Origin of the sequence: Streptomyces sp. NPDC020192, assembly GCF_044388685.1 — a bacterium.
In the GTDB taxonomy this organism is placed as follows: Bacteria; Actinomycetota; Actinomycetes; order Streptomycetales; family Streptomycetaceae; genus Streptomyces.
On the sequence record NZ_JBIRXG010000005.1, the window covers coordinates 1 to 395502 of the forward strand.

A 395502-nucleotide genomic window follows, 5' to 3' on the forward strand; every position below is an offset into this window, starting at 1 on the left:
GGTTACATTCCGAACCCGGAAGCTAAGCCTCACAGCGCCGATGGTACTGCAGGGGGGACCCTGTGGGAGAGTAGGACGCCGCCGAACAAATTTTGGGAAAACCCCCGCATCTTCGGATGCGGGGGTTTTCTGCGTTCAGGATCCGGTCGTGGGTCCTGGGGTGGCATCTGCGGCGGTGACGCGTAGGCGGCGGCGCTCAGGCTGGGATACAAGTGCGGTGGTGTTGAAGCCGAAGGGGTTGCTCTCCAGCTCTGTCAGTCTGGCCAGGATGCGAAGCGCCATGTCACGCGGGATCTCGCGCTCTTCCCACTCCTGGTACTTGCGCAGCACCTCGATCGAGACCACGGCGGCTACCTGCTTGCCGCGACGGGTGATGACAGTGGGCACGTCGTCGCGGTCAGCCCGTTCGACGACGTCGGCCAAGTGGGCGCGTACGTCGCGGATGGACTCTATGGGCAGCGGCTGCGTCATGCCCCGGGTACCGAGTGTGCCATGTGTACACAATGCCGGCTGGCCCCAGTCGGTGCCGGGGGGCAGCGGGGCGGGATGGGGCGCACTGAGCGGGAGGCGGTTGCCGCGGAGGGCGGCTGTCCTGCGCGAGGCCGGGCGCGGGCGGAGCCGCTCGGGAGGCCATCGCCGTCAACGCGACCAAGGCGGCGGTCCTGAAGCCGGCGGGGCTGACCGTGCCGCAGTACGCCGCGCTGCTCCACCTCGACGAGAACCCCGGGATCTCCGCGGCCGCCCTGGCCCGGTTGTGCGGTGTCACCCCGCCGACCATGAACACCGTCCTGAAGAACCTCCAGGACCGTGGCCTGATCGTGCGCAGCCCGCACGAGTGGCACCGCAACGTCCTGGAGACCCGCCTCACGGACGAGGGCCGTGCCGTCATGGCCGAGGCCGACAGCGCCGCCGTACGCGTCGAGCGGGCTCTCGCCGCGGAGTTCTCCGACGCGGAGCGGGACGCCCTGACCGGGCTGCTCGCCCGCTGTGTCAGAGTCCTGGAGGAACAGCGCCCGGGAAGCTCATGACGGGTTCCGGCGCTGGTTCCGTCACCCAGCCCGCCACCAGGACCAGCCGGGACTCGCGGTCGACGGCCAGGAAGCCGAAGGGGCGGTCGAAGACGGCGCGGACGACCGTCGACTCGTAGCGGTACTGCGGTGGCGCGCTGCCCGGCGCCGCCATGACCACCGTCACCGCCGCCGCCCGGAAGCCGAGCGGACCGAACCGGGCCAGTGCCGACTGGCGGGCCTGGCCGATGGCGAGCGGGAACTCACTGACGCCGGGGAAGTGGCCGTGGCCCGGGTCCGACGCCGCTGTCAGCCCGAAGAGCGGGGCCAGGGCCAGGAGGTCGTGGTCGGCGCGCACCTCGTACGCCACCGTCCGTACGTCCAGTGACAGCGGCTCCGGGGCGAGCGCCGGCTGCTGCTCCACGTACAGGCCCGGTCCCACGTGCCCGTGCGGCAGCGCGCCGCCCGCGGTGAGAGGCAGCGCCCGCTCCACGATGCCCACCCCGGCGGTGAGGACCTGACCCGGGGTCATCCGCTCCTCGCCGAGCACCAGATGGACGTCGACGCCGTTGTCCCCCGGCACCGTCAGTGCCGTCACGAAGCCGTCCGGCGTGCCCGTCACCCCCACCCGGTCCGGCCGGGGGCTCCGGCGGCGCAGACCGCGCAGCGTACGGCCCTGCCAGGGGCCCGCGTCCGGGCGCAGTGGCTGCTCCTCGAAGGGCTGCCGCCAGGTCGTCCGCAGCGCGAGGGCACTGGCCAGCACCATCCGCGCGTCCCGGGTCAGCGTCACCGGCATCCGCTCGACCAGCCCGCCGGTCCGCTCGGCCGCCCAGGCGTCCAGCCGCTCCTGCGCGGTGACCAGGTCGTCGCCGAACACCCCGTACGTCCCCGCCGGGAGCCCGGCCCGCCACTCCTCGCGCAGGGCCAGCCCCTGGTGTGTCCACAGGCCGAGCGCCGCGTCCAGGCCGGACACCGAGGCGAGCGCCGCCAGCAACTCCCGTGCCGCACCTGCCGCCTGGCTGGCGGGCACGCCCAGCGCCCCGGCCAGCTCCGCCCGCGCCGGCCCCGCCGCGCCGTCGGCCAGGAAGGCCAGCAGGGGCCACACCCCGGGCGCGGAGAAGACCGTGCCCTCGGGCAGGGCCTGCGCCCAGCGGGCCGTCAGCCCGTTCACCCGGCGGACGGTCTCGGCGGTCACCTGGCTCACTCGTCGTTCTCCCACGCGTCGTTCACGTACTCGTCGTCCCGGTACTCCGGGTACGGCAGCGGATCCGTCACCCATCCCGCCGCCAGCACCAGCCGCGAGTGCCGGTGCAGCGCGAGGAAGCCGAAGGGGCGGTCGAAGGCGGCGGAGATCCGCGTCGTCACGTACCGCAGCGCAGGCGGCGCGGCGCACCCGATCGCCCCGAACGCCGTGACCGCGGCCGCGCGGAAGCCCAGCGCCCCGAACCGGGCCAGGGCGCTCTGCCCGGCCGAGCCGATGGCGAGCGGGAAGGCGCTGACGCCGGGGAAGTGGCCCTGGCGCGCGTGCGCGTCCCGCGCGGTCGTCAGGCCGAACAACTCGTGCCGCGCCAGCAGATCGTGGTGCGCCGTCACCTCGTACGCCGCCGTCACCACGTCCAGGGTCGGCGGCCGGCGCCACGCGGACCGCTCTTTGACCACCCGCAGGCCCGGGCCCGCTTCCCCGTACGGCAGCCGGGAGCCGGGTACGACGGTGCGCGGGCGGTGCAGCAGGTCCACGCCGGCGGCCAGCGCCCGGCCCGGCGCCATCCCTTCCTCGCCCAGCAGCAGATGGACGTCCAGCGCGTCCGTGCCGAGCACCTTCAGCCGGGTGACCCATCCGTCGGGCGTGTCGGCGACGTCGATCCGGTCCAGTACGGCGCTCGTCCGCCGCAGGCCGAGCCGCTCCACGGCGGCCCAGGGCGCGTACGCCGTCCTCAGCGGCACCTCGTCGAAGGGGCGCAGCCACTGCGTGCGCATCGTCAGCGCCCCGGCCAGCACCAGTTCGGTGTCCTCGGTCACCGGGACCGGCATCCGGCCGATCAGCCCGCCGGTCCGCTCGGCCGCCCAGGTGTCCAGGGCTCGCTGGTCCGCCGGGACGTCCCCGGTGAGCACCCCGTGCGCCTCGGCGGGCAGACCCGCCTCCCATTCCGGGCGCAGCTCCAGTGTCCGCTTGGTCCACAGGCCCTCGGCGGTGTCGACGCCGGGGAAGGCGGCCAGCGCGCCGAGCAACTGCCGTGCCGCACCGGCCGCTTGGTCGGCGGGCATCCCCAGCGCCCCGGCCAGCTCCGTGCGCGCCGGGCCCGTCGCGCCGTCGGCCAGGAAGGCCAGCAGGGGCCAGACACCGGCCGCGGTCAGGACCGTGCCGCCCTGTGTGGTCGCCGCCCACCGCCGGGTGAGCCCGTTCACGGCCCGTACGACGTCCGCGCTCACCCGACTCCCCGTCAGGGTCGTCCCTGTCGTGGTCATTCCGCCCCCGTTCTGTCACCGCCCCGGCCCCGGGAGCACCGTACCGGTGTCGGCCGGCCCTCTGTGGAGGTGTGAGCGCGCCTATACGGGGGAGAAAGTGCCTGGGTAAAGCCCTCCCCCACCCCATGTCATCACATCGAGTGATTCTCTGGCCTTTGCTTGCATGGCACAACCCACGGTTGCCACGCTGTTGCTGTCTGTACAACCTGATGGGAGCGGCCAGTGACTTTCGGTGAGCAGCCGGCCTACCTGCGCGTCGCGGGTGATCTCCGCAAGAAGATCGTCGACGGTTCACTTCCGCCCCACACCCGCCTCCCCTCCCAGGCCCGCATTCGCGAGGAGTACGGCGTCTCGGACACGGTCGCGCTGGAGGCCCGCAAGGTGCTGATGGCCGAGGGGCTGGTGGAGGGCCGCTCCGGCTCGGGGACGTATGTGCGCGAGCGGCCGGTGCCCCGGCGGGTGGCCCGCTCCGGATACCGCCCGGCCGGCGGCGCCACGCCCTTCCGGCAGGAGCAGGCCGACGCCTCGATGCGCGGCACCTGGGAGTCCGGCAGCGAGCAGACCCGGGCCGGGTCCGCCATCGCCGACCGGCTCGCGATCCAGGCGGGCGACCCGGTCATGCGCACCAGGTATCTGTTCCGGGAGGGCGGCGAGCCGATGATGCTCTCCACCTCCTGGGAGCCCCTCGCCGTCACTGGCCGCACCCCCGTGATGCTGCCCGAGGAGGGGCCGCTCGGCGGGATGGGCGTGGTCGAGCGCATGCGCGCCATCGACGTCATCGTGGACAACGTCACCGAGGAGGTCGGCGCCCGCCCCGGCCTCGCCGAGGAGCTGCATGTGCTCGGCGGAGTCCCCGGCCATGTCGTCCTCGTCATCCAGCGCACGTACTACGCCTCCGGCCGCCCCGTGGAGACCGCCGACGTGGTGATCCCGGCGGACCGGTACCGGGTGGCGTACCACCTGCCGGTGAAGTGACGCCCCGGCTGCTCCGGGGCATGTGACGGTGGGTCGGGAGTTCGAGCGTGCGCCCCTTCGAGTGAGGTAGCGCACACCCTGGACGCTCCGGGCGCCCGGATCTCGGGCCGAGCGCCCGCGTCCGGTCCTCGGCCCGCCGCCGCGATCCGGCCGTTTTCCCAGGTGGTCAGGGGTCACTCGGATGTGCCTCCGACGCACGACGGTGGCGTTCACGACGGCGCATTCGCACGCGTGCGCCCCCGGCGTTCTGGCTGGTTGCGTACCTCTTTGTGAAAAGCCGTATTCGCTGCGTAAAGGTTGGGCGTACGCTCGGGCATATGCGGATTGCGGTTTCCTTAGGCGTGGCCCGGTGGGGGGCTGAGACGGGAAGCAGGTGGGGCGGTGCGAGAAGGAACGTCGGGGGCGGTGGGGGCCATGAGTAATGAGGGGACGGTCTCGCTGCCCTGGATCGTGATACGGCAGGACGACAACGGCAATCGCTACCGCGTCGGTCGGTACGCGACCCGGGCCGAGGCGCAGAAGATCGCCGACAGCCTCGACGACCGGGGCCACAAGCAGCTCTACTGGGTCGAGCGCATCGGCCAGAACGGGGACGGCGCGCGCAACTGACGCCCGGAGTCCTCCCGTAGGCTCCGCTGTATGACGTCCAGTACGCCCAGCACACCCACGACACCCGGGACGGGGCGGATCGTGGTGGTCGGAGCCGCCCTGTTCGACGGCGGCCGGCTGCTCGCCGCGCGCCGCAGTGCGCCCGCCGATCTGGCCGGGCGCTGGGAGCTGCCGGGCGGCAAGGTCGAGCCGGGCGAGCGCCCCGAGGACGCCCTGGTGCGCGAGCTGCGCGAGGAACTCGGCGTCGACGCCGAGCCGGTCGAGCGCGTGCCGGGGGAGTGGCCGCTGCGGGAGCCGTACGTCCTGCGCGTGTGGACCGCACGCCTGCGCCCCGGCTCACCCGCGCCCCGGCCCCTCGAGGACCACGACGAGCTGCGCCGGCTGACCCCGGACGAGATCTGGGACGTCCCCTGGCTGGACCAGGACGTCCCCGCCGTCCGCGCGGTCGTTCCGTATCTCACGGCCGGCACGCATTGATGCGGGCGTGAGCCTGCGGCCGGCAGCCCCCGGGCGCCGCGTACGCCGTTCGTGCCACTGTGCGCCCCGTCGCACGGTAATGCTCGCTGGATATCGGGTATGTGCCCATTAACCCCACGAAATCGGACATGGGTGAAGCTCGCTGGCCTGGGAAGTGATCGGCGTGATCGACACCGATGGTGACTGCGCCGAGTGGACGTTTCCCGCGGAACCGGGCGCTGTGCGCACCGCACGGTCCGCGGTCCGCGGTCAGTTGCACGGCTGGGACCTCGACTGTCTGGCCGACCTGGCCGCGCTGCTGGTCAGCGAGTTGGTCACCAACTCGCTGCGGCACGCCACCGGCCCCATCGGCGTACGGCTCGTGCGCCCCGCCGGGCTCGACGGGAGCCGCACGCTGCTGGTGGAGGTCTCCGACCCGCTCCCGGACCTGCCGCACGAGCGCGCCGCTCGCCCTGAGGACGAGGGCGGGCGCGGTCTGCAACTGGTCGCCGGCTCCTCGCGCCGCTGGGGCACCCGGCCCGGCGCGAACGGAAAGACCGTCTGGTTCGAACTGGCGGTGCCGGAGTGACGAACCGGCGGTACCAGGGTGACGCGGGAGCATTCGAGGGGGCACAGGGGTGTACACGCGACGGCGGCTCGTCCAACGTGCGCCCCGGGCGCGCGGTCGGACTCCGGGAGCGTGATTCGACGGCGTGTTCCCTGGTTAGAAGAGTGGAAGTGTTGTCACGGACTGGTCCGAAAAACATCTGGACCATGCTGTGATCGTGAACACCGTGTCGTGCGGCGCCGTAGTGCTGGATACTGCGGGCAGCCGCCCCCGGTGACCGGTGCCGGGCGCGGTGAGCTGGAGGGGACGGTTCGCGTGAGCGAGATACCAGCGAAGGCCACGGAGTCCGAGGACCCGTCGGACAGCGCGAGGGACCAGGCCGCAGAGGCTGCCACCCACGGCGGCGCGGTGCCCGGTGACGCCATGTGGCAGAGCAGTCCGCCCGGTTCGATCTACGACTACATCCGGGTCGCGTCCTTCTCCATCAGTCCCGGCGGCCTGGTCGACCAGTGGAGCCTGCGCGCCGAGCAGCTTTTCGGCATCCCCGCCGCACGCGCCGTCGGCATGGACCCCATAGAGGCCTTCATCGACCCCGACCTGCGCGAGCGCGGCCAGCGCAAGATGGCCGAGATTCTCGACGGGCGCGAGTGGACCGGGGTCGTACCCTTCCGGATGCCGGACGGGCCCGACGGCACGCGCGGTGAGGAGGGGCTGGCCGAGGTCTACGTCATGCCGACCCGGACCGCCGAGGGCGAGAAGGCCGCCGTGTGCATCGTCGTCGACGTCCGCACGCTGCGCAGCATCGAGACCGACCTCGCCGCCTCGCAGGCCATTTTCGGTCAATCCCCGTTCGGATTCCTGCTGATCGACACCGATCTGAGGGTCCGTCGGGCCAACGAGCGGTTCGCCTCCATCTTCGGTGGTTCCCCGGACGACCACCGGGGCCGGGGGGTGCACGACTATCTGGCGCGCGGTGAGGCCGAGCGGGTTTCGGCCACCCTGCGCCGGGTGCTGGAGACCGGCCAGTCCATCACCGACATGCATGTCACGGGCCACGTCCCGGACTCGGACGAGCGCCGGCACTGGTCGGTCAACCTCTACCGCGTGCACGGCGGCAGCGGGCGCCCCATCGGCATCGCCTGGCTCGGCACCGACATCACCGCCCGCCGGGCCGCCGCCCGCGAGGCCGCCGCCGCCCGGCGCAATCTCGCCCTGCTCAACGAGGCCGGGGCGCGCATAGGGAATTCGCTGGACCTGGAGACCACCGCGCGCGAACTGCTCGACGTCGTCGTGCCCGGTTTCTGCGACCTCGCCACCGTCGACCTCTACCAGGGGCTGCTGACCGGCGACGAGACCCCGCCCGGCCGGGCCGACGGCAGCGCCGAACTGCGGCGCGTGGCCGTCGCCAGCGCCGTCTCCGGCGCTCCCCTCGGCGTCAGCGGCGAACCCGTCGAGGTCGGCGCGGTCCACCACTTTCCCTTCAACTCGCCCTGCGCGGACGCCCTGCGCACCGCCCGGCCGCAGTATGTGCCCGCGGAGGACGGCGGCCTCGTGCAGTCCACGCTGGCCGTGCCGATGGTCGCGCACGACACCGTCGTAGGCCTGGCGCAGTTCGCCCGTACGAAGGGCAGCGAGCCGTTCGGGGACCGGGACCGGGAGCTGGCGGTGGAGCTGGCGGCACGCGCGGCCGTGTGCATCGACAACGCGCGGCTGTACCGCAGGGAGCACGAGCGGGCGCTGATACTGCAACGGTCCCTGCTCCCGCCGGGCGACCCCGAGGCCTCCGGGCTGGACATCGCCTGCCGCTATCTGCCCGGCAACGCGGCGACCGAGGTGGGCGGCGACTGGTTCGACGTGATCGAACTGCCCGGTCACCGTACGGCGTTGGTGGTCGGTGACGTGATGGGGCGGGGGCTCAGGGCGGCGGTCGCGATGGGCGAACTCCGCACAGCCGTGAGGACGTTGGCCCTGCTGGATCTCGAACCGGCGGAAGTCCTCTCGGCGTTGGACGAGATCGCGCGCGGGCTCGGTACGCCGGGCGGGGTGCAGGGGGCGACGCGGACGGCCCGCCAGCCCCGGGACGCCGACCTCTCCGAGGTTTACCTCGCGACCTGCGTGTACGCCGTGTACGACTCCGTCACCAGACGCTGTACGTTCGCCAACGCCGGCCATCTGCCGCCGGTGCTGGTGGAACCCGGTGAACCGGCCCTGATGCTGGACGTGCCGCCCGGCATGCCGCTCGGTGTGGGCGGCGAGCCGTTCGAGGAGGTCGAGGTGGAGCTGCCGGAGGGGGCCTTGCTGGCTCTCTACACGGACGGCCTGGTCGAGTCCCGCGATCATCCGCTGGACGAGGGGCTGCAGGCGTTCGTCGGTGCGCTCAGCGATCCGGCGCGGCAGCTGGAGGATGTCTGCGATCACGTCCTCAACACCCTCGACACCCATCACGGCGAGGACGACATCGCGCTGCTGATGGCGCGGGTGCAGGGGCTGCCGGCCGAGTCCGTGGGCGACTGGACGCTGCCGCGCGAGCCGCGCAGCGTGGGGCGGGCGCGGGAGTATGCCCGGGGGCAGTTGCTGAGCTGGGACCTGGAGCCGCTGGTCGACACGACGGAACTGCTGGTCAGCGAGCTGGTCACCAACGCGTTGCGGTACGGCGAGGGGGAGATCAGGCTACGGCTGCTGCTGGACCGGACGCTGGTGTGCGAGGTCTGGGACTCGGGGCTGGTCCAGCCTCGCCGACGCCGCGCCCGGGACACGGACGAGGGCGGCCGGGGGTTGCAGCTGGTGGGGCTGCTCAGCGCGGCGTGGGGCTCCCGCAGGACGCCTCGCGGCAAGACCGTGTGGTTCGAGTTGCCGTTGCCCGGGGGCGAGACATCCCTCACGGACCCGGCGGAGGCGTTGCTGAGCCTCTTCTGACCTCGCATTGCCCACCCGACTCTGTTGGCTGGGCGGGTCGGGATCGTGCCGGTCGGTCGAGAGGGCGGCGTATCGGCTGGTCCCGGCTGGGGCAAGCAGCGTGGCTGCTGGATGGGATGGGCCTGGGTGGGCGGGTGTCCGTTGGGGTGGGGCTCTACTTGGTTGGCTGAGGCGGTGCGGTCCTGGCCGGGTGGGGCTCGAGTCGGGCGGATGAGAGGGTGTCCGGCTGGTTCGGCTCGGCTCGGGCTGATGGGGAGGCGCCCTGTCGGGCGGGCTCGGTTCGCGTGAAAGCGCTCGGCTTGGTGGGGCTCGGCTTGGGGGAAGGTGTTCGGTCGGGGTGGGGTCGGCTGTTATGGGGGGTTCGGGGAGTGGCGGCGGGACCTTGTTTCTGGGCCTCCGTAGCTTGCCGGGGGGCCGGCGTCGGGGTCTTCTGCCAGGAGGATGCCGCCCAGGACCGCGCCTGCCAGGCCTGGGGCGGCACTGGGGGTGTCCGTGTACGGGGTGCCGTGGGTGCGGACGTCTTGTTCCGCTCGTTCCCGGGCTGCGCGGGCCGCCGTGTCGGCCTCGTCGGCGTGGTCCGCGGACAGGTCGCGTATCGCCTCTGCCAGGCGCGCCCTCGACTCCGGGCCCACTGCGGCCCTGTGTACCGCGATGAACTCCTCCGCCGCGGCCACCGAGCTGCGCGCCACCAGATGTGCCGCCGCGGACACCACCCCCGAGCGCCCGTTCTCCAGCCGCCGTACCGTCCGCGTGATCCGGTGCAGTGCGTCCAGCGGGTCGTACGGGCCCGTCGTCCGCTCCTCCCGTACGGCCGCCAGCACGGTGTCCGCGTGGGTCAGCCGGGCGTGCAGCTCACCCCGGGTCAGGGCCCGTCCCCCGCGCCGGGCCGCCGCCAGTTCCGCCTCCGCGCCGGTCAGCGTGGCCGGCAGCAGGTCGGCCGCCTGCCGCAGGTCCGTCGCGAGACGCTCCACCCCGCCGATCAGGATCTCCGCCTGGGACACCGCGCCCTCGGCGGCGCGCAGGTGCCGGGCGGCCCGTTCGCCGTCGTCCCGGTCGGCGGTCTGGCGGGCCTCGTTGAGCCGGGCGGTGGCGAACACCAGCCGGTCCTTGGCCTGTTCGACGTACCCGGTGACCGGCCAGAGCACCGAGGGCGCGTACCGCTCGTGCAGTGCGGTCAGGGTGTCCTGCGCGGTCAGCGTCCGCCCGGTCAGCTCGCGGAAGCGTCCCTCGGCTGTCTCCAGGGCCTCGCCCAGCCCCGGCCCCTCCAGGTCCCGCAGCAGGTCCAGTTCCGCCGCCCCCGAGTCCAGCCGCCGCCCGGCCTCCGCGCACCGGCCGATCACCCCCACCAGCGCCTGCCGCCGGGCCACCGGGTCCTGCGGTATCCCCTGTTCGTAGCGCCGCCATATCGCGCACGCGGCCGACAGCTCGGTCTCGGCGGCCCGCAGGGCGTGTGCGAAGACCTCGGTGTCCGGCCCGCCGAACCGCCGCTGGACGAAGGAGAGTTCCTCCCGGCTCGTACGGACACAGTCGTCCGCCGTCACCAGCGCGGTACGGGCCTGGCGTTCGGTGTCGGCCGCAGTGGGGGCCGGCGGGGCGGCGGAGACGGTCCCCGGGGTCGTACGGGTACGGGCGCGGCGGGTGCGGCGCAGATAGCCGTAACCGGCCAGCACCAGCGCCGCGACCCCGGCGAGGAGGGGCAGCACGAGGTCGGCGGTGGACGTGCCGCCCTGCTGGGGCGCGGCGGCGCTCACGACCGTCCCGGCGGGCGCCGCGGGAACCGGATCTTCGGCCACGACCGTCCTCACCGACAACACCAGCCACCCGACCCCGACCACGGCACCCAGCACGGCATGCGCCACCCGCACCCGTATGTGCGCCTTGGCGCGCCGGGGTCGGCCCCGGATCAGGGAGGACGTCACATTTCGGAGCGTATGGGCAGGTAGGCCCATCCGCGAGCGGGGCGGATACGGGCGGGGGACAAGGGAAGAGGGGGCAGGAATTGGACAACGGAACGACCGACGGGCGCATGGAACGGGAGCCGGAGGCCGCGCCCACGGGCCGTGCGTCGGAGGCGGACACCGACACGGCAGCTGCGGGCCGTGCGTCGGAGGCGGACACGGATGCGGCAGCTGCGGGCCGTGCGTCGGAGGCGGACACCGACACGGCAGCTGCGGGCCGAGCGCCGGAGGCGGACGCTTCCGGGAAGAAGTCCCTCCGCCGTCGCCTCCTTCGCTACTCCCTCGCCCTCCTCGCCCTCCTGCTCGTCCCCCTCCTCACCGCCGAGACCGCCCTGCGCGTCAACTACACCGGCACCCCCAAGCCCGGCACCACGACCCGCCACCAGGACGCCATCTGGCTGGGCCACGCCTGGGTCGACGGCCGTAAGACCGACCAGGACGTGCGGGAACTCGCCCAGCGGCTGAAGCGCACCGGCATCCGGGACCTGTACGTCCACTCCGGCCCGCTGGAGCACGACGGCACCCTGCCCGCCTCGGCGTATCCGAGGGCCCGTTGGCTGATCGCGGCCGTGCACCGGGAGCTGCCCGGCGTCCGCGTCCAGGCCTGGCTCGGCGACGAGCTGGCCACCGAGAGCCCTGACGGGCTGCGGCTGGAGCGTGCCGCCACCCGGGCCGCGATCCTCGACTCCACCCGCCGTGTCCTCGCCACCGGCTACGACGGTGTGCACTTCGACCTGGAGCCGCTGCACTCCGGCGACCGCCACTACCTCTCCCTGCTGGACGGCCTGCGCGCCCTCACCCGCGACCGGCACGCGCTGCTGTCCGTCGCCGCCCACCAGATCGACCCGCTGCCCGCCTTCCACTCCTTCTGGGGCACGACCACCGGTCACCCCAAGTGGTGGTCGCAGGCCTACTTCGGGCAGGTGGCCCGGCGGGTGGACCAGATCGCCGTCATGTCGTACGACACCATGCAGCCGTTGCCGAGCCTGTACGGCGGCTATGTGGCCCAGCAGACGAGCCTCGCCCTGGAGGTCACCCCGGACACCACCGACCTGCTCATGGGCCTGCCGTTCTACCACGAGAACCGTTTCGGCCACTGGGCCCACGCGGAGACCGTCCCGGCCGCCGTACGGGGTGTCCGGCTCGGCCTGTCCCGCACCGACGCCGACCGGGTCCGCTTCGGTGTCGCCCTGTACGTGGACTTCGCGGCGACGGAGGCCGACTGGCGGGCCTACCAGGAAAACTGGGTTCGGTGAGCGGGGCTCCTGGGGAAGACTGGGGCCGGTGACCGAGACACGACAGCCGCTGACCGTCGCCGACCTCACCCCTCTCGCCCGTGCCGCCCTCGGCCCGCACCGCACGCCGACCGCCGTCACCCAGCTGCGCGGCGGCAGCAAGAAGGGCGTCTACCGGCTCGCCCTCGACGACGGCACGACCGCGATCGCGTACGTCTGGTCCCCCGAGGAGAGCTACTGGGACCGGCCCGACACCGACATCCGCGACACCTTCTCGCACGCCTCCGGCCTCGGCCTCTTCCTGTCGGCCCACCACCGGCTCACCGAACTCGGCGTGCGCACCCCGCGCCTGTACCTGGCCGACGAGGACGCCGTACACCTGCCCGCGCACGCGGCGCTCGTCGAGGACATCCCGGGCGGCAGCCTGGAGGAGCTGTTGCGCCGCGACCCGGCGGCCGCCCGGGCACCCCTGGCGGGGCTGGCGGAGGCTCTCGCGGTGCTGCGGGAGTGCACGGCCACCGGGCACGGCAAGGCCGTCCTGGTCGAGGAGGGCGGGATGCCGTTCGGCGACTCCTGCGAGCAGGTCGTGGCGGACCGGGCGGTGACGGACATCGCGGAGATCGCCGAGCGGGATTCCCGGGCGCGCGTGGCACGGCAGGCGCTGTCGGCGCGGGTCCGGGAACTCCGGGCCGCCGTCGAGCCGCGCCGGCACACCTCCCTCGTGCACGGTGAACTCGGCCCCGACCACGTCCTGGTCACCCCGGACGGCACTCCCGCGCTCATCGACATCGAGGGCCTCATCTACTTCGACGCCGAGTGGGAGCACGTCTTCCTGCGGCTCCGCTTCGGTTCGCACTACGACGCCCTGCGCGTTGAAGACCTGGACCCGGCCCGCATGGAGCTGTACCGGCTCGCGCTGCACCTCAACCTCGTCGCCGGGCCGTTGCGCCTGCTCGACGGGGACTTCCCCTTTACGGAATCCATGCGTGAGATCGCGGAGCACAATCTGGCGCGGGCGCTGGAGCTGGTGACACCCTGATCATCATGCACATGCTCGTGGCGGTGGCGGGTGCCATCGCCTTCGGTCTGGCCGGGCTGGGCCTGCAGACGCCGGCCCAGCGGCCCGGCCGCGGTACTACGACGACGAACGCCTCCTGATCTTCGAGCCCAGCCACACCAGCGGGTCGTACTTGCGGTCGACCGCGCGCTCCTTCAGCGGGATCAGGGCGTTGTCGGTGATGTGGATGCCCTCCGGGCAGACCTCGGTGCAGCACTTGGTGATGTTGCAGTAGCCGAGGCCGTGTTCGTCCTGGGCGGTGGTCTTGCGGTCCAGGCCGGTCTCGGCGGCCGCGTCCAGCGGGTGCATGTCGAGTTCGGCGATCCGCATCAGGAAACGCGGCCCGGCGAACGCCGTCTTGTTCTCCTCGTGGTCGCGCACCACATGGCAGGTGTCCTGGCACAGGAAGCACTCGATGCACTTGCGGAACTCCTGCGAGCGGTCCACGTCCTCCTGCATCATCCGGTACTCACCGGGGCCCACACCGGCGGGCGGCACGAAGGCCGGGACCTCCCTGGCCTTCTGGTAGTTGAAGCCGACGTCCGTCACCAGGTCGCGGATCACCGGGAAGGCGCGGAGGGGGGTGACCGTGATCGTCTCCGACCGCTCGAAGACCGACATGCGGGTCATGCACATCAGGCGCGGGCGGCCGTTGATCTCCGCCGAGCACGAACCGCACTTGCCCGCCTTGCAGTTCCAGCGTACGGCCAGGTCGGGGGCCTGGGTGGCCTGGAGGCGGTGGATGATGTCGAGGACCACCTCGCCGTCGTTCACCTCGACGGTGAAGTCCGTGAGGCCGCCGCCCTCGACGTCACCCCGCCACACCTTGAAGCGGGCCTCGTAGCTGCTCACTCGTACAGCTCCTCTTCGGCGAGGTACTTGACCAGCTCCTCCTTCTCGAAGAGGGCGAGCAGGTCCGGGCGGATGGGATCGGTGGTCTCGCGGGTCAGCCGGATCTGGCCCCGGGTGGGGTCCGTCGCCGCCAGGCCGCCGGTGGGGTCGGCCAGGGCGCAGAGCAGGTTCACGCTGCGCCAGGAGCGCGCCATCGTCGGATGGTCCTCGCGGGTGTGCCCGCCGCGCGACTCGGTGCGCTCCAGCGCCGCCCGGGCCACGCACTCGCTGACCAGCAGCATGTTCCTGAGGTCCAGGGCGAGATGCCAGCCCGGGTTGAACTGGCGGTGGCCCTCCACCCCGGCCCGGCGCGCCCGTACCCGCAGCTCGGCGAGCTTCTCCAGGGCCTGCTCCATCTCGCCCTCGCGGCGGATGATGCCGACCAGGTCGTTCATGGTCTGCTGGAGTTCCTGGTGCAGGGTGTACGGGTTCTCCGGCGGGCCCGCCTCGCCTTCCCGGTCCGCCTCCGCGGAGAAGGGGCGCAGGGCTTCCGCGGACGCCGCGTCGACCTGGACGTCGGAGACCTCGGGGCGTTCGGTCACGCCCGCCGCGTGCTCGGCCGCGTGCCAGCCCGCCCGGCGTCCGAAGACCAGCAGGTCGGATAGCGAGTTGCCGCCGAGCCGGTTGGAGCCGTGCATGCCGCCGGCCACCTCACCGGCCGCGAACAGCCCCGGTACCCCGCGTGCCGCCGCCGAGTCCGAGTCGACCGCGATGCCGCCCATCACGTAGTGACAGGTCGGGCCGACCTCCATCGCCTCGGCCGTGATGTCGACGTCCGCCAGCTCCTTGAACTGGTGGTACATGGAGGGCAGCCGGCGGCGGATGACCTCGGCGGGCATGCGCGTGGAGACGTCGAGGAAGACCCCGCCGTGCGGGGAGCCCCGGCCCGCCTTCACCTCGGCGTTGATCGCGCGGGCCACCTCGTCACGGGGGAGCAGCTCGGGCGGGCGCCGGTTGTTCTCCGGGTCCTCGTACCACCGGTCGGCCTCCTCCTCCGACTCGGCGTACTTCTCCTTGAAGACGTCCGGGATGTAGTCGAACATGAACCGCTTGCCCTCGGAGTTCCTGAGCACCCCGCCGTCGCCGCGCACCGACTCGGTGACGAGGATGCCCTTCACCGACGGCGGCCAGACCATGCCGGTCGGGTGGAACTGCACGAACTCCATGTTCAGCAGGGGCGCCCCGGCGAGCAGGGCGAGGGCGTGCCCGTCGCCCGTGTACTCCCACGAGTTCGACGTCACCTTGAAGGACTTGCCGATGCCGCCGGTCGCGATCACGACCGCGGGGGCCTCCAGGACGAAGAAACGGCCGGACTCACGGTCGTACGCGAAGACCCCGGAGACACGGTCCCCGTCTTTCAGGATCCTGGTGACCGTGCACTCCTGGAAGACCTTCAGCCGGGACTCGTAGTCCCCGGTCTCCTTGAAGTCCTCCTGTTGCAGGGCGACGATCTTCTGCTGGAGCGTGCGGATCAGCTCCAGGCCCGTACGGTCGCCGACGTGGGCGAGGCGCGGGTACTCGTGGCCGCCGAAGTTGCGCTGCGAGATCTTCCCGTCCTTCGTGCGGTCGAACAGCGCGCCCCAGGTCTCCAGCTCCCACACCCGGTCCGGGGCCTCCTGCGCGTGCAGCTCGGCCATCCGCCACTGGTTCAGGAACTTGCCGCCGCGCATGGTGTCGCGGAAGTGGACCTGCCAGTTGTCGTGCTCGTTGACGTTGGCCATGGCCGCCGCGATGCCGCCCTCGGCCATCACCGTGTGCGCCTTGCCGAACAGCGACTTGCAGATCACCGCCGTACGGGCGCCCCGCTCGCGCGCCTCGATCGCGGCCCGCAGCCCGGCGCCGCCGGCACCGACCACGACGACGTCCCACTCCTGCCGGTCCACCACGGACATCAGTTCAGTCCCTCACTGGAGTCTCTAGAAGAAGCGCGGGTCGGCGAAGACCCCGGACGCGACCAGATAGACGTAGAAGTCGGCGAGCCACACGCTGAACAGCGACGCCCACGCCAGCTGCATGTGCCGGGCGTTGAGCCGGCCGACGTACTGCCACGCCCGATAGCGCACCGGGTGCTTGGAGAAGTGTTTGAGCTTGCCGCCGACGATGTGCCGGCACGAGTGGCAGGAGATCGTGTACGCCCAGATCAGCACGATGTTGACCAGGAAGACCAGGGTGCCGAGGCCCATGTGGCCCCAGCGGTAGTGGGTGTCCCGGAAGGCCAGCACGGTGTCGTAGGTCAGCACGCCGGCGACCAGTACGGCGGCGTAGAAGAAGTACCGGTGGACGTTCTGCAGGATCAGCGGGAAGCGGGTCTCGCCGGTGTACTTCCGGTGCGGCTCGGCGACGGCGCAGGCGGGCGGGGACGCCCAGAAGCTGCGGTAGTACGCCTTGCGGTAGTAGTAGCAGGTCAGCCGGAAGCCGAGCGGGAAGATCAGGATGATGACGGCGGGGGACAGGCCCCACCAGCTGCCGAAGATGTCGGCGTTCGGGCCCGCGTGCATGGTCCGGCAGTTCTGCGCCAGACAGGGCGAGTAGAACGGCGAGACGTACGGCGCCGCGTAGTAGTCCGCGTTCGCGAAGCCCCGCCAGGCGGAGTAGACGACGAAGGCGAACAGACCGGCCGCGGTGGCGGCGGGCGCCAGCCACCAGCGGTCGGTCCGCAGATGCGGAGCGGCGATCGCGGCGCGCGTACCGGTTCGTACGCCGCCGCTGTTCTGTTGGGGTTGTTCGGTGCCAGTAGCCAAGGCGGGGCTCCGCTTCTATGGCTCAGGGGTCAGGGTGCGTGCCGGTCGCGGGCGCCCAGGCCTTCGTCGTCCGTGTCCGTCCACAGGCTGAAGTCGTACGGCTTGTCGGAGATGGTGACGAGGTCGGGCCGGCGGGGCTCGGCCGTGGTGTTGGCCGCGTCCCGCAGCAGCGCCACGCTTTCGCGCAGATGGTCGGCGTCCGTACGGACCCGGCGCATCTCGAGGCCGCCGCTGCCGAGTTCGTGCTCCAGGCGCCCCAGCGACCGGTTGAGCTCGTCGAGGGAGCGCTGGACCGAGGTGATGTCGTCGTGCACGGACATGGTGTGCCCTCACTTCCGCGGGTCCGGCGGGCCTTGGGCGGCTACGTTCATGCGCCTTGGAGTGTTGCGCGCCACACCTGCCGATGTGAAGGCATGTGCAGCGATTGGCGGAGGCGTACGGATGCATCTTCCGGTGGGGTTGCGCCGCACGGGTGGGGTTACCGCCCGTCGTCGCCGTGTCGCCCGATGTGGCCGGATCCTTTCCTCTTCAGTGGGCCGCATAGATCTGATCAGCTCCATATACCGCCAAAAGTGATCATAACGCTCGCGGCTTCCCGGAGGTAGCAGAGATGTCCCACGACGGCGTCGTCAGCCCGCGCGCGGTCGCACGTGCGGTCGCCTTTCTTGCCGCGGGCGCGCTCGCGGTGCCGTTTCTCGCCGGGTGCGGCTCCGACGAAGAGGTGAGCAAGCCGCTCGCCGGGCAGGACATCGCACCGGCCGGCCGGGATCTCGTCGCCGACGGGGGCACGCTGAAGTGGGCCGTCGACGCGGTCCCCGAGACCCTGAACACCTTCCAGGCCGACGCGGACGCCGGCACCACCCGGATCGCCCAGGCCGTGCTGCCGTCGATGTTCCGGCTGGACGCCACCGGCCGGCCGGTGCCCAACTCCGCCTATCTGGAGTCGGCCAAGGTCATCGAGACCGAGCCGCGCCAGGTCGTGCTGTACAAGCTGAACCAGCAGGCCGTGTGGAGCGACGGCCGGGAGATCGGCGCCGCCGACTTCGTCGCCCAGTGGCGGGCCCTGTCCGGCAAGGACAGCGCCTACTGGACCGCCCGCAACGCCGGCTACGACCGCATCGAGAGGATCGAGCGCGGCGCCAGCGACCTCCAGGTCCGGGTCACCTTCTCCCGCCCCTACGCCGACTGGAAGTCGCTGTTCTCGCCGCTGTACCCGAAGGAGGTCATGGGCACCCCGGACGCCTTCAACGACGGCGCCCGGCGCAAGCTCCAGGTCACCGCCGGACCCTTCAAGGTCGACAAGGTCGACACCGCCCAGAAGGACGTCGTCCTCACCCGCAACCCGCGCTGGTGGGGCCGGCCCGCCAAGCTGTCCCAGATCGAGCTGCACGCCGTACCCCGCGACAAGCGGGCCGCCGCGCTCGCCGACGGCAGCGTGGACCTCGCCGACGTCGACCCCGCCGAGGCCCAGCGGATCGGGCTCGCCGCGCACGGCACCGCGAACCCGCTGCAGGGCTCCGGCAAGACCTCCGCGAAGAAGCTGCGCTCCTGGGCGCTGGCGCACGGCTTCGACTCCGACGAGGCCGATGCCGACAAGCAGGAGCTGCGCAGGACCATCGCCGCGTACCTGGACGAGCAGCAGGCGCTGCGCGCCTTCGGCGTCCGCAGGTCGCTCGAGCCCGCCTACACCCAGCTCGCCCTCAACGGCTCCGAGGGCCCCCTCGCCGACGAGCGGGTCCGCCGGGCCGTGGCCCGTGCCCTGGACCGCAAGGAACTGGCCAAGCTGGTGCTCACCCCGCTGGGCCTGCCCGCGGTCCCGGTCGGCAGCCATCTCGCGCTGTCCGGGCAGGACGACTACGCCGACAGCAGCGGTGCGCTCGGCGCGATGGACACCAAGGAGGCGGCGGCGCTGCTCGCCGACGCCGGCTGGGTGCCCGGGGGCCCGGTCAAGGAGGAGAAGAAGGGCGGCAAGGCGGCCGGCGCCGAGAGTGACAAGAAAGACAAGAGCGACAAGGAAACACCGTCCGACGGGGGCAAGGACGGGCAGTACGTCGTCGGCGAGGACGACAAGAGCGGCGAGGACAACAAGAGCGGCGACCGGGGCGAGGGCGGCGACCGGCACCTCGCGCAGGAGGGCAAGCACGGGGGAGCGGCCGGGGCGTACGCCCCCAAGGGCACGGCCGCCCCGGCCGGCGCCCCGGCCGGACCGCTCGCCAAGGACGGCAAGCCGCTCGCACTGCGCTTCGTGCTCCCCTCCGGGCCGGGCTCGGAGACGCTGAGCACGGTCGCCGAGCGGATCTCCGCCATGCTGGAGCGGGTCGGCATCCGGACGACGATCAGCAAGGTCCCGGACGAGAGCTACTTCAAGGACCACATCGCCTCCGGCGACTACGACCTCGCGCTGTACTCGTGGCCGTCGTCGGCGTTCCCGGCGACGGACGCCCGGCCGATCTACGCCAAGCCGGTGCCGGCCGCCGACGGCTCGGTGAACGTCGAGCAGAACTACACCCGGGTCGGCACGGACCAGGTGGACCAGCTCTTCGACCAGGCCGCGGGGACCCTGGACGAGGGCGAGGCGCGGGACCTGATCAGGAAGGCGGACTCCAGGATCTGGGCGGCTGCCGGATCGATTCCGCTGTACCAGCGGCCCCAGCTGGTGGGGGCGCGCAGGGATCTCGTGAACGCGGGCGCCTTCGGTTTCCAGACCCCGTTCTACGAGGACATGGGCTTCCTGAAGAAGGGTGCGAAGGTCTCGCCCAGTCCCAGCAAATGAGCTGCTCGGAGATCATCACACGGCCCTGAGGAGGCCGACTCCCTCGGGGCCACGTACCATGGGGTGAGGCCGTGGCGTGTCAAGCCCGGCAGGGCCCGCGTAACGCAGACGTACGCGCAGGCTTTCCTCACACTCCGGGAGTACGGCAACCTATGGCCACGCGCCACGACATCCGCAACGTCGCCATCGTCGCCCACGTCGACCACGGCAAGACCACCATCGTCGACGGCATGCTGAAGCAGGCCGGCGCGTTCGCCGCCCACCAGCTCGACCAGGTCGACGACCGGGTCATGGACTCGAACGACCTGGAGCGTGAGAAGGGCATCACGATCCTCGCCAAGAACACGGCGGTGAAGTACCACCCCAAGGACGGTGGGGAGCCCATCACCATCAACATCATCGACACCCCCGGCCACGCCGACTTCGGCGGCGAGGTCGAGCGCGGTCTGTCGATGGTGGACGGCGTCGTGCTGCTGGTGGACGCCTCCGAGGGTCCGCTGCCGCAGACCCGGTTCGTGCTGCGCAAGGCGCTCCAGCAGCGCCTGCCCGTCATCCTGTGCATCAACAAGACGGACCGCCCGGACTCGCGGATCGACGAGGTCGTCAACGAGACCTACGACCTCTTCCTCGACCTGGACGCGGACGAGGACCAGATCGAGTTCCCGATCGTCTACGCCTGCGGCCGTGACGGCGTCGCCTCGCTGACCAAGCCGGAGGACGGCACGGTTCCGGCCGACAGCGACAGCCTGGAGCCGTTCTTCTCCACGATCCTGGAGCACATCCCGGCCCCGACCTACGACGAGGCCGCTCCGCTCCAGGCCCACGTCACCAACCTCGACGCCGACAACTTCCTCGGCCGTATCGCGCTGCTCCGCGTCGAGCAGGGCGAGCTGCGCAAGGGCCAGACGGTCGCCTGGATCAAGCGCGACGGGTCCATCAGCAACGTCCGCATCACCGAACTGATGATGACCGAGGCGCTCACCCGCAAGCCGGCCGAGAAGGCCGGACCGGGCGACATCTGCGCGGTCGCCGGCATCCCGGAGATCATGATCGGCGAGACGCTCGCCGACACCGAGAACCCGATCCCGCTCCCGTTGATCACGGTGGACGAGCCGGCGATCTCCATGGTCATCGGCACCAACACCTCGCCGCTGGTCGGCCGCGGCGGCACCGGCAAGGGCGCCGACGCGAAGGCGGCCGTGAAGGACCGCAAGGTCACCGCCCGCCAGGTGAAGGACCGCCTGGACCGCGAGCTGATCGGTAACGTCTCGCTCCGCGTCCTGGAGACCGAGCGTCCCGACGCCTGGGAGGTCCAGGGCCGTGGTGAGCTGGCGCTCGCCATCCTGGTCGAGCAGATGCGCCGCGAGGGCTACGAGCTGACCGTCGGCAAGCCGCAGGTCGTCACCAAGGACGTCGACGGCAAGACGTACGAGCCTGTCGAGCGCATGACGATCGACGTGCCCGAGGAGCACATGGGTGCCGTCACCCAGCTCATGGGCGTCCGCAAGGGCCGGATGGACAACATGTCCAACCACGGCTCCGGCTGGGTGCGCATGGAGTTCGTGGTGCCCTCCCGCGGTCTGATCGGCTTCCGCACCGAGTTCCTGACCCAGACCCGCGGCACGGGCATCGGCCACTCCATCCACGAGGGCTTCGAGCCGTGGTTCGGCCCCCTGCAGACCCGTAACAACGGCTCCCTGGTCGCCGACCGCTCCGGTGCGGTCACCGCGTTCGCGATGACGAACCTCCAGGAGCGCGGCGTGCTCTTCACGGAGCCGGGCACCGAGGTGTACGAGGGCATGATCGTCGGTGAGAACTCGCGCTCCGACGACATGGACGTGAACATCACCAAGGAGAAGAAGCTCACGAACATGCGGTCCTCGTCGGCCGACTCGTTCGAGGCCATCGTCCCGCCGCGCAAGCTGTCGCTGGAGCAGTCGCTGGAGTTCTGCCGTGACGACGAGTGCGTCGAGGTGACCCCGGAGGCCGTCCGCATCCGCAAGGTGAACCTCGACCAGCGGGAGCGAGCCCGCGCCGCGAGCCGCGCCAAGCACGGCTGATCCGAGCCGAGTTGAGCCCGGGTGCCCCCATGGTGGGGTGCCCGGGCTTTTTGCAACCCTTTTTCGGGAGCTGTACAGATACAGCCGCGATCCGTGACTGAATCGAGATCTGCGGGTAGTGGTCGGTAGTCGACCGATGGCAGATAGTTACTCGCGTAGCGCTCAGGTCAGTGGGTCTCGCGCTGTGGGGGAACCGTGACAAGTCTTGTGGTTACGGAGAACGACGCCGTCAAGCTCGAGGGCCGGTCACCCGGCCGGCTGATGTGGCTGCGCTTCAAGCGCGACCGCACGGGCGTGATCTCGGCCTACGTCGTGGGCTTCTTCTTCCTGATCGGCCTGCTCGCCCCCCTGATCTCCAAGCTGTACGGCAAGAACCCGTACACGGTGTACGCGGACGAACGCCCGGAACTCTTCGACAGCGCCGGCGTACCGGTGAAGCCCAACGGCGGGATCAGCGGCGAGTTCTGGTTCGGCCTCGAACCCGGCAACGGCTACGACGTCTTCACCAAGCTGATCTACGGCATCCGCACCTCGCTGATGATCTCGGTCGCGGTCACCCTCGCCGTCGTTGTCACCGGCATCCTGCTCGGGGTCGCGGCCGGGTATCTCGGCGGCAGGGCCGACTACGTCATCGGCCGGGTCATCGACTTCCTGCTCGCCTTCCCGGCCCAGCTGTTCTTCATCGCCAGCATGCCGGTCGTGGTCTCCCTGTTCGTCAGCCCCCGTGACGAGACCCCCACCTACGTGCGGGTGATCGCCCTGATCCTGGTCCAGTGGTTCCTGGGCTGGATGGGCCTCGGCCGCATCCTGCGCGGCACCGCGCTCGCCCTGCGCGAACGGGAGTTCATCGAGGCGGCCAAGGTCAGCGGTGCCTCGCCGTGGCGGATCATCCGCAAGGAGATCCTGCCGAACATCGTCACCCCGCTGCTGGTGCAGGCGACGTATCTGCTGCCCAACTTCGTGACCGCCGAGGCGGGTCTGTCCTACCTCGGCGTGGGCATCGTCGAACCGACGCCGGACTGGGGGCAGATGTTCGCCAAGGCGTCCACCCAACTGGTGATGGAGAACGACATCACCTACATGTTCTTCCCCGGCGTCTCGATGATCATCTTCGTCGTCGCGTTCAACCTGCTCGGGGACTCGGTCAGGGACGCCTTCGATCCCAGGACCGCGCGCTGACCCAGCACGTCGACCACACGGAACGTCACTTTCACAGGATGGGTGGGAATGTCGTGATGAGTAGGGGCGGACGCCACGCATACGGCGCACTCTCCGTGCTCGCGGCCGGGGCTCTCGTGCTCACCGGTTGCAGCAAGGGCGGCAGCGACAGCGGCACGAACGACAAGAAGGACCAGCAGGACGCCAGACACCAGCAGGCGTCCATCAAGTTCGGCAACGCGGCCGACTCGACCGGGCCCGCGGCCCCCGTGCCCGGCGCCAAGTCCGGCGGCACCATGGAGGTGCTCCAGCGCGACTCCTACGCCCACCTCGACCCGGCCCAGATCTACGTCGCCGACCAGCAGTCGCTCGCCCAGCTGATCCACAGAGGCCTCACCGGTTACAAGGCCACGAGCGACGACGGCCACCAGCACGAGGTCGTCGGCGATCTCGCCACCGACTCCGGCACCACGTCCGACGGCGGCAAGACCTGGAAGTACACGCTCAAGGACGGCATCAGGTTCGCCGACGGCACCCCGATCACCTCCGCGGACGTCCGCCAGACCGTCGAGCGGCTCTTCGCGCCCTTCATCACCCAGGGCCCCAGCTACCTCCAGCAGTGGCTGGCCGACACCTCCGGCGCCGGCTACCGCAAGCTGCTCCCGGACGGCCCCTACAAGGGCAGGCACCTGCCGAACAGCGTCCTCGAGACGCCGGACGCGAAGACCATCGTCTTCCACTTCCAAAAGCCCCACCCGGACCTGCCGTACACCCTGGCCCTGGCGGGCTACTCCGTCGTCTCCGCCAAGGGCGACACCAAGGAGAAGTACGACAAGAACCCGGTCACGACCGGCCCGTACAAGATCCAGTCGTTCAAGTCCGGCAAGTCGATGGTGCTGGTCAGGAACCCCGGCTGGGACCCGAAGACGGACCCGATCCGGCACCAGTACGTGGACCGGTTCAGCATCACGTTCAACCAGCAGTTCGAGACGTCCACCAAGGCGCTGCTCGCCGACAGCGGGCCCGACCAGGCCGGGGTCAGCTTCAACAACCAGATCGACGCGGGCAACCTCTCCCGGGTCCTGAGCGATCCCCGGCTCAAGGCCCGGACGGTCTCCGGCTACCAGGGGTACGTCGGCCAGATGAACATCAACCTGAGCAAGCCCGAGATGAAGGACATCCGGGTCCGCCGGGCCATCGCGTACGCCCTGCCGGTCTCGCCCTTCGCGCGGGCCTACGGCGGCAGCGACGCCATGGAGATCCCGGGCGGCCTGCTCTCCCCGACCGTCTCCGGCTACGACCCCTCCTTCGACCCGTTCGGCAAGAAGAAGAACCCCGGCGGCGACCCGGACAAGGCCAGGAAGCTGCTCCAGCAGGCCGGCAAGCTCAACATGAAGCTGACCTTCGGCTACATCAACAGCAACGAGGGCCAGCAGTACTCCACCGCCATGGCGGCGGGCCTGAAGAAGGCCGGCTTCGACGTCCAGCGCCAGGAGATCCCGTCCGAGACCTACTACGACCAGGTCTCCAAGCTGAACAACACCTACGACATCTTCAACACCGCGTGGTCCGCCGACTGGCCGTCCGCCTCCACGGTGCTCCCGCCGCTGTACGACGGCCGGCAGATCGCCGACGGCGCGTCGAACTACTCGCAGGTCAACGACCCGCACGTGAACGGCGAGATCGACCGGATCAGCCAGATCACCGACCCGGTCAAGGCCGCGGCCGAGTGGGAGAAGCTCGACAAGTACCTGCTCACCAAGGTCGTCAACGAGGTCCCGACCGGGTACTACAAGCAGGCCCAGATCGCCGGCTCCAAGGTCGGCGGCCTCGTCTACGACGACGTGCTCAGCGACATCGACCCGCGCCGTCTCTACATCAAGTAACCGTCCAGGCCGCCGACGTCGGAGAGCTGCCCTGCCATGCTGCGCTTCCTCGTGCGCCGGATCATCGGCGCCGTCGTCATCCTGTTCCTGCTGAGCATCGTCACCTTCGTGCTGTTCTTCGGGGTGCCCCGGGACCCGGCACTGCTGATGTGCGGCAAGACCTGCAACCCGGACAGCATCGCGAACATCCACCATGTGCTCGGCCTCGACAAGCCCCTCACCGAGCAGTACGGGATCTTCCTGCACAACCTCGTCCTGGGCAGCGGCCGGTTCGCCCAGGGGCCCTGCCCCGCCCCTTGCTTCGGGTACTCGTACCACACCAACGAGCAGGTCTGGGGCACCCTGATGGACCGGCTGCCCACCACCGTCTCGCTCACCCTGGGCGCGGCCGTGTGCTTCCTGGTGGTCGGCCTCGGCACCGGGCTGCTCGCCGCCTGGCGGCGCGGCACGCTGATCGACAAGACCGCGACCGCGGGCGCCATGGTCGTCAGCTCGCTGCAGGTCTACTTCCTCGGCCCGCTGGCCCTCGCGGTCCTCGTCTACCAGACCCACTGGTTCGACAAGCCCGCCTACAACGCGATCAGCCAGAACCCCGTCAGCTGGTTCAGCGGCCTGATCATCCCCTGGGTGGTGCTGTCCACGATCTTCGCCGCGCAGTACACCCGTATGGCCCGGTCCTCGATGATCGAACAGCTCCAGGAGGAACACGTCCGCACCGCCCGGGCCAAGGGCATGTCCCGCGCCTACGTCTTCTTCCGCTACGCCTGGCGCGGCTCGCTGATCCCGATCGTCACCATCTTCGGCATCGACCTCGGCTCGCTGTTCGGCGGCGCCATCATCACCGAGTACACCTTCGGTCTGCCCGGCCTCGGCAACCTCGCCGTCCAGGCCGTCTTCTTCAGCGACCTGCCGCTGCTGCTCGGCGTGATGCTCTTCTCCGCCAGCGTGATCCTGCTGTTCAACAGCATCGTCGACGCCACGTACGCCGTCATCGACCCGCGCGTGCGGCTGTCCTGAGGAGAGACACATGAGCATCCCCCTTCTCTCCGTGCGGGACCTGCACGTCAGCTTCAGGACCGAGGACGGCGTCGTACGGGCCGTGGACGGGCTCTCCTTCGACCTGGAGCGGGGCAGGACGCTCGGCATCGTGGGGGAGTCCGGCTCCGGCAAGTCGGTGACCAACCTGACCGTCCTCGGCCTGCACAACCCGATGTTCACCACGGTCGAGGGCGAGATCCTGCTGGACGGGCGGGAGTTGACGACGGCCCGCGAGTCGGAGCTGGAGAAGCTGCGCGGCAACAAGGCCGCCATGATCTTCCAGGACCCGCTCACCGCGCTGTCCCCGTACTACACGGTGGGCCGCCAGATCGCCGAGCCGTTCATGAAGCACACGGGTGCCTCGAAGAAGGCGGCGTGGGACCGGGCGGTGGAGATGCTCGGCAAGGTGGGCATCCCGAATCCGAAGGAGCGGGCGAAGGACTACCCGCACCAGTTCTCCGGCGGCATGCGCCAGCGCGCGATGATCGCCATGGCGCTGGTCTGCGACCCGGACCTCCTGATCGCCGACGAGCCGACCACGGCCCTCGACGTGACCGTGCAGGCGCAGATTCTCGATCTGCTCAAGGACCTGCAACAGGAGTTCGGATCCGGCATCATCTTCATCACCCACGACCTGGGGGTGATCGCCGACATGGCCGACGACATCATGGTGATGTACGCGGGCGGCGCGGTGGAGCGGGGTACGACGGGCGAGGTGCTGCGTTCCCCCCAGCACCCGTACACCTGGGGCCTGCTGAACTCGATGCCGCGCCTGGACTCCGACCTCGGCGCCCGGCTGTCCCCGATCCCCGGCACACCCCCGTCGCTGCTCCGTCCGCCGTCCGGCTGCCGCTTCCACCCCCGCTGCACGTTCCAGGACCGGGTGGAGACCACGGGCCGGTGCGTACGCGAGCGGCCCTTGTTGGCTCCCGACCGGGCGTCGGCCTGCCACCTGAGCGCCGAGCGGAAACGGACCATCTTCATCGAGCAGATCAAGCCCCGACTGGGCTAGGAGGACATACCGCCATGACAGAGGACCTGGTTCTCCCGGCTCCACGCGAGCGGAGCGCCGGCACGGACGGGGAGCCGCTGCTGCGGGTCTCGGGCCTGACCAAGCACTTCCCGGTCAAGGGCGGCTTCCCGATCCGCCGGACGATCGGCGCGGTGCAGGCCGTGGACGGCATCGACCTGACCGTGCACGCCGGCGAGAGCTTCGGCCTCGTCGGCGAGTCGGGCTGCGGCAAGTCGACGACGGGCCGGCTGATCACGCGGCTGCTGGAACCGTCGTCCGGCTCGATCACGTACCGCGGCCAGGACATCAGCCACGCGACACGCAAGCAGTTGGCGCCCATCCGCTCCGAGATCCAGATGATCTTCCAGGATCCGTACTCGTCGCTGAACCCGCGGCAGACGGTCGGCAAGATCATCGCGGGCCCGATGGAGATCAACGGGATCGAACCGGAGGGCGGCCGGGAGAAACGGGTCCGCGAGCTGCTGGAGATCGTCGGCCTGAACCCCGAGCACTTCAACCGCTTCCCGCACGAGTTCTCCGGAGGCCAGCGGCAACGCATCGGCGTGGCCCGGGCGCTCGCGCTGGAACCGAAGCTGATCGTGGCGGACGAGCCGGTCTCGGCGCTCGACGTCTCGATCCAGGCCCAGGTGGTGAACCTGCTCCAGCAGGTCCAGGACGAGCTGGGCATCGCGTTCCTCTTCATCGCCCATGACCTGGCCGTCGTCCGCCACTTCTCGCAGCGGGTGGCGGTGATGTACCTCGGGAAGATCATCGAGGTCGGCGACCGCGAGTCCATCTACACCCGCCCGCGCCACCCGTACACCCACGCCCTGCTGTCGGCGGTCCCCGAGGTGAACCTCACGGACGAGGAAGCGGGCGCACGTGAGCGCATCCGCCTGGCCGGTGACGTTCCCTCGCCCATCTCCCCGCCGTCCGGCTGCCGCTTCCGCACGCGTTGCTGGAAGGCGCAGGAGAGATGCGCGGCCGAGGAACCGCCGCTGATCCAGCTCTCCGGGAACCACGACGGCCATCTGACGGCCTGCCACTTCCCGGAGGACCCGACCACCGAGCGCGACGAGGACATCGTCCTGGACCCGGCGCTGGCGGCGCTGGAGGAGGAGACGGGGGACTGACCGCCTCAGAGAGGCGATGTCGATGAGTACTCGTACTGCAACTGGAAGAGATGAGCCGCCTCGGCCGCGTCGGTCACGAGCACCGGCCGCTCCTCGGCGCTGTACGCGACACGGAAGGTGCGCAGGACCGGCTGTGTCAGGGGCAGCCGGAGGACGGCGCGGTGCTCCTGTGCCGGGATCTCGGCGGTGACCGTGTCGACGCAGCGCGCGGTGGCGTGCCCGAGCCGGGTGAGCAGGGAGGGAATGCCGCCGCGGATGAGGCGGCGGCCGGTGATCGGGGTCCCGGCGGCGAGGTCGTGCGGGAAGAACACCTTGATCAGGGCGGCGGGTCGGCCGTCGAACGTCAGCCGGAGCCGGCGCAGGACGGCCGGCTGTCCCGCGGCCAGCCGGAGGGCGTCGGCGACCCGGGCCGGAGGTTCGGGCAGGACTGCGACCTCCAGAAGGCCGAAGCGGGCGTCGATCCCACGCCGGCGCAGCTCGACGATCCACGGGAAGGCACTGCCAGGGTCGGCCGGTGACATCCCCTGGGCGGGGCGCATGGTCTGTCGCTGGTCCGACCGATGGGCCGTCGTCATACCGGGTCTCCCGCCGCACAGTGGGGTCAACAGACCTCTGTTATCAGGGAGTTGGCGACCTGACGCTAGGCCGCCCTTTCGGCCACGGTGATGATCTCGGGGCTCGCGGGGGTGACCGGTCCCCGCCCCCAGTCGCCGTACTGCTCGACGACCGTCAGCCCGGCATCGGCAAGAAAGCCCTCCAGGGACTCCCGGTCCAGGAACCGCAGTACGCCGGGGCACTCCTGCGGGGCTGTCCAGCCGTCGCCGTCGTAGGTCTCCGTGAACCGCACCCGGCCCCCGCTGAGCCCACCGCCCTGGACCTCGTACCACACCCGCACCGATGTCCCGTCCTCGGCGGTGATCTCGTACACCCGGTCCGGAGTCCACCGCTCCCAGACGCGGGCGGCCGGGTTGCGGGTCTCGAACACGAACCGCCCGCCGTCGCAGAGGGCCGCCCGGGCCCCGCGCAGACACTGCCGGATCTCCTCGTCCCCGACCAGCTCCTGGAAGGCGTGGCCGGTCATGACGACGAGGTCGAACTCCCCGTTCCACGGCCGGGTGCGCATATCCCCGAGCACCCACTCGACGCCGTCCGGCCGGGCCCGGCGCGCCTGTACGAGCATGGCGGCGGCCGGATCCAGCCCCATCAGCCGCCCCTGATGCCCCTCGGCCCGGGCCCGCCGCAGCAACTGCCCGGTACCGCACCCGATGTCCAGCACCGAGCGGGCCGTGCGCACCAGACCGAGGTAGAACTCGTCACCCGGTCCCCAGGGGTTGAGGCGGTCGTACAGCGCGGCGAGCGTGAGATCGGTGAACACGTGATCTACCACCGCGGCAGTCTGACACACGATGTCGAACGGTGCGTCAGGTTCCGGTGGACTTCTTGAGGGGCTCTCAACTCTGGTTCGGAACGGTCCTGTTCAGCGCCGAAGGCCCGCGCCTGGGGAGGCGCGGGCCTTCGGCCGCCGGAAGCGGGGAAGCGGTGTGTCAGGCCGCCGCCTCGGGGTCCTTGGAGAGAGCGTCGTCCTTGGGCAGGCGCGGAGCGGGGATCGTCTCCTGCGTCTCCGGGTAGTGGCACGCCGTCAGGTGGCCCGGCTTGTTGCCCTCGACCTGGACCAGCGTCGGCGCCTCCGTCGCGCACTTCTCCGTCGCCTTCCAGCAGCGGGTGCGGAAGCGGCAGCCGGAGGGCGGGTTGATGGGCGAGGGGACGTCGCCGGCCAGACGGATGCGCTCGCGCGGCTCCGCGTCCACCGTGGCCTCGGGCACGGCGGAGAGCAGGGCCCGGGTGTAGGGGTGGCGCGGGTTGCCGTACAGGTCGTCGCGGTCGGCGATCTCGACGATCTTGCCCAGGTACATGACCGCGACGCGCTGCGAGAAGTGCCGGACGATCGCGAGGTCGTGGGCGATGAAGACGAACGCGATGCCCAGTTCGCTCTGGACCTTCTGCAGCAGGTTCACGACCTGCGCCTGGATCGAGACGTCGAGCGCCGAGACCGGCTCGTCCGCCACGATCAGCTTGGGCTCCAGGGCCAGCGCGCGGGCCACGCCGATGCGCTGGCGCTGGCCGCCGGAGAACTCGTGCGGGAAGCGGTTGAAGTGCTCCGGGTTCAGGCCGACGATCTCCAGGAGTTCGCGGACCCGCTTCTCCCGGCCGCCCTCGGGGTTGATGTCGTTGATCTCCATCGGGCCCGAGATGATCTTGCCGACCGTCTGCCGCGGGTTCAGCGAGGCGTACGGGTCCTGGAAGATCATCTGGATCTCGGAGCGGATCGGCGCCAGCTCCTTGCGGCCCGCATGCGTGATGTCCTGGCCGCGGTAGCTGATCTTGCCGCCGGTCGGCTCCAGCAGGCGCGTGATCAGCCGGCCCGTGGTCGACTTGCCGCAGCCCGACTCGCCGACGAGGCCGAGGCTCTCGCCCTCGGCCACCTGGAAGTCCAGCCCGTCCACGGCCTGCACCGCGCCGACGGTCCGCCGGATCGGGAAGCCGCCCTTGATCGGGAAGTGCTTCGTGAGCCCGGAGACGTCCAGGAGGGGGTTCGTGTTGCTCATGGTCGTGAAGTCCCGTCTGGTGTCCGTCAGTTGTGCCGGGTTGCGGCGAAGTCGGCGAAGAGCTCCTGCTTCTGCACCTGGGACAGGTGGCAGGCGGAGCCGCGACCCTCGACCACCTCGAGCGTCGGCTGCTCGGCCGAGCACAGACCGCCCGAGACCTGGTCGGCGAACACGCAGCGCGGGTGGAAGCGGCAGCCGGACGGCGGGTTGAGCAGCGAGGGCGGGGAGCCCGGGATCGGCGTCAGCGGCACGTCCACCGGGCCGTCCAGGCTCGGCATCGAGTTCAGCAGGCCCACGGTGTACGGGTGGTCCGGCTTGCTCAGCACCTGCTTCTTGGTGCCGCGCTCCACGCACCGGCCGCCGTACATCACCAGCACGTCGTCCGCGATGTCGGCGATGACACCGAGGTCGTGCGTGATGAAGATGATCGCGGTGCCGAACTCCTGCTGGAGGTCCTTGAGCAGGTCCATGATCTGGGCCTGCACCGTCACGTCGAGGGCCGTGGTCGGCTCGTCGGCGATCAGCAGCTCGGGGTCGCAGACCAGCGCCATCGCGATCATCGCGCGCTGGCGCATACCGCCGGAGAACTGGTGCGGGTAGTCGTCCACACGGGTGTCGGGCTGGGGGATGCCGACCCGGCGGAGCATCTCGATCGCGCGGTCCCGGGCTTCCTTCTTGGAGGCGCCGGTGTGCTTGCGGTACGTCTCGGCGATCTGTGCGCCGATGGTGTGGTACGGCGACAGGGAGGCCAGCGCGTCCTGGAAGATCATGGCCATCTTGTTGCCGCGCAGCTTCTCCAGCGTCCGCTCGGACGCGGTGAGCAGCTCCTGCCCGTCGAGCAGGATCTCGCCCTCCAGGGCGGTGCGCTCACGGTTGTGCAGGCCCAGGATCGCGAGGTTGGTCACCGACTTGCCGGAGCCGGACTCGCCGACGATGCCGAGCGTCTTGCCCTTCTCCACATCGAAGGAGAGCCCGTCGACGGCCTTGACGATGCCGTCCTCGGTGGAGAAGTGCACGCGCAGGTCGCGGACGGAGAGGAAGGGGGTGCTCATCTTGTCTCTCCTTAGGCGAGGCGGACGCGGGGGTCGATGAGGGCGTAGACGGCGTCGACGATGATGTTGAACACGACGATCGCGGCGGCGGCCACCAGCGTCACACCGAGCAGCATCGGCAGGTCGTTGTCCTTCACGGCCTTCACCGAGACGGCGCCGAGGCCGTGCAGGCCGAACGTCGCCTCCGTGATGACCGCGCCGCCGAGCAGCGTGCCGAGGTCCAGGCCGAGGATCGTCACGATCGGGCCCATCGCACCGCGCCAGGCGAACCGGAAGAACACGGTGCGCGCAGCGAGGCCCTTGGCGCGGGCGGTGCGGACGTAGTCCTCGCTCAGCGTCTCGACCAGCTGCGAGCGGGTCATACGGGTGTAGTTGGCGGTGAAGATGATCGCCAGCACGAACCAGGGCAGCAGAAAGCCCCCGAACCAGGCCCCGGGATTGTCCGTGAAACCGTTGTTGTCGTTCGGGCGGGGCAGGAGGCCCCACTCGTCGGAGAGGTAGAACATCGCGACGATGCCGACGATGTAGATCTGCAGCGACGAACCGATCAGCGAGGCAGAGGAGGCGATCTTGTCCAGCGCCTTGCCCTGCTTGACGGCGGCGATCATGCCGGTGCCGACACCGAACACGAAGAAGACGACCGCGCTGCCCAGGGCCAGGGAGATCGTGGTCGGGAAGCGGTCCAGGATGATGCCCGTGACCGGCTCACGGTTGATGAACGAGTAGCCGAGGCAGGGCGCGTTGCAGTGCCCGAACGACGCGTAGTCGCGGCCCACGAAGACGCCCTCGAGCCAGTGCCAGTACTGCACCGGCAGCGGATCGTCGATCCCCAGGTTGTGCTTGACCAGCGCCAGAGTCTGTGGCGTGCAGACCTTGCCGCAGGCGACCCGGGCGGGGTCACGCGGAGCGACGTAGAAGAGGAAGAAGGTGATGGCACTGATGATCAGCAGGATCACCGCTGCGCCGAGTATCCGGCGGACGAGAAAGCGGAACATGGCGATGGGATTCCCTGGGCGACGCCGTGGTGGGGGCGGAGGGGTGGGCGGGGCGCCGGTGTACGGCGCCCCGCCCCTGGACGGACTGGAGCGTCAGGCCTTCACGTACAGCTTGTACATGATGAACGCCGAGAACTGCGGGTCGAACAGCGCTCCGCCGACCTTCGAGCCGTGCAGGTAGAACCGGCGCTGGAAGGTCTCGGGGATGATCGGCGCCAGCTCCGTCATGATCTTCTTGTCCAGCGCCTCCCAGGCCTCGCCGGCCTTCTTCGGGTCGGCGATGACCGCGTTCGTCTTGATCGCGTCGTTGACCCAGTTCACGTTCAGCTGCGAGACGTTGTTGGAGCCGTTGGCGATGGTGGAGCCGTCGAACAGCGGCTGCATGACGGTGTAACCCGTCGGCCAGTCCGGGGACCAGCCGAACCACATCACGTCGAAGCTGTTGTTGATCTGCTGGACCTGGTCGTAGTAGCTGGTGGAGTCCACCGGCTTGACGACCGGGTCGAAGCCCGCCGCCTTCAGGGCGTTGGTGATGACGACCGCCGTCTTGTCGTAGGCGTCGTTGCTGCCCTTGGGGTAGGTGTAGACGATCTTCTGGCCGACCTTGCCGGCCTCCTTCAGCAGCGCCTTGGCCTTCGCCGGGTCGCCCTGCGGCGTCTTCAGCTTGCCGAAGACGTCCTGGTGCTGGTAACCCAGGATGTCGGGGCTGATGATGGAGGTCGCGTAGTCACCGGCGGACGGACCGCCGTAGATGCGGCGGATCTGCTCCAGCGGCCAGGCGTAGTTGAGCGCCTGACGCACCTTCGGGTCGGTGATCCGCTTGCAGTTGATGGCGTAGTAGTACAGACCGGTGAGCAGGCCGTTGATGGTGCGGGCCTTCAGCTGCGGGTCGCCCAGGACCTTCTGCATACGCTCGGCCGGGACACCGCTGTACGCCATGACCGCGTACTGGTCGTCGCCGCTCTCCGCGATCAGACGGTCGGCGGCCGCCAGGGCCTCGTAGCCGAACTGGAAGGTGAAGGTGTCCGGGTAGGCGTTGCGGATCGCGTCCGTCGCCGGGTCCCAGTGCGGGTTGCGCACCAGCTTCAGGGACTTGTCGACGGAGTGCTGGGCGATCTTGTACGGGCCGGCGGAGACCGGGTCCTTGTCGTACTTGTCCTTGGTGTCGTGGCTGACCGGCACGGCGCCGTAGGAGTGCATCGCCAGGGTGAAGTTGAGGTCCGGGCGCTCGACCAGCAGCTTCAGCGTGATGGTCTTCTTCTTGTCGTCGGTGACGATGGAGTCCAGGTGCTGGCCGCTGAACGGGCCCTTGTACTTCGAGCGGAAGTCGGTGGAGTTGACCAGCGCGGTCTGGACGTACTGGGCGCCCTCGGTGGTGAAGCTGGCGAAGGCGCGCTCGATGCCGTGGCGGACGTCCTCGACGGTCAGCTCGGAGCCGTCGTCCCACTTCAGACCGTCCTTCAGCGTGAAGGTCCAGGTCTTGCCGTTGTCGGACATGGTGCCGGCGTCGGTCGCGAGGTCACCGACCAGCTTCATGGAGCCGTCGGAGGAGATCTTGTAGCCGGTCAGGGTGCGGACGTAGAGGTTCGCGATGGTGGAGTTCCACGCGAAGTAGATCCGCTGGGGGTCCAGGTGGGAGAAGTCGTCCTTGCTGAGGCCGATGATGTTGCCGCCCTTTTGCGCACCCGGGATCTCGGGGGCGGGGCCGGTCGAGTCCTCCTTGGTGCCGACGACCACGGAACCGGTGTACTTGTCCGTGCCGGCGTGGGAGGACTTGCCGCTGTTCCCGCCACCTCCGCCGCTGCTGCACGCGGAGAGGACCATGGAGCCGCCGGCCGCGACCGACGTGGCGATGACGAAGTTTCTGCGGGAAAGGGACATGGCTTCCTGCTCTGGTCGAGGAGAGATACGAACTTCTCCGGCGGGCCCCGTCGCCCGGGCCGGAAGGTGAAACGGGAGGTTCAGCGCCCGGCCTTGGGGTCCAGCGCGTCACGCACCGAGTCGCCGAGGAGGTTGAAGGCGATCACGAAGATCACCATCGACAGGCCCGGGAAGAGCATGTACGTGATGTCGTCCTGGTAGTACTTCGAGGCGTTCTGGACCATGACGCCCCAGTCCGGGGTGGGGTCGGAGAGGCCGACGCCCACGAAGGCCAGACCGGCCTCCGTCGTCACGTAGATGGGCAGCGCCAGGGTGGCCTGGATGAGGATCGGCGTCCAGAGGTTGGGCAGCAGTTCCTTGAAGATGATCCGCGCCGGGGACGCGCCGGTGACCTTGGCGGCCTCGACGAACTCCCGCTCGCGCAGGGCGAGTACCTCACCGCGCAGCAGTCGGGCGATGGGCGCCCAGCCGAACAGCGTCATGATGACGATCAGGGAGGTGACGGTGAGCCAGACCGGGGTCGCCTCGTCGGGCGCGACCAGGATCGTGAGCAGCACCGGGAAGAAGCCGATGAAGAAGAGCATCTGCGGGAAGGCCAGCAGGATGTCGATGATCCGGCCGACGAAGTAGTCCGTCCTGCCGCCCAGGTAACCGGCGGTGATGCCGATGACCACCCCGAAGAAGGCCACCAGCACGGTCGTCGCCGTCGCGATCAGCAGCGAGTTGCGGATGCCGTAGAGCAGGAACGTGAGGACGTCCCGGCCGAGCTGGGGGTCGATCCCGAACCAGAAGTCACCGCTCATGCCGCCGTTGGGCTTGGCCGGCAGACCGAAGTCGTTCAGCAGGGTGGGGTCGTTCTGGCCGTACGTCGTGTACGGGTCCTTGCCGTACACCTTGGCGATCAGCGGTGCGGCGATGCCCACGACGAAGAAGAAGAGCACCACGAAGGCGGATATGACGCCCGTCCGGTCCCGCTTGAAGCGGATCCAGGCCAGCCGTCCCGGAGAGCGGCTCTCGGAGCCCTTCGGGGTGCCGGGCTTCGCCGACGCGGCGCTGTCTTCGTCGGTCACCTCGAGTGGGGCGGCCGGGGAAGGGGAGGGGGTGGTCATGATGCTCCGTGCCTTGTGGGTCAAGGCTCCGCAGGGCGCTCCCTACGGGCTACGCCGGACTTTTTCAACGCAATTCATTCAAGGTCAATAAATTCTCGGTCGGCTTGGTTGTCTATTTACCTTCTTTACTCCAGCTTGACCATTCCGTAGCTACGCGGGTAGTACGTCGTAATACATCCGTGCTTCACATCGGACTAACTGCGCGAAACGGTCAATAAGTTCGATATGCGGACGGTGGTGTGTCGAAATGCGTACATCGCCACGCCGCAATCCAACGTTTCGGCATCGTTACGCGGAGATCTGTTGCGCGGTCCTCGCAAGATCGTCCAAGGGTCCGTCACCCGCTGCCTGCATTCGGATGACGTGTCCCCCTAAAGGCTCCTCAATCCGGCAACGGGCATGCGGTATGTGTCGTGTGAGCAGATATTGACCGGTATCGGGCAGGTGATTGCGGAGGAGGGCCGTATGCGGGGAATCGCGTGCGTCAGGTGGGCCGCCGGTGCGATCGCCGTGGGGCTGCTGATGACCGCGTGCGGGGGCGGCAGCGGTTACGGCGGCGCAGGGGTGCTGACCTCCTCCTGGGGCGACCCGCAGAACCCCCTGGAGCCCGCCAACACCAACGAGGTCCAGGGCGGCAAGGTCCTCGACATGATCTTCCGGGGCCTGAAGAAGTACGACCCGAGGACCGGCAAGGCCACGAACATGCTCGCCGAGCGCATCGACACCCCGGACTCGCGCACCTTCACGATCACCGTCAAGAACGGCTGGAAGTTTTCCAACGGGGAACCGGTCACCGCCCACTCCTTCGTGGACGCCTGGAACTACGGGGCGAGCCTGCGGAACAACCAGAAGAACGCGTACTTCTTCGGCTACATCGAGGGCTACGACAAGGTCCACCCGGCGGGCGGGCCCCAGACCGCCGACACCCTGTCCGGGCTGAGGGTCACCGGCCCGCGGACGTTCACCGTCCGGCTGGGCCAGAAGTTCTCCAGCTTCCCCGACACCCTCGGCTACAACGCCTACGCCCCGCTCCCGCGCGCCTTCTTCACCGACCACGCGGCCTGGCTGAGCAAGCCGGTCGGCAACGGCCCCTATGAGATCGAGTCGTACACGAAGGGCTCCGCCATGGCCCTGAAGAAGTGGAACGCCTACCCCGGCCCCGACCCCGCCCAGAACGTCGGCGTGACCCTCCTCGTCTACACCGACAACAACACGGCCTACACCGATGTACTGGCCGGCAACCTGGACCTGGTCGACGACGTGCCCGCCAGCCAGCTCAAGAACGTCGGGACCGACCTGGGCGGCCGCTACATCAACACCCCGGCCGGCATCCTGCAGACCCTGGCCTTCCCCTACTACGCCCCGGGATGGAACACCGACGGCGCGCGCAAGGTCCGCACCGGCCTGTCCATGGCGATCAACCGCAGGCAGATCACGGAGACCATCTTCCGCCGCACCCGCACCCCGGCAACCGACTGGACCTCCCCGGTCCTCGGCACGGCCGGCGGCTACCAGGCCGGACTCTGCGGACACGCCTGCGACTACGACCCGGTGCAGGCCAAGAGGCTCATCCAGGAGGGCGGCGGGTTCCCCGGCGGCCAGCTGAAGATCACGTACAACGCGGACACGGGCTCGCACAAGCAATGGGTGGACGCCGTGTGCAACTCCGTCAACAACGCCCTCGGCAACGACAGGGCCTGCGTGGGCAATCCGGTCGGCACCTTCGCCGACTTCCGCAATCAGCTCGGGCAGCACAAGATGACCGGTCCCTTCCGGGCCGGCTGGCAGATGGACTACCCGTTGATCCAGAACTTCCTGCAGCCCCTCTACTACACGGGCGCCTCCTCCAACGACGGCAAGTGGTCGAACGCGGAGTTCGACCGCCGCGTGGACCGGGCCAACGCCGAGACCGACCGGCCCAGGGCCGTGGCGCTCTTCCAGCAGGCCGAGGAGGTCGTCCGCGACAACATGGCGGCCATCCCGCTCTGGTACCAGAACGGCAGCGCCGGCTACTCCTCCCGGCTCTCCCATGTGGCGCTCAACCCCTTCAGCGTGCCGGTCTACAACGAGATCAAGGTCGGCTGAGCCGCATGGGGCGCTATGTCGTGCGGCGGCTGCTGCAGATGATCCCGGTGTTCGTGGGGGCGACGCTGCTGATCTTCCTGATGGTCAACGTGATGGGTGATCCCGTCGCGGGCCTGTGCGGCGAGCGGGCCTGCGATCCGGCGACGGCCGCCCAGCTGAAGCGGGAGTTCGGCTTGGACAAGCCGGTCTGGCAGCAGTACGCCACCTACATGGGCAACGTCTTCACCGGCGACTTCGGTACGGCGTTCAACGGGCAGAAGGTCACCGAGCTGATGTCGTCGGCGTTCCCCGTCACCGTCCGGCTGACCGTCGTGGCCATCCTCTTCGAGATCGTCATCGGGATCGCGCTGGGCGTGGTGACCGGCCTGCGGCGCGGCCGCCCCGTCGACACCGGCGTCCTCCTCGGCACCCTGGTGGTCATCTCCGTCCCCACCTTCGTCACCGGTCTGCTGCTCCAACTGCTGCTCGGCGTCGAGTGGGCCTGGATCAGACCGTCCGTCTCACCGGCCGCCGCCTTCGGCGAGCTGATCGTGCCTGGCCTGGTGCTGGCCTCCGTGTCCCTGGCCTACGTCACCCGGCTCACCCGTACCTCGATCGCCGAGAACAAGCGGTCCGACTACGTCCGCACGGCGATCGCCAAGGGCCTGCCCAGGCGCCGGGTCGTCGTACGCCACCTGCTGCGCAACTCCCTGATCCCCGTGGTCACCTTCATCGGCACCGACATCGGCGCGCTGATGGGCGGCGCGATCGTCACCGAGCGCATCTTCAACATCCACGGCGTCGGCTATCAGCTCTACCAGGGCATCCTGCGCCAGAACACCCAGACGGTCGTCGGCTTCGTGACGGTCCTCGTCCTGGTCTTCCTGGTCGCCAACCTCCTCGTCGACCTCCTGTACGCCGTACTCGACCCGAGGATCCGCTATGCCTGAGCAGCCGCCGTACGAGCCCGAGCGCGCGATCGCCGGCACCGGCATGGGCGGCGCGATGGACCTGGCGGCGAGCGAGGCGACGACGCTGGAACAGCCGCCCGGCCCGCTGGGCAGGCCCCGCTCGCTCTGGTCCGACGCCTGGCGAGACCTGCGCCGCAACCCGGTCTTCCTGCTCTCGGGGCTGGTCATCCTCTTCCTGGTCCTCATCTCCCTGTGGCCCTCGGCGATCGCCTCCGGCTCCCCCTTGACCTGCGACCTGGTGAGGGCCCAGGACGGTCCGGGCCCGGGCGCGCCGTTCGGGTACGACGGACAGGGCTGCAACGTCTACACCCGCACCGTCTACGGCGCCCGTACCTCCGTCACGGTCGGCGTGCTGGCCACGCTGGGGGTCTCCGGTTTCGGCTCGGTCCTGGGCGGCCTGGCGGGCTACTTCGGCGGGGTGTGGGACGCGATCCTGTCCCGCATCACGGACATCTTCTTCGCGATCCCGGTGGTCCTGGGCGGTCTGGTGCTGCTGTCGGTGGTGACGAGCAACACGGTCTGGCCGGTGATCGGCTTCATGGTGCTGCTGGGCTGGCCGCAGATCTCCCGCATCGCGCGCGGCTCGGTCATCACCGCCAAACAGAACGACTACGTCCAGGCCGCCCGCGCCCTCGGCGCCTCCGACACCCGCATCCTGCTCCGCCACATCGCCCCGAACGCCGTGGCCCCGGTGATCGTCGTGGCCACCATCGCACTGGGCACCTACATCGCCCTGGAGGCGACCCTGTCCTACCTGGGCGTGGGGTTGAAACCCCCCAGCGTCTCCTGGGGCATCGACATCTCCGCCGCCTCCCCCTACGTCCGCAACGCCCCGCACGCTCTCCTGTGGCCCTCGGGCGCCCTGGCCGTCACGGTCCTGGCGTTCATCATGCTCGGCGACGCGGTGCGCGACGCCCTCGATCCGAAGTTGAGGTGAGGGTGTCGTGCTGCTCGAAGTGCGGGATCTGCGGGTGGAGTTCCGGACCCGGGACGGAGTCGCGCACGCGGTCAACGGGGTGTCGTACGCCGTGGACGCGGGGGAGACGCTGGCCGTGCTCGGGGAGTCCGGGTCGGGGAAGTCGGTGACCGCTCAGGCTGTCATGGGGATCCTCGACATGCCGCCCGGGAGGATCAGCGGCGGACAGATCCTCTTCCAGGGGCGGGATCTGCTGAAGCTCAGGGAGGAGGAGCGGCGGAAGATCCGGGGCGCCGGGATGGCCATGATCTTCCAGGACGCCCTGTCGGCCCTCAATCCCGTCATCACCGTGGGGGACCAGCTCGGCGAGATGTTCGTCGTGCACCGGGGGATGTCGAAGAAGGACGCCCGGGGCAAGGCCGTCGAGCTGATGGAACGCGTGCGGATCCCCGGTGCCGCCCAGCGGGTCCGGGACTATCCCCACCAGTTCTCCGGCGGCATGCGCCAGCGCATCATGATCGCCATGGCACTGGCCCTGGAGCCGGCCCTCGTCATCGCCGACGAACCCACCACCGCCCTCGACGTCACCGTGCAGGCCCAGGTCATGGACCTGCTCGCGGAGCTGCAGCGCGAGTACCGCATGGGGCTGATCCTCATCACCCATGATCTCGGGGTCGTCGCCGACGTCGCCGACCGGATCGCCGTGATGTACGCGGGGCGGATCGTCGAGTCCGCCCCCGTGCACGACATCTACAAGGCCCCCGCCCACCCCTACACCCGGGGCCTGCTGGACTCCATCCCGCGCCTCGACCAGAAGGGCCAGGAGCTGTACGCCATCAAGGGCCTGCCGCCGAACCTGATGAACATCCCGCCCGGCTGCGCCTTCCACCCCCGCTGTCCGATGGCCCAGGACGTCTGCCGTACGGACGTACCGCCGCCGTACGAGGTGTCCGACGTACGCAGCAGCGCCTGCCACTTCTGGAGGGAGTGCCTGCATGGCCCCGAGCAGTGAGCCGATCCTGGAGGTCGCCGGGCTCGTCAAGCACTACCCGCTCACCCGGGGCATCTTCTTCAAGAAGCAGATCGGCGCCGTGAAGGCCGTCGACGGCGTCGACTTCGTCCTCGGCAAGGGGGAGACCCTCGGCATCGTGGGCGAGTCGGGCTGCGGCAAGTCGACCGTCGCCAAGCTGCTCTGCAACCTGGAGCGCCCGACCGCCGGGTCGATCCGGTTCAAGGGCGAGGACATCACCAGGCTGTCCGGCCGGGCGCTGAAGGCCGTACGCCGCAACATCCAGATGGTCTTCCAGGACCCGTACACCTCCCTCAACCCCCGGATGACGGTCGGCGACATCGTGGGGGAGCCGTACGACATCCACCCCGAGGCGGCCCCCAGGGGCGACCGGCGCCGCGCGGTGCAGGAGCTGCTGGACGTGGTCGGTCTCAACCCGGAGTACGTCAACCGCTATCCGCACCAGTTCTCCGGCGGCCAGCGCCAGCGCATCGGCATCGCACGGGGGCTGGCCCTGCGCCCGGAGATCATCGTCGCCGACGAGCCGGTGTCCGCGCTGGACGTCTCCGTCCAGGCCCAGGTGATCAACCTCCTGGACCGGCTCCAGTCCGAGTTCGACCTCTCCTACGTCTTCATCGCCCACGACCTGTCGATCGTCCGGCACATCTCCGACCGGGTCGGGGTCATGTACCTGGGCCGGATCATGGAGACCGGGCGGGAAGAAGAGATCTACGACCATCCCACGCACCCCTACACCCAGGCGCTGCTCTCGGCGGTCCCGGTGCCGGACCCCGAGGCCCGTGACCGGCGCGAGCGGATCATCCTCACCGGAGACGTGCCGTCCCCGACGAACATCCCCTCCGGCTGCCGCTTCCGCACCCGCTGCTGGAAGGCCCAGGAGCGGTGCGTCGTGGAGGTCCCGGCCCTCGCCGTCCCCGCCGTCTTCCGGGACACCGGCGGTCCGGCCGCGCACGACTCGGCCTGCCACTTCGCCGAGGAGCTGCGGGTCGTCCCGGCGGGCGGTGCCGCCGAGGAGAACGGCAGCGGGCCGGGATGACATGGATCCCGGCCCGCTTACGGCACCCGCACGGCCGTACGCTGTTCAGACTCTCCCGTCCGTATATCGGTACCGCTTCCGTGAAGTTGCCTGCGTGTTAACGCATTTGATAGGTGTTTGCGGGGCTATGGCAGGCGCAGCGACCGCTTGAGGAAGTCCAGCTGGAGCCGGAGCAGGTTCTCGGCGACCGTCTCCTGCGGGGTCATGTGCGTCACCCCGGACAGCGGGAGCATCTCGTGCGGGCGGCCGGCGGCCAGCAGGGCGGAGGAGAGCCGGAGGGAGTGGGCGACCACCACGTTGTCGTCGGCCAGGCCATGGATGATCATCATCGGGCGGTGCGGCTCGGCCGGGTCGACGAGACCCGCGTCGTCCACGACGGAGTTACGGCGGTAGATCTCGGGGTGCTCGCCCGGGTCGCCGAGGTAGCGCTCCTGGTAGTGGGTGTCGTACAGGCGCAGGTCCGTGACCGGCGCCCCGACGACCGCCGCGTGGAAGACGTCCGGGCGTCGCAGCACGGCGAGTGCCGCGAGGTAGCCGCCGAAGGACCAGCCCCGGATGGCCACCCGGTCCAGGTCCAGCGGGAACCGCTCGGCGAGCGCGTGCAGCGCGGCCACCTGGTCCTCCAGCACGGTGGCCGCGACCTCGTCCCGGATGGACTTCTCCCAGGCCGGCGAGCGCCCCGGGGTGCCCCGGCCGTCGGCGACGATCACCGCGAAGCCCTGGTCGGCGAACCACTGCGAGGTGAGATGGGGGTTGTGCGCGGCGACCACCCGCTGGCCGTGCGGACCACCGTAGGGGTCCAGCAAAACCGGCAGGGGAGTGTCTCCGTGGTAGTCCTGTGGCATAAGCACGGCGCACGGAATTCGGCGTGCGCCCCCCTCGACCAGGGTCACCCGGGGGGACAGACCAGGATCTTCGGCGTACGACCGGACAGTCGCCGCCGTTTTTCCGTCATGCAGCACCTGCACCCGGGCCCCCGGCCGGTCCAGGGCCGCGGACACGAGCACGGTCACGTCCCCCGCCCGGACCGCCGTGTGCACGCCGGGCTCCTGGGACACACGCTCCACGCCCAGTTCGTTCACGCGATACACATGAACTTCGCCAATTTCGGCGGCCTCCGCCTGCTCGCCCGCGGAGGCGGAAACCAGTACATCGCTCGCACCCACGTCCAGCACCGCCCGAATGTGCAACTGGCCGCTGGTCAGCGGCCGTTCCCCGACCGTCAGGACCCGCGCCCCGCCCTCGTCCGCGATGCGGACAAGCTGTCCGGAGGGGCTCCAGCAGGGCACCCCAGCGAAAAGTTCAAGCCAAATCGGATCTTCATCGGCGTGCATCATCCGGGTGGCCCCGGTGTCCGGATCCACCGCGAGGAACAGCTGGCTGCGCTGGTCCCGCGCCTGCACCAGCAGCAGCGGCGCACCCGCCGCTGACCAGTGCACATGCGCCAGATACGGGTAGCGGCCCCGGTCCCAGGCGACCTCCTCGCGCTCCCCGTCGAGACCGATCACGAACAGACGTACGTCCGCGTTCGGGGTGCCGGCGGCGGGGTAGGCGACGTGAACCGGCTCACGCTCCGGATGGGCCGGATCCGAGATCCACCACCGCTTCACCGGCGTGTCGTCCACGCGCGCCACGAGCAGCCGACGCCCGTCCGGAGCCCACCAGAAGCCCCGCGAACGACCCATCTCCTCGGCCGCGACGAACTCCGCGAGCCCGTACGTGACGCCTTCCGACTCCGGTTCGGTGAGCGCCCGGTCCCCCTCCCCGTCGGCTCCTACGACCCTGAGCGCGCCCTGAGCGACGTACGCGACATGCCCCCCGTCGGGGGCCGGACGAGGGTCGATCACCGGCCCCGGAACGCGGAGTTCACGCGTCGTCCCGGCCCGCAGCTCGGCCGTGAAAAGCCGCCCTGACAAGGCGAAAGACGCCAACTCGACGGCCGTGTCGGTGGCGTAGCCGACGATCCCGGCACCGCCCTCGCGACTGCGTTCGCGGCGCGCCCGCTCCTCGGCGGAGAGCTCCTCGGAGGCGCCGCCGAGCAGTGTGCGCGGATCGGCGGCCGGGCGCTCGGTGCCGTCCGGAAGGTCCATGATCCACAGGGAGTTGGCCCGGTCGCCGCCGGAGCCGGAGCGAAGGAACGCGACACGCGAACCGTCGGGCGCCACGGTGAACGAACGCGGCGCGCCGAGCGTGAACCGCTGTGTCCGGGCGTGCCGTCGGGGAAAGGAGTCAGCCTCGGTCGTCATACCCCGACCATATTGGCCATGCGCCCCCTTGTGCGGCCGTGCGCCGAGCGATGCGCGAGTACGGATAGTTATGATCACTACCGCTGTGTGGGTATGAACCTGCTGGCGTCTGCGTGGACTTGGTCAACTGATCCGGATCTGGCGATCTTTGGAGGTGAGCCGCCGTGGCACTCTCGATTTCGGCGGTGGTGCTGCTGGCGATCATCGTCTTCCTGCTGATCAAGAAGTCAGGACTGAAAGGCGGCCACGCGGTCGTCTGCATCCTGCTCGGCTTCTATCTCGCCTCCTCGACCATCGCCCCCACGATCAGCCAGCTGACGACGAACGTCGCGAGCATGATCGGCAGCATCAAGTTCTGAGGGCGGCTGCGGCGGCCAGCCGGCGTCATGCACGCCGGGCCGTCGCAGCCGACCCGAGGGTCACTTACGAACGCCGGCAACGAAGTCCGCCCAGGCCTCCGGCGCGAGGGCCAGCTGGGGGCCGGTGGAGTTCTTGGAGTCGCGGACGTGGATGGTGCGGGGCGCTATCGCGATCTCGACGCAGGAGTTGCCGTCGTTGCCGCCGCTGTAGCTGCTCTTGAACCACGTCAGCGTGCGGGTGGTCATTTCTCTTCTCCCAGCAGTTGCTCGATGAAGGCCAGCGACTCCCGTGGAGAGAGTGCCTGAGCCCGGATCGTGCCATACCGCAGCTCAAGGATGCGCAGGTCTTTGGGTTCATGGATCGGCCGACCGTTGAACGCGCCATCGGAGCGACCCACGGCCGTGCCGTCCGCGAACTTCAGTAGCTCGATCCGACCGTCAAGACCGGAGTGGGTGTCGCAGTTCATCGGCATCACCTGAAGCACGACGTTGTGCAACCGCCCTACTTCCAACAGACGTTCGAGCTGCTGACGCCAGACCATTGTGCCCCCGATGGGACGCCGCAGGACCCCCTCTTCCAGGACGAAGCTGAGCGCTGGAGCGGGTGAGCGTGCGAAGATCGACTGCCGAGCCAGACGAGCAGACACCATGCGTTCCACGTCGTCCGGCGAGTACGGCGGCTGCGCTGCTCCGATCACCGCTCGTGCGTGCTCTCGTGTCTGCAACAACCCAGCGATGGTGTGGCTCTCGTACAGAGCGATCTCGACCGCCTTGGCTTCCAGCTCCGCCAGGTCCCGCACCTTCTTCGGGTACCGGACCTTGGCCACGTCCTTCTTCATCGCAGAGACCAGCCCACCCGCCTTCAGCACCCTGTCGGCGTTGTCCAGATACCCGGGCTGGGGGATCCGCTTCCCGCCCTCGACCTTGTAGACCAGGTCCTCGCCGTAGCCGATGGCCTTGCCGAAGTCGCCGGCCTTCAGCCCCGCCGCCTCGCGCCGCAGCTTCAGCTGGCGTCCGACGGTGGCGATGACCGCGATGCCCCACTCGTCGTCCGGGTCCACCTCCCAGCCCGGCTCGTCGGTCTCATCCTTGAGCTGTCCCGCATCCGCATCGACCGTCATCAGCGCGCACCCCTCCGTTCTCCCGACAGCCCCGGACCCACCGGACAGCCGCCGGACAGTCACCGTACGCAACGGTGTAGTCACGCATCACGGTAGAGGGCGGCGGCCACTCTGAGTGACGTGAATCAGAAAATCGCCGAGCCCCGGGCCCAACTCGAAGGCGGCATCCCCAACTTCACGGTCCTGCTGTCCTCCACCCCGCGCGGTGCCCGTCTGGCCAGGCTGCTCGCGGCCGACCAGCTCCGGGAGTGGGGCCTCCCGGCGGACCCTGCGTCGCACATCGTGGCCGAGCTGGCGGCCAACGCGGCGACCCACGGCCGCCTGCCGGGCCGGAGCTTCCGTCTCACGCTGTACGTGGTCGGCCGCGTCCTGCGCATCGAGGTCACCGACACGCGCGGTGACCGTCTGCCCGCGCTCCACGTGCCGGACGCGCATGCCGAGTCCGGTCGTGGCCTGCTGCTCGTGGACGCGCTGGCGGACCGCTGGGACGTTGCCGAGGGCCGGTTCCCGCGCAAGACGGTCTGGGCGGAACTCCGCCTGCCATCACCGGAGCCCGGTCCTGCGGGTTCCGGTGATGCCGGCGCCTGAGAGCCCCGGCGTCACCAGGACGCTACCGGCCGTAAGGCGACCGAGGCGGCTGCCGCCTCGTAGGGTGTTCCCATGACGGAACTGCCCGCCAAGCGTCTTCTGCTCGTGCACGCGCACCCGGACGACGAGTCGATCAACAACGGCGCGACCATGGCCAGGTACGCGGCCGAGGGTGTGCATGTGACCCTGGTCACCTGCACCCTCGGGGAGCACGGCGAGGTCATCCCGCCCGAGCTGCGGCATCTGACGGGTGCCGCGCTGGGCATGCACCGGCGTGCTGAGCTGGCCGAGGCCGTGCGGGCACTCGGTGTGAGTGACGCCCGGCTGCTCGGTGGCGCGGGGCGGTACGGGGACTCCGGGATGATGGGCATTCCGGACAACGAGGACCCCGGGTGCTTCTGGCAGGCCGATGTCGATGAGGCCGCCGGGCAGCTCGCCGACGTGATCCTCGACGTCCGGCCTCAGGTCCTCGTGACGTACGACGACAACGGCGGATACGGCCACCCGGACCACATCCAGGCCCACCGCGTCGCCATGCGTGCCGTCGAGCTGGCCGACGAGCGCGGGCACCGGGTCACCAAGGTCTACTGGAACCGCGTCCCGCGCTCCGTCGCCGAGGCCGCCTTCGAGCGGCTCCAGGACGAGCTGCCCGTACTGCCGTTCGACAAGAGCGGGTCCGTGGCCGACGTACCGGGTGTCGTGGATGATGATCGGGTCACCACCGCCGTCGACGGTGCCGCGTACGCCTCCGCCAAGGCCGACGCGATGCGCGCCCACGTCACCCAGATCGCCGTGGCCGAGCCGTACTTCGCGCTCTCCAACGACCTGGCCCAGCCGCTGTTCACCACCGAGTACTACGAGTTGGTGCGCGGCGCCGCCGAGCCCGGGGAGAGCGACCTGTTCGCCGGTATCGAGGAGGCCGTGGCGTGAGCGACAACCACCCCGGCTCGCTGCTCGCCCAGCCGTTGCAGCGGCCCTCCGCCGGGCGGGTCGCCGCCTATGCCGGCCTTTTCCTGCTCGGCGCGATCGTCGGCTTCGCCGGGACCCTGGTGCAGGCGGCCTGGTTCCCCGGCGGGCTGCTGCTCGCCCTCGCCGGTGCGGCCGGGACGTTCCTCGGCGGGGCGTACGCCACCGGCGGCCGGGGCGGGGCCGTGGCACCGGTGGCCGGCTGGATCATCGCCGTCGTCCTGCTCACCACCTCGCGGCCCGAAGGGGACTTCCTGTTCGCCGCCGGAGGAGCCTCCTATCTCTTCCTGCTGGGCGGCATGGTCCTCGCTGTGATCTGCGCCACGCTTGGCGCGGGACGGCAACCCGGTGGCGGCTCTGCCCGACTTGGCAAGTGACGTACCACTTCGCCATGCGGCGCACGTGCGAGTCCGGTGTGGGTTTCCTCGGCGGTCATGGGATAAGCGCCAAAGGTGGCCAGTATGGTGGTGCGCGCCGCCGAGCCGCCCGCGTAGCAGAGGTCGTGACGGGCGGCGGAGCCAACTGGGAGAACATGCCTTGAGTCGTGAAACTGACACTCCGTCCACCGGGCCCAACGGGCGCGGCGGAGCCGCATACCCCTCCGGCACGCCGCCGTACGGAACCCCCATGGCTACCGACGACGGTACGGACGCGGGCCGTTCGGGCGCGCGTGCGGAGGAGAAGAAGACCGAGACCACGCTGACGACCCGGATCCGGATCAACATCCCCGGCTCCCGGCCCATCCCGCCGGTCGTCGTACGCAAGCCCGTCGGGGAGTCCGACGGCGCCGCGGCCACCGGACCCACCGGGGACGACGCGCCCGCCGCCGAGACGCGGCCCGCGCCCGAGCGGACGGCCCCTGCCGCCGCCGAGGCGCCCGCCGAGCCCGCGGCCCAGGCCGAGGAGAAGACCAGCGACTGGTTCGCGCCCCGCAAGTCCTCGGCGCCCAAGGGTGGTCCGGGCGGCGGCGGCACGAACGGTGCCGGGACCCAGGGCGGTTCCAGCGCCGCCACCGGCGTGCCGGGCGCCCGTACGGGTGGTCCGGGTGCGTCCGGTACGACCGGTACCACCGGCGCACGCCCGGGCGGCGGCCGTCCCGGCGGTGTGGTCGGCTCCATGAGCGTCCCCGGCGCCTCCCGCTCCGGCGGCTCCGGTACCACGAACGGCCGGGGCCTGCCCGGCGCCACCGGCGGCCCCGTCGCCCCCGGCCACGGCGGCGGCACCGGCTCCTTCGACGTCACCGAGGCACTCAACGCGGGCCCGCTGGGCCCCGGCAAGTCCGGTGCGTCCGGCACGTCCGGTTCCTCCGAACCGCGCCGTGACAACCTGCCGTACTTCTCGGAGAACGGCGGCCAGGACGGACTCGGCGGCACGGGCGCGGCCGGCGCGAACGGCCAGGGCGGTTACGGCGGCGCGGGCGCCGCCGGTGCGAATGCGCAGAACGGTTACGGCGGCCCGGGCGCGAGCGGTGCCAACGGGCACGGCGGCGCCAGCGGCTTCAACGGCCCGAACGGCCGCGGCGGCCAGGACGGCTTCGGCGGCCCGGCCGGCCCCACCAGCGGCCCCGTCACCGGCGACGGCACCCTCCTGCCGTCGGCCGGCGAACCCTTCGGCGCCCCCGGCGCCTCGGCCCCCCGCAGCGCCCTCGCCGATCTGGCCGACCTCGGGGGCCCGGCGGTGCCCGGCGCGCCCGTCGGCGGCGGCGCCGGCCTCGGGCCCGGCGGCGGGCTCAGCGACGACACCGCGATCCTCACCCCGCAGAAGCCGGCGCCCGAACCGGGCACGCCCGGCTACCGCCCCGTCGACAACGTCTCCGGACACACCGTCACCAGCGGCATCCCGGTCGTCCCGGGCGCCGGCGGCTCCCCGTTCGGCGGCCCCGGCACCGGCGGCCCGGCCGCGCCCACGGCGCCCAAGCCGACGCCGGCCGCCGCGCCCAAGGCGCAGGCCAAGCCGAAGAAGAAGGGCCGCAGCAAGCTGGTGCTGCTGGGCGTGGGCGTGGTCGTCATCGCGGGCGGTGTCTACGGCGCCGGGCTGCTGATGAACCGTACCGACGTGCCCAAGGGCACCACGGTGCTCGGTGTCGACATCGGCGGCGGCACCCGTGACGACGCCGTCAAGAAGCTCGACGACGCCTTCGGCGGCCGGGTGAACAAGCCGCTGAAGCTCACCGTCGGCGGCAGGACGCTGACCCTCACCCCGGAGAACGCGGGCCTCCAGTTCAACTTCCAGGCCACCGTGAGCAAGGCCGCGACCAGCGACTACAACCCGGTCCACGTCGTCGGCTCGCTCTTCGGCCAGAAGCGCGTCATCGCGCCCGACATGCCGGTGGACGAGGAGAAGCTCCAGGCCGCCCTCCAGCAGACGGGCAGCGGCTCCGGTCTCTCGACCGACGGCACCATCAAGTTCGAGGCGGGCAGGGCCGTCGCCGTCTACGGCAAGGCGGGCCAGGGCATCGACGCGGCCCAGGCGACCAACGCGGTCGAACAGGCCTACCGCCAGCTGGTGGAGACGGGTGACGCCACCCCGGTCGCCGTACCGACGACGACGCAGCAGCCGACGGTGTCGAACGCCGAGGTCGACCGCGAGATGAAGGAGTTCGCGCAGCCGGCGATGTCGGGCAAGGTGACTGTGATGACGAACGCCGCGCACTCGATTCTGCTGGGCCCGGAGAAGTCGCTCTGGAAGTTCCTCCGGGTGAAGGCCGTCAACGGCAAGCTGGTCGACAATCCCGACATGGCCGCCCTGCAGCAGCTGTACGGCAAGACCTTCGACGGCGTCCTCATCACCCGCGGCAACGGCAAGAAGACGCCGGTCACTCCGCAGGACGTCTACGCCGCCCTGCGCCAGGCCCTGATCAGCAAGACCAACCGGGTGGCGGTCATCTCCACCAACCCCAGTTAGTCGCGCGGCACAAGGGGGCGTCCACGTCCGAAAGGCGAGGGCGCCCCCTTCGCCGTCCCTGTCACCCCATCCGCATGACATCTGTCATCCGCCTCTCAGGACCCCCGACACTGCCGGGCGACCGGCCCGCTCGGCGAACATGGGGACATGACAACGACTGCGGCACCGGCCACCACCACCCCGGTGGTCGGCTTCGACCAGGTGACCAAGACCTACGGCAGCGTCCGGGCCGTCGACGGGCTCTCGCTGACGCTGCACCCCGGCGAGACCGTCGCCCTCCTCGGCCCGAACGGGGCCGGCAAGTCCACCACCCTCGATCTGCTCCTGGGCCTGAAGAACGCCGACAGCGGCACCGTGAACGTCTTCGGCACCAGCCCGCGCGAGGCCATCGTCGCCGGGCGCGTCGGCGCCATGCTGCAGAGCGGCGGGCTGATGGACGAGGTCACCGTCGAGGAACTGGTGAAGCTGGGCTGCTCGCTGCACCCGAAGCCGTACAAGGCCGCCGATGTGATGGCCCGCGCCGGTATCGCGCAGATCGCCGACCGCAAGGTCAACAAGCTCTCCGGCGGCCAGGCCCAGCGTGTCCGGTTCGCCCTCGCCACCGCCGGCGACAGCGACCTGATCATCCTGGACGAGCCGACCACCGGCATGGACGTCACCGCCCGCCAGGCCTTCTGGGCCACCATGCGCGAGCAGGCCGACCAGGGCCGTACCGTCCTCTTCGCCACGCACTATCTCGAAGAGGCCGACGCCATCGCCGACCGGGTCCTCGTGCTGCACCGCGGCCGGCTCCTCGCCGACGGCACCGCCGCCGAGATCAAGGCGAAGGCGGGGGCCCGCAGGATCGCCTTCGACCTGGAGGGCGAGATCGACCACACCGGCCTGCGTGGCCTGCCCTTCCTGACCTCGATCGACGTCTCCGGGCAGACCGTCCGCATCCAGTCGTCCGACGCCGACGCCACCGTCCACGCCCTGTACGGCCTCGGTGTCTACCCCCGCAACCTCGAAGTCGCCGGTCTCGGTCTGGAGCAGGCCTTCGTCGCCATCACGGAGGCCGAGGAGGCCAAGCAGTCATGAACGCCCTGATCAAGCTCGAGCTGAGCCGCGCGCTGCGCAACAAGAAGTTCCTGTTCTTCTCCGTCTGCTACCCGGCGATCCTCTTCCTGATCATCGCGGGCAACGCCGACAGCACCACCAAGGTCGACGGCACGGGTCTGACCCTCGCGACGTACATGATGGTGTCGATGGCCTCCTTCGGCGCCCTGACCGCCGTGCTCATGGGCAACAGCGAGCGCATCGCGAAGGAACGCGAGAGCGGCTGGGTGCGGCAGCTGCGGCTGACCCCGCTACCCGGGCGCGGCTACGTCCTCGCCAAGACCGCCAGCGCCGCCGTGGTGAGCCTGCCGTCGATCGTCGTGGTGTTCGTGGCCGCCGCCGCGATCAAGCACGTACGCCTGGACGCCTGGCAGTGGCTCGCCCTCACCGGGATCATCTGGGCCGGCAGCCTCGTCTTCGCCGCGCTCGGCGTCGCCATCGGCTACGTCGCCTCCGGGGACGCGGTCCGCCCCATCACGATGATCATCTACTTCGGTCTGTCGATCCTCGGCGGCCTGTGGATGCCGACGACCACGTTCCCGAAGATCCTCCAGGACATCGCGAAGTGGCTGCCCACGCACGCGTACGCTGCTCTCGGGCGGGCGATCGAGCAGAGCCAGGCCCCGCACGCGACGGACATCGCCGTCCTCGCCGTCTACTTCGTCCTGTTCGCGGGCGGCGCGGCCTGGCTGTACCGGAAGGACACGCTGAAGGCGTGAGCACCATGACGGAAGACCGGCGGGCCGACGGGAAGCGCCCGGAGATGCAGGTGCGGATCGGCCAGGGGCCCCGCAACCGGCGCGAGGTGATGGTCAAGACGCTGTGGATCGGCGTCTGGCTGGTCTTCCTCAGCTCGCCGATCAACGACCTGGCCTCGGGCCGGCACTCCACGGGCGCCACCGTGGCCGGCACGCTCGGGCTCACCGCGTTCATCGCCGCCTACCTGACGCTGGTCTTCCGGAACATGGGCAAGCCCTTCAGCCCGGCGGCCGTCGTCTCGCTGCTGGCGGTGCAGGCCGTCCTCGCGCCCCTGCTGACCTACAGCCTCGGCGACGCCTGGACCGGGCTCTTCGTCTACGTCTCGGTGGCCTGCGGGGCGACCCTGCCGCTGCGGGCCGCGTACTGGGCGATCCCGGCGACGGCCGTGGTGATGTTCCTCGTCGAACGGCACAACGGCGAGTCGGGGTGGGACGACACCCTGCTCCTGGTCGTGCTCATCGGGTTCGCCATGGTCGGCGTGGGCCAACTGGTGCGTACGACGATCGAGTTGCGCAAGGCGCGGGCCACCGTCGCCCATCTCGCCGCCAACGAGGAGCGCCTCCGCCTCGCCCGTGACCTGCACGACCTGCTCGGCCACTCCCTCTCCCTGATCACGCTGAAGAGCGAGCTGGCCGGCCGGATGCTGCCCGGCCATCCCGAGAAGGCGGCCCAGCAGGTCGCCGACATCGAGCAGGTCAGCCGGCAGGCGCTGGTCGACGTCCGCGAGGCCGTCACCGGGTACCGGCGCCCCCGGCTCGGCGCCGAACTCGCGGGCACCCAGGTCGCCCTGACCGCCGCCGGCGTCACCGCCACGATGCCCGCCGAACCCGACCTCACCGGAGTCCCGGAGGAGGCCGAGTCCGTGCTCGCCTGGGCGCTGCGCGAGGCGGTCACCAACATCGTCCGGCACAGCGGCGCCGACCGCTGTCTCGTCCAGCTCACGCACCGCCAGACCCTGGACGGGCCGGTCCTCGAACTGTGCGTCGAGGACAACGGATCCGGCGGCGCCGGCAGCATCCCCGGCAACGGTCTGACCGGGCTCACGGAACGGCTGGAGAAGGCCGGAGGCACCCTGGAGGCGGGCCGCGTCAAGCGCGGATTCCGGCTGGTCGCCCGCGTCCCCACGGCCCCCGAGGGGGACGTAGGATCCGGGGCATGACGAGCATGATCAAGGTCCTGCTGGCCGAGGACCAGTCCATGGTCCGCGAGGCGCTGGCCGCGCTGCTCGGTCTGGAGGACGACATCGAGGTCGTCGCCCAGGTCGCGCGCGGGGACGAGGTGCTCGCCGCCGTCGGCGCGCACGGCGTGGACGTGGCCCTGCTCGACATCGAGATGCCCGGCTGCACCGGCATCGAGGCGGCCGCCCAGGTGCACCGGCAGTTTCCGCGGGTCAAGCTGGTCGTCCTCACCACCTTCGGCCGCCCCGGATATCTGCGCAGCGCCATGGAGGCGGGCGCCGACGCCTTCCTCGTCAAGGACGCCCCGGCCGCCCAGCTCGCCGAGGCGATCCGCAAGGTCCTCTCCGGCGAGCGGGTCATCGACCCCACCCTCGCCGCCGCCGCGCTCGCCGAGGGCGCCAACCCCCTCACCGAACGCGAACGCGAGGTGCTCCGCGCGGCGGCCGACGGCGCGACCAACGCCGAGCTGGCCGCCGCCCTCCACCTCTCCCAGGGCACGGTCCGCAACTACCTCTCCACGGCCATCCAGAAACTGGCGGTACGCAACCGGGCGGAGGCGGTGCGGACGGCACGGGAGAAGGGCTGGCTCTGAAGGGTCAGTTGAGCATCGCCCTTGCGGTGTGCGCCTGTTGCCGTATCTTGCGGGCGGAGGACTCGTCCACGACCTCGATCAGATCGGCGTAGGCGTCCAGTTCCTCGGCACCGGAGACGAACTCCCCGCGCTGTACGAGCAGTTGACCCCGCTCGTAGCGCAACCGCGCCGGATGCGACGGCACCAGCAGGGCCAGCTCCACGGCCCACAGTGCCACGTCCGACCGCTCGGGGCGGGCGGTGGCCCAGGCCCGGACGTTGTTCAGGATCCGCTGGACGACCTCCAGCGGCGGCGCGGGCTCCAGCATGGCGGGATCCAGCGGCGCCCCCGTGGCCCCCACCACCAGCAGCTCCGTGTCGGTCCCGGTCAGCACCCGCCCGCCGTCGAACGGATCGGCCAGCACCTGCTCCTCGGCCGTACCGAACCCCACCACGAAGTGCCCCGGCAGCGCGACCCCGTACACCGGGGCGCCCGCCCGCCGGGCGACCTCCAGCCACACCACCGACAGCAGGATCGGCAGCCCGCGCCGGCGCCGCAGCACCTCGTGCAGCAGGGACGACTCCAGCCGCTGGTAGTCGCTGGGCGTCCCGTGGAACGCGTAGCGCCCGCCCAGCAGCCGTCGTACGGCCTCCGCCCACGCCCGCGGGCCGCCCGGCCGGTACGGCAGCTCGCCCGCCAGCCGGTCCAGCTCCAGCTGCGCCCCGTCCATCCCCGCCTCGTCCAGCTCCCCGTCCGCGCTCGCCCCGATCAGCAGACACAACGCCGACAGATCCGGCCGCTCCGACCGCGCCTCCTCGGCGAACCTGTCCCGCAGCTCACCGGCCCGCTCGGGTGAGGGCGGGTGCGGGGGCGGGAGGTGCGGGTGACGCATGGCCGGCTCAGGTCCTTCCAGGGCGTTCGCACTGCTCTTCCGGCGCCCGGTAGTGGTGGTAGGTGTGGTGCGGGGCGAGGCCCAGGGCGGTGTAGAGGGCCCGTGCGCCCTCGTTGTCCGTCTCGACCTGGAGCCAGGCCGCCGACGCGCCCTCGTCCAGTGCCCGGCGGGCCAGCGCGGCCATGACCTCCGTGGCGAGACCCTGCCTACGACGGCCGGGGTCCACCTCCACGGCGGCGAAACCGGCCCACCGCCCGTCCACGACACACCGGCCGATCGCCGCCGGAGCCTCGCCCACGGCGCCGGGCACGGTCGCGAACCACACCGACGGCCCCGAGCCGAGCACCCGCAGGGCCACCTCGCTCACCCCCTTGCGCTGGTACCGGGCGAGCCAGGCCTCGTCCGCCTCCCGGGCGAGGAGCACATCCGCGCCCTCGGCCCGGTCCGCGACCGGCGCCAGGGCACCGGTCCACACCTCGGCGGTCACCTCCCGCACCCAGCCGCGCCGCTCCAGCTCCGCGCACAGCAGCTCCTGCGTGCCCTCGGCCCCGGTGGCGGTCTGGATGTAGGCGGGCAGACCACGCTCGCCGTACCAGCGTCGTACGGCTTCCAGGGCCGCGTCGAGCGGAAGACCCGGATCGCCGAGCGGCAGCACACTGTTGGCCCTCCGGGTGAAGCCCGCCCGTCGTCCGACCACCACCCCGGCCGGACGCGCTTCGCGCGGCACCTTCTCGACCGCGGCCCGCAGCTCCCACGCGCCGAGCCGCTCGCTCTCCACCGGTTGCCAGCCGCGCGAGGAGACGCGCGCGAGTTCCTCGTACGAGGCCGCGGGTCCGCGCCGGCGCGCCGGAGCCGCGGGGACGACCTTGCCCGCCACCAGGATGTTTTCCGGGATGCGGACACTTTCCCCGTCCCGGCGTGTGATCATGAGCACGCCACCATCCCATGATGTGAGAACACCCACCGTGTCGGTGAACTTCTCCGACGCCGCTCCAGGGTCCCCCAAGCGCCGTACGGAGACCCGTTTCCCCACGTCAGCAGGGGTAATGCGGACTTCCAAGCGTCCTGCCGCCGAGATTTCCACTGGTCAGTTCACCCCTCCTGTTCGGATCATGCTCCGGAACGGAGATACTAGGGGCGGGCATCGACGACGCCGCGCTCCCGCGCGCCAGGCGGCGGAGCCTGAGGAGGCCCGCCAGCGCCCTATCGAGGAGGAACGACAGCGTGACCTACGTCATCGCGCAGCCTTGTGTCGACGTGAAGGACAAGGCGTGCATCGAGGAGTGCCCGGTCGACTGCATTTACGAGGGCTCCCGGTCCTTGTACATCCACCCGGACGAATGCGTCGACTGTGGTGCCTGTGAGCCGGTCTGCCCGGTCGAGGCGATTTTCTACGAGGACGACACTCCGGAGGAGTGGAAGGACTACTACAAGGCGAACGTCGAGTTCTTCGACGAGCTGGGCTCGCCCGGCGGTGCGAGCAAGCTGGGGCTGATCGAGCGCGACCACCCCTTCATCGCCGCGCTGCCGCCGCAGGCTGAGGGCGAGTAATCCCCGTAAGCCGCACCGTCGCCTCGGTCCCGTACGGCCCGATCGTCCCGATCACCGCCGCACGGGACCGAGGCGTTTGCCGCACCGTACGAAAGTGAGCCTGATTCCCGTGTCCGCAGTCTCCGACCGGCTCCCCACCTTCCCCTGGGACAAGCTGGAGCCGTACAAGAAGACGGCTGCCGCGCACCCCGGCGGGATCGTCGACCTCTCCGTGGGCACCCCGGTCGACCCGGTGCCCGAGCTGATCCAGAAGGCCCTGATCGACGCGGCCGACTCCCCGGGCTACCCGACCGTCTGGGGCACCCCGGCGCTGCGCGACGCGATCACCGGCTGGCTGGAGCGCCGCCTCGGCGCCCGCGAGGTCACCCACCGCCATGTCCTGCCGGTGGTCGGCTCCAAGGAACTGGTCGCCTGGCTGCCGACCCAGCTGGGCCTCGGCCCGGGCGACACGGTGGCCTACCCGCGGCTCGCGTACCCGACGTACGAGGTCGGCGCCCGCCTGGCCCGCGCGGACTACGAGGTCTACGACGACCCGCGCGACCTGGACCCGGCGAACCTGAAGCTCCTCTGGCTGAACTCGCCCTCGAACCCGACGGGCAGGGTCATCCCGAAGGAGGACCTGACCGCGATCGTCGCCTGGGCGCGCGAGCACGGCATCCTGCTGGTCTCCGACGAGTGCTACCTGGAGCTGGGCTGGGAGGCCGACCCGGTCTCGGTCCTGCACCCGGACGTCAACGGCGGCTCCTACGACGGGATCGTGGCCGTCCACTCCCTGTCCAAGCGCTCCAACCTGGCGGGCTACCGCGCGGCCTTCGTCGCCGGCGACCCGGCCGTCCTCGGCCCGCTGCTGGAGATCCGCAAGCACGGCGGCATGATGACCTCGGCGCCGACCCAGGCGGCGGTCGTGGCGGCCCTCGGCGACGACGCCCACGTCCACGAGCAGCGTGAGCGCTACGCGGCCCGCCGCGAGGCCCTGCGCGCCGCCCTGCTGGGCCACGGCTTCCGCATCGAGCACAGCGAGGCGAGCCTGTACCTGTGGGCCACGCGGGACGAGTCCTGCTGGGACACGGTCGCCCACCTGGCCGAGCTGGGCGTCCTGGTGGCTCCCGGGGACTTCTACGGGGAGGCGGGCGAGAAGTTCGTCCGCGTGGCGCTGACGGCGACGGACGAACGGGTCCGGGCGGCGGTGGAGCGCCTGTCGTAGCAAAGCCGACGGGGCCCGGGGAATCTCCCCGGGCCCCGTCGCCGTATGGTCGGTCAGCCGAGCGGCAGCTGCTGGACCGGCAGGTTCGACGTCGGCAGGACGCCACCCTTCGCCGTGCCGGACGCGGCGTCCCCGACGACGTTCCCGGCGGTCTGGGCGACACTGCCGGTGGCGGTCTGCGCCACCGGCGCCGCCTTCTTGACGGCGCCGCCGCCGGTCTTGCCCGCGGCCGGCACCGCAGTCCCGACCACGTGTCCGCCCGCGTTGCCCGCGAGAGAGGTGACGTTCTGTGCGGCGGAGTCGGCGGTGCCGGCGACGTGCGCCACGTCCGGGGCGGACATACCGCTCAGGTTCGGGGCCACCTCCGGCAGGTTCGTGGCCGCACCGGCGGAGCCGGCCGCACCGACCCCGGCTGCCGTTCCCGCTGCGACGAGCAGCGCGGCACGGGCGATCCGGCGGGTCAGAGGGAGGGACATGATGCTCCATTCGACGGGAGAGAACGGTGTCAAGGTCCGGGGCCCGGGTCCGGGCTCGGACGCCGTGACTACCGCTCGAAGTCCGCGAAGGTTGCGGACGCGCCAGGTAACGAATGGATAACGCATCGCATTATCAGGTGTGGATAAAAACGGGCAAAGAGCGTCTGTCGTGCAGCCGGCAGAATCCTTACGGCTCTTGATTTCCCGGGGTTTCCGAGCCGGGCACGGGATCGGCGCGGACTGTGGGGCGAGCGGGTGGCCGTGCAACCCGCCCGAGTGATCCCTCGTACTACTGTCCGGTCATGATCCGGACGGCCCCCGGGGACTGCTCCACCCCGCCGGACCCGGCCGAGGCGGCCGGCTTCCACCGGCTGTCGCTGCTCCCGGCGCTCCACTCGCGCCCCGCGTACGACACCCGCTGGACGTGCAGCGCCGAGGAGTTCGCCACCGCCCACTGCGCCAGCTGCCAGCCCCGCTGCCGCTCACCGCGCCCGCTCGCGTCCGTCCGCCCGCCCTGCGGCACCGGAACCGTCACCGTGCTCCCCTGCGCGGTCGCGGTCACGCTCGGCGCCGGAGACGGCGACGGCACCGGGACACCGTCCACCTGCGCACCGGTCTCCTGGAGCGCGTCGCGCCCGAAGTCCCGTACCAGCGCGCTGCGTACGGCGTCCGGACCGGTCGCCGAGACCCCCGGCTGCGGACGCCCGTCGCAGGTGAGCGTGGCCGCCGCGTTCCCCGTCAGTGCCGCCGCCAGCAGGGTGGCGTCCGACTCGTGCTTGGCGTACGCCTCCGGGTAGCCGCTGAGCTGCACCCGCTGGGCCGCGTCGGTCAGCGGCAGTTCGGTGTAGTTCGGCACGCGCGCCAGATGGGCGTAGAAGATGCCGGCCGCGTACGCCGGGTCCAGGATCTGCTGCTGGGTGCCCCAGCCCTGCGAGGGCCGCTGCTGGAACAGGCCCAGGGAATCCCGGTCGCCGTGCTGGATGTTGCGCAGCCCCGACTCCTGGATGGCCGTGGCCAGCGCGATCGTCACGGCCCGCTCGGGCATCCCGCGCCCGGTGCCGACGGCCGCGATCGTCGCCGCGTTCGACGCCTGCTCCGGTGTGAACTCGTACGACGTCCCGTCGCCCGCGTCCGACACCACCTTGCAGCCTCGGGCTCCGCCGCCTCCGGTGACGTACTGCACCACGAGATAGGCGGCGACACCGCACAGGACCAACAGGGCCGCGGTGTAACGGAAAAGACGACCGCGGCGCTTGGGACGGGTGGGGGACGGCTCTGGCACGCGTACAAGGTACTGGAGGCCCGCAAGGCCCTCACGGGGGGTTGCCGGAGAGCGCTTACCCGCCGGTCCCGGCGGCCGGCGCGCTAGGGTCGGTCCATGGCCGACACCTCGCTTGACCTCACGCTCGACGCCGCCGCGCTCACCGCGCGGCTCGTGGACTTCCCCTCCGAGAGCGGCACGGAGAAGCCCCTCGCGGACGCGATCGAGACCGCCCTGCGCGCCCTGCCGCACCTGACGGTGGACCGCTACGGCAACAATGTGATCGCCCGCACGAACCTGGGCCGCTCCGAGCGTGTCATCCTGGCCGGCCACATCGACACCGTCCCGATCGCGGACAACGTCCCCTCGCGCCTCGACGCGGACGGCGTGCTGTGGGGCTGCGGCACCTGCGACATGAAGTCGGGCGTCGCGGTGCAGCTGCGCATCGCGGCCACGGTCCCGGCCCCGAACCGCGACCTGACCTTCGTCTTCTACGACAACGAGGAGGTCGCCGCCGACCTGAACGGCCTCAAGCACGTCGCCGAGGCCCATCCGGAGTGGCTGGAGGGCGACTTCGCGGTTCTGCTGGAGCCGTCCGACGGCCAGGTCGAGGGCGGCTGCCAGGGCACCCTGCGCGTGCTGCTGAAGACCGCGGGCGAGCGGGCCCACTCGGCGCGCTCCTGGATGGGCTCCAACGCCATCCACGCGGCGGCCCCGATCCTGGCCCGCCTGGCGGCCTACGAGCCGCGCTACCCGGTGATCGACGGCCTGGAGTACCGCGAGGGCCTGAACGCGGTGCGCGTCTTCGGGGGAGTGGCGGGCAACGTCATCCCGGACGAGTGCGTGGTCGCCGTCAACTTCCGCTACGCCCCCGACCGCTCCGAGGAGGAGGCGATCGCGCACGTCCGCGAGGTCTTCGCGGGCTGCGGGGTGACGGAGTTCGTGGTCGACGACCACAGCGGCGGCGCGCTGCCCGGCCTGTCCCACCCGGCCGCGGCGGCCTTCATCGAGGCGGTCGGCGGCACCCCGCAGCCCAAGTACGGCTGGACGGACGTCTCCCGTTTCTCCGCGCTCGGTATTCCTGCGGTCAACTACGGCCCGGGCAACCCGCACTTGGCGCACAAGCGGGACGAGCGGGTGGAGACGGCGAAGATCCTGGCGGGCGAGGAGCGCCTGCGGACCTGGCTCACGGCCTAGAAACCGGGTACAGGCCCGGTACGGCGCTGCACACCGGACATCGTCACGTCCTCCCTCCGTAACCCGCGGCGATCTAGTCTGAGATCGAACTACCGGCAAGTGGAGGGAGCGCACATGGCTACCGGCAATCCCGAGGGAAAGAAGGTCCCGCCGGACGAGCAGCGCCTGGGCCCCGTCCTGCGGCGGCGCGGGCAGGTCATGGCCAGCACCACCGACCAGCGGCTGCTGGACGAGCGTGCCCCCACGGACTGGGTCCACACCGACCCCTGGCGGGTGCTGCGGATCCAGTCGGAGTTCATCGAGGGCTTCGGCACGCTCGCCGAACTCCCGCCCGCCATCAGCGTGTTCGGCTCGGCGCGCACCCCGGTGGACTCACCGGAGTACGATGCGGGCGTCCGGCTCGGCCGCGGCCTGGTCGAGGCCGGCTGGGCGGTGATCACGGGCGGCGGCCCGGGCGCGATGGAGGCGGCCAACAAGGGCGCGTGCGAGGCGGGCGGCACCTCCGTCGGCCTCGGCATCGAGCTGCCCTTCGAGCAGGGGCTGAACCCCTACGTCGACATCGGCCTGAACTTCCGCTACTTCTTCGTCCGCAAGATGATGTTCGTGAAGTACGCGCAGGGCTTCGTGGTCCTGCCCGGCGGCCTCGGCACCCTCGACGAGCTCTTCGAGGCCCTCACCCTGGTCCAGACCCAGAAGGTCACCCGCTTCCCGATCGTCCTCTTCGGCAGCGAGTACTGGGGCGGCCTGGTCGACTGGCTGAGGAACACCCTGGTGGCCCAGGGCAAGGCCGCCGAGAAGGACCTCCTCCTCTTCCACGTCACCGACGAGGTCGAGGAAGCGGTGGCCCTGGTGTCGAAGGAGGCGGCCCGCTAGGCCGGGGCTTTCGGCAGCCGCGCCCGGCCTGACCGCCCTCCGGCGTCAGGCCAGGCCCCGGCGAGCCACGGCAGGGGCCCGGTGGCCGGCGATGGAGGCCACCATGTCCAGCACCTGCCGGGTCTCGGCCACCTCATGGACCCGGTACACCTGCGCCCCGAGCCACGCGGACACCGCGGTCGTGGCCAGCGTGCCGATCAGCCGCTCCTTCACCGGCCGGTCCAGCGTCTCGCCGACGAAGTCCTTGTTGGACAGCGACACCAGCACCGGCCACCCCGTGGCGACCATCTCCTCCAGGCGTCGCGTCGCCTCCAGGCTGTGCCGCGTGTTCTTCCCGAAGTCGTGCCCGGGGTCGATGAGCACCGACTCCCTCGGCACGCCCAGCGCGACCGCCCGCTCGGCCAGCCCCACGGTCACGTCCAGGATGTCGGCCATGACGTCGTCGTACGTCACCCGATGGGGTCGAGTCCGCGGCTGCACACCCCCCGCGTGCGTGCACACCAGCCCCACCTCGTACCGCGCCGCGACCTCCGCGAGGTGCGGGTCGACCCCGCCCCACGCGTCGTTCAGCAGATCCGCGCCCGCCTCGCACACCGCCTCGCCGACCGAGGCCCGCCAGGTGTCCACGCTGATGATCACGTCCGGGAAGCGCCGCCGTACCTCCGCCACGAAGCCGACCGTGCGCCGCGCCTCCTCCTCGGCCGTGACCTCCTCGCCCGGCCCGGCCTTCACCCCGCCGATGTCGATGATCGCGGCACCCTCGGCCACCGCCTGCTCCACGCGGGCGAGGGCCGGTTCGTCGCGGAAGGTGGCCCCCTGGTCGTAGAAGGAGTCGGGGGTCCGGTTCACGATGGCCATGATCACCGGCTCGTGCGCCCCGAATTCCCGCCTGCCCAGCCTGAGCATCCGCTGTGACCTCTTCTCGTGCGTCCCGCGTTACGGCCGCCTGCGACCCTAACTGTCAGAGTCGCATGGCACGATCGGAGCCTGACAGTTTCGGCGTCCGGCAGAGAGCGTGGGGACCCTGGCGATGGTGATGTTCTTGTTCCTGGTCATCGCACTGGCCGTCGTGGTCGCCGCGGTGACACTCGCCGTGGTGGGCGGCGGCGAGAGTGCCCCGCTGCCCGAGGTGGCCCCGGACCGGCTCCAGGACCCGCTGCCCGCCGACCGCCCGGTGGACCACGCCGACGTGGAGAGCCTGCGCTTCCCGGTCTCCCCGCGCGGCTACCGCATGGCGGACGTCGACGACGCCCTCGGCCGGATCGCCGCCGAGCTGGCCGAGCGGGACGCCCGGATCGCCGACCTGGAGTCGGCGCTGGCCGGAGCCAGAGCCGCGGCGGCACACGTCCGCATGGACAAGCCCGGTCACCCGGAGGAGCAGCGATGAGCGGCGGAGCAGCCCTCGCCGGACCCGACGGCGCCCTGCGCTGCCCGTGGGCCCTGTCCACCGACGACTACGTGGCGTACCACGACGAGGAGTGGGGCCGCCCGGTCCACGGCGACGACGCCCTCTTCGAGCGGGTCAGCCTGGAGGCCTTCCAGTCGGGCCTGTCCTGGATCACGATCCTGCGCCGCCGCACGGGCTTCCGCGCGGCCTTCGCCGACTTCCGCATCGAGAAGGTCGCCGCCTTCACGGACGACGACCGCGAGCGGCTGCTGGCCGACGCGGGCATCATCCGCAACCGCGCCAAGATCGACGCGACCCTCGCCAACGCGCGCGTGCTCGCCGACTGGGCCGAGGGCGAACTGGACGACCTGATCTGGTCCCACGCCCCCGACCCGGCCGGCCGCCCGGCCCCGAAGACCCTGGCCGACGTCCCGGCGGTGACCCCGGAGTCCACGGCCCTGTCCAAGGCCCTGAAGAAGCGGGGCCTGAGATTCGTGGGCCCGACGACGGCGTACGCCCTGATGCAGGCGTGCGGGCTGGTCAACGACCACTTGGAGACGTGCGTCAGCCGTACGGGCCGGCCCGCCCGCTGACCGCTCACCGGCCCAGGTACTTGGGCTTCTCCTTGTTGACGAAGGCCTGCACGGCGATCGCGTGGTCCTCGGACTGCCCAGCCCGGGTCTGCAGTTCGTCCTCCTTCTGCAGCGTCTCCGCGAGCGAGTGCGACAGCCCATAGGCCACCGCCTCCTTGAGCGCCGCGTACGCCACCGTCGGCCCCTCGGCCAGCGCTCGCGCCACCTTCTCGGCCTCCTCGCGCAGTTCGGCGGAGGGTACGACCCGGTTGGCGATGCCCAGCTCGAGCGCGTCCTGGGCGCTGATGCTGCGCGGGAAGAGCAGCAGGTCGGCGGCGCGGCTCGGGCCGATCACCCGGGGCAGGGTCCAGGAGATCCCGGAGTCGGCGGTCAGGGCGACACCGGCGAAGGAGGTGTTGAAGGCGGCGGTGTCGGCGACCAGCCGGTAGTCCGCGGCGAGCGCGAAGCCGAAACCCGCCCCGGCCGCGACGCCGTTCACCGCGGCGACCACCGGCTTCGGCGCCCCGGCGAGGGCGGTCACGATCGGGTTGTAGTGCTCCTTGACCGTGCTCATCGTCTGCCCGGTCCCCGTCTCGCGGTCGGCGGCGAGCAGCCCGATGTGTTCCTTGAGGTCCTGGCCCACGCAGAACGCCCGGTCCCCGGCGGCGGTCAGCAGGATCGCCCGTACGGCCGCGTCCCCGGCCGCGGATTCCGCCGCCTCCCGGAGGGCGACCTTGGTCGCGATGTTCAGCGCGTTCATGGCCTCGGGGCGGTTCAGCGTGATCGTCGCGAGTCCGTCGTTCACCTCGTAGAGCACGGTGTCGGCCATGGGGCATCCCCTCCGGGTCGCGGGTGACGTACCGCTCAGTACGTCCGTGTACGAAGGACAGCATGGCGGAGATCACCGTCCAAGAGCCGGACCGGACGTGTGACCTGCGTCAAAGAAAAACGGAGTGGAGTCGGCCGATGGATGTCCGTGCGGCGGCGCAGTATCGCAGCCACATCGCCGAATTGGGTGGTTTTGCTCGCGCGCGTTGCCCAAGCGATGCCTACTGATGTTGGTCATCGGGTCCTGCGATGCGGGATAATGGCTGGGAAGCAATGTGTTCGATGCCGGTGTCGCGTGTCCGATCCGGACCGCGGATGCCCTCCGGGGGCGTCGGCAGACGATGAGCTGGTTTCAGGAAGGGGAACGAGCATGGCGGCCATGAAGCCGCGGACGGGCGATGGCCCGCTCGAGGTGACCAAGGAGGGGCGGGGCATCGTCATGCGCGTTCCGCTCGAAGGCGGCGGTCGACTCGTCGTCGAGCTGACCCCTGACGAGGCCAAGGCGCTCGGCGAGGCCCTGGAGAAGGTCACCGTCTGACGCGCCGGCCATCTGGTCCTTACGTCTGCCCCGGCATCGTACGCGGTGCCGGGGCAGACGCGTACGCGGGCACCGGCGAACGGCCGCTGACCGCTTGGCCGTTCACGGCTCGGTCGTTCACCGCCCGGCCGCTCACCTCTTGACGGCGCACAGCAGCCCGTCGCCCACCGGCAGCAGCGACGAGACCAGCTCCTGGCTCTCGCGCACCGAGCGCAGCAGCTCGCGCAGCCGCAGCACCTCCGTCGGCTGCGGCCCCGAGCCCACCGTACGGCCGTTGGCGAAGACGCCCTCGAAGACCACCAGCCCGCCCGGCCGCAGCAGGCGCAACGATTCAGCGAGATAGTCGGAGTACTCCTGGCGGTCGCCGTCGCAGAAGACGAGGTCGTAGCCCGCGTCCGCGAGCCGGGGCAGGACGTCCAGGGCGCGGCCTGGGATGAAACGGGCCCGGTTGCTGGCGAAACCGCAGCCACGGAAGGCCTGCCGGGCGAACTGCTGGTGCTCCGGCTCCGGGTCGACCGTGGTGAGCACCCCGTCCGGGCGCATGCCGTGCAGCAGATGGATTCCGGACACCCCGCAGCCGGTGCCGATCTCGGCGACGGCCTTGGCGTCCACGGAGGCGGCGAGCAGTCGCAGTGCGGCGCCCGTGGCCGGCGACACCGAGCGCAGCCCTGCCTCGCGGGCCCGGTCGCGGGCCCAGTGCAGCGCTTCGTCCTCGGCGACAAAGGCGTCGGCGAACGCCCAGCTCGTCTGCCGGTTGCCGGTAATGACCCTCTCCTGTCCCCGTGGTTGCCTGGGCGTGACTGTATCCGTTGGCGTCGGGAACCCGCAGATGGGACCGGACGTTTAGAAGGTTGTGACGGTGGCCGGATGCGCGATGGGGGGTAAGAGGTGGATCAGGACGCCGAGCAACTGCTGACGCAGCCGCATGAGCCGTATCAGCGTGTATCAAATTCTCGTAAAACCGCTTATCCGGAGCTAACGGGCGAGGTGGCTATGGTAGGGGCTCCACTGGACACCACCAGAGCCGACAGGGGAGGTGCGGCTGCGCCCGGAGATCGGGGCGGAGTGCTGCGGCGCTTCCTCGGGTCGGCGGGCAGGCCGAAATCCGTGACCGACACCGCTGCTGACCACCACGCCGGTTTCGCCGCAGGCGAGGCCCAGACCGCGACCTTCTCCACCGACGCGGACGGGCAGGCGTGGACTCCGCCCACGTGGGAGGAGATCGTCAGCACGCACAGCGCCCGGGTCTACCGCCTGGCGTACCGCCTGACAGGCAATCAGCACGACGCCGAGGACCTCACCCAGGAGGTCTTCGTCCGCGTCTTCCGCTCCCTGTCGACGTACTCGCCGGGCACCTTCGAGGGCTGGCTGCACCGCATCACCACCAACCTCTTCCTGGACATGGTCCGGCGCAAGCAGCGCATCCGCTTCGACGCCCTCGGCGAGGACGCGGCCGAGCGCCTGGCCAGCCGTGAGCCCACCCCGCAGCAGCTGTTCAACGACGCGCACTTCGACGCCGACGTCCAGCAGGCCCTCGACACCCTGGCGCCCGAGTTCCGCGCCGCCGTCGTCCTGTGCGACATCGAGGGACTGTCGTACGAGGAGATCGCCGCGACCCTCGGCGTGAAGCTCGGCACGGTCCGCTCCCGTATCCACCGCGGCCGCTCCCAGCTCCGCAAGGCCCTCGCGCACCGCTCCCCGGAGGCCCGCGCGGCCGAGCGGCGCTCCTTCATCGCCCGTGTCCCCGCTCTGGGGGGAGGGGGCGCGACCGCGTGAGTGGATCCCGGCCGAAACCTGCAGAGAAGGCGCACCTCGCAGAACAGCATCTGGGGGACCGGCTCTCCGCCCTGGTGGACGGAGAGCTCGGTCATGAGTCGCGTGAGCGGGTCCTCGCCCACCTGGCCACCTGTGCCCGGTGCAAGGCGGAGGCGGACGCCCAGCGCCGACTGAAGAACGTGTTCGCGGAGGCTGCCCCGCCGCCGCCCTCGGCGAGCTTCCTGGCCCGCCTCCAGGGCCTGCCCGGCGGTGACGGCACGTCCGGCTCGGGCGGCGGCCTCTTCGGCCGCGGCCCTCAGGAGGACATCGCGGCAGCGTCCGACGACCCGGGCACCTCCGCGATGTCGGGCAGAGACCTGGCGGGCATCGCGGGCGTCTTCGGGGCGCGCCGCGGTGAGCGCTTCGCGTTCGGATACGTCCCCGCCCGTCCGCACAGCCCTGTCTCTCCGGCCGCTACGGCCCACGAGCGCGGCTTCCGCATCCATCCCGTCGGCCGCCCGGACGAGGGCCGCGCCGCCTCGCGCGGTCTGCGGTTCGCGTTCGCCGCCGCCGGCGCGGTGTCGCTGGCCGCGGTCGCCCTCGGCGGCGTCACCACCGCGATCCCCAGCGACACGACCGCCGACGCCCGTGGCGGCGCCGGCAGCAACGTCATCCCGGCCCGCTCGGCCGGTTCGGGAGCGGGAGCGGGCGCGGTCACGCCCGACAGCCAGCGGCGCCGCCCGGGAGGGCCACTGCCGGCCGCCCAGGGCGGCTCGCTGCTCGGACAGACCACGGTGGCTCCGACGTCGATGTCCGCGCCGCTGGTGCCCGGAGTGCCGTCCTCCGGCACCGTTCAGGCCCCGGGCGATCTGGTACGCGGTCTGACCGCGCCGGTGATGGCCGGTGCGGCCGCCGTCTCCCCGCTGATACGCCCGCTCAACGACACCGTGGACTACCCGCTCAACGGCTGGCCCACGGTCCCCGGAGTCACCGGCTCCGGCCTGCTGTCCGCCCCCGTCCCCACCACGCCGTCCGCCGCGCCCTCCCCGTCCCCCTCCACGCCTCCCCCGACCCCCTGACCGGCCCCTGCGCCACGGCCCGCGAACCTGGTTGAATCCTGTGAGGGCCGTTCCCGCGGCGATGACCCGGGGGCGTAGTCGACGTTCCGCGGCCACCGCCGAAGCGCGCAGCCGCGGCCAGCCGTGGGGAGAGCATGAACGAGGGGAACCGTGTCCCTCCGGGGGAGAAGCCGCAGGGACCGGCGGGGGCGACACCGACCGACCGGTCTGGGCTGGTGGGATCCGAGATGGCTGAGTCCGAGCCGTCCGAGGCGGGTGACTTCGAGTTGGCGCGGCCGGGGGGTGCGGCTGGGGCTGAGGTGGAGCAGGCCGAGGCCGTGGGCGACGGGGACTTCGAACTGGCCAAACCGGTGCCTGCCTCTGTCGGCGACGCCGAGGCGGGCGGGGATGCGGAGGCGGACGTGTCCGCCGACGTAGCAGCCGCGCCCGGGGAAACCGCCTGGGCGGCTCCCACCGAGCGTCCGAAGCCGCTGCACGACCCGGATCCCTACAGCACCCCGCCGTACGGCGAGCCGGGCCCCTGGGCACCCGCACCGCCCGTCCAGCACCCGGCGGCCGCACAGGCCCAGGGAACGGCCGCGCTGCCGGCACCGGCACCTGGTGTTCCCGCGCCCGGGATGCCCACGTCCGCACCAGGTGTCCCCGAGCTCGGCGCTACGGCCTCCGCCCAGGAATCCGCCGTACCCGCACCCGGAGCCTCCGCGCCCGGCGTTCCCGTGCCCGGGATTGCCGCGCCAGGCGCCCTGGCACCGGCGACGGAGGTTTCCGTACCCCCGCCCGGAGCTCCCGCACCCGTCCCCGGTCCGGAGGCACCCGCCCCCGCGCCCGGTGGCGCTCCCCACCCGGGCGGACCCACCCCCACCGGTGTCGAACAGGACCCCTGGCGGCGTTATGACCCCTGGGCCCCCGGTTCGCCCCAGGAGCAGGCTCTTCGGCAGGGGGTGTTTCAGCAGACCGGCGCCGGGGTGGGCGCGGCCGGGCGGCGGCGGCTGCTGGCGGGGTGGACCCTTGTGGTCGCCCTCGTCGCCGCGGGGGTCGGTGGGATCGGCGGTGCCTATGTCGAGCGGCAGGGGTTCGGCGGTGAGGTGCGTCTGCCGCAGGCCGGGCGGGTACCTGCCGGGCGCGCACCGGACAGTGTGGCCGGGATAGCCGCCCGCGCGCTGCCCAGCGTCGTCACGCTGCATGTCTCCGGGACCGATCAGACCGACACCGGCACCGGCTTCGTGCTCGACACCCAGGGGCACATCCTCACCAACAACCACGTCGTCGCCCCCGCGGGATCGAGCGGTGAGATATCCGTGACGTTCAGTAGCGGGGACACCGTCAAGGCGGCCATGGTGGGTCACGACAGCGGTTACGACCTCGCCGTTGTTCAGGTCCACGGCGTGCACGGCCTCACCCCGCTGCCCCTCGGCAACTCCGACGACGTCCGGGTCGGCGACCCCGTCGTCGCCATCGGTGCCCCCTTCGACCTGGCCAACACCGTCACCTCCGGCATCATCAGCGCCAAGGAACGGCCCATCACGGCCGGCGGGGAGAAGGGAGACGGGAGCGATGTCTCGTACGTCGACGCGCTGCAGACCGACGCCCCTATAAACCCGGGCAACTCGGGCGGACCCCTCCTCGACTCCCGCGCCCAGGTCATCGGCATCAACTCCGCCATCCGTTCCGCCGACAGCGGCTCCGACTCGGACGGCGCCCAGGCCGGCTCCATCGGCCTCGGCTTCGCCATCCCGGTGAACCAGGCCAAGCGCGTCGCCGAGGAACTGATCAACGACGGCCATGCCACCCACCCCGTCATCGGCGTCACCCTCGACATGGGATACACGGGCGACGGTGCGCGCATCGACGACCGGAGCGCGAGCGGCGGCCCCGCCGTCAGTACGGGCGGGCCCGGCGAGCGGGCGGGGCTGAAGGCGGGCGATGTCATCACCGGGGTCGACGGGCAGCCCGTGCACACCGCCCGGGAGCTGATCGTCAAGATCCGCGCCCACCGGCCCGGTGACCGGCTACGGCTGACGGTCCGGCGTGACGGTACGGACCGGGAGATCCAGCTCCGGCTGGGCGCGGCGGAGCAGAACTGACAGAAGTCTCACCTCGGGACGGTACCGGTCGGACAGGATCCCCGGGTACCGTTGAGCGACCGAGGACATCGCACTGGGAGCGTCAGGTGTTCAATGACATAGGGCCACTGGAACTGCTGACGATCGTCGTCATCGCGGTGCTCGTGTTCGGTCCGGACAAGCTCCCCAAGGTCATCCAGGACGTGACGCGTACGATCCGGAAGATCCGCGAGTTCTCGGAGAGCGCCAAGCAGGACATTCGTAGCGAACTGGGACCCGAGTTCAAGGACTTCGAGTTCGAGGACCTCAACCCCAAGACGTTCGTCCGCAAGCACCTGGACGGCGCCACCGACGACCTGGGGCTGAAGGAGATCCGCAACGGCTTCGATCTGAGGAAGGAGATGGCCGAGGTCACCGACGCCGTCAACGGCCGGGACGTCGAGGCCTCTTCGTCGTCCACTCCCTCGTCCTCGTCCCCGTCCTCTGCCTCCGCTTCCGGCGGCCGTATCGACATGACCAAGAAGCCCGAGGAGCCCGGCGAGGACGAGCGGCCGCCCTTCGACGCGGACGCCACCTAGGCACCACTTCTCACCGCCGACACGCGCGTGCGGGCGTACGCCGCGCACGTGACGCGTTTCATAGCGCACCCCCGTCGCACACGGCTTGAACAGGCCGTACGTGCGCCCCACGCATCCAGTGCCTGCCCTGCCGCCCTCGTTCGTGTGGATATGCTGCCGAGTTGTTGTGCGGACCGGACGAGTGCGCCCGAAGGGGGGCGGGCCGCCCCGGTCCGACGAGAGCGAGGAGGCGTCCGGGAGATGGAGACGACGAGTCGGGTGGGCGCGCAGGCGCCGGCCGCGGAGGGCGGACAACAGCTTCCCTCCGCCCGGCGCACGGTCGACGGTTACCTGCAGGCGCCCTTCCCGTGGTACGGCCTCGACGAGGCCTTCACCGGGCCGCGCTGGCTGATGCAGGTGGGGACGGCGGCCGACGGTGCCGTCGAGCACGGTTCGATCGGTCACGGTGACGAGCCCTCCGTACGGGTCGAGACCGGCGCCGCCGGTGAGCCGCGGGAGAAGTTCGCGGTGGTGGTCACGGTCGCCGCACAGCCGTCCCGGCGGAGCGCCGACGGTACGGGGCTGCTGGAGGCCACGTCGGTCTCCTCGGCCGCGTGGCTGGCCGGGGTGGGGCTGCTGTCGTTCACCTGGCCCGGCCAGATGGACCACAGCCTGCGCGACGACTGGCTGGACCAGCAGACGGAGACCGCCTGGGCGCTGGCCGACGATCTCGAGGGGGCGGAGTGGTCCCGGCTCTCTCTTCCGGTGGACGGGGTCGCGTCCTCTTTCCATTACCGGGAGTCGGAGTTCGGGTGGGTGCTCGCCGGTACGACTGAGGCGGGGGTGCACCTGGGCGCGTACGGGCGGGGGATGAGCGCGTACGGGCTGGGGTTCGCCGTGATCAAGGACATCGCCGCCTACGACGCCTAGCCGGGGCGGCGTTCGGGGGACCGCCGCAGCCTGCGGCGGTCCGGAACGGACAGCGCCCCTTCAGCGAAGGCGTAGCAGCCTAGAACTTGTTCTTCGGGGTGATCCCCAGCGACAGCCCCGACAGGCCCCGCTGCCGTCCTCCCAGCTTCCCGGCGATCGCGCGCAGCGCGCTGCCCGCCGGGGAGTCGGGGTCGGTCAGGACCACCGGCTTGCCCTCGTCGCCGCCCTCGCGGAGGCGGACGTCGATCGGGATGTTGCCGAGGACCGGGACCGTCGTACCCGTGGTGCGGGTGAGGCCGTCGGCCACCACCTGGCCGCCGCCGGTGCCGAAGACGTCGACCATCTCGCCGCAGTGCGGGCAGGGCAGGCCGGACATGTTCTCGACCACGCCGACGATCTTCTGGTGGGTCTGTACGGCGATGGAGCCGGCGCGCTCGGCGACCTCGGCCGCCGCCTGCTGCGGCGTCGTGACGACCAGGATCTCGGCGTTCGGGATCAGCTGGGCGACGGAGATGGCGATGTCGCCGGTGCCGGGCGGGAGGTCCAGGAGGAGGACGTCCAGGTCGCCCCAGTACACGTCCGCCAGGAACTGCTGCAACGCCCTGTGCAGCATCGGGCCGCGCCAGACGACCGGGGCGTTGCCCGGGGTGAACATGCCGATGGAGATGACCTTCACGCCGTTCGCCGACGGCGGCATGATCATGTTCTCGACCTGGGTCGGGCGGCCGTCCGCGCCCAGCATGCGCGGCACCGAGTGGCCGTAGATGTCGGCGTCGACCACGCCCACCTTGAGACCGTCGGCCGCCATGGCCGCCGCGAGGTTGACCGTGACCGAGGACTTGCCGACGCCGCCCTTGCCGGAGGCGACCGCGTAGACCCGGGTGAGGTTGCCCGGCTTGGCGAAGGGGACCTCGCGCTCGGCCTGGCCGCCGCGCAGGGCGTTGGCCAGCTCCTTGCGCTGCTCGTCGCTCATCACGTCCAGCGTGACGCCGACCCGGGTCACGCCCTCGACCCGGGAGACCGCGTCGGTGACGCGCTGGGTGATGGTGTCTCGCATGGGGCAGCCGGAGACCGTCAGGTACACGGTGACCGCGACCGCGCCGTCCTCCCCGATCTCCACCGATTTGACCATCCCCAGTTCGGTGATGGGTCGGTTGATCTCGGGGTCGTTCACCGTCGCCAGTGCCTCGCGCACCGCGTCTTCCGTAGCCATAAGGACGATGGTACGGCGCGGTAAGGGCCCTCCGGGTAGCCCCTCAGCGGTCTTCTGCGTCACGTCCCGGTGGGTGTTCTGCCCGTTCTGCCGGGAATACGACACGCTCGCTGCGGCCCTGGCGTTCCTCCAGTTCCTTGACCAGATCCTGCAGCTCCGAGCGCATCCAGTCGCGGGTCGCGACCTCGCCGAGGCCCGTGCGCAGCGCGGCGATCTCCCGGGTCAGATACTCGGTGTCGGCGATGGACCGCTCGTTCTGCTTGCGGTCCTGCTCCAGGTTGACCCGGTCACGGTCGTCCTGCCTGTTCTGTGCGAGCAGGATCAGCGGGGCCGCGTAGGAAGCCTGGAGGGACAGCGCCAGGGTCAGGAAGATGAACGGGTACTGGTCGAAGCGCAGTGCGACGGGTGCCACGATGTTCCACAGCACCCACATGATGATCACGACCGTCATCCAGACGATGAAGCGGCCCGTGCCCAGGAAGCGGGCGATCCGCTCCGACAGCCGGCCGAAGGCGTCCGGGTCCCACTCGGGCAGGATCCGGCGCCGGGGCGGGCGCGGCTGGTCCAGCCGGGGCGTGCGGTGCCGGGTGGCCGCCGTGGCGCCCGCCGGGGTGCGCTCACGGATACCGCTCTCGCGCTCAGGAGCCATGCGGGGCCGCCCCCTCTCCCTCGTCCAGGTGGAACTCGGTCTCCCGCCAGTCCTCGGGCAGCATGTGGTCCAGTACGTCGTCCACGGTCACCGCGCCCAGCAGCCGCCCGGCCTCGTCCACGACCGGCGCGGCCACCATGTCGTACGTGGCGAAGAACCCGGCGATGACGGGCAGCGCGGCGTCCGGGGCGAGCGGTTGCAGGTCGTCGTCCACGAGCGAGCTGACCAGCGTGTACGGCGGATCGCGCAGCAGCCGCTGGAAGTGGACCGTGCCCAGGTACTTGCCGGTCGGGGTCTCGTCGGGCGGGCGGCAGACGTAGACCTGGGCGGCGAGCGCGGGGGAGAGGTCGGGGTTGCGGACCCGGGCGAGCGCGTCGGCGACGGTGGCGTCCGGGCGCAGCACGATCGGCTCGGTGGTCATCAGTCCGCCGGCGGTGTGCTCCTCGTACGACATCAGGCGCCGCATCTCGGCCGCGTCGGCGGGCTGCATCAGGCTCAGCAGCCGCTCCTTGTCGTCCTCGGGCAGCTCGGAGAGCAGGTCGGCCGCGTCGTCGGGGTCCATGGCCTCCAGCACGTCGGCGGCGCGCTCCTCCTTCAGCTTGCCGAGGATCTCGATCTGGTCGTCCTCGGGGAGTTCCTCGAGCACGTCGGCCAGGCGGTCGTCGTCGAGCGCGGCGGCGACCTCGGCGCGCCGCTTGGCGGAGAGGTGGTGCAGGACGTTGGCGAGGTCGGCGGGGCGCAGCTGCTCGAAGGTGGCGAGCAGGCTCTCGGCGCCCTGCCCGTGCTCCTCCAGCGAGAAGCCGGTGACGGCGGACCACTCGACGGTCAGCGTCTCGCCCTTGGCCCGCCGGAAGGCGCCGCTCTTCTTCCCCTTGCGGACGAAGACCCGGTCGACCTCCCAGTCCCGGCGGGCGGGCAGCTGCTGCACGGACACGTCGAGGACGGTGGCCTCCTCGCCGGTCTCGGTGAGCGCCACGTGCCGGTCCAGCAGCTCGCCGAAGACCAGCCGCTCGGTGGGCCGCTGCTCGAAGCGGCGGACGTTCATGACCCCCGTCGTGATGACCTGCCCCGACTCGATGCCGGTCACCCGGGTCATGGGCAGGAAGATCCGGCGCCGGGTGGACAGCTCGACGACCAGCCCGAGCACGCGCGGGGGCCGTCGGCCGACGCGCAGCATGACGACCAGGTCGCGGACGCGGCCCACCTGGTCGCCGTTGGGATCGAAGACGGGGACCCCGGCGAGGTGCGAGACGAAGATGCGGGGGGCGCCGGCTGCCATGGCTGTGCTTCCTTTGCGTGAGGATCGTGTGAGTTGCTCGGATATGCCCGCGCGCGTGCGCTTCAGGCTAGCCCGTCCTGATGGGATACGCCCCGGTGGGCGGTCCGGACGGACTGGCTCCGCCGGGCGGTCAGGGCCCCGGTACGCTGCCGTACGCCGTTCAGGATTCGTCAGAAAGGCAGCCCCACCTGTGACTGCGACTCCCCAGGGCCGGACCCGCCGGACCACGCGGATGACCGCGATGTGCGCACTGGCCGTGGCCGGGGTGGCGGTGCTGACGGGGTGCGGCGGTGACGATCCGGACGCGGGGACGAACGGGGTGGGCAAGCTGCCCGCCGACCAGATCCAGGCGAAGACCCGCGCGGCGGCGGACGCGGCCCCTGCGGTGCGGCTGGCCGGGACGGTGGTCACCAGCGGCCGTACCTACCAGCTGGACATGCAGCTGAAGTCCGACGGCGGCACCGGATCGGTGACCTCGCAGGGGGCGACCTTCCAGCTCCTGCGGGTGGGGCAGCAGCTCTACCTCAAGGCCGACTCGGACTTCTGGAGCCACGCGGGCGCCGGCGGCGGTGACAGTACGGCCGGCAAGCTGAACGGCAAGTACGTCAAGGTGCCGCAGGGGGATCCCGCGTACAAGAAGTTCAGTGGCTTCACGGACAAGTCGGTCCTGCTCGACGGGCTGCTGTCCCTGCACGGCACCCTGGCGACCGACGGTCACCACGACCAGTCGGGCACGCCCACCATCCGCATCACCGGCGACAAGGGCTCCGGCGGCACGCTGGACGTCTCCCTCCAGGGCGAGCCGTACCCCCTCAGCCTGGTCCGCGCGGGCGGCGCGGGCACGCTCCGCTTCTCGGACTGGGGCAAGGACTTCACCGTCCTGGCACCGGCCAAGGACGACACGGTGGACTACGGCAAGCAGTTGCCGACGTCGTAGGTGATCCCCCGGGGTGTTACTTCCTCCGCCGCTTCCCCAGCAGCTTCGGCAGCCCCGCCGGAATCGGCCCTCGCGTGGTCGCCGGAGTAGGCACAGGACGCTCGGCCAAGCGGCCGGCGGGCAACGGCTCCACGGCACCCGCCGGCACCAGGCGGACCACCCGGCACTCGCGCGCCCAGCGCCCCGGCATCTCCTCGCCGTCCGGGGCGTTCAGGCGCTTGCCCTTCAGTTCGGCGACGGCGGCCTCCCACTCCTCGGAGCCGGGGGCCAGTTCGGTCACGGTCGCCGGGAACGTCACCAGCCGGCCGCCCTTGTCCTTGCTGCGCACGGTCACCTCGGCGGAGCCGCCGTCGACCAGCGCCGGCAGCGGCTGCTCCCCGGGCCCGTCGCCGACCAGGCACACCGCGCCCTCGTGCCACACGTGCCACAGCGCACGCGCGGCCGGAGCACCGGTGCCCCTGACCCAGATCAGGCCGGACTTCTTCGCGGCCTCCTCGATGAGGGCCTGGTCGAGCAGCTCGCTTTGCATGGTGTCAGCCTATCGATGCCCGCTGTCCGGGCCCGTTCACAGCCAGCCGTTGCGCTTGAGCACCCGGTGGATGCCCACACACGCGACGATGGTGACGGTCAGGACCAGCGGGTAGCCGTACCTCCAGTGCAGCTCCGGCATGTTGTCGAAGTTCATGCCGTACACACCGGTCACCATCGTCGGTACGGCGATGATCGCGGCCCAGGCGGTGATCTTGCGCATGTCCTCGTTCTGCGCGACGGACGCCTGCGCCAGGTTGGCCTGGAGGATGGAGTTGAGCAGCTCGTCGAAGCTCACCACCTGCTCCTGGACCCGGGCGAGGTGGTCGGCGACGTCCCGGAAGTACTTCTGGATGTCCGGGTCGATCAGCCGCATCGGCCGCTCGCTCAGCAGTTGCATGGGCCGCAGCAGCGGGGCGACGGCCCGCTTGAACTCCAGCACCTCGCGCTTGAGTTGGTAGATCCGCGCCGAGTCCACACCGCGCGCGACACCGCCCCGGCCCGGCGAGAAGACCTCGGTCTCCACCTCGTCGATGTCGTCCTGCACGGCGTCGGCGACCGCGATGTAGCCGTCCACGACATGGTCGGCGATGGCGTGCAGCACGGCCGAGGGGCCCTTGGCCAGCAGCTCCGGGTCGTCCTGGAGGCGGTGCCTGAGGGCCCGCAGCGAGCCCTGGCCGCCGTGCCGGACGGTGATGAAGAAGTCCCGGCCGGTGAAGCACATCACCTCGCCGGTCTCCACGACCTCGCTGTTGGCGGTGAGCCGGTCGTGCTCGACGTAGTGGATGGTCTTGAAGACGGTGAAGAGGGAGTCGTCGTAGCGCTCCAGCTTCGGGCGCTGGTGCGCCTGCACCGCGTCCTCGACGGCCAGCGGGTGCAGCCCGAACTCGCTCGCGATACCGGCGAATTCGGCCTCGGTCGGCTCGTGCAGCCCGATCCACACGAAGCCGCCGTCGCGCCGCACCAGCCGCATGGCCTCGTGCGGGCTCAACGGCTTGCCGGTCTGGACGCGGGCACCGTCGCGGTAGACGGCGCAGTCCACGACCGCCGAGGGCGTGCCGGGGTCGCGGGTGCTGTCGTACGAGACGGCGGTGTCCTTGCGCGGCGAGGGACGGGACGACGTACGGACCATGGTGCGCAGGTCGCGGATCATCGACATGGGCAGGCTCCTTCGCGGGCAGGCAGCGAAAGCGCGTGACGACGGGTGGAACTACCCGGAATGGGGACGGTCCTCGGTACGGATGTTTGGCACGTCCACAAAGCGGGGAGCACCGCACCGTCGCGGTGGCGACTTCGCTACTGATGCGGAACTGACGTTGATCAGACGAATCAGGCAAAGCGAAACGAAGTGCTCTTCCGGACGCGCACAGGAAGGCGGCGGACAGGCCGGAAAAACCAGTCAGTGACCAGATCAGCGGTCGGAAGAGCGAGTGGTACTACCAGGTCGACTTCGATCCATGACAGCCCCACCTCCTCCGGCCGGTCCCTCGTAAGGGAGTCCCAAGCGGCGTCGGGAACAAGAGCGACGCTTCTGCGTGCTGCCCCGAACCACCGGCTCAGAGTAGCAGTAGCCCGAACTGTCAAGGCGCCGCTTTGCCCGCTACTGGCGAGTTCTATGCTCGCCGCATGGTTGATGTTCTTCCTCTTGTCGAGGCACGGTTGAGCACCGCGCTGGGCGAACCGGACGCGCGCGCCGCCGTCACCTTCCTCGGCACGGACCGCATCGAGGTGCTCCGGTTCCGGGAGGGGGATCTCCTCCGGTACGCCACGCTCGGCATGTCCGCGCACCCCATGACCGACCCCACGGCGATGCTCGCCGACCCGGTCAAGGGACCCCGTGCGGAGCTGGTCCTCTCCGTTCGCGCGGGCCTCGCCGACACCGACAAGGTGCTGCGCCCGCTCGCCGTGCTGGCCGCGTCCCCGCAGGTGGAGGGTCTGATCGTGACCCCGGGCGCCTCCCTGGACACCGGCGGTCCGCTGTGGCCCGGTGCCCCCTTCACCTCGGTGCTGGTGGGCGAGCCCGGCGGACTGGTCGAGGACCTGGAGCTGGACGACCCGATGGATCCCGTGCGGTTCCTGCCGTTGCTGCCGATGACTCCGAACGAGGCCGCCTGGAAACGCGTCCACGGCGCCCAGGCCCTCCAGGAGCGGTGGCTCACCCAGGGGACGGACCTGAGGGATCCCGCCCGCAGATCCGTCCCGCTGGACTGACGCGACACGTGAGCAAGCTCACCAAGGGCGGCCGGACGTCGGTCAGTTGGCGAACCCGCGGCGAGGCCGGCGCGGCTGGTGAGTGCCGTATGCATGCAGTGGCCTCCGGTCAAGGGTTCCGTCCGGTCGGGTGATCGTCCTTGACGTGGGCGGGCAGGGGTAGGACCGTGGGGCCCTATGAGGGGCGAACCCAGTTGCCCGAGGTGTGGTGGCCGGGTCAGGGCTCCCGGTCTCTTCGCCGATTCGTGGCAGTGCGATGTGCACGGCACGGTGTATCCGCTGCAGCCCGTGATCCCGCCCAGCGTCGAAGCCCTCGCCGCCGTCGTACAGCGCACCCACGTCCCGGTGTGGATGCCCTGGCCGCTGCCGGTCGGCTGGCTCTTCACCGGCGTGGCCTACGCGGGCGACGACCCCAGCGGGGGCCGCGCGACCGCCGTGGCCTGCACCGGGCCCGGCCCGCTCGGCGGTCCGGCCGAGCTCATCCTGGTCGCCGAGGAACTCGGCGTCGGCCTCGGCGCGCGGTACGCGGGCATCGACGGCCCGGACCCGGGGTCGTACATGAACATCGAGAAGCCGTCCGAGGCCAAGGTGCTGGCCGTCGGCCGCCCGACCCCGCTCTGGCACGTCTTCCGCACCCCCGAGGACCGCGCGGTCTTCGCCGGCGAGGCGCTCGGCATGTGGCTGTGGGCGGTGATGTGGCCCGAGCAGTCCGGGCTGCTCATGTACGACGAGCTGGTGCTGACGGATCTGCGGGACGCGGGGCCGGAGCTGGATCTGGTGCCCTGTGGGGCGTTGTCGCCGCGCTTGCTTCGGCCGTAGCGCCCACTGAGGGTGGCAAGTAACGGTATTCTTAGGTGTCCCCCTTTGAATCGTCGGTGTCTGGAGTCCTTGTGCGTATAGATCTGCACTGTCACTCCACCGCCTCCGACGGTACGGACACCCCGGCTGAGCTGGTGCGCAATGCCGCCGCTGCCGGGCTGGACGTCGTCGCGCTGACCGATCATGACACCACGCGGGGGTACGGCGAGGCAATCGCCGCGCTGCCCGAGGGGCTGACCCTGGTCACGGGGGCCGAGCTGTCCTGTCGTGTCGACGGGATCTCCATGCACATGCTGGCCTACCTCTTCGACCCCGAGGAGCCCGCGCTGCTCGCCGAGCGTGAGCTGGTGCGGGACGACCGGGTGCCGCGGGCCAAGGGGATGGTCGCCAAGCTCGGCGCGCTGGGCGTGCCGGTCACGTGGGAGCAGGTCGAGCGGATCGCCGCCGGCGGGTCCGTGGGTCGGCCGCATGTCGCCACCGCGCTCGTCGAGCTGGGCGTCGTACCGACCGTGAGCGACGCGTTCACCGAGGAGTGGCTGGCCGACGGCGGGCGGGCCTTCGTGGAGAAGCACGAGACCGACCCCTTCGAGGCGATCAAGCTGGTCAAGGGCGCGGGCGGGGTCTGCGTGTTCGCGCACCCGGCCGCCGCCAAGCGCGGCCGGACCGTGCCGGAGTTCTGCATCGCCGAGCTGGCCGAGGCCGGTCTCGACGGCATCGAGGTCGATCACATGGACCACGACGCCGACGCGCGCGACCGCCTGCGGGGCCTGGCGAAGGACCTGGATCTGCTGGTCACCGGCTCCTCGGACTACCACGGCAGCCGCAAGACCGTGTCCCTGGGCGCGTACACGACCGACCCCGAGGTGTACGGGGAGATCACCCGGCGGGCGACCGGGGCGTTCCCGGTGCCGGGGACCGGTGGAGTCTGAGGCCTGCCCGCCTCATCGACCCACGCCCGTATCACTTCTTCCGCAAGGCTTGCCGCACCATCATGTTCGACGTCGCCGTCTTCGGCTCTCTGTTCCTGACCCTTTTTGTCATTATGGATCCCCCCGGGATCACCCCGATCTTCCTCGCCCTGACCGCCGGCCGGCCGGGCAAGGTGCAGAAGCGGATGGCCTTCCAGGCCGTCTGTGTCGCGTTCGGGGTCATCGCCGTCTTCGGCGTCCTGGGCCATCAGATCCTCAACTACCTGCACGTCTCCGTCCCCGCGCTGATGATCGCGGGCGGTCTGCTGCTGCTGCTGATCGCGCTGGACCTGCTCACCGGCAAGACCGACGAGCCGAAGCAGACCAAGGACGTGAACGTCGCCCTCGTACCGCTGGGCATGCCGCTGCTGGCCGGGCCGGGGGCGATCGTGTCCGTGATCCTGGCCGTGCAGAAGGCCGGCAGTGTGGCCACGCAGGTCTCGGTGTGGTCCGCGATCCTCGCGATCCACGTCGTGCTGTGGCTGGTGATGCGTTACTCGCTGCTGATCATCAGGGTCATCAAGGACGGTGGTGTCGTCCTGGTGACGCGGCTCGCGGGCATGATGCTCTCCGCGATCGCCGTGCAGCAGATCATCAACGGGGTCACTCAGGTGATCCGGGGGAGCTGAGCGGTTTCGCCCGGCTCCCCCGGAAAGCGTGAGTGGTCGCTCCCGTTACGAGGCCGGGGTCCCGGCCGGGCGGATCCACAGGCGCTGTCCGATGGCGGCGGCCTGCTGAACGATCCGGTTGACGGAGGCGGCGTCCACGACGGTGCAGTCCACGGTGGTGCCGTCGACCTCGTCGAGTCGCCTGATCTCGAAGCGCATGGCTTCTCCCTTCGTCTGGTCATCCTCCTGCTGCGGAGAACTACTGGTGTGACGTGTCGTACGTCGTCGTACGCCCTAGTCAACGTGCTTCGTGTTACAAACATTCCCTACGCTAAAGAAATTTTTCGAACAACTAATTACTAGCGAGTAAGGAACCGCTCGGGACCGGTTGTGTTCGCAGCGTGACGACCGGGACAATGAAGGCGATGAACGACGACCCGGCGGCCCTCGCTGCCCGCATCGACCGCACGAACGAGCTGCTGGAGCGCATGCTCGCCGAGGTGGCGAAGACGCCCTCCACCCATGCGATCTTCGTCGACGCGGGCTATCTCTACGCGGCCGCGGGCCGACTGGTCGCCGGGACCGAGGACCGCCGGGCCTTCGACCTCGACGCCGAGGGGCTGATCGAGGCGCTGATCGACAAGGCCCGCACGATCTTCGCGGACAGCCGGCTGCTGCGCGTCTACTGGTACGACGGCGCCCGCCGTCGGATCCACACCGCCGAGCAGCAGATCATCGCCGAACTGCCCGACGTCAAGGTCCGCCTCGGCAACCTCAACGCCAACAACCAGCAGAAGGGCGTCGATTCGCTGATCCGTACGGACCTGGAGTCCCTGGCCCGCCATCGCGCCATCAGTGACGCGGCCCTCCTCGGCGGCGACGAGGACCTGGTCTCGGCGGTCGAGGCGGCCCAGGGCTACGGCGCCCGGGTCCACCTGTGGGGCATCGAGGCACCCGAAGGCCGCAACCAGGCCGAGCCCCTGCTCTGGGAGGTCGACAGCCAGCGCACCTTCGAGCTGGACTTCTTCAAGCCGTACGTCTCCCGTCGTACCGCCGTCGCGTACGACGCCGGGGCCCGGCCCAGCCGTGAGGACGTCCGCTTCGTCGGTGCCCAGATCGCGGCCAAGTGGCTGGCCTCCCGCGGGCGCGAGGCCCTCGGTGAACTCCTCCCCGGCCACCCCTACCTCCCCGGCTCCGTCGACCAGGACCTGCTGGTCGAGGCCGAGGGTCTGCTCCAGTACTCCCTGCGCGGCCAGGCGGACCTGCGCCGCGCCCTGAGGGACGGGTTCTGGGAGCACCTGCAGGGGCAGTACTAGGCCCGACCGCGACTGCGGGAAAACACTCGGCGGCCGGTGCCGAGTCCCCTGGTGTGGGGCGGGAGGGCACCGGCCGCAGCCTGGCCGCCGGGGCTGCGCCGGCGATGCGCTGGCGGTGATACCGATCCCGCGTTGGTGGTTCCCTTGCGGGAAGCGCCGAGCGAGAACCGGTAAGCCACCCGGCTTTGTTCCTGGTGGCCCCATCTGCGAAAACCGGTCGGAAATTCGAAAGTTTCCGGCCAGTACCCGCGAGGGGGGTCTGTCCACGTGGCCGCTGATGAGCACACTGGCAGGCCAGCGCCGCGCACCACCGAGCATGCAGGACACACCTACACGGTTTCTACGGGAGATCTTTCGGAGTAAAGCCAGCACCATTAATTACACTGAATGACCGTCAACAACGCCGGGGGATCCGCACCAGTGAACAAACGGGCACTGAAGCACCTGCTCAAAGACCGACGCGCGCTCATCGCCCCCGAAACCCACGGCCTGACCCGGCCCACCGGGCCCGGTCGGCGCGCCCCCGGGCTGTCGCAGCACCAGGTCGACCAGCTCGTGAACCGGGCCCTGGGCACCTACCACCGTCTGGAGTCCGGCACTTACCCCAACGCGCCCGTCGACCTGCTGCGTGACATAGCCCGTCTGTTCGTCCTCAACGAGCAGGAGTGGGTCTCGCTGTGCCGGTACGCGCGCGGGGAGGACCCGCCCGGTCCGCTCTACGACACCAGTGGCAACGCCGTCCCAGCCGCCTGGGAGGACGCCGTCGCCGCCGTGACGCACCCGGCCTATATCACCGACGCCTCTTGGAACCTGCTCGCCTGCAACGAGCCGTTCCACCGGCTCTTCGAGTCCGGGCAGGCCCCCGAGAACACCATGCGATGGATGCTGATCGACGGCCGTGAGCAGCTCACCGACTGGGCGAGCGCCTGGGCGCCGCTCGTCATGCCCCAGCTCCAGGCCGCACTCGCGCAGCGCCCCGACGACAAGATCCTGCGGCAGATCGAGAAGGAACTCCTCGACGACCCCGTGGCCCGCCCGCTGTACGAGGTCGGCGGCGCCTCGATCCACCCCGACGGCGACGAGCGCCCCATCAGGCACGCGGCCGACGGCCCGGGCTGGGTGACGATGTGCGTGGCGCAGCCGATGGCCGCCCCCGGCTCGCGCTTCATGATCCTCATCTTCCGGCCGGGCCCGCGCCGGTCGAGCACCCGTCCACCGATGCTTCAGGCCCGCTGACCACACTGAAGATCGGCCTTTGCCCGGGTTTGGCGGACCGCGAGAGAGCATGACTTGGATGGCAGGGAAATAAACCGGCCAATTTTGCCGTACCTTGACCCCCAATCAGGTTAGCGTCCAAGGGGGGACCACCCATGCCTGTCCATATCGCCCGCCCGAGCTCCACTCTCGCCGCGCACAAAATAACCACGGGCGAAATAGCCGACGATATCCGCACCCATCATCCCGGTCATCCGCGTCTCGGCGCGATCCTCCGCGTTCTCGGCAATTGCGGCGTCCAGACGCGGTACTTCACCCGGCCGCTGAACTCGCCCACGATCAACGGCACCGCACCCGTCGAGGAACGTGCGTCCCGCGCCTTCGCCGACGGCCTCACCATGGCCGAGAGCGCGGCCCGTTCCGTACTGCGGCGCCACGGCCTTGAACCGGGCGACATCACCGGCCTGATCACCACCCATGCCACCAGCTGGGCCGTACCGAACCTCGACATCCACCTCGTGGACCGGCTCGGCCTGCGGCCCACCATCCGCCGTACCGCCCTGACCACCGCGGCCTGCGCGGGCGGTGCCCACGCCGTCATCCGCGCGGCCGAGCAGACCCTGCTCCACCCCGGCTCCCGGGTCCTCGTCGTCGCCGCCGAGGTGCTGTCCACGGCCTACAACCACACGGACACCAAGATCGAGCACATGATCTACAAGGCCCTGTTCGGCGACAGCGCGGCCGCCACCGTCGTCAGCAGCGACCCCCTCGGCCCCGGCCTCACCATCGAAGGCCCCGCCGGCCTCTTCGAGTACGTCCTCCCGGACTCGCTGGGGTTCTACGCGGGCCGCATCGACGGCCACGGCCTCCACTTCGACTCCACCAAGGCCGCGATGGGCGGCGCGAAACACGTCATGCCCGCGGTGGTCGACTGGCTCGCCGGCCGCCCGGTGTCCGTTCCCGTCATCCACCCCGGATCCCGGCCCATCATCACGGACACCGCCGCCGCCCTGGGCCTCACCGAGGACGACGCCCGGCATTCCCTCGACACCCTGGCCGAGGAGGGCAACCTCGGCGGCGTATCGGTTCTTCGCGTCCTCGAGCGCACCCACGACCGGCCTCCGGCGGACGGCGAGCGGGCCCTGATCGTCGCCTACGGTCCCGGCTTCAGCGTCTCCGCCATCCATGCCACCTGGACCGCCTAGGACAGGCGGGCCGCAGGGGCACACCGAGGGCGACTGCCCTGCTCTGCAAACCCCCGTCGGTGCAGGGCAGTCGGCCGTGTGCGGTGAGTCAGGCGTGGTCCCAGAAGTCGGCGAGCGCCCGGGCGGTGGCGAGCGGCCGGTCGGTGTTGGGCGAGTGCTCCGCGTCCGCGATGACCGTACGCCGCGCCCGCAGCCGTACCGCCATGTCGTCGAGCAGCGGGAGCGGCCAGGTGTCGTCCTTGTCGCCCGACAGGACGTGGAACGGCAGCGGTACGGCGGCCAGTTCGGCGACCCGGTCGGGCTCCGTGCACAACTGACGTCCGGTGGCGATGAGTTGTGCGGGCCTGGTGCCCAGCCAGCGGCGCCGTAGATCGTCCCGGTCGTCGAGTCCGCCGTCCAGCGCCGCCGTCTCGGTCTCCTCGGGCGTCTCCATCGCCTGGATCGCCTCCCAGACCTGCGCCATGTCCATCACGGCGAGCGCGTCCCGCAGCAGCTTGACGCGCTGCTGCTGGGACTCGGAGATGTGCGCCGGTCCGGAGGCCATCAGCGTCAGCGAGGCGAAGGGCGCGTGATCGAACAGCACGGCCGCGCGCGAGATCTGCCCGCCGAGCGAGTGCCCCAGCAGATGCACGGGTTCGCCGATCGCCTCGGCCTGCGCGAGCACGTCCCGCGCCAACTCGGCCTGCGCGTAGGCGGATTCATCGTTGTCGGGCCCGTCCGACTCGAACTGCCCGCGCCCGTCCACGGCCACGGTCCGGTACCCGCGCCGCGCCAGCGGCACATGCAGCGGATTGAAGTCCTCCTTGCTCCCGGTGAACCCCGGCAGCAACAGCGCGACCCCCCTGGGCTCGACCCCGTCGGCCACGGGAGCGTCGACGACGGCGAACTCCCCACGCGCGGTACGCAACGCATACGCGCGGGCGCCGGGGGGCGGGACGAAGGTGGCGGGCCTGCTCATGGGGAGAGGCTATCGGGCGGGTGGGGGACGTGGTGAGGGGAGAGGGGCAGCAGGTGCGCGGTCATGGGTGCGCGCCGGACGTGCGACGGCCCGGCCCACAGGGACGTGGGCCGGGCCGTCGGTGACGGGGTGCCGGATCAGCCTTCGGCGGCCTCGACGACCGCCGCGGCCTTGCGGGTCCGGCGGCGCGGCTTGGCCTCCGGCTCCTCGGTGGCCTGCGCGGGAATCTCGGCGGTCACCTCGGCGACGGCCTTACGGGTCCGGCGCACCCTGGGAGCGGGCGCCTCGGCGGCGCCGTCCGCGTCGGCGACCGTGGCGGCCGTCTTGCGGGTGCGGCGCGGCTTGGCCTCGGCCTCGGGGGCCTCGGTCGGCTCCGGGGCGGCGGCCGCCGTCTTCCGGGTCCGGCGGGGCTTCGCTTCCGTGCCTTCGGCGGTCTCCACGGCAGCCGTGGCGGCCGTCTTGCGGGTGCGGCGCGGCTTGGCCTCGGCCTCGGGGGCCTCGGTCGGCTCCGGGGCGGTGGCGGCCGTCTTGCGCGTACGGCGGGGCTTCGGCTCGGCCTCCGGGGTCTCGGCCGTGGCGGCCGTCTTCCGGGTGCGGCGCGGCTTGGCCTCGGCCTCGGCTTCCGGAGCCTCGGGGGTCGCGGCGGCCTTGCGGGTCCGGCGCTGCTTGGTCTCCGTGGCCTCGGCCGTGTCCACGGCGGCCTCGGCGGTCGCCGCCGCCTTCCGCGTACGGCGAGGCTTCGCCTCGGGAGCCTCGGGAGCCTCGGCCGGCTCCGGGGCGACGGTCGCGGCCGTCTTGCGGGTCCGGCGGGGCTTGGCTTCCGTGGCCTCGGCCGTGTCCACGGCCGCCTCGGCAGCGGCTGCCGTCTTCCGCGTACGGCGCGGCTTGGCCGCCTCGGCGGGCTCGGCGGGCTCGGCCGTCGCCGGGGCGGGCTCGGCGGCGACAGCCGTCTTGCGGGTCCGGCGGCGCGGCTTGGCCTCGGCCTCCGGGGCCTCCACGGTCACCGGCTCGGACGCGGTCACGGTCTCCGTGACCGTCACGACCGTCTCGGCCGCGGGCTCGGCAGCGACAGCCGTCTTGCGGGTCCGACGGCGCGGCTTGGCCTCGGCCTCCGGGGTCTCCAGCGTCTGCGGAGCGGCCGGGGCCTCCACCGTGTCCACCGTCTCGACGGCGGCCGACACCGGCTGCGTCGACCCTCCGCCGCGCGTACGGCGACGGCGGCGCAGGGTGCGAGGCGCCGACGCGCTCTCCTCCGCCGGGCCGGACTCGGCGGCCGGCGCCGGAGCCGTCGTAGCGGCCGGTGCGGCGGCGGAGGCGTCCAGGGGAGCGCCACCGCGCGTACGGCGGCGACGGCGCGGCGCACGGGACGAACGCTCACGCTCGGCCGGCGCGGCACCGGACTCGGCGCGGCCACCGTGTCCGCCCCGGCCACCGCGACCGCGCGCACCGCGGCCACCGGTCTCGCCCAGGTCCTCCAGCTCCTCCGCGTCCAGACCCGCACGGGTCCGCTCTGAGCGCGGCAGGGTGCCCTTCGTGCCCTCGGGGATGCCGAGGTCGGAGAACAGGTGCGGGGACGAGGAGTACGTCTCCACCGGGTCGTTGAAGTCCAGCTCCAGCGCCTTGTTGATCAGCTGCCAGCGCGGGATGTCGTCCCAGTCGACGAACGTGATCGCCGTACCCTTGGCGCCCGCGCGGCCCGTACGGCCGACCCGGTGCAGGTACGTCTTCTCGTCCTCGGGGGACTGGTAGTTGATGACGTGGGTCACGCCCTCGACGTCGATACCGCGCGCGGCCACGTCGGTGCAGACCAGGACGTCGACCTTGCCGTTGCGGAACGCGCGCAGCGCCTGCTCGCGGGCGCCCTGCCCAAGGTCGCCGTGGACCGCGCCGGAGGCGAAACCGCGGCGCTGCAGCTGCTCGGCGATGTCGGCGGCCGTGCGCTTCGTACGGCAGAAGATCATCGCCAGTCCGCGGCCGTCGGCCTGCAGGATGCGGGCGACCATCTCCGGCTTGTCCATGTTGTGCGCGCGGTAGACGAACTGCTTGATGTTCGCGACCGTCGCGCCCTCGTCGTCCGGCGCGGTGGCGCGGATGTGCGTGGGCCGGGACATGTAGCGGCGCGCGAGTCCGATGACCGCGCCCGGCATGGTCGCCGAGAACAGCATGGTCTGGCGCTTGACCGGCAGCATGTCGATGATCTTCTCGACGTCGGGCAGGAAGCCCAGGTCGAGCATCTCGTCGGCCTCGTCGAGGACCAGGCACTTGACGTGCTTCAGGTTCAGCTTCTTCTGGCCCGCGAGGTCGAGCAGGCGGCCCGGGGTGCCGACGACCACGTCGACGCCCTTCTTCAGGGCCTCCACCTGCGGCTCGTAGGCCCGGCCGCCGTAGATCGCCGTCACGCGCACGTTACGGACCTTGCCGGCCGTCAGCAGGTCGTTCGTGACCTGGGTGCAGAGCTCGCGCGTGGGGACGACGACGAGCGCCTGCGGGGCGTCCGTGAGGGCTTCGGGGGCGGCGCGTCCGGCCTCGACGTCGGCGGGGACGGTGACGCGCTCCAGGAGCGGGAGGCCGAAGCCCAGCGTCTTGCCGGTGCCGGTCTTGGCCTGGCCGATGACATCCGTGCCGGAAAGGGCGACCGGGAGCGTCATCTCCTGGATGGGGAAGGGGTTGATGATGCCGACGGCTTCCAGGGCCTCGGCGGTCTCGGGAAGGATTCCGAGTTCACGAAACGTCGTAGTCAGGGTGCTGCCTCTTCTGTGTGGTGCGGTGCGAGGCGAGCGCGGGGGTCATGTCTGACCGTGCCGGGGACGTCGGCTGCCGTACGGGCGAACCACTCGGGCAAGCCGTAAGACACGGGACCTCTGCCGACGCTCTAGCGCTCGTACCGCTGAGGGGTGTCCCTCCGGTCGTCGTACGTACTGCGCCGTACGGCCAGGGAGGGCTGTCAGGTCGGAGCCGATCGGGCCACCGACCGGGCATCCTCATGCGTGCGGCCTGTCGCGGACGTCGAACACCGTCAACGCACTCAGCAGGCGCATTACCACCATACCCCGGAATGGCGCACACGCGATGGCCGATTTGGTCACGTAGTCGTGGTCACACTGATCGACCAGGCGCTTCCGGCGTGCCGCGAGCGGGCTATTGTGCGCCTCATGACTAGCTCTGACAAGCCTGAGAACGAGTCCGCAGCGCCCACGGGAGTCGCCGCCCAGGACTGGGCGCAGGCCTCCGCCGCCCCGCAGTACCGCGCCGCCGTCGTGGACCTGCTCGGCGCGCTTGCGTACGGGGAGCTGGCGGCGTTCGAGCGGCTCGCGGAGGACGCCAAGCTGGCGCCGACCCTCGCGGACAAGGCGGAGCTGGCGAAGATGGCCTCGGCCGAGTTCCACCACTTCGAGCGCCTGCGGGACCGGCTGACCGAGATCGGCGAGGAGCCGACGGCCGCCATGGACCCGTTCGTCGCGGCCCTGGACGGTTTCCACCGCCAGACCGCGCCCTCGGACTGGCTGGAGGGCCTGGTCAAGGCGTACGTCGGCGACTCGATCGCGAGCGACTTCTACCGCGAGGTCGCGGCGCGCCTCGACTCCGACACGCGCGAGCTGGTCCTCGCCGTCCTCGACGACACCGGGCACGCCGGGTTCGCGGTGGAGAAGGTGCGGGCCGCGATCGACGCCGACCCGCGCGTGGGCGGCCGGCTGGCGCTGTGGGCGCGGCGGCTGATGGGCGAGGCGCTGTCGCAGTCCCAGCGGGTCGTCGCGGACCGGGACGCGCTGTCCACGATGCTCGTGGGCGGCGTCGCCGACGGGTTCGATCTCGCGGAGGTCGGGAAGATGTTCTCGCGGATCACTGAGGCGCACACGAAGCGGATGGCTGCGCTGGGCCTCGCGGCCTGAGAGCTGGTACGCCCTGTGGGGGGTGCGGTGAGGTGCGCGGCTGGCGGTGTGGTGTGGCTGGTCGCGCCCACGCGGCGGAGCCGCACATTGAGCACAGCCCCGCGCACCCCGGGGTGTTGCCCCTTGCGTCCGTTGCAAAGGCGCCGTTGCTACGCCGTCGCTGATCGGCGGAGTCTTCCCGCCGGGCGCAACAGCAGGGAAAGCGATGCCGCCGAGATGATCGCGGCGCCCAGGAGGCTCAGCCAGGCGATGCCGGGGCCGAGTGCGGTGTGGGTGACGAAGTCGCCGAAGAGGGCTCCGGCGATGCCCGTCGAGAACACCAGCGGGCGGGCCGGGAGCCGGTGGGAGAGGCGGTGCACCGCCGCCCATGCCAGGACGAGACCGAGCACTGCGGACGCGAGTGCTTCCAGGATCATGTCGGGTCCCTCCCACGGCCGGTCGGCCCAGATGCGGTCGTAGCCCGTCATACCCGTGACCTGCGGACGGCAATCCTCCGCTGTGCGGGAGTTGTGCTCCATCTGTGTGCGAGACCCGCACAGAGAAGGGCCCGGCGGCCGAGTGCCGCCGGGCCCTTCTCACCACATCGGCCTACAGTGCGCCGAACCCGACCTTGCGCACGGTCGGCTCGCCGATCTCCACGTACGCCAGACGGTCCGTCGGCACCAGGACCTTGCGGCCCTTCTCGTCCTGGAGGCTCAGCAGCTGCGTCTTGCCGGCCAGCGCGTCGCTCACCAGACGCTCGACCTCCTCGACGCTCTGACCGCTCTCCAGCACGATCTCGCGGGGCGCGTACTGCACGCCGATCTTGACCTCCACGGCTATGTCCCTCCGACGGTCAGTGATGTGCGCGATCTTCCGCGCCGTACCCAGCACACATTAGCCCGGTGAGGGGACGTACACGCTGCGGGCCGGAACGCCATCAGCGAACAGCGAGCGGGAACAAACGCCGTCAGTGGTGCTCGGTGCCGTGCAGCGGGAAGCCGGCGATGCCCCGCCAGGCCAGCGAGGTCAGCAGCTGCACCGCCTGGTCGCGCGGGACGCTGCGGTCGCTGTGCAGCCAGGAGCGGGCCACCACCTGGGCGAGCCCGCCGAGGCCGGAGGCCAGCAGCATCGACTCCGCGCGCGAGAGGCCGGTGTCCTCGGCGATGACGTCGCAGATCGCCTCGGCGCAGTCGTTGGTCACCTTGTCGACGCGCTCGCGCACCGCGGGCTCGTTCGTCAGGTCCGACTCGAAGACCAGCCGGAAGGCGCCGCCGTCGTCCTCGACGTACGCGAAATAGGCGTCCATGGTGGCGCGCACGCGCTGCTTGTTGTCCGTGGTGGACGCGAGCGCGGTGCGCACGGCCTGGATCAGCGACTCGCAGTGCTGGTCCAGCAGGGCGAGGTAGAGGTCGAGCTTGCCCGGGAAGTGCTGGTAGAGCACCGGCTTGCTCACTCCGGCCCGCTCGGCGATGTCGTCCATCGCCGCCGCGTGATAGCCCTGCGCGACGAAAACCTCCTGGGCCGCCCCCAGCAGCTGGTTCCGCCGGGCTCGGCGCGGCAGACGAGTGCCACGCGGGCGTGCCGCCTCTGTTTGCTCGATGGCTGTCACGCCGCCTCCCAAAGTCGTCCACATGCGGTATCGGCCGCGCGGCCATCGTACTTTTCGGTAACCGTGGTGTGCGCGGTGCGAGCGCAGAATTTCACGTACCGGACGGCGGCGAAAGCCGTGATCATCCTCTGATCAGCTCTTGTGCGGCCGCAGGAGTCCGCGGGGGTCAGCGGTAGTCGTCGTCGTCGTGCCTGACCACACGCGCCTGTTCGACCTGGTCGGCCACGTTCGCGGCCCGGTCCGGGTCCACTCCCGTCAGGGGGTCGTCGCGGTCCGGCGCGAGGTCCGCGTGCTGCTGAACGACGTCCACCTCGGGCGCCTCTACGTCGGCCTCCACGGCCGCCTCGGTCTCCAGGTCGTCGGTCGTTTCGGGCTCGGTGGGGTCATAGGCCATGGTGGCTCCCTTCCTACGAACGTCCCTGGAAGCAGCAGGGGCCACAGCGGGTGCCCTCTGTACGAGCCTAGGAGAGAGCAGATCCGGACGCCATGCCATCAGGGCCGTTCGCCGCGCGGTTCACCGGACGCGTGATCCATGTGTTTGACGCGTACGGCTCATGTTGTGACGGCGAACACATGAACCTCGGCGTGATCACCTCGTAACATTGCCGCATGTCTTCGACCGAGTCGCCGTCCGTGCCGGCCGCCAGCGTGCTTCCGAAGGTGGCGCCCGTCCGGGTCGGTGAGGGCGAACGGCTGCGGTCCGTGGGGCTGCCCGGTGTCACCCTGTCGATCCGTTCCCGTCGTCCCGCGCGCGAGGGCCTGCCGCCCGCGCTGTACGTCCACGGGCTCGGCGGTTCCTCGCAGAACTGGTCGGATCTGATGGCCGAGCTGGACGGCGTCGTCGACAGCGAGGCGCTCGACCTGCCGGGCTTCGGCGACTCCCCGCCCCCGGACGACGGCGACTACTCCGTCACCGGGCACGCGCGCGCGGTGATCCGCTGTCTCGACGCGGCCGGCCGCGGCCCCGTCCACCTCTTCGGCAACTCGCTGGGCGGCGCGGTCACCACGCGCGTGGCCGCCGTACGCCCCGACCTCGTCCGTACGCTGACACTCGTCTCGCCCGCCCTGCCCGAGCTGCGCATCCAGCGCACCGCGGCGCCGACCGCCCTGCTCGGCGTGCCCGGTATCGCCGCCCTGTTCACCCGGCTCACCCGGGAGTGGACGGCCGAGCAGCGGGTGCGCGGGGTCATGGGGCTCTGTTACGGCGACCCCGGGAAGGTGTCGCCGGAGGCGTTCCAGCACGCGGTGGAGGAGCTGGAGCGGCGGCTGCAACTGCCGTACTTCTGGGACGCGATGGCCCGCTCCGCGCGCGGGATCGTCAACGCGTACACGCTCGGCGGACAGCACGGGCTGTGGCGCCAGGCCGAGCGGGTGCTCGCACCGACCCTGCTGATCTACGGCGGCCGCGACCAGCTCGTCGGCTTCCGCATGGCCCACAAGGCCGCCCGCTCCTTCCGGGACTCCCGTCTGCTGTCCCTGCCGGACGCCGGGCACGTGGCGATGATGGAGTACCCGGAGGTGGTGGCCGGGGCGTTCCGGGAACTCCTGGCCGACACCGAGGAGTCCCGCGTGTCCGCCACCGACGACACCGCGGGGAGCTGAGGCCGGCGTGGGACGCCACAGCCGCCGCGGCCCGGCCCCCAAGACCGACACCGCGGACATAGCCGCGAGGCGCACCGAGAAGACGGACCGGACGGCACCGGCCGAACGGGCGGCACAGGCGGAACATCGGGTGCCGCCGGGACGCCGGGCACCACGGGTGCCTGACGGCACGTCCGGGCAGGGGGTGCCGCGACTTTCCGACGGCACGCCCGGCCAGGGGACGCCGCCGCGAATCCCCGAGGGGACGCCTGCGCATGGGATGCCACGGCTTCTTGACGGCACGCCCGCGCGTGGGATGCCACGGCTTCCTGACGGCACGCCCGCGCGTGGCGTGCCCCGGTTCCCTGACGGCACTCCTGCTCACGGTGTGCCGGGTTTCCCCGCCGGCACCCCCGCGCGCGGTGTGCCGCGTTTTCCCGACGGGACGCCTGCGCAGGGGGTGCCACGGCTTCCTGACGGCACGCCCGCGCGTGGGATGCCCCGGTTCCCTGACGGCACCCCCGCCCACGGCGTGCCCCGTTTCCGTGAGGGTGCCCCCGTGCGAGGCGGGCATCCCGAGCAGTGGGAAGCCGGTGGGGGCTGGGGGGAGTTCGCGGGTCGGGGTGCGGGCGCTGGTGGGCCCGGTGTTGTGCTGCCCCGGCAGCGGCAGGCCGGGCAGGAGGGCGGGCCTCGGCCGGAGTATCTCGACGCCTTCCGGGACGGCAACGGCAACGGCGGCGGTGCGGACCTCGAGGACGCCGACGTCTTCGCGCCCCGCGCGCGTGGGCCGCGCCGTATCGACGGGCAGCAGGTGGACGGCGGTGAGGTACCACCCCCTACCGGTTCCGTCCTGCCCGCGCAACGCTCCGGTGCCGTCGCCCCGAAGGGGGCGCGGGGAACCACCACGCAGCCGCTGCCGCAAGACGGCGGAGCCCGGCGCGGCCCCGCGCGGGCCTTCACCGGTGTCGCCGCGGCCGCCGTGACCACCGTGCTCGCGGTGATCGTCGCCGGACAGGTGGCCGAGGGACGGCGGGACAGCGGCGCCACACAGGCGCGGTCCGCCACCGACCAGGCCGGTGACACGCGCTTCCCGGGGGAGCCGACGCCCTCCGCCTCGGCGAGCCCGGTGACGCTGACGTACGAGCAGGCGATGAACCGGACGTACCCGCTCGGCGCGACGCTGAAGGGCTCGGGGAAGTTCGACGCCGTGCCCGGGTTCGACAAGGCGCCGGGGACCGGGCGGAAGTACACCTACCGCGTGGACGTCGAGCAGGGGCTGGGCCTGGACGGCGCGCTGTTCGCCGATGCCGTGCAGAAGACCCTGAACGACGACCGCAGTTGGGCCCACGGCGGCGCCCGTACGTTCGAGCGGATCTCCACCGGCAAGCCCGACTTCGTGATCACACTGGCCAGCCCCGGCACGACCGCCGCCTGGTGCGCCAAGTCGGGACTGGACACCACCGAGGACAACGTCTCCTGCGACTCCGCTTCCACCGAACGAGTGATGATCAATGCATACAGGTGGGCGCAGGGGAGCGTGACATATGGGGACAAAATCCACGCCTATCGGCAGATGTTGATCAACCATGAGGTCGGCCACCGGCTCGGCCACGGCCATGTGTCCTGCCAGAAGAACGGCGAACTCGCTCCCGTCATGCAGCAGCAGACCAAGTTCCTCGACCATGACGGAATCCACTGTCTGCCCAACCCCTGGCCTTATCCCGGGAGTTGACAGACGCCGCTGATGTCACATTGACATGAGTCGCAAGGTCGTTCATATTTCTGCGCATGTGGTCTAGTCACGTCGTCTCCGAAAGCGCCGCCATCGAGCTGGCGCTCATCGGCGTGACCGCACTCTGCGTGGCCGACATCCACTGTCGCTGACGCCGCCGCCCTGGCGCTCGCGTCGCGACCCTTCTTTCCCTTCGCGTCCGTGACCCTGTCACGGGCCTTTTCGCCGACCCGGCGCCGGGGCCGACGTCTGCTCGCAGTCGTCTCATTCCTCGTCCGCATGTCTCACCATTCGAGAACTCCACCGTCGAGAACCCCGTCGGGACATCTCCCGCTGAGAAGTCCCCTCGTCGAGAACGTCTCGACAGCACCCCGAGAGGTCGTCATTCCGATGCGTCAACCGTCCGTCATAGCGCGCCGCGTGGCAGCGGCATCCGTCAGCCTGGTCGTGGCAGCGGGCGCCGCCGCCTGCGGCCCGAAGGACAGCGATGCCAAGGGCTCCGGTGGCGACTCCACCCCGCACAAGGGCGGCACCCTGACGGTGCTGAACGCCGAGCCGCAGAGCGACTTCGACCCCGCCCGCCTCTACACCTCCGGCGGCGGCAACGTCCCCTCGCTCGTCTTCCGCACTCTCACCACCCGCAACCGCGAGAACGGCGCGGCCGGCGCCAAGGTCGTCCCCGACCTCGCCACCGACACCGGACGCCCCAGCAAGGACGCGACCGTGTGGACGTACACCCTCAAGCAGGGCCTGAAGTACGAGGACGGCACGCCGATCACCTCGGCCGACATCAAGTACGGCATCGAGCGCTCCTTCGCCCCCGAGCTGTCCGGCGGGGCCCCCTACCTGCGTGACTGGCTGGTCGGCGCGGCCGACTACCAGGGGCCGTACAAGGACAAGAAGGGCCTCTCGGCGATCGAGACGCCGGACGCCCGGACCATCGTCTTCCACCTGAACAAGCCCGAGGGCGAGTTCCCCTTCCTCGCCACGCAGACGCAGTTCACCCCGGTGCCCAAGAGCAAGGACACCGGCACCAAGTACGAGGAGCACCCGGTCTCGTCCGGCCCGTACCGGGTCGTCAAGAACGAGAACGACGGCGAGCACATGGTTCTGGAGCGCAACACGTACTGGTCGACGGCCGTCGACGACCAGCGCAAGGCGTACCCGGACACCATCGACGTCCGCTCCGGCCTCGACTCCTCCGTGATCAACCAGCGGCTGTCCGCGTCTCAGGGAGCGGACGCCGCGGCCGTCACCACGGACACCAACCTCGGCCCGGCCGAACTCGCCAAGGTCACCGGCGACAAGGAACTCGCCGCGCGTGTGGGCACCGGTCACTTCGGCTACACGAACTACATCGCGTTCAACCCGACCGTGAAGCCGTTCGACAACCCCAAGGTGCGCCAGGCGATCGCGTACGCCATCGACCGTTCCTCGGTGGTCAACGCGGCCGGCGGCAGCGCGCTCGCCGAGCCCGCCACCACCTTCCTGCCCAACCAGAAGTCCTTCGGCTACACGCCGTACGACCCGTTCCCGGCCGGCGCGTCCGGCAACGCGGCCAAGGCCGAGGAACTGCTCGCGCAGGCCGGTTACAAGAGCGGTCTCACGGTGACGCTGACCCACTCCAACGCCAAGGACTTCGAGACCAGCCCGGAACTCGCGACCGCCATCCAGGACGCGCTCAAGAAGGCCGGCATCACGGTCAAGCTCCAGGGCCTGGAGCTGAACGACTACAAGGACAAGATCCACAGCGTCAAGAGCGAGCCCGGCTTCTTCCTCGCCCACTGGGGTGCCGACTGGCCCTCCGGCGGTCCCTTCCTCGCCCCGATCTTCGACGGTCGGCAGATCGTCAAGGACGGCGCGAACTTCAACACGGGCCTGCTCAATGACAAGTCGGTCAATGACGAGATTGACGCGATCAACAAGTTGACCGACCTTGACGCTGCCGCCAAGCGATGGGGTGCACTGGACAAGAAGATCGGCGAGCAGGCCCTTGTCGTGCCGCTGTTCCACCCCGTCTACAAGCGCCTGTACGGCAAGGACGTCAAGAACATCGTCATCAGCGACTGGACCGGCGTCCTCGACATCTCCCAGGTCGCGGTGAAGTAGCGCCGTGAGCGAGGCACTTGTCGCCGTCGAGACCGCCGGGACGGACGCTTCCGTCCCGGCGGTCTCGGGGGCACGTCAGTTCTGGCGGCGGCTGCGGGCGCAGCGCGCCGCCCTGGTCGCCGCGGCCGTCGTCGCGCTGCTCGTCCTGGTCGCGCTCGCCGCGCCGCTGCTCACCGCCCTGGAGGGCCAGGACCCCACCACGTACCACCCGACCCTGATCGACTCCGCGCGCGGGGGCGTGCCCATCGGCTCCTTCGGCGGCATCAGCGCCGACCACTGGCTGGGCGTCGAACCGCAGACCGGACGCGACATGTTCGCCCGGCTCGTCTACGGGGCCCGCGTGTCGTTGGGTGTCGCGCTGGCGGCCACGGTGGTGCAGGTCATCCTCGGCATCGCCATGGGCGTGGCCTCCGGCCTGGGCAACCGCTATGTCGACCTGATTCTCAGCCGGATCACCGACATCTTCGTCTCGATGCCGCTGATGATCATGGCGCTCGCGCTGCTCGCCATCGTGCCCAACAGCTTCCCGCGGCCCGTGCTCGTCGCCCTCATCATCGCCCTGGTCTCCGGCTGGAGCACGACGGCGAAGATGGTCCGCGCCCAGACCCTCACCCTGAAGAACCTCGACTACGTCGCCGCGTCCCGGCTCAGCGGCTGGAGCACCTGGCGCACCGCCGTACGCGAACTCCTCCCGGGCCTCGCCGCACCCGTCATCACGTACTCCGCGCTGCTGATCCCGCAGAACATCAGCGCCGAGGCGGCCCTGTCCTTCCTCGGCGTCGGGGTGAAGCCGCCGACGCCCTCATGGGGACAGATGCTCACCTCGGCCGACGTCTGGTACCAGGCCGCGCCGCAGTACCTGCTGCTGCCCGCCGCCGCCCTGTTCGTGACCGTGTTCGCGCTGACGATCCTCGGCGACGGCGTGCGTGTCGCCCTCGACCCGCGCGCGGCCTCGCGCCTGCGCATCGGCACCGGCCGCAAGCGGGAGGCCCGCGCCGAGACGGCCGTACCGGCAACGGGCACGCCGGACGCGGCCGCTGCGCAGAAGGAGGACCGGGCATGAGCGGTCTCACCGGATTCGTCCTGCGGCGCGTCATCGGCGCCGTGGTCACCCTGTTCGCGCTCTCGGTGATCATCTACGTCGTCTTCTACGTCACCCCCGGCAACGTCGCCCAGATCACCTGCGGCCCGCGCTGCTCCCCGGAACAGGTCCACCAGGTCGCCCAGCAGCTGCACCTCGACGACCCGCTGTACGTGCGCTACTGGCACTTCCTGCAGGGCATCTTCGTGGGCCAGGACTTCTCGACCGGCACCGGCGTGGAGCACTGCTCGGCGCCCTGCCTCGGTGAGTCGTACCAGAACGACCAGCAGGTCACCGACATCATCCTGACCAAGCTGCCGGTCAGTTTCTCGCTGGTGCTCGGCGCGATGGTGATCTGGCTGCTGCTGGGCGTCGGCACCGGCGTGCTCTCCGCCTGGCGGCGCGGCCGCTTCAGCGAGCGCGCCCTGACCGCGATCACGCTCGCGGGCGTCGCCACGCCCGTCTTCGTCATCGGCCTGGTCCTGATGATCGTCGTCTGCGGCGAACTCCAGCTCCTGCCCTTCCCGGAGTACGTCAATTTCACCGACGACCCCGAGCAGTGGGCGTGGAACCTGCTGCTGCCCTGGCTCTCCCTCGCCCTCATCGAGGCGGCCAACTTCGCCCGCCTCACGCGCGCGTCGATGCTCGAGACGCTGGCCGAGGACCACATCCGCACCTTCCGCGCGTACGGCGTCGGAGAGCGCGCGATCATCGCCCGGCACGCGTTGCGCGGCGCGACCGCGTCCGTCATCGCGCTCAACGCGGTGACCTTCGGCTCGGCCGTCGGCGGCGCCGTCCTCACCGAGACGCTCTTCGGCCTGCCCGGCATCGGCCAGGAGCTGGTGCACGCGGTGAAGGTCGTGGACCTGCCGGTGGTCGTCGGCATGGTCCTGGTCACCGGTTTCTTCGTGGTCATCGCCAACGCCGTCGCGGACGTGCTGTACGCGGTGGCCGACCGACGGGTGGTGCTCGCATGAGCCTCGTGGAAGTGACGGACCTGACCGTCGAGTTCGGCTCCCTGCGGGCCGTCGACGGACTCTCCTTCAGCCTGGCGAAGGGCGCCGCCCTGGCCCTCGTCGGCGAGTCCGGCTCCGGCAAGTCCACGGTCGCGGGTGCCCTGCTGGGCCTGCACCGGGGCACCGGGGCGCGGGTCACCGGCGCGGTCCGGGTGGCCGGTACCGACGTCCAGGACGCCTCCGACGAGGAACTGCGGGGGCTGCGCGGCGCCAAGGCCGCCATGGTCTTCCAGGACCCGCTGTCCTCGCTCGACCCGTACTACGCGATCGGCGACCAGATCGCCGAGGTCTACCACGTGCACACGCGCGTGTCGCGTCGTACCGCACGCGCGCGTGCCGTCGAGGTGCTGGAGCGGGTGGGAATTCCGGACGCGGTACGGCGGTCCCGGTCCCGGCCGCACGAGTTCAGCGGCGGCATGCGCCAGCGCGCCCTGATCGCCATGGCCCTCGCCTGCGAGCCGGACCTGCTGATCGCCGACGAGCCGACCACGGCCCTCGACGTCACCGTCCAGGCCCAGATCCTCGACCTGCTGCACACGCTGCGCGAGGAGACCGGCATGGGACTGCTGCTCGTCACCCACGACGTGGGCGTCGCCGCCGAGAGCGTGGACGACATCCTCGTCATGCGGCACGGCCGCGCCGTCGAGCGCGGCCCCGTGGGCACCGTCCTCGCGGCGCCGGGCGAGGCGTACACCCGCGAACTGCTCGACGCCGTCCCGCGCGTGGACGCGCGCCGTGCCGGCTCCGAGGCCATCGACGAGGTCGTGCTGGAGGCCACCGGTCTGCGGCGTGAGTTCGGCCGCGGCAAGCGGGCGTTCACGGCCGTGGACGACGTCTCGCTGACCGTCCGCCGCGGCGAGACCCTCGGCGTGGTCGGCGAGAGCGGCAGCGGCAAGACCACACTCGGCCGGATGCTGGTCGGGCTGCTGGAGCCGACCGCCGGCGCGATCCGCTACGAGGGGCGCCCGCACGCCACGGTGAACCCGGCCGTCCAGATGGTCTTCCAGGACCCGGTCTCCTCGCTCAACCCGCGCCGCAGCGTGGGCGAGTCCATCGCCGACCCGCTACGCGCGCGTGGCGAACGATCCGAGGCGCGCATCCGGGGGCGCGTGACGGAACTGCTGGAGCGCGTGGGGCTCGAAAAGGCGCACTACGACCGCTACCCGCACGAGTTCAGCGGCGGCCAGCGCCAGCGCATCGGCATCGCCCGGGCGCTCGCCGCGGAACCGCGTGTCATCGTCTGTGACGAGCCCGTCTCCGCGCTCGACGTCACCACCCAGGCCCAGGTGGTCGAGCTGCTCGGCGAACTCCAGCGGGAACTCGGCCTCGCGCTGGTCTTCATCGCCCACGACCTCGCGGTCGTACGGCAGGTCAGCGACCGGGTCGCGGTGATGCGGCGCGGTCGGGTCGTCGAGCACGGCCCCGCCGACGAGGTGTACGACAGCCCGCGCGAGCCGTACACCCAGCAGCTCCTGGCCGCCGTACCCGCGCTCGATCCGGAGCTCGCGGCCCAGCGGCGCGCGGCCCGGCGCGAACCGGCCGTGGCGTAACGTTTCGTGCACACGCGATGACGCTCTGAACCCTTAGCGCGACGGAACGCGACCCGCACGCGAAAGTTACGACCGTTCACCCCTTTTGGTGGCGCGATGGACAACCGTCCGTCGCGCCACCGCCTTGTCCGCTTACGTTCGTCCCGCTGCGAGCCGCCGGGACAACGGCGGCTCCCCAGACGGGAGATCGGGGGTGCACACGTGCGCATCGGACTGCTTACGGAAGGTGGCTATCCGTATGTGAGCGGTGACGCCGGACTCTGGTGCGACCGGCTCGTGCGCGGGCTCGAGCAGCACGAGTTCGACCTCTACGCGCTCAGCCGCAGCCGGCAGCAGGAGGACGAGGGCTGGGTCCCGCTTCCGCCGCAGGTCAGCCGGGTGCGTTCGGCGCCGCTCTGGACGGCCGACGATGACGGGGTCGCCTACGGGCGGCGCGCGCGCCGGCGTTTCGCCGAGTGCTACGGGGAGCTCGTCGGGGCCGTGTGCACCGGAGCCGCCCCGGGGAACGAGGGCGCGTGCGACGGCGCGGCGGGCGATGGCGCCGGGGATGCGTCCGCCGCTCTGGCGGACCGTTTCGGCAGCGCGCTGTACGGACTCGCCGAACTCGCCCGCGAGGAGGGCGGGCTGGTCGGCGCCCTGCGCTCGGACGCCGCCGTGCGCACCCTGGAGCGCGCCTGCCGCGCCCCCGGCGCGCTGCGCACGGCGCGCGAGGCGCGCGTCCCCGACCTGCTCACCGTCACCGCGCACCTCGAACGCGCCCTGCGCCCCCTCTCCCTCGACTGGTACGGCGACGACGGCCTCGGCGCGGCCGACCTCTGCCACGCCACCGCCGGCGGTCCCGCCGCACTTCCCGGACTGCTCGCCCGGCACTTCTGCGGCGTACCGCTGCTCGTCACCGAGTACGGCGTGCAGCTCCGCTCGCACTACCTGGCCCTCGGCCCCGACGCCGCCGCCCCCGCCGTACGCGCGCTGCTCGGCGCCTTCCACGGCCGGCTCGCCGCCGAGGTCTACCGGCGCGCCGAGATCCTCACCCCCGGCAACGCCCACGCCCGCCGCTGGCAGGAACGGTGCGGCGCCGACCGGGCCAGGATCCGCACGGTCCACCCGGGCATGGACGCCACCCGCTTCGCGGAGGTCGGCGAGGCCCCCGACCGCGCCGACCCCGACACCCTGGTCTGGGTCGGGCGCGTCGACCCCGCCAAGGACCTGATCTCGCTGCTGCACGCCTTCGCCGAGGTCCGCAAGGAGGAGCCCAAGGCGCGCCTGCGGATCGTCGGCGCGCCCTCCGGCCCCGAGAGCGAGGCCTACCTCGGCCACTGCCGGGCGCTCGCCGCCCAGCTCTTCCCGGACGAGGCGGAGGGCGTGCACGCCGTCGGCGACAACCCCGTCTCCTTCGAGGAGATCGGCGGCCCCGAGGCCCCGACCCTGCCCGAGGCGTACGCCGCCGGCGCGGTCGTCGTGCTGTCCAGCGTCGTGGAGGGCTTCCCGATCAGCCTCGTCGAGGCCATGCTGTGCGGCCGGGCCACGGTGTCCACGGACGTCGGCGCCGTGGTGGAGGTCATCGGCGGCACGGGACTGGTCGTGCCCCCGCGCAATCCACGGGCGCTCGCCGAGGCCGCTGTGGCGCTGCTGCACGACCCCGAGCGCCGTGAGCGCCTCGGCGCCGCCGCGCGCGCCCGCGCGCTCGAACTGTTCACCGTCGAGCAGAACATCGCGGCATTTCACAGCATCTATTTGCAGATCGTCTCGCACTGCCCGGTGCGCCGGGTCGTCCTCGACGAGGCCGGCGAGCCCCTGCCGTTCGCCACCCCCGCCGAGTCCCACGTCCCCGGCCGCTGGACCGGCCCCACGGCCCGCGTCCTGCCCCGGACCGTCCCCGGCTGGGCCACGACCGCACCGGTCCGCGCGACACCACTGGCGGCTGCGGAGGGGGCGTGATGGACGTACGGGACGACGGCCACGGCGGCAGCGGGGACGGGCTCAGCGGCCCGGACCTGCCCGGAATGCCGAGCGGCGCCGAGCCGTGGGACGCGCGGTCGGGGGAGTGGTTCGGGGCAGGACGGACAGGAGCAGGAGGGGAACGGACAGGAACGGGAGGGGAGGGGGCAGGAGGAGAGCGGGCAGGGGAGAAAAGCGCGCAGGCGGCGGGCGATGGACCCGCTGCTGCGGCGGCCTCCGGGAGCGCTCCCGCCGCGTCCGTGCGCGCCGCGCCCCGGCGGGGAGCCGCCGACCCCGTGAAGGCCCTGCTGCACCGGCACCGCGAGCTGTGTGAGCGGGCCGTGGACCCGTTGGAGATCGCCGCCGGGCTGGAGGCCCACGGCATCACCGACCGGACCGCCGCCCGGTTCCGCCACCGTGATGTCTTCTCGCTGGCCGAGGAGTTGTACGCGCGCGTGCCACGCGGCAGCGGTGAGGCGCGCCCCGGGCCCGAGCCCCTGCCCGTACCGCGCGTCCGGGCCCGCTGGGTCCTGCTCACGCTCCTGCCGGGCACCCTGGGCGCGGCGACAGCGGCCGGACTGCGGCTCACCCACGGCGACTTCCGTCTGCTCGCCGCCGTCGCCGGTCTCCTCGCCGTCGGCACCGCCACGCGCGCGGTGCTGCGCCGAGACCCCCTCGCAGGCCCGCCGGGCATCTCCGCGTGGCGCTCGGCGAGCGGCACGCGCGTGTGGACGCTCTGGCTGCTCGGGTACGCACTCCTCGGCGACGGTCTGCTCGACGCCGTCCTGAGCGGCGGCCCCGACGCCCTCCCGACAGGCGCCCCGGACGGCCCATGGCCCACGGCCGTCGTGCCCGTCCTGGCCCTCACGCTGGCCTGCGCCCCGGCGGCCTGGTGCGCCCACCTGCTCAGCGCGGGCGCCCGCCGCAGGCTCGCCGGCAGCCGGGGCCTGGAGGACTTCACGGCCGCCGCCAGACCGCTGCTGTTCGGCACGTTCGCCCTGTTCCTGGGCGCGCTCACCGCACTGCTCCTGCTGTGCGGCACGGCCCTGCGCGAACCCGCGGGTTACCCGCAGGCCCTCACCCTGGGCGCCCTGCTCCTGCTCGCCCGGCTGCTCGCCGTGCACCACCACCGGCGCGCCCCGGTCCTCGCGCTGGGCGCCGCCGCGGTCACGGAGGCGGTGGCCCTCGCCCTGCCGCTGGCCGGCCGGCTGCCCGGCTGCGCCGTCCTGGCGGCCCCCGTCCGGACCCTCGTGAACGCCTCGGGCGCCGCCGTCGTTCCGGCCCTCGCCTGCGGCGCCGTGGCCCTGGCCCTGCTGTTCCACGCCGGCCGCACGCTCACCCAGGCCTCGGCCCACGCGCCCACGGGAGCCACGGAGTGAGCCCCCGAGTGAACCTTCCGCCACCGGCCCACCGCCGCAGGCACCCGCGTCACCCCTTCGAAGGAGAACACCAGATGACCACCTCCCGACCCGGAGCGTCCGGGGCCCCCGGAGCCGCCGGAGCGCCCGCGGCCACCGGTGCCCTCGCCACGGCCGGTGCCGCCGGCGCGCACCCCGCGGGAGGCGCCCGATGAGGGTCCTGCTGATCGGAGCCAACGGATACATCGGCCGCTTCGTCGCCGACCGCCTGCTCGCCGACCCGGCCGTCCAGCTCACCGCGCTCGGCCGCGGCGACGACGCCGACGTCCGCTTCGACCTCGCCACCGGCAGCCCGGGCGCGCTCACCCGCTTCCTCGACGCGGTCCACCCCGGAGTCGTCGTCAATTGCGCCGGCGCCACCCGCGGCGGCGCCCGCGAACTCACCCGGCACAACACCGTCGCCGTCGCCACCGTCTGTGAGGCCCTGCGCCGCAGCGGCTGCGGTGCCCGCCTGGTGCAGATCGGCTGCGGCTCGGAGTACGGCCCCAGCCAGCCCGGCTCCTCCACGGCCGAGGACGCGGTGCCCCGCCCCGGTGGCCCGTACGGCGTCAGCAAGCTCGCCGCGACCGAACTGGTCCTCGGCTCGGGCCTTGACGCCGTCGTGCTCCGCGTCTTCTCCCCGGCGGGCCCCGGCACCCCGGCCGGCTCCCCGCTGGGCCGGCTCGCCGAGGCCATGCGCCGCGCCATGCAGTCCGGAGACGGCGAACTCAAACTCGGCGGGCTCGGCGTCCAGCGCGACTTCGTCGACGTACGCGACGTCGCGCGCGCCGTGCACGCCGCCTCGCTCTCCGCCGCGCAGGGCGTCATCAACATCGGCTCCGGCCGCGCCGTCCGCCTCCGCGACGCCGCCGCCGTCCTCGCCCGGGTCGCCGGATACGGCGGCGCCCTGCACGAACTCGACGCCCCGCCCGGCCCGCTGCGCGGCGCCATCGGCCACCCCCGCGGCGAGTCCGACCACGCGGCCCCGGTCGCGTACCCGTACCCGGACGGCTGCGGCAGCTGGCAGCAGGCCGACGTGCGCACCGCGCGGGACCGGCTCGGCTGGCGGCCCCGCATCAACCTCGAAGAATCCCTGGCCGACATCTGGATGGAGGCGGCATGCCGCATCTGACCAGCACCACCACGGGCGCCACGAGCACGGGCCTGCGCACCGCCCTCGGCATTCCCGGCTACGCCCACCCGCTCGTCGCCCCCGCCCAGTGGGCGGAACTCGCCCGCCCGGGCACCCCGCTGGACTGGGTGGTCCTCAACGTGTCCGCGGGGCCCGGCACCCGGCCCGACCCGCACTGCCTGGAAGCCGTGGCCCGGCTGCGGGCCGCCGGCGTCCGCGTCCTCGGCCACCTGGACACCACCTACGGCGCCCGCCCCTTCGCCGACCTGCTCGGCGACGCCCACCGCCACCTCGACTGGTACCGCGTCGACGGCTTCCTGCTGGACCGCTGCCCCACCGAGCGGACCGCGCTCCCCGAGGTCCGTCGGGCGGTCACCACCCTCCGGGCGATCAGTGACACGACCCACATCGTCCTCGGCCACGGCAGCCATCCGCACCCCGGCTACGCGGAGAACGCCGACCAGCTGGTGACCTTCTCCGGCCCCTGGTCCGACTACCGCTGGTCGCAGGTCGCCGAGTGGACCGCCGACTATCCGCCGGACCGCTTCTGCCACTTGGTGCACGGCGTACCCCGCGGCCACCTGGACGAGGCGCTGCGCATCGCCCGCTGGCAGGGAGCCGCGACGATCTACATCACCGACCGCACGGACCGCGGCGGCCGCGCCGACCCGTGGGAGACGATGCCCGGCTACTGGGACGACATCGTCTCGCGCATCGGAACAGGTGTCTCGGAATGAAGAAGCCCGTGGCAGTGTTACGGGGAGAACAACTGTAGTGATTGACCGACCAACGGAGTCCCCGTGTCGTTGCCACCCCTGGTCGAGCCAGCTTCTGAGCTCACCGTAGACGAGGTCCGCCGGTACTCCCGCCACCTGATCATCCCCGACGTGGGCATGGACGGGCAGAAGCGGCTGAAGAACGCCAAGGTGCTCTGTGTCGGCGCCGGCGGCCTGGGCTCGCCGGCGCTGATGTACCTGGCCGCCGCGGGCGTGGGCACCCTCGGCATCGTGGAGTTCGACGAGGTCGACGAGTCGAACCTGCAGCGTCAGATCATCCACAGCCAGTCCGACATCGGTCGCTCCAAGGCCGAGTCCGCCCGTGACACCGTCAAGGGCATCAACCCGTACGTGAACGTGATCCTTCACGAGGAGCGGCTCGAGGCCGACAACGTGATGGACATCTTCAGCCAGTACGACCTGATCGTCGACGGCACCGACAACTTCGCGACCCGCTACCTGGTCAACGACGCCTGCGTGCTGCTGAACAAGCCGTACGTGTGGGGCTCGATCTACCGCTTCGACGGCCAGGCCTCCGTCTTCTGGTCCGAGCACGGCCCCTGCTACCGCTGCCTCTACCCGGAGCCCCCGCCCCCCGGCATGGTCCCCTCCTGCGCCGAGGGCGGCGTCCTGGGCGTGCTGTGCGCGTCCATCGGCTCCATCCAGGTCAACGAGGCCATCAAGCTCCTGGCGGGCATCGGCGAGCCGCTGGTCGGCCGGCTGATGATCTACGACGCCCTGGAGATGCAGTACCGCACGGTCAAGGTCCGCAAGGACCCCAACTGCGCGGTCTGCGGCGAGAACCCGACCGTCACCGAACTCATCGACTACGAGGCCTTCTGCGGCGTCGTGTCCGAGGAGGCCCAGGCGGCGGCCGCCGGCTCCACGATCACTCCGAAGCAGCTCAAGGAGTGGATCGACGACGGCGAGAACATCGAGATCATCGACGTCCGCGAGCCGAACGAGTACGAGATCGTCTCCATCCCGGGTGCCAAGCTGATCCCGAAGAACGAGTTCCTCATGGGCAGTGCCCTGGAGGGCCTCCCGCAGGACAGGAAGATCGTCCTGCATTGCAAGACGGGTGTCCGCAGTGCGGAAGTCCTCGCGGTCCTGAAGTCCGCGGGCTTCGCCGACGCCGTCCACGTGGGCGGCGGCGTGATCGGCTGGGTCAACCAGATCGAGCCGCACAAGCCGGTCTACTGATCAAGGGTCTCGCCGACCAGCGGGACTGACGAAGCCCACGGCTCCGACCAGGTCGGAGCCGTGGGCTTCTGTCATTGTCGGTTGGCGTCGGTTGACCTCGGACGGCCCAGGGACGGCCCAGGTATCGCACCGAGGTACGTGCCGGGAAAGCGCGTCACCTGCTGCAGGCAACGACGATGCCCAGGATCACCAAGGCCACGAAGAACAACGCTACGCAACCGCCTATGGCGCTCTCCGCCTCCGCGACGATCCCCTTGGGCTTCGGGCGGGACTTCTCGTAGTCCTGCATCCCTCGCGCTACCGCGCGTCTGATTTCGTCCTCGTCCACGGAGTCCCCCAAGCCAGTCACTGTGTTCTGAACGGCCACGGTCAACCTACCTGTTGGACCACCGCCGCTCGATCCATCGGCGCGCGCAGTGGCCGGCGCTGACCTCTTCGTCCCGAAGTAACTTGGAAGGGGCCTTGGCCCTGGACTGGTCTGCCGCTCACCTGCGCTGATGGTCCGCAGCCGTCCGCGCTCGTCCGCCGATGTTCGTCGGTTTTGTCACGCAGTTAGACACTCACCCCGCGAGTCCGGCCTACTTCTTGCGGCGCTTGCTCGCCTTCTTCTTCAGCTCGGCTTGGCCGCGCTTCGTCCAGTCACCTTGATGGCGGTAGCAACGCGACGTGCCTTTCATCGTCTTGTTGCGGCAGCTGCCTCGGTCCGTCGGCCAACCGCACTTCCCCTGCTTCCACTCACCCACGGTCCCTCCCCCCACTGGTCCGTCTTGAGTCTGGGTATCCAGCCTGGGGCACCTGGCCTACGCATGGCAGGGCGCATGGTTGGCGGCATCAGGCGATCCGGGCGCACGCGGGGCAGCACGTCGAGCGCGCCGCCCGTAGGGCACGCTTTTCAACTGTGGTGGTGCACCCGGGCGTCTCGAACAGTGCGGTTCACCTGCGTTCATGGGCGGTTGGCCGTGGGAGCGGGGACCGCACCCAGTCTCGTCTGAACGGCCGTGAACGGCGCTGAATGAGACGGAAACTGAGACGGGAGCATGCCCCAGCTTCAGGGCCTGAGCCGGTTCTGTTGAGGGTCGAAGCAGACCAGACCCATTGAGTCCGCAAGGGCCGCCGCGTAGGCAGAGGCTTCCTCAGCCATGCTCCAGCGCATCGGGAAGTAGACAAGCGGGTCGCTTGCCTCTCCGATCAACGGCCCCGTCGACCAAGGGGAGGTGTCCTCCTCGTCCTCGGTCAGGTCACACCACCGGTCCAGGAGCGAGGCAACGTAAGCCGCTATGCGCTCGGTCGGAGGATGCTCCTCCTCCGTGTCGACGTAGCGGTCATAGAGGTCCGTGAAGGCTCGTCCGGCCGCTTTGTCGTCCGCCGGGCGCTCGCCCTCCCACACAGCCAAGTCGTAGGTCATGCCCGGAGGCTCTCACACCGTACTGACAGGCTGGCCTTGCTGGTGGAACGGGCAGGGCAGGCGCCGACGGACGATCTCCCTCGGAGGGCGCCATCAGCTTGGGAAGCTGTGAGCATTTGGGGGCCGGTTGGGGCGCTGACCTGTACGAACGGCTGTGCCATGGCTTTGTCGGGCCAGTGTGCTTTCACCGTGATTCCCCGCTATTCCCCGCTCGATCTGGTGCGGTTGTGGTGCACGACTTCTTCGTCTCGAACGGCTGGGCTGAGCCATCGTGTGATCTTGTGGAAGTCCACTTCCGGCGATCTAATGGACAGCCGTGGATGCGGGGATTGCGGCAGTACTCGGTGCAGCAGTGGGTGCGGTAGGCGGACTGGGGGCCAGTTGGTTCACCCTGCTTGGCCAGCGCCAGCAACGACGCGCAGAACGGGCCCGTTGGCGCGATGACATGCGACGCCAGGCGTATACGTCACTACTGGACTGCTGCGAACGACTCTCGGCCGGTTGGTGGGTTGCCGGTGACACCTTGCGATCCGGCGGTGGTGACGGAGATCTAAGGGAGGAACGGTTCCTTCGCGCTCACGAGCTATGGACAGAGTTCAACACTGCTGTAGCTGCGGTGTCTGTCGCCGGGCCTCGGCAAGTGACTCATGCGGCAGAGCCTCTGATCGATGCCATGTTCGAGCTGGACTCTGCGGGGACGGCCTGGCGTGACGCATTGCAGGCTGGTCGACAGCGCGGTCTGTCTGGATTCGCCGAGAGATTCGATGCCGCTATGGAGGCGATTCAAGCCCCTCGGGCGACCTTTCGGCAGGCCGTTCGAGAAGCGCTAGACACGGACTAACGCGGCATGCCATGGACGTGAGGGCGGCGGAGCGATTTTGGGCTGGAGCTGCTTTGGCGCGAGTGATCATGGCCCCGTAAGCTTGCGGCGCGTCGGGCAGTCTGTGGACCTGCCCGGTAAAGCACGACGTTGGGGCCATGATCTTCGAGGCTCGCGCCAAAGTGGCTGCCTAAAATCGCGGAGCCGACCGCCCCAGCCACGACGTACCCCTTCTCTGACGTTAGGCGGCTGATTGCTGTGCGCGCGGCACGGGCGCCGGCCGGGCTGGAGCGGGGCGGAGACAGGAGCGCAGGCCCGGCCGGGGGCCGGGCCGCGCGCGGTGAGCGGAGCGAGCCGTCTTGAACCCGTAAAGAAAGTTGTAACTCAGTCGGCCGCGTGGGGTTTGAAGTCGTGTGCGCAGGCCGGTAGTTCGGCCCCCTGGCGGTGGGCGAGCGGCACGAAGAGAACCGGCCGGATCGTCCACGTGATGCGAGTGCTGGCTTGAGTGATCGTGACCGTGCAGGGCTCGAAGCGCAGGAGGGCTCGTCGCGTCGCGATCCGGCCCTCGTACAGCCAAGCCCACGCAACGTCGGAGGCGTCGGAATCCAGTGCCGGTGAGATCGTGCGGAGTGTGACCGCGACCCATCTGTCTGCCTGGGGTGCTGAGTAGGCGTCGAAGGCTGCCCGGAGTGCCGGTGGCTGGCCGCTGTCGAGGTCCTGAGTCCAGCACTCGCACCAGTAGCCGCGCGCGAGTCCCGTCACGATGCCGCTCCTCTGGGGTAGGCGACGAGCACGTAGCGCGTGCTCTCGTCGTACAGGGTGAGTTGGTAGGCCGTTCCGGTGGTCAGATAGGCGAGGGCTCGTTCGTGTTCAGGCTCGTCGGTGAGCCAGTGGCGGCCTGGCTGTGCGTGTGCGGCGTCGAGCTGGTCCGTGATGTGACTCGTACGTTCCTGAAGCCAACGCAGCGCCAGGCGGGGACCTGTGGCGTCGTGCGACCCCAGCGTGATGGAACGGACCTCGTGCAAGGGGTAGGCGGCGGCCCAGCACTGATAAGAGGCGTACTGGCCGCCCGCATGTAGGTCCTCAGCAAGGGCCGACGTCAGCATGACTGTCCTTCTGGGCCCGGCTGTGCGAAGAGTTCCGCGGTGACCGTGCGGCCGGATTCGTCACCTTGGACCATGACGCTGTCGGCGAGGGCGGCGACCATGCCGAGCCCTCGGCCGTGGGTGGCGGTGAGGGGTAGCTGCTGGACCCCGGGCGTGGTCTTGGTGTGTCCGGAGTCGGTCACCGCGATGGTGATGGTCAGCTCGGAGACGGTGACTGCGACGCGGAAGGTACCTGCGGCGTCGCCGCTGGCGGTGTGCATGAGGGCGTTGGTGCCGAGTTCGGTCACGATCAGCGCGGCGTTTTCGGAGTGGGGTGGCCGTCCAGTGTGGTGCGGATCCAGTTGCGCGCGGCGCGGAGTTCTTGGGGTTCCCCAGGGAAGGTGCGTCGGTGGGTGGGCATGGCGTCCTCCATGGCGGTGACCTGCTGTTTTCGGTGTCAGACGTGTCGACCGGCTGACACGGACCATGCAGAGCCGTACAATTAGTACTAGCACCGTACCGAATGTGCGCATACTTGGAGTGCGGGTTCGTACTTTTCGTGCGGGCGGGCGGCGCATAGCGTTCGCCGTGTGGTCTGGTGCTGATCTGGATGCCGATGGAGAGAGGACCTCGCATGTTCGGACTGATGGTGCGCTTTACCTGCAAGGACGAGGTGGCGGCGGCTGGCTTCGACGATCTGGTGGCGCGGACCGGTGAACAGATCCGTGCGAACGAGCCCGGAACGGTGATCTACACCGTTCACCGCGTTGACGGCCGTCCGCTGGAGCGCGTGTTCTACGAGCTCTACCGGGACGTGGCGGCCTTCGAGGAGCATGAATCGAAGGACTACGTGCAGGCGTTCCTCTCCGAGCGGGACTGCTACCTCTCGGCCACAGAGGTCGACCGCTTGGACTTCATGTCCGGCAAGGGTGTGGACGTTGAGCACTGAGTATCAGAAGGCACTCGGCCGCAAGATCGCCTTCAACCGCAAGCGCCGGGGACTGTCCCAGAAGGAGTTCGCCGGGCTCTTGGGGCGCTCCGAAGCATGGGTGTCCCAGGTGGAGCGGGGCGTGCGCCGTATCGACCGGATGACCGTGTTGGAGAAAGTCGCCGACGTCCTTGAGGTGCCGGTCGCCGAGCTGGCGGCCGAGGCCCCCATCGTGGCGTCGGTGGCCGAAGGTGAGCCGCCTGGGGCGAGTCGGCTGCGGCTGGTGCTGAGCGCCGCGCACTCGCTGAAGGCGATCCTCGGCCGACGGGACGTTTCCCCCGATGTGCCGGCGCTTCGCGCCGAAGTCGATCGCGCCTGGTCGCTGACGCATCAGGGCAACTACGCCGACTTGGCTGAACTGCTCGAAGGGTTGGTTCCCCGGCTGGAGTCGGCCGCCCGCTCGGTTCCGGAGTCGGACCGTGTCGAGCTGTTTCGTCTGCTCGCTGTCATGTATCACACGTGCAGTGGCGCGCTTGCGAACTTGGGGGAGCCAGAGGCGGCTTGGATCGCTGTCGACCGTGCCGTGGTTGCTGCCGAGCGGGCGAGTGATCCGCTGCTGATGGCGGCTGGTGAGTTCCGGCTTTCGATCGTCTTCCTCGGTGCGCGCCACTTCGAGCAGGCGGCCCAGGCGTCGGGGAGTGCAGCCGATGCGCTGCGGCCTCTGGCGGAGTCGGGGCAGATCGAGGCGGTGGCGCTTCGGGGTGCGCTGACGTTGCAACGGGCTGTTGCTGCTGCTCGGTTGAACCTCGCCGATGAGGCGTACGGGTATCTCCGCGACGCTCGCGCGATGGCCGAACAGGTCGGCGATGGGCGCAACGACTACAACACCGAATTCGGGCCCACCAACGTCGGTTTGCACGAGGTCTCCGTCGCGGTCGACCTGGGGGATGCCGGAGTCGCTCTGAGGGCTGCGCAGGCCCTTGACGCGTCGGAACTCTCCGCCGAACGCCAGACGCGCTTTCAGATCGATGTCGCCAGGGCGTATGCCCAGCGCCGGCAGGTCGCTGAGGCCGTATCGGCACTGATGAGGGCACGTGAGTTGTCGCCCGAGATGGTGCGGGCCCTGCCGATGGTCAAGCAACTTGCGGCGGACCTGCTGACCATGAGCCAGCCGCCCTCTCAGGAACTGCGCTCCCTGGCGGCTGAGTTGGGCGTACACGAAGTACGGACTGGTACCTGAAGTACTAGACAGTACTTGGAGTACGGGTTACTGCGGTTGGTGTCAGCACACCCATTCGCATCCAGCGAAGTGGGTCGTGCGGGCATGCGAACGGCCGGAGCAGGAAGGCAGACCTGCGCCGGTGCGTGAGCGGAAGGGCCACAGAAACAGATGTGGCCTGAGCGGGAGGCAGCCCACTCAGGCCGGGCGCGTCGTTGGCATCAACGCTCTTGGAGCGTATCGCGCCCAGTCGGTATGCGGTCAACCTCCCGTTGCGTAGTCATTCGTCACTAAGTGCACCGTGCGTGCGTACGGTGCAGCGCAAGGGAGAGCAATTCTGTGCGTGTAATCCGTGTGGAGACCTCGGCGGCGACGATCCTGCTGACCGAGGCTCCGGAACCCAAGGTCCGGGACCGGCAGACCGGTGAGCGAGCCACCGACGCTGTCAGCGGTGAGCCGCTGATGACGATCGGCGTCGTCTACATCGAGGACGGCGAATCGTCGCTCATCAAGGTCACCGTCCCGGAGAGCGGCGTCACTGAGGGACTGACGCTTGGTGCTCCGGTCTCGCTGGTGGGCCTGGTGGCCCGCCCCTGGGAGAGCGTGTTCAACGGCCAGCAGCGGCACGGCATCGCCTACCGGGCCACCGCCGTTGCGCCGGGCGCCTTCCCGATGGCTCAGGCGGGCTGATCGACGTGACCGACCTCGTGACGCTGGCCGAGCTGGGCGGGCCGCTCGCTGCGATAGGCGGCGCGGCCTACGCCCGGCACGCTCACCCGGCGGTGTACTGGTCCACGGTCGGGCTGCCGATCTCGGTGGCCCGGCTGATGGCCTCGTACTCCTCGACCATGGATGCCTGCGGCCTGACCGTCGAACCGTCCCGGTGGCGGGCGCTGGCGGTCAGGGCGACCACTCGCCGTGAGGTCCGGCCCGTCCCGCCCCGCCGGGGCCTGATCCGGCCCACCTCGACCGGCCTCCGGCTCCGGCTGCGGCTGGCTCCGGGCCAGGAACCAGCGGACGTGGCGGCCTCCGCGGAACGGCTCCGTCACGCCTGGGGCGTCCATGCCGTCTACGTGCGGGACGTCAAGCCCGGCGTCGTGGAACTCCGGCTCATCGGCTTCGACGTCCTACGGAAGGTGCGGATGCCTCGCCGGACCGACGGCGGGTTCCTCCGGGTGCCGGTGGCCTTACGGGAGGAGGCGACCGCGTTCGTCCGCGACTACCGCGCCGTACCGCATGAACTCGTCCTCGGCGCCACACTGTCCGGCAAGTCCATGTACCTGCGGAACCTGCTCACCGGACTGGCGGCTCAGCCCGTGGTCCTGGTCGGCATCGACTGCAAGCGCGGGGTCGAGCTGGCGCCGTTCGCCGCCCGGCTCTCCGCGCTGGCGACCGACCCGGATCAGGCGGCCGAGCTGCTGCCTGTGCTCGTGAAGGAGATGGAGGACCGCTACGACCTGATCAAGGCCCGGCAAGGCATCGCGGCCGGCACCCCGGATGAGCTGATCACCTCGGACATCTGGGGACTGCCTGAGAGCGAACGCCCCACTCCCATCGTCCTGTTCATCGATGAGGTGGCCGAACTCTTCCTCGTCGCCACGAGGAAGGAGGAAGAGCGGCGGGACGAGATGGTCACCCAGCTCATCCGCCTCGCCCAACTCGGCCGCGCGGCCGGCATCTACCTGGAGGTCTTCGGACAGCGCTTTGGCGCCGAGCTGGGCAAGGGCGCGACCATGCTCCGCGCTCAGCTCACCGGACGTGTCTGCCACCGCGTCAACGACGAGGCCTCCGCCAAGATGGCACTCGGCGACATCGCTCCTGACGCGGCCTTCGCCGCCTGCGCCATCGCCGCCGAGCGGCCGGGCCTGGCCGTCGCCGGAGACACCTCCGGCGGCTGGTCCCGTATTCGTACCCCGTACCTGCCCCTCGCCGACGCTGCGGCCACCTGCCGGGAGTCTGCGCACCTCGCCCCCGACGTACCGGCGCTGACGCCCTTCCGGCCTTACGTCCCGCCCAGGCCCGTGGAGGACGCCGGGCCGGTCACCGCCCCTCGCCCGGTCACCGGATAACCCACCCCGCCCAACGGCCGGCGCGGCCGTTCCGCGCCAAGTCCCTACCCCCGCCATGCCTGAAGAAGGGAGAGCACTCGCCGTGTGCCCCCGCTGCGAGGACTTCGCACGGACCGTCCTGCTCCTCGGCCAACTCGCTCTGTACACCAGCACCTATGGCGCTGATGAGGCCTTCGTCACGGCCGTAGGCCCGTCCCTGGCTGCATCCCTGCCGGAACCGCCGCCCGGAATACTTCCGCCCGGCTACGACCCCGACGGCGGACCCAAGTACCCCGGCAAGGCGTCCTGATGACCCGCTCCGCCCCGCGCGTGGACGCGGTCCTGGTCCAGGCCGTCATCGCCGGTGCCCTGTCCTTCGCCCACCTGCACGACCTCGCCGCCGCTGCCGGACAGAACGGCTGGAAGGCCTGGGCCTACCCGATCAGCGTGGACCTGCTCCTGGTCGCCGCCTGGCGGCGGCTCCGCTCCGGCGGGTCGAAGACGGCGGCCTGGTGCTGGTTCCTCGTCGCGCTGACCGCCTCGCTCGGCGCCAACGTCGCCACGGCCGGGCTGCTCGACCTGGGTGCCGTACCGGCCTGGCTGCGCATCCTCGTCGCCGGATGGCCTGCCGTCGCCTTCCTCGGCGGAACCCTGCTCGTCCACGCATCCCCGAAGCCGGAAGAGACACCGGCTCAGGAGGAAGTGAACACTGCCCCGGCTGCTCCATCGGCCCCGGAACTGCCCGCTGCGGAGCCAGAACCCGCATTGCCCTCGACCGCCCCTGTCCCGCCTGCGCTCGTCGCCCTGGCCCGCAAGGTCGCCGACGACCACCGCAGCCGGACCGGAACCGCCATCGACACCTCGACGCTTCGGGCCCGACTCGGCGTCCCCATGCCGCTTGCCGAAGCCATCGCATCGCAACTCACCTGATCCTGGAGGACTTTCCCCCTTGCGTCCGTCCACGCTCCGCGCGCTGAAACGCGCCGCCGAGCTGACCCGCCAGAACCGCCTCACCGAAGCCGTGCTCATCGCCGAACCGGTGATCCTCGCCGCCGACAGCTACGAGGGCGACGAGATCTTGCGCTGACTCGCCGAGCACGTCACCGACTTCACCGGCGAGACCACCGAGACCACCGAGACCAACGAGACCAACGAGACCGACGAAACCGACGAGGAGACCCGCCGATGACCGCCAACCGCCGCTTTCGCAACGTTGTTCGTATCGGCCCCGTCCAGGTCGGCACGTACTACGACGGCCGGGGCCGCGAGAAGCACACCGCTGCCTGCACGGCTCCGCGCTGCGGCTTCTCCACGGACTACGACAGCCGCGCCGCCGCCGAGCTGGCCGCCCGTACCCACCGCTGCGCAGTCCGCTGAGGGGTGCCCGTGACCGTCTCGCTCCCGCTCGTCTTCGTCCTGGGCGTCATCGCCTGGGCCGCGATCAAGTTCCTCGGCATCCGCCTCTGGGTCGCCGTCGTGATCGCCCTGTTCGGCTTCTACCTCTCCCACACCTTCCTCGCCCCCGTCATCGACTCCGGCACCCGTTCCGGGGTCGGCGTCGTCGACGGCACGCACAAGTGACAAGGAGGTCCACCGTGTTCCGCCCCAAGCTGCCCGACGTCCCGACCCTGCCGACCACGACCGTCACGTCTCAGCAGATCCAGGCCTCGGCCCCCTCCGCCGGCCGTCCCCTCGCCCCGTACGTGGGCATCGGCGCCGGTGCCGTCGCCGCCGTGGTCGTCGTCGGCATCGTCCTGACCGCGCTCCTGGCGGCGGTCGCCATCTCGGCCGTGTCCGTGGCCATCGCCGCCGTGGTCCTTCGCTCCCTCGTCAGCAACGCGCACAAGCGCTGACCGGCCTCCGGGGCGACAACAACGCCGCCAAGCATCCCGTCGCCCCGGGGCCGTCCCTTCCCGACCGCCGAAACAGCCGAAAGGAACTCCCATCATCACCCGGCAGACTCCGCCCCCGCTGGCGGAACTCTCCATGCTGGCATCCCTCGGCACCATGCCCGAGCTGGCCCGACAGCTCTCCGGCCTGGGCGGCTGCACCAACCCCGTACGCCTCGACGGCCACCGCACCGAATACGACGTCGACACCACGACCGGCGAGATCGGCAGCGTCCTGCACCACCTCGACTCCGGCTCGCTCGCCGCCGGTCAGCTCCTCGTCCGCTGCAACAACCGCCGTGCCACCCGCTGCGCTGCCTGCGCCGAGACCTACCGCCGCGACACCTTCCACCTGATCACCGCCGGACTCCGCGGCGGCAAAGGCACACCCGAACAGGTCGGCACGCACCCGCGCGTCTTCGCCACCTTCACCGCCCCCAGCTTCGGCCCGGTCCACAACCGCCCATCCAGCGGCCGGGACTGCCGCTGCGGCATCCGGCACGACGACACGGACCCTGCCCTGGGCTCGCCCCTCGACCCAGACACCTACGACTACGAATCGGCCGTGCTCTGGAACGCGCACGCCGGGGCCCTGTGGCGGCGCTTCTCGATCTACCTCCGCCGTGAGGTCGCCAAGCGTGCCGGACTCACCCAACGCGACTTCCGCGACCACGCCCGCATCTCGTTCGCCAAAGTCGCCGAGTACCAGAAGCGCGGTGCCGTCCACTTCCACGCGGTCATCCGCCTCGACGGCCCCGACGGCGGCGACACCGCTCCGCCGGCCTGGGCCACCACCGAGCTGCTGACCGACGCCATCCGTACGGCTGCCGCTGCCGCTCGCATCGACGGCCCGGAGGTTGACGGGCGGGCGCGCACCTTCGCCTTCGGTCGTCAACTTGATGTCCGCCCGATCCGCTCCGCCGACTTCAACGACGGCCAGGAACTGACCGAGCGTGCCGTAGCGGCGTACATCGCCAAGTACGCCACCAAGGGCGCCGAGACTGCGACCGGCACCCTGGACCACCCGATCCGCTTCCTCGCCGAGCTGGCCCAGGCCCGGATCACCGAACACGCCCGGCGCCTGATCCGCACGGCCTGGACCCTCGGCGCACGCCCGGAACTGAAGGATCTCCGGCTTCGCGCCTGGGCGCACATGCTCGGCTTCCGCGGCCACTTCTCCACCAAGTCCCGCCGCTACTCCACCACCCTCGGCGCCCTCCGCGAAGCCCGCGCCGAATGGCGCCGCGCACAAGCCGTGCCGGTCGTCCAGCAGGACGGCGAAACCACGCTCGTGCTCGCCCACTGGGTCTTCGCCGGTACCGGCCTCAGCACCGCCGAAAGCTGGCTCGCCGCCTCACTCGAACCCGCGCTCGGAACGGAAGGAGAACCCACACATGGCTGACTGACGCCGAGCCTCGGAGGACGTGACCGACGCACCGCGCGCCCTGCCCTCGCGGTTCCTGACTCCTGACGACCTGGTGGAGATGTTCGAGCTGCCCAGTGTCGAGACGGTCTACCAGTGGCGCCGCAAGCGCACCGGTCCGCGCGGATTCCGGGTCGGCCGGCACCTGCGCTTCGACCCGGACGACGTACGCGCCTGGGTCGAGTCCCAGATGAAGGGGGCTGCTGCCTGATGGCCGGACACATCCAAGACCGCTGGTACAAGGAAGAGAAGGGGCCGGACGGCAAGACGCGCAGGGGCAAGACCGACCGGTACGGCACGGGCATGCGCTACCGCGCCCGTTATGTGGGCCCGGACGGCACCGAGAAGTCCAAGAGCTTCCCCGACCGGCAGAAGCGGCTCGCTGAGCAGTGGCTCTCGCAGGTCGAGGCGGACATGGCGCGCGGGCAGTACATCGACCCGCAGGCCGGTCGCCTCACCGTGCGCCAGCACGCTGAACGGTGGCTGGCGTCGCTCACCATGGACCCCGGCACCTTCGTGGGTACCGAGCAGCGGATTCGCCTTCATGTGCTGCCGTACTTGGGCAGTCGTACGCTGGGCTCGCTGCGGCCGACGCACATTCGTGAGTGGCTGCGGAAGCTGCATGATGGGGGAGTGGCCCCCGCCTATCAGCGGGTGATCTTCGCGAACCTCTCCACCATGCTGACAGCGGCGGTGGATGACCGTCTGATCCCAGAGAACCCGTGCCGGTCGTCGTCCGTGCGGGCGCCGAAGCTCGACCCTCGCCGCATCGTTCCCTGGCCTCGCCAGCGTGTTCTGGCGGTGCGGTCGGCGCTGCCGGAGCAGTACCGGGCCATGGTGGACCTGGCCGGGGGATGCGGCCTGCGTCAGGGTGAGGTCCTGGGCCTGGCGGTCGAAGACGTGGACTTCATCGAGGGGGTGATTCACGTCGTGCGGCAGGTCAAGCTCATCCGTAACCGGCCGGTGTTCGCGCCGCCAAAGGGGGCCAAGACACGCACGGTTCCGTTGCCCGAAATCGTGGCCCGGTCGGTCGAGAAGCACATCAGCGATCATCCCCCGGCCGCCGTGACGCTGCCGTGGCGGGCTGTCGACGGCGCACCGGTTACGGCATCGCTGATCTTCCACCGGGACCAGGGCCGTCCGGTCAACCGCAACGACTTCAACCGCGGCGCCTGGCGCCCGGCTCTCGATGCGGCGAACGTCCCTCGCGGCCGGGCGAGCGGAATGCACGCGCTGAGGCACTTCTACGCCTCCGTCCTTCTGGACGCCGGGGAGAGCATCAAGGCCCTGTCCGAGTACCTGGGCCACCATGATCCGGGCTTCACGCTTCGGACGTACACGCACCTGATGCCGAGCAGCGAGAAGCGGACCCGTGAGGCGGTGGACCGTGCTTTCGAGGACGGCCCGGACACGGATGACGGCCCCACGACGGCCCAGGGGGAGTGATGGGGAGGGGAACGGGCAGGTCACGCGGCAGATCGCCTGACTTGCCGGTCTACTGAGCCGGCTCCCCGATGCGGGTGACGGGGGCTTCGGGTGCGTACGGCGCCCGGAGCCCCCGTCCGCGTCAGCCGCAGACCTTGCCGTCCTCGGGCACCGTCCCGTTCAGCAGGTAGGCGTTCACGGTCGAGTCGACGCAGTCGCTGCGGTTGCCGTACGCCCCATGTCCCTCGCCCTTCCAGGTGAGTTCGACCCCGACGCCCTTGCCCAGCGCGTCGGCCATTCTGCGGGCGCCCTCGTACGGGGTCGCCGGGTCCCCGGTGTTGCCGACCAGCAGGATCGGCGCCGCTCCCGGCGCGCTGACCTGCGGGGTTTCGTACTGTCCCGGCACCGGCCAGGCGTGGCACCAGCCGGCCGTGTCCCAGCCCAGGAAGTCCCCGAACACCGGCGAGATCCGCTCGAACTCCGCCAGTCGCCGCTTCGTCTCGGCGAGCGTCGGCCGCTCCCTCTCGTCCAGGCACGATATGACCCGCTGGGAGTGGGACGTGGTGCCGTAGTGCCCCGAGGTGTCCCGCTCGTCGTAGTCGTCCGCGAGTGCCAGCAGCTGTGAACCGTCGCCCTTGCGCGCCGCATCGAGCGCACTGGTCAGCCTGGGCCAACTGGCCTGGCTGTACAGCGGCAGGATGATTCCCGTGACCGCGAGGGTCTGGGTCAGCTGCCGTCCGGAGGACGTCGGCAGCGGTTTCGCGTCGATCTGTTTCAGCAGGGCGGCGATCTTCCGGGAGCCCTGTGCGGGGTCCTGCCCGGTGGACTTCAGGTAGTCGTCCAGGGCCCGCTGGAAGCCGCGGGCCTGGTTCTTGTCCTGCCCCACCGAGTCCGCGGTCGGGTCGACCACCGCGTCGAGGATCAGCCGTCCCACGCGCCGTGGGAACAAGTGGGCGTACACACCGCCGAGTTGGGTGCCGTAGGAGATGCCGAAATAGTGCATCCGTGCATCGCCGAGGACTTGGCGCATCAGGTCCATGTCGCGTGCGGTGTCGGTGGTGGACACATGGGCCAGCAGCGGGCCGGCGGCCTTCTGGCAGCCCCTGGCGAAGTCGGCCGCGTCCTGGAGGTAGGCGTTCTCCTCCTGCGGGGTGTCCGGTGTGGCATCCACGTCCTCGGCGGCCGCGATCTGCCGGTCGTCGCGGCAGCGGACGCCCTCGCTGGCGCCGACGCCGCGCGGGTCCCAGCTCACCAGGTCGTAGCGCTCGCGGAGGGCGGAGACGGTGTTCGCGTAGTACGGCATCGTCTCCACCCCCGAGCCGCCGGGGCCACCGAAGTTGAACAGCAGTGAGCCGATACGGTCGCCGCCGGTCGCCTTCGCGCGGATCAGGGCGAGGCCGATCGTCGCGCCGTCCGGTTCGGACCAGTCCAGCGGTGCCTTGAGTGTCGCGCACCGCCACTCGTCGCCCGGAGCCGCGGAGCCCTTGGTGGCCTTGCAGTGGTGCCAGTCGAGGCGCTGGGAGGTGAGGGAGGAGGGAAGCTCCGGCTCGGAGGGCGCGGACCGCGACGCCGAGGTCCCTGGCGCGGACGGGGGAGCCGTGCCCCTCCCCTTGCCCTCGTCGCCGTGCCCGCCGGACTTGCCGCCCCCGCAGCCGGCCACCAGCAGCGCCGCGGCCACGACGGCCGTCCAGCGCAGAAATCGCCTCATGCGCACCCCCCTCACAGGCCCTGCGCGTCGTGCCGCGCCGGGCGTTCAGGCCATGGTAGGCGGATCAAGCCGAACGCGTTCTGGCCTGTGGATAACCCTTTGACCTGCGGGTTTTCGCTGGATGGTGGTGGTTCGGCTGCGGGTCGTCCCGGCTGGGGTGGTTCAGGAGCAGACCGCGCCGGTCTTCGGCACCGTCCCGTTCAGCAGGTAGCTGTTCACCGCGCTCTGCACGCACTTGTCCTTGCTGTCGTACGCGCCGTGCCCCTGGCCCTTGTACGTCAGCTCGACGGCGACGCCCTTGCCGAGCGCGTCGACCATCTTCTTCGCGCCCTCGTACGGGGTGGCCGGGTCGCCGGTGTTGCCGACGACGAGGATGGGCGCCGATCCGGGCGCGCTGACGTCCGGATGGTCGGCGGCACCGGGCACGGGCCAGTCGGTGCAGCTGATCATGCCCCAGGCGAGGAAGTCCCCGAACAGCGGGGAGGCGGCGCGGAATTCGGGCAGTTTCCGCTGGATGTAGTCCGGGGTGTACCGCGGTTTCTCGTCGGCGCAGTTGATGGCGATGTTCGCCGCGGTGAGGTTGCTGTACTCCCCGTTCTCGCTGCGGCCGTTCAACGAGTCGGACAGCACCATGAGGATCCTGCCGTCGCCGTCGTAGGCCTCCGCCAGCCCTTCGGTCAGGTACTGCCAGAAGTCCTTCGAGTACAGGGACTCCGCGATGCCGTTCGTCGCGGCGGTCTGGGTGAGCTGGCGCGGGGGGATGCCGGGGATCGGCTTCTTCTCCAGGTCGCCGAGCAGTTTCGCGATGCGGTTCTTCACGTCCTGCGGGGTGTCGCCGATCGGGCACTGCGCGGTCTTCTTCGACGTGCAGTCCTCGGCGAAGTTGTCGAGCGCGAGCTGGAAGCCTCTGGCCTGTCCGAGCGCGCTCTGTTCGGGGTTCTGTGTGGGGTCGACGACGCCGTCGAAGACGGCCCGGCCGACGTTCTTGGGGAACAAGTGGGCGTACACGCCGCCGAGTTCGGTGCCGTAGGAGATGCCGAAATAGTGCAGCTTGTCGTCGCCGAGCACCTGGCGCAGCAGGTCCATGTCGCGGGCCGCGTCCGTGGTCGCCACATGCGGCAGGACCTTCCTGGAGTTGTTCTCGCAGGCCGTGTTGAACTGCTTGGTGCGGTTCACCAACTGGGTGCGCTCGGCGTCGTTGTCGGGCGTTCCGTCCTGCTGGAAGTACACGTCCAGCTGGGCGTCGCTCTCGCACTTCACCGGCGCGCTGCGGCCGACCCCGCGCGGATCGAAGCTGACCAGGTCGTAGCGGGTGCGCAGGACGTCGTAGTCCGGGCCGAACGCGGGCAGGTCGCTGACGCCGCTGCCGCCGGGGCCGCCGAAGTTGAACACCAGCGAGCCGAGCCGTTTGTTCGCGGGTCCGCTCGCCCTGGCGCGGATGAGGGCGATGCCGATCGTGTCGCCCTTGGGCTTGCTCCAGTCCAGGGGCGCCTTCATGGTGGCGCACTGCCAGGTGCCGCCGTTGGGCAGCGGGGACGGGGCGCTGCCGCCGCCCTCGGCCTCGGACGGGGCCGGGCAGTCCTTCCAGTTCAGCTTCTGCGCCGTGAGATCCCCGTCCTTCGCGCCGTCGCCGCATCCGGCCAGCAGCGTGGCCAGCAGTACGGCGGTGGTGGTCAGGGCGGCGGCGCGCAGCCGGGAGGGGTTCGCCATGTACTCATACTCGCGGCGTGCCCGCCTGCGCGCGCGCGGGGCGCGGGCCGTACGAGGTACGGCCCGCGGTCCTAGAGGGCTCCCTTGCGGGTGAGCTGGTTGAAGGCCAGCCAGCCCGGCAGCACCGGCAGCCACAGGGTCAGCAGCCGGAACAGCAGAACGGCCGGGGCGGCGACCTCCTTGGGCAGGCCGAAGGCGATCAGGCCGAGCGTGAGGCTCGCCTCGACCGCGCCGACGCCGCCCGGGGTGGGTGCCGCCGAGCCGAGCGCATTGCCGGCGAGGAAGACGACGGCGACGCTGGCGATGCTCAGCGAGGCCGTGCCGTTGCCGAATGCGCGGACGGAGGCGTCGAGGCACATCACGAAGCAGGCGGTCAGCAGGAGCATGCCGCCGATGCCGGTGATCAGCTTCTGCGGTCGCTGGAGCACGTCGAGCATGCGCGGGACGACACCGGCGAACAGCGACCTCACGCGCGTGACGACGAATTTCCGCAGGAACGGCACCGAGGTCGCCACGAGCACCAGTACCGCAACCGTCAGCAGACCCGCGATGACCGTCCGGGACGGCGACAGCGACGGCGTCTTCTCGGTGCCGGTCAGATAGCCGAAGGTCAGCAGCATCAGGATGTGTGCGCCGAGCCCGAACAGCTGTGACGCGCCGACGCTCGCTACCGCGAGCCCCGGGCGCACGCCGGTGCGCTGCAGGAAGCGCGTGTTGAGGGCGACACCGCCGACCGCGGCCGGTGCGACGATCTTCACGAAGGACCCGGCGACCTGCGCCGCCACCGTCCGCGGGAACGGCACCCGCTCCGGTACGAAGCCCAGCAGCGCCATCGCCGCGGCGACGTAGCTGAGCGCGGAGAACAGCACCGCTGCGGCCACCCAGCCCCACTGAGCCTGGGCGAACAGCGTGCCGAACTCGATGTGGGTGAGCTGCGTCAGCAGGTAGTACGCGCCGATCGCGCCCGCGATGAAGCTGATGAGCGTGCGCGGCCGCACCCGCTCCAGCCGGGCCGGCTCCACGGGGGCCTGGGGCCTGATCCGCAGCACCTGGTGGCGGATCTGGGTGAGCAGGTCCTCCTCGCGGGCCTCTTCGAGGGCCTCGTCCATGGCCCGCCGTTCCGCGCGCTGCTCGGCGCGGACGGTCTTCTTGTCGGGCTTGTCGAGGACGGGCCGGTTCGCCTCGGCCGCCTCCTCGAGGCGGGCCTGCTTCGCCTGCCGGGACGCCTCCAGGACCGCGTCGCGCTCCCGCTGGGCGCGCTCCCGGGCCAGCCGGCGCAGCGTCGCGCGCGTGGAGCGCGTCAGCGCGATCGGCTGGAGCAGGGGCAGACAGTCGGCGACCGCGTCCGGGCCGAGCACCCCGACGGCCGAGGCCACGGCCCGCTCGGCGCCCACCCGCAGACCGAGGGTGGTGAGCAGCTGGGCCACGTCCATGCGCAGCAGCAGCTCGCCGGCCGCGATCTCGCCGCCGCGCAGTTCGGTGAGGATCACTTTGCCGGAACGATCCACCAGAATCGCGTCACCCGCGAGCCTGCGGTGCGCGATGCGCCGCGACTGCAGCGCCTGCACCTGGTGCCAGGTGTTGCGCAGCAGCTCGTTGGTGATCTCCTCGTCGGGCAGCGAGTCCAGCGTGCGCCCGCCGGAGTGTTCGTAGACGAGCATGACGGCGTCGGGGCCGAGTTCGGAGGTGGCGATCAGCTTGGGCGCGTTGGCGCCGGCCGCGATCGCCGCGTACGCCAGCAGCGCCTCCTGTTCCAGTGCCTGGCGCAGCGACTGGAGGCTGGAGCGGGTGGCGAAACCGCGCAGGGTCAGATTGCGCCATGCCCGGTAGAAGAAGCCCTGGGCCTGCTGTTCCCGGTCGACGACCGTGACGTCCAGCGGCGGGCCGTCCTCCAGGGTGACGAAGTAGCGCCGGCCGCGGTCGCCGTTCTCCGTCTCGCCGGCCTCCTCGCGGGCCGCGGCGACGGGGTGGAAGCCGACGTGCCTGAGGCCTGCCATCAGGGTCTGCCCGGTGGGGCGGACATTCGGGGAGCCGACCGCGTACAGCGTGCCGTAGGCGACGGTCCAGCCGATCAGCACCGTCAGGATGATCGAGAACGGTGTTGTGTAGCCGGTGACCAGCATCGAGAACGCGTCGAGCAGCAGTACGATCCACAGCACCGCGCGCCATCTGGGTCTGCGGGACATGCCGACGGCCGTCATGTAGGCGATGACGGGTGCCAGGTAGCCGTGCACAGGGTCGGTCAGGGCGTGCAGGTCGCCCGGCGAGGGCTGGGTGAGCGCCTCCTGGATCGAGCCCGGGGCAGCCCGTGCGACCCACAGATCGGTCGCGAGGGTCACTCCGTGGGCGAGGACCGCCGCGAGGACGCCGTCGGCGATGCGCAGCCCGTCGCGTTTGATCAGTCGCTCGATCGCGAAGGCGACCGGCACCAGCAGGATCGCGATGCTGGAGGCCAGTCCCGCGAACCTGATCAGCAGGTCGGGGGCCTGGCCGGTGCCCTTGTTGATGTCCTGTTCGAGGCCCGAGGTGGTGCCGTGAGCGAACGCGGCGATCGCGAGCAGCACCACGATGGCGAGCACGCCGACGAGGCACCGCATGAGGTCGGACGGGCGGTGCACGCGTGCGGGGAGCAGCGGCTCGTCGCCCTCCACCTCACCGGCGTGCGGCTCGTCGTCGGCGCCCGGACCGCGGCCGGGGGGCGTGTGCTGAGGGACGTGCGCCCCCTCGGTGTCGTCGTTGTCGTCCGCATGCGCGCGGGTGCCGTCGCTCTCCCGAGCCACGCCGTCGTCTGCACGCGCGCGTGTGGTGTCGCCCTTGCGCGGACCGGTGTCTTCCCGCTGTGCGTCGGTGTCGCCCTTGTCCGCGCCGGCGGCGCCGGGGCGCGCGGCGGCGTCAGGGGTGCCCGCCGCGCCTTCGGGGTGCACGCCCTGCTGATTCATGGTCTCTTCTTGGTCTCGTATCAACGGTCACCGCCCGCACGATGGTGGCATGCCCCACCGACACACGGGGGCATCAGGGTGCGGATGCGCGGGCGCACAGTCTGCCCGAAGCGCCGTCCAGGGGCGAGAGGGCCGTCCTTGCGGTCCGCGCCGCGCTGTCGGTGGAGTGCGGCAGGATGGGACGAATGAGCGAGCAGAGCCCTGCCGAGGACACCCGCGAGGGGTACGCGGACGCGCTGCCGGAGTACGCCGAGCGGGTCCTCCAGGTCGCCGAGCGCATTCCGCCGGGACGCGTGATGACGTACGGCGATGTCGCCGAGTGGCTCGAGGAGGGAGGACCGCGCCAGGTCGGCCGGGTGATGGCCCTCTACGGTGGCGCGGTGCCGTGGTGGCGTGTCGTACGCGCCGACGGGGTGCTGCTGCCCGGGCACGAGCTGCGCGCCCTCGATCACTACCGCGCGGAGGGCACGCCGCTGAAAGAGGCGGGCAGGAGTGCCGAGGGGCATCTGCCGCGGCTCGACATGCGGCGGGCCCGATGGGACGGCGGGGCCGGCGTGGAGGGTCACACCTGACAGCTTCCGCCATCGGATGCCCACAAGGAGAGCCTGTGGCCCGTACGGGGGACAGGGGGGACGTCCGTGGCATGACGTACGTTCGTGAGGTGGGGGACACGCGTGGCACGAGCGCCGCGAGGGAAGAAGCGGAAAGCCTGCTTCCGCCCCGAGCGGCGGCGTAGCGTCGGCCGCACCCGTCCCCCGCACCTCGCGGCCACCGCCTCGCGCGTGTGACCGCCCGCCCATCAGCACGACCACCAGGACCGGCCAACCACGTGAGCTCCTCTTCCTCCACCGGACGCCTGCCGCACCCCCGGGTGCGGCAGGGGAGCCGTGGCGCTTACCGGCTGGTCCGTACGCCTCCCGCTGTGCCGGATCCCCCTCGTCTGGACGCGGCACAGCGTGCCGTGGTTGACCACCGATCCGGACCGCTGCTCGTTCTCGCCGGTCCCGGCACCGGCAAGACCACCACCCTGGTCGAGTCCGTGGCCGAGCGAATCACCGGCGGCGCGGACCCGGAGCGCATCCTGGTGCTGACCTTCAGCCGCAAGGCCGCCGTCGACCTGCGTGACCGTATGGCCCTGCGCATGGGCGCCGCCCGCGCGCCCAGGGCGACCACGTTCCACTCGTACTGCTACGCCCTGGTGCGCGCCCACCAGGCCGGCGACCGGTTCACCGAGCCGCTGCGCCTGCTCTCCGGCCCCGAGCAGGACGTCGCCGTCCGCGAGCTGCTCGCCGGACAGCCCGAGCTGGAGCGGCTCGGGCTCACCCATGTGCGCTGGCCCGACGAGCTACGCGCCTGCCTGACCACGCGCGGATTCGCCGACGAGGTCCGCGCCGTCCTCGCCCGCAGCCGCGAGCTGGGCCTCGGCCCCGACGCCCTGGACGCCTTCGCCCGCCGCATCGGCCGCCCCGACTGGCGCGCCGCGGCCGCGTTCCTCGCCGAGTACCTGGACGTACTCGACCTGCAGGGCGTGATCGACTACGCGGAACTGGTCCACCGCGCGGTCCTGCTCGCGGAGCGCCCCGAGGTGGCCACACAACTCGCCGCCCGGTACGACGCCGTGTACGTCGACGAGTACCAGGACACCGACGCGGCCCAGGTACGGCTCCTGCACGCACTGGCCGGGGGCGGGCGCACGCTCGTCGCCTTCGGTGACCCCGACCAGTCGATCTACGCCTTCCGGGGCGCCGACGTGAACGGCATCCTCGACTTCCCGGCGGCCTTCGCGCGCGCGGACGGCCGTCCCGCCCCCGTCGAGGTGCTGCGCACCTCCCGCCGCTCCGGCGCCGCCCTGCTGGCCGCCACCCGGCTGGTCACCCAGCGCATGCCGCTCACCCGGCTGCCCGCCGACAAGGTGCGCGCCCACCGCGAGCCGGCCGCCGTAGGGGACGGGGGCCGCGTCGAGGCCTGCACGTACCCGACGCCCGGTACGGAAATGGACAACATCGCGGACATCCTGCGCCGCGCGCACCTGGAGGACGGCGTCCGCTGGAGCGACATGGCCGTCCTGGTCCGCGCCGGATCCCGCCTCCCGACCCTCCGCCGCGCCCTGACCGCGGCCGGCGTCCCGCTGGACATCGACGGCGACGACCTGCCCCTGCGGCACGAGCCGGCGGTGGCACCCCTGCTGGCGGCCCTGCGGGCGGTGGCCACGGCGGAGTCCGGGCGAGGCGAGGAGAACGCCGGCGGGCCCGCACCAGAGCGTGCGCCGGGCGCTGAGGGACCTGAGGAAACCGCTCCCGAAGACCTCGCGGAACCGGCCCCGGACACCTCCTGGCTCGGCACCGAGACCGCGCTCACCCTGCTCACCTCCCCCCTCGCCGGCATGGACGCGGCCGATCTGCGCCGGCTCGGGCGGGCGCTGCGCGAGGAGGAGCGGACGGCCGGGAACCCGCTGCCGCCGCCGTCCGACGAGCTGCTCGCGCGGGCGCTCGCCGAGCCCGAGCGACTGGCCGTGCACGACCCGGCGTACGCGCGCGGGGCGCAACGCCTCGGCGCGCTGCTCCGCAAGGCCCGCGAACGCCTCGCCGGCGGCGGTACGGCCGAGGAGGCGCTGTGGGACCTGTGGGAGGGCACGCCCTGGCCCGGGCGCCTGGAGCGGGCCGCCCGGCGCGGTGGCGCCGCCGGCCGTAACGCCGACCGTGACCTGGACGCCGTGTGCGCGCTGTTCGCCACCGCTGCGCGCGCGGAGGAGCGCACCGGGGGCCGCGGCGCGCTGAACTTCCTGGAGGAGATCGAGGCCGAGGACATCGCCGCCGACACGCTCGCCCGCCGCGCGGTGCGCCCCGACGCCGTGCGCCTGATGACCGCTCACCGCGCCAAGGGCCTGGAGTGGCGGCTGGTCGTCGTCGTCGGCGTCCAGGAGGGGCTGTGGCCGGATCTGCGCCGCCGCGGCTCCCTGCTGGAGGCCGACCGCATCGGCCGCGACGGCCTCGCCGAACCGCTCACGCCGGGCGCGCTGCTCGCCGAGGAGCGCCGGCTGTTCTACGTCGCCGCCACGCGCGCGCGTGAACGTCTCGTCGTCACCGCGGTGAAGGCACCGGCGGACGACGGTGACCAGCCGTCCCGGTTCCTGACCGAACTCGGCGTCGAGCCCCGGGACATCACCGGCCGCCCGCGCCGCCCGCTGTCCGTGGCCGCGCTGGTCGCCGAGCTGCGCGCCACCACGGTCGACCCGCGCGCGTCCGCCGCCCTGCGGGAGGCCGCCGCCCGCCGCCTGGCCCGGCTCGCCGCCCTCGCCGACGAGGACGGCCGTCCGCTGGTGCCGTCCGCGCACCCCTACCGCTGGTGGGGCATGCACGACCCGACGCAGAGCAAGGTGCCGCTGCGCCATCGCGACCAGCCGGTCGTGCTCTCCGGAAGCGCCCTCGACCAGCTCGCCAACACCTGCGCGCTCCAGTGGTTCCTGGGGCGCGAGGTGAAGGCCGACGCGCCCGCCACCACCGCGCAGGGCTTCGGCAACGTCGTCCACGTCCTCGCCGACGAGGTCGCCTCCGGCCGCACCCCGGCCGACCTCGACGTCCTCATGGAACGCCTGGACTCCGTGTGGAACGCGCTCGCCTTCGACGCGCCCTGGAAGTCACGGCAGGAGAAGGACAACGCGCGCGTGGCGCTCGAACGCTTCCTGAACTGGCACGTCCTGGACCGCACCGGGCGCACCCCGGTGGCGAGCGAGCAGGACTTCGACGTCACCCTCGACGCGGGGGACTACGAGGTGCGCATCCGCGGCCAGATGGACCGCGTGGAGGTGGACGGCGACGGCCGCGCCTACGTGGTGGACTTCAAGACCGGCAAACAGGCGCCCAGCGCCGCCGAGGTGGCCCGCCACCCCCAGCTCGCCGTCTACCAGCTCGCCGTCCGCGAAGGCGCCGTGGACGACGCCTTCGACGGCGTACGTCCCGAACCGGGCGGCGCCGAGCTGGTGCACCTCAGACAGGGCGCCGCCAAACGCGACGGCGGCGACAGCCTGCCCAAGACGCAGACGCAGGAGCCGCTGTCGGGGGAGTGGGTCGGCGAGCTGCTGGCCACCGCCGCGGGGAAGGTCCTCGACGAGCGCTTCGCGCCGAGCACCGGCCAGCACTGCACGCACTGCGCGTTCCGCGCCTCGTGCAGCGCCCGGCCGGAGGGGCGGCACGTGGTCGAGTGAGTCACCGGCGGGGGAGTGACGTACGGCACCACATGTGCTGACCTGCGCTTCTCCTACCCCGTAGGGCCGATTCGGCCTCGACTGTCAGTGGTCGCCGCTAGCCTTTTCCGACATGCCCGCCCGTATCACCGATCCCGAGCAGCTCAAGGAGCTCCTCGGCATCCCGTTCACTCCGGAGCAGACGGCCTGCATCACCGCGCCGCCCGCCCCGCAGGTGATCGTGGCCGGAGCCGGGTCGGGCAAGACCACCGTGATGGCCGCGCGCGTGGTCTGGCTGGTCGGCACCGGACAGGTCGCCCCCGAACAGGTCCTCGGCCTGACCTTCACCAACAAGGCCGCCGGCGAGCTGGCCGAACGCGTCCGCAAGGCACTGATCAAGGCGGGCGTCACCGACCCTGAGGCCCTCCCGCCGCCCGACCACCACCCCTCAACGACAGCGCTTCGCGCTGACCCTTCCTGGTGGGACCCGGACAACCCGCCGGGCGAGCCGGTGATCTCCACGTACCACGCCTTCGCCGGCCGCCTGCTGACCGACCACGGCCTGCGCATCGGCCTGGAGCCCACCTCCCGGCTGCTCGCCGACGCCACCCGCTACCAGCTGGCCGCGCGCGTGCTGCGCGAAGCCCCCGGCCCCTACCCCGCGCTGACCCGCTCCTTCGCCGACCTCGTCAGCGACCTGCTCGCCCTCGACTCCGAACTCGCCGAACACCTCGTCGACCCCGAGGAGCTGCGCGCCTGGGACGCGGACCTGCTGCACACCCTCCAGGGCGCCAAGCTCACCAACGCCGACCTGCGCAAGGTCCCCGACACGGCCGCCGCCCGGCGCGAACTCGCCGACCTCGTCCAGCGCTACCGGACCGCCAAACGCGAACGCGACCTGCTCGACTTCGGCGACCAGATCGCCCTGTCCGCCCGCCTCGCGCGCGTGCCCGAGGTGGGCCGGCTGCTGCGCGAGGAGTTCCGCGTGGTGCTCCTGGACGAGTACCAGGACACCTCCGTGGCCCAACGCGTCCTGCTGGCAGGCCTGTTCGGCGGCGGCACCGGCCACCCGGTCACCGCGGTCGGCGACCCCTGCCAGGCCATCTACGGCTGGCGCGGCGCCTCCGTCGCCAACCTGGACGACTTCCCCGCGCACTTCGCGCACGCCGGCGGCCGCCCCGCCACCCGGCAGGCGCTCAGCGAGAACCGCCGCAGCGGCGGCCGCCTCCTCGACCTCGCCAACGGCCTCGCCGAGCCCCTGCGCGCCATGCACGCGGGCGTGGAGGCCCTCCGCCCGGCCCCCGGCGCCGAGCGCGACGGCACGGTCCGCTGTGCCCTGCTGCGCACCCACGCCGAGGAGATCGACTGGCTCGCCGACTCGATCGCCCACCTCGTGCACACCGGCACGGCCCCCGGCGAGATCGCCGTCCTGTGCCGCACGGCGACCGACTTCGCCGAGATCCAGGGCGCCCTCGTGGCCCGCGACATCCCCGTCGAGGTGGTCGGCCTGTCCGGGCTGCTGCACCTGCCCGAGGTCGCCGACCTCGTCGCCGTCTGCGAGGTGCTCCAGGATCCCGGCGCCAACGCCTCCCTGGTACGCCTGCTGACCGGGCCGCGCTGGCGCATCGGCCCCCGCGACCTCGCCCTGCTGGGCCGCCGCGCCCGGCTGCTGGTCGCCCACGCGCGCGTGGGCGACACCGACGACCCGGACCGCCGGCTCGCCGCCGCCGTCGAAGGGGTCGACCCCTCCGAGGTGATATCGCTCGCCGACGCCCTCGACACCTTCCTCGAGACGCCCACGGAAGACGACGGGGATGACGACGGGCTGCCGTTCTCCCCGGACGCGCGCGTACGCTTCGCCCGCCTGGCCGCCGAACTGCGCGACCTGCGCCGCTCCCTGTCCGACCCGCTGATGGACGTCCTGCACCGCGTCCTCGCCGTCACCGGCCTGGAGGTGGAGCTGTCGGCGTCGCCGCACGCCCTGGCCGCCCGCCGCCGCGAGACCCTGTCCAACTTCCTGGACATCGCCGCCTCCTTCGCGGCGAGCGACGGCGAGGCCACCCTGCTCGCCTTCCTCGGCTTCCTGCGCACCGCCGCCCAGTACGAGAAGGGCCTCGACAACGCCCTGCCCGGCGGCGAGAACACCGTCAAGGTGCTCACCGCCCACAAGTCCAAGGGCCTGGAGTGGGACGTCGTGGCCGTCCCCGGCCTGGTCGAGGGGACGTTCCCCAGCGCCCAGGGCCGCGAGAAGTGGACGGCGCAGGCCAAGGTGGTGCCGCACGCCCTGCGCGGCGACGCCGACACCCTGCCCGACGTCGAGAGCTGGGACTCGCGCGGCATGAAGGCCTTCCACGAGGCCATGAAGGACCACCAGCACACCGAGGAACTCCGCCTCGGCTACGTCACCTTCACCCGCCCCCGCTCCCTCCTGCTCGGCTCCGGCCACTGGTGGGGTCCCAGCCAGAAGAGACCGCGCGGCCCGTCCGGCTTCCTCCAGGCCCTGTACGAGCACTGCGCCGCCGGGTACGGCGAGATCGAGGAGTGGGCGGACGAGCCCGCCGAGGACGCCGAGAACCCCGCCCTGCTCGCGGCGACCGCCGACCAGGCATGGCCGCTCCCGCTGGACGACGCCGCCCTGGCCCGCCGCCGCGCCGCCGCCGAGACCGTCCTCGCCCACCTGGACGCCCTCGCCACCCAGAACACCGCCCACCCGCCCGCCACCCACGACCCCGCCGCCCTCGACGACCCGGACTGGCCGACACCGCCGGAGGAGGAGCCGTACGAGCCGTACGAGCCCTACGACGAGGGCCCCTACGACGCGGACTTCCCGCACGCGGAGGAGCCCCCGTACGACACGGACGCGCCCGCTGCGGACCATCCGGCCGACCCCGCCGACTGGGACGACTGGGACACCGCCCGGCCCACGGTCCCCCACCAGGCGCCCGCCCCCCAGCACCACCCCGGCCCCGCCGAGCCGCACCCGCACTTCACCCCGGAGGAGAGCCGCACCATCGCCTCCTGGGACCGCGACCTGGACGCGCTCACCGGAGAGCTGCTGCGCGCCCGGCAGGCCGTCACGGACGTCCCCCTGCCCACCACCCTCACCGCGACCCAGCTGATGCTCCTCGCCGAGGACCCCGACGGGCTCGCGCAGGAACTCGCGCGCCCCATGCCGCGCCCCCCACAACCGGCCGCGCGCCGAGGCACCCGGTTCCACGCGTGGGTCGAGGCCCGCTTCGAGGAGCTGACGCTGCCCCTGCTGGAACCGGACGAGCTGCCCGGCAGCGACGCCGAGATCGCCGACGAGGCGGACCTGGAGGCCCTGAAGGAGGCCTTCGAACGCAGCGTGTACGCCCACCGCACGCCGTACCGGGTCGAGGCCCCCTTCCAGTTCACCCTCGCCGGCCGCGTCGTACGAGGGCGGATCGACGCCGTCTACAGAAACGGCGACGGCGACGGGACGACGTACGAGATCGTCGACTGGAAGACCAGCCGCGTCCGCGCCGCCGACCCGCTCCAGCTCGCCGTGTACCGGCTGGCCTGGGCCGAGCAGCAGGGCGTGCCGCCCGAGTCGGTCACGGCCGCCTTCCTGTACGTGCGCAGCGGCGAGGTCGTACGACCGCCGGACCTGCCGGACCGGGCCGCCCTGGAACGGCTCCTCACGGAAGACACCGGAACGGCACATAACGCGATCTGAGTGTGACGAACCGCCCGCCGAGGATGTCGGTGCGGGCCGATAGGCTCGTGAGCATGAGCCAGACCCCGGACAGCGCCGTCCGCACGTACATCGAGCAGCACCGCGCCGCCTTCCTCGACGATCTCACCGCATGGCTGCGCATCCCCTCCGTGTCGGCCCAGCCCGACCACGCGGCCGACGTACGGCGCAGCGCCGACTGGCTCGCCGCCAAGCTCGAGGAGACTGGCTTCCCGACGGTCGAGGTCTGGCAGACCCCCGGTGCCCCGGCCGTCTTCGCCGAATGGCCCTCGGACGACCCCGAGGCGCCCACCGTCCTCGTCTACGGCCACCATGACGTGCAGCCCGCCGCCCGCGAGGACGGCTGGGACAGCCACCCCTTCGAGCCCGTCGTCCGCGGAAACCGCCTCTACGCGCGCGGGGCGGCCGACGACAAGGGCCAGGTGTTCTTCCACACACTCGGCGTCCGCGCCCACCTCGCCGCCACCGGCCGCACCGCCCCCGCGGTCAGCCTGAAACTGCTGATCGAGGGCGAGGAGGAATCCGGCTCCCCGCACTTCCGGGCCCTGGTGGAGGAGCGCGCGGGACGGCTCGCCGCCGACACCGTGATCGTCTCCGACACCGGCATGTGGTCCGAGGACACCCCGACCGTGTGCACCGGCATGCGCGGCCTCACCGAGTGCGAGATCCGCCTGTACGGCCCCGACCAGGACATCCACTCCGGCTCCTTCGGCGGCGCCGTGCCCAACCCGGCCACCGCGGCCGCCCGCCTGGTCGCCGCCCTGCACGACGAGCACGCGCGCGTGGCGATCCCCGGCTTCTACGACGGCGTCGTGGAGCTGACCGACCGCGAGCGCGAGCTGTTCGCCGAGCTGCCCTTCGACGAGGAGCGCTGGCTGCGCACCGCCAAGTCCCGCGCCCCCCACGGCGAGGCCGGGCACACCACCCTCGAGCGGATCTGGGCCCGCCCGACCGCTGAGGTCAACGGCATCGGCGGTGGCTACCAGGGCCCCGGCAGCAAGACGATCATCCCGTCCTCGGCCATGGTGAAGCTGTCGTTCCGGATGGTCGCGGGCCAGGAACCCGAGCACATCGAGAAGGCCGTGCACGCCTGGGCCGCCGAGCAGGTACCCGCCGGGATCCGCCTGGAGATCGACTTCGGCTCGGCCACCCGCCCGTGCCTGACCCCGCTCGACCACCCCGCCCTGCAGTCCGTGGTGCGCGCCATGGGCCGCGCCTTCCAGGGGCCGGTCCGCTTCACCCGGGAAGGCGGCTCCGGGCCCGCCGCCGACCTCCAGGAAGTCCTCGGCGCCCCCGTGCTCTTCCTGGGCATCTCCGTCCCCTCCGACGGCTGGCACGCCCCCAACGAGAAGGTCGAACTGGACCTCCTCCTCAAGGGCGTCGAGACCAGCGCCTATCTGTGGGGTGACCTGGCCGAGAACTGGCGTCCCACGCCCTGACCGGACCGCGCCGTACGGGAGGGAACCGCACGCGGGGCACACTGGAGGGACCGCCCCGCACGCCCCGCCCACGCCCGGCCCGGTGCCTCACGCCGTACGCCCCGCCGAACCGCCCGCCGAACGAACCGCTGCACTGGGGGAGTTGGAAGCACCCGTGACCACCTGGACCGACGACACAGCCGATCGACCCATCTCGCTCACCGCCCCGAGCGGCATCGACCGCGCCGCCCACCACCGGCTCGACGAAGCCTGGCTCGCGGCGGCGTGGAGCCACCCCACGACCCGCTGCTTCGTGGTCTCCGGCGGCCAGGTACTCATCGACGAGACCCCGGACGGCCGGACCGAACTCGTCATGACGCCCTCCTTCGAGGCCCCGCTCACCGAGGCGCACCGCTACTTCCTCGGCATCGACGAGGACGGCGTCAGCTACTTCGCGCTGCAGAAGGACGCGCTGCCCGGCCGCATCGACCAGTCCGCGCGCCCCGCGGGCCTGCGGGAGGCGGGCCTGCTGCTGTCGCCGCGCGACGCCGGCCTCATGGTGCACGCGGTCGGCCTGGAGAACTGGCAGCGCACCCACCGCTTCTGCTCCCGCTGCGGCGAGCGCACGGTCATCGCGGCCGCCGGCCACATCCGCCGCTGCCCGGCCTGCGGTGCCGAGCACTACCCCCGCACCGACCCGGCCGTGATCATGGCCGTGACCGACGCGGACGACCGCATCCTGCTCGGCCGCCAGGTTCACTGGCCCGAGGGCCGCTTCTCCACGCTCGCCGGTTTCGTCGAGCCCGGCGAGTCCATCGAGCAGGCGGTGCGCCGCGAGGTGTCCGAGGAGGTCGGCGTCACCGTCGGCGCCGTGGAGTACGTGGCCAGCCAGCCCTGGCCCTTCCCGTCCAGCCTCATGCTCGGCTTCATGGCCCGCGCCACCTCCACCGAGATCGACGTCGACGGCGACGAGATCCACGAGGCCCGCTGGTTCTCCCGCGAGGAACTGCACGAGGCCTTCGAGTCCGGCGAGGTGCTGCCGCCCTACGGCATCTCCATCGCGGCCCGCCTGATCGAGATGTGGTACGGCAAGCCGCTGCCGACGCGCAGCTTCGTCTGAGGCCCGCACCGGTGACCGGGGACCCGTACTGGAACCACAACGTCCACTACCATCCGGCGGTGCTGGCGGCCGTACCCGACGGCTGCCGCACCGCCCTGGACGTCGGCTGCGGCGACGGCCTCCTGGCCCGCAAGCTCGCCACCCGCGCGAAGACGGTGACGGGCGTGGACCGCTCGCCGGAGATGATCCGACAGGCCCGCGCCCGGCAGCCGGGAGACATCACCTTCGCCGAGGCCGACTACCTCGACGGCGACACGCTCCCCGAGGGCGGCTACGACTTCGTCAGCGCGGTCGCCGTCGTGCACCACGCCACCTTCGAGGCCGCGATCACCGGCCTGACCCGGCTGGTCGCGCCCGGCGGCCGGCTGGTCGTCGTCGGACTGGCGTACAACCACACCCCGCTCGACTGGGTGATCAGCGGTTGCGGACTGCCGGTGAGCCGTCTGTACGCCCGCTTGAAGGGCGGCAAGCGGGCCCCGGCCGGCATGCCGATAGAGGACTCCACCATGCACTGGGGCGAGGTCCGCGCCGCGGCCCGCCGCCTGCTGCCCGGCTGCCGCTTCCGGCGTCGGCTGCTGTGGCGCTACACGCTGGTGTGGGACAAACCATCGGACACAGCATGAGAAGGCGGCCTCCGAGGACACCTCGGAGGCCGCCTTCCCGCACCGCTGGAAGCGATTACGCGCTGATCTTCTGCTTCACCTGGGCCAGCGACGGGTTCGTCAGCGTGGAGCCGTCGGCGAAGAGCACGGTCGGGACCGTCTGGTTTCCACCGTTCGCCTTCTCCACGAAAGCGGCGGACTCGGGGTCCTGCTCGATGTTGATCTCGGTGTAGGCGATGCCCTCCCGCTCCAGCTGCTTCTTCAGCCGCTGGCAGTAGCCGCACCAAGTCGTGCTGTACATCGTCACAGTGCCCTGCATGTCTCTCGCGCTCCTCAGGCAGCTCGGAAAAGGCCGTCGCGGTGGAGAACGTACGCGACCGACCCGCCATTCCCACCCGGGGTATGCGCCTTCTCACCCGGGTTGTCCACAGGCGTCTGTGACACCTGCCGCATTAGTACGACAAAGGATGCCCGCCTGTGGACAACCGCCACGGCAGTCCCGGACGACCTGGCAGCATTGCGGGTGTGACAGCAGCAACGCACTCCACCCTCTTCCCGCAGGCACCGGACTCTGCCGACGCGGTGCTCGAAGGGCTCGACCCCGAGCAGCGCGCGGTGGCGACCGCCCTGCACGGCCCGGTGTGCGTCCTGGCCGGGGCGGGCACGGGCAAGACCCGGGCGATCACACACCGCATCGCCTACGGGGTGCGCGCCGGCATCCTGCAGCCCTCCAGCGTGCTCGCCGTCACCTTCACCAACCGCGCCGCCGGAGAGATGCGCGGCCGGCTGCGCCAGCTCGGCGCCCACGGCGTCCAGGCCCGCACCTTCCACTCCGCCGCCCTGCGCCAGCTCCAGTACTTCTGGCCGAAAGCGATCGGTGGCGGCATGCCCCGGCTCGTCGACCGCAAGATCCAGCTCGTCGCCGACGCGGCCGCCGCCTACGGCACCAGGCTCGACCGCGGCGAGCTGCGGGACGTGACCGCGGAGATCGAATGGTGCAAGGTCACCCAGACCGTCCCCGCCGACTATCCGTACGCGGCTGCGAAGGTCGGCCGCGAGGCCCCCCGCGACCCCGCCGAGATCGCGCACATCTACGCAGCCTACGAAGACCTCAAACGCGACCGCGCGGTGATCGACTTCGAGGACGTCCTGCTGCTGACCGTCGCCATCCTCCAGGACCGGCACGACATCGCCGAACAGGTCCGCGCGCAGTACCAGCACTTCGTCGTCGACGAGTACCAGGACGTCAGCCCGCTGCAGCAGCGGCTGCTGGAGCTGTGGCTCGGCGACCGCGACAACCTGTGCGTCGTGGGCGACGCCAGCCAGACCATCTACTCGTTCACGGGAGCAACCCCCGACCACCTTCTCGACTTCCGGGCCAGGCACCCCGGCGCCACCGTCGTGAAGCTGGTCCGGGACTACCGCTCCACCCCCCAGGTGGTCCGCCTCGCCAACGGCCTGCTCGCCCAGGCCCGCGGCCGCGCCGCCGACCACCGGCTGGAACTGGTCTCCCAGCGCGCCCCCGGCCCCGAACCCGTCCACACCGAGTACACCGACGAGCCCGCCGAGGCCGAAGGCGCTGCCCGCCGCATCCGCGAGCTGATCGACGCGGGCGTCCCGGCCGCGGAGATCGCCGTCCTGTTCCGTACGAACGCCCAGTCCGAGACCTACGAGCAGGCCCTCGCCGACGTCGGCGTCCCCTACCAGCTGCGCGGCGCCGAGCGCTTCTTCGACCGGCCCGAGGTCCGCAAGGCTGGGCTCGCCCTGCGCGGCGCGGCCCGCTTCGGCGGCAACGACTCCCTGCTGGACGACGCCGTCGACCTGCCCTCCCAGGTGCGCGCCGTCCTGTCCGGGGAGGGCTGGACCAGCGAACCCCCAGCCGGCTCGGGCGCCGTCAGAGAGCGCTGGGAGTCCCTGGCCGCCCTGGTCAACCTTGCGCACGACCTCGCCGCCGCCCATCCGAAGGCAACCCTCGCCGACTTCGTGGCGGAACTGGACGAGCGGGCGGGTGCCCAGCACGCCCCGACCGTCCAGGGCGTCACCCTCGCCTCCCTGCACGCCGCCAAGGGCCTGGAGTGGGACGTCGTCTTCCTCGTCGGCGTCGCCGAGGGCATGCTGCCCATCACCTACGCCAGGACCGACGAGCAGATCGAGGAGGAACGCCGGCTCCTCTACGTCGGCGTCACCCGTGCGCGGGAACGGCTCCACGTTTCCTGGGCCCTGTCCCGCTCACCCGGCGGGCGCCCCAACCGCCGGCCCAGCCGCTTCCTCGACGGCCTGCGCCCCGGCACCACGGCCACGATCGGCCACACCGGCACCGGCGCCACGGCAGGCGTCGAACGCGGCGTCGGCCGCGACATCGCCGCCGTACCGCGGCGCGCCCAACGCACCCCCGCCCGCTGCCGGGTCTGCGGGCGGACACTCACCGAGGCGGGCGAGATGAAGCTGATGCGCTGCGAGGACTGCCCCTCGGACATGGACGAAGGGCTCTACGAACGCCTCCGTGAGTGGCGGGCGGTCCAGGCCGGGCACAGCGGGCAGCCGGACTTCTGCGTCTTCACCGACCGGACCCTCATGGCCATCGCCGAGACCCGGCCGGAGAACTCCGCCGAACTCTCCCGCATCCCCGGCGTCCTCAGCCGCAAGCTGCGCAGCTACGGGGCCGATGTTCTGGCCATCTGTGCAGGTCAGGACATCAAAGAGGCCGACGGGGACGACTGATGCGAACTCGTCGGAAAAATAGTTTGCGCATGCCCCGGCAATCCCCATAGGTTCTAGGCACGGAAGCAGCGGCCTTCTCGAAGGCACCGGCTTCGTGATGTACTTGCATATCCGAACGGACTGGTTCACCCAGTCCCTTAGACGCCGAGAGGAGGCGAGTCCAGTGATCAGCATCAACACCAGCACCACCAGCACGGCCAAACTGACCGATCGCTCGGCCGTCTCCACGTGCATGCTCGGCGCCTCGAACCAGGGCACCGGTCTGTCCGGCATCCGTGCCGTCCGTCCGGCGTCCTCCGTCGCTCTCGCGGGTCTCTCCATCCGTGAGCGCAATGAGCGACCGACCAAGGCACTGGAAGCGGTAGAGGCACAGGCGCATGCCTATGCCTTTGCGGCCGCCGGTGCCGGATTCCGGAAGCAGACGACGCAGCACCACCTGATGTGGGCCTTCCGTGGGCCAAAACCCTGGAGTGATCCAGCCTGATCCGATCAGGCCGGCGCCTTCAGGGCCGCGGAACCCCATCCGGGATCCGCGGCCCTTCTGTTTTCCCTCAATCGGGAAGACGGAGCGAAGGGGCCTCGGGACAGGAAAAGAACCCGGTACCAAGCCGACACCCGGTCAACCGGCCGGAACGACCAGACGAGGAAGACCAACCGTGCAACTCGAAGCGCACGCCCCGTCCGTACCGCCTTCGCAAACGATCCCCCCGCCCGGCCTCACGGAGGACTCCACCTTGATCCCCCTCACCGCGCTCACCGCGCTCGACGACGCCATCGAGAACCTCGGCGTACCCGTTCCCTGCCGCTCCTACGACCCGGAGGTCTTCTTCGCCGAGTCGCCGGCAGACGTCGAGTACGCCAAGTCCCTCTGCCGCACCTGCCCGCTGATCGAGGCCTGCCTCGCCGGCGCCAAGGAGCGGCGTGAGCCCTGGGGCGTCTGGGGTGGCGAGCTGTTCGTCCAGGGTGTCGTCGTCGCCCGGAAGCGGCCGCGTGGTCGCCCGCGGAAGAACCCGGTCACGGCATGAACACCGCAGGAACGATCGATCGCCCCCTCACGCACGACCCCAAGAAGCAGGCCCCGATGAAGCCGTCCACCAGCGAGCCCGCAGGCTCCGCGACCACAGACTTCACCACCACCGGCGCGACCGAAGCGCGTCAGAACAGGAACCGTGAGATGCAACTCATGCAAGAAGCCCTGGCCCGTGCGCATATGCACGAGCGACTCCATGACGCCGGGAGAGAGCGCCGGGCCCTGCGCCTGGCGGTCGCCCTGCGGATGCAGCGCCGGGCCGAGCGTGCCTCGCTCCGTGCCCGCCGCGCGCTCGCCCAGGCCGTCATGCAGTAACGATCACACCTGAGAAGCGGTGGCCTCCCGGCCCAGGGGAGGCGAAGACTTCCCCGCGGGGGCCGGTCCGACCGAACGGACCGGCCCCCGCGGTGCGTTGTGCACGGCGAACGGCCGCTTTGGGAGTTATCGTCAGCGGGTGACGAGTCTTCCCGGAGGAAGTGATCAGGGCGGCTCCACTCCGGAGCGCCGCGTGCTCGTGTGCGCCCGCTGCGGCACCCCGGCCGACGGCCCCCCGCCGGCCACTTGGACCTGCTCCGTCGAGAACGGCGTCCGCCAGTACTTCTGCGACGCCTGCTCCCGGGAGAACCTCAGGGCGATCGAGGGGCGGCTGGATTCTTCCTGGTGGTGAGTCCTTGCCTCCGGGACCCCTCCCCCCTCCCCCCTCCCCGCCTCCACCACCCCTTCGAGGCATGCCAGATCAGGCCTCCGCCCCATCGCCCCTTCAGGACACGCCAGATCAGGCCTCCGCCGCCGGCTCCTCCTCGGGCAGGTCCTCCTGGTCCTCTTCGAGGAGGAACCCGGGCAGCCACTCCTCCAGTTCCTCCCGGAGCCGTACCGTCGCGCCCAGTTGGCACAGGACGCCGATCGTGCTCAGGGTCACCCGGTGGATCAGGAGGTAGGCCGGGGGGAGGTTGAGGCGTTTGCCCAGTTGGTAGGCGGGGGAGCGGGGGTCGGCGATGCGGGCGGCCTGGCTGCGCATCCAGGTGCGGGTGAAGGTGAAGGACTCGACCCTGGCCGGTTCGATGATCGGCAGCAGGTAGTCGAGCACCGCTTCGGGGTCCAGCTCTATGGACTCCTTCACGAACCCTTCCTCGCAGAGGAGTTCGTAGACCGGCTCGGCCTCGCCGTCCAGGGTCATGCGCAGGGAGATTCCGATGGGGGTCGGCAGGCCGCCGGGGAGGCGGTCGACCGTGCCGAAGTCCAGGACGCCCAGGCGCCAGTCGTCCTCGCCGCCGGGGCCGCCGGGCAGCAGACGGAAGTTGCCCGGGTGCGGGTCGGCGTGCAGCAGGCCGGTGCGGGCCGGGCCCGAGAACAGGAAGCGGGCCAGCAGCTGGCCGGCGCGGTTGCGCTGCTCCTCGGTGCCGTCCGTGATGATCTCCGACAGGGGGATCCCGTCGATCCACTCGGTGACCAGGACCTGCTCGCACTGGTGCACCACCGCCGGGACCACCACGTCCGGGTCGTCCGCGAACTCCTCCGCGTGCACGGCCTGGGCCTGGGCCTCCAGCCCATAGTCCAGCTCCTCGGAGACGCGGTCCTTCAGCTCCGTGATCAGCGGCTTGATGTCCATGCCGGGGATCAGGGGGCCCAACAGGCGGGCGAACCGGCTCAGTTGGCCCAGGTCGGAGATCAGGGCCTCGCCGGCGCCGGGGTACTGGACCTTGACCGCCACCTCGCGGCCGTCGTGCCACACCGCCCGGTGCACCTGCCCGATCGAGGCCGCCGCGGCCGGCTTGTCCTCGAACTCCTCGAACAGATCCCGCCAGTCCGGTCCCAGCCGGTCCTCCAGCACGGCGTGCACCGTGCGGGTCGGCATCGGGGGTGCGGCCTCCTGGAGCTTGGTCAGGGCCGCGCGGTAGGGACCGGCGACCTCCTCGGGCAGCGCCGACTCGAAGACGGACAGCGCCTGCCCGAACTTCATCGCACCGCCCTTCAGCTCGCCGAGCACTTTGAACAGCTGCTCCGCCGTGCGTTGTTGCAGCTCCCTGCCGACGATCTCCGCGGACTCGCCCACGATCCGCTTGCCCAGCCCCCAGGTCGCCCGGCCGGCGATGCCGAGCGGGAGCGCGGCGAGCTTGGCGGTACGGGTGACCGCCTTCCGGGGAAGATCAGACATGCGCCCTCCAAGTCCCAGTCGGCCGCGCCGCGCCCGCTTCGCTTCGTCGCTCCGTCGACGGCCGTTGCACCGCCATTGTCTCGCGAGGCTTCCCGTTGGTTGAGGAGTGCTCCCCCTTGGTCCTCCTCCTGGCTTTCACCTTCGGTTTCCCCTTGGCTTTCTCCGCCGCACCGCACCCGCATGCCGGATGCGGCAGGACCGGTCGGACGCACCAGTTCAGACCGGGCAGGGACGCCTCCCAGCGGGCCCCCGTGCCGGACGGCGACTGCCCGTCGAGGAAGGCCAGCGCGTGCGCCGCGGCCAGACCGGCGACCGCCATGGCGAGCGTCAGGTCGCAGGCCCCGATCCGGCGGGCCCGCGCGGACCGCCACTGGGCGATCAGCCGGGGCCAGGCCGGATCCCGGTCCGCGCGGTCGAAGTGCAGACAGCCGGCGCAGCCGGACCCGCCGGGCAGGACGAGCGGACCGACGACACCCGTGCCCTCCACGACACCGGCGTACAGATGGGGCGTTCCGGAGGCCATGAGCGGCTCGGCGGCGACCGGGTCCGGTGCGTACACGCCCACGTCGTCCCGGGGCGTGAGGATCACCAGGGAGAGGCCGGGGTCCCGGGTGCCGGAACCCGGGGAGTGGGCGTGGCGGCGCGGGCGGTCCGGTGCCGCGCGGCGGACGGCGGCCCGTGCCGCCGCCTCCCGGCGCTCGCCGATCGAGTCGGCGGGCAGCCCGCCCGGGGCCACGTCCCAGGGCTCCACGTGTCCGGTGTCGCGCACGTCGACCTCGCCGACGCCGGCGCCCGACAGCGCCGAAGCGAGCACGGCGCCGACTCGTCCCGCGCCTTCCACCCGCACTCTGAGTGCGCGGCGGGCGGCGAGCCGGGCGAGCGCGCCGCCCGGCTGGGCCGTGGTCAGGGACAGCGAGGTGAGGTCCGGGCGCAGCCGTCGCAGGACGTCGTCCTGCTCGCGCAGCGCGTCCGCGGCCGGTCCGCCGCCGCGCGTGTCGTCGAGGAGACCCGCGCGGGTGAGCCGCTCCAGCAGGGTGTCGACCCGGCCGGCCGGCAGCTCCATGCGGCGGCCCTCCTCGCGCAGCAGCGGCAGCCCGCGCGTGCCGTTGAGCAGATCCAGGAAGCCGCGTGTCGCCGGGTCCATCGGTCCCAGCGTCACCGCGTGCGCCGGGGTCATCCCGAACTGCACGGTGTCGCGATCACGCCAGCCGCGCCGCAGCGCGGGCTTCATCACCGGATGCATGACTGTCCCCCGTCCGTTGAAGCGTCCTCCGGAACTTCCTTGGAGCATCGCTGGAACACTCCCGGATCGTCCTCGTCGCCGGTGGAGCCGGTCACGCCCCGCCGACGCCTGCCAGCATGCCGTGTCCGCCCGTCCGGTGCCGGAAGTTATCCACAGGGCAGGAGTGTTCATCGTATAAATGGGTCGCGTGGCTGAGCCGTGTGGTCCAGCAGAGGTCGAGCAAGGGCTGATCGAAGGGTGGACGGGGCCGGTCACGTCACCGGGCGGAGCCGTACAAACCGGATGTGCGGATCAGTCGTAGGAATCATAGGAATCAAACGCATGGTGGGGGATCGGCATCGAACCGTCCCGGAGCCGGGACTTTGCCCGGGCCCAGCGGGTAACGTCGGGGCGTGCCCGCCGACCCACTGCACCGCGCCGGAAAGCCACAGCGCAGCACGACGAGCCAGCCGCCCGGCGGCTCGGGGGCGAGCGTGATCGAGGTCCGCAGGAGTTCCCGGCGCCGCCGGACGGTCTCCGCGTACCGCGAGGGCGATCGCACCGTCGTACTGATCCCCGCCCGGATGTCGAAGGCGGAGGAACAGCGCTGGGTCACCGTCATGCTCGACAAACTCGCCGCCCAGGAGAGCAAAAGGGTCCTCGGCGACGCCGAACTGGCCGAGCGTGCCGAGCGGCTGTCGGCCCAGTACTTCGACGGCCGTGCGCGTCCCGCCTCCGTGCGCTGGGTCACCAACCAGAACACGCGCTGGGGTTCGTGCACCCCGACTGAGGGCAGCATCCGGCTCTCGCACCGGCTGCAGGGGATGCCCGAGTACGTCATCGACTACGTCCTCTGCCATGAGCTGGCGCATCTGCTGGTCCCCGGTCACGGGCCGGACTTCTGGCGGCTCTTGGAGGCCTATCCGCGCACCGAGCGGGCCCGTGGCTATCTCGAAGGGGTCGTGGCCGCCGAACGGCTGCCGCATGTGCCCGGCGCGCGCGGGGAGTGAGCCGGGCGCCGTTCACACGCCCCCGGGTGCGGTTGTGTACCGGGTCTGTACCGGCTGCGTCCGTTGTCGGACTTTGCCGTTAGCCTGGCGCGACGCACTCGCATTCGGGATGGGGGACGGTCGTAACGCATGGCCAGGGAATTCCAACGCGGCCACAAGGCCAGGATCAGTGACCTCACGGCGGGCACGGATCTGTACGTAGGCGTGCAGATCTCCGCCCCCGGACTGACCTTCGACATCAGCTGCTTCGGTCTGGACGGCGACGAGCGCCTCTCGGACGACCGGTACTTCGTCTTCTTCAACCAGCCGAAGTCCCCCGAGGAGTCCCTCCAGCTGCTGGGTGCCCAGGCGGGTGACACGGAGTCGTTCCGGGTCACCCTGGACCGGATCCCGTCCAGCATCCGCAAGCTGTCCTTCACGGCGACCATCGACGGCGCCGGGCAGATGTCGCAGATCGCCCCCGGCTACCTGCGCATCGTGGCGGGCGGCGAGGAGGTCGCGCGGTACTCCTTCAACGGCGCGGAGTTCTCCACCGAGCGGGCCGTGATGCTCGGCGACATCTACCTCAAGGACGTGTGGCGGTTCGCCGCCGTCGGGCAGGGCTTCGACGGCGGTCTGGAGGCGCTGCTGAAGAACTTCGGCGGCGAGGTGCTGGAGGAGGAGGCGCCCGCCGCCCCGCAGCAGCCGCAGCCTGCCGCGACCCCCGGCTTCGCCCCGCCCGCGTTCGCCGCCCCCGCCGCACCGTCCCCGGCACCGGCGCCCGCCCCGGCCCCCACGCCGCAGCCCGCCGCCCAGGGTTTCGCCCCGCCCGCCGGTGGCACGCCCCCGCACGGTTTCACCCCGCAGCCCGGCCAGGTCCCGCCCGGCCACACCCCGCCCCCGGCCCCGGCCCCCGCGCCGAACGTGCATGCCGCACCCACGGTCATCGCCCCCCTGAACCCGCCCGCCGCCGGCACGGTCCCGCCGCCCGCCCCGGCACCGGCCCCCGCCCCCTACGGCCAGCCGCCCCAGCAGCAGCCGTACGGTCAGCCGCCGCAGCAGCCGTCGTACGGTGGTCAGCCCGGCGCGCCGATGCCGCCGGGCTACGGCCAGCAGCCGCCCCCCTACGGCGGCCAGCCGACCGCCCCCATGCCCCCCGGCTACGGCCAGCAGCAGCCCTACGGGCAGGCCGCCGGGTACGGAGTGCCGCAGGGAGCCCCGGCCGGCGGTGCCGGTGTGGCGGCCGCGCTCCAGGTGTTCAAGGAGACGCCCACCGGACAGCGCTGGACACTGCAGAACAAGAAGCTCGTCCGGGTCGACCTCGGCATCGGCGGCCAGCCCGTGCTGGCCCGGCAGGGCAGCATGGTGCTCTACCAGGGCAAGGTCGACTTCGGCTACAAGGGCGCCGGATTCGCCGGACGCATCGTCGGTCACGCCACCGGCCAGGAGATGCAGCTGATGCGCTGCACCGGGCAGGGTCAGGTGTTCCTCGCCGAGAACGCCACCCATCTGCACCCCGTCGAGCTCCAGGGCGACGCGATCTGCGTGTCCGCGGAGAACGTCCTCGCCTTCGACGAGAGCCTGCACCACGAGGTCCGCCGTATCGAGGGCCACGGCATCCCCGGCGGTGCGCTGTTCACCATGCAGTTCCAGGGCACCGGGACGATCGTCGTCAAGACGCACGGCACGCCCGTCGTCCTGCCGGTCACGCCGACCACCTTCGCCGACTGCAACGCCGTCGTCGCCTGGTCGGCCGCCTCCCAGGTGATCGTCTCCAGCCAGGTCCGGATGCGCCGCAACGCCTACCCGGGCGACACCGGAGAGAGCGTCAACCTCCAGTTCCGGGGCGCGCCCGGCAACTTCATCGTCGTCCAGCCGTACGAGGTTTGAGGGAGCCCGTCATGAACCAGCCGCTCGCGGGCTACGCCCCCGCACCCGTCACCGCCCGCATGGAGAACCACGGCCAGCACATGCTGAAGGTCGCCATGCAGACCGGAAACGACCTCCTCGCGCGCGTGGGCTCGATGGTCGCCTACGAAGGCTTCGTCCAGTACGAGCCGAACCCGCCGGCCGTCCGCCAGATCGCCCGCGACTGGATCACCGGCGAGGGCGCGCCCCTGATGAAGTGCACCGGCGACGGACTGCTCTACCTCGCCGACTACGGCGCCAACGTCGTCGTGATCAACCTGGGCGGCGACGGCATCTCCGTCAACGCCACCAACCTCCTCGCCTTCGACGCGCATCTGAGCTGGGGCGTGGAGCGGGTCAAGGGGCTCGCGAAGTTCGCCGGGCAGGGCCTGTGGAACACGAGGATCTCCGGGCAGGGCTGGGTCGCGCTGACCTCCCGGGGCACGCCGATCGTCGTCGACTGCGGCGGTGGCGAGGACGAGACGTACGTCGACCCCGACGCGCTGGTCGCCTGGTCGCCCAACCTGAAGGTGCGCGGCAAGCGCAGCTTCAAGGCGCAGTCGCTGATCGGCCGGGGCAGCGGTGAGGCCTACCAGATGGCCTTCTCCGGCCAGGGCATCGTCGTCGTCCAGCCCAGCGAGGACAGCACCGACCGCCTCCGGATCCGGGGCTGAGGGGGAGCCAGAAAGCCATGCAGAGCCCGCTTTTCGCGCACAACGACCTCCAGACGCAGGAGCGCTGGAGCCTGCAGAACTCACAGCTGCTCCGGGTCACCCTGGAGGGCCACGACGACATCCTCGCCCGCAAGGGCAGCATGGTCGCCTACCAGGGGCTGATGGAGTTCGACGCCGAGTACCAGAGCAACAACCAGGCACGCGCGCGTGCGTACACCGGCGAGGGCCTGGACCTGATGCGCTGTCACGGACAGGGCACGGTCTATCTGGCCAACCTCGCCCAGCACGTGCACATCATGGACGTCGAGCAGGACGGGCTGACCGTCGACAGCTCCTACGTCCTCGCCATGGACTCCTCGCTGCACCACGAGGTCATCGCCGTCGACAGCCTCTACGGCATCTCGGGCTCCGGGAAGTACCAGCTGAACATCACCGGGCGCGGCAAGGTCGCCCTGATGACCTCGGGCGCGCCGCTGCTGATGCAGGTCACGCCGGACCGTTACGTCAACTGCGACGCGGACGCGATCGTCGCCTGGTCCACCGGGCTGCGTGTGCAGATGCAGGCCCAGACGCACTCCTCCGGGGTGTGGCGCCGGCGCGGCAACACCGGTGAGGGCTGGGAACTCAGCTTCATGGGCACCGGATTCGCGCTCGTCCAGCCCAGCGAGCTGCTGCCGCCGCAGAACGCGGTGATCGGACAGGGCATCGCCGCCCAGTTCGGCATGGGCCAGCAGGGAGCGCGCGGGCAGAACCAGGGGAACGTCTGGAGCTAGCTGCCGGTAAGGGGTGGCTGCAAGAGCAGGCACCCCTTACCCGGTCAGAGCCTGGCGCGGGTCGCCTCCACCAGTCGTACGACCGACTCGTCCGCTACGTCGGCCACTTCGTCGTACGCGAACCAGCGCAGGTCCAGCGACTCGTCGCTGATCGCCGCCACGGCCCCGTCCGGCGCTACGGCGGCGTACTGGACGTCCAGGTGCCAGGCGCAGGGCGTGTGGTGGCGGTCCAGGCGGACCGGGTCGCTCCGCAGCAGACGCAGGGAGGAGATGCCGGACTCCTCCGTGGCCTCCCGCAGGGCCGCTTCCGCGAGCGTGGTGTCGCTCCGCTCGCAGTGGCCGCCCATCTGCAGCCACATCCGCAGCTTCCTGTGCAGCGTGAGCAGCACCCGACCGCGCCCGGGGTCGATCACCAGGGCGCTCGCCGTGATGTGCCCCTCCGCGCAGCCCTTCCACATCCCGTCGGGATGCCTCTGGAGATGGTCCAGATAGACCTGACGGAGTTCCCGCTGGTCGCCGTACCCCTCCAGCACCTGGACGGCATTGTTGTGCAGGGTCACTCTGTGTCGTCGTCCTTCTTCAGGTTCGGCTTCTCGGCGGAGCCGCCCGCCGCCTCCCCGAGCATCTTGTCCAGCTCCGAGAAGTCCAGCTGCTCCCGGTGCACGAAGCCGTCCGGGTCGTCCAGGTCGGTGGCCGTCGGCAGCATGTCCGGGTGGGCCCACAGGCCGTCGCGGCCGTCGACCCCGCGCGCGTCCGTGAGCGAGGCCCACAGGCGGGAGGCGTCGCGCAGCCGGCGCGGGCGCAGCTCCAGGCCGATCAGCGTGGCGAACGTCTGCTCCGCCGGGCCGCCCGTCGCGCGGCGCCGGCGCAGGGTCTCGCGCAAGGCGTCCGCAGACGACAGACGCGGCTTCGCGGCCGCGTGCACCACCGCGTCCACCCAGCCCTCGACGAGCGCCAGAGCGGTCTCCAGGCGGGCCAGGGCCGCCTTCTGCTCCGGGGTGTCCTCCGGCTGGAACATGCCCTGCTGGAGCGCGTCCTGCAGCTGCTCGGGGTTCTGCGGGTCGAACTGGCCGACGACGTCCTCCAGCTTGGCCGTGTCGACCTTGATCCCGCGCGCGTAGCCGTCGACCGCGCCGAACAGGTGCGAGCGCAGCCACGGCACGTGCGCGAACAGGCGCTGGTGGGCCGCCTCGCGCAGCGCCAGGTAGAGCCGCACCTCCTCCTGGGGCACGCCGAGGTCCTTGCCGAAGGCCTCCACGTTGGCCGGGAGCAGCGCGGCCCGGCCGGCCGGGCCCAGCGGCAGGCCGATGTCGGTGGAGCCGACGACCTCGCCCGCGAGCACGCCGACGGCCTGCCCGATCTGCGTGCCGAACATGGCGCCGCCCATCGAGCGCATCATGCCGATCAGCGGGCCCGCCATGGCCTGCATCTCCTCCGGCAGGACGTCGCCCATGGCCGCGCCGACCCGCTCGGCGACCGGGTCGACCAGCTCCTGCCACGCGGGCAGGGTCGCCTCGACCCACTCCGCGCGGGACCAGGCCACCGCCGAGGCGGAGCCCGACGGCAGGGACGTCGCATCGTCCAGCCACAGGTCGGCCAGGCGGACGGCCTCCTCGACCGCCTTGCGCTCGGACGCGCCGACGCTGGCGTCCTTCGTGCCGTCCGGGGTGCCCTGGGCGACCGTCTGGCGGGCGATCTGCTTGGCCATCTCCCAGTTCACCGGGCCGCCCTCGTAGGAGAGCATCTGGCCGAGCTGCTGGAACGCGGCGCCCAGGTCGGTGGGGTTCAGGGAACCGAACATGGCTGCGAGCGGATTGTCGGCGCCGGGGCCGCCCAAGCCGCCGGCTCCGGGCAGGCCGCCGAAGCCGAACGGATTGGCCGGTCCCTGCCCACCACCGCTCTGCTGGTCCTTCTTCTTGCCCTCGTCGCCGTCTTCCGGCTCCTCCGGCGGAAGGCCGAAACCGAATGGGGTGTCACTCACGGGATTCCTCGGCTGGTAAGGCCACCGGTCTGTCTCCGGCGGCGCGGCTGCCCGACAACACCACCCAGCGTAGACACCCCGACCCGATCGGGCCTCGGTGCTTCGCCCACGGAAGGCCTGCGGCAGGATGGATGCACCTGGTACGTACGCGTGACTCGCGCACGTATGTGAAGACAACCGCTGGAGAAGCCGGTGAGTTCCCCAGATCCGCAGGTTCGCGCAGCGCGAAACCCCTCAACCCCTCCTGCCGTGCGCGGGCCCGTCGTCGCGGTCACCGGTGCCGCCACCGGGGTCGGTGCCCTGCTCACCGAGCGGCTCGCCGCCTCCGGGGAGATCAAGCAGGTCGTCGCCATCGACGAGCGGCGCGGGGAGTGCGCCGACGCCGAGTGGCACATCCTCGACGTGCGCGACCCCGCCATCGCGGACAAGCTGCGCGGCGCCGACGTCGTCGTCCACCTCGCGCTGGACCTCGATCTGGAGACCGATCCGGCGGCGCGCACCGCTTACAACGTCCGGGGGACCCAGACCGTCCTCACGGCCGCGGCCGCCGCCGGCGTGCACCGGGTGGTGCTGTGCACCTCGGCGATGGTCTACGGGGCTCTGCCGGACAACGAGCTGCCGCTGTCGGAGGACGCCGAGCTGCGCGCCACCGCCGAGGCCACCGGGGTCGGGGACCTGCTGGAGATCGAGCGGCTGGCGCGGCGCGCGCCACGCGCGCATCCCGGGCTCAACGTCACGGTCGTACGGCCCGCGGTGCTGGTCGGCGGGACGGACACCGCGCTGACCCGGTACTTTGAGTCGCCGCGACTGCTCGTCGTCGCCGGGTCGCGGCCCGCGTGGCAGTTCTGCCACGTCGAGGACCTGTGCGGCGCGCTGGAGTACGCCGTCCTCGAGAAGGTCGACGGGGAACTGGCCGTCGGCTGCGACGGGTGGCTGGAGCAGGAGGAGGTCGAGGAGCTGAGCGGGATCCGGCGGATGGAGCTGCCGTCGGCGGTCGCGCTCGGCGCCGCGGCCCGGCTGCACCGGATCGGGCTCACGCCGTCCCCGGCCGGGGATCTGGCGTACACGATGTATCCCTGGGTGGTCAGCGGGAGCCGGCTGCACGACGCCGGGTGGCGGCCGCGGTGGACCAACGAGGAGGTCCTCGCGGAGCTGCTCGAGGAGGTCTCCGGGCGGCACACGGTCGCCGGGCGGCGGCTGGGCCGCAAGGACGCCACGGCCGCGGGTGCGGCGGGGGCCACGGTGGCCCTGCTGGGCGCCGCCGCCGTCGTACGAAGGGCCCGGAAGGCTCGGCGGCGGGTGTGAGGCGTCCCGCGGCGGGGCTGGGCGGTCGGTGTCTGGCCGGCCACGCGTGCGCGTGCCACGTCGTAGGACTCACCAAACACGCACACACGCGTGCCTGGTGAATCTCGTATTCCCCGTTGTCACCGGCGTGCGGCACGATGGGGTCATGGCACACGTGAACGAGCACCCCGGTGAGCGGGCGGCGCAGGATCCCATCAAGCTGATCGCCGTCCGGGAGACCGCGCTCTCCGTGGACGAGGTGTTCCGGGCCGTCGGGGACGACGCGGCCGGGGGTGTCGCGCTGTTCGTGGGGACCGTGCGCAATCACGACTCGGGCGCCGACGTGGACGCGCTCGGGTACTCCTGCCATCCCAGTGCCGAGGCCGAGATGCGGCGGATCGCCGAGAAGGTCGTCGCCGATCACCCGGTGCGGGCGCTCGCCGCCGTGCACCGGGTGGGGGACCTGGTCGTGGGGGATCTCGCCGTGGTCGTCGCGGTCGCCTGTCCGCATCGTGCCGAGGCCTTCGACGCCTGCCGCAAGCTGATCGACGACCTCAAGCACGAGGTGCCCATCTGGAAGCACCAGAGGTTCTCCGACGGGACGGATGACTGGGTCGGCGCGTAGCGCCGCTGAGGTCCCTGCCGGTGTGCGCCACTTGGAGCACTTCCGTCCCTCCGGTTGCGTAACCGGCCCCCTGGCGTGAGCGTTGTCAGTGCGGATGGTTAATCTGCTGATCAGTCAGTTGCGGACGCTCTGAACGTTGGGAGGTCGGCATGGGGGCGCTTGTCTGGCTGCTGATTCCGCTTCTGGCCGCGATCGGTGGCGGACTCTGGGGCAGCTGGGCCAATCGGACCCGCAAGGTGCGCGGTGACGGGCCCGAGCTGGACGGCTATGCCCGGTTCCGCGCGGCCATGGAGAAATCCCACTCGGGCGCCGGCGGAGCCTGACGGGGGGTGCCCTGACGGGCCTCTGACAGAGGCGTCCCGTACTGTCATGGCATGCCACGCCGCACCGCGACGATGCTCGCCTCCACCCTGATGCTGATCGCGCTCCTGTGCGCGGGAGTGCTCATCCCCGTGCCGTACTCGGAGATGTCTCCCGGCCCGACCGTGAACACGCTGGGGGACCACGGCGGCGAGCCGGTGCTGCAGATCTCCGGGCACCAGACGTACCCGGCGAGCGGTCACCTGAACATGACCACGGTCCGGGTGACCAGCGCGGACTTCCGGATGAACCTGGTGGAGGCGGTCTACGGCTGGCTGGACCCCGACACCAAGATCGTGCCGCACGACACGCTCTACCCGAACGGCACGACGGAGGAGGAGTCCACGCAGCAGAACGCCGAGGAGTTCAGCCAGTCCCAGGAGAGCGCCAAGGTCGCGGCCCTGAAGGAGCTGGGCATCCCGGTGAAGTCCTGGGTGATCGTCTCCACCGTCGTCAAGGACTCCCCGGCCGAGGGCAGGCTGCACGCAGGTGACGTGATCAAGGCCGTCGACGGCACGGCGGTCAAGCAGCCGTCCGACGTCGCCAAGCTGGTCACGAAGCACAAGGCCGGCCAGAACGTCGTCTTCACCGTCGTCCCCGCCAAGGAGCAGGCCGCCGCGGAGAAGGCGCACAAGACGGCGACCGCGACCCAGGACGTCACCATCACCACGAAGGCGTCCGACGACACCGGGCCCCAGCGGGCCATAGTCGGGATCTCCGCAGGGACCGACCACACCTTCCCGTTCACCATCGACATCAAGCTCGCCGACGTCGGCGGCCCCAGCGCCGGTCTGATGTTCGCTCTCGGGATCTACGACAAGCTCACCCCGGGCGACCTCACGGGCGGCACGTTCGTCGCCGGCACCGGGACGATCGACGACAACGGCACCGTCGGGCCGATCGGCGGCATCGAGATGAAGACCGTCGGCGCGCGCGAGAAGGGCGCCCAGTACTTCCTGACGCCCGCCGACAACTGCGCGGCCGCCGCCAAGGACACCCCGGGCGGGCTGACCCTGGTCAAGGTGAAGAACATCGGCGACGCGCTCAGCGCGCTGAAGGACATCCGCACCGGGAACACCGGCGCGCTGCCCAAGTGCACCACCAAGGGCTGAGCTCGCCCGTGACACGCGGCTGGGGGCGCCCCGCGAGGCGGGGGCGCCCCCATCGCCGTACCGGAAAGGACGTACCGGACTTACCGGGAAAGAAGGTCAGTCCGCGAACGTCGCCGTCAGCGCCTCGGCCAGGCCGGGCACCAGCTCCGGGCCGGTGAGGACCTCCGTCGGGGAGTCCTTCTCGCGCAGCCGGATCGCCGACTCGCGGCTGCCGTCGCGCAGCACCGCGACCGTCATCCGCACCTCCTGGCGCTCGGGGTGCTGGGCGACCCACTGGGTCAGCTTGGCCTCGCTCAGGTTCTGCGGGACCTGAGCCTCGGCGGACGGCGGCAGCATCAGGCGCTCCACCGAGAGCGCGCAGCCGACCACCGCGTCGGGCCAGGCGATGGTGCCGAGGAAGTCGTCGAGCGGCTTGCCGGACGGGAGCTCGTCCTGCTCGATCGGGGTGAGACCGGCGGTCTCGGACTCGTCCGCGTCGAGGCCCAGCTGGGCCGCGAGCGCGGGTTCCTGAGCCCGCAGCCGCGCGGTGTCGACAAGGGCGAAGAGGCGAGCGGGCTGGTCCCAGCCGAGGCCGGAGACGTACTCGTCGATCTCGAGTACGGCCCGGGTGAGCGGGCTCGCTGCCATGGGAGTGTTGGACATGGTCACAATCCTGCCTCGTTCATGGCCGGAATCGGGAACCGAGCAAACCGTGAGTAAGTTGCATAGGTGTGGGTCCGCGATCACGGGGGGCCACGGCGGGTCCGCGAACACGAGGGCCTGACGGATCGACAGCGAACTTCGAGGTGCGCACCTTGGCTTTCCAGATGCCGGACCGCGGCGGAGGCCCGACGGGGCCACGGATCAGAGCGGGCCGCCCGTCCCGGGGGGCACGGACCCTGCTCCTGACACTGGGCGTCCTGGCTGTGCTCGGCATGGCGTTCACCATGTTCGCGGGCTTCTGGACGGACTGGCTCTGGTACCGGTCGGTGCACTACTCGTCGGTGTTCACGACGATGCTGTGGACCAAGATCGGGCTGTTCTTCGTCTTCGGTCTGCTGATGGCGGTCGCCGTCGGGCTCAACATCTGGATCGCGCACCGGCTGCGGCCCCCGCTGAGCGCCATGTCCATGGAGCAGCAGAGCCTCGACCGCTACCGGATGGGCATCGCGCCGTACAAGAAGTGGCTGCTGCTCGCCGTCACCGCGCTCGTCGGGCTGATCGCGGGCGCCTCCGCGGCCGGCCAGTGGCGGACCTGGCTGATGTGGGTCAACGGCGTGCCCTTCCACCAGAAGGACCCGCAGTTCCATCTCGACGTCTCCTTCTACGCCTTCGACCTGCCCTGGTACCGCTTCCTGCTGGGCTTCGGCTTCGCCGCCGCCATCCTGTGCCTGATCGCCGCCGCGCTCACGCACTATCTGTACGGCGGGCTGCGCGTGACCAGCCCCGGCGCGCGGGCCACGGCCGCCGCGACCGGACATCTGTCGGTGCTGCTCGGCATCTTCGTCGCCCTGAAGGCGGTCGCGTACTGGCTCGACCGGTACGGGCTGGCGGTGAAGTCGAGCGACTTCAAGGCGACCGGCGACTGGACCGGCCTGCGCTACGTCGACGCCAACGCCTATCTGCCGGCGAAGACGATCCTGTTCTGCATCGCCGTCATCTGCGCGCTGCTGTTCTTCGCCACCCTGTGGCGGCGCACCTGGCAGCTGCCCGTCATCGGCTTCGGCCTGATGGTCCTCTCGGCGATCCTGATCGGCGGGCTGTACCCCGCGATCGTGCAGAAGTTCCAGGTCCAGCCCAACGAGCAGGCCAAGGAAGCCCCGTACGTCCAGAAGAACCTCAAGGCGACCCGCGAGGCGTACGGCATCGACGACGCCAAGGTCACCGAGTACTCGGGTCAGTCCACGACGAAGGACAAGACCACGCTGCGCAATGACGCGAACGACGCGGCGAGCATCCGCATCATGGACCCGAACATCGTCTCGCCGACGTTCCAGCAGCTGCAGCAGATGAAGAACTTCTACGGGTTCCCGACCAACCTGGACGTCGACCGCTACCCCGCCAAGGACGGCAAGAACGCCAAGGCGCAGGACACGGTCATCGGACTGCGCGAGCTGAACCTGGACGGCATCCCGAAGAACAACTGGATCAACGACCACTTCCGCTACACGCACGGCTACGGCGTGGTCGCCGCCAAGGGCACCGAGGCCGACGACCAGGGCCAGCCCGTCTTCACCGAGTCCGACATGCCCTCCACGGGCGACCTCGGCACGTACGAGCAGCGGATCTACTACGGCGAGAAGACCACCACCTACTCGATCGTCGGCGGTCCCCAGAAGGAGATCGACTACACCGACAACAGCGGTGAGAAGACCACCAGTTACCAGGGCGAGAGCGGGGTCAACCTCGACAACCCGGTCAACCGGGCCGCGTACGCGGTGGCGTTCAACGAGCCGCAGATCCTCTACTCGGGCGCGATCGGCAAGGGTTCGCGGATCCTGTACAATCGCACGCCCAAGGAGCGCGTCGAGGCCGTCGCCCCCTGGCTGACCATCGACGGCGACGCCTACCCGGCGGTCGTGAAGGGCCGTATCCAGTGGATCGTCGACGCCTACACGACGTCGAACGGCTACCCGTACTCCTCCCGTACGACCCTCGGCGACACGACGGCCGACTCGCTGACCGCCGCCAACAACAACCGCGCGGTGGTGGCCCAGCAGAACCAGGTCAACTACATCCGCAACTCGGTGAAGGCGACCGTCGACGCGTACACCGGCGAGGTCAGGCTCTACCAGTGGGACACCCAGGACCCGGTGCTGAAGACCTGGATGAAGGCCTTCCCCGGCACGGTGAAGCAGAGGAGCGCCATCTCCCCGGACCTGATGGCCCATCTCCGCTATCCGCAGGACCTGTTCAAGGTCCAGCGCGAGCTGCTCACCCGCTATCACGTGACGGACGCGCAGACGTTCCTCACCGGCAGCGAGGTGTGGCAGGTGCCGGACGACCCGACCAACAAGTCGGGCAACGCGGTGCCGCCCTACTACCTGAGCACGAAGATGCCGGACCAGTCCCAGCAGGCGTTCTCGCTGTCGACGACGTTCACGCCCAACGGCCGGGACAACCTCAGCGCGTTCATGACGGTCGACGCCGAGGCCGGCAGCAGTGACTACGGCAAGATCAGAATCCTGAAACTGCCGACCAGTACGACGGTCGACGGACCCAAACAGGTACAGAGCCAGTTCAACTCCGAACAGGACATCGCCGCCGCGATCAGACTCCTCAAGGGCGGCGACTCCGACATCGAGTACGGCAACCTGCTGACCGTGCCGCTGGACGGAGGACTGCTGTACGTGGAGCCGGTCTACGTACGCGGTGGCGGACTGAAGTACCCGCTGCTGCGCAAGGTTCTGGTCACCTACGAGGGCAAGACGGCGTTCGAGAACACCCTCGACGAGGCTCTCGACAAGGTCTTCGGTACGACGGCCTCGACCACCCCGCCACCGCAGACCGGCACCACCCATCCGCCCACGTCGAGCAATCCGACCGTCCAACAGGCCCTGAGCGACGCCCAGAAGGCGTTCGACGCGGGTCAACAGGCCCTGCAGGGACCGAACGGGCCGGACTGGACCGCGTACGACAAGGCCCAGAAGGATCTGAAGGCCGCGCTGAAGCGCGCGGCGGACGCGGAGGCCAAGGCCGGCAGGAACGGGACGGGAACCAAGAGTTGATCAAGGAGGCCCCGCGCCGTGGTACGGTTACCAGGCAAACGGCGCGGGGTGGAGCAGCTCGGTAGCTCGCTGGGCTCATAACCCAGAGGTCGCAGGTTCAAATCCTGTCCCCGCTACTGCGATCGAAGGCCCGGATCCCAAGGGATCCGGGCCTTCGTGGTGTGCGAACTCACATACGGAGGGGAGGTACGGCCGCGCCGCCGCGGGGAGTCGAGGGGGATGTGTTTGACTTGTCGTCCTGTGGGCATGTCGACAAAACGCTGAAGTGACCTCACGGGCTGCGGTATACCGGGTGTACCCAGGTTGCAGGTGGTGCGACGATGGACGTTATGGGGGACAAGGCAACTCTGTTCGAGTCAGGGCGATTTGTGCAGCCTCCCGGTGAGGAGCCGACCCGCGACGACCTGAGCGACATGGGGGACGCCGCCGAGGAGGTACGCCTCGGTCTCGCCGCGCAGAGCGGCGACGCCGAGGCCGCGAGTGTCCTCGGAAGCCTGCTGCTGCGCCGCGGCGACCTCGACGGAGCCGAACCCCAGCTGCGGGCCGCCACCGCGGCCGGCGACCGCGCCGCCGCCAACAACCTGGGCGTCCTGCTGCACCAGCGCGGCTACCCCGAGGAGGCCGCCGGATGGTGGCGCGTCGCCGCCGTCGCCGGTTCCGCCGCCGCCGCGCACGCGCTCGGCCGCTACCACCGTGAGCGCGGGGACGAGCCCGCCGCCGAGTACTGGCTGCGCCAGTCCGCCGAGCAGGACCATGTCCTCGGCGCCTACGCGCTCGCCGACCTGCTGGAACACCGCGGGGACGTCGGGGCCGAGCACTGGATGCGGGCCGCCGCCGAGCGCGGGCACCGGGAGGCGGCGTACCGGCTGGCGCGCGCGCTCGACCACCGTGCCGGACACGAGGACGCCGACCGCCCGGGCTCAGGCGCGCCCGGCCGCCGGGCCGGTGCCGGCCGGAGCGGCCTGGCGGGGGCGGCCGGTGGTGCGACCGGTCAGGACGGTCGTGATGGCCGTACGGACGAGACCGGGGGCGACAACGCTGTCGCGGAGGCCGAGCAGTGGTACCGGCAGGCCGCCGCGCGCGGTCACCGGCGCGCCGCGCTGCACCTCGGCGCGATCCTGGAGAAGCGGGGCGAGCTGAAGGAGGCCGGGCGCTGGTACCTGACCTCGGCCAAGGACGGCGAGGCCCGGGCCGCGTGCGCCCTGGGCTTCCTGCTGCGCGACGCCGGGGACGCCGAGAGCGCGGCCGTGTGGTGGCTGCGCGCCGCCCAGGAGGGCGACGGCAACGCGGCCAACGCGCTCGGCGCGCTGCACGCCGAGCGCGGCGAGACACAGACCGCCGAGCGCTGGTACCGGGCGGCGCTGGACGCGGGCGACGACAACGGCGCGTACAACCTCGGGCTGCTCTGCGCCGAGCAGGCACGCACCGCGCAGGCCGAGCAGTGGTACCGCCGGGCCGCCTACGCCGGGCACCGGGAGGCCGCCAACGCGCTCGCCATCCTGCTGCTCCAGGGCGGCGACGCCACCGGTGCCGAGCCGTGGTTCTCCAAGGCCGCCGAGGCCGGCAGCGTGGACGCGGCGTTCAATCTCGGGATCCTCTACGCCGGGCGCGGCGAGGAGACCATGGCCCTGCGCTGGTACGAGCGGGCGGCCGCCGCCGGGCACACCGAGGCCGCGCTCCAGGTCGGGATCGCCCGGCTGCGCGAGGGCGACGAGCAGGAGGCCGAACGGCATCTGCGGTGCGCGGCGGGCGCCGGCAGCGCGGAGGGCGCCTACCGGCTGGCCACCCTGCTCGACGCCCGCCGGCCGCCGGAGCCCGCGCACGAGCTGGGCGAGATCGTGCACGAGAAGACCGAGTGCGAGGAGTGGTACGAGCGCGCGGCCACGCAGGGGCACCGGCGCGCCCAGGTACGGGTCGGCATGCTGGCCGCCGCCCGGGGTGACGTGGTCGAGGCGGCGCGGTGGTACCGGGCGGCGGCCGAGGCCGGTTCGCGCAACGGCGCCTTCAACCTGGGCCTGCTGCTGGCCCGGGAGGGCAGCGAGCCGGAGGCGGCGGTGTGGTGGACCCGCGCCGCGGACGCCGGGCACGGCCGGGCGGCCCTCCGGCTGGCCCTGGTCTACGCGCGTCGGGGCGAGCTGGCGGAGGGGCAGCGCTGGGCCGACCGGGCGGTGGCACTGGGGCCTGCGGAGGTCGCGGAGCGGGCGGGCCGGCTCAGGGATGCGCTGCGGGAGGAACTCTCGGCGTGAAAAAGTGAGCCCGGCCACGTCTCCGGTAACTGATTTGCCTTCGCTCACCTCCCTCACGTAATGTCGTGTTCACCGACGCGGGGTGGAGCAGCTCGGTAGCTCGCTGGGCTCATAACCCAGAGGTCGCAGGTTCAAATCCTGTCCCCGCTACTGAAGGCCGAGGGCCGGAATCCAGAAATGGGTTCCGGCCCTCAGTCGTTTCCAGATGGTCGCTTCCGGATGCCGGGGCAACAAAAAGAGGGGGCTCGCGCCCCCTCCTGCTCACGGCCTACGGCCTACGGCTTACGCGCTCGCGCAGTCCGGGCACAGCCCCCGGTACGTCACCTCGACGTCCGACACCGTGAAGCCGAAGCGCTCCGCGTCGGGGAGGTCGGCGAGGGGGTTGCCCGTCGGGTGGACGTCACGGATCGCGCCGCAGTGGGCGCAGACCAGGTGGTGGTGCGGGCGGTGCGCGTTCGGGTCGTACCGCTTCGCGCGCTTGTCCGTCGAGACTTCCAGCACCTCGCCGAGGGAGACCAGCTCACCCAGCGTGTTGTAGACGGTCGCCCGGGAGATCTCCGGGAGCTTCGCGACAGCGCGCGCATGGACCTCGTCGGCCGTCAGATGGACGTGCTCGCCGTCCAGGACCTCGGCCACCACGCGCCGCTGCGCGGTCATCCGCCATCCGCGTCCACGCAGCCGTTCCAGAAGGTCGCTCATGGCTACCAGCCTAACAGGAGGGGGTACCAGGACGGGAATAGGTGTGAGATTAGATCGCCATTTGACTTAGATCTAGTCCAATGTAGGATCTGGAACGGGTTTAGTCACAGGACAGGAATGACGCAGGAGGCGCACGTGACGCAGGGACCGCTCACCACGGAGGCCGGTGCCCCGGTCGGCGACAACCAGAACAGCGAGACGGCGGGCGTCGGCGGGCCGGTTCTGGTCCAGGACCAGCTGCTGCTGGAGAAGCTCGCCCACTTCAACCGGGAGCGCATCCCCGAGCGCGTCGTGCACGCGCGCGGTGCGGGTGCGTACGGCACCTTCACGGTGACCGCGGACGTCACGCCGTACACGCGGGCCGCCTTCCTCTCCGAGGTCGGCAAGCAGACCGAGACCTTTCTGCGGTTCTCGACCGTGGCCGGCAATCTCGGTGCTGCCGACGCCGTCCGCGACCCGCGCGGCTGGGCGCTGAAGTTCTACACCGAGGAGGGCAACTACGACCTCGTCGGCAACAACACCCCGGTGTTCTTCATCCGGGACGCGATCAAGTTCCCGGACTTCATCCACACGCAGAAGCGTGACCCGTACACGGGCTCCACGGAGGCCGACAACGTGTGGGACTTCTGGGGGTTGTCGCCGGAGTCGACGCACCAGGTGACCTGGCTGTTCGGCGACCGTGGCATCCCGGCGTCGTACCGGCACATGAACGGCTACGGCTCGCACACCTACCAGTGGAACAACTCTGACGGCGAGGTCTTCTGGGTCAAGTACCACTTCAAGACCGACCAGGGGATCAAGAACCTCACCCAGGCGGAGGCCAACCGGATCGCCGGTGAGGACCCCGACTCCCACCAGCGTGACCTGCGGGAGGCCATCGAGCGGGGCGAGTTCCCGTCCTGGACTGTGCAGGTGCAGATCATGCCGGCGGCGGACGCGGCGACGTACCGCTTCAACCCGTTCGACCTCACCAAGGTGTGGCCGCACGAGGACTACCCGCCGATCGAGATCGGCAAGCTGGAGCTGAACCGCAACCCGCACAACATCTTCGCCGAGGTCGAGCAGTCGGTCTTCAGCCCCGCGCACTTCGTGCCGGGCATCGGCCCCTCGCCCGACAAGATGCTCCAGGGCCGGCTCTTCGCCTACGGCGACGCGCACCGCTACCGCGTCGGCATCAACGCCGACCACCTGCCCGTCAACCGCCCGCACGCCACCGAGGCCCGCACCAACTCCCGGGACGGCTTCCTGTACGACGGCCGGCACGGCGGGGCGAAGAACTACGAGCCCAACAGCTTCGGCGGGCCTCAGCAGACGGGCCGTCCGCTGTGGCAGCCCACCTCCGTGGACGGCTCCACCGGCAACCACCCGACCCCGGTGCACGCCGAGGACGACGACTTCGTCCAGGCGGGTGACCTGTACCGGTTGATGTCCGAGGACGAGAAGGGCCGTCTGATCGACAACCTGGCGGGCTTCATCGCCCAGGTGTCCAAGGACGAGATCGCCGAGCGTGCCATCGGCAACTTCGCCAGCGCCGACGCCGACTTCGGCAAGCGGCTGGAGGCTGCGGTGCGCGCGCTGCGTGGCTGAGCCGGCGGCACTGTCGCGTGCCGCTGAGCGGGCCGGACCCCACGGTGCTCGGGGTCCGGCCCGCTCCGCATGCCCCCGTTCGGTGTGCTCAGAGTGCCGGTGCGTGCTCGCGGGCCGGGAGCCAGCAGCGGATGATGTCGCGGACCGAGACGATGCCGGCCACCTCGCCGCGGTCGAGGACGACCAGATGCCGGAAGCCGCCGCGGGTCATGGCGCTGGCGGCCTCCTGCAGGGTCCAGGTCGGGGCGGCGAAGACGACGTCGGTGGTGGTGTGGGCGTGGGCGCGTTCCGTGTCGGGGTTCTGGCCGAGGCCGACGGAGTCGAGGATGTCGCGTTCGGTGAGGATGCCGATGCCGCCGGCGTCCGGGTCGAGGACCACGGCGGCGCCGGTGCGGCGGGCGGACATCAGGGTGGCCGCCTGGCGGAGGGTGTGGGCGGGGCCGACGGTGAGGATCACCGTGCTCATGGCGTCACGGACGAGCATGGATGCCACCTCCTAGGAATCTCGCGGCTGGAGATTCACAAGTTCACAAATGAGGGTGGCCCCAGAGTGCCAGGTAAAGGGAGAGTCAACAAGGGGGCGCGCGACGCCAGTTGAGGGCGTGCGCGCATCCGCCCGGTCTCAGTGGCGCGGGTTGAGATACCCCAGCAGCTCGTTGTGCAGCAGGCCGTTGGACGCGGCCGCGTTGCCGCTGTGCGGGCCCGGGCGGCCGTCGAGGCCGGTGAAGGTGCCGCCGGCCTCGTTGACGACGATCGCGGTGGCGGCCATGTCCCACAGGGACAGCTCGGGCTCCGCGCAGATGTCCACGGATCCCTCGGCGACCATCATGTAGGGCCAGAAATCGCCGTACGCGCGCGTGCGCCACACCTGGCGGGTGAGGTCCAGGAAGCCGTCGAGGCGGCCCTGCTCCTCCCAGCCGGACAGCGAGGAGTACGCGAAGGAGGCGTCCGCGAGCTCGCCGACGCGGGAGACGTGGATCCGGGTCGCCGAGGTGAGGCTACGGCCGGCGAAGGCGCCGTGGCCCTTCGCGGCCCACCAGCGGCGGCCGAGGGCGGGGGCGGAGACGACGCCCACGACCGGGTGGTAGCCTCCCCCATTCTCGGCTTCGCTCGAACGGGAGGTACCCCCACCGCCCGCCTCCATGAGGGAGATCAGCGTGGCCCAGACGGGGACACCGCGGACGTAGTTCTTGGTGCCGTCGATGGGGTCGATCACCCAACGGCGGGGGCCGGTGCCCTCGACGCCGTACTCCTCGCCGAGGATCGCGTCCCGCGGGCGGGCGCGCTGGAGCTGGCCGCGGATGAGTTCCTCCGCCGCCTTGTCCGCCTCGCTCACCGGGGTCATGTCCGGCTTCGTCTCCACCTTCAGGTCGAGGGCCTTGAAGCGGTCCATGGTGGCGGCGTCGGCGGCGTCCGCGAGGACGTGGGCGAGGCGCAGGTCGTCGAGGTAGTCCGGCATGCAGGAAACGGTATCTGCCGTGCTCGGTGCGGGGCCAGCGGGGCAGGCTGTACTCGGTGCGGAGCCGGCGCGACGGCGCGTACCCCCGCGCACCCTCGGCCGCACACCCCCGCGAACCCTTGACAGTGCATACGGGCGCGTCAACTCTGGGCGCAGAACTGGTCAGGCCAGGGAGGCGATGATGCCTGCTGCCCGGGAGTCCCTACTGGACGCCGCCTTCACGGCGCTTGCGCGCCGAGCGTGGTCCGCGGTGCGGATGGTCGATGTGGCCGCGGCGGCCGGGGTGTCCCGGCAGACCCTGTACAACGAGTTCGGCAGCAAGGACGGCCTGGCCCGGGCGCTGGTGCGGCGGGCCGCCGACGGCTACCTCGCCGGGGTCGAGCGGGCGCTCGCCGGTTCCGCCGAGCCCTGTGAGCGGCTCACCGCCGTCGCCGAGTGGACCAGCTCCGCCGCGCGGGAGAACGCGCTGATCCGGGCCATGCTCACCGGCTGCTGGAGCGAGCGGCTGCCCGCCCCGCCGCTCACCGCCGTACCCTCCTCCTCCGTGGTGCCCGCGCAGCGCCGGGCGGACGGCCCGCTGCCGACGCCCCGCGACTTCGTACGGATCGTGCGCGACCGCGCGGCCATCGCGCTGGCCGGTCCCGCCGCCACCCCCGTCGACACCGCCGAACTGGCCCACCCCTGCGAACTGGTCGTCCGCCTCGCCCTGTCCTGCGTCGCGGCCCCGCCGGGGGAGGGCGGAGTCGCGGAGCTGGTGCGGGCGGTGGTCCCGCAGCGGGTCGCCTGAGCGGCGGACTTCCGTACAGATCAGGGGAGTTGGCGGGCAGGCTCCCCGCTCTAGTGCGCCGACCCCGACAGCTGCAGCCCGATGACCCCGACGATGACGAAGCTGATCGACACGATCTTCAGCGTGGACACCAGGTCGCCGAGGAAGACCATGCCGTAGATCGCGGTGCCCGCCGCGCCGATCCCGGTCCACACGGCGTAGGCGGGGCCGACGTCGAGCTTCTTCAGGGAGAGGGTCAGCAGACCGAAACTGCCCAGGGCGAAGGCGGCGAAGGCGATCGTCGGCCACAGGCGGGTGAATCCGTGGGAGAGCTTCAGGCAGACGGCGAAACCGGTCTCCAGCATCCCGGCCACGACCACCAGCAGCCACGCCATGCGCTGTCCTCCCGTTGATCCGGCTCACCGGTGCGGTGCGAGTATGCACTTACCGGCCGTGCGCCTCGGCAAACAACGCGGGCGTCAGTCGCCTTCCCGGCGCTCCCGCGTGGCCAGCAGCCGGCGCAGGGAGTACAGGCGTGCCGGGTCCGCGTGGCCCTCGGCCACCCAGGCGTCCAGCGCACAGTCCGGCTCGTCGTGGCTGCACGCGCGCGGACAGCCCTCCGTACCGGGCTCCAGGTCGGGGAAGGCGTGGATCACGCGGGAAGGGTCGATGTGCGCGAGGCCGAAGGAACGGACTCCCGGGGTGTCGATGACCCAGCCGTCGTCCCCGGAGAGGGGCAGGGCGAGGGCCGATGTCGTGGTGTGCCGGCCTCGGCCCGTCACCGCGTTGACGCGCCCCGTCGTACGCCGTCGCTCCTCCGGGACCAGCGCGTTGACCAGGGTCGTCTTGCCGACGCCGGAGTGGCCGACGAACGCCGTGATCCGGCCGTCCAGATACGCGCGCACCCGGTCGGCCGCGTCCCCGCCCTCCAGCTCCTCGCGGCTGGTGACGACGTAGGGGATGTCGAGGTCGCCGTACAGCTCCAGCATCTGGTCCGGCGGGGCCAGGTCCGACTTCGTCATCACCAGCAGCGGCTCCAGACCGCCGTCGAACGCGGCCACCAGACAGCGGTCGATCAGGCGCGGGCGGGGTTCCGGGTCGGCCAGCGCCGTGACGATCGCCAGCTGGTCCGCGTTCGCCACGACCACCCGCTCGAACGGATCGTCGTCGTCGGCCGTGCGGCGCAGCACCGAGCCGCGCTCCTCGATGCGGACGATACGGGCCAGGGTGTCCTTCTTGCCGGACAGATCGCCGACCAGCGCCACCCGGTCGCCCACCACGGCGGCCTTGCGGCCCAGTTCACGGGCCTTCATCGCCATGACCGTACGGTCCTCGATCAGGCAGGTCAGCCGGCCCCGGTCGACGGTGAGGACCATGCCCTCGGCGGCGTCCTCGTGCTTGGGCCGGATGTTCGTCCGCGGCCGGTTGCCCTTGCGGTTGGGACGGCTGCGGATGTCGTCCTCGTCGGTGTGCTTGCCGTAGCGGCGCATGGTCGTACGTCCGTCCCCTAGGCCCCGAGCATTCCGGTCCACAGGTCGGGGAAGTCCGGCAGGGTCTTGGCCGTCGTCGCCACGTTCTCGATGAGCACGCCCTCGACCGCCAGGCCGAGGATCGCACCGGCGGTCGCCATGCGGTGGTCCTCGTAGGTGTGGAAGGTCCCGCCGTGCAGCGGGCGCGGGCGGATGTGCAGACCGTCGGCCGTCTCGGTGACGTCACCGCCGAGTTCGTTGATCTCCTTGGTGAGCGCGGCCAGCCGGTCCGTCTCGTGCAGCCGCAGATGGGCCACGCCCCGCAGGGTGGAGGGGGAGTCCGCGAGAGCCGCCACGGCCGCGATGCCCGGGGTCAGCTCGCCGACGTCGCCGAGGTCCACGTCGATACCGTGGATGGCACCCGAACCGGTGAACACCAGCCCGTAGTCGGTCAGTTCACAGGAACCGCCCATCTCGGTGAAGATCTCCCGCAGCCGGTCGCCGGGCTGCGTGGTCCGCTCCGGCCAGTCGGGGATCACCACCTTGCCGCCGGTGACCAGCGCCGCCGCCAGGAACGGCTGGGCGTTGGACAGGTCCGGCTCGATCGTCAGGTCCCGGCCGAGCAGCGCGCCCGGCGTCACCCGCCACACGTTCGGCTCGCCGCCCGACTCCGGGGTGTCCACCTGGGCGCCGACCGCGCGCAGCATGTCGACGGTCATCCGGATGTGCGGCATGGAGGGCAGGGTCGCGCCGGTGTGGCGGACCTCGACGCCCTGGTTGAAGCGCGGGCCGGAGAGCAGGAGGGCCGAGACGAACTGGGAGGACGAGGACGCGTCGATCGACACCGGGCCGCCGTCCAGCGCCCCGCCGCCGTGCACGGTCAGCGGCAGCGCGCCCCGGCCGTCGTCGTCGATCCGGGCGCCGAGCACGCGCAGCGCGTCGATCACTCCGTGCAGGGGACGCTCGTACGACCGGGGGTCGCCGTCGAAGCGGATCGGGCCGTCGGCCAGCACGGCCACCGGCGGCAGGAAGCGCATCACCGTGCCGGCGTTGCCGACGTCGACCGTGGCCGGGCCGCGCAGGCCGGTGGGCAGCACCCGCCAGGCCTCACCGGTGCCGTCGGGACCCACGCCCTCCTCGATCTCCACGCCCATGGCCCGCAGGGCGCCGGCCATCAGCAGGGTGTCGCGGGAGCGCAGCGGGCGGCGCAGCCAGCCGGGCTCGGAGGCGAGGGCGGCGAGCACGAGGGCGCGGTTGGTGACCGACTTGGACCCCGGCACGTGGACCGTCGCGTCGACGGCTCCGCTCGCGTGCGGGGCGGGCCAGAGGGCGGGAGGGGCGGTGTTCGGGGCCATGGGCCCACTTTATAAGGAGGGGCGGCCGTCAACCTTCCAGCAGCCACTGTCCTCCACCGATCAGCGAGCACAGCGAGACCGCGTGGAACAGGAACAGCCACAGCCCCGCCGGGACATGCGTCAGCCGGGACAGCTGGTCCGCGTCCGAGTCACCCGCCCCGCCCCGGACACGCTTCACCTGGAGTTCGAAGGGCGGCCGGACCCCGCCGAGCAGCAGGAACCACACCACCGCGTAGGCGAAGGCGGCCTGCACCTGGGGACCCGTCAGCCAGGACACCAGCAGGAAGGCCCCGCCGGCCAGCACCACGGTCAGCACCCCGTACGCGTTTCTGATCATCACCAGCATCACCACCAGCAGGGCCGTCGCGACCCAGAGCAGGAGGGTGATCCGGCCCGTGGCCAGCAGGGCCGCCCCGCCCAGCCCCAGCAGCGAGGGAGCCGTGTAGCCGGCGGCAGCCGTGAGGATCATGCCCAGCCCGTACGGCTTGCCCCGGCTGACCGTGAGGCCGCTGGTGTCGGAGTGCAGCCGGATGCCCGTGAGCTGCCGGCCGGTGAGCAGGGCGATCAGGCCGTGGCCGCCCTCGTGCGCGATGGTGACCGCGTTGCGCGATATCCGCCACGCGGGACGCGGGGCGACGACGGCGAGCGCGGCGGCCAGCGTGGCGATCACCACCCACACATCGGGGTCGGGCTGGGTGCCGGTGAGCCGGTCCCAGAGGCCGGGCAGCGAGGTGACGGCGAGGCTGTCCATATGTCCGAGTGGCTCCCTGTGGTCGTGCGGAGTCTGGCAGTGTGGCACGTATGTGCGGACGGTATGCATCGAGTCGTAGGCCCGAGGATCTCGCGGGAATCTTCGAGATCGAGAAGTGGGAGCCCGAGGAGACCCTGGAGCCGGACTACAACGTGGCTCCGACCAAGGAGGTCTACGCCGTCCTCGACCGTCCTCTGAAAGACGCGGACTCCCCGCGTCCGGTTCGCCAGCTGCGCAAGCTGAAGTGGGGACTGGTGCCGTCCTGGGCCAAGACGCCCGAGGGCGGCGCCCGGATGATCAACGCGCGCGCGGAGACCGTGCACGAGAAGCCCGCCTACCGCCGGGCCTTCGCCGCCCGCCGCTGCATCATCCCCGCCGACGGCTACTACGAGTGGGTCACCGGCACGCAGGAGCGGGAGCTGGAGGTCGAGGGGAAGAAGAAGCGGCCGCGCAAGCAGCCGTACTTCGTGCTGCCCGCCGACGGCTCGGTGTTCGCGATGGCCGGGCTGTACGAGTTCTGGCGCGACCGGACCCTGCCCGACGACCACCCCCAGGCCTGGTGGGCCACCTGCTCGGTGATCACCACGGAGGCCGAGCAGACCCCGCTGGCCGTCGCCCCGGCGGAGGGTCCGGGCACGCTCGCCGAGATCCACCCCCGGATGCCGCTGATGCTCACCCCGGACCGCTGGGACGCCTGGCTCGACCCGGCCCGCACCGACCCGGACACCCTGCGCGACCTCCTCGCCCCGCCCCCGCCCGGCCTGATGCGCGCCTACCCGGTCTCCACGGCCGTCAGCAACGTCCGCAACAACGGCGCGGACCTGCTGAAGGAGCTGCCGGCCCCGGAAGCGGGCACACTCTTCTAGCGTGATCGAATTTGTCGAGACCGATGCCGGGACCGCGCGCATCACCTGGCACAAGGCGAAGAAACCCCAGTTCGTCCTCGCCCTCAGCCATGGCGCCGGCGGGGGCGTCGAGGCGCGGGACCTCCAGGCGCTCGCACAGGCTCTCCCTGCGCACGGTGTGACCGTGGCGCTGGTCGAGCAGCCCTGGCGGGTCGCGGGCAGGAAGGTCGCGCCCGCGCCGAAGACCCTGGACACCGGCTGGCGCGGCATCTGGCCCGCGCTCGCCGGGATGCAGCTGCCGGTGGTCTCCGGCGGCCGGAGTGCCGGGGCGCGGGTCGCCTGCCGTACGGCCGCCGAGCTGGGCGCGCACGCCGTACTCGCGCTCGGCTTCCCGCTGCACCCGCCGGGCAAGCCGGAGAAGTCCCGCGCGCAGGAACTGCTCGGCGCCGGGGTACCCACGCTCGTCGTCCAGGGCGGCAACGATCCCTTCGGCAAGCCGGACGAGTTCCCCGAGGGCGACTATCGGTTGATCGAGGTGCCGTACGGCGATCACGGCTTCGCCGTGCCCAAGCGCGCCGAGATCGGCCAGGAGCGGGCCCTGGAGGTCATCACCGAGGGTGTCGTGCAGTGGATCGCGTCACTCGGGTGACGCACGGGAATGCCCGGCGACGGACCGCTGTTGTGCCGGACAGAAGTGCTGAGGCCTTGGCACCGACGTCGTAGGAGAGGAAGTCCGCCGCATGGGTTCGACCATCTGCCCTCCCGCCTCCCACCACCACCCCGTGGACGGGCTGCGCCCGGCAGAGTCTGATTCGAGCCGCGACAGCCGCGTCGACCTGGACTGGACGGTGCTGCACGCGGCCAAGACCGCTCCTATTCGAGCGGCGGCAGGCACGGGTCGTGTTCTATCCTCCGAAACGAGTGGGACCGGTCTCGGTCCCGCCCGGGATCTTGAGGAGGTGGGTCCGGTCACCGGTACCGACGCAGGGACCGACAACGGCCAGGCGGAGCAGCCCGAGGGCCGGGGCGTGAGCGCGGAGACGACCTCCGAGTCCACCGCGGAGCGCAGCGCGCGCTTCGAGCGGGACGCGCTCGAGTACCTCGACCAGATGTACTCGGCCGCGCTGCGCATGACACGCAACCCGGCCGACGCCGAGGACCTGGTGCAGGAGACGTATGCCAAGGCGTACGCGTCCTTCCACCAGTTCCGCGAGGGGACCAACCTCAAGGCGTGGCTGTACCGGATCCTCACCAACACGTTCATCAACTCCTACCGCAAGAAGCAGCGCGAGCCCCAGCGCTCCGCCGCGGAGGAGATCGAGGACTGGCAGCTGGCCCGCGCCGAGTCGCACATGTCGACGGGTCTGCGCTCCGCCGAGTCGCAGGCGCTCGACCACCTGCCCGACTCGGACGTGAAGGAAGCGCTGCAGGCGATCCCCGAGGAGTTCCGCATCGCCGTCTATCTCGCGGACGTAGAGGGCTTTGCGTACAAGGAGATCGCGGACATCATGGGGACACCCATCGGTACGGTGATGTCCCGGCTGCACCGGGGCCGCCGTCAACTGCGCGACATGCTGGAGGACTACGCGCGTGAGCGCGGGCTGGTCCCGGCGGGCGCCGGAGAGTCGAACGAAGCGAAAGGCTCGGGCTCATGAGCTGCGGAGACCACCACGAGACGGATTGCCGTGAGGTCCTCGACCACCTCTACGAGTTCCTCGACAGCGAGATGCCGGACGTCGATCGCGACAAGTTCCAGCACCACTTCGAGGAATGCTCCCCGTGCCTGGAGAAGTACGGCCTGGAGCAGGCCGTGAAGAAGCTGGTCAAGCGGTGCTGCGGACATGACGACGTGCCCGCCGACCTGCGCGCCAAGGTCATGGGGCGGATCGACCTGATCCGCTCCGGCCGCACCGTGCCGGACAAGGACGTCACCGCCGCACCTCAGGAAAGTTGACCCTCCGGTCATCACCCGAACGTGCTAATCCTCAGGTCATAAGCCCCGGACCCCCCGATTCCCGCCCTACGCTCCCAGCCTGGGCAGGCGTGGTCGGGGAGGGGCGTGATGGAGACGGTTCCGGCGAGAGCACGCGGCTATGTGGCCGCTGTCGCCGTTCTGGCGTTGCTCTGTCTGCTGCCGCTGCCGACGCTCCGCACCCCCTGGTGGGCGCTCGGCCTGCTCGCCGCGCTCTACGCCGCCTGCGAGTACGTCGTACGGCGTCGCTTCGGCGGCACCTTCCACCCCGTGCTGCTCGCCGGCGCGTTCCTGCTGCCCCCGCCTGCCGCCGCGCTCGTCCCGCTGCCCGCCGCCCTGCTCTGCCCGGTCGAGCAGCGGCCCGCGCTGCTCAGGCGGGTGTGGCGGGCCGCGCAGCCCGCGCTCGCCGTGTGGGGCGCGGCCACCGTGCACTGGACGCTCGGCGGCCGGGACGCCGTCGTCGGCTCCGACTTCCCCTACGCCCTGCTGCCCGCCGGCGCGGCCGTCCTCGCCTTCTGCCTGATCCTTACCGCCCTCGACGGCGGCATCCTGGCGGTCACCGAGCGGGTGCCGCTGCGCCGGGCCTGGCGCGGGCTGCTGTCCCGCACGCTCGCGCCGGTCGCCGTGCACGGACTCGCCGGGCTGATGATGGCCGTGCTGTGGCGCAGCCCGTACGGCCCGGTCGCCGCGCTGCTCGTGCTGCTGCCGATGTACGTCTCCTGGTGGGTCTTCGCCCAGTACCACCGGCAGCGCGCCGCCCACCAGGCCACCATCCGCGCCCTCGTCCAGGCCGTCGACATCAAGGACGGCTACACCCGTGGTCACAGCGAACGCGTCGGCCAGGCCTCCGTACTGATCGCCCGCGAACTCGGCATGGACGACGAACGCGTCGAGGTGCTCCGTTTCGCCGGCATCCTGCACGACGTCGGCAAGCTCGGCGTCCCCACCCGGCTGCTGCGCAAGGACGGCCCGCTCACCCCCGAGGAACGCCGGATCATCGAGCTGCACCCCGAGTACGGCCATGAGATGGTCCGCGGGATCTCCTTCCTCGGCGAGGCCCGCACCGCGATCCTGCACCACCACGAACGCCTCGACGGCAGCGGCTACCCGTACGGCCTGGCCGGGGACCGGATCCCCGAGTGCGCCCGGGTCGTCGCCGTCGCCGACGCCTTCGACGCGATGACCTCGACCCGCTCCTACAGCCGGGCCCGGCCCGTCGCGACGGCCCTCGCCGAGCTGGAGCGCTGCGCGGGCGCCCAGTTCGACCCCCGGATGGTCGGCGCGCTGGCCCGCGCGCTGCACCGGCAGGGCTGGCATCCCGCGGTCACCGCCGACGAACCCCCGCACAGGGCGGCATCCCAGCCGCAGGTCCCCAGCAAGGGGACGCCCCAGTGACCGCCCTGCCGCTGATCTACGGCGCCGCGGCGGTCTCCGCGGCCGGCTGCCTCGCCGTCACCCTCGGGACCGGCCTCGCGGACCGGGGGATCGCGCTCGCCTTCGGCGTGCTCATAGCCGTCGGCGAGCTGACCCGGTGGAGCGACGCCGAGGCACGCCAGGCCGCGCCGCTCGCCGCCGCCGGTTCGCTGGCGTACGCCCTGCTCGGCGCCGACGCGGGGCGGCCCACCCACCATCACGCCGCCCAGGTCGTCACCGTCGCCCTCGCCGCCGCCGTGCTCGGCGCCGTTCCGCACATCTGGTCCGGCCGCACCCCCACCCTCGACCACCTCGCCCGCCGCGTCCTCGCCATCGGCTTCACCGCCGTCTGCTTCCAACCCCTCTGCAACGAGGGCCTGTTCGCCTCCTGGGCCGGCCCCGCCTACGCCCTGCTCCTGATCGCCCTGCTCGGCCTCACCGGACTGTGCGACGCCGTGCTGGCCGCCGCCCTCGCGCACGCCCGCACCCGCTGGCCGTTCGGCCCGCGGCTGCGTGAGGAGCTGCGCGGGCTGCTCGGCATCGGCTCCGCCGTCGGCGCGACCGGCGCCGTGATGGCGCTCGCGGTCGCCGTCGTCGGACTGTGGGCGCTGCCCGTGTTCTGTCTGCCGCTGCTGCTCACCCAGCTCTCCGTCCGCCGGTACGCGGCCGTGCGCGCCACCTATCGGCAGACCATCGCCTCCCTCGCCCGCGCCACCGAGATAGCCGGGTACACCCCCGCGGGCCACGCCCGCCGCGTCGCCACGCTCAGCCTCGCCGTCGGCCGTGATCTGGGCCTCGCCGGAGGTGAGCTGACCGTTCTGGAGTACGCGGCTCTCATGCACGACATCGGCCAGCTGAGCCTGGTCGACCCGGTCCCGGCAGGTGCCACCGCCGCGCTGCCGCCCGAGGAACAGCGGCGCATCGCGCTGCTCGGCGGGGCCGTCGTACGGCAGACCGGAGTGGACGCGGCCGTCGCCGTCGTGGTCGAGCGGCAGGCGGACTGCTACCGCGAACAGCCGGTCGCCGCCCGGATCGTCCGGGCCGTCAACGCCTACGAGGAGCTGACCCGGGATGCCGGCCCCGAGGGCCCCCTGCGGGCGCTGGAGGAGCTGCGGCTCGGTACCGCCGGGGACTACGCCCCCGAGGTCGTCGAGTCCCTCGCCCGGGTGCTGGCCCGGCCGCGCGGCTGGCGGGAGAGTGCCCCGGCGCAGGCCGACGGGAGACGTACGGCACTGTCTGACCCCGCGCCCGGCTGGGTAACCCATGGGTAATGAGCGCCTTTCCCACCGCACGTGGTTGGATGCGAGGGAGAGGGTGTCCGGGGGCACAAGCCAGCCCACTGTGCGGAACTGGAACTGGCAGGCGGGAATCGTGAGGATCTTCGGCAAGGGACGGCACCGGCCCTCCGCCTCCTGGCGGCAGGCCACCGACCGCGCGTTCACGCTCATCGGCGACGGCCGCTACGAGGACGCGGGCGAGCTGCTGACGCGGGCCGCCGACCTGGAGCCCTGGCTGTCGGAGTCCTGGTTCAACCTCGCTCTGCTGCACAAGTTCCGGCATGACTGGGAGCAGGCCCGCGCGGCCGGTCTCAGGGCGGTCGCCCTGCTCGACCGGGAGACCGGGACGCCCGACTGGTGGAACGTCGGCATCGCCGCCACCGCCCTGCAGGACTGGTCGCTGGCCCGCCGCGCCTGGCAGGCGTACGGGCTGAAGGTGCCCGGGGGCACCACCGCGGCCGGCGAGCCGGTCGGCATGGAGCTGGGCAGCGCGGCCGTACGGCTCTCCCCGGAGGGCGAGGCCGAGGTCGTCTGGGGCCGCAGGCTGGACCCGGCGCGGATCGAGGTGCTGTCCATCCCGCTTCCCTCGTCCGGGCGACGCTGGGGCGAGGTCGTGCTGCACGACGGCGTCCCGCACGGCGAGCGCACGACGTCCGCCGGCCATGCCTACCCGGTCTTCGACGAGATCGAGCTGTGGGCGCCCTCACCCGTGCCGACCTGGGTGGTCCTGCTGGAGGCGGCCACGGAGGCGGACCGGGACGCGCTGGAGCAGCTCGCCGCCGACGCGGGGTTCGCCGCGGAGGACTGGTCCTCCTCGGTGAGGCTGCTGTGCCGGATGTGCTCGGAGTCGCGTATGCCCTCTGACGAGGGTGAAGGGGTTCACCTGGACCCGCACGACCACAGTGAGCCGGGGCATCCCGGGCCGCTGGGGCATCGGACGGACGGGCAGTTGTGGGTGCCGGAGCGGGAGTGTGGCGTCGCGGCCCCGGCTTCCCTCGTGCGGGGGCTGCTGGACGGGTGGGTCGCGGACAGCCCGGACTCCAGGGACTGGCGGGATCTCGAAGAGGTGTGCTGAGCCGACGGTGACCGGTCGGCTTTAGGCTGTACCAGCAGAATTTTCCAGGCTTGCAGGAAGGCGTACGTCGGTCATGGCCCAGCAGGACACCGATCAGCAGCACGTGGGCGTGCTCCCCGTGGACGACGAGGGGTACGTCGTCGACACGGAGGACTGCGAGGAGCGCGAGAAGGCCTGGCGTGAGCGCGGCACCTCGCGGCCGATCACGGTCGTGGGCAACCCGGTGCTGCACAAGGAGTGCAAGGACGTCACCGAGTTCGGCGAGGAGCTTCAGCAGCTCGTCGCCGACATGTTCGCCAGCCAGCGCACCGCCGAGGGCGTGGGCCTGGCCGCCAACCAGATCGGTGTCGACCTGAAGGTCTTCGTCTACGACTGCCAGGACGACGAGGGCAAGCGGCACGTCGGCGTGGTGTGCAACCCGAAGCTCGTCGACCTGCCGGCCGAGCGGCGGATGCTGGACGACAGTAACGAGGGCTGCCTGTCCGTGCCCGGTGCCTACGCGCCGCTCGCCCGGACCGACTACGCCGAGGTGACCGGCCGGGACGAGAAGGGCAACCCGGTCAAGGTCCGCGGCACCGGCTACTTCGCACGCTGTTTGCAGCACGAGACCGACCACCTCTACGGCTACCTGTACATCGACCGGCTGTCGAAGCGGGACCGCAAGGACGCGCTGCGGCAGATGGCCGAGAACGAGCCACGCTACCCGGTGGTCGCCAACGACTAGGCACTGCAGGGCCGTTGGGGCGCCCGACCCGGATCACTCCGGTCGGGCGCCCTTCGTATGCCCGCACTCGCTCATTCGTGCGTCGTACAACCGATCGCTTCAGGCTCTCTAGTGATCCTTGGCCGGTCACGCAAGGGGGGATTCTCGGCATCCTGGGGTAGTGAAGGGAGCAAATCCGTTCCCAGATCGGTCAGTTGTGGTGCTGAATGGGGGGTGCGGGGATACGCAACGGCGCACGCCCGGCACAACGGGAGGGGTGTGTGCTCCTGGCGGCTGAGAGGGGTTTGTTCGTGCAAGCTTTCCCACACAGCACCACAGCGACACCGACGGCGGTCGTAGTACCACCCTCACTGGCACTCCTGGTGATCGAGTCCGCCTTTCCCCGGCAACTGCACCCGTATTGGCCGCAGCTCCAGGAGATGACACGGCTCTGGCTGCTGGAAAAACGGCTCATGCCCGAGGGCAAGGTGCAGGAATATGCCGACGGACTGTGCTACACCGACCTGATGGCGGGCTTCTACGTCAACGCCCCCGACGAGGTTCTGCAGGCCATCGCGGACTACAGCGCGTGGTTCTTCATCTGGGACGACCGCCACGACCGTGACATCGTCCACGGGCGGACGGGCGACTGGCGGCGGCTGAGGAACCGCCTGCACACGGCCCTCGATGCGCCCAGGCATCATCTGCACCACCCCGACCCGCTGGTCGCGGGGTTCGCGGACAGCGTGCTGCGGCTGTACGGCTTCCTGCCGCGCACCTGGAACCAGCGGTTCGCCCGGCACTTCCACGCGGTGATCGAGGCCTACGACCGTGAATTCCGCAACCGCACCACGGGATACATACCCGGGGTCGAGGAATATCTCGCCCTGCGCCGGCACACCTTCGCCCACTGGATATGGACGGACCTGCTCGAACCCAGCGCCGGATGCGAACTCCCCGATGCCGTGCGGAAAAACCCGGCCTATCGCCGGGCCGCGCTGCTGACCCAGGAATTCGCCGCCTGGTACAACGACCTGTGCTCGCTGCCCAAGGAAATAGCGGGCGACGAGGTCCACAATCTCGGAATCAGTCTCATCACCCATGAGGGACTGACTCTCGAAGAAGCCGTGGACGAGGTCAGGCGGCGCGTCGAGGAATGTATCCAGGACTTCCTCGAGGCCGAACGGGAAGCCCTGCAATTTGCCGACGCAATCGCCGAGGGAAGTGCTCGCGGAAAGCGACTGGGTACCGCCGTGCGCGCCTGTGTCGGCGACATGCGGAACTGGTTCAGCTCCGTCTACTGGTTCCACCACGAGTCCGGCCGCTACATGGTCGACAGCTGGGACGACCGGTCCACGCCCCCGTACGTCACGAACGAAACGGCAGGTGAGAAATGACCGTCGAGTCTGTGAAGCCCGTGACCTCCGAGACGACCGAACTGCGCGAACCGCCCCTGGCGGGCGGCGCCGTACCGGGCCTGGGTCACGGCCTGAAACTGGTCCGCGACCCGCTCGCCTTCATGGCCCGGCTGCGCGACCACGGCGACGTCGTACGCCTCAAGCTCGGCCCCAAGACGGTGTACGCCGTCACCACGCCGGCGCTCACCGGAGCGCTCGCGCTCAGCCCCGACTTCAAGATCGACGGCCCGCTGTGGGAGTCCCTCGAAGGGCTGCTCGGCAAGGAGGGCGTGGCCACCGCCAACGGCCCCCGGCACCGCCGTCAGCGCCGCACCATCCAGCCCGCGTTCCGGCTGGACGCCATCCCCCACTACGGGCCGATCATGGAGGAGGAGGCGCACGCGCTGACCGAGCGCTGGACGCCCGGCTCGACCGTCGAGTGCACCTCGGAGTCCTTCCGGGTCGCCGTCCGCATCGCCGCCCGCTGCCTGCTGCGCGGCGAGTACATGGACGAGCGCGCCGAGCGGCTCAGCGTGGACCTCGCCACCGTCTTCCGCGGCATGTACCGCAGGATGGTCGTCCCGCTCGGACCGCTGTACCGGCTGCCGTTCCCGGCCAACCGCGAATTCAACCGGGCCCTGGCCGATTTGCATCTCCTGGTCGACGAGATCGTCGCCGAGCGGAGGGCATCTGGTCAAAAGCCGGACGATTTGCTGACGGCATTGCTGGAAGCGAAGGACGAGAATGGCGAGCCCATCGGGGAACAGGAGATCCACGACCAGGTCGTCGCGATACTCACCCCGGGCAGCGAAACAGTGGCCTCCACGATCATGTGGCTGCTCCAAGTCCTCGCGGAACACCCGGAACACGCCGAGAGGGTTCGGGCGGAGGTCGAATCCGTGACCGGCGGCCGACCGGTCGGATTCGAGCACGTTCGCTCACTCACGCACACCAACAATGTCGTCACGGAGGCCATGCGCTTGCGGCCCGCCGTATGGATATTGACGCGGCGCGCGGTGACCGACACCTCACTCGGCGGCTATCGCATTCCGGCCGGGGCGGACATCGTCTACAGCCCGTACGCGATCCAGCGTGACGCCCGTTCCTACGACCGCCACCTCGACTTCGACCCCGACCGGTGGCTGCCGGAGCGGGCCACGCAGGTGCCGAAGTACGCGATGAGCCCCTTCAGCAACGGCAACCGCAAGTGCCCCAGCGACCACTTCTCCATGACCCAGCTGACCCTGATCACGGCGGCGGTCTCCGCGAAGTACCGCCTCGAGCAGGTCCCGGGGTCGAACGACACCACCCGCGTGGGTATCACGCTCCGCCCGCACGACCTGCTGCTCAGGCCCGCGGAATGGTGAGACGGAGGCACCTGATACCGGCGCGCGCTCGTGAGGCCGCCTGGCCACCGAACGCGCGCCGGTAGGTGGTGTCGGGAGACTCAGAAGTCCTCGTCCAGGTCGACGGTGCCCTCGACCGCGACCTGGTACGCCGACGGACGGCGCTCGAAGAAGTTCGTCAGCTCCTGAACGCCCTGCAGCTCCATGAAGGAGAACGGGTTCTCCGAGCCGTACACCGGGGCGAAACCGAGGCGGGTGAGCCGCTGGTCGGCGACGCACTCCAGGTACTGGCGCATCGACTCGGTGTTCATGCCCGGCAGACCGTCGCCGCACAGGTCACGCGCGAACTGCAGCTCGGCCTCGACGGCCTCCTCCAGCATGTCGGTGACCTGCTGCTGGAGCTCGTCGTCGAAGAGGTCCGGCTCCTCCTTGCGGACGGTGTCGACCACGTCGAAGGCGAAGGACATGTGCATGGTCTCGTCGCGGAACACCCAGTTGGTACCGGTGGCGAGGCCGTGCAGCAGACCCCGGCTGCGGAACCAGTAGACGTACGCGAAGGCGCCGTAGAAGAACAGGCCCTCGATGCACGCGGCGAAGCAGATCAGGTTCAGCAGGAAGCGCCGGCGGTCCGCCTTCGTCTCCAGCCGCTCCAGCTTCTCGACCTCGTTGATCCACTTGAAGCAGAACCCGGCCTTCTCGCGGATCGAGGGGATGTTCTCGACGGCCGCGAAGGCCGCCGCCCGGTCGTCCGGGTCGGGCAGGTAGGTGTCCAGCAGGGTCAGATAGAACTGGACGTGCACCGCCTCCTCGAAGAGCTGCCGCGAGAGATACAGCCGCGCCTCGGGGGAGTTGATGTGCTTGTACAGCGTCAGCACCAGGTTGTTCGCGACGATCGAGTCACCCGTCGCGAAGAAGGCGACCAGCCGGCCGATGAGGTGGTGTTCCTCCGGCGTCAGCTTCGCGAGGTCGGCGACGTCCGAGTGGAGGTCGACCTCCTCGACGGTCCAGGTGTTCTTGATCGCGTCCCGGTAGCGCTCGTAGAAGTCCGGGTAGCGCATGGGGCGCAGGGTCAGCTCGAAGCCTGGGTCGAGGAGATTGGTGTTACGGGTACTCATTACTGGCAGGCCTCGCAGGACTCGGGGTTCTCAAGGGAGCAGGCGACGGCGTCGGGGTCGGCGACCTGCTGGACGGGGATGGTCTTCGGGGGCTGCGCCTGTGCGGCACGGGCGATCCGGGTCGCCGGGCGCGAACGCAGGTAGTACGTCGTCTTCAGGCCCGACTTCCAGGCGTACGCGTACATCGAGGAGAGCTTGCCGATCGTCGGCGTCTCCATGAAGAGGTTCAGGGACTGCGCCTGGTCCAGGAACGGGGTCCGCGCCGCCGCCATGTCGATCAGACCGCGCTGCGGGATCTCCCACGCCGTGCGGTACAGCGCGCGCGCCTCCTCGGGGATCCAGGCGAAGCCCTGCACCGAGCCGTTGGAGTCGCGCAGCGCCTCCCGGGTGCGCGCGTCCCACACGCCCAGGTCCTTCAGCTCCTGCACCAGGTACGAGTTGACCTGGAGGAACTCACCGGACAGCGTCTCGCGCTTGAACAGGTTCGACACCTGCGGCTCGATGCACTCGTACACGCCCGCGATGGAGGCGATGGTCGCCGTCGGCGCGATCGCGAGGAGCAGCGAGTTGCGCATGCCGGTGGACGCGATGCGCCTGCGGAGCGCGTCCCACCGCTCGGGCCAGGTCAGCTCGACGTCGTAGTGGTCCGGGTGCAGCACACCCTGGGCCGTACGGGTCTTCTCCCAGGCCGGCAGCGGACCGCTGCGCTCGGCGAGGTCGGCGGAGGCCTCGTACGCGGCGAGCATGATCCGCTCGGCGATCCGCGTGGACAGGGCCTTGGCCTCGGGGGAGTCGAAGGGCAGGCGCAGCTTGAAGAAGACGTCCTGGAGCCCCATCGCGCCGAGGCCGACCGGCCGCCACTTGGCGTTCGACCGGCCCGCCTGCTCGGTCGGGTAGAAGTTGATGTCCACGACCCGGTCGAGGAACGTGACGGCGGTGCGGACGGTCTCGTCCAGCCGCGCCCAGTCGATGTCACCGTCGGTCACGAACGCACCGAGGTTGACCGACCCCAGGTTGCAGACCGCCGTCTCGCCGTCGTCCGTGACCTCCAGGATCTCCGTGCAGAGGTTGGAGGAGTGGACCACGTGACCCGGCAGGGCCGTCTGGTTGGCGGTGCGGTTGGCCGCGTCCTTGAAGGTCATCCAGCCGTTGCCGGTCTGCGCGAGGGTGCGCATCATGCGGCCGTACAGCTCACGGGCCGGGATGGTCTTCTTCGCCAGGCCCTGGGCCTCCGCCTTGCGGTAGGCGGCGTCGAACTCCTCGCCCCACAGGTCCACCAGCTCCGGCACGTCGGCGGGGGAGAAGAGGGACCACTGCGCGTCGGCGTTGACCCGGCGCATGAACTCGTCCGGGATCCAGTGCGCGAGGTTCAGGTTGTGCGTACGGCGGGCGTCCTCACCGGTGTTGTCCCGCAGCTCCAGGAACTCCTCGATGTCGGAGTGCCAGGTCTCCAGGTAGACGGCCGCGGCACCCTTGCGCCGGCCGCCCTGGTTCACGGCCGCCACCGAGGCGTCCAGGGTCTTCAGGAACGGCACGATGCCGTTGGAGTGCCCGTTGGTGCCCCGGATCAGCGAACCGCGGCTGCGGATCCGGGAGTACGACAGCCCGATGCCACCGGCGTGCTTCGAGAGCCGGGCCACCTGGTGGTAGCGGTCGTAGATGGAGTCCAGCTCGTCCAGCGGGGAGTCGAGGAGGTAGCAGGACGACATCTGGGGGTGCCGCGTACCGGAGTTGAAGAGCGTGGGGGAGGAGGGCAGGTAGTCGAGGCGGCTCATGAGCCCGTAGAGCGCGGCGACCTCGTCCAGTGCGCGGGCCGTGTCGTCCTCGGCCAGTCCGCTCGCCACCCGGAGCATGAAGTGCTGGGGCGTCTCGATGACCTTGCGGGTGATCGGGTGCCGGAGCAGGTAACGGCTGTGCAGCGTGCGCAGACCGAAGTACCCGAAGCGGTCGTCGGCGCCGCTGTCGACCAGCCCGTCGAGCCGCTCGGCGTGCAGCCGTACGAACGCGGCGGTGCGGTCGGCGATGAGACCCTCCCGGTGCCCCACGGCCACGGACCCGGTGAAGGTCGTCACGCCCTGCGAGGCGGCCTCGGCGCGGATCGAGAGGGTCAGCAGCCGGGCGGCCAGCCGCGAGTAGGCGGGGTCCTCGGAGATGAGCCCGGCGGCGGCCTCGGTGGCCAGTTCGCGCAACTCCGCCCCGTCGGCGCGGGCGGACCGGCCGCGCAACGCGGCGGCGGCGACCCGGCCGGGGTCGGCGTCGGGGAGGTCGGCGGTCAGCTCGGTCAGGGTCCGCAGCAACGCGGTACCGGGACCGTCGGTGTCCAGGCCGCTGGCTGAAGCCGGATCTGCTGGCGCGATGGTCACGTGGGGCTCTCCCTCGCTCGGCACGGGGGCCTTGCGGAGGGCAGGGGGCAGCCACGAGCGCGCACGCGTCGCGTCCACCAGCCCACTCCACGAGGCCCGGACGTCTGAGGCACCCGAGCCGGACGGCCGGGCGCGCGCTGCCGGCAGGTCCTCGGACTGACTCTCGTACGCGGATACGCACAAGTACACCGTTGCGGGACAGTTCCGGATTCGCACCGGATTCCCCTGCGGCGACAGCGAGGATGAGCATACATCTAGTGCCGGGTTGTCGTGTCACCCCCAGATGTTGTGTCGCGGTGGTGTCGGAGCGTCAACTCGTAGGTGAGGAGAGTGATGTCGTCCAGGTGTGGCACGGGATTCCAGTCCCGGTCCGGTGTACGGACGAAGCCGAGGCGTTCGTAGAGCCGGTGGGCGGTGTGCATGCTGCGCTGGCTCGACAGGACGACGGCTGTGCAGCCCTCAGTTGAGCGGGCGCGTTCGATGCAGGCGCGGACCAGGGCCTCGCCGGCGCCCCGGCCGCGTGCGTCGGACACGACCGCGAGCGCCCTGATCTCGGCCTCGCCGGGGCCGGCGATGTCGGCGACGGGGCCGCCTGACGGGACGAAGGTCACGCCGCCGACGAGCCGTCCGCCCCCTGTCGCGACGAGGACCTCGGCTGCGGCCGCACGCGCGGCAACATCCTTGAGCACGGGCAGATACGGGTCGCTCTCGCCATAGTCCAGCAGGCCGTCCTGGAGATAGGCCTGGGCTGTCATTTCGCCGAGGGTGTCGTATTCGGTGGGGTCCGCGGGGCGGATCTGGATGTCCATGGTGCGAGTGTGCCGGGGCGTACGACAACGGGCCTCGCGTTTTCGGGGACGGCGGCCGCCGGTGGCCGGGTTGCGGGGCGGGGCGTGAGTGTTTCCATGGAGGTAGGTGCCCGCGGGCCTCCATGCCGGGATCCGTCTCGGAAGGAGCGCGCACCATGACGAGGATCGTCCTTCACCCGCCGGGCAAGGAGCGGCTGCGCAGCGCGCCCATGGCGACGCTGTACCCGAGGCGGGTGTGGCGCCGGGGCAGGCGTGTTCTCCTCGGCTACTGGCACCACGTGACGATCGGGCTGGAGGCCCGGCGCGACACCATCCGCCCCAAGAAGTGGCGCCGATGGTTCTCGTACACCAACGCGACCCGGATCATCTGGGCGTTCTTCCTGTGCCTGCTCCTGATGTGGATGGCGGAGGGTCTCTGGATCCTGTTCACGCATCACACGACCCCCTTCGAGGAGTGGCGCAAGAGGTCCAGTACGGGGTTCGACTCCGTGCTCCGCTTCGTCGGTCCGCTCCTCGCCGCCTCCGTCGCTGCCGCATTCTTCCTGTTCGTCTGGTACAGCTGGACCAAGCGGCGCTATCTCGCGAAGGCGCGCAGGCATCCGCGCGAACTGGTGCTCACCGCCGGGCCGGACATGGCCGAGATCGTGGGCCGTGAGGAGGTCGCCCGGGTCATCGCCCAGCGGCTGCGACAGCGTGAGACCCGCAGGCCGTATCTGCTCGTCGGCGGTGTCGGCACGGGCAAGACCGCCGTGCTGGTGCGGCTCACCGAACTGCTGGCCCGGCAGCACGCCGTTCCCGTGCCGATCCGGCTGCGGGACGCCACCGGGGCCGACCTGAACTTCGAGCGTCTGGCCAGGCAACGGTTCGCCGAGGAGGCGCCCCACGGCATTCTGGCGCGCACCAAGAACGACCGGGTCTGGCAACAGCTGCTCGCCGACGACAAGGTGGTCGTCCTCGCCGACGGCCTGGAAGAGGCGGTCCTCGACGAGAGGTTCCAGGAGAACCGGGACAACATCATCCGCGAGGCCATCGAGCGCGCCCACGAGGACAAGCTGCCCCTCGTCATCGCGTCCCGGCCGCACAGCCCGCTGGAGAGCACCTCCGCCGCGATCGTGGAACTCGAACCGCTGGGCGAGGAGCAGGCGTTGCGCTTCGTTGAGGCGCGGGTCCCGGAGACGGACGAGCGCCGCGTGGACTGGATCGTCGAGACCGCGGAGGTCACCGATTCGCCCATCTACCTGCAGATTGCCCGCGAACTGCACCACCACGGCGACCTGGAGCGCGACTGTCCGCACCCCGACGCGGACCGGCTGGACACCCGCAGCCGGGATCGCAGCACGCTACGGCTGTGGCTGCTGGAGACGTGGGACCGCGCCCTGCGGGAGGGGCGACTGCGCGAGAACGTCGAGCTGAGCCCCGAGGAGCGCCGCGACACCGTCGAGGTGGTCTCCGCGCTCGCGTGCATCGGACTGCTCCAGGACAGGCTGGAGGTCGGCTTCGGCGCACTACTGGACAGTGACGTACACCCCAATCCGGCGCGGCGGGCGTGGGCCCGGGCGGGCCACCTGTGGACCAGGGCCCGCCGCTTCGACCGGTACGGCAAGCGCGGGAACACCTTCTCGGAGTGGCATCGGGAACGGATCTGGAAGACGCTCTGCGCTCACCTGAGCGAAGAGGAGGGCATGCGGCTGAGCGAGGGCAACATGAGCCAGTGCCAGGCCGCGCTCGCCCGCTTCGCCGCCCATGCCGACAAGCTGCAGCTGGTGGAGGGCTCCGAGAAGAGGCTCCGCTTCCCGCACAGCATCATGCAGGCCTACTTCGGCTTCCGCATGCTGCATCACCTCGGGGAGCGCGGCGGGGGCGAGCTGATCCAGCAGGCCCTGCAGCCGCCGGGGCCCAGCCGTGAGCTGCTCATCGCTCTGGTCCTGCTCTCCCGTCGCCGGGCAGCGGAACTGTCGGCCAAGGGCGGCAGTGTCCGGGCCGAGCTGAGGAAGGACATGGCCGAGCTGCGACGGCAGGCTCCCGTGTACGGCCGGCCCCTGGCCGACCGGCTCCTCACGGCCGCGAACCGCCGTACGAACGACCCCAAGGCCCTCGACCTCTACGCGGCGGCCCTGGAGGTCGACAGCGTGGAGCCCCGGCCGAGACTGCTGAGCGACATCGTCGACAAGGTGCAGGAGCGCTGGCTGCGCATCAAGTCCGACCGGCGCACCCTCGAGGACGCCAAGCTGAGACTGCTCAAGCAACTGGGCACGGCACTGCGCGAGGCCTCCGACAAGATCGACACCATGCCGCTCTACGACACGCTCTTCCAGATCGGCAAGAAGGAGCCCTCCTACGCGGTACGCCTCGCCGCCGCCCAGGAGTTCGGCAGCGGCGGAAACGCGGCGTTCGCCGTGATCCGTGAGTACATCGGTCTCAACACCGACCCCATCAGGGAGTACGACAAGGAGGTCCGCGACCTGAGAGCCCGCAGGCGGAGGCAGTACGGCGAGTGGACCACAAGGATGCGGAGGGAGAGGGACGCCCAGGTCTCCGCGCGGGGCAAGCCGTCGGCGGCCGTCGAACGGCTGCAGGCCAGGCGGCTCGAGACCAAGCAGCGGTACCGGCGGGACCGTACCAAGCTGTCCAGGGAGTTCGTGATGCGGGCCTGGATGATTCCCATGCTCCTGGGCTCCGTCGACGACTCCCACCGGGACGAGGCCCGCGAACGCCTCACCAAGTGGCTGCGTCATCTCGATCCGAAGTACACCCGTGGCACCCCGGACCTGCCCCTCGCCCTGGAGATCGCGCTGGCCCAAGGCTTCAAGTACGCGGCCAACCGGCGCAAACGCCACCCCTTCTCGTACCCGGGCAGCCGTGCCGACCTGATCCGGCAGGCGGAGACCGTGCTGCAGCAGTCACGGTGCTGGTACACCCAGCTGACGCTGCTTCAGGCGCTGTGCCTGTGGGAGCTGCCGGACAGCCTCGGCCGCCGTGACCAGGACGCCGACGGCGCGGGATGGCTCGAGGAGGACCGCGACGGGGCGCGCGGGCCGTCCCGGTCGATCGGCGGGACGAGCGCCGTGCAGACGGTGCAGCGCTGGCTGTCGATGGCGGGCACGGTCAACGGCGTGCCCGGCCAGAGCGGCACGGACGGCGACTCGACCCGGCGAGTGCTGCACCCGTTCGTCGCCGAGGCGGGTGATCTGGTGGCCCTCGCGCTGGAGACCGGGCAGCCCGAGCGCTTTCTGTGGATCGACGAGAAGACCGTCACCGACAACATCGGCTCCCGTACCGGCGGGACCCAGGGCTACCGCAAGCACAACCTGTGGATCCCGCCCTCCGCCGGGTGGAGCACCCTCGACGGGCGGGCCCAGCATCTCGTCGCCGACGTGCTGATCATGCTGAACCTGATGGAACGGGACGGATACCCGGACGAGGTCGAGGAGCGCATGGCCCGCGCGGAGCGGTCCTGCACGCCGCTCCCGCCGTGCATCGCCACGAGCCGCGAGCCACTGCGGCCCGACCTGCGGCCCGGTACGTCCGCCCCGCCCCCACCGGGCACCACCTGTCTGCCCGACTGCAAGTTCCAGCTCTGCCCGTACCCGCCCCGGGGCGATGTCCCCCGGGGCGAGATCGGTGAGCCGTTCTGCCGCCAGCAGCAGGTCCTGCTGCCCGGACCCGTACGCCGCAAGTTCCCCAGGACCGTGCACAGGAAGACCCCGCACTGGGTCGGCATGCGCGTCCGCGATCTGGACCGCTTCTGGGACGCGATGGCCGGGCGCACGCGGGACTAGGGCGCCCGGCCCGGGTGGGCTAGTGCGCGCTGCCCGCGGTCGCCGGCGGCAGCTCCACCTGCACTCCGGGGTCGCCCGCGTCCGCCGTGTAGTCCTCCGGCCTGGTCTCGTCGAGGCCCTCGGGGGCCTTCACGGCCTTCAGGACCAGGGTCAGGACCACCGTGACCGCCACGTTGAGCACGAACGCGGTGAAGCCGATGTAGCCGATCTCACCGATGCCCGGGATCTCCTTCGCCGAGCCGCCGAAGTGCTTCTGGGCCGGGGAGGCGACCCCGTACGCGGCGACCGTGCCGTAGATCATGCCGACCGCCCAGCCGGCGAGCAGTGCCCAGCGGTGGAACCAGCGGGTGAACAGGCCGCCGACCAGGGCCGGGAAGGTCTGCAGGATCCAGATGCCGCCCAGCAGCTGGAAGTTGATGGCGACCGTCTTGTCCATGGTGAGGACGAAGACCAGGGCGCCGACCTTCACCAGCAGGGACACGAACTTGGAGACCTGGGCCTCCTGCTTCGGTGTGGCGTCCGGCTTGATGAAGTCCTTGTAGATGTTGCGGGTGAAGAGGTTCGCCGCCGCGATCGACATGATGGCGGCGGGTACGAGCGCGCCGATGCCGATCGCCGCGAAGGCCACGCCCGCGAACCAGTCCGGGAACATGTCCTCGAACAGCTGCGGGATCGCCAGCTGGCCGTTCTTGACCTTCACTCCGGCCGCGATCGCCATGAAGCCCAGCAGGGCCAGCAGGCCGAGCATGAGGGAGTACAGCGGCAGGATCGTGGTGTTGCGGCGGATCACGTCACGGCTCCTGGACGACAGGGTCGCGGTGATCGAGTGCGGGTACATGAACAGCGCGAGCGCCGAGCCCAGGGCCAGCGTGGCGTATGTCCACTGGCCCGCCTCCGGCGGCGCGAGCGCGCCGCGCGGTTTGCCCGTCGCCGGGTTGACCTGGCTGAACGCGTGCCCGGCCTTGGCGAAGATGTCGTCGAAGCCGCCCAGCTTGATCGGGATGTAGATGATCGCCACCGCGATGACGATGTAGATCAGACCGTCCTTGACGAACGCGATCAGGGCGGGGGCCCGCAGGCCGGAGGAGTAGGTGTAGGCCGCCAGCACGCCGAAGGCGATCAGCAGGGGCAGGTCCTTCACGAACCAGTTGGTGTTGTCCCCGCCGCCCACGCCCATCACGTCCAGCACGGCCTGGATGCCGACGAGCTGGAGCGCGATGTACGGCATCGTCGCGAGGATGCCGGTCAGCGCCACGGCCAGGGACAGGCCCTTGGAGCCGAAGCGGCCGCGCACGAAGTCCGAGGTCGTCACATAACCGTGCTTGTGGGACACCGACCACAGGCGCGGCAGGAAGGTGAAGATCAGCGGGTAGACCAGGATCGTGTACGGCACCGCGAAGAAGCCGGACGCGCCCGCCGCGTAGATCGCCGCCGGTACGGCGACGAAGGTGTACGCCGTGTACAGGTCGCCGCCGAGCAGGAACCAGGTGATCCAGGTGCCGAACGACCGTCCGCCCAGGCCCCATTCGTCCAGCGAGTGCTCGTTCTCGGCCCTGCGCCAGCGTGCGGCGAGGAAGCCCATGACCGTGACGGCCAGGAAGAAGAAGATGAAGACGCCGAGCGCGACGCCGTTGACGCCGTTCTTCACTTCGACCCACCACCCTTCTGAGTGGCGCGGGAGCGCTGGTCACGCTGCCACAGCTGGTACGCCGTCATGGTGAGCGCGGTGGAGATCAGTACCCAGAGCATCTGGTACCAGTAGAAGAACGGGATCCCGATGAACGCCGGGTCCGTCTTGGCGTACGAGCCGACCCACAGCATCGCCACGAAGGGCGCGACGAGACACAGCCCGATGATCACGCGGACCGGTGTCACAACCGGTGGTCTCACTTCAGGTGCTTCGGACATGTCACGGCTCTCCGTCCCCTCGCTGATCACCTGTGTAATGCGCAGGCAATCTAGGTGACGGTGTCGCGCCAGTGGAAGACCTCGTCCGCATATCGGTATATCGATTCAGCGAACGTCCACACAGAGCCGACGCGTCTTATTCCGCCGGCCGCTTGAGCCGCGCGACGAACTTGTAGCGGTCTCCCCGGTACACCGACCGCACCCACTCCACCGGCTTGCCCTCCCGGTCCAGGGAGTGGCGGGAGAGCATCAGCATCGGCAGGCCCACGTCGGTGCCGAGCAGGCCGGCCTCGCGCGGGGTGGCCAGGGAGGTCTCGATGGTCTCCTCGGCCTCGGCGAGGTGGATGTCGTAGACCTCGGCGAGGGCGGTGTAGAGGGACGTGTACTTCACCAGGGACCGGCGCAGCGCCGGGAAGCGCTTGGCGCTCAGGTGCGTCGTCTCGATCGCCATCGGCTCGCCGTTGGCCATACGCAGCCGCTCGATGCGCAGCACGCGTCCGCCGGCCGCGATGTCGAGCAGCTCGGCGAGCCGGTCGTCGGCGGTGACGTACCCGATGTCGAGCAGCTGCGAGGTCGGCTCCAGGCCCTGGGCGCGCATGTCCTCGGTGTAGGAGGTGAGCTGCAGCGCCTGGGAGACCTTGGGCTTGGCGACGAAGGTGCCCTTGCCCTGGATGCGCTCCAGCCGGCCCTCCACGACCAGCTCCTGCAGGGCCTGGCGGACGGTGGTGCGGGAGGTGTCGAACTCGGCCGCCAGCGTGCGCTCGGGCGGGACCGGCGTGCCCGGCGCCTGCGTCTCCGTCATGTCGAGCAGGTGCTTCTTCAAGCGGTAGTACTTGGGCACGCGCGCCGTACGGACGGTTGTGCCGGCCTCGTTCTCCGCACTGCTGACGTCGGTGCTCATGCTCTGCCTTCCCGGCTCCGGATGCCGAAGCGGCCGACCTGGCATCGGCCACGGCTCACATCGTGGCACGGCTTCGTGTGTCCGGAGTCCACCCGCACGCCCCGTGATCTCCTCTGTATACCGTCGCACCCCATGTTGGTCTAGTCCATCGCCCCGCTGTGCGCGACCCGTACCGGTATGCGCACCGGCACGGGCATCGGCACCGGCGCCCTCGACTAGATCCCCTGCCAGTCCGGCTTGTTGGCGTAGGTGTGACGGAAGTAGTCGGCGAGCTTCAGCTTGGACGCGGCCGCCTCGTCGACGACCACCGTGGCGTGCCGGTGCAGCTGGAGGGCGGAGGCCGGGCAGACGGCGGCGACCGGGCCCTCGACGGTGGCGGCGACCGCGTCGGCCTTGCCCTCGCCGGTCGCGAGCAGGACCAGGTGGCGGGCCTCCAGGATGGTGCCGATGCCCTGGGTGATGACGTGGTGCGGGACCTGGTCGATGTCGCCGTCGAAGAAGCGGGCGTTGTCGATGCGGGTCTGCTCGGTCAGGGTCTTGATCCGGGTGCGCGAGGCGAGCGAGGAGCACGGCTCGTTGAAGCCGATGTGTCCGTCGGTGCCTATGCCCAGCAGCTGCAGGTCCACCCCGCCGGCCTCGGCCAGTGCCCGGTCGTAGGCCTCGCACGCCGCCAGGACGTCCTCGGCGGTGCCGTCGGGTCCGAGGAAGGCGTCCATGCCGATGCCGAGGGGCTGAAGGACCTCGCGGCGCAGCACCGAGCGGTAGGACTCGGGGTGGTCGGCGGGCAGGCCCACGTACTCGTCGAGCTGGGCGATCCGGGCCCGCGAGGTGTCCGCGGCACCGGAGCGCACCTTGGCGGTGAGCGCCTGGTAGACGGGCAGCGGGGTGGAGCCGGTGGCCACGCCGAGCAGGGCGTCGGGCTTGCGTCGCAGCAGCTGGGCCATGGCCTCGGCGATCAGCTCGCCGCCCGCCGCGGCATCCGGAACGATGACAACTTCCACGCTGGGCCTGCCGTTCTGAAGTGGGCTCTGCGCCTCTCCATGTGGTTTAGACCAATCTAACAGAGCCGGGGTTCGCCGGCGCGGGGAAGGAGGGAAAGGGGAGGAGAAGACCCGGGGAAGTTCAGGGAAGCGGTCAGGTGAGGGATCCTCCCGTCGCGTCCAGCCAGTGGCCCGTCACCCAGCGGCCGTCCTCCGAGACCAGGAAGGCCACCACGTCGGCGATGTCCGCCGGTGTGCCCACCCGGCCCAGTGCCGAGTAACCGGCTGCCTGCCGCCATGCCTCGTCGCTGGCGCGCAGCCAGTCGGCGTTGACATCCGTGTCGACGATGCCGGGTGCCACCGAGTTCACGGTGATGCCGCGCGGGCCGAGCACCTTGGAGAGGTCCCGGGTGAGCACGTCCAGGGCCGCCTTCGTCATGGAGTACGCCACCAGATCGGGCATCGAGGCGGCCCGTGCGAGACCGGACGATATGTTCACCACCCGGCCGCCGTCCCGCAGCCGGTCCGCCCCGAGCCGGGTGAGGAAGAACGGCGCCTTCACGTTCACCGCGAACAGCCGGTCGTACTCCTCCTCTTCGATCTCCGCGAAGGGGCGTGCGGCGGCGATGGCCGCGTTGTGTACGAGGATGTCCAGGCCGTCCGCGTGCCGGTCGAACTCCTCCCACAGTCGCGCGGCGTCCCCCGGTGTGCCCAGCTCCACGCCGAGCGTGAACGCCGAGCCGCCCGCCGCCTCGATGGCCGCGACCGTCTCCTTGGCGGCCGCCTCATTGCTCCCGTAGTGCACCGCCACCCGGGCGCCGTCCCGCCCCAGCCGCTCGGCGATACCTCGCCCGATGCCCCGACTTCCGCCCGTGACCAGCGCCGTCTTCCCCGTGAGCGCACCCATGCCCGCCACCCCTTCGCATTTGTCTAGCGGTCGATACAAAAAAACCGTACACCACCCCCGGGACAATTTTCTAGGGTCCGCTATAAAATACCCACCATGGTGGACGGTCAGGACACGAAAGCGCAGGCCAGCACTGGCAGGACGCGCGGCCGGCCGCGCTCCTTCGACCGGGCCACGGCGCTGGAGAAGGCGCTCATGGCCTTCTGGGAGCACGGCTACGAGGCCACCTCGGTCTCGGACCTCACCCGGATCATGGGCATCGGAGCCCCCAGTCTGTACGCGGCCTTCGGTGACAAGCGGAGCCTGTTCGAGGAGGTCGTCCAGGTCTACGGCGCCACGCACGGCGCCTTCAGTGACCGCGCCCTCGCCGAGGAGCCCACCGCCCGCGCGGGCGTCGCCCGCATGCTGCGCGAGGCCGCCGCCGAGTACACCGACCCCGCCCACCCCTACGGCTGTCTGGTCGTGCACGCGGCCACCAACTGCACCAGCCCCGAGGTGGAGGAGCTGCTGCGCGGGCAGCGCAACGCCAACATCGCGGCCATGGCCTCCCGGATCCGGGCGGACATCGCGGCGGGACTGCTCCCGGCCGGCACCGACGCCGGCGCCCTCGCCCGGCACGCCGGCGCGATGATCCAGGGCATGTCCCAGCAGGCGCGGGACGGAGCGAGCCGGGCGGAGTTGGAGGCGGTCGCGGAAATTGCCATGTCCATCTGGCCCCATGACTGAGCCCGGCGGGCTAGGCTGCGTGGCATCGAGTGCCATCAGTCGTGCGAGCCGACAAGACCATGGACACATCGTTGTGGTCTAGTCCACAATTCCACATGAACACACAAGCCTCCGTCTTCCCCGCACAGGAAGGCGGATCGAGGAACCGGAGCTCTCTGCCCTGACTGCCCCGGCTCCTCGACCTTCGGCCGACCGGGACCGCACACCCCGCGGCCGATGATGCTCCGGGCTGCGGTGCCGGGAGGGTTGAGGGTCCCTTCCAGGCGCCGCGGCCCGCGGGTGTTTCCGGGGCCGGTCGCGGCTGTTTTTCAGCCACGTTCAAACGTGCGGGTACGCTCGCAGACGTGCCCTCCATGAACGAACTGGTCCGCCAGCACACCGCCCTCGACGATTCCGATCTCGAGTGGCTCCACCTGCTGGTCTCGGAGTGGCAGCTGCTCTCCGACCTCTCCTTCGCCGACCTGGTCCTGTGGGTCCCCACCCGCGACGGCACCCGCTACGTCTCGGTCGCCCAGATGCGCCCCAACACCGGCCCCACCTCCTACCAGGACGACATGGTCGGCCACCTCGTCCCGCGCGGCCGCCGGCCCATGCTGGACGCGGCCCTCGACGAGGGCCGGATCGTGCGCGAGGGCGACCCGGAGTGGCGCGAAGAGGTCCCCGTACGGGTCGAGTCCATCCCTGTACGGCGTGAGGGCCGTGTCCTCGGCGTGATCGCCCGCAACACCAATCTGCTCACCGTCCGCACCCCGAGCCGGCTGGAGCTGACCTATCTCCAGAGCGCCTCGGACCTCGCGCAGATGATCGCGGCAGGATCGTTCCCCTTCCCGGACCAGCAGGTCGACATGGACGCCTCGCCGCGCGTCGGCGACGGACTGATCCGGCTCGACGCGGACGGCATCGTCCAGTACGCCTCCCCCAACGCCCTGTCCGCCTACCACCGCCTCGGCCTCGCCGCCGACCTGGTCGGCCACCACCTCGGGCAGACCACCGCCGAACTCGCCCCGACCCGGGGCCCGGTGGACGAGGCGCTCGTCAAGCTCGCCAGCGGCTGGGCGCCGCGCGAGTTCGAGATCGAGGCCAACGACGGGGTGATCCAGTTCCGGGCGATCCCGCTCAAGCCCAAGGGCACCCGCATCGGTTCGCTGGTGCTCTGCCGGGACGTCACCGAACTGCGCCGCCGCGAACGCGAGTTGATCACCAAGGACGCTACCATCCGGGAGATCCACCACCGGGTGAAGAACAACCTCCAGACGGTCGCCGCCCTGCTGCGCCTCCAGGCCCGGCGCATCGATTCCGAGCGTGGCCGCGAGGCCCTGGAGGAGGCCGTGCGCCGGGTCGGCTCGATCGCCATCGTCCATGAGACGCTGTCCCAGAACCTGGACGAGCGCGTGGAGTTCGACGACATCGCCGACCGCGTGCTGGCGATGGTCGCCGAGATCTCGCCGGGCAAGGTGACCGGCCGGCGCAGCGGACGCTTCGGGATCCTGGACGCCGAGGTCGCCACCCCGCTGTCCATGGTTCTCACCGAGATCCTGCAGAACGCCCTGGAGCACGGCTTCCGCGAGGGCGACACCGGCACGGTCGAGGTCTCCGCGGTCCGCGGCGGTACGACGAAGGAGGCTCGCCTCCTGGTCACCGTCCAGGACGACGGCGTCGGCCTGCCCGAGGGCTTCGACCCGCACCGCTCGGGCAACCTCGGCCTGCAGATCGTACGGACCCTGGTGGAGGGTGAGTTGGGCGGCTCCTTCGACATGGTCCCGGCACCGGAGCGGGGCACCCGGGTGATCCTCGACATCCCGGTGCGGGCGCAGAAGTAGGCAACTTCCTCCACGGCAAAGGGGCCCCAGCACAGCAAAAAGCCCCGGACCGCCATGGGTCCGAGGCTCGTGCTCGTTGCTGCTCTGCTCAATCGCTAGCGGCATCGGGGGATACTGCGCGCTGCGGCTCGGGGGCGGGAGATGCGTACGTGGTGCACGCGCCGCCAAGCTCAGGCTGTCAGCAGGGGTGGGATGTCAGGCGGAGGCCTGACGAGCCCGGTTGCGAGCGGCGCGGCGCTTCATGGCGCGGCGCTCGTCCTCGCTGAGACCACCCCAGACGCCGGAGTCCTGACCGGACTCGAGCGCCCACTGCAGACACTGCTCGATCACCGGGCAGCGACGGCAGACGGCCTTGGCTTCCTCGATCTGCAGCAGCGCAGGACCGGTGTTGCCGATGGGGAAGAAGAGCTCGGGGTCTTCCTCGCGGCAAACGGCGTTGTGACGCCAGTCCATGGCTGCTACCTCTCCTTGGTATTACGTGCAAGTTGCTTGTGAATGTGAACGCTTTCACGAATCCCTCAACAAGTGAAGGGCCGACCGTCGAGTCTTCCCCGGCGTGGTCCTGTGGTTGAAGAGGGGTTCCGGTGATCAGTGGAGGCCGGTGTTGCGGGCCGTCCCGATCGCCACGTAGAGACTCGCAAACCTCAGCGACGGATACAACCCCTTCCGGAAAGTTTTTTTTGATTCCTCGGTGTCGACTGGGTCACAGCCGTACTTCCATGGGGTGGATCCTGGCCTAAACGTTCGAGTGAAAGGACTTTAGGCCGTTCCGCTCACACAATCACACGCAGTGCGCGGCGTACACCTGTGAACGTCACGCTCGTACGCAGTCCGAGGTGGTCGCCGTCCATCTGCAGGGGCAGAGGAGCCTTCGAATGCAAGGTGAACTGGTCCAGGTCGTGCAGTGAGTGGGCATGCCTGCCCTGGGGTCCGCGCTCGGGGGACGAAGTGAGCAACTGGGTGCCATACCGGGCAACCGCGGCCGTCGACAGGCGGCTGAGACCGAGCACATCGAGGCCGGTATCGAACGAGGCCTTAGGTGATGTGTACATGGGGCGATTGCCGAGATACGTCCACGGGGCCGTGTTCGAGACTATGGCGAGGACAAGATCCGGGATCGGGTCCTCGCCGGGCCGTTCGAGCGTGATCGCGCCGTGCCGGCGGTTCTGTTCGCCGAGGAACTGCCGGACCACCTGACGGACGTACAGCCCGTGCGTCGACGTCTTGCCGCGCTCGCGCTGCTGCTCGACCCGGCCGACCACGCCCGCGTCGAAGCCCAGCCCGGCGTTGAAGGTGAACCAGCGGTCCGGGACCGCCTCGTCCTCGGTGCCCGGCGTGCCCGAGGTCAGCCCGAGCCCGACGACCCGCTCCCGGCCCTCGCGCAGCGCGTCCAGCAGGATGCCGGTGGCCTCGACGGGTTCGTTGGGCAGGCCCAGGGCGCGGGCGAAGACGTTCGTGGAGCCGCCGGGCACCACGGCGAGACCGGGCAGCCGGTCCAGGTCGGGGCCGGCGTGCAGGAGGCCGTTGACGACCTCGTTGACCGTGCCGTCGCCGCCGAGGGCCACCACGAGGTCGATGTCGTCGCTGTCCGCCGCCTGCCGGCCGAGGTCGCGCGCGTGGCCGCGGTACCCGGTGGTGACCGCCTCCAGCTTCATCTCACTCGCCAGCGCGTGGATGAGCACGTCACGCCTGCGTGCACTTGTGGTGGTTGCCGCCGGATTGACCACGAGAAGTGCACGCATGGATGGCAGCGTACCTACTGGGGGGTACCGGGTGGAGGGCGAGGTAGGGATCGGGTAAGAGGGGAAGGCGTGAGCCTGGACACTCCAGGGCTGCGAGAGGCGGGACTCTCCGGTCGCAGGGCGTGGAAGATCCCCAGGGGGCGACGGCTACCCTGCTGGGGTGAGCAGTGAGCAGAAGCGTGCCAAGGATGCCGGGGACACCGTCGAAGCCGCCGCCGGGCCGCGGCCGAGCCGGCTGACCTATGCCGCCGTGCTCGCCGGGCTGGAGGGTGTCGCCCTGGTGGTCGGCGGTGTGTGGATGGTCGTGCTCGGCATCACCGGCGACGGCTCCGACCGGCAGCAGGCGGTGTCCCTGGGGATCACCCTCGTCGTGCTCGCGCTGCTGCCGCTGCTCGCCGCGCGCGGGCTGCTGCTGCGGCGCGGCTGGAGCCGGGGCCCGGCGGTGATCACGCAGCTCATGGCGCTGCCGGTGGCCTACAGCCTGCTCCAGGCCGACAGCATGGCCATCCCGGCCGGGATAGCCCTCGCGGTCGTCGCCGTGGCGGCGCTGGTGCTGCTCGTCAACCCCGCCACGACCCGGGCCCTCGGCATCAAGGGGCCGGGCCGCAGCGAGTAGCCGTACCCCTCGCGCCCCACTCCGCGCCTCACTCCTCCACGAGGAGCTTCTCCCGCAGCTGGGCCAGCGTGCGGGCCAGCAGCCGGGAGACGTGCATCTGGGAGATGCCGACCTCCTGCGCGATCTGCGACTGGGTCATGTTCCCGAAGAAGCGCAGCAGCAGGATGCGCTTCTCGCGCGGCGGCAGGTCCTCCAGCAGCGGCTTCAAAGACTCCCGGTACTCCACGCCCTCCAGCGCCTCGTCCTCGGCGCCGAGGGTGTCGGCGACCGCCGGGGACTCGTCGTCGGTGTCGGGGACGTCCAGGGACAGCGTGGAGTACGCGTTCGCGGACTCCAGGCCCTCCAGGACCTCCTCCTCGGAGATGGCGAGCTTCTCGGCCAGCTCGTGCACCGTCGGGGAGCGGCCGTGCAGCTGGGACAGCTCGGCCGTCGCCGTGGTCAGCGCGAGCCGCAGCTCCTGCAGCCGGCGCGGCACGCGCACCGCCCAGCCCTTGTCGCGGAAGTGCCGCTTGATCTCGCCGACCACGGTCGGGGTGGCGTAGGTCGAGAACTCGACGCCGCGCTCCGGGTCGAACCGGTCGACGGACTTGATCAGACCGATCGTGGCGACCTGGGTGAGGTCGTCCAGCGGCTCGCCGCGGTTGCGGAAGCGGCGCGCCAGGTGCTCCACGAGCGGCAGGTGCATACGGACCAGCCGATTGCGCAGCTCCGCGTACTCCGGGCTGCCCTCCTTCAGCTTGCGCAGCTCGACGAACATCGCCCGCGCCCCGCTGCGGTCCTGGGGGCCGTGCTGTACGGCCTGCACGGCCTCCGCGCCCGGCGCGTCGTCCCCGGCGTTTCGTTCGTGCTCGCTCATCGTCCCGCCCGTAGCCCTTCCCCGAGCCCTCGCCCCCGCGCGGGGTGCCTCCGTGGGCGCGCCCGGCACGGAACCGTCACCGCCGACCGCCGCGGAGTGGTCCTCCTCCGGGTGCGGTCTCGCCTGCTCGGGGATGCCGTCGATGCCGTCCGCCATGCGCCGGGAACCGTCCCGGGGGCCTGTCCCAGGGGTCTCGGCTGACCAGGGGGCACCCCCGTCCCCGGCCGGCAGTTCCCGTGTGCCGCGCTCTTCGTCCCGCACCGGACCGTCCCCGTTCCTCACGCCGGGCCGGGGCCCGCGCCGCGCTGTTTGTAGAGGCTGATCGACACGGTCTTGTCCTCGTCGACGGCGGACGAGACCTTGCCCGCGAGGGCCGAGAGCACGGTCCAGGCGAAGGTGTCCCGCGAGGGGGCGTGACCGTCCGTGGTCGGCGCCGCGACCGTGACCTCCAGCGAGTCGTCGACGAGCCGGAAGACACAGCTGAGCACGGAGCCGGGCACGGCCTGTTGGAGCAGGATCGCGCAGGCCTCGTCCACGGCGATGCGCAGGTCCTCGATCTCGTCCAGGGTGAAGTCCAAGCGGGCCGCGAGACCGGCCGTGGCCGTCCGCAGCACCGACAGGTAGGCACCCGCGGCCGGCAGCCGGACTTCCACGAAGTCCTGATTCGCCGTGGGCTCGCCTGCGATCTGGGACACCCTCACCTCCATGGTGGTACAAGCTTTACGGGGCCGAGGGTCGCCCCTCGGGGTAACGCGTACGTGGTTCCGCGGTGACGCTATCGCGCTCCGAACGGTCCTGTCCTCGGGACCCCAACCCCCTGGCGTCACTCACAGTAAAGCTGTGGATACGCTCCGTGTCTAGAGGGTTTGCGGGCCCAAATGGGAAGAGCGCGCGCCGGGTTGACGTACCCAGGCGTCCGACGCTCGAACCGTCGTACGGCCGCCACCGCATGCAGTGTCACACGAGACCACACCCGGACGGGAAGTCGATCGGGCGGGAAACCGTTCGGACAGTCGGACGAGTCAGACGAGGATGTGGTCCACGAAGCACCACCGCCAGTCCTCGCCGGGCTCGAAGGTCCGCATGACCGGGTGACCGGACTCCTTGTGGTGGCCCGTCGCGTGCTGGCCCGGCGAGGAGTCGCAGCAGCCGACGTGGCCACAGGTGAGGCACAACCGAAGCTGCACCGGGTGCGTGCCGTCCCGCAGACACTCCGGGCAGGTCGGGTTGAGCGGCTCCGGATCCGGGTGCGGCAGCGCGTCGGCGTGCGTGCACTGTTTCATGATTGCCAGATTACGACGGGCGTGCGGGTGGCCGCGCGGAAAACGAGGGTGGGCGAGGACCATGGACGTGATGCCGCTGCTGTTGCTGGTGGCGGGCAGTGCGGGCATCGCGGGGGTTGCCCGGCGCACACCGGTGCCGGCGCCCCTGCTGCTGGTCGCCGTGGGCCTGGCCGTCAGTTACGTCCCCGGGATCCCGCACTACACCCTGGACCCGGAGGTCGTCCTGCCGCTGGTGCTGCCCCCGCTGCTGTACAAGGAGGGCACCGAGAGCTCGTACCTCGATCTGCGGGCCCAGATGCGGCCCGTGGCGATGCTGTCGGTCGGCTACGTGCTCTTCGCGACCTTCGTCGTCGGCTGGGCCGCCTACGTCGTCGTACCGGGGCTGCCGCTGCCCGCGGCGCTGGTGCTCGGCGCGGTCGTCGCGCCGACCGACGCGGTCGCGGCCGCGGCGATCGCGCGCCGGGTCGGGCTGCCGTCCCGGATCACCACCATCCTCCAGGGCGAGTCCCTGCTCAACGACGCCACCGCGATCACCGCCTACAAGGTGGCCCTCGCCGCGGCCGTCGGCGCGGGCGCCACCTGGGCGGGCGGGATCGGGGAGTTCCTGCGGGCCGCGGTCGGCGGGGTGCTCGTCGGACTGGTGCTCATGGTGCCGATCCACTGGCTGCGCACACACCTGAAGGAAGCGCTGCTGCAGAACACGCTCTCCCTGCTGATCCCGTTCGTCGCCTACGGGGTGGCCGAGCAGCTGCACGGCTCCGGTGTGCTCGCGGTCGTGGTGGTCGCGGTCTATCTCGGGCACCGCGCGTGGGAGGTCGACTTCGCCACCCGGCTCCAGGAGGACGCGGTGTGGCGGATGGTCGCCTTCCTGCTGGAGTCGGCGGTCTTCGCGCTGATCGGGCTGCAACTGCCGACCGTTCTCAAGGGGCTCGGCGCCTACCACGGGGCCGACGCGGCCTGGTACGCGGTCGCGGTCTTCGCCGTCGTCGTCGCGGCCCGGTTCGTGTGGATCTACCCGGCCGCCTTCCTGCCGCGCCTGCTGTCCGCCCGCATCCGCGAGCGCGAGGACAACCCCACCTGGCGGGCGCCGGTCGTGACGTCGTGGGCCGCCATGCGGGGCGTGGTGTCCCTGGCCATCGCGTTCTCGATCCCGCTCACGGTGCACGGCGGCGCCCCGTTCCCGCAGCGGAACCTGATCCTCTTCCTGACCTTCACCACGGTCATCGGCACCCTGGTCGTGCAGGGCTTCACGCTCGCGCCGCTGATCCGGCTGATGCGCTTCCCCGGCCGCGACCGGCAGGCCGAGACGCTCGCCGAGGCCAACGCGCAGGCACAGGCCTCCCGGGCCGCCGAACGCCGCCTGGACGATCTCCTCTCCGACGAGCGCAACGCCCTGCCCCCGCCGCTCGCCGACCGCCTGCGCACGGTCCTGGAGCGCCGCCGCAACGCCGTCTGGGAGCGCCTCGGCCAGACCAACCCCATCACCGGCGAGTCCGTCGACGACACCTACCGGCGCCTCTCCCGCGAGATGATCAGCGCCGAACGCGAGGTCTTCGTCAAGCTCCGCGACCACCGCTACATCGACGACGAGATGCTCCGCGCCCTGCTCAGACGCCTGGACCTGGAGGAGGCCGCGGCCTACCGGGAGGCGGCCTAGCCCTGCGGGAGAGCGGGCGTGCGGTGAGCGGGGTCCGGTGCGTGCCCTGTGCGGTGGAAGAGGGAGCCCTAGGCCGGCGGGAAGGGGCGTCCGGTGATGACGGCGGCGAGTGTCGTCCCGCGCGCGTAGGCGCCTTCTTCGGCGAGGGCGACAAGTCCGTAGAGCAACTTGGCGACATAGAGACGTTCGACGGGCAGCCCGTGGCGGTCCTCGAAGTCCTGCGCGAACGCGTGCAGTTCGGGTGTCGTGCGCGCGTACCCACCGAAATGGAAGCGCTCGTCGAGGGACCAGTCGCCGCTGCGGCCGCCGAAGGCACGTTCCTGCAGAGCCTGTATGTCGCCCTCCAGGAAGCCGCCCCTGAGGACCGGTACGCCGAGCGCCCGCTGCCCGGGAGCCAGTCCCGCGGCCAGTCCCGCGAGCGTGCCGCCGGTGCCGCAGGCGACGGCCACGACGTCGGCGTGCCCGCGCAGCTCCTCACCGAGGGCCCGGCAGCCGTGTACGGCCGCGCCGTTGCTGCCGCCCTCCGGCACGACGTACGCCCCCTCGGCACCGGCCGCGCGCAGGATCGCGGCCAGGGTCTCCGGCTCGGTCTTACGACGGTACGTCGACCTGTCGACGAAGCGCAGCCGCATACCGTCGGCCGCGCACCGGGCCAGCGACGGGTTGAGCGGCCGGCCGGCCAGCTCCTCGCCGCGGACCACACCGGTGGTCGCCAGGCCCAGCAGGCGGCCCGCGGCGGCGGTGGCCCGCAGATGGTTGGACCAGGCCCCGCCGAAGGTGACCAGCGGCCGGCCCCGCGCCGCCGCGATGTTCGGCACCAGCTTGCGCCATTTGTTGCCGATCAGCTCCGGGTGGATCAGATCGTCCCGCTTGAGCAGCAGCCGCAGACCGCGCCGCTCGAACCGCTCGTCCCGCACTTCCTGGAGGGGGGACGGGAGGCGGGGGCGGAGGGCGGCGGGGCTGGTCACCGCTTCATTGTCGCGCGGCGTCACTCCTGGACATGTCGTTCGCACGCCGTGCGAGCCGATCCGGACAGAATGCGGGCACGGAGAGGCCGTCGGCGCTGTACAAGGGCCCTCCTTATGCCCAGCAGTCAAATGATCCATTCCCGCTCTTTCGGGTAATGGCGACGGCACGATTCGTGATGGAAGGCTCGCTCCCGAGACCGGTGCGCGTGCGATTCGGCACCGGGCATACATGGGAGGTCATTTCCTTATGTCGGTAGGCGAAGAGGTCCGCACGGATCAGGACAAGCCGCAGCAGTCCCTCGGGACGGCGGCCGCGCGGAACCTGGCCACGACCACCAAGTCCGTCCCGCAGATGCAGGAGATCAGCTCCCGCTGGCTGCTGCGCACACTCCCGTGGGTCGACGTGCACGGCGGCACGTACCGCGTCAACAGGCGCCTGGCGTACACCGTCGGCGACGGCCGCATCACCTTCGTGAAGACCGGTGACCAGGTCGAGGTCATCCCGGCCGAACTGGGCGAGCTGCCGGCCCTGCGCGCGTACGAGGACGAGGAGGTGCTGACGGAGCTGGCCCGGCGCTGCCGCCAGCGCGACTTCGCACCCGGTGAGATCATCGCCGACTTCGGCAACCAGACCAATGAGGTGTACCTGCTGGCGCACGGCAGGGTCGAGAAAGTCGGCACCGGCCCCTACGGCGACGACGCGGTCCTCGGAGTCCTCGCCGACGGCGCCTACTTCGGCGAGGCGGCCCTGCTGGACCCGGACGCCATCTGGGAGTTCACCGTCCGCGCGGCCACCCCGACCACGGTGCTGATCCTCAGCCGCCAGGACTTCGAGCAGGTCGCCGAGCGCGCGGACAGCCTGCGCGAGCACCTCGAGCAGCAGCGCGCGGTCCCCGAGCAGCGGACCAACAAGTACGGCGAGAAGGAGGTCGAGCTGGCGGCCGGTCACAGCGGCGAGCCCGACATCCCGCACACCTTCGTCGACTACGAGCCCCGGCCCCGCGAGTACGAGCTGAGCATCGCCCAGACCGTGCTGCGCATCCACACGCGCGTGGCCGACCTGTACAACCAGCCGATGAACCAGACCGAGCAGCAGCTGCGGCTCACCGTCGAGGCGCTCAAGGAGCGCCAGGAGCACGAGCTGATCAACAACCGCGAGTTCGGCCTGCTGAACAACTGCGAGTACGACCAGCGGATCCAGCCGCACGACGGCGTGCCCAGCCCGGACGACATGGACGAGCTGCTCAGCCGCCGCCGCAGCACCAAGCTGTTCCTCGCCCACCCACGCGCGATCGCCGCCTTCGGCCGCGAGCTGAACAAGCGGGGCCTGGTCCCGGAGACCGTCGAGATCAACGGCAACCGCATTCCGACCTGGCGCGGTGTGCCCATCTACCCGTGCAACAAGATCCCGGTCACCCCGGAGCGCACCACGTCGATCATCGCGATGCGCACCGGCGAGCAGGACCAGGGTGTCATCGGCCTCCGTCAGTCGGGCATTCCGGACGAGATCGAGCCGAGCCTGTCCGTGCGGTTCATGGGCATCAACGAACAGGCCATCATCAAGTACCTCGTGACGGCCTACTACTCGGCCGCCGTGCTGGTGCCGGACGCGCTCGGCGTGCTGGAGAACGTCGAGATCGGCCGGTGGAGGTGACGTTTCCGCACTTCGCGGCCGTGTTCCCGCCCAGCCGGGCGGGTAGACCCTCCCCACACATGGCCGGCCGGGCCGGCGACGCCGGCGTCCGTGGACCTGGCGAGGGGGAGACATGGCCGAGTTCATGACGGAGACCGAACAGCGTTCCCCCGCCGTGCCGCACCCCGGCACGGCGGGGAACACGCGGGGGAGGCAGCGGGAGACAGCGCACGGCCACACCGGTCCGGGCGAGGGCACGGAGAGCACGGAGGGAGCCGAGGGGCAGGAGGCCGCGGCGCTGCTGGAGCGCACCAGGACCCTGGTCGACCCCGAACTGCGGGCGGCCGTCGGGTCGCTGCCCGGCTCCATGCGGCGGATCGCGCTCTACCACTTCGGCTGGCAGCACGCCGACGGCACCCCCGCGGCGGGCAACGGCGGCAAGGCCATCAGGCCGGCGCTCGTCCTGGCCGCGGCCGCCGCCCTCGGCGGACCGGCGGCCCGTACGGCGGCCGTTCCGGCGGCCGTGGCGGTCGAACTGGTCCACAACTTCACGCTGTTGCACGACGACGTGCTGGACCGGGACACCTCCCGCCGGCACCGGCCCACCGCCTGGACCGTGTTCGGTGCCGCCGACGCGATCCTCGCCGGGGACGCCCTGCTGGCGCTGGCGCTGCGGCTGCTCGCCGAGGACACGCACCCGGCCGACGGCCCCGCCGCGGCCCGGCTCGCTACGTGTGTGGTGGAGCTGTGCGCCGGGGAGCACACCGACACGGACATGGAGCACCGCGCGCCGCACGAGGTCACCCTCGACGAGGTGCTCGCCATGGCCGAGGCCAAGACCGGCGCGCTGCTGGGCTGCGCCTGCGCCCTCGGCGCGCTGTACGCGGGCGCCGGGCCGCAGGAGGTGGCCGCGCTGGACGGCTTCGGCCGCCAGGCCGGGCTCGCCTTCCAGCTGATCGACGACGTCATCGGCATATGGGGAGACCCGCGGCGCACCGGAAAGCCCGCCGGTGCCGATCTCGCGGCCCGTAAGAAGTCGTTGCCGGTGGTGGCGGCGCTGTCGTCCGGCACCGAGGCGGCGGCCGAACTGGCCGAGCTGTACGGCAAGCCGTATGTCGCCGGGGACGCCGAGGGCATCGCGCGTACGGCTCTCGCCGTGGAGCGGGCGGGCGGCCGGGACTGGGCGCAGGCCGAGGCGGCCGACCGGATGGCCCGCGCCGTACAGGAGCTGGCCCGTGCGGTCCCCGACGCCGAGGCGGCGGGCGGTCTGCTGGCCCTCGCCGAGTTCGTGACCCGGCGCACCAGCTGAGCGCCGCCGGCGACGGCGGCGGAGAAGACCCCGGAGCTCCGGTCCCGTGCGGCTCCTGACCCCGCACGGTCACCGGGGCTCCGGCCGGGCGGGCCCCGCACATCCCCACAGTGTGCGGGGCCCGCCGTTGTGCCCGGGGCGCGTGTGCGGGGCACTCGAAAACCTCGTGGACCCGGACTGCCGACGCCGTACCGTGGGCGTATGCCGAAACTGCCCCGGATCTTCCACATCACCGAACGCTCCCTGTGGGAAGCGGCCCGCGAGCGCGGCACCTACGAGCTGTCGACCCGTGGCCGCACCCTCCAGGAGGAGGGCTTCATCCACTTCTCCACCCGCGAGCAGCTCCCGCGCATCGCCGACTTCCTCTACGGCGGCTACGACGGCCCGGACGAGCTGGTCGTCCTGGTCGTGGACCCTGCCCTGGTCGGCGTACCGGTGAAGTACGAGGCGATGGAGCCGGACGGCGAGGAGTTCCCGCACGTGTACGGACCGCTGCCGGCCGAGGCCGTGGTGGAGGTGGAGCCCTGGGGGTGACCCGGGCGGGGGGAACGTGCCGCCGCACGTGGTGGCGGTGGGCGGTGACGGTCTGGGCGGTCGCCGTGGCCGCGGGCGGAGCACTCACGCTCGTGTTCCGGGACGATGCCCGGCCGCCGGGGCCGTACCGCTGGGAGCGCGTGGACGAGTCCAGCCCGCCTGCCCTGCCGGGTGGTTCGCCCCGGCCCCTGCGTGACTACCTGCGGGAGCGCGGACCCTGCCCGACCCCGTCGGCCGGACAGGCCGTCACGTGCCGTTAGCGACCGGCGGCCGGCAGGCCGCCCGTCTGTGGGTCGCGGCCGGTCAGGCAGTAGAGGCCGCCGGCCGGGTCGCGCATCACCGACCAGTGGGGGCCGTGGGACACCGGGACGGCCCCCAGTTCCTCGTGCCGGGCGCGGACCGCGGGGATGTCCGCGCAGGCGAGGTCGAGGTGGGCGGAGGCGGGGCGCTCGGTGTCGAGGCGCTGGAGCAGGATCCGTACCGGCAGTCCGGCCGGCGGCCGCAGCACCTCGAACTCCGGCCGGGACCCCTTCAACCGCTCCCAGCCGGTCAGCGCGGCCCAGAAGTCCGACTCGGCGGCGTACGCGGACGGCGGGATGTCCAGGCACACCTGGTCCAGCCGGCTGCCCGCCACCACCGGCGGCCGTACCGCCTCGCCGTGCCGGAGCACCAGGCAGAACAACTGCCCGGCGGGGGAGCGCAGTACGACCCAGCCGCCATGGTCCGCCACGACGTCCGCGCCGAGTTCGCGCGCGGTCGCGAGCGCCTCCCGCACGTCCGCCACGCACAGGTCGAGATGGGCGCCGCCGTCCCCCTCGGCGACCCCCTGGAGCTTCACGCACGCGTCCGCGCCCGCGTTCGGCAGCAGGGTCGTGAACTCGTCCCGCTCGCCCCGGGGTTCGGACAGCCGGGTGCCGGTGACCGCCGTCCAGAAGGCGCCGGCCTCGGCCAGCCGGTCGGCGGGGCGGTCGACGAAGGCGTACGTCCAGCGAATGATCACGTGCCGGAGTGTAGGCGCGGATTCCCGGCACGTCCCCGGGGTTTCACTCCGCGGGCCGCTGGAGGAAGCGCAGCTGGTTGCCCGCCGGGTCCCGGAAGGCGCAGTCGCGCACGCCGTACGGCATGTCCGTCGGTTCCTGGATCACCTCGGCGCCGGATTCCTGGACGCGGGCGAAGAGGGCGTCGCAGTCCTCGGTGGTGAAGTTGACCCCGCGCAGCACGCCCTTGGCCAGCAGCTGCTCCATGGCCTCCCGGTCGGCGGGAGAGAGGTCGGGGTTCGCCGCGGGCGGCTCCAGGACGATCGACACGTCCGGCTGCAGCGGCGACCCGACGGTCACCCACCGCATCCCCTCGTACTTCACGTCGTTGCGGATCTCCAGGCCCAGGACGTCGCAGTAGAAGGCGATCGCCTTGTCGTGGTCGTCGACGGCGATGAAACAGGTCTGAAGTTTCAGGTCCATACGTCCAACCTAAGGTCAGTACCGGCGATCCGTCCGTCTCGGGCGCATGTACGCTCGCGCCACGCAGGGCGGGATCGCCGCGCTCTCCTCGTGCGAGCGGGCCCGATAGGAGCTCGGTGTCTCGCCGACCAGCTCCGTGAAGCGGGCGCTGAACGAGCCGAGCGACGTACAGCCGACCGCCATGCACACCTCGGTCACCGTCAGATCGCCCCGGCGCAGCAGTGCCTTGGCCCGCTCGATCCTGCGGGTCATCAGATAGCTGTACGGCGTCTCCCCGAAGGCCTTGCGGAAGCTGCGCTGGAAGTGGCCGGCGGACATATGGGCGCCCCGGGCCAGCTCGGTCATGTCGAGCGGCTCGGCGTACTCACGGTCCATCCGGTCGCGCACGCGGCGCAGCCGTCTCAGGTCCTCCAGGGTCACGTCCACAGCTTGGCACAGGGCACTGACACCGGGATATGCAACGTTTCCACACAGGAACACACAACAGACTTCCCCATCTTCGACACGCCGTTCGCCCGCAGTTCTCCGCGCATTGGCCGGCCCTTGCCAGCCTTGGGGAATGGATCACATCACGTTCCTCGTGGCGGTCGTCATCGTCACGGCGCTGGCCTTCGACTTCACGAACGGGTTCCACGACACCGCGAACGCGATGGCCACCTCCATCGCCACCGGTGCGCTCAGACCACGCGTAGCGGTTCTGGTCAGCGGGATCCTCAACATCGTCGGGGCGTTCCTGTCCACCGAGGTCGCCAAGACGATCTCCGGCGGAATCGTGGACGACACGCTCGTCAGCCCGGCGATGATCTTCGCGGGGCTGGTCGGGGCGATCCTGTGGAACCTGGTGACCTGGCTCGCCGGACTGCCCTCCAGTTCCTCCCACGCCCTCTTCGGCGGGCTGATCGGCGCGGTCTGGGTGGGCGCGGGCTCCCACGGTGTGCACTTCGACAAGGTTGTCGAGAAGGTGCTCATCCCCGCGGTGGCCTCCCCGGTCGTGGCCGGTGTGGCGGCGCTGGTCGCCACCTACCTCGCCTACCGGCTCTCCGCCCGCACCCGCCAGGACTCGGTGACGAAGGGCTTCCGCCTCGGCCAGATCGCCTCCGCCTCCCTGGTCTCCCTCGCGCACGGCACCAACGACGCGCAGAAGACCATGGGCGTGATCACGCTGACCCTGATCTCGGCGGGCGCGCTGCACCACGACGCCGGTCCGCCGGTCTGGGTGATCGGCGCGGCGGGCCTGGCCATCGGCCTCGGCACCTACCTGGGCGGCTGGCGGATCATCCGCACCATGGGCAAGGGCCTGGCGGAGATCCAGTCCCCGCAGGGCTTCGCCGCCGAGACCTCCTCCACGGCGGTGATCCTCACCTCCGCCCACCTCGGCTTCGCCCTGTCCACCACCCAGGTCGCCTCCGGCAGCATCCTCGGCGCGGGCCTGGGCCGCCGGCTCGCCGAGGTCCGCTGGGGCGTGGCCGGCCGGATGGTGCTGGCCTGGCTGATCACGCTGCCCTCGGCAGCGCTGGTGGGCGGCCTCGCGGCGAGCGTGGTCAAGCACGGCGGCAACGTCGGTACGGCGGTCATCGCCCTGGTCGCCCTGGCCCTCGCCGCCGTCATCGTCGCCGCGTCCCGCCGTAACCCGGTGCGCGCCGACAACGTCAACGACCACCACGAGGTCACCCTCCGCACCCCGGCCCCGCCCAACGTCGGCTCGGCCGCCTGAACCCCCAGGAGCCCTCCATGCACGTGGACTGGTCCGCCCTCGGCCGCGTCGCCGCGGTCAGCCTCGGCGTCACCGTCGCCGTGGTCGTCGTCTTCACCTTCGGCGTCCTCGGGCTGTCCCGCGCCGAAGCCGAGAGCGGCGGCGGCAGCACCGTCGGCCGTGCCCAGGCCGCCCTGTGCTTCCTCGCCTGCGCGGCGGTGGTGGCGTACGGGATCTATCTGATCGTGCCGCAGTTCCACTGAGGCGGCGCGCACCAGCAGGGGCCCGGTCGGTGAACCGACCGGGCCCCTTTTCAGATGGGTCAGAGGGGTGATTGGTGGCGATGGGGTGCGACGGTCTTCATCGAGTGACCTGCGGACTGTGTGTGGACTGCAGGACCGAAGTGCTGCTGCACGGCTCCCCCGTTGCGCACCGACGGTGTCAGTCGGCTGCTGATCGGCCGGGCGAAGGCCGGCGGTCCACTTCTCCTCGATACGGCCCAGCTTCCACACCATGCCTACGGTGCGGCTTACGGCCCGCCGCGGCCGCGTGGGAACGGGGTCGGCCGGGCCGGCGGGTGCCGGGTGAGAAGACGATCACTCTCCGGGAAGGATGCGCCGGACGGAGGGCGCTCGGATGCCGAAGACTGACGGGCCGACCCCGTCACAGATCATGCTGATGCATTGCTTTAGTTGTTGCAACCTCTTCGCAATAGAGGCATAGGCTGTCCCCGGACGATCACCCACGTGGAAAGGGGACGTGCCTGATGGGCACCTACACGCTTCCCGACCTGCCCTACGACTACGCCGCGCTGGAGCCGGCCATCACGGGGCAGATCCTGGAACTGCACCACGCCAAGCACCACGCCGCCTACGTCAAGGGCGCAAACGACACCCTGGAGCAGCTCGCCGAGGCCCGCGAGAAGGACCAGATCACACCGACGGGCCTGGTCGGCCTGGAGAAGACCTTCGCCTTCAACCTCTCCGGCCATGTTCTGCACTCGATCTTCTGGCAGAACCTGTCCCCGGACGGCGGCGACCGCCCCGACGGGGCGCTCGGGGATGCCATCGACGAACACTTCGGTGGCTTCCAGCAGTTCAAGAAGCAGCTCACCGTGGCCACCGCCTCCGTGCAGGGATCCGGCTGGGGCGTGCTCGCCTGGGAGCCCCTCGGTAAGCGGCTGATCGTGGAGCAGGTCTACGACCACCACGGCAACGTCGGCCAGGGCAGCACCCCGCTGCTGGTCTTCGACGCCTGGGAGCACGCCTACTACCTGCAGTACAAGAACGTCCGGCCCGACTACGTCACCAAGCTGTGGGACCTGGTCAACTGGGAGGACGTCGCCGCCCGGTACACCGACGCGACCGGCGCCTGATCGAGCAAGCGCTCCTGGCCCGCGTCGAGGGACGCGGGCCAGGAGCGGCGACGCAGGTGCGCGACGGTGGTCAGTCCGTGGCCCGTACGGTGGGCATGGCCAGTGAGACCGGGCCGGTGGCGCTGCCACTCTTGCAGGAGTCGTGGCAGTCCTTCTCCAGGCTGCAGCACAGGGAGCAGATGGCGCCCTGGTGGAAGGGGCAGTTCGCGACGTCGGGCCGCTCGAAGTCGGTCGTGCACACGGTGCAGGTCAAGGTGGCCGCCGACGGCAGCCCGTCCCCGCCGAGCAGCGGCTCGTCGAGGTCGTCGAGGCGGGCGATGTAGTACTTGCCCTTGGTGGCCACCGCGAACAGCGGGGAGAGCACCATGGCCAGGAAGAGCGCGATGAAGGGGGAGTACGCCTTGCCGTAGGCGCCGAAGGCGTTGAAGTACGCGGCGATGGAGACGGCGGAGGCGATCAGCATCGAGCCGAAGCCGACGGGGTTGAAGTTGTACAGGTGGGCGCGCTTGAACTCGATGTACGACGGGCTGAGCTTCAGCGGCTTGTTGATGATCAGGTCGGCGACGACCGCGCCGATCCAGGCGATGGCCACGTTGGAGTAGAAGCCGAGCACCGTGTTGAGGAAGCCGAAGACGCCGCCCTCCATCAGCGCGAGCGCGATGCCGACGTTGAGGAAGATGTAGACGACCCGGCCCGGGTGGCGGTGGGTGAGCCGGGAGAAGAAGTTCGACCAGGACAGCGAACCGGAGTACGCGTTCGTCGAGTTGATCTTTATCTGGGACAGGATCACGAAGAACGTCGCCAGGCCCAGGGCGACCGGCGCGGCGAATGTCTTGAAGCCGTGGACGTACTGCTGGATCGGTTCGTTGGCCTTGGCCAGGCCCACGCTGCCGGCGATGTAGAAGGCGAGGAAGGCGCCGCCGATCTGCTTCGCCGCGCCGAGGACGACCCAGCCCGGACCGGCGCTCAGCACCGCGCTCCACCACTTCCTGGCGTTTTCTGGCGTCTTGTCCGGCATGAAGCGCAGGTAGTCGACCTGCTCACCGATCTGCGCGATGAGCGAGAGGGCGACACCGGCGCCGGCGCCGATGCCGAGCATGCTGAGGGAGGAGCCGGTCGGCGAGTTGCCGGCGAAGTGGGTGAACTGCGAGAACTTCCCCGGCTCCTGGATGGCGATCGACACGAACGGCGCGACCATCAGCACCAGCCAGACCGGCTGCGTCCACACCTGCATCTTCGACAGGGCGGTCATGCCATAGATGACCAGCGGCAAGATGATCAGCGAGCAGATCAGGTAGCCGACGGCGAGCGGGATGTGCAGGCCCAGTTCCAGGGCCTGGGCCATGATCGAGCCTTCGAGAGCGAAGAAGATGAAGGTGAAGCTGGCGTAGATGACCGAGGTGAGGGTCGAGCCCAGGTAGCCGAAGCCCGCGCCCCGGGTCAGCAGGTCCATGTCGATGGAGTACTTCGCCGAGTAGTACGAGATCGGGATACCGGTCAGGAAGATGACCACCGCCGCGGCGAGGATCGCCACCATCGCGCTGGAGAAGCCGTTGGAGATCGCGATCGACCCGCCGATGGCGAAGTCCGCGAGATAGGCGATACCACCCAGGGCGGTGGTGGCGACCACGTAGGGGGTCCAGCGGCGGAAGGACTTCGGCGCGTAGCGCAGCGAGTAGTCCTCCAGTGTGTCGTTCTGTGCCCAGTTGTTGTACGTCCGTCCGCTCGCCGTCGCCGGCGCCTCTTTGTCGACGATCTCTGTCACGACTCTTTCCTCTTCCGCACGCAGGGTCACAACCCGGACGACCCCGGGTGTTGCACGGAAGAGTCCCGGCGTATTGTTTCTCACGCGTTTCGCCCCCTTTAAAAAGGGGTTCTTCGGGAGGTCTTTTTGTGACGCGCGTAGAATTCGGCAACAGGGAATTCTGCTTTGCTCTGATTCCCCGCTCAAGATGGACTCTGAGCTGGCCCTTTGTGTTGGCGCTCGCGGTTTCCGGGCAGGGCTTGTTGGATTTCCCGGGAGAGAAGACAATGCCCCGAAATGGGGCGCGAAAGTCCCCATCTGAGGCGCATCGGCTTCCGTGGTTGCATGCGGTCTCGGGGTTCCATTGCACGGATGGAGGCGAGTAGCTTGAACCGCTTGATGCTTCCCATAGAAAGTATTTCCGTGGCGGGGTATTGTCAACGGACAGCCGGGACAACGCGCTGAAGGGTGCGCTGACCAGCGCAAACGGAGGGCAGGGGGTCAGAGTTGGGCGACGATGTCGAAGTCGAAGGCGTCCGCCCGTGCCAGGTACAGCCGTTGGTCGAGATGGTTACCGCGCAGCCGCAGCACGCCCCGCGGCCCCTCGTACGCGACCGTGTCGCCCGCCGCGCACATCGCGCGCACGTCCAGCGACCGGGCCCGTTCGGCCAGCGCTGCCAGCAGCCGCAGACCCTCGAAACACGACTCGCCGAGGCTGCCCACGACCGGTGCCTCCACGCCGAACCGGGCCGCGTAACGGCCGCTGAAATGCAGGCTCTCCGCGGTGGCCAGCGTCTCGAAGTACCCGGCCGCGGCCCACAGCCCCTCGGTGCCCCCCGCGCCCGTGGCCAGCAGAATGTTCTCGTCCATGTGGGTGCTCAGCCGCAGGCACCGCTGGTGCAGTCCGTACGCGGAGAATGCCCGGTTGAAGCGCACCGCGTCGTCCCCGACCAGCAGCATCAACACCGCGTCCGCCTGGCATCGCTCGATGCGGCGCAGCACCGGCTCGAACTCGTATGTGCCCAGCGGCACGAAGACCTCGTCCCGCACCCGACCGCCGCAGGCCCGGGCGTACCGGCGCGCACCCCGGGCGGTCACGCGCGGCCACACGTAGTCGTTGCCCACCGTGCACCAGCGCCGCACGCCGGCCTCCTCGGCCAGCACCCGCATCGCCGGCAGCAACTGGGCCGCGTCGGTCTCCCCGGTCAGGAACACCCCAGGGGTGTCCTCGCCGCCCTCGTACTGGGCGGTGTAGACGTACGGCACCCGGCCCGCGATGCGCGGCACCAGCGCCCTGCGCACCGCCGAGGTGTGCCAGCCCACCACCGCATCCACGGCGCCCAGCGACACCAGCGCCTCGACCTCGGCCGCCACGCGCTCCGGCGGCGCCCCGCCGTCCACCACGATCAGCCGGACCTCCCGGTCCAGCACGCCGCCCGCCGCGTTCAGCTCCTCGGCGGCCAGTTGCGCGGCCAGTTCGCACGAGGGGCCGAAAACCCCCGCCGGCCCCTGCAACGGCACGACCAGAGCCACGGCCAGCGTCCTGCTCAAGCCGCCGTTCCTCGCCGGTGGCACCGGATACACCAGACCACCTCCGTGAGGGCATTGGGCACGCGGATCCCGGTCCCGGCCCCAGCGCCCTCGCAGAGGCTCGTAATTTGTCCGAACAGTAGACCTACCGGAAGGACACGGCAATGCCGTCCGAACCGTCGCCGGACCTCGCCCACCTCCTGAGCCACGCCGAGCGGCGCCTCGTCCAGCGCCTGGCCACCGTGCTGGCCGAGGAGGGCTGCTCGGTCGAGCAGTGGCGCGTCCTGTCCTGCGCCGCCGACGGCCAAGGCCACCCGATGACCGAAATCGCGGACCACGCCCTTATGCCGGCGCCCAGCCTGACCAAGCTCGTGGACCGCATGGTCGCCGACAACCTGGTCCATCGGCGTCCCGACCCCGCCGACCGCCGCCGGGTCCTTCTCTACCTGACCCCTCGCGGCCGCATCCTCCATGGCCGGGCCGCCCACCGCGTCCGCGCCGATCAGACCCGGCTCCTCGACGTCATCAACGACCGCGGCGAACTCGTCCGGCTGCTCCCTCTGCTGACGGCAGCCCTCGACGCGCAGCCCGCGGCCGTCACGACGGAGCGGCGAAGCTGATCAATCGCGAGTGCGATCAGGGACATCGCTCCTGGCATCCTCGCCGGTGTCCCTGGCCCGGTCGCCGTTGCTGACGCCACCCGCTTGCCGCCGGCCACGGAGAGCATCGACGCGGCCTTGGCGCTGCACATGCTGTACCACGTCCCCGACATCCCCCGGGCGGTCAGGGAGCTGTCCCGGGTCGTCGCCCCTGACGGGGTGGTGATCGCCTCCACCAACAGTGACCGGGACAAGTCCGAACTCGACGACCTGTGGCGGCGGGCCGTCGGCGACGTGCTCGGCACCGGACGCGGCCCGGCGCGCATCTCGCTCAGTGCCCGCTTCTCCCTGGAGAAGGCCCCGGCCTTCCTGGGGGAGGAGTTCGGCCAGGTGGAGACGATCGAACTGCCCGGCACCATCACGGTTCACGATCCGGAGCCCGTCATCGCGCACATGGCCTCGTACCGGGCCTGGGCGGACCAGCACGATGTGCCCTTCGACGCCACGATCGAGCGGGCCCGCACGATCCTGGTCGATCACATCGCCCGGCACAGGGCCTGCGAGGTCACCTGCCTGGGCGGCATCATCGTCTGCCGTCGCTGAGGGCCGCCCCCGCTACCGTTGTCGCTCCGACCTGCGCCACTTCTTCGCCTGCGCCCTCATCGCCGGCGGGGCGAGCGTCAAGCAGGTCCAGCTGGTCCTCGGTCACGCGTCCGCCGTCATCACGCTGCGGATCTACGCCCACCTGTGGCCGGGCGAAGAAGACCGCACCCGGACCGTCATGGACGCCGTGCTCGGCGGCCTGCGGACCGGGTGCGGACAGGGAGACACTGCAACCAAAGAAACTGCAGGTCAGAAGGCGTAAAAGAAGATCAAGCCTTCTTCGTCTCCCAGAAGATCCGGTCGATCTCGGCGATGAGCTCGAGCGCCTTCTCACCCGTCTTCGGGTCGGTCGACGCCTTGGCGGCCGACAGGGCCTTCAGGGTGTCGTTGACCAGCTGGTGCAGCTCCGGGTACTTCTCGAAGTGCGGGGCCTTGAAGTAGTCGCTCCAGAGGACGGAGACGTGGTGCTTCGCGAGCTCCGCACGCTGCTCCTTGATGACGGCGGCACGCGCCTGGAAGTGCGGGTCGTCGTTGCCGGCAATCTTTTCCTGGATGGCCTTGACGGACTCCGCCTCGATGCGGGCCTGGGCCGGGTCGTACACGCCGCAGGGCAGGTCGCAGTGGGCGCTGACCTTGACCTTGGGGGCAAACAGGCGGGAAAGCATGGAGCATTCCTTCCTCGTGATCGTCTTCTCAGGTGCGACATTACTCCCTGAGGAAGGCGATTTCTCGGGCGCCCCCTGGGGCTTAGGACAAAAGTCCAGGGTGAGACTGAGACTGGTGGAGGAACGGACCGGGGAGGTGCCGGGGATGCCGGAGCTGTCGCAGGAGACCGAACGGGGGAGGGCGGTGGCGCCGTTCGGGCTGGCCGAGGTCACGGGTCCGTCCATGGTGCCCACGCTGCGGCACGGCGACCGGCTGCTGCTGCGGTACGGGGGCACGGTCCGGCCGGGGGACGTCGTCGTACTGCGGCATCCGTTCCAGCAGGACCTGTTGGTCGTCAAGCGTGCCGTGGAGCGGCGCGAGGGCGGCTGGTGGGTGCTCGGGGACAACCCGTACGCGGGCGGGGACAGCACCGACTACGGCGTCGTACCGGACGAACTGGTGCTGGGCAAGGCGTACTTCAGGTACCGGCCGCCGGCGGCCGGTCAGCGCTCGCCGCTGGCGCTGGTGCGCTGGGCGTTCTCGGCCGCGAGGCCGCTGCTGCCGGACCGGTCGGCCTCGAGGCGCTTGCGGGCCCGGTAGGCGGCCACGTTGGCGCGGGTCGCGCAGCGGTCGGAGCAGTAGCGCCGGGAGCGGTTGGTGGAGGTGTCGAGAAAGGCGTTGCGGCAGGGGGCCGCCTCGCACAGGCCAAGGCGGTCCACGCCGTACTCCGTCAGGTGGAACGCCAGGCCCATCGCCGCGATGGCCGCGTAACCGGCGGTGGCGTTGGACGGGTGGTCGGCCAGGTGCATGTGCCACAGCGGGCGGCCGTCCTCGTCCCGGTAGTCGTGGCCGGAGATCTGGGGGCTGACCGGGAACTCCAGGAGGAGTGAGTTCAGCAGGTCCACCGCGAGGGTCTCGTCGCCCTGGTCGGCCGCCTCGAAGACCGCGCGGAGCCGCGCCCGTACCGAGCGGAAGCGTGTGACGTCGGCGTCCGTGGCGCGGCGGGCCGCCGACGCGTTGACGCCGAAGAGATCGCGGACGGCCTCGACCGAGGTCAGGGAGTCCTTCCCCCGGGCCGGTTCCTCGCTGTTGACGAGACGTACGGCGTAATCCGAGTAATAGGCCAGTTCCACTTGTAGTCCTTACGGGGGCGCTTTATGGTCGTGTCTGCGGTCGGGTAACAGCCGGTCGTGCTTCCAGGGTATTACGCGTCACGAGGGGAGTTGGGGTTCCATGACCACGAGTACCGGAACGGACTGGGCGGCCTGGCAGAAGAGCTGGGACCGGCAGCAGGAGTGGTACATGCCGGATCGCGAGGAACGCTTCCGGATCATGCTCGACATGGTCGAGGCGCTCGTCGGTACGGCCCCGCGCGTCCTCGACCTCGCCTGTGGCACCGGCAGCATCACCGCGCGGGTGCTGGCCCGCTTCCCGGAGGCCACCAGCACCGGCGTCGACCTCGACCCGGCCCTGCTCGCCATCGCGCGCGGCACCTTCGAGGGCGACGACCGTGTCTCCTTCGTCACCGCCGACCTCAAGGACCCCGCGTGGACGGCGGAGCTGCCGTACGACGCGTACGACGCCGTCCTGACCGCCACGGCCCTGCACTGGCTGCACAGCGAACCCCTCGCGGCCCTCTACGGTCAGGTCGCGGGGCTGGTCCGCGACGGCGGTGTCTTCATGAACGCGGACCACATGATCGACGAGAGCACGCCCCGGATCAACGCGGCCGAGCGCGCCCGGCGGCACGCCCGGATGGATCAGGCCAAGCGGGACGGCGCCGTGGACTGGGCCGAGTGGTGGCAGCTGGCGGCCCAGGACCCGGTCCTCGCCGAGCCCACCGCCCGCCGCTTCGAGATCTACGGCGAGCACGCCGACGGCGACATGCCCTCGGCCGCCTGGCACGCGCGCGTGCTGCGCGAGAAGGGCTTCGGCGAGGCCCGGCCGGTGTGGTGCTCGCCGTCGGACACGCTGCTGCTCGCGGTGAAATAGCAGCGGAAACAGGCAGCAGGGGCGGTACGGAAGTCCGTACCGCCCCTGCTCGCACTCGGTCAGAGGACCTTCGACAGGAACGACTGCGTCCGCTCGTGCTGAGGGTTCGTCAGGACCTCGCGCGGATGGCCGGATTCGACCACCACGCCCTCGTCCATGAAGACCAGGCTGTCGCCCACCTCGCGGGCGAAGCCCATCTCGTGGGTGACGACGACCATCGTCATGCCGGACTCGGCGAGGTCGCGCATGACGTCCAGGACGTCGCCGACCAGCTCCGGGTCCAGGGCCGAGGTCGGCTCGTCGAACAGCATCAGCTTCGGGTCCATCGCCAGCGCCCGGGCGATCGCCACGCGCTGCTGCTGGCCGCCGGAGAGCTGCGAGGGGTAGTGCCCCGCCCGCTCGGCCAGGCCCACGCGCTCCAGCAGCTGCATGGCCCGCTCCCGGGCCTCCGCCTTGCTCTGGCCCTTCACCTGCACCGGCGCCTCCATGACGTTCTCCACGGCCGTCATGTGCGGGAACAGGTTGAAGCGCTGGAAGACCATGCCGATGTCCCGGCGCTTCATGGCGACCTCGCGGTCACGCAGCTCGTACAGCTTGTCGCCCTGCTGGCGGTAGCCGACCAGCTCGCCGTCGACGTACAGCCGCCCGGCGTTGATCTTCTCAAGATGGTTGATGCACCTGAGAAACGTGCTCTTGCCCGAGCCGGAGGGGCCGATGAGGCAGAACACCTCGCCCGGCTTCACCTCCAGGTCGATGCCCTTGAGCACCTCGACCTGGCCGAAGGACTTGTGCACGCCCTCGGCCTTGACCATCAGGTTCTGCTCGGTCATGCCGTGACCTTCCTGCTCGAGAAGGTCGTCAGGTGGGACCTGACCTTCTGCCACGGAGTGGGCGGGAGGCTGCGGCTGGAACCGCGGGCGTAGTACCGCTCGACGTAGTACTGGCCGACGCTCAGCACGGACGTCATGATCAGGTACCAGGCCGCGGCGAGGAAGTACATCTCCACCGGGGCGCCGGAGTTCTGGCCGATGTCCTGGGCGTAGCGGAACAGCTCGGGATACTGGACGGCCGCCACGAGTGAGGTCGTCTTCAGCATGTTGATGACCTCGTTGCCCGTCGGCGGCACGATCACGCGCATCGCCTGGGGGATGATCACCCGGCGCAGGGTCTTGCCGTGGCTCATGCCGAGGGCGTGGGCCGCCTCGGTCTGGCCCTCGTCCACCGCGAGCAGGCCCGCCCGGCAGATCTCGGCCATGTACGCCGCCTCGTTCAGACCCAGGCCGAGCAGCGCCGTCAGCAGCGGCGTCATGAAGTTCGACCAGTAGTCCTTGTAGAACGGCATCAGGTTGATGTACTCGAAGACCAGGCCCAGGTTGAACCAGAGGAACAGCTGGACCAGGACCGGCGTGCCGCGGAAGAACCAGATGTAGAACCAGGCGATCGACGAGGTCACCGGGTTCTTCGACAGCCGCATCACCGCGAGGACGATGCCGCCGACGATGCCGATCAGCATCGACAGCACCGTCAGCAGCAGGGTCTTGGAGACACCGGTCATGATCCGGTGGTCGAAGAAGTAGTCCGGCACCGCGTGCCAGTTGATCTTGCCCTGGCCGAACGCGTAGATGATCGCGACGAGGATCGCGATGGCGACGACGGCGGTGACGTAGCGTCCGTAGTGCCGTACCGGAATGGCCCTGATGGCCTCCGGGCCGGCCGGGGGAGCGGTCTCCTCCTCGGCCGTCTTCTCTATGTCAGTCACGGGTGTTGCCTCTCAGTGGCCGCTTCGGCGTGCGGGTCACTTGCCGCCGTTGATGACGGACTCCTTGACGGCGCCGTCCTGGGCGCCCCACTTCTCGAGGATCTTCTGGTACTCGCCACTCTTGATGATCGCGTCCATCGCGGCCTGCAGGGCGTCACGCAGCTGGGTGGCCTTCTTGGCGACGGCGATGCCGTACGGGGCCGCCTCGACCTGCTGGCCGACGATCTGGAAGTCCTTGCCGCCGCCGGAGGTCTTCACCGCGTACGCGGCCACCGGGAAGTCGGAGGAGGCGGCGTCCACACCGCCCGAACGCAGCCGGGTCTGGGACTGCTGGTCGTCGTCGAAGGGCTCGATGGTGAGCTTCTTGCCGCCCGGACACTTCTTGGCCTCCTGCTTGGCCAGGTCCTCCGAGACGGTGCCGCGCTCCACGGCGATCTTCTTGCCGCACAGGTCGGTCCAGCCGTTGATGCCCTGGGTGTCGCCCTTGCGCGTGTAGATCGAGACACCGGCGGTCAGGTAGTCGACGAAGTCGACGCCCTCGCCGACCTTCTTGCCCGTGTCGGGGTCGACGCCCTGCTGGCGGTTCTTGTTGTCCGTCATCGCGGACATCGCGATGTCGTAGCGGCCCGAGCGCAGGCCGGTGAGCAGGCCGTCGAAGGTGCCGTTCTCGAAGGTCAGCTTCACGCCGAGCTGCTTGCCCATGGCCGCCGCGAGGTCGGGGTCGAGGCCGGTGACGTTGCCGGAGGAGTCCTTGAACTCCACGGGGGCGTACGCGATGTCCGAACCGACCTTGATCTCGCCCTTGCCCCGGATGTCGGCGGGGAGCTTGGCGGCGAGCGGGGCGCCGCCGACGGAGGAGCCGCTGCCGGAGTCCTTGCTCTTGTCCTTGGTCTGGTCACCGCAGCCGGTGAGCAGCAGGGCGCCCGCGACCGCGATCGCACCCACCGCGGCCAGACGGGAGTGCGCGGCGGTCGTACGGCGGGTGGAGCTTGCGGTCATCGTGGTTCCTCCGGCAGATGGGAACAGGTGAAAGACGTGCCGATGGGTCGACGGGAACACGCACCTTCGGGTGTCTCGACCTCGTGGGGTTTACGGCATCTTGCCATTCGGACTACGCCGTTCAGGGTGGTGACTATGTCAAAATCGCATAACGGGTGACCCCCGAACCGTATAGGTCGGCGCAACAACGGTCCTTGACCGCCGAACCATCTGCGGGGATCCAGCACTCCGGCCGGAAGATCTTCGGCACATCTCACGATGTGGTCAGCGCATCTACCCGCGTAACAAGGGGCCGACGCGCGCGTGGCGCGGACGTCGGCTTCGTGTCATCCGCGTGTGGCTCTCTAGTCGACAGATGTGACCTTGAACCTAATGGACTCGTCGTGGGCGCCGTCCGTCCGGTAAGAAGGTTCTTTACACCCCTCATCCGGGGCTCAGGGCGCGTGTGCGGCGCGCCCGTCGCGTATGTCCCGTACGTATCAGCAATCGGGTCGTACGCGGTGCCCGCCCACCCCTCACCAGGAGTGGTCGACCCTCAAACCATGCATACCTAAGGGGTAAGACAAAGTGGCAGCGGAGATCGTCAATCCTCGCAGCGACAGCAGTACGGATCAGGACGGCGGGGCCGAGCCCCTCGATTCCTTCGATCCGGTGTTCGCGCTGCACCGCGGCGGCAAGATGGCCGTGCAGGCCACCGTGCCGGTCCGTGACAAGGACGACCTTTCCCTCGCGTACACGCCCGGCGTCGCGCGCGTGTGCACCGCGATCGCGGAGCAGCCGGAGCTGGTCAACGACTACACGTGGAAGTCCAACGTGGTCGCCGTCGTGACCGACGGTACGGCCGTGCTCGGGCTCGGGGACATCGGTCCCCAGGCCTCCCTCCCGGTGATGGAGGGCAAGGCGATCCTGTTCAAGCAGTTCGGCGGTGTGGACGCGGTCCCGATCGCGCTCGACTGCACGGACGTGGACGAGATCGTCGAGACCGTCGTCCGGCTCGCTCCGTCCTTCGGCGGCGTGAACCTGGAGGACATCTCGGCGCCCCGGTGCTTCGAGATCGAGCGCCGGCTCCAGGAGGCCCTGGACATCCCGGTCTTCCACGACGACCAGCACGGTACGGCCGTCGTGACGCTCGCGGCGCTGCGGAACGCGGCGCGGCTGAGCGGGCGCGAGATCGGGCAGCTGCGGGCCGTCATCTCGGGCGCCGGCGCGGCCGGTGTCGCCATCGCCAAGATGCTGGTCGAGGCCGGCATCGGGGACGTGGCCGTGACGGACCGCAAGGGCGTCGTGTCCGCCGACCGGGAGGACCTCACCCCGGTCAAGCGGGAGCTCGCCGGCTTCACCAACAAGGCGGGCATCTCCGGCTCGCTGGAGGACGCCCTCGCGGGCGCCGACGTCTTCATCGGCGTCTCCGGCGGTACGGTCCCCGAGGCGGCCGTGGCCTCCATGGCGGAGGGCGCCTTCGTGTTCGCGATGGCCAACCCGAACCCCGAGGTGCACCCGGAGGTCGCGCACAAGTACGCGGCGGTCGTCGCCACCGGGCGGTCGGACTTCCCGAACCAGATCAACAACGTGCTGGCGTTCCCTGGCATCTTCGCGGGCGCGCTGCAGGTGCGGGCCACTCGGATCACCGAGGGGATGAAGATCGCCGCCGCGGAAGCGCTGGCCGCTGTCGTGGGCGACGATCTTGCCGCCGACTATGTGATTCCGTCGCCCTTTGACGAGCGGGTGGCTCCTGCCGTTACGGCGGCGGTGGCGGCGGCTGCTCGGGCCGAAGGGGTCGCACGCCGGTGACGTGAATGGCCCCGTTCGTTTGAGCGGGGCCATTTCCTTCCCACCCGCCCGGCTCGGGTGTTGCAGACGTGCCCTTCGGCGCAAGAGGGCGTGTGTCACAGGGGCGCCTGGTTCCGTCGGCTCATCCGCGCGCCTATCGTCGGGCCCATGTTCGCTGTCTACGCCGCCCGAATCGACCGCGACCAGCCGCTCACCGGCCTTGAGTTGGGGGAGCGACCGGCTCCCGAGGCCCGTCCCGGCTGGAGCACCATCGATGTGCGCGCCGCCTCCCTCAACCACCACGACCTCTGGTCCCTGCGGGGCGTCGGCCTCCCGGAGGACCGGCTGCCGATGATCCTCGGCTGCGACGCCGCCGGGGTCGACGCGGACGGCAACGAGGTCGTCCTGCACTCCGTCATCGGCCAGACCGGCCACGGCGTCGGCCCGGACGAGCCGCGCTCCATCCTCACCGAGCGCTACCAGGGCACCTTCGCCGAACAGGTCGCCGTGCCGACCTGGAACGTGCTGCCCAAGCCCAGGGAGCTGTCCTTCGCCGAGGCCGCCTGTCTGCCGACCGCGTGGCTGACGGCGTACCGGATGCTGTTCACCAACGCCGGGGTGCGACCCGGTGACTCGGTCCTCGTGCAGGGCGCGGGCGGCGGTGTCGCCACGGCCGCGATCGTGCTCGGCAAGGCGGCGGGTCTGCGGGTCTTCGCCACCAGCCGCGACGAGGCGAAGCGGAAGCGGGCCCTGGAGCTGGGGGCCGTGGAGGCCGTGGAGCCGGGGGCGCGGCTGCCGCAGCGGGTGGACGCCGTGATCGAGACCGTGGGCGCGGCCACCTGGTCCCACTCGGTGAAGTCCCTGCGGCCCGGCGGGACGATCGTGATCTCCGGGGCGACGAGCGGGGACCGGCCCTCACACGCCGAGCTGACCCGGATCTTCTTCCTGGAGCTGAAGGTCGTCGGCTCGACCATGGGCACCAAGGACGAGCTGGAGGACCTGCTCTCCTTCTGCGCCGCGACCGGCGTACGGCCCGTCATCGACGAGGAGCTGCCGCTGGACCGGGCCCGCGAGGGCTTCGAGCGGCTCGCGTCCGGGGAGCAGTTCGGGAAGATCGTGCTGACCAACTCCTGAGGTTTCCGAACTCCCTGGGCTTTCTGCGGGAGGGCTGTCGTGGGGCGGGTCCGGGTGTTCGGGCCCGCCTTTTCTGCGTGAGCCGGCCGTCACTGTCCGGGCTTCGGTTGGTGCAGCAGTGCCGCGATGTGGGCCGCCGCCGTGGAGAGGTGGTGGCGGGTTTCACGGAGTTGGGTGGGGGTCACCCCGTGGTCGCGGGCCGCGTCACGGATGTCGTCACGGAATCGGTCCAGGAGGCGGTCCAGGTCGCGGGCCGGGTCGCCGGTGAAGTCCTCGTGGGACCAGGAGGGCTCGTACTCGGCGGGGAAGTCCTCGGTGGGCGGGACGTGGTGGGGTTCTTCCGGGGTGGCGGGCCGGCTCTGCGGGGGGCGGGTGAAGCCCCGGTCCTTGCCGAGGCCCTTGCCGAAGTCCTTGCCGAAATCGCCGAACTCCTTGGCCAGTTCGGTCAGGCCCTCGCGGACGCCGGTCGGCCAGTCGCCCCGGGCGAAGTGGTCCTGCACGCGGTCCTGGACATGGCGGGCGATGCGCTGCATCTCCTCCTGCGCCTGGGCCCGCGCCCGCGCCTGTGCCTCCTGGGCCTGGTGACGGGCCCGCTGGGCCTCCTCGCGGGCCCGGCGGCTCTCGTCCTTGGCGCGACGGGCCTGCTCCTTCCACTCCTGCTTGACCCGGCGCATCTCCTCCTTGGCGGCCCGCCACGACTCCTTGTCGCCGCCCAGGTCGCCGTACTCCCCGGCGGTGGCCCTCGCGCCCTGGCGGGCCTCCGAGGCGGCCGCGCGCATCTCGCGGCGCAGGTCGCCGGCGGCGCCGCGCACGTCGGCCCTGATCTCCGCGGCCAGTTCCGCGACCGACTCCCGGATCTCCAGCTCCAGGTCGGCCAACTCGCCGCTGCGGTCCGCCAGTTCGGCGCGGCCCGCGTCCGTGATGGAGTACACCTTGCGGCCGCCCTCCGTGGTGTGCCGGACCAGGCCCTCGGCCTCCAGCTTGGCCAGCCGGGGGTAGACCGTGCCCGCCGAGGGGGCGTACAGCCCCTGGAAGCGTTCCTCCAGGAGGCGGATCACCTCGTAGCCGTGGCGCGGGGCCTCGTCGAGCAGCTTGAGCAGGTACAGGCGGAGGCGCCCGTGGGCGAAGACGGGGGGCATGTCAGAGCACCTTCTTGTCGGTCGTGCCGTCGGCCGGGGCGTCGGGGGCTTGGGGGGTGCCTGTGCCCTGGTCGGAGACGGAATTGTCTCCCGGGGCGGCCGGGGCGCCGGCGGTGGGGGCGGTGCCCGGGCTCCGCGGCTCGGACTCCCACGGGGTGTCGTCCTCGTCCTCGCGCGGCGGGCGGCGCAGCAGGGCGATCGAACCGGAGACCGTGGTGGCCCGGAGCCTGCCGGTGCCCGCGCCGAGGCGCCCGGTGATCTTGTGGGCACCCCACTGGCCGTGCACCCGCAGTCCGTCGAAGGCGTTGGAGATCGTGCCGCTCGCCGTGTTCGCCTCCACCTCCGCGTCCGCCGGGTGTGGCAGTCGGATGGCGATCTCGCCGGAGACGCTGGTGAGGCCGACCTCCGTGGGGCCGTCCGGGTCCAGGTCGACGATCATGGATCCACTGACGGAGTCGGCGCGGACGGAGGGGCCGGAGCCGTCGACGACCGTCAGGTCTCCGGAGACCGAGTGGAACCGCAGGTCGCCCGTGACCGCCTGGGCCTCCAGGTTTCCCGACACGGTGTCCGCGCGGACCGGGCCGGAGACGCCGACCAGCGTGGTGTCGCCGGTCACTCCCTTGACCACGGCGGGGCCGCGGATGCCGGAGACGACCGCGCCGGCGTCGACGACACCCACCTCCACGCGCGTGTCGGCCGGGACCGCGAGGGAGACGACCGCACTGCGCCGCCAGCCCTTGCGGTCGAGCCACTTGAGGAAGCCCTTCCAGGGCAGGTCCTCGTAGGTCACCGTGAGCGTGCCGCCCTGCTGGGTGACCACCAGGGGTGGGCCCTCGATCTGCGAGATCTCGAGGCGGGCGGAACCTTCTTCGATGCCCACCACGTTGACCGTTCCGCTGACGAGGCGGACCTGGAGGTCGCTCACGCCGGCGTCGAAGGTCAGCTTCTGGGGCTCGGTGACGGACCACTCGGGCATGGGGATCTCCTCGGCCGGAACACGGTGTCGACGCGCCATATCGCGTCTTCCGTAATCACGATATATCGCGGCCGTCGGAAGTCAAGACACTCTTTTGCGTGACGCGCGAGGGTGGTGGGCCGTCGCGGGGGCGCTGCTCCTGGCGCGTGCGGCGCTGGGGTGGCGTACGAAGGGGTGCGCCGGCGCGGGTGGGCGTGTGCGCCGGGGGTCTGGCCGGATCCGTGCGGTGGGGCACCGTGGCTTTCCGCTGCTCGGCGCTGCCTCGGGCGCCGCCGCAGGCGCTGCCCGACCAGGCACCCTCCCCGTTGCATAGGCTGTCTTCGAAGGCACTCGGCCTCGATGGAAACGCAGGAGACGCACCCCATGTACTTCACCGACCGTGGGATCGAGGAGTTGGAGAAGCGGCGTGGCGAGGAAGAGGTCACCTTCGAGTGGCTCGCCGAGCAGCTGCGCACGTTTGTCGATCTGAATCCCGACTTCGAGGTGCCCGTCGAGCGGCTGGCCACCTGGCTCGCGCGGCTCGACGACGAGGACGACGAGTAGTACCCCTTCCCTTTCCCCCGGAGTTAGCCTTCTCCTCCCAACGGGGAACGGGGGCGTTCATGGCCGGCGGAGTCGAGCGGATACGGCTGGACGACGGGACCGTCGTCTGGGCCAGGATCGGAAACGGGGACGGGGACGGAGGCGGGGACGGGTACGGGGAGGGCTACGGGACCGGGGGATATCGCGACACCTCGCTCGGGGACCGCGTCATCGACATGGCGGGGGGACTGGCCGGCACGGTCGGTGGGGTCGTGCGCTCCCTGCGCGCCGGTCTGGACACCCCGGCCCCCGTACAGGTCTCCGTCAGCTTCGGAATCGAACTGACGGCGCAGTCCGGCAAGATCGTGAGCGCCATCGCGGAGGGCGGCGGCAAGTCCTCCCTCACCGTGTCCCTGACCTGGACCGAACCGGCCGCCGTACCCGACCCCGTGGCCGACGGTGCTGATCCCGCGGCCCGCGCCGACGGCGCCGTACCGCCGCAGTCGGCCGCCCACGGCGCCGTATGAGCACCTTCGCCGCGATGGTGCGCCCCTCCCTCGCGCGCATCGGCGCACCGGGTGACGGGTATGCAACGGACCGTGACCCGTACTGGGGGTCGGGGTTCTTCATCGCCCCCGGCTGGCTGCTGACGTGTGCGCATGTCGTGGGGAACGGGGGACCCGCGGTGTGCCGAGGGGAGAGCGCCATGAGCGTGACCTGGCAGGAGCGCTCCGCCGCCGACGGCTGGGCGGACCGCACCGGCACCGGCACGGCCGTGCTCGTCGCCCCCCGCCCCGACGCCGCCCGGGCCGCGCGGGACCGCTGGCCGTTCCCCGACCTCGCGCTCGTCCGTGTCACCGGCGCCGACGACGTGCCCTGTCTGTGGCTCGGCGACCGGGAGGCGGGCCCCGGAACCCAGGTCGGGCTGTACGGCTGGTCCGTGCACACCGGCGAGCCCGGCATCCGGCACGGCGAGGGCGAACTCGCCGGCGTCGACGGCCCGGCCCTGCTGCTCTCCGGGAGCCTGCCGGTCGCCGGGCTGTCCGGCGGCCCGGTGCTCGACCTGCGGCACGGCTCGGTCATCGGCGTGATCAAGGGGCGGTGGCCGGACGAGGGGATCATCGTTCCGGTCACGGCGCTGTACGAGCTGCTGGACCTGAGGGACGGCGGCCGGACCGTGCGCGACGTGCTGCGCGCCCACGACCTGCGTCATCTGCGCCAGCATCTGAGTCGGCCCGGTCCCGGTTCCCCCTCCGCCGGCCCGGCCTCCCCCGGCTGGACCGCCTTCCAGGCCGGGCTGCCCGGGCTCGCGCCCGAGGCCACCGGCATCACCGCCGAACTGCGCACCCGGCTCTACGGCCACCTCGCGCACCTGCCGCCGCCGGCTCGCGCGGGCGAGGTCGTCCACCTCGTGGAGGACGTGAAGGAGCTGGTGCGCGGCGAACGCCTGTGGTCGCTGATGCTGCCCCACGTGCGGACCTGGCGGGAGGGCGCCGGACTGCTGTACGGGCTGCGCACGCTGGAGCCGGGCGGCGGCGGCACACTGGTCGATCTGGACGCCGTCCTGCTGTACGCGGCGAAGGTGGCCCGCACGACCGCGACGGAGCGTGCCGGGGAGGTGGATCCGGGCCGGCTGGCCGCGTTCACCGACTGGATCGCCGGGCAGGCCGCCGACCACCCCAACTGGGCGGTCGGCGAGGCCATCCGGGCCCTCCTGGAGATCGACGGAGGCCGGCCGGCCTGGTCTCCGTCCGCGACGGCGGTACCTGTGACGTCTCCGCCCGCGCCCTCTGCGCCGACGACCGCCCCCGCCCCTGCCTTCGTACCGGCCCCCGTTCCCGTCTCCGCCCCCGTCGCCTCCCGCACCGACGTCCTCGTCAAGGTCGGCGCCGCCATGTACGACGGCCGGTATCCCTGGAGCGTGCAGCTGATCCACGACGGCCAGGACGTCACGCCCGTCGCCGCCGACGACCGGGGCGTGCGCGCCGAGGAGCTGGTGCGGGCGCTGCGGGAGCCGCTGGCACGGGCGCTGAGCCAGGGCGACCACGGGGAGTACCTGGCCGCGATCGAGGTGTTCCTGCCGCGCAGGCTGTTCGATCTGCCGGTGGACGAGTGGCAGTTGCTGCCCGAGCAGCCCGGTGGCGAGGAGCGCCACGAGGAGTACGAGGACGATGACGACGACTTCGTGGACGAGCGGGCGATCCCCCTCGGCATGCGGCGGACCGTCGTCGTCCGGGACGCCCGGCGCAACGACCAGGAGCCCTCCCCGGAGTGGCGCCGGCGCTGGAAGGGCGTGCAGAGCGGGCCGCTCGCGGCCGGGACGCTGCACGGGCGGCCGCCGGGCGCGGGGCATCCGCCCGGGGCGCGTCCCAGGGGCCGCCTTCCGTTCTACGGCGCCCTGTCCGCGCTGGGCGACGCGTGCGTGCCGGTCTACTGCGGGCCCGTCGGCGACGGAGAGGGGCTGGCCGCGATGAAGGACGCGCTGATGGCCGGGCATCCGGTGGTGCTGTGGCGCCGGGACCGGCACGACCCCGAGGACTGCGGGGCCTTCCACCGGCAGGCCGCCGAACTGCTGGTGACGGCCCGGCATGCGGGCGGTCTGCACGGACCCGTGCGGGACCTGCGCATCCGGCTCGCCGACCCCGAGAGCGCCCACGCGGACGGACTGCGCGGCAAGATCGCCGTACTGTTCGACCCGCCGGACCGGCCGCCGTACGGCGCGGAGGCGATGCGCCCGCCACCGCTGGCCGCGCCGGGCGCATGACCCCGGGTCCCCGCGGTGTGCCCTCGGTCCGGGCGGCCCCGCATCCGGACAGACGCCCCCCGGCCCCGGCCGCCCCGCATCCAGACGCACGGCCTCCGGGTCCGGGCCGCCCTGGATCCGGACAGGGCCCCGGGACACGGGCCCCGGTACGGCCCTGGGGGCACGGTCCCCCGGGTACGGGCCTGCGGCCACGAGCCTTGGGGCACGGCTTCGGGGCACGGTCCCCCGGGCCCGGCCCCCGGGTACGGGCCTTGGGACGCGGCTTCGGGGCACGGTCCCCCGGGGACGGCCCCCGGGACACGATCCCCGTACACCCCCGACACCCCGTCAACCCCCTTGATGCACAAGGGCGTTCGTCCGGCCGGAAGTGGACATCGAGGCGCCCTGATGCTCGGCAGGTACGGCCCGTGGGCGGTAGCCTCGTAGGCCGGACGACCACCGGGACCCGCTGCATGATCACCAGAGCCGGGAGGAGCCCAAGGTGAACGACTGGCGGATCTACCGCGGAGTGGGTCAGCCGCACGACGGCGTACGGCGGTTGCCGGCGCCGCCGCCCTGGCGTGACTTCGCGGCGTCCCGGGAGAACGGGGAGTCCGGACCGGAGGATCCCAGCAGCGCCCGGCGACTCGGGGTGCGCCGGCGGATGGTCGAGAGCTACGCGCCCCGGCCCGCCGAGGTCGACGCCGTCAACGCGGCCCTCTATCTGCGCCGGCCCCTGCTGGTGACCGGCAACCCGGGCACCGGCAAGTCGACCCTGGCGTACGCGATCGCGCATGAACTGGGCCTCGGCAAGGTGCTGCGCTGGCCGATCGTCAGCCGGACCGGCCTCCAGGACGGGCTGTACCGGTACGACGCGATAGGGCGGCTGCAGGACGTCCAGCTGGAGCGCGCCCGGGGCGGAGGGGAGGCTTCCGCCGGCGCCCCGGGGATCGGGTCGTACATCCGGCTCGGGCCGCTCGGCACCGCGCTGCTGCCCGCCGGCGAACCGCGCGTCCTGCTGATCGACGAACTCGACAAGAGCGACCTCGATCTCCCCAACGACCTGCTGAACACGCTGGAGGAGGGCGAGTTCGCGATCCCCGAGCTGGAGCGGCTGGCCGACCGCGAGCCCGTGGTCGAGGTGCTCACGCACGACGGAGACCGGGTGGCCGTGCGCGGCGGGCGCGTCGGCTGCACCGCCTTCCCGGTGATCGTCCTGACCTCCAACGGCGAACGCGACTTCCCCGCCCCGCTGCTTCGCCGCTGCGTCCAGCTGGAGCTGGAGGCGCCCGGCGAGGAGCAGCTGACCGCGATGGTCGAGGCGCACCTCGGGCCGGAGGGCGTCGCGGCCGGCACGGAGCTGATCCGCAGGTTCCTGGAGCGCGAGCCGGGCGAGGTGCTCGCCGCCGACCAGCTGCTCAACGCCCTCTTCCTCACCCGGCACGACCCGCGCGCTCAGAGCCTCACCCGGGAGCGCATCGCCGAGATGCTCATGCAGCCGCTCGACCGTACGAGGTGATGGGCGCATGCCCGGCATGGGTCGTCTGGACGAGCTGATCGGCAAGCTGCGCCAGGGCGGGCTCGACCTCACCGCGGAGGACGTGGCGGACGCGCTCTGGCTGGCCCGGCGGCTCGGCGCCGGCCCGGCGCGCGACGCCCCCGCGCCGTCGTCCCCCCTCCCGCTCGCGCACCCTCCCGAGACCGGCCCGCCGCAGGGGAACACCCCCGTCGCCCCGCCGGACCCGGGGGCCGGTCCGCAGACCGGCCCCCTGCCGCCGCGCCCGGAGCCCGCCGCCGCTCCCGTCCCGCTGCACACGCGCACCGCGAGCCCCGACCCTTCGCGCCCGGCCACCGAGGGCGGCCCCGCCGGGTTTCCGGTCCGCGCCCCCGCCGCCGGTGCCCTGCCCGGGCTGCTCGGCCTGGAGAAGGCGCTGCGCGCCCTCGGCCGCTACCGGCCCGGCTCCGCCCGCGACCGGGACGAGCGGAGCAGTCACACCGAGCGCCTCGATCGCATCGACGAGGAAGCCACCGCCGACCGCGCCGCCGCCAGCGGCATCCTGCTCCCCGTCGTCCGGCCCGGCCGCCGCCGGCGCTGTGACGTCCAGCTCCTGATGGACACCGGCCCCGCGATGGCCGTCTGGGGGCAGATGGTCGAGGAGCTGCGCCAGGCCTGCCAGCAGTCCGGCGCGTTCGCCTCCGTCCGGGTCCATCAGCTGTACCCGGGGGATGCGGGTGTTGCCCTCGTGGGGACGACCGCCGGTCCCGGCCGGCGCACCCGGCTGCGCCCGGCCGACGAGCTGCACGACCCCACCGGCCGCTGTGTCACCTTCGTGATCAGCGACTGCGTGGGCCCCCTGTGGCAGAACGGCGGCGCCCAGCGGCTGCTGGCAGGCTGGCCGCGCACCGCCCCGCTGGCCGTCGTCCAGCCGCTGCCGCCCCGTCTGTGGGGCCGTACGGCGCTGCCCGCCGAGCCGGGTGTGCTGGTGCGGAACGCGGAGGTCGGCGGGCGTCTCGTGTTCGTCCCCGACGACGAGCCGTGGGAGGAACCGGCGCCGGACGCCCGGCCGGTGCCGGTCCTGCAGCCCACCCCGGACGCCTTCGGGGCGTTCGCCCGGCTTCTCGCGGGCACCGGCCCGACCAGCGAACGCGCCTGGGCCGCGCTCGCGGCGCCGGTGACGGCCCCCGGACTCGCACCGGTCACCGCCACCACGCCGCCCCGCGACGACGAACTGCTGCGCGCCTTCCGCGCCGGTGCCTCGCCCGGTGCCCTGCGCCTCGCCGTCTACCTCGCCGCCGCCCCGCTCACGCTGCCCGTGATGCAGCTGGTGCAGCGGGCGATGCTGCCCGACACCGGGCCCATGGAGCTGGCCGAGGTGCTGCTCGGCGGGCTGCTGCGGCAGCTGCCCGGCACCGAGGACGAGCCCTGCTTCGTCTACCCGGGCCGGGTGCAGGACCTGCTGCTCGCCTCCCTCGACCAGGACACCGCCGGGCTCGTCCTCAAGCACTGCTCGGCCTATGTGGAACGGCACTTCGGCCGCGGCACCCGGAACTTCGCCGCGCTCGCCGCGGCCCGGCTCACCGACCGCGACCCGGCCGGCGGTGCGGGGCCGCTGCCCGAGGACGAGGACCCCGCGGCACAGGACGCGGGCGGCGGGGTCGAGGCCGAGCTGTTCGCCCGGATCCCCGCCCGGGTGCTGCGCTTCTACCAGCCCGAGAGCCCGGCGGTCGACCCGCTCACCGAGGGCGGCCGGCTGTTCGAGGAGTGGCGGCACCGGGGCGACCCGGAGGTGCTGCGCCAGGCCCGCGACCTCGCGCGGACGGCGGTGACCGGCTCGGACGCCGCCGAGGGGAGCGTCGTACGGGCCCGGATGCTGCTCGGCCGGGTGCTGCGCGCCGAGGCCGGCACGGCGGCCGTCCGCACGGCGGGCCGGCGCGAGGAGCTGCTGCGCGAGGCCGTCACCGAACTCGTCGCCGCACACGCCTCGGCCCCCGCCGACAGCCGCGAACGTGCCGAGTCGGCCATCGAACTGGCCTCCTGCCGCCGTGAGTTGTGGCACCTGACGGCGGACTCCGGCCACCTCACGGCCGCGCTGGAGGTCCTCGACCCGAACGACGCCCCCTGGCCGGCGCTGGCCAACCGGGCACGGGTGTGGGCGGGTTCGCGGCCGGGCGGGGATGCGGGGCTGTTCGGTGGTCCGCGGGAGGGCGACGGCACCCTCGGCACCCCGGACGCCCCCGGCGGGGGGAGCGTCCGCGCCGTACCGGAGGAGCCGGCCGGTGCCGACGCCGCTGTCGCGCCCTGGGCCGCTCGTGCGCACCGGGCCCGCCTCCTCCTGCGGGGCCGGATACTGCTGGAGTTGCGGCATGCCGGTGCGGCCGTGCCCGAACTCAGGGAAGGCTGCGCGCTGTTGGAGCTCGAGGAGGCCGCCGATGCGGTGCGGACGCCCGCGTTGCTGGATCTGGCGCGGGCGTTGCGGGCCGCCGGGGCCGAGGACGCCGAGACGCGCGGGGCGCTGGAGCGGGCCGAGCGGGCGGCCGGGGACGAGCCGGGGCTGCTGCTGCCCTGTCTGGCCGCGCTGGCCGCCTTCCAGGACGAGACGGGGAACAGCCGCGAGGCCGACGCCGTCTATGAGCGGGCCGTGCTGCTCGCGCCCGCCGACAGTGCCCTGCGCTGCCGGCTGCTGACCGGCTGGGGCGAGTCGCTGCTGCGGCGCGCCTCGGCGCAGGGCGGCGCGCAGATCGTGGACCGGGCCGAGTACGTGCTGCGCGAGGCGCTGAAGGTGCTGCCGGCCCGCTCGGCCCAGCGCGGCCGGCTGCAGGGCCTGGTCGGCAGCGCGCTCGCCCAGCGGTTTCGTCATCTCGGCTTCCTGCCCGACCTGTTCGAGAGCCGCCATCTGCTCGGTCAGGCCCTGCGCGCCGCCGCCGACGCGGCCGTGCGGGCGGAGGTGTGGCTCCAGCTCGGGCGGGTGCGGCTGGAGGGCTGGTATCACGCGGGGGCGCCGGGGCTGATGGAGGCGTTGCAGGCGTACGAGAGCGCCGAGCGGGAGGCGCGGGCCGCGCACGGCGGGGATCCCGGCTCGGTGACCGTGGCCCGGGCCTGGCACGGCAGCGGCGCGGTGCTGGCCCTGCTGGGGCGGCCGGGCGCGGCGCGGGGCGCCTACCGGGCGGCCCGGGAGCAGTGGCAGCGGCTGTCGGGGGCGCTGCGGGAGGTGGACTGGGCGGAGGTCGAGGAGACCAGGCGGGCGGAGGCGGTCCTGGGCGCGGAGGGGGTCCGGTGGGATGACGTACGGGGGATGCCGGAGGCGGAGTGGGGCCGGCTCGCGCCCCCTTGGTACCCGTGGACCGAGGAGTGGTCCAACTGGTCCGAGCGTGACCGGAGTTGATCGACTCGGTGTTTCTGACTCCCTTGCGTCGGGAAGAACTGGGCAGCCGCTGTGGCCGTGCGGGGCGGGTACCGGCAGGGAGGAGCCGAGGGTGGCGGAGCAGAGGAAAGGAGCGGCCGGTCCCGGTGCGGACCCCGGACCGACCGCGCTCCTGTCCGGCCTCACCGATGTCGACCTGCGGACATTGCGTGCCATGGACGATCCGGGCCTGATGGCGATGGTGGGTGACGTGCTGTGCCGGGCCCGGGAGTTCCGGGAGGTCTGGTACGTCGGCGGGGAACTGCCCGGGGGCGGCACGTCCGGCGGAGGGTCCCGCGGCCGTACGTTTCCGGCCGGAATGGCCGCGTGGGATTCCGGTGAGGACGACCGGGAATGACCCCGGCGCCGGTGTCCGCCGAGACCATCGGGGAACTCGCGACGACCCGGCCCGCGGCCGCGGGCACCGCGGCACTGCGTGCCGCACTCCACGCGCGTCGCATGCTGCTCCTCAAGGCGGCCCTGGTCCGGGTCGAACGGGCGCGGGCCTCGCTCGCGCCGGCCGTCCGGGCCCGCTTCGAGGCGGACTGGGCGCTGCTGGAGCGGGCGGAGCGGGCCGACCCCGTGGCGGTCCGTGACCTGGTCGACTACCCGATGACCGGCGCCTGGCTCGGCGCGGTCCTGGCCGCCGGCGAAGGCCCCGGTCTGGCAGGCCGGTTGCCGTATCTCACCGGGCTGGCCCTGGCCGCCGCCGCGCGGGCCGGCGCCTCGGTCGAGGGGGAACGCGCGGTGCCCTCGGGCCGCCTGGTGCTGCCGGGGCTCGGCGTGCTGTACTGCCCGTCCGGCCGCGCCCTGCTCGGCGGCCGGCCCGGACTGGTGCGTGTCACGGACGCGGCCGGTGCCGCCGAGGTGCTGCTCGCCCGCCCCGGCCCCGGCACCCGTCGGCCGGCCCGCGGCGGCACCGGCTGGCTCGGCCTGCGCGAACTGCCCGGCAGCGCCGTACTCCTCGACGACCTCGACCCCTACCGGGTGCCCGCGCACGGCATCGGCCCCGAGGCCCTGCCCGCCGCCCGGCGCCCGGACACCGCGCCCGGCGCCTGGGCCGCGCGCTGGCTCGCCGCGCGGGCGCTGCTGTCGGCCACCGATCCCGCCCGGGCGGTGGAGACCGGAGCGGTGCTGCGCGCGGTGGTGCCCCTGGCACCGTCCGGACGGCCGGGCGGGCCCCTGATCAGCGCCACCCTGCGGGCCGCCCCCGGCGCGCTGCTCAGCCAGCTGCCCGGGGACGCGGGCGACCTGGCCGAGGCGCTGGTCCACGAGACCCAGCACACCAAGCTGGCCACCCTGCACGACGTGGTCCCCCTGTACCGGCCGAGCGGCGCCCTGTACCGGGTGGGCTGGCGCAGCGACCTGCGCCCCGTGTCCGGCGTGTTCCAGGGCGTCTACGCCCATCTCGCGCTCGCCGACCTGTGGCGACGGGCCCGGAGCGGATCCGTGCTCGCGTACGGCTGGCGGGATCGCGCCGAGCGCCGGTTCGACACCCACTGGGATCAGGTCGGAGAAGCCTTGTCCCTCCTCCGTAAATCCGATGAACTGACCTTTGTAGGGCGGGAGTTCGTCCAGGAGATGGAACGGCATCACGCGGGTCTCGGCGTGGCGGCCAGAAGTTCCGGGTGACACGTCGTACATGGGGTATTGCGCTACGTGTTGCGGGCGTACGCCCGTGAGTCGGGCGCGGAGAGCAGGGAGCGGCGATGGCGGAACAGCGGCGGTCGGACATGGATGGTGCGGCACAGCACTTCCTCGTGGTCTTCCCGGGTTACCACCGTTCATGGGCGGCCTGGATCGCCCAGACCCTGGAACGCCACGGCCACCGGGCCACCCTGCAACGCTGGGACCCGCCGCGCGAGGTCCCGCTGGAGGACTCGTTCGGCGACCTGCTCCTGTCCAGCGGCCGGGTGCTGCTGGTGCTCAACGACTGGTTCTTCGAACTCGGCCCGCGCCCGGCGGGGGAGTGGAACGACGTGCTGCGCGGCTTCGTCGCCCACCACGCCGACCGCTTCGCCGCCGTCAACCTCACCAACCGGCCGCTGCTGCCCGCCACCGCCGTCCTCGAACCGGCCAGCCTCTGGGCGGTCAGCGAGGAGGCCGCCGAGGAACGCCTGCTCAGCAGGCTCGGCCTGGACCGCCGGCGCAGCCCGCGCACCCTGCCCGGCGGCCGGGTCCGCTACCCGGAGAGCCGCTGCGAGATCTGGGGCGAGATCCCGCGCCGCAACGCGCGTTTCACCGGCCGCGACGATCTGCTCAACGGCATCCACCAGCGGCTGTCCGACGCCGAGCGCGGCGCCTCCGCCTGCACCCTGCTGGGCATGTCCGGCATCGGCAAGACCCAGCTGGCCGCCGAGTTCGCGCACCGCTTCAGCACCGACTACGACCTGGTCTGGTGGGTCAACTCCGACGACCGCAACATCCAGCGCGACCGCTTCGGCGAACTCGCCGTGGAACTCGGCCTGCCCATCGGCAGCGAGCCGGGCGAACGCATCCGCGCCGTCCGCGAGGCGCTGCGCCGGGGCGAGCCGTACGCCAACTGGCTGGTCGTCTTCGACGGCTGGGACGACCCCGAGGGCATCAACGCGCTCCTCCCGCAGGGCCCCGGTCACGTCCTCGTCACCTCCCGCAACCGGTCCTGGACCGAGTACACCGACGTCCTGGAGGTACCGGCCTTCCTGCGCGCCGAGTCCACCGGCTATCTGATGCGCCGCGCCCCGCACATCACCGCGACCGACGCGGACGAGGTCGCCGCCGAGTTCGGCGACGTACCGCTGCCCCTGGTGCAGGCCGCCTCCTGGCTCGGTGAGTCCCGCATGGAGGTGCCCGAGTACCTGCGCATGGTGCGCGAGCGCCGGCTGACCACGGTGGACGAGCCCGCCGTCGGCGAGGGGTTCCTGCAGTCCTCCATGACCTCCTGGTCGATACTGCTCAACCGGCTGCGCCGCTCCCAGCCCCAGGCCATCGACGTCCTCGGCCTGTGCACGTCCTTCGCCCCCGGACGCATCCCGCTCGGCCTGATCCGCGCCTACCCGCAGACGGACTTCCCCGAGGAACTCCGCTGGATGGCCACCGACCTGCCCGCCTGGACCCGGGCCCTGGACACCCTCGTCAACTACTCGGTCCTCACCCGGGAGTCCCGGGGCCCCCTGGGCGCGGACATGGGCCCGCACCAGGAGTCCGTCCACATGCACCGGCTCGTCCACGACATCGTCTCCAAGCTGACCAGCGAGGAGAACCAGGCGGTCCACCGCCGGGCCGTGCGCACCCTGCTCGCCGAGGCCGACCCCGGCAACCCGGTGGACAGCCGCAACTGGCCGCGCTACGCCGAACTGCTGCCGCACCTGGAACCCTCCGGCGCGCTGAGCAGTGGCCAGGCGCGGGTCCAGGCCACCGTCCTGAACTGCCTGCAGTACTGCCTGCGCAGCGGCGAGTACAACAGCGGTGCCGAACTGGCCCAGAAGATCCGCGACCGCTGGTCGCGGATCATGGACCCGCTGGATCCGCACATGCTCGACCTGACCCGGCAGGAGAGCTTCATCCTGCGCTCCAGCGGCCGCTTCCGCGAGGCCTACGACCTGGACCGCCGCTTCCTGGACCGGCTGCAGTCCACCCCGGGGCGCGACGCGCTCGCCGAGCTGATCACCCAGGGTTCTCTCGCCAGCGACCTGGGTTTCCTCGGCCGGTACGAGGAGGCGCAGGCCCTCCACCGGCAGGTACTCGAAGGCAACGAACGGGTCCTCGGACCCGACGAGGTCGCGACGCTGGTCGCCCGGCACAACCTGGGCGTCGGCCTGCGGCTGCTCGGCCGCTACGCGGAGGCCTACGAACTCGACCTGGAGACCCTCGCCCTGCGCGAGAACGTGCTGCGTGCCCGGCACATCAGCACCCTCAACTCCGGCAGCGCGGTCGCCCACGACCTCAGACTGCTCGGCCGGTACCGGGACGCGCTGGCCCGCCAGGAGCCGCTGGTCCGCCTCCATGTGCAGGTGCTCGGCCCGCAGCACCCGCAGACCCTGGAGGCCCGGGTCCAGCTGGCCCTGTGCCGGCGCCGCGAGGGCGGACCCAGCCAGGACGTGATGGCCGGCATGGCCACGCTGCTCGACCAGCTCGCCCAGCTGCACGGCCGCGAGCACTACCGCACGCTGTCGTTCATCACCGCCTACGGCAACTATCTGCGCGAGCACGGTGATCTGCGCCGGGCCCGCGACCTGATCGACGAGGCCGAGGCCGGCTACCGCGCCCTGCTCGGCCCCGCCCACCCGGTGGCCACCGGCATGCTGTCCAACACCGCGCTCGTCATGCAGGTGGCCGGCGACCGTGCCGACGCGCTCGCCATGTCGGAGTCCGCGCTGGCCGGGCTCACCTCCACCCTCACCGCCGACCACCCCTGGGTCCTCGGCTGCGCCCTCAACACGGCCGCCGCGCGCAATATCAACGGCCGGATCGCCGAGGCCGTGGAACTGAGCCGGGAAACCCTGCGCCGGGCCCGGCGCAGCCTGGGCCACGAGCACCCCCTCACCCTGTCGTGCCAGGTGGCCCTGGCCGCCGACCTACGGGCCGTACACGAACAGGAGGAGGCCACGAAGCTGGAGGACGACGCCCTCCTCACCCTCACCCGCACCCTGGGTGCCCAGCACACCCACACGATCTCGGCCCGCCAACGGGTGCGTCCTTACTGGGACTTCGAGGCCTACCTGGGGTGAGGGAAGGCGAAGGGCCCGGCACCGAGCAAGAACTCGGTACCGGGCCCAGAGGTTCGGCTGAACCGCCGGAGGCCTACGCCTCGAAGACCTCACGCACCAGCTGCTCCTGCTCCGCCTGGTGGCGCTTGGCGGAGCCGACGGCCGGGGACGAGGAGTGCGGGCGCGAGATGCGCCGCAGCCGCTCGCCGTGCGGGACGTCCGCGCCGACCGCCAGGTCCAGGTGGTCGATCAGGTTCAGGGCGATGAACGGCCAGGCACCCTGGTTCGCCGGCTCCTCCTGCGTCCACAGGTACTTCTCGGCGTTCGGGTACTTGTTGACCTCCGCCTGGAGCTCGGCACCCGGCAGCGGGTACAGCCGCTCGATGCGGATGATCGCCGTGTCCGTGACGCCGCGCTTGACCCGCTCGGCCTCGAGGTCGTAGTAGACCTTGCCCGCGCAGAAGACGACCTTGCGGACGGCGGCCGGGTCGACCGTGCTGTCGCCGATGACCGGGCGGAACTGGCCGCTCGTGAACTCCTCCGCCTTCGACGCCGCCGCCTTCAGACGCAGCATCGACTTCGGGGTGAAGACGATCAGCGGCTTGTGGTGCGGGTTGTGCACCTGCCAGCGCAGGAGGTGGAAGTAGTTCGACGGCAGGGTCGGCATGGCCACCGTCATGTTGTTCTGCGCGCACAGCTGGAGGAAGCGCTCGACACGGGCCGAGGAGTGGTCCGGGCCCTGGCCCTCGTAGCCGTGGGGGAGGAGCAGCGTGACGCCGCTCATCTGGCCCCACTTCTGCTCCGCTGCCGAGATGTACTCGTCGACCACCGTCTGCGCGCCGTTGACGAAGTCGCCGAACTGCGCCTCCCACATCACGAGCGCGTCGGGGCGGGCCAGCGAGTAGCCGTACTCGAAGCCCATGACCGCGTACTCGGACAGCAGGGAGTTGTAGACGTTGTAGCGCGCCTGCTCCTCGGCGAGGTACTGGAGCGGGGTGTACTCCTCGCCCGTCTCGCGGTCGATGAGCACCGCGTGGCGCTGGCCGAAGGTGCCGCGCTGGGAGTCCTGGCCGGACAGGCGGACCGGCGTGCCCTCCAGCAGCAGGGAGCCGACGGCCAGGGTCTCGCCCATGCCCCAGTCGATCGTGCCGTCCTCGACCATCGTCGTCCGGCGCTGCAGCTGCGGCAGCAGACGCGGGTGCACGGTGAAGTGGTCGGGGATGGTGACCTGGGACTCGGCGATGCGCTTCACGACCTCCGAGGAGATCGCGGTCGGAACCGCGACCGGGAAGCCGTCCTGCGGCGCCTGGGTGTCCGCGGCGGCCGGCTGCGAGGTGGCCTCGCGGACCTCCGTGAAGACCTTCTCCAGCTGGCCCTGGTAGTCCTGCAGGGCCTGCTCGGCCTCTTCCAGGGTGATGTCGCCGCGACCGATCAGGGACTCGGTGTAGAGCTTGCGCACCGAGCGCTTCTTGTCGATCAGGTCGTACATCAGCGGCTGGGTGAAGGCCGGGTTGTCCGACTCGTTGTGACCGCGGCGGCGGTAGCAGATGAGGTCGATCACCACGTCCTTGTTGAACGCCTGGCGGAACTCGAAGGCGAGCCGCGCCACGCGGACGACGGCCTCGGGGTCGTCGCCGTTCACGTGGAAGATCGGAGCCTCGATCATGCGGGCCACGTCCGTCGCGTACATGGAGGAACGCGAGGACTCGGGGGCCGCGGTGAAGCCGACCTGGTTGTTGATGACGATGTGGACCGTGCCGCCGGTGCGGTAGCCGCGCAGCTGCGACATGTTCAGGGTCTCGGCCACCACGCCCTGGCCCGCGAAGGCCGCGTCGCCGTGCAGCGCGACCGGCAGGACCGTGAAGTCCGTGCCGCCCTTGTTGATGATGTCCTGCTTGGCGCGGGCGATGCCCTCGATGACCGGGTCGACCGTCTCCAGGTGGGACGGGTTGGCGGCCAGCGAGACCGTGATCTGCTCGCCGTCCAGGCCCGTGAAGGTGCCCTGGGCGCCCAGGTGGTACTTCACGTCGCCGGAGCCGTGCATCGACTTCGGGTCGAGGTTGCCCTCGAACTCGCGGAAGATCTGCGCGTACGACTTGCCGACGATGTTGGCGAGGACGTTCAGGCGGCCGCGGTGGGCCATGCCGATGACGACCTCGTCCAGCCGGGACTCGGCGGCGGAGTCGATCACCGCGTCGAGCAGCGGGATGACGGACTCGCCGCCCTCCAGCGAGAAGCGCTTCTGACCGACGTACTTGGTCTGCAGGAACGTCTCGAAGGCCTCCGCCGCGTTCAGGCGGCGCAGGATCCGCAGCTGCTCCTCGCGCTCCATCCGGGAGTGCGGGCGCTCCACGCGGTCCTGGATCCACTTGCGCTGCTTGGGGTCCTGGATGTGCATGAACTCGATGCCGATGGTGCGGCAGTACGAGTCGCGCAGCACGCCGAGGATGTCGCGCAGCTTCATCAGGGACTTGCCGGCGAAGCCGCCGACCGCGAACTCGCGCTCCAGGTCCCACAGGGTGAGCCCGTGCTCGGTGATGTCCAGGTCGGGGTGCTTGCGCTGCTTGTACTCCAGCGGGTCGGTGTCGGCCATGACGTGGCCGCGGACCCGGTAGGAGTGGATCAGCTCGAAGACCCGGGCGGCCTTGGTGACGTCGTCGTCGTGGCTGGCGTCGATGTCCTTGAGCCAGCGGACCGGCTCGTAGGGGATGCGCAGGGCCTCGAAGATGTCGTCGTAGAAGCCGTTCTCGCCGAGGAGCAGGTTCGCGACCTGGCGCAGGAACTCGCCGGAGGCGGCGCCCTGGATCACCCGGTGGTCGTAGGTCGACGTGAGCGTCATGACCTTCGAGACGCCGAGCTTGTTCAGGGTGTCCTGGCTGGTGCCCTGGAACTCCGCGGGGTAGTCCATGGAGCCGACGCCCATGATGACCGACTGGCCGGGCATCAGACGCGGGACCGAGTGGACCGTGCCGAGGCCGCCGGGGTTGGTCAGGGAGACCGTGACACCGGTGAAGTCGTCCATCGTCAGCTTGCCGTCACGGGCGCGGCGGACGATGTCCTCGTAGGCCTGCCAGAACTCGAAGAAGTTCAGCGTCTCGGCCTTCTTGATGGCGGCCACGACGAGCTGGCGGTCGCCGTTGGGCTTCACCAGGTCGATGGCCAGGCCGAGGTTGACGTGCGCCGGCTTGACGAGGGTCGGCTTGCCGTCCTTCTCGCCGAACGACCAGTTCATCGACGGCATGGCCTTGATGGCCTGCACCATCGCGTACCCGATCAGGTGCGTGAAGGAGATCTTCCCGCCGCGGGCGCGCTTGAGGTGGTTGTTGATGACGATGCGGTTGTCGAACAGCAGCTTCACCGGGACCGCGCGGACCGAGGTGGCGGTCGGCAGCTCCAGCGAGGCGTTCATGTTCTTCGCGACCGCGGCGGCCGGACCGCGCAGCGTCACCAGCTCGGGGCCCTCGGGGGCCGCGGCGGCGGGGGCGGTCTTGGCGGCGGCCGCCGGCTTCGGCTGAGCGGGCGCCTGTGCGGGCTGCGCCGGCTTGGCCGGTGCCGGGGCCGCGGCCTGAGCCGCGGGAGCCGGTGCCGGGGCGGGGGCCGCGGCGGGCTTCGGAGCGGCCGGAGCGGGCGCGGCGGCGGCCTGGGGGGCCGGGGCCGCGGGCTGGGCGGCCGGGGCCGTGGTGGTGGTCCCTGCGGCCCCCGCGGCCGCAGTACCCGCCGCAGCCGGGGTGGCAGGTGCTCCCGGCTTGTAATCGGCGAAGAAGTCCCACCAGGCACGGTCTACCGAATTCGGGTCCTGGAGGTACTGCTGATAGATCTCGTCGACGAGCCACTCGTTCGGACCGAACGCAGCTGCGGGGTTCTTCCCGGCTTGGTCGTCGGTGGAGACGCTCGGGTTACTGGGGGACTGTGGCGACACGGCGGCAACCGCCCTCTTCCGCTTCACAAGGTGATGGACAGCGGGAATAAAGGCTACGCCTCTGTGGCCGGGAAGGTCAGGTCGAGCAAGGTCATCGTCGCGTAAGTCACATCGGAAATCTTGTTTCAGGGCTTGATATGGCGGGAAACAAGCGTGGTTCCGTGGGGGAGAGGGTGCACGGCCGTGGACCCGGCGCGTCTTCGTTCGAAGGGGCGCGCGGGCCTGTCCCTGATCACACGTGTCCAGCTGCGCCTGAGCGGCGGTGACCGTCGTGGATCTTGTGCCTCCGGTCGGACCCTACGTCAACTCGGGACGGAAGTCAGTCCCGGAAGGGTGACGATGATCCGGCAGCCGCGATCGGATTCGGCCACACCGATCCGGCCGCCGTGCAGATCCACCGCCCAGCGGGCGATCGCCAGCCCGAGGCCCGTACCGCCGTCGCTGCCCGGGCCGTGCGGCCGGGTCACCGCGCCCCGGTTGAAACGCTCGAAGACCCGGTGCCACTCCGAGCGCGGAATGCCCGGACCCTCGTCCAGGACCTCCAGCTCCAGCGACTCCGGCGTCGGCCCGCGGCGCGCCCGCACCGTCACGCGGCCGTGCGGCGGGCTGTGCTTGACCGCGTTGTCGATCAGGTTGGCGACGACCTGGTGGATCCGCTCGGGGTCCGCGTGCGCGGTCAGCTCCGGCGGGGAGACGTCCAGGTGGAGGTGGACGTCAGTACGGGTGTGACTGCCGGAGCCCGAGGCGATGCCCGCCCGCGCCGAGGCGACCATGTTGGCCTCCTTCAGCACGCCCGACAGATACGGCCACACCTCGAAGCGGCGCAGTTTCAGCGGTACGACCCCGTTGTCGAGCCGGGACAGGTCCAGCAGGGTCTCCACCAGCCGGCCCAGCCGCTCGGTCTGCTTCAGGGCCGTCCGCATGGTCTCCTGGTCGGCCTCGGTGACCCCGTCGACGATGTTCTCCAGCACCGCGCGCAGCCCGGCGATGGGCGTGCGCAGCTCGTGGGAGACGTTCGCGACCAGCTCTTTGCGCTGCCGGTCCTGGGCCTCCAGCTCGTCGGCCATGACATTGATCGTCTCGGCCAGGTCGCCCAGCTCGTCCCGGCGGTTCTCGCGCACCCGGCGCGTGTAGTCGCCCCGTGAGATCGACCGCGCCACCGCGTTCATCTCGTCCAGCGGCATGGTCAGCGAGTGCGCCACGAACTGCGTGATCAGCAGCGTGGCGATCATCGAGAAGACCGTGATGAAGCGCAGCTCGGTCTTGGTGCTCACCGCGATCATCGACAGACCGGTGGTGATCAGCACCGAGATGACGACCAGCGCGCCCAGCTTGGTCTTGATCGAGAACGGGCGTACGCCGCCCCAGGGTTCCTCGCCGGGGGTCCCGGGGCTCCTCCGTGCGGCCTGGCGCCCGTCGCCGCTCACGGGGTCGGCGTCTCCAGGGCGTAGCCCACGCCGTGCACCGTACGGATCCGCTCGGCGCCGATCTTCCGGCGCAGCGCCTTGATGTGGCTGTCGACCGTACGGGTCCCGGAGGCGTCCGCCCAGTCCCACACCTCGGCCAGCAGCTGCTCCCGGGAGAGCACCGCGCGCGGGGTGTTCGCCAGGCACACCAGCAGGTCGAACTCGGTGGGCGTCAGATGGACGTCCTCGGACTTCACCCGCACCCGGCGCTGCGCGTGGTCGATCTCCAGCTCGCCGAGGCGCAGGATGCCGGAGCGGGGCGTGGTGGCGGCGAGGGCCGCCCGCTCCACCCGGCGCAGCAGCACGTGCACGCGTGCCGCCAGCTCACGCATCGAGAACGGCTTGGTCATGTAGTCGTCCGCGCCGACCCCGAGACCGACCAGCATGTCCGTCTCGTCGTCCCGCGCGGTCAGCATCAGCACCGGCACCGGCCGCTGCGCCTGCACCCGCCGGCAGACCTCGAGGCCGTCGAAGCCCGGCAGCATGATGTCGAGGATCAGCAGGTCGGGCTGCCAGGCCTCGGCCGTGTCGACTGCGGCCGGCCCGTCGCCCGCGGTCTGTACGAGAAATCCCTCGGCGCGCAGCCGGGCCGCGATGGCGTCGACGATCGTGGGGTCGTCCTCGACGACCAGCACCCGGCGCTGGGCGCCCGGGGTGCTCGTCGCCGCGCCGCTCTGGGAGGTGTGTGTCTGCTCCATCGCCCGCCCCTGCTTGTTGCTTTCCGGAATCAGTGGGGTGATCCCATGTCTGCGTTCGACGCTTGGTTGATCCGTTGAATGATCCGCGTCAGGGGAGCACCCTACGGGGATTCACCGCGCTGTCGCTATCCAGGTCGGACCGCGAGGTGCACGGCGTCCGGAACGCCCCGGGCAACCGGCACCTCTTCGGTACGCACCTGTTGGAACCCGGCATTCCACAAGCTTCCTTCAAATTCCGGAGAGGGTTTCGCCGACCAGACCGCGAGCACCCCGCCCGGCCTCAACACCCGTGCGCAGGAAGCGAGTCCGGCCACTGAGTACAGGCTCCCGTTGCCGTCCGTGACCGTCCAGCCGGGCCCGTTGTCGATGTCCAGGCACAGCGCGTCGAACGTGTCCGATGTCTCACGGACATAAGACACAAGGTCTTCACACACGACCTCGGTGCGCGGATCGCCGAGCGCCCCGGCGGACACCTCCCCGAGCGGCCCGTCCCGGTGCCAGTCGACGACGGCCCGCTCGCGCTCCACCACCGTGATCCGCCCCCAGCGCGGATCCGCGACGGCGTGTGCGAGCGAGAACCCGACGCCGAGCCCGCCGATCAGCACCGCGGGGTCCGGCCGCCCGTCCAGCGCGGCCAGCGCGGCCTCGACCAGCAGCCGTTCCGACCGCCCGTCGGAGGTGTCCATCAGGAAGCACCCGTTGGCGATGATCTGGAGCAGCGCTCCGTGCCGGCGCAGCACCACCTCGCCGTACGGGCCGTCACGCCGGTCGAGGATCACGGGGGAGTCGTACGCGGCAGTCATGGGCCCATTCTGGTCGAACGGAGCATGACGTTCACGGGAAATTCCGGCGGCGTGACGCGCCGTCGAAATTCGGCCATGCGTTCGCATTCCGTGGGTTCACCGGAGCCTCTCACTTCACACGGTCAACACAGGAACCTCACGGGTCGGGCGACCGAAGGGCACATTCCGGTCCGGTGTCATCGCACCGCTCGTTTCAAGTCGGGTGCGCCGTCAGCTCTTTACCCAACCATGGGGCGTCCGCGTAAGGTGTGCGCCGTCCGGTCGCTCCGATCAAGCCACCGGAACTTCGATCAGTGCCCGGCTGACCACCGGCGCACTCGGGGGAAGGACTTCGTCATGCCGTCATGCCGTCGGCGCCCGCCCTGCTGTGGGCTGCCCACCTTCATGTAGACGCGGCTTCACCTAGACGCGGCAAGCGCTTTCTCGTCGCCACTGGACGCGCACGTCACCAGCCCTGCCTCCGGCCTTCGCCCGTGCCCTCTGTCTTGTCCTATTCATGTCAGTTTCGCTGAAGGAGAAGCCGCTCCCTATGGCCGACGAGATGGTTCGCAAAGCCCAGACGTTCGTGAACTCCGCCTACGCGGGCAAGCTGGGCATCGACCGCGTACCCGAGACCGGGCAGACCGGGTGGACCACCATGTTCGCCCTCACCCGGGCCCTCCAGTACGAGCTCGGCATCACCACCCTGTCCGACACCTTCGGCCCCACGACGCTCAACGCCCTGCAGTCGAAGTACCCGAGCCTCAACAGCGGCACCGTTCCCAGCGAGAACTTCTGCCGGATCATCCAGTCCGCCCTGTACTGCAAGGGCTACGACGGCGGCGACATCGACGGCAAGTACAGCAGCCGCGTCCAGGCCTCGGTGACCAAGCTGAAGCAGGACATGGGCGTCGACTTCGCGTTCCCCGGCAGCGACGTGACACCGAAGGTGTTCAAGAGCCTGCTCAACATGGACGCCTACGTCACCGTCAACAGCGGTTCGGACGCCATCCGCGCGGTGCAGCGCTGGCTCAACGGTCAGTTCGTCAACCGCAAGGACTTCTTCATCATCCCGTGCGACGGCCACCACTCCCGCGATGTGGCCAAATCCATGCTCTACGCGGTCCAGTACACGCTCGGCATGGCGGACGGCACCGCCAACGGCGTGTTCGGCCCGGGCACGCAGTCGGGTCTGAAGGACAAGGCCACCGTGGGTGTCGGGTCCTCCAGCACCTGGGTCCAGCTGTTCTCCGCGGGCATGGTCCTCAACCAGCGGCCCGTCTCCTTCACCTCGTCCTTCGACGGCACGCTGTCGGACGCCGTCAAGCAGTTCCAGTCGTTCGCGAACCTTCCGGTCACCGGCAAGGGCGACTACTCGACCTGGGCCTCGCTCCTCGTCTCCTACGGCGACCAGGACCGCAAGGGAGAGGCCAGCGACGGCGTCACCCGGATCACCCCCGCGCGTGCGGCCACGCTGAAGGCGCAGGGCATCAAGTACGTGGGCCGCTACCTCACCAACCCGTCCGTCACCACGCTGCCGGAGAAGGCGATCCAGGCCGGCGAACTCCAGACGATCGCCGACAACGGGCTGCGCTGCTTCCCGATCTACCAGACGTACGGGCGCGGCGCCGACGACTTCAGCTACCCCCTCGGGCGTGCGGCGGGCCAGGCCGCGGTGAACGCCGCGCTCGACCACGGCTTCAAGACCGGTACGAGAATCTTCTTCGCCGTCGACTTCGACGCCCTCGACCAGGACGTCACCAGCAGCGTCCTGCCCCACTTCAAGGGCATCGTGGACGCCCTCGCCGACGACGGCAACCGCTATGCGATCGGCGTGTACGGGCCGCGCAACGTGTGCCAGCGCGTCTCGGAGGCCGGGCACGCCACCGCGTCGTTCGTGTCCGACATGTCCTCCGGCTTCTCCGGGAACTTCGGCTACCCACTGCCGGAGAACTGGGCCTACGACCAGGTCGTCACCCGCAAGCTCGGCTCCGGTGACGGGCTGATCGAGATCGACAACAACATCGCCTCCGGGCGCGACACCGGCCAGGGCTCCTTCGACAAGCCCCGCGCGGCCAAGCCCGACGTCCGGCTCAACGGTGACGTCATCTCCGCGATGCAGACGGACGTCGGCAAGTACATGGAGTCCCTCGGCTATCCGCTGGACGGCGGAACGCGCAGCTACCAGCACTGGAAGTGCTTCCAGTCGGCGGTGGTCGACCACGACGACGTGATCACGATGCTGTCGAACAAGTACAACATGCGCAAGGCGCTGATCCAGACGTCCTGTTACTGGGAGATGCGGCACATCACGCCCGAGGACGAGGCGGCCTGGGAGGCCGTGATCCTGGCGTTCAACACGACGGGCACGTACATCAGGGACACCTCGACCGGCATCGCCAAGCAGCGTGCGGTGACCCTCTGCGGGGCGTGGAACTGGGCCCTGGACAAGGGTTATGTGACCGGGCAGCCGTACCGCGACGTGACGAAGGACGCCGACAAGTACAACGTGTGGAAGAAGTCGCACGACGACGAGGAGTTCGCCCTCACCAGCGTCGCGATGATCCACATGTGGGACATCGACGGAAAGCCCGGCGGCGACGACGACTCCAAGGCGCTGCGCAAGCCGAGTCTGGACTACACCGACTACGAGATCTACGAAGTGCTGCGCCGCTACCAGGGGCCCGCCGTGGAGCCGGCGCTGTCCGAGGCGAAGAAGCGCCTCGGCCTCTACTACGTCATGGAGAAGTACAACTCCATCTCCCGCAACCTCTGAAGGCCGCCCCATGCTCGTACTGTCCGCCCTCGCGGTGGGAATCATCGGCACGATCGTCCTCACCGTGAAGGGAATCAGGGCGACGGCCGCGTCCGGTCCACGAGGACTCGTCCTCCTCGGCTTCGCGGTGGGACTCGGCCTGTACACCTGGGGCCTGTTCTTCGTCATGCTCGCCGACGCCGGGAACGGCGGCGCCGACTCGGTGCCCCCGCCGAGCTGCCGGAACGATTCCCGCGCGCTCCACGTCACCAGCACCGACATCAGCTTCGTGCCGCTCCGCGTCGAATGCCGGCTCGCGTCGGGCGGACAGTACAGCTCCGACGACGTACCCGGATACGTCAATCCGGGAGCTTTCGGAGCCGCTCTGGCCAGCACTCTCGCCGCCGTACTCGTGAAAGCCCGTGATCGTCAAAGCCCGTGAGGAGAAGCGTTGACGCACATATCCCGCCGTTCGGCCCTGCGCCGTGCCGGTTTCATCACCGCAGGCACCGTTCTCGGATCCCAGCTGCTGACCACTCCCGGTCACGCCGCGTCCGGGCGGCCCGACCCCCACAAGCTGCGCGAGGCGGTACGCAGAGCCCAGGAGCACGCCCGGCAGCGCAAGGAGCACGCCGGGACCGGCGCCCCGTCGCAGAACGGCTGGGAGATGGAGAAGGTCGCCGACGACCGCGGCAACGTCTACACCCGGCCCGTCCCCGGAACGCCGCTCAAGGTCCAGGCCCGCATGGGCGACGCCGAGGCCGTCCTGGTCCATGTCATCCGCCGCTTCCACTACGACATCGACGCGCTCGGCGTCCGCGGGGAGCCGCGCGCGGTCGAGGGCTGGGTGCCCGCGTCGGAGATCCGCGACCGGCGCCTTCCCGAGTCGAACCGGGCGTCCGGGACCGCGATCGTCATCCGGCCGGGCTCGTACCCGCCGGGTCTGCGCGGCAGCTTCACCCCGGCCCAGGAACTGCTGATCCGGGACATCCTCGCCGACACCGAGGGCGTGGTGCGCTGGGGCGGCGACGACAAGCGCCCCTACGAGGGCCTGTTCTACGTCGGCGTACGTCCCGGCGACCCGCGTCTGGCGCAGGTCGCCGCCAAGCTCCGCGCCTGGGACGCCGCTCCGGGCCAGGGCGCCGGAGTCCTCGCCGACATGGCGCAGCCCGCCCGACGGCGCCGGGCCGCCCGCTACCAGTGACCGGCCGTCAGTGACCCGCCCTCAGTGACACGTTCACCAGTGAAGGGAACCACCCCCATGCGTAAGCTCATCACATCCCTCGGACTGGGGGCCTCGGCCGCCGGCGTCTGCATGCTGCTGGCCGCACCGGCCTCCGCGGCCGCGCTCACGACCAGCTCCCACTTCGACGTCACCTACCCCGACAAGCGGCCGGCGCAGACCTACTACGTGCACAACACCGCCGAGCTGAAGAACGGCATGGTGACGGGCAAGTCGAGCGTGAACTGGCAGATCCTCGACGACCAGGTCGTCGACCTGTCCAAGCGGTTCACCAGCTTCAAGATCACGTCGCGGATCGAGGAGCGGCTGACCAAGACCGGCGAGGACCACGTGGTCACCTCGAAGACATGCGACCTGACCACGCTCGTCAACGACAACTACACCTGGTTCCTCGACGAGGCGGCCAACCGCTGCGTCCCGCAGTCCTCCCTCTACGACGGCGAGGTGTTCTGGTCGACCGACTCCACGATCGTCTACGACATCGAGGGGGACGGAAAGGGCGCGATCACCCAGCAGCTCACCGGCTCGCCGCTGATCCACGGCTGAGAAACCGACCGCATCTTCCGGAAGGGACACTCCTGAACCCCATGCGCAGACTCATTCGTGGCGCCGTTCCCGCCGTCGCCCTCCTCGCTTCCGTCGCCGCCGCTCCCCAGGCCCTGGCCGGGGACGCCGCTCCCACCCATGCCGACCGGGTCGTTCCCGGGACCGGCGTCTCGCTCTCCGAGGCCGGCGCGCGCAGCGCGCAGACCCGTGCGATCGCGGCCGCGAACCCGGCGGCGGTCAGGGCGACCGCCACGCTCTGCGGCAGCGGCTACGAGCTGCAGTTCGCGGAACGCCTGCCCGACGCGCGGCGCTTCGGCACCCTCTTCACCTACACCAAGTCCTCCACCGGCAGGTTCGGGGCGTGCGCGGTCTTCGACAACAACCTCGGCACCGCGAAGCACATGAAGCTGAAGCTGTGTCCGAACAAGGCGAACACCGCCTGCAAGACGGACGAGGGCACCTACTCGCAGTACGCGGGCCCCGTGAAGTACGAGGACAACGGCCCCGGCGGGTGGGTCGACTGCTCCATGGTGAACGCGATCATGTGGTCGGACGGCATCGCGATCATCGACCGGCAGATGGCCGTCGCGCCGTGTGACTGAGTTTCGCCCGTTCGGCGGGGGCGGGGACGCACTCGGCGCGTGAGAGGTTGCTGTGAATCGGCTCTCGCGTGGCGTCGGTCATAGACACGCGGCCCGCCGAGCCCCAATGGTGGGCGCAACGGAAGGAGCGCCACATCGTGGAACGGACCGCGACGGGCCCTCAGGCGGCCGCGTCCCCGCCCCTGACGGGCACGCCCCTGTCCGACGGCACGGCGGCCGTCATCCCGGCCCCCGCGCTCCCCGCCCTGCTGGACGGCATGCCGCGCCAGCGCGGCGCCACGCCCCCTGCTTCCGCTCCCGCTCTCACCCTCGCCGAGGCGCGCCCGAACCCGCTCGCCGCGCGGCTGTGGCGGCTGCTGCCGACCCCGGCCGGCACACCCTTCACCTTCGCCTACGCGGCCGTCCTGGCCCTCACCTCCGCGATCGGCGCCGTGGCCGCTCCCGGCCTGATGAACACCCTCTACCAGGACTCCAGCACGGACGTGGCCCACCTGGTGCAGTCGCCGGCGGTGGTGCTCCTGGCGAGCGCGCTGTGGATCGCGGGCGGGATCCTCTCGCCGTACTCGGCCGCCTTCGTGCTGGTGCTCACCGCGCTGGAGCGGCGCATAGGCGGTGCGCGGGCGGCCTGTGTCTTCCTCGCCGGGCACGTCCTGGCCACGCTCGCGACCGAGATCCCGGTGGGCCTGGCCGTCCTGCTCGGCCACCTCCCCACGACCTCACTGCACCGCCTGGACTACGGCATCAGCTTCGGCGTGGCCGCCAGCATCGGCTCCCTGGCCGGCCTCCTCGCCCCCTGGTTCCGCTGGCCCCTGCTCACGGTCATGGCCGGCCTGCTGCTCAGCGACCTGGCCGAGTTCGTGGACCCGATGACGGACTGGGGCCATCTGATCGCCCTGACGATAGGGGTGGCGAGCTGGCCCCTGGTGCGCCGCTGGGCGCAGCCGGTCTGACCCTCCCCACCTGCACGAATCTCTGCGTCACCTCCTGATCGCTCACAGCGAACAAACGGAGGGAACATCAGCCCATGCCCAGAGGTTGAGTCGGCATAGCTCAAGTTGACTGCCGAAGGGGAGATCATGGCTGCTGAGTCCACGGCGTTCACGCTCGTCCTGCCCGTTCTGCCGCTCGACGACGAGGTCGTGCTGCCCGGCATGGTGGTTCCGCTGGACCTGAGCGATGCCGAGGTGCGGGCCGCGGTGGAGGCCGCACAGGCCGCCGCCCGGTCGGCGCCCGGAAAGCCCAGGGTGCTGCTGGTGCCACGCGTCGACGGCACGTACGCCAAGACCGGTGTGCTCGGCACGGTCGAGCAGGTCGGCCGGCTGGCCGACGGTGACCCGGGGGCTCTGATCCGCGGCCGGAGCAGGGTGCGGATCGGTGCCGGTACGACCGGCCCCGGCGCGGCCCTGTGGGTCGAGGGCGCGCGGATCGACGAGACCGTGCCGGACCCGCTGCCGGGTCAGGTCGCGGACCTCGTGAAGGAGTACAAGGCGCTCGCCACCACGTGGCTGAAGAAGCGCGGCGCCTGGCAGATCGTGGACCGGGTCCAGGCCATCGAGGACGTCTCGGCGCTGGCCGACAACTCCGGCTACTCGCCGTTCCTGACCACCGAGCAGAAGGTCGAACTGCTGGAGACCGCCGACCCGGTGGCCCGGCTCAAGCTCGCCACGCAGACGCTCCGCGACCACCTCGCCGAGCAGGACGTGGCCGAGACCATCGCCAAGGACGTCCAGGAAGGCGTCGACAAGCAGCAGCGCGAGTTCCTGCTGCGCCGCCAGCTGGAGGCCGTCCGCAAGGAACTGCGCGAGCTGAACGGCGAGCAGGACGGCGAGGAGTCCGACGACTACCGCGCCCGCGTCGAGGCCGCCGACCTGCCGGAGAAGGTCCGCGAGGCCGCGCTCAAGGAGGTCGACAAGCTGGAGCGGTCCAGTGACCAGTCCCCGGAGGGCTCCTGGATCCGCACCTGGCTGGACACCGTCCTCGAGATGCCCTGGAACGAGCGGACCGAGGACGCGTACGACATCCAGGGCGCCAAGGCGGTCCTGGACGCCGAGCACGCGGGCCTGGAGGACGTGAAGGAGCGCATCACCGAGTACCTGGCGGTGCGCAAGCGGCGCGGTGAGCGCGGCCTGGGCGTGATCGGCGGGCGGCGCGGCGGTGCCGTACTGGCCCTCGTAGGGCCCCCTGGCGTCGGAAAGACCAGCTTGGGCGAGAGTGTGGCCCACGCCATGGGCCGCAAGTTCGTCCGCGTCGCCCTCGGCGGCGTCCGTGACGAGGCCGAGGTCCGCGGCCACCGGCGTACGTACGTCGGCGCGCTGCCCGGCCGGATCGTGCGCGCCGTCAAGGAGGCCGGGTCGATGAACCCGGTGGTCCTGCTGGACGAGATCGACAAGGTGGGGTCGGACTTCCGCGGCGACCCGGCGGCGGCCCTGCTGGAGGTGCTGGACCCCGCGCAGAACCACACCTTCCGCGACCACTACCTGGAGGTCGAACTCGACCTGTCGGACGTGGTCTTCCTCGCCACCGCCAACGTCCTGGAGGCCATCCCGGAGGCGCTCGCCGACCGTATGGAGATCGTCCGGCTCGACGGCTACACCGAGGACGAGAAGGTCGTCATCGCCCGTGACCACCTGCTCCCGCGCCAGCTGGAGCGGGCCGGCCTGAACAAGGACGAGGTCACCCTGGACGAGAGCGCCCTGCGCAAGCTGGCCGGCGAGTACACCCGGGAGGCGGGCGTGCGCACCCTGGAGCGCTCGATCGCCCGCCTGCTCCGCAAGGTCGCGGCCCAGCACGAACTGGGCGAGCGGGAACTGCCGTTCACCGTCCGCGAGGAGGATCTGCGCGGTCTGATCGGGCGTCCGCACCACGTGCCCGAGTCCGCCCAGGACCCGGCCGAGCGCCGTACGTCCGTCCCGGGCGTGGCGACGGGTCTCGCGGTCACCGGCGCGGGCGGTGACGTCCTCTACGTCGAGGCGTCGCTGGCCGACCCGGAGACGGGCGCGGCGGGGCTGACCCTGACCGGTCAGCTGGGTGACGTGATGAAGGAGTCGGCGCAGATCGCGCTGAGCTTCCTGCGCAGCCACGGTGCCGAACTGGAGCTGCCGGTGGCCGACCTGAAGGACCGGGGTGTGCACATCCACTTCCCGGCGGGCGCGGTCCCGAAGGACGGCCCGAGCGCGGGCATCACGATGACGACGGCCCTCGCGTCCCTCCTCTCCGGCCGCCTGGTCCGCACGGACGTGGCGATGACCGGCGAGGTCTCGCTGACCGGCCGCGTCCTGCCCATCGGCGGCGTGAAGCAGAAGCTGCTCGCCGCCCACCGCGCCGGGGTGACCACCGTGATCATCCCCAAGCGCAACGAACCCGACCTGGACGACGTTCCGGCCGAGGTGCTGGACAAGCTCGACGTCCACGCCGTGACCGATGTCCGCCAGGTCCTGGAGCTGGCACTCGCGCCCGCCATGAACGGCGCGACGCCGGAGGTTCCGGTCGCGGCGTGACGGACGCGATCGGATAGCCGGAGGCCCGGGTCCCGTGAGGGAGGCCCGGGCCTCCGTCATGCGGCCACATCGGCATAGATCGGTAGAATTCAGGCGTGAGTTGGCCTCCCGAGAGCCCCTCCGGCCTCATCGGGGCCGAGATCGCGGGCTACCGGGTGGAGCGCGAGCTCGGCCGTGGCGGCATGGCCGTCGTCTACCAGGCCAGGGATCTCCGGCTCGGGCGGACCGTCGCCCTCAAACTGCTCGCGCCCGAGTACACGCGCAACGACGCCTTTCGGCGCCGCTTCGAGCAGGAGTCACGGGTGGCCGCCGCCATCGACCATCCCCACATCGTGCCCGTCTTCGAGGCCGGTGAGGCCGACGGGATTCTCTACATCGCCATGTGCTTCGTCGTCGGACTCGATCTGCGCGCGCTGATCGAACAGGAGGGGCACCTGCCGGTGCCCCCCACGTTGCGCATGGCGGCCCAGCTGGGCTCCGCGCTCGACGCGGCCCACGCCCACGACCTGGTGCACCGGGATGTGAAACCGGCCAACGTCCTGGTCGCCAAGGGCGTCGACAGCGAGCACCCCGAGCACGTCTACCTCACCGACTTCGGGCTGGCGAAGAAGTCGCTGTCGCTCACCGGGTTCACCACCGCCGGCGAGTTCGTCGGCACCCTCGACTACGTGGCCCCCGAGCGGATCGCCGGGCGCCCGGTGGACGGCAGAGCCGACCTGTACAGCCTGGCCTGCGTGGTCCACGAGATGCTCGCCGGCGCCCCGCCCTTCCGGCGGGCGGACCACCTCGAGCTGCTGTGGGCCCACCAGTACGATCCGCCGCCCGCCCTCAGCGAGGAGCGGCCGGACATCCCGGCGATCGCCGCCGACGTCGTACTGAAGGCCCTGGCCAAGGCGCCGGACGACCGGCACGACAGCTGCCTGGAATTCGTCGCGGCCCTGCGCGCGGCCGTCGCCGACATCGGCCCCTGCGGCCGTACGCCGACCCTGGTGGACCGCGTGCCGCCGCCGGATCCGCCGTCCTGGGCCCGGCCTTTCCTCGGCTGACCTGTGCCGCTTACGCGGGCTTTACCCCATGCCTGTGGGTGCGTCAAGTCCCGAGTCCTCGGAACGTGACCCTGATTTCCCGTTCGGGCTTACTTGAAGCACGGCCTCACCGCAAAGGAAACGAGGCGGCACGGAGAGCGGAAATCCTCTCCGGAATTCATCGCACCGAATGGGAGAAAACTCATGACTCGTAACGTTCGCACCCACGACGAAATCCGTCCGAAGCGCCGGGGGCTGCGGCTGGCGGCTTTCGCCGCCTCGGCCGCGCTGGTCACCGGAGGCGTCCTCATCCCCGTGTCCAGCGCGATGGCGGCCCCGATGCCCGCCTCGACCGTGGCCTTCGTCCATGGCGGTGGCGCCGGTGGCGCCGGTGGTGCCGGCGGCAGCGGTGTGGTCGGCGGCGGCGGTGGCGCCGGAGGGTCCGGCGGCGGCAGCGTTCTCGGCACCGGCGGTGACGGCGGCGCGGGCGGCGCGGGCGGCAACGGCCTCCTTACCGGTGGCGGCGGCGGTGGCGGCGGTGGCGGTGGCCAGGGCTTCGTCGGCGGTAACGGCGGCCAGGGCGGCAACGGCGGCTCCGGCATCCTCTCCGGCGGTGGCGGCGGCCAGGGCGGCGGCGGCGGCGACGGCGTCGCCAAGGGCGGCAACGGCGGCGGCGGCGGTAACGGCGGCAACAGCATCTTCCAGGGCGGCAACGGCGGTGCCGGCGGCAAGGGCGGCCTCGGCTTCATCGGTGGCTCCGGCGGGAACGGCGGGGCCGGCGGCTTCAGCCTCTTCTGACCGTCCCTGGGGGTGGAGGCCGCCCAGGCCTCCACCCCCCTGAACCGGGCCACAGTGCCCACATCCAAAACCTCTCACCTCGCACCCAGATCGACCCCCGATCGGAAACGGAGACCACGATGTCCACAAGCCTCTGGCGGCGTCCCTCCCTTCTCGCGGCGGCCTCCGTGGCCATCGTCACCGTCACCGCGTGCGGCGCCCAGGCAGCCACCCACTCCTCCCCGGCCCCTAGCGGCTACGCGGCCCTGGCCCAGCAGTCCGACCACTGCGGAGAGGGCGGCGCGGGCGGCAAGGGCGGTGCGCCCGGCCAGCCGGGTCAGCCCGGCCAACCCGGCAAGCCCGGCTGCCTCTCGTTCGACGCCCTGCCCGACAAGCCGAAGTCGGACCTCACCCCGGTGGACCGGGCGAGGATCGCGGTGACCGTGCTGACCGGCCGGGCGACGAAGGCCGACGTGGCCAAGAAGTACAAGATCTCCGAGAAGGAGGTCGACACGTGGGAGCGCCAGGTCCTGAACGGCGACTGGCTCGGCCTTCTGGAATCCAATTAACCCGGGCAGAAACCCGGAGCAATTAACCCGGACAGAAACCCGGAGAAAGAGAAAACCCATGCGCAGGCACTCTCGGAAATTCGGTCTCGGCCTCGCCGTCTCGGCCATGGTGATCGCCGGAGGCGCGATGGCACCGGCCGCGATGGCCGACACCGGCCCCGTCGGCGGCGTCCATACGGGCAGTGGCATCCAAGTGGGCAACGGCAGCGTCCGCGTCGGTAACGGCATCTGCGCGGGCAACTGCAACGGCAGCGTCAACGGGACCAGCGGGTCCGGCGGCGGCATCTGCGCCGGCCTCTGCAACGGCAGCGCCAACGGCGGCAACGGCACCGACGGCGCACCGGGCCGTGACGGCACCAAGGGCGGCAACGGCGGGATCTGCGCCGGCGTCTGCTCGGGCAGCGTGAACGGCGGCGCCGGCGGGAACGGCGGCGCCGCGGTGGGCACGGGCGACGGCGGCAACGGCGGGCAGGGCGGGAACGGCGGGATCTGCCTCGGCGTCGGCTGCGAGACCAGCGGTCAGGGCGGCCGTGGCGGCAACGGTGGCAACGGCTGACCGGCCCGGTGAGGCCGGCTCACCCGGTGGCCCGGGAGAGCGACTGCTCCGCCCACACCGTCTTGCCGACCCGGTCGTGCCGGGTGCCCCAGCGTTCGGCGAGCTGGGCGACCAGCAGCAGGCCCCGGCCGCCCTCGTCGAAGATGCGGGCGCGGCGCATGTGCGGGGTGGTGCCGCTGGCGTCGTACACCTCGCAGATCAGGGTGGCGTCCTGGTGGATCAGCCGGAGCTGGATGGGCGGGCGGCCGTAGCGGATGGCGTTGGTGACCATCTCGCTGACCATCAGCTCGGTGGTGAACGCGACCTCCTCAAGGCCCCACGCGGACAGCTGCTCGTCGGTGAGCCGACGGGCGTGGGAGACCACGACGGGGTCGTCCGCCAGCTCCCAGGCGGCGACCCGGTCCTCGTGCAGGGCCCGGGTACGGGCGACGAGCAGGGCGATGTCGTCGTCCGGGCGGTGGCTCAGCAGCGCCGTGAGCACGTGGTCGCAGACCGAGTCCAGGGTCTTCGCGGGGCGGCCGAGCGCGGCGAACATCTTGTCCAGCGCCTCGTCGATGTCGTGCTCGCGGGCCTCGAACAGCCCGTCGGTGTACAGGGCGAGCAGACTGCCCTCGGCCAGGTCGGCCTCGATGGCCTCGAAGGGCAGCCCGCCGAGTCCGAGCGGCGGGCCCGCGGGGACGTCGAGGAAGCGTACGGTGCCGTCCGGGGTGACCACGGCGGGCGGCGGATGCCCGGCCCGGGCCAGGGTGCAGCGGCGGGAGACCGGGTCGTAGACCGCGTACAGGCAGGTGGTGCCGATGCCGCCGGCGGTGTCCCCGGCCGGGTCCGTGCTGCTCTCGTCGGCGGCGAGTCGCAGGACCAGGTCGTCGAGGTGGGTGAGCAGTTCGTCGGGCGGCAGATCGACGTCGGCGAGCGTGCGGACCGCGGTGCGCAGCCGGCCCATGGTCGCCGAGGCGCGGATGCCGTGCCCGACCACGTCGCCCACGACCAGCGCCACCCGGGCGCCGGACAGCGGGATCACGTCGAACCAGTCGCCGCCGACCCCGGCCCGGGTCGCGGCGGGCAGATAGCGGGTGGCGATCTCCAGGGCCGCCTGGTCGGGCAGGGTGTGCGGGAGCAGGCTGCGCTGCAGGGCCATCGTGGTGGTACGGGCCCGGGTCTGGTCGCGGGCCTGCCGGAAGCCGGCGGCCGCCCTGGCCGTGAACTCCTGCGCCTGCCGCAGATCCTCCGGCCCGAACGGCTCCCGGCCACGCCGCCGCCCGAACAGAGCCACGCCGAGCGGGCCCCCCGGCGTCGACAGCGGCACCGCCAGCAACGACCCCACCCCGGCCGCCCGCACCCACCCCGCGCCGGGATCCACCGCCGCCCACTGGGCGACATCCGGATCCGCCGTGTCGCACAACACCGGACGCCCCACCGCCAGACACCGGGCAGGCGGAGCCCCCGCAGGACAGCCAACGGCCTCACCCACCCCACCGGCCGACCCGACACCGCCTGATACGGCACGCACCGCGACGCGCCGCAACACAACCGCCCCGGACCGCAGCCCGCTCCCCTCGCCGACCTCGCCCCCGGTGCCTCCGGCCTCGGTGCCTCCAGCCCCTTGGGCTTCTTCGGGCCCGGTCCGTCCGGCTTCTCCGGCTCGTCCGGGCGTTTCGGCCGCCGCTTGTCCTCCTGCCCCCACGATCCCCACCGCGTCCTCCGGCGGTGTGTCGAGCAGATCGACCACCATGGCGTCGGCGAGGCCGGGGACCGTGGCCTCGGCGAGTTCCTGGGCGTGGCGTGTCTGGTCCGGGCCCGGGGCGGTCTGTGTGTCACTCGGTGTGATCGTGGAGTCCTGCGCGGCGGGCGGACGGGCGGACAGGCAGACGGCCCGGACCCTGCCGTCGGCGTCCTTCAGGGGGGTGAGGACGATGGTGCGGCTCAGTTCCGGCCAGAGCCGTGCCCGGATCTCCTGCGGCCGGCCGGACTCCAGCGCGTGCCGCATCGACCCGTCGGCCTCCTCGCTCGCGGCGCCGGGCACGATGTGCGGCAGACGCAGGCCTCGTACCGCGGCCTCGGGCAGGGCGAGGGCGCGTTCCATGCGGCGGTTGGCGCGCACCAGGCGCAGCTCGGCGTCGAAGATGGCCAGCGGGAACGGGGACTGGAGGAACGTCCACTCCTCCAGCGGCTCGCCCCGGGGCGGCTGCGCGCGGGCCGGTACGGCGCTCACCACGAGCCATTCGGTGCCCCCGGTCTGCGAGGTGCGCCGGTGCGCGAGCACGGCCAGTTCCAGGAGCCGGCCGTCGTGGTGGCGCAGCGGCAGCGTGCCGTTCCAGCGCTGCCGCCCGGTCAGCACCCGGCGGGCGGCCGAGCCCTCGGTGGCGAGCAGGGCGGTGGCGGGGCGGCCGACGACGGCGGGGGAGTCGTAGCCGAGCAGCCGCTGTGCTCCTTCGCTCCAGCTCGTGAGGATGCCCTGTTCGTCGATGGTGGCCGTGGCCGTGTACGTGTACGTCGACTGTCGCTCCTGTCGCTCCATCGCCGCTCATCTCGCCCTAGCTCGGCAGCCTCTCCTGACCAGGATCGTCCGGGGCGGCGCGGAGCACCAACGCAGCGTTTCGCGGCGCTCCGGGAACAGAGCGACCCCTGCCCGTCGGGCAGGGGTCAGCAGCGAGCCGTACAGCCGTCAGCCGTTGGCCAAGGCCTGCACCCGGTCCAGGGCGCCGTTGAACTTGTCGTGGTCACCGACGGTCGGGCCGGAGGAGGTGTACTGCCACATCGTGTAGTACGACCACCCGGCCGGCAGCGTCCCCGGGTCCGAGGCGTAGCGGGCGATCCACAGCGGGTTGTTCGTCGCGAAGCCGCCGTAGTTCCCGGTGCACTGGGTCCACCAGCTGGTCGCGGTGTAGATCACGGCGTCCCGGCCGGTCAGGGACTTGTAGGTGTTCAGGAAGTCGGCGATCCAGCTGACCATCTGGCTCGCGGTCTTGCCGTAGCAGGCGGCGCCGTAGGGGTTCCACTCGATGTCGAGCGTGCCGGGCAGGGTCTTGCCGTCCCCGGACCAGCCGCCGCCGTGGCCGACGAAGTAGCTCGCCTGGGTGGCGCCGCTGGTGGTGTCCGGGGTCGCGAAGTGGTAGGCGCCGCGGATCATGCCCACGTTGTACGAGCCGTTGTACTGCTGGGCGAAGTACGGGTTCGTGTAGTACGTGCCTTCCGTCGCCTTGGTGTACGCCCAGCGCACCCCGCTGTTCCACAGGGTCGACCAGGCGACGTTGCCCTGGTAGCCGGCGACGTCCACGCCCTCGGTCTGGGTGACGGCGGCGGGGGCGGGGGTGCCGGCCTTGCCGTCGTGGGCGAGGACGCCCATGCCCATGTGGGCGGAACCGCGGCCGGGTTTCGTGGCGGCCTGGGCGGAGCTGAGGGGAAGAGTGAAGGAGAGCGCCGCGAGCAGGGCCGTGACGAGGACGGCGACCGGGCGCGGCCGGAAGGAACCGGGTCTGTGCACGGGCATGACGTGCCTCCGGGGAGAGTGAGTGGGGGGAGCAACAAACCTGTGGGAGGAACCGTGGGGAAAACTTGTGGGGGGTCGTCCCACTGATGTGGGCATGCCATTCATTGCCTGGTAAAGAAGCTACGCACGTAGATGACGGCGTGGGAAGGGGGTCCGGACTCCGCCGTTGGTCTACGCCTGCGAAATACTTGAGGAGCTGCGGCAATGGCGGCGTTTGGCAGAAACTTTCAGAATCGCGAAACCGAGCAGGGGTGCTGACGTGCATGAGCACGGAAACGACGGCGCACATCGCGCCGCCGGGCAGATGACGCCCAGTGGTGCAGACCAGGAATTCCTTGCGCTGGAGCGGGAGTTGACCGTGCTCCTGCGGCGCGCCCGGGCCAACCAGGGCGAGATGGCCCGTGAGGTCCATCCCGACCTGGAGTCCTCCGCGTACGGCCTGCTCATCCGGCTGGACGAGTGCGGCGGGCAGCGGGCCACGGAACTCGCCGGCTACATCGGCGTCGGCAAGGCCACCATGTCCCGCCAGCTGCGCGCCCTGGAGGAGCTGGGCCTGATCGCCCGCGAACCCGACCCCGCCGACGGCCGCGCCTGGCTCGTCACCCTCACCGACGAGGGCCGCGGCCGGGTCGGCAAGGTCCGCGAGGCCCGCCGCGCCCGCTACGTCAGCCAGCTCGCCCACTGGGACCGCCGCGAGGTCGCGGAACTGGCCCGGTTGCTGAACCAGTTGAACGGCGTCATGGAGAAGTAGACCGGGAAGCGGACCGCGGGGGCGGGCGGCTCACAGCTCGACGTACACCACCGTCGCGTCGTCGTGCGTCTTGCCGCGCCGCAGGAACGCCCGCTTCTCGCTGTCCGCCGTCTCCAGCTCCCGTACCCGGTCCACCAGGGCCCGGGCGCCCTCCTTCTCGACGACGTCGAACAGGGCCGGCCAGTCGCCCTCGTGGAACTTCTCCGTCCAGCGGGTCGCCCCGTCCGTCAGCGCGGCCAGCGCGCGGACCTCGTCGCGCGGCACGGTGCCGGTGACCGCGCGGGCGGCCACGGCGGGGTCGGCGGCCGCCGTGAAGAAGCCGCCCTCCTTGTTGCGCAGGTGCGCGTCCACCAGGGCGTCGGTGGCGCGCGCGGCGCGCGGGAGCTGGGCGAGACGGTCGTCCAGGACCGCGGTGACCGTGCCGTCGGGGGCCTTCAGGAGCAGCGCGGAGTCGGACAGCACCAGGTACTCGACCGCGCCGGCGGACCAGCGGGCCAGGGCCACGGTGGCCTGAGGGGTGCGCGGGTGAGAAAGGTCACAGGTGTCCCCGTGGGCCTCGGCGGTCCGCGCGATCGCCCGCGAGAGAATCTCCGGGAGCGTCAGATCTCGCCCCGAAACGGTCAGTTCGGTCAGCGCGCCACCGAGCCGCGCGGTGAACCAGGGGACGGAATGCAGACACCCCGTCTCATCCCTCGGCGGTGTCACCCCGTCGAGGACGATCACGCAACCGCCCTGTCCGGAGGCAGGTAGTCCGACACCGGCGAAGTCCTCGTTGGGGCGGTTTGCGTCACCGGGGTCCGAAACGAGATCAGTTCGCATCCAGCCAGTCTGCACGAGGTCTTCACGGCTTCCGCCAAAGCCTGGTAAGTGCCCCCGAATTGATACGACCTTGCAGGTCAGGCGCCTGTTTTAGGCGGGAATCGACCCTTCCGGGAAGAGGCGGGTGGCGAATACTGCCAAAGCCTGCCGCGCGCGTCCAACCGGCGTGCCGCACACCCGTGGTGCACGCGCCACTGGAACTTGCCCGTCAACTCCCCTCCGATGTTCACTCCTTCGAGTGGCGGGTCAGGTGATGCAGGGCCACCGCCCACCGGCGCTGGGAGGGTCGGGAACCGTACGAACCGGGTGTACGCACCACCTGGCACCGAGATGACGGGGTGCCACCCGGGCCCCTGGGTAGACGAGTTCAGGATTGCGAGCACCGGTGCAGAAAAAGCGGCCTCGGCGCACAGGCAGGCAGACGGACCCCGCGGGGACCGCCCAGCAGACCCCCGTGGGCACCGGCCGTCCCACCCATGTGCGCACCCGGCTGATCGCCGCCGTCGCCGTGGTGGCCGCCGCGATCGCCGGCGCGGCGGCGCCTTCCCTGCTCACCGCCTCCGGAAACGTCAGCGATTCCCAGGACCTGGTGACGCTGGCCTCCCGCACCCAGGACGCGCTCGCCCTCGCCCACTCGCTGGCCGACGAGCGCGACGAGGTCACCTCCTACCTCGCGGCCGGGCGCCCCAAGGCGAAGGCCCCCTCCGAGGACCGCAGCGCCCGCGTCGACCACCAGGTGGAGGACCTGCGCGCCGACACCGACACCCCGGCGAGCCTGCGGAGCGCACTCGACGGCATCGACGCCGTCCGCCAGGCCGCGCTCACCGGCAAGAGCACGGCCCTCCAGGCCCACCAGGCCTACTCGGAGACGATCACCGCCCTGCACAAGCTCGCCGAGCAGCTGGCCGGACAGTCGCCCCCGCGGGCCGGCTCCGGCGCCCACGCGCTCGCCGAGCTGGACACCGCCGTCCAGCAGTCCGCCGCCGCCCGCGGCCTGCTGCTGGCCGCGCTGAACGTGCCGGGCACCACGCGCACGGTGATCAGCCCCGTGACCGGCCTGCCCACCACGATCTCCACCACCACCGAGGCCGACAGGAAGCAGCGCGACGCGCTCAGCACCGCCGCCCAGCAGGCCCGGCTGCGCTCCGACGCGTCCCTCGCCGACTTCCGCGAGACCGCCCCGCAGTCCGCCGTCGACTCCTACGACTCCACGGTCACCGGCCCCGAGGTCAACTCGGCGGACGAGTACCTGGCCACGCTGACCGCCCAGCCCACCCTCACCGACAGCGAGCTGACCACCAGCACCAAGAAGCTGGACGCGGCCCTGTCCGCCCGGGTCGACCTCATGACCGGCGCGGAATCCGCCCTCTACGACCACCGCACCAAGGACCTGGCGAAACTCCGCGACGACGACGTCACGGCGCTGGAGATCCGCATCGCCGTCCTGGGCGCCCTGATGCTGGTGGCCGTGGGCATCGCGACGGCCATGGCCCGTACGCTGACCCGCCCCCTGTCCGTCCTGCGCCGAGGCTCGGCCCGCCTGGCGGAGCCCGGGGACCCGGCGGCCCAGGAGCCGATCGCCTTCACCGGCCGCAACGACGAGTTCGCCCAGGTGGTCCGCGCGGTCAACGCCCTGCACGCCCACGCGGCGGCCCTGCACGAACGGGTCACCACGCTGGAGACCGACCGCAAGCACCTGGTCGGCCAGCGCCAGAAGATGGCCGACGCCCGCGAGGCGCTTCACGCCGAACTCACGGAGTCCGCCGCCCAGTTGGAGCGGCTGCGCACCAGCATCAGCGGCACCTTCGTCAACCTGGCCCTGCGCACCCTGGGCCTGGTCGAGCGCCAACTGGCCGTCATCGAGGGCCTGGAGGAGCGCGAACAGGATCCCGACCGTCTGGCCACGCTCTTCAAGCTGGACCACTTCGCCACGGTCATGCGCCGGCACAGCGAGAACCTCCTGGTCCTCGCGGGCACCGAGCACGTGCAGCAGCACCACGGCCCGGTCCCGCTGGTCGACGTCGTCCGCGCGGCGGTCAGCGAGATCGAGCGCTACGAACGCGTCCGCATCGCCTCTCTCCCTCCGCACGCCCACCTGGCGGGCTTCGCGGCGGACGACCTCTCCCACCTCCTGGCGGAGCTGATGGAGAACGCCACGTCGTTCTCCCCGCCGGACCTCCCGGTCGAGGTCTCCGGCTGGCTCCTGGAGTCCGGCGAGGTGATGCTCTCCGTCCAGGACGAGGGCATCGGCATGGCGACGGACCGCCTCGACGTCCTCAACACCCGCCTGGCCGACTTCGACCCCGAGTCCCACTACGACAACGAGGGCGAGACCGGCCTCGGCCTCGGCCTGTACGTCGTCGCCCGCCTCGCCCACCGCCACGGCGTCCGTGCGCAGCTGCGCGCGCAGAAGCAGGGCGGCATCGCGGCGGTCGTCGTCCTCCCGGCCACCCTCCTGGCACAGGCCCCGCCGGCCCCGCTCCCCCCGCACACCACGTCCATGAGCAGCACCGGCACCTTCTCCCTCCCGGGCGCCGACGCCGAGGTCAACTCCAACATCCTCCACGGCCGCACCAAGAACACCGACCCGTTGGTGGCGCTGGCGGAGGAGGCGGTACGGGCGGAGGAGACGGGCGAACACGAACAGGCCGAGCCGCCCACCGAGCCCACGGAAACCCGCCCGAAGGCCCCGGCGGAGACCTACGCCGAGACGACGATGGAGCTGCTGCTCCCGGACCTGACGCAGGAGCCTGCGGCCACCGAAACGGACGCGGCGCCCACGGACCCGGCGGCCGCCGACGGTGAAGCCGAGGCGGACGCCGCACGGGCTGAGGCGCCGCAGGACACCGCCGAGGCGGAGGAGCGGCTCACCGCCAAGGGCCTCCCCAAACGCACACCCAGGATCACCGCACCCGCCGCCCCACCCCGCCAACGCACCGCAAGCGTCGACGCCGAAGCCCTGCGCCGCAGGCTCGGCGGCTTCCGCACCGGCGCCCAGGCCGGCTACCGCGCCGTAGAGGCGGAGATCGCGGAACGTACGGAAGACACCACGGGGGGCACTGTCGAGGAGGCAAGCAGTTGACCGCGCCCAGCACCTTCGGACTGAGCAGTGAGGCCCGCAACCTGCACTGGCTGCTGACCAACCTGGTGGAGGAAGTGCCCGGCATCCAGTCCGTCGCCGTAGTGTCCTCGGACGGCCTGCTGCTGCTCTCGTCCGACCCGGCCCTCCCCCACGCTCGAACCCGCTCGCGCGGGGGGACCCCCAGGGCCGCATCCCGCGAGAAGCGCGCGGCGAAGGGCCCGAGGGGCTCCTCCGCCGACCTCGCCACCATCGTCTCCGGCATCGGCAGCCTCACCGTCGGCGCCGCCAAGCTGATGGACTCCGGCGGGGTCAGGCACACGATGGTCGCCATGGAGGAGGGCAGCCTGTTCGTGATGTCCATCAGCGACGGCTCGCTGCTCGGCGTGCACGGCTCCGCCGAGTGCGACATGAGCGTGGTGGCGTACCACATGGCCCTGTTCGTCGGCCGCGCCGGCCACGTCCTCACCCCCGAACTCCGCAGCGAGCTGCGAAAATCCCTGGAAGCCGAGTCGACGGGGAGCACCCGATGAGCGGCCCGCAGAAGAAGCTCCCCATACGCGGCGGCGACCGCAAACCCGCCCGCGTGCGCCCCTACTCGCTCACCGGCGGCCGTACCCGCTTCGGCCACGTCCTCCTCGTGGAGACGTTCGTGGCCAGCACGGCGGCCCTCGAAGCCCCCGAGGAGCGCAGGGAACTGACGAACGGCTCCCTCAACACCCGGGTCATGCCGGAGATGCGGGCCATCGTCGAACTGTGCCGCCGTATGCGCACGGTGGCCGAGATCGCCGCGCTGCTGAAGATGCCGCTCGGCGTGGTCCGCGTGCTCCTGAGCGACCTCGCGGACCAGGGAAAGATCCGTGTGTACGGCACCGGAACGGGTCACGGCACCGGCCGCCCGGACCGCGCTCTGCTGGAAAGGGTGCTGAGTGGACTCCGTCGTCTCTGACGCCGTCGCCTCCGCCGTCGGAGGCACCCCCCTCGTCGCCGGTTTCACCGAGCCCGACGAGGACCTGAAATCCTGGCAGACGGACCGTACGAGGGCCCCCGTCGCGACGAAGATCGTGGTGGCGGGCGGCTTCGGCGTCGGCAAGACCACCCTGGTCGGGACCGTCTCGGAGATCACGCCGCTCCAGACCGAGGCGCTGATGACCGAGGCGAGCGAGGGCACCGACGACCTGTCCGCCACGCCGGGCAAGCTCACCACCACCGTGGCCATGGACTACGGCCGCATCACGCTCGACGACGACCTGGTGCTCTACCTGTTCGGCACACCGGGCCAGCAGCGGTTCTGGTTCATGTGGGACGACCTGGTGCGCGGCGCGATCGGCGCCGTCGTCCTGGCCGACACCCGCCGCCTGAAGGACTGCTTCCCCGCGCTGGACTACTTCGAGAGCTGCGGACTGCCGTACGTCGTCGCGGTCAACCACTTCGACGGCAGTGAGCTGTTCGAGCCGGAGGACGTACGGGAGGCGCTGACGATACCCGCGCACATCCCTGTCATGATCATGGACGCGCGGCGTCGAATTTCGGCCATCGAGACACTGCTGGCCCTGGTCGGCCACGCGCTGGACGAAACCCCCGAGTAGTCCTGTTAGGAGCCCTCACCCGCATGCGGAAGATACTCGTCGTAGGAGCCGGCCAGTCCGGTCTCCAGCTCGCCCTCGGCCTGCAGTCGCACGGCTACGAGGTCACCCTGATGTCGAACCGGACCGCGGACGAGATCCGCACCGGCCGGGTCATGTCGACACAGTGCATGTTCGACACGGCACTGCAGCACGAGCGCGATCTCCAGCTGAACTTCTGGGAGTCCCAGGCCCCGAAGATCGAAGGACTCGGCGTCTCGGTCGCGGCCCCCGGCTCACACGACCCGGGCCCCACGCAGCGGGCCATCGACTGGGTGGGCAGGCTCGACGGGTACGCGCAGTCGGTCGACCAGCGGGTGAAGATGGCCGGCTGGATGGAGACCTTCGCGCAGCGCGGCGGCCAGCTGGTCATCCACGGCGCGGCGGTCGGCGACCTCGACTACTTCTCCCGCGCCTACGACCTCGTCCTGGTCTCGGCCGGCAAGGGCGAGCTGGTCCAGATGTTCGGCCGCGACGCCTCCCGCTCCCCGTACAGCGAGCCGCAGCGCGCGCTGGCGGTGGCGTACGTCCACGGTCTCGGCCCGCGCCCGGAGCACCCGGAGTTCGACGCGGTCCGCTGCAACCTGGTGCCGGGCGTCGGCGAGCTGTTCGTCATGCCGACCCTGACCACCTCCGGCCGCGCCGACATCCTCTTCTGGGAGGGCATACCCGGCGGCCCGCTCGACGTCTTCAACGGCGTCAAGGACCCGGCGGAGCACCTCTCCCTGACCCTGGAACTCATGGAGAAGTTCACGCCCTGGGAGTACGCGCGGGCGACGAAGGTCGAACTGACCGACGCGGGCGGCACGCTGGCCGGCCGCTACGCTCCGACGGTCCGCAACCCCATCGGCCGACTGCCCGGCGGCGGCCTGGTGCTGGGTGTCGCGGACGTCGTCGTGGCCAACGATCCGATCACCGGTCAGGGCTCCAACTCGGCGGCCAAGTGCGCCGCCGCGTACCTCGCCTCGATCCTCGAACACGGGGACAAGGAGTTCGACGAGGCCTGGATGCAGGCCACCTTCGACCGGTACTGGGCCACGGCCCAGCACGTCACCAAGTGGACCAACGCGATGCTCGCCCCGCCGCCGGAGCACATCCTGAACCTCATCGGCGCGGCCGGCCAGCTCCAGCCGGTCGCGGACCGCTTCGCCAACGCCTTCGACGACCCGGCCGACTTCGAGGACTTCTTCTACGAGCCGGAGAAGACGCAGGCCTACCTGGCGTCGGTGGCCGGGGCCTGATCCGGACGTACGGCACCGAGGACCGGGTACGACGCCAGAGGTGACACCTTCACCGCGTCTCCCGGTCTCGGTGCGTGGACGACCCTGCCGTCCCCGACGTACATCGCCACGTGCGTCGCGTCGGGGAAGTAGACGACCAGGTCACCCGGGCGCAGTTCGCTCAGCGGGATGCGCTTGAGGCGCTGCCACTGTTCCTGGCTGGTGCGGGGGATCGGGGTGCCCGCGTGGGACCACGCCTGGGCGGTGAGGCCCGAGCAGTCGTAGGCGTCGGGGCCCTCCGCGCCCCACTCGTACGGCTTGCCGACCTGGTCCATGGCGTAGCGGACCGCGCGGTTCCCGGCCGGGGTGGCGGAGCGGGCCGTGGGCAGGGCACCGGCGGTGGTGAGCTTCTGCTGGGCCGCGGTGACGTTCCGCTGCTCCAGCACGGCGATCGCGGCGAGCTGGGCCGGGGTGAGGCCGGCCAGCAGGCGTTCCACGTCGGCGAGCCTGGCCCGGACCTCGTCGTGCTGTTTCTTCTGCTGGTCCGTGAGCGTGAGCTGGGTGTCCAGGGCCTTGCGGGCGGCCCGGGCCAGGGCGTCCTTGCGCTGCTCCGAGGTGGTCAGCCGGGACACCGTACGGGCCCGGTCACGCTCCAGCTCCCCGATGACATGGCCCTCGTCCAGGGCGTGCTCCGGGTCGGGGGCGAGGAGCAGCCGGACGTAGGGGCCGAGGCCGGTGCTGCTCTGGTACTGCTGGCGGGCCAGCCGGCCGGCGTCGGCCCGGCTGTCCTGGAGGGCCAGCCGGGCGCGGGCCAGTTCGCCGTCCAGCCGGGACACCTGGGCGCTCTGCTGCTTCAGCAGATTCGCGGTGCCGTTGTAGGTCTCGATGGCCTGTTCGGTCCGCCGGTACAGCTGCTGAAGGTTCGTCAGCAGCTGGGCGACGGACTGCTGCGGTTCCGGTACGGCCGCGGCGGGTGCGGGGACGAGGACGGCCTGGGCCGCCATGGTCGTCGTACAGGCCAGGCGCAGAAGCACTCCTGACACGTCATCACCTCGGGTGCGGGGAGGGTGTCCCGGCGGGCGGGCTGTTCGCCTCCTATCGCACCGCGATCATCAGATGATCCGTGCGGGGCGCGCGTCCGGAATGGGCGGTTCGGCCCACACATGTCACCCGTCCGCGTCGTCCGGCTTGCCACGCGGTGCCGCGGCCGGCTTCGACCAGGGCCACCGGAGCCTGCCGCCCGAGATGTCGTCCGGGTCGTAGAGGTACTTCCACCCCTGGATCAGCCCCAGCCGCTTGCTGTGCCCCCTCGGCACGCGGCGGTAGACCAGCACCGTGGGCGGGCCGCCGTCCGGGTCGGGGACGGGGATGCGGTACGTCTTCGGGGGGTGCCCGGTCGGGCCGACCATGACGGGCAGCACACGACCATCCATCGGGCCGCCCTCGAAGGGGGTGTCCTGGCTCTTCACCCGTCCAGTCTCAGCCATCCCCGTCGAGCGCGCCGACGAGGGCGGCCGTCTGCGGGTCCCGGCCGGCGGTGACGGTGAGGACGGCCACGAACTGCTCCACCAGCCAGTCGCGCAGCTCCTCGACCGGGGGCTGCTTGTCCTCGTCCAGCCAGATCAGCGAGGCCGCCTCGACGGCCGTGATCCACGTCCGCACGGTCATCCGCAGCCGGGGGCCGGGGTCGGCGACACCGAGATGCCGGTAGATGTGCTCGGCGGCGGCCCGGCGAACGCCGTCCACGGTGGCCGTCGTCCGCGACGTCTCCACCACACTGCCGCCCTGGAGCAGCGCGCTGAACCCGGTGTCGTGCTCGTCGACGAAGGCCAGATACCGGTCCAGGGCCCGGGACAGCCGGTGCAGTAGCGGCCCCTCCAGGGGCTCGTCGAAGCACTGCTGCAGCTCCTCGGCCGCCGACCGCAGCGCGGCCTCGTACAGCTGCTGCTTGCCGCCCGGGAAGTACCGGTACACCAGGGGACGCGAGACCCCGGCCTCCTCCGCCACGTCGTCCAGCGACACGTCCTCGGGGGCGCGGTGCGCGAAGAGGGTCAGGGCGGCGGCGAGGAGCTGGCTGCGCCGCTCCTCGACGCTGAGCCGACGGTAGGCGGGGGTGGCGGCCGGGGTCATGCACGCAGGGTAACTGGTACTGACACGGGGCCGCCGTCCGTCCGCGGTTCAGTGGTCGGCCACGAGGAGCCGGTACCCGACGTCGATGCTGTCGAGCGTGAGCAGCTCGGCGTGACGTGTGTGCCAGCGGCCGGTCGCCAGGTCCTCCGCGAGCCGGGCCAGGCCGGGCGCGATGGCCTCCTCGCCGGTCTGGGCGAGCATGGAGATCCCCGCGCGCACCCGCGGGTCGAGGTAGGCGTCGGGGCGGCGCCAGTATGCGGCGCCGAATCCGTCCAGGCAGTCGTGCGGGATCCGCACCGGTTCCTGGCGCGCCCCGCCGAGCAGGTCGACCAGCCGGCCGGTCGGGGTGGCGCGGGTGTCGTCGAACGCGGCTGCCTGCGGGAGGTAGTCCCGGACGAGCCAGAACCGCTCACGGAAGATGTGCTGGTCCCACGTCAGGATGACGACGCGGCGGCGGGCGACCCTGCGCAGTTCGCCGACTCCGGCCGCGAGGTCGGACCAGTGGTGGACGGTCAGCAGGGCCATCACGGCGTCGGCGGCGTCGTCACGCAGCGGGAGGTGTTCGGCGACCGCCCGCACGGCGGGCGCGGATCCCGGCGGCCGCTGGGCGATCATGACCCGGCTGGGTTCGACCGCGAGGGCCGTCCGCTGCGGTTCGTACGAGCCGGTGCCCGCTCCGACGTTGATCACGTCGGTCGCGTTCCCGAGCGCGGCGTGGATCTGCGCGGCGATCCGCGGATCAGGTCGTCGTGTCCGGGCATACGTCGCGCCGAGTGCGTCATAGGTGGCCATGCCGGTCAGTATGCGAAGCTCCGGGACACGGAGGGGCGGCCCCGGTCGGGACGCCCCTCCGTCAGCCTGATCAGGATGCGCCCTGGACCCGGCTGAAGAGCCGGCCGGCGAGGTCGGCGCCCACGACCGCGCCGGTCTCGTCGCGGGTGAAGAAACCGCGCTGTCTCACCCTCGAGGTCCTGATCAAACCGGAGCTGCGTGCCGCGTCGGACAAGGAACTCCCCGCGCACTACACGTCGTTCGACTTCGGCCTGCTGCCCGGCGGCATCGAAGGGCGGTCAGGGTGAGGTCTTTGATCCTGAACCGCCGGATCACACCCTCGATCTGCCGCCGCAGGCGCTCGGCGTACGGGCCGTACCTGCCGATCGGCAGGCTGATACGCGCCCCGGCTTCGTTCCCACCCGCCTCAGCCCGTTGTCCAGTGACGGAGTTTCTCCGGGTTGCGTACCACCCAGATGTGCTTGATGCGGTCGCCCGCGACCTCGAACGCGAACACCGTCACGATGGCGCCGTCCTGCTCGGCCACCAGACCGGGCTGACCGTTGACCGTGCGTTCCAGGAACGTCATGTCGCCGGGCCTCCGGCGGGCGAGGTCGACCCAGGCGTGCGCGATCTGCTCGCCGCCTTCGATGGGGTGCAGGAAGGCGGTGACGAGGCCGCCGCCGTCGGCGATCGCCGTGGCGTCGGGGTCGAGCAGGCCGATGAGGGCATCGATGTCCTTGGCTTCCCATGCCTGCTTGAAGTCCCTGACGACGCCGACGCGTTGGGCCGCCGGAGTCGCGGAAGGCCGCGAGGCCCGGATGCGGCGGCGGGCCGAGGAGGCCAGCTGGCGGCATGCCGCCGGGGTACGGCCCACGATCTCGGCGACTTCGGCAAAGGAGTAGCGGAAGACATCGTGCAGGATGAACGCGATGCGCTCGGCCGGGGTCATCGATTCGAGCATGACCAGGAAGGCCAGGTTGACCGACTCGTCCAGGGTGACCCGGTCGGCCGGGTCGACCGTGGTGCCGCCCGGCCGCCCGCTGATCCACTCCGTACGCTCGGGCAGCGGCTCGGGGATCCATTCGCCCACGTAGGTCTCCCGCCGGGCCCGTGCCGAGCCGAGCAGGTTGAGGCAGACGCGGCTGGCGACCGTCGTCAGCCAGGCACCGGGGGACTCGATGGCGTCCTGCTGCTGCCGGGACATGGCGTACCAGCGGGTGTACGTCTCCTGGACGGCATCCTCGGCCTCGGCCAGTGAGCCCAGGAGCCGGTACGCGAGATTGATCAGCTGACGGCGCTCGCTCATGATCGTGTCGAGGCCCGGATCGGGCCGGCCCTGTCCTGGCCGGGATGGGGTGGTCATGGTGCCGACGGCTCCCTCGGTCGCATCTGCCCTCACCAGTTCGACAAGACAGCCCCCCGGAACGTGAGGCGACGCACCGGCCTCACATTCCGCGGGGCTGAGTTGTCGAACTGCTGAGACGGACACAGCATCCAGCGAACAGGAAGCTCAGAGACATCATGACTACCTCACTGCCGGCAACACCGTTCGCCGACCCGGCGCCGTCGCAGCGCCTGGAGCGGGCGGCCACCGCGCTGACCGCACACGGCTTCACCGTGGAGATCCTCGACGACGCCGCCGCCGCGCGTACCCGCGTCAAAGACCTGATACCGGAGGGTGCCGGCGTGTTCACCGGGGCCAGCGAGACCCTCCGCCTGTCCGGCATCGACAAGGACATCAACGCCGGCGGGCGGTACCAGGCCATCAAGCCACGCGTCCTGGCCATGGACCGCGCCACCCAGAGGGACGAGATGCGCAGGCTGTGCGCCGGCCCTGACGTCATCGTGGGCAGCGTCCACGCGGTCACCGAAACCGGCTCCCTCGTGGTCGCCTCGGGCAGCGGAAGCCAGTTGCCCGGCTACGCCGGCGGCGCCGCCCACGCGATCTGGATCGTCGGGGCGCAGAAGGTGGTACCCGACCTGCCCACCGCGCTGCGCCGCGTCGAAGAGCACTGCCTCCCACTGGAAAGCGCCCGCACCCAGGCGGTCCACGGGTGGCCCAGCGCCGTCAACCGCCTTCTCGTCCTCAACGCGGAACCGTACCCGGGGCGCGGCACCGTCCTGCTGCTCCGCGAAGCCATCGGATTCTGAACCGTTCGCCCTACGGCAGCAGCCCCGACGACCTCCACAGCCGCCGCCCCACACCCCGCAGCACCCCGATGTCGTCGAGGAAGTCCGTCAGCCGCTTCGCCCCCGTCTGCATGACCTCCCGCCGGTGCCCGCTCGCCTTCACCTGGGCCATCGCCTCCCGCTTGTCGAGGCCGACGTTCGTGTACACCTCGGGGTTCACGAACGCGACCGAGAACACCCGGGCGAACTCGCCCGAGGTGACCCGGGTGAACTCCTGGGACCACCTGGGGGCGGTCAGCATCTGGCGGCGCAGTTCCTCGCGGGCGTAGCGGACGTGGCGGGCCTCCTCGACCACGTGGATGCGCGTGACACCCCGGATCAGCGGCTGCACCCGCTCGTCCGGGAACGTCAGCCGCTGCATCCAGTCCAGGACCTCCTCACCCAGCAGAGTTGCCGTGAAGGAACCCGGCGTGGTCGAGATCGTCTTGAACAGCCGCCCAAGGTTGTGGTGCGCACGAGCCACCGGATACCACGGGGTCCCCCCGTGCGAGATCAGCCGGGCGAACATCTTCGAGTGCCGGCACTCGTCCTCGATCTCGGTCAGCGCGTAGCGGACGTGCGCGCTCGTCGCCGCCTTGTCGTAGATGTGCCGGACCAGCAGCTGCATGAGGATCAGCTCGAACCAGATGCCGAGCGAGGCCAGCGCCGCCGCCTCGTGCTGGGAGAGCAGGATCCGCTGCTCCTCGCTCATCCGCTTCCACATCGGCGTGTCGTACAGCGACACCAGCTCCGGCGGCCAGAACCACTTGCCCTCCTCGAAGGGGGCGTCCCAGTCCAGCTCCTTGTCCGGATCGAAGGAGTGCCTGGCGGAGGAGACGAGCAGCCGTTCGGCCACCTCTTCCCGGTCCTTGAGCAGGCCGAGCGCGTCGCGCAGTCCGTCCAGCGCGTCCGCTTCCGTCAGCGTCGTCATGGCTCCCTCACCTCGTTACCGGGGGTACGTCGTCCTTGCCCCTTATGAGACTGCCTGTCAGCAAGGCCGTCAATCCCTCGCACATGACTTGTTGACTGCGCGTCTACGTGTGAGCCTGCCGTGTATGCCGACCCAAGACCTGTACGCCAACGACCCGGGAGACTCCCCCTGGCAGGTGCCCGCGAGCGGTGCCGCCCGGTTCAACTGGGAGTACGACGACGGCCGCGACCGCCTGCTCGCCCTGTACCAGAAGGGCAAGGACAAGCAGTGGGACGGGCAGAAGCGCATCGACTGGGACCTGGAGGTCGACCCGTACGACGCGCTCGGCACCCCGGAGGAGTCCATGACCCTGTACGGCACGCCGTACTGGGACAAGATGACCGACAAGGACAAGGGCGAGCTGCGCCGGCACTTCGCCTCCTGGCAGTTCAGCCAGTTCCTGCACGGCGAGCAGGGCGCGATGATCTGTGCGGCGCGGATCGTGGAGTCGGTGCCCGACCTGGACGCCAAGTTCTACTCCGCGACCCAGACCATGGACGAGGCCCGGCACGCCGAGATATACGGCCGGTTCCTGCATGAGAAAATCGGGCTCGTCTATCCCATCAACGACAATCTGCAGGCGCTTCTCGGTGACACGCTCCGGGACAGCCGCTGGGACATGCCCTACCTCGGTATGCAGGTGCTCATCGAGGGCCTCGCGCTGGCCGCCTTCGGGATGATCCGGGACACCACGAACAAGCCGCTGCCCAAGCAGATCCTGACGTACGTCATGCAGGACGAGGCCCGGCACGTGGCCTTCGGCCGGATGGCGCTGCGCGACTACTACAAGCAGCTCACCGACGCCGAACTGCGTGAGCGCGAGGAGTTCGTCATCGAGGGCTGCTATCTGATGCGCGACCGGCTGCGGGGGGTGGAGGTGCTGGAGAACTTCGGCATCCCCACGGCCGAGGCGGAGGTGCTGAGCGAGCGCTCCGAGTTCCTCCAGCTGTTCCGCAAGCTGCTGTTCAGCCGCATCGTGCCCTGTGTCAAGGACATCGGCCTGTGGGGCAAACGGCTCCAGCAGGCCTACCTGGACATGGGCGTCTTCGACATGGGTGACGCCAGTCTGGACCTGCTCATGGCCCAGGACGAGGAACTGGCCGACCAGTTGGACGCGGAGCGCTTCGCCGCCGAGGAGCGGGAGCGGGTGGCGGAGGTGGAGGAGGCCGTCGAGGCGGGGGTCGCCGAGGGCTGAGCAGTCAGGTGGTGGCGGGGAGTTCACCCAGGTGGAGTAGCGTGCTGGCGTGTCCATGCCTCCGCCACCGCAGCAGCCGCAGCAGCCGTACGGGCAGCAACCGCCCTACGGCGCCTACGGCGTGCAACCGCCGTACGGTCAGCCGCCGCAGGCCGCCCCCGGCCCGTACGGCTCCCCGTACCCGCAACAGCAACAGCCGTACCCACCGCAGCCCTACCCCCAGCAGCAGCCCTACCCGGCCTGGGGTGTGCCGCCCATGGCGCCGCCGAAGAAGCGCCGGGTCGGGCTGATCCTCGGGATCGTGGGCGGCGTGGTCACGCTGGTCGTCGTGGGGCTCGTGCTGCTCGGGGCGGTGGTCAGCAGCGGCTTCCCGGCGGCGAAGAACAAGCTCACCCTGCCGAAGACGCTGCTCGACGGGAAGTACCAGCTCGCCCGGGACCTCTCCGACACCGAGGGCAAGAAGATCGAGGACGAGGCCGACGGCGCCTGGGACGCCAAGGACGTCCACGCCGTGGTCGCTTCCTACGGCGCGGGTGGTGACACGACCCAGGGCGCCCTGGTGGTGTCGGGCATGTACGGCCGGTTCAAGAACACCGATGAGGCCCGCGGCAACATGCTGAAGGGCGCCTCCGAGGCGGACGGCGTGACGGTGGCAGTGGCCCCGAAGGACTTCCCTGAGAGCGGCTCGCCCACGGTCACCTGTGAGGTGCTGACACAGAAGAAGCTCGGCGAGACCGTGACCTACCCCGTGTGCGCCTGGAGCGACGGCAACACGGGGGCCGGCGTCGCGTCGATCAACGCCAAGACGGCCAAGCAGGACCCGTCCGACGTGGACCTCGCGATGTACGCGAAGCTCACCCTCCAGGTCCGCTCGGAGATGATCAAGCCGATCAGCTGACCACCTCGGTCTGCTCCGGCGCCGGGAACGACGTCCGCAGCGTGAAGGCGTACGGCGTCGCGCCGTGCGCCCTCAGGTGCAGCAGCCGGTCCTCCGCCTCGGCGACCGTCGGGCGGTGGCCGGCCGGCACCCACCACAGCACGGCCGTCGCCTCCTCGAGCTTCTCGAACCACTCCCGGCGCCGGGCCAGCAACTCCCGGTGCTGCCCCTGGTACATGAACGCCGTCAGCGCGTTCGTGTCCCGCCACGTCGACATGTTGATGATCAGCCACTCGTCACCGAGGACCGGAACGTCGGTGGCGTTGCCGGAGTCGCTCTGCAAGCGCCACACGAACCCGTCCGCGGCGTCCGCCACCGCGTTCACCGGGTCGAGCGCGTCGACGAAGTACCGCAACTGGGGCGAGTCCAAAGGGAACTTGAGGCGGGCGATGTTGACCTGGGCGAGTTCGTGCGCGGCGGAAGTCTGCGTCATGACCGAACGGTAGGTCGGGTCCACGGACCGCCGGTACCCCCCGTCTCACCACCCGAGAACCGCCCGCATCACATCCCGCGCGATCGGTGCCGCGTCCCCGCCGCCGCTGATCTCGCCCCGGTCCGCCGAGGCGTCCTCCACCACCACCGCGACCGCCACCTGCGGCTCCAGGGCGCCCTCCGCCTGCGCCCAGGAGACGAACCAGGCGTACGGCACACCGGAGTTGCCGACGCCGTGCTGCGCGGTGCCGGTCTTGCCGCCGACGATCGCGCCGGGGATGGTTGCTCGGGTGCCGGTGCCCTCCCGGACCACGTCCGTCATCAGCTCCTTCAGGCGTACCGCCGTCGAAGGGTTCATCACCTGCCGTACCGGATGCGCCCCGCTCCCGGCGACCGTCTCCCCGCTGTGCCGGGTGGTCCGTTCCACCAGGTAGGGGGGCCGCAGCAGACCCCCGTCGGCGACGGCGGCCGCGACCATCGCCATCTGCAGCGGGGTGGCCCGCGTGTTGTACTGCCCGATCGAGGACAGCGCCAGCTGCGCCCTGTCCACATGCGGGTCGAAGGTGCTGGGCGAGGCGGAGAAGGGGATGCGCAGCCCGGTGTCGTTGAACCCGAAGGCCTGCGCCATGCCCACCATGTCCCGCACCCCGACGTCCACGCCGAGCTTGGCGAACACCGTGTTGCAGGACCACTCGAAGGCCGTCCGCAGCGAGGCGTCCCCGCAGCTGTCGGCCTCGTTGGTGAGCCGGGTCGTGGTGCCCGGCAGCCAGTAGGGGTCGGGGGAGTCGGTGGGCGCGTCCAGGTCGGTGACCACGCCCGCGTCCAGCGCCGCCGCCGCGGTGACCACCTTGAACGTCGAGCCCGGCGGATAGGTCTGCCGTACCGCCCGGTTGAGCATCGGCTTCTCCGGGTCGTGGTTGAGCCGCTCCCACGCCGAGGTCACCGCCTCCCCGTTGCCGGACAGCTGCGCGGGGTCGTACGACGGGCTCGACACCAGGGCCAGGACGCGGCCCGTGGCCGGTTCGATCGCGGCGACCGCGCCCTTGCGTCCGGCGAGCCCCCGGTACGCCGCCTCCTGCGCCTGCCGGTTCAGGGTCGTGACGACGTTTCCGGCCGGGTTGGGCCTGCGTGTCATGTCGTTCCACAGCGGCAGCGGCGCCAGCAGCGGATCGGTGCCGGAGAGCACGCTGTCCCCGGCGTGCTCCAGGAAGGTGGTGCCGTACGCCTGCGAGGCGAAGCCGGTCACCGGGGCGTACAACGGGCCGTCCTTGTAAGCCCGTTCGTAGCGCAGCTGCTCGCCGGTGTCGGTGGACCCGGTGACCGGCTCGTCGCCGACCAGGATGTCACCGCGTGGCTGGCCGTAACGGGCGATCGTGGCACGGCGGTTGGCCGGGTTGCGGTCGTACGTCCCGGACTCCACCACCTGCACCCGGGCCGCGTTGCCCAGCAGGGCCGCGAGCAGCAGTGCGCAGAACGCGCACGCGTGCCGGATGTAGCGGGCCATGGGCCGCCCGCCCTCGGGAAAGCCGCCGTAGTCGCCGTGGTCGGTCACGGGGCCTCCCGCCCGTCGTACTGGCTGCGCGCCGAGTCGCTCACCCGGATCAGCAGGGCCACGATCGCCCAGTTGGTGACCACCGAGGAGCCGCCCTGGGCGAGGAACGGCATCGCCATGCCGGTCAGCGGGATCAGCCCGGTCACCCCGCCCGCGATCACGAACACCTGGAGGGCGAGGAGCGCGGCGAGCCCTACGGCGAGGAGCCGGCCGAACGGCTCGCGCAGGGCGAGGCCCGCCCGGAAGCCGCGCTCCACCAGCAGCGCGTACAGCAGGACGATCGCGGCGAGCCCGGCGAGCCCCAGCTCCTCGCCCGCCGTGGCCAGGATGAAGTCCGACTTCACGGCGAAGCCGATCAGCACCGAGTGCCCGAGCCCGAGCCCGGTGCCGAGCACCCCGCCGGCCGCGAACGCGAACAGCGACTGGGAGAGCTGGTTGGGGCCGATCCCGGCGTCGATCGTGTGGAACGGATGCAGCCAGTCCTCGATCCGCCCGCCCACATGCGGCTCGAACCGGCCGACGACATAGGCGCCCAGTACCGCCAGCAGCAGCCCGACCGCGATCCAGCCGGTGCGTCCCGTGGCGACGTACAGCAGGACCACGAACAGCCCGAAGAACAGCAGCGAGGTGCCCAGGTCCCGCTCCAGGACCAGGACACCGACGCTCAGCAGCCAGATGGTGACGATCGGGCCGAGCACCCGCCCGGTCGGGAACTGCAGCTTCCACAGCCGGCGGCCGGTGTACGCGAGCGCGTTGCGGTTGGCGGCGAGATAGGCGGCGAAGAACACCGCGAGCAGCACCTTCGCGAACTCGCCCGGCTGGATGGAGAATCCGGCGATCCGGATCCAGATGCGGGCGCCGTTGACGGCCGGGAAGAGGATCGGCAGCGCGAGCAGGCCGAGCGCGGCGGCCACGCACACGTACGCGTACCGCTGGAGCACCCGGTGGTCGCGCAGCACCAGCACGACGGCGATGAACAGCGCCACGCCCAGGGTGGACCACACCAGCTGGGCGGGAGCCGCCCGGTCGCCCGGTGTCTCCAGGTCCAGCCGGTAGATCAGGACCAGGCCGAGCCCGTTGAGCAGCACCCCGATCGGCAGCAGCAGCGGATCGGCGTACGGCGCCCGCAGCCGTACGGCGAGATGCGCGCACAGGGCGAGCACCCCGAGCCCGGCGCCGTAACCGGCGGCGCCGGGCGGGACGGTGCCGGTCCGCGCGAGCCCGACCGCGCAGTAGCCGTGCACGGACAGCAGGACGGCCAGCACGATCAGGGCGAGTTCGATGCCACGGCGCCGGGGGAGGCGTACGGCGGGTGCGGGAGTCTGCGCCGCCGCCCGGGTGGTTGCGGCCTTGGTCATGCCCGGAACCTACCCAAACAGGGCGTCTTGCCGGCTGGGGACGCGCCCCAAAGGGGCGCGGGGAACTGCGCGAGCAACCACACCGGACCCGCACTCCGAGGACGACAGTCAGCCCCGAGCTCTACCGCTCCTCAGCCACAGGCAAGATCAGCGTGGCAATGGCCCCGCCGTCAACGGCATTGGCGAACGTCAGCCGCGCGCACAGCACCTCCGCCTGCCCCACCGCGATGGTCAGCCCCAACCCGTGTCCGGTCGCCCCACCCTCCGTGCGAAACCGCTGCGGACCGTGCGCCACCAGATACCGCGGATAGCCACTCCCGTGATCCCGCACGGTCACGACAGGCCCGTCCACCGTCAAAACCACCGGAGGGTCACCGTGCTTGTGCGCGTTGGCCACCAGATTCCCCAGCACCCGCTCCAGCCGCCGCCGGTCGGTCTCCACGCGCGCGCCCCGGACGATCCGCACCTCCGTGTCGGTGCCCGACGCCCGCACCACCCGCCGGGCCAGCGCCCCCAGCTCCTCGGTGCCCACGTCCAGCTTCTCCCGGCGGGTGTCGAGCCGGGAGATCTCCAGCAGGTCCTCGGTGAGCGTGCGCAGCGCCGCCACCCGGTCCCGCACCAGCTCCGTCGGCCGCCCCGGAGGGAGCAGCTCCGCCGCCGCGTGCAGCCCGGTCAGCGGGGTGCGCAGCTCGTGCGCCACGTCCGCGGTGAACCGCTGCTCGCTCAGCAGCTTGCTCTGCAGCGTGGAGGCCATGGTGTCCAGGGCCGCCGCGACCGCGGCCACCTCGTCCTGCGGCCGGGACGGGTCCTTGGTCAGCGGATCGTCCACGCGCGCGTCCAGGTCGCCCGTGCTGATCCGCCGGGCCACGCGCGCGGTGGCGTGCAGCCGCCGGGTCACCCGGGTCACCGCGAACACGCCGACCAGCACGGTCGCCCCGATCGCGAGCCCCGACGACCACAGGATCGAGTTGTCGAGCCCGGTGATGGTGCGGGCCTGCTGGGAGTAGTCGATCTCCACGGCCAGCGCCCGGCGCCCGGTCGTCGGGCCCGCCGCCCACATGGTCGGGTGCCCCCTGTGCGTGGAGACGATCGTGCCGCGCCGGCCGGACACCGCCAGCCTCCGCAGCGCGGGCGGCAGCCCCTCGGGGTCGACCCCGGTGCCCGGCGGCAGCGCGTCCCCGGCCTCGTACTCCTCGGTGGCGTCGGCGAGGCGGGACAGGGCCTGGTCACGGGCCTGGTCGACGGTCTGGTCGGTCACCGAGACATGCACCAGCACACCGAGCAGCGCGGCCAGCGCACAGCACATCACCGTGATGAACACGGCCGCCTTCACGGCGAGCGCCCCGGCCCACCGCGGCAGACCGGGCTTCACCGGGTGCCCGCCGAGGGAGACGAGGAGGGGGAGGGGGAGGGGGACGGCTTCTGGGCCTTGCGGCCGTCACCGGTGTGGAGGTACTCGTCGCGGGAGAACACCATCGACCGCTGCCCCGGGTCCCACACCCAGGTCGTGCGGTACTCGTAGCCGGAGACGTCCGCCGGGGAGCGCTCGATCAGCGAGCGCCCGGCCAGCTCCACCCCGAGGATCGCGTCGTTGTCGGCCAGCACCTGCACCAGACGGTGCTTCTCGACGGTGTAGACCCGTACCGCCGTCTGGTTGGTCGGGTAGAGCCGGAAGCCGAGCGTGAGGTCGTTGCGGCCGTCGCCCGTCAGGTCGCGGTAGTACGGCGTCAGCAGCGGGCAGCGCGCCTTGTCGCCGCCGGACCGGCAGTCCTTCAGCCGGTCCACGGTCGCGTGGTACGCCCCCTTCGAGCCGTAGTCGTCCGGCTCCGCCTTGATCTCCGCCTCGACCACGGCCACCAGGTCCACCTTGCGGATGTCGTCCTTGGGGACCTTGACGCCCTTGACGACCGACCTGGTCGCCACGGCGTAGGGGTAGGCCGGGCTGGACGCCGGCCGGAGGTCGGGCCAGAGCTTGGCGGGACTGACCGCGGTCGGGGTCGGCCCGGCGGCCCGCAGTCCGCCCCGGTCGCCACAGCCCGCGGCCGTCAGCGACAGCAGGGCCACGGCGGCCACGGTGAGGGCGGTGCGCACGGGACGGCGGGCTGGCACGGGGCTCCTGAGGCTGCGGGGTCTGTTCGGGATCCCGTACACCTTATTCGCAGTTTCGTTTGTTCGTAGTTTCGTATTTTTCGTAGTTTGATCGGGAAGTGCTTTTTGCGCCCCCGGTGGCGGCGCTGGGAGAGAGGCTACTCGGCCAGTTCCTCCAGCAGCCGGACGGTCGGCAGTCCCGCGCGCAGGTACTCCACGAACAGCTCGTTGTGCAGCGCCCACGCCGAGCGCCGGGCCCGGATCAGCTGGATCGCCTCGTCGGCGGTGGCGTGGCCGCGCTGGACCAGGGCATGGGCGATGACCAGGCCCGACCGGTTGTACCCGTGGTAACAGCGCACGAGCACCCGGCGCCCGGCATCCAGCGCCTCGTTCACCGCCCGGGCCAGCCGCATCACCCCGGCGAGCTGCGTGCCGTCCAGCGGCCCGTCCGGAATGGGCCACACATGGTGCTCGACGCCCGGATCGGGCCCGTACCCCGGCAGTCGCAGCAGCGTCTGCACCACATCGAACTCGTCCCGTACGACGGCGGACTCCACCCGCCCGGAACGGCCCTGGAACTCGTGCCCGCCCATCCACAGACCGGGCACGATCTCGTTCCACGGGCGCTCCGGCGGCGGTACGTCGGGCTGCCTTCCGCGGATCCGCAACGGCGCCTCCCCAACTCCCCCTCGCAGGGCCGTCCTCCAAGGTAACCGGTCTTGCCCCGGGAGCACCCCGCCTGTTCCCATGGTCGAGGGGTGATGGCGCATGAACGCACTGCGCGTGGTGCCGGCCTATCGGCACGGACACGAACGGCTGTACGTCTGCCGCCCGGACGGCAGCAACGTCGCCTGGTACGACCGGGAGGCGGGCCGGGTGAACCTGCTCGGCGAGGACAGCAGGGACGACGTACTCCAGGCCCTGAAGCCCTTCCTCACCGGCCCGGTGACCGTGGGCCCGCCCCCGGTCCCGACCCCCGCGGAACTGGCCCGGCTGACCCTGCACCCGGACGACGACCTGGCCCCCAACCGCCCCGGCGAGGCCCTCCTCGTCGCCCTCGACCGCGACCCCGGCCACGCCCACCGGCTGCGCCCCGACCCGCGCCGCCGCGCCCTGAGCGCCGAGCAGACCGTCGGCCAGGCCCTGGACGCCCTGGAGGGCGCCGGCTGGCACACCCTGCACTCCATAGCGCTGCCCGGCGGCGACCGCATCCACCATCTGCTGCTCGGCCCCGGCGGCCTGTTCGCCGTCCACGCGCTGTACGCCCGCAAGACCCGCATCCTGGTCGCCGACCCGATGGTCACCGTGGGCCGCCGCGAGGCCGAGCCGCTGCTGCGCCGGCTGCGCGCGGACGCCGACCGCGCCTCCTACGCCCTGACCGCCGAGGTCCGCCCGGTCCTGGCCCTGGCGGGGCCCGCCGAGGTGACGGTGACCGCCCAGCCGCGCGCGGTACGGATCCTGCAGGACACCGACCTGGCCGACCTGGCCCGGCTGGGCGGGGTGCTGAAGCCGGCGGACGTGGAGGCCCTGCACGGGATGGCACGGGACCGGAACACATGGGCGAGGGTGTAGGGGCTCAGCGGGGCAGCGGGGCGGCCGTGCCGGCGTCCAGCAGGGGAGCCATGAGGTCCCCGTGGTCCTGGAGGCGCGGGGCCATGTCGCCGGCCTGGAACTCCAGCTGCCCGGGGCTGCGGCAGTCCGCGACCTCCTCCCAGGTGACCGGAGCGGACACGAGGGGGAACGGGCGGGCGCGCAGGGTGTAGGGCGTGGCCGTGGTCTTGCGCGCGGCGTTCTGGCTCCAGTCGACGAACACCTTCCCGGGCCGCAGGCTCTTGGTCATCCGGTGCACCACCAGCCGGGGCATCGCCCGCTCGGCCTCGACGGCCAGCTCTTTGGCGTACGCGCTCGCGTCGTCGGGCGACCCCCCGCGCACGGCCGCCAGCAGATGCAGCCCCTTCGACCCGGCCGTCTTCGCACACGCCTCGATCCCGTCCGCCGCGAGCCGCTCCCGCAGCCACAGGGCCACCTCGCAGCAGTGGACGACGGTCGCCGGCGGCCCGGGGTCGAGGTCGAAGACCAGCCGGTCGGCCTGCTCGGGGTCCCGTACCAGCCACTGATGCGTATGGAACTCGGTGACGAGATTCGCCGCCCAGACGAGACTGGCCAGATCCTGTACGACGACCATCCGGGCCGGCCCCTCCGACCGCGTGACCTCGGCGGTGGTGACCCACTCGGGCGTACCCGGCGGCACGTTCTTGGTGAAGAACAACTGCCCCTCCGGACCGTCCGGATAGCGCAGGAACGACACGGCCCGGTCGCGCAGATGCGGCAGCAGTACGTCGGCGCTGGTCGCGTAGTAGTGCACCAGCTCCGCCTTGGTGAAGCCGGTCTGCGGATACAGCACCTTCTCCAGGTTGCTGAGCGCGACCCGCCGCCCCTCCACCTCCGTGATAGGCGTCATAGGATGACAATCCCAGATAAATGGTTGAAACAATCGCAATTCGTACCGGAAGGGCGGGTGCGGCACGTGCGGTCGATATGGAACGGCGCGATCTCCTTCGGTCTGGTCAGCATCCCGATCAAGCTGGTGAACGCCACGGAGAGCCACACGATCTCCTTCCGCCAGATCCACACCGAGGACGGCGGCCGCATCCGCTACCGCAAGTTCTGCGAACTGGAGGAGCGGGAGGTCAGCGGCGCGGAGATCGGCAAGGGGTACGAGGACGCGGACGGCACGATCATCCCGATCAGCGACGAGGACCTCTCCCACCTGCCCATCCCTACCGCCCGCACGATCGAGATCGTGGCCTTCGTACCGGCCGACCGCATCGACCCGCTCCAGATGGACGCGGCGTACTACCTGGCGGCGAGCGGAGCCCCGGCGGCGAAGCCGTACACCCTGCTCCGGGAGGCCCTGAAACGCAGCAACAAGGTCGCCATCGCGAAGTACGCCCTGCGCGGCCGCGAACGGCTCGGCATGCTGCGGGTGGTCGACGACGCCATCGCCATGCACGGTCTGCTCTGGCCGGACGAGGTACGCGCGCCGCAGGGGGTGGCCCCCGAGGTCGAGGTCACCATCCGCGACAAGGAGCTGGACCTCGCCGACGCCCTGATGGACACCCTCGGCGAGGTGGACCTGGCGGACCTGCACGACGAGTACCGGACGGCCCTGGAGGAGGTCATCGCCGCGAAGGCCTCCGGCGAGGCCCCACCGGAGGCTCCCGCCCCGGCCGCCGGCAAGGTCCTCGACCTGATGGCAGCCCTGGAGAACAGCGTCCGGGCGGCGAGGGAATCACGCGGCGAGGTCCCTGCCGGGGGCGAGGCCGAGGTGCGGCGGCTGCCGAGAAAGACGGCGGCACCGAAGAAGACGGCTGCCGCCAAGAAGACGGCGGCCAAGTCCGCGGCGAAGAAGACGACGGCCAAGTCCACGGCGAAGAAGACGACGACGAAGAAGGCGGCGTCCCGCAAACGGTCGGCTTGAGGGCGATCGCGCCCGCGTCCTCGCTGACCTCCTGAACCTCACTCGGTGTGGGCGCGGATGAACGCGTCGTACGCCTCGGGTGTCGGCTCGGCGGGGAGCGGCCGGTACAGGTCGTGCGGGCCCGGGACGAGCTGGCGGGCGACGAGGTCGGCGTGGATCTGCTGGAGGTGGGAGATCTCGCCGGCGTTCGGGTCGACCGCCGCCGGCGCGGGCGCGGTCACGTTCGCGAGGACGTCGTCGGTGCGGGGCGTGGTGAGGGTGAGCACGTCTCCGAGGCCCGTGGCCGCGGCGTCCCGCCGGGTGAGCGCGGGCAGCGACCAGCGCTCTTCGAGGGTCTTGAGGATGCTGGTGTGATCCAGCGGAGTCGCGTTGCCGGCGGCGCGGAACACGATGCCCCGGTCGATCAGCGGGGACACCAGCACGGTCGGCACCCGGACACCGAAGCGGCCGAAGTCGAAGCCGAACTCGCCCGCGGTACCGTCCCCGGGCGCGGTGGCCGTGGCCGGGGGCGGGACGTGGTCGTAGCACCCGCCGTGTTCGTCGTAGGTGATGATCAGGAGCGTGCTGTCCCAGGCCGGGCTGTCGCGCAGGGCGCGGTACACCTGCTGGATGAACCGTTCGCCCTTGGCCACGTCGTTGACCGGGTGTTCGCTGCTGCCGGTGGCCTCCCAGCTGGGCTCGAGGAAGGTGAAGGCGGGCAGTGCTCCCGCTCCGGCAGCGGTCTGGAAGTCGGTGAACACGCCGAAGTGGTCGGCGGTGGCGCTGTGGATGTCGGGGAAGTTTCCCCTGGTCAGAGGGTCATTGACGTTGCCGTACACCTTCCAGTCGATGCCTTGCCCGCTGAGCAGGCCGAAGATGCTCGGGCAGGTGAAGGTGTGGGTGTGGTCGTCCATGTGGCCCTGGCTGGTGCCGGCGCAGGCGAACGCGCGGTTCGGCATCGTCTCGGTCGGCGCCGGGCTGAACCAGTGGTCGCAGACGGCGTAGCCGCCGGCCAGGGCGGACAGGACGGGCAGACTCGCGGGCGTGTGGCAGCGCATGATGTCGGCGTCGGTGGTGCCCGGGATGATCGTCGGCCGGTGGCCGGGCGGGTTCCGTTTCACCTGCTGGGCCCGCAGGACCAGGGTGTCGGCGAAGTTCGTGACGAAGCCGTTCATGGTCGCCGTCGGCGGTGACGGCGGGGTGAGCGAGCCGAAGAGCTGTGCGTTGGTCGGCCGGTAGCCCTCGCCCGGATTCGCGCCCGGCGTGAAGTAGGCGTGCGGATCGGTCGGTTGGATGCGGCTGACCTTGACGGGCTGGCCCTGATTGTCGGGGTTGGACTCCGTGCCGGTCAGCCCTTCGTAGGGCTGACCGGAGGCGGAGACGTTGCCCTGGTCGGTGTAGAGGAAGCCGAGCAGATGGTCGAACGAGCGGTTCTCCAGCATGAGCACCACGAGGTGCCGCATGGCCGAGAGCTGGTTGCCGTCCGACATCACTGCCGCCCGCGGCTCGGCAGCCACTGGTCCCGCGGTGTCGTACGACGCTCACGCCGGCTGCCGACACGCGGCCGGTCGGCGTAGCGGGCCGCGACCACCTCGGCGGTCACCTGCTGCCATCCGGTGCCCTTCGTGACGTCGAAGACGCCGATGTAGCCACCGGGCAGGAGTTCGAGGGGGTTCTTGATGTGCTCGCGGTAGTCGAACCGCGTCCCGTTGGCGGGCCGGTTCGGCTCGAACCAGGCCGGGAAGACGAAGTCGCTCACCAGCGTGCCATCGATGTCGTAGGCGTTGGCGTCGGCCTCGCAGGCGTCGGCGACCTCGAGGGCGTACAGCTTGCCGGTGGTCGCGGTCGGCTGGTCGAACACCACGCGGTTGATGTCGGGGTCCGCGAGCATCTCGAGGAGTTCGTGACTGGCCGTTACGGTCCACTGCTCGCCGAACTGTATGTCGGTGCCCGCGAACACCTTGCCGAGCGGCATGAAGTTCGTGGTGAGGTCGTGGTAGCCCAGGGCGCCGGCCTGGTCGGAGTTGTCCAGCACCACCAGCCACCAGGAGTCCTCGGAGAGCTTGTCGCTGGACACGTACGACAGTTGGGCGTCGGTTCCCCAGGCCGGGGCGAAGTGTTCGGTGACCTGCTTCTGCAGGGCCGGTACCACGGCCGCGACCTCGCCGTCGCTCAGGACCGTGCTCTCGTTGGTCACTTGGATTTTGATGTTCGGCATGACTCCTCCAGTCCTGCGGAACGTGGAAGGTGAATGGGCATGGACCACGTCGCCAACTATCGGGCGGCGGGCGTGACGGTGGCGTGACCGCGACGCGACCTCGTGCGTCACGGGGATGAGGACCCTGATGCCCATGGCATATTTCGACAGGCCGGGCTCGGCGCCGCAAAATGGAGACGTAGACGTGTACCGCCGAGGAGTTCGATTGCGGCGATGGCGATACAGAAGGTGGCCGGCCGCGGTGCGGCCGGGGCGGCAGCCCCGGCGGAGGACGTGCGACGTTCCGCCGTGACCTGGCCCGACGGAACGTGTGGTCTGGCCGGGGTGGAGGCCGAGGCGGCGCATCTCGTCGTGCTGGGCGGCTTCGCCCTGATGGTCGACGACCAGCCGGTGCAGCTCCCGTCCGGCTCGGAACGGTTGCTGGCGTTCGTCGCGCTGTGCTGCCGGGCGGCCGTGCCCCGGGGCCTGATCGCCGGCACCCTGTGGCCGGACGCTCCCGAGTGCCGCGCCCACGCCAGCCTCAGATCCGCCCTGTCCCGCCTGCACGACATGGGCAGGCTGGCACTCGACGTGGGACCGGGCGAGGTCGGCCTCGCCCGCGACGTGAGCGTGGACCTCCACCAGGGCAGACAGCTGGCCCACCGGATACTCCAGGGCCCGGCGGAGACGGCCTGGCAGATGCCCCCCGACGCGATCGAGGAGCTCTCACTGGACCTGCTGCCCGGCTGGTACGACGACTGGGCCATGCTGCGCGCGGAGGACTGGCGTCAGCTGCGCATACACGCCCTGGAAAGGCTCGCCGAAGCCTTCACCGCGGCCGGCCGCTACGCCGACGCGGTCGCCGCCGCCCACGCCGCGATCCGCGCCGACGCCCTGCGCGAGAGCAGCCAGTCATGCCTCATCCGGGCCCACCTGGCCGAAGGCAACCCGTCCGAGGCCCTGCGAGACTTCGAACGCTACGCCCGCCGCCTCCACACCGAACTGGGCCTGTCCCCGACCATGCACCTGCGCAGCCTCGTACCGGGGCTGAGAGCGGTGACGTTCCGGTGACGGGTCACCCCGGCGGCGGCTGATCGTCGTCCATCGATCAGACCGCCGGCGTCAGCCGCGCTCGACGAAACCGTCCTGCGCCGCCGTGTCCGGGCGGCGGGCCTGTGCCGTCCTTACCGAAGGCGGCAGCCGCCGTCCGCCGAGCAGGACCGCGCAGGCCCCGATGGTCAGCAGCCCGCCCACGAGGAAGATGCCACGCACCCCGGCGAGCGGCAGGAACAGTCCCCCGAGCGCGGCGCCCGCCGCGATACCGGCGTTGTAGGCACCGGAGTTGGCCGCGAGGGCCATCTCCGTGCGGCCCGGTGCACAGCGCAGCATCTCGTTCTGGGTGGCCATGAACACGGGCCCGAGCGAACCGCCCAGCAGCGCCAGGAACGCCACCGCCGCCACCGGAGCGGAGCCGGCCGTGTACAGGCCGAGCAGCCCCGCCGCCTGGGCGGCCACGGCGGTCGCGAGGGCCCCGCGCGGGTGGCGGTCCAGCAGCGCCCCGGTGATGCTCACCCCGACCACGCCCGAGACACCGGAGACCGCCAGCAGCGCGCTGACCGTGCCCGGGGAGAACCCGCTCACCTCGCCCAGGAACCTCACGATGTACGTGTATCCCGCGAACGCCCCGGTGGCGGACAGGGTCGTGGTCGCCAGCACGATCCCGAACCGGCGGGCGTCGGGAGCGGTCCCGTGGGCGGCGTGCCCCTCCTCCGGACGCGAGGTCGGCAGCAGCACGGCGATCGTCACGAGAGAGACGAGGCCCAGACCCGCCAGGACCGCGAGCGGCACCGGCCAGTCGCTCTGCTGGCCCAGCCAGGTCCCGGCGGGAACACCGAGCACCAGGGCGAGCGAACCCGCGACGGACAGCGCCCCGACCACCCGCCCGCGCACCTCGGGCGGGAACAGGCCCACCGCGACCGGCCCCGTCACCGCCCAGAACAGAGCCTGGGCGAGCGCGGTCAGCAGCCGGGCGGCGAGCAGCATCCAGTAGGAGGTGGCCAACGCCGACACCAGACTGGACACGACGAGCGCGGCCAGCAGCCCGGTCAGCACATGACGCCGCGGCACGGCCCGAGTGACGTGGGCCAACGGCAGGGACACCACGGCGACCGTCACGCCGTAACCGGTGATCAGGTAGCCGACCGCCGACAGGGACACCCGTAAGCCCTCGGAGATGAGCTCCAGAAGCCCGATCGGCAGGTTCTCCGCGGTATTGAAGGTGAAGGCGGCCAACATCAGCGCCACGAGCACCGCCGGCCTGCGCCAGCGAACCGGTTGTGCCGTCACCATGCGATCTCGTCCCGTCCTCGCCCGTCCCGCCCCACGACAGAGTCCCAGTTCATTCCTGCTCACAGCCGGCACATGACCGCACGGGATCGTGACGGCTGGTCGGTCAGACCTTGATGACGGTGACGCGACCGCCGCACAGCGCGGTGAGGTCCTCGGGACCGGAGGTGAGGATCGTGACCGGGCCGGGGGCGGCGAGGGCGGTCGCGGCGAGTATGGCGTCGATGGCGTGCCTGTGGCCGTGGAGGCCGGCGTCGGCGAGGAGGGCGGCAGCGTGGCGGGCGACGGGCTCGGAGACCGGTTCGACGACGAGCCGGGACAGGGTCCATTCGAGGGCCGGGCGGTTGATCCGGGGGTGGACGACTTCCACCAGGGTGGCGGCGGAGGTGATCACCCGTAGGTCATCGGCGCGGGCGAGGGCGAGCCAGGCGGTGACCGCGCGGTCGCGCAGGACGGCCTTGGCCAGTCCCTCACTGTCCAGGACGAGCACGCCGCCGGGGACGGCGGGGGAGCGGCTCACGCGTCCGCCCCGCCCTGCGCCCGCTCCCGGCGCGCCTGGTGCAGCTGGTCCCGCAGCGCCTGAACCTCCTCGTCCGTGACGGGCCCGTGCTCGGCCTCGGTGACGGCGATGAGTTCGTTGAGGTTGTCGCGCTCGATCTGGCGGGCGACGGCGGCGGCGACATAGGCGGAGAGGCCGGAAGGACCGCTGCGCGCCTTCGCCCTCTTCTATCGGCATCCGCCTGGTCAGCGCGTGATATCTGCTGATCCTCGGCGAGTGCCCCCGGCGGGGCGCTCGGGGCGTCGCTTGACCGCAGGGCCGGGTCCTGGCAGGAGCCGCAAGCTGGTCGTGCCGGACGGCGTGTGACCTGCGGGGATTCTCTGGTGGTGCCGATGTCGGCGCATCTGCCCAGGACTCGGAAGGGTTGACGGTGTGGCGCGCCCGCCCATGTCTTTCGACAAGGCTCACGCTGACATGGGAGGCAAGCTAGAATCTAAGGTAGATTCCATCTACGTAATATCGAAACTGCGTTTCGGTCGAGAGGGTGCTGCCTGTGGAATTCAAGGGGAGGGTGGCTGACCTGGATCTGCTGGCTCGACAGCTGGGCCTGGTGATCGAGGGCGCGGGCGCCACCCGCGGGCGGGCTGTGATCATGACTGGTCGGCGCCGGGTGGGGAAGTCTCGCCTGGTTCAGGAGTTCTGCGACCGGTCCCGGGTTCCGTACGTGGTCTTCCAGGCGACCCGGGGCCGCAACGCCGTGGCCGAGCGGGCGGACTTCACCGGGACGCTCGCCCAGTCCGCCCTACCGGGGGCGGAGCTGGTGGCCGGGCTGCAGGCCGCGGATTGGAATCAGGCGCTGCGCTCACTGGCCGTCGCGGTTCCGGACGACGCTCCGAGCATCGCGGTGATCGACGAGGTGCCGTGGTTGGTTGAGCAGGACGCGGAGTTCGAGGGGGCTCTGCAGACCGTCTGGGACCGTCACCTGTCCGCCAAGCCGGTTCTGCTCATCCTGGTCGGCAGCGACATGTCGGTGATGGAGGCGCTCCAGTCGTACGGCCGCCCGTTCTTCGGGCGGGCGGCGAAGATGACCGTACGGCCGCTGCACCTGGGCGATGTGCAGGCCATGACCGGGCTGGATGCGGCGGACGCGGTGGACGCGCTGCTGATCACGGGAGGCTTTCCGGAAATCGTCCAGTCGTGGCGGCCAGGGGTGGGCCGGGCCGACTTCCTGCGCGAGGCGGTGGCGAATCCGCTGTCTCCGCTACTGGTGGCGGGCGAGCTGTCGCTGCTGGGGGAGTTCCCCGAGGCGTCACACTCGCGGGCGGTGCTGGAGGCGGTGGGCAGCGGCGAGCGGACCTTCTCCACCATCGCTGCACAGGCCGGGGGAACAGGTGCCCTGCCATCGGGCACGCTGTCCCCGCTGCTGAACACCCTGCAGGCCAAGCGGGTTCTGGCGGCCGACCTGCCGCTGTCCGCGAAGGCCGACACCAAGAACAAGCGCTACCGCATCGCCGATCCGTATCTCCGTTTCTGGCTGGCCTTCCTGCAGCGGGGTATCCCGCTCATCGAGCGCGGCCGGGGCGATCTTGCCCTGGAGCGCATCGAGCGGTCCTGGACCACTTGGCGGGGGCGCGCGGTCGAGCCGCTCATCCGCGAGTCGCTGCTGCGGCTGTTGCCCGACGAGCGATGGCCGGAGACTGAAGCGGTCGGCGGCTGGTGGAACCGGCAGAACAACCCCGAGATCGACCTGGTCGGCACCGACCGTGAACCTGTGGCGGGCGCAGTGCACTTCGTCGGCTCCATCAAGTGGCTGGAGTCCCAGCCGTTTGGCCGGCGCGAATACGACGCCCTGGCTCGGGACGTACTCGCGGTGCCCGGTGCCGGGCCGGACACGCCGCTGGTCGCGGTGTCCCGCAGCGGTGTGGCCGGCAGTCTGCCGCTTGCGGCCCACTGGGGGCCTGAAGATCTGGTCCGCGCCTGGCAGTAACGGAGAGACGGTGAGGCATGGGGTACGCGGCTCAGGGTGCCCAGTGCCGGTACGCCTCCACCCAGGCCCCCCTCAGGCGCGGGTTCGGGCAGCGGTAGGCCGAGAAGGCCGATCGCCTGACGGTGTCGACCGCGTCTGCACAGGGCGACGATGCCGCTGCCGGACCGGAGCCGGACGGCGGTGACGGTTACGGTGACGCCGAGCACGGCTGTGTCGAACGGGAGGGCGAGGCGGTCCTCGATGACTGCATGGAGAGCGGCGAGTTGTTCGTACTCGTCGTAGGCATCGACCATCGCCTCCGCGACCATGGCGGCGAGTGCTGTGGTGGTGGGCCTCATCGTCCGTGGTGCCTTTCCGCGCGCAGGAGTTCCGCGAGGCGGGCGCCGACGGGGGTGATGCTTGGCAGGGGCTCGTGTGTGTAGTGACTCTTCTTGCGACGGCGCAGCAGTTCCTCCCCATCCCGCTCCCAGGTGAACGCGGGCCTGCGCAGGAGCGTGCGGAACACGGCGTCGGCGTTCTCGGGATGCCGCTGGACCAGGCGGCGGATGACCATGGGGGAGACGGAGTCGTCGTTCAGGCACTCCCGGAGCTGCGTCAGGTAGGTGCGGTTACGGGTCAGAGAGGGATCGGCGAAGAGTGCGTCGAGGGGGCCGAAGCCGGCGTAGTAGCAGATGCCTTCGGTCTCGTCACAGATCACAGCGACGTCGTCCGAGTCGAGAAGCTCTTCGGGCAGGCTGCTGAGTTCGTCAACCGAGGGCCCGCTGTTCCTCGCCCGCGCGGCGGCCTCGTCGTCAAGTTCGGCGAGGGCCTTCTCCTGCCGGTGACGGTGATACTCCCGCAACGGACTTGCGCCTCTGCCGGGTCCAGGACGAGCAGGTCGGTGCCGAACAGTTCGACGAAGTCGGAACGGGCTTCGGCCTGCATCTCCCAGGCCATGCGCAGCATCTCGGGATTGCGGTGCGGCAGCTGCGGATTGACAGCCAGAGTCTGGACGGCGGCCTGCGCCAACTCCGAACCGTCGCCGGGCGGGTAGGTGGTGAGGTTGCCGCTGGAGTGGTCGGCTCGTCCACGTACTACCGCGTGTGGCAGGAGGCCCGTGCGCTGGCGCTCCCGCCGGCCGCGGTCACCTCCCCGCTCGCTGCGCGTCCGTACGACCTACGGCACTCGGCGCTGTCGACCTGGCTCAACTCCGGCGTCGACCCGACCGAGGTCGCCGAGCGTGCGGGCAACAGCGTCGAGGTCCTGCTGAGCCGCTACGCGAAGTGCATCGACGGCCGACAAGAAATCGCCAACCGCAAGATCGAGGAGTTGTTGCGCGAGTACGAGTGAGCGAGTTGCCATCAGCACTAGGCCCCTGGACAGTCCAGGGGCCTTCGCCATTGCTGTGACTTGACTTTGCCGTGCCAAATCGATCGGTCTACGGTTGTTTTCGGGATCTCCCTGACGTCCGCACCCTCAGTCCATGAGGAGGTCGGACTCAGTGAGCGGCCTCGCTCTGACCGCGGAACGAAGGTCAAATGCCACGGCTTTCCAAGCCAAGGCGTCGTTCGGTAGGCGCAAACGACTAGAGCGAGAGAAGAGATCATGGCAGCGACGAAGAAGATCCTGGTGATCGTCACCAACGTCGGGGAGTACGAGAAAGTCGGCATGCGTACGGGGCTGTGGCTGGGGGAGCTCACTCACTTCTGGGACGTGGCTGCTGAGGGTGGTTACACCATGGACATCGCCAGTCCTCAGGGTGGCAAGATCCCGCTGGACCCTGAGAGCCTTTCCCATGAGGTTCTGGCGGAACTCGGCACCGAAAAGCGGTACCGGGACCGAGCGTTCATGGATCTCCTGGAAGACACGCGGAAGATTTCCAACGTGCGTCTCGACGACTACGACGCGATCTACCTCACGGGTGGACACGGAGTGATGTTCGATTTTCCGCAGACCCCTGAACTGGAAGAACTGATGGCGCGGTTCTATGAATCGGGACGCGTCGTGTCGACGGTCTGCCATGGAGGGACTGGTCTGCTGAATGTCGTCCTGAGTAACGGCGACCCCCTCGTGAAGGGGAAGAAGGTCACGGGCTTCTCCTGGCCCGAAGAGGAACTGGCGAATCGGGCAGACGCCGTCCCCTACAACCTGCAGCAGAGGCTGAAGGAACTCGGGGCCGACTACAGCACGGCAGACAAGCCCTTCGAGTCGTATGTGGTCGAGGACGGCCGGCTGATCACTGGACAGAACCCTGGTAGTGCCAGGGGAGTGGCGCAGGCGGTTCTGAGGCAATTGACCACGGCCTGAGAGCGACTCGGGCGGCCCCTTGGGCCGTGTCGGACGGCAGGTGGCCTCTCTCGTAAGCGGTTGATCCCGAAGGGCCGGCTGCTCTTCACGGCGAGGCACCGAACGCTTTGACACGTCAGGCAGTCCTCCCGTTTGCCTGGGCTGACCAGGGTGAACGCCCCATGATCCTGTCCACGGATAGTCCGCAGACCCTGTCACACGGCCACGTCCGGCGGCGGACGTCTGCTATACGAGCCGCCGTCCCGGCGCGGGGCGCGGCAGTGGTACGCCGGCGCCCGCGCCTCGGGGACAGGTTGCGGTCAGCCCGCCTTGGCGAGGGCCGGGACGAAGCGGGCCGCGTCGATCGTTCCGACACCGGTCGCCATGTCGTAGCCCTTTACCGCGATGTAGCCGGTGACTCCCGCGTAGCTGTTGTTCGTGCCGTCCTTCACGTCCACGATCCCGGTGGACGGGTTCGACGAGGACTGCGCGTACAGCGAGTAGAGCGCCTTGTGGATGTCCCCCAGCCGGTGCCCGGCAACCTGGTCGGCCAGGGCCACGATTCCTGCGAAGAGCGGGCTGGCCTCGCTGGTGCCGACGTAGACGTCCCAGCCGACCCGCTTCGGGTCGTAGCTGGAGTACACCCATCCGCCGCCCTTCAGGGAGGCGGACATGGAGACGTCCGGGGTGCTGCGGTGATTGCCGGCCACCCCGTTCTGATACGAGGGACGGGCGAAGACGTGGGACTGGCCGCCGCCGCTGGCGCCGTGGTCGTTGTAGACGCTGTCCGGCGCGGTGCGGTTGCCGTTGGCGTCCAGGTGCAGCTGGGTGCCGCCGACCGAGACCACCAGGGGGTCGTCGGTCGGCCAGGCGTTGACCCTGTACGGATAGGTGGTCTGGCCGTTCGAGGTGGTGTCGGTGGGTCCGCTGTCGCCGGAAGCGTCGGTGACGGTCACACCGTGCTTGGCCGCGTCCTTGTAGGCGTACCGCAGGTTCTGGATGCTGGAGTAGTCACCCTTGCTGAAGCCGGGGAAGTTGTTCTCCGCCACGCCCCAGCTCTGGCTGATCACATCGCCCACGCCGCGGTCGATGAGCGACTTCTCGGCGTCCATGACCTCCCGCAGGCCGGTGGTGCCGTCCCCGATCCGGCCGACCCCGGTCTCCGCCAGGACGATGTGCGCGTCCGGGGCGACGGCATGCGCCATCTCCACGTCGAGGGTGGTCTCCCCGGCCCAGCCGAGCTGGTCGGCGTCGCTGGGGTCGAAGCGCGGGACGTTGCCCCACTTGACCACGTCGACATGGGTGCTCTTGATACCGAACCGGGCGCTGTAGACATCCAGGTCCTTCTGGATGGTCGGCGAGCCGAACGGATCCACGATCACGATCGTGCGCCCCTTGCCGGTCACTCCTGCCTGGTACAGCGGGTTCAGGTTGTACGCCTGGCGGTACTGGATCGCGTTGTAGCAGTCGAACCCCCACTTCGCCCGGCACTGCGCAGTGCTCATCAGGCTGCCGGCCCCGCTCTGCGATTGCTGCCCGGACGCTGGCACGGGCTTGACTCCTTGAGCCGGTCGCACGGGTGCAGCGACGGCGACGGAACCAGACAAAAGCCCTGCTGTCGCTGCGAGACTGGTGAGGCTGGTGACCCAGGCTGCGGCGACCGCAGTGCGCCGCCGCGCATGAATCCTGCGCATAGATGCTCCTCGTAGTGGACTAGACCATGCTCGGCCGTGGTCTGCGATCCCACCGCGAGGCCGTCCGTGAGGCAAGGGATTGCTCCTGTGTGGCTTGTCACTGCTTCGTCCGCTTCGATCCCCTATGTCCATGCGCAGCGCGTCCCGCACGGCCTGGGCAACCCATCGACGGCGCGCATGCCGGCCTGGCTGTCGCACGGCTTCAGTCCAGGTGGCAGCGGGACCCTCGCGTGTTGGGTTGTCTCCTGCGCAGTCGCGACTGGTTCGGTGCCCGCTGTGTCGGCTTTATGAGATAGCTCGGCTCTGACCGCTTCATGAGATACGTCACGGTCTGGCCTCCGAAGAGCGGGCGACGCTTGAGCGGGATCGGGTGCCGCTGGAGCCGGACATGGCGCCACGCGCCCACGTGGTGCCGAGCGGAGCGGTTGGTGGGGTCGGAGCCCTCGGAGGGGCGGCCGGACGCAGGTGACGGTCCGTCGAATGTGGCGGCTGACCTCGGCGGACGCTCCAAGATCCCGTCCACGCCTCGTCCACAGACCCCGACACGCGGCCGCTCCGGGCCGCATACGGCTGCACAAACGCGAAGACCCCGGCCTCAGCGTTTCCGCTGGTGACGGGGTCTTTGGGCACCTCATGAGGGGTGCCCCCGGCAGGATTCGAACCTGCGCACACGGCTCCGGAGGCCGTTGCTCTATCCCCTGAGCTACGGGGGCGTGTCGGTTGCGGAGCTGCTTGCTCGCGGCGACGGATAGAACACTAGCAGGTCCGGCGGGGTGATCAGGAACTTGTTTCCCGGGGCGGGGGCGGGATGGTCGTTCGTACGGGGCGGAAGTGGGGAAAACCCGGACGCGGTGGCCGGTCCGGACCTACTCTCGACGTGTGCCAGGCGCCTCGGGTCGGGTGCTTGTTGTGGACGACAACAAGGTCATCCGGCAGCTGATCAGGGTCAACCTCGAGCTGGAAGGGCTCGAGGTCGTGACCGCGGCCGACGGTGCCGAGTGTCTGGATGTGGTGCACCAGGTGCGGCCCGACGTCGTGACGCTCGACGTCGTCATGCCCCGGTTGGACGGCCTGCGCACCGCCGCCCGGCTCCGCGCCGATCCCCGTACGCACAATCTTCCCCTCGCCATCATCAGCGCGTGCACCCAGTACGAGGTCGAGAGCGGTCTCGACGTCGGCGTCGACGCCTTCCTCGCCAAGCCCTTCGAGCCCGCCGAAATGGTCCAGCTCGTCAAGCGGCTCATCCAGCGCGCGGGCGGACAGGGGGGCCGTGAGGGGGACGGGGACGGAGAAGGAGGTGACGGCGGAGCCGGGGACGGCTTCGCCGATGGTGTTCCAGGCAGGATTTCCTACGGCGGCTAGGTGTATTGATCACGGGCGCGCGGCGAGTGCAGTCACGTGTGCGGTCAAAAGATCATGGCCGCCGCCCCATTCGTCCTCCGTCGTCCCCCGTTCGTCCCACAGTGAGAACCACTTCGCCTACCCACCCCCTCCCTCCCCTACGCTTGTCCCGTGACCCCCGTCGAGTTGTCCCGCACCGTGCTGCACGCGGTGCGTCGTGCTGTCGATGACGGGGAGCTGAGTGTGGCCGTGCCCGAGCGGGCCGTGGTGACCGAGCCGGGGCCCGGGGGGTGCGGGGACTACGCCACCGGCATCGCCCTGCAGCTCGCCCGGCCGGCCGGGCAGCCGCCGCGGCGGGTCGCCGAGATCCTGGTGCCCCGGCTCGCCGACGCCGACGGCATCCGCGAGGTCGTCGTCACCGGCCCCGGGTTCCTCAACATCAGCCTCGCCGAGCAGGCGCAGGCCGACCTCGTCACCGCCGTCGTCCGGGAGATCCGGGCCCGCGGCGCCGCGTACGGGCACGGTGACGCCCTCGCCGGGCAGGTCGTCGCGCTGCGCGTGCCGTACGAGGTCCGGGCCGAGGTCGTCGCCGACGCCGTCGTACGGCTGGTCGCGGCGCAGGGCGGGCGGGCCACCGTCGAGCACGCCGAGCCCGTCACTCTCCGGCCCGTGCCCGCGCCGGAGGACCCCGCCCCGCTCGGGCCCGACGCCGCCCAGTGGGCCCTGCTCCACCCCGCCCCGCACGACCGGCCCCGGATCACCGCCGATCACCTCCTCCAGCGGGAGGGCAATCCGCTGTTCCGGGTGCGGTACGCCCACGCCCGCGTCCGCTCCGTCAGCCGCAACGCCGCCCGCCTGGGCTTCACCGCCGAGCCCGGCCCCATCGCCACCCCCGAAGAGGCCGGCATCCTCCGCGACCTCCTCACCCCCCTCGCCGACCACCCCCGTATCCTCGCCGCGGCCGCCACCCACCGTGCCCCGGACCGGCTTGCCCGGCATCTCGTCACCGTCGCGGATGCCGTGCTGCCTTTTCTGCCCTCCGTGCTGCCCCGCGGCGAGGAGAAACCCTCGGCCGCCCACCGCGCCCGGCTCGCCCTCGCCGAAGCCGCCGGGACGGTGCTGGCCGGCGGCCTGTCCCTGCTCGGCATCGACGCACCCGAACACCTCTGAGGCCTCGCGCAAGACGCGCCCCGGAGAGAGACAGAGAGTCTGAGAGCCACCGTCATGAGCCGTTCCGCCCACCCTGCCGGGCCCCGTCACGCCGACGTCCTTCCTGAGGGGCACTACTCCGCACCGCCCGCCGACCTCAACGTCCTGGACCGCAAGGTCTGGGCCCAGACCGTCGCGCGGGACGCCGACGGGGTCGTCACCGTCGGCGGTATCGACGTCAACCGGCTCGCCGAGCAGTACGGCACGCCCGCCTACATCCTCGACGAGGCCGACTTCCGGGCACGCGCGCGTGCCTGGCGCAGTGCCTTCGGCCCCGACGCCGACGTGTTCTACGCCGGAAAGGCGTTCCTCTCCCGCGCCGTCGTGCGGTGGCTGGACCAGGAGGGGCTCAACCTGGACGTGTGCTCCGGGGGCGAGCTGGCCACCGCCCTGTCCGCCGGGATGCCCGCCGAGCGCATCGCCTTCCACGGCAACAACAAGTCCGCGGACGAGATCCAGCGCGCCGTAGAGGCCGGTGTCGGGCGGATCGTGCTCGACTCCTTCCAGGAGATCGTGCGGGTCGCCCATATCGCGCAGTCCCTCGGCAAGCGGCAGAAGGTCCAGATTCGGATCACCGTCGGCGTGGAGGCTCATACGCATGAGTTCATCGCCACCGCCCACGAGGACCAGAAGTTCGGGATCCCCCTCGCCGGGGGGCAGGCCGCGGAAGCCGTACGGCGGGCGCTCCAGCTCGACGGGCTCGACCTCATCGGGATCCACTCCCACATCGGGTCGCAGATCTTCGACATGTCCGGCTTCGAGGTCGCCGCCCACCGCGTGGTCGGGCTGCTCAGGGACATCCGTGACGAGCACGGCGTCGAGCTGCCCGAGATCGATCTCGGGGGTGGCCTCGGCATCGCCTACACCAGCGACGACGACCCCCGTGAGCCGCACGAGATCGCCAAGGCCCTCACCGAGATCGTCACCCGGGAGTGTGAGGCCGCTCGCCTCCGCACCCCCCGGATCTCCGTCGAGCCCGGCCGCGCCATCGTCGGCCCCACCGCCTTCACGCTCTACGAGGTCGGCACCGTCAAGCCGCTCGACGGGCTGCGCACGTACGTCTCCGTCGACGGCGGCATGTCCGACAACATCCGGACGGCGCTGTACGACGCCGAGTACAGCGTCGCCCTCGTGTCCCGCACCTCCGACGCCGAGCCCATGCTCGCCCGTGTCGTCGGCAAGCACTGCGAGAGCGGGGACATCGTGGTCAGGGACGCGTTCCTGCCCGCCGACCTGGCGCCGGGGGACCTCATCGCCGTACCGGCCACGGGCGCGTACTGCCGGTCCATGGCCAGCAACTACAACCACGTGCTCCGGCCGCCCGTCGTCTCCGTGAAGGACGGCGAGGCCCGCGTGATCGTCCGGCGTGAGACGGAGGAGGACCTGCTGCGTCTCGACGTCGGCTAGCCGGAAAGGCCGACAAGGAAGCCCCCGAGAAACGGGGCTGGAAGATCTCCTGTCTCCCGGCCCCGTACAAATGAAATTCATGTCTCACGATCCGGACCAAGGGTAGAAACTCCCGTCCGGTGAGTGAGACTGGTCCAACCGTAGACGGTATGAGGAAACGAGGTCGGATGATGCGTACGCGTCCGCTGAAGGTGGCGCTGCTGGGCTGTGGGGTTGTTGGCTCAGAGGTGGCGCGCATCATGACGACGCACGCCGACGACCTCGCCCAGAGGATCGGCGCCCCCGTGGAGCTCGCCGGGGTCGCCGTACGACGGCCCTCCAAGGTGCGTGAGGGCATCACCCCGGGCCTCGTCACCACCGACGCCACCGCCCTCGTCAAACGCGGGGACATCGACGTCGTCGTCGAGGTGATCGGCGGGATCGAGCCCGCGCGGACCCTCATCACCACCGCCCTCGAGCACGGTGCGTCCGTCGTCTCCGCCAACAAGGCGCTGCTCGCCCAGGACGGCGCCGCCCTGCACGCCGCCGCCGAGGAGCACGGCCGGGACCTGTACTACGAGGCCGCCGTCGCCGGTGCCATCCCGCTGATCCGCCCGCTGCGCGAGTCCCTCGCCGGCGACAAGGTCAACCGGGTGCTCGGCATCGTCAACGGCACCACCAACTTCATCCTCGACAAGATGGATTCGACCGGGGCCGGATATCAGGAGGCCCTCGACGAGGCCACCGCTCTGGGATACGCCGAGGCCGACCCGACCGCCGACGTCGAGGGGTTCGACGCCGCCGCCAAGGCCGCCATCCTCGCCGGGATCGCCTTCCACACGCGCGTGCGCCTCGACGACGTCTACCGCGAGGGCATGACCGAGGTCACCGCCGCCGACTTCCGCTCGGCGACGGAGATGGGCTGCACCATCAAGCTGCTCGCCATCTGTGAGCGGGCGGCGGACGGCGGCTCCGTCACCGCGCGCGTGCATCCCGCCATGATTCCGCTGAGCCACCCGCTCGCCTCCGTGCGCGGCGCGTACAACGCCGTCTTCGTGGAGTCCGACGCGGCCGGCCAGCTCATGTTCTACGGCCCCGGCGCCGGCGGTTCGCCCACCGCCTCCGCCGTGCTCGGCGACCTCGTCGCCGTCTGCCGCAACCGGCTCAGCGGCGCGACGGGGCCCGGCGAGTCGGCGTACGCCGCCCTGCCCGTCTCGCCCATGGGCGAGGTCGTCACGCGCTACCACATCAGCCTCGACGTCGCGGACAAACCGGGTGTGCTCGCCCAGGTCGCCACCGTCTTCGCCGAGCACGGCGTGTCGATCGACACCGTTCGTCAGCAGGGCAAGGACGGCGAGGCCTCCCTCGTCGTCGTCACCCACCGGGCGTCCGACGCCTCCCTGTCCGGGACCGTCGAGGCGCTGCGCAAGCTCGACACCGTGCGGGGTGTCGCCAGCATCATGCGGGTTGAAGGAGAGTAACCAGCAATGACCCACCAGTGGCGCGGAATCATCGAGGAGTACCGGGACAGGCTGCCGGTCTCCGACACCACGCCGGTCGTGACGCTCCGCGAGGGCGGCACGCCCCTCGTGCCCGCGCAGGTGCTCTCCGAGCGCACGGGCTGTGAGGTGCACCTGAAGGTCGAGGGAGCCAACCCCACCGGCTCCTTCAAGGACCGCGGCATGACCATGGCCATCAGTAAGGCCAAGGAGGAGGGGGCCAGGGCCGTCATCTGCGCCTCCACCGGCAACACGTCGGCGAGTGCCGCCGCCTATGCCGTACGCGCCGGCATGGTCTCCGCCGTGCTCGTGCCGCAGGGCAAGATCGCCCTCGGCAAGATGGGCCAGGCCCTCGTGCACGGCGCGAAGATCCTCCAGGTCGACGGCAACTTCGACGACTGCCTCACCCTCGCTCGAGAGCTGAGCGAGAACTACCCGGTGGCGCTGGTCAATTCGGTCAACCCGGTGCGCATCGAGGGCCAGAAGACCGCCTCCTTCGAGATCGTTGACATGCTCGGCGACGCGCCCGACATCCACGTCCTCCCGGTCGGCAACGCGGGCAACATCACCGCCTACTGGAAGGGCTACAAGGAGTACGCCGGTGACGGCATCTCCACGAAGACCCCCCGGATGTGGGGATTCCAGGCCTCGGGAAGCGCTCCGATCGTGCGCGGTGAAGTGGTCAAGGATCCCTCGACCATCGCCACCGCGATCCGTATCGGCAACCCCGCCTCCTGGCAGTACGCGCTGGCGGCGCGGGACGAGTCCGGCGGCCTCATCGACGAGGTGACGGACCGTGAAATCCTGCGCGCCTACCGGCTGTTGGCCGCGCAGGAGGGCGTCTTCGTGGAGCCCGCCTCCGCCGCCTCCGTGGCCGGTCTGCTCAAGGCCGCCGAGCAGGGCAAGGTCGACCCGGGCCAGACGATCGTGTGCACCGTCACCGGCAACGGTCTGAAGGACCCCGACTGGGCCGTCGCCGGCGCTCCGCAGCCGGTCACCGTCCCGGTCGACGCGGCCACCGCCGCCGAGCGCCTCGGCCTCGCCTGAACGCCTGGTCCTGGTGAAACCCTGACGGGGTGCACAGGGGGCTTACGACACGCATCGTGCGCCTCCTGTGCGCCCTATGTCGCCACAGAACCTTCCTTCGATAGGCTGTAGTGAACCCGCCCATTGCATATGCCCACGCATATGGGTGACGTCGCGCCGTCTGCGCGACCGGAGGGTCTCTACGCCAGAGGGTCTCCACGTACGTATCGAATGTCTTCGACAGTCCCGCAGCTCAAGGAGAGTCAACGAGCGATGGCCGGTCCAGCGTTCCGCGCCGCCGCCGTCCGGGTGCGCGTTCCCGCCACCAGCGCCAATCTCGGCCCGGGTTTCGACGCCCTCGGCCTCGCGCTGGGGCTCTACGACGACGTGGTCGTCCGGGTGGCCGACTCCGGGCTGCACATCGACATCGCGGGCGAGGGCAGCGCGACCCTCCCGCGTGACGAGAGCCACCTCCTGGTCCGCTCCCTGCGCACCGCCTTCGATCTGCTGGGCGGACAGCCCCGCGGCCTGGAGATCGTCTGCGCCAACCGCATCCCGCACGGCCGCGGCCTGGGCTCCTCCTCCGCCGCCATCTGCGCCGGCATCGTCGCCGCCCGCGCGGTGACCATAGGCGGGGAGGCCAGGCTCGACGACGCCGCCCTCCTCGAGCTGGCCACCGAGATCGAGGGTCACCCCGACAACGTGGCCGCCTGTCTGCTCGGCGGCTTCACCCTGTCCTGGATGGAGGCCGGCGCCGCCCGGGCGATCAGGATGGAGCCCAACGATTCCATCGTTCCGGTGGTTTTCGTGCCCGGAAAGCCGGTCCTGACCGAGACCGCGCGCGGCCTGCTCCCGCGCACCGTGCCGCACGTGGACGCCGCCGCCAACGCGGGCCGCGCCGCCCTGCTCGTCGAGGCCCTCACCCGGCGCCCCGAGCTGCTGCTGCCCGCCACCGAGGACCGCCTTCACCAGGAGTACCGCGCGCCGGCCATGCCGGAGAGCGCCGCGCTGGTGGAGCGGCTGCGTGCCGACGGCGTCCCGGCCGTCATCTCGGGCGCCGGGCCCACCGTCATGGCCCTCGCCGACGCCGGTACGGCCGACAAGGTGGAGGCCCTGGCCGGCACCGAATGGGCCGCCAACCGGCTCAGCCTGGACCTACAGGGCGCGAGCGTGCTGCCGCTCGCGACCTCCGGCGCCGACTGACCGCACACGGTTGCCAGATTTGGAGAGGGGGAATGTTTGTTGGATCCGGTAGTGTTAACCTCAAGTCTGCACCCGACCCCACCATGGCGAGGTGCCTCGTGTCCCCGTCCGGGACAGACATTCTTCCGGGAGCCTCCCGCGCCACTCCGTGTTCCTTGCGCCGTACCTGGGCAGTACGTCGTATGCGGGCACTGAGCGGGTCGCCGGGCACGCTCCGGAATCGGTGCTACCACGCCACGTGACACTGGGTGCCACGATTCGCGGAAGCGCCAATCACCATCACATCTCTTCCGCCGCTTTGGCGGACCACCGCCCCGGCGCGGTTCACAGAAGACAGGACCGTAGCCGGACAGCACAACCGGTCGCCGAGCCAGACAGGCCGACGTCCGCTCCAGGGAAGGACCCTTCGTGAGCGACACCACCGATCTGATGGGCGCACGTGTCGAGGAGACCGCTGCCGCGCCCGCCACGGACGCCTCCGCGCCTGCCACCGGTGCCGGCTCCCGGCGGCGCCGCGGTACCGGCCTCGAGGGCATGGTGCTGGCCGAGCTGCAGCAGGTCGCCTCGGGCCTCGGCATCAGGGGCACCGCGCGGATGCGCAAGAGCCAGCTGATCGAGGTCATCAAGGAGGCGCAGGCCGCCGGGGGAGCCGCCCCCAAGGCCGAGGCCGCCACCGAGACCAAGCCCAAGCGCCGGACCACCTCCAAGGCCCGTACGGGTGAGGCCGCCGACGCGGAGAAGAAGGCCGAGGCTCCGGCCGAGAAGGCCGTGGCCCAGCAGCAGATCGAGATTCCCGGCCAGCCGGCCTCCGACGACGCCCCGACCGAGCGCCGTCGCCGCCGTGCCACCGCCGAGGCCGGCAGCCCCGCCGCGAGCGGCGCCGAGACGATCGCCGCCGAGGCGAAGGCCGAGCCCAAGGCCGAGACCCCCGCCCAGCAGCCGCAGGGCGAGGCCGGTGACGGCGAGGGCCGTGGCCGCCGGGACCGCCGCGAGCGCGGCCGGGACCGTGACCGTGACCGCCGGGGCAAGGGCGACGAGCAGCAGGGCGGCCAGCGTCAGCCGCAGGGCGGTCAGCAGCAGGGCGGCGGCCGGCAGGACCGCGACCGCGACCGCCAGCAGCAGGACGACGACGACTTCGAGGGCGGCCGCCGTGGCCGTCGCGGGCGCTACCGCGACCGCCGTGGCCGCCGTGGCCGCGACGAGATCGGTGTCGAGCCGCAGCTCGCCGAGGACGACGTCCTGATCCCGGTCGCGGGCATCCTGGACATCCTCGACAACTACGCCTTCATCCGGACCTCCGGCTACCTGCCGGGCCCGAACGACGTGTACGTCTCCCTCGCCCAGGTCCGCAAGAACGGCCTGCGCAAGGGCGACCACGTCACCGGCGCGGTCCGTCAGCCCAAGGAAGGCGAGCGCCGCGAGAAGTTCAACGCGCTGGTCCGCCTCGACTCCGTCAACGGCATGGCGCCCGAACACGGCCGTGGCCGCCCGGAGTTCACCAAGCTGACCCCGCTCTACCCGCAGGACCGGCTCCGCCTGGAGACCGACCCGGGCGTGCTCACCACCCGCATCATCGACCTCGTGTCGCCGATCGGTAAGGGCCAGCGCGGTCTGATCGTGGCCCCGCCGAAGACCGGCAAGACCATGATCATGCAGGCGATCGCCAACGCGATCACCCACAACAACCCCGAGTGCCACCTGATGGTCGTCCTCGTCGACGAGCGTCCGGAAGAGGTCACCGACATGCAGCGGTCGGTCAAGGGCGAGGTCATCTCCTCGACCTTCGACCGCCCGGCCGAGGACCACACCACGGTCGCCGAGCTCGCCATCGAGCGTGCCAAGCGTCTGGTCGAGCTGGGTCACGACGTGGTCGTCCTGCTGGACTCCATCACGCGTCTGGGCCGTGCCTACAACCTGGCGGCGCCGGCCTCCGGCCGCATCCTGTCCGGTGGTGTCGACTCGACCGCGCTGTACCCGCCGAAGCGGTTCTTCGGTGCGGCCCGCAACATCGAGGACGGCGGCTCGCTGACCATCCTCGCCACCGCCCTGGTGGACACCGGGTCCCGCATGGACGAGGTGATCTTCGAGGAGTTCAAGGGCACCGGCAACGCGGAGCTCAAGCTCGACCGGAAGCTCGCCGACAAGCGCATCTTCCCGGCGGTGGACGTGGACGCGTCCGGCACCCGTAAGGAAGAGATCCTGCTCGGCGCCGAGGAGCTGGCCATCACCTGGAAGCTGCGCCGGGTGCTGCACGCGCTCGACTCGCAGCAGGCGATCGAGCTGCTTCTCGACAAGATGAAGCAGACGAAGTCGAACGCCGAGTTCCTGCTGCAGATCCAGAAGACGACGCCGATGCCCGGCAACGGCGACTAGGACAAGAGCGTCGGAAAGGTCACAACCGAGATCCCTGCCACAGGGCTCTCGGTTGGCGACCACCAGGAATGACTACACAGAGTGCCCACCGTCATACGCGGTGGGCACTTTGCGTTGTGCAACTCTTGCCCGAGTTCCTCCGGCCGACCGTACGGAGCGACGATGGAGCGGTGACGACCGCCCGACCCTGAAAGCAGGGGGTACCCGACCGCGAGACCTAGGAGCGATGTGTCCGCCGAGAGCACGCCGGAGCCCGTCATACCCCAGCCGGACGGGACCGTTCCCCGCCGAGGCCGGGGACGCCGCCGCAAGGCCCGCGGCAAGGGCCGCAGGGCGCTGCGTGCCACGGCCTGGACCGCCGCGGGCGTGGTCGTCCTGGGCGGCGCGGGCCTCGGGTACGTGTACTTCAAGCTCAACGGCAACATCCGCAGCCTCGACATCAACCAGGCGCTCGGCGCCGAGCGGCCCACGAAGATCGACAACGGTTCCGAGAACATCCTGGTCCTCGGCTCGGACAGCCGCTCCGGCTCCAACAAGAAGCTCGGCGGCGGCACCGACGACGGCAGCGCCCGCTCCGACACCGCGATGATCGTCCACGTCCACGAGGGCCACAAGAAGGCCGACGTGGTCTCCATCCCCCGGGACACCCTGGTCGACCGCCCCGCGTGCACGGACACCGGCGGCACCACACATCCGGCCGCCACCGGCGTGATGTTCAACGAGTCGTACTCCACCGGCGGCGCGGCCTGTGCCGTGAAGACCGTCGAGTCGCTCACCGGCATCCGCATGGACCACTACCTGGAGGTCGACTTCCAGGGCTTCCAGAAGCTCATCGACGACCTCGGCGGCGTCCCGGTCACGACGACGAAGAACATCGACGACCCGCAGAGCCATCTGACGCTCCGGGCCGGCACCCACACCCTGAACGGGCGGCAGGCCCTCGCCCTGGTCCGCACCCGGCACGGCGTCGGCGACGGCTCCGACCTGGGCCGCATCCAGCTCCAGCAGGCCTTCGTCAAGGCCCTGCTCACCCAGGTCAGGCACGTCGGCGTCTTCGGCAACCCCAAGAAGCTGTACGACCTCGCCGACACCGCCACCAAGGCCGTCACCACCGACTCCGACCTCGGCTCGGTGAACTCCCTGACCGACTTCGCGGACGGCCTCAAGGGCATCGGCGCCAAGAACACGACCATGATCACCATGCCGGTCCAGTACGACCCGGCCGACCCCAACCGCGTGATCATGGCCACCGCCAAGGCCCGGCTGGTCTGGAACGCCCTGAAGAACGACCAGCCCGTCCCGAAGGCGGCGACGGTAGGCACGGCCACCGGCGGAGCCAAGGGCGTGGTGAGCGGCTGACGGGCCCCGGGAATAGACAACGGCGGCCCCCGGTTTTGGGGGATGGCCCCAGTCCTGGCAGACTGGTACGTCGGCTCCGGTTCACGCCCCCCGCACCCCGCGGTGGCGACCCGGCGCCCTCCCGAAACCTAGGAGACACCTTGAAGCGCGACATCCACCCCGAGTACGTCGAGACGCAGGTCAGCTGCACCTGCGGCGCGTCGTTCACCACCCGTAGCACCATCGAGTCCGGCACCATCCGGGCCGAGGTCTGCTCCGAGTGCCACCCGTTCTACACGGGCAAGCAGAAGATCCTCGACACCGGTGGCCGTGTGGCCCGCTTCGAGGCCCGCTTCGGCAAGGCTGCCGCCGGCTCCAAGAAGTAGCGAGCCCCATTTCGCCGGTCCACGGCCACACCCTGCCCGGGGTGTGCCCGGGACCGGCGTTTTTGGTCGCCCGCCCTTCCCTTCACCGCAGTACAGGAGCCCAAGATGTTCGAGGCCGTCGACGAACTCGTCGCCGAACACGCCGATCTGGAGAAGAAGCTCGCCGACCCGTCGGTCCACGCCGACCAGGCGAACGCGCGCAAGCTGAACAAGCGCTACGCCGAGCTGACCCCGATCGTCGCCACGTACCGCTCCTGGAAGCAGACGGGCGACGACATCGAGACCGCACGCGAGCTGGCCGCCGACGACCCCGACTTCGCCGCCGAGGTCAAGGACCTGGACAAGCAGCGCGAGGAGCTGACCGAGAAGCTGCGTCTGCTGCTCGTCCCGCGTGACCCGAGTGACGACAAGGACGTCATTCTGGAGATCAAGGCGGGCGCGGGCGGCGACGAGTCGGCGCTGTTCGCCGGTGACCTGCTGCGCATGTATCTGCGGTACGCCGAGCGCATCGGCTGGAAGACCGAGATCATCGACGCCACCGAGTCCGAGCTGGGCGGCTACAAGGACGTCCAGGTCGCGGTGAAGACCAAGGGCGGCCAGGGTGCCACCGAGCCCGGCCAGGGCGTGTGGGCGCGGCTGAAGTACGAGGGCGGTGTGCACCGCGTGCAGCGCGTGCCGGCGACCGAGTCGCAGGGCCGTATCCACACCTCCGCCGCCGGTGTGCTCGTCACCCCCGAGGCCGAGGAGGTGGACGTGGAGATCAACCCCAACGACCTCCGTATCGACGTCTACCGCTCCTCCGGTCCGGGCGGCCAGTCCGTCAACACCACCGACTCCGCCGTGCGCATCACGCACCTGCCGACCGGTGTCGTCGCCTCCTGCCAGAACGAGAAGAGCCAGCTCCAGAACAAGGAGCAGGCCCTGCGTATCCTGCGCTCCAGGCTGCTCGCGGCGGCGCAGGAGGAGGCCGAGCGGGAGGCCGCCGACGCCCGCCGCAGCCAGGTACGCACCGTCGACCGCTCCGAGAAGATCCGCACCTACAACTTCCCGGAGAACCGCATCTCGGACCACCGCGTCGGCTTCAAGGCGTACAACCTGGACCAGGTCCTGGACGGCGAGCTCGACGCGGTGATCCAGGCCTGCGTCGACGCCGACTCGGCGGCGAAGCTCGCCGCCGCGTAAGAGACGCACGAGACCAGTACGAGCACCACACGGAGGACTCGCGTGAACCTGCTGCTCGCGGAGGTGGCCCAGGCCACCCAGCGGCTGGCCGACGCCGGCGTGCCCTCGCCGCGCAACGACGCGGAGGAGCTGGCCGCGTTCGTGCACGGTGTGAAGCGCGGCCAACTGCACTCCGTGAAGGACGCCGACTTCGACGCCCGCTACTGGGAGGTCATCGCCCGGCGCGAGCAGCGCGAGCCGCTGCAGCACATCACCGGGCGGGCCTACTTCCGATATCTGGAACTCCAGGTCGGGCCAGGGGTGTTCGTGCCCCGGCCCGAGACGGAGTCCGTGGTCGGGTGGGCCATAGACGCCGTGCGCGCCATGGACGTCGTCGAGCCGTGCATCGTCGACCTGTGCACCGGCTCCGGCGCCATCGCGCTCGCGCTCGCCCAGGAGGTCCCGCGCTCCCGGGTGCACGCCGTGGAGCTGTCCGAGGACGCCCTGGTGTGGACCCGCAAGAACATGGCGGGGTCGAGGGTGGACCTGCGGCAGGGGAACGCTCTCGACGCCTTCCCCGACCTCGACGGCCACGTCGACCTGGTCATCTCCAACCCGCCGTACATCCCGCTCACCGAGTGGGAGTACGTCGCCCCCGAGGCGCGGGACTACGACCCGGAGCTGGCCCTGTTCTCGGGTGAGGACGGCCTGGACCTGATCCGGGGCATCGAGCGCACCGCACACCGTCTCCTGCGCCCCGGCGGGGTCGTCGTGATCGAGCACGCCGACACCCAGGGCGGCCAGGTGCCGTGGATCTTCACCGAGGAGCGGGGCTGGGCCGACGCGGCCGACCACCCCGACCTCAACAACCGCCCCCGGTTCGCGACCGCCCGCAAGGCGCTGCCGTGAGCACCCTGACGGCAGTGATTTCTGAAGTCCCGCATTACGTGTACTTCGTGTACGAGGAGGCCCGCTAGATGGCACGGCGATACGACACCAACGACGCGACCGACCGCACGACGGGTCTGCGCGAGGCCGCGTCCGCCGTCCGCCGGGGCGAGCTGGTGGTGCTGCCGACCGACACGGTGTACGGCATCGGTGCGGACGCGTTCTCCTCGGAGGCCGTCGCCGATCTGCTCGCCGCCAAGGGCCGGGGCCGCTCCATGCCCACCCCTGTCCTCATCGGCTCCCCGAACACCCTGCACGGCCTCGTCACGGACTTCTCCGAGCTGGCCTGGGAGCTGGTCGACGCGTTCTGGCCGGGCGCCCTGACGCTGGTCGCCAAGCACCAGCCGTCGCTCCAGTGGGACCTGGGTGACACGCGGGGCACGGTCGCCATCCGGATGCCCCTCCACCCGGTCGCGATCGAGCTGCTGACGGAGGTCGGCCCGATGGCGGTGTCGTCGGCGAACCTCACCGGGCACCCGGCGCCGGAGGACTGTGACGCCGCCCAGGAGATGCTCGGCGACTCCGTCTCCGTCTACCTCGACGGCGGCCCGACCCCCGGCATCGTGCCGTCGTCCATCGTCGACGTCACCCGTGACGTGCCCGTGCTGCTGCGCGAGGGCGCGATCTCGGCGGAGGAGCTGCGGAAGGTCGTACCTGACCTCGAGGTGGCGAATTGACGGCCCCTGAAGCGGGGCGTGGCATAGGCAACGGGGACAGCGCGGCGGAGACGACCACGACCTTCGGCTTTCCGCGCGACACCTTCCGCATCCTCCACGTCAGCACCGGCAACGTGTGCCGCTCGCCCATCACCGAGCGGCTGACCCGCCATTTCGTCGCGGAGCGGCTCGGCATACTCGGCGGCGGGCTGATCGTGGAGAGCGCGGGCACCTGGGGCCACGAGGGCGCCCCGATGGAGGCCAACGCGGAGACGGTCCTGGCCGAGTTCGGCGCGGACGCCTCCGGCTTCTGCGGCCGGGAGCTGCTGGACGAGCACGTGATCATGGCCGACCTGGTGCTGACGGCCACCCGGGACCACCGCGCCCAGGTCATCTCCATGGGCCACTCGGCGGGCCTGCGCACCTTCACCCTGAAGGAGTTCACCCGCCTGGTCCGCGCGATAGACCCCGCCACCCTGCCCCCGCTGGAGGACGGCGTGGTCATGCGCGCCCGCGCCCTGGTCCGCGCGGCGGCCGCTCTACGCGGGTGGCTCCTGGCCCCCACGGCGGAGGCGGACGAGGTGTACGACCCGTACGGCGCCCCGCTGCCGTTCTTCCGGTCGGTCGGGGACGAGATACATCAGGCGCTGGATCCGGTGGTGACTGCGCTTACGGGTGTAGCGGCTCGGACATAAGGCGTATAAGCGGGCGTGGGGTGCGGGGCGGGCCTACATTGGGGTTACGTCACCGTCGACCGCCCGGAGCCCGCCATGTCGGTCACCCGCACCCTCGAGACCGATGTCCTGCGGCGACAGGACCCCGAGCTGGCCGAGATCCTGCTCGCGGAGCTGACGCGGCAGTCGACGACCCTGCAGCTGATCGCCGCCGAGAACTTCACCTCGCCCGCCGTGCTGGCCGCGCTCGGCTCGGTGCTCGCCAACAAGTACGCCGAGGGGTATCCCGGCGCCCGCTACCACGGCGGCTGCGAACTGGTCGACGTCGCCGAGCGGCTCGCCGTGGAGCGCGCCGAGACGCTGTTCGGGGCCGCGCACGCCAATGTCCAGGCCCACTCCGGCTCCTCGGCCGTCCTGGCCGCCTACGCCGCCCTGCTGCGCCCCGGTGACACCGTCCTCGCCCTCGGCCTGCACTACGGCGGCCACCTCACCCACGGCTCGCCCGCGAACTTCTCCGGCCGCTGGTTCGACTTCGTGGGGTACGGCGTCGATGCGGAGACCGGGCTCATCGACCACGACCAGGTGCGGCATCTCGCCCGTAACCACCGGCCGAAGGCGATCGTGTGCGGCTCCATCGCCTACCCCCGCCACCTCGACTACGTCTTCTTCCGCGACGTCGCCGACGAGGTCGGGGCCTACCTGATCGCCGACGCCGCGCATCCGATCGGGCTGGTCGCCGGGGGAGCGGCGCCGAACCCGGTGCCGTACGCCGATGTCGTGTGCGCCACCACCCACAAGGTGCTGCGCGGCCCGCGCGGCGGGATGATCCTGTGCGGTTCGCCGGAGCTGGCCGAGCGGATCGACCGGGCCGTGTTCCCCTTCACCCAGGGCGGCGCCCAGATGCACACCGTCGCCGCCAAGGCCGTCGCGTTCGGCGAGGCGGCAACACCGGCGTTCGCCGTGTACGCCCATCAGGTGGTCGCCAATGCGCGGGCGCTGGCCGGTCTGCTCGCCGCCGAGGGGTTCGTCGTCACCACCGGCGGCACCGACACCCATCTGATCACCGCCGACCCCGCCCCGCTCGGCGTGGACGGCCGCACCGCGCGCGGCCGGCTCGCCGCCGCCGGGATCGTGCTGGACTGCTGTGCCCTGCCGCACGGCGACGGCCGCGGCCTGCGCCTGGGTACGGCCGCGGTGACCACCCAGGGCATGGGGGAGCCGGAGATGCGGCGGATCGCCGCCCTGATGGCGGCCGTGCTGCGCGGCGAGGCCGACCCGGCCGGGGCACGGGAGGAAGTGCGCGAACTCACCGTCGGTTTTCCGCCGTATCCAGGCTGAACGGGGGCAGGAGCTCTCCCGTAGACCTCGATGTGCGCCGTACTCCACAGCCACACATGCAACCATCGTGGCTACCCGGCAGTCCCCATCCATATACGTCCATCGCTAGGGTGTGGGGCTGTGATGGCCAGCGAGACCTGTGGGGAAGCCTGTGCGTGAATACCTGCTGACGCTCTGCGTCACGGCCGCGGTGACCTACCTGCTGACAGGGCCGGTACGGAAGTTCGCGATCGTGGCCGGGGCGATGCCGGAGATCCGGGCCCGTGACGTGCACCGGGAACCCACTCCGCGCCTCGGCGGTATCGCCATGTTCTTCGGCCTGTGCGCGGGCCTGCTGGTCGCCGATCACCTGACCAACCTCGACGAGGTCTTCGCGAAGTCGAACGAGCCGAGGGCCCTGCTCTCCGGCGCGGCCCTGATCTGGCTGATCGGCGTCCTGGACGACAAGTTCGAGATCGACGCCCTGATCAAGCTCGGCGGGCAGATGATCGCCGCGGGCGTGATGGTCATGCAGGGTCTGACGATCCTGTGGCTGCCCGTCCCCGGCGTCGGCAACGTGGCGCTGACCCAGTGGCAGGGCACCCTGCTGACGGTCGCGCTCGTCGTCATCACGATCAACGCCGTGAACTTCGTGGACGGCCTGGACGGCCTCGCCGCCGGCATGGTGTGCATCGCGGCGGGCGCGTTCTTCCTGTACGCCTACCGGATCTGGTACTCGTACGGCATCGAGGCCGCCGCTCCCGGCACCCTGTTCGCGGCGATCCTGATGGGCATGTGCCTGGGCTTCCTGCCGCACAACATGCACCCCGCGCGGATCTTCATGGGCGACTCGGGCTCGATGCTGATCGGCCTGGTGCTGGCGGCGGGCGCGATCTCGATCACCGGCCAGCTGGACCCGGACGCGCTGAAGCTGTTCGCCGGGTCCGAGAAGGCGGCCGTGCACCAGACGGTCCCGGTCTACATCCCGCTGCTGCTCCCGCTGACGATCATCGCCGTGCCGGCCGCCGACCTGGTGCTGGCCATCGTCCGCCGCACCTGGCGCGGCCAGTCGCCGTTCGCCGCCGACCGCGGGCATCTGCACCACCGGCTGCTGGAGATCGGCCACTCGCACAGCCGGGCCGTGCTGATCATGTACTTCTGGTCGGCCCTGATCGCCTTCGGCGCCCTCGCCTACTCGGTGAACTCGGCGTCCATGTGGATCGTGCTCGGCGTGGTCTTCCTCAGCGCGGTCGGCCTGGTCCTGCTGCTGCTCCCGCGCTTCACGCCGCGCGTGCCGGTGTGGGCGCAGGCCTTCGTGCCGCCCCGTTACCGCAGGCGGCGCCGGGCGGCGCGGGCGGCTGAGGCCGCGGCTGAGGCCGCGGCCGAGGCGGCTGTGGCGGATGCGGCCTGTGAGGCGGAGGAGCCGGCGGAACGGGCGCCCGTCACGGCCGGGATGTCACGCGTCAACGGGGCGACCGCTATTGGCCCCCGTTCGCGTTTTGTTGATCGTCACTGAGACCGGTCAAGGTAAGAGTCTGACGAGAGCATTGCCAACTCGTGGGGGAGCAAAGTCCCCTAATACCAGACAAGTGGGCGCGGTTTTTGCACAGACGCGCACCGTCACTCTCATGTGTGACAGCAAGCACACCTACCGGGTAAAGACCTCATCAAATAGTTTGTGATACGGTTCACGAGAACCCGGGATAGAGCCGAAGGACCGTAGTGCGACGGTCCATTGGTGTGAGGTCTCGATCACTCAGCCCGGGACTACGCTCGTCCATGACGACACCCTGCCCCCTTGTGAAAGCGGAGTTGCCGCCATGCCGTCCAATGACGCCCGGAACCTTCTGCGGATCGCTGTGCCCACAGCGGTCGCAGGCGTGATCGCCGTCGCCGTGAGCGCCGCGGTCGCGGGGGGCAAGGGCGCGCTCGGCGCGGTCGTCGGCACGCTGCTGGCCATCCTGTTCATGGGAATCGGCCTCTACGTGCTCCAGTGGACGGCAAAAACGCTCCCGCAGCTGTTCCAGATGATGGGCCTGTTGCTCTATGTGGCCCAGCTGCTGCTCCTCCTGATCTTCGTCGCTGTTTTCAAGGACACCTCTCTCTTCAATCCGAAGACGTTCGCCGCGTCGCTCGTCGTCGCAACCGTCGTGTGGATGGCCGCGCAGGCTCGCGCCCACATGAAGGCCAAGATCTTCTACGTCGACCCGGACTCCGCGAAGAGTGAGAAGCCCGAGAAGACAGGGCCGAAGCCGTGAGGGGTAGGGGCGGGATAAAGGCTTGTGAGATCTCCTGCTATCGTCCGGTGCCAACTGCGGCATCGCGGGCGCGGGCATCTGAGCTGACGCCTGCTCAATCGCGAGGCTCGATGCCCCCCAGCCGCCCCCACATCCGTAACACCAGTCCGGTGCCGATCCGCGGCCCTGTGCCGCGCCGACACAACGAGGTTGCCGTACCCATGCGTCATGCCGAAGGAGCCCGTGGTGAGTGCTGACCAGACCCAGCTCGCCTTTGACTGGAGTTGTCGGGTCATGTCCGACAACGGGTGTGGCTTCCCGGCCCCGGGCCTGAACTCGTTCCTGTTCAAGCCGCTCTTCACTGTCGGGGGCTTCGAGTTCAACAAGGTGATGCTGCTCGCGCTCGTCACCACCCTGCTCATCGTCGTCTTCTTCTCGGCGGCCTTCGGCAAGGCCAAGGTCGTCCCGGGCAAGCTCCAGATGGTCGGCGAGGCCGGCTACGACTTCGTGCGCCGCAGCATCGTGTACGAGACCCTCGGCAAGCGCGAGGGCGAGAAGTGGGTGCCGCTCATGGTGTCCATCTTCTTCTTCGTCTGGATCATGAATGTCTGGTCCGTGATCCCGCTGGCGCAGTTCCCGGTCTCCTCGGTGATCGCCTTCCCGGCGGTGCTGGCCGCGATCGTCTGGATCACCTGGGTCGCGCTCACCTTCAAGAAGCACGGCTTCGTCGGCTTCTTCAAGAACGTCACGGGCTACGACAAGTCGCTCGGCGGCGTGCTGCCCCTCGTCATGGTCATCGAGTTCTTCTCGAACCTGCTGGTCCGCCCGTTCACGCACGCGGTGCGACTCTTCGCCAACATGTTCGCCGGTCACCTGATGCTGGTCATGTTCACCGCGGCCTCCTGGTACCTGCTGAACAGCTGGCTGGTCGTGGGCGCCGGCGTCTCCTTCGTGATGACGATGGCGATGATCCTCTTCGAGCTCTTCGTCCAGGCCGTCCAGGCGTACGTCTTCGTGCTGCTGGCCTGCTCCTACATTCAGGGCGCTCTCGCCGAGCACCACTGAGTCGTACCACCCCGCCAACCCCCAGACGTCCGGTGGCCAACCCCCACCGGTCCATGAAAGAGAAGGAAGAACCGGCATGTCCGCTGCTCTTGAGACCCTCGCCGCCACCGCTGGTGTCCACGGCTCCGTCGGCTCGATCGGCTACGGCCTCGCTGCGATCGGCCCCGGCATCGGCGTCGGCATCATCTTCGGTAACGGCACCCAGGCCCTCGCCCGCCAGCCCGAGGCGGCCGGTCTGATCCGCGCCAACCAGATCCTGGGCTTCGCCTTCTGTGAGGCGCTCGCCCTCATCGGCATCGTTATGCCGTTCGTGTTCGGTAAGTAATCACCCCTTACCCGACACGAAACGACGAAAGGCACTGATGTGATCGCCAACCTGGCACAGCTGGCGGCCGCTGAGACCGAGCAGAACCCGCTCGTCCCGGCCGGTCCCGAGCTGCTCGTCGGCACCATCGCCTTCGCCATCGTGTTCTTCTTCTTCTGGAAGAAGCTGCTTCCGAACATCAACAAGGTTCTGGAGGAGCGCCGCGCGGCGATCGAAGGCGGTATCGAAGAGGCCGACGCCATGAAGGTCGAGGCCCAGAGCGTCCTTGAGCAGTACAAGGCTCAGCTCGCCGAGGCCCGGCACGAGGCCGCGCGCCTGCGCCAGGAGGCGCAGGAGCAGGGTGCCGCGCTCATCGCCGAGATGCGGGCCGAGGGCCAGCGGCAGCGCGAGGAGATCGTCGCCGCCGGTCACACCCAGATCGAGGCCGACCGCAAGGCCGCCGCGCAGACGCTGCGTCAGGACGTGGGCAAGCTCGCCACCGAACTGGCCGGCAGGCTGGTCGGCGAGTCCCTCGAGGACCACGCCCGCCAGAGCCGTGTGATCGACCGCTTCCTCGACGAGCTCGAGGAGAAGGCCGAGGCCACGCGATGAACGGAGCGAGCCGCGAGGCCCTGGCTGCCGCACGTGAGCGTCTCGACGCGCTGACGGACTCCACGTCCGTGGACGCCGCATCGCTCGCGGACGAGCTGGCGGCCGTCACCGCGCTGCTCGACCGCGAGGCCGGCCTGCGCCGGGTCCTCACCGACCCGGCGCAGCAGGCGGAGGCCAAGGCGGAGCTGGTCCAGCGCCTGATCGGCGGCCAGGTCAGCGGTCCCGCCGCCGACCTGGTGGCCGGGATGGCCCGCGCCCGCTGGTCGCAGTCCCGCGACCTGGTGGACGCGCTGGAGGAACTGGCGGACATCGCCGACCTCACCGCCGCGGAGAAGTCGGGCACGCTGGACGACGTGGAGGACGAGCTGTTCCGGTTCGGCCGGATCGTCTCCTCCAGCACCGAGCTGCGCGCCGCGCTGACCGACCGTGCCGCCGGTACGGGCGCCAAGACCGAGCTGCTGCACCGGCTGCTCGGCGGACGTGCCAAGCCGGCCACCGAGCGTCTGGTCACGCGCCTTGTGACCGTGCCGCGTGGACGTAGCCTGGAAGCGGGACTGGAGTCCCTGTCCAAGCTGGCCGCCGAGCGCCGGGACCGCATGGTCGCCGTCGTCACCTCGGCGGTGCCGCTGAGTGACGGCCAGAAGCAGCGCCTCGGCGCCGCCCTCGCCAAGCTCTACGGCCGTCGGATGCACCTCAACCTGGACGTGGACCCCGAGGTGATCGGCGGCATCCGGGTGCAGGTCGGTGACGAGGTCATCAACGGCTCCCTCGCGGACCGGCTGGACGACGCCGCCCGCCGCATGGCGAGCTAGCAGCAACTCGATCATCTCGAATATTTCGAACATCGCGAATATCTCGAGAAAAGCAGTACGTACTTACGGCCCTGGTTGGGCCGTGCAGAGGATTCACCTCTTACAGGGGGGAGTCCCCATCCCCCCCAAGTGAAACTTCGGGCCCAACAAGGAGAGCAGGGAACCCAGATGGCGGAGCTCACGATCCGGCCGGAGGAGATCCGGGACGCGCTGGAGAACTTCGTCCAGTCGTACAAGCCGGACGCGGCCTCGCGCGAGGAGGTCGGTACGGTCACCCTTGCCGGCGACGGCATCGCGAAGGTCGAGGGTCTTCCCTCGGCCATGGCCAACGAACTGCTGAAGTTCGAGGACGGCACCCTCGGCCTCGCCCTCAACCTCGAGGAGCGCGAGATCGGTGCCATCGTCCTCGGTGAGTTCAGCGGCATCGAGGAGGGTCAGCCGGTCACCCGTACCGGTGAGGTCCTCTCCGTCGCGGTCGGCGAGGGCTACCTCGGCCGTGTCGTCGACCCGCTCGGCAACCCGATCGACGGCCTCGGCGAGATCGAGACGTCCGGCCGCCGTGCGCTGGAGCTGCAGGCCCCCACGGTCATGCAGCGCAAGTCGGTGCACGAGCCGATGGAGACCGGCTACAAGGCCGTCGACGCGATGACCCCGATCGGCCGCGGTCAGCGTCAGCTGATCATCGGTGACCGCCAGACCGGCAAGACCGCCCTGGCCGTCGACACGATCATCAACCAGCGCGACAACTGGCGCACCGGCGACCCGAAGAAGCAGGTCCGCTGCATCTACGTCGCCATCGGCCAGAAGGGCTCCACCATCGCCGGCGTGCGCCGCGCGCTGGAGGAGAACGGCGCCCTGGAGTACACGACCATCGTCGCCGCCCCGGCGTCCGACCCGGCCGGCTTCAAGTACCTGGCGCCGTACACCGGTTCGGCCATCGGCCAGCAGTGGATGTACGAGGGCAAGCACGTCCTGATCATCTTCGACGACCTGTCGAAGCAGGCCGACGCCTACCGCGCCGTGTCCCTGCTGCTGCGCCGCCCGCCGGGCCGTGAGGCCTACCCGGGTGACGTCTTCTACCTGCACTCCCGTCTGCTGGAGCGCTGCGCGAAGCTCTCCGACGACATGGGTGCCGGCTCGATGACCGGTCTGCCGATCGTCGAGACCAAGGCCAACGACGTCTCGGCGTTCATCCCGACCAACGTCATCTCCATCACCGACGGCCAGTGCTTCCTGGAGTCGGACCTGTTCAACGCCGGTCAGCGTCCCGCGCTGAACGTCGGTATCTCCGTCTCCCGAGTCGGTGGTTCCGCCCAGCACAAGGCGATGCGCCAGGTCTCCGGCCGTCTGCGTGTGGACCTCGCCCAGTTCCGTGAGCTGGAGGCGTTCGCCGCCTTCGGTTCCGACCTGGACGCGGCCTCGAAGGCCCAGCTGGAGCGCGGTTCGCGCATGGTCGAGCTGCTGAAGCAGGACCAGTACCAGCCGATGGCCACCGAGGACCAGGTCGTCTCCGTCTGGGCCGGCACCAACGGCCGTATGGACGACGTGCCGGTCAACGACATCCGCCGCTTCGAGAAGGAACTGATCGACTTCCTGCACCGGAAGCACCAGGGCCTGATGACCTCCATCAAGGAGGGCGCCAAGATGTCGGACGACACCATCCAGGCGGTCGACGACGCGGTGGCGGAGTTCAAGAAGCAGTTCGAGACCTCGGACGGCAAGCTGCTCGGCGAGGACACTCCGGCCGCTGCCGCCAAGTGACGTAAGGAAGGGACCTGACTCATGGGAGCCCAGCTCCGGGTCTACAAGCGTCGCATCCGATCCGTCACCGCGACCAAGAAGATCACCAAGGCGATGGAGATGATCGCCGCCTCGCGCGTCGTCAAGGCGCAGCGCAAGGTGGCGGCCTCCACGCCGTACGCGCAGGAACTGACCCGCGCGGTCACGGCGGTCGGTACGGGTTCGAACACCAAGCACCCGCTCACCACGGAGGCGGAGAACCCGGCCCGCGCCGCGGTTCTGCTCCTCACGAGCGACCGCGGTCTGGCCGGCGCCTTCAACTCCAACGCCATCAAGGCGGCGGAGCAGCTGACCGAGCGCCTGGAGCGCGAGGGCAAGCAGGTCGACACGTACATCGTCGGCCGGCGCGGTGTCGCCCACTACAACTTCCGTGAGCGCACCATCGCGGAGTCGTTCACCGGCTTCACGGACGAGCCGTCGTACGCGGACGCCAAGAAGGTCGCGGCGCCCCTGATCGAGGCCATCGAGAAGGACACGGCCGAGGGTGGTGTGGACGAGCTCCACATCGTCTTCACCGAGTTCGTCTCGATGATGACGCAGACGGCGCTGGACGCCCGGCTCCTGCCGCTGCGCCTCGAAGAGGTCGCCGAGGAGGCTCACCCCAAGGGGGAGATCCTCCCGCTGTACGACTTCGAGCCCTCGGCGGAGGACGTCCTCGACGCCCTGCTGCCGCGCTACGTGGAGAGCCGCATCTACAACGCGCTGCTCCAGTCGGCCGCTTCGAAGCACGCCGCCACGCGGCGCGCGATGAAGTCGGCCACCGACAACGCGGGCGAGCTGATCAACTCGCTCTCCCGTCTTGCCAACGCGGCCCGCCAGGCCGAAATCACCCAGGAAATCAGCGAGATCGTCGGTGGCGCGAGCGCCCTGGCCGACGCGACCGCGGGGAGTGACCGATAAATGACCACCACTGTTGAGACCGCGGCGGCTACGGGCCGCGTCGCCCGGGTCATCGGCCCGGTCGTCGACGTGGAGTTCCCCGTCGACGCGATGCCGGACATCTACAACGCCCTTCACGTCGACGTGGCCGACCCGGCCAACGCCGGCGAGAAGAAGACGCTGACCCTGGAGGTCGCCCAGCACCTGGGTGACGGCCTGGTCCGCACCATCTCCATGCAGCCCACCGACGGTCTGGTCCGCCAGGCCGCCGTGACGGACACCGGCAACTCCATCACGGTGCCGGTCGGCGACTTCACCAAGGGCAAGGTGTTCAACACCCTCGGTGAGGTGCTGAACGTCGACGAGAAGTACGAGGGCGAGCGCTGGGGCATCCACCGCAAGGCCCCGAACTTCGACGAGCTCGAGTCGAAGACCGAGATGTTCGAGACCGGCGTCAAGGTCATCGACCTGCTCACCCCGTACGTCAAGGGCGGCAAGATCGGCCTGTTCGGCGGCGCCGGCGTCGGCAAGACGGTGCTCATCCAGGAGATGATCTACCGTGTCGCCAACAACCACGACGGTGTCTCCGTGTTCGCCGGTGTCGGTGAGCGCACCCGTGAGGGCAACGACCTGATCGAGGAGATGTCCGACTCGGGCGTCATCGACAAGACCGCCCTGGTCTTCGGTCAGATGGACGAGCCCCCGGGCACCCGTCTGCGCGTCGCGCTGGCCGGCCTCACCATGGCCGAGTACTTCCGTGACGTCCAGAAGCAGGACGTGCTGTTCTTCATCGACAACATCTTCCGCTTCACGCAGGCCGGTTCCGAGGTGTCGACCCTGCTCGGCCGTATGCCCTCCGCGGTGGGTTACCAGCCGAACCTGGCCGACGAGATGGGTCTCCTCCAGGAGCGCATCACCTCGACCCGTGGTCACTCGATCACCTCGATGCAGGCGATCTACGTCCCCGCCGACGACCTGACCGACCCGGCCCCGGCCACCACCTTCGCCCACCTCGACGCGACGACGGTTCTGTCCCGTCCGATCTCCGAGAAGGGCATCTACCCGGCCGTGGACCCGCTGGACTCCACGTCCCGGATCCTGGACCCGCGCTACATCGCGGCGGACCACTACAACGCGGCCATGCGCGTGAAGACGGTCCTCCAGAAGTACAAGGACCTCCAGGACATCATCGCGATCCTCGGTATCGACGAGCTCGGCGAGGAGGACAAGCTCGTTGTCCACCGCGCCCGTCGCGTGGAGCGCTTCCTGTCCCAGAACACCCACGTCGCCAAGCAGTTCACCGGCGTCGACGGGTCGGACGTCCCGCTGGACGAGTCGATCGCGGCCTTCAACGCGATCATCGACGGTGAGTACGACCACTTCCCGGAGCAGGCGTTCTTCATGTGCGGTGGCATTGAGGACCTCAAGGCCAACGCCAAGGAGCTGGGCGTCTCCTGAACTCCCTGAGTTCGAGTGAGAGGGGCACGGACGCACCCTTTCGGGGTGTGTCCAGCCCCTCTCTCCACGCCCACTAGAATTGACCCCAACACCCGGCAGAACCGCCGGGTGGTGACCCGAGGAGCCACCCTTGGCTGCTGAGCTGCACGTCGAGCTGGTCGCCGCCGACCGCCAGGTCTGGTCCGGTGAGGCCACCCTGGTCGTCGCGCGCACCACGTCCGGCGACATCGGCGTCATGCCCGGTCACCAGCCGCTGCTCGGTGTGCTGGAGTCGGGCCCGGTGACCATCCGTACGAGTGAAGGTGGAACGGTCGTCGCCGCGGTGCACGGCGGTTTCATCTCGTTCGCGGACGACAAGCTGTCCCTGCTGGCCGAGATCGCCGAGCTGTCGGACGAGATCGATGTCCAGCGCACGGAGCGGGAGCTGGAGCGCGCGAAGGCGGAGGGCGACGCCGCCGCCGAGCGCCGCGCGGATGTCCGCCTGCGTGCGGCGGCGGCGAGCTAGACGCTGCGCGCTGTGCGTTGATGTGACTCAGCCGCGGCTGGGACCGGAGCGATCCGGCCCCAGCCGCGGCTGAGGTAAATGTGGGTGTTTTTTCCGTTCCATTACCTAGGAGACGAGGAGGTCGGTGTCGATGGTCCTCGCTCTGACTGTGGTCGCGATCGTGGTCGCGCTCGTGGTGGTGGGACTCTTCCTGTTCGGGCTGCGCCGCAGACTGATCCAGCGCTCCGGCGGCACCTTCGACTGTTCCCTGCGCTGGGACGTGACCGAGAAACCGGACGCGAGCGGCAAGGGCTGGTCCTACGGCGTCGCCCGCTACAACGGCGACCGCATCGAGTGGTACCGCGTCTTCTCCTACGCCGTCCGCCCGCGCCGCACCCTGGAGCGCGCCGCCATCGAGGTGGCCGGCCGTCGGCTGCCCGAGGGCGAGGAGGAGCTGGCGCTGCTCTCCGACGCGGTGGTCCTCGCCTGTACGGTGCGGGGCACGCGCCTTGAACTCGCCATGAGCGAAGACGCGCTGACCGGATTCCTCGCGTGGCTGGAGGCAGCCCCGCCCGGACAGCGAGTGAATGTGGCGTAGCCACATTCACTCGCTGGGTGGGGGTCCCCCCGGACGAAGTCTGGGGGAGCGTCAATGTTGCCTAGTAGCCCTTTTACAGATTGCTGCTGATGGCGTTCACCAGCTCACCGTTGCTGGTGTCGCCGCTGAACTCCCAGAAGAACGCGCCGCCGAGCCCCTGTGCCTTGGCCCAGCCCATCTTCCCGGCGATGGTCGACGGGGTGTCGTACGACCACCAGTTGCTGCCACAGTGCGCGTACGCCGTGCCGGCGATCGTGCCGGTGACCGGGCAGGACGTCTTGAGCACCTTGTAGTCCTCGATGCCCTGCTCGTACGTGCCCGCCGCCGGGCCCGTGGCCGTGCCGCCCGGGGCGTCCTGCGTCACACCGGTCCAGCCGCGCCCGTAGAGGCCGATGCCGATGAGCAGCTTGGACGCGGGGACGCCGGTCGACCTGTACTTGGCGATGGCGTCGGCCGTGTCGAAGCCGGCCTTCGGTATGCCGGAGTACGAGGTGAGCGGGGAGTGCGGGGCGGTCGGGCCCTTGGCGTCCCAGGCGCCGAAGAAGTCGTACGACATCACGTTGTACCAGTCGACGTACTGGGCGGCCCCGGCGTAGTCGGCGGCCTCGATCTTGCCGCCGGAGGAGCCGTCGGCGGTGACCGCGGCCGTGACCAGCTTGCCGCTGCCGAACTTGGCGCGCAGCGCGGCCATCACGTTCTTGAAGGCCGCCGCGCCGCTGGTGTCACAGGACAGCCCGCAGGCGTTCGGGTACTCCCAGTCGATGTCGATGCCGTCGAAGACGTCGGCCCAGCGCGGGTCGTTGACCAGGTTGTAGCAGGAGTCCGCGAACGCGGTGGGGTTGGCCGCCGCCTGCCCGAAGCCGCCGGACCAGGTCCAGCCGCCGAAGGACCACAGCACCTTCAGGTTCGGGTACTTGGCCTTCAGCTCACGCAGCTGGTTGAAGTTGCCGCGCAGCGGCTGGTCCCAGGTGTCGGCGACGCCGCTGACGGACTGGTCGGCCGTGAACGCCTTGTCGTAGTCGGCGTAGGAGTCACCGATCGCGCACTGGCCGTTCGTCACGTTGCCGAAGGCGTAGTTGATGTGCGTGATCTTCGCGGCCGAGCCGGACGTCACCAGGTTCTTGACGTTGTAGTTGCGGCCGTAGATGCCCCACTCGGTGAAGTAGCCGAGCTTGACCTTGCCACTGCTCGGCGGGGGAGTGGTGCCTCCGCCGGTGGTGTGGACGGCGACGGCGCCGCTGACCGGGCCGGTCTGGTCGGCGGTGTCGCGGGCCTGGACGGTGTAGGAGTAGTCGGTGCCGGCGGTCAGACCGGTGTCCGTGTACGAGGTGGTCGTCACCGTGGAGACGACCTTGCCGTCGCGCAGGACGTCGTAGTTCTTGACGCCCTTGTCGTCGGTGGCCGCGCTCCAGCTGAGCTTCGCCGAGGTGTCGGTGACGCTGGACGCGGTCGGAGTGCCGGGCGCGCTCGGCGGGTTGTCGCCGGGGACGGTCGTACCGTCACAACTGTCGCCGTTCAGCTTGCAGTTGGACGGCGAGCCCGATCCGGCGCCGTTGAAGCCGAAGGAGACGGAGGCGCCCGGGGCGATGGTGCCGTTGTAGGACTTGTTCTTGGCGGTCCAGTGGGTGCCGGAGCTGGTGACGTCCGCGTCCCAGGCGGAGGTGACCGACGTACCGGAGGGGAAGTCCCACTCGACGGTCCATGAACTGATGCTGCTGGTACCGGTGTTCTTGACGGTCCACTGACCGCCGAAGCCGGTGCCCCAGTCGCTGGTCTTGGTGTAGGTGGCGGTTGCGTTCGTCGCGGCCTGGGCGGGGCCCGCGATGCCGACCAGACCGGCCAGGGGGAGCAACAGGGTCGCGAACCCTGCCGCGGCTCTGTGTCTGAAGCGCATGGTGCGCCTCCCTTGTGATGGGGGTGGGTATCAGGGGCATGACTGAGCCTTCACGCCCACGGTGCTGCGAGAGTAGAAAGGTCTGGACCACGGGTCAATAGGTCTGGACCAATTCGAGGGAGGCTCCAGCGGCCCTCGCCGGCTCTCTCGTTAGATCCCCAACTCCTGTGCCAGGACGGCCGCTTGGACCCGGCTGCGCAGCTCCAGCTTGCCCAGCAGCCGGCTGACGTGGGTCTTCACCGTGCCCTCCGCCATCCGCAGCCGCTCGGCGATCTGGGCGTTGGACAGCCCCTCGCCGACGCAGGACAGCACCTCGCGCTCACGCGGGGTGAGACCGTCGAGCACGGCGGGGTCGGCGCTCGTCCCGCGCACCGGTGTGGCGGCGAACTCGGCGATGAGCCGCCGGGTGACGGCAGGCGCGACGACCCCTTCCCCACGCGCCACTGTCCGCACGGCCTCCAGCAGATCCCGGGCCTCGGTGTTCTTCAGCAGAAATCCGGCCGCCCCCGCGCGCAGCGCCCCGAAGACGTACTCGTCGAGGTCGAAGGTGGTCAGTACAAGCACATCCGCGAGCCCCTCGGAGACGATGGCCCGGGTCGCCGACACCCCGTCCAGGCACGGCATCTGCACATCCATCAGGACGAGATCCGGCCGAAGTTCGCGGGCCAGCTCCACCGCCTGCTCGCCGTCCGCCGCCTCGCCGGCCACCTCGATGTCGGGTGCGCTGCGCAGGATCAGCACGAGCCCGGCGCGGACGGCAGACTGGTCCTCGGCGACGAGGACCCGGATGGCGGGGGTGGTCATGTGAGGTCTCCAAGGCGTTTTCGGCGGTGAGGGTGCGGGTGGTGTGGGTCATGTGAGGTCTTCCCGGTCGACCGGGAGAGCGGCGCGCACGGCCCACAGACCGCCCCCGGGTCCCGCCTCGGGCCCGGCCGCGAAGCTGCCGCCGAGCAGCGCGGCCCGCTCCCGCATCCCGGCGAGCCCGGAGCCCGAGCCGGGGGCGCGGGGGCCGTCACCGGCCCGGTAGGCGCTGGTGACGTGGATGTGCAAGGCGCCGTCCTGCTGCCGCAGCGTGACCTCGACGGGCCCTTCGGCCGCGTGCTTGAGGGCGTTGGTCAGTGACTCCTGCACGATCCGGTACGCGGCCAGCTCGACCGGCGCGGGCACCCGGCCGTGCCCGTCCACCAGACGGACGTCCAGGCCGTTGGTGCGGGCGCCCTTGACCAGCGTGGCCAGGCCGTCGAGCGTCGGTGTCGCGGCGGGCTCCAGATCCCCGCTGCTGTCGCGGAGGATGCCGATCAGCCGGCGCATCTCAGCCAGTCCCTCGACGCTGTTCTCCCGGATGACGGCGAGGGCGTCCCGCGAGGTCCGCGGATCGTCGAGCGACAGCGCGGCCGTGGAGTGAATGGCGATCGCGGACAGGTGGTTGGCGACCATGTCGTGCAACTCCCGTGCCATCCGCGACCGTTCAGCGGTGACCGCCTGCGTGCGGTCCATCTCGGCCAGCAGCGCGGTCTGTTCGGCGCGCAGCCGGGCCGCCTCGGCGGCGTCGCGGTGACTGCGCACCACCCAGCCGGTCGCGGCCGGCGCGAACGCGACGATGCCGATTCCGACACCGATCAGCAACGCCTGGGCGTCGCGCAGCAGGGCCGCCGGGACGACCCCGCCGAGGACGGTCAGCATGCCGGTGATCCAGCAGATCCGGCGGGCGGAGGCCAGGCTGCCGTACAGGACGGCCGCGTAGACCAGGTCGGTGTACAGGACGACGGTGACGACGTTGCCCTGGGTGACCGTGTCCAGGGTCAGCGCCAGCGTGCCGACGAACAGGCCGACGCGTGGCCGTGAGCGGCGCAGCGGTTCGCAGGCCGCCGTCACCGCCAGCGGCAGCAGCGGCGCCCAGGCCGGGTGCCACAGCACCAGCGGGTCCGAGACCACGCGCGGATGGATCCCGAGCGCCCACAGCACCACCCCGCCGAGCAGTCCGCCCATGGCGATGCCCAGGTCGTCGCGGTGGGGGCGGGGGAGCGCTCGTGTCATGCTCCCATCCAACACGCTCGGCACCGCCCCCGCCTGCTCCCGCGGAAGGGTCCCGAACTGCAACTTTCGCTTACGACGACCTCGCCCGCGCCGACGACGAAACCGGCGGCCGGGGCGGCGAGCCTGGAAGGGTGAGCGAGGGGAGCGAACCGTGATCGTCGGGTTGATCATCGCCTGTGAGGTGGCGTTCTGGGTACTGCTGGCCGCCGGACTGACCTTCCGGTACGCGCTGCGGATGCCCCGTACCGGGCTGGCGCTGCTGCTGTGCGAGCCGCTGCTGGAGGTCGTGCTGTTCGTGGTGAGCGCGATCGACCTGAAGAACGGCGCCCAGCCGGACTGGCGGCACGGCCTGGCCGCCGTCTACATCGGCTTCACGGTCGGTCTCGGCAACTCGACCGTCACGTGGGCCGACGCCCGGGTCGCCCACCGCTTCGCCGGCGGCCCGACCCCGGTGAAGCCACCCCGGTACGGCACGGCCCGCGCCGCCCACGAATGGAAGGTGGCGGCCCGCTGGACCCTGTCCTGCGTGGTCGCCCTGGCCCTCCTCCAGTCCGCCGTCTGGTACGTCGGTTCCGCCGCCGACACCAGCTCGCTCCAGGCCTGGGAGCTGCGGATGCTGTGGCTGATCGGCATCAACGTGATCATCGCGGGCAGCTACACGGTGTTCCCGAAGCGGGAGCCGGCGAAGCGGGACTGACGCCTCGGTGTGTACGAGGAGTACAACGCGCTGGAGGATGCCGCCGACGAGCTGCTGGCCCGCGAGGCTCTGCGCGTGCTGGAAGAGGAGCGCGATGCGCCGCGCGCCTCGCTGGCGGATGTGCTCGCGGACATTTTCGGGCCGCCGTCGGACGCGTCCACCACGGGTGCCGTGTGACGTACGCCTTCGAGTTCACCGCCGCCGCCCGCCGCCAGCTCAAGGCCGTCGACCAGACGACCGCCCTGCGCGTCCTCCACGCACTCAGCCGCCTCGGCGACGACCCGTACCGCGAGGACGCGGACGTGCAGAAGTTGTCAGGGCATGACGACCTGTACAGGCTTCGCGTGGGCACGTACCGGATCGCCTGTCGGATCGACGACGGCAGGCTCGTCATCCTCGTCGTCGAGGCCCGGTACCGCCGGGAGATCTACCGCCGCCTCTGACCCGGTCGCCGAGGGTCGTACGCTGACCCGGCGACGAGGAGGGCGGCGTATGGGTGGCAGGGCGGGTACGGGGGCGGTGCTGGTCGTCGACGATGACGCGGCGATCCGGCGCTCGCTGGAGCGTGGGCTCAGGCTCAGTGGGTTCGGTGTGCGGACCGTCGGCGACGGGGTCGAGGCGCTGGCCGTGATCCGGGACGACCCGCCCGATGTGCTCGTCCTCGACGTCTCGATGCCCGGGATGAGCGGCATCGACGTGTGCGGGCGGCTACGGGGCGACGGGTGGGATCTGCCGGTGCTCATGCTCTCCGCGCTCGATGAGACGGCCGACCGGATCGCCGGGCTCCAGGCGGGCGGTGACGACTATCTGGTCAAGCCCTTCGCCCTGCAGGAGCTGGTCCTGCGGTTGCATGCCCTGCTGCGGCGTCGGCCGCCGGCCGGGCGGGAGGTGCTGCGCGTCGCGGGGCTGGTGATCGATCCGGCCGCCCGTACCGCCGAGCGGGACGGCACCCCGCTGGAGCTGACCCGGCGGGAGTTCGAGCTGCTGGAGGTGCTGGCCCGCAACGCCGGACTGGTCCTGACCCGCGATCAGCTGCTGGAACGGGTCTGGGGCTACGACTTCGACGTGCGCACCGACGCCGTCGACACCTTCGTCAGCTACCTGCGGCGCAAGCTGGAGGCGGAGGGCCGCCCCCGGCTGATTCACACCGTGCGGGGCGTCGGCTTCGTACTCCGTGAACCGCGGGACACACCGTGAGACTCTCCGCCCGCATCGGCCTCGCCGTCGGCTGCACCGTCCCGCTGCTGGTGCTGGCCGGCGGCTGGCTGCTGCTGCACCTCGTCGCCCGTGATCTGCACCGTGCCGAGGACCAGCACCTACGACAGCGCGCGACGGCCGTCGCCCCGGACGCCCGGGCCCTGCTGCGGGCCGCCGCCAACGGTCACCCCAAGGTGGCCGACACGCGGGAACGGCAGCTGTTCGACTCGGCCCTCGACGTCGGCGTACGCGTCGTAGGCCCGGACGCGACCTTCAGCGGCGGCCCCCAGCCCGGCCCGGCCGTGGCCCTGCCCGACCGGACCTCCGGCTTCGGCGCCGTCCACGCCGACGGCCGGACCTGGCGGACCCTCGCCCGGCCGGTGAACGCCGGCCCGGCCTCCGGCACGCTGTGGCTGTTCTCGCCCGACACCGCCGCCCGCGTCCAGATCCCGCTCGTCCGCCGCCGGGTCTTCGCCACCGCCCTGCTCGCGGCCCCCGTCTCCGGCCTGCTCGCCTGGGGCCTGGCCGCCGGGGCGAGCGCGCCGCTGCGCCGGCTCACCCGCCGTACCGCCGGACTCGACCCGCGCACCAGCGGCGCCCGGCTCGGGCAGTGGCGGACCGGGGTGGTCGAGGTCGACGAGCTGGCGGCCACGGTACGCACCGTCCTCGCCCGTTACGACGAACAGGCCGGGCGCACCGCCCAGGCCCTGGACACCGCCCGCTCCTTCTCCTCGGCCGCCGCGCACGAGCTGCGCACCCCGCTGATGAGCATGGGCACCAACCTCGACATCCTGGCCGGCCATCCGGACCTGCCCGAAGCCGAGCGCGCCGAGGTCGTCACCGACCTGCGCCGCGAACACGCCCGGCTGCTCGGCCTGTTGGTGATGCTGCGTGAACTGGGGCGGGGCGATCTGGTGGAGGCGGAGGCCTTCCGGCCGGTCGACCTCGCCGACACCGCCGACGCGGCCGTGGCCGAGGCCCGCCGTCGTGCCCCGAACGCGGACATCACCCTGGACGCGGCACCCGGGCTCACCGTGCACGGCTGGGAGCCGGGACTGCGGCTACTGCTGGACAACCTGCTGGCCAACACCCTCGCCCACGGCCGGGACGCGGAGGGCCGGGCCGTGGTGCGGGTGGGAATGACGGGCGGTGCGGAGGGGATTCTGATCACCGTGGACGATCGGGGGCCCGGCGTTCCGGGCGACGCCCGTGCCCGGATCTTCGAGCGGTTCCAGCGGGGCCCGGACAGCACGGGTTCCGGCCTCGGCCTCACCCTCGTCGCCCAGCAGGCGGCGCTGCACCGGGGGAGCGTCACCGTCACGGACGGGCCGGATGGCGTGGGGGCCCGCTTCGAGGTACGGCTGCCATCGGACGGCGGCGACCTGCCCGGCCGGCGGGACTGGCTGATCGGCACAGCCGGGGCAAACCGGTCACAGAGTTTCCCCAAAGACCCTGCCTAACCTCCGGCACGACGGACGGACGGCCGACCGTGGCCGCCCGGAAGCGAACGGAAGTGAACGGAGAGGCAGATGTACGGACGACGACGCACGCGCACGCTGCTCGCGGGGCTCGCCGTGACGGCCGTCCTGGCGGGCGGCACGGCGGGGACGGCGGCCGCGGCCGACAGCACCCCCAAGCCGGCGCCCACCGGTGACGGGGCCCACGGGCTGTGCAAGCGAGTACCGAAGATCGACCGCCGGATCGAGCGGGCCCTGAAGCGCCTCGACGCCGGAGCGGGCACGCGCGGCTCGGTGGCCCGGCTCCAGCAGCGCGTGGACAACGCGAAGAAGGCGGGCCACACCGAGATCGCCACGTACCTCCAGAACCGGCTGGACTTCCGCACGTCGCTGGTGACGAACCTGGAGCAGCGGCAGAAGGACCTGGCCGCCGTCAAGACGTGGTGCCAGAAGAACGACGACGGGAAGGCGGCGAGCTGATGCGGGGCCGGCGGCCGGCGGCAGCGGTCGTGGTGGCCGCCGGCCTCGTGGCACTCACCACGGGCTGCGCCCACCACGACGGCGCCACACCGGCGTCCTCGTCCTCCGCCTCCCCTTCGGGCTACGCGGACATGAAGAAGAAGGTCGACGCCGCCGAGTCCGCCGCGGCCGCCGCCGACCAGGACGCGAAGAACACGACGGACCGGTGATCCCGGCGGGGAGCCGTCTCTACCGCTCCCCGCCCGGCACCCACAGCACATCCCCAGTCTCCTGGTTCGCCGTCCGCGCCAGGATGAACAGCAGGTCGGACAGGCGGTTGAGGTAGGTGGCGGTGAGGGGGTTCATGGTGTCGCCGTGGGCCTCCAGGGCCGTCCACGTCGAGCGTTCGGCGCGGCGTACGACCGTGCAGGCCTGGTGGAGCAGGGCCGCTCCCGGGGTGCCGCCGGGGAGGATGAAGGAGCGGAGCTTCTCCAGCCGCTCGTTGAAGCGGTCGCAGTCCGCCTCCAGCCGGTCGATGTAGAACTGCTCGACCCTGAGCGGCGGGAACTTCGGCTCCTCCACCACCGGAGTCGACAGATCCGCGCCCACGTCGAACAGGTCGTTCTGGACGCGGGTGAGCACCTGGACGACCTCCTCCGCCAGGCCGCCCAGCGCGATCGCGGTGCCGATGACGGCGTTGGCCTCGTTGGCGTCCGCGTAGGCGGAGATCCTGAGGTCCGTCTTGGGCACCCGGCTCATGTCACCGAGGCTGGTGGTGCCCTGGTCGCCGGTCCGGGTGTAGATACGCGTCAGATTGACCATGTGGCCAGCCTAGTTATGCCCCGGCCGTCCGGAACACTCGTGTGCCCACCGTCACCGCGAGCGCCGCGAAGCCGACGGCGACGAGGGAGCCGTAGAGCATGTGCGCGGTGGCGTAGTGGCCGAGGTACGCGTCGCGCACCGCGTCCACCAGATAGCGGAACGGCACGAAGTGCGAGAGCACGTTCAGCCAGGCCGGCGCCAGGGCCATCGGGAGCATCAGGCCGGACAGCAGCATCGACGGCATCGACACCATGTTGATCAGCGGGCCGAACTCCTGCGGGGTGCGGACCCTCATCCCCAGCGCGTACGACAGCGACGCCAGGGAGACGGTGAGCAGCGCGACGAAGGCGAAGCCGATCAGGATGCCCGCCAGCGGTGCGCGCAGCCCCATCACCAGCGCGGCCAGCACCAGCAGCACCGCCTGGAAGACGAAGACCGTGGCGTCGCGCAGCACCCGGCCCAGCAGCAGAGCGAGCCGGCTGACCGGGGTCACCCGCATCCGCTCCACCACCCCCTGCCCCTGCTCGACGATGATCATGAATCCGGCGAACAGGGCGCCGAACAGCCCGAGTTGGAGCAGCAGGCCCGGGACCAGCACCTGCCAGGAGCTGCTGGTCCCGCCGAGGGGGAGATGGGTGAGGAGCGGGCCGAAGAAGACCAGGTAGAGCAGGGGCGTCAGCACTCCGAAGAGCAGCGCGAAGCGGGAGCGCAGGGACTGGCGGAGGTAGCGGCCGTAGATGAGGGCCGTGTCGTGAAGCAGCATCGGTCGAGATCCCTAGACGGCTACGGGGGTGGTGTCGGCCGGTGCGGGGCCGCGGCCGGTGATGGCGAGGAAGGTGTCCTGGAGCGTGGCGTCCAGTGAGCCGCCGTACCGCAGCTTCAGCGCGCCCGGCGTGCCCTCGGCCGCGACCGTGCCCCGGTCGACGATCACCAGCCGGTCGGCGAGGGCGTCGGCCTCGTCCAGGTAGTGGGTGGTCAGGAAGACCGTCGTACCGTGCTCGTCGCGCAGCCGGCGGACCAGGTCCCACAGATCGGCGCGGCTGCCGGGGTCGAGTCCGGTCGTCGGCTCGTCCAGGAACAGCGCCTTCGGGCGGTGCGTGAGTGCCATCGCGATGTCCAGGCGGCGCCGCTGGCCGCCGGACAGGGCGGCCGTCTTCCGGTCGAGGAGACCGGTGAGGTCCAGGTCGCGGGCGAGTTCCCCGGCCCGCTCGACGGCCTCGGTCTTCGTCAGGCGGTACATCCGCCCCTGGGTGACCAGTTCCTCCCCCACGGTGATCTGCGGATCGACGCCGCCGGACTGGGCGACGTACCCGGACACCCGGCGCACCCCGGCCGGGTCGGTCGCCAGATCGTGCCCGGCGACGGTCGCCGCGCCGCCGGTCGGCTTCAGCAGGGTGGTGAGCATGCGCAGGGTGGTGGTCTTGCCTGCGCCGTTGGGCCCGAGGAAGCCGAGGATCTCGCCCTCGCGGACGGTGAGATCGATTCCGCGTACGGCCTCCACGGGGCCGGCCTTGGTCTGGAAGGTGCGGGCCAGTCCGGCCGCGCTGACGACTGCTGCCATGTCCCACAGAAAAACAGAGTCTCTGAATTTTTGCAACGACACCAAGTTTTGGGGATGCCCAACTTTTCATGGGCCCCAGCGAAGCTAGGATGCAGGCATGGCTGAGGGACTCAGGGAGCGGAAGAAACGGCAGACCAGGCAGTACATCTCCGATGTCGCCACGGGCCTGTTCCTGGAGCGCGGCTTCGAGGCCGTGACCGTCGCTGAGATCGCGGAGGCGGCGAACGTCTCCGTCAACACCGTCTACAACTACTTCCCGGCCAAGGAGGACCTCTTCTTCGACCGCTCGGAGGGCATGGTCGACCGGCTGGCCCGCTGGGTCCGCAGCCGCGATCCGGGGGAGTCCGCCGCGAGTGCCGTCCTGCGCGAGCTGCGCGGCGAGGTCCAGGCCGTCTCGCCCCGGGTCGGCCTGATGGAGGGCTACGACCGCTTCATGCGGGTCATCCACGGGGCACCGGCGCTGCGCTCCCGGCTGTGGAGCGTCCAGCAGGAGATCCACAACAACGTGGCCGCGGCCCTGCGTGAGGAGACCGGTGCCGCCGACGACGACCCGCTGCCGGACCTGATGGCCGGCCAGATCTGCTGGATCCACCAGACCGTCTTCGTCACCATCGGCCGCGAGATGCTCGCCGGGCGCGCACCGGCCGAGGTGTCACGCGAGGTACTCGCCCTCCTGGACGACGTCGAGGACCTGTTGAGCGAGCGGGTCCTCGACTATGCGGTACGCGCCCGAAATTAGCCTGAACTCTGCCGGTACCAGGCAGTGTTGAGCCCGCCAGCGCCCCGTTACCGGGGCTCTTGCCCGCAAGACCAAGGGATCGAAGAACCGGGCCAAGGCCCGCATCAAGGTCGCACGCCAGCACGCCAAGGCGGCGGACCGGCGCCGGGACTGGCACCACAAGGCCTCCACGCAGATCATTCGCGACAACCAAGCGGTGTATGTGGAAGACCTCGCGGTGTCCGGCCTCGCGCGCACCCGGCTCGCCAAGTCCGTGCACACGCGGGATGGTCCGCGTTCGTCGGCATGCTGGAGTACAAGGCGGTCAAGCCTGCTCGGCCTGCGGATTCCGGGACGGTCCCAAGCCCCTGCACGTCCGCCAGTGGACGTGCGGCGAGTGCGGCACCGTGGACGACCGCGACCACAACGCAAGCCGCAACGTCCTTTTCGAAGGACGCCCTATCGTCGCCACCGGACGGGTGGAGACGCCAAACGCCTGTGGAGTGCCGGTAAGACGGGCACACGTGCCCGCACAGCGCGTTGAAGCAGGAAGCCCCCGGAAGAGCCGGGCCCCGCTACCCCGCGCCACCCTGTGTGCGGGGCGCAAACCGCACGTGATGCAACTCATTGAGGAGCAAAGCCGCTTCTGGGTACGACGGGCCCGATCGGGCGTCGCGTACCGCTGCCGGTGTGATGTCCGTCCATTGAGACGTGACGCGCGTTACTTACCGGTCACACAGCCGCTCCAGAGCGCTATGGTCCGCCGGAGAAGCAGACTTGAAGCGCGTTCAAGGGAGTCGGAGTGGCACGGAAGCTCGCCGTCATCGGGGCCGGTCTCATGGGGTCCGGCATCGCTCAGGTCGCCGCGCAGGCGGGCTGGGACGTCGTCATACGCGATGTCACCGACGAGGCACTGAAGCGTGGCACGGACGGCATCAAGGCCTCCTACGACAAGTTCGTGAGCAAGGGCAAGCTGGAGGCGCAGGCCGCCGAAGCCGCCCTCGCCCGCATCACCCCCACCACCGACCTGGACGCCGCCGTCGACGCCGACATCGTCGTGGAGGCCGTCTTCGAGAAGCTCGAGGTCAAGCACGAGATCTTCCGCGCGCTCGACAAGATCGTGCGCCCGGAGACCGTGCTCGCCTCGAACACCTCCGCCATCCCGATCACCAAGATCGCGGCGGCCACCGAGCACCCCGAGCGCGTCGTCGGCGTCCACTTCTTCTCGCCGGTGCCGATGATGCAGCTGGTCGAGCTGGTCCGCGGGTACAAGACGAGCGACGAAACCCTCGCCACCGCACGGGAGTTCGCCGAGTCCGTCGGCAAGACCTGCATCGTCGTCAACCGCGACGTCGCCGGCTTCGTGACCACCCGGCTCATCTCCGCGCTCGTCGTGGAGGCGACCAAGCTCTACGAGTCCGGGGTCGCGACCGCCGAGGACATCGACCTCGCCTGCAAGCTGGGCTTCGGCCACGCCATGGGCCCGCTCGCCACCGCCGACCTCACCGGCGTCGACATCCTGCTGCACGCCACGAGCAACATCTACACCGAGTCCCAGGACGAGAAGTTCGCCCCGCCGGAGCTGATGCGCCGGATGGTGGATGCCGGTGACATCGGCCGCAAGAGCGGGCAGGGCTTTTACAAGTACTGAGCACCATCTGTACGAACATCCGCTGAATCTCACCCCCGGGAGTATCACTCCCCGGGGTGAATTCGGTATCGGTTCGCTTACAAGCAGCAACCGCACCACCACACACACAGTCAGACGGTGCACAGCACCGACACCATCGACCACGAGTACGCCAACCGCACGCACGGGGAGCGCATATGTACATCAGGGGCGATCATGCCGAGCTGGTCGTCGGGGGCCGCCTCGACGTCCGGAGCGCGGCGGACGCCCGTACGGCCCTGCACTCGGCCGTCGATCACGGCGTCGGCGACCTGGTGCTCGACCTGTCCGAACTGGACTCCTGGGACGCCACCGGCCTCGGCGTGATCATGGGTGCCCATCGGCGGGCCGGCCGCTGCGGGCGCCGTCTGGTGCTGCGCGGTGTCCCGCCGCAGATGCAGCGCCTGCTGGTGGCCACCCGGCTGCACCGCATCCTCGCCATCGAGGGCGGCATCGGGGTGGAGTCGCTGCCCCGCGTGTGATCTGCCGTACGGACGGGGCGTGTGCGCACGTCGAGGGCAATCCTCACCGGACTGTGACGTCTCGGGCCGTACGGCACCCCGCACTGTCGGAGATACTGAGCGAAGGTTTAGGGTTCGGTCGCCCGCCGCCTCGCAACCCTCGACCGAGCGGGCCCGGACCAGAAGCGACAGCGCGGTGTGCGGCAAGGCCGGGAGGGGCCGTAGGCACGGGCACACGACGCTTTTGGGGGGCTTGAACCCATGGAACGCATGGAACCCATGGACCCGATCACTCCGGGACCGCCGGGACCCGAGGAGCACGGCCACGCGCACGGCCGGCGCCCGCCCCGGGAATCCCTCACCTCCGACTTCGGCCCGGGCTCGCCCGCGCTCGCCCGCACGGCGCGGCTCGTCGCCGGCGACCTGCTGGTGACCGTCAACCCCGTCGACGGCAGCGAGATAGAGCCCTGCCCGCCGGCCGAGCGCCCCGGCACGCCGCGTAAGCGCACCGCCGCCGAGCGCGCCGAGACCGAGCGGGCCGCGAGGCCCCCCGTTCCGGCCGGCCCCGCCCAGCCCGCCCTGTCCCTCCTGGAGCGCCAGGACGAACGCGAGCGCCTGGTCCGGCTGCTGGCCCGCGGCCGTACCGTACGGCTCACCGGCCCCGCCGGCTCCGGCCGCACCGCCCTGCTCGACCTGGTCGCCGAGGACTGCCTGGACCTCGCCCCCGACGGCGTGGTCCGGCTCTCCGGCCTGCACCGCACCGCCGGCGAACTGCTCCACGACCTCTTCCACGCCGTCCACGTCGCCCCCGGTCACCGCCCCGAACGGGACGAACTGCACGCTCTGGTCGCCGAGATCGGCGCGGTCGTCGTCCTGGACGACATCGAGTTCGGCGGCGCCGCCCTGGACGAACTCCTCGACACCGCCCGCGAGTGTGCGTTCCTGATCGGCGCCACCCCCGACGTGCCCGCGCCGTCCGCCGGGTCCGCGGTCGAGGAGGTCTTCCTCGGCGGCCTCGACCGGGCCGCGGGCGTGGAGATCCTCGAGCGGGCCGTCGGCCGTGTCCTCACCGAGGAGGAGGCCAACTGGGCCGGTGACCTGTGGTTCGAGTCCGAGGGCCTGCCGCTCCGGTTCGTCCAGGCCGGCGCCCTGCTCCGGCAGCGCGACGAGCTGCGGGCCGGCACGGGGGCCGTGGACGAGTACGGCGTCTTCGAGGATGTACGGCAGCCGGTGGAGATCCCCGTCGATCCGCAGGACGACATCCCCCTGCCGTCCCTCGGCGAAGCCGCCGCCCCCGCCCCGCTGCTCGCCTCCCGGCTCAGCGCCTCCGCCCGCGCCACCCTGCGCTTCGCGGTCGCCCTCGGCGGCGAGGTGCCGCACCAGGCGCATCTGCCGGCGCTGGTCGGCGACACCCACGCCGACGCCGCGCTCGGCGAGCTGGCCGGCTGCGGACTGGTCTCACCGGCCGGCGCCCGCTACCGGCTCGCGGCCGGGGTGCAGACCCAGCTGGAGGCCGCCGGGTACGCCGACGACTCCCCGGCCCAGGCGCTCGCCGCCGCCGAGCACTACGCCTGGTGGTCCGGGCATCCCTCGGTGACCCCCGAGCGGGTCAGCGCGGAGGCGGACGCGGTGCTGGCGGCGCTGGCCGCCGTGGTCCCGCAGACCTCGCCCTCTCCGTCCGCCGAGGGCGAGGAGAGCCTCGCGGTCCGGCTCGCCCGTACGGCCGCGCCCGCCTTTGCCGCGGGGCTCCAGTGGGGCGCGTGGGAGCGTGCGCTGCGCTCCGGCGCGGAGGCCTCCCGGCTGACCGGCGAGGTCCACGAACAGGCCTACTTCCACCACGAGTTGGGCGTCCTGGCGCTGTGTGCCGGACAACTGGACCGGGCCCGCGCCGAGCTGGAGGCGTCCATCGGGCTGCGCGGCGCGCTCGCCGACAAGCGGGGTACCGTCGCCGGGCGTCGGGCGCTCGCGCTGGTCTCCGACCGCTCGGGCGAGCTGCCCGGGGTCACGGTACCGGTGGGGGAGGAGCTGCCGGAGATACGGCACGAGGAGTCGGCGCCGCCGCCGTACACCCCGCTGGGCGACGGCCTGGTGACCCAGCGCATCCCGGCCGCCGCGGAGCAGGGCGGTGGCATCCGCCGGCTGGCCCGCCGCAACCTGGTGGCCGCCGGTTCGGGGGCCTTGCTGGCGGCCGTCCTCGGCACGGTGGTCACGCTGGGCATGACGTCCAACGAGAACGCCGGCAAGAACCCCGCCGGCAAGGTCGACGTCAACCCCTCGATCAGCCAGGGCACGGGCGACGGCACCCTGGGCGCCGACCCGAACCAGAGCACCGGCGGCACGACGGGCACGGCGACCGGCCGGCCGACGACCGGGGGCACCGGCGGCACGTACGGCACGACGGGCGGATCGACCCCGTCGACGGACCCGGCCCGGCCGTCGGAGAGCATCAGCCCGTCCGGCTCCGGCACGACGTCGTCCTCGCCGACCAAGTCGTCGGGGTCGTCCGGTTCGAGCAGCGGCTCGACGGGCGGCAGCGGTACGGGCGGGAGCACCGGCGGAGGAAGCTCGACCGGCGGCAGCGGTACGACCGGGGGCACGGGTACGACGGGCGGGGGTACCGGCTCCACCGGCGGCTCCACGAGCACCGGCGGAGGAAGCTCGACCGGCGGCAGCGGTACGACCGGGGGCACGGGTACGACGACCGGGGGCACCGGCTCCACCGGCGGCTCCACGAGCACCGGCGGAGGGAGCACGACCGGCGGCAGCGGTACGACCGGCAGCACCGGCGGTTCCTCGACGAGCGGCTCCACGGGCACGACGACCGGCACGGGCGGGACGACGACCGGCACCTCGACGAGCAGCGCGCCGGCGTCCCAGAGCGCACCGCAGTCCTCCCCCTCGGTGGCCTGACCCTTCTCCGCCGCCCGCCTCTCGCGAGGGGTGGGCGGCGGAGCACAGGGCCCGCTAGAACAGGCGGAGCTTGTCGTCCTCGATGCCGCGCAACGCGTCGTAGTCCAGGATCTGGCAGTTGATCCCGCGGTCGGTGGCGAGGACGCGGGCCTGGGGCTTGATCTCCTGCGCGGCGAAGACGCCGCGGACCGGGGCCAGGTGAGGGTCGCGGTTCAACAGGTCGAGGTAGCGGGTGAGTTGTTCCACGCCGTCGATCTCGCCCCGGCGCTTGATCTCCACCGCCACCGTCCGGCCGTCCGCGTCCCGGCACAGGATGTCCACCGGGCCGATGGCCGTCATGTACTCGCGGCGGATCAGCGTGTAGCCCTCGCCGAGCGTCTCGATGCGGTCGGCGAGGAGCTCCTGGAGGTGCGCTTCCACGCCGTCCTTGATCAGACCGGGGTCCACGCCCAGTTCGTGCGAGGAATCGTGGAGGATCTCCTCCATCGTGATGATCAGTTTCTCGCCCCCCTTGTTGACGACCGTCCAGACGCCTTCCTCCTCGCCGCTGCCTTCCTTCAGCGTGCAGGGCGGCGACATCCAGTTGAGGGGCTTGTAGGCCCGGTCGTCCGCGTGGATGGAGACGCTGCCGTCCGCCTTGACCAGGATCAGGCGGGGTGCCGAGGGCAGGTGGGCGGTGAGCCGGCCGGCGTAGTCGACCGAGCATCGGGCAATGACGAGACGCATGGTCGGCAACGCTACTCGACGCGCGCCGGTGCACGCGATTCGCCCATCCTGCTCCCTGTGAATCGCCCCAATTGTCTCTGGAAGCTCTTGTTCATCCCTGGCCGATTGTGTGCCAGACCAGACCGTTCCATATACGCATTCTGCTGGTGTGGTCACCGACCGTTGCCTACCGTAGAGAACGGGAGGTTGCGGTCTGTGTACTGAGCGTGTTTGGTATCGCGAACTCCCCTTATCTGTCCGGCAACCCCTGCTCCCTGCGGGGGTGCGAGAGGAGAACCCATGTCGCTCGACGTCTCACCGGCCCTACTCGAACAGGCCGAGCGAGGCGAGGTCGACGAAGCTGAATTCGTCGACTGCGTCCGGACCTCCCTGCCTTACGCATGGGAGATGATCAGCTCCCTGGTGGCCCGGCTGAAGGTCGACGGCGGTCCGTTCGCCGACAACCTGACGCCCCCGCCGGACGAGCAGGCACGCGGTCAGCTGTTGCGCGCGCTCGCGAGCGACGCCATTCGCGGCGCGCTGCAGCGGCACTTCGGTGTACGTCTGGCCTTCCAGAACTGCCACCGGGTGGCGGTGTTCCCGCTGGACCCGTCCGCGGACGAGACGTTGGCCCGCTTCACGTCGGTGCGCAACCAGTTGCTGAACCAGTCGCCGGAGCTCCGGGACTGCTGACCGTACGGGAGGCCAGTGAGCCGCTTGCTTGCCGCTCCGCCCGCGGGAGGTGCATTCGGTACTGGGGCGGCAAGCCCCCCAGGTGGCTTGCGTGAACGGCCCGTCGGCTCAGCGGAGTTGGGGCAGCACCTCGGCGCCCAGCCGCCGCAGGTTCTCCTCGGTCGCCGCGAGATCGCCCGAGCCCTCCACGAGGAGGGCGAACCGGGAGATGCCCGTGCGCTCGGAGGTGGCCGCGAGCCGGTCGGCGGCCAGCCGCGGGGTGCCCACCGGGTGCAGCCCGCAGAGCAGTTCGGTGTAGGCGTGCGGATCACGCATCGCGCGCATTCGGTCGTCGACCGTCACGTGCGCCTCCAGGCCCTGCTTCAGCCAGCCCGGCATCGCCTTCAGCAGGGTCTCGGCCGCGTCCGTGCGCCGGTCCGCGAGCTGGCACACCCCGGCCGAGACATGGGCGGCCTCCGCGATCTCCTCGCCCGGCCGCCCCGCCGCGAGGGCACAGCGCCGCCACATCGCGACCATCTCGGCCTTCTCCTCGTCCCCGACGTGCATGCCGAGCAGCATCGGCAGCCCGCGCTCGGCGGCCATCCGTACGCTCGCCGGGGAGGTGCAGGCGACGACGACCTCGGGGCCCGGGATCTCCGTCAGCCCGTCGGAGGGACGGGGTACGACGGGCACCTCACGGAACCGGAACCGCTCGCCGTCGGCGGCCACCGACGGCTCCCGCAACCAGCGCAACAACAGATCGAGTGATTCCGGGAAACCGTGTTCGTACGCATCGAGGCCCGTGCCGAACACCTCCAGGTCCACCCAGGGTCCGCCACGGCCCACGCCCAGCGTGAACCGGCCACCGCTCGTCAGATGCAGCAGCGCGGCCTGCTCGCCGAGGGCCACCGGGTGCGCGGTGGGCAGTACGCTGACCGCCGTACCGACGCGGACACGGCGGGTGCGGCCGAGCAGATAGGCGGCCAGCGTGACCGCGGACGGGCACGTGCCGTACGGCACGAAGTGGTGCTCGGCCAGCCAGACCGCGTCCAGCCCGGCCTCCTCGGCGACCTCTGCCGAGCGGACCGCCCGGTGCAGGGCTTCTCCCGGACCCTGGCCCGGGAACTGGGCGCCCAGCACAAAGCTTCCTACGTACATCGCATTTCCTGCTTCCTTGGCTCCGGCTCGGAGCTCCCCCACCCGGCATAACCGTCTGACACGTGCGCAGGACACGGCCTGGCGGAGAGATTTGCGGATTGTCTTCAGAATGGCGGGCCCCGAAGGGGGACTTGTACGGGTTGGAACCCTTCACGTACCCGGCCCGGCGGCGCGTACGCTGGACGCAGCCCGTGCTTCCTGTATAGCCCCGAGAGGTGTCCCGTGTCCCCGCGTCGCAACCGGCCGAAGGCAGCCGGATCATCGGGCCGGAGTGCCGAGGACGACAGCGCCGGCCGGTACGGCGGCTGGCAGTCGTCGGAAAGCTGGCAGGGCGAGGACTGGAGCGTACGCCATGTCGCCGGGGCGAGCGCGGAGGGCAAGACCTACCGCTGCCCGGGCTGCGACCAGCTGATCCCCTCCGGCGTCCCCCACGTGGTGGCCTGGCCGGAACACGCGGGCGTCGACGACCGCCGCCACTGGCACAAGGCCTGCTGGAACGCGAAGGACCGCCGCACCACCCGGGTGCAGCGGCCCCGTAACGGGCCTAGGTTCTAGTCGCATGGAGCCCGATCGGCCGGCTCCCGCGCGGATGAAGAGGTGTTCAGGGATCCCGTCGGTATGCCCGTGAAACACGAAGGCCCCCCGTCGGCGTCGTGCGCCCGGGAGGCCCTCGGTCGGTCAAGCGGTCAGGCTCACACGTCCCGCTTCTGCAGCAGTGCGAAGGCGCCGGCGTACGCGGCTGCCGTCAGGCCCAGCATGATCCACAGTGGGTCCCAGCCGGACGGGCCGGAACCGCTCAGGGTGTTGTCGTAGAAGACGCCCAACTGGCTCGGAATGGAGTACTTGAACAGGAACTCCCGCACGCTCGCCAGCGAGGACGTGGCCATGAACAGGGCGATGACCAGCGGCGCGAGCACCGCGCCGATCATGATCGTGATGCCGCCGGCGGAGTGCCGGATGATCGAGCCGACGAGCAGCGAGAGCAGCCCGAGCAGCGCGATGTAGAGGCTGACGCCGACGGTGTCCTTGAGCCAGTCGCCGCTGGAGGGCGTGCGGGCGCCGGTGCCGCTCAGCATGGACGCGTGGATCATGGCGACGAAGGCGGACGCGGCCAGCGTGACGACGAAGGCGACGGCGAAGAACACGATCGACTTGGCCGCGAGCACCCGGGTCCGGCTCGGGCACGCGGTCATCGTCGTACGGATCATGCCGGTGCCGTACTCCGAGGCCGTGGTCAGCACGCCGAGCGTGATGATGCACATGCTGCCGAGCAACAGGCCGAAGAAGCCGAAGGTGAGCGGGTTCTCGCCGTTCAGGCTGGAGGTGTCGGCGTGGGCCTTGACCACGGCGCCGGTCAGCAGGCCGATGCCGACCACGAGGAGCACGAAGACGCCGAGCGTCCACATCGTCGACCGTACCGACTTGATCTTCGTCCACTCCGAGGCCAGCGCATGCCCGAGGTGGGTGCGCACGACCGGGATCGGCGAGGTGTAACCGGGGTACGACCCGCCTGGCGCCGCCTGCCACTCGGGCGCGGCGGCGGGGGCCTGCGGCATCGGGGGCTGGTGCGTGCTCATCGGGCGTCCTCGGGCTTGGTCAGGTCTGCGGGGGCGGGAGCGGCGGCGGGGGCCTGCTGCGGTGCGGCCGGCACCTGGCCCTGCGGGGCCTGCGGAGCCGCCGCGGGCGGCTGGGCCTGGGCGTACGGGTTGGCGCCCGGTGCGCCGTACGGGCCCGGCTGGGCGGTGCCGCCGTACGGACCCGCGGGGGCGGGCTGGCCCGGGAACGGCTGGCCGCCCTGCTGCGGCGGTGGCGGGGCGTACCAGCCGGGCTGGCCCTGGCCGGGGACCGGCATGGGGGGCTGGGCGCCGGGCGGCAACGGCTGCTGGAGGCCCGCCCTCTGGTCGACCGTGGAGCGGTAGTCCACGGCGCCCTGCGTCATCCGCATGTACGCCTCCTCCAGCGAGGCCTGGTGCGGCGACAGCTCCCACAGCCGTACGTCCGCCTCGTGCGCGAGGTCGCTGATCCGCGGCAGCGGCAGCCCGGTCACCCGCAGCGCGCCGTCCTGCTCCGGCATGACATGGCCGCCCGCCTCCGTCAGCGCCGACGTCAGCTTCTCGCGCAGCTGCGGCTCGGTGTCGGGGGTGCGCACGCGCGCGAAGTCGGCGGAGTTGGCCGAGATGAAGTCCTTCACGCTCATGTCGGCGAGCAGCTGGCCGCGGCCGATCACGATCAGGTGGTCGGCGGTCAGCGCCATCTCGCTCATCAGGTGCGAGGAGACGAAGACCGTACGGCCCTCCGCCGCGAGCGCCTTCATCAGGTTGCGGACCCAGAGGATGCCCTCGGGGTCGAGGCCGTTGACCGGCTCGTCGAAGAGGAGCACCTGCGGGTCGCCGAGCAGTGCGGCGGCGATGCCCAGGCGCTGGCCCATGCCGAGCGAGAAGCCCTTGGAGCGCTTTTTGGCCACGCCCTGGAGACCCACGACCCCGAGCACCTCGTCCACACGCCGGGCCGGGATGCCCGACAGCTGCGCGAGGCTCAGCAGATGGTTGCGCGCGCTCCGCCCGCCGTGCACGGCCTTGGCGTCGAGCAGCGCGCCGACCTGGCGGGCGGCGTTGGGCAGTTTGCGGTACGGGTAGCCGCCGATGGTCACCGTGCCGGACGACGGGTTGTCCAGCCCGAGGATCATCCGCATCGTGGTCGACTTGCCCGAGCCGTTCGGCCCGAGGAAGCCGGTCACGGCACCCGGTCGCACCTGGAAGGAAAGGTTGTACACGGCGGTCTTGTCGCCGTACCGCTTCGTCAGGCCTACAGCCTCGATCATGCTCCGCACCCATCGAAAGGTTCAGGACAGCGGGGCGCACGCCCCCGTAAGGGTTAGGAGGATATCGAGGCGCTGACGGTTCCGCCCAAAAGAAAGTAAAGCTACTGCGCGTCCCTGCGCTTGAGCAGCACATACCCGCCCACCAGCGCGGCGATCACCCACAGCACCATGATTCCCAGCCCGCCCCAGGGCCCGTACGGCCGGTCGTCGCCGATTCTCGGCACCACCTCCATGATCCGGCTGCCCGCCTGGTCCGGCAGGAACCGGCCGATCTTCTTCGTCGCGTCGACGGCGCCGAGGATGGTGGAGATCAGGAAGAAGAACGGCATCAGGATGCCGAGGGACAGCATCGGCGAGCGCAGCATCGTGGCGACCCCCATGGAGAACACCGCGATCAGCGTCATGTACAGCCCGCCGCCGACCACCGCGCGCAGCACCCCGGGATCGCCGATCCGCGCCCGGTACGGCCCGAGCACGGACTGCCCGAGGAAGAACGCGGCGAAGCTCGTCGCCATGCCCACGACCAGCGCGAGCGCGGTGGCCACCGCGACCTTGCTGAACAGGAAGGTGCCCCGGCGCGGCACGGCGGCCAGCGAGACCCGGATCATGCCGGTGCTGTACTCGTTCGACACCACCAGCACCCCGAACACGATCAGGGCGAGCTGGCCAAGCGTCATGCCCGCGAAGCTGACGCGGGTGGGGTCGAAGGAGAGCCGGTCCTCGATCGGCATCCGGTTGAACTGGCTCCTCGACAGCGCGGAGATGAGTATCCCGAGCGCGAGTGTGACGACCACGGCCACCGACAGCGTCCACACCGTCGACGCCACCGACCGGATCTTCGTCCACTCGGACCGGATGACCTGACCGGCCGCCATCGCTGTCACACTCCCTTCCAGCCGGTGCCCCAGTCCTGCGGGGCGGGGCCCGGTCCGGCCTGTGCGTGGTACTCCACCGACTCCGCCGTCAGCTGCATGAACGCCTCCTCCAGCGAGGCCTGCTGGATGCTCAGCTCGTGCAGCACGATCCCGTACCGCGCCGCCAGTTCGCCGATCTGCTCGGCCTTGCCCCCGTCCACCTCCAGCGCACCCCCGCCCGCCTCGACGACGGTGACCCCGGCCTCGTGCAGCACGTCCAGCAGCCGCTCCCGCTGTGGCGAGCGGATCCGCACGTACGACCGTGAGTTCTGCCGGATGAACTCGGCCATGGAGGTGTCCGCGAGCAGCCGGCCCTGCCCGATGACCACGAGATGGTCGGCGGTCAGCGCCATCTCGCTCATCAGATGGCTGGAGACGAACACGGTCCGGCCCTGCGCGGCCAGCGACTTCATCAGGTTCCGGATCCAGTGGATGCCCTCGGGGTCGAGCCCGTTGACCGGCTCGTCGAACATCAGGATCCGCGGGTCGCCGAGCAGCGCCGCGGCGATCCCGAGCCGCTGTCCCATGCCGTACGAGAACCCCTTGGCCTTCTTCCTCGCCACGGCCGTGAGCCCCACGGTCTCCAGTACCTCGCCGACCCGGCGCTTCGGGATCCCGTTGCTCTGCGCGAGACAGAGGAGGTGGTTGTAGGCGCTCCGGCCCCCGTGCACGGCCTTCGCGTCCAGCAGCGCCCCGATGTACGTCAGCGGGTCCGCCAGCTGGTCGTAGTGCTTGCCGTCGATCCGGACGTCGCCGGCGGTGGGGTGGTCGAGCCCGAGGATCATCCGCATGGTGGTGGACTTCCCGGCCCCGTTGGGCCCGAGGAACCCGGTGACGATGCCGGGCCGCACGGCGCAGGTGAGACCGTCGACGGCCAGCTTCTCGCCGTACCGCTTCGTCAGTCCCGCCAGCTCGATCATGCGGCCACGCTAAAACGGGACAAAGCCCCCTGCCACTTGAAAGCAGGGGGCTCTGAAGCGCCCCGTAAGGGGGGCGGGGCTGCAGTCGATATGCGGCTCCGCCGCGTGGGCGCGACCAGCCACGACGGACCCGCAGATTTCCCGCGACCCGCAGTTACCTGGTCTGCTGCGCCGGGACACCCCGAGAGATGGGCTCGTCGTCGGTCGTCGTACCCGCGGCGGCCACGGCGGCGCCGGTGAGCGTCGCCAGCATCTCGCGGACGTTCGTCAGCTGGGCGTTGATGCTGTCGCGGCGGTTGGTGAGCGCCGCCAGCTCGCGCTCGGATTCCGAACGGATCCGGTCGGCCTTGGCGTTCGCGTCGGCCACGATGTCCTCGGCCTGACGCTGGGCCGTCTCCACCGTCTGGCGGGCGCGGCGCTCGGCGTCGGTGCGCAGCTTCTCGGCCTCCAGGCGCAGCTGCTCGGCGCGGTGCTCGATCTCCGCCAGGCGCTTCTCGGCCTTCTGCTGGCGCGAGGCCAGGTCGCGCTCGGACTGCTCGCGGCGCTTGGCCAGGTTCGTCTCGAAGTCGGCGGCGGCCTGCGCGGCCTTGGCGCGGGTCTCCTCGAAGAGGGCGTCCGCCTCCTCACGCTTGGACTGCGCGTCCTTCTGCGCCTCGGCGCGCAGCTGGGAGGCGTCGGCCTTGGCCTTCTCGACGATCCGGACGCCCTCGTCCTCGGACTTGGCCTTGCGCTCGGCGGCGTAGGACTCGGCGTCGTTGCGGACCTGCTGGGCCGCCGACTCGGCGAGGTCGCGGTGCTGCTCGGCCGCCCGCCGGGCCTCCTCACGCAGTTCCTTGGCCTCTTCCTCGGCCAGGCGCAGGATCTTCTCGACCCGGGCGCCGAGACCCGCGTACGACGGCTCGGCGTCGCTTACCTGGGCCTGGGCGTTCTGCGTCTCGAGGTGGAGCTCCTCGATGCGCTTCTCCAGGGCAGTGATCCGGGCGAGAGCGCTGTCACGGTCGGAGACGAGCTTGGAGATACGTTCGTCCACCTGAGCGCGGTCGTACCCACGCCGCACAAGCTCGAAGCCGTAGGGGGAAGTGTCGCTCATGGGGTTCCTGTCAATGAGACCGGTGAGGTGATAAGGGGAATCCTAGGGGCCGAAGCGGTGTGTCATCGAGCGGATACGGTTTTGATCTGGAGAATGGCACCTCTTTTGAGTGGCTGACCGTCGGACGGCTTGCCAAGGACTCGGGCAAAGCCCCCAGAAGACACCGGAACGCAACCTGAGTGCTAGCTGTCTGACGCCTTGCCACCCGAACGGGGTGCGCCGACCGTCGCGCCCGCCTTGACCCCGCCGTCCTTGCCGGCCGAGGGGGCCTCGAAGGACTCCAACGCCTCCAGCACGTCCTGGACACGGGAGATCTCGGCGTTGATGTCCTCGCGCCGGCGCACCAGGACCTCCAGCTCGCGCTTGCCCTCCTCGACCGTGCGCCGGGCCTCCCGGATCGCCTCGGCCTTCAGCTCCTCGGCCTCCTTGACCAGGCTGGCCTTCTTCTGCTCGGCCTCCTTGAGCAGCCCCTCCGCCTTCTTGACGGCAGCGATGCGCACCTTGCCCGCCTCGGAGCTGGCGTCCGACACCAGCTCCTTGGCCTTGGCCTCCGCCTTGGCCAGCTGCTCCTCGGCGGCCTTGATGAGCGCGTCGCAGCGGTCGCCGGTGGACTTCATCGTCTCGGCGGCCTCGCGGCGGGCCCGCTCGTGCAACTCCTCGATCTCGGTCGTGATGCGGTCGCGCAGCTCCTCCGCGCGCTCCCTTATCGCGGTCGCGTCCCGGCGGGCGCCCACCAGCAGTTCGTCCGCGTCCGTACGGGACTTCTCCACCCGGGAGTTGCCCTCCACGGTCGCCTCCGAGACGATCCGCTCGGCCTCGCTGCGGGCCGCGCCCACCATCGTGTCGGCCTGCGACTCGGCGTCGGCGGTGGTCTTCAGCGCCTGCTCCTGCGCCTCGCTGAGCAGCTTGTCGACCTCGGCCGTGGTCTCCGTGATGAGCGTGTCGACCTGCTCGGCCGCCTCCGAACGCCGCTTGTTGGCGTCCTGACGGGCCTCGTCCAGGGTGCGCTCGGCCTCCTCGCGCGCGGAGTTGACGAGCCGTTCGGCCGCCGCCTCCGCGTCCGCCCGCAGCTGCTCCGCCTCGGCCCGCAGCCGCTCGGCGTGCCGCTGGGCCGAACCGACCGTCTCCGCGGCCTCGGCGCGCAGCCGCTCGGCGTCACCGGTCGCGTCCCCGACGATCTGCTCGGCGTTCGCCAGCGCCTCCGCGCGGACCCTGTCCGCCTCGGCCACCGTCTCCGTCTGGAGCCGCTCGGCCTCGTTGCGGGCCTCGGTGATGAGGGTGTCGGCCTGCGTCGCCGCGTCCGAACGGATGCGGTTGGCGTCCTCGCGGGCGTCCGCCCGGGTACGGGTCGCCACCTCGGTGGCCTCGGTGAGTGCCTGCGACGCCTCCGTACGGATCCGCTCGGCCTCGGCGGCGGTCTCCGTCTGCAGCCGCTCGGCCTCCGCGATGGTCTCGGTCTGGAGCCGCTCGGCCTCGTTGCGGGCCTCGGTGATGAGGGTGTCGGCCTGTGTCGCCGCGTCCGAACGGATGCGGTTGGCGTCCTCGCGGGCGTCCGCCCGGGTACGGGCCGCCGCCTGGTCGGCCTCGGCCAGCGCGTCGGAGGCCTCGGTGCGCACCCGCTGGGCGTACTCGCCGGCGTCCGCGCGCAGCCGCTCGGCCTCCGCGATCGCCTCCCCGACCGTACGCTCCGCCAGCGCCTTGGCGGCCTCCGTCTCCTCGTTCGTCTCCCGGCGGAGCCGCGCGGCGTCCTCGCCGGCCCGCTCCCGCTCGGCGTAGGCGTCGGCGCGGACCCGGTCCGCCTCCTCCTCGGCCTCCCGCCTCGTCCGGTCCGCCGCGTGCTCGGCGGCCGAGCGCAGCCCGGCGATCTCCTCCTGCGCCTGCTCGTGCAGCCCGGCGACCGAGTCCCGAACCTGCTGGGCGTGCTGCTCGGCGGCGGAGACCATCTCGCCGGCCCGCCGGTCGGCCTCCTCCACCAGCCGGATCGCCTCGGCCTGCGCGTCCTCGACCCGCTTGCGGGCGGAGGCCAGCAGCTCCTCGCTCTGCTCGCGGGCGCGAAGCCGCTCCTGGTCGGCCTCCTCACGGGCGGACCCGAGGGTCTCCTCGGCCTCGCGACGGCGCCGGGCGGCCTCCTCCTGCGCGGCGGCCAGCGTCTCGGACGCCTCGGCGGCGAGCCGCTCGGCGGCGGCCTGCGCCTCCGCGCGCACCCGGTCGGCGGTCTCCTGCGCCTCGGTCTTCAGCCGCTCCGCCTCGGCGGCGGCCTCGGAACGCAGCCGTACGGCGACGGACTCGCCCTCGGCGCGGGAGGCGGCCGCGTCGGACGCGGCCTCGGTGCGCAGCCGGTCGGCCTCGGCCTCGGCCTGCTGCTGGAGCGTACGGATCCGCTCGGCGGCCTCCGCGCGCAGCCGCTCGGACTCCTCGCCGGCTTCCCGGCGGATCCGCGAGGCCTCCTCGCGGGCCTCGGTCAGCGCCTGCTCGGCCGACGCCAGCCGCTCCTGCGCCTCCGTCTGCAGCCGGGTCAGCTCCCCGGCGGCCTCGCCGCGGCGGGCCTCTATGGCGCGCTCGGTCTCCTCGCGCAGTTCGCGCGCGGCGGTCTCGGCGTCCGTACGGACCCTCTCGGCCTGCTCCTCGGCCTCGGTGCGCAGCCGCTCGGCCTCCGCGCGGCCGCGCTCCAGGGCCTCGTCGGCCTGCCGGCGCAGGCCGGTGGCCCGCTCGATGGCCTCGGTGCGGACCTTCTCGCTGTCCGCGGTCGCGCTCTTGCGCAGCTCGTCGGCGTCCGCCTTGGCCTTGGCGAGCAGCTCCTCGGCGGACTTCGCGCCCTCCTCGATCTGCGTGACCGCCTCGCGGCGGGCCTCGGCACGGATCGACTCGCCCTCGGCGACCGCGTCGGCGCGCAGCTGCTCGGCCTCGCCGCGCAGCCGGCGGGCCTCCTCCTGCAGCTCGACCGTCTTGGCCCGGTACTCCTTGGTGTCGTCCTTCGCCGCGCCCTTGAGCTGCTCGGCGATGTCGTGCGCCTCGGCGCGCAGCCGGTCCGCCTCGGCCTCGGCCTCGGTGCGGATCCGCTCGGCCTCCTCGGTGGCGGCCCTGGTGGTCTTCTGGGCCTCCTCCGACGCCTTGTTGAGGACGTCCTCGGCGGTCTTGGCCGCCTTGGCCAGCTGGCCCGCCGTCTCCTCGGCGGTGAGCGTACGGGCCTTCTCGCCGGCCTCGGCGACGATCTTCTCGGCCGCGGCACGGGCGTCGGCGATCACCTGCTCGGCCTCGGAGCGGGTGCTCTCGGCCTCCTTGGTGGCCTCCTCGACCAGCCGGGCGACCTGCTCCTTCGCCGTACGCGTCCGCGTCTCGTTGGCGGCCTCGGCGCTCGACAGGGTCTTGGCCGCGGCCTGCTCGGCCTCGGTGACCAGCTTCTCGGCCTCGGCCTGCGCCTTGCGCAGCGCCTCCTCGGCCGCCGCCATGCGCTCCTCGGCGGCCCGGCTCAGCTCGGCGGACTGCCGGCGGGCGGCGTCCGACTCGCTCACGGTGGAGGTGCGCAGCTGCTCGGCGTGGTCGGTGGCCTCCTGGGCCTGCGTGGACGCGGCGTTCAGCAGCCGCTCGGCGTCCGTGCGGGCGCGGCGCAGGAGCTGCTCGGCCTCCGCGCGGGCCGCCTCGGCGTCGTTCTGCAGCCGCTGGCGGGCCTCCTCGGTCAGCCGCTCGGCCTCCGCGCGGGCGGCGGCCATCGCCTGCTCGGCCTCCGCGCGGGACTCGTCCAGCAGCCGGCGGGCCTGCGACTCGGTCCGGGCGCGCAGCTGCTCGGCCCAGGCCACGTTCTCGTTGACGTGCGACTCGACCGTGGCGCGGCGCTCGGCCAGCTCCTGGTCGAGCTGCTGGCGCCGGGTCACCGCCTCCTGGTGCAGCTCGGCCTGGAGCCGGGCGGCCTGCTCGGCGTGCTCCTGGAGGATGCGCTGGGTCTGCGCACGGGCCTCCGCGGCCATCCGCTCGGCGTCCTGGCGCAGCTGGTCGGCCTGGATCTGGGCATTACGCAGCAACTGCTCGGCCTGGTACCCGATGTCACCGCCGTCGAAGGCGGGCCGGGTCATGAGGGTGCGGCGCGCCTCGTGCAGCTTGGCGCGCAGCACCTCGACCTGGTAGCCGAGGTCCTCGGCGTGCTGGATCGCCTTTTCCCGCTCGGTCCTCAGCCGCTTCATCTCGGCCTCGAACCGAGAGAGGTGGTCGACGTCAGCCGCCGGCTCTCGCTCCTGGCTCTCGTAGCCCCGCACTGCGCGGTCCCATCCGTCCCCTGGTCAGCTTCTGCAACGAGCTCCGTCCATCCGCCGAACGGGGCCCCCGGGGAATGGTGTCAGATCAACGGCGGAGCACGGGCTGCCGCCCCGACGCTCGTCCCCCGAAACCCGGACCCCGGCATCTGGTCGTCCCCCGCGTGTGGGGACGACCGCCCCCAACCCTACCGGCCCTTATGTACGGCAGTCAGTGCTCAGGGGACTCAACAGGGGCCGAAGTGACCAGTTCTGTCAGGACCCCGTGGCAATCCTTGGGGTGCAGGAAGGTGATCCGGGATCCCATCGAGCCGTGCCGGGGCTCGTCGTACAGCACGCGTACGCCCTTCCCGCGGATGCTCGCCGCGTCCCCGTCCACGTCCGCCGTACCGAAGGCGATGTGGTGGACGCCCTCCCCGTTCTTCGCGAGCCACTTGCCGACCGCGGAGTCCTCGCGGGTCGGCTCCAGCAGCTGGAGGTAGGAGGCGCCGCCGTCCGACGTCCCGTTGATCTTGAGCATGGCCTCGCGCACGCCCTGCTCCTCGTTGACTTCGGTGTGGGACACCTCGAAGCCGTACGTGGCCCGGTAGAACTCGATGGTCGCGTCGAGGTCGTGGCAGGCGATCCCGATGTGGTCGATTCGCGTCAGCATGGATTCAGTGGAGCGCCCGGCGGATGGTTACGCAACGTGCGCGCGATCACACCGACGGCCCGATGACGGCACGGAGTGCCACTCAGTACATTCGAAGTAAACCCTCGTTCACTCCTCGGCTGTGCAGGCCGGTAAGGGGATCGCAGCTCATGCCTTCTGGAACGACCAGCTCCGTGATCGTCGCGGGCGCGCGCACGCCCATGGGACGACTCCTGGGCTCCCTCAAGTCCTTCAGCGCGGCCGACCTCGGCGGCCTCGCGATCAAGGCCGCCCTCGACCGTGCGGGGATCGGTGGCGACCAGGTGCAGTACGTGATCATGGGGCAGGTGCTCCAGGCCGGGGCGGGGCAGATCCCGGCACGTCAGGCAGCCGTCAAGGGCGGCATCCCGATGAGCGTCCCGGCGCTCACCATCAACAAGGTGTGTCTGTCCGGCCTCGACGCCATCGCGCTCGCCGACCAGCTGATCCGCGCGGGTGAGTTCGACATCGTGGTGGCCGGCGGCCAGGAGTCCATGACCAACGCCCCGCACCTGCTGCCGAAGTCCCGTGAGGGCTTCAAGTACGGCGCGATCGAGATGCTCGACGTGATGGCCTACGACGGCCTGACCGACCCGTGGGAGAACATCCCGATGGGTGAGTCGACGGAGAAGCACAACTCGCGCCTCGGCATCGGCCGCGCGGAGCAGGACTCGGTGGCCGCCCTGTCCCACCAGCGGGCCGCCGCCGCGCAGAAGAACGGCCTGTTCGAGGCCGAGATCACTCCCGTGGAGATCCCGCAGCGCAAGGGCGAGCCCGTCCTCTTCAGCAAGGACGAGGGCATCCGCGCCGACACCACCGTGGAGTCCCTGGGCAAGCTGCGCCCGGCGTTCACGAAGGACGGCACGATCACGGCCGGTACCTCCTCGCAGATCTCGGACGGTGCGGCGGCCGTGGTCGTGATGAGCAAGGCCAAGGCCGAGGAGCTGGGCCTGGAGTGGCTCGCCGAGATCGGCGCGCACGGCAACGTGGCCGGCCCGGACAACAGCCTCCAGTCGCAGCCCTCCAACGCCATCCAGCACGCCCTGAAGAAGGACGGCCTGTCGGTCGGCGACCTGGACCTCATCGAGATCAACGAGGCCTTCGCCGCCGTCGCCGTGCAGTCAATGAAGGACCTCGGCGTGTCCACGGAAAAGGTGAACGTCAACGGCGGCGCCATCGCCCTGGGCCACCCGATCGGCATGTCCGGCGCCCGTCTGGTGCTCCACCTGGCGCTCGAGCTCAAGCGGCGCGGCGGCGGGATCGGCGCGGCCGCGCTGTGCGGTGGCGGCGGCCAGGGTGACGCCCTGATCGTGCGGGTACCGAAGGCGTAAGCAACCCCCTTGTGCAGGTCTGTACGTCGATGAACTGAACGGAGCTGTTTGATGCAGGACGTCTCCTCTCTGGTGGCCCTGGCCAGGGAAGGCCGGCCGCGGGCCGTGGCCCGGCTGATCTCCCTGGTGGAGGGGGCGTCCCCGCAGCTCAGGGAGGTCATGGCGGCACTGGCCCCGCTGACCGGCAACGCCTACGTGGTGGGCCTGACCGGCTCGCCGGGCGTCGGCAAGTCGACCTCCACCTCCGCGCTCGTCACGGCGTACCGCAAGCAGGGCAAGCGGGTCGGCGTCCTGGCCGTCGACCCGTCCTCGCCGTTCTCCGGCGGCGCCCTGCTCGGCGACCGGGTGCGGATGTCGGACCACGCCTCCGACCCCGGGGTCTACATCCGCTCCATGGCCACGCGCGGCCACCTGGGCGGCCTGGCCTGGGCGGCCCCGCAGGCGATCCGCGTGCTGGACGCGGCGGGCTGCGACGTGATCCTGGTCGAGACGGTGGGTGTGGGCCAGTCGGAGGTGGAGATCGCCTCCCAGGCGGACACGTCGGTCGTCCTGCTGGCCCCCGGGATGGGCGACGGCATCCAGGCGGCCAAGGCGGGCATCCTGGAGATCGGCGACGTCTACGTCGTCAACAAGGCCGACCGGGACGGCGCCGACGCGACGGCCCGCGAGCTGAACCACATGCTGGGCCTGGGCGAGGCCCGGGGCCCGGGTGACTGGCGCCCGCCGATCGTGAAGACGGTGGCGGCCCGTGCGGAGGGCGTGGACGAGGTGGTCGAGGCCCTGGAAAAGCACCGGGCCTGGATGGAGGAGCGAGGCGTCCTGACGGAGCGCCGGAAGGCGAGGGCGGCCCGCGAGGTGGAGACCATCGCGGTCACGGCCCTGCGTGAACGCATCGGCGACCTGCACGGCGACCGCCGCCTCAGCGCCCTCGCGGAACGCATCGTCGCGGGCGAACTGGACCCGTACCGCGCGGCGGACGAACTGGTGGCGGGCCTGACCCAGGGCTGAGGGTTCGCCGGCCGGGCGACTCACCGGACGAGTCCCCCGGCGACGGCTGCCGGAGCGCGTCGGCGCGGGCGAGCTGGCGGCGGGCCTGACGTAGGGCCGAGGGTTCGCCGCCCGGGCGATGTGTGGGGCGAGTGCCGGGGTGACGGCTGCCTGAGGGTGCCGGCGGTGTGCGTCGGCGTTGACGAGCTGGTGGTGGGCCTGGCCCAGGGCTCAGGGGTCGTCGGCCGGGCGGCTGCCTGAGGGCTGGGCGTCGACGGACTGGTGGCGAGGTCGGCCGAGGGCTGACCGGTCGCCAACTCGGCGATCCGGCTGCTAACTTGACGGACATGTTCCTCTCCCTGGCGTAGAGCGCGCACCGGATCGCGAGGCCATGTACGACCGGCCCTCGCGTCCTTCGGTGTCCCCTCTTCCGCCTTCACCAGAGGAACTTCCGCATGTCCACGCATGCCCCCGCGCGGCCCTCGTACGCCGCCGTCCTGCGCGTCCCGCACGCCCGCCGTGCCTTCGCCTCCGCCCTGACGGCCCGGCTGTCCTACGGCACGGTCTCTTTGGCCCTCCTGCTGTCCGTCACCCGGGCCACCGGGTCCTACGCCGTCTCCGGCGCCGTGATGTCCCTGTTCGGCGCCACGACGGTCTTCCTGATGCCGTTCCGGGCCGCCCTGATCGACCGCCACGGCCCGCGCCGCGCCCTGCTGCCCATGGCGGCGCTCTACGGCACCCTGCTGTGCGTCCTGGCCGCCCTGACCTGGCGTCCGGGGGCACCGGCGGCGCTCATCGCGATGGCCGCCGCCCTCGCCGGCGCGTGTGCACCGCCGCTGGGGCCGACGATGCGCGCCCTGTGGGCCGAACTGGCTCCGGAGCCCGGCATGTTGGCCCGCGCGTACAGCCTGGACGGAGTCGCGGAGGAGTTGCTGTACGTCTCCGGTCCGGCACTGGTCGGCGCGCTGCTGGGCTTCGCCCCGCCGGCGTCCGGGATCCTGCTGAGCGCGGTCCTGATCGTGGCGGGAACCTGCGTCTTCGTCAGGTCCCCGGGGCTGCCGGGCCCGCGTCACGTGTCCCGCGGCAAGCGGCGCGGCGTGGTTCACGGCCTGCTGATCCCGGTCGCCGTGGCCACGGGCGCCGGACTGGCGCTGAGCGCCGTGGACCTGCTGGCGATGGCCTTCGCCACACAGCACTCCTACGACACCGGCCTGGTGCCCTGGGTGCTGGGCGCGCTTTCGGCGGGCAGCGCGGTGGGCGGCCTGGCCAACGGGGCGGTGCGGTGGCGGGCGCCGGCGCGGGTACGGCTGTGCTGGTTCGCGGCGGGCCTCGGCCTGGCGATCGCCACGGGCGCCCTGGCCCCCGGCCTGTGGACCCTCACGGCGGTCATGGCCTGCGCCGGCGCGTTCATCGCCCCCCTGCTGACCACGGCGTATCTGCTGGCTGACGAGTCGGCAGCGCCAGGCGCCCGCACGCAGGCGGGCGCCTGGGTCAACACCGGGGTGAACGCGGGGAGTTCAACGGGAGTGCTGCTGACAGGCCTGCTGATCGGCCGGGTACCGCTGGGGGTGTGTTTCGTGCTGGCCGGGGGAGTGGCGCTGATCAGCGCCGTCGGCCCCTCGGCCGTCGCGACACACCGGGCTACGGACGCCCCCGCTGCCCTCTGAGGTGCTCGGCGATCGGCTTCAGGCCCTTGTCCAGCTCGGTCAATGCCTCTGGCGACAGCAGGTCGATGAAGTGGCGCCGCACCGAAGCCACATGGTGCGGCGCGACCTTGCGCATCGTCTCCATGCCATGCTCGGTCAGCACGGCGTACAGCCCCCGCCGGTCGGACTCGCAGTTCTCGCGGCGCACCAGGTTCGCGTTCTCCATCCGCGTGATCTGGTGCGAGAGCCGGCTCTTGGACTGCATGGTCGCGGAGGCGAGGTCGCTCATCCGCATCCGTACGTCGTCCGACTCGGAGAGGTTCACGAGGATCTCGTAGTCGTTCATAGTCAGGCCGAACGGCTGCAGATCCTTCTCCAGCTGATACGTCAACAGCCTGTTGACCTCCAGGTGGGTGCGCCAGGCGCACTGCTCCGCATCGGTCAGCCAGCGCGTGGCCGTCTCGGTCTCCATGAATGAAGTCTACCTAAGAAGTTGAATGACGAACTACTTCGGATGGTGTGACAGTGCGCACGCGTTCGATGTCACACTCCGCAGACTACCGCTCACAGCCCGAAGCGACGCTGGAGGTCTCCCAGCTGTCCGGGAAGGCGCGGTGCCCCGGATGATTGCGGACCGTGTCCGGCCGGACCCGGAGTGCCACCCCCGGGTACCCCCGGTTCGGACGGAACAACCCCCGTCGCCACTTCTTCCATGAGGCTCTCCGAGGACTGCAGAAGCACCGTCCCGGCGCCCACGAACTCGAACTGGTGCTCCTCGCCGGAGGCCCCGCCGAAGCCCGTCATCGCACGTAGACCGCCCAGTAGGCCCGTCAGATACCCGTGGTCGTAGTGATGGCACGGTGACGGACAGTCGGCCCACCCGACGAGCGCCTGCGGGTCGACCCGGATCGGAGGTTCCATGAACACCACCGGACCGTTAGATGCGGCGACAAACTTTCCGGTTCCGATAAGGGTCAGAAAACCTGGCACGATCGATTGCTTCAGCGCGAGACTTGGCTGAAAAGCGAGCAGGTTGCCCGCGCGAATGGTCAAGTTCCCGTCGTCGAGGTCGTACGAATTGACGTCGAAGGCCCGGTCGGCGAGCAGCATCTTGCCCGAGCCCTGTGCCACGACCCAGTCGCTCGCGTGCAGTGGCGAATGGAACGAGGTACGGACAATCCGGTCGAGTCGCCCGTGCCCGATCCCGTTGAACTCGATCGCCCCGTAGTAGGCGATCATCTTCCCCTTCTGCAGGAACCACTGCCCGCTCTTGAGCTCCACGCAGAACGTGTACTTGTTGACGTTGTCGTCGGCGGGCAGTGTCATCGGGTCGTACACCACCGGGCCGCCGGGGACTCCGTACGTGCTCACAGCTTCTCCTCCGAGGCCTGGACGAACACCGTGCCGCTGCCGCTCAGCTCCAGCTGGAAGGCCTCGCCGGAGCCCCGGCCCACCATGTCGCGCCAGCCGAGCGCGGCCGACAGCTTGTTGCGGACCTCGCCGTGGTGGGCGACGTACGCCTGCGGGTCGACGTGGACCGGGTGCTGGGGGGTGATCGGGATCTCGAAGACGCCGCCGTGTGCCATCACGGCGACCGAGCCCTGCCCCTGGAGGGTGGTGGTGAACAGGCCCTGACCGGTGACCTGGCCCCGGACCAGGCCCATCACCCCGCCCTGCGAGCCCATGAACATCGTCCCCTGCCGCAGCGTGCCCTCGAAGGCGAGCAGCCGGTCGGCCTCGACGTACAGGGTGTCGCCCGTGAGGTGGATGACGTGCACGTGATGGCCGCCGTGCCCGAAGAACACCGTGCCGCTGCCCTCGACCGTCATCAGCGGGGTCGCCTCCCCCGTCACCCGGCGCCCGACCATCGACATCAGGCCGCCCTGGCCGCCCTGGAGGTTGGGTGTGAAGGACACATCCCCCCGGTACGCGAGCATCGCCCCGCGCTGGCTGAACAGCCGCTGCCCCGGCACCACGGTCGCCTCGACCATCTTGGAGTTGATCTCCCGGAACGCCATCTCTACAGATCCCCCGCGATCGTGTTCCGCTCGCTCGGCTGCACATAGACCAGTCCGTCGCCCTCGAACCGGATCTGGAAGGCCTCGCCGCCGCCCTCCCCGAGGAACGTGCGGAACGTCACACCGGACTGGAAGGACTGCCGGACATTGCCCTGATGGGCGATGTAGGCACCCGGGTCCACGATCAGCGGGTACTGCGGGCTCACGCGCAGCACCACCGCCGGCCCGTCGGACAGGAGCGCCGCCTGCCCGTGCCCCTCGACGGTCGTCGTGAACAGCCCGTTGCCCTGCGAGGCACCGCGCAGCCCGGTGAAGGTCGTGCCCGTTCTGAGCCCGGCGTCCGTCGCGAGCAGATTGCTCGACTCGACGTAGAGCTTGTCCCCCTGGAGGCTCACGAGGTTGATCTCCGAGGCGCGGTCCGCGAACCAGCAGGTCCCATGCCCCTTCACCTCCATCACCGTCATCTGTTCGCCGGTGAGTCTGCGGGTCACCATCCCCCGCAGCCCCTCACCGCCCCCCGTCAGTTTCTTGAACGCCATCTGCCCGTCGTACGCGACCATCGAGCCGTTCTTCGCCTTCACGGCGTCCCCGGTCATGTCGACGGCGAGCACCTTGCTGCCTTGAAGTCGGAACATCGCCACGCAAGCGAAAGTAGCGGCGGCGCGGGTGGACGGAACAGGGCCCGTGGGTGGACACCGACCCTGAGCGGACCCCTAGGGCGGCCGTTTGCCACAATGGCGGGACGTTTGTGCTTGCGTTCACAAACCGTGGACGTCTCTCCCCCCGAAGGTGACCTGTGGACATCAAGACCGCCACCGCCCTCCGCCGCCTCCGCCTGGTCTCGGCCCCGGAAGCCGTGTCCTTCCTGATCCTGCTCGTCTGCTCGGTGCTGAAGCGGACCACGGACTTCAACGCGGTCCCCGTCATGGGCGCGATCCACGGGGTCCTGTTCGTCCTCTACGTGATCTTCTGGGCGGACGCCTGGAACCGCACCAAGTGGCCGCTGAAGACCGCCGCCCTGTACTTCGTCCTGTCCGTGCTGCCCACCGGCGGCTTCTTCGCCGAGCGCAAGCTGAAGCGTGCCGCCGAGGACGAGGTCATCGCCGCCCGCGCCCGCAAGGAAGGGGTCGTGAGCGCATGATCGTCGCCTTCTCCGTGACGCCCCTCGGCGTCGGCGAGGACGTCGGGGAGTACGTCGCCGACGCCGTCCGCGTGGTCCGCGAGTCGGGGCTGCCCAACCGCACCGACGCCATGTTCACCTCCATCGAGGGCGAGTCGTGGGACGAGGTCATGGACGTCGTCAAGCGTGCCGTCGCCGCCGTCGAGGAGCGCGCCCCGCGCGTGTCGCTCGTCCTCAAGGCCGACATCCGCCCCGGCGTGACCGACGGCCTCACCTCCAAGGTGGAGACGGTCGAACGGCACCTCGCCGGCTAGCCGACCCCTCGTTTTGAGCGGTCGCCCCTAGCGTGTACGTTCCCCTGTCGATGCTTTGATCGATCATTTCAGAGCACGTTCTGACCTGGGGGAACACCATGAGTCTCGGCACAGGGAGACACACCCGCGCCGCCCTGCCGCTCCTGCGGCCGCTGACCGGCTGGGCGGCCGCCTGGTCCCTCGACCGGCAGCGGCTGTGGCGGGAGCGGGGCATCACTCCTGAGCGCGCCCTGGCCCACTGGGTCGCGGAGCTGGTGGTCCGTGCGGTGATCCTCACGGTGTGTGTGACCGGGCTGGGGCAGGAGTCGCTGCTCCGGCTGTTCGGGCCGTTCGCGGACACCGTGGCCTATCTGTGTCCGCTGGTGATGGTGGTCGCCATCTCCCTCGCCCTTTTCAAGGCGCCGCTCGCGGGAACGCCCGCCGCACGGCGGTGTGCGCGGGTGGACGACGTTCAGACCCCGGCGGCCAGTGCCACCCCCAACGGCGTCCTCTCGTACAGCACCTGATGGCCGTACCGCCGTGACATGAGCAGGCCCGCGTCCCGCAGGATCGTCAGATGGGACGACACCGACGACGGCGCCAGGCCCAGGCGGTGGGCCAGAGCCGACGTGGTCGCCGGTTCGGCCAGCGCGCTCAGGATCTCGGCTCTGTTGCGGCCCAGGAGCCGTACCAGGGACTCGGTCGTACGCTCGCCCGGGTCCGTCCACAGGCCCGCCAGACCCCGCGCCGGGTACACCAGGGTCGGCTGCCACGGGGGCTCGAAGCCGGTGATCACGTCCGGCCAGGAGAACACGCTCGGCATCAGGACCAGGCCCTGACCGGCGAGGTCGCGGGCGTACTCCAAGTGCAGGGCCAGTGTCAGTGTGCGGCCGTCCCAGGACAGTCTCGGGTCCAGCTCCGGCAGCAGCGTGCCCAGGCCCACCTCGGCCAGCCGGCGTGAGTGGAAGGCCACGTCCGCCTCCAGCAGGGCCCGCAGCCGGAGCCAGTCCGGCTCGATCAGCACCTGCCAGGCCTCCTCCATGGCGTCCGCCAGCTCCGCGATCATCCGCGCCGGATCCGCCAGCCAGGCCCGCCCGTGCGGCGACTGGAGCGCGCCCGGCGTGCAGGCCAGCGAGAGCGCGGTGTCCTCGCGGGCCGCCTCCGGGTCCGACGCCCGTACCGCCGCGATCTCCTCCTCGAACGTCGCCGCCGGACCGAGCGGCGGCGGCCCCAGCCAGTCCGGCGAGTGCCCCCGGCGGGGCATCAGCAGCCAGAGCCGGCCCAGGTCCAGTCCGGCCGCCGCCTCGCGGATCCGGCGCAGCCAGGGCGCGTGATAGCCGTGCCGGTCCGTGCGCTTCAGGGTGCGTACGGCCTCCTGCGTCTCCCAGATCGGCGAGATCGCGAACCGGCAGCGCAGGAAGTCCTCGTCGCCGAAATGCAGAACTGACGGCACCCCTACCCCCTCGAACATTCGGCTGGAGGCGAAACCCTATGTCCTCCCGCCCGCCCCAGGCACGCTCCCCGCATGTCCGCACCACCGCAGACGGCCCCGGCGCCCGCCGGTTACGGCCGTGTCTTCGCCGTGCCCGAGTTCCGGGCCGTCTTCGCCGCCCACCTGCTGTCCATGCTCGGCGTCATCGTCAGCGAGATCGCGCTGTCCGTCCTCGTCTACGACCTCACCCGCTCACCTCTGCTCAGCGCGCTCACCTTCGCCCTGGGCTTCCTGCCGTACGCCGTCGGCGGCACCCTGTTCGCCCCCGTCGCCGACCGCTTCCCCGCCCGGCGGGTACTGGTCGTCTGCGATCTGGTGTGCGCGGGCTGCGTGGCCCTGATGACCGTCCCCGGCACCGGAATCGGCGTGCTGCTCGCGCTGCGCTGCGCGCTCGCCGTCGTCTCCCCGGTGTTCGCCGGCACCCGCATGGCCACCCTCGCCGACGTCCTCGGCGACGGCGACCTGTTCGTGCTCGGCCGCTCCCTGCTGCGCATCGTTGCCCAGAGCGCCCTGCTCGTCGGCTACGGCCTCGGCGGGCTCCTCCTCACGGTCGTCGCCCCACGCCATGCCCTCCTCATCACCGTCTGCACCTTCCTCGCCTCCGCCGCCCTGCTCCGCTGCGGCACCAGGCACCGCCCCGCCCGCACCCGGCACGGCGACGGTGAGACCCCGCCGGGGTTGCGCCGGCTGCTCGCCGACCGGCGGATCCGCGTGCTGCTCCTGCTGCTCTGGATCCCGGCCGCCTTCTCCGTCGTGCCCGAGGCGCTGGCCGCGCCGTACGCCGACGTGCTCGGCAGCGGGTCCGCCGGGCTCGGCCTGCTGATGTGCGCGCTGCCCGTCGGCACGGTGGCCGGCGAGCTGTTCGCCGGGGCACGGCTGAAGCCGCCGGTCCGCGAACGCGTGGCGCTCCCGCTCGTCTGCCTCACCCTCCTTCCCTACCTCGGCTTCGCCCTGCGCCCCGGGCTCCTCGCGTCCCTGCTGCTCCTGCTGGTGTCCGGGGCGGGGTCGGCGTACACCCTGGGCCTGGACCAGTGGTTCGTGCGGGCCGTGCCCGAGGAGCTGCGCGGGCGGGCCATGACCGTGCTCAGCGCCGGGCTGATGACCGTCCAGGGCGTGGGCATGGCGCTGGCCGGGGTGGCGGCTCAGGCGGTGGGAGTGCGCACGGCCGTCGCCGGGGCCGGGGTGGCGGGGGTGCTGTGCTGCTGCGCGCTGGCCGTCGCCGCCCGGGCGACCGAGGGGCAGGAGGTGGCCGGCGGAGACGGGAGGTGACCGACGGAGAAACGGGAGGCGACCGATAGCCGAGACGGGGCTGCCCGGAATATGACCGGCCGGTAGGGTCTGATGACGTGCCCAAGCCTCTCAGCCTCCCCTTCGACCCCATCGCCCGTGCCGACGAGCTCTGGAAGCAGCGCTGGGGAAACGTGCCGTCCATGGCCGCGATCACCTCGATCATGCGGGCCCAGCAGATCCTGCTGGCCGAGGTGGACGCGGTGGTCAAGCCGTACGAACTGACGTTCGCGCGCTACGAGGCCCTGGTGCTGCTCACCTTCTCCAAGGCCGGTGAACTGCCGATGTCCAAGATCGGTGAGCGGCTCATGGTGCATCCCACGTCCGTGACGAACACCGTGGACCGGCTGGTGAAGTCCGGTCTGGTGGCCCGGCGGCCCAATCCCAACGACGGGCGAGGCACGCTCGCCGTCATCACCGACAAGGGGCGCGAGGTGGTCGACGCGGCCACCCGCGACCTGATGGCCATGGACTTCGGGCTCGGGGTGTACGACGCGGAGGAGTGCAAGGAGATCTTCGCGATGTTCCGCCCGCTGCGGATCGCGGCACACGATTTCGACGAGGGCTGACCCCGGCCAAGATCTCCCGGAACGGGTGGTTACGCTCGACTCCATGAAGAAGAGCGTGCTGACCCGCTACCGCGTCATGGCCTACACCACCGGTATCCTCCTGGTGCTCCTCTGTCTGAGCATGATCGCGAAGTACGGGCTGGACATCAGCGGTGCCGCCGACGTCACCCGGGTCGTCGCCATCGCCCACGGCTGGCTGTACGTCGTCTACCTCGTCGTCGCCTTCGACCTGGGCTCCAAGGCCAAGATGCCGGTCGGCCGGCAGCTGTGGGTGCTGCTCGCGGGCACCATTCCCACGGCCGCGTTCTTCGTCGAGCGCAGGATCAGCCGCGAGCTGGCGGCCAAGGTCGGCGACCCGGCCCCGGTCGCCGCGAAGGCCTGAGGCGCCGGGCGGCTCCACCGCCGTACGAGTGCGTACGGCGGTCCGCCATCGACATTTACTAGGACGTCCAAGTAAATTTGACGGTATGGACGCTCACGCCATCGAGGAGGGCCGCCGCCGCTGGCAGGCCCGCTACGACGCGGCCCGTAAGCGGGACGCTGACTTCACCACGCTCTCCGGTGATCCCGTGGAGCCGGTCTACGGACCCCGGCCGGGGGACACGTACGAGGGATTCGAGCGGATCGGCTGGCCCGGGGAGTACCCCTTCACACGCGGGCTCCATCCGACAGGCTACCGCGGCCGTACCTGGACGATCCGGCAGTTCGCCGGGTTCGGCAACGCCGAGCAGACCAACGAGCGGTACAAGATGATCCTCGGCAACGGCGGCGGCGGGCTCTCCGTCGCCTTCGACATGCCGACGCTCATGGGCCGCGACTCCGACGACCCGCGCTCGCTCGGCGAGGTCGGGCACTGCGGGGTCGCCATCGACTCCGCCGCCGACATGGAGGTCCTGTTCAAGGACATCCCGCTCGGCGACGTCACCACCTCCATGACCATCAGCGGGCCCGCCGTACCCGTCTTCTGCATGTACCTGGTCGCCGCCGAGCGTCAGGGCGTGGACCCGTCGGTCCTCAACGGCACGCTCCAGACCGACATCTTCAAGGAGTACATCGCGCAGAAGGAGTGGCTCTTCCAGCCCGAGCCCCATCTGCGCCTGATCGGCGACCTCATGGAGTACTGCGCGGCCGGCATCCCCGCCTACAAGCCGCTGTCCGTCTCCGGCTACCACATCCGTGAGGCGGGCTCGACGGCCGCGCAGGAGCTGGCGTACACGCTCGCGGACGGGTTCGGGTACGTGGAGCTGGGGCTCTCGCGCGGCCTGGACGTGGACGTGTTCGCGCCCGGCCTCTCCTTCTTCTTCGACGCGCACGTCGACTTCTTCGAGGAGATCGCCAAGTTCCGTGCCGCGCGCCGCATCTGGGCCCGCTGGATGCGGGATGTCTACGGCGCCCGGTCCGACAAGGCGCAGTGGCTGCGCTTCCACACGCAGACCGCCGGTGTCTCGCTGACCGCACAGCAGCCGTACAACAACGTGGTGCGTACGGCCGTGGAGGCGCTGGCCGCCGTGCTCGGCGGGACCAACTCGCTGCACACCAACGCCCTGGACGAGACCCTCGCGCTGCCGAGCGAGCAGGCGGCGGAGATCGCGCTGCGCACCCAGCAGGTGCTGATGGAGGAGACCGGGGTCGCGGGCGTGGCGGATCCGCTGGGCGGTTCGTGGTACGTCGAGCAGCTCACCGACCGGATCGAGGCGGACGCCGAGAAGATCTTCGACCAGATCAAGGAGCGGGGCCTCAGGGCTCACCCGGACGGGCGGCACCCGATCGGGCCGATCACCTCCGGCATCCTGCGCGGCATCGAGGACGGCTGGTTCACCGGCGAGATCGCCGAGTCCGCCTTCCGCTACCAGCAGTCCCTGGAGAAGGGCGACAAGAGGGTCGTGGGCGTCAACGTCCACACCGGGTCGGTGACCGGGGACCTGGAGATCCTGCGGGTCAGCCATGAGGTGGAGCGGGAGCAGGTACGCATCCTGCGCGAGCGGAAGGGGGCGCGGGACGAGGCCGCGGTGCGCTCCGCGCTGGACGCCATGCTGGGAGCGGCCCGGTCGGGCGGCAACATGATCGAGCCGATGCTGGACGCCGTACGCGCCGAGGCGACGCTGGGCGAGATCTGCGGGGTGCTGCGGGACGAGTGGGGGGTGTACACGGAGCCTGCCGGGTTCTGAGCGAGGTCAGGCGGACGAGGCCAGGCCACTCAGCAGCACGCGGGTGAAGCTGCGTACCCACTCCTCGTCCGCCGCCTTGCCGCTCACCAGGGTGCGGTGCACCACCGCGCCCGCCACCACGTCGAAGATGAGGTCCACCGTGCGGGCGGCCTCTCGCGGATCGGGTTCCGGCGGGAGTTCGCCCCGTTTCTGTGCCCGCGCGCGGCCCTGGAGGACCAGCCGCATCTGGCGCTGCACGATGGAGTGGCGGATGCGTTCGCGCAGGGCGTCGTCGCGGGTGGCCTCGGCGACCACCGCCATCAGGCCGCTCTTGGCCTCCGGACGGGCGAGGATCGCCGCGAACTGCAGGACGACGCCCTCGATGTCGGCGGCCAGGCTGCCGCGGTCGGGCAGTTCCAGCTCGTCGAAGAGTTCCGCCACCGCATCGACCACGAGTTCGTTCTTGCCGGCCCAGCGGCGGTAGAGGGTCGTCTTCGCAACCCCGGCCCTGGTCGCCACGTCGCCCAGGGTGAGCTTGGACCAGCCCAGCTCCACCAGCGCCTCCCGGGTCGCGGCCAGGATCGCGGCGTCCGCCTCGGCGCTGCGCGGGCGTCCGGTACGGCTGGCGGGGGTGCGGCTCTGCATCCCCCGACCATAACGGGCGGGTCCTGTGGTGTCGTGAGGGAGATCACCGGGGTGTGGTGTCGCGGGGACCCCGCATGGCATTACGCTACGGGTCGTAGCGAAAGCTCGGAGACTGCTCGTGACGGACGTACACGGGCGCGAAACGAGGCGTGGGGTGGGGACCCGGCGCCCCGGCGCACGACTTTTTCATTCCGGCGCGGTGACGGGGGAGGATAGACGCATGCAGCCACGGAACATGTCCATGAGCGGCGTCGTCGACCTCGCCGCGGTGAAGGCGGCCCAGGAGGCCAAGGCCAAGGCCGAGCAGACGCGCGCCGAGGCCGCCCGCCAGGGCGGCACGGGGGCGGTCGCCCCGGGCGATCTCGTCATCGACGTCGATGAGGCGGGCTTCGAGAGGGATGTCCTCCAGCGCTCCGCCGAGGTGCCGGTCGTCATCGACTTCTGGGCCGAGTGGTGTCAGCCCTGCAAGCAGCTCAGCCCGGTGCTGGAGCGCCTGGCCGTCGAGTACAACGGGCGCTTCCTCCTCGCCAAGATCGATGTCGACGCCAACCAGATGCTGATGCAGCAGTTCGGGGTGCAGGGCATCCCGGCGGTGTTCGCCGTCGTCGCCGGGCAGGCGCTGCCGCTGTTCCAGGGCGCGGCCGCCGAGCAGCAGATCCGGCAGACCCTGGACCAGCTGGTGCAGGTCGCCGAGCAGCGGTTCGGGCTGACCGGCCTGACCGTCGACCCGGACGCCGAGCCGGGCCAGGCGCCCGCGCAGGAGCAGGCGGGGCCGTACGACGCGGCGCTGAACGCCGCCGCCGACGCCCTGGACGCCGGTGACCTGGCCGGTGCCGTCCAGGCGTACAAGAACGTGCTGGCCGACGACCCCGCCCATCCCGAGGCCAAACTCGGTCTGGCGCAGGCCGAGTTGCTCCAGCGGGTGCAGGGCTTCGATGCGCAGAAGGTGCGTCAGGACGCCGCCGACGGGCCGGCCGACGCCGACGCGCAGATCGCCGCGGCCGACCTGGACCTGGTGGGCGGGCATGTCGAGGACGCCTTCGGGCGGCTGATCGACACCGTGCGGCGCACGGCCGGTGACGACCGGGACAGGGTGCGGCTGCGGCTGCTGGAGCTGTTCGAGGTCGTGGGTCCCGACGACCCGCGCGTGGTCGGGGCGCGCAGGGCGCTGGCGCGGGCGCTGTTCTGACCAGTCACTAAACGCCACGGCTTGTGATGCCGGGGTGAAAGATTTGCCGACGAGGCGTCAGGGCAACCGCGCTTTACCAAATCTTGGTCATCGCGGTTGCTGTTACTCCGAGTAAATCAGGGCCGTTGATCTGTCTGGTTTCGTCCACGGATCAACGGCTTTGCTCTGCCCACGGTTGCGACCGTGTGTTGCGCTCCGAGATCGGTCGGTCGTCCTCCGGTTATCCGGCCGTTACTACCCAGTAACGAAGCCCCTTGTGCCCGGCGCGAGAATGCACCACGATCGGCCACGCTCGGTCCATTCCCGTACCCCGACAGCCGGTCGGGTCAAGGGAGACTCTGGGTCCCCACCGAGCAGAGCCGGCGGCAGTGGCGCCGGCTCTTGGGCAGGGGGGTCTTCGCCGGCCGGCGAAGCCTGTCCGGAAAGGTTGTGCGTGATGCGTGTCAGGCGCGACCAGTGGTTGTCGCTCGGGGGTGATCGCCGGTGATTCGGGCGCGGTTCGCGCCTCCGAGCGCGGGCGCTCCCCTTCCGAGGACGTAGCACTTCTCCCATCCCTGCCCGGCCGAGCCGTCCATCACGGCGCTTCCGGGCCAGGAGATGTACGTCCGAGAAGGAGGAAATATGGAGTCCCAGGTGCGTGGCGGGACCAGATGGAAGCGGTTCGCTGTGGTCATGGTGCCCAGCGTCGCCGCGACGGCCGCGATAGGTGTCGCCCTCGCGCAGGGCGCTCTCGCTGCCTCGTTCAGCGTTTCGGGTCAGCAGTTCAAGGTGACTGCCGACAGCCTCCACGGCGAGGGTTTCGCACAGTACGGAGCGATCGACAGCGGCTACACGCTCGACGGGAAGAAGACGGCCCACCCGGTCGCCGTCTCGTCGTTCCAAGACGCCACGATCACCAACATGTGCCAGTCCGTGGTCACCCCGGACGTGCCGTTCTTCGGTTCGGTCACGCTCCGGCTGGAGGCCGGTGGTCCCGGGCACGACAAGGTCCAGGCCCACAACCTCTACATCGACGTCGACGACCTGAACGCCGACGCGACGTTCAACAACATCGACATCGGTGTGGCCGCGGGTGACACCGCCAAGGCCAAGGGCGGCAAGGGCCCGGGCATGAAGGGCGGGGGCGAGCAGGCCAACCCGTACGGCTTCGCCCAGCAGGCGGACTCTGCGGACCTGACCAACGTTCAGCAGACGGCGTGGGCCACCACCGCCGGCACGTTCAAGCTCAGCGGTCTGCACATGTCGCTGCACACGGGCTCGGGCAAGGGAATCGAGTGCTACTAGGCACTCGGTGACGGGCGGGGGAGCCGACGGCGCCCCCGCCCGTTCCCTCATCGGCCGCGCGTCTTCACGCGCGGCACACATCACCACCACAGCAACGCCGCACCAGGGAGCTGTTTTCCATGAGCGCCGAGACTCCTGCCGCCGCATCCGGCCAGTTCACCCGCCGGAGGCTGCAGTTCCGCGCCTGGCGGGGCGCCCGTCCGTTCTGGGCCGGGCTGTTCGTCGTGCTCGGCGGCTTTCTCATCCTGTACTTCCCGTACGCACACCTGCAGCTGGGCCACCTCACGATGACGATGGGGACACCCGGCGGCTCCAGTTCCCTGATCATCGGTGTGCTGCTCATCGTGCTCGGCATCACCCTCTGGTTCCAGCAGCACATCCGGGTCTTCGCGGGCGTCGCGTCGATTCTGCTGGCGCTGGTGTCCATTCCGATGTCCAACATCGGGGGCTTCATCGTCGGCTTCCTGCTCTCGATGATCGGCGGGGCCATGGCCATCGCCTGGGCGCCGGGCAAGCAGCAGGAGCCGCAGCCGCCGGCCACGGCCGTGCCGGGCGAGGGCGGTGCTCCCGAGGCCGTGCAGCCCAGGCTGCCGCACCAGGGCACGGATCCGGTGAGTGAGTCGAACGACCTGTCAGGAACGAGCCCGGCCAACGGGGCGAACGGGAGGCACAGTGCCGGCTGACGAGGTGACCCGCGGGACCGATGTGGACGGGTCCCGCGCGAGAACCGGGCCCCGCCACGCGGCACCCAGAAAGCCGCTGTTCACCAGGTTCCACATGCCGGCCGGCAAGGCGATAGCCTCCGTGGCGATGCCGACCGCGGTGCTGATGGGCATGGGCTTCACGTCCACGCTGGCGCTCGCCGCCGGCAACGGCAGCAGCCCGTCCCCGTCGACCACGTCGAAGAGCCTGACGGCCGACGAGTACAAGAACTGCGTCAAGCAGGTCGACGGCAAGGACAGCTCGGCCTCGCCGTCGCCGTCCGCCTCGCCGAGCGCGTCCGACTCGGCCATGCCGTCGCCGTCGGCGAGCAAGGGCACCACGTCCAAGGACTCCGGCTCGTCCTCTTCGTCGGATTCAGGTTCCGGCGACAAGGCGACCCCGAAGCCGACCGCGACCTCGGGGTCCTCCGGCTCCGGGTCCTCCGGCTCGGGTTCGGGATCCGGTGCCTCGGGTTCGGGTTCCTCGGGTTCGGGCAGTGGCACGGCCTCGCCGTCGCCGTCACCGTCCGCGTCCAAGACCAGTGGCGGCGGGCTGCTGGACACCATCGGCAACACGCTCGGCGGCATCCTCGGCGTCGGCAGCTCGGACTCCGGCAGCTCGACGGCGAGCCCGACGCCGTCCGCGTCCCCGTCGGCGAGCGAGTCGTCGAAGCCGGACGCGTCGTCTTCCAGCTCCTCCGGCTCGAAGGCCACCGACACGGTCAAGGACACCGTCTCCACGGTCGGCAAGACGGTCGGGGACACGGTGAAGAACACCACCGGCACGGTGTCCAAGACGGTCGACGACACGGCCAAGGCGGCGAAGGACGCGACCGCGTCGGCCACCCCGAGCCCGTCCGCGAGTTCCAGCACCGCGGCGGAGAACTGCCCGGCGGCCACCACCGACCAGAGCGGCGTCGACAACAAGCTGCCGGTGGCGGACGACCCCTGGTACCTCAACGCCAGCTCGCTGCTGCTCAAGGGCGCCGACTACCAGGGCATCGTGGAGGTGAAGACGGCCGGCGGCACCACGAAGAAGGTGCTGAAGTACGTCATCTCCGGCGGCACGGACATCGGGGACCTGCACCAGCTGGTGAACGACAAGCTGTCCGGCAAGACCTACCACGTGCAGGCGTCCAAGGGGTCGACGTCCACCATCACGGGCGGCTCCACGACGATGTACACGGAGAGCATCTCGGGCAACCTGTTCGGACTGATCCCCGTGACGTTCAGCCCCTCCAGCCCGCCCCCGCTGAACATCCCGCTGATCTACTTCACCAACGTGAAGGTGGTCCAGGCCGCCCAGTTCGGCGGCAACCTGCACGTGCCCGGCATGCACGTGTACACGACCGGCTGACCGGTCTCACAAACCCGTTCGGGAGCCGCAAGACAGGGGCCCCGCCGAGGACACGGCGGGGCCCCTGGCCTTTTGGTGGAATCCACGTCCGCCGGGCCTCCGAGACGGAGTTCGCGGTGCTGAAGGAGCGCCATGACCTCGCTGCGGAGGACGCCGCATACACCTGGACGAAACACCGAGGGCGCCCCCTTGTTCCCGGGGGGCGCCCTCAGCGTCGTACAACCGCCTTACGGCGACGTTCAGTTGGACTGGGCGCTCAGGTGGTGGACGCGGAGCATGTTGGTGGTGCCGGGGACGCCGGGGGGTGAGCCGGCGGTGATGATGACCGTGTCGCCCGCGTCGAAGCGGCCCAGCTTGGCGACCTCCTGGTCCACCAGGTCGACCATCTCGTCGGTGGTGTTGACGAACGGCACGACGTGGGACTCCACGCCCCAGCTGAGGGTGAGCTGGTTGCGGGTGGCCTCGTCCGTGGTGAAGGCGATGATCGGCTGGATGGCGCGGTAGCGGGACAGACGGCGGGCGGTGTCGCCGGACTGGGTGAAGGCGATCAGGCCCTTGCCACCGAGGAAGTCCGCGATCTCACAGGCGGCGCGGGCCACCGAACCGCCCTGCGTGCGCGGCTTCTTGCCGGGGACCAGGGGCTGCAGGCCCTTCGACAGCAGCTCCTCCTCGGCCGCCTTGACGATCTTCGACATCGTCTTGACCGTCTCGACCGGGTAGGCGCCGACCGACGACTCGGCCGACAGCATGACCGCGTCCGCGCCGTCCAGGATCGCGTTGGCCACGTCGGAGGCCTCGGCGCGGGTCGGGCGGGAGTTGGTGATCATCGACTCCATCATCTGGGTCGCCACGATCACCGGCTTGGCGTTGCGCCGGCACAGCTCGATCAGGCGCTTCTGCACCATGGGGACCTTCTCGAGCGGGTACTCGACGGCGAGGTCACCGCGGGCCACCATCACGGCGTCGAACGCCGCGACGACGTCCGCCATGTTCTCCACCGCCTGCGGCTTCTCCACCTTGGCGATGACCGGGACCCGGCGGCCCTCCTCGTCCATGACGCGGTGCACGTCGTGGATGTCCTTGGCGTCCCGGACGAAGGACAGCGCGACCATGTCGCAGCCCATGCGGAGAGCGAAGCGCAGGTCCTCGACGTCCTTCTCGCTCAGCGCGGGCACGTTGACGGCCGCGCCGGGCAGGTTGATGCCCTTGTGGTCGGAGATGACACCGCCCTCGATGACGATCGTCTTCACCCGGGGGCCCTCGACGTCCACGACCTTCAGCTCGACGTTGCCGTCGTTGATCAGGACCTGGTCGCCGCGCGAGACGTCGCCCGGCAGGCCCTTGTACGTCGTACCGCAGATGTGCTTGTCGCCCGGGACGTCCTCGGTCGTGATGACGAACTCGTCACCGCGCTCGAGCTCGACCGGACCCTCGGCGAAGGTCTCCAGGCGGATCTTCGGGCCCTGCAGGTCGGCGAGGACGCCGATGGCCCGGCCGGTCTCCTTGGCGGCGGCCCGGACGCGGTCGTACCGCGCCTGGTGCTCGGCGTGGGTGCCGTGGCTGAAGTTGAACCGGGCCACATTCATGCCCGCCTCGATCATGGCGACGAGCATCTCGTGGGAGTCGACCGCGGGGCCGAGAGTACAGACGATTTTCGAACGGCGCATGGGGCGATCCTATCGGTTTGTTTCGCTACGGAATATTCCGTCTGGCGGAAGATACAAATGAGTGCCACACCGCTCAGGTGCTATTCAGTTGTTCTTTCCGACCAGTGCGTAGGTCTGGGTCGCGATCTCCAGTTCTTCATCCGTCGGTACCACCGCGACCGCGACACGCGCATCCTTCGGAGAGATCAGCCTGGCCCCGTCCGCTCGCACCCCGTTCAGCTCCGGGTCGACCGCGAGGCCCAGCCCCTCGAGGCCCGCGATCGCGGCCTCGCGCACCGGCGCCGCGTTCTCCCCGACACCGGCCGTGAACGCGACCGCGTCCACCGAGCCCAGTACGGCGTAATAAGCGCCGATGTACTTCCTGAGCCGGTGAATGTAAATGTCGAAGGCGAGCGCCGCCTCTTCGTCACCCTCGTCGATCCGGCGGCGGATCTCCCGCATGTCGTTGTCCCCGCACAGGCCGAACAGACCGCTCCTCTTGTTGAGAAGAGTGTCGATCTCGTCCATGGACATTCCGCCAACGCGCGTCAAATGGAAGATGACGGCCGGATCCAGATCACCGGACCGCGTGCCCATCACGAGCCCCTCGAGCGGCGTCAGCCCCATGGAGGTGTCCACGCAGCGGCCCTTCTCCACCGCCGAGGCCGAGGCGCCGTTGCCCAGGTGCAGCACGATCACGTTCACCTCGGACGGGTCCTTGCCCAGCAGCCGCGCGGCCTCCCGGGAAACGTACGCGTGCGAGGTGCCGTGGAAGCCGTAGCGGCGGATCCGGTGCCGGTCGGCGATCTTCGGGTCGATCGCGTAACGCGCCGCGGACTCCGGCATCGTCGTGTGGAACGCGGTGTCGAACACGGCGACCTGGGGCAGGTCCGGGCGCAGCGCCCGCGCGGTGCGGATACCGGTGAGGTTGGCCGGGTTGTGCAGCGGGGCGACCGGGATCAGCCGCTCGATCTCGGCGATCACCTCGTCGTCGATGACGGTCGGCTCGGTGAAGAACATCCCGCCGTGCACCACCCGGTGCCCGATGGCGGCCAGCTCCGGCGAGTCCAGGCCCAGGCCGTCCCGGCCCAGCTCCACGGCGACCGCCTTGAGCGCGGCGTCGTGGTCGGCGATGGGCCCTGTGTGCTCACGGGTCTCGCCGGTGGTGAGGCAGGTGTGCTTGAGCCGGGAGGTCTGCTCGCCGATGCGCTCCACCAGGCCGGCGGCCAGCCGGCTGGCGTCGCTCATGTCGAGCAGCTGGTACTTCACCGACGAGGAGCCGGAGTTGAGGACGAGGACGCGGCTCGCCGCGAGATTTTCAGCCACGGTGATTCGGTTGCTCTCTGTGGTCAGTTGGCGGGCGTCTGGGCCTGGATCGCCGTGATGGCGACGGTGTTGACGATGTCCTGGACGAGCGCGCCCCGGGACAGGTCGTTGACCGGCTTGCGCAGACCCTGCAGGACCGGTCCGACGGCGATCGCGCCGGCCGAGCGCTGCACGGCCTTGTACGTGTTGTTGCCTGTGTTGAGGTCCGGGAAGATCAGAACCGTCGCCTGCCCGGCCACATCGGACTCCGGCAGCTTGGTCGCCGCGACCGACGGCTCGACGGCCGCGTCGTACTGGATCGGCCCCTCGATCTTCAGGTCGGGCCGCCGCGAGCGCGCCAGCTCGGTCGCCTCGCGCACCTTGTCGACGTCGGCGCCCGAGCCCGACGTACCGGTGGAGTACGACAGCATGGCGATCCGCGGCTCCACGCCGAACTGCGCGGCCGTACCCGCCGACTGGACGGCGATGTCCGCGAGCGCCTGCGCGTTCGGGTCCGGGTTGACCGCGCAGTCGCCGTAAACCAGCACCTTGTCGGCCAGGCACATGAAGAAGACGGACGAGACGATCGACGACTCGGGCTTGGTCTTGATGATCTCGAAGGCGGGCCGGATGGTGGCGGCCGTGGAGTGCACGGAGCCGGAGACCATGCCGTCGGCCAGGCCCTCCTGGACCATCAGGGTGCCGAAGTAGTTCACGTCCGACACGACGTCGTAGGCCAGCTCGACGGTGACGCCCTTGTGGGCCCGCAGCTGGGCGTACTTCTCGGCGAAGGCGTCGCGCAGCTCGCTGGTGGCCGGGTCGATCAGCTGGGTGTCGCCGAGGTCGATGCCCAGGTCGGCGGCCTTCTTGCGGATCTGGTCCGCGGGGCCGAGCAGGGTCAGGTCGCACACGCCCCGGCGCAGCAGCACCTCGGCCGCGTGCAGCACCCGCTCCTCGGTGCCCTCGGGGAGTACGACCCTTCGCCTGTCGGAGCGGGCCTGCTCCAGCAGCTTGTGCTCGAACATCATCGGGGTGACCCGGTCGCTGCTGGGGGCGCTCACGCGCGCGGCCAGCTCGGCGGTGTCGGCGTGCCGCTCGAACAGGCCGAGCGCGGTCTCCGCCTTGCGCGGGGTGGCCGCGTTCAGCTTGCCCTCCAGCGAGAACAGCTGCTCGGCGGTGGGGAAGCTGTTGCCGCTGACCGAGAGCACCGGGGTGCCCGGGGCGAGGCGGGCGGCGAGGGTGAGGATCTCGTCGCGCGGGACCTCGTTCAGGGTGAGCAGCACACCGGCTATCGGCGGGGTGCCGGCGCTGTGCGCGGCCAGCGAGCCGATGACCAGGTCGGCGCGGTCGCCCGGGGTGACGACCAGGCAGCCGGGGGTCAGGGCGCCGAGCAGGTTCGGCAGCATCGCACCGCCGAAGACGAAGTCCAGCGCGTCCCGGGCGAGCCCGGAGTCGTCGCCCAGCAGCACCTTGGCGTCGAGGGCGTGGGCGATCTGGGAGACGGTCGGCGCGGACAGCGCGGGCTCGTCGGGGACGACGTAGCAGGGCACCGGCAGCCGGCTCGCGAGCCGCTCGGCGATCTTGTCGCGGTCCTCGCGGGCCACCCGGTTGGTGACCATGGCGAGCACGTCGCAGCCGAGCCCGTCGTAGGCGCGGTAGGCGTTCCGCGTCTCCGCCAGCACGGACTCGGCCGTCTGCTTGCGGCCGCCGACCACCGGGATCACGGAGGCGCCGAACTCGTTGGCGAGGCGGGCGTTCAGCGACAGCTCGTCGGGCAGCTGGGTGTCGGCGAAGTCGGTGCCGAGGACGAGGACGACGTCGTAGTCCCGGGCCACCAGGTGGAAGCGGTCGACGAGGGCGGAGACCAGCTCGTCGGTGCCCTGCTCGGCCTGGAGCGCGGACGCCTCGTGGTAGTCCATGCCGTAGACCGTCGCCGGGTCCTGGGACAGCCGGTAGCGCGAGCGCAGCAGCTCGAACATCCGGTCGGGTCGGTCGTGCACGAGCGGACGGAAGACCCCCACCCGGTCGACCTGCCGGGTCAGGAGCTCCATGACTCCCAGCTCCACGACCTGGCGGCCGTCACCGCGGTCGATCCCGGTCACGTACACGCTGCGCGTCACGCGTCCACTCCGTTCCTCTTGTTCCTCATGCGTCGTATGTCGCCTCGGCGGCATAAAAATCGCCCACCAAGGTGAGCAGAACCCTCTTGACAATACCCCTGGTGCCGGATAAGGCGCCCGTCAAGTGGCTCAATGCCCCGGCGGACGTGGAACAATCGGCACTGGCTCACCGGTAACCGACAGCGAGCAGGAGACACAGCACGATGCGCATCGGAGTTCTCACCGCAGGCGGCGACTGCCCCGGCCTGAACGCCGTGATCCGGTCGGTCGTGCACCGCGCGGTGGCGCAGTACGGCGACGAGGTCATCGGCTTCGAGGACGGCTACCGCGGCCTGCTCGACCGCCACTACCGCACCCTCGACCTGGACGCCGTCAGCGGCATCCTGGCCCGCGGCGGCACGATCCTCGGCTCCTCCCGGCTCGAGCGCGACCGGCTGCGCGAGGCCTGCGAGGGCGCCGCCGACATGGTCGAGGAGTTCGGCATCGACGCGCTGATCCCGATCGGCGGCGAGGGCACGCTCACCGCGGCCCGCATGCTCTCCGACGCCGGCCTCCCGGTCGTGGGCGTCCCCAAGACCATCGACAACGACATCTCCTCCACCGACCGCACCTTCGGCTTCGACACCGCCGTCGGCGTGGCCACGGAGGCCATGGACCGCCTGAAGACCACGGCCGAGTCCCACCAGCGCGTGATGGTCGTCGAGGTCATGGGCCGGCACGCCGGCTGGATCGCCCTGGAGTCCGGCATGGCCGCCGGCGCCCACGGCATCTGCCTGCCCGAGCGCCCCTTCGACCCCGCCGACCTGATCAAGATGGTCGAGGAGCGCTTCGCCCGCGGCAAGAAGTTCGCCGTCATCTGCGTCGCCGAGGGCGCCCACCCCGCCGACGGCACCATGGACTACGGCAAGGGCGAGATCGACCAGTACGGCCACGAGCGCTTCCAGGGCATCGGCACCGCCCTCGCCTACGAGCTGGAGCGGCGCCTCGGCAAGGAGGCCAAGCCAGTCATCCTCGGCCACGTCCAGCGTGGCGGTGTGCCGACGGCGTACGACAGGGTGTTGGCCACCCGCTTCGGCTGGCACGCGGTGGAGGCCGCGCACCGGGGCGAGTTCGGCAGGATGACCGCGCTGCGCGGCACCGACATCGTGATGGTGCCGCTCGCGGAGGCGGTCACCGAGCTGAAGACGGTCCCGAAGGACCGGATGGACGAGGCCGAGTCGGTCTTCTGACCGGCCCTGTTCAGCCGGTCCGGCTCTCCACGGCCGCCCAGAAGTTCTCGACGATCCCGTCGAGGAACTCCTTGCCGGACTCGCTCGCGCCGCTGCTGCCGCCACCCCAGCTGAGGGTGGCGGCCATGTGGCCCTGGTAGTCCTGGTGCAGCGCCTGGAGCACCTTCTCCAGTACGCCCTTGTCCAGGGGGCCAGCTTCTGTACGGGCCGCACATAGGCCTGCCAGCGGGTGGTCACCGCGCTGCGCAGCAGGTCGGCGAGTTTCGCCGCGCGTCCGGTGACGGCCACGAAGTCGGGCAGGTTCAGGCCGAGCACGTCGGCGAGGGCGGCCGACTGGCGCTCGTTGCCCCGCCACTGCCCGCTCTCCTCCATCCGCAGATACGCGGGCAGATCTGTTCCGACGGCCCGGGCCACGTCCTCCGGCGCGACCCCGCGCGCGATGCGATGCTCCCGCAGGGTCTGGGGCCGGCCGATCAGTTCCCCCGGCGAGCACCACAACACCCCCGCGAGAGCGGTGAGTTCGGGACTGGTCGGGGAGGCCATGCCGCGCTCCCAGGCGATGACGAGGTCGGGTGTGAGGTACGGCAGGCCGTACGAGACCCGCATGCCGTAGGCGACATGTTCGGGACCCATACCGAGACCTGCGCGCAGTCGGCGGGCGGCTGCGGCGTTGAACGGAGGAGCTGAGGGTTGGCGCACCTCGCACAAGCTAGGGGCGCCGCCACGAGATGGCTACGGTCCGTTCGGACAGGATCACGGATTGTCGGAACGTACAGTTCCGGCCGTTCGGTATGTAACGGACGGAACACCTCTCCCGCTCACCCCTTGACCGCCCCGCCCAGCGCGAAACCACCCCCCAGTCTCCGCGCCACCAGCACGTACAGCAGGATCACCGGCGTCGAGTAGATCACGGAGAACGCGGCGAGCTGGCCGTACGCCACCATGCCCCGGTTGCCGAAGAAGTCGTTGATGCTGACCGAGGCCGGCATCTGGTCCGGGGTGAGCAGCAGCATGAACGGGACGAAGAAGTTCCCCCACATCATCACGAACGAGAAGACGGTGACGACCGCGAGCCCCGGCCCCATCAGCGGCAGCACGATCCGCACCAGGGACTGCAGCGAGTTCGCCCCGTCGGTCCAGGCAGCCTCCTCCAGCTCCTTCGGCACCCCGTCCATGAAGTTCTTCATCAGCCAGATGGAGAAGGGGAGTTGGGAGGCGGCGAAGAAGAGGATCGTGCCCTGGAGGGTGTCGATGAGATTCACCCGGACGAACAGCGCGTACACCGGGACCATGATCGCGGTGATCGGCAGGCTCGTCGCGAACAGGATCGTGAGGAGGAACGGCCGGTTGAGGCGGGAGCGGAACCGGGAGAGCGGGTACGCGGCGAGGGCCGCGCAGGCGACGGTCAGCGCGGTGGCGCCGCCGCACAGGACCAGGCTGTTGAGCAGCGGGGTGTAGGTGATGTCCGGGGTCAGTACGGCACGGAAGTTGGCCGTCGTGAGCCCGTCGGGGATCCGGACCCTGAGGTCGGCGTGCGGGTCCACGGCGGACAGCACCACCCAGGCGAGGGGCAGTGCGAAGGCGACGGCTGCGAGCAGCAGGGCGGCGTCGGTGGCGAGCCGGCGGGAGACGCGTTTCCGGGCCATCACACCTCCGTCCGCAGCAGCCGCAGATACACGACGGAGAACAGGGACCCGACGAGCAGCAGAAGCAGCGCTACGGCCGTGCCGTACCCGATCATGCTGTTCTGGAAGGCCTGTTCGTACATGAAGAGGGGAAGGGTCTGGCTCTTGTTGCCGGGCCCGCCCCGCGTCATCACCCAGATCAGCCCGAAGACGGACAGCGTCTGGAGGGTGTTGAGCATGAGGTTGGTGGCGATGGACCGGCGGATCATCGGCAGCGTGATGTGCCACATCCGCCGCCACCCGCCGGCCCCGTCGACCTCGGCGGCCTCCGTGATCTCGGCGGGTATCTCGTCCAGCGCGGCGGAGTACACGAGCATCGAGAACGCCGTACCGCGCCAGACGTTGGCGAAGGACACGGCGAGGATGGGCAGCGTGAACAGCCAGTTCTGGCGCGGCAGATGGAGCCAGTCCAGGATGGCGTTCAAGGTTCCCTCCCGCCGGAAGAAGGCGTACAGCAGAAACCCGGCGACGACTTCCGGCAGCACCCACGCCGTGACGACGACCCCGCCGGTGAGGGTCCGCACCGGCTTCGAGGCCCGCTTCATCAGCGCGGCGAGGGCGAGCCCCAGGGTGTTCTGCCCGACCAGCGAGGACAGCACGGTGAACACCAGTGTCAGCCATACGGCGTTGAGGAACGCGTCGTCGTGAAAGGCCCGCCGGAAGTTGTCGAACCCGACGAACGACGCGTGCGCCTGTCCCGTCAACTGCAGGTCGGTGAAGGCGATGTAGACGCAGTAGGCGATGGGACCGGCGAGGAAGAGCAGGATGAGGACGACGGCGGGGGTGAGGGGAAGTGCCCGGGTGAACCGGCGGTACTGCCTCACTTCTGGACCACTTGGCCGCCGGTGACGTCCTTGAGGGAGGAGTCATAGGCGGCTGCCGCCTTCTCCGCGGACGCGTCACCGGTCGTGACGCTCTCCATCGCCTCCTGGATGGCGGTCGACACCTTCGGGTACGCCGGGTAGGCGGGCCGGTAGTGGGTCGTGGCCACCAGGTCGGTGAAGAACCTGATGCCGGGCTGGGCGGTGGCGTACGAGGGGTCGGCCGCGACGTCCTTCCGCACGGAAATCCCTGAGTTGGCGATGTACCACTTCTTGGCGTTCGCCTCGGTCTGCATCGTCCTGATGAAGTCGAAGGCGAGGTCCGGGTGGCCGGCCTTGGCCGGGATCGCCCAGGTCCAGCCGCCGGACATGCTCACCTTGCCGGGCGCCTGCCCATGCTGGGTCGGCATGTACGCCAGCCCCAACTGCTGGGACCAGTCCGGCCATTCGTGCCCGCTGCCCGGGAGCCAGGTCTGCGGCAGCCAGGAGCCGTCGAGGTCGATGCCGAGCTTGCCCTGGGGGAGCAACTCGCCCATGACGGTGGTGGTGTAGTTGGGGTCGAGGGCGTCGGAGAGGTCGGGCCCGAGCTTCTCCTTGTAGACCGTCTCCACGAACGTCAGCGAGTCCGTGAACCCCCGGTTCCCGGTGATCCACTTCTTGCTGCCGCTGTCGTACAGCGGATCGGCCTTTCCGTCCCCGGTGCCGTAGAGCAGCATCTCCATGGTCTGCATGGTGGAGCGCTCACCGGCCGGTTTGCCGGTGTAGACGTTGAGCGGGGTGACCCCGGGGACCTTCTGCTTGATGGCGCGGGCGGCGGCGAGCACGTCGTCCCAGCTCTTCGGCTGCCAGTCGAGCGGCAGCCCGGCCTGCCTGAAGATCCGCTTGTCGAACCACAGCCCACGGGTGTCGGTCCCGTCCGGGACGCCGTACGTCTTCCCGTCCTCACCTCTGGCCGCGGCCTTGGCGGTGTCGATGAACCGACCCCAGTCCGGCCACTTGGCGAGGTACGGGTCGAGGGGTTTCAAGTACCCGCTGGTGATGTCGGAGTTGATGAGGAAGGTGTCCTCGTAGACCAGATCCGGCGCGGTCCGCGGCGAGCGCAGCATCTGCTGGAGCTTGGTGTAGTACTCGGAGTCCGGGGCCTTGATGGGGACGAACTCGACCTTCTTCCCCGGGTACTTCGTCTCGAACTCCTTCTTGATCCCGGCGAGATAGGTGTCCATCACCTTGACCGAGTTGTCGGTCGACTGCTTGTAGGACACCTTGAGCGTGTTCGGACCGCTCCCGGAACCGCCGCCGCACGCGGTGAGCGCGGTGGCGGCGAGAGCGGCGGTGAGGAGGGCGGAGAGGGCGGCGGTGGGGCGCACGGGCATGACCTCCTGAGCACACGTGGGGGTGGCGCGGAGATTGCTGCCGTGTGAAGGTAAGAGCGGTGGTCCAGTCCGGTCAATGCGTGTGCGTGGGATTGGGTTAGTCGGGTTGCTCGGACAGCTCGGCGGCGCGGGTGCGGGCAATGGTGGCTTCCGCGAGGGCGTCTGCGCGGGTGAAGGCATCGGCGCACTGGAGGTAAACGGAGCGGGCTTCGGCGGTGCGGTGGGCGGTCTCGTGGATCATGGCCAGGTTGTGGAGGGTCTCCCCTGCGCCGTACCAATCCTCGAACTCCCGGTGGATCTCGAAGGACTTGCCGTTCGCCGCTATCGCCTCTTCCGCACGGCCTGCCTCCCGCAGGGCGACGCCGAGGTTGTTCCATGCCATGGCCTCGCGGTGTTGGTCTCCGGCGGCCTGCAGCAGGTCGCGGGAGCGGGTGTAGGCGTCGATGGCCTCTTCCACCCGGCCCGCCCGACGCAGGGCGATGCCGAGGTTGTTCCACGTCATGGCCTCGCGGTGTTGGTCTCCGGCGGCCTGGTGCAAGTCGCGGGAGCGGGCGTAGGCATCGATCGCCTCCTCCACGCGGCCTGCCTCCTGCAGGGCGTTGCCGAGGTTGTTCCACGTCATGGCCTCGCGGTGTTGGTCTCCGGCGGCCTGCAACAGATGGTGGGCCCGGGTGTGGGCGTCGATCGCCTCCTCCGCCCGGCCCGCCTCCCGCAGGGCGACGCCGAGGCTGTCCGATGCCATTGCCTCGTTGGGACGGTTTCCGGCGTGGCAGGCCACGTCGCGCGCGGCCTCCATGACGTCGATCCAGTCGTCGAAATACCGACGCCAAGACAGGTATTCCCGCAAGGACCAAGCCAACCGCACCGCCGCGTCGGCGAACCGCCCCTCCTGCGCCCACCCCACCGCCGCCACCAGGCCGGCCCGCTCCCCGTCCAGCCACTCCAACGCTTGCCTCCGGTCCCCGAAGCGCTCCGGCTCCTCCATCCCCGGCAGCCACCGCAACCTGTCATCGGCTGCATCCGCCCACCGGGCGTAGAACTTCAGCACCCGCTCCCGCGCCAGCTCCCCCTCCTCCCGCATCACCGCGTCCCCCGCCACCACACCGGACCCGAATCCCCGCACCAGGTCATGCACCCGCCATCGCACGGCCGAACCCGTTCCGCCGGTGCGGCGCACCGGCGTCACAAGGTGCGCGGCAGCCAAGTCCTCCAGCGGCGACAGAACGGTCTCGTCGTCGACGTCGGCCAGGGCAGCGATCGTCTCCGTCCCCGTCTCCGCCCCCGGAGCCAGACACAACAAACGCAGCAACCGTGCCTGGTCATCCGGCAGTCGGCGATACGACGTCTCCAGCACGGGCCGAAGGACCAGCGACCGGCCGTACAGATCCGTGCCCGGACTGCCCTGGTCCAGGACAGCGATCGCATCCCCGGTGCTGCGGATCTCGGCCACCAACGAGGCGATGTCCCGATGCCGGCGCCGCCGCAGCATTCCCGCCGCGATCTGGAGCGCCAAGGGCAAGTGGCCGCACAGGTCGGCCAGTTCGAGCAGCGCGCCAGGCTCGCACCGCACGCGTTCGTCGCGCTCGTCGGTGTCCTGCAACGCACGCGTCACCAGCGCGACCGAGTCGTCCGGATCAAGCGTCTCAAGGTCGATGAGCCGTACCGGCAAGGAATCAGGCCGGTCCCGCGAGGTGATGAGCACCCGGTGGCGATCCGTACCCGGCAACAGGGGCAGGTACTGCGCCGGATCCGACGCGTTGTCCAGGATCAGCAGCATCCGGTTCTGCTGCTCAGCGAGAAGCAGGCGATACGCGTCGTACTGCCGCTGCGCCGTCGGCGGCAGATCCCGGTCCCGCACCCCGAGCGCGTCGAGCAGCGCCAGTACCGCCTGATCAGCCGTCACCGGATCGTCGTCGTACCCCCGCAGATCCACGAACAGCGTCCCACCCGGGAACCACCCCTCCGCCCGCGCCCGATGCGCCGCCTCCACCGCCAGCGCGGTCTTGCCGATGCCTCCCATCCCGGTGACGGCGAAGATGAGGACAGGCAGCGCCGTCGTGCCGGCCGCGTCGGGCGCAAGGTGCGGGAGTAGCCGGTCCAGCTCCGCCGAGCGGCCGGTGAAGCCCAGCGGGCGGGGCGGCAGGGTGGCGCTCGCGCGTGGGACCGGGCCGTGGACGGTGCCCCTACCTGCCGCCTCCGACCTGCTTTCCCGTGACGGGCCCGTAGAAGATCCCGCCCCGGAAGTCGATGTGGTCACCCCTGTAGCGCCCTTGGGGCCCCTCCTCGGCGTCGGCGGAGCCCCTGCCCCGTGGCAGGTGCTTACGCAGCACCGCTACCGTCACCACGGCCGCCCGCGCCGCCGCCGGCTTCTGTGAGCCGCCGGCGTCGGCCAGAGCCTTCGACGCGTTGGCGTGGTCGCTGACGCCCCGGATGACGAGTGCGTCCAACTGGCCACTGAAGCGTGCCGCGTTGGCCGCCCCCGACCCCTCCATCTCGATCGCCCCGGCGTCGTTGTAGTGCGCCTCGATGAACCGTGCGATGTCGGACTCGGAGTCGGCCAGGACCACGTCACCGGTGGCGATCGGCGCGAAGTGGACCGTCACGTCATCCAGGTCCCGCGCCGCCGAACGAGCCGCCTGCTCCAGCGCGTGCGAGCCGGGCAGGGCCTTGGGTCGGACCTTGAAGCCCTCGCTCGTCTGCTTGCCGCCGTGGATCTCGTACACCTGGGTGCCGACCACGACGTCACCGATGCCGATGTCGTTCTTCAGGCTGCCGGCGACGCCCACGAAGAACACGGCCTGTGGCCTCAACCACTCGATGAGCTGCGTGGCGAGCGCCGCGGCCCGCTCGGCGCCCACGCCCAACTCGCTGATCGCCACCTGCCACGGGCTGTCGGGCAGCCTGCCGATCTCGACACGCGTCCCGTTGTGATGAACACGTTCCTCACGATCCTCGATGTACGGGCGCACCGCCGCGTACTCCAACGCGAGCGCGGTGAGGATCAGAACGGTGGGCTGGGTCTCCGGCACACTCATAAAGTACTGCCGGGGGAAGGGGTTGGAGTGCCGGAACGAGATGTCACCGTGGGGCAGTTGCTGCTCACCGAGTACCAGACCGTCAAGGACGAGCAGAAGACACGGATCGGGTTCCGGGACAATCTGCTGTACGTCACCCTCACCGTGGTGGCCGCCGTCATCGCCGCCGCCGCTCAGGCCAAACAGGCGTCGATGCTGCTGGCGCTGCCGCCGGTGTGTGTCGTGCTGGGGTGGACGTACGTCGTGAACGATCAGAAGATCTCGGCGATCGGGGCGTACGTACGGGACGACCTCGGTCCGCGGCTCACCCGACTCGCCGCCGCCCCCGATGCCTCGGCGGTCTCGGTCTTTCGCTGGGAGACGGAGCACCGGACCGACGCACGCCGCAGGTCACGCAAGGCCATTCAGTGTGTGGTGGACCTGACGGCCTTCTGCGTGGTGCCCTTGGCGGCCCTCGTGGTGTTCTGGGCGGCGGGGGAGGGCGGTGGACTGCTTGTCGCGGTCTCCGTGCTGGAGGGGCTGGCGCTGGTCGGCCTCGGTGTGCAGGTCGTGTTGTACGCGGGATTCGTCGCGCCGGAGTGACGACCGGCGTGCCGTACACGCGCAGGTGTCGGTGCCGGAACCGCGCGCGCTCCTCACCGCCCCTGCGCCACCCACCGATACACCAGCTCCGGCCGCCCCACCTGCCCGTACAGCGGGCTCCGGGCGGCCCGCCCCGACTCCACCAGGTGTTCCAGATACCGGCGCGCGGTGATCCGCGAGATCCCCACCGCCTCCGCCAGCCCCGCCGCCGTAAGCCCCGCCTCCGCCTCTCGCAGAGCCGACGTCACCCGCTCCAGCGTAGGCCCGCTCAACCCCTTCGGCAGTGCCGCGGGCGACGGCGCCCGGAGTGTCGCCAGCGCCCGGTCGACCTCGTCCTGGCCGCTCGCCTCGCCCGCCGCCGCGTGGAACTCGGCGTAGCGGACCAGGCGGTCCCTCAGGGTGGCGAAGGTGAAGGGTTTCAGGACGTACTGGACGACGCCCAGGGAGACGCCCTCCCGTACCACCGTCAGGTCCCGCGCCGACGTCACCGCTATGACGTCCGCGTGATGGCCCGCGGCGCGCAGGGAACGGGCGAACTGCAGACCGTGTACGTCAGGGAGGTGGAGGTCCAGCAACAGCAGGTCCACGGGCGTACGGTCCAGGATGCGGCGCGCCTCCGCGCCCGTGTGCGCCTTGCCGACCGCGACGAACCCCGGTACCCGGCCGACGTACATCACATGCGCGTCGGCGGCCACCGGGTCGTCCTCGACCACCAGCACTCTGATCGCCGGTGCATCCGTCATGTCGCGCCGCCTCCCGGCACCGGGGAAGCCGTGCGCGACGGCAACCGCACCTCGAACACCGCTCCACTCTCCTCGCCCTCCGCCACGGTCAGGCCGCCCTCGTGGCGGGCCACCGCCTGCCGGACCAGGGCCAGCCCGAGCCCCCGCCCGCCCGGCCCGGCCGGCTTGGTGGAGAACCCCCGCTGGAATACCAGGTCGGCATGGGCGGGGTCGACCCCGGGGCCGGTGTCGCTCACCCGCAGGACCACCTCGCCGGCCGAGGCGTACGCCGTCACCGTCACCCGCGCCCCGACGCTGCCCTGGGCCGCGTCCACCGCGTTGTCGATGAGGTTGCCGAGGATGGTGACGAGGTCCCGGGACGACAGGTCCTCCGGGAGCACCCCGTCGTCCAGGCGGCTGTCCGGGGACACCACCAGCTCCACGCCCCGCTCGTTGGCCTGGGCCGTCTTGCCCAGCAGCAGGGCGGCCAGCACCGGCTCGCTCACCGCCGCCACCACCTGGTCGGTCAGGGCCTGCGCCAGCTCCAGCTCGGCCGTGGCGAACTCGACCGCCTCCTCGGCCCGGCCCAGCTCGATCAGCGACACCACGGTGTGCAGGCGGTTGGCGGCCTCGTGCGCCTGCGAGCGCAGGGCCTGAGTGAAGCCGCGCTCGGAGTCCAACTCGCCTGTCAGCGCCTGAAGTTCGGTCACGTCGCGGAGGGTGACGACCGTACCGCGGCGCTCTCCGCCGGACACCGGGGAGGTGTTCACCACCAGCACCCGGGACGCCGTCAGATGCACCTCGTCCACCCTCGGCTCCGAGGACAGCAGCGCGCCCGTCAGCGGGCTCGGCAGACCGAGGTCCGCGACCGAGCGCCCGATCACGTCCCCCTCGCTGTCCACCCCCAGCAGCTCCCGCCCGCCGTCGTTGATCAGCGCCACCCTGTACTGCCCGTCCAGCATCAACAGGCCCTCGCGGACCGCGTGCAGCGCCGCCTGGTGGTAGTCGTGCATCCGGCTCAGCTCGCCGGCGTTCATTCCGTGGGTGTGGCGGCGCAGCCGGGCGTTGACGACGTACGTGCCGACCGCGCCGAGCAGCAGGGTGCCGCCCGCGACCCCGAGCAGGGCCGTGACCTGGCCCTGGACCCGCGCACTGATCGCCTCCACCTTGATTCCGGCGCTGACCAGCCCGATGACGTGGCCGTTCTCCTCGACCGGGGTCACCGCGCGCACGGAGGGGCCGAGGGTGCCGGTGTAGGTCTCGGTGAAGGTGTGGCCGTGCACGGCGGGGTCGATACGGCCGAGGAAGCGTTTGCCGATCTGTTTCCGGTCCGGGTGGGTCCAGCGGATGCCGTCCGTGTTCATGATCGTCACGAAGTCGACGTCCGCGTCCCGGGTGACCTGCAGCGCGTACGGCTCCAGGGCGGCCGAGGGGTCCGGGGTGTGGATCGCCGCGCGTACCGAGGGGGCGTCCGCGATCGACCGGGCGACGGCCGTGACCTGGCGCACCGCCGCGTCCTCGGCCTGCCCCCGGTCGCTGACGTAGGTGAACAGCGCGTATCCGGCCACGACCAGCGCTATCAGCACGGCCTGCATGGCGAAGAGCTGGCCGGCCAGGCTGCGGGGTCGGGGGAGACGGGGAACGCGCATGTCAGCAGTGTGCCTCTCCGGTTAAGTGTGAACTAAATGAACGGAAGGGTGACCGCCCTCACAGGGCGGGAGATAGTCACGGCATTCCCCCATAACCCCCGGACGTGAGCCGCACGCCGGTGATGCCGACGAAGACGTCAAGGAGGGCAGCCGTGGCCGCCAGCACCCCCGATACGGCACCTGCCGTGCCCCGCGTGAAGCGGGACCGTACCCATTACCTGTACATCGCGGTCATCGCGGCTGTCGTGCTCGGCATCGCCGTGGGGCTCATCTGGCCCGACGCCGGAGTCCAGCTCAAGCCGCTCGGTACCGGTTTCGTGAACCTGATCAAGATGATGATCTCGCCGATCATCTTCTGCACGATCGTGCTCGGCATCGGGTCCGTCCGGAAGGCCGCCAAGGTCGGCGCCGTCGGCGGTATCGCCCTCGGCTACTTCCTCGTGATGTCGCTGGTCGCGCTCGCGATCGGCCTCGTCGTCGGCAACGTGCTGCACCCGGGTGACGGGCTGCACCTGACCAACGCGCTCAAGGCGACCGGGCACGCCCAGGTGTCCCCCGACGCGCTGCCGCCCGTCGACTTCGTCCTGTCGATCATTCCCAAGACCTTCGTCTCCGCCTTCACCGAGGGCCAGGTCCTCCAGACGCTGCTGGTGGCCCTGCTCGCCGGGTTCGCGCTGCAGGCCATGGGCCCGGTCGGACAGCCGGTGCTGCGCGGCATCGAGCACATCCAGCGGCTCGTCTTCCGCATCCTGTCGATGGTCATGTGGCTCGCGCCGGTCGGTGCCTTCGGCGCCATCGCCGCCGTGACCGGCTCGGCCGGCATCGACGCGCTGAAGAGCCTCGCCGTGCTGATGCTCGGCTTCTACATCACCTGCGTCCTGTTCGTCTTCGTGGTGCTCGGCGCGATCCTGCGGCTCGTCTCGGGGCTGAACATCTTCTCGCTGTGCAAGTACCTGGGCCGCGAGTTCCTGCTGATCCTGTCCACCTCCTCCTCCGAGTCCGCGCTGCCGCGGCTGATCGCGAAGATGGAGCACCTGGGCGTCAGCAAGCCGGTGGTCGGCATCACCGTCCCGACCGGCTACTCCTTCAACCTCGACGGCACCATGATCTACATGACCATGGCGTCGCTGTACATCGCGGACGCCCTGGGCACGCCGATGTCCGTCGGCGAGCAGATCCCGCTGCTGCTCTTCCTGCTGCTGGCCTCCAAGGGAGCGGCGGGCGTCAGCGGCGCCGGCCTCGCCACCCTGGCCGGCGGCCTGCAGTCCCACAAGCCCGCGCTGGTCGACGGCGTCGGCCTGATCGTCGGCATCGACCGCTTCATGAGCGAGGCCCGCGCCCTGACCAACTTCGCGGGCAACGCGGTGGCGACCGTGCTGGTGGGCACGTGGACCAAGGAGATCGACAAGGAGCGGGTGCGGGCCGTACTCGCCGGTGACCTGCCGTTCGACGAGACCACGCTGCTGGACGAGGGCCACGGGACGGTCACCGAGGTCCCCGAGCCGAAGGAAGAGGCGCTGGCCAAGGCCTGACCTCGTAGAAATGCTCCGGATGTCCGGCCCCGCCTGAACCCGGGCCGGGCATCCGGTACCGCCGCCGGGCGGCTGAGGCTCCCCCCGTACCTCAGCCGCCCGGCTTCTGTCGTCCCAGCACCTCTACGCACTCACCCTGGCCACCAGAGCGGTGGCCGTCGAGGCGGGCACGCCCGCCGCGGTCAGCACCGTGACCGTGGCGGAGCGGCCCGCCTCTTCTGCTGGGAGGAGACCGTCGTTCACCGCCTCCGTGACCGCGAACAGCAGCTGCTCGTGGACGTAGGCGAGCGCCGGGGCCGGCAGCGGTGAGCTGAACACGCCCTGCTTCAGGCCCTGCTCCAGGAGCCGGATCTTGTTCGCGCGCAGCGGGGCGAGACGTTCGCGGATGCCCTGGACGGTGACCGTGCGCTGGGCCAGGGCGATCAGCAGCCGGTAGCGGTCGGCGATCTCCCAGATCGCGAGCACCGAGCGGGCGACCGACTCCGCCGGGTCCACGACCCCCTCCCGGGCGCGCGCGTCCGCGTCCGCCAGTGCCTCCACGGCCCCGTCGACGAGCGTGCTGATCAGCGCCTCACGGCTGGGGAAATGGCCGTACACCGTCCGTCGTACGACCCCCGCGGCGCGCGCGATCTGGTCCATGGAGGCGTCGGGATCGCGCAGCAGCTCCGCGAGGGCGACGTCGAGGATGCGGCGCCGGTTGGCGTCGGCGCGGCTGGTGTTACCCGTGGTCATGGCAGTCATTCTGCACGCCCTCCGCGAGTTGCACAGCTCTGTGCAACGGCGTACATTGCACATGGTTGTGCAATTGCACGCCACTGTGCAAGTCCTGTCGCGCACCCGAGGAAGGCGACCCCTGCCATGCGACTCGTCATGACCGAACCGGTCGAGAAGATGGAGCGCCCGTACGCCCGGCGCTGGTGGGCACTGCTCGTGCTCTGCCTGAGCCTGCTGATCATCGTGATGGCCAACACCGCCCTCACGGTCGCCGCGCCCGATATGACGAAGGACCTCGGGCTCTCCAGCGCCGACCTCCAGTGGGTCATCGACGGCTACACCGTCCCGTACGCCGCGCTGATGCTGCTGCTCGGCGCGATCGGCGACAAGTACAGCCGGCGCGGCGCACTCGTCCTCGGCCTGCTGGTCTTCGGCGGCGGAGCCGTCTTCGGCTACCTCGCCGACAGCGCGGCGACCGTCATCGCGGCCCGCGCCGTGATGGGCGTCGGCGCGGCGCTGATCATGCCCGCCACGCTCTCCCTGCTCGCCGCGACCTTCCCGCGCGCGGAGCGCGCCAAGGCGATCACGCTCTGGACGGCCACCGCCGGCCTCGCCATCGCCGCCGGTCCGGTCGTCGCGGGCGCGCTGCTGCGCGACCACGGCTGGTCCTCGACCTTCCTGATCAACGTGCCCATCGCGGCCGTGGCGATCGTCGCCGCCTTCGTCCTCATCCCGCCGTCCAAGGCGGGCCACCACGACCGCATCGACTACGTGGGCGGCCTGCTCTCCGTGATCTGGACCGGCTCGCTGGTCTACATGATCATCGAGGGCCCGCACTTCGGCTGGGGCGCGAAGGCGATCACGGCGGCGGTCGTGGCGGGCGCGGGCCTGGTCGCGTTCGTCCTCTGGGAGCTGCGCCACCCGCGCCCCATCCTGGACGTCCGCCGCTTCGCACACCGCCGCTTCGCGGGCTCCAACCTCGCCGTCGCCCTGTTCTTCCTCGCCGTCTTCGGCGCCTTCTACTACCTGACCCAGCACCTCCAGTTCGTCCTCGGCTACGACGCCCTGCAGACCGGCGTACGGATGCTGCCGCTGGCCGGCGCGGTCTTCGTCGGCTCGGCCCTGACCGGGTTCCTGACCCCGCGCGTCGGCATGAAGTGGACGGTCGGCGCGGGCATGGTCGGCGGCACGACCGCCCTGGCCCTGCTGACCCGGGTCGACGCCGGCTCGACGTACACCGACTTCGTGGCCCCCCTGATCATCCTGGGCCTCGCCATCGGCCTCGCCCTCTCGCCCTGCACCGACGCCATCATGGGCGCCTTCCCGGAGTCCGAACTGGGCGTCGGCGGCGCCGTCAACGACACCTCGCTGGAACTGGGCGGCTCCCTCGGCATCGCCATCCTCGGCTCGCTCCTCGCCACGTCGTACGGCAACCACCTCAGCGACGCCACGGCGGGCAGCAAGCTCCCGGCGAGCGCCCTGAACACGGCCAAGGACTCCGTGGGCGCCGGATACGCCGTCGCCCAGGGCATCGGCGACAAGGCCCACGCACTGGCCGCACAGGCCGCCCACGCGACCAGCCCCGAGCAGGCCGCCCAGCTCAAGCAGCAGGCCACCCAACTCGCCGCCGGCGCCCACCAGATGGCCGACGCGGTCGGCTCCTCCTTCTCCGCCGCCGTCGCCCACACCAGCCTGGTCGGCGCGGTGATCCTCGGCATCGGCACGGTCCTCGTGGCGTTCCTGCTCCCGCGCCGTGAAGCCCCCGCACCGGAGGTGAAGGAGGAGGAGAAGGAACTGGCGGAGAGCGCGGTCGACTGACCATCCTTACCACCGTCCGCTAACGTGCCGCTCCGGACAACCGGAACGGCACGTCGGCGCGTGGCGTCAGTACGTGTGACGAGTCAGTACCTGTAAGTGGAGGCACGGGGGATGAGCATCGACTGGGACCGGCGGACCTGCGCGCGCAAGGGCCATGTCACCTACGCGCCGGACGACCCCCGGCTGCGCCTGCGGCTGCACGCCGAGACCGCGCTCGGGGAGGTCTGGCGCTGCCTGCGCTGCGGTGACTTCGTGCTCGGTGCGCCGCACGGCTCGGGGCCGGCCGCCGACGCCCCGCTGGTGCCGCGCGGAAAGGTCCTGCGGGACCTGTTCATCCTGCGCTTCCTGGCGATCGAGCGGGCGGTGCGCGGGGTGTTCATCGTGCTGGTCGCCGTGGCGGTGTGGAAGTTCAGCAACAGCCAGGACGCGGTGCGAAGGCTGTTCAACGAGAACCTGGACGTCTTCCGCCCGGTGTTCAAGCACTTCCACTACGACCTCGACCACTCACCGGTCGTCGGCTCCATCCAGAAGGCGTTCGGCTACAAGCACTCCACCCTGCTCCTGGTCGCCGCCCTGCTCCTGGCCTACGCCCTGATCGAACTGGTCGAGGCGGTCGGCCTCTGGTACGCCAAGCGCTGGGCGGAGTACCTGACGGTGGTGGCCACGGCCGCCTTCCTCCCCCTGGAGATCTACGAGCTCACCGAAAAGGTCAGCTACCTGAAGATCGCCACCCTCGCCCTCAACATCCTCGCCGTCCTCTACATCGCCGTGGCCAAGCGCCTGTTCGGTCTCCGGGGCGGCCGCCGGGCCTTCGAGGAGGAAAGGCACAGCGCGTCGCTGATGGAGGTGGAGGAGTCGGCAGGGGTGATGATCGGGGCCGATCAGTAGGAGGACAGCGTCTCGGACACCGCCTTCGGCAGCCACTCGCGTACGTCGGAGAAGGTGAAACCGAGGCGCTCCGCACGGGAGTTGTCCATCGCGTAGTGCCTGCGGAAGGCGAAGGGGGAGACCTCCGTCGCCTCGGACTCCGTTCTCTTGAACTCGGGCTCGGGCGCGCCGAGTCGGGTCGCCACCGCCGTGCACAGGTCCCCGACCGTCAGCTCACCGTGCGAAGCCGCGTTCACCGGACCCGTGAAGTCCTCGCCCGCCGCCCAGAAGAGGAAGTCCGCGATCTCCTCCACGTGGATGTACGTCGCCGGGTGGGAGACCGGGGGTACGGCGACGGGGGTGCCGGTCATGATGCGGTCGGCGTAGTGCCGGAGGCGGCCGGTGAAGTCGTCGGTGCCGCCCAGGACATGGGCCACCCGGACCGAGACGTGCGGGAGGTCCGACGCGGCGAACACCGCCTCCGCCTGGCGCTTGCCCTCGCCGTAGTGACGGTCCAGGAACTCCGGATCGGCCCAGGGGAGTTCGGGGTCCACCGTGACCGTACGCGGGTCCACCGCGCTCTCCGGCAGTGGTGCCACAGCATCCAGGTGCCCGTACACCTCCACCGTCGAGGTCATCAGGTAGCGCCCGGTGCGGCCCGCGAAGACGCGGCGGGCGGTCTCCGCCTGGCGTGGCGTGTAGCAGACCTGGTCGACGACCACGTCGAAGGTCCGGCCGGCCAGTGCCTCGGTCAGGGCCCTCTCGTCGTTCCGGTCCGCCACCACATGCGCCGCCCCCGGTGGCACGGGTGACGAGCCCCGGTTGAGGACCGTGACCCGGTCGCCCGCCGCCAGCAGCCGGGCGATCAGGCGCTTGCCGACATAGCGGTTGCCGCCGATGACCAGTACGTCTCGTGGTGCCGTGTTCATGGCCATAATTCTCCCGGCGGATCAGCAGGCTCTGAAGGGGGAGACATGGGAGATCAGGCCGTCACGCCGAAAGAAACACGGCAGTCCTGGGCCGCCGCCCACGAAACAGCGGTGGCCTTCGACGCCGTCGACCGGCGGATCCTGGCGCTGCTCCAGACCGACGGGCGGATCAAGCTCAGCGAGCTGGGGCGGCGGGTCAGCCTGAGTCCGGCGGCCGTCGCGGAGCGGGTGCGGCGGCTGGAGGCGGCCGGTGTGGTCGAGGGGTACGGCGCCCGGGTCGTACCCGCCCGGCTCGGTTACGGCATCCAGGCCTTCATCCGGGTCAGTCCGCACGGCGGCTACACCCTCAAGCACCCCCGCACGCTGGAGCTGCTCGACCGCCCGGAGATCACCGAGGCGCACCACGTCGTCGGCGAGGACTGCTGGATCCTCAAGGTCGCCGTCACCGACACCGCGCACCTGGAGGAGATCCTGGAGCTGACCTCGGCGCTGGGCCGTACGACGACCTCGATCGTGCTGTCCTCGCCGGTCCGCCGCAAACCCCTGCTGCCGCCCTCCTTGCCTTGACGCCGACGTCAACGCCTACGGTCGTAGGCATGCGAATCGGCGAGCTGGCCGCACGGGCCGGGACCACGACCCGCACCCTGCGCTACTACGAGACCCGCGGGCTGCTGCCGGCCCGGCGCGACGGCAACGGGCACCGCACCTACGACGAGGCCGATCTGCGGCTGCTGGAGCAGATCCGGACGCTGCGGGACTTCGGGTTCGAGCTGGAGGAGACGCGGCCCTTCGTGGAGTGCCTGCGCGCCGGGCACCCGGAGGGCGACTCCTGCCCGGCCTCGCTCGTGGTCTACCGGCGCAAGCTGGACGAGCTGGACGCGCTCATCGGGCAGCTCCGTGCCGCGCGGGAGACGGTCGCGGGGCAGTTGGCGCGGGCCGAGGAGGCGCGGGACGCGCTGGCCGCCGAGGCGCTGGTTCCGGGGGGTCCGGAGCCCGTGTGCGAACTGGGAGGGCATGCGCGATGAGCTTGGTGAGCGGACTGGCCGAGGTGACGGACGCCGATTTCGAGGCGGAGGTGAAGGGCTCGGATCTGCCGGTGCTGGTGCAGTTCACCGCCGACTGGTGCGGGCCGTGCCGGCAGCTCGCGCCGGTGCTGAGGGACATCGCCTTCGAGGAGGGGGACCGGCTGAAGATCGTGCAGATCGACGTCGACCGTAATCCCGGGACGACGGTCGCCTACGGCGTGCTGTCCACGCCGACCCTGATGGTCTTCCGGGACGGTGAGCCCGTGCGGTCGATGGTGGGGGCGCGGCCCAAGCGGCGGCTGCTGGAGGAGCTCTCCGACCTGCTGTAAAGCGCACTCCGCCGTACTCGGCCCACGAAAAAAATCCCCTGAGCAATTGCGCTCGGGGGATTTCTGTGCGTATATTCGGTGGTTCGCGACTCCCATTTGACTGGGATCGCGGAGAAGTTCACTGAGCAGAGTATATCCGGGCGGGAGCGGAATTGTCAAACACCGAATTTCCGGACGATGAATTGAAGCGCGAGCAGGAATTCATCGACGGACTGTACGCGCGCGTGGACGTGCTGCTCGGCGAGGCCGAGACCTCGGTCGCGGACGCGCTCGCCCAGGGCGACAAGCCCATGCAGGCCCGGCTGGAGCGGGACATCCTGGTCGCCGAGCGCTCGGGGCTGCTCGCCGCGCTGAACGCCGTCGACGGCTCGCTCTGCTTCGGCCGGATCGACCTGGCCGACGGCACCGCCCACCACATCGGCCGGATCGGGCTGCGCGAGGACGACACCGAGCGCACCCCCGTCCTCATCGACTGGCGGGCCGACGTCGCCCGCCCGTTCTACCTGGCCACCGGGCACACCCCGATGGGCCTGCGCCGCCGCCGGCACATCACCACCGAGGGCCGGGCCGTGACCTCGCTGCACGACGAGATCCTCGACCTCGGCGACGCCACCCGCACCGGGTACGAGGACCACGACGCCGACGCCGTGCTGCTGGCCGCGCTGAACTCGGCGCGCACCGGCCGGATGAGCGACATCGTGCAGACCATCCAGGCCGAGCAGGACGAGATCATCCGGGCGCCGTACCGCGGGGTGCTGGTGGTCGAGGGCGGGCCGGGTACGGGCAAGACGGCGGTCGCCCTGCACCGCGCCGCCTACCTCCTGTACGAGTACCGCGAGCTGCTGGCCCGCCGGGCCGTGCTGATCGTCGGCCCCAACCCGGCCTTCCTCGGCTACATCGGCGAGGTGCTGCCCTCCCTCGGCGAGACCGGCGTGCTGCTCGCCACGATCGGCGAGCTGTTCCCCGGGGTGAAGGCGACCGCCGCCGACACCCCCGAGGCGGCCGCCGTGAAGGGCCGCGCCGACATGGCCGACGTGCTCGCCGCCGTCGTACGCGACCGCCAGGTCCTGCCCGACCCGGTGATCGCGATCGAGCACGACCGTGAGGTGCTGATGCTCGACGACGGCCTGGTCTCCGTCGCCCGCGAGCGCACCCGCGCCGCCAAGCTGCCGCACAACGCGGCCCGCGAGCACTTCGAGGGCCACATCCTCAACACCCTCACCGAGCTGTACGCCGAACGCGTCGGCACCGACCCCTACGACGGCGGCAGCCTGCTCGACGCCTCCGACATCACCCAGATCCGCGACGAACTCGCCGAGAACCCCGAAGTCTGGTCCGCCATCGACCAGTTGTGGCCCAGGATTACCCCACGGCGGCTGGTGGCCGACTTCCTCGCCGAGCCGGAGGGGTACGTCGGCGACGCGGACGCGGCCGCCATCCGGCGCCCGGTGACCCGGGCCTGGACCGTCGCCGACGTCCCGCTCCTGGACGAGGCGGCCGAACTCCTCGGCGAGGACGACCGGTTGGCGCGGGCACGTGCCGAGCGTGAGCGCGAGACGCAGGTGGCCTACGCGCAGGGCGTGCTGGACGTGTCGTACGCCTCCCGGACGTACGAGTTCGAGGACAGGCACGACGACGAGTCCGAAGTCCTGTCCGCGCACGACATCATCGACGCCGAACGCTTCGCCGAGCGGCAGGAGGAGGCGGACCACCGCAGCGCCGCCGAGCGGGCCGCGGCCGACCGCACCTGGGCGTTCGGGCACATCATCGTCGACGAGGCGCAGGAGCTGTCGCCGATGGCCTGGCGGCTGCTGATGCGGCGCAGCCCGACCCGCTCGATGACCCTGGTCGGCGACCCGGCCCAGACGGCGGAGGCGGCCGGGGTCGGCTCGTGGGCGGACATCCTCGCGCCGTACGTCGAGGACCGCTGGGAGCACACCCGGCTCGGCGTCAACTACCGCACCCCGGCCGAGATCATGGACCTGGCGGCGGCCGTCGTACGCGCCGAGAACCCGGACTTCGAGCCGCCCAGCTCGGTCCGCTCGACCGGTGTACGGCCGTGGGTGCGCCGGGCGTCCGACGACCTGCCCGGCGCGGTCGCCGAGGCGGTCGCCGAACTCACCCCGGCCGAGGGCCGCCTGGCGGTGATCGCCCCACGCGACCTGCACCGGGCGCTGGCCGCCCGGCTGGACGGGGTGACGGCGGGCGCGGAACCCGACCTGACCCGGACCGTCGTCCTCCTCGACCCCCGCCAGTCCAAGGGCCTGGAGTTCGACTCGGTGCTGGTCGTGGAACCGGCCCGGTACGGCACGAGCGACCTCTACGTCGCCCTCACCCGGGCCACGCAGCGGCTGGGCGTGCTGTACCGGGCCGGCCTGCCCGACGCGCTCAAGCCGGCCGCAGCCACACCGTAGCCAGCGGTGGCAGGGTCAGCCGGATGCTCGCGGGACGGCCATGGGCCCCCTGCGGCTCCGGCTTGACCACGTCCTGGTGCGTCACGCCGCTGCCGCCGTACCGCCCCGCGTCGGTGTTGAGGATCTCCGCCCAGGCCGGGACGTCCTCCGGGACGCCCAGGCGGTAGTCGGGCCGGACCACCGGGGAGAGGTGGGAGACCGCGAGCAGCGGGGTGCCGTCGGCATCGAAGCGGAGAAACGCGAAGACGTTGTCGTCGGCCGCGTCCCCGGTGATCCACCCGAAGCCCGCCGGGTCGGTGTCCCGCTGCCACAGTGCCGGGGTCGCGCGGTAGTGCGCGTTCAGGTCCCGGACCAGGTCCCGTACGCCCCGGTGGTCGGCCGCGGCGCCGTACGACGGGTCGAGCAGCCACCAGTCGGGGCCGTGCGCCTCGGACCACTCGGCGCCCTGGGCGAACTCCTGCCCCATGAAGAGGAGTTGCTTGCCGGGGTGGGCCCACATGAAGCCCAGGTAGGCGCGGTGGTTCGCGCGCTGCTGCCACCAGTCGCCGGGCATCTTCGAGACGAGGGACCGCTTGCCGTGTACGACCTCGTCGTGGGAGATCGGCAGGACGTAGTTCTCGCTGTACGCGTACACCATCGAGAACGTCATCTCGTGGTGGTGGTACTTACGGTGGACCGGCTCGTGGGCCATGTACGCCAGCGAGTCGTGCATCCAGCCCATGTTCCACTTCAGCCCGAAACCCAGCCCGCTGGTGTCCGTCGCCCGGGTCACCCCGTCCCAGGCCGTGGACTCCTCCGCGATCGTCACCACCCCCGGGCAGCGGCGGTAGACGGTCGCGTTCATCTCCTGCAGGAACGCCACCGCGTCCAGGTTCTCCCGGCCGCCGTGCTCGTTCGGCGTCCACTGGCCCGGCTCGCGCGAGTAGTCCAGGTAGAGCATCGAGGCCACCGCGTCCACGCGCAGCCCGTCGATGTGGAACTCCTCGCACCAGTACACGGCGTTCGCCACCAGGAAGTTGCGCACCTCCCGGCGCCCGAAGTCGAACTCCAGCGTCCCCCAGTCGGGATGCGCGGCCCGCAACGGATCGTGGTGCTCGTACAGCGGCCGCCCGTCGAACTCGGCCAGCGCCCAGTCGTCCCGTGGGAAGTGCGCCGGCACCCAGTCCATCAGCACGCCGATCCCGGCCTGGTGCAGCCGGTCCACCAGGTACCTGAAGTCGTCCGGTGTGCCGAGCCGGGCCGTGGGGGCGTAGAAGCCGGTGACCTGGTAACCCCAGGACCCGCCGAAGGGGTGCTCGGCGACCGGCATCAGCTCCACGTGCGTGAAGCCCGTCTCCGACACGTACGCGGGGAGCTGATCGGCCAGCTCACGGTACGTCAGGCCCGGTCGCCAGGAGGGCAGATGGACCTCGTACACCGAGAACGGCGCCTCGTGCACCGGCGTGTCGGCCCGGTGTGCCATCCACTCCGTGTCGGCCCACTCGTGGTGCGAGGCCGTCACGATCGACGCGGTGGCGGGCGGGGCCTCCGTACGGCGGGCCAGCGGGTCGGCGCGCAGGGTGTGCGAGCCGTCCGGGCGGGTGATCTCGAACTTGTACAGCTCGCCCTCGCCGATCCCCGGCACGAACAGCTCCCACACCCCCGAGGAGCCCAGCGAGCGCATCGGATGCCCGGCGCCGTCCCAGAAGTTGAAACCGCCCGCGAGCCGTACCCCGCGCGCGTCCGGCGCCCACACCGCGAACCGGGTGCCGGACACGCCCTGCCGGACGGTGACATGGGCGCCGAGCGCCCGCCACAGCTGCTCGTGCCGGCCCTCGCCGATCAGATGCAGGTCCAGCTCGCCCAGCGAGGGCAGGAAACGGTAGGCGTCCTCGGTGTCCTGGACCGTCCCCTCGTACGCCACGAGCAGCCGGTAGCCGGGGACCTCGGTGAGCGGAAGCAGGCCGGAGAAGAAGCCCTCCCCGTCGTCGTGCAGCTCGGCCCGCAGCTCGTCGGCGACGACGGTGACGGAGCGCGCGTACGGCCGGAAGGCGCGGAAGGCGACACCGCCGGGGACGGGGTGGGCGCCGAGGACGGAGTGCGGATCGTGGTGGGTGCCGTGCAGGAGCCGTTCGCGGTCGTCGGCGTCCAGGCCGGCAGGCGTGTTCCACTGGTTCGTCACGGACGGGCCTCCTGGTCGGACTCGGACTCGGGCGCGGCGAGGCGGCGGATCGCCGAGAGCGGTACGGGGAGCCAGTCGGGCCGGTGCCGGGCCTCGTAGACGGCCTCGTACACCGCCTTGTCGGTCTCGAAGGCCCGCAGCAGCACCGGGTCGGCGCGCGGATCACGCCCGGCCACCTGCGCGTACCCCGAGCAGTACGCGGCCCGGCACACCCGCGCCCAGTCCGGCACCGGCGGCTGCACCGAGTGGGCCGCGTAGTCGAAGGAGCGCAGCATTCCGGCGACGTCCCGCACCGGTGGCTGCGGCAGGCGCCGTTCGGCGAGCGGCCGGGCCGGCTCGCCCTCGAAGTCGATCAGCGACCACTCCCCGTCCGCCGCGCGCAGACACTGCCCGAGGTGCAGATCGCCGTGGATCCGCTGGGCGGTCCGGGTGTGGCCCTCGGCGGCGAGGTCGTGCAGCGCCCGGTAGGCCTGGCGCAGCCCGGTCGCGTACGGCCGCAAGCTGGGCACCGCCTGTACGGCCGCCTCCAGCCGCTCGACCATGCCGTCGGCCAGCACCTGGAGCTGGGCATGGCCGAGGGTGACCGTCGGCAGGGCACGGGCGAGGGCGGTGTGCACCTCGGCGGTGGCCCGGCCCAGCGCCCGTGCCTCGGCGACGAAGTCCTCGCCCTTGGCCAGCTCGCGCAGCGCCAGCTCCCAGCCGTCGGCAGCGCCGCGCACATAGGGCTGGAGCACGGCGAGGACGTACGGCTCCCGGCCCGTCTCGGCATGCGCCCACGCGGTCGGCGCGGGCACCCGGGGGCAGCCCTCGCGGGCCAGCGCGAGCGGCAGCTCCAGGTCGGGATTGACGCCGGGCACGACCCGCCGCAACAGCTTCAGGATGAACGTATCTCCGTAGACGACCGAGGAGTTGGACTGCTCGGCGGTCATCAGCCGGGCCACCAGACCCTCGCGGATCTCCTGGCGCGGGTCCCGCTCGAAGCGCAGCCCGCCGACGCGGGCCTGGGTGCGCAGGGCCTCCAGGAGCACCTCGGCGGGCCGGGGGTCGTACAGGGCCTCGTACACCGTGCGTCCGGCGATCGGCCCCTGGGTCACATGTCCGATCAGCGCGGGCGCGAGCCGGGGCGGCAGCGCCTCGCGCACGCCTATGAGGAACTGGTAGCAGTCGCCGGGGCCGGGCGTGTTCGCCTGGTGGACGCGGAGCAGCAGGTGGTACAGGCCGAGCCGGCCGTCGGGCGGGAGCAGCTCGGTGACGGCCACGGGGGTGAACCCGGTGACAGGGCGCCCCTTGCCCGCGAACCAGCGCTGCCTCGGCAGCCAGGTGCGCAACAGGGGGTCGAGGGAGGCGAGGAGCGAGGGGGCGGTGCCGAAGGGGGTGACCGTTTCCGCCACGGGCGTCACGTCCTTTCCCCGGGGGGTCGGGGGCGGGGGTGTTCCTGATGCGTGCCCCGGGTGGGGCGGCGGAAACGCGCCCCCGCCCCACCCAAGGGGTCCTACGCCGCTTCCCGCCGCAGGCGGAACCAGTAGAAGCCGTGCCCCGCGAGGGTGAGCAGGTACGGCAGCGTGCCGATCGCCGGGAAGCGGACCCCGCCGAACAGCTCGACCGGGTGCCGTCCCTCGAACCGGCTCAGGTCCAGCTCGGTGGGCTGGGCGAAGCGCGAGAAGTTGTGGACGCACAGCACGAGGTCGTCACCTCCGTCCTCTGACAACGGGGCCTCGCGCAGGAAGGCGAGCACCGCCGGGTTGGAGGACTGGAGTTCGTTGTAGGACCCCAGTCCGAAGGCAGGATTCTGCTTGCGGATCTCGATCATGCGGCGGGTCCAGTGCAGCAGCGACGAGGGCGAGGACATCGCGGCTTCCACGTTGGTGACCTGGTAGCCGTAGACAGGGTCCATGATCGTTGGCAGGAAGAGTCGTCCGGGATCGCTGGACGAGAAGCCGGCGTTGCGGTCGGGGGTCCACTGCATCGGGGTGCGGACGGCGTCGCGGTCGCCGAG

The 395502-nt window shown here is 70.9% G+C and carries 365 protein-coding genes, 3 tRNA genes, 1 rRNA gene, 7 pseudogenes and 1 riboswitch; of the genes and pseudogenes, 226 read left to right on the plus strand and 150 right to left on the minus strand.

The features are described 5' to 3' along the window. Window positions 1–87: ribosomal RNA gene (gene rrf / locus ACH47Z_RS11795) — 5S ribosomal RNA — on the plus strand; the annotation flags it as partial. Window positions 88–177: 90 nt separating this feature from the next. Here rrf and ACH47Z_RS11800 read toward each other — a convergent pair. Together ACH47Z_RS11800 and ACH47Z_RS11805 are read right to left on the minus strand one after the other, a co-directional pair. Further along, window positions 178–294, minus strand: a pseudogene (locus tag ACH47Z_RS11800) (type II toxin-antitoxin system RelE/ParE family toxin); the annotation flags it as partial. After that, window positions 286–471: pseudogene (locus ACH47Z_RS11805) on the minus strand (type II toxin-antitoxin system Phd/YefM family antitoxin); the annotation flags it as partial. The pseudogenes ACH47Z_RS11805 and ACH47Z_RS11800, both read right to left, overlap by 9 nt. Before the next feature lie 212 nt (window positions 472–683). Between ACH47Z_RS11805 and ACH47Z_RS11810 the strand changes: the two are divergent. Continuing rightward, window positions 684–1028, plus strand: coding sequence for a MarR family winged helix-turn-helix transcriptional regulator (locus ACH47Z_RS11810; protein ID WP_399073047.1), 345 nt, complete (start codon window positions 684–686; stop codon window positions 1026–1028). On the opposite strand, the gene ACH47Z_RS11815 is transcribed toward ACH47Z_RS11810, so the two are convergent. Continuing rightward, a complete protein-coding gene (locus tag ACH47Z_RS11815; protein ID WP_399073401.1) occupies window positions 991–2202 on the minus strand; it encodes a serpin family protein in 1212 nt (403 codons plus the stop codon). The genes ACH47Z_RS11810 and ACH47Z_RS11815 overlap by 38 nt on opposite strands. 5 nt (window positions 2203–2207) lie before the next feature. Continuing rightward, window positions 2208–3473: a serpin family protein gene (locus ACH47Z_RS11820; protein ID WP_399073048.1), complete on the minus strand. Its 1266-nt coding sequence runs from the start codon at window positions 3471–3473 to the stop codon at window positions 2208–2210. Between the two features lie 222 nt (window positions 3474–3695). On the opposite strand from ACH47Z_RS11820, the gene ACH47Z_RS11825 reads away from it, so the two are divergent. The 5 genes from ACH47Z_RS11825 to ACH47Z_RS11845 all read left to right on the plus strand — a co-directional run bounded on the left by ACH47Z_RS11825 (window position 3696) and on the right by ACH47Z_RS11845 (window position 8997). After that, the gene (locus tag ACH47Z_RS11825) at window positions 3696–4448 is read left to right on the plus strand and encodes a GntR family transcriptional regulator (RefSeq protein ID WP_399073049.1); all 753 of its coding nucleotides are present in this window, start codon (window positions 3696–3698) and stop codon (window positions 4446–4448) included. Window positions 4449–4862: 414 nt separating this feature from the next. Beyond that, the gene (locus ACH47Z_RS11830) at window positions 4863–5057 is read left to right on the plus strand and encodes an SPOR domain-containing protein (RefSeq protein WP_399073051.1); all 195 of its coding nucleotides are present in this window, start codon (window positions 4863–4865) and stop codon (window positions 5055–5057) included. A 30-nt stretch (window positions 5058–5087) separates the two neighbouring features. After that, window positions 5088–5534, plus strand: a complete 447-nt coding sequence (locus ACH47Z_RS11835) for a (deoxy)nucleoside triphosphate pyrophosphohydrolase (protein ID WP_399073052.1) — start codon at window positions 5088–5090, stop codon at window positions 5532–5534. A gap of 154 nt (window positions 5535–5688) precedes the next feature. Continuing rightward, entirely contained in the window at window positions 5689–6102 is a 414-nt protein-coding gene (locus ACH47Z_RS11840; protein ID WP_399073053.1) for an ATP-binding protein, read from the plus strand. Between the two features lie 294 nt (window positions 6103–6396). After that, entirely contained in the window at window positions 6397–8997 is a 2601-nt protein-coding gene (locus ACH47Z_RS11845; RefSeq protein ID WP_399073054.1) for a SpoIIE family protein phosphatase, read from the plus strand. Window positions 8998–9347: 350 nt separating this feature from the next. Here the strand turns inward: ACH47Z_RS11845 and ACH47Z_RS11850 are convergent, their stop codons facing one another. Next, window positions 9348–10916: a hypothetical protein gene (locus tag ACH47Z_RS11850; RefSeq protein ID WP_399073055.1), complete on the minus strand. Its 1569-nt coding sequence runs from the start codon at window positions 10914–10916 to the stop codon at window positions 9348–9350. A 107-nt stretch (window positions 10917–11023) separates the two neighbouring features. Here ACH47Z_RS11850 and ACH47Z_RS11855 point away from each other — a divergent pair, with 107 nt between their 5' ends. After that, a complete protein-coding gene (locus ACH47Z_RS11855; RefSeq protein ID WP_399073402.1) occupies window positions 11024–12211 on the plus strand; it encodes a hypothetical protein in 1188 nt (395 codons plus the stop codon). Window positions 12212–12239: 28 nt separating this feature from the next. Further along, window positions 12240–13229, plus strand: coding sequence for a phosphotransferase family protein (locus tag ACH47Z_RS11860; RefSeq protein WP_399073056.1), 990 nt, complete (start codon window positions 12240–12242; stop codon window positions 13227–13229). A 96-nt stretch (window positions 13230–13325) separates the two neighbouring features. Here ACH47Z_RS11860 and ACH47Z_RS11865 read toward each other — a convergent pair whose 3' ends face one another. The 4 genes from ACH47Z_RS11865 to ACH47Z_RS11880 are packed head-to-tail and all read right to left on the minus strand — an operon-like array spanning window position 13326 to window position 17199. Further along, window positions 13326–14099 carry a succinate dehydrogenase/fumarate reductase iron-sulfur subunit gene (locus ACH47Z_RS11865; protein WP_399073057.1) on the minus strand — a complete coding sequence of 258 codons (774 nt, stop codon included), beginning with the start codon at window positions 14097–14099 and terminating at the stop codon, window positions 13326–13328. Further along, window positions 14096–16030 (minus strand): fumarate reductase/succinate dehydrogenase flavoprotein subunit, encoded by a 1935-nt coding sequence (locus ACH47Z_RS11870; RefSeq protein WP_399073058.1) that lies wholly within the window; start codon window positions 16028–16030, stop codon window positions 14096–14098. Before ACH47Z_RS11870 ends, ACH47Z_RS11865 begins: the two co-directional genes overlap by 4 nt. Window positions 16031–16054: 24 nt before the next feature. Then, a complete protein-coding gene (locus ACH47Z_RS11875) occupies window positions 16055–16879 on the minus strand; it encodes a hypothetical protein (protein ID WP_399073059.1) in 825 nt (274 codons plus the stop codon). Between the two features lie 29 nt (window positions 16880–16908). Further along, window positions 16909–17199 carry a hypothetical protein gene (locus ACH47Z_RS11880; protein ID WP_399073060.1) on the minus strand — a complete coding sequence of 97 codons (291 nt, stop codon included), beginning with the start codon at window positions 17197–17199 and terminating at the stop codon, window positions 16909–16911. 290 nt (window positions 17200–17489) lie between these two features. Between ACH47Z_RS11880 and ACH47Z_RS11885 the strand changes: the two genes are divergently transcribed. The 7 genes from ACH47Z_RS11885 to ACH47Z_RS11915 all read left to right on the plus strand — a co-directional run bounded on the left by ACH47Z_RS11885 (window position 17490) and on the right by ACH47Z_RS11915 (window position 27939). Then, entirely contained in the window at window positions 17490–19652 is a 2163-nt protein-coding gene (locus ACH47Z_RS11885) for an ABC transporter substrate-binding protein (RefSeq protein WP_399073061.1), read from the plus strand. Between the two features lie 152 nt (window positions 19653–19804). Continuing rightward, window positions 19805–21712 carry a translational GTPase TypA gene (typA, locus tag ACH47Z_RS11890; protein WP_399073062.1) on the plus strand — a complete coding sequence of 636 codons (1908 nt, stop codon included), beginning with the start codon at window positions 19805–19807 and terminating at the stop codon, window positions 21710–21712. A 195-nt stretch (window positions 21713–21907) separates the two neighbouring features. After that, a complete protein-coding gene (locus ACH47Z_RS11895; protein WP_399073063.1) occupies window positions 21908–22891 on the plus strand; it encodes an ABC transporter permease in 984 nt (327 codons plus the stop codon). Between the two features lie 56 nt (window positions 22892–22947). Beyond that, the gene (locus ACH47Z_RS11900) at window positions 22948–24756 is read left to right on the plus strand and encodes an ABC transporter substrate-binding protein (RefSeq protein WP_399073065.1); all 1809 of its coding nucleotides are present in this window, start codon (window positions 22948–22950) and stop codon (window positions 24754–24756) included. Window positions 24757–24792: 36 nt separating this feature from the next. Beyond that, window positions 24793–25773, plus strand: a complete 981-nt coding sequence (locus ACH47Z_RS11905) for an ABC transporter permease (RefSeq protein ID WP_399073066.1) — start codon at window positions 24793–24795, stop codon at window positions 25771–25773. Window positions 25774–25783: 10 nt separating this feature from the next. Continuing rightward, on the plus strand, window positions 25784–26806 hold the full coding sequence (locus ACH47Z_RS11910) for an ABC transporter ATP-binding protein (protein WP_399073067.1): 1023 nt from the start codon (window positions 25784–25786) through the stop codon (window positions 26804–26806). A gap of 14 nt (window positions 26807–26820) precedes the next feature. Beyond that, a complete protein-coding gene (locus ACH47Z_RS11915; protein ID WP_399073068.1) occupies window positions 26821–27939 on the plus strand; it encodes an ABC transporter ATP-binding protein in 1119 nt (372 codons plus the stop codon). 5 nt (window positions 27940–27944) lie between these two features. On the opposite strand, the gene ACH47Z_RS11920 is transcribed toward ACH47Z_RS11915, so the two are convergent. The 7 genes from ACH47Z_RS11920 to ACH47Z_RS11950 all read right to left on the minus strand — a co-directional run bounded on the left by ACH47Z_RS11920 (window position 27945) and on the right by ACH47Z_RS11950 (window position 35582). After that, window positions 27945–28514: a UTRA domain-containing protein gene (locus ACH47Z_RS11920; protein ID WP_399073069.1), complete on the minus strand. Its 570-nt coding sequence runs from the start codon at window positions 28512–28514 to the stop codon at window positions 27945–27947. A gap of 65 nt (window positions 28515–28579) precedes the next feature. After that, window positions 28580–29326: a class I SAM-dependent methyltransferase gene (locus tag ACH47Z_RS11925; protein ID WP_399073070.1), complete on the minus strand. Its 747-nt coding sequence runs from the start codon at window positions 29324–29326 to the stop codon at window positions 28580–28582. Window positions 29327–29483: 157 nt separating this feature from the next. Then, the gene (locus ACH47Z_RS11930) at window positions 29484–30545 is read right to left on the minus strand and encodes an ABC transporter ATP-binding protein (RefSeq protein WP_399073071.1); all 1062 of its coding nucleotides are present in this window, start codon (window positions 30543–30545) and stop codon (window positions 29484–29486) included. Between the two features lie 26 nt (window positions 30546–30571). Further along, window positions 30572–31597, minus strand: a complete 1026-nt coding sequence (locus tag ACH47Z_RS11935) for an ABC transporter ATP-binding protein (protein WP_399073072.1) — start codon at window positions 31595–31597, stop codon at window positions 30572–30574. Between the two features lie 11 nt (window positions 31598–31608). Next, window positions 31609–32592 (minus strand): ABC transporter permease, encoded by a 984-nt coding sequence (locus ACH47Z_RS11940; RefSeq protein ID WP_399073073.1) that lies wholly within the window; start codon window positions 32590–32592, stop codon window positions 31609–31611. A gap of 93 nt (window positions 32593–32685) precedes the next feature. After that, window positions 32686–34473, minus strand: coding sequence for an ABC transporter substrate-binding protein (locus ACH47Z_RS11945; RefSeq protein WP_399073075.1), 1788 nt, complete (start codon window positions 34471–34473; stop codon window positions 32686–32688). A gap of 80 nt (window positions 34474–34553) precedes the next feature. Next, on the minus strand, window positions 34554–35582 hold the full coding sequence (locus ACH47Z_RS11950; protein WP_399073076.1) for an ABC transporter permease: 1029 nt from the start codon (window positions 35580–35582) through the stop codon (window positions 34554–34556). Window positions 35583–36047: 465 nt separating this feature from the next. Here ACH47Z_RS11950 and ACH47Z_RS11955 point away from each other — a divergent pair, with 465 nt between their 5' ends. From ACH47Z_RS11955 to ACH47Z_RS11975, 5 genes are read left to right on the plus strand one after another with little or no spacing between them, the layout of a single operon-like run. Then, window positions 36048–37667, plus strand: coding sequence for an ABC transporter substrate-binding protein (locus ACH47Z_RS11955; RefSeq protein ID WP_399073077.1), 1620 nt, complete (start codon window positions 36048–36050; stop codon window positions 37665–37667). Between the two features lie 5 nt (window positions 37668–37672). Then, window positions 37673–38596, plus strand: coding sequence for an ABC transporter permease (locus tag ACH47Z_RS11960; RefSeq protein WP_399073078.1), 924 nt, complete (start codon window positions 37673–37675; stop codon window positions 38594–38596). Next, window positions 38589–39554 carry an ABC transporter permease gene (locus tag ACH47Z_RS11965; protein WP_399073080.1) on the plus strand — a complete coding sequence of 322 codons (966 nt, stop codon included), beginning with the start codon at window positions 38589–38591 and terminating at the stop codon, window positions 39552–39554. Before ACH47Z_RS11960 ends, ACH47Z_RS11965 begins: the two co-directional genes overlap by 8 nt. A 7-nt stretch (window positions 39555–39561) precedes the next feature. Continuing rightward, complete coding sequence (locus ACH47Z_RS11970) at window positions 39562–40545, plus strand: ABC transporter ATP-binding protein (RefSeq protein WP_399073081.1); 984 nt, start codon at window positions 39562–39564, stop codon at window positions 40543–40545. Then, the gene (locus ACH47Z_RS11975; protein ID WP_399073082.1) at window positions 40529–41599 is read left to right on the plus strand and encodes an ABC transporter ATP-binding protein; all 1071 of its coding nucleotides are present in this window, start codon (window positions 40529–40531) and stop codon (window positions 41597–41599) included. Before ACH47Z_RS11970 ends, ACH47Z_RS11975 begins: the two co-directional genes overlap by 17 nt. Window positions 41600–41724: 125 nt before the next feature. Here the strand turns inward: ACH47Z_RS11975 and ACH47Z_RS11980 are convergent, their stop codons facing one another. Beyond that, window positions 41725–43845 carry a prolyl oligopeptidase family serine peptidase gene (locus ACH47Z_RS11980; protein ID WP_399073084.1) on the minus strand — a complete coding sequence of 707 codons (2121 nt, stop codon included), beginning with the start codon at window positions 43843–43845 and terminating at the stop codon, window positions 41725–41727. A 164-nt stretch (window positions 43846–44009) separates the two neighbouring features. Here ACH47Z_RS11980 and ACH47Z_RS11985 point away from each other — a divergent pair, with 164 nt between their 5' ends. Continuing rightward, window positions 44010–44204, plus strand: a complete 195-nt coding sequence (locus ACH47Z_RS11985; protein ID WP_270081818.1) for a hypothetical protein — start codon at window positions 44010–44012, stop codon at window positions 44202–44204. 60 nt (window positions 44205–44264) lie between these two features. Here ACH47Z_RS11985 and ACH47Z_RS11990 read toward each other — a convergent pair whose 3' ends face one another. After that, window positions 44265–44450 carry a DUF397 domain-containing protein gene (locus ACH47Z_RS11990; protein WP_399073085.1) on the minus strand — a complete coding sequence of 62 codons (186 nt, stop codon included), beginning with the start codon at window positions 44448–44450 and terminating at the stop codon, window positions 44265–44267. Next, complete coding sequence (locus tag ACH47Z_RS11995) at window positions 44447–45325, minus strand: helix-turn-helix domain-containing protein (RefSeq protein WP_399073086.1); 879 nt, start codon at window positions 45323–45325, stop codon at window positions 44447–44449. Before ACH47Z_RS11995 ends, ACH47Z_RS11990 begins: the two co-directional genes overlap by 4 nt. Before the next feature lie 120 nt (window positions 45326–45445). Here ACH47Z_RS11995 and ACH47Z_RS12000 point away from each other — a divergent pair, with 120 nt between their 5' ends. The 8 genes from ACH47Z_RS12000 (at window position 45446) to ACH47Z_RS12035 (ending at window position 53407) form a co-directional block, all read left to right on the plus strand. Then, a complete protein-coding gene (locus ACH47Z_RS12000; RefSeq protein WP_399073087.1) occupies window positions 45446–45913 on the plus strand; it encodes an ATP-binding protein in 468 nt (155 codons plus the stop codon). 72 nt (window positions 45914–45985) lie between these two features. Beyond that, window positions 45986–46843: an N-acetyl-1-D-myo-inositol-2-amino-2-deoxy-alpha-D-glucopyranoside deacetylase gene (gene mshB / locus ACH47Z_RS12005; RefSeq protein ID WP_399073088.1), complete on the plus strand. Its 858-nt coding sequence runs from the start codon at window positions 45986–45988 to the stop codon at window positions 46841–46843. Further along, window positions 46840–47256, plus strand: a complete 417-nt coding sequence (locus ACH47Z_RS12010) for a DUF6113 family protein (RefSeq protein ID WP_399073089.1) — start codon at window positions 46840–46842, stop codon at window positions 47254–47256. The genes mshB and ACH47Z_RS12010 overlap by 4 nt, the downstream gene beginning before the upstream one ends. A gap of 160 nt (window positions 47257–47416) precedes the next feature. After that, the gene (locus tag ACH47Z_RS12015; protein WP_399073090.1) at window positions 47417–49783 is read left to right on the plus strand and encodes a hypothetical protein; all 2367 of its coding nucleotides are present in this window, start codon (window positions 47417–47419) and stop codon (window positions 49781–49783) included. A gap of 147 nt (window positions 49784–49930) precedes the next feature. Then, on the plus strand, window positions 49931–50860 hold the full coding sequence (locus ACH47Z_RS12020) for an ABC transporter ATP-binding protein (RefSeq protein ID WP_399073091.1): 930 nt from the start codon (window positions 49931–49933) through the stop codon (window positions 50858–50860). Then, window positions 50857–51597: an ABC transporter permease gene (locus tag ACH47Z_RS12025; RefSeq protein ID WP_399073092.1), complete on the plus strand. Its 741-nt coding sequence runs from the start codon at window positions 50857–50859 to the stop codon at window positions 51595–51597. Before ACH47Z_RS12020 ends, ACH47Z_RS12025 begins: the two co-directional genes overlap by 4 nt. A gap of 5 nt (window positions 51598–51602) precedes the next feature. Next, window positions 51603–52796, plus strand: coding sequence for a sensor histidine kinase (locus ACH47Z_RS12030; protein WP_399073403.1), 1194 nt, complete (start codon window positions 51603–51605; stop codon window positions 52794–52796). Further along, window positions 52793–53407, plus strand: a complete 615-nt coding sequence (locus tag ACH47Z_RS12035; protein ID WP_399073093.1) for a response regulator — start codon at window positions 52793–52795, stop codon at window positions 53405–53407. The genes ACH47Z_RS12030 and ACH47Z_RS12035 overlap by 4 nt, the downstream gene beginning before the upstream one ends. Window positions 53408–53411: 4 nt before the next feature. Here the strand turns inward: ACH47Z_RS12035 and ACH47Z_RS12040 are convergent, their stop codons facing one another. Both ACH47Z_RS12040 and ACH47Z_RS12045 read right to left on the minus strand, forming a co-directional pair. Beyond that, window positions 53412–54278 (minus strand): tetratricopeptide repeat protein, encoded by an 867-nt coding sequence (locus ACH47Z_RS12040; RefSeq protein WP_399073094.1) that lies wholly within the window; start codon window positions 54276–54278, stop codon window positions 53412–53414. A 7-nt stretch (window positions 54279–54285) separates the two neighbouring features. Further along, window positions 54286–55362: a GNAT family N-acetyltransferase gene (locus ACH47Z_RS12045; RefSeq protein WP_399073095.1), complete on the minus strand. Its 1077-nt coding sequence runs from the start codon at window positions 55360–55362 to the stop codon at window positions 54286–54288. Window positions 55363–55502: 140 nt separating this feature from the next. Between ACH47Z_RS12045 and fdxA the strand changes: the two genes are divergently transcribed. Further along, window positions 55503–55829 (plus strand): ferredoxin, encoded by a 327-nt coding sequence (gene fdxA, locus ACH47Z_RS12050; protein ID WP_399073096.1) that lies wholly within the window; start codon window positions 55503–55505, stop codon window positions 55827–55829. 109 nt (window positions 55830–55938) lie between these two features. Continuing rightward, a complete protein-coding gene (locus ACH47Z_RS12055; RefSeq protein WP_399073097.1) occupies window positions 55939–57033 on the plus strand; it encodes a bifunctional succinyldiaminopimelate transaminase/glutamate-prephenate aminotransferase in 1095 nt (364 codons plus the stop codon). A gap of 53 nt (window positions 57034–57086) precedes the next feature. Here the strand turns inward: ACH47Z_RS12055 and ACH47Z_RS12060 are convergent, their stop codons facing one another. Then, window positions 57087–57509, minus strand: a complete 423-nt coding sequence (locus tag ACH47Z_RS12060) for an ATP-binding protein (protein ID WP_399073098.1) — start codon at window positions 57507–57509, stop codon at window positions 57087–57089. Window positions 57510–57798: 289 nt separating this feature from the next. Further along, window positions 57799–58791 (minus strand): heavy metal transporter, encoded by a 993-nt coding sequence (locus tag ACH47Z_RS12065; protein ID WP_399073099.1) that lies wholly within the window; start codon window positions 58789–58791, stop codon window positions 57799–57801. 96 nt (window positions 58792–58887) lie between these two features. Between ACH47Z_RS12065 and dapE the strand changes: the two genes are divergently transcribed. Both dapE and ACH47Z_RS12075 read left to right on the plus strand, forming a co-directional pair. Further along, complete coding sequence (gene dapE / locus ACH47Z_RS12070) at window positions 58888–59967, plus strand: succinyl-diaminopimelate desuccinylase (protein ID WP_399073100.1); 1080 nt, start codon at window positions 58888–58890, stop codon at window positions 59965–59967. Between the two features lie 114 nt (window positions 59968–60081). Then, window positions 60082–60840: a TIGR00730 family Rossman fold protein gene (locus ACH47Z_RS12075; RefSeq protein WP_399073101.1), complete on the plus strand. Its 759-nt coding sequence runs from the start codon at window positions 60082–60084 to the stop codon at window positions 60838–60840. A gap of 45 nt (window positions 60841–60885) precedes the next feature. Here ACH47Z_RS12075 and folP read toward each other — a convergent pair whose 3' ends face one another. Then, entirely contained in the window at window positions 60886–61746 is an 861-nt protein-coding gene (gene folP / locus ACH47Z_RS12080) for a dihydropteroate synthase (protein WP_399073103.1), read from the minus strand. A gap of 124 nt (window positions 61747–61870) precedes the next feature. Between folP and ACH47Z_RS12085 the strand changes: the two genes are divergently transcribed. Together ACH47Z_RS12085 and ACH47Z_RS12090 are read left to right on the plus strand one after the other, a co-directional pair. Then, complete coding sequence (locus ACH47Z_RS12085; protein WP_399073104.1) at window positions 61871–62227, plus strand: DivIVA domain-containing protein; 357 nt, start codon at window positions 61871–61873, stop codon at window positions 62225–62227. After that, window positions 62224–62820 carry a DNA-3-methyladenine glycosylase I gene (locus ACH47Z_RS12090; protein ID WP_399073105.1) on the plus strand — a complete coding sequence of 199 codons (597 nt, stop codon included), beginning with the start codon at window positions 62224–62226 and terminating at the stop codon, window positions 62818–62820. The genes ACH47Z_RS12085 and ACH47Z_RS12090 overlap by 4 nt, the downstream gene beginning before the upstream one ends. A gap of 4 nt (window positions 62821–62824) precedes the next feature. Here ACH47Z_RS12090 and ACH47Z_RS12095 read toward each other — a convergent pair whose 3' ends face one another. Continuing rightward, a complete protein-coding gene (locus tag ACH47Z_RS12095; protein ID WP_399073106.1) occupies window positions 62825–63628 on the minus strand; it encodes an enoyl-CoA hydratase/isomerase family protein in 804 nt (267 codons plus the stop codon). Between the two features lie 62 nt (window positions 63629–63690). On the opposite strand from ACH47Z_RS12095, the gene ACH47Z_RS12100 reads away from it, so the two are divergent. Then, window positions 63691–63855 (plus strand): hypothetical protein, encoded by a 165-nt coding sequence (locus tag ACH47Z_RS12100; protein ID WP_399073107.1) that lies wholly within the window; start codon window positions 63691–63693, stop codon window positions 63853–63855. A gap of 142 nt (window positions 63856–63997) precedes the next feature. Then, a complete protein-coding gene (locus ACH47Z_RS12105; protein WP_003985072.1) occupies window positions 63998–64165 on the plus strand; it encodes a DUF3117 domain-containing protein in 168 nt (55 codons plus the stop codon). Window positions 64166–64297: 132 nt separating this feature from the next. Here the strand turns inward: ACH47Z_RS12105 and ACH47Z_RS12110 are convergent, their stop codons facing one another. Next, the gene (locus ACH47Z_RS12110; RefSeq protein WP_399073404.1) at window positions 64298–64996 is read right to left on the minus strand and encodes an O-methyltransferase; all 699 of its coding nucleotides are present in this window, start codon (window positions 64994–64996) and stop codon (window positions 64298–64300) included. Window positions 64997–65230: 234 nt separating this feature from the next. Here ACH47Z_RS12110 and sigE point away from each other — a divergent pair, with 234 nt between their 5' ends. The 5 genes from sigE (at window position 65231) to ACH47Z_RS12135 (ending at window position 70549) form a co-directional block, all read left to right on the plus strand. Then, a complete protein-coding gene (gene sigE, locus ACH47Z_RS12115; RefSeq protein ID WP_399073108.1) occupies window positions 65231–65941 on the plus strand; it encodes an RNA polymerase sigma factor SigE in 711 nt (236 codons plus the stop codon). Further along, a complete protein-coding gene (locus ACH47Z_RS12120) occupies window positions 65938–66999 on the plus strand; it encodes a zf-HC2 domain-containing protein (protein WP_399073109.1) in 1062 nt (353 codons plus the stop codon). The genes sigE and ACH47Z_RS12120 overlap by 4 nt, the downstream gene beginning before the upstream one ends. A gap of 134 nt (window positions 67000–67133) precedes the next feature. Beyond that, window positions 67134–69083 carry a trypsin-like peptidase domain-containing protein gene (locus ACH47Z_RS12125; protein WP_399073110.1) on the plus strand — a complete coding sequence of 650 codons (1950 nt, stop codon included), beginning with the start codon at window positions 67134–67136 and terminating at the stop codon, window positions 69081–69083. Window positions 69084–69169: 86 nt separating this feature from the next. Next, a complete protein-coding gene (locus ACH47Z_RS12130) occupies window positions 69170–69640 on the plus strand; it encodes a sec-independent translocase (protein WP_399073112.1) in 471 nt (156 codons plus the stop codon). Window positions 69641–69880: 240 nt separating this feature from the next. After that, window positions 69881–70549 carry a hypothetical protein gene (locus ACH47Z_RS12135; RefSeq protein WP_399073113.1) on the plus strand — a complete coding sequence of 223 codons (669 nt, stop codon included), beginning with the start codon at window positions 69881–69883 and terminating at the stop codon, window positions 70547–70549. 79 nt (window positions 70550–70628) lie between these two features. Here ACH47Z_RS12135 and ACH47Z_RS12140 read toward each other — a convergent pair whose 3' ends face one another. The 3 genes from ACH47Z_RS12140 to ACH47Z_RS12150 are packed head-to-tail and all read right to left on the minus strand — an operon-like array spanning window position 70629 to window position 73690. Further along, window positions 70629–71762, minus strand: a complete 1134-nt coding sequence (locus ACH47Z_RS12140) for an Mrp/NBP35 family ATP-binding protein (protein WP_399073114.1) — start codon at window positions 71760–71762, stop codon at window positions 70629–70631. 43 nt (window positions 71763–71805) lie between these two features. After that, window positions 71806–72411, minus strand: a complete 606-nt coding sequence (locus ACH47Z_RS12145) for a DUF1003 domain-containing protein (RefSeq protein WP_399073115.1) — start codon at window positions 72409–72411, stop codon at window positions 71806–71808. Continuing rightward, window positions 72401–73690, minus strand: coding sequence for a magnesium transporter MgtE N-terminal domain-containing protein (locus tag ACH47Z_RS12150; protein ID WP_399073116.1), 1290 nt, complete (start codon window positions 73688–73690; stop codon window positions 72401–72403). Before ACH47Z_RS12150 ends, ACH47Z_RS12145 begins: the two co-directional genes overlap by 11 nt. Window positions 73691–73880: 190 nt before the next feature. Here ACH47Z_RS12150 and ACH47Z_RS12155 point away from each other — a divergent pair, with 190 nt between their 5' ends. Beyond that, entirely contained in the window at window positions 73881–74627 is a 747-nt protein-coding gene (locus ACH47Z_RS12155; protein ID WP_399073117.1) for a hypothetical protein, read from the plus strand. Window positions 74628–74643: 16 nt separating this feature from the next. Here the strand turns inward: ACH47Z_RS12155 and ACH47Z_RS12160 are convergent, their stop codons facing one another. Together ACH47Z_RS12160 and ACH47Z_RS12165 are read right to left on the minus strand one after the other, a co-directional pair. After that, the gene (locus ACH47Z_RS12160) at window positions 74644–75156 is read right to left on the minus strand and encodes a hypothetical protein (protein WP_399073118.1); all 513 of its coding nucleotides are present in this window, start codon (window positions 75154–75156) and stop codon (window positions 74644–74646) included. Window positions 75157–75192: 36 nt separating this feature from the next. Then, window positions 75193–76314 (minus strand): magnesium and cobalt transport protein CorA, encoded by a 1122-nt coding sequence (locus ACH47Z_RS12165; RefSeq protein ID WP_399073119.1) that lies wholly within the window; start codon window positions 76312–76314, stop codon window positions 75193–75195. A 467-nt stretch (window positions 76315–76781) separates the two neighbouring features. Between ACH47Z_RS12165 and ACH47Z_RS12170 the strand changes: the two genes are divergently transcribed. The 4 genes from ACH47Z_RS12170 (at window position 76782) to ACH47Z_RS12185 (ending at window position 79782) form a co-directional block, all read left to right on the plus strand. Further along, complete coding sequence (locus tag ACH47Z_RS12170; RefSeq protein WP_399073120.1) at window positions 76782–77366, plus strand: suppressor of fused domain protein; 585 nt, start codon at window positions 76782–76784, stop codon at window positions 77364–77366. Between the two features lie 177 nt (window positions 77367–77543). Then, window positions 77544–78185, plus strand: coding sequence for a DUF6758 family protein (locus ACH47Z_RS12175; protein ID WP_399073121.1), 642 nt, complete (start codon window positions 77544–77546; stop codon window positions 78183–78185). A gap of 71 nt (window positions 78186–78256) precedes the next feature. Then, window positions 78257–79114, plus strand: a complete 858-nt coding sequence (locus tag ACH47Z_RS12180) for a PHP domain-containing protein (protein ID WP_399073122.1) — start codon at window positions 78257–78259, stop codon at window positions 79112–79114. A gap of 62 nt (window positions 79115–79176) precedes the next feature. After that, window positions 79177–79782: a MarC family protein gene (locus tag ACH47Z_RS12185; protein WP_399073123.1), complete on the plus strand. Its 606-nt coding sequence runs from the start codon at window positions 79177–79179 to the stop codon at window positions 79780–79782. Window positions 79783–79827: 45 nt separating this feature from the next. Here the strand turns inward: ACH47Z_RS12185 and ACH47Z_RS12190 are convergent, their stop codons facing one another. Continuing rightward, on the minus strand, window positions 79828–79980 hold the full coding sequence (locus tag ACH47Z_RS12190) for a hypothetical protein (RefSeq protein WP_399073124.1): 153 nt from the start codon (window positions 79978–79980) through the stop codon (window positions 79828–79830). A gap of 206 nt (window positions 79981–80186) precedes the next feature. Here ACH47Z_RS12190 and ACH47Z_RS12195 point away from each other — a divergent pair, with 206 nt between their 5' ends. The 3 genes from ACH47Z_RS12195 (at window position 80187) to ACH47Z_RS12205 (ending at window position 83497) form a co-directional block, all read left to right on the plus strand. After that, window positions 80187–81077 carry an NYN domain-containing protein gene (locus ACH47Z_RS12195; RefSeq protein ID WP_399073125.1) on the plus strand — a complete coding sequence of 297 codons (891 nt, stop codon included), beginning with the start codon at window positions 80187–80189 and terminating at the stop codon, window positions 81075–81077. Between the two features lie 420 nt (window positions 81078–81497). Continuing rightward, the gene (locus ACH47Z_RS12200; protein ID WP_399073126.1) at window positions 81498–82313 is read left to right on the plus strand and encodes an XRE family transcriptional regulator; all 816 of its coding nucleotides are present in this window, start codon (window positions 81498–81500) and stop codon (window positions 82311–82313) included. Between the two features lie 134 nt (window positions 82314–82447). Continuing rightward, on the plus strand, window positions 82448–83497 hold the full coding sequence (locus tag ACH47Z_RS12205) for a PhlD (protein WP_399073127.1): 1050 nt from the start codon (window positions 82448–82450) through the stop codon (window positions 83495–83497). 88 nt (window positions 83498–83585) lie between these two features. Here the strand turns inward: ACH47Z_RS12205 and ACH47Z_RS12210 are convergent, their stop codons facing one another. Continuing rightward, a complete protein-coding gene (locus tag ACH47Z_RS12210) occupies window positions 83586–84455 on the minus strand; it encodes an alpha/beta fold hydrolase (RefSeq protein WP_399073128.1) in 870 nt (289 codons plus the stop codon). Window positions 84456–84592: 137 nt separating this feature from the next. Then, window positions 84593–87103, minus strand: a complete 2511-nt coding sequence (locus tag ACH47Z_RS12215) for a DEAD/DEAH box helicase (protein WP_399073129.1) — start codon at window positions 87101–87103, stop codon at window positions 84593–84595. 504 nt (window positions 87104–87607) lie between these two features. On the opposite strand from ACH47Z_RS12215, the gene ACH47Z_RS12220 reads away from it, so the two are divergent. Continuing rightward, entirely contained in the window at window positions 87608–88345 is a 738-nt protein-coding gene (locus ACH47Z_RS12220) for a ferritin-like fold-containing protein (RefSeq protein ID WP_399073130.1), read from the plus strand. Between the two features lie 149 nt (window positions 88346–88494). Here the strand turns inward: ACH47Z_RS12220 and ACH47Z_RS12225 are convergent, their stop codons facing one another. The 4 genes from ACH47Z_RS12225 to ACH47Z_RS12240 all read right to left on the minus strand — a co-directional run bounded on the left by ACH47Z_RS12225 (window position 88495) and on the right by ACH47Z_RS12240 (window position 90330). Next, on the minus strand, window positions 88495–88761 hold the full coding sequence (locus ACH47Z_RS12225) for a hypothetical protein (RefSeq protein ID WP_399073405.1): 267 nt from the start codon (window positions 88759–88761) through the stop codon (window positions 88495–88497). Between the two features lie 172 nt (window positions 88762–88933). Then, on the minus strand, window positions 88934–89161 hold the full coding sequence (locus ACH47Z_RS12230; RefSeq protein ID WP_351238323.1) for a DUF3107 domain-containing protein: 228 nt from the start codon (window positions 89159–89161) through the stop codon (window positions 88934–88936). Between the two features lie 133 nt (window positions 89162–89294). Beyond that, window positions 89295–89936 (minus strand): TetR/AcrR family transcriptional regulator, encoded by a 642-nt coding sequence (locus tag ACH47Z_RS12235; protein ID WP_270081784.1) that lies wholly within the window; start codon window positions 89934–89936, stop codon window positions 89295–89297. 166 nt (window positions 89937–90102) lie between these two features. Beyond that, a complete protein-coding gene (locus ACH47Z_RS12240; protein WP_399073131.1) occupies window positions 90103–90330 on the minus strand; it encodes a hypothetical protein in 228 nt (75 codons plus the stop codon). 215 nt (window positions 90331–90545) lie between these two features. Between ACH47Z_RS12240 and ACH47Z_RS12245 the strand changes: the two genes are divergently transcribed. The 12 genes from ACH47Z_RS12245 to moeZ all read left to right on the plus strand — a co-directional run bounded on the left by ACH47Z_RS12245 (window position 90546) and on the right by moeZ (window position 105451). After that, window positions 90546–91538, plus strand: a complete 993-nt coding sequence (locus ACH47Z_RS12245) for an alpha/beta fold hydrolase (RefSeq protein WP_399073132.1) — start codon at window positions 90546–90548, stop codon at window positions 91536–91538. A 7-nt stretch (window positions 91539–91545) separates the two neighbouring features. Then, window positions 91546–93249 carry a DUF3152 domain-containing protein gene (locus ACH47Z_RS12250; protein WP_399073133.1) on the plus strand — a complete coding sequence of 568 codons (1704 nt, stop codon included), beginning with the start codon at window positions 91546–91548 and terminating at the stop codon, window positions 93247–93249. Window positions 93250–93305: 56 nt separating this feature from the next. Next, complete coding sequence (locus tag ACH47Z_RS12255; protein ID WP_399073134.1) at window positions 93306–93401, plus strand: Ms4533A family Cys-rich leader peptide; 96 nt, start codon at window positions 93306–93308, stop codon at window positions 93399–93401. Window positions 93402–93639: 238 nt separating this feature from the next. Beyond that, window positions 93640–95358 (plus strand): ABC transporter substrate-binding protein, encoded by a 1719-nt coding sequence (locus ACH47Z_RS12260; protein ID WP_399073135.1) that lies wholly within the window; start codon window positions 93640–93642, stop codon window positions 95356–95358. Window positions 95359–95362: 4 nt separating this feature from the next. Further along, window positions 95363–96421, plus strand: a complete 1059-nt coding sequence (locus ACH47Z_RS12265) for an ABC transporter permease (protein ID WP_399073137.1) — start codon at window positions 95363–95365, stop codon at window positions 96419–96421. Continuing rightward, on the plus strand, window positions 96418–97416 hold the full coding sequence (locus ACH47Z_RS12270) for an ABC transporter permease (RefSeq protein ID WP_399073138.1): 999 nt from the start codon (window positions 96418–96420) through the stop codon (window positions 97414–97416). Before ACH47Z_RS12265 ends, ACH47Z_RS12270 begins: the two co-directional genes overlap by 4 nt. Continuing rightward, the gene (locus tag ACH47Z_RS12275; RefSeq protein WP_399073140.1) at window positions 97413–99005 is read left to right on the plus strand and encodes a dipeptide ABC transporter ATP-binding protein; all 1593 of its coding nucleotides are present in this window, start codon (window positions 97413–97415) and stop codon (window positions 99003–99005) included. Before ACH47Z_RS12270 ends, ACH47Z_RS12275 begins: the two co-directional genes overlap by 4 nt. A gap of 240 nt (window positions 99006–99245) precedes the next feature. After that, window positions 99246–100943: a glycosyltransferase gene (locus tag ACH47Z_RS12280; protein WP_399073141.1), complete on the plus strand. Its 1698-nt coding sequence runs from the start codon at window positions 99246–99248 to the stop codon at window positions 100941–100943. Window positions 100944–101239: 296 nt separating this feature from the next. Further along, on the plus strand, window positions 101240–102322 hold the full coding sequence (locus tag ACH47Z_RS12285) for a hypothetical protein (RefSeq protein WP_399073406.1): 1083 nt from the start codon (window positions 101240–101242) through the stop codon (window positions 102320–102322). Between the two features lie 190 nt (window positions 102323–102512). Beyond that, the gene (locus tag ACH47Z_RS12290) at window positions 102513–103472 is read left to right on the plus strand and encodes an NAD-dependent epimerase/dehydratase family protein (protein WP_399073142.1); all 960 of its coding nucleotides are present in this window, start codon (window positions 102513–102515) and stop codon (window positions 103470–103472) included. Further along, window positions 103460–104209 carry a spherulation-specific family 4 protein gene (locus ACH47Z_RS12295; RefSeq protein ID WP_399073143.1) on the plus strand — a complete coding sequence of 250 codons (750 nt, stop codon included), beginning with the start codon at window positions 103460–103462 and terminating at the stop codon, window positions 104207–104209. The genes ACH47Z_RS12290 and ACH47Z_RS12295 overlap by 13 nt, the downstream gene beginning before the upstream one ends. 63 nt (window positions 104210–104272) lie before the next feature. Continuing rightward, complete coding sequence (gene moeZ, locus ACH47Z_RS12300) at window positions 104273–105451, plus strand: adenylyltransferase/sulfurtransferase MoeZ (RefSeq protein WP_399073144.1); 1179 nt, start codon at window positions 104273–104275, stop codon at window positions 105449–105451. A gap of 154 nt (window positions 105452–105605) precedes the next feature. On the opposite strand, the gene ACH47Z_RS12305 is transcribed toward moeZ, so the two are convergent. From ACH47Z_RS12305 to ACH47Z_RS12325, 5 genes are all read right to left on the minus strand, one after another. Further along, a complete protein-coding gene (locus ACH47Z_RS12305) occupies window positions 105606–105818 on the minus strand; it encodes a hypothetical protein (RefSeq protein ID WP_399073145.1) in 213 nt (70 codons plus the stop codon). 681 nt (window positions 105819–106499) lie between these two features. Beyond that, window positions 106500–106856: a hypothetical protein gene (locus tag ACH47Z_RS12310; protein ID WP_399073146.1), complete on the minus strand. Its 357-nt coding sequence runs from the start codon at window positions 106854–106856 to the stop codon at window positions 106500–106502. Window positions 106857–108060: 1204 nt separating this feature from the next. Next, a complete protein-coding gene (locus tag ACH47Z_RS12315; RefSeq protein ID WP_399073147.1) occupies window positions 108061–108438 on the minus strand; it encodes a hypothetical protein in 378 nt (125 codons plus the stop codon). Beyond that, complete coding sequence (locus ACH47Z_RS12320) at window positions 108435–108782, minus strand: hypothetical protein (protein WP_399073148.1); 348 nt, start codon at window positions 108780–108782, stop codon at window positions 108435–108437. The genes ACH47Z_RS12315 and ACH47Z_RS12320 overlap by 4 nt, the downstream gene beginning before the upstream one ends. Then, a complete protein-coding gene (locus ACH47Z_RS12325; protein ID WP_399073149.1) occupies window positions 108776–109069 on the minus strand; it encodes an ATP-binding protein in 294 nt (97 codons plus the stop codon). The genes ACH47Z_RS12320 and ACH47Z_RS12325 overlap by 7 nt, the downstream gene beginning before the upstream one ends. A 326-nt stretch (window positions 109070–109395) precedes the next feature. On the opposite strand from ACH47Z_RS12325, the gene ACH47Z_RS12330 reads away from it, so the two are divergent. From ACH47Z_RS12330 to ACH47Z_RS12390, 13 genes are all read left to right on the plus strand, one after another. Next, window positions 109396–109710: a putative quinol monooxygenase gene (locus ACH47Z_RS12330; RefSeq protein WP_399073150.1), complete on the plus strand. Its 315-nt coding sequence runs from the start codon at window positions 109396–109398 to the stop codon at window positions 109708–109710. After that, window positions 109691–110929 carry a helix-turn-helix domain-containing protein gene (locus ACH47Z_RS12335; protein ID WP_399073151.1) on the plus strand — a complete coding sequence of 413 codons (1239 nt, stop codon included), beginning with the start codon at window positions 109691–109693 and terminating at the stop codon, window positions 110927–110929. The genes ACH47Z_RS12330 and ACH47Z_RS12335 overlap by 20 nt, the downstream gene beginning before the upstream one ends. A gap of 318 nt (window positions 110930–111247) precedes the next feature. Continuing rightward, window positions 111248–111598: a hypothetical protein gene (locus ACH47Z_RS12340; protein ID WP_225097319.1), complete on the plus strand. Its 351-nt coding sequence runs from the start codon at window positions 111248–111250 to the stop codon at window positions 111596–111598. 5 nt (window positions 111599–111603) lie between these two features. Continuing rightward, on the plus strand, window positions 111604–112977 hold the full coding sequence (locus ACH47Z_RS12345) for an FtsK/SpoIIIE domain-containing protein (RefSeq protein ID WP_399073152.1): 1374 nt from the start codon (window positions 111604–111606) through the stop codon (window positions 112975–112977). Between the two features lie 55 nt (window positions 112978–113032). After that, window positions 113033–113266, plus strand: a complete 234-nt coding sequence (locus ACH47Z_RS12350; protein WP_399073153.1) for a hypothetical protein — start codon at window positions 113033–113035, stop codon at window positions 113264–113266. Beyond that, window positions 113266–113886 (plus strand): DUF2637 domain-containing protein, encoded by a 621-nt coding sequence (locus ACH47Z_RS12355; protein WP_399073154.1) that lies wholly within the window; start codon window positions 113266–113268, stop codon window positions 113884–113886. The genes ACH47Z_RS12350 and ACH47Z_RS12355 overlap by 1 nt, the downstream gene beginning before the upstream one ends. 19 nt (window positions 113887–113905) lie before the next feature. After that, window positions 113906–114043, plus strand: a complete 138-nt coding sequence (locus ACH47Z_RS12360; RefSeq protein WP_399073155.1) for a hypothetical protein — start codon at window positions 113906–113908, stop codon at window positions 114041–114043. A 98-nt stretch (window positions 114044–114141) separates the two neighbouring features. Next, a complete protein-coding gene (locus tag ACH47Z_RS12365) occupies window positions 114142–114333 on the plus strand; it encodes a mobile element transfer protein (RefSeq protein ID WP_351034234.1) in 192 nt (63 codons plus the stop codon). Window positions 114334–114342: 9 nt separating this feature from the next. Then, window positions 114343–114537, plus strand: a complete 195-nt coding sequence (locus tag ACH47Z_RS12370; RefSeq protein ID WP_399073156.1) for a hypothetical protein — start codon at window positions 114343–114345, stop codon at window positions 114535–114537. A gap of 14 nt (window positions 114538–114551) precedes the next feature. Next, window positions 114552–114809, plus strand: a complete 258-nt coding sequence (locus tag ACH47Z_RS12375; RefSeq protein ID WP_399073157.1) for a SpdD protein — start codon at window positions 114552–114554, stop codon at window positions 114807–114809. A gap of 133 nt (window positions 114810–114942) precedes the next feature. Further along, window positions 114943–116247 carry a replication initiator gene (locus ACH47Z_RS12380; RefSeq protein WP_399073158.1) on the plus strand — a complete coding sequence of 435 codons (1305 nt, stop codon included), beginning with the start codon at window positions 114943–114945 and terminating at the stop codon, window positions 116245–116247. Window positions 116248–116269: 22 nt separating this feature from the next. Further along, the gene (locus tag ACH47Z_RS12385) at window positions 116270–116479 is read left to right on the plus strand and encodes a helix-turn-helix transcriptional regulator (RefSeq protein WP_399073159.1); all 210 of its coding nucleotides are present in this window, start codon (window positions 116270–116272) and stop codon (window positions 116477–116479) included. Then, complete coding sequence (locus tag ACH47Z_RS12390) at window positions 116479–117714, plus strand: tyrosine-type recombinase/integrase (protein ID WP_399073160.1); 1236 nt, start codon at window positions 116479–116481, stop codon at window positions 117712–117714. Before ACH47Z_RS12385 ends, ACH47Z_RS12390 begins: the two co-directional genes overlap by 1 nt. Window positions 117715–117835: 121 nt before the next feature. Here the strand turns inward: ACH47Z_RS12390 and ACH47Z_RS12395 are convergent, their stop codons facing one another. From ACH47Z_RS12395 to ACH47Z_RS12405, 3 genes are all read right to left on the minus strand, one after another. Then, window positions 117836–119401 carry an alpha/beta hydrolase gene (locus ACH47Z_RS12395; protein WP_399073161.1) on the minus strand — a complete coding sequence of 522 codons (1566 nt, stop codon included), beginning with the start codon at window positions 119399–119401 and terminating at the stop codon, window positions 117836–117838. 162 nt (window positions 119402–119563) lie between these two features. After that, a complete protein-coding gene (locus ACH47Z_RS12400) occupies window positions 119564–121111 on the minus strand; it encodes an alpha/beta hydrolase (protein ID WP_399073162.1) in 1548 nt (515 codons plus the stop codon). A 71-nt stretch (window positions 121112–121182) separates the two neighbouring features. After that, complete coding sequence (locus ACH47Z_RS12405; protein WP_399073163.1) at window positions 121183–124050, minus strand: lysylphosphatidylglycerol synthase domain-containing protein; 2868 nt, start codon at window positions 124048–124050, stop codon at window positions 121183–121185. A 185-nt stretch (window positions 124051–124235) separates the two neighbouring features. On the opposite strand from ACH47Z_RS12405, the gene ACH47Z_RS12410 reads away from it, so the two are divergent. From ACH47Z_RS12410 to ACH47Z_RS12435, 6 genes are all read left to right on the plus strand, one after another. Beyond that, a complete protein-coding gene (locus tag ACH47Z_RS12410; protein WP_399073164.1) occupies window positions 124236–124622 on the plus strand; it encodes an MGMT family protein in 387 nt (128 codons plus the stop codon). Between the two features lie 257 nt (window positions 124623–124879). Next, a complete protein-coding gene (locus tag ACH47Z_RS12415) occupies window positions 124880–128254 on the plus strand; it encodes an ATP-dependent helicase (RefSeq protein WP_399073165.1) in 3375 nt (1124 codons plus the stop codon). A 112-nt stretch (window positions 128255–128366) separates the two neighbouring features. Further along, window positions 128367–131930, plus strand: a complete 3564-nt coding sequence (locus ACH47Z_RS12420) for a UvrD-helicase domain-containing protein (RefSeq protein WP_399073166.1) — start codon at window positions 128367–128369, stop codon at window positions 131928–131930. A 53-nt stretch (window positions 131931–131983) separates the two neighbouring features. After that, complete coding sequence (locus ACH47Z_RS12425; RefSeq protein WP_399073167.1) at window positions 131984–133387, plus strand: dipeptidase; 1404 nt, start codon at window positions 131984–131986, stop codon at window positions 133385–133387. Between the two features lie 154 nt (window positions 133388–133541). After that, window positions 133542–134486, plus strand: coding sequence for an NAD(+) diphosphatase (gene nudC, locus ACH47Z_RS12430; protein ID WP_351560362.1), 945 nt, complete (start codon window positions 133542–133544; stop codon window positions 134484–134486). 11 nt (window positions 134487–134497) lie between these two features. Beyond that, window positions 134498–135109, plus strand: coding sequence for a class I SAM-dependent methyltransferase (locus ACH47Z_RS12435; RefSeq protein WP_399073168.1), 612 nt, complete (start codon window positions 134498–134500; stop codon window positions 135107–135109). A gap of 55 nt (window positions 135110–135164) precedes the next feature. On the opposite strand, the gene ACH47Z_RS12440 is transcribed toward ACH47Z_RS12435, so the two are convergent. Continuing rightward, window positions 135165–135407, minus strand: coding sequence for a mycoredoxin (locus ACH47Z_RS12440; protein WP_053664706.1), 243 nt, complete (start codon window positions 135405–135407; stop codon window positions 135165–135167). Between the two features lie 206 nt (window positions 135408–135613). Here ACH47Z_RS12440 and ACH47Z_RS12445 point away from each other — a divergent pair, with 206 nt between their 5' ends. From ACH47Z_RS12445 to ACH47Z_RS12465, 5 genes are all read left to right on the plus strand, one after another. After that, on the plus strand, window positions 135614–137809 hold the full coding sequence (locus ACH47Z_RS12445; RefSeq protein ID WP_399073169.1) for an ATP-dependent DNA helicase UvrD2: 2196 nt from the start codon (window positions 135614–135616) through the stop codon (window positions 137807–137809). A gap of 163 nt (window positions 137810–137972) precedes the next feature. After that, window positions 137973–138293 (plus strand): hypothetical protein, encoded by a 321-nt coding sequence (locus tag ACH47Z_RS12450; protein WP_399073170.1) that lies wholly within the window; start codon window positions 137973–137975, stop codon window positions 138291–138293. A gap of 172 nt (window positions 138294–138465) precedes the next feature. Further along, entirely contained in the window at window positions 138466–138834 is a 369-nt protein-coding gene (locus ACH47Z_RS12455) for a WhiB family transcriptional regulator (RefSeq protein ID WP_053664703.1), read from the plus strand. Next, window positions 138831–139154: a hypothetical protein gene (locus ACH47Z_RS12460; protein ID WP_399073171.1), complete on the plus strand. Its 324-nt coding sequence runs from the start codon at window positions 138831–138833 to the stop codon at window positions 139152–139154. Before ACH47Z_RS12455 ends, ACH47Z_RS12460 begins: the two co-directional genes overlap by 4 nt. Window positions 139155–139293: 139 nt before the next feature. Further along, window positions 139294–139506, plus strand: coding sequence for a hypothetical protein (locus tag ACH47Z_RS12465; RefSeq protein WP_399073172.1), 213 nt, complete (start codon window positions 139294–139296; stop codon window positions 139504–139506). 108 nt (window positions 139507–139614) lie between these two features. Here ACH47Z_RS12465 and ACH47Z_RS12470 read toward each other — a convergent pair whose 3' ends face one another. Both ACH47Z_RS12470 and ACH47Z_RS12475 read right to left on the minus strand, forming a co-directional pair. Beyond that, complete coding sequence (locus ACH47Z_RS12470; RefSeq protein ID WP_399073173.1) at window positions 139615–140994, minus strand: ABC1 kinase family protein; 1380 nt, start codon at window positions 140992–140994, stop codon at window positions 139615–139617. Beyond that, window positions 140987–142237, minus strand: coding sequence for a TOMM precursor leader peptide-binding protein (locus ACH47Z_RS12475; protein ID WP_399073174.1), 1251 nt, complete (start codon window positions 142235–142237; stop codon window positions 140987–140989). The genes ACH47Z_RS12470 and ACH47Z_RS12475 overlap by 8 nt, the downstream gene beginning before the upstream one ends. A 392-nt stretch (window positions 142238–142629) precedes the next feature. Between ACH47Z_RS12475 and ACH47Z_RS12480 the strand changes: the two genes are divergently transcribed. The 4 genes from ACH47Z_RS12480 (at window position 142630) to ACH47Z_RS12495 (ending at window position 146560) form a co-directional block, all read left to right on the plus strand. Then, window positions 142630–143226 carry a M48 family metallopeptidase gene (locus ACH47Z_RS12480; protein ID WP_399073175.1) on the plus strand — a complete coding sequence of 199 codons (597 nt, stop codon included), beginning with the start codon at window positions 142630–142632 and terminating at the stop codon, window positions 143224–143226. A gap of 129 nt (window positions 143227–143355) precedes the next feature. After that, window positions 143356–145095 (plus strand): TerD family protein, encoded by a 1740-nt coding sequence (locus tag ACH47Z_RS12485; protein WP_399073176.1) that lies wholly within the window; start codon window positions 143356–143358, stop codon window positions 145093–145095. An 11-nt stretch (window positions 145096–145106) separates the two neighbouring features. After that, window positions 145107–145787, plus strand: a complete 681-nt coding sequence (locus ACH47Z_RS12490) for an AIM24 family protein (protein WP_399073177.1) — start codon at window positions 145107–145109, stop codon at window positions 145785–145787. Between the two features lie 17 nt (window positions 145788–145804). After that, window positions 145805–146560 carry an AIM24 family protein gene (locus ACH47Z_RS12495; protein ID WP_399073178.1) on the plus strand — a complete coding sequence of 252 codons (756 nt, stop codon included), beginning with the start codon at window positions 145805–145807 and terminating at the stop codon, window positions 146558–146560. A 44-nt stretch (window positions 146561–146604) separates the two neighbouring features. Here ACH47Z_RS12495 and ACH47Z_RS12500 read toward each other — a convergent pair whose 3' ends face one another. Continuing rightward, on the minus strand, window positions 146605–147120 hold the full coding sequence (locus ACH47Z_RS12500; protein ID WP_399073179.1) for an NUDIX hydrolase: 516 nt from the start codon (window positions 147118–147120) through the stop codon (window positions 146605–146607). Continuing rightward, window positions 147117–148541, minus strand: coding sequence for a zinc-dependent metalloprotease (locus tag ACH47Z_RS12505; RefSeq protein WP_399073181.1), 1425 nt, complete (start codon window positions 148539–148541; stop codon window positions 147117–147119). Before ACH47Z_RS12505 ends, ACH47Z_RS12500 begins: the two co-directional genes overlap by 4 nt. A gap of 192 nt (window positions 148542–148733) precedes the next feature. On the opposite strand from ACH47Z_RS12505, the gene ACH47Z_RS12510 reads away from it, so the two are divergent. The 4 genes from ACH47Z_RS12510 (at window position 148734) to ACH47Z_RS12525 (ending at window position 151922) form a co-directional block, all read left to right on the plus strand. Next, window positions 148734–149846 carry an SDR family oxidoreductase gene (locus ACH47Z_RS12510; RefSeq protein ID WP_399073182.1) on the plus strand — a complete coding sequence of 371 codons (1113 nt, stop codon included), beginning with the start codon at window positions 148734–148736 and terminating at the stop codon, window positions 149844–149846. Between the two features lie 145 nt (window positions 149847–149991). Further along, on the plus strand, window positions 149992–150450 hold the full coding sequence (locus ACH47Z_RS12515; RefSeq protein ID WP_399073183.1) for a molybdenum cofactor biosynthesis protein MoaE: 459 nt from the start codon (window positions 149992–149994) through the stop codon (window positions 150448–150450). Window positions 150451–150599: 149 nt separating this feature from the next. Then, on the plus strand, window positions 150600–150773 hold the full coding sequence (locus ACH47Z_RS12520) for a hypothetical protein (RefSeq protein ID WP_399073184.1): 174 nt from the start codon (window positions 150600–150602) through the stop codon (window positions 150771–150773). A 51-nt stretch (window positions 150774–150824) separates the two neighbouring features. Next, window positions 150825–151922: a PDZ domain-containing protein gene (locus tag ACH47Z_RS12525; RefSeq protein ID WP_399073185.1), complete on the plus strand. Its 1098-nt coding sequence runs from the start codon at window positions 150825–150827 to the stop codon at window positions 151920–151922. A 96-nt stretch (window positions 151923–152018) separates the two neighbouring features. On the opposite strand, the gene ACH47Z_RS12530 is transcribed toward ACH47Z_RS12525, so the two are convergent. Continuing rightward, complete coding sequence (locus ACH47Z_RS12530; protein WP_399073187.1) at window positions 152019–152564, minus strand: PPA1309 family protein; 546 nt, start codon at window positions 152562–152564, stop codon at window positions 152019–152021. 164 nt (window positions 152565–152728) lie between these two features. Between ACH47Z_RS12530 and ACH47Z_RS12535 the strand changes: the two genes are divergently transcribed. The 4 genes from ACH47Z_RS12535 (at window position 152729) to ACH47Z_RS12550 (ending at window position 158025) form a co-directional block, all read left to right on the plus strand. Beyond that, complete coding sequence (locus tag ACH47Z_RS12535; RefSeq protein ID WP_399073407.1) at window positions 152729–155629, plus strand: UPF0182 family protein; 2901 nt, start codon at window positions 152729–152731, stop codon at window positions 155627–155629. 42 nt (window positions 155630–155671) lie between these two features. Further along, window positions 155672–155745: transfer RNA gene (locus ACH47Z_RS12540), tRNA-Met, on the plus strand. A 204-nt stretch (window positions 155746–155949) separates the two neighbouring features. After that, window positions 155950–157875 carry a sel1 repeat family protein gene (locus ACH47Z_RS12545; protein ID WP_399073188.1) on the plus strand — a complete coding sequence of 642 codons (1926 nt, stop codon included), beginning with the start codon at window positions 155950–155952 and terminating at the stop codon, window positions 157873–157875. Window positions 157876–157951: 76 nt separating this feature from the next. After that, a tRNA-Met gene (locus ACH47Z_RS12550) sits at window positions 157952–158025 on the plus strand. 132 nt (window positions 158026–158157) lie between these two features. Here ACH47Z_RS12550 and ACH47Z_RS12555 read toward each other — a convergent pair. Further along, complete coding sequence (locus ACH47Z_RS12555) at window positions 158158–158574, minus strand: Fur family transcriptional regulator (RefSeq protein ID WP_399073189.1); 417 nt, start codon at window positions 158572–158574, stop codon at window positions 158158–158160. A 117-nt stretch (window positions 158575–158691) separates the two neighbouring features. Here ACH47Z_RS12555 and ACH47Z_RS12560 point away from each other — a divergent pair, with 117 nt between their 5' ends. Further along, a complete protein-coding gene (locus tag ACH47Z_RS12560; protein ID WP_399073190.1) occupies window positions 158692–160161 on the plus strand; it encodes a catalase in 1470 nt (489 codons plus the stop codon). 88 nt (window positions 160162–160249) lie between these two features. Here ACH47Z_RS12560 and ACH47Z_RS12565 read toward each other — a convergent pair whose 3' ends face one another. Both ACH47Z_RS12565 and hisN read right to left on the minus strand, forming a co-directional pair. After that, the gene (locus ACH47Z_RS12565) at window positions 160250–160645 is read right to left on the minus strand and encodes a cyclic nucleotide-binding/CBS domain-containing protein (protein WP_399073191.1); all 396 of its coding nucleotides are present in this window, start codon (window positions 160643–160645) and stop codon (window positions 160250–160252) included. Between the two features lie 138 nt (window positions 160646–160783). Further along, window positions 160784–161620 (minus strand): histidinol-phosphatase, encoded by an 837-nt coding sequence (hisN, locus tag ACH47Z_RS12570; RefSeq protein WP_399073192.1) that lies wholly within the window; start codon window positions 161618–161620, stop codon window positions 160784–160786. Between the two features lie 178 nt (window positions 161621–161798). On the opposite strand from hisN, the gene ACH47Z_RS12575 reads away from it, so the two are divergent. Further along, window positions 161799–162407, plus strand: a complete 609-nt coding sequence (locus ACH47Z_RS12575; protein WP_399073193.1) for a TetR/AcrR family transcriptional regulator — start codon at window positions 161799–161801, stop codon at window positions 162405–162407. Between the two features lie 50 nt (window positions 162408–162457). Here ACH47Z_RS12575 and ACH47Z_RS12580 read toward each other — a convergent pair whose 3' ends face one another. From ACH47Z_RS12580 to ACH47Z_RS12595, 4 genes are all read right to left on the minus strand, one after another. Next, window positions 162458–162781, minus strand: a complete 324-nt coding sequence (locus ACH47Z_RS12580) for a DMT family transporter (protein ID WP_399073194.1) — start codon at window positions 162779–162781, stop codon at window positions 162458–162460. 84 nt (window positions 162782–162865) lie between these two features. Beyond that, entirely contained in the window at window positions 162866–163876 is a 1011-nt protein-coding gene (rsgA, locus tag ACH47Z_RS12585) for a ribosome small subunit-dependent GTPase A (protein ID WP_399073196.1), read from the minus strand. A 17-nt stretch (window positions 163877–163893) separates the two neighbouring features. Beyond that, window positions 163894–165210 carry a 3-phosphoshikimate 1-carboxyvinyltransferase gene (aroA, locus tag ACH47Z_RS12590; RefSeq protein ID WP_399073197.1) on the minus strand — a complete coding sequence of 439 codons (1317 nt, stop codon included), beginning with the start codon at window positions 165208–165210 and terminating at the stop codon, window positions 163894–163896. Window positions 165211–165238: 28 nt separating this feature from the next. Then, entirely contained in the window at window positions 165239–165961 is a 723-nt protein-coding gene (locus ACH47Z_RS12595) for a M50 family metallopeptidase (protein ID WP_399073198.1), read from the minus strand. A gap of 50 nt (window positions 165962–166011) precedes the next feature. Between ACH47Z_RS12595 and ACH47Z_RS12600 the strand changes: the two genes are divergently transcribed. The 10 genes from ACH47Z_RS12600 (at window position 166012) to ACH47Z_RS12645 (ending at window position 176010) form a co-directional block, all read left to right on the plus strand. Beyond that, the gene (locus tag ACH47Z_RS12600) at window positions 166012–166827 is read left to right on the plus strand and encodes an SOS response-associated peptidase (RefSeq protein ID WP_399073199.1); all 816 of its coding nucleotides are present in this window, start codon (window positions 166012–166014) and stop codon (window positions 166825–166827) included. A 1-nt stretch (window position 166828) separates the two neighbouring features. Continuing rightward, window positions 166829–167455 (plus strand): alpha/beta family hydrolase, encoded by a 627-nt coding sequence (locus ACH47Z_RS12605; RefSeq protein ID WP_399073200.1) that lies wholly within the window; start codon window positions 166829–166831, stop codon window positions 167453–167455. Window positions 167456–167765: 310 nt separating this feature from the next. Next, entirely contained in the window at window positions 167766–168461 is a 696-nt protein-coding gene (sigR, locus tag ACH47Z_RS12610) for an RNA polymerase sigma factor SigR (RefSeq protein WP_399073201.1), read from the plus strand. After that, on the plus strand, window positions 168458–168760 hold the full coding sequence (rsrA, locus tag ACH47Z_RS12615; RefSeq protein WP_399073202.1) for a mycothiol system anti-sigma-R factor: 303 nt from the start codon (window positions 168458–168460) through the stop codon (window positions 168758–168760). The genes sigR and rsrA overlap by 4 nt, the downstream gene beginning before the upstream one ends. A 108-nt stretch (window positions 168761–168868) precedes the next feature. Further along, the gene (locus ACH47Z_RS12620; RefSeq protein WP_399073203.1) at window positions 168869–170173 is read left to right on the plus strand and encodes an HD-GYP domain-containing protein; all 1305 of its coding nucleotides are present in this window, start codon (window positions 168869–168871) and stop codon (window positions 170171–170173) included. Beyond that, on the plus strand, window positions 170170–171462 hold the full coding sequence (locus tag ACH47Z_RS12625) for an HD-GYP domain-containing protein (protein WP_399073204.1): 1293 nt from the start codon (window positions 170170–170172) through the stop codon (window positions 171460–171462). The genes ACH47Z_RS12620 and ACH47Z_RS12625 overlap by 4 nt, the downstream gene beginning before the upstream one ends. A gap of 100 nt (window positions 171463–171562) precedes the next feature. Next, window positions 171563–172543, plus strand: a complete 981-nt coding sequence (locus tag ACH47Z_RS12630; RefSeq protein WP_399073205.1) for a tetratricopeptide repeat protein — start codon at window positions 171563–171565, stop codon at window positions 172541–172543. A 73-nt stretch (window positions 172544–172616) separates the two neighbouring features. Then, a complete protein-coding gene (gene def / locus ACH47Z_RS12635) occupies window positions 172617–173267 on the plus strand; it encodes a peptide deformylase (protein WP_399073206.1) in 651 nt (216 codons plus the stop codon). Window positions 173268–173557: 290 nt separating this feature from the next. Beyond that, window positions 173558–174643 (plus strand): epi-isozizaene synthase, encoded by a 1086-nt coding sequence (gene cyc1, locus ACH47Z_RS12640; protein ID WP_399073207.1) that lies wholly within the window; start codon window positions 173558–173560, stop codon window positions 174641–174643. Then, entirely contained in the window at window positions 174640–176010 is a 1371-nt protein-coding gene (locus ACH47Z_RS12645) for a cytochrome P450 (protein WP_399073208.1), read from the plus strand. Before cyc1 ends, ACH47Z_RS12645 begins: the two co-directional genes overlap by 4 nt. 80 nt (window positions 176011–176090) lie before the next feature. Here the strand turns inward: ACH47Z_RS12645 and ACH47Z_RS12650 are convergent, their stop codons facing one another. The 3 genes from ACH47Z_RS12650 to ACH47Z_RS12660 form a co-directional block, all read right to left on the minus strand. Next, window positions 176091–177104 (minus strand): ribonucleotide-diphosphate reductase subunit beta, encoded by a 1014-nt coding sequence (locus ACH47Z_RS12650; protein WP_399073209.1) that lies wholly within the window; start codon window positions 177102–177104, stop codon window positions 176091–176093. Further along, window positions 177104–179467: a ribonucleoside-diphosphate reductase subunit alpha gene (locus ACH47Z_RS12655; protein ID WP_399073210.1), complete on the minus strand. Its 2364-nt coding sequence runs from the start codon at window positions 179465–179467 to the stop codon at window positions 177104–177106. The genes ACH47Z_RS12650 and ACH47Z_RS12655 overlap by 1 nt, the downstream gene beginning before the upstream one ends. Before the next feature lie 124 nt (window positions 179468–179591). Further along, window positions 179592–179720: riboswitch (cobalamin riboswitch) on the minus strand. A gap of 1 nt (window position 179721) precedes the next feature. Further along, window positions 179722–180276: a GNAT family N-acetyltransferase gene (locus ACH47Z_RS12660; RefSeq protein ID WP_399073211.1), complete on the minus strand. Its 555-nt coding sequence runs from the start codon at window positions 180274–180276 to the stop codon at window positions 179722–179724. 155 nt (window positions 180277–180431) lie between these two features. On the opposite strand from ACH47Z_RS12660, the gene ACH47Z_RS12665 reads away from it, so the two are divergent. Further along, window positions 180432–184055, plus strand: a complete 3624-nt coding sequence (locus ACH47Z_RS12665) for an NACHT domain-containing protein (protein ID WP_399073212.1) — start codon at window positions 180432–180434, stop codon at window positions 184053–184055. A 19-nt stretch (window positions 184056–184074) separates the two neighbouring features. On the opposite strand, the gene mctP is transcribed toward ACH47Z_RS12665, so the two are convergent. From mctP to ACH47Z_RS12690, 5 genes are all read right to left on the minus strand, one after another. After that, window positions 184075–185703 carry a monocarboxylate uptake permease MctP gene (mctP, locus tag ACH47Z_RS12670; RefSeq protein ID WP_399073213.1) on the minus strand — a complete coding sequence of 543 codons (1629 nt, stop codon included), beginning with the start codon at window positions 185701–185703 and terminating at the stop codon, window positions 184075–184077. Then, on the minus strand, window positions 185700–185963 hold the full coding sequence (locus ACH47Z_RS12675; protein WP_399073215.1) for a DUF3311 domain-containing protein: 264 nt from the start codon (window positions 185961–185963) through the stop codon (window positions 185700–185702). The genes mctP and ACH47Z_RS12675 overlap by 4 nt, the downstream gene beginning before the upstream one ends. A gap of 136 nt (window positions 185964–186099) precedes the next feature. After that, on the minus strand, window positions 186100–186864 hold the full coding sequence (locus tag ACH47Z_RS12680; protein ID WP_399073216.1) for a GntR family transcriptional regulator: 765 nt from the start codon (window positions 186862–186864) through the stop codon (window positions 186100–186102). Window positions 186865–187079: 215 nt separating this feature from the next. Further along, window positions 187080–187865, minus strand: a complete 786-nt coding sequence (gene nagB / locus ACH47Z_RS12685; protein WP_399073218.1) for a glucosamine-6-phosphate deaminase — start codon at window positions 187863–187865, stop codon at window positions 187080–187082. A gap of 133 nt (window positions 187866–187998) precedes the next feature. Next, complete coding sequence (locus ACH47Z_RS12690; protein WP_399073220.1) at window positions 187999–188751, minus strand: SDR family oxidoreductase; 753 nt, start codon at window positions 188749–188751, stop codon at window positions 187999–188001. Window positions 188752–188847: 96 nt separating this feature from the next. Between ACH47Z_RS12690 and ACH47Z_RS12695 the strand changes: the two genes are divergently transcribed. Continuing rightward, a complete protein-coding gene (locus tag ACH47Z_RS12695) occupies window positions 188848–189477 on the plus strand; it encodes a TetR/AcrR family transcriptional regulator (protein WP_399073221.1) in 630 nt (209 codons plus the stop codon). Between the two features lie 344 nt (window positions 189478–189821). After that, on the plus strand, window positions 189822–191297 hold the full coding sequence (locus ACH47Z_RS12700; protein ID WP_399073222.1) for a sensor histidine kinase: 1476 nt from the start codon (window positions 189822–189824) through the stop codon (window positions 191295–191297). Between the two features lie 195 nt (window positions 191298–191492). On the opposite strand, the gene ACH47Z_RS12705 is transcribed toward ACH47Z_RS12700, so the two are convergent. Then, the gene (locus ACH47Z_RS12705; protein ID WP_003992873.1) at window positions 191493–191750 is read right to left on the minus strand and encodes a WhiB family transcriptional regulator; all 258 of its coding nucleotides are present in this window, start codon (window positions 191748–191750) and stop codon (window positions 191493–191495) included. A 320-nt stretch (window positions 191751–192070) separates the two neighbouring features. Continuing rightward, window positions 192071–193039 (minus strand): diacylglycerol/lipid kinase family protein, encoded by a 969-nt coding sequence (locus ACH47Z_RS12710; RefSeq protein WP_399073223.1) that lies wholly within the window; start codon window positions 193037–193039, stop codon window positions 192071–192073. Between the two features lie 160 nt (window positions 193040–193199). Between ACH47Z_RS12710 and ACH47Z_RS12715 the strand changes: the two genes are divergently transcribed. Beyond that, window positions 193200–193655 carry a hypothetical protein gene (locus tag ACH47Z_RS12715; RefSeq protein WP_399073224.1) on the plus strand — a complete coding sequence of 152 codons (456 nt, stop codon included), beginning with the start codon at window positions 193200–193202 and terminating at the stop codon, window positions 193653–193655. A 28-nt stretch (window positions 193656–193683) separates the two neighbouring features. Here the strand turns inward: ACH47Z_RS12715 and ACH47Z_RS12720 are convergent, their stop codons facing one another. The 3 genes from ACH47Z_RS12720 to ACH47Z_RS12730 form a co-directional block, all read right to left on the minus strand. After that, window positions 193684–194772: an RNA polymerase sigma factor SigF gene (locus tag ACH47Z_RS12720; protein ID WP_399073225.1), complete on the minus strand. Its 1089-nt coding sequence runs from the start codon at window positions 194770–194772 to the stop codon at window positions 193684–193686. Between the two features lie 17 nt (window positions 194773–194789). Continuing rightward, window positions 194790–195206 (minus strand): anti-sigma regulatory factor, encoded by a 417-nt coding sequence (locus ACH47Z_RS12725; RefSeq protein WP_031163342.1) that lies wholly within the window; start codon window positions 195204–195206, stop codon window positions 194790–194792. A gap of 327 nt (window positions 195207–195533) precedes the next feature. Further along, a complete protein-coding gene (locus tag ACH47Z_RS12730; RefSeq protein WP_399073226.1) occupies window positions 195534–195794 on the minus strand; it encodes a UBP-type zinc finger domain-containing protein in 261 nt (86 codons plus the stop codon). Window positions 195795–195855: 61 nt separating this feature from the next. On the opposite strand from ACH47Z_RS12730, the gene ACH47Z_RS12735 reads away from it, so the two are divergent. Beyond that, window positions 195856–197451 (plus strand): Na+/H+ antiporter, encoded by a 1596-nt coding sequence (locus ACH47Z_RS12735; RefSeq protein WP_399073227.1) that lies wholly within the window; start codon window positions 195856–195858, stop codon window positions 197449–197451. Window positions 197452–197519: 68 nt separating this feature from the next. Here the strand turns inward: ACH47Z_RS12735 and ACH47Z_RS12740 are convergent, their stop codons facing one another. Further along, entirely contained in the window at window positions 197520–198419 is a 900-nt protein-coding gene (locus tag ACH47Z_RS12740; RefSeq protein WP_399073229.1) for a 1-aminocyclopropane-1-carboxylate deaminase/D-cysteine desulfhydrase, read from the minus strand. Window positions 198420–198666: 247 nt separating this feature from the next. Here ACH47Z_RS12740 and ACH47Z_RS12745 point away from each other — a divergent pair, with 247 nt between their 5' ends. The 4 genes from ACH47Z_RS12745 to ACH47Z_RS12760 all read left to right on the plus strand — a co-directional run bounded on the left by ACH47Z_RS12745 (window position 198667) and on the right by ACH47Z_RS12760 (window position 202155). Beyond that, window positions 198667–200073: a family 2B encapsulin nanocompartment shell protein gene (locus tag ACH47Z_RS12745; RefSeq protein WP_399073230.1), complete on the plus strand. Its 1407-nt coding sequence runs from the start codon at window positions 198667–198669 to the stop codon at window positions 200071–200073. 112 nt (window positions 200074–200185) lie between these two features. Beyond that, window positions 200186–201361, plus strand: a complete 1176-nt coding sequence (locus ACH47Z_RS12750) for a family 2 encapsulin nanocompartment cargo protein polyprenyl transferase (protein ID WP_399073231.1) — start codon at window positions 200186–200188, stop codon at window positions 201359–201361. A gap of 201 nt (window positions 201362–201562) precedes the next feature. After that, on the plus strand, window positions 201563–201895 hold the full coding sequence (locus tag ACH47Z_RS12755; protein WP_399073232.1) for a DUF952 domain-containing protein: 333 nt from the start codon (window positions 201563–201565) through the stop codon (window positions 201893–201895). A gap of 44 nt (window positions 201896–201939) precedes the next feature. After that, window positions 201940–202155 carry a hypothetical protein gene (locus ACH47Z_RS12760; protein WP_399073233.1) on the plus strand — a complete coding sequence of 72 codons (216 nt, stop codon included), beginning with the start codon at window positions 201940–201942 and terminating at the stop codon, window positions 202153–202155. On the opposite strand, the gene ACH47Z_RS12765 is transcribed toward ACH47Z_RS12760, so the two are convergent. Genes ACH47Z_RS12765 through ACH47Z_RS12775 form a run of 3 tightly spaced genes read right to left on the minus strand, consistent with a single transcriptional unit; the run spans window position 202152 to window position 203775 of the window. Beyond that, a complete protein-coding gene (locus ACH47Z_RS12765) occupies window positions 202152–202895 on the minus strand; it encodes a VOC family protein (protein ID WP_399073234.1) in 744 nt (247 codons plus the stop codon). The genes ACH47Z_RS12760 and ACH47Z_RS12765 overlap by 4 nt on opposite strands. 43 nt (window positions 202896–202938) lie before the next feature. Further along, window positions 202939–203355 (minus strand): VOC family protein, encoded by a 417-nt coding sequence (locus ACH47Z_RS12770; RefSeq protein ID WP_399073235.1) that lies wholly within the window; start codon window positions 203353–203355, stop codon window positions 202939–202941. Window positions 203356–203370: 15 nt separating this feature from the next. Beyond that, window positions 203371–203775, minus strand: coding sequence for a helix-turn-helix transcriptional regulator (locus ACH47Z_RS12775; RefSeq protein WP_399073236.1), 405 nt, complete (start codon window positions 203773–203775; stop codon window positions 203371–203373). A gap of 139 nt (window positions 203776–203914) precedes the next feature. Between ACH47Z_RS12775 and ACH47Z_RS12780 the strand changes: the two genes are divergently transcribed. From ACH47Z_RS12780 to ACH47Z_RS12790, 3 genes are all read left to right on the plus strand, one after another. After that, the gene (locus ACH47Z_RS12780; protein ID WP_399073237.1) at window positions 203915–205069 is read left to right on the plus strand and encodes an anion permease; all 1155 of its coding nucleotides are present in this window, start codon (window positions 203915–203917) and stop codon (window positions 205067–205069) included. Window positions 205070–205086: 17 nt separating this feature from the next. Continuing rightward, on the plus strand, window positions 205087–205311 hold the full coding sequence (locus tag ACH47Z_RS12785; protein WP_399073238.1) for a hypothetical protein: 225 nt from the start codon (window positions 205087–205089) through the stop codon (window positions 205309–205311). A 503-nt stretch (window positions 205312–205814) separates the two neighbouring features. Beyond that, window positions 205815–206423 carry a superoxide dismutase gene (locus tag ACH47Z_RS12790; protein ID WP_399073239.1) on the plus strand — a complete coding sequence of 203 codons (609 nt, stop codon included), beginning with the start codon at window positions 205815–205817 and terminating at the stop codon, window positions 206421–206423. Between the two features lie 70 nt (window positions 206424–206493). Here the strand turns inward: ACH47Z_RS12790 and ACH47Z_RS12795 are convergent, their stop codons facing one another. After that, complete coding sequence (locus tag ACH47Z_RS12795; protein ID WP_399073240.1) at window positions 206494–208188, minus strand: purine-cytosine permease family protein; 1695 nt, start codon at window positions 208186–208188, stop codon at window positions 206494–206496. 480 nt (window positions 208189–208668) lie between these two features. Then, window positions 208669–209751, minus strand: coding sequence for a substrate-binding domain-containing protein (locus ACH47Z_RS12800; protein ID WP_399073241.1), 1083 nt, complete (start codon window positions 209749–209751; stop codon window positions 208669–208671). 110 nt (window positions 209752–209861) lie between these two features. On the opposite strand from ACH47Z_RS12800, the gene ACH47Z_RS12805 reads away from it, so the two are divergent. After that, window positions 209862–210317 (plus strand): MarR family winged helix-turn-helix transcriptional regulator, encoded by a 456-nt coding sequence (locus ACH47Z_RS12805; protein WP_399073242.1) that lies wholly within the window; start codon window positions 209862–209864, stop codon window positions 210315–210317. Window positions 210318–210338: 21 nt separating this feature from the next. Further along, a pseudogene (locus ACH47Z_RS12810) lies at window positions 210339–210899 on the plus strand (class I SAM-dependent methyltransferase); the annotation flags it as partial. Between the two features lie 269 nt (window positions 210900–211168). Here the strand turns inward: ACH47Z_RS12810 and sodN are convergent. After that, a complete protein-coding gene (gene sodN / locus ACH47Z_RS12815) occupies window positions 211169–211564 on the minus strand; it encodes a superoxide dismutase, Ni (protein WP_399073243.1) in 396 nt (131 codons plus the stop codon). Window positions 211565–211709: 145 nt separating this feature from the next. Between sodN and sodX the strand changes: the two genes are divergently transcribed. After that, on the plus strand, window positions 211710–212144 hold the full coding sequence (gene sodX, locus ACH47Z_RS12820; protein ID WP_399073244.1) for a nickel-type superoxide dismutase maturation protease: 435 nt from the start codon (window positions 211710–211712) through the stop codon (window positions 212142–212144). Here sodX and ACH47Z_RS12825 read toward each other — a convergent pair. Beyond that, window positions 212048–212677 (minus strand): CGNR zinc finger domain-containing protein, encoded by a 630-nt coding sequence (locus tag ACH47Z_RS12825; protein ID WP_399073245.1) that lies wholly within the window; start codon window positions 212675–212677, stop codon window positions 212048–212050. The two genes, sodX and ACH47Z_RS12825, sit on opposite strands and share 97 nt — an antisense overlap. 100 nt (window positions 212678–212777) lie before the next feature. Between ACH47Z_RS12825 and ACH47Z_RS12830 the strand changes: the two genes are divergently transcribed. Next, window positions 212778–213536, plus strand: a complete 759-nt coding sequence (locus ACH47Z_RS12830; protein WP_399073246.1) for a class I SAM-dependent methyltransferase — start codon at window positions 212778–212780, stop codon at window positions 213534–213536. 59 nt (window positions 213537–213595) lie between these two features. On the opposite strand, the gene ACH47Z_RS12835 is transcribed toward ACH47Z_RS12830, so the two are convergent. From ACH47Z_RS12835 to ACH47Z_RS12845, 3 genes are read right to left on the minus strand one after another with little or no spacing between them, the layout of a single operon-like run. Further along, on the minus strand, window positions 213596–214348 hold the full coding sequence (locus tag ACH47Z_RS12835; protein WP_399073408.1) for an amino acid ABC transporter ATP-binding protein: 753 nt from the start codon (window positions 214346–214348) through the stop codon (window positions 213596–213598). A 14-nt stretch (window positions 214349–214362) separates the two neighbouring features. Further along, window positions 214363–215295, minus strand: coding sequence for an amino acid ABC transporter permease (locus ACH47Z_RS12840; RefSeq protein WP_399073248.1), 933 nt, complete (start codon window positions 215293–215295; stop codon window positions 214363–214365). 36 nt (window positions 215296–215331) lie between these two features. Further along, window positions 215332–216294, minus strand: coding sequence for an ABC transporter substrate-binding protein (locus ACH47Z_RS12845; RefSeq protein WP_399073249.1), 963 nt, complete (start codon window positions 216292–216294; stop codon window positions 215332–215334). Between the two features lie 567 nt (window positions 216295–216861). Between ACH47Z_RS12845 and ACH47Z_RS12850 the strand changes: the two genes are divergently transcribed. Continuing rightward, the gene (locus ACH47Z_RS12850; RefSeq protein ID WP_399073250.1) at window positions 216862–218085 is read left to right on the plus strand and encodes an NADP-dependent malic enzyme; all 1224 of its coding nucleotides are present in this window, start codon (window positions 216862–216864) and stop codon (window positions 218083–218085) included. A gap of 147 nt (window positions 218086–218232) precedes the next feature. Further along, window positions 218233–219198 (plus strand): zinc-binding dehydrogenase, encoded by a 966-nt coding sequence (locus tag ACH47Z_RS12855; RefSeq protein WP_399073251.1) that lies wholly within the window; start codon window positions 218233–218235, stop codon window positions 219196–219198. An 89-nt stretch (window positions 219199–219287) separates the two neighbouring features. Here ACH47Z_RS12855 and ACH47Z_RS12860 read toward each other — a convergent pair whose 3' ends face one another. Further along, on the minus strand, window positions 219288–220337 hold the full coding sequence (locus tag ACH47Z_RS12860; protein WP_399073252.1) for a helix-turn-helix transcriptional regulator: 1050 nt from the start codon (window positions 220335–220337) through the stop codon (window positions 219288–219290). Between the two features lies 1 nt (window position 220338). Then, window positions 220339–221313 (minus strand): DUF4097 family beta strand repeat-containing protein, encoded by a 975-nt coding sequence (locus tag ACH47Z_RS12865; RefSeq protein ID WP_399073253.1) that lies wholly within the window; start codon window positions 221311–221313, stop codon window positions 220339–220341. A 363-nt stretch (window positions 221314–221676) separates the two neighbouring features. Between ACH47Z_RS12865 and ACH47Z_RS12870 the strand changes: the two genes are divergently transcribed. From ACH47Z_RS12870 to fxsT, 8 genes are all read left to right on the plus strand, one after another. Then, a complete protein-coding gene (locus ACH47Z_RS12870; RefSeq protein ID WP_003992906.1) occupies window positions 221677–221856 on the plus strand; it encodes a DUF6104 family protein in 180 nt (59 codons plus the stop codon). 59 nt (window positions 221857–221915) lie between these two features. Beyond that, window positions 221916–222362 (plus strand): CU044_2847 family protein, encoded by a 447-nt coding sequence (locus ACH47Z_RS12875; protein ID WP_399073254.1) that lies wholly within the window; start codon window positions 221916–221918, stop codon window positions 222360–222362. Next, the gene (locus ACH47Z_RS12880) at window positions 222359–224599 is read left to right on the plus strand and encodes a trypsin-like peptidase domain-containing protein (protein WP_399073255.1); all 2241 of its coding nucleotides are present in this window, start codon (window positions 222359–222361) and stop codon (window positions 224597–224599) included. Before ACH47Z_RS12875 ends, ACH47Z_RS12880 begins: the two co-directional genes overlap by 4 nt. 481 nt (window positions 224600–225080) lie before the next feature. Beyond that, window positions 225081–226097 carry an AAA family ATPase gene (locus ACH47Z_RS12885; RefSeq protein WP_399073256.1) on the plus strand — a complete coding sequence of 339 codons (1017 nt, stop codon included), beginning with the start codon at window positions 225081–225083 and terminating at the stop codon, window positions 226095–226097. A gap of 7 nt (window positions 226098–226104) precedes the next feature. Next, window positions 226105–229461 (plus strand): SAV_2336 N-terminal domain-related protein, encoded by a 3357-nt coding sequence (locus ACH47Z_RS12890; RefSeq protein WP_399073257.1) that lies wholly within the window; start codon window positions 226105–226107, stop codon window positions 229459–229461. A gap of 91 nt (window positions 229462–229552) precedes the next feature. Beyond that, window positions 229553–229837, plus strand: a complete 285-nt coding sequence (locus tag ACH47Z_RS12895; RefSeq protein ID WP_399073258.1) for a hypothetical protein — start codon at window positions 229553–229555, stop codon at window positions 229835–229837. Further along, window positions 229834–231111, plus strand: a complete 1278-nt coding sequence (locus tag ACH47Z_RS12900) for an aKG-HExxH-type peptide beta-hydroxylase (protein ID WP_399073259.1) — start codon at window positions 229834–229836, stop codon at window positions 231109–231111. The genes ACH47Z_RS12895 and ACH47Z_RS12900 overlap by 4 nt, the downstream gene beginning before the upstream one ends. A 77-nt stretch (window positions 231112–231188) precedes the next feature. Next, complete coding sequence (fxsT, locus tag ACH47Z_RS12905; protein WP_399073260.1) at window positions 231189–234188, plus strand: FxSxx-COOH system tetratricopeptide repeat protein; 3000 nt, start codon at window positions 231189–231191, stop codon at window positions 234186–234188. Between the two features lie 73 nt (window positions 234189–234261). Here fxsT and ACH47Z_RS12910 read toward each other — a convergent pair whose 3' ends face one another. The 4 genes from ACH47Z_RS12910 to ACH47Z_RS12925 form a co-directional block, all read right to left on the minus strand. Further along, window positions 234262–238086: a multifunctional oxoglutarate decarboxylase/oxoglutarate dehydrogenase thiamine pyrophosphate-binding subunit/dihydrolipoyllysine-residue succinyltransferase subunit gene (locus tag ACH47Z_RS12910; protein ID WP_399073261.1), complete on the minus strand. Its 3825-nt coding sequence runs from the start codon at window positions 238084–238086 to the stop codon at window positions 234262–234264. Window positions 238087–238388: 302 nt separating this feature from the next. Beyond that, window positions 238389–239513: an ATP-binding protein gene (locus tag ACH47Z_RS12915; RefSeq protein WP_399073262.1), complete on the minus strand. Its 1125-nt coding sequence runs from the start codon at window positions 239511–239513 to the stop codon at window positions 238389–238391. Continuing rightward, a complete protein-coding gene (locus ACH47Z_RS12920) occupies window positions 239510–240250 on the minus strand; it encodes a response regulator transcription factor (protein ID WP_399073263.1) in 741 nt (246 codons plus the stop codon). The genes ACH47Z_RS12915 and ACH47Z_RS12920 overlap by 4 nt, the downstream gene beginning before the upstream one ends. A 125-nt stretch (window positions 240251–240375) precedes the next feature. Next, on the minus strand, window positions 240376–241053 hold the full coding sequence (locus ACH47Z_RS12925) for a spermidine synthase (protein ID WP_399073264.1): 678 nt from the start codon (window positions 241051–241053) through the stop codon (window positions 240376–240378). A 529-nt stretch (window positions 241054–241582) separates the two neighbouring features. Between ACH47Z_RS12925 and ACH47Z_RS12930 the strand changes: the two genes are divergently transcribed. The 11 genes from ACH47Z_RS12930 to ACH47Z_RS12980 all read left to right on the plus strand — a co-directional run bounded on the left by ACH47Z_RS12930 (window position 241583) and on the right by ACH47Z_RS12980 (window position 252602). Further along, window positions 241583–243808: a glycoside hydrolase domain-containing protein gene (locus ACH47Z_RS12930; RefSeq protein ID WP_399073265.1), complete on the plus strand. Its 2226-nt coding sequence runs from the start codon at window positions 241583–241585 to the stop codon at window positions 243806–243808. 10 nt (window positions 243809–243818) lie between these two features. Then, complete coding sequence (locus tag ACH47Z_RS12935; RefSeq protein WP_399073266.1) at window positions 243819–244229, plus strand: hypothetical protein; 411 nt, start codon at window positions 243819–243821, stop codon at window positions 244227–244229. Window positions 244230–244238: 9 nt separating this feature from the next. Beyond that, on the plus strand, window positions 244239–244991 hold the full coding sequence (locus ACH47Z_RS12940) for a hypothetical protein (RefSeq protein WP_399073267.1): 753 nt from the start codon (window positions 244239–244241) through the stop codon (window positions 244989–244991). Between the two features lie 57 nt (window positions 244992–245048). After that, entirely contained in the window at window positions 245049–245576 is a 528-nt protein-coding gene (locus ACH47Z_RS12945; protein WP_399073268.1) for a hypothetical protein, read from the plus strand. 41 nt (window positions 245577–245617) lie between these two features. Beyond that, on the plus strand, window positions 245618–246178 hold the full coding sequence (locus tag ACH47Z_RS12950; RefSeq protein WP_399073269.1) for a hypothetical protein: 561 nt from the start codon (window positions 245618–245620) through the stop codon (window positions 246176–246178). Between the two features lie 137 nt (window positions 246179–246315). Next, entirely contained in the window at window positions 246316–247128 is an 813-nt protein-coding gene (locus ACH47Z_RS12955; RefSeq protein ID WP_399073270.1) for a rhomboid-like protein, read from the plus strand. Window positions 247129–247254: 126 nt separating this feature from the next. Further along, window positions 247255–249675: an endopeptidase La gene (lon, locus tag ACH47Z_RS12960; protein ID WP_399073271.1), complete on the plus strand. Its 2421-nt coding sequence runs from the start codon at window positions 247255–247257 to the stop codon at window positions 249673–249675. Between the two features lie 95 nt (window positions 249676–249770). Beyond that, window positions 249771–250721, plus strand: a complete 951-nt coding sequence (locus ACH47Z_RS12965; RefSeq protein WP_399073272.1) for a serine/threonine-protein kinase — start codon at window positions 249771–249773, stop codon at window positions 250719–250721. A gap of 183 nt (window positions 250722–250904) precedes the next feature. Beyond that, window positions 250905–251498 carry a hypothetical protein gene (locus tag ACH47Z_RS12970; RefSeq protein WP_399073274.1) on the plus strand — a complete coding sequence of 198 codons (594 nt, stop codon included), beginning with the start codon at window positions 250905–250907 and terminating at the stop codon, window positions 251496–251498. A 119-nt stretch (window positions 251499–251617) separates the two neighbouring features. Next, window positions 251618–252046, plus strand: a complete 429-nt coding sequence (locus ACH47Z_RS12975; RefSeq protein ID WP_399073275.1) for a hypothetical protein — start codon at window positions 251618–251620, stop codon at window positions 252044–252046. A gap of 58 nt (window positions 252047–252104) precedes the next feature. Beyond that, a complete protein-coding gene (locus tag ACH47Z_RS12980; protein WP_399073276.1) occupies window positions 252105–252602 on the plus strand; it encodes a hypothetical protein in 498 nt (165 codons plus the stop codon). A gap of 19 nt (window positions 252603–252621) precedes the next feature. Here the strand turns inward: ACH47Z_RS12980 and ACH47Z_RS12985 are convergent, their stop codons facing one another. Both ACH47Z_RS12985 and ACH47Z_RS12990 read right to left on the minus strand, forming a co-directional pair. Next, a complete protein-coding gene (locus tag ACH47Z_RS12985; protein WP_399073277.1) occupies window positions 252622–255120 on the minus strand; it encodes a SpoIIE family protein phosphatase in 2499 nt (832 codons plus the stop codon). Window positions 255121–255267: 147 nt separating this feature from the next. After that, window positions 255268–256092, minus strand: a complete 825-nt coding sequence (locus ACH47Z_RS12990) for a lysozyme (protein WP_399073278.1) — start codon at window positions 256090–256092, stop codon at window positions 255268–255270. Between the two features lie 259 nt (window positions 256093–256351). On the opposite strand from ACH47Z_RS12990, the gene ACH47Z_RS12995 reads away from it, so the two are divergent. Beyond that, entirely contained in the window at window positions 256352–256843 is a 492-nt protein-coding gene (locus ACH47Z_RS12995) for a MarR family winged helix-turn-helix transcriptional regulator (protein ID WP_399073279.1), read from the plus strand. Window positions 256844–256873: 30 nt separating this feature from the next. Here ACH47Z_RS12995 and ACH47Z_RS13000 read toward each other — a convergent pair whose 3' ends face one another. Next, window positions 256874–257662: a protein phosphatase 2C domain-containing protein gene (locus ACH47Z_RS13000; protein WP_399073280.1), complete on the minus strand. Its 789-nt coding sequence runs from the start codon at window positions 257660–257662 to the stop codon at window positions 256874–256876. Window positions 257663–258047: 385 nt separating this feature from the next. Between ACH47Z_RS13000 and ACH47Z_RS13005 the strand changes: the two genes are divergently transcribed. Genes ACH47Z_RS13005 through ACH47Z_RS13025 form a run of 5 tightly spaced genes read left to right on the plus strand, consistent with a single transcriptional unit; the run spans window position 258048 to window position 263607 of the window. Further along, window positions 258048–260744: a nitrate- and nitrite sensing domain-containing protein gene (locus ACH47Z_RS13005; protein ID WP_399073281.1), complete on the plus strand. Its 2697-nt coding sequence runs from the start codon at window positions 258048–258050 to the stop codon at window positions 260742–260744. Then, complete coding sequence (locus tag ACH47Z_RS13010; protein WP_399073282.1) at window positions 260741–261274, plus strand: roadblock/LC7 domain-containing protein; 534 nt, start codon at window positions 260741–260743, stop codon at window positions 261272–261274. The genes ACH47Z_RS13005 and ACH47Z_RS13010 overlap by 4 nt, the downstream gene beginning before the upstream one ends. Further along, entirely contained in the window at window positions 261271–261690 is a 420-nt protein-coding gene (locus ACH47Z_RS13015; RefSeq protein WP_399073283.1) for a DUF742 domain-containing protein, read from the plus strand. Before ACH47Z_RS13010 ends, ACH47Z_RS13015 begins: the two co-directional genes overlap by 4 nt. Next, the gene (locus tag ACH47Z_RS13020) at window positions 261671–262330 is read left to right on the plus strand and encodes a GTP-binding protein (protein WP_399073284.1); all 660 of its coding nucleotides are present in this window, start codon (window positions 261671–261673) and stop codon (window positions 262328–262330) included. Before ACH47Z_RS13015 ends, ACH47Z_RS13020 begins: the two co-directional genes overlap by 20 nt. A 23-nt stretch (window positions 262331–262353) precedes the next feature. Further along, window positions 262354–263607 (plus strand): styrene monooxygenase/indole monooxygenase family protein, encoded by a 1254-nt coding sequence (locus tag ACH47Z_RS13025; RefSeq protein ID WP_399073285.1) that lies wholly within the window; start codon window positions 262354–262356, stop codon window positions 263605–263607. Here the strand turns inward: ACH47Z_RS13025 and ACH47Z_RS13030 are convergent. From ACH47Z_RS13030 to sigJ, 5 genes are all read right to left on the minus strand, one after another. Continuing rightward, entirely contained in the window at window positions 263580–264629 is a 1050-nt protein-coding gene (locus ACH47Z_RS13030; RefSeq protein WP_399073286.1) for an NlpC/P60 family protein, read from the minus strand. The two genes, ACH47Z_RS13025 and ACH47Z_RS13030, sit on opposite strands and share 28 nt — an antisense overlap. A 123-nt stretch (window positions 264630–264752) precedes the next feature. Continuing rightward, on the minus strand, window positions 264753–265055 hold the full coding sequence (locus tag ACH47Z_RS13035) for a hypothetical protein (RefSeq protein WP_399073287.1): 303 nt from the start codon (window positions 265053–265055) through the stop codon (window positions 264753–264755). A 10-nt stretch (window positions 265056–265065) separates the two neighbouring features. Beyond that, a complete protein-coding gene (locus tag ACH47Z_RS13040) occupies window positions 265066–265716 on the minus strand; it encodes a TetR/AcrR family transcriptional regulator (protein WP_399073288.1) in 651 nt (216 codons plus the stop codon). Between the two features lie 48 nt (window positions 265717–265764). Further along, the gene (locus tag ACH47Z_RS13045; RefSeq protein ID WP_399073289.1) at window positions 265765–266508 is read right to left on the minus strand and encodes a class I SAM-dependent methyltransferase; all 744 of its coding nucleotides are present in this window, start codon (window positions 266506–266508) and stop codon (window positions 265765–265767) included. A 406-nt stretch (window positions 266509–266914) separates the two neighbouring features. Beyond that, window positions 266915–267853, minus strand: coding sequence for an RNA polymerase sigma factor SigJ (gene sigJ, locus ACH47Z_RS13050; RefSeq protein ID WP_399073290.1), 939 nt, complete (start codon window positions 267851–267853; stop codon window positions 266915–266917). A gap of 158 nt (window positions 267854–268011) precedes the next feature. Between sigJ and ACH47Z_RS13055 the strand changes: the two genes are divergently transcribed. Further along, window positions 268012–268641, plus strand: coding sequence for an LUD domain-containing protein (locus ACH47Z_RS13055; protein ID WP_399073291.1), 630 nt, complete (start codon window positions 268012–268014; stop codon window positions 268639–268641). A gap of 10 nt (window positions 268642–268651) precedes the next feature. On the opposite strand, the gene ACH47Z_RS13060 is transcribed toward ACH47Z_RS13055, so the two are convergent. Next, window positions 268652–269590, minus strand: coding sequence for a diiron oxygenase (locus tag ACH47Z_RS13060; protein WP_399073292.1), 939 nt, complete (start codon window positions 269588–269590; stop codon window positions 268652–268654). A gap of 124 nt (window positions 269591–269714) precedes the next feature. Here ACH47Z_RS13060 and ACH47Z_RS13065 point away from each other — a divergent pair, with 124 nt between their 5' ends. Together ACH47Z_RS13065 and ACH47Z_RS13070 are read left to right on the plus strand one after the other, a co-directional pair. Next, window positions 269715–270824: a ferritin-like domain-containing protein gene (locus ACH47Z_RS13065; protein ID WP_399073293.1), complete on the plus strand. Its 1110-nt coding sequence runs from the start codon at window positions 269715–269717 to the stop codon at window positions 270822–270824. A 55-nt stretch (window positions 270825–270879) separates the two neighbouring features. After that, a complete protein-coding gene (locus ACH47Z_RS13070; protein WP_399073409.1) occupies window positions 270880–271722 on the plus strand; it encodes a hypothetical protein in 843 nt (280 codons plus the stop codon). Here ACH47Z_RS13070 and ACH47Z_RS13075 read toward each other — a convergent pair. The 6 genes from ACH47Z_RS13075 to ACH47Z_RS13100 form a co-directional block, all read right to left on the minus strand. After that, window positions 271715–272194, minus strand: a complete 480-nt coding sequence (locus ACH47Z_RS13075; protein WP_399073294.1) for a DUF3291 domain-containing protein — start codon at window positions 272192–272194, stop codon at window positions 271715–271717. The genes ACH47Z_RS13070 and ACH47Z_RS13075 overlap by 8 nt on opposite strands. A gap of 45 nt (window positions 272195–272239) precedes the next feature. After that, window positions 272240–273697, minus strand: coding sequence for a penicillin-binding transpeptidase domain-containing protein (locus ACH47Z_RS13080; protein WP_399073410.1), 1458 nt, complete (start codon window positions 273695–273697; stop codon window positions 272240–272242). A 44-nt stretch (window positions 273698–273741) separates the two neighbouring features. Further along, the gene (locus ACH47Z_RS13085; RefSeq protein WP_399073295.1) at window positions 273742–275103 is read right to left on the minus strand and encodes an FtsW/RodA/SpoVE family cell cycle protein; all 1362 of its coding nucleotides are present in this window, start codon (window positions 275101–275103) and stop codon (window positions 273742–273744) included. Window positions 275104–275224: 121 nt separating this feature from the next. After that, window positions 275225–276409 carry an ATP-binding protein gene (locus ACH47Z_RS13090; RefSeq protein WP_399073411.1) on the minus strand — a complete coding sequence of 395 codons (1185 nt, stop codon included), beginning with the start codon at window positions 276407–276409 and terminating at the stop codon, window positions 275225–275227. Window positions 276410–276471: 62 nt separating this feature from the next. After that, a complete protein-coding gene (locus ACH47Z_RS13095; RefSeq protein ID WP_399073296.1) occupies window positions 276472–277212 on the minus strand; it encodes a hypothetical protein in 741 nt (246 codons plus the stop codon). A gap of 137 nt (window positions 277213–277349) precedes the next feature. Then, window positions 277350–277859 carry a dual specificity protein phosphatase family protein gene (locus ACH47Z_RS13100; protein WP_399073297.1) on the minus strand — a complete coding sequence of 170 codons (510 nt, stop codon included), beginning with the start codon at window positions 277857–277859 and terminating at the stop codon, window positions 277350–277352. A gap of 100 nt (window positions 277860–277959) precedes the next feature. On the opposite strand from ACH47Z_RS13100, the gene ACH47Z_RS13105 reads away from it, so the two are divergent. Then, a complete protein-coding gene (locus ACH47Z_RS13105; protein ID WP_399073298.1) occupies window positions 277960–278763 on the plus strand; it encodes a nuclease-related domain-containing protein in 804 nt (267 codons plus the stop codon). Window positions 278764–278767: 4 nt separating this feature from the next. On the opposite strand, the gene ligD is transcribed toward ACH47Z_RS13105, so the two are convergent. Further along, the gene (ligD, locus tag ACH47Z_RS13110; RefSeq protein WP_399073299.1) at window positions 278768–279652 is read right to left on the minus strand and encodes a non-homologous end-joining DNA ligase; all 885 of its coding nucleotides are present in this window, start codon (window positions 279650–279652) and stop codon (window positions 278768–278770) included. A gap of 66 nt (window positions 279653–279718) precedes the next feature. Here ligD and ACH47Z_RS13115 point away from each other — a divergent pair, with 66 nt between their 5' ends. Next, window positions 279719–280672, plus strand: coding sequence for a Ku protein (locus ACH47Z_RS13115; RefSeq protein ID WP_399073300.1), 954 nt, complete (start codon window positions 279719–279721; stop codon window positions 280670–280672). Between the two features lie 38 nt (window positions 280673–280710). On the opposite strand, the gene ACH47Z_RS13120 is transcribed toward ACH47Z_RS13115, so the two are convergent. Both ACH47Z_RS13120 and ACH47Z_RS13125 read right to left on the minus strand, forming a co-directional pair. Continuing rightward, window positions 280711–282141, minus strand: a complete 1431-nt coding sequence (locus tag ACH47Z_RS13120; RefSeq protein ID WP_399073301.1) for an alkaline phosphatase family protein — start codon at window positions 282139–282141, stop codon at window positions 280711–280713. Next, window positions 282141–282869 carry a hypothetical protein gene (locus tag ACH47Z_RS13125; RefSeq protein ID WP_399073302.1) on the minus strand — a complete coding sequence of 243 codons (729 nt, stop codon included), beginning with the start codon at window positions 282867–282869 and terminating at the stop codon, window positions 282141–282143. The genes ACH47Z_RS13120 and ACH47Z_RS13125 overlap by 1 nt, the downstream gene beginning before the upstream one ends. A gap of 213 nt (window positions 282870–283082) precedes the next feature. On the opposite strand from ACH47Z_RS13125, the gene ACH47Z_RS13130 reads away from it, so the two are divergent. Next, window positions 283083–283919, plus strand: coding sequence for a BTAD domain-containing putative transcriptional regulator (locus ACH47Z_RS13130; RefSeq protein WP_399073303.1), 837 nt, complete (start codon window positions 283083–283085; stop codon window positions 283917–283919). Window positions 283920–283970: 51 nt separating this feature from the next. Here ACH47Z_RS13130 and ACH47Z_RS13135 read toward each other — a convergent pair whose 3' ends face one another. The 3 genes and pseudogenes from ACH47Z_RS13135 to ACH47Z_RS13145 form a co-directional block, all read right to left on the minus strand. Continuing rightward, entirely contained in the window at window positions 283971–285197 is a 1227-nt protein-coding gene (locus ACH47Z_RS13135) for an MFS transporter (RefSeq protein ID WP_399073304.1), read from the minus strand. 103 nt (window positions 285198–285300) lie between these two features. Further along, window positions 285301–285714 (minus strand): DNA-binding protein, encoded by a 414-nt coding sequence (locus ACH47Z_RS13140; protein WP_399073305.1) that lies wholly within the window; start codon window positions 285712–285714, stop codon window positions 285301–285303. Further along, window positions 285711–285914 (minus strand): annotated as a pseudogene (locus ACH47Z_RS13145) (CopG family transcriptional regulator); the annotation flags it as partial. The gene ACH47Z_RS13140 and the pseudogene ACH47Z_RS13145, both read right to left, overlap by 4 nt. Window positions 285915–286246: 332 nt before the next feature. Here ACH47Z_RS13145 and ACH47Z_RS13150 point away from each other — a divergent pair. Beyond that, window positions 286247–287680, plus strand: coding sequence for an ATP-binding protein (locus tag ACH47Z_RS13150; protein WP_399073306.1), 1434 nt, complete (start codon window positions 286247–286249; stop codon window positions 287678–287680). Between the two features lie 334 nt (window positions 287681–288014). Here ACH47Z_RS13150 and ACH47Z_RS13155 read toward each other — a convergent pair whose 3' ends face one another. Beyond that, complete coding sequence (locus ACH47Z_RS13155; RefSeq protein ID WP_399073307.1) at window positions 288015–288521, minus strand: hypothetical protein; 507 nt, start codon at window positions 288519–288521, stop codon at window positions 288015–288017. A gap of 206 nt (window positions 288522–288727) precedes the next feature. Here ACH47Z_RS13155 and ACH47Z_RS13160 point away from each other — a divergent pair. Together ACH47Z_RS13160 and ACH47Z_RS13165 are read left to right on the plus strand one after the other, a co-directional pair. Beyond that, window positions 288728–289009 (plus strand): annotated as a pseudogene (locus ACH47Z_RS13160) (site-specific integrase); the annotation flags it as partial. A gap of 255 nt (window positions 289010–289264) precedes the next feature. Next, window positions 289265–289966, plus strand: coding sequence for a type 1 glutamine amidotransferase domain-containing protein (locus tag ACH47Z_RS13165; protein WP_399073308.1), 702 nt, complete (start codon window positions 289265–289267; stop codon window positions 289964–289966). Window positions 289967–290265: 299 nt separating this feature from the next. Here the strand turns inward: ACH47Z_RS13165 and ACH47Z_RS13170 are convergent, their stop codons facing one another. Both ACH47Z_RS13170 and ACH47Z_RS13175 read right to left on the minus strand, forming a co-directional pair. After that, window positions 290266–291495 carry a S8 family serine peptidase gene (locus tag ACH47Z_RS13170; protein ID WP_399073309.1) on the minus strand — a complete coding sequence of 410 codons (1230 nt, stop codon included), beginning with the start codon at window positions 291493–291495 and terminating at the stop codon, window positions 290266–290268. Window positions 291496–292280: 785 nt separating this feature from the next. Next, window positions 292281–292352 (minus strand) — tRNA-Arg (locus ACH47Z_RS13175). Window positions 292353–292470: 118 nt separating this feature from the next. On the opposite strand from ACH47Z_RS13175, the gene ACH47Z_RS13180 reads away from it, so the two are divergent. The 25 genes from ACH47Z_RS13180 to ACH47Z_RS13300 all read left to right on the plus strand — a co-directional run bounded on the left by ACH47Z_RS13180 (window position 292471) and on the right by ACH47Z_RS13300 (window position 318405). Next, window positions 292471–293001 carry a response regulator gene (locus tag ACH47Z_RS13180; protein WP_399073310.1) on the plus strand — a complete coding sequence of 177 codons (531 nt, stop codon included), beginning with the start codon at window positions 292471–292473 and terminating at the stop codon, window positions 292999–293001. A gap of 150 nt (window positions 293002–293151) precedes the next feature. Continuing rightward, a complete protein-coding gene (nrtL, locus tag ACH47Z_RS13185) occupies window positions 293152–294150 on the plus strand; it encodes an ArgS-related anticodon-binding protein NrtL (protein WP_399073311.1) in 999 nt (332 codons plus the stop codon). 54 nt (window positions 294151–294204) lie between these two features. Beyond that, on the plus strand, window positions 294205–295596 hold the full coding sequence (gene lysA, locus ACH47Z_RS13190) for a diaminopimelate decarboxylase (RefSeq protein ID WP_399073312.1): 1392 nt from the start codon (window positions 294205–294207) through the stop codon (window positions 295594–295596). 170 nt (window positions 295597–295766) lie between these two features. Beyond that, the gene (locus tag ACH47Z_RS13195) at window positions 295767–297056 is read left to right on the plus strand and encodes a homoserine dehydrogenase (RefSeq protein WP_399073412.1); all 1290 of its coding nucleotides are present in this window, start codon (window positions 295767–295769) and stop codon (window positions 297054–297056) included. Between the two features lie 6 nt (window positions 297057–297062). Beyond that, on the plus strand, window positions 297063–298121 hold the full coding sequence (gene thrC, locus ACH47Z_RS13200; RefSeq protein WP_399073313.1) for a threonine synthase: 1059 nt from the start codon (window positions 297063–297065) through the stop codon (window positions 298119–298121). Between the two features lie 252 nt (window positions 298122–298373). Continuing rightward, on the plus strand, window positions 298374–299303 hold the full coding sequence (gene thrB, locus ACH47Z_RS13205) for a homoserine kinase (protein ID WP_399073314.1): 930 nt from the start codon (window positions 298374–298376) through the stop codon (window positions 299301–299303). Between the two features lie 408 nt (window positions 299304–299711). After that, on the plus strand, window positions 299712–301676 hold the full coding sequence (gene rho / locus ACH47Z_RS13210) for a transcription termination factor Rho (protein ID WP_399073315.1): 1965 nt from the start codon (window positions 299712–299714) through the stop codon (window positions 301674–301676). 228 nt (window positions 301677–301904) lie between these two features. Next, window positions 301905–303035 carry an LCP family protein gene (locus ACH47Z_RS13215; protein ID WP_399073316.1) on the plus strand — a complete coding sequence of 377 codons (1131 nt, stop codon included), beginning with the start codon at window positions 301905–301907 and terminating at the stop codon, window positions 303033–303035. 140 nt (window positions 303036–303175) lie between these two features. Next, window positions 303176–303400, plus strand: a complete 225-nt coding sequence (gene rpmE, locus ACH47Z_RS13220) for a 50S ribosomal protein L31 (protein WP_019326867.1) — start codon at window positions 303176–303178, stop codon at window positions 303398–303400. A gap of 105 nt (window positions 303401–303505) precedes the next feature. Beyond that, window positions 303506–304582 (plus strand): peptide chain release factor 1, encoded by a 1077-nt coding sequence (prfA, locus tag ACH47Z_RS13225; RefSeq protein ID WP_399073317.1) that lies wholly within the window; start codon window positions 303506–303508, stop codon window positions 304580–304582. A 42-nt stretch (window positions 304583–304624) separates the two neighbouring features. Then, complete coding sequence (gene prmC / locus ACH47Z_RS13230; protein WP_399073318.1) at window positions 304625–305470, plus strand: peptide chain release factor N(5)-glutamine methyltransferase; 846 nt, start codon at window positions 304625–304627, stop codon at window positions 305468–305470. A gap of 68 nt (window positions 305471–305538) precedes the next feature. Further along, the gene (locus ACH47Z_RS13235) at window positions 305539–306186 is read left to right on the plus strand and encodes an L-threonylcarbamoyladenylate synthase (RefSeq protein ID WP_399073319.1); all 648 of its coding nucleotides are present in this window, start codon (window positions 305539–305541) and stop codon (window positions 306184–306186) included. After that, entirely contained in the window at window positions 306183–306860 is a 678-nt protein-coding gene (locus ACH47Z_RS13240) for a protein-tyrosine-phosphatase (protein ID WP_399073321.1), read from the plus strand. The genes ACH47Z_RS13235 and ACH47Z_RS13240 overlap by 4 nt, the downstream gene beginning before the upstream one ends. Before the next feature lie 75 nt (window positions 306861–306935). Next, window positions 306936–308177, plus strand: a complete 1242-nt coding sequence (gene glyA, locus ACH47Z_RS13245; protein ID WP_399073322.1) for a serine hydroxymethyltransferase — start codon at window positions 306936–306938, stop codon at window positions 308175–308177. 151 nt (window positions 308178–308328) lie between these two features. After that, a complete protein-coding gene (locus ACH47Z_RS13250; RefSeq protein ID WP_399073323.1) occupies window positions 308329–309672 on the plus strand; it encodes an MraY family glycosyltransferase in 1344 nt (447 codons plus the stop codon). Between the two features lie 304 nt (window positions 309673–309976). After that, the gene (locus ACH47Z_RS13255; RefSeq protein WP_399073324.1) at window positions 309977–310414 is read left to right on the plus strand and encodes a hypothetical protein; all 438 of its coding nucleotides are present in this window, start codon (window positions 309977–309979) and stop codon (window positions 310412–310414) included. Window positions 310415–310687: 273 nt separating this feature from the next. After that, on the plus strand, window positions 310688–311458 hold the full coding sequence (atpB, locus tag ACH47Z_RS13260; RefSeq protein ID WP_399073413.1) for a F0F1 ATP synthase subunit A: 771 nt from the start codon (window positions 310688–310690) through the stop codon (window positions 311456–311458). A gap of 76 nt (window positions 311459–311534) precedes the next feature. Further along, complete coding sequence (gene atpE, locus ACH47Z_RS13265) at window positions 311535–311783, plus strand: ATP synthase F0 subunit C (protein WP_023546735.1); 249 nt, start codon at window positions 311535–311537, stop codon at window positions 311781–311783. 39 nt (window positions 311784–311822) lie between these two features. Then, window positions 311823–312374, plus strand: a complete 552-nt coding sequence (locus tag ACH47Z_RS13270) for a F0F1 ATP synthase subunit B (RefSeq protein ID WP_399073325.1) — start codon at window positions 311823–311825, stop codon at window positions 312372–312374. Next, the gene (locus ACH47Z_RS13275; RefSeq protein WP_399073326.1) at window positions 312371–313186 is read left to right on the plus strand and encodes a F0F1 ATP synthase subunit delta; all 816 of its coding nucleotides are present in this window, start codon (window positions 312371–312373) and stop codon (window positions 313184–313186) included. The genes ACH47Z_RS13270 and ACH47Z_RS13275 overlap by 4 nt, the downstream gene beginning before the upstream one ends. Before the next feature lie 168 nt (window positions 313187–313354). Then, entirely contained in the window at window positions 313355–314947 is a 1593-nt protein-coding gene (gene atpA / locus ACH47Z_RS13280; protein WP_399073327.1) for a F0F1 ATP synthase subunit alpha, read from the plus strand. Between the two features lie 21 nt (window positions 314948–314968). Beyond that, window positions 314969–315886, plus strand: a complete 918-nt coding sequence (locus tag ACH47Z_RS13285; RefSeq protein ID WP_399073328.1) for a F0F1 ATP synthase subunit gamma — start codon at window positions 314969–314971, stop codon at window positions 315884–315886. Further along, window positions 315887–317323 carry a F0F1 ATP synthase subunit beta gene (gene atpD, locus ACH47Z_RS13290; RefSeq protein ID WP_399073329.1) on the plus strand — a complete coding sequence of 479 codons (1437 nt, stop codon included), beginning with the start codon at window positions 315887–315889 and terminating at the stop codon, window positions 317321–317323. 130 nt (window positions 317324–317453) lie between these two features. Continuing rightward, entirely contained in the window at window positions 317454–317828 is a 375-nt protein-coding gene (locus ACH47Z_RS13295; protein WP_399073330.1) for a F0F1 ATP synthase subunit epsilon, read from the plus strand. Between the two features lie 130 nt (window positions 317829–317958). Then, window positions 317959–318405, plus strand: a complete 447-nt coding sequence (locus tag ACH47Z_RS13300) for a DUF2550 domain-containing protein (protein ID WP_399073331.1) — start codon at window positions 317959–317961, stop codon at window positions 318403–318405. A gap of 73 nt (window positions 318406–318478) precedes the next feature. On the opposite strand, the gene ACH47Z_RS13305 is transcribed toward ACH47Z_RS13300, so the two are convergent. From ACH47Z_RS13305 to ACH47Z_RS13315, 3 genes are all read right to left on the minus strand, one after another. Next, a complete protein-coding gene (locus ACH47Z_RS13305; protein ID WP_399073332.1) occupies window positions 318479–320299 on the minus strand; it encodes a glycosyl hydrolase family 18 protein in 1821 nt (606 codons plus the stop codon). A 150-nt stretch (window positions 320300–320449) separates the two neighbouring features. Beyond that, window positions 320450–321103, minus strand: a complete 654-nt coding sequence (locus ACH47Z_RS13310) for a response regulator (protein WP_399073333.1) — start codon at window positions 321101–321103, stop codon at window positions 320450–320452. Between the two features lie 48 nt (window positions 321104–321151). Beyond that, complete coding sequence (locus ACH47Z_RS13315) at window positions 321152–322336, minus strand: sensor histidine kinase (protein ID WP_399073334.1); 1185 nt, start codon at window positions 322334–322336, stop codon at window positions 321152–321154. Window positions 322337–322487: 151 nt separating this feature from the next. On the opposite strand from ACH47Z_RS13315, the gene ACH47Z_RS13320 reads away from it, so the two are divergent. The 7 genes from ACH47Z_RS13320 (at window position 322488) to ACH47Z_RS13350 (ending at window position 326376) form a co-directional block, all read left to right on the plus strand. Continuing rightward, complete coding sequence (locus ACH47Z_RS13320) at window positions 322488–323033, plus strand: hypothetical protein (protein WP_399073335.1); 546 nt, start codon at window positions 322488–322490, stop codon at window positions 323031–323033. Between the two features lie 9 nt (window positions 323034–323042). Continuing rightward, a complete protein-coding gene (locus ACH47Z_RS13325) occupies window positions 323043–323210 on the plus strand; it encodes a hypothetical protein (RefSeq protein WP_399073336.1) in 168 nt (55 codons plus the stop codon). After that, window positions 323207–323476, plus strand: a complete 270-nt coding sequence (locus ACH47Z_RS13330) for a type II toxin-antitoxin system RelE/ParE family toxin (protein WP_399073337.1) — start codon at window positions 323207–323209, stop codon at window positions 323474–323476. Before ACH47Z_RS13325 ends, ACH47Z_RS13330 begins: the two co-directional genes overlap by 4 nt. Before the next feature lie 49 nt (window positions 323477–323525). Continuing rightward, complete coding sequence (locus ACH47Z_RS13335; protein WP_399073338.1) at window positions 323526–324230, plus strand: response regulator transcription factor; 705 nt, start codon at window positions 323526–323528, stop codon at window positions 324228–324230. Beyond that, entirely contained in the window at window positions 324227–325690 is a 1464-nt protein-coding gene (locus ACH47Z_RS13340; protein ID WP_399073339.1) for a sensor histidine kinase, read from the plus strand. Before ACH47Z_RS13335 ends, ACH47Z_RS13340 begins: the two co-directional genes overlap by 4 nt. A gap of 69 nt (window positions 325691–325759) precedes the next feature. Further along, a complete protein-coding gene (locus tag ACH47Z_RS13345) occupies window positions 325760–326167 on the plus strand; it encodes a hypothetical protein (protein WP_399073340.1) in 408 nt (135 codons plus the stop codon). Then, on the plus strand, window positions 326167–326376 hold the full coding sequence (locus ACH47Z_RS13350; protein ID WP_399073341.1) for a hypothetical protein: 210 nt from the start codon (window positions 326167–326169) through the stop codon (window positions 326374–326376). Before ACH47Z_RS13345 ends, ACH47Z_RS13350 begins: the two co-directional genes overlap by 1 nt. A gap of 19 nt (window positions 326377–326395) precedes the next feature. Here the strand turns inward: ACH47Z_RS13350 and ACH47Z_RS13355 are convergent, their stop codons facing one another. Genes ACH47Z_RS13355 through ACH47Z_RS13365 form a run of 3 tightly spaced genes read right to left on the minus strand, consistent with a single transcriptional unit; the run spans window position 326396 to window position 328529 of the window. Beyond that, window positions 326396–326968, minus strand: coding sequence for a cob(I)yrinic acid a,c-diamide adenosyltransferase (locus tag ACH47Z_RS13355; protein ID WP_399073342.1), 573 nt, complete (start codon window positions 326966–326968; stop codon window positions 326396–326398). A gap of 13 nt (window positions 326969–326981) precedes the next feature. Beyond that, the gene (locus tag ACH47Z_RS13360) at window positions 326982–327731 is read right to left on the minus strand and encodes an ABC transporter permease (RefSeq protein WP_399073343.1); all 750 of its coding nucleotides are present in this window, start codon (window positions 327729–327731) and stop codon (window positions 326982–326984) included. Between the two features lie 12 nt (window positions 327732–327743). After that, window positions 327744–328529: an ABC transporter ATP-binding protein gene (locus ACH47Z_RS13365; protein WP_399073344.1), complete on the minus strand. Its 786-nt coding sequence runs from the start codon at window positions 328527–328529 to the stop codon at window positions 327744–327746. A gap of 97 nt (window positions 328530–328626) precedes the next feature. On the opposite strand from ACH47Z_RS13365, the gene ACH47Z_RS13370 reads away from it, so the two are divergent. The 5 genes and pseudogenes from ACH47Z_RS13370 to ACH47Z_RS13390 all read left to right on the plus strand — a co-directional run bounded on the left by ACH47Z_RS13370 (window position 328627) and on the right by ACH47Z_RS13390 (window position 334287). Then, the gene (locus ACH47Z_RS13370) at window positions 328627–329268 is read left to right on the plus strand and encodes a TetR/AcrR family transcriptional regulator (protein WP_399073345.1); all 642 of its coding nucleotides are present in this window, start codon (window positions 328627–328629) and stop codon (window positions 329266–329268) included. Between the two features lie 58 nt (window positions 329269–329326). Beyond that, window positions 329327–329807, plus strand: a pseudogene (locus tag ACH47Z_RS13375) (RNA-guided endonuclease InsQ/TnpB family protein); the annotation flags it as partial. A gap of 242 nt (window positions 329808–330049) precedes the next feature. After that, window positions 330050–330898, plus strand: a complete 849-nt coding sequence (locus ACH47Z_RS13380; RefSeq protein WP_399073346.1) for a 3-hydroxyacyl-CoA dehydrogenase family protein — start codon at window positions 330050–330052, stop codon at window positions 330896–330898. A gap of 176 nt (window positions 330899–331074) precedes the next feature. Further along, a complete protein-coding gene (locus ACH47Z_RS13385) occupies window positions 331075–331398 on the plus strand; it encodes an STAS domain-containing protein (RefSeq protein WP_359071843.1) in 324 nt (107 codons plus the stop codon). 249 nt (window positions 331399–331647) lie between these two features. Next, the gene (locus ACH47Z_RS13390; protein ID WP_399073414.1) at window positions 331648–334287 is read left to right on the plus strand and encodes an ATP-binding protein; all 2640 of its coding nucleotides are present in this window, start codon (window positions 331648–331650) and stop codon (window positions 334285–334287) included. Between the two features lie 54 nt (window positions 334288–334341). Here the strand turns inward: ACH47Z_RS13390 and nucS are convergent, their stop codons facing one another. After that, on the minus strand, window positions 334342–335013 hold the full coding sequence (gene nucS, locus ACH47Z_RS13395; protein ID WP_399073347.1) for an endonuclease NucS: 672 nt from the start codon (window positions 335011–335013) through the stop codon (window positions 334342–334344). Window positions 335014–335292: 279 nt separating this feature from the next. Here nucS and ACH47Z_RS13400 point away from each other — a divergent pair, with 279 nt between their 5' ends. Then, window positions 335293–335685, plus strand: a complete 393-nt coding sequence (locus ACH47Z_RS13400) for an SCO5389 family protein (protein WP_399073348.1) — start codon at window positions 335293–335295, stop codon at window positions 335683–335685. A 108-nt stretch (window positions 335686–335793) separates the two neighbouring features. Here the strand turns inward: ACH47Z_RS13400 and ACH47Z_RS13405 are convergent, their stop codons facing one another. Continuing rightward, window positions 335794–336822 carry an LLM class flavin-dependent oxidoreductase gene (locus tag ACH47Z_RS13405; protein WP_399073349.1) on the minus strand — a complete coding sequence of 343 codons (1029 nt, stop codon included), beginning with the start codon at window positions 336820–336822 and terminating at the stop codon, window positions 335794–335796. 222 nt (window positions 336823–337044) lie between these two features. On the opposite strand from ACH47Z_RS13405, the gene ACH47Z_RS13410 reads away from it, so the two are divergent. Beyond that, window positions 337045–337377, plus strand: a complete 333-nt coding sequence (locus ACH47Z_RS13410) for an ATP/GTP-binding protein (RefSeq protein WP_399073350.1) — start codon at window positions 337045–337047, stop codon at window positions 337375–337377. Between the two features lie 137 nt (window positions 337378–337514). Here the strand turns inward: ACH47Z_RS13410 and ACH47Z_RS13415 are convergent, their stop codons facing one another. The 7 genes from ACH47Z_RS13415 to mce form a co-directional block, all read right to left on the minus strand. Further along, window positions 337515–338399, minus strand: coding sequence for an ABC transporter permease (locus tag ACH47Z_RS13415; RefSeq protein ID WP_399073351.1), 885 nt, complete (start codon window positions 338397–338399; stop codon window positions 337515–337517). Continuing rightward, complete coding sequence (locus ACH47Z_RS13420; protein ID WP_399073352.1) at window positions 338396–339643, minus strand: ABC transporter ATP-binding protein; 1248 nt, start codon at window positions 339641–339643, stop codon at window positions 338396–338398. The genes ACH47Z_RS13415 and ACH47Z_RS13420 overlap by 4 nt, the downstream gene beginning before the upstream one ends. A gap of 101 nt (window positions 339644–339744) precedes the next feature. Beyond that, on the minus strand, window positions 339745–340518 hold the full coding sequence (locus ACH47Z_RS13425; RefSeq protein WP_399073353.1) for an ABC transporter permease: 774 nt from the start codon (window positions 340516–340518) through the stop codon (window positions 339745–339747). A 5-nt stretch (window positions 340519–340523) separates the two neighbouring features. Beyond that, the gene (locus ACH47Z_RS13430) at window positions 340524–341477 is read right to left on the minus strand and encodes an ATP-binding cassette domain-containing protein (RefSeq protein WP_399073354.1); all 954 of its coding nucleotides are present in this window, start codon (window positions 341475–341477) and stop codon (window positions 340524–340526) included. 154 nt (window positions 341478–341631) lie between these two features. Beyond that, window positions 341632–342567, minus strand: coding sequence for a cellulose-binding protein (locus ACH47Z_RS13435; RefSeq protein ID WP_399073355.1), 936 nt, complete (start codon window positions 342565–342567; stop codon window positions 341632–341634). Between the two features lie 182 nt (window positions 342568–342749). Beyond that, entirely contained in the window at window positions 342750–346817 is a 4068-nt protein-coding gene (scy, locus tag ACH47Z_RS13440) for a polarized growth protein Scy (RefSeq protein WP_399073356.1), read from the minus strand. A 208-nt stretch (window positions 346818–347025) separates the two neighbouring features. Continuing rightward, a complete protein-coding gene (gene mce, locus ACH47Z_RS13445; RefSeq protein WP_399073357.1) occupies window positions 347026–347466 on the minus strand; it encodes a methylmalonyl-CoA epimerase in 441 nt (146 codons plus the stop codon). Window positions 347467–347615: 149 nt separating this feature from the next. On the opposite strand from mce, the gene ACH47Z_RS13450 reads away from it, so the two are divergent. The 3 genes from ACH47Z_RS13450 (at window position 347616) to ACH47Z_RS13460 (ending at window position 351469) form a co-directional block, all read left to right on the plus strand. After that, window positions 347616–348815 (plus strand): acetyl-CoA C-acetyltransferase, encoded by a 1200-nt coding sequence (locus ACH47Z_RS13450; RefSeq protein WP_399073358.1) that lies wholly within the window; start codon window positions 347616–347618, stop codon window positions 348813–348815. A 51-nt stretch (window positions 348816–348866) separates the two neighbouring features. Continuing rightward, window positions 348867–349823: a methylmalonyl Co-A mutase-associated GTPase MeaB gene (gene meaB, locus ACH47Z_RS13455; RefSeq protein ID WP_399073359.1), complete on the plus strand. Its 957-nt coding sequence runs from the start codon at window positions 348867–348869 to the stop codon at window positions 349821–349823. Window positions 349824–350257: 434 nt separating this feature from the next. Next, window positions 350258–351469, plus strand: a complete 1212-nt coding sequence (locus ACH47Z_RS13460) for an MFS transporter (protein ID WP_399073360.1) — start codon at window positions 350258–350260, stop codon at window positions 351467–351469. Here ACH47Z_RS13460 and ACH47Z_RS13465 read toward each other — a convergent pair. The 4 genes from ACH47Z_RS13465 to ACH47Z_RS13480 form a co-directional block, all read right to left on the minus strand. Then, complete coding sequence (locus tag ACH47Z_RS13465; RefSeq protein ID WP_399073361.1) at window positions 351444–351920, minus strand: MarR family winged helix-turn-helix transcriptional regulator; 477 nt, start codon at window positions 351918–351920, stop codon at window positions 351444–351446. The genes ACH47Z_RS13460 and ACH47Z_RS13465 overlap by 26 nt on opposite strands. A 92-nt stretch (window positions 351921–352012) precedes the next feature. Beyond that, a complete protein-coding gene (locus tag ACH47Z_RS13470) occupies window positions 352013–352819 on the minus strand; it encodes an AIM24 family protein (protein ID WP_399073363.1) in 807 nt (268 codons plus the stop codon). Beyond that, on the minus strand, window positions 352816–353466 hold the full coding sequence (locus ACH47Z_RS13475; protein WP_399073364.1) for an AIM24 family protein: 651 nt from the start codon (window positions 353464–353466) through the stop codon (window positions 352816–352818). Before ACH47Z_RS13475 ends, ACH47Z_RS13470 begins: the two co-directional genes overlap by 4 nt. 2 nt (window positions 353467–353468) lie before the next feature. Continuing rightward, the gene (locus tag ACH47Z_RS13480; RefSeq protein WP_399073415.1) at window positions 353469–354101 is read right to left on the minus strand and encodes an AIM24 family protein; all 633 of its coding nucleotides are present in this window, start codon (window positions 354099–354101) and stop codon (window positions 353469–353471) included. A 161-nt stretch (window positions 354102–354262) separates the two neighbouring features. On the opposite strand from ACH47Z_RS13480, the gene ACH47Z_RS13485 reads away from it, so the two are divergent. The 3 genes from ACH47Z_RS13485 (at window position 354263) to ACH47Z_RS13495 (ending at window position 355406) form a co-directional block, all read left to right on the plus strand. Then, entirely contained in the window at window positions 354263–354607 is a 345-nt protein-coding gene (locus ACH47Z_RS13485) for a DUF3817 domain-containing protein (protein ID WP_399073365.1), read from the plus strand. Beyond that, window positions 354604–354900, plus strand: coding sequence for an MTH1187 family thiamine-binding protein (locus ACH47Z_RS13490; protein ID WP_225099559.1), 297 nt, complete (start codon window positions 354604–354606; stop codon window positions 354898–354900). The genes ACH47Z_RS13485 and ACH47Z_RS13490 overlap by 4 nt, the downstream gene beginning before the upstream one ends. Window positions 354901–354998: 98 nt before the next feature. Next, on the plus strand, window positions 354999–355406 hold the full coding sequence (locus ACH47Z_RS13495; RefSeq protein WP_399073366.1) for a hypothetical protein: 408 nt from the start codon (window positions 354999–355001) through the stop codon (window positions 355404–355406). On the opposite strand, the gene ACH47Z_RS13500 is transcribed toward ACH47Z_RS13495, so the two are convergent. Continuing rightward, the gene (locus ACH47Z_RS13500; protein ID WP_399073367.1) at window positions 355352–356332 is read right to left on the minus strand and encodes a DUF5937 family protein; all 981 of its coding nucleotides are present in this window, start codon (window positions 356330–356332) and stop codon (window positions 355352–355354) included. The two genes, ACH47Z_RS13495 and ACH47Z_RS13500, sit on opposite strands and share 55 nt — an antisense overlap. A 72-nt stretch (window positions 356333–356404) precedes the next feature. Between ACH47Z_RS13500 and ACH47Z_RS13505 the strand changes: the two genes are divergently transcribed. From ACH47Z_RS13505 to ACH47Z_RS13520, 4 genes are all read left to right on the plus strand, one after another. Next, window positions 356405–357640, plus strand: coding sequence for an MFS transporter (locus ACH47Z_RS13505; protein ID WP_399073368.1), 1236 nt, complete (start codon window positions 356405–356407; stop codon window positions 357638–357640). A 77-nt stretch (window positions 357641–357717) separates the two neighbouring features. Next, window positions 357718–358227, plus strand: coding sequence for a MarR family winged helix-turn-helix transcriptional regulator (locus ACH47Z_RS13510; RefSeq protein ID WP_399073369.1), 510 nt, complete (start codon window positions 357718–357720; stop codon window positions 358225–358227). Between the two features lie 43 nt (window positions 358228–358270). After that, entirely contained in the window at window positions 358271–358609 is a 339-nt protein-coding gene (locus ACH47Z_RS13515; protein WP_399073370.1) for a DUF3817 domain-containing protein, read from the plus strand. Between the two features lie 85 nt (window positions 358610–358694). After that, window positions 358695–360395 (plus strand): methylmalonyl-CoA mutase, encoded by a 1701-nt coding sequence (locus ACH47Z_RS13520; protein ID WP_399073371.1) that lies wholly within the window; start codon window positions 358695–358697, stop codon window positions 360393–360395. A 6-nt stretch (window positions 360396–360401) separates the two neighbouring features. Here the strand turns inward: ACH47Z_RS13520 and ACH47Z_RS13525 are convergent, their stop codons facing one another. Beyond that, a complete protein-coding gene (locus ACH47Z_RS13525; RefSeq protein ID WP_399073372.1) occupies window positions 360402–361019 on the minus strand; it encodes a TetR/AcrR family transcriptional regulator in 618 nt (205 codons plus the stop codon). Window positions 361020–361239: 220 nt separating this feature from the next. On the opposite strand from ACH47Z_RS13525, the gene ACH47Z_RS13530 reads away from it, so the two are divergent. The 4 genes from ACH47Z_RS13530 to ACH47Z_RS13545 all read left to right on the plus strand — a co-directional run bounded on the left by ACH47Z_RS13530 (window position 361240) and on the right by ACH47Z_RS13545 (window position 365550). Beyond that, entirely contained in the window at window positions 361240–362208 is a 969-nt protein-coding gene (locus tag ACH47Z_RS13530; RefSeq protein WP_399073373.1) for a tetratricopeptide repeat protein, read from the plus strand. 621 nt (window positions 362209–362829) lie between these two features. Continuing rightward, a complete protein-coding gene (locus tag ACH47Z_RS13535; protein ID WP_399073374.1) occupies window positions 362830–363492 on the plus strand; it encodes a DUF6230 family protein in 663 nt (220 codons plus the stop codon). 119 nt (window positions 363493–363611) lie between these two features. Next, complete coding sequence (locus ACH47Z_RS13540; protein ID WP_399073375.1) at window positions 363612–364175, plus strand: DUF6114 domain-containing protein; 564 nt, start codon at window positions 363612–363614, stop codon at window positions 364173–364175. Beyond that, window positions 364165–365550: a hypothetical protein gene (locus ACH47Z_RS13545; RefSeq protein ID WP_399073376.1), complete on the plus strand. Its 1386-nt coding sequence runs from the start codon at window positions 364165–364167 to the stop codon at window positions 365548–365550. Before ACH47Z_RS13540 ends, ACH47Z_RS13545 begins: the two co-directional genes overlap by 11 nt. A 239-nt stretch (window positions 365551–365789) precedes the next feature. Here the strand turns inward: ACH47Z_RS13545 and pyk are convergent, their stop codons facing one another. The 3 genes from pyk to pta all read right to left on the minus strand — a co-directional run bounded on the left by pyk (window position 365790) and on the right by pta (window position 370621). Next, window positions 365790–367217 (minus strand): pyruvate kinase, encoded by a 1428-nt coding sequence (gene pyk / locus ACH47Z_RS13550; RefSeq protein ID WP_399073377.1) that lies wholly within the window; start codon window positions 367215–367217, stop codon window positions 365790–365792. Between the two features lie 84 nt (window positions 367218–367301). Further along, window positions 367302–368522 (minus strand): acetate kinase, encoded by a 1221-nt coding sequence (locus ACH47Z_RS13555; protein ID WP_399073378.1) that lies wholly within the window; start codon window positions 368520–368522, stop codon window positions 367302–367304. Between the two features lie 23 nt (window positions 368523–368545). Further along, a complete protein-coding gene (gene pta, locus ACH47Z_RS13560) occupies window positions 368546–370621 on the minus strand; it encodes a phosphate acetyltransferase (protein WP_399073379.1) in 2076 nt (691 codons plus the stop codon). A gap of 203 nt (window positions 370622–370824) precedes the next feature. On the opposite strand from pta, the gene ACH47Z_RS13565 reads away from it, so the two are divergent. Next, entirely contained in the window at window positions 370825–371850 is a 1026-nt protein-coding gene (locus ACH47Z_RS13565) for an ATP-dependent 6-phosphofructokinase (RefSeq protein WP_399073380.1), read from the plus strand. 10 nt (window positions 371851–371860) lie between these two features. Here ACH47Z_RS13565 and ACH47Z_RS13570 read toward each other — a convergent pair. The 6 genes and pseudogenes from ACH47Z_RS13570 to ACH47Z_RS13595 form a co-directional block, all read right to left on the minus strand. Next, window positions 371861–372483: pseudogene (locus ACH47Z_RS13570) on the minus strand (helix-turn-helix domain-containing protein). Between the two features lie 185 nt (window positions 372484–372668). Then, window positions 372669–373496: a carbohydrate ABC transporter permease gene (locus ACH47Z_RS13575; protein ID WP_399073381.1), complete on the minus strand. Its 828-nt coding sequence runs from the start codon at window positions 373494–373496 to the stop codon at window positions 372669–372671. Next, a complete protein-coding gene (locus ACH47Z_RS13580; RefSeq protein ID WP_399073383.1) occupies window positions 373496–374359 on the minus strand; it encodes a carbohydrate ABC transporter permease in 864 nt (287 codons plus the stop codon). The genes ACH47Z_RS13575 and ACH47Z_RS13580 overlap by 1 nt, the downstream gene beginning before the upstream one ends. Then, on the minus strand, window positions 374356–375729 hold the full coding sequence (locus tag ACH47Z_RS13585) for an extracellular solute-binding protein (RefSeq protein ID WP_399073384.1): 1374 nt from the start codon (window positions 375727–375729) through the stop codon (window positions 374356–374358). The genes ACH47Z_RS13580 and ACH47Z_RS13585 overlap by 4 nt, the downstream gene beginning before the upstream one ends. 97 nt (window positions 375730–375826) lie before the next feature. After that, the gene (locus ACH47Z_RS13590) at window positions 375827–377749 is read right to left on the minus strand and encodes a tetratricopeptide repeat protein (RefSeq protein WP_399073385.1); all 1923 of its coding nucleotides are present in this window, start codon (window positions 377747–377749) and stop codon (window positions 375827–375829) included. Between the two features lie 163 nt (window positions 377750–377912). Further along, window positions 377913–378764 carry a nucleosidase gene (locus ACH47Z_RS13595; protein ID WP_399073386.1) on the minus strand — a complete coding sequence of 284 codons (852 nt, stop codon included), beginning with the start codon at window positions 378762–378764 and terminating at the stop codon, window positions 377913–377915. Window positions 378765–378791: 27 nt separating this feature from the next. Between ACH47Z_RS13595 and ACH47Z_RS13600 the strand changes: the two genes are divergently transcribed. Next, window positions 378792–379346 carry a hypothetical protein gene (locus ACH47Z_RS13600; RefSeq protein WP_399073387.1) on the plus strand — a complete coding sequence of 185 codons (555 nt, stop codon included), beginning with the start codon at window positions 378792–378794 and terminating at the stop codon, window positions 379344–379346. Between the two features lie 53 nt (window positions 379347–379399). Here ACH47Z_RS13600 and ACH47Z_RS13605 read toward each other — a convergent pair whose 3' ends face one another. Together ACH47Z_RS13605 and ACH47Z_RS13610 are read right to left on the minus strand one after the other, a co-directional pair. Beyond that, window positions 379400–380089 (minus strand): response regulator, encoded by a 690-nt coding sequence (locus ACH47Z_RS13605; protein ID WP_399073388.1) that lies wholly within the window; start codon window positions 380087–380089, stop codon window positions 379400–379402. Further along, entirely contained in the window at window positions 380086–381717 is a 1632-nt protein-coding gene (locus ACH47Z_RS13610; RefSeq protein WP_399073389.1) for an ATP-binding protein, read from the minus strand. Before ACH47Z_RS13610 ends, ACH47Z_RS13605 begins: the two co-directional genes overlap by 4 nt. Before the next feature lie 122 nt (window positions 381718–381839). Here ACH47Z_RS13610 and ACH47Z_RS13615 point away from each other — a divergent pair, with 122 nt between their 5' ends. Beyond that, a complete protein-coding gene (locus tag ACH47Z_RS13615) occupies window positions 381840–383249 on the plus strand; it encodes a cation:dicarboxylate symporter family transporter (RefSeq protein WP_399073417.1) in 1410 nt (469 codons plus the stop codon). A gap of 123 nt (window positions 383250–383372) precedes the next feature. Here ACH47Z_RS13615 and ACH47Z_RS13620 read toward each other — a convergent pair whose 3' ends face one another. After that, window positions 383373–383990 (minus strand): TetR/AcrR family transcriptional regulator, encoded by a 618-nt coding sequence (locus tag ACH47Z_RS13620; RefSeq protein WP_399073390.1) that lies wholly within the window; start codon window positions 383988–383990, stop codon window positions 383373–383375. A 117-nt stretch (window positions 383991–384107) separates the two neighbouring features. Here ACH47Z_RS13620 and ACH47Z_RS13625 point away from each other — a divergent pair, with 117 nt between their 5' ends. Both ACH47Z_RS13625 and ACH47Z_RS13630 read left to right on the plus strand, forming a co-directional pair. After that, a complete protein-coding gene (locus tag ACH47Z_RS13625) occupies window positions 384108–385781 on the plus strand; it encodes an MFS transporter (RefSeq protein WP_399073391.1) in 1674 nt (557 codons plus the stop codon). Between the two features lie 111 nt (window positions 385782–385892). Beyond that, window positions 385893–386669, plus strand: a complete 777-nt coding sequence (locus ACH47Z_RS13630; protein WP_399073392.1) for a DUF2127 domain-containing protein — start codon at window positions 385893–385895, stop codon at window positions 386667–386669. On the opposite strand, the gene ACH47Z_RS13635 is transcribed toward ACH47Z_RS13630, so the two are convergent. Continuing rightward, the gene (locus tag ACH47Z_RS13635; protein WP_399073394.1) at window positions 386663–387583 is read right to left on the minus strand and encodes an NAD-dependent epimerase/dehydratase family protein; all 921 of its coding nucleotides are present in this window, start codon (window positions 387581–387583) and stop codon (window positions 386663–386665) included. The genes ACH47Z_RS13630 and ACH47Z_RS13635 overlap by 7 nt on opposite strands. Window positions 387584–387622: 39 nt before the next feature. Here ACH47Z_RS13635 and ACH47Z_RS13640 point away from each other — a divergent pair, with 39 nt between their 5' ends. The 4 genes from ACH47Z_RS13640 (at window position 387623) to ACH47Z_RS13655 (ending at window position 391345) form a co-directional block, all read left to right on the plus strand. Continuing rightward, window positions 387623–388144: an Lrp/AsnC family transcriptional regulator gene (locus tag ACH47Z_RS13640; protein ID WP_399073395.1), complete on the plus strand. Its 522-nt coding sequence runs from the start codon at window positions 387623–387625 to the stop codon at window positions 388142–388144. A gap of 29 nt (window positions 388145–388173) precedes the next feature. Beyond that, a complete protein-coding gene (locus ACH47Z_RS13645) occupies window positions 388174–388602 on the plus strand; it encodes a MerR family transcriptional regulator (RefSeq protein ID WP_399073396.1) in 429 nt (142 codons plus the stop codon). Further along, window positions 388599–388931, plus strand: coding sequence for a thioredoxin (gene trxA, locus ACH47Z_RS13650; protein ID WP_399073397.1), 333 nt, complete (start codon window positions 388599–388601; stop codon window positions 388929–388931). The genes ACH47Z_RS13645 and trxA overlap by 4 nt, the downstream gene beginning before the upstream one ends. Window positions 388932–389113: 182 nt before the next feature. Continuing rightward, on the plus strand, window positions 389114–391345 hold the full coding sequence (locus ACH47Z_RS13655) for a HelD family protein (protein ID WP_399073418.1): 2232 nt from the start codon (window positions 389114–389116) through the stop codon (window positions 391343–391345). Here ACH47Z_RS13655 and glgB read toward each other — a convergent pair. The 3 genes from glgB to ACH47Z_RS13670 form a co-directional block, all read right to left on the minus strand. Beyond that, window positions 391320–393506 carry a 1,4-alpha-glucan branching enzyme gene (gene glgB / locus ACH47Z_RS13660; RefSeq protein ID WP_399073398.1) on the minus strand — a complete coding sequence of 729 codons (2187 nt, stop codon included), beginning with the start codon at window positions 393504–393506 and terminating at the stop codon, window positions 391320–391322. The genes ACH47Z_RS13655 and glgB overlap by 26 nt on opposite strands. Beyond that, on the minus strand, window positions 393503–394906 hold the full coding sequence (locus ACH47Z_RS13665; protein WP_399073399.1) for a maltokinase: 1404 nt from the start codon (window positions 394904–394906) through the stop codon (window positions 393503–393505). Before ACH47Z_RS13665 ends, glgB begins: the two co-directional genes overlap by 4 nt. A 92-nt stretch (window positions 394907–394998) precedes the next feature. Then, a partial coding sequence (locus tag ACH47Z_RS13670) for an alpha-glucosidase C-terminal domain-containing protein (RefSeq protein ID WP_399073400.1) occupies window positions 394999–395502 on the minus strand: 504 nt, incomplete at its 5' end.

Bases quoted from the DNA above. Each gene is read 5' to 3' on its own strand.
- ACH47Z_RS11820 (WP_399073048.1), bottom strand. From the start codon at position 3,473: ATGACCACGACAGGGACGACCCTGACGGGGAGTCGGGTGAGCGCGGAC.
- ACH47Z_RS11830 (WP_399073051.1), top strand. From the start codon at position 4,863: ATGAGTAATGAGGGGACGGTCTCGCTGCCCTGGATCGTGATACGGCAG.
- ACH47Z_RS11835 (WP_399073052.1), top strand. From the start codon at position 5,088: ATGACGTCCAGTACGCCCAGCACACCCACGACACCCGGGACGGGGCGG.
- ACH47Z_RS11855 (WP_399073402.1), top strand. From the start codon at position 11,024: ATGGAACGGGAGCCGGAGGCCGCGCCCACGGGCCGTGCGTCGGAGGCG.
- ACH47Z_RS11870 (WP_399073058.1), bottom strand. From the start codon at position 16,030: ATGTCCGTGGTGGACCGGCAGGAGTGGGACGTCGTCGTGGTCGGTGCC.
- ACH47Z_RS11880 (WP_399073060.1), bottom strand. From the start codon at position 17,199: ATGTCCGTGCACGACGACATCACCTCGGTCCAGCGCTCCCTCGACGAG.
- ACH47Z_RS11885 (WP_399073061.1), top strand. From the start codon at position 17,490: ATGTCCCACGACGGCGTCGTCAGCCCGCGCGCGGTCGCACGTGCGGTC.
- typA (WP_399073062.1), top strand. From the start codon at position 19,805: ATGGCCACGCGCCACGACATCCGCAACGTCGCCATCGTCGCCCACGTC.
- ACH47Z_RS11900 (WP_399073065.1), top strand. From the start codon at position 22,948: ATGAGTAGGGGCGGACGCCACGCATACGGCGCACTCTCCGTGCTCGCG.
- ACH47Z_RS11905 (WP_399073066.1), top strand. From the start codon at position 24,793: ATGCTGCGCTTCCTCGTGCGCCGGATCATCGGCGCCGTCGTCATCCTG.
- ACH47Z_RS11910 (WP_399073067.1), top strand. From the start codon at position 25,784: ATGAGCATCCCCCTTCTCTCCGTGCGGGACCTGCACGTCAGCTTCAGG.
- ACH47Z_RS11915 (WP_399073068.1), top strand. From the start codon at position 26,821: ATGACAGAGGACCTGGTTCTCCCGGCTCCACGCGAGCGGAGCGCCGGC.
- ACH47Z_RS11920 (WP_399073069.1), bottom strand. From the start codon at position 28,514: ATGACGACGGCCCATCGGTCGGACCAGCGACAGACCATGCGCCCCGCC.
- ACH47Z_RS11930 (WP_399073071.1), bottom strand. From the start codon at position 30,545: ATGAGCAACACGAACCCCCTCCTGGACGTCTCCGGGCTCACGAAGCAC.
- ACH47Z_RS11935 (WP_399073072.1), bottom strand. From the start codon at position 31,597: ATGAGCACCCCCTTCCTCTCCGTCCGCGACCTGCGCGTGCACTTCTCC.
- ACH47Z_RS11940 (WP_399073073.1), bottom strand. From the start codon at position 32,592: ATGTTCCGCTTTCTCGTCCGCCGGATACTCGGCGCAGCGGTGATCCTG.
- ACH47Z_RS11945 (WP_399073075.1), bottom strand. From the start codon at position 34,473: ATGTCCCTTTCCCGCAGAAACTTCGTCATCGCCACGTCGGTCGCGGCC.
- ACH47Z_RS11950 (WP_399073076.1), bottom strand. From the start codon at position 35,582: ATGACCACCCCCTCCCCTTCCCCGGCCGCCCCACTCGAGGTGACCGAC.
- ACH47Z_RS11955 (WP_399073077.1), top strand. From the start codon at position 36,048: ATGCGGGGAATCGCGTGCGTCAGGTGGGCCGCCGGTGCGATCGCCGTG.
- ACH47Z_RS11960 (WP_399073078.1), top strand. From the start codon at position 37,673: ATGGGGCGCTATGTCGTGCGGCGGCTGCTGCAGATGATCCCGGTGTTC.
- ACH47Z_RS11965 (WP_399073080.1), top strand. From the start codon at position 38,589: ATGCCTGAGCAGCCGCCGTACGAGCCCGAGCGCGCGATCGCCGGCACC.
- ACH47Z_RS11975 (WP_399073082.1), top strand. From the start codon at position 40,529: ATGGCCCCGAGCAGTGAGCCGATCCTGGAGGTCGCCGGGCTCGTCAAG.
- ACH47Z_RS11980 (WP_399073084.1), bottom strand. From the start codon at position 43,845: ATGACGACCGAGGCTGACTCCTTTCCCCGACGGCACGCCCGGACACAG.
- ACH47Z_RS11990 (WP_399073085.1), bottom strand. From the start codon at position 44,450: ATGACCACCCGCACGCTGACGTGGTTCAAGAGCAGCTACAGCGGCGGC.
- ACH47Z_RS11995 (WP_399073086.1), bottom strand. From the start codon at position 45,325: ATGACGGTCGATGCGGATGCGGGACAGCTCAAGGATGAGACCGACGAG.
- mshB (WP_399073088.1), top strand. From the start codon at position 45,986: ATGACGGAACTGCCCGCCAAGCGTCTTCTGCTCGTGCACGCGCACCCG.
- ACH47Z_RS12020 (WP_399073091.1), top strand. From the start codon at position 49,931: ATGACAACGACTGCGGCACCGGCCACCACCACCCCGGTGGTCGGCTTC.
- ACH47Z_RS12025 (WP_399073092.1), top strand. From the start codon at position 50,857: ATGAACGCCCTGATCAAGCTCGAGCTGAGCCGCGCGCTGCGCAACAAG.
- ACH47Z_RS12030 (WP_399073403.1), top strand. From the start codon at position 51,603: ATGACGGAAGACCGGCGGGCCGACGGGAAGCGCCCGGAGATGCAGGTG.
- ACH47Z_RS12035 (WP_399073093.1), top strand. From the start codon at position 52,793: ATGACGAGCATGATCAAGGTCCTGCTGGCCGAGGACCAGTCCATGGTC.
- ACH47Z_RS12040 (WP_399073094.1), bottom strand. From the start codon at position 54,278: ATGCGTCACCCGCACCTCCCGCCCCCGCACCCGCCCTCACCCGAGCGG.
- ACH47Z_RS12060 (WP_399073098.1), bottom strand. From the start codon at position 57,509: ATGTCCCTCCCTCTGACCCGCCGGATCGCCCGTGCCGCGCTGCTCGTC.
- dapE (WP_399073100.1), top strand. From the start codon at position 58,888: ATGGCCGACACCTCGCTTGACCTCACGCTCGACGCCGCCGCGCTCACC.
- ACH47Z_RS12075 (WP_399073101.1), top strand. From the start codon at position 60,082: ATGGCTACCGGCAATCCCGAGGGAAAGAAGGTCCCGCCGGACGAGCAG.
- folP (WP_399073103.1), bottom strand. From the start codon at position 61,746: ATGCTCAGGCTGGGCAGGCGGGAATTCGGGGCGCACGAGCCGGTGATC.
- ACH47Z_RS12085 (WP_399073104.1), top strand. From the start codon at position 61,871: ATGGTGATGTTCTTGTTCCTGGTCATCGCACTGGCCGTCGTGGTCGCC.
- ACH47Z_RS12090 (WP_399073105.1), top strand. From the start codon at position 62,224: ATGAGCGGCGGAGCAGCCCTCGCCGGACCCGACGGCGCCCTGCGCTGC.
- ACH47Z_RS12095 (WP_399073106.1), bottom strand. From the start codon at position 63,628: ATGGCCGACACCGTGCTCTACGAGGTGAACGACGGACTCGCGACGATC.
- ACH47Z_RS12100 (WP_399073107.1), top strand. From the start codon at position 63,691: ATGGCGGAGATCACCGTCCAAGAGCCGGACCGGACGTGTGACCTGCGT.
- ACH47Z_RS12105 (WP_003985072.1), top strand. From the start codon at position 63,998: ATGGCGGCCATGAAGCCGCGGACGGGCGATGGCCCGCTCGAGGTGACC.
- ACH47Z_RS12125 (WP_399073110.1), top strand. From the start codon at position 67,134: ATGAACGAGGGGAACCGTGTCCCTCCGGGGGAGAAGCCGCAGGGACCG.
- ACH47Z_RS12135 (WP_399073113.1), top strand. From the start codon at position 69,881: ATGGAGACGACGAGTCGGGTGGGCGCGCAGGCGCCGGCCGCGGAGGGC.
- ACH47Z_RS12140 (WP_399073114.1), bottom strand. From the start codon at position 71,762: ATGGCTACGGAAGACGCGGTGCGCGAGGCACTGGCGACGGTGAACGAC.
- ACH47Z_RS12145 (WP_399073115.1), bottom strand. From the start codon at position 72,411: ATGGCTCCTGAGCGCGAGAGCGGTATCCGTGAGCGCACCCCGGCGGGC.
- ACH47Z_RS12150 (WP_399073116.1), bottom strand. From the start codon at position 73,690: ATGGCAGCCGGCGCCCCCCGCATCTTCGTCTCGCACCTCGCCGGGGTC.
- ACH47Z_RS12160 (WP_399073118.1), bottom strand. From the start codon at position 75,156: ATGCAAAGCGAGCTGCTCGACCAGGCCCTCATCGAGGAGGCCGCGAAG.
- ACH47Z_RS12165 (WP_399073119.1), bottom strand. From the start codon at position 76,314: ATGTCGATGATCCGCGACCTGCGCACCATGGTCCGTACGTCGTCCCGT.
- ACH47Z_RS12170 (WP_399073120.1), top strand. From the start codon at position 76,782: ATGGTTGATGTTCTTCCTCTTGTCGAGGCACGGTTGAGCACCGCGCTG.
- ACH47Z_RS12175 (WP_399073121.1), top strand. From the start codon at position 77,544: ATGAGGGGCGAACCCAGTTGCCCGAGGTGTGGTGGCCGGGTCAGGGCT.
- ACH47Z_RS12185 (WP_399073123.1), top strand. From the start codon at position 79,177: ATGTTCGACGTCGCCGTCTTCGGCTCTCTGTTCCTGACCCTTTTTGTC.
- ACH47Z_RS12190 (WP_399073124.1), bottom strand. From the start codon at position 79,980: ATGCGCTTCGAGATCAGGCGACTCGACGAGGTCGACGGCACCACCGTG.
- ACH47Z_RS12195 (WP_399073125.1), top strand. From the start codon at position 80,187: ATGAACGACGACCCGGCGGCCCTCGCTGCCCGCATCGACCGCACGAAC.
- ACH47Z_RS12205 (WP_399073127.1), top strand. From the start codon at position 82,448: ATGCCTGTCCATATCGCCCGCCCGAGCTCCACTCTCGCCGCGCACAAA.
- ACH47Z_RS12210 (WP_399073128.1), bottom strand. From the start codon at position 84,455: ATGAGCAGGCCCGCCACCTTCGTCCCGCCCCCCGGCGCCCGCGCGTAT.
- ACH47Z_RS12215 (WP_399073129.1), bottom strand. From the start codon at position 87,103: ATGACGCTCCCGGTCGCCCTTTCCGGCACGGATGTCATCGGCCAGGCC.
- ACH47Z_RS12220 (WP_399073130.1), top strand. From the start codon at position 87,608: ATGACTAGCTCTGACAAGCCTGAGAACGAGTCCGCAGCGCCCACGGGA.
- ACH47Z_RS12225 (WP_399073405.1), bottom strand. From the start codon at position 88,761: ATGATCCTGGAAGCACTCGCGTCCGCAGTGCTCGGTCTCGTCCTGGCA.
- ACH47Z_RS12240 (WP_399073131.1), bottom strand. From the start codon at position 90,330: ATGGCCTATGACCCCACCGAGCCCGAAACGACCGACGACCTGGAGACC.
- ACH47Z_RS12245 (WP_399073132.1), top strand. From the start codon at position 90,546: ATGTCTTCGACCGAGTCGCCGTCCGTGCCGGCCGCCAGCGTGCTTCCG.
- ACH47Z_RS12255 (WP_399073134.1), top strand. From the start codon at position 93,306: ATGTGGTCTAGTCACGTCGTCTCCGAAAGCGCCGCCATCGAGCTGGCG.
- ACH47Z_RS12260 (WP_399073135.1), top strand. From the start codon at position 93,640: ATGCGTCAACCGTCCGTCATAGCGCGCCGCGTGGCAGCGGCATCCGTC.
- ACH47Z_RS12270 (WP_399073138.1), top strand. From the start codon at position 96,418: ATGAGCGGTCTCACCGGATTCGTCCTGCGGCGCGTCATCGGCGCCGTG.
- ACH47Z_RS12275 (WP_399073140.1), top strand. From the start codon at position 97,413: ATGAGCCTCGTGGAAGTGACGGACCTGACCGTCGAGTTCGGCTCCCTG.
- ACH47Z_RS12290 (WP_399073142.1), top strand. From the start codon at position 102,513: ATGAGGGTCCTGCTGATCGGAGCCAACGGATACATCGGCCGCTTCGTC.
- ACH47Z_RS12295 (WP_399073143.1), top strand. From the start codon at position 103,460: ATGCCGCATCTGACCAGCACCACCACGGGCGCCACGAGCACGGGCCTG.
- ACH47Z_RS12310 (WP_399073146.1), bottom strand. From the start codon at position 106,856: ATGACCTACGACTTGGCTGTGTGGGAGGGCGAGCGCCCGGCGGACGAC.
- ACH47Z_RS12320 (WP_399073148.1), bottom strand. From the start codon at position 108,782: ATGCTGACGTCGGCCCTTGCTGAGGACCTACATGCGGGCGGCCAGTAC.
- ACH47Z_RS12330 (WP_399073150.1), top strand. From the start codon at position 109,396: ATGTTCGGACTGATGGTGCGCTTTACCTGCAAGGACGAGGTGGCGGCG.
- ACH47Z_RS12350 (WP_399073153.1), top strand. From the start codon at position 113,033: ATGCCTGAAGAAGGGAGAGCACTCGCCGTGTGCCCCCGCTGCGAGGAC.
- ACH47Z_RS12355 (WP_399073154.1), top strand. From the start codon at position 113,266: ATGACCCGCTCCGCCCCGCGCGTGGACGCGGTCCTGGTCCAGGCCGTC.
- ACH47Z_RS12365 (WP_351034234.1), top strand. From the start codon at position 114,142: ATGACCGCCAACCGCCGCTTTCGCAACGTTGTTCGTATCGGCCCCGTC.
- ACH47Z_RS12380 (WP_399073158.1), top strand. From the start codon at position 114,943: ATGCTGGCATCCCTCGGCACCATGCCCGAGCTGGCCCGACAGCTCTCC.
- ACH47Z_RS12390 (WP_399073160.1), top strand. From the start codon at position 116,479: ATGGCCGGACACATCCAAGACCGCTGGTACAAGGAAGAGAAGGGGCCG.
- ACH47Z_RS12395 (WP_399073161.1), bottom strand. From the start codon at position 119,401: ATGAGGCGATTTCTGCGCTGGACGGCCGTCGTGGCCGCGGCGCTGCTG.
- ACH47Z_RS12400 (WP_399073162.1), bottom strand. From the start codon at position 121,111: ATGGCGAACCCCTCCCGGCTGCGCGCCGCCGCCCTGACCACCACCGCC.
- ACH47Z_RS12405 (WP_399073163.1), bottom strand. From the start codon at position 124,050: ATGAATCAGCAGGGCGTGCACCCCGAAGGCGCGGCGGGCACCCCTGAC.
- ACH47Z_RS12410 (WP_399073164.1), top strand. From the start codon at position 124,236: ATGAGCGAGCAGAGCCCTGCCGAGGACACCCGCGAGGGGTACGCGGAC.
- ACH47Z_RS12420 (WP_399073166.1), top strand. From the start codon at position 128,367: ATGCCCGCCCGTATCACCGATCCCGAGCAGCTCAAGGAGCTCCTCGGC.
- ACH47Z_RS12425 (WP_399073167.1), top strand. From the start codon at position 131,984: ATGAGCCAGACCCCGGACAGCGCCGTCCGCACGTACATCGAGCAGCAC.
- ACH47Z_RS12440 (WP_053664706.1), bottom strand. From the start codon at position 135,407: ATGCAGGGCACTGTGACGATGTACAGCACGACTTGGTGCGGCTACTGC.
- ACH47Z_RS12460 (WP_399073171.1), top strand. From the start codon at position 138,831: ATGAACACCGCAGGAACGATCGATCGCCCCCTCACGCACGACCCCAAG.
- ACH47Z_RS12470 (WP_399073173.1), bottom strand. From the start codon at position 140,994: ATGTCTGATCTTCCCCGGAAGGCGGTCACCCGTACCGCCAAGCTCGCC.
- ACH47Z_RS12475 (WP_399073174.1), bottom strand. From the start codon at position 142,237: ATGCATCCGGTGATGAAGCCCGCGCTGCGGCGCGGCTGGCGTGATCGC.
- ACH47Z_RS12485 (WP_399073176.1), top strand. From the start codon at position 143,356: ATGGCCAGGGAATTCCAACGCGGCCACAAGGCCAGGATCAGTGACCTC.
- ACH47Z_RS12490 (WP_399073177.1), top strand. From the start codon at position 145,107: ATGAACCAGCCGCTCGCGGGCTACGCCCCCGCACCCGTCACCGCCCGC.
- ACH47Z_RS12495 (WP_399073178.1), top strand. From the start codon at position 145,805: ATGCAGAGCCCGCTTTTCGCGCACAACGACCTCCAGACGCAGGAGCGC.
- ACH47Z_RS12515 (WP_399073183.1), top strand. From the start codon at position 149,992: ATGGCACACGTGAACGAGCACCCCGGTGAGCGGGCGGCGCAGGATCCC.
- ACH47Z_RS12520 (WP_399073184.1), top strand. From the start codon at position 150,600: ATGGGGGCGCTTGTCTGGCTGCTGATTCCGCTTCTGGCCGCGATCGGT.
- ACH47Z_RS12525 (WP_399073185.1), top strand. From the start codon at position 150,825: ATGCCACGCCGCACCGCGACGATGCTCGCCTCCACCCTGATGCTGATC.
- ACH47Z_RS12530 (WP_399073187.1), bottom strand. From the start codon at position 152,564: ATGTCCAACACTCCCATGGCAGCGAGCCCGCTCACCCGGGCCGTACTC.
- ACH47Z_RS12535 (WP_399073407.1), top strand. From the start codon at position 152,729: ATGCCGGACCGCGGCGGAGGCCCGACGGGGCCACGGATCAGAGCGGGC.
- ACH47Z_RS12545 (WP_399073188.1), top strand. From the start codon at position 155,950: ATGGACGTTATGGGGGACAAGGCAACTCTGTTCGAGTCAGGGCGATTT.
- ACH47Z_RS12555 (WP_399073189.1), bottom strand. From the start codon at position 158,574: ATGAGCGACCTTCTGGAACGGCTGCGTGGACGCGGATGGCGGATGACC.
- ACH47Z_RS12560 (WP_399073190.1), top strand. From the start codon at position 158,692: ATGACGCAGGAGGCGCACGTGACGCAGGGACCGCTCACCACGGAGGCC.
- ACH47Z_RS12565 (WP_399073191.1), bottom strand. From the start codon at position 160,645: ATGCTCGTCCGTGACGCCATGAGCACGGTGATCCTCACCGTCGGCCCC.
- hisN (WP_399073192.1), bottom strand. From the start codon at position 161,620: ATGCCGGACTACCTCGACGACCTGCGCCTCGCCCACGTCCTCGCGGAC.
- ACH47Z_RS12575 (WP_399073193.1), top strand. From the start codon at position 161,799: ATGATGCCTGCTGCCCGGGAGTCCCTACTGGACGCCGCCTTCACGGCG.
- ACH47Z_RS12580 (WP_399073194.1), bottom strand. From the start codon at position 162,781: ATGGCGTGGCTGCTGGTGGTCGTGGCCGGGATGCTGGAGACCGGTTTC.
- rsgA (WP_399073196.1), bottom strand. From the start codon at position 163,876: ATGCGCCGCTACGGCAAGCACACCGACGAGGACGACATCCGCAGCCGT.
- aroA (WP_399073197.1), bottom strand. From the start codon at position 165,210: ATGGCCCCGAACACCGCCCCTCCCGCCCTCTGGCCCGCCCCGCACGCG.
- ACH47Z_RS12595 (WP_399073198.1), bottom strand. From the start codon at position 165,961: ATGGACAGCCTCGCCGTCACCTCGCTGCCCGGCCTCTGGGACCGGCTC.
- ACH47Z_RS12600 (WP_399073199.1), top strand. From the start codon at position 166,012: ATGTGCGGACGGTATGCATCGAGTCGTAGGCCCGAGGATCTCGCGGGA.
- rsrA (WP_399073202.1), top strand. From the start codon at position 168,458: ATGAGCTGCGGAGACCACCACGAGACGGATTGCCGTGAGGTCCTCGAC.
- ACH47Z_RS12620 (WP_399073203.1), top strand. From the start codon at position 168,869: ATGGAGACGGTTCCGGCGAGAGCACGCGGCTATGTGGCCGCTGTCGCC.
- def (WP_399073206.1), top strand. From the start codon at position 172,617: ATGGCCCAGCAGGACACCGATCAGCAGCACGTGGGCGTGCTCCCCGTG.
- ACH47Z_RS12645 (WP_399073208.1), top strand. From the start codon at position 174,640: ATGACCGTCGAGTCTGTGAAGCCCGTGACCTCCGAGACGACCGAACTG.
- ACH47Z_RS12650 (WP_399073209.1), bottom strand. From the start codon at position 177,104: ATGAGTACCCGTAACACCAATCTCCTCGACCCAGGCTTCGAGCTGACC.
- ACH47Z_RS12660 (WP_399073211.1), bottom strand. From the start codon at position 180,276: ATGGACATCCAGATCCGCCCCGCGGACCCCACCGAATACGACACCCTC.
- ACH47Z_RS12665 (WP_399073212.1), top strand. From the start codon at position 180,432: ATGACGAGGATCGTCCTTCACCCGCCGGGCAAGGAGCGGCTGCGCAGC.
- ACH47Z_RS12675 (WP_399073215.1), bottom strand. From the start codon at position 185,963: ATGTCCGAAGCACCTGAAGTGAGACCACCGGTTGTGACACCGGTCCGC.
- ACH47Z_RS12680 (WP_399073216.1), bottom strand. From the start codon at position 186,864: ATGAGCACCGACGTCAGCAGTGCGGAGAACGAGGCCGGCACAACCGTC.
- ACH47Z_RS12690 (WP_399073220.1), bottom strand. From the start codon at position 188,751: ATGGGTGCGCTCACGGGGAAGACGGCGCTGGTCACGGGCGGAAGTCGG.
- ACH47Z_RS12695 (WP_399073221.1), top strand. From the start codon at position 188,848: ATGGTGGACGGTCAGGACACGAAAGCGCAGGCCAGCACTGGCAGGACG.
- ACH47Z_RS12705 (WP_003992873.1), bottom strand. From the start codon at position 191,750: ATGGACTGGCGTCACAACGCCGTTTGCCGCGAGGAAGACCCCGAGCTC.
- ACH47Z_RS12710 (WP_399073223.1), bottom strand. From the start codon at position 193,039: ATGCGTGCACTTCTCGTGGTCAATCCGGCGGCAACCACCACAAGTGCA.
- ACH47Z_RS12730 (WP_399073226.1), bottom strand. From the start codon at position 195,794: ATGAAACAGTGCACGCACGCCGACGCGCTGCCGCACCCGGATCCGGAG.
- ACH47Z_RS12735 (WP_399073227.1), top strand. From the start codon at position 195,856: ATGGACGTGATGCCGCTGCTGTTGCTGGTGGCGGGCAGTGCGGGCATC.
- ACH47Z_RS12745 (WP_399073230.1), top strand. From the start codon at position 198,667: ATGTCGGTAGGCGAAGAGGTCCGCACGGATCAGGACAAGCCGCAGCAG.
- ACH47Z_RS12750 (WP_399073231.1), top strand. From the start codon at position 200,186: ATGGCCGAGTTCATGACGGAGACCGAACAGCGTTCCCCCGCCGTGCCG.
- ACH47Z_RS12755 (WP_399073232.1), top strand. From the start codon at position 201,563: ATGCCGAAACTGCCCCGGATCTTCCACATCACCGAACGCTCCCTGTGG.
- ACH47Z_RS12770 (WP_399073235.1), bottom strand. From the start codon at position 203,355: ATGGACCTGAAACTTCAGACCTGTTTCATCGCCGTCGACGACCACGAC.
- ACH47Z_RS12780 (WP_399073237.1), top strand. From the start codon at position 203,915: ATGGATCACATCACGTTCCTCGTGGCGGTCGTCATCGTCACGGCGCTG.
- ACH47Z_RS12785 (WP_399073238.1), top strand. From the start codon at position 205,087: ATGCACGTGGACTGGTCCGCCCTCGGCCGCGTCGCCGCGGTCAGCCTC.
- ACH47Z_RS12790 (WP_399073239.1), top strand. From the start codon at position 205,815: ATGGGCACCTACACGCTTCCCGACCTGCCCTACGACTACGCCGCGCTG.
- ACH47Z_RS12805 (WP_399073242.1), top strand. From the start codon at position 209,862: ATGCCGTCCGAACCGTCGCCGGACCTCGCCCACCTCCTGAGCCACGCC.
- sodN (WP_399073243.1), bottom strand. From the start codon at position 211,564: ATGCTTTCCCGCCTGTTTGCCCCCAAGGTCAAGGTCAGCGCCCACTGC.
- sodX (WP_399073244.1), top strand. From the start codon at position 211,710: ATGCCGGAGCTGTCGCAGGAGACCGAACGGGGGAGGGCGGTGGCGCCG.
- ACH47Z_RS12830 (WP_399073246.1), top strand. From the start codon at position 212,778: ATGACCACGAGTACCGGAACGGACTGGGCGGCCTGGCAGAAGAGCTGG.
- ACH47Z_RS12835 (WP_399073408.1), bottom strand. From the start codon at position 214,348: ATGGTCAAGGCCGAGGGCGTGCACAAGTCCTTCGGCCAGGTCGAGGTG.
- ACH47Z_RS12845 (WP_399073249.1), bottom strand. From the start codon at position 216,294: ATGACCGCAAGCTCCACCCGCCGTACGACCGCCGCGCACTCCCGTCTG.
- ACH47Z_RS12855 (WP_399073251.1), top strand. From the start codon at position 218,233: ATGTTCGCTGTCTACGCCGCCCGAATCGACCGCGACCAGCCGCTCACC.
- ACH47Z_RS12860 (WP_399073252.1), bottom strand. From the start codon at position 220,337: ATGCCCCCCGTCTTCGCCCACGGGCGCCTCCGCCTGTACCTGCTCAAG.
- ACH47Z_RS12865 (WP_399073253.1), bottom strand. From the start codon at position 221,313: ATGCCCGAGTGGTCCGTCACCGAGCCCCAGAAGCTGACCTTCGACGCC.
- ACH47Z_RS12870 (WP_003992906.1), top strand. From the start codon at position 221,677: ATGTACTTCACCGACCGTGGGATCGAGGAGTTGGAGAAGCGGCGTGGC.
- ACH47Z_RS12875 (WP_399073254.1), top strand. From the start codon at position 221,916: ATGGCCGGCGGAGTCGAGCGGATACGGCTGGACGACGGGACCGTCGTC.
- ACH47Z_RS12880 (WP_399073255.1), top strand. From the start codon at position 222,359: ATGAGCACCTTCGCCGCGATGGTGCGCCCCTCCCTCGCGCGCATCGGC.
- ACH47Z_RS12890 (WP_399073257.1), top strand. From the start codon at position 226,105: ATGCCCGGCATGGGTCGTCTGGACGAGCTGATCGGCAAGCTGCGCCAG.
- ACH47Z_RS12900 (WP_399073259.1), top strand. From the start codon at position 229,834: ATGACCCCGGCGCCGGTGTCCGCCGAGACCATCGGGGAACTCGCGACG.
- fxsT (WP_399073260.1), top strand. From the start codon at position 231,189: ATGGCGGAACAGCGGCGGTCGGACATGGATGGTGCGGCACAGCACTTC.
- ACH47Z_RS12920 (WP_399073263.1), bottom strand. From the start codon at position 240,250: ATGGAGCAGACACACACCTCCCAGAGCGGCGCGGCGACGAGCACCCCG.
- ACH47Z_RS12925 (WP_399073264.1), bottom strand. From the start codon at position 241,053: ATGACTGCCGCGTACGACTCCCCCGTGATCCTCGACCGGCGTGACGGC.
- ACH47Z_RS12930 (WP_399073265.1), top strand. From the start codon at position 241,583: ATGGCCGACGAGATGGTTCGCAAAGCCCAGACGTTCGTGAACTCCGCC.
- ACH47Z_RS12935 (WP_399073266.1), top strand. From the start codon at position 243,819: ATGCTCGTACTGTCCGCCCTCGCGGTGGGAATCATCGGCACGATCGTC.
- ACH47Z_RS12945 (WP_399073268.1), top strand. From the start codon at position 245,049: ATGCGTAAGCTCATCACATCCCTCGGACTGGGGGCCTCGGCCGCCGGC.
- ACH47Z_RS12950 (WP_399073269.1), top strand. From the start codon at position 245,618: ATGCGCAGACTCATTCGTGGCGCCGTTCCCGCCGTCGCCCTCCTCGCT.
- lon (WP_399073271.1), top strand. From the start codon at position 247,255: ATGGCTGCTGAGTCCACGGCGTTCACGCTCGTCCTGCCCGTTCTGCCG.
- ACH47Z_RS12970 (WP_399073274.1), top strand. From the start codon at position 250,905: ATGACTCGTAACGTTCGCACCCACGACGAAATCCGTCCGAAGCGCCGG.
- ACH47Z_RS12975 (WP_399073275.1), top strand. From the start codon at position 251,618: ATGTCCACAAGCCTCTGGCGGCGTCCCTCCCTTCTCGCGGCGGCCTCC.
- ACH47Z_RS12980 (WP_399073276.1), top strand. From the start codon at position 252,105: ATGCGCAGGCACTCTCGGAAATTCGGTCTCGGCCTCGCCGTCTCGGCC.
- ACH47Z_RS12985 (WP_399073277.1), bottom strand. From the start codon at position 255,120: ATGGAGCGACAGGAGCGACAGTCGACGTACACGTACACGGCCACGGCC.
- ACH47Z_RS12990 (WP_399073278.1), bottom strand. From the start codon at position 256,092: ATGCCCGTGCACAGACCCGGTTCCTTCCGGCCGCGCCCGGTCGCCGTC.
- ACH47Z_RS13000 (WP_399073280.1), bottom strand. From the start codon at position 257,662: ATGCGAACTGATCTCGTTTCGGACCCCGGTGACGCAAACCGCCCCAAC.
- ACH47Z_RS13015 (WP_399073283.1), top strand. From the start codon at position 261,271: ATGAGCGGCCCGCAGAAGAAGCTCCCCATACGCGGCGGCGACCGCAAA.
- ACH47Z_RS13025 (WP_399073285.1), top strand. From the start codon at position 262,354: ATGCGGAAGATACTCGTCGTAGGAGCCGGCCAGTCCGGTCTCCAGCTC.
- ACH47Z_RS13040 (WP_399073288.1), bottom strand. From the start codon at position 265,716: ATGACCCCGGCCGCCACCCCCGCCTACCGTCGGCTCAGCGTCGAGGAG.
- ACH47Z_RS13045 (WP_399073289.1), bottom strand. From the start codon at position 266,508: ATGGCCACCTATGACGCACTCGGCGCGACGTATGCCCGGACACGACGA.
- sigJ (WP_399073290.1), bottom strand. From the start codon at position 267,853: ATGACCACCCCATCCCGGCCAGGACAGGGCCGGCCCGATCCGGGCCTC.
- ACH47Z_RS13055 (WP_399073291.1), top strand. From the start codon at position 268,012: ATGACTACCTCACTGCCGGCAACACCGTTCGCCGACCCGGCGCCGTCG.
- ACH47Z_RS13060 (WP_399073292.1), bottom strand. From the start codon at position 269,590: ATGACGACGCTGACGGAAGCGGACGCGCTGGACGGACTGCGCGACGCG.
- ACH47Z_RS13065 (WP_399073293.1), top strand. From the start codon at position 269,715: ATGCCGACCCAAGACCTGTACGCCAACGACCCGGGAGACTCCCCCTGG.
- ACH47Z_RS13070 (WP_399073409.1), top strand. From the start codon at position 270,880: ATGCCTCCGCCACCGCAGCAGCCGCAGCAGCCGTACGGGCAGCAACCG.
- ACH47Z_RS13075 (WP_399073294.1), bottom strand. From the start codon at position 272,194: ATGACGCAGACTTCCGCCGCGCACGAACTCGCCCAGGTCAACATCGCC.
- ACH47Z_RS13080 (WP_399073410.1), bottom strand. From the start codon at position 273,697: ATGGCCCGCTACATCCGGCACGCGTGCGCGTTCTGCGCACTGCTGCTC.
- ACH47Z_RS13085 (WP_399073295.1), bottom strand. From the start codon at position 275,103: ATGACCAAGGCCGCAACCACCCGGGCGGCGGCGCAGACTCCCGCACCC.
- ACH47Z_RS13090 (WP_399073411.1), bottom strand. From the start codon at position 276,409: ATGTGCTGTGCGCTGGCCGCGCTGCTCGGTGTGCTGGTGCATGTCTCG.
- ACH47Z_RS13105 (WP_399073298.1), top strand. From the start codon at position 277,960: ATGAACGCACTGCGCGTGGTGCCGGCCTATCGGCACGGACACGAACGG.
- ligD (WP_399073299.1), bottom strand. From the start codon at position 279,652: ATGACGCCTATCACGGAGGTGGAGGGGCGGCGGGTCGCGCTCAGCAAC.
- ACH47Z_RS13120 (WP_399073301.1), bottom strand. From the start codon at position 282,141: ATGTCGGACGGCAACCAGCTCTCGGCCATGCGGCACCTCGTGGTGCTC.
- ACH47Z_RS13125 (WP_399073302.1), bottom strand. From the start codon at position 282,869: ATGCCGAACATCAAAATCCAAGTGACCAACGAGAGCACGGTCCTGAGC.
- ACH47Z_RS13130 (WP_399073303.1), top strand. From the start codon at position 283,083: ATGGCGATACAGAAGGTGGCCGGCCGCGGTGCGGCCGGGGCGGCAGCC.
- ACH47Z_RS13135 (WP_399073304.1), bottom strand. From the start codon at position 285,197: ATGGTGACGGCACAACCGGTTCGCTGGCGCAGGCCGGCGGTGCTCGTG.
- ACH47Z_RS13165 (WP_399073308.1), top strand. From the start codon at position 289,265: ATGGCAGCGACGAAGAAGATCCTGGTGATCGTCACCAACGTCGGGGAG.
- lysA (WP_399073312.1), top strand. From the start codon at position 294,205: ATGAGCCGTTCCGCCCACCCTGCCGGGCCCCGTCACGCCGACGTCCTT.
- ACH47Z_RS13195 (WP_399073412.1), top strand. From the start codon at position 295,767: ATGCGTACGCGTCCGCTGAAGGTGGCGCTGCTGGGCTGTGGGGTTGTT.
- thrC (WP_399073313.1), top strand. From the start codon at position 297,063: ATGACCCACCAGTGGCGCGGAATCATCGAGGAGTACCGGGACAGGCTG.
- thrB (WP_399073314.1), top strand. From the start codon at position 298,374: ATGGCCGGTCCAGCGTTCCGCGCCGCCGCCGTCCGGGTGCGCGTTCCC.
- prfA (WP_399073317.1), top strand. From the start codon at position 303,506: ATGTTCGAGGCCGTCGACGAACTCGTCGCCGAACACGCCGATCTGGAG.
- ACH47Z_RS13235 (WP_399073319.1), top strand. From the start codon at position 305,539: ATGGCACGGCGATACGACACCAACGACGCGACCGACCGCACGACGGGT.
- glyA (WP_399073322.1), top strand. From the start codon at position 306,936: ATGTCGGTCACCCGCACCCTCGAGACCGATGTCCTGCGGCGACAGGAC.
- ACH47Z_RS13255 (WP_399073324.1), top strand. From the start codon at position 309,977: ATGCCGTCCAATGACGCCCGGAACCTTCTGCGGATCGCTGTGCCCACA.
- atpB (WP_399073413.1), top strand. From the start codon at position 310,688: ATGTCCGACAACGGGTGTGGCTTCCCGGCCCCGGGCCTGAACTCGTTC.
- atpE (WP_023546735.1), top strand. From the start codon at position 311,535: ATGTCCGCTGCTCTTGAGACCCTCGCCGCCACCGCTGGTGTCCACGGC.
- ACH47Z_RS13275 (WP_399073326.1), top strand. From the start codon at position 312,371: ATGAACGGAGCGAGCCGCGAGGCCCTGGCTGCCGCACGTGAGCGTCTC.
- atpA (WP_399073327.1), top strand. From the start codon at position 313,355: ATGGCGGAGCTCACGATCCGGCCGGAGGAGATCCGGGACGCGCTGGAG.
- ACH47Z_RS13285 (WP_399073328.1), top strand. From the start codon at position 314,969: ATGGGAGCCCAGCTCCGGGTCTACAAGCGTCGCATCCGATCCGTCACC.
- atpD (WP_399073329.1), top strand. From the start codon at position 315,887: ATGACCACCACTGTTGAGACCGCGGCGGCTACGGGCCGCGTCGCCCGG.
- ACH47Z_RS13300 (WP_399073331.1), top strand. From the start codon at position 317,959: ATGGTCCTCGCTCTGACTGTGGTCGCGATCGTGGTCGCGCTCGTGGTG.
- ACH47Z_RS13305 (WP_399073332.1), bottom strand. From the start codon at position 320,299: ATGCGCTTCAGACACAGAGCCGCGGCAGGGTTCGCGACCCTGTTGCTC.
- ACH47Z_RS13310 (WP_399073333.1), bottom strand. From the start codon at position 321,103: ATGACCACCCCCGCCATCCGGGTCCTCGTCGCCGAGGACCAGTCTGCC.
- ACH47Z_RS13315 (WP_399073334.1), bottom strand. From the start codon at position 322,336: ATGACACGAGCGCTCCCCCGCCCCCACCGCGACGACCTGGGCATCGCC.
- ACH47Z_RS13335 (WP_399073338.1), top strand. From the start codon at position 323,526: ATGGGTGGCAGGGCGGGTACGGGGGCGGTGCTGGTCGTCGACGATGAC.
- ACH47Z_RS13345 (WP_399073340.1), top strand. From the start codon at position 325,760: ATGTACGGACGACGACGCACGCGCACGCTGCTCGCGGGGCTCGCCGTG.
- ACH47Z_RS13350 (WP_399073341.1), top strand. From the start codon at position 326,167: ATGCGGGGCCGGCGGCCGGCGGCAGCGGTCGTGGTGGCCGCCGGCCTC.
- ACH47Z_RS13355 (WP_399073342.1), bottom strand. From the start codon at position 326,968: ATGGTCAATCTGACGCGTATCTACACCCGGACCGGCGACCAGGGCACC.
- ACH47Z_RS13360 (WP_399073343.1), bottom strand. From the start codon at position 327,731: ATGCTGCTTCACGACACGGCCCTCATCTACGGCCGCTACCTCCGCCAG.
- ACH47Z_RS13365 (WP_399073344.1), bottom strand. From the start codon at position 328,529: ATGGCAGCAGTCGTCAGCGCGGCCGGACTGGCCCGCACCTTCCAGACC.
- ACH47Z_RS13370 (WP_399073345.1), top strand. From the start codon at position 328,627: ATGGCTGAGGGACTCAGGGAGCGGAAGAAACGGCAGACCAGGCAGTAC.
- ACH47Z_RS13385 (WP_359071843.1), top strand. From the start codon at position 331,075: ATGTACATCAGGGGCGATCATGCCGAGCTGGTCGTCGGGGGCCGCCTC.
- ACH47Z_RS13390 (WP_399073414.1), top strand. From the start codon at position 331,648: ATGGAACCCATGGACCCGATCACTCCGGGACCGCCGGGACCCGAGGAG.
- nucS (WP_399073347.1), bottom strand. From the start codon at position 335,013: ATGCGTCTCGTCATTGCCCGATGCTCGGTCGACTACGCCGGCCGGCTC.
- ACH47Z_RS13400 (WP_399073348.1), top strand. From the start codon at position 335,293: ATGTCGCTCGACGTCTCACCGGCCCTACTCGAACAGGCCGAGCGAGGC.
- ACH47Z_RS13405 (WP_399073349.1), bottom strand. From the start codon at position 336,822: ATGTACGTAGGAAGCTTTGTGCTGGGCGCCCAGTTCCCGGGCCAGGGT.
- ACH47Z_RS13415 (WP_399073351.1), bottom strand. From the start codon at position 338,399: ATGAGCACGCACCAGCCCCCGATGCCGCAGGCCCCCGCCGCCGCGCCC.
- ACH47Z_RS13420 (WP_399073352.1), bottom strand. From the start codon at position 339,643: ATGATCGAGGCTGTAGGCCTGACGAAGCGGTACGGCGACAAGACCGCC.
- ACH47Z_RS13425 (WP_399073353.1), bottom strand. From the start codon at position 340,518: ATGGCGGCCGGTCAGGTCATCCGGTCCGAGTGGACGAAGATCCGGTCG.
- ACH47Z_RS13430 (WP_399073354.1), bottom strand. From the start codon at position 341,477: ATGATCGAGCTGGCGGGACTGACGAAGCGGTACGGCGAGAAGCTGGCC.
- ACH47Z_RS13435 (WP_399073355.1), bottom strand. From the start codon at position 342,567: ATGAGCGACACTTCCCCCTACGGCTTCGAGCTTGTGCGGCGTGGGTAC.
- mce (WP_399073357.1), bottom strand. From the start codon at position 347,466: ATGCTGACGCGAATCGACCACATCGGGATCGCCTGCCACGACCTCGAC.
- ACH47Z_RS13450 (WP_399073358.1), top strand. From the start codon at position 347,616: ATGCCTTCTGGAACGACCAGCTCCGTGATCGTCGCGGGCGCGCGCACG.
- meaB (WP_399073359.1), top strand. From the start codon at position 348,867: ATGCAGGACGTCTCCTCTCTGGTGGCCCTGGCCAGGGAAGGCCGGCCG.
- ACH47Z_RS13460 (WP_399073360.1), top strand. From the start codon at position 350,258: ATGTCCACGCATGCCCCCGCGCGGCCCTCGTACGCCGCCGTCCTGCGC.
- ACH47Z_RS13465 (WP_399073361.1), bottom strand. From the start codon at position 351,920: ATGGAGACCGAGACGGCCACGCGCTGGCTGACCGATGCGGAGCAGTGC.
- ACH47Z_RS13475 (WP_399073364.1), bottom strand. From the start codon at position 353,466: ATGGCGTTCCGGGAGATCAACTCCAAGATGGTCGAGGCGACCGTGGTG.
- ACH47Z_RS13480 (WP_399073415.1), bottom strand. From the start codon at position 354,101: ATGTTCCGACTTCAAGGCAGCAAGGTGCTCGCCGTCGACATGACCGGG.
- ACH47Z_RS13490 (WP_225099559.1), top strand. From the start codon at position 354,604: ATGATCGTCGCCTTCTCCGTGACGCCCCTCGGCGTCGGCGAGGACGTC.
- ACH47Z_RS13495 (WP_399073366.1), top strand. From the start codon at position 354,999: ATGAGTCTCGGCACAGGGAGACACACCCGCGCCGCCCTGCCGCTCCTG.
- ACH47Z_RS13505 (WP_399073368.1), top strand. From the start codon at position 356,405: ATGTCCGCACCACCGCAGACGGCCCCGGCGCCCGCCGGTTACGGCCGT.
- ACH47Z_RS13515 (WP_399073370.1), top strand. From the start codon at position 358,271: ATGAAGAAGAGCGTGCTGACCCGCTACCGCGTCATGGCCTACACCACC.
- ACH47Z_RS13520 (WP_399073371.1), top strand. From the start codon at position 358,695: ATGGACGCTCACGCCATCGAGGAGGGCCGCCGCCGCTGGCAGGCCCGC.
- ACH47Z_RS13525 (WP_399073372.1), bottom strand. From the start codon at position 361,019: ATGCAGAGCCGCACCCCCGCCAGCCGTACCGGACGCCCGCGCAGCGCC.
- ACH47Z_RS13530 (WP_399073373.1), top strand. From the start codon at position 361,240: ATGCAGCCACGGAACATGTCCATGAGCGGCGTCGTCGACCTCGCCGCG.
- ACH47Z_RS13535 (WP_399073374.1), top strand. From the start codon at position 362,830: ATGGAGTCCCAGGTGCGTGGCGGGACCAGATGGAAGCGGTTCGCTGTG.
- ACH47Z_RS13540 (WP_399073375.1), top strand. From the start codon at position 363,612: ATGAGCGCCGAGACTCCTGCCGCCGCATCCGGCCAGTTCACCCGCCGG.
- pyk (WP_399073377.1), bottom strand. From the start codon at position 367,217: ATGCGCCGTTCGAAAATCGTCTGTACTCTCGGCCCCGCGGTCGACTCC.
- ACH47Z_RS13565 (WP_399073380.1), top strand. From the start codon at position 370,825: ATGCGCATCGGAGTTCTCACCGCAGGCGGCGACTGCCCCGGCCTGAAC.
- ACH47Z_RS13575 (WP_399073381.1), bottom strand. From the start codon at position 373,496: ATGGCCCGGAAACGCGTCTCCCGCCGGCTCGCCACCGACGCCGCCCTG.
- ACH47Z_RS13585 (WP_399073384.1), bottom strand. From the start codon at position 375,729: ATGCCCGTGCGCCCCACCGCCGCCCTCTCCGCCCTCCTCACCGCCGCT.
- ACH47Z_RS13590 (WP_399073385.1), bottom strand. From the start codon at position 377,749: ATGGGAGGCATCGGCAAGACCGCGCTGGCGGTGGAGGCGGCGCATCGG.
- ACH47Z_RS13595 (WP_399073386.1), bottom strand. From the start codon at position 378,764: ATGAGTGTGCCGGAGACCCAGCCCACCGTTCTGATCCTCACCGCGCTC.
- ACH47Z_RS13605 (WP_399073388.1), bottom strand. From the start codon at position 380,089: ATGACGGATGCACCGGCGATCAGAGTGCTGGTGGTCGAGGACGACCCG.
- ACH47Z_RS13610 (WP_399073389.1), bottom strand. From the start codon at position 381,717: ATGCGCGTTCCCCGTCTCCCCCGACCCCGCAGCCTGGCCGGCCAGCTC.
- ACH47Z_RS13615 (WP_399073417.1), top strand. From the start codon at position 381,840: ATGCCGACGAAGACGTCAAGGAGGGCAGCCGTGGCCGCCAGCACCCCC.
- ACH47Z_RS13620 (WP_399073390.1), bottom strand. From the start codon at position 383,990: ATGACTGCCATGACCACGGGTAACACCAGCCGCGCCGACGCCAACCGG.
- ACH47Z_RS13625 (WP_399073391.1), top strand. From the start codon at position 384,108: ATGCGACTCGTCATGACCGAACCGGTCGAGAAGATGGAGCGCCCGTAC.
- ACH47Z_RS13630 (WP_399073392.1), top strand. From the start codon at position 385,893: ATGAGCATCGACTGGGACCGGCGGACCTGCGCGCGCAAGGGCCATGTC.
- ACH47Z_RS13635 (WP_399073394.1), bottom strand. From the start codon at position 387,583: ATGGCCATGAACACGGCACCACGAGACGTACTGGTCATCGGCGGCAAC.
- ACH47Z_RS13640 (WP_399073395.1), top strand. From the start codon at position 387,623: ATGGGAGATCAGGCCGTCACGCCGAAAGAAACACGGCAGTCCTGGGCC.
- ACH47Z_RS13645 (WP_399073396.1), top strand. From the start codon at position 388,174: ATGCGAATCGGCGAGCTGGCCGCACGGGCCGGGACCACGACCCGCACC.
- trxA (WP_399073397.1), top strand. From the start codon at position 388,599: ATGAGCTTGGTGAGCGGACTGGCCGAGGTGACGGACGCCGATTTCGAG.